General features: G+C 64.2%; 430 protein-coding genes, 2 tRNA genes, 4 pseudogenes and 1 riboswitch (2 of these 437 cut by a window edge). Of the genes and pseudogenes, 231 read left to right on the forward strand and 205 right to left on the reverse strand.

Features of this window, described 5'->3' with window-relative positions; translation table 11 throughout:
• The 3 genes from IC761_RS11765 to IC761_RS11775 all read right to left on the reverse strand — a co-directional run.
• Nucleotides 1-2,302: the 5' portion of a hypothetical protein gene (locus tag IC761_RS11765; RefSeq protein WP_195803401.1), read on the reverse strand. It extends 560 nt beyond the left edge of the window; 2,302 of the gene's 2,862 nt are visible here — the first part of the coding sequence; the start codon lies at nt 2,300-2,302; its stop codon lies off the left edge, out of view.
• A gap of 73 nt (nt 2,303-2,375) precedes the next feature.
• Complete coding sequence (locus tag IC761_RS11770) at nt 2,376-3,086, reverse strand: class I SAM-dependent methyltransferase (RefSeq protein WP_195803402.1); 711 nt, start codon at nt 3,084-3,086, stop codon at nt 2,376-2,378.
• Entirely contained in the window at nt 3,086-4,147 is a 1,062-nt protein-coding gene (locus IC761_RS11775; RefSeq protein ID WP_195803403.1) for a glycosyltransferase family 2 protein, read from the reverse strand. Before IC761_RS11775 ends, IC761_RS11770 begins: the two co-directional genes overlap by 1 nt.
• 263 nt (nt 4,148-4,410) lie before the next feature.
• Here IC761_RS11775 and IC761_RS11780 point away from each other — a divergent pair, with 263 nt between their 5' ends.
• The 5 genes from IC761_RS11780 (at nt 4,411) to IC761_RS11800 (ending at nt 10,652) form a co-directional block, all read left to right on the forward strand.
• Complete coding sequence (locus IC761_RS11780; protein ID WP_195803404.1) at nt 4,411-5,676, forward strand: class I SAM-dependent methyltransferase; 1,266 nt, start codon at nt 4,411-4,413, stop codon at nt 5,674-5,676.
• A gap of 58 nt (nt 5,677-5,734) precedes the next feature.
• On the forward strand, nt 5,735-6,508 hold the full coding sequence (gene rfbF, locus IC761_RS11785; protein WP_195803405.1) for a glucose-1-phosphate cytidylyltransferase: 774 nt from the start codon (nt 5,735-5,737) through the stop codon (nt 6,506-6,508).
• A complete protein-coding gene (gene rfbG / locus IC761_RS11790; RefSeq protein ID WP_195803406.1) occupies nt 6,490-7,587 on the forward strand; it encodes a CDP-glucose 4,6-dehydratase in 1,098 nt (365 codons plus the stop codon). The genes rfbF and rfbG overlap by 19 nt, the downstream gene beginning before the upstream one ends.
• A gap of 48 nt (nt 7,588-7,635) precedes the next feature.
• Complete coding sequence (locus IC761_RS11795) at nt 7,636-8,868, forward strand: Gfo/Idh/MocA family protein (protein WP_195803407.1); 1,233 nt, start codon at nt 7,636-7,638, stop codon at nt 8,866-8,868.
• A gap of 140 nt (nt 8,869-9,008) precedes the next feature.
• On the forward strand, nt 9,009-10,652 hold the full coding sequence (locus IC761_RS11800; RefSeq protein WP_195803408.1) for a carbamoyltransferase family protein: 1,644 nt from the start codon (nt 9,009-9,011) through the stop codon (nt 10,650-10,652).
• 939 nt (nt 10,653-11,591) lie between these two features.
• Here IC761_RS11800 and IC761_RS11805 read toward each other — a convergent pair.
• Nucleotides 11,592-12,815: a phenylacetate--CoA ligase family protein gene (locus tag IC761_RS11805; protein WP_195803409.1), complete on the reverse strand. Its 1,224-nt coding sequence runs from the start codon at nt 12,813-12,815 to the stop codon at nt 11,592-11,594.
• A gap of 86 nt (nt 12,816-12,901) precedes the next feature.
• Here IC761_RS11805 and IC761_RS11810 point away from each other — a divergent pair, with 86 nt between their 5' ends.
• Entirely contained in the window at nt 12,902-14,047 is a 1,146-nt protein-coding gene (locus tag IC761_RS11810; protein ID WP_195803410.1) for an AGE family epimerase/isomerase, read from the forward strand.
• On the opposite strand, the gene IC761_RS11815 is transcribed toward IC761_RS11810, so the two are convergent.
• The 6 genes from IC761_RS11815 to IC761_RS11840 form a co-directional block, all read right to left on the reverse strand.
• The gene (locus IC761_RS11815) at nt 14,044-14,883 is read right to left on the reverse strand and encodes an ABC transporter ATP-binding protein (protein WP_195803411.1); all 840 of its coding nucleotides are present in this window, start codon (nt 14,881-14,883) and stop codon (nt 14,044-14,046) included. The two genes, IC761_RS11810 and IC761_RS11815, sit on opposite strands and share 4 nt — an antisense overlap.
• A gap of 163 nt (nt 14,884-15,046) precedes the next feature.
• Nucleotides 15,047-16,330: an ABC transporter substrate-binding protein gene (locus IC761_RS11820; protein ID WP_195803412.1), complete on the reverse strand. Its 1,284-nt coding sequence runs from the start codon at nt 16,328-16,330 to the stop codon at nt 15,047-15,049.
• A 43-nt stretch (nt 16,331-16,373) separates the two neighbouring features.
• Nucleotides 16,374-17,447: a branched-chain amino acid ABC transporter permease gene (locus tag IC761_RS11825; protein WP_195803413.1), complete on the reverse strand. Its 1,074-nt coding sequence runs from the start codon at nt 17,445-17,447 to the stop codon at nt 16,374-16,376.
• Nucleotides 17,448-17,450: 3 nt separating this feature from the next.
• Nucleotides 17,451-18,344, reverse strand: a complete 894-nt coding sequence (locus IC761_RS11830; protein ID WP_195803414.1) for a branched-chain amino acid ABC transporter permease — start codon at nt 18,342-18,344, stop codon at nt 17,451-17,453.
• A gap of 220 nt (nt 18,345-18,564) precedes the next feature.
• The gene (locus IC761_RS11835; RefSeq protein ID WP_195803415.1) at nt 18,565-20,496 is read right to left on the reverse strand and encodes a long-chain fatty acid--CoA ligase; all 1,932 of its coding nucleotides are present in this window, start codon (nt 20,494-20,496) and stop codon (nt 18,565-18,567) included.
• The gene (locus IC761_RS11840; RefSeq protein ID WP_195803416.1) at nt 20,493-21,314 is read right to left on the reverse strand and encodes an ABC transporter ATP-binding protein; all 822 of its coding nucleotides are present in this window, start codon (nt 21,312-21,314) and stop codon (nt 20,493-20,495) included. The genes IC761_RS11835 and IC761_RS11840 overlap by 4 nt, the downstream gene beginning before the upstream one ends.
• 336 nt (nt 21,315-21,650) lie before the next feature.
• Here IC761_RS11840 and IC761_RS11845 point away from each other — a divergent pair, with 336 nt between their 5' ends.
• Nucleotides 21,651-22,325 (forward strand): Crp/Fnr family transcriptional regulator, encoded by a 675-nt coding sequence (locus IC761_RS11845; protein WP_195803417.1) that lies wholly within the window; start codon nt 21,651-21,653, stop codon nt 22,323-22,325.
• Here the strand turns inward: IC761_RS11845 and IC761_RS11850 are convergent.
• Both IC761_RS11850 and IC761_RS11855 read right to left on the reverse strand, forming a co-directional pair.
• Entirely contained in the window at nt 22,322-23,914 is a 1,593-nt protein-coding gene (locus IC761_RS11850) for a tetratricopeptide repeat protein (RefSeq protein ID WP_195803418.1), read from the reverse strand. The two genes, IC761_RS11845 and IC761_RS11850, sit on opposite strands and share 4 nt — an antisense overlap.
• 110 nt (nt 23,915-24,024) lie before the next feature.
• Entirely contained in the window at nt 24,025-24,852 is an 828-nt protein-coding gene (locus IC761_RS11855) for a uroporphyrinogen-III synthase (RefSeq protein ID WP_195803419.1), read from the reverse strand.
• Nucleotides 24,853-24,988: 136 nt separating this feature from the next.
• Between IC761_RS11855 and purU the strand changes: the two genes are divergently transcribed.
• Nucleotides 24,989-25,852, forward strand: coding sequence for a formyltetrahydrofolate deformylase (gene purU / locus IC761_RS11860; protein ID WP_195803420.1), 864 nt, complete (start codon nt 24,989-24,991; stop codon nt 25,850-25,852).
• Here purU and IC761_RS11865 read toward each other — a convergent pair.
• Nucleotides 25,849-26,133, reverse strand: a complete 285-nt coding sequence (locus IC761_RS11865) for a hypothetical protein (RefSeq protein WP_195803421.1) — start codon at nt 26,131-26,133, stop codon at nt 25,849-25,851. The two genes, purU and IC761_RS11865, sit on opposite strands and share 4 nt — an antisense overlap.
• A 531-nt stretch (nt 26,134-26,664) precedes the next feature.
• Between IC761_RS11865 and IC761_RS11870 the strand changes: the two genes are divergently transcribed.
• The 6 genes from IC761_RS11870 (at nt 26,665) to IC761_RS11895 (ending at nt 32,558) form a co-directional block, all read left to right on the forward strand.
• Entirely contained in the window at nt 26,665-27,852 is a 1,188-nt protein-coding gene (locus IC761_RS11870; RefSeq protein ID WP_195803422.1) for an ABC transporter substrate-binding protein, read from the forward strand.
• Nucleotides 27,853-28,052: 200 nt separating this feature from the next.
• Nucleotides 28,053-28,922 (forward strand): branched-chain amino acid ABC transporter permease, encoded by an 870-nt coding sequence (locus IC761_RS11875; RefSeq protein WP_195803423.1) that lies wholly within the window; start codon nt 28,053-28,055, stop codon nt 28,920-28,922.
• A gap of 8 nt (nt 28,923-28,930) precedes the next feature.
• Nucleotides 28,931-29,959: a branched-chain amino acid ABC transporter permease gene (locus IC761_RS11880; protein WP_195803424.1), complete on the forward strand. Its 1,029-nt coding sequence runs from the start codon at nt 28,931-28,933 to the stop codon at nt 29,957-29,959.
• Nucleotides 29,956-30,711 carry an ABC transporter ATP-binding protein gene (locus IC761_RS11885; RefSeq protein ID WP_195803425.1) on the forward strand — a complete coding sequence of 252 codons (756 nt, stop codon included), beginning with the start codon at nt 29,956-29,958 and terminating at the stop codon, nt 30,709-30,711. Before IC761_RS11880 ends, IC761_RS11885 begins: the two co-directional genes overlap by 4 nt.
• Nucleotides 30,704-31,420, forward strand: a complete 717-nt coding sequence (locus IC761_RS11890; RefSeq protein WP_195803426.1) for an ABC transporter ATP-binding protein — start codon at nt 30,704-30,706, stop codon at nt 31,418-31,420. The genes IC761_RS11885 and IC761_RS11890 overlap by 8 nt, the downstream gene beginning before the upstream one ends.
• 19 nt (nt 31,421-31,439) lie before the next feature.
• Entirely contained in the window at nt 31,440-32,558 is a 1,119-nt protein-coding gene (locus IC761_RS11895) for a cobalamin-independent methionine synthase II family protein (RefSeq protein WP_195803427.1), read from the forward strand.
• A gap of 228 nt (nt 32,559-32,786) precedes the next feature.
• On the opposite strand, the gene IC761_RS11900 is transcribed toward IC761_RS11895, so the two are convergent.
• Complete coding sequence (locus IC761_RS11900; RefSeq protein WP_195803428.1) at nt 32,787-34,499, reverse strand: caspase family protein; 1,713 nt, start codon at nt 34,497-34,499, stop codon at nt 32,787-32,789.
• A 171-nt stretch (nt 34,500-34,670) separates the two neighbouring features.
• Between IC761_RS11900 and IC761_RS11905 the strand changes: the two genes are divergently transcribed.
• The 8 genes from IC761_RS11905 to IC761_RS11940 all read left to right on the forward strand — a co-directional run bounded on the left by IC761_RS11905 (nt 34,671) and on the right by IC761_RS11940 (nt 45,840).
• Entirely contained in the window at nt 34,671-36,026 is a 1,356-nt protein-coding gene (locus IC761_RS11905; RefSeq protein WP_195803429.1) for a hypothetical protein, read from the forward strand.
• 61 nt (nt 36,027-36,087) lie between these two features.
• Entirely contained in the window at nt 36,088-37,284 is a 1,197-nt protein-coding gene (gene metK / locus IC761_RS11910; protein ID WP_195803430.1) for a methionine adenosyltransferase, read from the forward strand.
• A 122-nt stretch (nt 37,285-37,406) separates the two neighbouring features.
• Nucleotides 37,407-38,828 (forward strand): adenosylhomocysteinase, encoded by a 1,422-nt coding sequence (gene ahcY, locus IC761_RS11915; protein WP_195803431.1) that lies wholly within the window; start codon nt 37,407-37,409, stop codon nt 38,826-38,828.
• A gap of 147 nt (nt 38,829-38,975) precedes the next feature.
• Nucleotides 38,976-41,843 (forward strand): P-loop NTPase, encoded by a 2,868-nt coding sequence (locus tag IC761_RS11920; RefSeq protein WP_195803432.1) that lies wholly within the window; start codon nt 38,976-38,978, stop codon nt 41,841-41,843.
• Between the two features lie 284 nt (nt 41,844-42,127).
• Nucleotides 42,128-42,547, forward strand: coding sequence for a nuclear transport factor 2 family protein (locus IC761_RS11925; protein WP_195803433.1), 420 nt, complete (start codon nt 42,128-42,130; stop codon nt 42,545-42,547).
• A 50-nt stretch (nt 42,548-42,597) separates the two neighbouring features.
• Nucleotides 42,598-44,064: a flavin-containing monooxygenase gene (locus IC761_RS11930; RefSeq protein WP_195803434.1), complete on the forward strand. Its 1,467-nt coding sequence runs from the start codon at nt 42,598-42,600 to the stop codon at nt 44,062-44,064.
• A 141-nt stretch (nt 44,065-44,205) separates the two neighbouring features.
• A complete protein-coding gene (locus IC761_RS11935) occupies nt 44,206-44,361 on the forward strand; it encodes a hypothetical protein (protein ID WP_195803435.1) in 156 nt (51 codons plus the stop codon).
• Between the two features lie 549 nt (nt 44,362-44,910).
• Nucleotides 44,911-45,840, forward strand: coding sequence for an aspartyl/asparaginyl beta-hydroxylase domain-containing protein (locus IC761_RS11940; protein ID WP_195803436.1), 930 nt, complete (start codon nt 44,911-44,913; stop codon nt 45,838-45,840).
• Nucleotides 45,841-45,899: 59 nt separating this feature from the next.
• Here the strand turns inward: IC761_RS11940 and IC761_RS11945 are convergent, their stop codons facing one another.
• The 4 genes from IC761_RS11945 to IC761_RS11960 are packed head-to-tail and all read right to left on the reverse strand — an operon-like array spanning nt 45,900 to nt 49,160.
• Complete coding sequence (locus IC761_RS11945) at nt 45,900-46,718, reverse strand: amino acid kinase family protein (protein ID WP_195803437.1); 819 nt, start codon at nt 46,716-46,718, stop codon at nt 45,900-45,902.
• Nucleotides 46,719-46,729: 11 nt separating this feature from the next.
• Nucleotides 46,730-47,542 (reverse strand): amino acid kinase family protein, encoded by an 813-nt coding sequence (locus IC761_RS11950; protein WP_195803438.1) that lies wholly within the window; start codon nt 47,540-47,542, stop codon nt 46,730-46,732.
• A 56-nt stretch (nt 47,543-47,598) separates the two neighbouring features.
• On the reverse strand, nt 47,599-48,432 hold the full coding sequence (locus IC761_RS11955; protein ID WP_195803439.1) for an ABC transporter substrate-binding protein: 834 nt from the start codon (nt 48,430-48,432) through the stop codon (nt 47,599-47,601).
• A 32-nt stretch (nt 48,433-48,464) separates the two neighbouring features.
• A complete protein-coding gene (locus IC761_RS11960) occupies nt 48,465-49,160 on the reverse strand; it encodes an ABC transporter permease (protein WP_195803440.1) in 696 nt (231 codons plus the stop codon).
• A 137-nt stretch (nt 49,161-49,297) separates the two neighbouring features.
• Between IC761_RS11960 and IC761_RS11965 the strand changes: the two genes are divergently transcribed.
• The gene (locus IC761_RS11965; protein WP_195803441.1) at nt 49,298-49,756 is read left to right on the forward strand and encodes a YybH family protein; all 459 of its coding nucleotides are present in this window, start codon (nt 49,298-49,300) and stop codon (nt 49,754-49,756) included.
• A gap of 63 nt (nt 49,757-49,819) precedes the next feature.
• On the opposite strand, the gene IC761_RS11970 is transcribed toward IC761_RS11965, so the two are convergent.
• The 3 genes from IC761_RS11970 to galE all read right to left on the reverse strand — a co-directional run bounded on the left by IC761_RS11970 (nt 49,820) and on the right by galE (nt 53,492).
• Nucleotides 49,820-50,521 carry a fumarylacetoacetate hydrolase family protein gene (locus tag IC761_RS11970; RefSeq protein ID WP_195803442.1) on the reverse strand — a complete coding sequence of 234 codons (702 nt, stop codon included), beginning with the start codon at nt 50,519-50,521 and terminating at the stop codon, nt 49,820-49,822.
• 35 nt (nt 50,522-50,556) lie between these two features.
• A complete protein-coding gene (locus IC761_RS11975; protein WP_195803443.1) occupies nt 50,557-52,359 on the reverse strand; it encodes an ABC transporter ATP-binding protein in 1,803 nt (600 codons plus the stop codon).
• A gap of 119 nt (nt 52,360-52,478) precedes the next feature.
• The gene (galE, locus tag IC761_RS11980) at nt 52,479-53,492 is read right to left on the reverse strand and encodes a UDP-glucose 4-epimerase GalE (protein WP_195803444.1); all 1,014 of its coding nucleotides are present in this window, start codon (nt 53,490-53,492) and stop codon (nt 52,479-52,481) included.
• Between the two features lie 126 nt (nt 53,493-53,618).
• Between galE and IC761_RS11985 the strand changes: the two genes are divergently transcribed.
• Complete coding sequence (locus IC761_RS11985; RefSeq protein WP_195803445.1) at nt 53,619-54,656, forward strand: glycosyltransferase family 4 protein; 1,038 nt, start codon at nt 53,619-53,621, stop codon at nt 54,654-54,656.
• Between the two features lie 183 nt (nt 54,657-54,839).
• On the opposite strand, the gene waaF is transcribed toward IC761_RS11985, so the two are convergent.
• On the reverse strand, nt 54,840-55,904 hold the full coding sequence (gene waaF, locus IC761_RS11990) for a lipopolysaccharide heptosyltransferase II (RefSeq protein WP_195803446.1): 1,065 nt from the start codon (nt 55,902-55,904) through the stop codon (nt 54,840-54,842).
• 159 nt (nt 55,905-56,063) lie between these two features.
• Here waaF and rfaD point away from each other — a divergent pair, with 159 nt between their 5' ends.
• From rfaD to IC761_RS12020, 6 genes are all read left to right on the forward strand, one after another.
• A complete protein-coding gene (rfaD, locus tag IC761_RS11995) occupies nt 56,064-57,044 on the forward strand; it encodes an ADP-glyceromanno-heptose 6-epimerase (RefSeq protein ID WP_195803447.1) in 981 nt (326 codons plus the stop codon).
• A 12-nt stretch (nt 57,045-57,056) separates the two neighbouring features.
• Nucleotides 57,057-58,541, forward strand: a complete 1,485-nt coding sequence (gene rfaE1 / locus IC761_RS12000) for a D-glycero-beta-D-manno-heptose-7-phosphate kinase (RefSeq protein ID WP_195803448.1) — start codon at nt 57,057-57,059, stop codon at nt 58,539-58,541.
• A gap of 8 nt (nt 58,542-58,549) precedes the next feature.
• Nucleotides 58,550-59,836 carry an O-antigen ligase family protein gene (locus IC761_RS12005; RefSeq protein WP_195804630.1) on the forward strand — a complete coding sequence of 429 codons (1,287 nt, stop codon included), beginning with the start codon at nt 58,550-58,552 and terminating at the stop codon, nt 59,834-59,836.
• An 85-nt stretch (nt 59,837-59,921) separates the two neighbouring features.
• Nucleotides 59,922-61,835 carry an SDR family NAD(P)-dependent oxidoreductase gene (locus tag IC761_RS12010; protein ID WP_195803449.1) on the forward strand — a complete coding sequence of 638 codons (1,914 nt, stop codon included), beginning with the start codon at nt 59,922-59,924 and terminating at the stop codon, nt 61,833-61,835.
• Between the two features lie 2 nt (nt 61,836-61,837).
• A complete protein-coding gene (locus IC761_RS12015) occupies nt 61,838-63,070 on the forward strand; it encodes a glycosyltransferase family 4 protein (protein WP_195803450.1) in 1,233 nt (410 codons plus the stop codon).
• Entirely contained in the window at nt 63,067-64,014 is a 948-nt protein-coding gene (locus IC761_RS12020; protein ID WP_195803451.1) for an NAD-dependent epimerase/dehydratase family protein, read from the forward strand. The genes IC761_RS12015 and IC761_RS12020 overlap by 4 nt, the downstream gene beginning before the upstream one ends.
• Here IC761_RS12020 and IC761_RS12025 read toward each other — a convergent pair.
• Together IC761_RS12025 and IC761_RS12030 are read right to left on the reverse strand one after the other, a co-directional pair.
• Nucleotides 64,002-64,955 carry an MraY family glycosyltransferase gene (locus IC761_RS12025; RefSeq protein ID WP_195804631.1) on the reverse strand — a complete coding sequence of 318 codons (954 nt, stop codon included), beginning with the start codon at nt 64,953-64,955 and terminating at the stop codon, nt 64,002-64,004. The genes IC761_RS12020 and IC761_RS12025 overlap by 13 nt on opposite strands.
• Before the next feature lie 44 nt (nt 64,956-64,999).
• Nucleotides 65,000-65,959: a lysylphosphatidylglycerol synthase transmembrane domain-containing protein gene (locus IC761_RS12030; protein ID WP_195803452.1), complete on the reverse strand. Its 960-nt coding sequence runs from the start codon at nt 65,957-65,959 to the stop codon at nt 65,000-65,002.
• Nucleotides 65,960-66,158: 199 nt separating this feature from the next.
• Here IC761_RS12030 and IC761_RS12035 point away from each other — a divergent pair, with 199 nt between their 5' ends.
• From IC761_RS12035 to murJ, 5 genes are all read left to right on the forward strand, one after another.
• Complete coding sequence (locus tag IC761_RS12035) at nt 66,159-67,148, forward strand: NAD-dependent epimerase (protein WP_195803453.1); 990 nt, start codon at nt 66,159-66,161, stop codon at nt 67,146-67,148.
• 7 nt (nt 67,149-67,155) lie between these two features.
• Entirely contained in the window at nt 67,156-68,568 is a 1,413-nt protein-coding gene (locus tag IC761_RS12040) for a mannose-1-phosphate guanylyltransferase/mannose-6-phosphate isomerase (RefSeq protein ID WP_195803454.1), read from the forward strand.
• A gap of 167 nt (nt 68,569-68,735) precedes the next feature.
• Complete coding sequence (locus tag IC761_RS12045) at nt 68,736-69,740, forward strand: Gfo/Idh/MocA family protein (RefSeq protein ID WP_195803455.1); 1,005 nt, start codon at nt 68,736-68,738, stop codon at nt 69,738-69,740.
• A gap of 51 nt (nt 69,741-69,791) precedes the next feature.
• On the forward strand, nt 69,792-70,943 hold the full coding sequence (locus IC761_RS12050; RefSeq protein WP_195804632.1) for a DegT/DnrJ/EryC1/StrS family aminotransferase: 1,152 nt from the start codon (nt 69,792-69,794) through the stop codon (nt 70,941-70,943).
• A 187-nt stretch (nt 70,944-71,130) separates the two neighbouring features.
• The gene (gene murJ, locus IC761_RS12055) at nt 71,131-72,657 is read left to right on the forward strand and encodes a murein biosynthesis integral membrane protein MurJ (RefSeq protein ID WP_195803456.1); all 1,527 of its coding nucleotides are present in this window, start codon (nt 71,131-71,133) and stop codon (nt 72,655-72,657) included.
• Nucleotides 72,658-72,708: 51 nt separating this feature from the next.
• Here the strand turns inward: murJ and IC761_RS12060 are convergent, their stop codons facing one another.
• The 8 genes from IC761_RS12060 to IC761_RS12095 form a co-directional block, all read right to left on the reverse strand.
• Nucleotides 72,709-73,182, reverse strand: coding sequence for a DUF3147 family protein (locus IC761_RS12060; protein ID WP_195803457.1), 474 nt, complete (start codon nt 73,180-73,182; stop codon nt 72,709-72,711).
• Nucleotides 73,182-73,529: a hypothetical protein gene (locus tag IC761_RS12065; RefSeq protein WP_195803458.1), complete on the reverse strand. Its 348-nt coding sequence runs from the start codon at nt 73,527-73,529 to the stop codon at nt 73,182-73,184. Before IC761_RS12065 ends, IC761_RS12060 begins: the two co-directional genes overlap by 1 nt.
• A complete protein-coding gene (locus IC761_RS12070; RefSeq protein ID WP_195803459.1) occupies nt 73,522-74,109 on the reverse strand; it encodes a phosphatase PAP2 family protein in 588 nt (195 codons plus the stop codon). The genes IC761_RS12065 and IC761_RS12070 overlap by 8 nt, the downstream gene beginning before the upstream one ends.
• 149 nt (nt 74,110-74,258) lie before the next feature.
• Nucleotides 74,259-75,149 (reverse strand): SDR family oxidoreductase, encoded by an 891-nt coding sequence (locus IC761_RS12075; protein ID WP_195803460.1) that lies wholly within the window; start codon nt 75,147-75,149, stop codon nt 74,259-74,261.
• A gap of 201 nt (nt 75,150-75,350) precedes the next feature.
• Entirely contained in the window at nt 75,351-75,911 is a 561-nt protein-coding gene (locus IC761_RS12080; protein WP_195803461.1) for a DUF4142 domain-containing protein, read from the reverse strand.
• Nucleotides 75,912-75,992: 81 nt separating this feature from the next.
• Nucleotides 75,993-76,220: a hypothetical protein gene (locus IC761_RS12085; protein WP_195803462.1), complete on the reverse strand. Its 228-nt coding sequence runs from the start codon at nt 76,218-76,220 to the stop codon at nt 75,993-75,995.
• 8 nt (nt 76,221-76,228) lie between these two features.
• On the reverse strand, nt 76,229-78,016 hold the full coding sequence (locus tag IC761_RS12090; protein WP_195803463.1) for a thiamine pyrophosphate-requiring protein: 1,788 nt from the start codon (nt 78,014-78,016) through the stop codon (nt 76,229-76,231).
• A 127-nt stretch (nt 78,017-78,143) separates the two neighbouring features.
• Complete coding sequence (locus IC761_RS12095) at nt 78,144-78,419, reverse strand: DUF6894 family protein (RefSeq protein WP_195803464.1); 276 nt, start codon at nt 78,417-78,419, stop codon at nt 78,144-78,146.
• Between the two features lie 815 nt (nt 78,420-79,234).
• On the opposite strand from IC761_RS12095, the gene IC761_RS12100 reads away from it, so the two are divergent.
• Both IC761_RS12100 and IC761_RS12105 read left to right on the forward strand, forming a co-directional pair.
• Nucleotides 79,235-79,624: a YjiS-like domain-containing protein gene (locus IC761_RS12100; RefSeq protein ID WP_195803465.1), complete on the forward strand. Its 390-nt coding sequence runs from the start codon at nt 79,235-79,237 to the stop codon at nt 79,622-79,624.
• A 26-nt stretch (nt 79,625-79,650) separates the two neighbouring features.
• Complete coding sequence (locus tag IC761_RS12105; protein WP_195803466.1) at nt 79,651-80,586, forward strand: DUF1152 domain-containing protein; 936 nt, start codon at nt 79,651-79,653, stop codon at nt 80,584-80,586.
• Between the two features lie 37 nt (nt 80,587-80,623).
• Here the strand turns inward: IC761_RS12105 and IC761_RS12110 are convergent, their stop codons facing one another.
• Nucleotides 80,624-80,791 (reverse strand): DUF2934 domain-containing protein, encoded by a 168-nt coding sequence (locus IC761_RS12110; protein WP_195803467.1) that lies wholly within the window; start codon nt 80,789-80,791, stop codon nt 80,624-80,626.
• Between the two features lie 244 nt (nt 80,792-81,035).
• Here IC761_RS12110 and IC761_RS12115 point away from each other — a divergent pair, with 244 nt between their 5' ends.
• From IC761_RS12115 to IC761_RS12125, 3 genes are all read left to right on the forward strand, one after another.
• A complete protein-coding gene (locus IC761_RS12115; RefSeq protein ID WP_195803468.1) occupies nt 81,036-83,345 on the forward strand; it encodes a xanthine dehydrogenase family protein molybdopterin-binding subunit in 2,310 nt (769 codons plus the stop codon).
• A gap of 99 nt (nt 83,346-83,444) precedes the next feature.
• Nucleotides 83,445-83,894 carry a c-type cytochrome gene (locus tag IC761_RS12120; protein ID WP_195803469.1) on the forward strand — a complete coding sequence of 150 codons (450 nt, stop codon included), beginning with the start codon at nt 83,445-83,447 and terminating at the stop codon, nt 83,892-83,894.
• 251 nt (nt 83,895-84,145) lie between these two features.
• Nucleotides 84,146-85,429, forward strand: coding sequence for a cystathionine gamma-synthase family protein (locus IC761_RS12125; protein ID WP_195803470.1), 1,284 nt, complete (start codon nt 84,146-84,148; stop codon nt 85,427-85,429).
• Nucleotides 85,430-85,436: 7 nt separating this feature from the next.
• Here IC761_RS12125 and IC761_RS12130 read toward each other — a convergent pair whose 3' ends face one another.
• Entirely contained in the window at nt 85,437-85,799 is a 363-nt protein-coding gene (locus tag IC761_RS12130; RefSeq protein ID WP_246791502.1) for a VF_A0006 family four-cysteine protein, read from the reverse strand.
• Nucleotides 85,800-85,991: 192 nt separating this feature from the next.
• Nucleotides 85,992-86,411, reverse strand: a complete 420-nt coding sequence (locus tag IC761_RS12135) for a CHRD domain-containing protein (protein WP_195803471.1) — start codon at nt 86,409-86,411, stop codon at nt 85,992-85,994.
• A 154-nt stretch (nt 86,412-86,565) separates the two neighbouring features.
• Here IC761_RS12135 and IC761_RS12140 point away from each other — a divergent pair, with 154 nt between their 5' ends.
• Nucleotides 86,566-87,489, forward strand: coding sequence for a c-type cytochrome (locus IC761_RS12140; RefSeq protein ID WP_195803472.1), 924 nt, complete (start codon nt 86,566-86,568; stop codon nt 87,487-87,489).
• Nucleotides 87,490-87,520: 31 nt separating this feature from the next.
• Here the strand turns inward: IC761_RS12140 and IC761_RS12145 are convergent, their stop codons facing one another.
• The 3 genes from IC761_RS12145 to IC761_RS12155 form a co-directional block, all read right to left on the reverse strand.
• Complete coding sequence (locus tag IC761_RS12145) at nt 87,521-87,766, reverse strand: Lrp/AsnC ligand binding domain-containing protein (protein WP_195803473.1); 246 nt, start codon at nt 87,764-87,766, stop codon at nt 87,521-87,523.
• Nucleotides 87,767-88,050: 284 nt separating this feature from the next.
• Complete coding sequence (locus tag IC761_RS12150; RefSeq protein ID WP_195803474.1) at nt 88,051-88,548, reverse strand: YkgB family protein; 498 nt, start codon at nt 88,546-88,548, stop codon at nt 88,051-88,053.
• 202 nt (nt 88,549-88,750) lie between these two features.
• Nucleotides 88,751-90,733, reverse strand: a complete 1,983-nt coding sequence (locus tag IC761_RS12155; RefSeq protein ID WP_246791503.1) for a PAS domain S-box protein — start codon at nt 90,731-90,733, stop codon at nt 88,751-88,753.
• Nucleotides 90,734-91,026: 293 nt separating this feature from the next.
• Here IC761_RS12155 and thiD point away from each other — a divergent pair, with 293 nt between their 5' ends.
• The 4 genes from thiD to IC761_RS12175 all read left to right on the forward strand — a co-directional run bounded on the left by thiD (nt 91,027) and on the right by IC761_RS12175 (nt 95,018).
• Nucleotides 91,027-91,827: a bifunctional hydroxymethylpyrimidine kinase/phosphomethylpyrimidine kinase gene (thiD, locus tag IC761_RS12160; RefSeq protein WP_195803475.1), complete on the forward strand. Its 801-nt coding sequence runs from the start codon at nt 91,027-91,029 to the stop codon at nt 91,825-91,827.
• Nucleotides 91,828-92,043: 216 nt separating this feature from the next.
• Entirely contained in the window at nt 92,044-92,856 is an 813-nt protein-coding gene (locus tag IC761_RS12165) for a UDP-2,3-diacylglucosamine diphosphatase (RefSeq protein WP_195803476.1), read from the forward strand.
• Nucleotides 92,856-93,914, forward strand: a complete 1,059-nt coding sequence (locus tag IC761_RS12170; protein WP_195803477.1) for a glycosyltransferase family 4 protein — start codon at nt 92,856-92,858, stop codon at nt 93,912-93,914. Before IC761_RS12165 ends, IC761_RS12170 begins: the two co-directional genes overlap by 1 nt.
• Before the next feature lie 120 nt (nt 93,915-94,034).
• Complete coding sequence (locus tag IC761_RS12175; protein WP_195803478.1) at nt 94,035-95,018, forward strand: threonine/serine dehydratase family protein; 984 nt, start codon at nt 94,035-94,037, stop codon at nt 95,016-95,018.
• 237 nt (nt 95,019-95,255) lie between these two features.
• Here IC761_RS12175 and IC761_RS12180 read toward each other — a convergent pair whose 3' ends face one another.
• Entirely contained in the window at nt 95,256-97,097 is a 1,842-nt protein-coding gene (locus IC761_RS12180) for a caspase family protein (RefSeq protein ID WP_195803479.1), read from the reverse strand.
• Between the two features lie 164 nt (nt 97,098-97,261).
• Here IC761_RS12180 and IC761_RS12185 point away from each other — a divergent pair, with 164 nt between their 5' ends.
• Complete coding sequence (locus IC761_RS12185; protein ID WP_195803480.1) at nt 97,262-97,738, forward strand: RbsD/FucU family protein; 477 nt, start codon at nt 97,262-97,264, stop codon at nt 97,736-97,738.
• Here the strand turns inward: IC761_RS12185 and IC761_RS12190 are convergent.
• The 3 genes from IC761_RS12190 to IC761_RS12200 all read right to left on the reverse strand — a co-directional run bounded on the left by IC761_RS12190 (nt 97,731) and on the right by IC761_RS12200 (nt 101,034).
• Entirely contained in the window at nt 97,731-98,546 is an 816-nt protein-coding gene (locus IC761_RS12190; protein ID WP_195803481.1) for a Hint domain-containing protein, read from the reverse strand. The two genes, IC761_RS12185 and IC761_RS12190, sit on opposite strands and share 8 nt — an antisense overlap.
• A gap of 170 nt (nt 98,547-98,716) precedes the next feature.
• A complete protein-coding gene (locus tag IC761_RS12195) occupies nt 98,717-99,472 on the reverse strand; it encodes an outer membrane protein (protein WP_195803482.1) in 756 nt (251 codons plus the stop codon).
• A 200-nt stretch (nt 99,473-99,672) separates the two neighbouring features.
• Nucleotides 99,673-101,034, reverse strand: coding sequence for a hypothetical protein (locus IC761_RS12200; RefSeq protein WP_195803483.1), 1,362 nt, complete (start codon nt 101,032-101,034; stop codon nt 99,673-99,675).
• 75 nt (nt 101,035-101,109) lie between these two features.
• On the opposite strand from IC761_RS12200, the gene IC761_RS12205 reads away from it, so the two are divergent.
• Complete coding sequence (locus tag IC761_RS12205; RefSeq protein WP_195803484.1) at nt 101,110-102,306, forward strand: MFS transporter; 1,197 nt, start codon at nt 101,110-101,112, stop codon at nt 102,304-102,306.
• Here IC761_RS12205 and dgcA read toward each other — a convergent pair.
• Nucleotides 102,276-103,271, reverse strand: coding sequence for an N-acetyl-D-Glu racemase DgcA (dgcA, locus tag IC761_RS12210; protein WP_195803485.1), 996 nt, complete (start codon nt 103,269-103,271; stop codon nt 102,276-102,278). The genes IC761_RS12205 and dgcA overlap by 31 nt on opposite strands.
• Before the next feature lie 134 nt (nt 103,272-103,405).
• On the opposite strand from dgcA, the gene IC761_RS12215 reads away from it, so the two are divergent.
• The 6 genes and pseudogenes from IC761_RS12215 to IC761_RS12240 all read left to right on the forward strand — a co-directional run.
• Nucleotides 103,406-104,539: an MlaE family ABC transporter permease gene (locus IC761_RS12215; RefSeq protein WP_195803486.1), complete on the forward strand. Its 1,134-nt coding sequence runs from the start codon at nt 103,406-103,408 to the stop codon at nt 104,537-104,539.
• 2 nt (nt 104,540-104,541) lie between these two features.
• Complete coding sequence (locus IC761_RS12220; protein ID WP_195803487.1) at nt 104,542-105,324, forward strand: ABC transporter ATP-binding protein; 783 nt, start codon at nt 104,542-104,544, stop codon at nt 105,322-105,324.
• Nucleotides 105,325-105,353: 29 nt separating this feature from the next.
• Nucleotides 105,354-106,235, forward strand: a complete 882-nt coding sequence (locus IC761_RS12225) for an MlaD family protein (RefSeq protein ID WP_195803488.1) — start codon at nt 105,354-105,356, stop codon at nt 106,233-106,235.
• Between the two features lie 23 nt (nt 106,236-106,258).
• Nucleotides 106,259-107,023: a S1 family peptidase gene (locus IC761_RS12230; protein ID WP_195803489.1), complete on the forward strand. Its 765-nt coding sequence runs from the start codon at nt 106,259-106,261 to the stop codon at nt 107,021-107,023.
• Nucleotides 107,024-107,621: 598 nt separating this feature from the next.
• Nucleotides 107,622-107,840 carry a hypothetical protein gene (locus IC761_RS12235; RefSeq protein WP_195803490.1) on the forward strand — a complete coding sequence of 73 codons (219 nt, stop codon included), beginning with the start codon at nt 107,622-107,624 and terminating at the stop codon, nt 107,838-107,840.
• A gap of 109 nt (nt 107,841-107,949) precedes the next feature.
• Nucleotides 107,950-108,108: pseudogene (locus tag IC761_RS12240) on the forward strand (MlaD family protein); the annotation flags it as partial.
• Nucleotides 108,109-108,412: 304 nt separating this feature from the next.
• Here IC761_RS12240 and IC761_RS12245 read toward each other — a convergent pair.
• Nucleotides 108,413-114,055 carry an apolipoprotein A-IV repeat region-like domain-containing protein gene (locus tag IC761_RS12245; protein ID WP_195803491.1) on the reverse strand — a complete coding sequence of 1,881 codons (5,643 nt, stop codon included), beginning with the start codon at nt 114,053-114,055 and terminating at the stop codon, nt 108,413-108,415.
• Between the two features lie 428 nt (nt 114,056-114,483).
• Here IC761_RS12245 and IC761_RS12250 point away from each other — a divergent pair, with 428 nt between their 5' ends.
• Nucleotides 114,484-114,828, forward strand: coding sequence for an Hpt domain-containing protein (locus tag IC761_RS12250; RefSeq protein ID WP_246791504.1), 345 nt, complete (start codon nt 114,484-114,486; stop codon nt 114,826-114,828).
• A gap of 112 nt (nt 114,829-114,940) precedes the next feature.
• A complete protein-coding gene (locus IC761_RS12255; RefSeq protein ID WP_045008721.1) occupies nt 114,941-115,261 on the forward strand; it encodes a 2Fe-2S iron-sulfur cluster-binding protein in 321 nt (106 codons plus the stop codon).
• Between the two features lie 14 nt (nt 115,262-115,275).
• Here the strand turns inward: IC761_RS12255 and IC761_RS12260 are convergent, their stop codons facing one another.
• On the reverse strand, nt 115,276-115,743 hold the full coding sequence (locus tag IC761_RS12260; protein ID WP_195803493.1) for an acyl-CoA thioesterase: 468 nt from the start codon (nt 115,741-115,743) through the stop codon (nt 115,276-115,278).
• A gap of 181 nt (nt 115,744-115,924) precedes the next feature.
• Between IC761_RS12260 and IC761_RS12265 the strand changes: the two genes are divergently transcribed.
• From IC761_RS12265 to IC761_RS12275, 3 genes are all read left to right on the forward strand, one after another.
• Nucleotides 115,925-116,953: an NAD(P)/FAD-dependent oxidoreductase gene (locus IC761_RS12265; RefSeq protein ID WP_195803494.1), complete on the forward strand. Its 1,029-nt coding sequence runs from the start codon at nt 115,925-115,927 to the stop codon at nt 116,951-116,953.
• Nucleotides 116,954-117,077: 124 nt separating this feature from the next.
• The gene (locus IC761_RS12270; protein WP_195803495.1) at nt 117,078-117,677 is read left to right on the forward strand and encodes a DUF2147 domain-containing protein; all 600 of its coding nucleotides are present in this window, start codon (nt 117,078-117,080) and stop codon (nt 117,675-117,677) included.
• A 235-nt stretch (nt 117,678-117,912) separates the two neighbouring features.
• On the forward strand, nt 117,913-118,269 hold the full coding sequence (locus tag IC761_RS12275) for a hypothetical protein (protein ID WP_195803496.1): 357 nt from the start codon (nt 117,913-117,915) through the stop codon (nt 118,267-118,269).
• 52 nt (nt 118,270-118,321) lie between these two features.
• On the opposite strand, the gene garD is transcribed toward IC761_RS12275, so the two are convergent.
• The 8 genes from garD to IC761_RS12315 all read right to left on the reverse strand — a co-directional run bounded on the left by garD (nt 118,322) and on the right by IC761_RS12315 (nt 129,699).
• Nucleotides 118,322-119,863, reverse strand: a complete 1,542-nt coding sequence (gene garD / locus IC761_RS12280; RefSeq protein ID WP_195803497.1) for a galactarate dehydratase — start codon at nt 119,861-119,863, stop codon at nt 118,322-118,324.
• Between the two features lie 120 nt (nt 119,864-119,983).
• Nucleotides 119,984-121,432: an aldehyde dehydrogenase family protein gene (locus tag IC761_RS12285; RefSeq protein WP_195803498.1), complete on the reverse strand. Its 1,449-nt coding sequence runs from the start codon at nt 121,430-121,432 to the stop codon at nt 119,984-119,986.
• Nucleotides 121,433-121,459: 27 nt separating this feature from the next.
• The gene (gudD, locus tag IC761_RS12290) at nt 121,460-122,818 is read right to left on the reverse strand and encodes a glucarate dehydratase (protein ID WP_195803499.1); all 1,359 of its coding nucleotides are present in this window, start codon (nt 122,816-122,818) and stop codon (nt 121,460-121,462) included.
• A 26-nt stretch (nt 122,819-122,844) separates the two neighbouring features.
• Nucleotides 122,845-123,789 (reverse strand): 5-dehydro-4-deoxyglucarate dehydratase, encoded by a 945-nt coding sequence (gene kdgD / locus IC761_RS12295; protein WP_195803500.1) that lies wholly within the window; start codon nt 123,787-123,789, stop codon nt 122,845-122,847.
• A 127-nt stretch (nt 123,790-123,916) separates the two neighbouring features.
• On the reverse strand, nt 123,917-124,822 hold the full coding sequence (locus IC761_RS12300) for a LysR family transcriptional regulator (RefSeq protein ID WP_195803501.1): 906 nt from the start codon (nt 124,820-124,822) through the stop codon (nt 123,917-123,919).
• A gap of 127 nt (nt 124,823-124,949) precedes the next feature.
• Nucleotides 124,950-126,290, reverse strand: coding sequence for an MFS transporter (locus IC761_RS12305; protein ID WP_195803502.1), 1,341 nt, complete (start codon nt 126,288-126,290; stop codon nt 124,950-124,952).
• 269 nt (nt 126,291-126,559) lie between these two features.
• On the reverse strand, nt 126,560-128,515 hold the full coding sequence (locus tag IC761_RS12310) for an SGNH/GDSL hydrolase family protein (protein ID WP_195803503.1): 1,956 nt from the start codon (nt 128,513-128,515) through the stop codon (nt 126,560-126,562).
• Nucleotides 128,516-128,616: 101 nt separating this feature from the next.
• Nucleotides 128,617-129,699 (reverse strand): lysylphosphatidylglycerol synthase transmembrane domain-containing protein, encoded by a 1,083-nt coding sequence (locus IC761_RS12315; RefSeq protein WP_195803504.1) that lies wholly within the window; start codon nt 129,697-129,699, stop codon nt 128,617-128,619.
• A 417-nt stretch (nt 129,700-130,116) separates the two neighbouring features.
• On the opposite strand from IC761_RS12315, the gene IC761_RS12320 reads away from it, so the two are divergent.
• The 3 genes from IC761_RS12320 (at nt 130,117) to IC761_RS12330 (ending at nt 134,680) form a co-directional block, all read left to right on the forward strand.
• Nucleotides 130,117-130,623 carry a YciE/YciF ferroxidase family protein gene (locus IC761_RS12320; RefSeq protein ID WP_195803505.1) on the forward strand — a complete coding sequence of 169 codons (507 nt, stop codon included), beginning with the start codon at nt 130,117-130,119 and terminating at the stop codon, nt 130,621-130,623.
• A gap of 140 nt (nt 130,624-130,763) precedes the next feature.
• Nucleotides 130,764-132,176, forward strand: a complete 1,413-nt coding sequence (locus IC761_RS12325; protein WP_195803506.1) for an MFS transporter — start codon at nt 130,764-130,766, stop codon at nt 132,174-132,176.
• A gap of 104 nt (nt 132,177-132,280) precedes the next feature.
• Nucleotides 132,281-134,680, forward strand: coding sequence for a bifunctional diguanylate cyclase/phosphodiesterase (locus IC761_RS12330; protein ID WP_195803507.1), 2,400 nt, complete (start codon nt 132,281-132,283; stop codon nt 134,678-134,680).
• Between the two features lie 4 nt (nt 134,681-134,684).
• On the opposite strand, the gene IC761_RS12335 is transcribed toward IC761_RS12330, so the two are convergent.
• Nucleotides 134,685-135,119, reverse strand: coding sequence for a hypothetical protein (locus IC761_RS12335; protein ID WP_195803508.1), 435 nt, complete (start codon nt 135,117-135,119; stop codon nt 134,685-134,687).
• 65 nt (nt 135,120-135,184) lie between these two features.
• Between IC761_RS12335 and IC761_RS12340 the strand changes: the two genes are divergently transcribed.
• Nucleotides 135,185-135,772 carry a hypothetical protein gene (locus tag IC761_RS12340; RefSeq protein WP_195803509.1) on the forward strand — a complete coding sequence of 196 codons (588 nt, stop codon included), beginning with the start codon at nt 135,185-135,187 and terminating at the stop codon, nt 135,770-135,772.
• A gap of 8 nt (nt 135,773-135,780) precedes the next feature.
• On the opposite strand, the gene IC761_RS12345 is transcribed toward IC761_RS12340, so the two are convergent.
• Nucleotides 135,781-137,124, reverse strand: a complete 1,344-nt coding sequence (locus IC761_RS12345) for an aminotransferase-like domain-containing protein (protein WP_195803510.1) — start codon at nt 137,122-137,124, stop codon at nt 135,781-135,783.
• Between the two features lie 184 nt (nt 137,125-137,308).
• On the opposite strand from IC761_RS12345, the gene IC761_RS12350 reads away from it, so the two are divergent.
• Entirely contained in the window at nt 137,309-137,545 is a 237-nt protein-coding gene (locus tag IC761_RS12350; protein WP_195803511.1) for a DUF1127 domain-containing protein, read from the forward strand.
• Nucleotides 137,546-138,333: 788 nt separating this feature from the next.
• Here IC761_RS12350 and IC761_RS12355 read toward each other — a convergent pair.
• The 3 genes from IC761_RS12355 to IC761_RS12365 all read right to left on the reverse strand — a co-directional run bounded on the left by IC761_RS12355 (nt 138,334) and on the right by IC761_RS12365 (nt 139,945).
• Nucleotides 138,334-138,795 (reverse strand): hypothetical protein, encoded by a 462-nt coding sequence (locus tag IC761_RS12355; protein ID WP_195803512.1) that lies wholly within the window; start codon nt 138,793-138,795, stop codon nt 138,334-138,336.
• 137 nt (nt 138,796-138,932) lie between these two features.
• Nucleotides 138,933-139,358, reverse strand: coding sequence for a universal stress protein (locus tag IC761_RS12360; RefSeq protein WP_195803513.1), 426 nt, complete (start codon nt 139,356-139,358; stop codon nt 138,933-138,935).
• Nucleotides 139,359-139,408: 50 nt separating this feature from the next.
• Nucleotides 139,409-139,945, reverse strand: a complete 537-nt coding sequence (locus IC761_RS12365; protein ID WP_195803514.1) for a SixA phosphatase family protein — start codon at nt 139,943-139,945, stop codon at nt 139,409-139,411.
• A 174-nt stretch (nt 139,946-140,119) separates the two neighbouring features.
• Here IC761_RS12365 and IC761_RS12370 point away from each other — a divergent pair, with 174 nt between their 5' ends.
• The 9 genes from IC761_RS12370 (at nt 140,120) to IC761_RS12410 (ending at nt 153,676) form a co-directional block, all read left to right on the forward strand.
• On the forward strand, nt 140,120-141,580 hold the full coding sequence (locus IC761_RS12370) for an NAD(P)/FAD-dependent oxidoreductase (protein WP_195803515.1): 1,461 nt from the start codon (nt 140,120-140,122) through the stop codon (nt 141,578-141,580).
• Nucleotides 141,581-141,666: 86 nt separating this feature from the next.
• Nucleotides 141,667-142,179: a peptide-methionine (R)-S-oxide reductase MsrB gene (msrB, locus tag IC761_RS12375; RefSeq protein WP_195803516.1), complete on the forward strand. Its 513-nt coding sequence runs from the start codon at nt 141,667-141,669 to the stop codon at nt 142,177-142,179.
• Between the two features lie 192 nt (nt 142,180-142,371).
• Complete coding sequence (locus tag IC761_RS12380; protein WP_195803517.1) at nt 142,372-144,624, forward strand: flagellar hook-basal body complex protein; 2,253 nt, start codon at nt 142,372-142,374, stop codon at nt 144,622-144,624.
• Nucleotides 144,625-144,659: 35 nt separating this feature from the next.
• On the forward strand, nt 144,660-146,540 hold the full coding sequence (gene flgK / locus IC761_RS12385) for a flagellar hook-associated protein FlgK (protein WP_195803518.1): 1,881 nt from the start codon (nt 144,660-144,662) through the stop codon (nt 146,538-146,540).
• 20 nt (nt 146,541-146,560) lie between these two features.
• On the forward strand, nt 146,561-148,444 hold the full coding sequence (locus IC761_RS12390) for a flagellar protein (protein ID WP_195803519.1): 1,884 nt from the start codon (nt 146,561-146,563) through the stop codon (nt 148,442-148,444).
• A 71-nt stretch (nt 148,445-148,515) separates the two neighbouring features.
• Nucleotides 148,516-149,298 carry a methylenetetrahydrofolate reductase gene (locus IC761_RS12395; protein ID WP_195803520.1) on the forward strand — a complete coding sequence of 261 codons (783 nt, stop codon included), beginning with the start codon at nt 148,516-148,518 and terminating at the stop codon, nt 149,296-149,298.
• Complete coding sequence (locus IC761_RS12400; protein ID WP_195803521.1) at nt 149,288-150,931, forward strand: hypothetical protein; 1,644 nt, start codon at nt 149,288-149,290, stop codon at nt 150,929-150,931. Before IC761_RS12395 ends, IC761_RS12400 begins: the two co-directional genes overlap by 11 nt.
• A 1-nt stretch (nt 150,932) precedes the next feature.
• Nucleotides 150,933-152,180 (forward strand): ATP-grasp domain-containing protein, encoded by a 1,248-nt coding sequence (locus tag IC761_RS12405; protein WP_195803522.1) that lies wholly within the window; start codon nt 150,933-150,935, stop codon nt 152,178-152,180.
• Nucleotides 152,177-153,676, forward strand: a complete 1,500-nt coding sequence (locus IC761_RS12410; protein WP_195803523.1) for a pyridoxal phosphate-dependent decarboxylase family protein — start codon at nt 152,177-152,179, stop codon at nt 153,674-153,676. Before IC761_RS12405 ends, IC761_RS12410 begins: the two co-directional genes overlap by 4 nt.
• 83 nt (nt 153,677-153,759) lie before the next feature.
• On the opposite strand, the gene flbT is transcribed toward IC761_RS12410, so the two are convergent.
• Nucleotides 153,760-154,209: a flagellar biosynthesis repressor FlbT gene (flbT, locus tag IC761_RS12415; RefSeq protein WP_195803524.1), complete on the reverse strand. Its 450-nt coding sequence runs from the start codon at nt 154,207-154,209 to the stop codon at nt 153,760-153,762.
• A gap of 319 nt (nt 154,210-154,528) precedes the next feature.
• Here flbT and IC761_RS12420 point away from each other — a divergent pair, with 319 nt between their 5' ends.
• From IC761_RS12420 to IC761_RS12445, 6 genes are all read left to right on the forward strand, one after another.
• Nucleotides 154,529-156,820, forward strand: coding sequence for a DUF1522 domain-containing protein (locus IC761_RS12420; protein ID WP_195803525.1), 2,292 nt, complete (start codon nt 154,529-154,531; stop codon nt 156,818-156,820).
• 359 nt (nt 156,821-157,179) lie between these two features.
• Complete coding sequence (locus tag IC761_RS12425) at nt 157,180-159,471, forward strand: DUF1522 domain-containing protein (protein ID WP_195803526.1); 2,292 nt, start codon at nt 157,180-157,182, stop codon at nt 159,469-159,471.
• Nucleotides 159,472-159,795: 324 nt separating this feature from the next.
• A complete protein-coding gene (locus IC761_RS12430) occupies nt 159,796-162,087 on the forward strand; it encodes a DUF1522 domain-containing protein (RefSeq protein WP_195803527.1) in 2,292 nt (763 codons plus the stop codon).
• A 216-nt stretch (nt 162,088-162,303) separates the two neighbouring features.
• A complete protein-coding gene (locus IC761_RS12435) occupies nt 162,304-164,592 on the forward strand; it encodes a DUF1522 domain-containing protein (protein WP_195803528.1) in 2,289 nt (762 codons plus the stop codon).
• A 293-nt stretch (nt 164,593-164,885) separates the two neighbouring features.
• Nucleotides 164,886-165,254 carry a flagellar biosynthesis regulator FlaF gene (gene flaF, locus IC761_RS12440; protein WP_195803529.1) on the forward strand — a complete coding sequence of 123 codons (369 nt, stop codon included), beginning with the start codon at nt 164,886-164,888 and terminating at the stop codon, nt 165,252-165,254.
• Between the two features lie 12 nt (nt 165,255-165,266).
• On the forward strand, nt 165,267-165,635 hold the full coding sequence (locus tag IC761_RS12445; protein ID WP_195803530.1) for a hypothetical protein: 369 nt from the start codon (nt 165,267-165,269) through the stop codon (nt 165,633-165,635).
• Nucleotides 165,636-165,647: 12 nt separating this feature from the next.
• Here the strand turns inward: IC761_RS12445 and IC761_RS12450 are convergent, their stop codons facing one another.
• The 4 genes from IC761_RS12450 to IC761_RS12465 all read right to left on the reverse strand — a co-directional run bounded on the left by IC761_RS12450 (nt 165,648) and on the right by IC761_RS12465 (nt 168,183).
• Nucleotides 165,648-166,022, reverse strand: coding sequence for a hypothetical protein (locus IC761_RS12450; protein WP_195803531.1), 375 nt, complete (start codon nt 166,020-166,022; stop codon nt 165,648-165,650).
• Between the two features lie 159 nt (nt 166,023-166,181).
• On the reverse strand, nt 166,182-166,679 hold the full coding sequence (locus IC761_RS12455) for a hypothetical protein (protein WP_195803532.1): 498 nt from the start codon (nt 166,677-166,679) through the stop codon (nt 166,182-166,184).
• An 11-nt stretch (nt 166,680-166,690) separates the two neighbouring features.
• Entirely contained in the window at nt 166,691-167,059 is a 369-nt protein-coding gene (gene flgJ, locus IC761_RS12460; RefSeq protein ID WP_195803533.1) for a flagellar assembly peptidoglycan hydrolase FlgJ, read from the reverse strand.
• Nucleotides 167,059-168,183 (reverse strand): flagellar basal body P-ring protein FlgI, encoded by a 1,125-nt coding sequence (locus tag IC761_RS12465; protein ID WP_195803534.1) that lies wholly within the window; start codon nt 168,181-168,183, stop codon nt 167,059-167,061. The genes flgJ and IC761_RS12465 overlap by 1 nt, the downstream gene beginning before the upstream one ends.
• Before the next feature lie 270 nt (nt 168,184-168,453).
• On the opposite strand from IC761_RS12465, the gene IC761_RS12470 reads away from it, so the two are divergent.
• Complete coding sequence (locus IC761_RS12470) at nt 168,454-168,867, forward strand: flagellar assembly protein FliX (protein ID WP_195803535.1); 414 nt, start codon at nt 168,454-168,456, stop codon at nt 168,865-168,867.
• A 4-nt stretch (nt 168,868-168,871) separates the two neighbouring features.
• On the opposite strand, the gene IC761_RS12475 is transcribed toward IC761_RS12470, so the two are convergent.
• Nucleotides 168,872-169,243: a winged helix-turn-helix transcriptional regulator gene (locus tag IC761_RS12475; protein ID WP_195803536.1), complete on the reverse strand. Its 372-nt coding sequence runs from the start codon at nt 169,241-169,243 to the stop codon at nt 168,872-168,874.
• Nucleotides 169,244-169,370: 127 nt separating this feature from the next.
• On the opposite strand from IC761_RS12475, the gene IC761_RS12480 reads away from it, so the two are divergent.
• Nucleotides 169,371-169,982 carry an NAD(P)-dependent oxidoreductase gene (locus IC761_RS12480; RefSeq protein WP_195803537.1) on the forward strand — a complete coding sequence of 204 codons (612 nt, stop codon included), beginning with the start codon at nt 169,371-169,373 and terminating at the stop codon, nt 169,980-169,982.
• A gap of 216 nt (nt 169,983-170,198) precedes the next feature.
• A complete protein-coding gene (gene dksA, locus IC761_RS12485) occupies nt 170,199-170,564 on the forward strand; it encodes an RNA polymerase-binding protein DksA (protein WP_008554760.1) in 366 nt (121 codons plus the stop codon).
• A 280-nt stretch (nt 170,565-170,844) separates the two neighbouring features.
• Here the strand turns inward: dksA and IC761_RS12490 are convergent, their stop codons facing one another.
• Nucleotides 170,845-171,243, reverse strand: a complete 399-nt coding sequence (locus tag IC761_RS12490) for a winged helix-turn-helix transcriptional regulator (protein WP_195803538.1) — start codon at nt 171,241-171,243, stop codon at nt 170,845-170,847.
• Nucleotides 171,244-171,338: 95 nt separating this feature from the next.
• Here IC761_RS12490 and IC761_RS12495 point away from each other — a divergent pair, with 95 nt between their 5' ends.
• The 4 genes from IC761_RS12495 (at nt 171,339) to IC761_RS12510 (ending at nt 174,770) form a co-directional block, all read left to right on the forward strand.
• Nucleotides 171,339-172,367 carry an SDR family oxidoreductase gene (locus IC761_RS12495; RefSeq protein WP_195803539.1) on the forward strand — a complete coding sequence of 343 codons (1,029 nt, stop codon included), beginning with the start codon at nt 171,339-171,341 and terminating at the stop codon, nt 172,365-172,367.
• An 84-nt stretch (nt 172,368-172,451) separates the two neighbouring features.
• Nucleotides 172,452-173,231, forward strand: a complete 780-nt coding sequence (locus tag IC761_RS12500; RefSeq protein ID WP_195803540.1) for a 2-keto-4-pentenoate hydratase — start codon at nt 172,452-172,454, stop codon at nt 173,229-173,231.
• Between the two features lie 883 nt (nt 173,232-174,114).
• Nucleotides 174,115-174,444, forward strand: coding sequence for a type II toxin-antitoxin system RelE/ParE family toxin (locus tag IC761_RS12505; RefSeq protein ID WP_195803541.1), 330 nt, complete (start codon nt 174,115-174,117; stop codon nt 174,442-174,444).
• Nucleotides 174,444-174,770, forward strand: coding sequence for a helix-turn-helix domain-containing transcriptional regulator (locus IC761_RS12510; RefSeq protein WP_038971603.1), 327 nt, complete (start codon nt 174,444-174,446; stop codon nt 174,768-174,770). Before IC761_RS12505 ends, IC761_RS12510 begins: the two co-directional genes overlap by 1 nt.
• Nucleotides 174,771-174,884: 114 nt before the next feature.
• Here IC761_RS12510 and IC761_RS12515 read toward each other — a convergent pair whose 3' ends face one another.
• The 6 genes from IC761_RS12515 to flgF all read right to left on the reverse strand — a co-directional run bounded on the left by IC761_RS12515 (nt 174,885) and on the right by flgF (nt 180,223).
• Entirely contained in the window at nt 174,885-175,895 is a 1,011-nt protein-coding gene (locus IC761_RS12515; RefSeq protein ID WP_195803542.1) for a restriction endonuclease, read from the reverse strand.
• A gap of 42 nt (nt 175,896-175,937) precedes the next feature.
• Nucleotides 175,938-176,516: a hypothetical protein gene (locus IC761_RS12520; protein WP_195803543.1), complete on the reverse strand. Its 579-nt coding sequence runs from the start codon at nt 176,514-176,516 to the stop codon at nt 175,938-175,940.
• Between the two features lie 204 nt (nt 176,517-176,720).
• Complete coding sequence (gene flgH / locus IC761_RS12525; protein WP_195803544.1) at nt 176,721-177,488, reverse strand: flagellar basal body L-ring protein FlgH; 768 nt, start codon at nt 177,486-177,488, stop codon at nt 176,721-176,723.
• A gap of 3 nt (nt 177,489-177,491) precedes the next feature.
• Entirely contained in the window at nt 177,492-178,646 is a 1,155-nt protein-coding gene (gene flgA / locus IC761_RS12530) for a flagellar basal body P-ring formation chaperone FlgA (protein ID WP_195803545.1), read from the reverse strand.
• A gap of 10 nt (nt 178,647-178,656) precedes the next feature.
• A complete protein-coding gene (gene flgG, locus IC761_RS12535; RefSeq protein WP_195803546.1) occupies nt 178,657-179,445 on the reverse strand; it encodes a flagellar basal-body rod protein FlgG in 789 nt (262 codons plus the stop codon).
• A gap of 16 nt (nt 179,446-179,461) precedes the next feature.
• Complete coding sequence (flgF, locus tag IC761_RS12540) at nt 179,462-180,223, reverse strand: flagellar basal-body rod protein FlgF (RefSeq protein ID WP_195803547.1); 762 nt, start codon at nt 180,221-180,223, stop codon at nt 179,462-179,464.
• A gap of 384 nt (nt 180,224-180,607) precedes the next feature.
• On the opposite strand from flgF, the gene fliL reads away from it, so the two are divergent.
• The 5 genes from fliL to IC761_RS12565 all read left to right on the forward strand — a co-directional run bounded on the left by fliL (nt 180,608) and on the right by IC761_RS12565 (nt 187,476).
• Nucleotides 180,608-181,108 (forward strand): flagellar basal body-associated protein FliL, encoded by a 501-nt coding sequence (fliL, locus tag IC761_RS12545; protein WP_195803548.1) that lies wholly within the window; start codon nt 180,608-180,610, stop codon nt 181,106-181,108.
• Between the two features lie 30 nt (nt 181,109-181,138).
• Nucleotides 181,139-182,341, forward strand: a complete 1,203-nt coding sequence (gene fliM, locus IC761_RS12550) for a flagellar motor switch protein FliM (RefSeq protein ID WP_195803549.1) — start codon at nt 181,139-181,141, stop codon at nt 182,339-182,341.
• On the forward strand, nt 182,338-182,787 hold the full coding sequence (locus IC761_RS12555) for a DUF6468 domain-containing protein (protein ID WP_195803550.1): 450 nt from the start codon (nt 182,338-182,340) through the stop codon (nt 182,785-182,787). Before fliM ends, IC761_RS12555 begins: the two co-directional genes overlap by 4 nt.
• 9 nt (nt 182,788-182,796) lie before the next feature.
• Nucleotides 182,797-183,558, forward strand: a complete 762-nt coding sequence (locus IC761_RS12560; RefSeq protein WP_195803551.1) for a MotE family protein — start codon at nt 182,797-182,799, stop codon at nt 183,556-183,558.
• A gap of 102 nt (nt 183,559-183,660) precedes the next feature.
• Nucleotides 183,661-187,476 carry a tetratricopeptide repeat protein gene (locus IC761_RS12565; protein ID WP_195803552.1) on the forward strand — a complete coding sequence of 1,272 codons (3,816 nt, stop codon included), beginning with the start codon at nt 183,661-183,663 and terminating at the stop codon, nt 187,474-187,476.
• Between the two features lie 128 nt (nt 187,477-187,604).
• On the opposite strand, the gene fliP is transcribed toward IC761_RS12565, so the two are convergent.
• Nucleotides 187,605-188,375 carry a flagellar type III secretion system pore protein FliP gene (fliP, locus tag IC761_RS12570; RefSeq protein ID WP_195803553.1) on the reverse strand — a complete coding sequence of 257 codons (771 nt, stop codon included), beginning with the start codon at nt 188,373-188,375 and terminating at the stop codon, nt 187,605-187,607.
• Nucleotides 188,372-189,328, reverse strand: coding sequence for a flagellar biosynthetic protein FliO (locus IC761_RS12575; protein ID WP_195803554.1), 957 nt, complete (start codon nt 189,326-189,328; stop codon nt 188,372-188,374). The genes fliP and IC761_RS12575 overlap by 4 nt, the downstream gene beginning before the upstream one ends.
• Nucleotides 189,329-189,677: 349 nt before the next feature.
• On the opposite strand from IC761_RS12575, the gene flgB reads away from it, so the two are divergent.
• The 9 genes from flgB to atzF all read left to right on the forward strand — a co-directional run bounded on the left by flgB (nt 189,678) and on the right by atzF (nt 198,593).
• Nucleotides 189,678-190,082 (forward strand): flagellar basal body rod protein FlgB, encoded by a 405-nt coding sequence (flgB, locus tag IC761_RS12580; protein ID WP_195803555.1) that lies wholly within the window; start codon nt 189,678-189,680, stop codon nt 190,080-190,082.
• 18 nt (nt 190,083-190,100) lie between these two features.
• Entirely contained in the window at nt 190,101-190,526 is a 426-nt protein-coding gene (flgC, locus tag IC761_RS12585) for a flagellar basal body rod protein FlgC (protein WP_195803556.1), read from the forward strand.
• Between the two features lie 16 nt (nt 190,527-190,542).
• Entirely contained in the window at nt 190,543-190,851 is a 309-nt protein-coding gene (gene fliE / locus IC761_RS12590) for a flagellar hook-basal body complex protein FliE (RefSeq protein WP_195803557.1), read from the forward strand.
• Nucleotides 190,852-190,971: 120 nt separating this feature from the next.
• Nucleotides 190,972-191,235 (forward strand): flagellar biosynthesis protein FliQ, encoded by a 264-nt coding sequence (fliQ, locus tag IC761_RS12595; protein WP_015684971.1) that lies wholly within the window; start codon nt 190,972-190,974, stop codon nt 191,233-191,235.
• Between the two features lie 17 nt (nt 191,236-191,252).
• Nucleotides 191,253-192,023 (forward strand): flagellar biosynthetic protein FliR, encoded by a 771-nt coding sequence (gene fliR, locus IC761_RS12600; RefSeq protein WP_195803558.1) that lies wholly within the window; start codon nt 191,253-191,255, stop codon nt 192,021-192,023.
• A 9-nt stretch (nt 192,024-192,032) separates the two neighbouring features.
• Nucleotides 192,033-193,112, forward strand: a complete 1,080-nt coding sequence (gene flhB, locus IC761_RS12605; RefSeq protein ID WP_195803559.1) for a flagellar biosynthesis protein FlhB — start codon at nt 192,033-192,035, stop codon at nt 193,110-193,112.
• Nucleotides 193,113-193,267: 155 nt separating this feature from the next.
• Complete coding sequence (gene cckA, locus IC761_RS12610) at nt 193,268-195,847, forward strand: cell cycle histidine kinase CckA (protein WP_195803560.1); 2,580 nt, start codon at nt 193,268-193,270, stop codon at nt 195,845-195,847.
• A gap of 193 nt (nt 195,848-196,040) precedes the next feature.
• Entirely contained in the window at nt 196,041-197,045 is a 1,005-nt protein-coding gene (locus IC761_RS12615) for a Tim44 domain-containing protein (protein WP_195803561.1), read from the forward strand.
• A gap of 165 nt (nt 197,046-197,210) precedes the next feature.
• Nucleotides 197,211-198,593, forward strand: coding sequence for an allophanate hydrolase (gene atzF / locus IC761_RS12620; protein WP_195803562.1), 1,383 nt, complete (start codon nt 197,211-197,213; stop codon nt 198,591-198,593).
• Nucleotides 198,594-198,597: 4 nt separating this feature from the next.
• On the opposite strand, the gene IC761_RS12625 is transcribed toward atzF, so the two are convergent.
• The 4 genes from IC761_RS12625 to IC761_RS12640 all read right to left on the reverse strand — a co-directional run bounded on the left by IC761_RS12625 (nt 198,598) and on the right by IC761_RS12640 (nt 202,118).
• A complete protein-coding gene (locus tag IC761_RS12625) occupies nt 198,598-199,323 on the reverse strand; it encodes a Crp/Fnr family transcriptional regulator (RefSeq protein WP_195803563.1) in 726 nt (241 codons plus the stop codon).
• A gap of 85 nt (nt 199,324-199,408) precedes the next feature.
• The gene (locus tag IC761_RS12630) at nt 199,409-200,248 is read right to left on the reverse strand and encodes an ABC transporter ATP-binding protein (RefSeq protein WP_195803564.1); all 840 of its coding nucleotides are present in this window, start codon (nt 200,246-200,248) and stop codon (nt 199,409-199,411) included.
• A 20-nt stretch (nt 200,249-200,268) separates the two neighbouring features.
• Nucleotides 200,269-201,114 (reverse strand): ABC transporter permease, encoded by an 846-nt coding sequence (locus IC761_RS12635; RefSeq protein ID WP_195803565.1) that lies wholly within the window; start codon nt 201,112-201,114, stop codon nt 200,269-200,271.
• Nucleotides 201,105-202,118 (reverse strand): NrtA/SsuA/CpmA family ABC transporter substrate-binding protein, encoded by a 1,014-nt coding sequence (locus IC761_RS12640; RefSeq protein WP_195803566.1) that lies wholly within the window; start codon nt 202,116-202,118, stop codon nt 201,105-201,107. Before IC761_RS12640 ends, IC761_RS12635 begins: the two co-directional genes overlap by 10 nt.
• A gap of 258 nt (nt 202,119-202,376) precedes the next feature.
• Here IC761_RS12640 and IC761_RS12645 point away from each other — a divergent pair, with 258 nt between their 5' ends.
• Nucleotides 202,377-203,084: a glutathione S-transferase gene (locus IC761_RS12645; protein ID WP_195803567.1), complete on the forward strand. Its 708-nt coding sequence runs from the start codon at nt 202,377-202,379 to the stop codon at nt 203,082-203,084.
• Between the two features lies 1 nt (nt 203,085).
• Here IC761_RS12645 and IC761_RS12650 read toward each other — a convergent pair whose 3' ends face one another.
• The 3 genes from IC761_RS12650 to IC761_RS12660 all read right to left on the reverse strand — a co-directional run bounded on the left by IC761_RS12650 (nt 203,086) and on the right by IC761_RS12660 (nt 204,681).
• A complete protein-coding gene (locus IC761_RS12650; RefSeq protein ID WP_195803568.1) occupies nt 203,086-203,760 on the reverse strand; it encodes a methyltransferase family protein in 675 nt (224 codons plus the stop codon).
• A gap of 115 nt (nt 203,761-203,875) precedes the next feature.
• The gene (locus tag IC761_RS12655; protein WP_195803569.1) at nt 203,876-204,049 is read right to left on the reverse strand and encodes a hypothetical protein; all 174 of its coding nucleotides are present in this window, start codon (nt 204,047-204,049) and stop codon (nt 203,876-203,878) included.
• Nucleotides 204,050-204,201: 152 nt separating this feature from the next.
• Nucleotides 204,202-204,681, reverse strand: a complete 480-nt coding sequence (locus IC761_RS12660; protein ID WP_195803570.1) for a hypothetical protein — start codon at nt 204,679-204,681, stop codon at nt 204,202-204,204.
• Between the two features lie 248 nt (nt 204,682-204,929).
• Between IC761_RS12660 and IC761_RS12665 the strand changes: the two genes are divergently transcribed.
• Nucleotides 204,930-206,585, forward strand: coding sequence for a fumarate hydratase (locus IC761_RS12665; protein WP_195803571.1), 1,656 nt, complete (start codon nt 204,930-204,932; stop codon nt 206,583-206,585).
• Between the two features lie 168 nt (nt 206,586-206,753).
• Here the strand turns inward: IC761_RS12665 and IC761_RS12670 are convergent, their stop codons facing one another.
• From IC761_RS12670 to IC761_RS12690, 5 genes are all read right to left on the reverse strand, one after another.
• Nucleotides 206,754-207,050, reverse strand: coding sequence for a hypothetical protein (locus IC761_RS12670; protein WP_195803572.1), 297 nt, complete (start codon nt 207,048-207,050; stop codon nt 206,754-206,756).
• Nucleotides 207,051-207,159: 109 nt separating this feature from the next.
• The gene (locus IC761_RS12675) at nt 207,160-207,714 is read right to left on the reverse strand and encodes an inner membrane-spanning protein YciB (protein WP_195803573.1); all 555 of its coding nucleotides are present in this window, start codon (nt 207,712-207,714) and stop codon (nt 207,160-207,162) included.
• A gap of 13 nt (nt 207,715-207,727) precedes the next feature.
• Entirely contained in the window at nt 207,728-208,303 is a 576-nt protein-coding gene (locus IC761_RS12680) for a hypothetical protein (protein WP_195803574.1), read from the reverse strand.
• A gap of 76 nt (nt 208,304-208,379) precedes the next feature.
• On the reverse strand, nt 208,380-208,862 hold the full coding sequence (locus IC761_RS12685; protein WP_195803575.1) for an MAPEG family protein: 483 nt from the start codon (nt 208,860-208,862) through the stop codon (nt 208,380-208,382).
• A gap of 127 nt (nt 208,863-208,989) precedes the next feature.
• On the reverse strand, nt 208,990-210,399 hold the full coding sequence (locus IC761_RS12690) for a carotenoid oxygenase family protein (RefSeq protein WP_195803576.1): 1,410 nt from the start codon (nt 210,397-210,399) through the stop codon (nt 208,990-208,992).
• A 107-nt stretch (nt 210,400-210,506) separates the two neighbouring features.
• On the opposite strand from IC761_RS12690, the gene IC761_RS12695 reads away from it, so the two are divergent.
• Both IC761_RS12695 and IC761_RS12700 read left to right on the forward strand, forming a co-directional pair.
• The gene (locus IC761_RS12695) at nt 210,507-211,238 is read left to right on the forward strand and encodes a TetR/AcrR family transcriptional regulator (RefSeq protein WP_195803577.1); all 732 of its coding nucleotides are present in this window, start codon (nt 210,507-210,509) and stop codon (nt 211,236-211,238) included.
• A 226-nt stretch (nt 211,239-211,464) separates the two neighbouring features.
• Entirely contained in the window at nt 211,465-212,025 is a 561-nt protein-coding gene (locus tag IC761_RS12700) for an SET domain-containing protein (protein ID WP_195803578.1), read from the forward strand.
• A 31-nt stretch (nt 212,026-212,056) separates the two neighbouring features.
• On the opposite strand, the gene IC761_RS12705 is transcribed toward IC761_RS12700, so the two are convergent.
• Nucleotides 212,057-212,293: a hypothetical protein gene (locus tag IC761_RS12705; RefSeq protein WP_195803579.1), complete on the reverse strand. Its 237-nt coding sequence runs from the start codon at nt 212,291-212,293 to the stop codon at nt 212,057-212,059.
• A gap of 136 nt (nt 212,294-212,429) precedes the next feature.
• Between IC761_RS12705 and xylB the strand changes: the two genes are divergently transcribed.
• From xylB to IC761_RS12735, 6 genes are all read left to right on the forward strand, one after another.
• Nucleotides 212,430-213,875 carry a xylulokinase gene (gene xylB / locus IC761_RS12710; protein ID WP_195803580.1) on the forward strand — a complete coding sequence of 482 codons (1,446 nt, stop codon included), beginning with the start codon at nt 212,430-212,432 and terminating at the stop codon, nt 213,873-213,875.
• 127 nt (nt 213,876-214,002) lie between these two features.
• A complete protein-coding gene (locus IC761_RS12715) occupies nt 214,003-215,526 on the forward strand; it encodes a sugar ABC transporter ATP-binding protein (RefSeq protein ID WP_195803581.1) in 1,524 nt (507 codons plus the stop codon).
• The gene (locus IC761_RS12720; protein WP_195803582.1) at nt 215,519-216,556 is read left to right on the forward strand and encodes an ABC transporter permease subunit; all 1,038 of its coding nucleotides are present in this window, start codon (nt 215,519-215,521) and stop codon (nt 216,554-216,556) included. The genes IC761_RS12715 and IC761_RS12720 overlap by 8 nt, the downstream gene beginning before the upstream one ends.
• A gap of 101 nt (nt 216,557-216,657) precedes the next feature.
• Nucleotides 216,658-217,605 (forward strand): ABC transporter substrate-binding protein, encoded by a 948-nt coding sequence (locus IC761_RS12725; RefSeq protein ID WP_195803583.1) that lies wholly within the window; start codon nt 216,658-216,660, stop codon nt 217,603-217,605.
• Between the two features lie 105 nt (nt 217,606-217,710).
• Nucleotides 217,711-218,532, forward strand: coding sequence for a helix-turn-helix domain-containing protein (locus tag IC761_RS12730; RefSeq protein WP_195803584.1), 822 nt, complete (start codon nt 217,711-217,713; stop codon nt 218,530-218,532).
• Nucleotides 218,533-218,601: 69 nt separating this feature from the next.
• Nucleotides 218,602-219,267: a DsbA family oxidoreductase gene (locus tag IC761_RS12735; protein WP_195803585.1), complete on the forward strand. Its 666-nt coding sequence runs from the start codon at nt 218,602-218,604 to the stop codon at nt 219,265-219,267.
• Nucleotides 219,268-219,273: 6 nt separating this feature from the next.
• Here IC761_RS12735 and IC761_RS12740 read toward each other — a convergent pair whose 3' ends face one another.
• From IC761_RS12740 to IC761_RS12750, 3 genes are all read right to left on the reverse strand, one after another.
• On the reverse strand, nt 219,274-220,443 hold the full coding sequence (locus tag IC761_RS12740; RefSeq protein WP_195803586.1) for a GNAT family N-acetyltransferase: 1,170 nt from the start codon (nt 220,441-220,443) through the stop codon (nt 219,274-219,276).
• Between the two features lie 192 nt (nt 220,444-220,635).
• Complete coding sequence (locus tag IC761_RS12745; protein ID WP_195803587.1) at nt 220,636-220,968, reverse strand: hypothetical protein; 333 nt, start codon at nt 220,966-220,968, stop codon at nt 220,636-220,638.
• 110 nt (nt 220,969-221,078) lie between these two features.
• Nucleotides 221,079-221,483 carry a hypothetical protein gene (locus tag IC761_RS12750; protein ID WP_195803588.1) on the reverse strand — a complete coding sequence of 135 codons (405 nt, stop codon included), beginning with the start codon at nt 221,481-221,483 and terminating at the stop codon, nt 221,079-221,081.
• Nucleotides 221,484-221,636: 153 nt separating this feature from the next.
• On the opposite strand from IC761_RS12750, the gene IC761_RS12755 reads away from it, so the two are divergent.
• Nucleotides 221,637-221,864 (forward strand): hypothetical protein, encoded by a 228-nt coding sequence (locus tag IC761_RS12755; RefSeq protein WP_195803589.1) that lies wholly within the window; start codon nt 221,637-221,639, stop codon nt 221,862-221,864.
• A gap of 141 nt (nt 221,865-222,005) precedes the next feature.
• Here the strand turns inward: IC761_RS12755 and IC761_RS12760 are convergent, their stop codons facing one another.
• Nucleotides 222,006-222,248: a PilZ domain-containing protein gene (locus IC761_RS12760; protein WP_195803590.1), complete on the reverse strand. Its 243-nt coding sequence runs from the start codon at nt 222,246-222,248 to the stop codon at nt 222,006-222,008.
• 186 nt (nt 222,249-222,434) lie between these two features.
• Between IC761_RS12760 and IC761_RS12765 the strand changes: the two genes are divergently transcribed.
• Entirely contained in the window at nt 222,435-222,728 is a 294-nt protein-coding gene (locus IC761_RS12765) for an HdeA/HdeB family chaperone (RefSeq protein WP_195803591.1), read from the forward strand.
• A 113-nt stretch (nt 222,729-222,841) separates the two neighbouring features.
• Here the strand turns inward: IC761_RS12765 and IC761_RS12770 are convergent, their stop codons facing one another.
• Complete coding sequence (locus tag IC761_RS12770; RefSeq protein ID WP_195803592.1) at nt 222,842-223,306, reverse strand: PaaI family thioesterase; 465 nt, start codon at nt 223,304-223,306, stop codon at nt 222,842-222,844.
• Nucleotides 223,307-223,524: 218 nt separating this feature from the next.
• Between IC761_RS12770 and IC761_RS12775 the strand changes: the two genes are divergently transcribed.
• On the forward strand, nt 223,525-223,818 hold the full coding sequence (locus tag IC761_RS12775; protein WP_195803593.1) for a hypothetical protein: 294 nt from the start codon (nt 223,525-223,527) through the stop codon (nt 223,816-223,818).
• Between the two features lie 107 nt (nt 223,819-223,925).
• Nucleotides 223,926-224,180, forward strand: a complete 255-nt coding sequence (locus IC761_RS12780) for a hypothetical protein (protein WP_195803594.1) — start codon at nt 223,926-223,928, stop codon at nt 224,178-224,180.
• A 26-nt stretch (nt 224,181-224,206) separates the two neighbouring features.
• Here the strand turns inward: IC761_RS12780 and IC761_RS12785 are convergent, their stop codons facing one another.
• Both IC761_RS12785 and IC761_RS12790 read right to left on the reverse strand, forming a co-directional pair.
• Nucleotides 224,207-224,395, reverse strand: a complete 189-nt coding sequence (locus IC761_RS12785) for a hypothetical protein (protein WP_195803595.1) — start codon at nt 224,393-224,395, stop codon at nt 224,207-224,209.
• A 258-nt stretch (nt 224,396-224,653) separates the two neighbouring features.
• Nucleotides 224,654-225,991 (reverse strand): chloride channel protein, encoded by a 1,338-nt coding sequence (locus IC761_RS12790; RefSeq protein WP_195803596.1) that lies wholly within the window; start codon nt 225,989-225,991, stop codon nt 224,654-224,656.
• A gap of 772 nt (nt 225,992-226,763) precedes the next feature.
• On the opposite strand from IC761_RS12790, the gene IC761_RS12795 reads away from it, so the two are divergent.
• Nucleotides 226,764-226,949, forward strand: coding sequence for a hypothetical protein (locus IC761_RS12795; protein WP_195803597.1), 186 nt, complete (start codon nt 226,764-226,766; stop codon nt 226,947-226,949).
• A 24-nt stretch (nt 226,950-226,973) separates the two neighbouring features.
• On the opposite strand, the gene IC761_RS12800 is transcribed toward IC761_RS12795, so the two are convergent.
• From IC761_RS12800 to IC761_RS12810, 3 genes are all read right to left on the reverse strand, one after another.
• Nucleotides 226,974-227,174, reverse strand: coding sequence for a hypothetical protein (locus IC761_RS12800; RefSeq protein WP_195803598.1), 201 nt, complete (start codon nt 227,172-227,174; stop codon nt 226,974-226,976).
• Nucleotides 227,175-227,365: 191 nt separating this feature from the next.
• Nucleotides 227,366-227,557, reverse strand: coding sequence for a hypothetical protein (locus IC761_RS12805; protein ID WP_195803599.1), 192 nt, complete (start codon nt 227,555-227,557; stop codon nt 227,366-227,368).
• 306 nt (nt 227,558-227,863) lie between these two features.
• The gene (locus IC761_RS12810; protein ID WP_195803600.1) at nt 227,864-228,076 is read right to left on the reverse strand and encodes a hypothetical protein; all 213 of its coding nucleotides are present in this window, start codon (nt 228,074-228,076) and stop codon (nt 227,864-227,866) included.
• Between the two features lie 465 nt (nt 228,077-228,541).
• On the opposite strand from IC761_RS12810, the gene IC761_RS12815 reads away from it, so the two are divergent.
• Nucleotides 228,542-229,123, forward strand: coding sequence for a Panacea domain-containing protein (locus IC761_RS12815; protein WP_195803601.1), 582 nt, complete (start codon nt 228,542-228,544; stop codon nt 229,121-229,123).
• Nucleotides 229,120-229,554 (forward strand): hypothetical protein, encoded by a 435-nt coding sequence (locus IC761_RS12820; RefSeq protein ID WP_195803602.1) that lies wholly within the window; start codon nt 229,120-229,122, stop codon nt 229,552-229,554. The genes IC761_RS12815 and IC761_RS12820 overlap by 4 nt, the downstream gene beginning before the upstream one ends.
• Here the strand turns inward: IC761_RS12820 and IC761_RS12825 are convergent.
• Nucleotides 229,551-230,197: pseudogene (locus IC761_RS12825) on the reverse strand (IS1-like element transposase). The gene IC761_RS12820 and the pseudogene IC761_RS12825 sit on opposite strands and share 4 nt — an antisense overlap.
• Before the next feature lie 154 nt (nt 230,198-230,351).
• A tRNA-Val gene (locus IC761_RS12830) sits at nt 230,352-230,427 on the reverse strand.
• Between the two features lie 260 nt (nt 230,428-230,687).
• On the opposite strand from IC761_RS12830, the gene IC761_RS12835 reads away from it, so the two are divergent.
• The 4 genes from IC761_RS12835 (at nt 230,688) to IC761_RS12850 (ending at nt 235,175) form a co-directional block, all read left to right on the forward strand.
• Nucleotides 230,688-231,416, forward strand: coding sequence for a hypothetical protein (locus IC761_RS12835; RefSeq protein WP_195803603.1), 729 nt, complete (start codon nt 230,688-230,690; stop codon nt 231,414-231,416).
• Nucleotides 231,417-231,854: 438 nt separating this feature from the next.
• On the forward strand, nt 231,855-232,943 hold the full coding sequence (gene recA, locus IC761_RS12840; protein ID WP_195803604.1) for a recombinase RecA: 1,089 nt from the start codon (nt 231,855-231,857) through the stop codon (nt 232,941-232,943).
• A gap of 201 nt (nt 232,944-233,144) precedes the next feature.
• Nucleotides 233,145-234,143, forward strand: coding sequence for a hypothetical protein (locus IC761_RS12845; protein WP_195803605.1), 999 nt, complete (start codon nt 233,145-233,147; stop codon nt 234,141-234,143).
• Nucleotides 234,144-234,200: 57 nt separating this feature from the next.
• On the forward strand, nt 234,201-235,175 hold the full coding sequence (locus IC761_RS12850) for a hypothetical protein (protein ID WP_246791506.1): 975 nt from the start codon (nt 234,201-234,203) through the stop codon (nt 235,173-235,175).
• Between the two features lie 136 nt (nt 235,176-235,311).
• Here IC761_RS12850 and gcvP read toward each other — a convergent pair whose 3' ends face one another.
• The 3 genes from gcvP to gcvT form a co-directional block, all read right to left on the reverse strand.
• Nucleotides 235,312-238,194 carry an aminomethyl-transferring glycine dehydrogenase gene (gene gcvP, locus IC761_RS12855; protein WP_195803606.1) on the reverse strand — a complete coding sequence of 961 codons (2,883 nt, stop codon included), beginning with the start codon at nt 238,192-238,194 and terminating at the stop codon, nt 235,312-235,314.
• Nucleotides 238,195-238,213: 19 nt separating this feature from the next.
• On the reverse strand, nt 238,214-238,582 hold the full coding sequence (gcvH, locus tag IC761_RS12860) for a glycine cleavage system protein GcvH (protein WP_195803607.1): 369 nt from the start codon (nt 238,580-238,582) through the stop codon (nt 238,214-238,216).
• 257 nt (nt 238,583-238,839) lie between these two features.
• Nucleotides 238,840-239,988: a glycine cleavage system aminomethyltransferase GcvT gene (gene gcvT / locus IC761_RS12865; RefSeq protein WP_195804636.1), complete on the reverse strand. Its 1,149-nt coding sequence runs from the start codon at nt 239,986-239,988 to the stop codon at nt 238,840-238,842.
• A gap of 146 nt (nt 239,989-240,134) precedes the next feature.
• Nucleotides 240,135-240,221: riboswitch (glycine riboswitch) on the reverse strand.
• A gap of 239 nt (nt 240,222-240,460) precedes the next feature.
• Here gcvT and alaS point away from each other — a divergent pair.
• Nucleotides 240,461-243,139, forward strand: coding sequence for an alanine--tRNA ligase (gene alaS / locus IC761_RS12870; protein WP_195803608.1), 2,679 nt, complete (start codon nt 240,461-240,463; stop codon nt 243,137-243,139).
• A gap of 22 nt (nt 243,140-243,161) precedes the next feature.
• Nucleotides 243,162-244,388: a cyclic nucleotide-gated ion channel gene (locus tag IC761_RS12875; protein WP_195803609.1), complete on the forward strand. Its 1,227-nt coding sequence runs from the start codon at nt 243,162-243,164 to the stop codon at nt 244,386-244,388.
• 4 nt (nt 244,389-244,392) lie between these two features.
• Here IC761_RS12875 and IC761_RS12880 read toward each other — a convergent pair whose 3' ends face one another.
• Both IC761_RS12880 and IC761_RS12885 read right to left on the reverse strand, forming a co-directional pair.
• Nucleotides 244,393-244,896 (reverse strand): DUF3455 domain-containing protein, encoded by a 504-nt coding sequence (locus IC761_RS12880; protein ID WP_195803610.1) that lies wholly within the window; start codon nt 244,894-244,896, stop codon nt 244,393-244,395.
• Between the two features lie 99 nt (nt 244,897-244,995).
• Nucleotides 244,996-246,210 carry an NADP-dependent isocitrate dehydrogenase gene (locus IC761_RS12885; protein ID WP_195803611.1) on the reverse strand — a complete coding sequence of 405 codons (1,215 nt, stop codon included), beginning with the start codon at nt 246,208-246,210 and terminating at the stop codon, nt 244,996-244,998.
• A gap of 368 nt (nt 246,211-246,578) precedes the next feature.
• On the opposite strand from IC761_RS12885, the gene IC761_RS12890 reads away from it, so the two are divergent.
• From IC761_RS12890 to IC761_RS12900, 3 genes are all read left to right on the forward strand, one after another.
• Complete coding sequence (locus IC761_RS12890) at nt 246,579-247,778, forward strand: TrmJ/YjtD family RNA methyltransferase (protein WP_195803612.1); 1,200 nt, start codon at nt 246,579-246,581, stop codon at nt 247,776-247,778.
• A gap of 257 nt (nt 247,779-248,035) precedes the next feature.
• Nucleotides 248,036-249,661, forward strand: a complete 1,626-nt coding sequence (locus IC761_RS12895; protein WP_246791507.1) for a tetratricopeptide repeat protein — start codon at nt 248,036-248,038, stop codon at nt 249,659-249,661.
• A 344-nt stretch (nt 249,662-250,005) separates the two neighbouring features.
• Nucleotides 250,006-251,016, forward strand: a complete 1,011-nt coding sequence (locus IC761_RS12900; RefSeq protein ID WP_195803613.1) for a Y4kA family protein — start codon at nt 250,006-250,008, stop codon at nt 251,014-251,016.
• Between the two features lie 99 nt (nt 251,017-251,115).
• On the opposite strand, the gene IC761_RS12905 is transcribed toward IC761_RS12900, so the two are convergent.
• Nucleotides 251,116-251,763: a TetR/AcrR family transcriptional regulator gene (locus IC761_RS12905; RefSeq protein ID WP_195803614.1), complete on the reverse strand. Its 648-nt coding sequence runs from the start codon at nt 251,761-251,763 to the stop codon at nt 251,116-251,118.
• Between the two features lie 246 nt (nt 251,764-252,009).
• Between IC761_RS12905 and IC761_RS12910 the strand changes: the two genes are divergently transcribed.
• The 3 genes from IC761_RS12910 to IC761_RS12920 are packed head-to-tail and all read left to right on the forward strand — an operon-like array spanning nt 252,010 to nt 254,650.
• Nucleotides 252,010-252,552, forward strand: coding sequence for an OsmC family protein (locus IC761_RS12910; RefSeq protein ID WP_195803615.1), 543 nt, complete (start codon nt 252,010-252,012; stop codon nt 252,550-252,552).
• 35 nt (nt 252,553-252,587) lie between these two features.
• Nucleotides 252,588-253,721 carry an acyl-CoA dehydrogenase family protein gene (locus IC761_RS12915; RefSeq protein WP_195803616.1) on the forward strand — a complete coding sequence of 378 codons (1,134 nt, stop codon included), beginning with the start codon at nt 252,588-252,590 and terminating at the stop codon, nt 253,719-253,721.
• Between the two features lie 50 nt (nt 253,722-253,771).
• The gene (locus IC761_RS12920; RefSeq protein WP_195803617.1) at nt 253,772-254,650 is read left to right on the forward strand and encodes a sulfurtransferase; all 879 of its coding nucleotides are present in this window, start codon (nt 253,772-253,774) and stop codon (nt 254,648-254,650) included.
• Nucleotides 254,651-254,767: 117 nt separating this feature from the next.
• Here IC761_RS12920 and IC761_RS12925 read toward each other — a convergent pair whose 3' ends face one another.
• Nucleotides 254,768-256,708: a sigma 54-interacting transcriptional regulator gene (locus IC761_RS12925; protein ID WP_195803618.1), complete on the reverse strand. Its 1,941-nt coding sequence runs from the start codon at nt 256,706-256,708 to the stop codon at nt 254,768-254,770.
• Nucleotides 256,709-256,874: 166 nt separating this feature from the next.
• Between IC761_RS12925 and IC761_RS12930 the strand changes: the two genes are divergently transcribed.
• From IC761_RS12930 to cynS, 4 genes are all read left to right on the forward strand, one after another.
• Nucleotides 256,875-258,254 carry a CmpA/NrtA family ABC transporter substrate-binding protein gene (locus IC761_RS12930; protein ID WP_195803619.1) on the forward strand — a complete coding sequence of 460 codons (1,380 nt, stop codon included), beginning with the start codon at nt 256,875-256,877 and terminating at the stop codon, nt 258,252-258,254.
• A 172-nt stretch (nt 258,255-258,426) separates the two neighbouring features.
• Nucleotides 258,427-259,266, forward strand: a complete 840-nt coding sequence (ntrB, locus tag IC761_RS12935) for a nitrate ABC transporter permease (protein ID WP_195803620.1) — start codon at nt 258,427-258,429, stop codon at nt 259,264-259,266.
• A 5-nt stretch (nt 259,267-259,271) separates the two neighbouring features.
• Nucleotides 259,272-260,195 (forward strand): ABC transporter ATP-binding protein, encoded by a 924-nt coding sequence (locus IC761_RS12940; RefSeq protein ID WP_195803621.1) that lies wholly within the window; start codon nt 259,272-259,274, stop codon nt 260,193-260,195.
• A gap of 16 nt (nt 260,196-260,211) precedes the next feature.
• Entirely contained in the window at nt 260,212-260,694 is a 483-nt protein-coding gene (cynS, locus tag IC761_RS12945) for a cyanase (protein ID WP_195803622.1), read from the forward strand.
• A gap of 71 nt (nt 260,695-260,765) precedes the next feature.
• Here the strand turns inward: cynS and IC761_RS12950 are convergent, their stop codons facing one another.
• Nucleotides 260,766-261,089 (reverse strand): DUF1476 domain-containing protein, encoded by a 324-nt coding sequence (locus IC761_RS12950; protein ID WP_195803623.1) that lies wholly within the window; start codon nt 261,087-261,089, stop codon nt 260,766-260,768.
• Between the two features lie 332 nt (nt 261,090-261,421).
• Between IC761_RS12950 and purC the strand changes: the two genes are divergently transcribed.
• Together purC and purS are read left to right on the forward strand one after the other, a co-directional pair.
• Nucleotides 261,422-262,189 carry a phosphoribosylaminoimidazolesuccinocarboxamide synthase gene (purC, locus tag IC761_RS12955; protein WP_008974302.1) on the forward strand — a complete coding sequence of 256 codons (768 nt, stop codon included), beginning with the start codon at nt 261,422-261,424 and terminating at the stop codon, nt 262,187-262,189.
• A 12-nt stretch (nt 262,190-262,201) separates the two neighbouring features.
• A complete protein-coding gene (gene purS / locus IC761_RS12960; RefSeq protein ID WP_195803624.1) occupies nt 262,202-262,441 on the forward strand; it encodes a phosphoribosylformylglycinamidine synthase subunit PurS in 240 nt (79 codons plus the stop codon).
• A gap of 113 nt (nt 262,442-262,554) precedes the next feature.
• Here the strand turns inward: purS and IC761_RS12965 are convergent, their stop codons facing one another.
• Complete coding sequence (locus IC761_RS12965) at nt 262,555-263,571, reverse strand: magnesium and cobalt transport protein CorA (RefSeq protein ID WP_195803625.1); 1,017 nt, start codon at nt 263,569-263,571, stop codon at nt 262,555-262,557.
• Between the two features lie 161 nt (nt 263,572-263,732).
• Here IC761_RS12965 and purQ point away from each other — a divergent pair, with 161 nt between their 5' ends.
• From purQ to IC761_RS12980, 3 genes are all read left to right on the forward strand, one after another.
• Nucleotides 263,733-264,434 (forward strand): phosphoribosylformylglycinamidine synthase subunit PurQ, encoded by a 702-nt coding sequence (gene purQ, locus IC761_RS12970; protein WP_195803626.1) that lies wholly within the window; start codon nt 263,733-263,735, stop codon nt 264,432-264,434.
• On the forward strand, nt 264,431-265,402 hold the full coding sequence (locus IC761_RS12975) for a tripartite tricarboxylate transporter substrate binding protein BugD (RefSeq protein WP_195803627.1): 972 nt from the start codon (nt 264,431-264,433) through the stop codon (nt 265,400-265,402). The genes purQ and IC761_RS12975 overlap by 4 nt, the downstream gene beginning before the upstream one ends.
• 185 nt (nt 265,403-265,587) lie before the next feature.
• Nucleotides 265,588-266,331: a tetratricopeptide repeat protein gene (locus IC761_RS12980; protein ID WP_195803628.1), complete on the forward strand. Its 744-nt coding sequence runs from the start codon at nt 265,588-265,590 to the stop codon at nt 266,329-266,331.
• An 8-nt stretch (nt 266,332-266,339) separates the two neighbouring features.
• Here IC761_RS12980 and IC761_RS12985 read toward each other — a convergent pair whose 3' ends face one another.
• Together IC761_RS12985 and IC761_RS12990 are read right to left on the reverse strand one after the other, a co-directional pair.
• Nucleotides 266,340-267,008 (reverse strand): CPBP family intramembrane glutamic endopeptidase, encoded by a 669-nt coding sequence (locus IC761_RS12985; RefSeq protein WP_195803629.1) that lies wholly within the window; start codon nt 267,006-267,008, stop codon nt 266,340-266,342.
• A 199-nt stretch (nt 267,009-267,207) separates the two neighbouring features.
• Nucleotides 267,208-267,687: a PaaI family thioesterase gene (locus IC761_RS12990; protein WP_195803630.1), complete on the reverse strand. Its 480-nt coding sequence runs from the start codon at nt 267,685-267,687 to the stop codon at nt 267,208-267,210.
• A gap of 185 nt (nt 267,688-267,872) precedes the next feature.
• Between IC761_RS12990 and purL the strand changes: the two genes are divergently transcribed.
• A complete protein-coding gene (purL, locus tag IC761_RS12995; protein WP_195803631.1) occupies nt 267,873-270,083 on the forward strand; it encodes a phosphoribosylformylglycinamidine synthase subunit PurL in 2,211 nt (736 codons plus the stop codon).
• Nucleotides 270,084-270,199: 116 nt separating this feature from the next.
• Here the strand turns inward: purL and IC761_RS13000 are convergent, their stop codons facing one another.
• Complete coding sequence (locus IC761_RS13000) at nt 270,200-271,387, reverse strand: acyltransferase family protein (RefSeq protein WP_195803632.1); 1,188 nt, start codon at nt 271,385-271,387, stop codon at nt 270,200-270,202.
• 184 nt (nt 271,388-271,571) lie between these two features.
• On the opposite strand from IC761_RS13000, the gene IC761_RS13005 reads away from it, so the two are divergent.
• Complete coding sequence (locus IC761_RS13005; protein ID WP_027548646.1) at nt 271,572-271,745, forward strand: DUF1328 domain-containing protein; 174 nt, start codon at nt 271,572-271,574, stop codon at nt 271,743-271,745.
• Nucleotides 271,746-271,792: 47 nt separating this feature from the next.
• On the opposite strand, the gene IC761_RS13010 is transcribed toward IC761_RS13005, so the two are convergent.
• Together IC761_RS13010 and IC761_RS13015 are read right to left on the reverse strand one after the other, a co-directional pair.
• Entirely contained in the window at nt 271,793-272,896 is a 1,104-nt protein-coding gene (locus tag IC761_RS13010; protein WP_195803633.1) for an alpha/beta fold hydrolase, read from the reverse strand.
• 66 nt (nt 272,897-272,962) lie between these two features.
• Entirely contained in the window at nt 272,963-273,322 is a 360-nt protein-coding gene (locus IC761_RS13015) for a DUF427 domain-containing protein (protein ID WP_195803634.1), read from the reverse strand.
• A gap of 190 nt (nt 273,323-273,512) precedes the next feature.
• Here IC761_RS13015 and IC761_RS13020 point away from each other — a divergent pair, with 190 nt between their 5' ends.
• Nucleotides 273,513-273,749: a BolA/IbaG family iron-sulfur metabolism protein gene (locus tag IC761_RS13020; RefSeq protein ID WP_008139419.1), complete on the forward strand. Its 237-nt coding sequence runs from the start codon at nt 273,513-273,515 to the stop codon at nt 273,747-273,749.
• A 24-nt stretch (nt 273,750-273,773) separates the two neighbouring features.
• Nucleotides 273,774-274,967: a low temperature requirement protein A gene (locus tag IC761_RS13025; RefSeq protein ID WP_195803635.1), complete on the forward strand. Its 1,194-nt coding sequence runs from the start codon at nt 273,774-273,776 to the stop codon at nt 274,965-274,967.
• A 10-nt stretch (nt 274,968-274,977) separates the two neighbouring features.
• On the opposite strand, the gene egtD is transcribed toward IC761_RS13025, so the two are convergent.
• Both egtD and egtB read right to left on the reverse strand, forming a co-directional pair.
• A complete protein-coding gene (egtD, locus tag IC761_RS13030) occupies nt 274,978-275,952 on the reverse strand; it encodes an L-histidine N(alpha)-methyltransferase (protein WP_195803636.1) in 975 nt (324 codons plus the stop codon).
• A 50-nt stretch (nt 275,953-276,002) separates the two neighbouring features.
• Nucleotides 276,003-277,250, reverse strand: a complete 1,248-nt coding sequence (gene egtB / locus IC761_RS13035) for an ergothioneine biosynthesis protein EgtB (RefSeq protein ID WP_195803637.1) — start codon at nt 277,248-277,250, stop codon at nt 276,003-276,005.
• A 290-nt stretch (nt 277,251-277,540) separates the two neighbouring features.
• Here egtB and grxD point away from each other — a divergent pair, with 290 nt between their 5' ends.
• From grxD to IC761_RS13055, 4 genes are read left to right on the forward strand one after another with little or no spacing between them, the layout of a single operon-like run.
• Nucleotides 277,541-277,867, forward strand: a complete 327-nt coding sequence (gene grxD / locus IC761_RS13040) for a Grx4 family monothiol glutaredoxin (RefSeq protein ID WP_195803638.1) — start codon at nt 277,541-277,543, stop codon at nt 277,865-277,867.
• A 3-nt stretch (nt 277,868-277,870) separates the two neighbouring features.
• Nucleotides 277,871-278,422: an O-acetyl-ADP-ribose deacetylase gene (locus IC761_RS13045; RefSeq protein ID WP_195803639.1), complete on the forward strand. Its 552-nt coding sequence runs from the start codon at nt 277,871-277,873 to the stop codon at nt 278,420-278,422.
• 45 nt (nt 278,423-278,467) lie between these two features.
• The gene (locus IC761_RS13050; RefSeq protein ID WP_195803640.1) at nt 278,468-279,754 is read left to right on the forward strand and encodes a serine hydrolase domain-containing protein; all 1,287 of its coding nucleotides are present in this window, start codon (nt 278,468-278,470) and stop codon (nt 279,752-279,754) included.
• Nucleotide 279,755: 1 nt separating this feature from the next.
• Nucleotides 279,756-281,018 (forward strand): serine hydrolase domain-containing protein, encoded by a 1,263-nt coding sequence (locus tag IC761_RS13055; protein WP_195803641.1) that lies wholly within the window; start codon nt 279,756-279,758, stop codon nt 281,016-281,018.
• Here the strand turns inward: IC761_RS13055 and IC761_RS13060 are convergent, their stop codons facing one another.
• The 7 genes from IC761_RS13060 to murI form a co-directional block, all read right to left on the reverse strand.
• Nucleotides 281,019-282,086 carry a threonine aldolase family protein gene (locus tag IC761_RS13060; protein ID WP_195803642.1) on the reverse strand — a complete coding sequence of 356 codons (1,068 nt, stop codon included), beginning with the start codon at nt 282,084-282,086 and terminating at the stop codon, nt 281,019-281,021.
• 36 nt (nt 282,087-282,122) lie between these two features.
• Nucleotides 282,123-282,317: a type II toxin-antitoxin system RelE/ParE family toxin gene (locus IC761_RS35840; RefSeq protein WP_246791508.1), complete on the reverse strand. Its 195-nt coding sequence runs from the start codon at nt 282,315-282,317 to the stop codon at nt 282,123-282,125.
• An 87-nt stretch (nt 282,318-282,404) separates the two neighbouring features.
• Nucleotides 282,405-282,632: a hypothetical protein gene (locus tag IC761_RS13070; protein ID WP_195803643.1), complete on the reverse strand. Its 228-nt coding sequence runs from the start codon at nt 282,630-282,632 to the stop codon at nt 282,405-282,407.
• 114 nt (nt 282,633-282,746) lie between these two features.
• Complete coding sequence (gene rpsD / locus IC761_RS13075) at nt 282,747-283,364, reverse strand: 30S ribosomal protein S4 (protein WP_195803644.1); 618 nt, start codon at nt 283,362-283,364, stop codon at nt 282,747-282,749.
• A gap of 199 nt (nt 283,365-283,563) precedes the next feature.
• Nucleotides 283,564-284,331 carry an acyltransferase gene (locus IC761_RS13080; RefSeq protein ID WP_195803645.1) on the reverse strand — a complete coding sequence of 256 codons (768 nt, stop codon included), beginning with the start codon at nt 284,329-284,331 and terminating at the stop codon, nt 283,564-283,566.
• A gap of 272 nt (nt 284,332-284,603) precedes the next feature.
• Nucleotides 284,604-285,377 (reverse strand): HpcH/HpaI aldolase family protein, encoded by a 774-nt coding sequence (locus IC761_RS13085; protein WP_195803646.1) that lies wholly within the window; start codon nt 285,375-285,377, stop codon nt 284,604-284,606.
• Nucleotides 285,378-285,438: 61 nt separating this feature from the next.
• Entirely contained in the window at nt 285,439-286,236 is a 798-nt protein-coding gene (murI, locus tag IC761_RS13090; RefSeq protein WP_195803647.1) for a glutamate racemase, read from the reverse strand.
• 172 nt (nt 286,237-286,408) lie between these two features.
• Here murI and IC761_RS13095 point away from each other — a divergent pair, with 172 nt between their 5' ends.
• Together IC761_RS13095 and IC761_RS13100 are read left to right on the forward strand one after the other, a co-directional pair.
• The gene (locus tag IC761_RS13095; RefSeq protein ID WP_195803648.1) at nt 286,409-286,960 is read left to right on the forward strand and encodes a cytochrome b; all 552 of its coding nucleotides are present in this window, start codon (nt 286,409-286,411) and stop codon (nt 286,958-286,960) included.
• 170 nt (nt 286,961-287,130) lie between these two features.
• Complete coding sequence (locus IC761_RS13100) at nt 287,131-287,772, forward strand: glutathione S-transferase family protein (RefSeq protein ID WP_195803649.1); 642 nt, start codon at nt 287,131-287,133, stop codon at nt 287,770-287,772.
• 11 nt (nt 287,773-287,783) lie between these two features.
• Here the strand turns inward: IC761_RS13100 and IC761_RS13105 are convergent, their stop codons facing one another.
• Nucleotides 287,784-288,689 carry a LysR substrate-binding domain-containing protein gene (locus tag IC761_RS13105; protein WP_195803650.1) on the reverse strand — a complete coding sequence of 302 codons (906 nt, stop codon included), beginning with the start codon at nt 288,687-288,689 and terminating at the stop codon, nt 287,784-287,786.
• Nucleotides 288,690-288,842: 153 nt separating this feature from the next.
• On the opposite strand from IC761_RS13105, the gene IC761_RS13110 reads away from it, so the two are divergent.
• Nucleotides 288,843-289,589, forward strand: coding sequence for an SDR family NAD(P)-dependent oxidoreductase (locus IC761_RS13110; RefSeq protein WP_195803651.1), 747 nt, complete (start codon nt 288,843-288,845; stop codon nt 289,587-289,589).
• A 43-nt stretch (nt 289,590-289,632) separates the two neighbouring features.
• Nucleotides 289,633-290,376, forward strand: a complete 744-nt coding sequence (locus IC761_RS13115; RefSeq protein ID WP_195803652.1) for a 3-oxoacyl-ACP reductase family protein — start codon at nt 289,633-289,635, stop codon at nt 290,374-290,376.
• A 50-nt stretch (nt 290,377-290,426) separates the two neighbouring features.
• Here IC761_RS13115 and IC761_RS13120 read toward each other — a convergent pair whose 3' ends face one another.
• Together IC761_RS13120 and IC761_RS13125 are read right to left on the reverse strand one after the other, a co-directional pair.
• A complete protein-coding gene (locus IC761_RS13120) occupies nt 290,427-291,233 on the reverse strand; it encodes a Crp/Fnr family transcriptional regulator (protein ID WP_195803653.1) in 807 nt (268 codons plus the stop codon).
• Between the two features lie 257 nt (nt 291,234-291,490).
• Nucleotides 291,491-292,555: a SecDF P1 head subdomain-containing protein gene (locus IC761_RS13125; protein ID WP_195803654.1), complete on the reverse strand. Its 1,065-nt coding sequence runs from the start codon at nt 292,553-292,555 to the stop codon at nt 291,491-291,493.
• 233 nt (nt 292,556-292,788) lie between these two features.
• On the opposite strand from IC761_RS13125, the pseudogene IC761_RS13130 reads away from it, so the two are divergent.
• The 3 genes and pseudogenes from IC761_RS13130 (at nt 292,789) to IC761_RS13140 (ending at nt 298,087) form a co-directional block, all read left to right on the forward strand.
• Nucleotides 292,789-294,695: pseudogene (locus IC761_RS13130) on the forward strand (acyl-CoA synthetase).
• 135 nt (nt 294,696-294,830) lie between these two features.
• Complete coding sequence (locus IC761_RS13135) at nt 294,831-296,660, forward strand: caspase family protein (RefSeq protein ID WP_195803655.1); 1,830 nt, start codon at nt 294,831-294,833, stop codon at nt 296,658-296,660.
• A gap of 101 nt (nt 296,661-296,761) precedes the next feature.
• Nucleotides 296,762-298,087, forward strand: a complete 1,326-nt coding sequence (locus IC761_RS13140) for an LVIVD repeat-containing protein (RefSeq protein WP_195803656.1) — start codon at nt 296,762-296,764, stop codon at nt 298,085-298,087.
• 57 nt (nt 298,088-298,144) lie between these two features.
• Here IC761_RS13140 and IC761_RS13145 read toward each other — a convergent pair whose 3' ends face one another.
• Nucleotides 298,145-299,317, reverse strand: coding sequence for a M20 aminoacylase family protein (locus IC761_RS13145; protein WP_195803657.1), 1,173 nt, complete (start codon nt 299,315-299,317; stop codon nt 298,145-298,147).
• 110 nt (nt 299,318-299,427) lie between these two features.
• Nucleotides 299,428-300,735 carry an adenylosuccinate lyase gene (gene purB, locus IC761_RS13150; protein ID WP_195803658.1) on the reverse strand — a complete coding sequence of 436 codons (1,308 nt, stop codon included), beginning with the start codon at nt 300,733-300,735 and terminating at the stop codon, nt 299,428-299,430.
• Between the two features lie 506 nt (nt 300,736-301,241).
• Here purB and IC761_RS13155 point away from each other — a divergent pair.
• Entirely contained in the window at nt 301,242-301,829 is a 588-nt protein-coding gene (locus tag IC761_RS13155) for a TetR/AcrR family transcriptional regulator (RefSeq protein ID WP_195803659.1), read from the forward strand.
• A 10-nt stretch (nt 301,830-301,839) separates the two neighbouring features.
• Here the strand turns inward: IC761_RS13155 and IC761_RS13160 are convergent, their stop codons facing one another.
• The 3 genes from IC761_RS13160 to IC761_RS13170 form a co-directional block, all read right to left on the reverse strand.
• Nucleotides 301,840-302,142, reverse strand: a complete 303-nt coding sequence (locus IC761_RS13160) for a hypothetical protein (RefSeq protein ID WP_195804638.1) — start codon at nt 302,140-302,142, stop codon at nt 301,840-301,842.
• Nucleotides 302,143-302,252: 110 nt separating this feature from the next.
• The gene (locus IC761_RS13165) at nt 302,253-302,903 is read right to left on the reverse strand and encodes a response regulator (protein ID WP_195803660.1); all 651 of its coding nucleotides are present in this window, start codon (nt 302,901-302,903) and stop codon (nt 302,253-302,255) included.
• Between the two features lie 7 nt (nt 302,904-302,910).
• Nucleotides 302,911-304,281, reverse strand: coding sequence for a sensor histidine kinase (locus tag IC761_RS13170; RefSeq protein ID WP_195803661.1), 1,371 nt, complete (start codon nt 304,279-304,281; stop codon nt 302,911-302,913).
• A gap of 185 nt (nt 304,282-304,466) precedes the next feature.
• Between IC761_RS13170 and IC761_RS13175 the strand changes: the two genes are divergently transcribed.
• The 5 genes from IC761_RS13175 (at nt 304,467) to IC761_RS13195 (ending at nt 308,806) form a co-directional block, all read left to right on the forward strand.
• The gene (locus tag IC761_RS13175; RefSeq protein WP_195803662.1) at nt 304,467-305,237 is read left to right on the forward strand and encodes a MotA/TolQ/ExbB proton channel family protein; all 771 of its coding nucleotides are present in this window, start codon (nt 304,467-304,469) and stop codon (nt 305,235-305,237) included.
• Nucleotides 305,234-305,905 carry a DUF2135 domain-containing protein gene (locus IC761_RS13180; RefSeq protein ID WP_195803663.1) on the forward strand — a complete coding sequence of 224 codons (672 nt, stop codon included), beginning with the start codon at nt 305,234-305,236 and terminating at the stop codon, nt 305,903-305,905. Before IC761_RS13175 ends, IC761_RS13180 begins: the two co-directional genes overlap by 4 nt.
• The gene (locus IC761_RS13185) at nt 305,898-306,503 is read left to right on the forward strand and encodes a hypothetical protein (RefSeq protein ID WP_195803664.1); all 606 of its coding nucleotides are present in this window, start codon (nt 305,898-305,900) and stop codon (nt 306,501-306,503) included. The genes IC761_RS13180 and IC761_RS13185 overlap by 8 nt, the downstream gene beginning before the upstream one ends.
• A 117-nt stretch (nt 306,504-306,620) precedes the next feature.
• The gene (locus tag IC761_RS13190; protein ID WP_195803665.1) at nt 306,621-307,361 is read left to right on the forward strand and encodes a metallophosphoesterase family protein; all 741 of its coding nucleotides are present in this window, start codon (nt 306,621-306,623) and stop codon (nt 307,359-307,361) included.
• 5 nt (nt 307,362-307,366) lie between these two features.
• Nucleotides 307,367-308,806 (forward strand): serine/threonine protein kinase, encoded by a 1,440-nt coding sequence (locus IC761_RS13195; protein ID WP_195803666.1) that lies wholly within the window; start codon nt 307,367-307,369, stop codon nt 308,804-308,806.
• A 6-nt stretch (nt 308,807-308,812) separates the two neighbouring features.
• Here the strand turns inward: IC761_RS13195 and IC761_RS13200 are convergent, their stop codons facing one another.
• A complete protein-coding gene (locus IC761_RS13200; RefSeq protein WP_195803667.1) occupies nt 308,813-309,004 on the reverse strand; it encodes a hypothetical protein in 192 nt (63 codons plus the stop codon).
• A gap of 498 nt (nt 309,005-309,502) precedes the next feature.
• Complete coding sequence (gene rpe, locus IC761_RS13205) at nt 309,503-310,204, reverse strand: ribulose-phosphate 3-epimerase (RefSeq protein ID WP_195803668.1); 702 nt, start codon at nt 310,202-310,204, stop codon at nt 309,503-309,505.
• Nucleotides 310,205-310,457: 253 nt separating this feature from the next.
• On the opposite strand from rpe, the gene IC761_RS13210 reads away from it, so the two are divergent.
• On the forward strand, nt 310,458-311,249 hold the full coding sequence (locus IC761_RS13210; RefSeq protein ID WP_195803669.1) for an EF-hand domain-containing protein: 792 nt from the start codon (nt 310,458-310,460) through the stop codon (nt 311,247-311,249).
• A gap of 16 nt (nt 311,250-311,265) precedes the next feature.
• Here the strand turns inward: IC761_RS13210 and IC761_RS13215 are convergent, their stop codons facing one another.
• Nucleotides 311,266-312,261 (reverse strand): P1 family peptidase, encoded by a 996-nt coding sequence (locus IC761_RS13215; protein ID WP_195803670.1) that lies wholly within the window; start codon nt 312,259-312,261, stop codon nt 311,266-311,268.
• A gap of 54 nt (nt 312,262-312,315) precedes the next feature.
• Nucleotides 312,316-315,120 carry a PAS domain S-box protein gene (locus IC761_RS13220; protein ID WP_195803671.1) on the reverse strand — a complete coding sequence of 935 codons (2,805 nt, stop codon included), beginning with the start codon at nt 315,118-315,120 and terminating at the stop codon, nt 312,316-312,318.
• 239 nt (nt 315,121-315,359) lie between these two features.
• On the opposite strand from IC761_RS13220, the gene IC761_RS13225 reads away from it, so the two are divergent.
• Nucleotides 315,360-315,746, forward strand: a complete 387-nt coding sequence (locus tag IC761_RS13225; protein ID WP_195803672.1) for a response regulator — start codon at nt 315,360-315,362, stop codon at nt 315,744-315,746.
• 80 nt (nt 315,747-315,826) lie between these two features.
• Here the strand turns inward: IC761_RS13225 and IC761_RS13230 are convergent, their stop codons facing one another.
• From IC761_RS13230 to IC761_RS13250, 5 genes are all read right to left on the reverse strand, one after another.
• On the reverse strand, nt 315,827-316,945 hold the full coding sequence (locus IC761_RS13230; RefSeq protein ID WP_195803673.1) for a branched-chain amino acid ABC transporter substrate-binding protein: 1,119 nt from the start codon (nt 316,943-316,945) through the stop codon (nt 315,827-315,829).
• Nucleotides 316,946-317,095: 150 nt separating this feature from the next.
• Nucleotides 317,096-317,830, reverse strand: coding sequence for an ABC transporter ATP-binding protein (locus IC761_RS13235; RefSeq protein ID WP_195803674.1), 735 nt, complete (start codon nt 317,828-317,830; stop codon nt 317,096-317,098).
• A 124-nt stretch (nt 317,831-317,954) separates the two neighbouring features.
• Entirely contained in the window at nt 317,955-318,788 is an 834-nt protein-coding gene (locus IC761_RS13240) for an ABC transporter ATP-binding protein (protein WP_195803675.1), read from the reverse strand.
• Nucleotides 318,785-320,110 (reverse strand): high-affinity branched-chain amino acid ABC transporter permease LivM, encoded by a 1,326-nt coding sequence (gene livM / locus IC761_RS13245; protein ID WP_195803676.1) that lies wholly within the window; start codon nt 320,108-320,110, stop codon nt 318,785-318,787. Before livM ends, IC761_RS13240 begins: the two co-directional genes overlap by 4 nt.
• A gap of 13 nt (nt 320,111-320,123) precedes the next feature.
• Nucleotides 320,124-321,041: an ABC transporter permease subunit gene (locus IC761_RS13250; RefSeq protein ID WP_195803677.1), complete on the reverse strand. Its 918-nt coding sequence runs from the start codon at nt 321,039-321,041 to the stop codon at nt 320,124-320,126.
• 241 nt (nt 321,042-321,282) lie between these two features.
• Between IC761_RS13250 and IC761_RS13255 the strand changes: the two genes are divergently transcribed.
• Both IC761_RS13255 and IC761_RS13260 read left to right on the forward strand, forming a co-directional pair.
• The gene (locus IC761_RS13255) at nt 321,283-321,459 is read left to right on the forward strand and encodes a hypothetical protein (protein ID WP_195803678.1); all 177 of its coding nucleotides are present in this window, start codon (nt 321,283-321,285) and stop codon (nt 321,457-321,459) included.
• Nucleotides 321,460-321,675: 216 nt separating this feature from the next.
• A complete protein-coding gene (locus IC761_RS13260) occupies nt 321,676-322,209 on the forward strand; it encodes a hypothetical protein (protein ID WP_195803679.1) in 534 nt (177 codons plus the stop codon).
• Here IC761_RS13260 and IC761_RS13265 read toward each other — a convergent pair.
• The 4 genes from IC761_RS13265 to IC761_RS13280 all read right to left on the reverse strand — a co-directional run bounded on the left by IC761_RS13265 (nt 322,171) and on the right by IC761_RS13280 (nt 326,094).
• Nucleotides 322,171-322,563, reverse strand: coding sequence for a carboxymuconolactone decarboxylase family protein (locus IC761_RS13265; protein WP_195803680.1), 393 nt, complete (start codon nt 322,561-322,563; stop codon nt 322,171-322,173). The two genes, IC761_RS13260 and IC761_RS13265, sit on opposite strands and share 39 nt — an antisense overlap.
• 86 nt (nt 322,564-322,649) lie before the next feature.
• Complete coding sequence (locus IC761_RS13270) at nt 322,650-323,771, reverse strand: IS481 family transposase (protein WP_195798467.1); 1,122 nt, start codon at nt 323,769-323,771, stop codon at nt 322,650-322,652.
• Between the two features lie 168 nt (nt 323,772-323,939).
• Nucleotides 323,940-324,722, reverse strand: coding sequence for a 3-oxoadipate enol-lactonase (pcaD, locus tag IC761_RS13275; RefSeq protein WP_195803681.1), 783 nt, complete (start codon nt 324,720-324,722; stop codon nt 323,940-323,942).
• A gap of 16 nt (nt 324,723-324,738) precedes the next feature.
• On the reverse strand, nt 324,739-326,094 hold the full coding sequence (locus IC761_RS13280) for a 3-carboxy-cis,cis-muconate cycloisomerase (protein WP_195803682.1): 1,356 nt from the start codon (nt 326,092-326,094) through the stop codon (nt 324,739-324,741).
• A 170-nt stretch (nt 326,095-326,264) separates the two neighbouring features.
• Here IC761_RS13280 and IC761_RS13285 point away from each other — a divergent pair, with 170 nt between their 5' ends.
• The 9 genes from IC761_RS13285 (at nt 326,265) to IC761_RS13325 (ending at nt 333,721) form a co-directional block, all read left to right on the forward strand.
• On the forward strand, nt 326,265-326,711 hold the full coding sequence (locus IC761_RS13285) for an SRPBCC family protein (protein ID WP_195803683.1): 447 nt from the start codon (nt 326,265-326,267) through the stop codon (nt 326,709-326,711).
• Nucleotides 326,712-326,850: 139 nt separating this feature from the next.
• Entirely contained in the window at nt 326,851-327,336 is a 486-nt protein-coding gene (locus IC761_RS13290; protein WP_195803684.1) for a (2Fe-2S)-binding protein, read from the forward strand.
• Nucleotides 327,337-327,367: 31 nt separating this feature from the next.
• Entirely contained in the window at nt 327,368-328,174 is an 807-nt protein-coding gene (locus IC761_RS13295; RefSeq protein WP_195803685.1) for an FAD binding domain-containing protein, read from the forward strand.
• Nucleotides 328,175-328,235: 61 nt separating this feature from the next.
• A complete protein-coding gene (locus IC761_RS13300; protein WP_195803686.1) occupies nt 328,236-329,159 on the forward strand; it encodes an AAA family ATPase in 924 nt (307 codons plus the stop codon).
• Between the two features lie 145 nt (nt 329,160-329,304).
• Complete coding sequence (locus IC761_RS13305) at nt 329,305-330,507, forward strand: vWA domain-containing protein (RefSeq protein ID WP_195803687.1); 1,203 nt, start codon at nt 329,305-329,307, stop codon at nt 330,505-330,507.
• Between the two features lie 11 nt (nt 330,508-330,518).
• The gene (locus IC761_RS13310; protein ID WP_008564652.1) at nt 330,519-330,842 is read left to right on the forward strand and encodes an XdhC family protein; all 324 of its coding nucleotides are present in this window, start codon (nt 330,519-330,521) and stop codon (nt 330,840-330,842) included.
• 2 nt (nt 330,843-330,844) lie between these two features.
• Entirely contained in the window at nt 330,845-331,546 is a 702-nt protein-coding gene (locus IC761_RS13315; protein WP_195803688.1) for an XdhC family protein, read from the forward strand.
• Nucleotides 331,543-333,147 carry an NTP transferase domain-containing protein gene (locus tag IC761_RS13320; RefSeq protein WP_195803689.1) on the forward strand — a complete coding sequence of 535 codons (1,605 nt, stop codon included), beginning with the start codon at nt 331,543-331,545 and terminating at the stop codon, nt 333,145-333,147. The genes IC761_RS13315 and IC761_RS13320 overlap by 4 nt, the downstream gene beginning before the upstream one ends.
• A gap of 184 nt (nt 333,148-333,331) precedes the next feature.
• The gene (locus tag IC761_RS13325; RefSeq protein ID WP_195803690.1) at nt 333,332-333,721 is read left to right on the forward strand and encodes a DUF4189 domain-containing protein; all 390 of its coding nucleotides are present in this window, start codon (nt 333,332-333,334) and stop codon (nt 333,719-333,721) included.
• A gap of 6 nt (nt 333,722-333,727) precedes the next feature.
• Here IC761_RS13325 and IC761_RS13330 read toward each other — a convergent pair whose 3' ends face one another.
• Nucleotides 333,728-335,554, reverse strand: a complete 1,827-nt coding sequence (locus tag IC761_RS13330) for a CYTH and CHAD domain-containing protein (RefSeq protein ID WP_195803691.1) — start codon at nt 335,552-335,554, stop codon at nt 333,728-333,730.
• Nucleotides 335,555-335,754: 200 nt separating this feature from the next.
• Here IC761_RS13330 and IC761_RS13335 point away from each other — a divergent pair, with 200 nt between their 5' ends.
• Nucleotides 335,755-336,165, forward strand: a complete 411-nt coding sequence (locus IC761_RS13335) for a DUF2000 family protein (RefSeq protein WP_195803692.1) — start codon at nt 335,755-335,757, stop codon at nt 336,163-336,165.
• 153 nt (nt 336,166-336,318) lie between these two features.
• Here IC761_RS13335 and IC761_RS13340 read toward each other — a convergent pair whose 3' ends face one another.
• From IC761_RS13340 to IC761_RS13350, 3 genes are read right to left on the reverse strand one after another with little or no spacing between them, the layout of a single operon-like run.
• A complete protein-coding gene (locus IC761_RS13340; protein ID WP_195803693.1) occupies nt 336,319-336,732 on the reverse strand; it encodes a GFA family protein in 414 nt (137 codons plus the stop codon).
• Between the two features lie 12 nt (nt 336,733-336,744).
• The gene (locus IC761_RS13345; protein ID WP_195803694.1) at nt 336,745-337,209 is read right to left on the reverse strand and encodes an SRPBCC family protein; all 465 of its coding nucleotides are present in this window, start codon (nt 337,207-337,209) and stop codon (nt 336,745-336,747) included.
• Complete coding sequence (locus IC761_RS13350; RefSeq protein ID WP_195804639.1) at nt 337,206-337,541, reverse strand: ArsR/SmtB family transcription factor; 336 nt, start codon at nt 337,539-337,541, stop codon at nt 337,206-337,208. The genes IC761_RS13345 and IC761_RS13350 overlap by 4 nt, the downstream gene beginning before the upstream one ends.
• A gap of 110 nt (nt 337,542-337,651) precedes the next feature.
• Here IC761_RS13350 and IC761_RS13355 point away from each other — a divergent pair, with 110 nt between their 5' ends.
• The 6 genes from IC761_RS13355 (at nt 337,652) to IC761_RS13380 (ending at nt 342,911) form a co-directional block, all read left to right on the forward strand.
• Nucleotides 337,652-338,347: a TetR/AcrR family transcriptional regulator gene (locus IC761_RS13355; RefSeq protein ID WP_195803695.1), complete on the forward strand. Its 696-nt coding sequence runs from the start codon at nt 337,652-337,654 to the stop codon at nt 338,345-338,347.
• Complete coding sequence (locus IC761_RS13360) at nt 338,344-339,132, forward strand: HlyD family secretion protein (protein ID WP_195803696.1); 789 nt, start codon at nt 338,344-338,346, stop codon at nt 339,130-339,132. The genes IC761_RS13355 and IC761_RS13360 overlap by 4 nt, the downstream gene beginning before the upstream one ends.
• A complete protein-coding gene (locus IC761_RS13365) occupies nt 339,129-340,061 on the forward strand; it encodes an ABC transporter ATP-binding protein (RefSeq protein ID WP_195803697.1) in 933 nt (310 codons plus the stop codon). Before IC761_RS13360 ends, IC761_RS13365 begins: the two co-directional genes overlap by 4 nt.
• Entirely contained in the window at nt 340,058-341,221 is a 1,164-nt protein-coding gene (locus IC761_RS13370) for an ABC transporter permease (protein ID WP_195803698.1), read from the forward strand. The genes IC761_RS13365 and IC761_RS13370 overlap by 4 nt, the downstream gene beginning before the upstream one ends.
• 30 nt (nt 341,222-341,251) lie before the next feature.
• A complete protein-coding gene (locus IC761_RS13375; RefSeq protein WP_195803699.1) occupies nt 341,252-342,559 on the forward strand; it encodes an adenylate/guanylate cyclase domain-containing protein in 1,308 nt (435 codons plus the stop codon).
• A gap of 142 nt (nt 342,560-342,701) precedes the next feature.
• Nucleotides 342,702-342,911 (forward strand): hypothetical protein, encoded by a 210-nt coding sequence (locus IC761_RS13380; protein ID WP_195803700.1) that lies wholly within the window; start codon nt 342,702-342,704, stop codon nt 342,909-342,911.
• A 43-nt stretch (nt 342,912-342,954) separates the two neighbouring features.
• Here the strand turns inward: IC761_RS13380 and pstS are convergent, their stop codons facing one another.
• Entirely contained in the window at nt 342,955-343,980 is a 1,026-nt protein-coding gene (gene pstS / locus IC761_RS13385) for a phosphate ABC transporter substrate-binding protein PstS (RefSeq protein ID WP_195803701.1), read from the reverse strand.
• A 147-nt stretch (nt 343,981-344,127) separates the two neighbouring features.
• Between pstS and IC761_RS13390 the strand changes: the two genes are divergently transcribed.
• From IC761_RS13390 to IC761_RS13405, 4 genes are all read left to right on the forward strand, one after another.
• Entirely contained in the window at nt 344,128-344,859 is a 732-nt protein-coding gene (locus IC761_RS13390; protein ID WP_195803702.1) for a GntR family transcriptional regulator, read from the forward strand.
• 46 nt (nt 344,860-344,905) lie between these two features.
• On the forward strand, nt 344,906-346,150 hold the full coding sequence (locus IC761_RS13395) for an MFS transporter (RefSeq protein WP_195803703.1): 1,245 nt from the start codon (nt 344,906-344,908) through the stop codon (nt 346,148-346,150).
• Between the two features lie 22 nt (nt 346,151-346,172).
• Nucleotides 346,173-347,072: an amidohydrolase family protein gene (locus IC761_RS13400; protein ID WP_195803704.1), complete on the forward strand. Its 900-nt coding sequence runs from the start codon at nt 346,173-346,175 to the stop codon at nt 347,070-347,072.
• Nucleotides 347,073-347,192: 120 nt separating this feature from the next.
• Nucleotides 347,193-348,107 (forward strand): PhzF family phenazine biosynthesis protein, encoded by a 915-nt coding sequence (locus IC761_RS13405; protein WP_195803705.1) that lies wholly within the window; start codon nt 347,193-347,195, stop codon nt 348,105-348,107.
• 113 nt (nt 348,108-348,220) lie between these two features.
• On the opposite strand, the gene IC761_RS13410 is transcribed toward IC761_RS13405, so the two are convergent.
• Nucleotides 348,221-348,682 carry a DUF488 domain-containing protein gene (locus IC761_RS13410; RefSeq protein WP_195803706.1) on the reverse strand — a complete coding sequence of 154 codons (462 nt, stop codon included), beginning with the start codon at nt 348,680-348,682 and terminating at the stop codon, nt 348,221-348,223.
• 10 nt (nt 348,683-348,692) lie between these two features.
• Nucleotides 348,693-349,514: a DUF72 domain-containing protein gene (locus IC761_RS13415; RefSeq protein ID WP_195803707.1), complete on the reverse strand. Its 822-nt coding sequence runs from the start codon at nt 349,512-349,514 to the stop codon at nt 348,693-348,695.
• A 202-nt stretch (nt 349,515-349,716) separates the two neighbouring features.
• Here IC761_RS13415 and IC761_RS13420 point away from each other — a divergent pair, with 202 nt between their 5' ends.
• The 4 genes from IC761_RS13420 (at nt 349,717) to IC761_RS13435 (ending at nt 353,298) form a co-directional block, all read left to right on the forward strand.
• Complete coding sequence (locus IC761_RS13420) at nt 349,717-350,097, forward strand: hypothetical protein (protein ID WP_195803708.1); 381 nt, start codon at nt 349,717-349,719, stop codon at nt 350,095-350,097.
• A gap of 102 nt (nt 350,098-350,199) precedes the next feature.
• The gene (locus tag IC761_RS13425; RefSeq protein ID WP_195803709.1) at nt 350,200-350,400 is read left to right on the forward strand and encodes a hypothetical protein; all 201 of its coding nucleotides are present in this window, start codon (nt 350,200-350,202) and stop codon (nt 350,398-350,400) included.
• 243 nt (nt 350,401-350,643) lie between these two features.
• Nucleotides 350,644-351,786, forward strand: coding sequence for a glycosyltransferase family 2 protein (locus tag IC761_RS13430; RefSeq protein ID WP_195803710.1), 1,143 nt, complete (start codon nt 350,644-350,646; stop codon nt 351,784-351,786).
• Nucleotides 351,787-351,792: 6 nt separating this feature from the next.
• A complete protein-coding gene (locus IC761_RS13435) occupies nt 351,793-353,298 on the forward strand; it encodes a glycosyltransferase family 39 protein (RefSeq protein ID WP_195803711.1) in 1,506 nt (501 codons plus the stop codon).
• Nucleotides 353,299-353,325: 27 nt separating this feature from the next.
• Here the strand turns inward: IC761_RS13435 and IC761_RS13440 are convergent, their stop codons facing one another.
• Complete coding sequence (locus IC761_RS13440) at nt 353,326-354,066, reverse strand: glycosyltransferase family 25 protein (RefSeq protein WP_195803712.1); 741 nt, start codon at nt 354,064-354,066, stop codon at nt 353,326-353,328.
• Between the two features lie 210 nt (nt 354,067-354,276).
• On the opposite strand from IC761_RS13440, the gene IC761_RS13445 reads away from it, so the two are divergent.
• Entirely contained in the window at nt 354,277-356,289 is a 2,013-nt protein-coding gene (locus IC761_RS13445; protein ID WP_195803713.1) for a glycosyltransferase, read from the forward strand.
• Between the two features lie 5 nt (nt 356,290-356,294).
• Here the strand turns inward: IC761_RS13445 and IC761_RS13450 are convergent, their stop codons facing one another.
• Together IC761_RS13450 and IC761_RS13455 are read right to left on the reverse strand one after the other, a co-directional pair.
• Nucleotides 356,295-358,181, reverse strand: coding sequence for a CHASE2 domain-containing protein (locus IC761_RS13450; protein WP_195803714.1), 1,887 nt, complete (start codon nt 358,179-358,181; stop codon nt 356,295-356,297).
• A 54-nt stretch (nt 358,182-358,235) separates the two neighbouring features.
• Nucleotides 358,236-358,760 carry a FecR domain-containing protein gene (locus IC761_RS13455; protein ID WP_195803715.1) on the reverse strand — a complete coding sequence of 175 codons (525 nt, stop codon included), beginning with the start codon at nt 358,758-358,760 and terminating at the stop codon, nt 358,236-358,238.
• 81 nt (nt 358,761-358,841) lie between these two features.
• Here IC761_RS13455 and IC761_RS13460 point away from each other — a divergent pair, with 81 nt between their 5' ends.
• Both IC761_RS13460 and IC761_RS13465 read left to right on the forward strand, forming a co-directional pair.
• Nucleotides 358,842-359,072 (forward strand): hypothetical protein, encoded by a 231-nt coding sequence (locus tag IC761_RS13460; protein ID WP_195803716.1) that lies wholly within the window; start codon nt 358,842-358,844, stop codon nt 359,070-359,072.
• Nucleotides 359,073-359,367: 295 nt separating this feature from the next.
• Entirely contained in the window at nt 359,368-360,459 is a 1,092-nt protein-coding gene (locus IC761_RS13465; protein ID WP_195803717.1) for a DUF2778 domain-containing protein, read from the forward strand.
• A gap of 7 nt (nt 360,460-360,466) precedes the next feature.
• On the opposite strand, the gene IC761_RS13470 is transcribed toward IC761_RS13465, so the two are convergent.
• Nucleotides 360,467-361,096, reverse strand: a complete 630-nt coding sequence (locus IC761_RS13470; protein WP_195803718.1) for a glutathione binding-like protein — start codon at nt 361,094-361,096, stop codon at nt 360,467-360,469.
• A gap of 251 nt (nt 361,097-361,347) precedes the next feature.
• On the opposite strand from IC761_RS13470, the gene IC761_RS13480 reads away from it, so the two are divergent.
• The 3 genes from IC761_RS13480 (at nt 361,348) to IC761_RS13490 (ending at nt 363,412) form a co-directional block, all read left to right on the forward strand.
• Nucleotides 361,348-362,181 carry a LysR family transcriptional regulator gene (locus tag IC761_RS13480; RefSeq protein WP_195803719.1) on the forward strand — a complete coding sequence of 278 codons (834 nt, stop codon included), beginning with the start codon at nt 361,348-361,350 and terminating at the stop codon, nt 362,179-362,181.
• 128 nt (nt 362,182-362,309) lie between these two features.
• Nucleotides 362,310-363,056 carry a signal peptidase I gene (lepB, locus tag IC761_RS13485; protein ID WP_195803720.1) on the forward strand — a complete coding sequence of 249 codons (747 nt, stop codon included), beginning with the start codon at nt 362,310-362,312 and terminating at the stop codon, nt 363,054-363,056.
• Nucleotides 363,057-363,124: 68 nt separating this feature from the next.
• Nucleotides 363,125-363,412, forward strand: a complete 288-nt coding sequence (locus tag IC761_RS13490; RefSeq protein ID WP_195803721.1) for a GIY-YIG nuclease family protein — start codon at nt 363,125-363,127, stop codon at nt 363,410-363,412.
• Between the two features lie 126 nt (nt 363,413-363,538).
• On the opposite strand, the gene groL is transcribed toward IC761_RS13490, so the two are convergent.
• Both groL and IC761_RS13500 read right to left on the reverse strand, forming a co-directional pair.
• Nucleotides 363,539-365,179, reverse strand: a complete 1,641-nt coding sequence (gene groL, locus IC761_RS13495; protein WP_195803722.1) for a chaperonin GroEL — start codon at nt 365,177-365,179, stop codon at nt 363,539-363,541.
• A gap of 45 nt (nt 365,180-365,224) precedes the next feature.
• Nucleotides 365,225-365,539: a co-chaperone GroES gene (locus IC761_RS13500; protein WP_130369321.1), complete on the reverse strand. Its 315-nt coding sequence runs from the start codon at nt 365,537-365,539 to the stop codon at nt 365,225-365,227.
• 401 nt (nt 365,540-365,940) lie between these two features.
• Here IC761_RS13500 and IC761_RS13505 point away from each other — a divergent pair, with 401 nt between their 5' ends.
• Both IC761_RS13505 and IC761_RS13510 read left to right on the forward strand, forming a co-directional pair.
• On the forward strand, nt 365,941-366,222 hold the full coding sequence (locus tag IC761_RS13505; protein ID WP_195803723.1) for an usg protein: 282 nt from the start codon (nt 365,941-365,943) through the stop codon (nt 366,220-366,222).
• Between the two features lie 177 nt (nt 366,223-366,399).
• Complete coding sequence (locus IC761_RS13510; protein ID WP_195803724.1) at nt 366,400-366,927, forward strand: cupin domain-containing protein; 528 nt, start codon at nt 366,400-366,402, stop codon at nt 366,925-366,927.
• A gap of 165 nt (nt 366,928-367,092) precedes the next feature.
• Here IC761_RS13510 and IC761_RS13515 read toward each other — a convergent pair whose 3' ends face one another.
• Complete coding sequence (locus IC761_RS13515) at nt 367,093-368,013, reverse strand: LysR substrate-binding domain-containing protein (RefSeq protein ID WP_195803725.1); 921 nt, start codon at nt 368,011-368,013, stop codon at nt 367,093-367,095.
• 117 nt (nt 368,014-368,130) lie between these two features.
• Here IC761_RS13515 and IC761_RS13520 point away from each other — a divergent pair, with 117 nt between their 5' ends.
• Nucleotides 368,131-369,051, forward strand: coding sequence for an amino acid ABC transporter substrate-binding protein (locus IC761_RS13520; protein WP_195803726.1), 921 nt, complete (start codon nt 368,131-368,133; stop codon nt 369,049-369,051).
• A gap of 28 nt (nt 369,052-369,079) precedes the next feature.
• Nucleotides 369,080-370,150, forward strand: a complete 1,071-nt coding sequence (locus tag IC761_RS13525) for a threonine aldolase family protein (RefSeq protein ID WP_195803727.1) — start codon at nt 369,080-369,082, stop codon at nt 370,148-370,150.
• Nucleotides 370,151-370,272: 122 nt separating this feature from the next.
• On the opposite strand, the gene IC761_RS13530 is transcribed toward IC761_RS13525, so the two are convergent.
• Nucleotides 370,273-371,523 carry a NupC/NupG family nucleoside CNT transporter gene (locus tag IC761_RS13530; protein WP_195803728.1) on the reverse strand — a complete coding sequence of 417 codons (1,251 nt, stop codon included), beginning with the start codon at nt 371,521-371,523 and terminating at the stop codon, nt 370,273-370,275.
• A gap of 229 nt (nt 371,524-371,752) precedes the next feature.
• On the opposite strand from IC761_RS13530, the gene IC761_RS13535 reads away from it, so the two are divergent.
• On the forward strand, nt 371,753-372,925 hold the full coding sequence (locus IC761_RS13535) for an MFS transporter (RefSeq protein WP_438265137.1): 1,173 nt from the start codon (nt 371,753-371,755) through the stop codon (nt 372,923-372,925).
• 138 nt (nt 372,926-373,063) lie between these two features.
• Here IC761_RS13535 and IC761_RS13540 read toward each other — a convergent pair whose 3' ends face one another.
• The 7 genes from IC761_RS13540 to IC761_RS13570 all read right to left on the reverse strand — a co-directional run bounded on the left by IC761_RS13540 (nt 373,064) and on the right by IC761_RS13570 (nt 379,756).
• Complete coding sequence (locus tag IC761_RS13540) at nt 373,064-373,822, reverse strand: SDR family oxidoreductase (RefSeq protein WP_195803730.1); 759 nt, start codon at nt 373,820-373,822, stop codon at nt 373,064-373,066.
• 25 nt (nt 373,823-373,847) lie between these two features.
• The gene (locus tag IC761_RS13545; protein WP_195803731.1) at nt 373,848-374,606 is read right to left on the reverse strand and encodes a proteasome-type protease; all 759 of its coding nucleotides are present in this window, start codon (nt 374,604-374,606) and stop codon (nt 373,848-373,850) included.
• Nucleotides 374,607-374,696: 90 nt separating this feature from the next.
• The gene (locus IC761_RS13550) at nt 374,697-375,104 is read right to left on the reverse strand and encodes a carboxymuconolactone decarboxylase family protein (protein WP_195803732.1); all 408 of its coding nucleotides are present in this window, start codon (nt 375,102-375,104) and stop codon (nt 374,697-374,699) included.
• Nucleotides 375,105-375,157: 53 nt separating this feature from the next.
• On the reverse strand, nt 375,158-376,285 hold the full coding sequence (locus IC761_RS13555) for an acyl-CoA dehydrogenase family protein (protein WP_246791509.1): 1,128 nt from the start codon (nt 376,283-376,285) through the stop codon (nt 375,158-375,160).
• A gap of 187 nt (nt 376,286-376,472) precedes the next feature.
• Entirely contained in the window at nt 376,473-377,321 is an 849-nt protein-coding gene (locus tag IC761_RS13560; RefSeq protein WP_195804640.1) for a transglutaminase family protein, read from the reverse strand.
• A 67-nt stretch (nt 377,322-377,388) separates the two neighbouring features.
• Entirely contained in the window at nt 377,389-378,333 is a 945-nt protein-coding gene (locus IC761_RS13565; RefSeq protein WP_195803734.1) for an alpha-E domain-containing protein, read from the reverse strand.
• A 4-nt stretch (nt 378,334-378,337) separates the two neighbouring features.
• Nucleotides 378,338-379,756, reverse strand: coding sequence for a circularly permuted type 2 ATP-grasp protein (locus tag IC761_RS13570; protein ID WP_195803735.1), 1,419 nt, complete (start codon nt 379,754-379,756; stop codon nt 378,338-378,340).
• Nucleotides 379,757-379,978: 222 nt separating this feature from the next.
• Here IC761_RS13570 and IC761_RS13575 point away from each other — a divergent pair, with 222 nt between their 5' ends.
• The 4 genes from IC761_RS13575 to IC761_RS13590 all read left to right on the forward strand — a co-directional run bounded on the left by IC761_RS13575 (nt 379,979) and on the right by IC761_RS13590 (nt 382,804).
• On the forward strand, nt 379,979-380,716 hold the full coding sequence (locus IC761_RS13575) for a competence/damage-inducible protein A (RefSeq protein WP_195803736.1): 738 nt from the start codon (nt 379,979-379,981) through the stop codon (nt 380,714-380,716).
• Nucleotides 380,717-380,840: 124 nt separating this feature from the next.
• On the forward strand, nt 380,841-381,368 hold the full coding sequence (gene gpt / locus IC761_RS13580) for a xanthine phosphoribosyltransferase (protein ID WP_195803737.1): 528 nt from the start codon (nt 380,841-380,843) through the stop codon (nt 381,366-381,368).
• Nucleotides 381,369-381,389: 21 nt separating this feature from the next.
• Complete coding sequence (locus IC761_RS13585; RefSeq protein WP_195803738.1) at nt 381,390-382,187, forward strand: class II aldolase/adducin family protein; 798 nt, start codon at nt 381,390-381,392, stop codon at nt 382,185-382,187.
• The gene (locus tag IC761_RS13590) at nt 382,187-382,804 is read left to right on the forward strand and encodes a hypothetical protein (RefSeq protein WP_195803739.1); all 618 of its coding nucleotides are present in this window, start codon (nt 382,187-382,189) and stop codon (nt 382,802-382,804) included. The genes IC761_RS13585 and IC761_RS13590 overlap by 1 nt, the downstream gene beginning before the upstream one ends.
• On the opposite strand, the gene IC761_RS13595 is transcribed toward IC761_RS13590, so the two are convergent.
• A complete protein-coding gene (locus tag IC761_RS13595; protein WP_195803740.1) occupies nt 382,801-383,037 on the reverse strand; it encodes a hypothetical protein in 237 nt (78 codons plus the stop codon). The genes IC761_RS13590 and IC761_RS13595 overlap by 4 nt on opposite strands.
• Nucleotides 383,034-384,056 carry a methionine synthase gene (locus IC761_RS13600; RefSeq protein WP_195803741.1) on the reverse strand — a complete coding sequence of 341 codons (1,023 nt, stop codon included), beginning with the start codon at nt 384,054-384,056 and terminating at the stop codon, nt 383,034-383,036. The genes IC761_RS13595 and IC761_RS13600 overlap by 4 nt, the downstream gene beginning before the upstream one ends.
• Before the next feature lie 145 nt (nt 384,057-384,201).
• Here IC761_RS13600 and IC761_RS13605 point away from each other — a divergent pair, with 145 nt between their 5' ends.
• The 3 genes from IC761_RS13605 (at nt 384,202) to IC761_RS13615 (ending at nt 386,632) form a co-directional block, all read left to right on the forward strand.
• Nucleotides 384,202-384,903, forward strand: coding sequence for a glutathione binding-like protein (locus IC761_RS13605; RefSeq protein WP_195803742.1), 702 nt, complete (start codon nt 384,202-384,204; stop codon nt 384,901-384,903).
• Nucleotides 384,904-385,046: 143 nt separating this feature from the next.
• On the forward strand, nt 385,047-385,655 hold the full coding sequence (locus tag IC761_RS13610) for a 2-hydroxychromene-2-carboxylate isomerase (RefSeq protein ID WP_195803743.1): 609 nt from the start codon (nt 385,047-385,049) through the stop codon (nt 385,653-385,655).
• The gene (locus tag IC761_RS13615; protein ID WP_195803744.1) at nt 385,655-386,632 is read left to right on the forward strand and encodes an NADPH:quinone oxidoreductase family protein; all 978 of its coding nucleotides are present in this window, start codon (nt 385,655-385,657) and stop codon (nt 386,630-386,632) included. Before IC761_RS13610 ends, IC761_RS13615 begins: the two co-directional genes overlap by 1 nt.
• A gap of 64 nt (nt 386,633-386,696) precedes the next feature.
• Here IC761_RS13615 and IC761_RS13620 read toward each other — a convergent pair whose 3' ends face one another.
• From IC761_RS13620 to IC761_RS13655, 8 genes are all read right to left on the reverse strand, one after another.
• Nucleotides 386,697-387,587, reverse strand: a complete 891-nt coding sequence (locus IC761_RS13620; RefSeq protein WP_195803745.1) for a crotonase/enoyl-CoA hydratase family protein — start codon at nt 387,585-387,587, stop codon at nt 386,697-386,699.
• A 158-nt stretch (nt 387,588-387,745) separates the two neighbouring features.
• Nucleotides 387,746-389,167 (reverse strand): amidase, encoded by a 1,422-nt coding sequence (locus tag IC761_RS13625; protein ID WP_195803746.1) that lies wholly within the window; start codon nt 389,165-389,167, stop codon nt 387,746-387,748.
• Nucleotides 389,160-390,332, reverse strand: coding sequence for a M20 aminoacylase family protein (locus IC761_RS13630; RefSeq protein ID WP_195803747.1), 1,173 nt, complete (start codon nt 390,330-390,332; stop codon nt 389,160-389,162). Before IC761_RS13630 ends, IC761_RS13625 begins: the two co-directional genes overlap by 8 nt.
• Nucleotides 390,333-390,345: 13 nt before the next feature.
• Nucleotides 390,346-391,851, reverse strand: coding sequence for a M81 family metallopeptidase (locus tag IC761_RS13635; RefSeq protein ID WP_195803748.1), 1,506 nt, complete (start codon nt 391,849-391,851; stop codon nt 390,346-390,348).
• 144 nt (nt 391,852-391,995) lie between these two features.
• Nucleotides 391,996-393,645 carry an ABC transporter ATP-binding protein gene (locus tag IC761_RS13640; RefSeq protein ID WP_195804641.1) on the reverse strand — a complete coding sequence of 550 codons (1,650 nt, stop codon included), beginning with the start codon at nt 393,643-393,645 and terminating at the stop codon, nt 391,996-391,998.
• A 14-nt stretch (nt 393,646-393,659) separates the two neighbouring features.
• Nucleotides 393,660-394,547 (reverse strand): ABC transporter permease, encoded by an 888-nt coding sequence (locus tag IC761_RS13645; RefSeq protein WP_195803749.1) that lies wholly within the window; start codon nt 394,545-394,547, stop codon nt 393,660-393,662.
• Between the two features lie 19 nt (nt 394,548-394,566).
• Nucleotides 394,567-395,508, reverse strand: a complete 942-nt coding sequence (locus IC761_RS13650; protein ID WP_195803750.1) for an ABC transporter permease — start codon at nt 395,506-395,508, stop codon at nt 394,567-394,569.
• Between the two features lie 152 nt (nt 395,509-395,660).
• The gene (locus IC761_RS13655) at nt 395,661-396,791 is read right to left on the reverse strand and encodes a M20/M25/M40 family metallo-hydrolase (protein WP_195803751.1); all 1,131 of its coding nucleotides are present in this window, start codon (nt 396,789-396,791) and stop codon (nt 395,661-395,663) included.
• 260 nt (nt 396,792-397,051) lie between these two features.
• Between IC761_RS13655 and IC761_RS13660 the strand changes: the two genes are divergently transcribed.
• The 3 genes from IC761_RS13660 to IC761_RS13670 all read left to right on the forward strand — a co-directional run bounded on the left by IC761_RS13660 (nt 397,052) and on the right by IC761_RS13670 (nt 402,280).
• On the forward strand, nt 397,052-398,662 hold the full coding sequence (locus IC761_RS13660; protein ID WP_195803752.1) for an ABC transporter substrate-binding protein: 1,611 nt from the start codon (nt 397,052-397,054) through the stop codon (nt 398,660-398,662).
• 86 nt (nt 398,663-398,748) lie between these two features.
• A complete protein-coding gene (locus tag IC761_RS13665; protein WP_195803753.1) occupies nt 398,749-400,371 on the forward strand; it encodes an ABC transporter substrate-binding protein in 1,623 nt (540 codons plus the stop codon).
• 310 nt (nt 400,372-400,681) lie between these two features.
• Entirely contained in the window at nt 400,682-402,280 is a 1,599-nt protein-coding gene (locus tag IC761_RS13670; protein ID WP_368367110.1) for a glycosyltransferase family 39 protein, read from the forward strand.
• 203 nt (nt 402,281-402,483) lie between these two features.
• Here IC761_RS13670 and IC761_RS13675 read toward each other — a convergent pair whose 3' ends face one another.
• The 4 genes from IC761_RS13675 to IC761_RS13690 all read right to left on the reverse strand — a co-directional run bounded on the left by IC761_RS13675 (nt 402,484) and on the right by IC761_RS13690 (nt 405,363).
• Nucleotides 402,484-403,734, reverse strand: coding sequence for a multidrug effflux MFS transporter (locus tag IC761_RS13675; protein ID WP_195803755.1), 1,251 nt, complete (start codon nt 403,732-403,734; stop codon nt 402,484-402,486).
• A 282-nt stretch (nt 403,735-404,016) separates the two neighbouring features.
• Nucleotides 404,017-404,319, reverse strand: coding sequence for a hypothetical protein (locus tag IC761_RS13680; protein WP_195803756.1), 303 nt, complete (start codon nt 404,317-404,319; stop codon nt 404,017-404,019).
• A gap of 402 nt (nt 404,320-404,721) precedes the next feature.
• Nucleotides 404,722-404,991: a hypothetical protein gene (locus IC761_RS13685; RefSeq protein WP_195803757.1), complete on the reverse strand. Its 270-nt coding sequence runs from the start codon at nt 404,989-404,991 to the stop codon at nt 404,722-404,724.
• A gap of 283 nt (nt 404,992-405,274) precedes the next feature.
• Nucleotides 405,275-405,363, reverse strand: a tRNA-Leu gene (locus tag IC761_RS13690).
• Nucleotides 405,364-405,535: 172 nt separating this feature from the next.
• Here IC761_RS13690 and IC761_RS13695 point away from each other — a divergent pair.
• A complete protein-coding gene (locus IC761_RS13695) occupies nt 405,536-405,946 on the forward strand; it encodes a twin-arginine translocation pathway signal (RefSeq protein WP_195803758.1) in 411 nt (136 codons plus the stop codon).
• Here IC761_RS13695 and IC761_RS13700 read toward each other — a convergent pair.
• Entirely contained in the window at nt 405,943-407,145 is a 1,203-nt protein-coding gene (locus tag IC761_RS13700) for an FAD-dependent monooxygenase (RefSeq protein ID WP_195803759.1), read from the reverse strand. The two genes, IC761_RS13695 and IC761_RS13700, sit on opposite strands and share 4 nt — an antisense overlap.
• Before the next feature lie 19 nt (nt 407,146-407,164).
• Nucleotides 407,165-407,410, reverse strand: coding sequence for a zinc-finger domain-containing protein (locus tag IC761_RS13705; protein WP_007602543.1), 246 nt, complete (start codon nt 407,408-407,410; stop codon nt 407,165-407,167).
• 307 nt (nt 407,411-407,717) lie between these two features.
• Here IC761_RS13705 and IC761_RS13710 point away from each other — a divergent pair, with 307 nt between their 5' ends.
• Complete coding sequence (locus tag IC761_RS13710) at nt 407,718-408,854, forward strand: hypothetical protein (protein WP_195803760.1); 1,137 nt, start codon at nt 407,718-407,720, stop codon at nt 408,852-408,854.
• Between the two features lie 35 nt (nt 408,855-408,889).
• A complete protein-coding gene (locus tag IC761_RS13715; RefSeq protein ID WP_195803761.1) occupies nt 408,890-409,645 on the forward strand; it encodes an alpha/beta fold hydrolase in 756 nt (251 codons plus the stop codon).
• Nucleotides 409,646-409,793: 148 nt separating this feature from the next.
• On the opposite strand, the gene IC761_RS13720 is transcribed toward IC761_RS13715, so the two are convergent.
• The gene (locus IC761_RS13720) at nt 409,794-410,756 is read right to left on the reverse strand and encodes an AraC family transcriptional regulator (protein ID WP_195803762.1); all 963 of its coding nucleotides are present in this window, start codon (nt 410,754-410,756) and stop codon (nt 409,794-409,796) included.
• Between the two features lie 212 nt (nt 410,757-410,968).
• Here IC761_RS13720 and IC761_RS13725 point away from each other — a divergent pair, with 212 nt between their 5' ends.
• The 4 genes and pseudogenes from IC761_RS13725 (at nt 410,969) to IC761_RS13740 (ending at nt 413,933) form a co-directional block, all read left to right on the forward strand.
• Complete coding sequence (locus tag IC761_RS13725; protein ID WP_195803763.1) at nt 410,969-411,739, forward strand: alpha/beta fold hydrolase; 771 nt, start codon at nt 410,969-410,971, stop codon at nt 411,737-411,739.
• A gap of 138 nt (nt 411,740-411,877) precedes the next feature.
• Nucleotides 411,878-412,372, forward strand: a complete 495-nt coding sequence (locus IC761_RS13730) for a DUF302 domain-containing protein (RefSeq protein ID WP_195804642.1) — start codon at nt 411,878-411,880, stop codon at nt 412,370-412,372.
• A 104-nt stretch (nt 412,373-412,476) separates the two neighbouring features.
• Nucleotides 412,477-413,079: a hypothetical protein gene (locus tag IC761_RS13735; RefSeq protein WP_246791510.1), complete on the forward strand. Its 603-nt coding sequence runs from the start codon at nt 412,477-412,479 to the stop codon at nt 413,077-413,079.
• 75 nt (nt 413,080-413,154) lie between these two features.
• Nucleotides 413,155-413,933: pseudogene (locus IC761_RS13740) on the forward strand (alpha/beta fold hydrolase).
• 82 nt (nt 413,934-414,015) lie between these two features.
• Here the strand turns inward: IC761_RS13740 and IC761_RS13745 are convergent.
• Nucleotides 414,016-415,374, reverse strand: a complete 1,359-nt coding sequence (locus IC761_RS13745) for a hypothetical protein (protein ID WP_195803764.1) — start codon at nt 415,372-415,374, stop codon at nt 414,016-414,018.
• Nucleotides 415,375-415,649: 275 nt separating this feature from the next.
• On the opposite strand from IC761_RS13745, the gene cysE reads away from it, so the two are divergent.
• Both cysE and IC761_RS13755 read left to right on the forward strand, forming a co-directional pair.
• The gene (gene cysE / locus IC761_RS13750; protein ID WP_195803765.1) at nt 415,650-416,474 is read left to right on the forward strand and encodes a serine O-acetyltransferase; all 825 of its coding nucleotides are present in this window, start codon (nt 415,650-415,652) and stop codon (nt 416,472-416,474) included.
• A 221-nt stretch (nt 416,475-416,695) separates the two neighbouring features.
• Nucleotides 416,696-416,914 carry a DUF3126 family protein gene (locus tag IC761_RS13755; protein WP_007602550.1) on the forward strand — a complete coding sequence of 73 codons (219 nt, stop codon included), beginning with the start codon at nt 416,696-416,698 and terminating at the stop codon, nt 416,912-416,914.
• Nucleotides 416,915-417,402: 488 nt separating this feature from the next.
• Here the strand turns inward: IC761_RS13755 and IC761_RS13760 are convergent, their stop codons facing one another.
• Nucleotides 417,403-418,101, reverse strand: a complete 699-nt coding sequence (locus tag IC761_RS13760) for a hypothetical protein (protein WP_195803766.1) — start codon at nt 418,099-418,101, stop codon at nt 417,403-417,405.
• Between the two features lie 220 nt (nt 418,102-418,321).
• On the opposite strand from IC761_RS13760, the gene IC761_RS13765 reads away from it, so the two are divergent.
• The 3 genes from IC761_RS13765 to IC761_RS13775 all read left to right on the forward strand — a co-directional run bounded on the left by IC761_RS13765 (nt 418,322) and on the right by IC761_RS13775 (nt 421,066).
• Nucleotides 418,322-418,651, forward strand: coding sequence for a DUF6949 family protein (locus IC761_RS13765; protein WP_195803767.1), 330 nt, complete (start codon nt 418,322-418,324; stop codon nt 418,649-418,651).
• Between the two features lie 75 nt (nt 418,652-418,726).
• Nucleotides 418,727-419,257, forward strand: coding sequence for a gamma carbonic anhydrase family protein (locus IC761_RS13770; RefSeq protein ID WP_195803768.1), 531 nt, complete (start codon nt 418,727-418,729; stop codon nt 419,255-419,257).
• A gap of 111 nt (nt 419,258-419,368) precedes the next feature.
• Entirely contained in the window at nt 419,369-421,066 is a 1,698-nt protein-coding gene (locus tag IC761_RS13775) for a PAS-domain containing protein (protein ID WP_195803769.1), read from the forward strand.
• An 8-nt stretch (nt 421,067-421,074) separates the two neighbouring features.
• Here the strand turns inward: IC761_RS13775 and IC761_RS13780 are convergent, their stop codons facing one another.
• Entirely contained in the window at nt 421,075-421,302 is a 228-nt protein-coding gene (locus IC761_RS13780) for a hypothetical protein (RefSeq protein WP_195803770.1), read from the reverse strand.
• A 96-nt stretch (nt 421,303-421,398) separates the two neighbouring features.
• Here IC761_RS13780 and IC761_RS13785 point away from each other — a divergent pair, with 96 nt between their 5' ends.
• Nucleotides 421,399-421,707: a hypothetical protein gene (locus IC761_RS13785; RefSeq protein WP_195803771.1), complete on the forward strand. Its 309-nt coding sequence runs from the start codon at nt 421,399-421,401 to the stop codon at nt 421,705-421,707.
• 103 nt (nt 421,708-421,810) lie between these two features.
• The gene (locus tag IC761_RS13790) at nt 421,811-422,152 is read left to right on the forward strand and encodes a hypothetical protein (RefSeq protein ID WP_195803772.1); all 342 of its coding nucleotides are present in this window, start codon (nt 421,811-421,813) and stop codon (nt 422,150-422,152) included.
• Between the two features lie 186 nt (nt 422,153-422,338).
• Here the strand turns inward: IC761_RS13790 and IC761_RS13795 are convergent, their stop codons facing one another.
• The 7 genes from IC761_RS13795 to IC761_RS13825 all read right to left on the reverse strand — a co-directional run bounded on the left by IC761_RS13795 (nt 422,339) and on the right by IC761_RS13825 (nt 428,290).
• The gene (locus IC761_RS13795; RefSeq protein WP_195803773.1) at nt 422,339-422,827 is read right to left on the reverse strand and encodes a hypothetical protein; all 489 of its coding nucleotides are present in this window, start codon (nt 422,825-422,827) and stop codon (nt 422,339-422,341) included.
• 245 nt (nt 422,828-423,072) lie between these two features.
• A complete protein-coding gene (locus IC761_RS13800; protein ID WP_195803774.1) occupies nt 423,073-423,264 on the reverse strand; it encodes a hypothetical protein in 192 nt (63 codons plus the stop codon).
• Between the two features lie 114 nt (nt 423,265-423,378).
• A complete protein-coding gene (locus tag IC761_RS13805; protein ID WP_195803775.1) occupies nt 423,379-424,110 on the reverse strand; it encodes an aspartate/glutamate racemase family protein in 732 nt (243 codons plus the stop codon).
• Nucleotides 424,111-424,131: 21 nt separating this feature from the next.
• The gene (locus IC761_RS13810; protein WP_025037151.1) at nt 424,132-425,010 is read right to left on the reverse strand and encodes an ABC transporter permease; all 879 of its coding nucleotides are present in this window, start codon (nt 425,008-425,010) and stop codon (nt 424,132-424,134) included.
• A gap of 3 nt (nt 425,011-425,013) precedes the next feature.
• Nucleotides 425,014-425,973 (reverse strand): ABC transporter permease, encoded by a 960-nt coding sequence (locus IC761_RS13815; protein ID WP_195804643.1) that lies wholly within the window; start codon nt 425,971-425,973, stop codon nt 425,014-425,016.
• Complete coding sequence (locus IC761_RS13820) at nt 425,973-427,262, reverse strand: ABC transporter substrate-binding protein (RefSeq protein WP_195803776.1); 1,290 nt, start codon at nt 427,260-427,262, stop codon at nt 425,973-425,975. The genes IC761_RS13815 and IC761_RS13820 overlap by 1 nt, the downstream gene beginning before the upstream one ends.
• 41 nt (nt 427,263-427,303) lie before the next feature.
• Nucleotides 427,304-428,290: an ABC transporter ATP-binding protein gene (locus IC761_RS13825; protein ID WP_195803777.1), complete on the reverse strand. Its 987-nt coding sequence runs from the start codon at nt 428,288-428,290 to the stop codon at nt 427,304-427,306.
• 254 nt (nt 428,291-428,544) lie between these two features.
• Here IC761_RS13825 and IC761_RS13830 point away from each other — a divergent pair, with 254 nt between their 5' ends.
• Nucleotides 428,545-429,252 (forward strand): GntR family transcriptional regulator, encoded by a 708-nt coding sequence (locus tag IC761_RS13830; protein WP_195803778.1) that lies wholly within the window; start codon nt 428,545-428,547, stop codon nt 429,250-429,252.
• Nucleotides 429,253-429,270: 18 nt separating this feature from the next.
• On the opposite strand, the gene IC761_RS13835 is transcribed toward IC761_RS13830, so the two are convergent.
• Nucleotides 429,271-429,480 (reverse strand): hypothetical protein, encoded by a 210-nt coding sequence (locus IC761_RS13835; protein ID WP_195803779.1) that lies wholly within the window; start codon nt 429,478-429,480, stop codon nt 429,271-429,273.
• Nucleotides 429,481-429,852: 372 nt separating this feature from the next.
• Here IC761_RS13835 and IC761_RS13840 point away from each other — a divergent pair, with 372 nt between their 5' ends.
• The 4 genes from IC761_RS13840 to IC761_RS13855 all read left to right on the forward strand — a co-directional run bounded on the left by IC761_RS13840 (nt 429,853) and on the right by IC761_RS13855 (nt 433,907).
• On the forward strand, nt 429,853-430,260 hold the full coding sequence (locus IC761_RS13840; protein ID WP_368367105.1) for a glutaminase: 408 nt from the start codon (nt 429,853-429,855) through the stop codon (nt 430,258-430,260).
• 67 nt (nt 430,261-430,327) lie between these two features.
• Nucleotides 430,328-431,989, forward strand: coding sequence for an MFS transporter (locus IC761_RS13845; protein WP_195803780.1), 1,662 nt, complete (start codon nt 430,328-430,330; stop codon nt 431,987-431,989).
• Nucleotides 431,986-432,549, forward strand: a complete 564-nt coding sequence (locus IC761_RS13850; RefSeq protein WP_195803781.1) for an HdeD family acid-resistance protein — start codon at nt 431,986-431,988, stop codon at nt 432,547-432,549. Before IC761_RS13845 ends, IC761_RS13850 begins: the two co-directional genes overlap by 4 nt.
• 17 nt (nt 432,550-432,566) lie before the next feature.
• Entirely contained in the window at nt 432,567-433,907 is a 1,341-nt protein-coding gene (locus IC761_RS13855) for a metal-dependent hydrolase family protein (protein ID WP_195803782.1), read from the forward strand.
• Between the two features lie 27 nt (nt 433,908-433,934).
• Here IC761_RS13855 and IC761_RS13860 read toward each other — a convergent pair whose 3' ends face one another.
• The 6 genes from IC761_RS13860 to IC761_RS13885 all read right to left on the reverse strand — a co-directional run bounded on the left by IC761_RS13860 (nt 433,935) and on the right by IC761_RS13885 (nt 439,373).
• Nucleotides 433,935-434,699, reverse strand: coding sequence for a class I SAM-dependent methyltransferase (locus IC761_RS13860; protein ID WP_195803783.1), 765 nt, complete (start codon nt 434,697-434,699; stop codon nt 433,935-433,937).
• 297 nt (nt 434,700-434,996) lie between these two features.
• Nucleotides 434,997-435,623, reverse strand: a complete 627-nt coding sequence (locus IC761_RS13865) for a transglutaminase-like cysteine peptidase (RefSeq protein ID WP_195803784.1) — start codon at nt 435,621-435,623, stop codon at nt 434,997-434,999.
• A gap of 329 nt (nt 435,624-435,952) precedes the next feature.
• Nucleotides 435,953-436,564 carry a PilZ domain-containing protein gene (locus tag IC761_RS13870; protein WP_094895511.1) on the reverse strand — a complete coding sequence of 204 codons (612 nt, stop codon included), beginning with the start codon at nt 436,562-436,564 and terminating at the stop codon, nt 435,953-435,955.
• Nucleotides 436,565-436,633: 69 nt separating this feature from the next.
• Entirely contained in the window at nt 436,634-437,803 is a 1,170-nt protein-coding gene (locus tag IC761_RS13875; RefSeq protein WP_195803785.1) for an MFS transporter, read from the reverse strand.
• Between the two features lie 162 nt (nt 437,804-437,965).
• Nucleotides 437,966-438,457 (reverse strand): GNAT family N-acetyltransferase, encoded by a 492-nt coding sequence (locus IC761_RS13880; protein ID WP_246791511.1) that lies wholly within the window; start codon nt 438,455-438,457, stop codon nt 437,966-437,968.
• The gene (locus tag IC761_RS13885; protein ID WP_195803786.1) at nt 438,435-439,373 is read right to left on the reverse strand and encodes an acyl-CoA desaturase; all 939 of its coding nucleotides are present in this window, start codon (nt 439,371-439,373) and stop codon (nt 438,435-438,437) included. The genes IC761_RS13880 and IC761_RS13885 overlap by 23 nt, the downstream gene beginning before the upstream one ends.
• A 168-nt stretch (nt 439,374-439,541) precedes the next feature.
• On the opposite strand from IC761_RS13885, the gene IC761_RS13890 reads away from it, so the two are divergent.
• Nucleotides 439,542-440,693, forward strand: coding sequence for a zinc-binding dehydrogenase (locus tag IC761_RS13890; RefSeq protein ID WP_195803787.1), 1,152 nt, complete (start codon nt 439,542-439,544; stop codon nt 440,691-440,693).
• A gap of 34 nt (nt 440,694-440,727) precedes the next feature.
• Nucleotides 440,728-441,195: a DUF1801 domain-containing protein gene (locus IC761_RS13895; protein ID WP_195803788.1), complete on the forward strand. Its 468-nt coding sequence runs from the start codon at nt 440,728-440,730 to the stop codon at nt 441,193-441,195.
• A 75-nt stretch (nt 441,196-441,270) separates the two neighbouring features.
• Here the strand turns inward: IC761_RS13895 and IC761_RS13900 are convergent, their stop codons facing one another.
• Nucleotides 441,271-442,263, reverse strand: a complete 993-nt coding sequence (locus IC761_RS13900; protein ID WP_195803789.1) for an ABC transporter substrate-binding protein — start codon at nt 442,261-442,263, stop codon at nt 441,271-441,273.
• Nucleotides 442,264-442,581: 318 nt separating this feature from the next.
• On the opposite strand from IC761_RS13900, the gene IC761_RS13905 reads away from it, so the two are divergent.
• Nucleotides 442,582-443,094 (forward strand): hypothetical protein, encoded by a 513-nt coding sequence (locus IC761_RS13905; protein ID WP_195803790.1) that lies wholly within the window; start codon nt 442,582-442,584, stop codon nt 443,092-443,094.
• A 7-nt stretch (nt 443,095-443,101) separates the two neighbouring features.
• Here the strand turns inward: IC761_RS13905 and IC761_RS13910 are convergent, their stop codons facing one another.
• Together IC761_RS13910 and IC761_RS13915 are read right to left on the reverse strand one after the other, a co-directional pair.
• On the reverse strand, nt 443,102-443,455 hold the full coding sequence (locus IC761_RS13910; protein WP_195803791.1) for a cupin domain-containing protein: 354 nt from the start codon (nt 443,453-443,455) through the stop codon (nt 443,102-443,104).
• A 77-nt stretch (nt 443,456-443,532) separates the two neighbouring features.
• On the reverse strand, nt 443,533-444,036 hold the full coding sequence (locus IC761_RS13915; protein WP_195803792.1) for a hypothetical protein: 504 nt from the start codon (nt 444,034-444,036) through the stop codon (nt 443,533-443,535).
• Between the two features lie 251 nt (nt 444,037-444,287).
• Between IC761_RS13915 and IC761_RS13920 the strand changes: the two genes are divergently transcribed.
• Nucleotides 444,288-446,234: a DEAD/DEAH box helicase gene (locus tag IC761_RS13920; protein WP_195803793.1), complete on the forward strand. Its 1,947-nt coding sequence runs from the start codon at nt 444,288-444,290 to the stop codon at nt 446,232-446,234.
• Between the two features lie 64 nt (nt 446,235-446,298).
• Here IC761_RS13920 and IC761_RS13925 read toward each other — a convergent pair whose 3' ends face one another.
• The gene (locus IC761_RS13925) at nt 446,299-446,598 is read right to left on the reverse strand and encodes a hypothetical protein (RefSeq protein WP_195803794.1); all 300 of its coding nucleotides are present in this window, start codon (nt 446,596-446,598) and stop codon (nt 446,299-446,301) included.
• Between the two features lie 124 nt (nt 446,599-446,722).
• Nucleotides 446,723-447,229 (reverse strand): GNAT family N-acetyltransferase, encoded by a 507-nt coding sequence (locus IC761_RS13930; RefSeq protein WP_195803795.1) that lies wholly within the window; start codon nt 447,227-447,229, stop codon nt 446,723-446,725.
• 155 nt (nt 447,230-447,384) lie between these two features.
• Here IC761_RS13930 and IC761_RS13935 point away from each other — a divergent pair, with 155 nt between their 5' ends.
• The gene (locus IC761_RS13935; protein WP_195803796.1) at nt 447,385-447,774 is read left to right on the forward strand and encodes a COG4315 family predicted lipoprotein; all 390 of its coding nucleotides are present in this window, start codon (nt 447,385-447,387) and stop codon (nt 447,772-447,774) included.
• 65 nt (nt 447,775-447,839) lie between these two features.
• Here IC761_RS13935 and IC761_RS13940 read toward each other — a convergent pair whose 3' ends face one another.
• Nucleotides 447,840-448,265, reverse strand: a complete 426-nt coding sequence (locus IC761_RS13940) for a cupin domain-containing protein (RefSeq protein ID WP_195803797.1) — start codon at nt 448,263-448,265, stop codon at nt 447,840-447,842.
• A 49-nt stretch (nt 448,266-448,314) separates the two neighbouring features.
• Nucleotides 448,315-448,550: the 3' end of a PAS domain-containing protein gene (locus IC761_RS13945; protein WP_195803798.1), read on the reverse strand. The gene runs 319 nt beyond the window's last position; 236 of the gene's 555 nt are visible here — the last part of the coding sequence; its start codon lies beyond the right edge, outside the window; the stop codon is at nt 448,315-448,317.

The raw sequence follows: 448,550 nt of genomic DNA on the forward strand, positions 1-448,550 counted from the left end.
CCAGGATGGCCCTTTCGAGCTGCCCCAGGCCCGCAACGTCGCGGCGCACGAGGACCAGATCGCCGCTCGCAAGCGTCACATCTTCTGCCAGGATACGCTTGAACAGCGCCGGCACGAGTTCATCGGAGAAGGTGAACGACCGAGGCCAAGTGTGCCACTTGTCGGTATACATCAGCGCAATGTCGCTGAGCATCTGCCATCCGTCAGAGCTCTCGCCAAGCAGCACGGTAACCTTGGTGGCCTTGCCGGAGAATCGTTCGATGAGACCTTTGGCGTCCGCGACGATTGTGCGGTCGTAGTCGTCCAGCGACCAAAGGGAGTTTCGGCTGTTCAGCGCGAGTTCGCGGTTCACCGTCTCGGACAAGCTTCGCGCCAGGGCTGCGGGGCTGCAACGATCGTGGTCCCTACATTCCTGCAGCAGCAACGTATAGGGTGAATCGACGCGAAGCACGTAGAGGCAACAGAAGATTGAGGCCCAGAACACGGTCGCAACGGTTACAGCCGTCAGCCTGACTGCCACGCGATCTCCGCCAAGCGCACGGCCCGCCAGCCAGAGCGCGGCGGGTACGAACAAAAGTCCGAACGGCAATAGCGCGATGGCAACGGTAAAGTCGACCGAGCGGCCGGCGTAATAAGCGCCCGTCAGCGCCGTCAATATCGCGGCCGGCAATGCATGTTGTAACCAGGTGTCGTTCAAGATCTGTCGCGAGGCGGATCTGCCGTCGATCGTCAACCGCCAGCAGCCGGCGATCGTGATCGTGACCGCGGCCATGATCGGCATCCACCCCCAGAACGCCGCGTCGAACGGGACCGACCAGAATTGCGAGAGCGGGTTGTAGCTCGACAGGAAGCCGAGATAGATGTTGAAGGCCGGCCAACTGCCAGCCGCGGCCAGCGTGCCGATCGAGAGCACGGCAAGTCCAGCGATCATCGGCAGCGCGGCGATCGCGAAATCCCTCATGAGCCTGGTATAGTTCAGGTCGCGCAGATTGATCGGGGTGAGCGATCCCGCATACAGGGCCGCCGATCCGACGAAGGCCTCTATGCTCCACAAGCTGGAGAGAAAGCCGGCGAACAAAGTGAGCGCGGAATGTCGGGAGCCTCGTCGCGCGCCGAGCGCAACGGCCATGAGCAAAATGGGGAGATAGCGCGCGCCCAGCACGGACGGAGCGGCATTCACGTTGCCCTGGCCGTTGTCCCAGCTGGACAGCCAGAACAGGATGAATATGAGGCCGAACCAGACCGCGGTGATCCGGGTTCGCGTCGACTGCCAGAGCGCGATCAGAAAGAGGCCGTAGAAGGTCAGATTGCAAAGCTGGATGGCAAGGTTGGCGACGGCAAAGGATGGTGGCCCGAGCCGGAAGGCAAGGTAGGTGGCGAGGACGGGGCCTGGACCGTATTGTGAGAATGTGTCGACCATCAGCGTGCCGCCGTGCAGCAGATGCAGGGCGGGCCCGATCACCGTCATGTAGTGAAACGCGTCGGCAGCAAGCGAGAAATCGAAACTGAGGACGACGCTCGCGACGAGGGCGACGGCCAGGGCTGCCCGTTGAGCCGATTGGAGCCGCGCTGGATGATCGACTGCAAGGCGTCGCTCGAGGATCAGAAAGCCTGCGCCGCCGGCCACGAGCAGCGCCGCAGTCAATGTCGCAAGCAGCAGGCTCGGCAGATCCGGAAATCCTCCTGGCGCTGTCGGAAAGAGGAAGCTCAAAACCGGGGTGAAATATCGATTTTCCGGTTCGATCCTGAACAGGGTGATCACTGCGGCTGCGAAGGCGAATGCGAGCGCAAGCGTCTGTGTCGGCCTTGAGCTCCATCGCGCAATGATCGCGCCGGCCCGATCAAGGAATCCTTCCGTTCGGACCGCGAAGCGCAACCACGTGATCAGCACGATATATCCGACGGTCGAGACTTCGGCCACGTGCAGCGCGGCTTTGCGCCAGAACTCCATGCCTCCCTTGCCGGCCCAGCCGACGATGGCGACGAGGGCAAGGCTGGCCAGCGCCGCGACCGCGCACCACACATTCGCGGCTTCCAGCAGTCGGCCTGCCTCTGGCGAACGACGATCCAGCCAATCCTGTAGCGTCATCGTAACTACCGGCAGGACCGACATCCCGGTGACAAAAACCAGCATGGTTCGGGACCGGGGGGCTATTCCCAACTGCTTGGCGAGCACGATCTCGAGCAGAAGGCCAAGGAACGTCAGAGCAGCGCTCGAGAGTATCGGCGCCACGTCGTCGAGCCACGCGCATGATTGCTGCCGCGCAACCTCGCCGTAAGGTTCGTGCACGTTTGATTTCATGGGGTGGTTCCGGAAACCTCAGGCTGTGATGAACGGCGCGGGGCAGGGCTGCGCCATTCCCAAACGACGAATCTTACGAGGGCACGTGAGCAGCCATGCAGTATTGCGCTCCGAGCGGCAGCCAACCGAGGCTCGTATCCAGCCTGTGGAAGAATGGCGTGTCGAAAGGAGTGAAGATGATGAACTGCCGCTTCGGATCGACCAGGCCCGCGGCACGGAACAGCTTTGCGAGCTGACCGGAGTGGAGCAGCACGGCGTTCTGATCGAACGGGCAGCTCCTGACGATCTTCTGCGTCAACGGATTGACCGGATTATGCTCGATGATGATGACGAGGCCTCCCGGCCGGACGACGCGGGCCGCCTCGACGAGGAAGGATTTCCAATCGTCCGGCGGAACGTGATGCATCACGGCGATGGCGTAGGCGATGTCGAAACTGCGGTCCTGGTAGGGAAGTCGCGTGCCTTCATAGACGTCGTAGTGGACGTCCGGGTTGCTGGCCCTGGCTTCCTCGATGACCGTCCCGGCGACGTCGATCCCGGTCAGCCGGATACCCGATTTCTCCGGCGGGAGATGCGGATGAATGAGGCCCTGTCCGCAACCGATATCCAGCACATCGAGCGGTCGCAACGCCCCCTCCTTGAGCTGTGACCGGACCGTTGAGAATACGTCCAGCAAATACCGCGCCTTCGCGCGCGTAAAGAAATCCTGCGGCTGGCCGCTGAAGGCGATCGCATTGTCGATCTGCTGGCTGTAGCCGTCGCGATATTGGTCGAATTCCGTCATCACGCTTGTCCTGTCCCGGTCCTGCGAAGCATCTCGGCCGGCGCCTCCCGGGCAGCCGCTGACGGTGGTGCTTTCAGCGCCAGCCGATCCAGTGACGTATCGGTCACGTTGACGCTGTACTCGATCACAGTCGTCGGCCGCGAGCGCACCTGGTTGTAGATTCGTCCGACATACTCGCCGATGATTCCGAGAAAGATGCCGTTGAGGCTGATGCCGAACAGCAGCAACACCGTCGTCGTGGCAAAGCCTGCCGGCCAGTTGATGCCGAAGAACACCCGGGAGAAGATGTAGAAGAAGCTCGCAAGGCACGTCAGCATCGAAACTCCCAGCCCGACGAAGGCTGCGAGGCGAAGTGGAAAGATCGAGTGCGTGATCAATCCGTCGACTGCGAGCGCGATCAGCTTGCCGAGCGGGAATTTGCTCACGCCGGCCTGCCGCGCCTGCCGGTCGTAGGCGACGCCGGCCTGCTTGGTGGCGAGCAGCGAGGTCAGGCCGCGCGTGTAAGGCGCAACGTCGTCGATCAGATGGAGCTGATCCAGCACCGTGCGGTCGATCAGCCTGAAATCGCCGCTGTCGAGCATCAGATTGTCGTCAGACAAGCGCTTGAGCAGCCGGTAGTAGAACTGACGCGCCCATTGGAGCGGCTTACTTTCCTGTCGAAAGCGCCTGATGCCCACGACCACGTCGTGCCCCTGCTCCCACAACTCCAGAAATCGAGGGAATACACTCGGCGGGTCCTGCAGGTCGCAATCGATCTGGATGGCCGCGTCGCCGGCTGCCAGGCGGTAGGCCGTCAGCACGGACCTCTGAAATCCGAAATTCCTGGCAAAGCGCACCGCGCGCACGCGCGGGTCCTTTTCCGCCAGTTCGGAAATGATCGAGATCGAAGCGTCGGTGCTGTGATTGTCGGTGAAGATGATCTCGAACGCGTAGCGGTCCTTCATCTGCTCGAAGACGTCGCCGACGGCCTCATAGGCCCTGCGAATATTGCCTTCCTCGTTGAAGACGGGGATCAAAATGGAAATGAGCTTGCGCTCGCTTTCAACAGGCGTCCTGCGCATTACCCTAGTTGTCCTGCTTGTATCGATAGGTCTTCGGCCGAGGGTTGATATGGGCTCGGAAATGCTAGTAACAGATGCGGGGCTTTGCGCAAGATAGCCCAGGCCCCTCCGTGGCAAATTACCTAGTGTTGCGAAGGACATATGCTTGATTAATGGGGGGCTTTCCAGTAAGGGTCGCCGGGCGCGCCCGGCGTCGCGCGCCGCCCCCGGATGGCTTTCATCCGGAAATCTTCCGTATCTCGTTGTCGCAATTAAGGTTCCGAATGCCCAACGCATCACATCATGACATCCCGACCGGGAAGCTGACGCGCTGTCAGGTTTGCGGCTCCGAGCGGCTCGAGCTCGTTATCGACCTCGGCCATCAGCCGCTCTGCGACTCGCTCCCATCGAAGGCACAGCTCGATGGTCCCGAGACGAGCTATCCGCTGCGTCAGGTGTGGTGTCGTGATTGTTCGCTGTCGCAGATCGACTACGTCGTTCCTCCAGAGGTCGTATTCCATCCGGAATATCCTTACCGCTCCGGCATTACCAAGGAGCTTGCGGTCTATCAGGATGCGTTCGTTCAGGACGCGGTCGCTGACCTCGCGCTCAAGCCGGACCAGCTGGTCGTCGATATCGGCTCCAACGATGGAACGCTGCTATCCGGGTTCAAGCGACGCGGCATGCGCGTTCTCGGCATCGAGCCCACCAACATCGCGCGTATCGCGCGGGAGCAGGGCATCGACACCTTGCAGGCCTTCTTCGACGAGGAAACCGCGCGCAAGGTCGTGGAGACGCACGGCCACGCGAAGGTGGCGACCGCCACCAACGTGTTCGCGCATGTGGCGCAGTTGGGCAGCTTCATCCGCGGTCTGGAGCGTCTGCTGGCGCCCGATGGTGTTTTCATCCTCGAGAACCACTATTTGCTCGACGTCATCGAGGGCGGGCAGTTCGACACCATCTATCACGAGCACCTGCGAACCTATTCGCTGAAGTCGATCGTCAAGCTGTTCGAGTTCTTCGACTTCACGTGCGTCGATGCGCGGCGGGTCAGCCGTTACGGCGGCAACATCCGGGTCTACGTGGCGAAGGGCAAGGGACGCCCGGTCAAGCCCGCACTCGCAGAGCTTTTGAAGGCGGAGGACGATTTCGGCCTGTCGCGTCCGGAATGCTACGAGGCCTTCCGCGCGCGCGCCGAAAAGGTCAAGCGCGACCTCCTCGAGCTCGCGCTCGACTGCAACAGGAAGGGCCTTAGCTTCGTCGGCAATTCATGCCCCGGCCGCTGCAGCACCCTGCTGAACTATGTCGGCATCGATCGCACGCTTATGCCGTATATCTGCGAGCAGCCCACCTCGCTCAAGCTTGGCCTGCATCTGCCCGGAAAGCAGATTCCGATCGTGGACAACGAACGCCTGATCCGCGAGCAGCCGGATTACGTGGTGCTGCTCGCCTGGCACTATGGTCAGCCCATTGCCGAGCAGCTGCGGGCGAGAGGACTGAAGTCGAAACTGGTCATGCCGTTGCCCGAGGTCCGCATACTGCCGGATTGAGTGATGCGCCGGACGTCGGGCCGGCGTGCGCGGGGCCGCTTCTGGTAGGAAGAGTGTCATGAAAGCGATGATCCTGGCCGGTGGGCTCGGCAGCCGTCTCAGTGAGGAGACCTCCGTACGACCAAAGCCGATGGTCGAGATCGGCGGGCATCCGATTCTCTGGCACATCATGAAGATCTATTCGTCGTTCGGCATCAACGACTTCGTGATCTGCCTCGGCTACAAGGGCTATCTGATCAAGGAATATTTCTCGCACTATCTGCTGCATACGTCCGACGTCACGATCGATCTCAAGAACAACCAGATCGACTTTCACGCCAGCCGGTCCGAACCGTGGCGCGTGACACTGGTCGACACCGGTGCCGAGACCGAGACCGGAGGCCGCATCAAGCGGGCGCTGCCTTATGTCCGCGATGATGATGCGTTTTGCCTGACCTATGGTGACGGCGTTGCCAATGTCGACATCGCGCAGCTGATCGCGTTCCATCGCTCGCACGGCAAGCTCGCGACCGTCACGGGCATTCGTCCGCCGGGCAGGTTCGGCAGCCTCCAGCTGGAGGGCGCCGTCGTGAAAGGATTTACCGAAAAGCCCCTCGGCGACGGCGGATGGATCAATGGTGGATTCTTCGTGCTCAATCCCCGGATCGCCGAACTGATCGCCGGCGACGCCACGACCTGGGAGCGGGAGCCGCTCGAGCAATTGGCCGCGAGCGGTGAGCTGCGCGTGTTCCGCCACGAAGGGTTCTGGCAGTCCATGGATACGCTGCGAGAGCGCAACCTGCTCGAGGGGCTTTGGAAAGGGAACAACCCGCCGTGGCGCATGTGGACGTAAACCCGGACTTCTGGCGCGGCCGGAATGTCCTCGTGACGGGACATACCGGCTTCAAGGGCTCCTGGCTGAGCCTGTGGCTGTACGCCATGAAGGCGCGCGTTTCCGGCTTCGCGCTCGATCCGCCGACCTCGCCGTCCCTGTTCGAACGGGCCCATGTCGCAGACATCGTCGACGACGCGCGCGGTGATGTCAGGGATATCGAGGCGCTGTCGCACGCACTGGCGAAGAGCAGGCCGGACGTCGTGTTTCACCTGGCCGCACAATCGGTGCTGCGCGAATCCTATGTCGACCCGATCGGCACCGTCTCGACCAACGTGATGGGCACGTTGAATGTTCTCGAGGCGGTGCGTCAGTTCAATCTCAAGGCAAAGGCGGAGCGCTCCGGTGACGGTGTCCGCTCGCTCGTCATCGTCACCAGCGACAAATGCTACGAGAACCGCGAATGGGTATGGGGCTATCGCGAGAACGAGGCGATGGGAGGCCACGATCCCTATAGCACCAGCAAGGGCTGCGCCGAGCTGCTGATGACATCGTATAATCGCAGCTTCGCCGAGCCGGCGGCGGCCTCGGCTCGCGCGGGCAACGTCATTGGCGGCGGCGACTGGGCGAAGGACCGCATCGTCCCGGACGCGGTCCGCGCCTTCGCGATCGGACGCGCGCTGGAGGTGCGCCGTCCGCGCGCCATTCGTCCGTGGCAGCATGTGCTCGAGCCGCTCTCCGGCTATCTGCTGTTGGCGGAAGCCCTGTCCGGCAAAGGCGTAGCCGTCGCGGAGGGCTGGAATTTCGGCCCGGGGCCGGAAAGCGAGCAGCCGGTGGAGAGCCTGGTCGATACGCTCGCCGCGATCTGGGGCGACGGTGCGCAGTGGTTGCACACGGGCGGCGACGAGCTGCACGAGGCGACGTTCCTGAAGCTCGATTCGTCGAAGGCGCGCACGACGCTTGGCTGGCGGCCGCGGCTCGGATTTCGCGACGCGCTGAAATTGACGGCCGACTGGTACAAGGCGGATCTGGAACGTCCGGCATCCTCGATGCAAGAATTCACTCTTGGCCAGATCCGCGATTATTGCCGCGCGGTCTGATCGAACGATCGGAGGACTCGCTTCCTGAGGGGCGAGGCGAAAGCTCGCATGACTGGTCTCACGGTGGCCCTGATCGGAGGCGGACGGTGGGGGCGGACGCACGCCTCCGTCCTCGCACAACTCTCCGACCGGGTCGCGCGCGTACTGTGGGTCTCGCGCCACAACAGGGAGGCCGTGGACGCGTTTCTCGCAGACCTGCCGGGAGCAGGGGACAAATTCACCGCGGTTCAAAACCTGGACGCGATGCTGGCCGCGCGGCCCGATGCCGCCATCGTCGTGACCCCTGCCGCCGATCACGCCGAGACCGCCGGCATCCTGCTTCGTGCGCGTGTGCCGACCCTGGTGGAGAAACCGCTCGCGCTCAGCGCGGATGGCGCAAGACGCCTGGTTGAGCAGGCGGCCGCGTACGATGTTCCCCTTCTCGTTGGCCTGCATTTGCTGACAGCGCCGTTCCTGCATCATTTCCTGGGTCTGACGGCCGGGCGATCTGTGGCCGCCGTCGAATTGGAATGGCTGGACCCCGAGCGGGAAATCCGACACGGCGTGGAGAAGTTCTCCAACGTCACGACGCACAAGGTCGACGAGATCATCCCGCATCTGTGGTCGATGCTGCATCTGGTCGACGATGGTGCGAAGCTGCAACTCGATAAGGTCGGGCCGCTGGCGCAAGGCGCGGTCAAGGTGGAGCTCGGCCTCGGTCAATCCCGCGCAACCCTGCGGTTTGGACGGAGAGCTTCGGTACGAAAGCGGCGCATCGAGCTCGAATTTCGTGACGGCGGTTATGCCGAGCTCGACTTCACTGTCGAGCCCGGCAGGATCATCGTCGACGGGGTCGAGCAACCGAGCTTCGTATCGGACAGCACGTACGGGCCGCTGGCCGTCGAGCTTGCCGGCTTCCTGGACATCGTGCGGCTGGGCCAGGACATTTCGTCGTCTCCCCAATCGGCGTCTCGTTGCATGGGGGCGGTCGAATTGGCTGAAATGGTGCGGGCCCGGCTGATCGCGGAAGAGGCGAGCGCTGCGGCGGCACAGCTCGCGCGCGGGGGCGCGATGAGGGATCCCGATGTTTCGGCCTGGATCATCGATAACCTTGCCCCGCTCCTGGACATTCGCGAACCGCGCACCGAAAGCGAGAGGCGGGAGCTTGCAGACCTCATCATCGACGCCGTCGAGCCTGCGAGCTCGCCAGCCCATGCCGGGGACGACAGGTTGGGCCCTGCGATCGCGACAATTAGGCAAACGGACTTCCTTCAGCGCCTGACAAGGGGCCGGTCGGTCTGAGACTTCAACGGCAACTCGGCGCTTCAGTGCAATCCTTCCCGGCGTGGGCCGGGACGCTCGCTTGGCCGACGACGTCGCCAATCATGCGAGATTTACATTGCCCTCAGTTCCTATAGAAGGCGATCCGGAGGTATGCACGAATGTATGTGATTGGGATCAGCTCCGGCATCAAGCACGGTCACCACGACGGCGCGGCCGTTCTGCTTCGCGACGGTGAGTTGATCGCGGCCGCCGAAGAGGAGCGCTTCACGCTGGCCAAGCACGCGCGCGGCGAGCTGCCGCGCGGCGCGATGAGCTTCTGCCTCAAGCAGGCCGGCATCACCATGCGTGACGTCGACTGGATCTGCTCGCCGCTGAAGACCTACACCAACTACACCCAGCGCCTCACCGAATACTTCAAGTACCAGTTCGGCCATGGCCCGAAGATCGAACTCTACGACCATCACCTCTGCCACGCCGCGAGCTCGTTCTACGGCTCCGGCTTTTCGGAAGCGACGGTTGCCTGCTTCGATTTCTCCGGCGACTCCAGCGCCGGCCTCGTCGCGCATGCGCGCGGCAACGACTTCCGCGTGCTGACGCGGTTCGGACGCCATAACAGTCTCGGTCTCTACTACGGGATGCTGACCCAGTATCTCGGCTATCAGATGACCAATGACGAGTACAAGGTCATGGGTCTGTCCTCGTATGGCAGCCCCGACTATCTCGACAAGTTCGCAAAACTGCTGCGCCCGAACGGCATCAGCTACGAGCTCGATCCCGAGCTCGACAAGCGCCGGCGCGACGCGGACATCTTCACCAGCGATTTCTCGACGCGGCAGGAGCGCATCTTCACCGAGAAAATGGAGGAGCTACTCGGGCCGCGGCGGCTGCGCGGCGCGCCGCTCGACCAGCGCCTGACCAACATCGCCGCAAGCGGCCAGAAGCAGCTCGAGATCGTTGCCACCGAAGTGATCCGTTCGGCGATCGCCGAGACCGGCTGCGGCGATGTCTGCATCGCCGGCGGCGTCGGGCTGAACTGCAAGATGAATATGGAGATCGCGGCGGAGCCGTCCGTGAAGCGTCTCTACGTTCCGCCGGTCCCGCACGATGCGGGCGTGGCGCTGGGTGCGGCGATGATGAAATGCGCGGAAGCCGGCCACACGATCGCGCCGCTGACTCATGCCTATTGGGGCCCGGAATATTCCAATGACACGATCCGGGAGACGCTGGACAAGATCGGCGCGCGCTTCGAATTGCTCGATGATCCGGTGTCGCGCTGCGTCACCGATCTCGCCGAACAGAAGACTGTGGGCTGGTTCCAGGGCCGCATGGAATATGGCCCGCGCGCGCTCGGCAACCGCTCGATCCTGGCGGATCCGCGCCAGGCCAGCATGAAGGACCGCATCAACCTCACGATCAAATATCGCGAGGAATTCCGCCCGTTCTGTCCCTCGGTGCTGTACGAACGCCAGGCCGAGTATTTCGAGGACGCGTTCGACGCGCCTTTCATGGTGGTGACGTTTCCGGTCAACGCGAAGGTCGCCGATACGATGCCGGCGGTGGTCCATGTCGACAACACCGCACGCATCCAGAGCGTCCACCCGGACAGCAATCCGCTCTACAGCCGCCTGATCGGCGAGTTCGCGAAGGCGACCTCATTGCCGGTGCTGATCAACACCAGCCTCAACATCAACGAGCAGCCGACCGTGAATGCGCCGCTGGAGGCGCTGCATACCTATTTCTGCTCGGGACTGGACGTCCTGTACCTTGGCCCATACCGCCTGTCCAAGACGGTCCGGCATTGATGCACATTGGGTGAGAGGGCGTCGAGGCGTCAGGTGCGACAAATCGCCCGGTGCTTCGATGGACTGCGTCCGCTGACGGCTTGCACGTTCATGTGGCATTCAGTGCCGCTCAGCCATCGTTACGCTGCGCAGGAGACGACACGATGTTGATCACGACGATTGCGACCGCCCTTGCTCTCTATGCAGGCCAGGCTCTGCCGGCTGCCGGCTCCGACCGCGCGTTCGAAGTGCAGTATGGCGTTCCGCGGCATCCGCCGCCCTGCGGAAACGGCTGGGACCTGAGTGCGCGAGACGGTTTATGTTATCCGAACGGTTACCTGCCTCCTCAGGAGCAGGAGGCGCGGCGGCGGTATTACCAGCCACAGTATGGCGGGCCGGACTACTATGGTGAGCCTCAGCCCTACCGTCCTTACGGATACCGCAGGCGCCCGGTCCCATGTGGCGATGGCGCAGACGTCGATCTTCGCGATGGCCGCTGCTACCCGACCGGGACCGTACCGCGCCAATTCCAGGACCGGCCAGAGAACTACTACCGCAGGTATTGAGGTGTGATCGCTACAGACAAGCCAGCTTCGACCCAAGGATGAGTGCGCCAGTTGCGGTACATTGTGGGTCGAATTCTGGTGTCCCGCGCTAATCTGTGAATTAATTAAGCGTTAACTCGAATCACAACCCAGTGCAGAAAGTGGCCCGCCGCGTTTTCCTTCTTCGACAGAATCAAGCGCAGCTTTTATGCCGGCATTGCGGAAGTACCGGGCAGAGATCACTGACGATTCCTTCCAGCCGTTCGATACCGTCGCAAATGACAATTCATCGGCTGCCGTAAGATCATCAGAGTCGACAGGTTACAAACAGGCCGCAGCAATGCTCGTGGCCGCTCTCGGTTTCGCTGCCGTGATGCTTCTGTATGTGGCGGTCGTCGTCCCCTGACAGTTGCCATCACCGCTCGTCCGCGATCACCTTGCCGTCGTTCGGCAGCGCGCCTGGGCTGACCAGTTCGACATTGCCGCCGAGCTTCGTCACGGCACGCAAGGTGCCTGCGATCTCCTCGCGCAAGCTCTCGTTCGCCGCCGCCGATTCCGCCTTCAGCGTCATCGCGTCGGTCTCGCCCTGGCGCGTGACGACGAGGCGCAGCCGTCCGACCGCGGCATGGCGCTTGCCGATCTCGGCGATCTGCTCGGGCCGGACGAACATGCCCTTGACCTTGGTGGTCTGGTCGGCGCGGCCCATCCAGCCCTTGATGCGCATGTTGGTTCGGCCGCATTTGCTCGGACCCGGAAGAGCCGCGGTGAGGTCGCCGAGCGCGAGGCGGATCCAGGGATGATGCGGGTCGAGCGAGGTCACCACGATCTCGCCCACGTCGCCCGGCGTCACGGGATCGCCGGTGCCGGGCTTGACGATCTCCATGATCAGATCCTCATTCACCACCATGCCGTCGCGGGCTTCAGTCTCGAAGGCGATGAGGCCGAGATCGGCGGTGCCGAAGGCCTGGTAGGCATCGATGCCGCGCGCCTTGATCTCGGCCTGGAGCGAGGGCGGGAAGGCCGCACCGGAGACCAGCGCGCGCTTGATCGATGAAATATCGCGGCCCGCACTTGCCGCCGCATCGAGCAGGATCTTCAAAAAGTCCGGCGTGCCGCTATAGCCGACGGGACGGTAGGCCTCGATCAGCTCGAACTGCTGTTCGGTGTTGCCGGGGCCGGCCGGGATCACCGCACAGCCGAGCGCACGCGCGGAGGAATCGAAGATGAAGCCGCCCGGGGTCAGGTGGTAGCTGAAGGTATTGAGCACCACGTCACCCGCGCGGAACCCGGCCGCGAACAGCGCCCGCGCACCACGCCAGGGATCGGCCTGCCGGCCCTCCGGCTCGAAAATCGGACCGGGGGAGGTAAAGAGGCGGGCAAACGACCCCGGCGCCGCCGCCACGAAGCCACCGAAGGGCGTGGAGGCCTTGTGCAGGGCCGGCAGTTCCGACTTGCGCAGCACTGGCAGGCCCGCCAGCGCCGTCCTGGAGGTCACTGCGGCCGTATCGACACCCCTGAGGCGCTCGGCATAGCCAGGCGCGCTCATCGCGCTGCGCAGCACGCTGGGGAGGCGGGAGAACAGCTCGGCCTCGCGCGCAGCCTGCTCGCGCGTCTCGAGGGCGTCGTAATGGGCGGTCATGGCTGATCTTTCCGGGTTGGCATCCGTTGCACGCCGCTGCTTCCATGGGTATCAGACGGCCATTGGCGGGGCGTGGAGAGAACGCGATGGCGGATGAGCGGATCATGGCGGCGGACGAGGACGTCGTCGCGCGCCTGAAGCGCCGTATGATCGACGATGCAATACCGCTGTGGTCGACCGTCGGCTGGGATCACAAAGCGGGCGGATTCATCGACCGGCTGCACCGCGACGGCACGGCGGATACCGCCGCGCCGCGGCGCGTGTTCGTGCAGGCGCGCCAGATCTATTGTTACGCCAAGGCGGCGCAGATGGGCTGGTACCCTGAGGGACACGCCATCGCGCTCAAGGGGCTCGAGCATTTGCTGGGACACGCGAAGGCGCCAGACGGCCGGCCCGGCTATGTGCACCGGCTGACGCCGGACGGCGCGGTGCTGGATTCGCGACGCGATGCCTACGACCACGCCTTCATCCTGTTCGCGCTCGCGACCGTCTATGCGATCGACAAGGACGCGCAGGTCCGCGCCGAGATCGATGCGCTGCTCGCCTTCATCGACGGACACCTGCGCTCGCCGCATGGCGGCGTCCACGAAGGCCTGCCGGTGTCGCTGCCGCGCCGGCAGAACCCGCACATGCATCTGTTCGAGGCGATGATCGCATGCTTCGACGCGACCCATGATCTGTCGTTCCAGAACCGCGCGGGCGAGTTCTTTGCGCTGTTTCTCGCCAATCTCTACGACAAGCAGACGCGCGCGCTCGGCGAATATTTCGAGGAGGACTGGTCGAAGATCGCGCCCGTCAGCGTCGAGCCCGGTCACCAGGCGGAATGGGTGTGGCTGTTGAAGGGGTTTGAGCGCATCACGGGTTGCCCGACCGGACAGCGGCGCGCCGAGTTGCTTGCGTCCGCGCTGCGCTATCGCGACGAGGCGACGGGCTGCCTGATCGACGAGGGCGACGATGCCGGCAACATCCGTCGCGCGACGCGCCGGCTGTGGCCGCAGACCGAGATCGCGAAGGCGTGGATCGCGCAGGCCGAGTCCGGCGAGACGGGCGCGGCAGACGAAGCGCGCGCGGCGCTGGCGAGGCTGGAACGGCATTATCTCAGCCATCCCGTGAAGGGCGGCTGGTACGATCAGTTCGACCGCGACGGCAACTCGCTGATCGACACCATTCCTGCGTCGTCGTTCTATCATGTTCTCTGCGCAGTCACGGAAGCGGAGCAGGTTTTGGGTTAGAGCCACCGCTTGCGCCGCTTGAAACTCTTGAGGTTCTTGAAACTCTTGCGCTGGTCGCCGGCACCGCCGAGGTAGAACTCCTTGACGTCCTCGTTGTCGCGCAATTCGTCCGCGGTGCCGTCGAGCACGACCTTGCCCTGCTCCATAATGTAGCCGTGGCTTGCCACCGACAGCGCAGCGCGTGCGTTTTGCTCGACCAGCAGGATGGTGACGCCGAGGTCGCGGTTGATCTTCTGGATGATCGAGAACACCTCCTTCACCAGCAGCGGCGACAGGCCCATCGAGGGCTCGTCCATCAGGATCATCTTCGGGCGCGCCATCAGCGCGCGGCCGATCGCGAGCATCTGCTGCTCGCCACCGGAGAGATAGCCGGCGAGCCCCGTGCGCTCTTTCAGGCGCGGGAAGTAGTTGAAGACCATGTCGAGATCGGCATCGACCTCGCGGTCCCGGCGGGTGAAGGCGCCGAGCTTGAGGTTTTCCAGCGACGTCATGTCGGCGACGATGCGGCGGCCCTCCATCACCTGGAAGATGCCGCGGCGCACGATCTTGTCGGGATCGATGCCGTTGATGCGTTCGCCCTCGAACAGGATCTCGCCGCGCGTGACCTCGCCGTCCTCGGTCTTGAGCAGTCCCGAGATCGCCTTCAGCGTCGTCGACTTGCCGGCGCCGTTGGCGCCTAACAGCGCCACGATCGCGCCCTTGGGCACGTCGAGGCTCAAGCCGCGCAGCACCAGGATGACGTCGTCATAGACAACCTCGATGTTGCGCACGCCAAGCAGGGGCGGTGCGGGTACGATGGTCGGGGAGGGACGCTCGATGCGAGCCGTTTCGCTCATGGCCAGTCACTTTCTCGATGTCGTCGCCCGGCTTGACCGGGCGACCCAGTATTCCAGAGACGCCACAGATTCGCTGAGAAGCTGCGGCGTACTGGATCCCCGCTCCAGTGGGCACTGCGCACAAGGCGGGGATGACAGTTGCGTGCGTGGTCAATGCGTGGGCTCACCACCCAAACCATTCCGGCTTGCGCGGCAGCTCCACCGACTTGACCTTCTCGAGCTTGATCGTGCCTTTGCCCATGAGGTCGTTGATGTCGCCGTCGGTCGCGCCGGAGACCTTCGAGCGATAGAGATCGACCTTCATGGTCCCGCGGTGGTCCTTTTCGGTCCAGGTCGAGGGATTGCAGACGCCTTCCATGCCGGCCGGCACCCAGTCCTTCTTCTGGTAAAAGCCCTTGGCGACGTTTTCGCCGGTAGCGCCGCCGTTCTTGGCGGCCCAGTCGAGCGCCTCCTTCATGTAGAGTGCCGAGCAGACGGCCGCGATGTAATGCACGGGACGATAGACCTTGCCGGTGGGGTCGGACATCTTCGAGATCTCCATCACCGTCTTCATGCCCGGCGCATCGCCGCCCCAGCTCACTGCCGTGCGCAGCGGAAACACCACGCCATCGGCGGCGTCGCCGGCCGCCTTGGCGCCGGCCTCGTCCATGCCCCAGACGTTGCCGAGGAACTGGACGTCCACGCCCGCGGCCTTGCACGCCTTCAGCACCGAGACGTTGGATTGCGGCGTATTACCGAGATAAGCGTAGTTTGCCCCCGAGCTCTTCAGGCTGAGACACTGGCTGCTGTAGTCGCCGGGGCTCAATGCGAACACCAGCGGCGGCAGCACCTCGAAGCCGAGCTCGGTGGCGAGCGCCTCGCCGGCGGCCTTTGGCGCGTTGGGGTAGGGATGATTGGCGCCCATATGGACGTATTTCGGCTTGCCCGGCTTGCCCTTGGCCTTCCAATCGTCGGCCGCCCACATCAGCATCGCGCGCAGCGCATCTGAATAGGTCGGACCGTAGAAGAAATTATAGGGCGCGGGCTTGGCCTTGCCGCTGGTGCCTTCGGGATCGGAGAGCGCAGCCGCGTAGGAGCCGGACATGTCGGGGATCTTATCCTGCGCGAGGAAGCCGGTCAGCGCCTCGGTGTCCGCCGTGCCCCAGCCCATGATCGCCGCGACCTTGCTGTCAGGCGCCGACCACTTCTTGTAGAGCGCGATCGCGCGCGGCACCTGATAGCCGTAGTCGTTGGTGTCGACGTTGAGCTGCTTGCCGCCGACGCCGCCATTCTTGTTGACCCAGGCGAAGGTGTCGGCGACGGCCTGGCCGAACGGCGTGCCGACGTCGGCGGTGCCACCCGAGCGGTCTTCGAGATGGCCGATCACGATCTGCGCCTGCGCGCCGGCCGAAAAGGCCGCAATCGCAAACGCGAGCGAGGCGGTGCTCAAAAGGGATTTTGTCTTCATCGGTCGTCTCCTCCTGTTATTGGTTTGTTGATTTGGCCCGCCCTCAATGCGAGAACGGGTAGAGTTTCCAGTACGCTTTGATCTGCCGCCAGCGGTGTGCGAGCCCGTCGGGTTCGAACATCAGGAAGACGATGATGATCGCGCCGATCGCGATCTCGCGCAGGAAGGTGAGGTTGTTGTTGAGCGAGAGCGCCTTGTCGATCGCGCCGCCCTTGAGCGACAGGCTGATGAACTCCATCGATTCCGGCAGCAGCACCACGAAGGCGGTGCCCATCAGCGTGCCCATGATCGAACCGGTGCCGCCGATGATGATCATGGCGAGGAACAGGATCGAGCGCTCGATGCCAAAGCCTTCCTGCGAGACCACGAGCTGGTAGTGCGCGTAGAGCGCGCCGGCGATACCGGCGAAGAAGGCGGCCAGCCCAAACGACAGCGTGCGGTATTTGGTGAGGTTGATGCCCATGATCTCCGCGGAGAGATAATGGTCGCGGATCGCCACCAGCGCGCGGCCGTCGCGCGTGCGCATCAGATTGGTGACGAGAATGTAGCTCGCGAGCACATAGGCCAGCACGACGTAGAAATACTGCCGGTCGCCGCGCAGCGTGTAGCCGAAGATCGAAAACGGCTCGGCGCTCGCGGGCACCGAGCCGCCGGAAAACCATTCGGCTCGGGAGAAGAAGTCGAGCAGGATATATTGCGCGGCAAGCGTCGCGATGACGAGATAGAGCCCCTTCAGCCGCGCCGCCGGAATGCCGAAGATCAAGCCGACAAGCGCGGTGACGACACCGGCGAGCGGGATCGCGAAGAACACCGGGATCGGCGTGTTGTTGGAGATGTAGGCCGAGGTGAAGGCGCCGAACAGGAAGAAGGCGGCGTGCCCGATCGAGATCTGCCCGGTGAAGCCGACCAGGATGTTCAAGCCGAGTGCTGCGATCGAGAAGATGCCGATCTGGATCAGGATGCTCAGCCAGTAGCCGCCGAGCAATTGCGGCACGAGGCAGAGCAGCAGCACGCCGAGAATCGCAAAGTTGCGGCTGGTCGTGGTCGGGAAGATCGTGGTGTCGGCCGCGTAGGAGGTGCGGAAATCACCAGCAGGGATGAGGGCAGGGCCGGCCATGGATCAGATCCGCTCGATGTCGTGGGTGCCGAACAGGCCGTAGGGCTTGATCATCAGCACGATGATGAGAACGTAGAACGGCGCGATCTCGTAGAGATTGCCCCAATGCAGATACTGGCTGTCGACATATTGCGCGATGTTCTCGAGCAGGCCGATGATGATGCCGCCGAGCACCGCGCCGCCGACGGAATCGAGCCCGCCGAGGATCGCCGCTGGAAACACTTTTATGCCGTAGGCGGCGAGGCCGGACGACACGCCATTGACCACTGCGACGACGACGCCGGCGACTGCCGAGACCGTCGCCGAGATCGCCCAGGCCATCGCGAACACGCTCTTCACGGAAATGCCGAGCGACTGTGCAACCTGCTGGTTGAACGCCGTCGCGCGCATTGCTAGGCCGTACTTCGAGGCACGGAAGAACCAGGCCATGCCGATCATCATCGCGAGCGACACGACGAGGCTCATGACGTAGACGGTCTGGATCTGGAGGCCGAACAGTGCGACCGACTGGCTTTCGAACACCCGCGGGAACGGCTGCGGGTTGACGCCGAACATCCATTTCAGCGTGGCCTGGAGCACGGTGGAGAGGCCGATCGTCACCATGATCACGGAGATGATGGGCTCGCCGATCATCGGCCGCAGGATCAGCACCTGGATCGCGATGCCGAACACGAACATGAACACCAGCGTCATCGGCATGCCGATCCAGAACGGCACCTGGTATTTGGCGAGCAGCGCCCAGCACACCCAGGCGCCGACCAGCAGCAGCTCGCCTTGCGCAAAATTGACGACCTGGGTCGCCTTGTAGATCAGCACGAACGACATCGCGACCACGCCATAGAGCGTGCCCACGACGAGGCCGTTGACCAGGAGCTGGATAAGGAAGGCGGTGTTCATGTCGAGGCCCGCGCAAAATGCAGAAGCGATGATGCTGCACCCTCCCCCCTTGTGGGAGAGGGTGGCTTCGCGAAGCGAAGCCGGGTGAGGGGTTGTCTCCGCAGTGACGGTGCGGCGAGAGGACCCCTCACCCGAGTGAGGGTGTGGCAGAGAGCGGAGATGCCCTCTCCCACAAGGGGAGAGGGCACATCGGCTGGCAGCGCTTTTTCCGAGAGCGACATCACTCCGCGGCCTCCGCCAGATGTCCGTGTCCGCCGAGATTCACCACGCGCAGCGTGGTGCGCACGCGTTGAGTGGTGCCGTCCTGGAAGCGGATCACGGTGTCGACGGGGATGTCGGCATCGCCGTGGTAGATGGCGTCGATGATTCCAGCGTATTTCTCGTTGATGACGCCGCGGCGCACTTTTCTCGTGCGGGTGAGCTCGCCGTCGTCGGCGTCCAGCTCCTTATAGAGCAGGAGGAAGCGCGAGATGCGTTGTGCCGGCGGCAGCGTGGCGTTCACGGTCTCGACTTCCTTCTGGAGCAGCGCATAGACCTCGGGTCGCGAGGCGAGATCGCTATAGGTCGTAAACGAGAGCCGGCTCCTCTCCGCCCATTTCGAGATGATGGAGTAACGGATGCAGATCATCGCCGCGAGCGCTTCGCGGCCAGCACCCAACACCACGGCTTCGGCGATATAAGGCGAGAACTTCAGCTTGTTCTCGATGAATTGCGGCGAGAAGCGCTCGCCGCGCGAGGTCTCGGCGAGATCCTTGATGCGATCGATGACGACGAGCTGCTGATTGTCGTTGAAATAGCCGGCGTCGCCCGACAGCATCCAGCCGTCCCGGATGTCGGCAACGCTCGCCTCGGGATTCTTGTAGTAGCCGAGGAACATGTTCGGATGCCGCACCACGATCTCGCCGACGCCGTGGATATCGGCGTTGTCGATGCGGATCTCGACATTGTCGGCCATCGGCACGCCTGTCGTGTCAGGGTCGACCTTGCCCTCGGGATGCAGCGTGTAGGCGCCCAACAGCTCGGTCTGGCCGTAGAGCGTGCGCAACGGCACGCCCATGGCCTGGAAAAATTTGAAAGTATCCGGCCCGAGCGCTGCACCGCCGGTCGCCGCCGAGCGCAGGCGGGTGAAGCCGAGCCGGTCGCGCAGCGCGCGGAACAGGATCGCGTCGGCAAAGCCGGAACGCTTGCCCTGCTCGAGCGCAGCAAGACCGCTCTTCATGCCGATATCGAACAGGCGCTGCTTGAAGGGCGTTGCATCCATCACCTTGGCGCGGACGTCGGCAGCAATCGATTCCCAGACGCGCGGCGCGAACAGCACGAACGTCGGCGCGATCTCGCGCAGATCGTTCATCATTGTATCAGGCTCTTCGACGAAGTTGATCTTCATCCGGCACAAGAGGCCTTTGCCGAGCACGTAGACCTGCTCCATGATCCAGGGCAGCGGCAGCACGGAGACGTATTCGTCGTTCGGTCCCTTGGGGTCGAAGGCGAGATAGGTCGCACAATGGCCGAGCACGCGGCCGGCCGCGAGCATCGCAAGTTTCGGATGCGAGGTGGTGCCTGACGTGGTGCAGAGGATCGCGACGTCCTCGCCCTTGGTGGCATCCACCAAGCGGTCGTAGAGCTCCGGCTCTCGCATAGCCCGGCCACGCCCGAGCTCAGCGAAGGCCTCAGCCGACATCAGCCTGGGATCGTCATATTTCCGCATCCCGCGCGGATCGGAATAGATGATGTGCTTCAGCCTCGGCACGCGCTCGGCCAGCGTCAGCAGCTTGTCGACCTGCTCTTCGTCCTCGGCAAAGACGAGCTGCGCTTCGCCATAGGTGAGGAGATAGGAGGCTTCTTCGTCCAGCACGTCCCGATAGAGCCCGAGGCTCAATCCGCCGATCGCATGCGTCGCCACTTCCGCGGCGACCCAGTCCGGCCGGTTGTCACCGATGATGCCGATGACGTCGCCGCGGCCGAGGCCGAGCTCGATCAGGCCGAGCGCGAAGTCGCGCACGCGGGTCTGATAGTCGTTCCAGGAGAAAGGGCGCCAGAGACCGAGATCCTTTTCGCGCAGCGCGATTTCGTTGCCGTGCTCCTTCGCGTTGAGCCGGAGCATCTTCGGATAGGTATCGGCCTGCGCGACGCGGCCCGCATAGTCCATCATGCTGCGCTCTCCTGCGCAGCCGGCGTGTCGTCGGGATCGACCAGCGTCTCGTCCTCTTCGCCGAGATAGGCGCGCTTGACGTGGGGATCGGCGAGCACCGCGGCGGGATCGCCCTCGGCGATTTTGCGGCCGAAGTCCAGCACCATGACGCGGTGGGAGATGTCCATCACCACGCCCATGTCGTGCTCGATCATTACCACAGTCATCCCGAACTCCTCGTTGAGATCGACGATGTAGCGGGCCATGTCCTCCTTCTCCTCGAAATTCATGCCGGCCATCGGTTCGTCGAGAAGGATCAGGCGCGGCTCCAGCGCCATGGCGCGGGCGAGCTCGACGCGCTTGCGCAGGCCGTAAGGGAGTGTGCCGGCTGGCGCTTTTCGCACCGTCTGGAGATCGAGGAAGTCGATGATCTCCTCCACCTTGCGGCGGTGTTCGAGCTCTTCCTTGCGCGCGCCGGTGAGCCAGTACAGCGAGCCCGTGAGGAAATTGTTCTTCAGGAGGTGATGGCGGCCGACCATGATGTTGTCGAGCACGCTCATGTGGTGGAACAGCGCCAGATTCTGGAAGGTGCGGCCGATGCCGAGCGAGGGCCGCGCATTCGGTGTCAGCCCGGTGATGTCGCGGCCCTGGTAGAACAGCTGGCCTTCGGTCGGCTTGTAGCGGCCGGAAATGCAGTTCACGATCGAGGTCTTGCCGGCGCCGTTGGGGCCGATGATCGAGAACAGCTCGCCCTCCTTGATGGCAAAGCTGACATCGGTCAGCGCGCGAACGCCACCGAACCGCAGGGACACGCCACGCACTTCGAGACTGGTAGCCACCAAACAATTCCCTCCCGGTGATGGCGCATTCAGCGGCGCTCTTCGTCCGTTCCTCTTCCGCGATCCTAGTACGGTCGTCCCGGTGAGGCCATGCAGCAGTTGGTCTCGACCGGGCCGTGCGGCTTTCGTTCCCGATCGGGATCAAAAGCCGCATCGCCCAAGGTGGTCCTCAATAGGGGAAAGCGCTATTTTGAAATGTCTCCGGCCTGACAATTCTGCGACAAAGTTTTTCGGGCGGCAGTCGCCTCCATCTTTCGTCGGATGGCGGCCGAAGCAATCGTGTTGCGGTGCAACAGAGGGGTGGAGTGACGAAACGGTGCGGCTGGCCTCGCGATCATGATTTCAGAGGATCAACTGAAGCGCGTCGCCGCCTGGTCGCGCGAGCTCACGCACGCGGAGATCGAGGTTGCGCGCGCCGGAATCACGGAACGGTCCTACGGCACCGGCGAGACCGTGTTCATGCGCGGCGACAAGTTTGACTATTGGGCCGGCATGGTGAGCGGCCTGGCGCGCATGGGCGGGGTCTCGCGCGACGGCAAGGAGACGAGCCTTGCGGGGCTGACTGCCGGCGCCTGGTTCGGCGAGGGCAGCGTGCTCAAGAACGAACTGCGGCGTTATGACGTCGTCGCGCTCCGCGGCAGCCGTGTCGCGCTGATGGAGCGGACCGCCTTCATGTGGCTGTTCGAGAACAGCGTCGGCTTCAACCGCTTCCTGGTGCGCCAGCTCAACGAACGGCTCGGCCAGTTCATCGGCATGCTCGAGGTCAACCGCACGCTGGATGCTACCTCGCGCCTCGCCCGCAGCATCGCCTCGCTGTTCAACCCGATCCTGTATCCGGAATCGACCGCGCATCTGGAGATCACCCAGGAGGAGATCGGTGCGCTGTCCGGCATGTCGCGCCAGAACGCCAACCGCGCGCTGAACCGGCTTGAGAAGGAAGGGCTGCTGCGGCTCGAATATGGCGGGGTGACGATCTTGGATATCGAGCGGCTAAGGGGGTATGGCGACTAGAGCTTTTTAAAGGGGCCGCTGGCTAAATCGGCCGCGAGCTCAGCCACGACACCGGTCCAGTCTCCGGGGGTGCTCTGACGACGGAGATGGACAGTTGGATACCAGGGGCTGTCGAGGCGATCGAGCAGCCAGCGCCAATCGGGATTGTAGGGTAGGAGCAGCTCGACTGGCTTGCCGAGCGCGGCCGCCAAATGAGCCACCGACGTGTCGACGCAGATCACGAGATCGAGCGTGCAGATCGCAGCCGCCGTATCGTCGAGGTCGCCGAGATGGGGTGCGAGGTCGGTGACGCGCCCTCGCGGAAAGCTCCTGATGTTGCCGGCCCGAGCCCCGACTTGCAGGCTGAAGAACCGAATGGGTGTCGCCGCCTTTGCCTCGAGCAGCGGCAACAGGGATTTTGGCTTGATTGACCGATTGCGATCGTTGCGGTGGGTCGGATTACCGGCCCAGACCAGCCCGACCCGCAATGCATCCTCGGAGCCAACCCGCGCCGACCAGGTCTCGACCACAGCCGGGTCGGCCGAGAGATAAGGCACACCCCCCGGAATATCCTGCACATCGAAGCCAACGGCATGGGGCAGGCTCATGAACGGGATATGAAAATCAAAGCGTGGCAAAGTCTCACTGCGGCTGACCACGCTGACCTGCGCCAATCCCTCGCGAGTAACCTTGCGCTCCGTCAGGCGCCGCAGCGCCGGCGGAATTTCGACAAGAACATGACCGGCGCGTTCATTCAGAAGAGGCAGATAGCGCAGGAACTGAATCGTGTCGCCCAGTCCCTGCTCCGCATGAAGCAAGAGGACACGTTTCGCAAGAGGCTCGCCGCGCCAGAGCGGCGGTGCGAAATTGCGCCGTTCCACCTCGGCCGTCAGCAGCCGTGCCTCATAGCCGGCAAGACCGCGCGAAAAATCTCCCTGGAGCAGGAAGGCCAGCGACTGATTGAGAATTGCCTCCGGATATCCGGGCCGCAACCGTAGCGCGGCGTCGTAAGCGTGAACGGCGTCATCGAGCCGTAGATTGGCGCGCAGCGCGTTGCCGAGATTGTAGTGGTACTCGGCCATGTCCGGGAGCAGGCGAGTGGCCTCACGATGCGCGGCGATTGCCGCGACGAAATCTCCGCGGTCTTCCAGGAGCAGGCCGTGATTGGCATGGACCGCTGCGCCGCCGTTGGTGCAGTTTCCGGTCGCGATCGCACGGGTGTAGGCGGCTTCGGCCTCGCCCTCGCGCTCGTTTTCCCTGAGCGCGTTGCCGAGGTTGAACCAGATATCCCCAACCTCGGGGGCTTCCTGTAGCGCCTGCCGATAGGCTTTCACCGCCTCGTCGAGTTTGCCAGCAGCCCTCAGCGTGACGCCGAAATTGGTCAGCAGGCCGGCATCGCCGGGCTGGACCTTGATGGCGCGCCGCAGGAATGGCAAGGCATCGTCGGGCCGCCCCGAACGGGACACCGCTTGCGCCATGCAATGGAGCGCGCCCACATGTTGTGGGTATCGCGCAAGGATGGGCCGGCACAGCGCCTCGACCTCGCCAAATCGTCCCGCGCTCAGGCGCGAGATCGCGGTCGCCAACATGTTCTCAGCAGCAATGTCCATGTGAGCCGCCGTTTAGGATTCTCGCGGCGCATCTATTGGACAGAATTGCAACACGCTGACGAATGCCCGGCGAGGTCTCGCCGGTGCATGCCGACCCGGTGCGCAGCCACCTATGGCTTTCGTTCTGCGAGCGCCGTGGTCATCGCCGAGATCAGGGGCCGCATGAAATAAGCTTCATCCGCCGGCGCAACGTCCGTGCGCAAACCGTGGGTGGCGAGCTCGCCCGAGACCGCCGGTCCAACCGACGCAATCAGCGTCCGCTCAAGCCCGGTGCGCAACGTCGTCTCGCTGCCATGGGCCTTGGCGGCCTCGATCAGGCGGCGGACCTGGCCGAGATTGGTCAGCGCAATGGAATCGATCCGCCCCGCCGCCATCTCATCAATGGCGGCAACGATGTTGGCGTCGGCCGCCTTGGAATCGTAGACGTAAGGCAGCACGGTGTCGACCTCGGCGCCTTGAGCCGAGAGCGCGCCGGTCAGCGCGCTGTGGTCCTTGTCGGGATAGAGCTGAAGGCCGAGGCGGCGTCCCCTGAGGTCGAGCTTGCCCAGCATCTCGATCACGCCCTCGGTGGTCGGCTTCTCCGTGGTCTGCTGCGCTTCGAGCGAGATCTCGCGCAGCGCCTTGCCGGGTTTCGGGCCGCGGGTGAATTTTCGCGATTTGGCGAGCGCCGCGACGAAGGCCTGATCGAGCTCGCGGCTCCGCGCGAGCTTCATGATCCGCCGCAGGCCTTCGCCGGTCATCAGCACGAGGTCGTCCAACGGCTTGTCGATGGCGCGGCGGATCCAGGCCTCGATCGGGGCAGGGTCCGGCGCGTCCTGGATGGTGAACATCGGGCATTGCACGACCTCGGCGCCTTGCTCGGCCAGGAGTTTTGAGAACTGCGCCTCCTCGCGCGTCTCCAGGATCAGGATGCGATAGCCGTTCAGGCGGTCGGCCATGGGCGTACTCCGGTCAGACATCTTCCGTTCATCCTGACTCCGTGGTCGGGATTGGCGCAAGGGCGGGGTCAGTGATAGAGCAGGACGCAAATCGCGGGTTGTTCCGCGAGCCCTGCACAAACCTTCATCAAGAGCCATGCCCGATCAGCAATATGTTCTGACACTGTCCTGCCCGGATCGCCCGGGCATCGTCTCGGCGGTGTCGACCTTCCTGGCCCATAACGGACAGAACATTCTCGACGCCCAGCAGTTCGACGACATCGAGACCAAGAAATTCTTCATGCGCGTGGTGTTCACCGCGGCCGATCTTGCCGTGGAGCTATCTGCGCTCCAGACCGGCTTTGCCGCGATCGCCGAGCGTTTCGGCATGGAGTGGCAGATGCGCGACCGCGCCGCGCATCGCAAGGTGATGCTGCTGGTGTCGAAGTCCGACCACTGCCTGGTCGACATTCTCTATCGCTGGCGCACCGGGGAATTGCCGATGACGCTCGCCGCGATCGTCTCCAACCATCCGCGCGAGGTCTATGCCGGGCTCGATTTCGGCGGGATTCCGTTCCACTATCTACCGGTCACCAAGGAGACCAAAAGCGAGCAGGAGGCGCAGATCCTCGATCTCGTCGCCAAGACCGGGACCGATCTCGTGGTGCTCGCCCGCTACATGCAGATCCTGTCGGATGATCTGTCGGCAAAACTGTCCGGCCGCTGCATCAACATCCACCACTCATTCCTGCCGGGCTTCAAGGGTGCAAAACCCTATCACCAGGCCCATGAGCGCGGCGTCAAGCTGATCGGCGCGACAGCTCACTACGTCACGCGCGACCTCGACGAGGGCCCGATCATCGACCAGGATGTCGAGCGCATCAGCCATCGCGATACGCCGGAAGATCTGGTGCGCAAGGGCCGCGACATTGAGCGCCGCGTGCTGGCGCGCGCGATCCGTTACCATCTCGACGACCGCGTCATCCCCAACGGCCGCAAGACCGTGGTGTTTATGGATTAGTGCACCGCCTCGCCCGAGGTAGAGCCCGTGGCGCCCTTCTGGGCCTGCTCTTCCTTCTCGCGATCGGCCGCCGGCATCAGCCGCTTGCGCTCGCGCTCCTTCATGTAGGCGTCGTATTGCGGCGTGCCCGGCCGCGGCGGTGCGTCTGCCGGCAGGCCGCCGGCCCATTGCGGGATGTATTCACCCATCCCGGACGAGAGTCTTTCATTGACGGTGCCGCAGCCGGATAGCACCGCGGCAAATGCGAGGAGCGTCAGGAGAGATCGGAAACGCAGGGGCATCGTAAGGGGCGCCGGCATCGGAACAAGTGTGGACGGACGCTGGGGTAACCAACGGGTCAGGAACGGTAGCCTTCAACAAGGTAAAATTGGCTTATTCGAGATAGGTATTGAATTACCAAATGCGGCCCGATGCCTTGCGGACCGATGTTCAAATTCTGCAAATGAAAGGCGAAATCCTCCATCCACGCGCCCAGCCGCATTCCTAGACTGCGGCCAGTTCCTCGCGACAATCTGGCTTGGTCGCCGATGGGGCTTTTTCGTTGACAGGTCCATTTTATTTGTACAATCGTACAAATCGGTCTGGCTTGGGATGCGCGCGGGTTACCCGACGTAACCAAGGCGCGCGCTTCGCCGACGGCAATTGGAACGCTCGGCTTGCGCCGAATGGTCGCCAAACGTCCGATTGACAAGGACGGCGCGAAAGACGCCATGTGGCGCGCGATATCGCTCGCGCGTGAGATATAAGGTCAGGCAAGGATCGGGCACTCGGTCCAGGGCACAAGAGTCAGGAATGAAGGGGAGGGACATCTGATGTTCGGACGTAAGCTTTCACGCAAATTTTCTTGGGCAACCGCCGTTGCGGCCATCGCGGGCCTCGCGGTCGCGGCGCCGGCCAAGGCCGAAGACAGTGTCAAGGTCGGCCTGATCCTGCCGATGACCGGCGGTCAGGCCTCGACCGGCAAGCAGATCGAGAACGCGATCAAGCTCTACATGCAGCAAAAGGGCGACACCGTCGCCGGCAAGAAGGTCGAGATCATCCTCAAGGACGATGCTGCTATCCCCGACAAGACCAAGACGGCCGCGCAGGAGCTGATCGTCAACGACAAGGTCAATTTCATCGCCGGCTTCGGCGTGACGCCGGCTGCACTTGCCGCTGCGCCGCTCGCCACCCAGGCCAAGATCCCTGAAGTCGTGATGGCGGCCGGCACCTCCATCATCACCGAGCGTTCGCCCTATATCGTGCGCACCAGCTTCACGCTGGCGCAGTCCTCGACCATCATCGGCGACTGGGCGGTGAAGAACGGCATCAAGAAGGTGGCGACCCTGACTTCGGACTACGCGCCGGGCAATGACGCGCTCAACTTCTTCAAGGAGCACTTCACCGCCGGCGGCGGCGAGGTGGTCGAAGAGGTCAAGGTGCCGCTCGCCAATCCCGACTTCGCGCCGTTCCTCCAGCGCATGAAGGATGCCAAGCCCGACGCGATCTTCGTGTTCGTGCCGGCCGGCCAGGGCGGCAACTTCATGAAGCAATATGCCGAGCGCGGCCTCGACAAGGCCGGCATCAAGGTGATCGGACCGGGCGACGTCACCGACGACGACCTGCTCAACAACATGGGCGACGCCGTGCTCGGCACGGTCACCGCGCATCTCTATTCGGCAGCCCACCCCTCGCAGATGAACAAGGATTTCGTCGCGGCCTACAAGGAGGCTTACGGCACCCGTCCGGGCTTCATGGCAGTGAGCGGCTATGACGGCATCCACCTGATCTACGAAGCCCTGAAGAAGACCAATGGCGACACCGACGGCACCAAGCTGGTCGAGGCCATGAAGGGCCAGAAGTGGGAAAGCCCGCGCGGCCCGATCTCGATCGATCCCGAGACCCGCGACATCGTGCAGAACATCTACATCCGCAAGGTCGAGAAGGTCGACGGCGAGCTCTACAATGTCGAGTTCGCAACCTTCGAGGCCGTCAAGGATCTCGGCAAGACCAAGAAGTGACGCGCGAAAGCGCGTCATCCCGGGGCTCTCCTCTTACCTCTCCCGCTTGCGGGAGAGGTCGGCGCGAAGCGCCGGGTGAGGGTTCTCTCCTCGTCGGGGGGCTCTCTGTGGAGGGACCCTCTCCCCCAACCCTCTCCCGCAAGCGGGAGAGGGAGCGCAGCACGGCACTCGGCTACACTTGAGATGATTTTCGACGCACGATGACCTCTATCCTCACCAACCTGTTCGATGGCGTTGCCTACGGCATGCTGCTGTTCGTGCTGGCCTGCGGGCTCGCGGTCACGCTCGGCCTGATGAACTTCGTCAATCTCGCCCACGGCGCCTTCGCCATGGCCGGCGGCTATGTCTGCATGGTGCTGGTCAACCGGATGGGCTGGCCGTTCTTTGCTGCCTTGCCGCTCGCCTTCGTCTCGGCTGCCGCGATCGGCATCGTGCTCGAGCGCACGCTCTATCGCCATCTCTATGCGCGCAGTCATCTCGACCAGGTGCTGTTCACGATTGGTCTTACGTTCATGTCGGTCGCCGCCGTCGACTACATCCAGGGCTCGTCGCGCGTGTTCATCAATCTGCCGGCCGCGCTCCAGGGGCAGTTCGACCTGTTCGGCGTCGGCATCGGCCGTTACCGGCTGATGATCATCGTGATCTGCGGGCTGCTCACCATTGGTCTCCAGATGGTGCTCGCCAAGACGCGCTTCGGCAGTCGCCTGCGCGCCGCGGTCGATGATCCCCGCGCCGCGAGCGGCCTCGGCATCAACGTGCCGCAAGTGTTTGCCTTCACGTTTGCTTTCGGTTGCGGGCTCGCTGGCCTCGGTGGCGCGTTGAGCGCCGAGATTCTCGGCCTCGATCCGTATTTCCCGCTGAAGTTCATGATCTACTTTTTGATCGTGGTCACCGTCGGCGGCTCGTCCTCGATCACCGGCCCGTTCCTGGCCTCGCTGCTGCTCGGCATCGGCGACGTCGCCGGCAAATATTATGTGCCCAAGATGGGCCCCTTCGTGATCTACACCATGATGATCGTGATCCTGATCTGGCGCCCGAACGGTCTGTTCGGCCGCACGGCCGCGCGCTGAGTTCGCCGATGAACGCTTCTTCCGACGTCGGTTTTCACGCCCAGCGCCAGGCGCGCTGGCATTACGGCGAGGCTGCCTTCTGGCTGATCGTGCTGGCCTGCGGCTTTCTGTTTCCCACGCGCTATCTGATCATGACCGACATCCTGCGGCTGGCGCTGTTTGCGATGTCGCTCGATCTCATCCTCGGCTATGCCGGCATCGTTTCGCTCGGGCACGCCGCCTTTTTCGGCGTCGGCGCCTATGCCGCGGGACTGCTTGCGCTGCACGGCATCATCAACGAGCCCGTGCTCGCGCTGATCGTCGCAGGCCTCGCCGCGATGGTGCTCGGTTTTGCCACGAGCTTCCTGGTGATCCGCGGCGTCGATCTCACGCGCCTGATGGTGACGCTCGGCATCGCGCTCCTGCTGGAGGCGCTCGCCGAGCGCTTCTCCAACATCACCGGCGGCACCGACGGCCTGCAGGGCATCGAGATGCAGCCGATCTTCGGCGAGATACCGTTCGACATGTTCGGCAAGGCAAGCTTCTTCTACTCGCTGGCGGTGCTGTTCGTGCTGTTCCTGTTTGCCCGTCGCGTCGTGCATTCGCCGTTCGGCCTGTCGCTCCGCGCGATCAAGAACAATCCGCTGCGCGCGGCCGCCATCGGCATCCCAGTCAACCGCCGCCTGATCGCAATCTACACGCTCGCTGCGTTCTATGCCGGCATCGCAGGCGCGCTGTTCACCCAAACCACCGCGATCGCCTCGCTCGACGTGTTCGCCTTCGATCGCTCCGCCGATCTGATGTTGGTGCTCGTGATCGGCGGCACCGGCTATCTCTATGGCGGGCTGATCGGCGCGGTGATCTTCCGCATGCTCCAGGAAGTGTTCTCCACCATCACCCCGCAATATTGGCAGTTCTGGATCGGCCTCGTGCTGGTCGTGATCGTGCTGGTCGGCCGCCAGCGCCTGCATTACGGGGTGCTGTTCCTGCCCAACCTCCTGATCAAGCAAATCGCGGGACGGAAGGCGGTTGTCACCGTGCCGGAGAGCGACGCATGACCATCGCGCTCGAAACCCAGAATCTCGAAAAGACCTTTGGCGGCCTGCGCGTCACCCGCGATCTCTCGCTGAAGATCGAGCAGGGCGCCCGGCACGCGCTGATCGGTCCGAACGGTGCCGGCAAGACCACTGTGATCAACCAGCTCACCGGCGTGCTCAAGCCGAATTCGGGGCGCATCCTGCTCGAAGGCCAGGACATCACCGATCTGCCCGTGCACAAGCGCGTGCTGCGTGGTCTCTCCCGCACTTTTCAGATCAACCAGCTCTACCCGGACCTGACCCCACTCGAGACCATTGGCCTCGCCGTCTCCGAGCGTCTCGGCCATGGCGGCGACTGGTGGCGGCGGATGGGAACGCGCGACGACGTCAATGACGAGATCGCCGATCTCCTGACGCGCTTCCATCTGCTCGACGTCATGAACGAGCAGACCGTGACGCTGCCTTACGGCAAGCAGCGCCTGCTCGAGATCGCGGTCGCGATCGCGGCCAAGCCTCGCGTCCTGCTGCTCGACGAGCCCGCCGCCGGCGTGCCCGAGAGCGAGCGTCACGACATTCTCGCCGTCGTAGGTAGCCTGCCGCGCGACGTCACGGTGCTGCTGATCGAGCACGACATGGACCTCGTGTTCTCCTTCGCCGACCGCATCTCCGTGCTGGTCTCGGGCGCACTGCTCACTGAAGGGCCACCGGAGCAAGTCGCGCGCGATCCACAAGTGAAGGCCGTCTATCTCGGCGAGGAGGCGGTCAATGTCTGACCTGCTTTCGATCGACGCCCTGCGCGCCGGTTATGGCGAGGCGGTGGTGCTGCCGAAGATGACGCTGAACCTGGCCGAAGGCCAGGTGCTGGCGCTGCTCGGACGCAACGGCACCGGAAAGACCACGCTGATCAATTCCATCGTCGGCGTCACCCGCCGCTTTTCCGGCAGTGTTACGCTCGCCGGCACGGATGTCACCACCTTGCGGCCCGACCAGAGGGCCCGCGCCGGTATCGGCTGGGTGCCGCAGGAGCGCAACATCTTCCGTTCGCTCACGGTGGAGGAGAACATGACCGCGGTAGCGCAGCCCGGCCCCTGGACGGTCGAGAAGGTCTACGAGATGTTTCCGCGGCTGAAGGAGCGGCGGAGCAATTTTGGCAACCAGCTCTCCGGCGGCGAGCAGCAGATGCTGGCCATCGGCCGGGCGCTGACGCTGAACCCAAAGGTGCTGCTGCTGGACGAGCCGACCGAGGGCCTCGCCCCCATCATCGTCGAGGAGCTGCTCAAGGCGATCGGGACCATCACCCGGGCAGGGGGGATCTGCTCGATCATCGTCGAGCAGAATGCCCAAAAGATTCTGGGGCTCGCCGACCGCGTTGTGATATTGGAGCGCGGAACGATCGTCCACGACGCCCCGAGCGCCGCGCTGAAGGCCGACCCGTCGGTCCTGGAGCGCCACCTCGGCGTCGCAGGGGCGGCGGCCCACTAGGATTTCCGGGAGTTAGAAAATGCAGCGAACCAAAGCCCCCTTCCGCGCCGACGAGGTCGGCAGCCTCCTGCGCCCAGCCAAGATCAAGGAAGCCCGCGCCAAGCTCGAGAAGGGCGAGATCGCGGCCGACGATCTGCGCAAGATCGAGGACATGGAGATCGAGAAGGTCGTGCACAAGCAGGCCTCGGTCGGACTGAAGCTCGCGACCGACGGTGAATTCCGCCGCTCCTGGTGGCATTTCGACTTCCTGGCCAAGCTGACCGGGTGCGAGCTGTTTCACCCCGACGCCGGCATCCAGTTCACGGGCGTGCAGACCCGGCACGACGCGGTGCGCGTGATCGACAAGCTCGACTTCCCCGATAACCACCCGATGCTGGACCACTTCCGCTTCCTGAAGAAGTACACCGACCAGGCCCACGTCACCGCCAAGATGACGATTCCCTCGCCAGCGGTGCTGCACTTCCGCGGCGGCCGCAAGGCGATCTCCAAGGACGTCTATCCCGATCTCGACGCCTTCTATGAGGATCTCGGCAAGACCTATCGCAAGGCCGTGAAGGCTTTCTACGACGCCGGCTGCCGCTACCTCCAGTTCGACGACACCGTCTGGGCCTATCTCTGCTCGCCGGATGAGTTGCAGAAGGCGCGCGAGCGTGGCGACACTCCGGATGGTCTCCAACAGATCTATGCACGCATCATCAACTACGCGCTGGCCGAGAAGCCCGCCGACATGGTGGTGACGACGCATGTCTGCCGCGGCAATTTCCGCTCCACCTGGATTTCCTCGGGCGGTTACGAGCCGGTGGCGGAGACCATGCTCGCCGGCACCAATTACGATGGCTACTTCCTGGAATACGATAGTGACCGCGCCGGCGGCTTCGAGCCGCTGCGCTTCCTGCCCAAGGGCAACAAGGTCGTCGTGGTCGGCGTCATCACCTCGAAGTTCGGCGAGCTCGAGAAGAAGGACGACATCAAGCGCCGCCTCGAGGAAGCGGCCAAGTTCGCGCCGCTCGAGCAGCTCGCGCTGTCTCCACAATGCGGCTTCGCCTCGACCGAAGAGGGCAACATCCTCTCCGAAGAAGAGCAGTGGGCCAAGCTGAGCCTCGCCGTCGAGATCGCGAAGGAAGTGTGGGGCAACTGAGCGCCGCGCAGTCCGTCACGTGAGTGACGGGTAACCAGCACTACAATTTCGGAGTCGTCCCGGCGAAGGCCGGGACCCATACTCCGAGGAAGTCATTGTGCGCGCGAAGCTGGTAACTCCGAGTCTTCGCAAACTATTGCTGCGGCGTATGGGTCCCGGCCTTCGCCGGGACGACGCGGAGTTTGACGGGCGGCTTTCGCCGCACCGCAGCCAACGCAAGCGTCCCCCTCACTTCTCCGCCAGATAAACCTCGCCCAGCAGCGACGAGTTCGACCGCGGCACCTGCTTGTTCTTCGTGGTCGAGACCACTTCTGCACGCACCCGCGTCAGCATCTGCTGCACCTCCAGCCCCGGCGTGCCGATATGGCGGGAGAGCGCGGCGGAGAATGGCGAATTGGCGCCTTCGCCGTCGAGCGCGACCTGGCCGGGCGCAGTCGCGAACGCGATCAGCGTGCCGGCCCCTAATGTCGCGCCGGCGCCGAGGCTCGATGGCGTGGCGAGGCCTGAGGCGCCCTCGATGCCGCGATCGGTGCCGGCGGCTGCGACCCGCTGTGCCATCGGATTGTTGCGGCAGGCATCGAAGATCAAAATGTTGGTGCGGACCTGGTCGTCGAGGCCGGCCATGATCGTGTCCATGTCGATCATCGCCTCGGTTATGCCAGTGCCCGGCTTGAGCTCGACATCGACGGGAATGAGATAGTTGCGGCCGTCGACCTGCACGCCGTGGCCGGCATAATAGACCAAGGCGACCTGCGCCCGCGCTGCCTCGCGCAGGAAGTCGCGCGTCATCTTCTGCATCGCTGCGCGGTCGAGATCGACGCCCTCCGACACGGTGAAGCCGATGTCGCGCAGGCTCCTTGCAACCGCGTGCGCATCATTGGGCGGATTGGGCAGCGCCTTCACACGCGCATAGCCGCCGTTGCCGATGACCAGTGCCATCCGTGTGCCGCGGACGGCCGGGGCAGGCGAGGGCGCGCCCCCGGTCTGCTGCGGGGCAGCGGGTGCTGTCGGCTGCGTCGTCGGCGACGGCGCATCGCGCGGGATCGGCGCGGTTGCATCCGTCACCAGCGACAGGCGCACTTTTGCGGTGGCCTGGTTGGCCTTGCTGCCGGCATCTGATGCGACGATCGCAAGCGTCGCCTTGTAGTCATCGCGCGCGCGGCCGTAGTCGCCCTTGGCCTCATAGGCCAGCGCGCGATGGGTGTAGCCGGAGATCAGCACGCTGTTCGGCGGCGTCATGATGTTGACCGGCGGCTTCTCCTTGGCGAGCCGGATCGCCTCGCTGCCGTCGGCAATGGCGCGGTCGAGATCGCCCTTCGCGCGCCAGATCGCGGTGCGATTGATCAACGGCTGTGGCAGCGTCGGATCGAGCCGGATCGCCTGGTTGATGTCGGCCAGTGCGCCATCGAGGTCGCCGAGCGCCTCCTTCGCGATGCCGCGGTTCTGGAACGAGAACGCCGATCTCGGATCGGCCTTGATCGACATGTCGTAATCGGCGATCGCCTTGGTGTAGTCGCCCTTGCCGCGCCAGGCATTGCCGCGGTTGTGGAAGATGATGCCGCTGGGTGGGCCGAGCTTGAGCGCGTCGTCGAAATCGGCGATCGCGATGTCGTAGTCGCCCTTGTCGTAATAGGCCGATCCCCTGAGATTGTAGACCGCCTGGCTCGGCTGGAGCCGGATCGCTTCGGTCGTATCAGCGATGACCTTGGCGTAGTCGCCCTTCTTGTTCCAGCCCACGGCGCGCCAGAAATAGACGGTCGCGAGCTGCTCGCCCTTGAACACCTTCAGGGCGATGATCTTGGTGCAGGCGTCGACCATCTGGTCCGCCGGCGTGGTGTCGGTGGTGCAGAGCGGCCCGAGCTGGCTGCGCGCCTGCGCGGAGGCGGGCGCGGACCACAGGGTTGCAGCGAGAAGTGAGAGCGCGACGATCAGGCGGCGCATGGCGATGGGTCCCGCAAAAGGAGGAGCCTGTTTGTTGCCCGGCCGTGCGCCGGGGTTCACCGCGCGGTCGCCCAAGTCCCGCACCGCCTGGGATTTTGATCCCTATTCCCTGAGTGGGCAGAATTTGCTAAGAGACAGGCCCCAATCCGTCTGCCCACCGCTTTCCCACCGATGAAAAACGACGAAATCCTGAGCCAGATCACCGAGTTCTGCCGCAAGGCGGACATGGCGGAATCGACCTTTGGCCGGCGCGCGGTGAACGATGGGAAGCTGGTGCACCGGCTGCGCGAGGGAAAGCGCATCACCATCGACACGCTGGAACGGATCCAGGCCTATATTGCCGCCTCGACAACCGGCGGCCTGCCGCCGCCCCGGGGCCTTCAGGTGCCGCCGGAAAAGCGTGATCCGCGCGGCAATTTCCGCTTCTTCGAGAACCGGCAAAAATATCTGCTGTTCGTCCATACCTGCAGCGAGAAGCGGGTGGTTGCCGAGCGCGTCGCGCTGGAACTTGCCAGCATCCATCCGCGGCCGCCGGCCTTGCGCATCTTCGACGCGGGCGTCGGCGACGGGACCGTGCTGGCGCGGGTGCTGCGCGCAACGCATCAGCGCTTTCCGCACATGCCGTTCTATGTCGCTGGCAAGGAGCTCAGTCTGGAGGACCTGCGTCTGACGCTTGAGAAGGTGCCGGACCGCATTTTCGAGCATCCGGCGTCGGTTTTCGTCTTCACCAACATGTTCTATTCGGAGGCGCCCTGGCTCACGCCGGCGTCGCCCGCCGCTGCGGCGGCTACCCTCTGGCATGAAGTCCCCCTGCGGGGCGCATCGTCGGGCGAATTCGAGGCGCAGATCGCAGAATTGAGGCCGTTCCTTGAGCAAAACTGGCGCGCCGCGATCAGCCCGCGCACGGCCATGCCGCTCTACGAACGGCCTGTGGTGCTCGTGCTCTATCGCGAAGACCACAGGTTCCTGCTGGATTCGACCATTCCGCGGCCGGGCCAGACCGAGGCCAATTTCGATCTCGTCATCGCATCCCAGCCCTATCGTGCCCTGTCCTCGGTCAATTTCAGGGCAAAACGGATCATTGCACCGCTGGCACGGGCGCTTCGGCCCGGGGGACGGCTGATCGGAATCCACTCCCATGGTCACGATCCCGGCATGGAGATGATCCAGGCGATCTGGCCTGGAGAAAATCCTTTCGCCGTGAGCCGCCATGAGCTATTGCGCGCCGTTAAGTATGAACTCGGATCGTTGGGCCGCGACTTAAATTTTAATGCATATGCGGACAACCGCTCGATCTTCAGGTATGATATGGAAGCGCTGCCCAACGAGGTAACGGGTACCATCGGAACCTCGACGGCCTTTGCAGCGTGGAATGCGGCGGTATATGTGGCGCAGATCGAGGACGACCGATTGACAGAAATGACTCAAAACGGCCGCACTCTGGATGCCGCCCGGGACGTGCTGCGGAAGTACAACGGGCTCTGGTTTCTCGACGAGTCCTACGTCATCTCGCGACGGCGTGATTGACATAATCCAAGGGTAAACATCGCAAACGACCGCCAACCAGTGGCGGGACAAGGGGTTACTGATGCGCGCGTCATATCTTTTCACCAGCGAGTCCGTGTCCGAAGGGCATCCCGACAAGGTCTGCGACCGGATCTCCGATGAAATCGTCGATCTGTTCTACCGCGAGGGGCCGAAAGCCGGCATCGATCCGTGGGCTATCCGCGCCGCCTGCGAGACGCTCGCGACCACCAACAAGGTGGTGATCGCAGGCGAAACCCGCGGCCCTGCGTCCGTCACCAACGAGCAGATCGAGGGTGTGGTCCGCAACGCGATCAAGGACATCGGCTACGAGCAGGACGGCTTCCACTGGAAGACCTGCGACATCGAGATCCTGCTGCATCCGCAGTCGGCCGACATCGCCCAGGGCGTTGACGCTCTCCAGCCGGGTGAGGTCAAGGAAGAAGGCGCGGGCGACCAGGGCATCATGTTCGGCTACGCCACCAACGAGACGCCCGACCTGATGCCGGCGCCGATCTTCTACGCCCACAAGATCCTGCGCCTGATCTCGGAAGCCCGTCACTCCGGCAAGGAGAAGGTGCTCGGTCCGGACTCCAAGAGCCAGGTCACCGTGCAGTACGAGAACGGCAAGCCGGTCGGCGTGCGCGAGATCGTGGTGTCGCACCAGCATCTGGTCGAGGACATCTCGTCCAAGCAGATCCGCGACATCGTCGAGCCCTATGTGCGCGATGCGCTGCCGAAGGACTGGATCACGCCGAAGACGATCTGGCACATCAATCCGACCGGCAAGTTCTACATCGGCGGTCCCGACGGCGACTCCGGCCTGACCGGCCGCAAGATCATCGTCGACACCTATGGTGGCGCGGCCCCGCATGGTGGCGGCGCGTTCTCCGGCAAGGATCCGACCAAGGTCGACCGTTCGGCTGCTTATGCTGCGCGCTACGTCGCCAAGAACATCGTCGCCGCCGGCCTCGCCGACCGCTGCACGCTTCAGCTCGCCTACGCCATCGGCGTGGCGCGTCCGCTGTCGATCTACATCGACACCCACGGCACCGGTAAGGTGTCGGAGGACCAGCTCGAGAAGGCTGCGGCCAAGGCGATGGACCTGACCCCGCGCGGCATCCGCAGCCATCTCGATCTCAACCGCCCGATCTACGCGCGGACCTCGGCCTACGGACATTTCGGCCGCACGCCCGACAATGAGGGCGGCTTCTCCTGGGAGAAGACCGATCTGGTCGAGCCGCTCAAGCGCGCGCTCTAACTTTGTGAGTCATTCCGGGGCGCCGCGACCGCGGCGAACCCGGAATCTCGAACCTCTAGATTCCAGGTTCGCTCGTGTCACGCGCGCCCTGGAATGACGAGTCAAACAAACAGGAACCTCCCATGAACGCGAAGCCCGGCTTCACCGATTATATCGTCAAGGACATCTCGCTCGCCGATTTCGGCCGCAAGGAACTCTCGCTGGCCGAGACCGAGATGCCCGGCCTGATGGCCACCCGCGAGGAGTTCGGCCCGAAGCAGCCGCTGAAGGGCGCGCGTATCGCCGGCTCGCTGCACATGACGATCCAGACCGGCGTGCTGATCGAGACGCTGGCAGCGCTCGGCGCCGACATTCGCTGGGTCTCCTGCAACATCTATTCGACGCAGGACCACGCCGCCGCTGCAATCGCCGCTGCCGGCATCCCCGTCTTCGCCGTCAAGGGCGAGACGCTGAAGGACTATTGGGACTACACCGCCAAGCTGTTCGACTGGCACGGCGGCGGTCACCCGAACATGATCCTCGACGACGGCGGCGACGCCACCATGTACGTCCATCTTGGTCTGCGCGCCGAAAACGGCGACACCGCCTTCCTCGACAAGCCCGGCTCCGAAGAAGAGGAAGTCTTCTTCGCGCTCTTGAAGAAGCAGCTCAAGGAAAAGCCGAAGGGCTACTTCGCCGAGATCGCCAAGAGCATCAAGGGCGTTTCCGAAGAGACCACCACGGGCGTGCATCGTCTCTATGACATGCAGAAGGCCGGCACGCTGCTGTGGCCTGCCATCAACGTCAACGACAGCGTCACCAAGTCGAAGTTCGACAACCTCTATGGCTGCCGTGAATCGCTGGTCGACGGCATCCGCCGCGGCACCGACGTGATGATGTCGGGCAAGGTCGCGATGGTCGCCGGCTTCGGCGACGTCGGCAAGGGCTCGGCCGCCTCGCTGCGCCAGGCCGGCTGCCGCGTCATGGTGTCGGAAGTCGATCCGATCTGCGCGCTGCAGGCGGCGATGGAAGGCTACGAAGTCGTGACCATGGAAGATGCCGCGCCCCGCGCCGACATCTTCGTCACCGCGACCGGCAACAAGGACATCATCACCATCGAGCACATGCGCGCGATGAAGGATCGCGCCATCGTCTGCAACATCGGCCACTTCGACAACGAGATCCAGATCGCGGGTCTGCGTAACCTGAAGTGGACCAACATCAAGCCGCAGGTCGACGAGATCGAATTCCCGGACAAGCACCGCATCATCATGCTGTCTGAGGGGCGCCTCGTGAACCTCGGCAACGCGATGGGCCACCCGTCCTTCGTGATGTCGGCCTCCTTCACCAACCAGACGCTGGCGCAGATCGAGCTGTTCGCCAACAACAAGGACGGCAAGTACAAGAAGGAAGTCTACGTGCTGCCGAAGACCCTCGACGAGAAGGTCGCGCGCCTACACCTCGCCAAGATCGGCGTCAAACTCACCGAGCTGCGCAAGGACCAGGCCGACTATATCGGCGTGAAGCAGGAAGGACCGTATAAGTCGGACCATTACCGCTACTGAGACCGCCTTATGCTTACGACAGAAAGCCCCGGAGCGATCCGGGGCTTTTTTGTTAGGGTTGCCGGCGGTAGCCCAGTGGAGGATTGACCGCAGTCAATATTCACGCATAGCGTGTATCAACTGAATTCCTGAGACGAGAGCTTACACGTGGGCATTCGCTGGCTTCACATATCGGACATTCACGAATGCGATCGTGAAGGACATTTCCGGAAGGGGATGTACGCCGAAGTGGTCAAGGAAGTGGAGCGTCAGGCGCCTCCGGACGTCGTCTTCCTCACGGGCGACATGTCGTTCAGTGGTGCAGAGAAGGAATATCGCAGCCTGGAGGAATCGTTCGTCGTTCCCTTGAGGAACGCTCTTCCGCTCGGTTGCCCTATCTTCACGGTCCCGGGAAATCATGACGTTGCTCGCGAACGCGGCGGCAAGCCGCGATTATGGATTGGCGATGCAGACGAGGCGAAGGCGTTCCAATCCATCGACGCCAGGGGGGCTGCGAAGAGGAAGGATGTGCTCTTGCCGCGCTTTTCGGCCTATGCCGCATTCGATCGTCGCGTTTCCGCTTGGGGCTCGGACTGGCTTGAATCGGAGGCTGGCGCAGTCTGGTGGTGCAAGGAGATCAACGGAGTCAGGATCGCGGTGGCCGGCGTCAATACGGCCTGGCTGTGCCAGGACAACAACGATTGGGGGAAGTTGACGCCCGGCCGCTACATGCTCGAAAAGGCCATTGATGAGGCGTTGAAGAGCCGACCCGAGGTGACGTTCGTATTGGGGCATCACCCGCTGGAATCGCTCGGTGTCGAGGGCGAGCCGAGCGACGGTCTGCGTATCAAGGAGCGGCTGAAGCAGGCAAATGTTCTCTATCTCCATGGTCATTTGCACGCCAGCGGAAGCGATCGTATCGGCGACGCCTTGCGCAACGCCCTGACGATCCAAGCACCTTCGGCTTTCCAGGCGCACGACGACGCGCGCTGGCGAAACGGATTGATGTGGGGTGAAGCAGACGTCGCCACCGGCCATGTCATCATTGAGCCCAGGCTGTGGGATGAGGACAAGCGCGAGTACAAATGGGACGTCCACAGCGGTTACGAGGCCGACCGGGCACGGGACCGCGATGGCTTCATCCTTCGAGTTCCGAGCCGGGCGATGCCGGCCGCAGCGGATCACGCGGGCGAAGCCGCGAGGCCGAATGCCGACCTTGTGCCGCAGGGGTGGGAGATTGTCGACCGTGACGTGTTGGCAAACTATCGGGCGAGCCCGCCGCCGATGGCCGCGATGATTCAGTTCTTCGACGGCTTTTTGCCGCATTGGCGGTTGGTGTTGGCGTCGACGTCGACTGGCCGCGTCCAGCCACGAGCGGTGGTCGAGCGACTGGCGAACCGGTTTCGTGCCGCTTACGAGGGAGCACGCAAACCCTTGGTCGTGCTGCTAGCGGGGGCTGGCGGTGAAGGCAAATCTACGGCGGTGCTCCACGCCGCCGCAGTGCTAGTCGAAGAAACTCACCAGAATTGGACCTGTCTCCGTCGCCAGGCGACAAACGCGAAACTGTCCGAAGATCTTCTCCTGAAATTGCCAACGATACCGGAGCATGCGTGGGTTGTCGTCATTGACGACGCCGACAATATCAGTGCCAGCATCCTTGCTGCGGTAAAAAGAGTTGCTGCGCGTACGGATGTACATCTGCTGTTGGCCGCGCGCGACGTCGATTGGCAGCTCAAGCGCGTTGTTCCGCGTTTGTGGCAGCCCGTGGCCGACTTTCACACTGAGCCCTTGGCGGGTCTTGATCGGGATGACGCCATGCGGATCGTCTCTGGCTGGTTCGCTTGGGGCGACGAAGCGATGGGAAGGCTGAAAGGCCGAAGCGAGGAGGATGCCGCTACTGCGTTGCTGGGCCACGCACGCGACCATGCTACGCGGCAAGAGGATGGAGAACTGTTGGGTGCGCTGCTGGTCACCCGGCAAGGTGAAGACATGCGCGCCCACGTCCGGACGTTGGTTAATGGCCTTGGTCGAGGCCTCGTATTTAAGAGCCACAGCTTGCGCGACATCTACGCCATGGTGGCGGCGATGCATGCCGAAAACCAGCTCTACCTGTCTCGCTCGGTGCTGGCCTTCGCGGTTGGTCGCAATATCGACGAATTGGAGCAGAGGGCGCTGCTCCCATTGCGGCGCGAAGCCATGCTTGACTCGGGGGATACATACCTCCTCACGCGCCATCGTCGCATTGCGGAGGCGGCTTGCGCGGTGATGCGTGAGGATGGGGACAATATTGATCGATGGTTTCCCGCGCTGGCGGGCGCGGCTCTTCGCGATTTTAAGATGAACTATACGCGCGACCCAGCCATCCAAGAATGGTGCACGAGCTTGAGCGATCACTTTGTTGCAAAAGGTGATCGCTGGTGGTCGCTAGCCCGGGCAATTGCAAAGGCCCTCCACGAGGCTGATCCGAACGACGCCCACCGCGTCACGACTTATTCGTCCGTTCTCCGTCGGACCGGACAAGCGAAGGAGGCGATGGCCGTATTGAAATTGAATGGCAAGCGCCTGCAAAATGACCGTGCCGGACTCTACGAATGGGCGACTACAGCCGGCGCGGCAGGCGATCATGGTCTTGGAGTATGGCTGTGCGGGCGATCGTTGGCCGATGGTACAATTCTAAGTTCGTTGCAATGCAAGCTCTCTCTCGCTGGCCTCGGCATTGCATTTCGTGAGCTGTTTGCAGCTTCGCAAGAAAAAGCGTTCGCCGCAGCCCAAGCCGCGTGCGGACAAATAGGCCTTCGAATGCCCGAACTCAACTCATCCGATCGGAAGTATTTCGAGGTTCATGTCGCTGATGGGCGCCGCAACGGCGTCGCGGAGTTTTCGTTGGTGCAGGCGATCGACATTATCAGAAAGGCAGTGATTCTTGGGGCCGACGAAGTCGAGCCGGACAACGAGCCAATGCTATTCGAACGACTGATTGGCGAGCCGGATAGCTACGGATACGCTGCACTGCGCCGGATGGCCGGCGAGACCTGATCGCGTCTCCGCAGGGTACGTGAGCGCCGTCCGCGTCACCTCGCCAAGATCGGCGTCAAGCTCACCGAGCTGCGCAAGGATCAGGCGTGAAGCGGGAAGGTCCGTACAAGTCGGACCATTACCGCTGCTGAGACCGTACTCACTTGCGACGCAAAGCCCCGGAGCGATCCGGGGCTTTTTTGTTGTTCTGCCGTCTGGTACGCTCACAGGTAGAGCCACAACAAGCCTGCCACTTTTGCCGCAGGCGGCCGCTTTTTTCATTCATTGCATTGGGAGGGAACGCCATGTCCAGCGAAGCCAACGTTCGGTTGCTGACGGAAGCCTATCGCCTGTGGAATGACAGCAAGGGTCAAAGCGTCGACCACTGGTTCGACAGCGTCATCGGTCCGCAGATCAGCTTCGGATCCATACCGCGCGGCGCCGAGCCGGTGGCATTCGCCACTCAGTACGACGACCGCACCAAGCTTCGCGGCTATTTCGACGGTCTGCTGGCGGATTGGGCCATGCAGTACTACACGATCAACGAGTACGTTGCGCAGGGCGATGCCGTGTTTGCGCGCGGTACATGTGCCTGGATCAACAAGCGGACCGGAAAGGTCGCGGAGACTCCGAAGGTCGACTTCTGGCGCTTCAAGGACGGCAAGGCGGTCGAGTTCTACGAATATTTCGACACCGCTTGTGTCGTCGCCGCCGCCACCCCTTGACGGTTGCAATTTGGCGCGCTGCTGCCATCCTGCGCCGAGGGAGAAACGCCATGACAGAAGCCAAAGAACATTTCGACGTCCTCATCGTCGGCGCCGGCCTGTCAGGCATCGGTGCGGGCTATCATCTTCAGACCAAGTGCCCGACCAAAAGCTACGTCATTCTGGAGGGCCGCGACTGCATCGGCGGTACCTGGGACCTGTTCCGCTATCCCGGCATCCGTTCGGACAGCGACATGTTCACGCTCGGCTATTCGTTCAAGCCGTGGACCGACCCGAAGGCGATCGCCGATGGGCCGCAGATCCTGGACTATGTGCGCGAGACGGCAGCCGAGAACGGCATCGAGAAACACATCCGCTTCCGCCATCGCGTCAAGCGTGCAGCGTGGTCGACGGGTGAAGCACGCTGGACCATCGAGGCTGAACGCATCGCGGGCGAAGGTGCGAGTGAGCTCGTGCGCTTCACCTGCAATTTCTTGTTCATGTGCCCGGGCTATTACAAATACGAGGCGGGCTACACGCCGGAGTTTTTGGGCACGGCGGATTTCGCCGGCCGCATCGTTCATCCGCAGAAATGGACCGAGGACATCGATTATGCGGGCAAGCGCGTCGTCGTGATCGGCTCGGGCGCGACCGCGGTGACGCTGGTGCCGGAGCTCGCCAAGAAGGCCGCTCAGGTCACCATGCTCCAGCGCTCGCCGACCTACGTGGTGTCGCGTCCGGCGCAGGACCCCGTCGCCAACAAATTGCGCCGCAATTTGCCGTCGCAGCTCGCCTATCACCTGATCCGCTGGCGCAACGTGATGTGGGGGATGTTCTTCTTCCAGCTCAGCAGGCGCAAGCCGGCGAAGGTGAAGAACCTGATCCTGACGGGCGTGAGAGCCGCGCTCGGCCCGGACTACGACATCGCCACCCATTTCACCCCGCGCTACAATCCTTGGGACCAGCGGCTGTGTCTGGTGCCGGACGGCGATTTGTTCAAGGCGATCCGCGAGCAGCGCGCTGCCGTCGTCACCAACGAGATCGACACTTTTACGCGCGACGGCATTCGCCTGAAGGACGGCAGCGAGCTTCCCGCCGACATCATCGTGACGGCGACCGGGCTGGTTCTCCAGGTCGTCGGGGGCCTCGAGGTCAGCGTCGACGGCCGCGCCGTCGATTTCGCCAACACGCTGACCTACAAGGGCATGATGTATGCCGACGTGCCGAACATGGCCTCGGCCTTCGGCTACACCAACGCGTCCTGGACGCTGAAATGCGATCTCACCTGCGAATACGTCTGCCGGCTCATCAACTACATGGACCGGCACAATTTCCGCCAGTGCATGCCGCACAATGACGACCCGACCATTACCGCGCAGCCGTCGCTCGATTTCACCTCGGGCTATGTGCGGCGCTCGGTGGCGAAGATGCCGAAACAGGGGTCGAAGCAGCCGTGGCGGCTCTACCAGAACTATGCGCTGGACATCGTCACCCTGCGCTTTGGCAAGATCGACGACGGCGTGATGCAGTATTCCTGATCATGCCGCCGCCAATGCGTTGTTTTACGTATTCGGGCCACGGCCTGAATCGGCCATGGTGCCCGAACGGTTAACGCGAGATTAACCGGAACGTCCTAGCCTGTCTCGGCCGGGGTTACTCGCAAGGCCGAGGTGAGCCCAATGGAAGCCCAGAAGATCGCGGTCGACGCCGTCGTCGCGCTGACCGATTGTGACCGCGACGCCGTCATCGCCTTCATCCGCCGGCTCTATCTCGCCGGCGTGAGGGATCCCAAGCGCCTGACCTTCAAAGGGCTCCAGGCGCTGTCCCGGGCGTGACTGGACACAATTGAAGCTACTTGACGGTCGGATCGCTGATCCGGATCGAGGTGACGCGGTCATTCCGCACCTCGAATGAAAATGGCCACGGTCCGTAGATCCGGAGCTCGGTTTTCTCGAGCCCGTTTGGGCCGACATGGTAGGGGTTGCCGAACTGCGCCAGAAGCTTCTCAGTGCTTTCGCCGAGATTGATCTGGTTGAAGCTGTAGGCGGCGACCGGTGCCTCTCCGCTGATTTAAAGTGCGACGACGCGGTTTTCATTCACAGTCGCCGCGAGATAGAGATATCGCAAAGCCCGCCAACAACCGCCACATCCCCACAACGCACTCCGAGCTCCGGACCTGTGGAACCAGGATACCCATGCCGAAAGCGAGCCGCAACGCCGGGATTGACTTGAGGCAAGCTGCGCCTTGTAATTGTGTGCGGCGGGGCTGGAGGCATCCCGATCACGAGATGCGGAACAGCCTCAGGATGCGCTGCCTCCATCTTGCCGCTCGGGCCGGCTCGGAGTAGATCACGTCCCCGGCTGGGTCACTTGGGATTGGGGAAATGCTGAAACAGCTTTTTGCGCCGCAACTTGTCGTTCTGTATGTGCTTGCGGCATCGACGATTTACGTACACTTCCGGGGCAAGCAGCGGCTGCGCTTCGCGCGCCAGCTCGGCGATCACTCGACCTATCTCGCCCCCTACAACGTGCTGATGTATGCGGGCTCGGCAGTGCCGAACAAACCGGTCATCGCCGTCGAACAATTTCCCGAGCTGAAACCGCTCAGCGAGAACTGGGAGACCATCCGCGACGAGGCCGTCCGCCTGTTCGATGAAGGCTTCATCCGCGCCGCCGCGAAGAACAACGACTGGGGCTTCTACTCGTTCTTCAAGAGCGGCTGGAAGCGCTTTTACCTGAAATGGTACGACGACTTCCTGCCGTCAGCGCGCACGCTGTGCCCGAAGACGGTGGAGCTGTTGAACTCGATTCCGTCCGTGCATGGCGCGATGTTCGCGATGCTGCCGCCGGGCGGCAAGCTGGGCGCACACCGCGATCCCTTCGCCGGCTCGCTGCGCTATCATCTCGGCCTGGTCACGCCGAACTCGAACAAGTGCCGCATCCTGGTCGACGGTGTCGAATGCGTCTGGCGCGACGGCGAGGCCTTCATGTTCGACGAGACCTTCATCCACAGCGCGGAGAATGCGACCGACATCAATCGCATCATCCTGTTTTGCGATGTCGAGCGCCCGATGAAGTTCGGCTTCATGACCGCGATCAACCGCTGGGTCAGCCATCACATCGTCAAGGCGTCGGCGACGCAGAACGTCGACGGCGAGAATGTCGGCGTGCTCAACAAGGTGTTCGGCAAGCTCTACGAGATCCATCTCGGCAGCCGCAAGGTCAAGGAGTGGAATCGCAACGTCTACTACACGCTGAAATACTCGCTGACGGCGCTGATCCTCGGTCTCATCGTGCTGTCGGCGCTGCGCTAATCCGATCCACGATTTCGGAATCAAAAGCCCCGGAGCGCGCTCCGGGGCTTTTTCTTGCGTCACATCGGCTTGGCGCCGGTGTGGATGATCGATCCGACATGCTGGCCGCGCAGCGCGGCCGTGATCCGGCCGGGAACGAGGCCGTTGACGACCTGCACCCGCGCGATGTGCCGTGCGTTCGCCATCACCTCGAGCAGCGCCGGATCGAACGGCAGCGTGCCGTTGAGCTTCGCAAGCTCGGTAAAGCCGGTCTCCTTCAAGAGCTCCGCTTTCTTGCCGTCGGCGCCGTTGGGATCGGCGGTATAGACGCCGTCGACATCCTCCACGATCGTCAGCCCCGCGGCGCCCAACGCGTCGGCGAGCAGGAAGGCGCCGGTGTCGGCGCGATGCAGCGGGACGCGCGTGGTCGGAAATTCGTGGTGGTGATACGGCGGAAAGGCGCTGCCGACGACGGCGCGCGCGGCGGTGAGGTGGATCGCGAGCTGGCTCGCGATCGTCGGATGCTCGATGTAGGAGACGCCGTCCGGTGCGAGCAGGTTCGCGAGGATATGGCCGTTCTGGCCGGCTTCGCTCGCCGCGAGCGGCGCCAGCGATCCGACGGGAAGTCCGAGGTCGAGGCCGACGCTGTAGAGATGGCGCGCGCGAATGCCGGCGCCCGTCAGGATGAGCAGGCGGTGCTCAGGCAAGAGCGCGCGCAGCTCGTCGACGAGCGGGACGATCGCTTCGTGGCCGCGATCCATGATGCGGCCGCCGATCTTGATGACCTGCACCCAGGGCAACAGCTTGATCGGGCGGTTGCCGGCGACGGGACGGGTGAGATCGCCGTCGAGCAGGGTCTGGCGCGCGAGCGGCGAGGCGACATGCTTGATCTGATTCATGGCTTTTTTCCTCAGCTCGCGGTGATGATGGTGCCGACATGCTCGCCCGCGAGTGCGCGGGTGAGATTGCCGGGGACGAGGCCGTTGACGATGTGCACCTCGCGCACATAGCGCGACGCAGTGAGGAGATCGAGCACCGGGAATTCCAGGATCGAATCCTGGAGGCCCTTCGCCTTCATCTCTGCCACCGAGATTTTTGGAATGAAGGTGGCGTTCTTCGACGTCTTCGGGTTCGCGGTGTAGAGGCCGTTCTCGTCCTTCACATAGATCATCGCCTTGCAGCCGAACTGCTCGGCGACGAGGAAGCATCCGGCATCGGTGCGATAGGGCGGGATCACGCCTTCGGCCGCAGGCCGCATCCACAGGCTATAGGGCGGCATACCGCTGAAGATCACGGCGTTCACTTCGGCGAGGAACAGCGGCACGGATGCGAGTCCGGCGCTGCTCACAGCAGAGATGCCGTGCTGGGCCAGCAACTGTCCCAGCATCGCGGCGTTCTGGTCGGCGACAGAGGCGCCGAGCTGCGACAGCACGCCGGCGGGCAGGCGAAGGCCTGCCGCGATTGAGTAGAGATGCCGCGCGCGCGTACCGGCACCGGTTCCGATCAGCAGCTTGTGCGCCTTCCTTGCCGCGAGGATCTCCTCGACCAGTGGATAGACCGCGGCGCGGCCGCGATCGATCATGCTCTGTCCGCCGATCTTGATAACGGTCGCATCCGGCAGGATCCGGAAGTTCGACGCGGCTTCCGCTGCGGCCAGCAGCTGCGGGTCGGTGAGCGAGCGCTGCATCAGCAGCCCCTCGAGCTCGGCAATGGTGTTCGACATCCGAGACATCCTCTCTTTTTCTGGTGCAGTCTTGACGGCGACGGGGCCGCACTCGTTCAAGCGTTTGGATCGGTCGCATTTGGATAGAAGAGCTGCTGGCCGTCGATCTTGTAGCCAGCGATCGCATTCTGCCCCTCCGGAGAGATCAGCCAATCGATGAAGCGTTGGCCCGCCTCCTTCTTCACGGTTGTGTGTTTCACCGGATTGACCAGCATCACCCCGTATTGGTTGAAAAGCTGCTTGTCGCCTTCGACGAGGACCGCAAGGTCGCCGCGTCTCTTGAACGCCAGCCAGGTGCCGCGGTCCGTCAGCACGTAAGCACTGGATGCGGACGCAACGTTGAGTGCGGCTCCCATTCCCTGACCGATCTCCTTGTACCAGTTGCCGCGATCTTTTGTGACATCGATGCCCGCAATTTTCCAGAGCGCAAGTTCGGCGATGTGGGTTCCGGATCGATCTCCACGAGAGATAAAGGGAGCAGCCTTCGTCTGTATGGTCCGTAGCGCCGCGACCACGCCAAGGCCGCGAATCCCCGCAGGATCGTCCTTCGGCCCAACAACAACGAAATCGTTGTACATTACCGGGTAGCGCCTGACGCCAAATCCTTCCGCCAGGAATTTCTCCTCGGCCGACTTGGCATGAACCAAGACAACATCGGCATCGCCCCGGCGCGCCGTGTCGAGCGCTTGCCCGGTGCCTTGTGCGAGGACCTTGATCTCGACGCCGGTCTTTTCCCGGACGATCGGCAGCAAGTAGTCGAACAATCCTGAGTCTTGTGTCGAGGTCGTCGAAGCTAAGATGATGGCCTGGTCTTGTGCCGAGGCAGGAACGCACGACAGGGCCAACACGAAGGCTATCTCCGTAGCAATCGAACTGAACCATCGGCCCATGGGTGACTCCTTGCAATCGTTCGCGTGCTGTTTCAGTGCCTCAAGGCGCGCCCAAAGACGTGGCTGAGCGTACTCACGGTCATCGATAGAACGATAAGAATGATGCCAAGCGCAAGTGCGAAGCTCAACTCGCCCTTGCTCGTCTCCAGTGCGATGGCGGTCGTCATCGTCCGCGTGTACCCGCGTATATTGCCTCCAACGATGATGATCGCGCCGACCTCTGCGATGGCTCGGCCAAATGCTGCAAGAAACGCGACGATGAGTCCCTCGCGGCCAATGTTCATGAGCGAAGCCGCCGCCCGGACGCGCGAGGCTCCATCAACGAGCAGGGCATCACCATAGGTCGCCCAGAGGTCCAGCGTCATCCGGTGCACCAAGGCGACCACGATCGGGATTCCGAGTGTGGCCTGTGCGATGACCATCGCCGTTGGGGTGAACAGGATCCCGAGAGAACCGAGCGGGCCGGAGCGGGAGAGCAGCAGGTAGACTGCAAGACCTACGACTACGGGAGGCAAACCAAGCAGCGCGTTTGCCGTCACGATCAATGCCTGCCTGCCGGGAAAGCGGCAGATCGCCAACGCCAGGCCGAGCGGCGAACCAATAATGAATGCGAGGCCGCTTGCCATCAGGCTTACTCCCAGAGACAGGGCAATGATGTTGCGAAGCTCCGGGTCAAAGCGGCCGATCAGCATCGTCGCGAGTTGAAACGCCTGGGTGAAGTCATTCATCCCGCCTTCTTACGCGATCGGCAAGAAACACCAAAGCAGCGCAAGTCGGCTGTGGGGCAGAACGGCGAGTCTTGCTGGATGGCCCGGCTCATGGCAACTAGATTGCCGCTGTCAAATGGGCTGACCCTGGAGCTGGAATGGCCTCCTTGCCGATCGCGAACGACGAGATCACGCAGTTTTTCCGCCAGTGGCTGGAGACTTTCGCGGGCTATGTCCGCGAGGTCGATTACGCCTCGGCGCGGCCGTTGTTCCACCCGGATGTGCTCGCCTTCGGCACGCACAACGACGTCATTCCCGGCCTCGACCAATGGGTCACAACGCAATGGAATAACGTCTGGCCAAAAACGACCGACTTCCGATTCGTCCTCGATCAGGCCGCGGTTCTGGCGTCAGCCGACGGCGCGACGGCGACCGTGATCGCGCCGTGGACGAGCACCGGCTACAATCCCGACGGCAGCGCGTTTGCGCGACCCGGCCGGGCGACCATGGTGTTCTCCAGGACTGCCGATGGCTGGCTGTGCGTCCATTCCCACATGTCGCTCAATCGCGGCGTGCCGCAGGCGAGCCACGCCAATCGACCGGTGAAGGCCTGGTAGGCGGTACATGCAAAAAGGCCCCGGATACGTCCGGGGCCTTTTGATTTCGAGGTGCCGTATCGCCTACTCGGGCTGACCGATGCTCACCTTCAGCGTGCCGACGCCGTCGACCCCGCATTCGAGCTTGTCGCCGGGCTGGAGCTGCGACACGCCGGCCGGCGTGCCCGTCATGATGATGTCGCCGGCGGCGAGCTTCACCTGCTGCGACAGCTGCCAGATCGTCTCCGGCACGTTCCAGATCATCTGCTCGAGGTCGCCCGTCTGCGCTTCCTTGCCGTTCACCGTCAGCCAGATCTTGCCCTTGGAGGGATGGCCGATCTTCGAGGCCGGCTGGACGGCGGACGCCGGCGCGGAGCCGTCGAACGACTTGCCGATCTCCCAGGGGCGCTCCTTCTTGCGCGAGGCGATCTGGAGGTCGCGGCGGGTGAGGTCGATGCCGACGGCATAGCCGTAGACATGGTCAAGCGCCTTGTCGGCGGGGATGTTGAGGCCGCCGCTCTTCATCGCGACGATCAGCTCGACTTCGTGATGCAGATCCTTGGTCAGCGGCGGATAGGGGATGGTGGCGCCGTCGGGCACCAGCATGTCCGCGTGCTTGGCGAAGAAGAACGGCGGGGCGCGCTCGTCATTGCCCATCTCGCGGATGTGCTCGAGATAGTTGCGACCGACGCACCAGATGCGGCGCACCGGATAACGGCCGCTCTCGCCGACGACGGGGAGCGAAGCCTGTGGCGGAAGCGGGATGACGTAGGAGGCGGCGTTCATGAGGCGATCTCGCTGCTCTTGAGGTGGAACGAACTCTATGCGGTTGCGCTGATCGGCGCCAGAGCGCCGGCGTCGTGATGTTGCAGGCGGAAGAACGAGGCGTAGCGGCCGGAGCGTCGCAACAGCTCGTCATGCCGGCCCTGCTCGACGATCTCGCCGCCCTCGACCACCAGGATGCTATCTGCGTGCATGATGGTGTGCAGGCGATGCGCAATCACGATGGTGGTACGGTTCTGGCAGAGATGCTCGATCGCCTCCTGCACCTGGCGCTCGGATTCGGAATCGAGCGCCGCGGTGGCTTCGTCCAGCAGGATGACCGGCGCATTCTTGATCAGCGCGCGCGCCACTGCGATACGCTGGCGCTGGCCGCCCGAAAGTTGCGTGCCGTGCTCGCCGACCGGCGTGTCGTAGCCGAGCGGGAAGCTCATGATGAAATCATGCGCGCAGGCCGCCTTCGCCGCCTCGATGATCTCGTCCTCGCTCGCGCCGGGCTTGCCGAAGGCGATGTTGTTGCGGATGGTGTCGCGGAACAGATAGACGTCCTGGCCGACATAGGCGGTCTGCGCCCGCAGCGATTTGCGCGAGACCGCGCCGATCGACTGGCCGTCGATCACGATGTCGCCTTGCGTCACCTCGTAGAAGCGCAAGAGCAGCGCCAGCACGGTCGACTTGCCGCCGCCGGAGGGGCCGACCAAAGCGGTGACCTTGCCGGGCTCGGCGATAAAGCTCATGCGGTTGAGCACGGTCTCGCCGTCGCGATAGGAGAAGCTGACATCGCTCAGCTCGATCCGCGCGTCCGTGAGCTTCAGCGCCGGCTTGTCGTCGTCGGAATGTTCGCTCGCGGGGCTGTCGACGACCTCGAGCAGCATGCGGGCGCCGACGAGCTGGCTGTTGAGATCGATGTTGAGCCGCGCCAGCCGCTTGGCCGGCTCGGTCGCCATCAGGAACGCGGTCATGAACGAGAAGAACGCACCGGGCGTGGCGTTGAGCGCGACAACGCTGTAACCGCCATACAGGAGGCAGCCTGCGACGGCGAAGCCGCCCAGCATCTCCATCAGCGGATTGGAGCGGTTGGCGACGCGGGCCATCTTGTTGGCGTTGCGCTCGACGATCGCGATGTTCTCGTCGATGCGCTTCTGCATGGTCTCTTCGAGCGTGAACGCCTTCACCGTACGGATGCCTTGCAGCGATTCCTGCATCGTCTCCATGATGTCGGCGGTGCCAGTGAACTGGTTGAAGGCGAGGCCCTTGATGCGCTTGACCAGCTTGCGCAGCACCAGCATCGCCGGCGGCACCGCGACGAGGCCGATGAACGACATCAGCGGATCCTGCCACACCATCACGCCGATCATGGCGAGCAGCATCAGCAGATCGCGCCCGATCGCGTTGACCAGCATGTTGAGGACGTCGGTGATGGATTTGGCGCCGGCCGTCATGCGCGCCAGGAACTCGGACGAGTGCCGCTCGGAGAAGAAGCCGACGCTCTCGCGCATCAGCTTGGCGAACAGCTGGCGCTGGTTGGTGGCAAGGATCGCGTTACTGATCTTGGTCAGGATCACCATGTGGCCGTAGGTGGCCACGCCCTTGATGAAGAGCAGGATCACCGTTAGCCCTGAGAACATCGCGATGCCCGGGATGTTCTTGTCGACATAGGCCTGGTTGATGACCTGGCCGAGCACATAGGTCGCGCATGCGGTCGATCCGGCGGCGAGGGCCATCAGCGCGAAGGCGACGAGGTAACGCCGCCAGTAGACGACGCTCTGTTCCATGACCAGGCGGCGAACGAGGACCATTGCCGCATAGGGATCGTCGGTGATTTTCTTTGGAAACTGGGCCATCCGTAGTCCATTGACGGCCAAGGCGAAAAGCCTGCCCGCGCGTCAGCGATCGAATGGCCTCTGTGCCCGCTAAAGCGAGGTTTTTCAAGCCCAATTAAGGGCTTGCGTCTGGACGGTTTCTAGGCCGAGACGGCGTGGCGGAGCTCGCCATGGCGCTCGCGGTAGAGCTTCTCTTCCCAGGCCAGCGCGTGGGCCGCGATGGTCTCGAGGTCCTCATATTGCGGCTTCCAGTCGAGCAGGCCGCGGATGCGGCTGGTGTCGGCGACCATGGTCATGATGTCGCCGGGCCGGCGCGGGGCGTATTGCACGGCGAAGCTGCGCCCAGAGACCCGGCGCACGGCGTCGATTGTTTCCAGCACCGAATAGCCGCGGCCATAGCCGCAATTCAGCGTGGTCGAGGCGCCCCCATTGCGCAAATAGGCCAACGCCGAACGGTGGGCCTGCGAGAGGTCCGTGACGTGGATGAAGTCGCGGATGCAGCTGCCGTCCTGGGTCGGATAGTCGGTGCCGAACACGTCGATCTTGGCGCGCTGGCCGGTCGCGGCCTCGACCGCGATCTTGAGCAGATGCGTGGCGCCGGCGGTGGCTAGCCCAATGCGCGCCTGCGGATCGGCACCCGCGACGTTGAAGTAGCGCAGGGTCACGTACTGCATGCCGTAGGCGGCAGCGACGTCGTGCAGCATGATCTCGGTCATCAGCTTCGACGAGCCGTAGGGCGACAGCGGCCGCGTCGGCGCGTGCTCGGGCACCGGCATCTGGTCCGGATTGCCGTAGACGGCGGCGGTCGAGGAGAAGATGAAGCGGTTGATGCCGCGCTTGACGGCGACGTTGAGCAGATTGCGCGCGGTCATGAAATTGTTGCGGTAGTAGCCGAGCGGATCGCGCATCGACTCCGGCACGACCACCGAGCCCGCGAAATGGATGATGCTCTCGATGTTGTGCTGGGCGATCACGCCTTCGAGCAAATTTTCGTCGCCGGCATCGCCAATGAACAGCGGCACGCCCTCGGGCAGATAGGCGGAGAAACCGGTGGAGAGATCGTCGATCACGACGACGTCCTCGCCGGCTTCCGCCAGCGCCAGGACCGTGTGACTTCCGATATAGCCGGCGCCGCCGGTGACTAGCACAGTCATGATCTCACCCGTCTTCGATCAACGCGGGATGCTAGCGTTTGCGTGGTGAAGAGGGGGTATCGGTGCGGCTGAACTGGTCACTATGCTTAATGTTGCGTATAGGGGACGCACCGAACGGAGCATGACGTGGCGAATCCCCCGGGCGATCTCGAAGTGATCGTGCCAAATCTGCACAGGCGCTATTCCGGGGTCACCGCGACCAACCGGATGGTGGCGCCGCGGCTGGCAAAACTCTATCGCGCCGCATGGTTCGGCTCGGACGCCCCGGAGGGGATTTCGCGGCTGAGCCGCGCCGATCTCCTGAAACTCTGGCGCCGCAAGCAGCCCTTGATCTGGCATGCGCGTCGCAACAACGAGATGATCGCAGGCGTCGCGCTGCGCGCGCTCGGCTGGCCGCTGAAGCTCGTCTTCACCTCGGCAGGGCAACGCCATCACACCTGGATCACGCGCTGGCTGATCCGGCAGATGGACGCGATCATCGCGACGTCAGACATCTCGGCCTCGTTCCTGAAGGTGAAGGCGACGGTGATCCCGCATGGCGTCGACACCGACATCTATGCGCCGCCCATCGATCGCGCGGCGGCGTTCGCCGAAAGCGGCCTGCCGGGCCGCTACGCGATCGGCTGCTTCGGCCGCGTGCGCGCGCAGAAGGGCACCGACGTGTTCGTCGATGCGATGTGCAAGCTGCTGCCGCGCTATCCGGACTTCACCGCTGTCATCGTCGGCCAGATCACGGCCGAGCAGACCGTCTTTGCGAACGATTTGAAGAAGCGGATCGAGGCAGCCGGCCTGCAATCGCGCATCGTCATCACCGGCGAGCTGCCGATCGAGCAGGTGCAGCGCTGGTATCAGCGGCTGACAATCTACGCCTTCACCTCCCGCAACGAAGGTTTTGGATTGACGCTGATCGAGGCGATGGCAACCGGCAGCGCGCTGGTCGCTGCGCGCGCCGGCGCGGCTGAGCTGGTGGTGGAGGATGGCATCACCGGCGTGTTGATCCCGACGGGCGATGCCGATGCGTTGGCTGCGGCGGTCGAGCCGCTGATGCACGATGTGGCTGCGGCAACGGCGATGGGTGAGCGCGGGCGGGCACGGGTGCTCGCGCAGTTCAGCCTCGATGCCGAAGCGGCTCGGATCGGCGAGGTCTATCGGCCGCTGCTGTGAGCAGCCGCGGGGGCGCGAACAAAAATTGCGAAAACAACCCCATGCACAGTAGGTCGGTACTAGCGGAATCAACGGCTTGTTGGCGACGCGTGATGCTCTGCGGATTTTACGAAGCCCGTTTGACTCGTCGGGCAAAACACTGGCAGGATGTCATCATCGGCGAAGCCTCGATGGCCTCAGCGCTCAACCCTCGCCCCCAGCTTCCCCCAGCACCCGCTCCGCAATTCCCACCACCTCGCTCGCTGCAATGTCCCGCATGCAGCGATGATCGTTCATCTTGCACACCGTGCGCTGGCAGGGCTGGCACGACAGCACGCTCTTGTCCTGAACCACGGTCGCGGCGAGGCCGTTCAACGGGGCCCAGAGATAGGGGCTGGTCGGGCCGAAGATGCCCATGGTGGGCGTGCCCAGGGCGGCCGCGATATGCATCAGGCCGGAATCGTTGGTGATGGCGACGCCGGCGGCGGCCATGGCCAGCACGCCGTTGCGCAAATCGTTGCCGGTGAGGTCGCGGACGCCCGGGCCGGCGGCAGCCACGATCTCCTGGGCGAGGGCCTTTTCGGCGGTGCCGCCGACCACCCAGACCTCGAACCCGCGCTCGACCAGCAGGCGGGCGGCCTCGGGATAATAGGTCCAGCGTTTTGACACCCCGACCGAGCCGGGGGCGAGTGCCACGGCCGCGCCGGCGCTGAGGCCATTGGCCTCGCGCCAGCGGGCGATCTCGTCGGCGGGAACCCGCAATTGCGGCACCGGCCATTCCGCCGGCAAGGGGGCGCCGTCGGGCCGGGCGAGGGCGGCATTCTCGTCGATGAAGCGGGGCAGCTTGCTCTCGCCCCAGCGCCAGCGGTTGATCAATCCGAACCGGAACTCGCCGACCCAGCCGACCCGTTCGGGGATGCCGGCCAGCGTCGGCGCAATGGCGGCCTTCCAGGTCCGGGGCAGCACCAGGGCCGTGCCGTAGTTCCGCTCGCGCAGGAGCTTGGCCAGGCCGAACTGGCGACGCACGGCCAGCCGGCTGCGCGGCAGGTCCCAGACGATGCCCGCGCGCACACCGGGCATGTAATCGACCAGCGGGGCGCACAGGGACGTCGTCAGGAGATCGACAGGCCGGTTCGGCCAGCGTTCCCTGAGCACCCGCACCACGGTGTGATTCCGGACGAAATCGCCGATCCACATATAGGGGATGATCAGGATCGGGCGGGTGTCGCTCCGCTCTGCATCTCCACTAAGTTGCGAATCGATGTTCATTCGTTAATAGGACCGAGAGCACTCTGATGTGGGGGTTCGGTTAGCCGCTCCGGGCCGGCAGGTAAAGCCGGCAGAGGGTCGGAGCCAAAACCGCTTACACTTTGGCGGATCATGCGCTAGGGCAGGATCGGGCCGCAAAAATCGGGCAGGGACTACTGAATGTTGCTGGTGACCGGCGGGGCCGGTTTTATCGGGTCGAATGTCGTGGCTGCGCTGAACGAGGCGGGCCGCAGCGACGTCGCGGTCTGCGATGTCCTCGGCTCCGAGGGCAAGTGGCGCAACCTCGCCAAGCGGCAGCTTGTGGATATCGTCCCTCCGGCCGAGCTGCTCGACTGGCTGGACGGGCGCGAGCTCGACGCCGTGATCCATCTCGGGGCGATCTCGGAGACCACCGCGACCGACGGCGATCTCGTGATCGAGACCAATTTCCGCCTGTCGATGCGCCTGCTCGACTGGTGCACGGCGAACGCGGTGCCGTTGATCTACGCCTCGTCGGCGGCGACCTATGGCGACGGCGAGACCGGGTTTGACGACGACGCCTCTCTGCCGGCACTGAAGAAACTGCGGCCGATGAATCTCTACGGCTGGAGCAAGCATCTGTTCGATCTCGCCGTCGTCGATCGTATCGCGCGCGGCGAGACGCTGCCGCCGCAATGGGCCGGCCTGAAATTCTTCAACGTGTTCGGTCCGAACGAGTACCACAAGGGTTCGATGATGAGCGTGCTGGCGCGCCGCTTCGATGACGTGAAGGCGGGCCGCGTCGTACAGCTGTTCAAGTCGCATCGCGACGGCATCGCCGACGGCGACCAGCGGCGCGACTTCATCTATGTCGACGACGTCGTGCGCGTGATCATGTGGTTGCTCGCAACGCCGTCGGTCTCCGGCCTCTTCAATGTCGGCACCGGCAAGGCGCGCAGCTTCAGGGATCTGATCCTCGCCGCTTATGCAGCGCTCGGCACCAAATCCAACATCGCCTACATCGACATGCCCGAGAGCATCCGCAACAGCTACCAATATTTCACCCAGAGCAAGGTCGATCGTCTCCACCGCGCCGGCTATAATGGCGGCTTCACGACGCTCGAGGATGCGGTGAAGGCCTATGTCGGGGACTATCTCGACAAGCCCGATCGCTTCCGCTGAGGCCTTTTGATCATGGCGACGCCCATTCTCGATTTCGATGCCCTCGCCCAAGCCATCTCGGGCCGCACGGTGCTGTGCATCGGCGACATCATGCTCGACGAGTTCGTCTACGGCGAGGTGTCGCGGATTTCGCCGGAAGCGCCGGCGCCTGTGATCGCCGCCCGGCACAGCGAGATCCATATCGGCGGCGCCGGCAACGTCGCACGCAATGTCGCCTCGCTCGGCGCGCGCTGCATCTTCGTCGGCCTCGTCGGCGAGGATGATGCGGGAGCGCGGCTCAAGGCCGCGCTCGATGAGCAGGCTGCAATCGAAAGCGTGCTGGTGTCCGATTCCTCGCGGCCGACCACGCGAAAGGTGCGTTTCGTCTCCGAGCATTTCTCCACGCACATGCTGCGCGCGGATTGGGAGCAGGCCGCGCCCGCCTCCGACGAAGTCGAGACCAAGCTGATCGAGGCGATCGTGGCGCAGATCGCGCGCGCCGATATCGTGCTGCTCTCCGACTACGCCAAGGGCGTGCTGACCGCCCGCGTGATCCGCCACACCATCGATGCCGCGCGAAAACTCGGCAAGCCCGTGATCGTCGATCCCAAGAGCCTGAACTGGGCGATCTATCGCGGCGCCACGCTGCTCACGCCTAATCGCAAGGAGTTTTCGGAAGCAACGCGCAGCCGTGCCGACACGGTGCAGAGCATCGTCGATGCCAGCGAGGACGTGATGCGGCTCGCCGATTGCGATGCGATTCTTGTGACGCAGGGCGAGCACGGTATGACGCTGGTGCCGCGCAACGGCGAGGCCGTTCACGTCCCGGCTTTCCCTGTGAAGGTGCGCGACGTCTCCGGCGCCGGTGACACCGTCGCTGCCGCGCTCGCGGTCTCGCTCGCGGCCGGCGCGGATTGGGACACGGCGCTGCGCATGGCGAGTGCTGCGGCCGCCGTCGCCGTCGGCAAGCAGGGCACGGCGAGCGTGAGCGCGGCCGAGCTGCGGCGCAGGATATTGCCGCATGCCTATCTGGCGGCCGAGGAGAAGATCGTGCTGGAGCCTGCCGCGCTCGATGCGCAGCTCGCCGAATGGAAGCGCGAGGGCTTGCGGGTCGGCTTCACCAATGGCTGTTTCGACATCCTGCATCCCGGCCACGTCAAGGTGCTCACGGCGGCGCGCGCCGCCTGCGATCGCCTGATCGTCGGCCTCAACAGCGACGCCTCGGTGCGGCGGCTGAAGGGGGCGGATCGTCCGGTGCAGGACGAGCGGGCGCGTGCGGAAGTGCTGGCGGCGCTCGAAGCCGTCGATCTCGTCGTGATCTTCGAGGAGGACACGCCGATCGAGCTGATCACCCGGATCAGGCCGAGCGCGCTGGTGAAGGGCGGCGACTACACCCGCGAGCAGGTGGTTGGCCATGAGGTCGTCGAGGCCGCCGGCGGCACCGTCGTGCTCGTCGACATCCTCAAAGGTTTCAGCACGACTGCGCTGGTCCACCGCGCGCGGGGAGGGGGCAAGTGACGAACCAAGTGACGGCACTCGCACGGGAGACCACCGGCGGCATGCTGCTGCGGCGCCTGCGCAGCCCTGCGGCCTGGAGCGAGACGGTCGATCTGTTCGCAGTCCTGACCGCGGCCTCGCTGCCCTGGTCGACCTCGCTGACGGGGATCTTCAACGCCCTGCTGCTGCTCTGCATGGTGCCGTTTCTCGACGTCCGCGCGTTCCTGCAATCGCTGAAGCGCCCGATCTGCGCGGCGCCGATCGCGCTGGTGCTGCTCGCGCTGGTGGGGACGCTGTGGTCAGATGCGGCCTGGGGCGCGCGGCTCTATGCGGTCAATCCGACGGTCAAGCTGCTGGTGCTGCCGGTCCTGCTCTATCATTTCGAGCGCTCGCCGCGCGGGCACTGGGTGCTGATCGCCTTCCTGGTGTCCTGCGCGCTGTTGTCGGCGATGTCGTGGCTGGTCGCCTTTGACCCGAACCTCGCGCTCAAGACCGATCCCCCCGAACGCGGCATCTTCGTCAAGAACTACATCGACCAGAGCCAGGAATTCACGCTGTGCGCGGTCGCGCTCGCCTATCCAATTATCTTGCTGCTGCGTGAGAAGCGTTACTGGTTCGCCGGACTGCTCACGGCTCTGGCGCTGAGCTTCTTCGTCAACATGGCCTTCGTGGTGGTGTCGCGCACCGCGCTCGTCACCGTTCCGATCCTGTTCGGGGTGTTCGCGCTGCTGCACCTGCGATGGCGCAGCATCGCGGTCATCTCCGTCGCCTTGCTCGTCGGTGCCGTGCTGGCCTGGCAGGCCTCGCCGCAATTGCGCAAGACCGCCGACACCTTTACGAGCGACTACACGCGTTACGTCGAAAAGGGCGAGCCAACCTCGGCGGGCCTGCGGCTCGAGTTCTGGCGAAAGTCGCTCGGCTTCTTTGCGGAGGCGCCGATCATGGGGCATGGCACCGGCTCCACGCGCGGATTGTTCGAGAAGGTCGCCACGCCGAGCGGCCTGTACCAGGCGTCCGCCGAGGTGATCGGCAACCCGCATAACCAGACGCTGAATGTCGCCGTGCAATGGGGCGTCATCGGCATCGCCGTCCTCTATTCGATCTGGATCCTGCATCTCCTCTTGTTTCGCGGCGAGGGGCTGGTCCATTGGATCGGTCTCCTGGTCGTGGTGCAGAACGTGTTCACCTCGCTCTTCAACTCCCATCTGTTCGACTTCCACGAGGGCTGGATGTACGTCATCGGCGTCGGCGTTGCCGGCGGCATGGTGCTCCGGGCACAACAGGCCGGCGCGAAGGTGGGGGAAGCCGGTTCCTGAACGGCCGCGCGGCTGGCAACTCCCGTCGATATGGGTTATCAGCGCGGTTCAGGTTGCATCTTACGGGATATTCATCGGTCGGCGGATGACGCGTCTTTCGCATCTTACCTTGCGCAATTTTCTGATCGCGCTCCACGACCTGCTGGCGACCACGGCGGCGCTGTTTGCGGCCTTCTATCTGCGCTTCGAGGGCAGCGACGGCTTCTACGACCGTCTGCCGTTGCTGTTCCAGATCCTGCCCTACTTCCTCGCCTTCAGCGTGGTCGTGTTCTTCATCTTCAACCTGACCACGACCAAATGGCGCTTCATCTCGCTGCCCGACGCGCTGAACATCATCCGCGTCGCGAGCGTGCTGACGGTGGCGCTGCTCGTGCTCGACTACATCTTCGTCGCTCCCAACGTCCGCGGTGCCTTCTTCCTCGGCAAGGTCACGATCATCCTCTATTGGTTCCTCGAGATCGCGGCTCTCAGCGCCTTGCGGATGGCCTATCGCTATTTCCGCTATACGCGGGTGCGGCGTCACGCGCGGGAAGAGGATGCGGCGCCGACGCTGCTGGTCGGCCGCGCGGCGGACGCCGAGGTGCTGTTGCGCGGCATCGAGAGCGGGGCGATCAAGCGGATCTGGCCGGTCGGCCTGTTGTCGCCGTCGAGCTCCGATCGCGGCCAGTTCATCCGGACCGTGCCGGTGCTGGGCAGCATCGACGATATCGAGGATGTCGTCGCCGACTTCGCCAAGCGCAACAAGCCGATCGCGCGCCTCGTCATGACGCCGTCGGCGTTCGAGCCGGAGGCGCATCCGGAATCGATCCTGATGCGGGCGCGCAAGCTTGGCGTGATCGTCAACCGCATGCCCTCGCTCGAGAGCGGCGACACGCCGCGCCTCACGGCCGTCGCGGTCGAGGACCTGCTGCTGCGGCCGAGCGAGACAATCGACTATGCGCGGCTGGAAGCGCTGATCAGGGGCAAGGCGGTGCTTGTCACCGGCGGCGGCGGCTCGATCGGCTCGGAGATCTGCGAGCGCGTCGTCGCCTTCGGCGCCGCGCGCCTGCTGATCCTGGAGAATTCCGAGCCGGCGCTTTACGCGGTCACGGAAACGCTCGCCGCGCACGGTGCGGCGGCTGCGATCGAAGGACGGATCGCCGACATCCGCGACCGCGATCGCATCATCCGCCTGATGGCCGAGTTCAAGCCGGACATCGTGTTCCACGCCGCGGCGCTGAAGCACGTGCCGATCCTCGAGCGCGACTGGAGCGAGGGCGTCAAGACCAACATCTTCGGCTCGATCAACGTCGCGGATGCCGCGCTCGCCGCCGGCGCCGAAGCCATGGTGATGATCTCGACCGACAAGGCGATCGAGCCGGTGTCGATGCTCGGCCTGACCAAGCGCTTTGCCGAGATGTACTGCCAGGCGCTCGATCACGATCTCGCGGCAGGCCGCGGCGGCGCCAGGCCGCCGATGCGGCTGATCTCGGTGCGGTTCGGCAACGTGCTGGCGTCGAACGGCTCGGTGGTGCCGAAGTTCAAGGCCCAGATCGAGGCCGGCGGCCCCGTCACGGTGACGCATCCCGACATGGTCCGCTACTTCATGACCATTCGCGAGGCCTGCGACCTCGTCATCACCGCCGCGACCCACGCACTCGGTACGACACGTGACGACGTCTCCGTCTACGTGCTCAACATGGGGCAGCCGGTGAAGATCGTCGATCTTGCCGAGCGCATGATCCGTCTCTCCGGCCTGCAGCCCGGCTACGACATCGAGATCGTGTTCACCGGCATGCGGCCGGGCGAGCGCCTGCACGAAATCCTGTTCGCCTCCGAGGAGCCGACCCGCGAGATCGGCGTCGCCGGCATCATGGCCGCGCAGCCGAACGAGCCACCGATGCAGACCCTGCGCAAATGGATTGCGGCGCTCGAGCAGGCGATCGCGCGGGACGATCGGGCGACGATCAGGACCATCCTGAAGGATGCGGTCCCGGAATTCGGGTCGACCGCGGCCTGACCATGCAGCCGCAAGACAAGATCGCTGGCAAGATCGTCGTCGCGAGCCAGCATTATCCGCCGGATCCGAGCACGACCGCGGCGATCATGGCCGAGATTGCGTGCCGCCTTGCCGCAGAGCACGAGGTCGTCGTGCTGTCGGGCTCGCCCGGTGCGCTGCCGGCCGCGCAGATCGGGCCGGACAAGCCGCGCGTGATTGCCGTCAAGAACCGGATGCCGGGAAAGGCCGCGCTGGTGCGCCGTGCCACGACCGAGCTGCTGTTCGCGCTGCGCATCTTCTTTGCGCTGATGCGGCAGCTGCGCCGCGGTGACGTGGTGCTGACCGTGACCGCACCGTTCATGCTGCCCTACATGGTTGCCGCGGCGGCATGGCTCAAGCGCGCGCGTTCGGCGCTGATCCTGCATGACCTCTTTCCCGACGTGCTGGTGGTGTCGGGTCTGCTCAAGCCGGGCTCGATCGTGGCGCGGGCAATGCGCGCCGCCAACGCGTTGATGTTCCGCGCGCTCACCGCCGTCATCACCATCGGCCGCGATGCGGAAGCGCCGCTGTTGAGCTATTCCGGCATGACGCGGAACAAGATCCGCTTCATCCCGAACTGGGCGACGCTCGTGCCCGCTATGCGCCCGGCGACACCGGACAATCCGTTCCGGGAAGGGCTCGCGGCCCGCTACATCGTCGGGCTGTCAGGCAATCTCGGCTTCACCCATGATCCCGAGATCGTGTTCGAGGCGGCGCGCCTCTTGAAGGACGAGCCGGACATCCACTTCCTGCTCTCCGGCTGGGGCATCGGCTTCGAGCGGCTGAAGCAGCTGCAGGCGGATGCGAACCTGTCCAATGTCTCCTTCGTGGCACGCGTCGAGGACGCCGAGCTCGAGGCGTTTCTGGCGTCCGCCAATCTCTGGATCATTCCGTACCGGAAGGACGTGGCCGGGGTGTCGGTGCCGAGCCGCTTCTATAATCTGCTGGCGGTCGGCCGCCCCGTTGTGCTGGTCTCCGAGCCCGAGGCCGAGGCCGCCTTGACGGTGGTGGAGAACGGGCTCGGCTGGGTCGTGACGCCGGGCCGCGCCGACCAGCTCGCTGACGCAATCCGCAAGGCGTCCTGCGCGGATGACGGTGCACTTGCGGCGCGTGCAGTGAAGGCGGCAGCGAAGTTCGATCGCACGACTGCGATGAACGCCTATGCCGCCCTGATCGACGAATTGTTGCGCAACCCGGATCTCAGGGAGCAACGATGAGCGGGAACAAGCCGGTGGTGCTGGTGACGGGAGCGAGCGGCTTCGTCGGTCGCCATGTCGTGCCCGCGCTGATGCGCAAGGGATGGTCGGTGCGCCGCGCCGTCCGCAGCCCGGAAGGCATCGACGACGAGGTCGTCGTTGAATCAATCGGTCCCGACACCGACTGGACGGCCGCGCTCCAGGGCGTCGATGCCGTCGTCCATCTTGCCGCGCGGGTGCATCACAAGCACGAGGAGCATGCCGTCCAGCTCTACCGCAACGTCAACATCGCCGGCACGCTGCACCTGGCGCGCTCTGCGGCCGTGGCCGGCGTGCGCCAGTTCATGTTCGTCAGCACCGTGCTCGTGCATGGCCGCAGCAATGAGGGCCGCGCGCCGTTCAGCGAGGACGACATCCTGACCCCGCGCGGCCTCTACGGCATGTCCAAGGCGGCGGCCGAGGCCGGCTTGAGGACGCTCGCCCGCGACAATGCCATGAAGATCTCGGTGGTGAGGCCGCCGCTGGTCTATGGCGCGGGCGCCAAGGGCAATTTTGCGCTGCTGACGCGCGCGGTGAATCTCGGACTGCCGCTGCCCTTTGCCGCGATCCGCAACCATCGCGCTTTTCTGGCTGTGCAGAACCTGTCGTCGTTCATCCTGCGACGGCTCTCTTTTCCCGACTCCGCGAGCAATTTCGAGATCTTCCTGGTGGCCGACAGGGAGCAGGTCTCGACGCCCGAATTCATCGAGCGCCTGGCGGCTGCGTCCGGCAAGAGCCCGCGGCTGTTCGGCATGTCGCCGACGCTGCTGAGCTCGCTGCTCGGCGTGATCGGCCGGCAGGATACGCATGACAGCCTGATCGGTTCGCTCGAGCTCAACGTCTCCAAGGCGATCGCGACGGGCTGGCAGCCGGAGGTGTCGCTCGACGAGGGCCTGCGGCTGGCGCTGTCGGCTCAGGATGCCTGAGGCCGCGAGAATCGCCACAGGACGATTGCGATTGCGATCGCGCCCGCGACAAGCGCGAGCAAGCTGGCCGAGGTGGCGCCGGCGCGCACGGTGACGATGGCAAGCGCAGCGAGCACGATGTTGAGGGCGAACACCTCGCCGACCACGCGGGGAACCGCAAAACCATTGTCGGTGGCGCGCTGGTAGAAATGCGAACGGTGCGCCGACCAGAATGGTTCGCGCCGCGCGATGCGCCGGAACAGGGTGATGGTGGAATCCGTCAGGTAGTAGGCCGGCAGCAGCAGCGCCGCGGCCGGCTGGCCGCGCCAGGCCAGCTCGAGCAGGCACCAGCCGAGCAGAAGCCCGATCGGCAGGCTGCCGACGTCGCCCAGGAAAACCCTTGCGACCGGCTTGTTGAACGGGGCGAAGCCGAGCGTCGCGCCGCACAGCGCCGCGGCGATCAGCACCGCCGGCCAGGACAATTCACCGAGCAATCCCAACAGCGACAGTGCCGCGGTGACCGGCACGACCTCCGCCACCGTCATCAGGTCGAGCCCGTCCATGAAGTTGACGAGGTTCACGAACCAGACACCGGCGAGCAGGATCAGGCCGCGCTCCAGCATCAGCGGCACCGCCGGCACGATGCGCGCGGTCTCGGGCGCGGTGAACACGACCGCGCCGACGCAGGCCGCTTGCAGCACGAGCCGCACCAGCACCGGCAGCGACACGATATCGTCGGCAAATCCGACCAGCGCGATCACGATTGTCGCGACCACCAGTGTCGTCGGGATCGCGACACCAGCGAAAATGCCCCACGCCAAGGCAACGACCAGCGTCGCTGATATCACCGCGATGCCTCCGCCCTGCGGCGTCGGGATCCGATGCGAGGAACGCGCGTTCGGCCGCGCCAGCGCATAGCGCTGGAGCAGGGGGCGGCTGGTCCAGGTGATCAGCGCCGACATCAGCGCGGCGATCGCAACGGCAAGCAGGGACGGCACGGTGGACGTCACTCCGGCACCCCGATCGGGGCCGATCCCTGCGCGGCTTTCTCCGCGCTCAGGATCCAGACCAGGCCGCCGAAGGCGCCGACGATGAAGTAGACGGCGCCGAACAGCAGCGAGACGTTGACGCCCTCGTTGGCAGCGAGCCCGGCGAAGCCGAAGGCCAGCCCCATGGTCGCCTCGCGCACGCCCCAGCCGGCAATCGAGATCGGCATCAGCGTGATCAGCATCACCGGCGGCACCAGCAGGAAGACCTGGGCGAAGGTGACAGGTGCGGCGATCGACTGCACCACGCACCAGGCGATGACGACGGCGAGGACGTGAACGAGCAGCGACAGGACCGCGATGACCGGCCCGCGCTTGCGGCTGAAGATCACGCGGTTCGCGATCACCGCGCAGGCGTGGAGGTGATGGGTGGCCCACCAGGTCCTGAGCCACGTCCATTTCAACGCGCCGAAGATCAGGAAGCCGATGCCGCCCGCGAGCGCCGCCAGATCGAGCAGCAGCAGCGCAGAACGTCCATGGGAATCGGCGATGAGCTGGTAGCTCCAGGGCAAGCTCGCGACGATGAGGATCGCGAGCGCGATGAGGCCGATCGCGCGATCGACGAAGATCGAATAGGTCGCCGCGCGCCATCCGGCGCCGGCGCGCGCGACCAGCCAGAGCCGGACCGCATCGCCGCCGATCGCCGACGGCAGGGTCTGGTTGAAGAACGAGCCGATCACGTTGTAGCGCATGGCGCGGCCAAGCTCGAGCGGCGCGCCGCATTCGGCGCTGATCTCGCGCCAGCGCAGCACGCCGACGAAGATTTGCAGGAACGTGACCGCGATCGCCATCGCGATCCAGAACAGGCTGGTCGCGGTGAAGCGCGAGAAAAGCTCGGACAGATCGACCTTGCGCAGCGCCAGATAGAGCAGCGCCGCGGAGATCAGGATTTTGGCCGTGGACAGGAGGATTCGGCGCATCTCGCCCGCATGAACAGGATTTGCGAAGGTCACCCGACGCCAGGCGCCGAATTCGGCCGCTTTGGTATGGTTTTGGCGCCGATCTTGCAATAGCTGTCATGGCGAGAAGCTGTCGTGGCAAGAACGGGCTATTGCGGCCGATCCGATGCGGCGGCTAAACAGGCGACGGTCGCGGCGCGAAGGATCTTTCGGGAACAGGATGACGGATCAGGCGATTTTGGTCACGGGCGCCGCCGGGTTCATCGGCTTTCACGTCGCCCGACAGCTCTTGGCCGAGGGCCGGCCGGTCCTCGGCCTCGACAATCTCAACAGCTATTACGACCCGGCGCTGAAACGGGCGCGGCTCGCGCTGTTGCGAGCCGAGCCCGGCTTCTCCTTCGTGCAGGCCGATCTCGCGGACCGCGAGACGATCGCGGCGCTGTTTGCGCAAAACCGGTTTGCAAAGGTCGTGCATCTCGCCGCCCAGGCCGGCGTGCGCTACTCGATCGAGCAGCCGCAGAGTTACGTCGAGTCCAATCTGCAGGGCTTTCTCAACGTGCTCGAGGGCTGCCGCAACAATGGCTGTCGTCATCTCGTCTACGCCTCGTCATCCTCCGTTTATGGCGCCAACACTAAACTGCCGTTTTCCGTGCAGGACCGGACCGATCATCCCGTGAGCTTCTATGCTGCGACCAAGAAGGCGAACGAGGTGATGGCGCAGTCCTACAGCCATCTCTACCGGCTGCCGGTCACTGGCTTGCGCTTCTTTACCATCTACGGCCCGTGGGGGCGGCCCGACATGGCTCTGTTTCTGTTTGTAAACGCCATGGTGGCGGCCAAGCCGATCCGGCTCTTTAACCATGGCAGGATGCGTCGCGACTTCACCTATATTGACGACGTCACGCGCGTGGTATCCAAGCTGATCGATCTTGTGCCCACCGATGACCCGGCCGCCGCAAATGCGCCGTGTAAGGTTTACAATGTCGGCAACCACCGCCCGGAAGAGCTGATGCATGTCGTCTCTCTTCTGGAGCAGGAGCTGGGTCGGACGGCGATCAAGGAATTGCTGCCGATGCAGCCGGGTGACGTGATGGAAACGTTCGCGGATGTCGACGATCTGATGCGCGACACCGGCTTTGCACCGTCAACGCCGATCGCGCACGGGGTCCGCAATTTTGTCAGCTGGTATCGGGACTATTACAAGGTTTGAAATGACGATGGACAAACGCATCATCCCCCTGATCATGTGCGGCGGTGCCGGCACGCGGTTGTGGCCGGCCTCGCGCGAGGTGCGGCCAAAGCAGTTTTTGCCGCTGTTCGGCACGCGCTCGACCTTCCAGGACACGCTGTTGCGCGTCTCGGATGCCGCGCTGTTCGATCGCCCGATCGTCATCACCAACGCCTCCTATCGCTTCATGGTGCTGGAGCAGCTCGCCGAGATCGGCATCGAGGCCGACGTGATCCTCGAGCCGATGCGGCGCGACTCCGGCCCTGCGATCGCAGCCGGCGCGGTGTTCGCGCAAGTACGCGCCAAGGACGCGATCGTGCTGGCGCTCGCCGCCGACCATGTGGTGCAGGATAACGCCGCCTTCGTCGCGGCCTGCCGCGAAGGCCTCGCCGCGGCGAGCACCGGCCGTATCGTCACCTTCGGCGTCAAGCCGGAACGGCCGGCGACCGAGTACGGCTATATCAGCCCGGGTGAGGTGATCTCCGGCGAGGTGCAGGCGGTCGCGCGCTTCGTCGAGAAGCCGGACGCGGTGAAGGCGGCCGACTACCTCAATTCGGGCTATCTCTGGAACAGCGGCAACTTCATGTTCCCGGCGGCCCTACTGCTCGACGAATACCGCAAGGTCGATGCTGCGAGCGTGCAGGCGGTCTCTGATGCGGTGACCAATGCCGGCCGCGACCTCGGCTTCGTGACGCTGGAGCCAAAAGCCTTCGGCGCGGCAAAGGCGATCTCGATCGACTATGCGGTGATGGAAAAGACCTCGCGCGCAGCCGTGGTGCCGGTGTCGTGCGGCTGGTCCGACGTCGGCTCGTGGCGCGCGGTGTGGGAGCTGTCCGACAAGGATACGCAGGGCAATTCGGCGCACGGCACCGCCGTGTTCGAGGATTCGCGCAACTGCAACGTCACGAGCGATCATGCGCTGGTCGCGCTCGAAGGCGTCGACGACCTCGTCGTGGTGGCGACCGCGGACGCGGTCCTCGTCTCGCGGCAGAAGGATGCCAACGGGCTCAAGCGTCTCGTGACGAAGCTGAAAGCGATCGCGCCGAAGGTCACCGAGGAGCACCTCAAGGTGCACCGGCCCTGGGGCAGCTACCAGTCGGTCGACAATGGCGAGCGGCATCAGGTCAAGCGCATCGTGGTGAAGCCGGGCGGGCGGCTGTCGCTCCAGAAGCACCATCACCGCGCCGAGCACTGGATCGTGGTCCGCGGTGCGGCCCGCGTCACCGTCAACGAAACGGTCAAGACGGTGCATGAGAACGAGTCGATCTACATCCCGATGGGCGCGGTCCACCGGATGGAGAACCCCGGTAAAATCATGCTGGAACTGATCGAGGTCCAGACCGGCTCCTATCTCGGGGAAGACGACATCATCCGGATTGAAGACGACTATCAAAGGTCGTAACCAGCAAACTCCGAATCACGCGACCTGGGCCAAAACGATGCTAAGGCCCGGGGAACGTGTAACTTTTTGAATCAAATCGTGTCCGGGCGGCTCACGCGGCATTCGCCACAAATGTGGCGACCGTGCTAGAAGCGGCCCGGGGTTGCGTTGAATCGGGGTTCGATCAGATGAGTTCCAAAGGGTCACAACCGGCAAAGGCCGGCTTGCGCGTCGGCGTCATTGGCGCCGGCGTGATGGGCAGCAACCACGCGCGCGTGCTGAGCGGCCTGCCCGGCGTCAGCCTGGTCGGCGTGGTCGATCCGTCGCCGGCGCACCTGACGCGCACCACCGAGCTTGCCAGCTGCCAGGGTTTTGAGACGCTCGACCAGCTCTTCGCGGCCGGCGTCGATGCGGTGACCATCGCGGCGCCGACCCATCTGCATCACGAGCTCGCGCTCGCCTGTATCGCCAGGAACATCCACGTGCTGGTCGAGAAGCCGATCGCCTCCACGGTCGCGGAAGGGCGCGAGATCGTCACTGCCGCGCAGAAGGCCGGCGTGACGCTGATGGTCGGCCATGTCGAGCGCTTCAATCCGGCGGTCGCCGCCGTCAAGCAGGCGATCGCGGGCGAGGACATCCTGTCGATCGCGATCACGCGCGTCGGTCCGTTCCCGCCGCGCATGTCCAATGTCGGCGTCGTCATCGATCTCGCCGTGCATGACATCGATCTGATTCGCTGGTTCACCGAATCCGACATCGTCGAGGTGCAGCCGCAGCTGTCGAGCGCGGTCGCCGAGCGCGAGGACATCGCGCTGCTCCAGTTCCGCACCGCCTCCGGCGTGCTCGCCCACATCAACACCAACTGGCTCACGCCGTTCAAGGCGCGCAGCGTCACGGTCGCGACCCGCGGCAAATATGTGATGGGCGATCTGTTGACGCGCCAGGTCACCGAATGCTTCGGCTTCAAGCCGGACGGCAGCTATTCGATGCGGCATCTGCCGGTCGGCCATGACGAGCCGCTACGCGCCGAGCTGATCGCCTTCCTCAGGGCCGTTCGCCACGGCGAAACGCCGGCGGTGACAGGCGACGAAGGCGTTGCCAGCCTCGAGATCGCGACGCAGTGCCTCGAGACGCCCTCGCGGCCCGCAGCGACGTCGCCGACCCGCAAGGGTCCGCGCCGCGTCGCCGGCTGATCCTTCCGCATGTCGATCGCTCCAAATCCGCAAGGCGCCAAGACCCAGACCATGAACCAGCATCTGCGTTCCGATCCCATTCCCTTCATTGATGTCGGCGCGCAGCGCCGCCGGCTCGGCGCCGAGCTCGATGCGGCGGTCAAGCGCGTGCTCGACCATTGCCAGTTCGTCAACGGCCCTGAAGTCGCCGAGTTCGAAAAGCAGCTTGCGGCCTATTGCGGCGCCAAGCATGTGATCGGCTGCGCCAGCGGCACCGATGCGCTTCTGATGATCCTGATGGCGAAGAATGTCGGCCCCGGCGATGCCGTGTTCTGTCCGTCCTTCACCTTCATCGCGACGGCGTCGCCGGCGGCGCGGACCGGCGCCACGCCGGTCTATGTCGACGTGGACGAAGCGACCTTCAACATGAGCCCGGAGTCGCTCAAGCGCGGCATCGCGACCGCTCGCAAGGCCGGCTTGAGGCCGGTTGCGGTGATTCCGGTCGATCTGTTCGGCCAGCCGGCCGATCACGATGCGATCGCCGAAATCGCCAAGGCCGAAGGCCTGTTCGTGATCGACGACGCAGCGCAAGGCTTTGGCGCCAGCTACAAGGGCCGCAAGCTCGGCACCTTCGGGCTTGCCACCGCCACGAGCTTCTTCCCGGCAAAGCCGCTCGGCTGCTTCGGCGACGGCGGCGCGATCCTCACCGATGACGACGAGCTTGCCGCGACGCTGCGCAGCATTCGTGTGCACGGGCAGGGCGTGGACAAATACGACAACGTCCGGCTCGGCCTGACCGGCCGGCTCGACACCATGCAGGCTGCGATCCTGATCGAGAAGCTGAAGATTTTTGACGACGAGATCGCCGTCCGCAACAGGGTGGCGGAGCGCTATGCGCGCGGGCTGTCCAACGTCGTCACCGTGCCGCGCCTCGCGCCCGGTAACACCTCGGTCTGGGCGCAATACACCATCCGTCTCCCGAAGGGGACCGATCGCGACGGCTTTGCTGCTGCGCTGAAGGCCCAGGGTGTGCCGACCGCGATCTATTACGGCAAGTCGATGCATCAGCAGACCGCCTACAAGCAGTATCCGGTCGCCGACGGCGGGCTGCCGGGCTGCGAGAGCCTGTCGCAGGACGTCATCAGCCTGCCGATGCACGCCTATTTGACCGAAGCCGATCAGGAGCGGGCAATCGCCGCCGTCCGCGGCGCGATCGCGGGCTGATCTTGCTTCACCTCTCCCGCTTGCGGGAGAGGTCGGCGCGAAGCGCCGGGTGAGGGCTCTCTCCTCTGGAGGAGTCTTCCTTGTCGAGACACCCTCTCCCCAACCCTCCCCCGCAGCGGGGGGAGGGAGCACACTTCCGTCGCGGCTTGCACCTAGACCTAATCTCGCCATGCTCTAAAACAGACGCATGCTCGGACGCATCTTCACGGTCGGTGGTTACACGCTGCTCTCGCGGCTGACGGGATTTGCCCGCGACATCATGCTGGCGGCGATCCTCGGTGCCGGCCCCGTCGCCGACGCCTTCTTCGTGGCGCTGCGGCTGCCCAACCATTTCCGCGCGATCTTTGCCGAGGGCGCCTTCAACGCCGCCTGGGTGCCGGCCTACGCGCATGTTCACGGCGAGCGCGGGGAGGGAGCGGCAAAATTGTTCGCCGACCGCATCTTCACGCTGCTCTTGGCCTCTCAAGTCGTGCTGCTGATCGTCGCCTGGCTGTTCATGCCGCAGGCCATGAGCTTACTTGCGCCGGGCTTTTCCGAAGACGCCGAGCAGCGCAAGCTCGCGATCGAGCTGACCCGGATCACCTTTCCCTATCTGCTGTTGATCACGCTGGTGACGCTCTATGGCGGCATGCTCAACGTGATGCAGCGTTTTGCCAGCGCAGCCGCCGCGTCGATCTTCCTCAACGTCGCGATGATGATGACGCTGGCGCTCGCCGCCTGGTTTCCGACTGCGGGCCACGCCGCCGCCTGGGGCGTTCTGATCTCGGGCTTCCTGCAATATTTTCTGCTCGCGGGCGATCTCGCCCGCCATGGCGGCCTGCCGCGCTTTGCGCCGCTCAAACTGGACGAAGATGTCCGCGGCTTCTTCAAGGCACTCGGGCCTGCGACGCTGGGCTCGATGGGGACGCAGGTCGCGCTGTTCGCCGACACCATCATTGCGACCTTCCTGCCCGCGGGCGCGCTGTCGGCGCTCTATTACGCCGACCGCCTCAACCAGCTGCCGATCGGCGTGATCGGCATCGCTATCGGCACGGTGCTGCTGCCGGAGATGTCGCGGCGGATCACGGCCAACGACCACGACGGCGCCATGAAGGCGCAGCGCCGCGCCTTCGATTTCACGCTGCTGTTCTCGGTCCCCTTCGTCGCCGCGTTCCTCACCGTGCCCGACGAGATCATGCGTGCGCTGTTTGCCCGCGGCGCCTTCTCCAAGGCCGATGCGGTGGCCGCAGGCAGCACGCTCGCGGCCTATGCCATCGGCCTGATCCCCTTCGTGCTGATCCGCAGCGCGGTCGCGACCTTCTATGCGCGCAAGGATACGGCGACGCCGGTTCGCGCCTCGCTGACCGGCATCGCTGTCAATGTCGCCCTGAAGCTCGCCTTGATGGGATCGCTCGCCCAGATCGGCCTGGCGCTCGCGACCGCCGTCGGCGTCTGGACCAATCTGCTGCTGGTGCTGTTCTTCGCCGTGCGGCGAGGCTTTCTCGCGCTGGACCGCGCCTGGCTCATGTCGCTCGCCAAATTCCTGCTGACCGGAATAATCCTCGCCGCGGCCTTCTGGCTGATCGCGCGGTTTGGCGGGTCGGCGCCGGGCTCGATGCACTTCCGGGATGAAGTGACGCTGGTCCTGTTGGCCGTCGGGGGGACGATCGTCTACGCGCTGGTGATCCTCATTCTGTTCGGCCGGAGCTGGCTCGTCTCGCTGGTGCGCGGCTAGGTGCGTATCAATGAGGCGTTGTGCCCGCTCGCCTCACCGCGAAGGACCTGATCACTCGACGTCAGGACGGGGGAGGCGTGCCAATTGGCCGAGGGACGAAAATCGCCTCAGGAAAAACTGTCTCGCCCACCACGCCGAAACTGAAACGATCATCCACGCCAAGATAGCTGCGGCGAATGCACCGACCACATTTGTTTCCGCCGTCGCCCAAAAAGTCAGCGCGAATCCGGCAAGGCCAATGCTGCCAAGCCCGGCACCCGCCGCGTCCAGTGCCGCGGCCTGCTGTCCGCGCCGCGCTCCGGCAAGACCGACATTCGCTTTGGCGCGACGCTCATGGCTTTCAATCAGGGTCGCACTGGCGCAGAAGATGGCGGGAAGCGCGAGAAACAGCCCGCCGACGGCCGCCCCGAAATATTGCCCTATGATTCCGGCGAACACGGTCGCAAGCCCCCCGAGCACGAAGCGGACGCCGTATTCATACCAGCGCGTCTTCTTGAGTGCCGAGGATGACAGCTTGACCAGCATCAGGCGGCCCCTCCGAGACCCGCGAGCAGGCCGAAGGCGATTGCGAGCCATACCGCAAAAGCGATGATGCTGGCGGGCAGCGCCGCGAGCCGAGACCTCATCAGAATGTGGCAGACGGCAAGGCTGTAGCAACCGAGAGCGATCGCGCCGAAAATCATGGTCCAGCTTTCCGCCGCCGCGTATGGCGGGCCGTGCTGCACGACCGCGATGCCGAGCGTGGCGAGCGCGACAGATGGCGCCGCGCCCAGGAGGCCGGCAAAACTCTTGGGCCGCAGCATGTCGCCGAGCATTGCGAAGGCGGATACGATCACACCACCGGCGATGAAGCGGAGGAGGTACTCAGCCACGATGTGCCCCCCGATCCACAGTCTCTCCGCTCCGCCTTGCCAGCGTCCAAGGCCTTAGCGTCCGCTCGACCACGATCCCCAGCGTGAAGCCCGCGACCACATCGCTGGCCCAGTGCGCGAGCAGTGCGATGCGGGTCAACGAGAGGGCCGTCGCGATGGCGCGCACGAGACGTCGCCGGGCCGGGGGCAGCAGGGCGGCGGCGGACGCCAAGGCGCCCATGTGGACGGCGTGGCCAGACGGAAAGGCATCGCGGGCCCTTCCGGAGAATGGGATGCCACGCCGATGGCCGAGCAGGGTCAGCCGATCCGGTCTGATCTGGTCGAACACGGTTTTCAAGATGTGCGGGAGCACTGTCGTCGCCAGCGAAATGGCCAGGATATGATTTGCGACCCTACGCTCCTCGGGACGCCGAAGACGGGCGTAGAGCCAAGCCGTCGCGGCAAGTCCAAGCAGCACATGCTCGTCCGCGCCCCAGGTCAGCACTTTGGCCGCCTCTTCGAACTCTGCGTTCGCATGATCGGAGACCGCGTTGGCAATCGCGAGGTCAGTACGGGTGGGCTCGACAGTTATGAGGGCCATCAGTTCAGAAGCGGAGCTTGTTTGTGATGTCTATGTAAAGCTTCTGTGACAGCAAGGTTCCTTGTCAGAAGGTTGGCTGGCAAAGAGAAAGGCCGCCTCGATGTCAATCAAGGCGGCCCCTGTTGCAAACCAAGTTGAAGAAGCGCGTTTTAAGGCTGTCCCGATCCACCCGCCGAGCCGTAGACCTGACCGGTCGCATAGCTGGCGTCGGCAGCCGCAAGCTGTACATAGATCGAGGCGAGCTCGGCGGGCTGGCCGGGGCGGCCGAGCGGAGTCATGCCGCCGAATTTTTCGAGCTTATCCATCGTTGCGCCGCCGGACACCTGGAGCGGCGTCCAGATCGGTCCGGGCGCGACGCCGTTGACGCGGATGCCCTTGGAGGCGAGTTGCTTTGCCAGCGACTTCACGTAGTTCATGGTCGCCGCCTTGGTCTGTGCGTAATCGTAGAGATCCGGCGAGGGATCGTAAGCCTGCTCGGATGTCGTGCCGACGATACAGGATCCGGGCTTGAGATGCGGCAGCGCCGCCTTGATGATCCAGAACGGCGCGTAGATGTTGGTTTTCATGGTCGCGTCGAAATCCTCTGACGAGACGTCGAGGATGGAAGCGCGCGTCTGCTGCCGGGCGGCGTTATTGACGATGATGTCGAGCCCGCCGAGGCCCTGCACAGCCTGCTCGATCAGTTTCTTGCAGAAAGCTTCGTCCTTGAGGTCGCCGGGAAATGCGAGGCCAATGCGACCCTCCTTCTTGATCAGCGCGATCACCTCCTGTGCGTCGGGCTCCTCCGCGGGAAGATAGTTGATGGCGACGTCGGCGCCTTCGCGCGCATACGCGATCGCAGCTGCCCGGCCCATGCCGGAATCGCCGCCGGTGATCAGCGCCTTGCGGCCAGCGAGCCGCCCGGAGCCCTTGTAGCTGGTTTCGCCATGGTCCGGCCGCGGCTCCATTTTGCCGGCGAGGCCGGGCCAGGGCTGCGATTGCTTTTTGAATGGCGGTTTCGGATAGCGGGTGACGGGGTCGATCAGGTCTTGCTCGGCCATATCTGTGTTTCCTTTCGCTGTCGAGGATGCCAGCGAAGCCGCAGCGAGTGTGGCGCTCGCCGCGTGCACGACGTGCCGGCGGGATAATGCAGTCTTGTCCTGATGTGCCATGAAGGCCTCGGCGATTTACAGTCTCAACCAGCGGAGCGAAGTATCGTTGCCAATCGGGGACGCCGACGGAGCCGACGTCCCCGGAAAGCCCTACTTCGACTGTTTCGACTGTCCGACGCTCGGCGCCTTGCCGAGCTCCTGGGCCATGTCGAGATGATGCCTCAGCGCGGGCACTGTCTTGCCGGCCCAGTCCTTCAGCGCGGCATTGTCGCCACCCTTGGCATAGCGATCGAACAGCGACACGGCATCTTCGTGCGCGCTGACCTGATAGGAGTCGTAGTCCGAGCTGAAATCCTTGCCTGAGGCGTTCTTGAGCTTGTCGAGCTTGCTCTGGTGCGAGCTGTCGAGCGCCGTCGGCAGCGTGGCTTGCACCTTGCCGTCACCGACCAGGGCTTTCAGCTCGCTGCTGGTCTTGGTGTGGTCGGTCACCATCTGCTGAGCGAAGGTTTTCTCCTGCGCGTTGCCCTTCTGCTCAGCGAGCTTGCTCGATTCGATTTCGAACATGTCGCTGATGGCGACCTCCTTGACGAAATCGGCGGTCGCAGGCGCGACGCCGAGCGCCGAGTTGACGCCGGTTTTCTCGCCGAGCGACTGCGCAAACGCTGGGCCTGCGAGGAGCACGCAGGCAGCGGCGATGATAATACGTTTCATGGTCCGGTCCCTCTGATTGGCCACGCGGCCTTTGCCGCGCGGATCTTTGCGCCAATCAACACGACGCCGGGTCCGATGTTCCTAATCCGTGGGATGTCGGCCGGTGCGGGGATTGATCGGATCGGTCGGCTTCCGTCGCAGCCGCTCCGGCAGGAACGGCTCGGACGGCGAGGCCGACGGGGCGGCGCGCACGTCGGCATGATGCTGCGCCCGCTCGTGCGGCGTCTGGTTGGTATTGATCCGATGCTTCACGTCGACGCCGTCGACGGGGTCGTTGATGCCATGCTGAATGTCACGAAAGTCGCTCATGATTCACCTCATTCCTTTCCGGGCAGGATCTTCTCCAGAACCTGCCGGGCCGCTCCCTTGATCACACCGGTTTGGTCAGGGTCGCCCTTCATCAAGGCGAGAGAAAAGTTCTTCGCTTGCTGCAGGGTGATGTGCGGCGGCAGCGGCGGCACCTCGGGATCGGTCTTCACCTCGAGCACGACGGGTATCTCACTTGCCAGTGCCTGCTCCCAGGCCGAGCCGAGCAGTTGCGGGCTATCGACGAAGATGCCGGTGAGGCCGATCATCTCGGCGAAGCGCGAATAGGGCACGTCGGGGATGCGCTGCGAGGCCTCGAATTTGGGATCGCCATTGATGATGCGCTGCTCCCAGGTGACCTGGTTGAGATCTTCGTTGTTGAAGACGCAGACAATGAAGCGCGGATCGCGCCAGGATCGCCAATATTTCGCGGCGGTGATCAGCTCTGCCATGTTGTTCATCTGCATGGCGCCGTCACCGACCAGCGCGATCACGGGCCGGTCCGGATGGGCGTATTTCGCGGCGAGCGCGTAAGGGACCGCCGCGCCCATCGAGGCGAGGCCGCCGGAAAGCGAGGCTGTCATGCCGCGCCGGATCTTGAGATCGCGCGCGAACCAGTTGGCGCAGGAGCCGGAATCGCTGGTGATGATGGCCCGCTCGGGCAGGCGCGACGACAGTTCCCAGGCGACGAGCTGGGGATTGATGGGCGCGGCGGGCTGGTGCGCCCGGTCGTCCAGCGTCTCCCACCATTTGGCGACGTCGTCCTCGATGCCCTTGCGCCAGGCGCCGTCGGCCTTCGGCTTGAGCCGCGGCAAAAGTGCGCGCAAGGTCTCGGCCGCATCGCCGACAAGGCCGACTTCCATCGGAAAGCGGATCGACATCATGCTGGCGTCGATCTCGATCTGCACGCCGCGTGCGCTGCCCTCCTTGGGCAGAAACTCGGAATAGGGAAATCCCGAGCCGACCATCAGCAGCGTGTCGCACGCCGTCATCATGTTGTAGCTGGGCTCGGTGCCCAATAGACCGATCGAACCGGTGACCCAGGGCAGGTCGTCGGGCAGCGCGGCCTTGCCCAACAACGCCTTGGCGCAGCCGGCCGAGAGACAATCAGCGACCGCGATCACCTCGTCGGTCGCGTGCAATGCGCCGGCGCCGATCAGCATTGCGACCTTCTTGCCGGCATTGAGCACCTCGGCGGCGCGCTCGAGGTCGGCTTCGTGCGGCATGATGCTGGGGCGGCTATAGCCGACCCCGGAGTGCAGGGTTCCGTGAGCGCGGGGCGGATTTTCGTAAGGCTCTTCCTGGAGATCGTTCGGCAGCACGATCGCGGTCACGGTGCGGCGCGCCAGCGCGATGCGCACCGCGCGGTCGATGAGATGCCGAACCTGCGCGGGCGAGGACGCCTGCGCGACATAGGCGCCGGCGACGTCCTTGAACATCGAGACCAGGTCGACTTCCTGCTGGTAGTGGCCGCCAAGTGCGTTCCGCGCCTGCTGGCCGACGATCGCCAGCACCGGCTGGTGGTCGAGCAGCGCATCGTAAAGGCCGGTGACGAGGTGCGAAGCACCCGGTCCGGAGGTCGCGATGCATACGCCGAGTTGACCTGAGAACTTCGCATAGGCGCTTGCCATGAACGCCGCCATCCCCTCATGGCGGGCCTGGACAAATCCGATCTTGTCCTCGGCGCGGTTGAGCGCACCGAACACGCCGTTGATGCCGTCGCCGGGATAGCCGAACAGGTGCCGCACGCCCCATTGATGCAGGCGTTGAACGATGAAGTCGGAGACGGTCTGGGCCATTGCAGGTCGGCTCCCGGTTTCCTGGCATGAATGATGGAGAACGGCGCCCCTCGGCCGATGTTCCTGCCAACGTTCGACCAACGGCCCTCCCGGGCCAGCAGGTCTGGCGCAAGGCCTTGATCGATGCCTACCGGTCCGGCGTCTCGGTCAACGCGAAACGCAGTCGCAAAACCGTGTCGTGTTTTTCATTGGTCACAATGAGTTGCCATTCCAAATCAGCGGGATACTTGGCGGCCAAATCCCGCAGACACTCACCGGCCGTTCTGATGGCCTGCGCGCGCATATCCTCCCACGTCGCGCAGGGCTCGCCGACAGTATCGACGATGAATTTCTCATCCAGAACTGTAAGAAATACCGACCTGCTGACATGGCGCGCGCTCCTGGGCCATGTCTTGTTGGCCATGTCTTGTCGGCCATGTCTTGTCGGCCAATGTCTTGTTGGCCTTGTCGCGACACTAGGTGGGCGGCATGAGTCCTGGAGACCGTAGCCATTCGCTCATGTACGAGCCTGTTTCCGCTTGTCGGGCTCTGCGGATCAAATCTTCCCGGGCCGGACCAGGTGGGAGCGATTTGGCTTCATCACGCAGGCGCTTTGCTTGTGCAGCCAAACGTTCTTCGAGGGATAAGGTTTGCTTGAGCCGGCGACGTTGCTTCATGACGGGCCTCGTTCATACGGGTCCTAACCGTAGGGGTTGCGGTCGAAAACGTTAGTCTGGGCCATTCTGTTCCGTCTTTAACAAATGCTTGAAAGGCAAATCAGGCCACTACGGTTTTCAAAGCAGGCCACCGAGGCCGGAAAGCGGCCACCGGCTTCTGAGCCATGGGAATGGATAGTCGCCTTCTGCAAGCGGTCGCAAAGCGCCGCTCTGTGTCCGCAAGGCCAGCGGCTATCGTGTGCCTCCTGAACTTGGCAAAGATCGGTCAGGAATACGCCGCATGGCTTCGGCGGACGAATGCGCTGACGCGGCGGCTCGTCCGTAGGATGCAGCCAACGTCCGCACATCCCTTGATTTTGTGCGATTGCCGTGCTATTGAAGCCTCATGATTAAATCTTCGCGCAAAGTCAACTTCATGCACATGACCCGCTTCGGCTGGGCCGTGGGAGGAGTCGCGCGCTAGGAATTCGACGACGACATCTTTTCACCAAGGCCCCGCCGGCATCGGACGGGGCCTTTTGTTTGGCCACGCTCCCTGCCGGCTCAACAGCAGGAGCGTGCGATGCCACCTCAACTAACGGACGTCTCACCCGGGATTGAAGGCGAGGCCGCAAGGCGCGGCCTCAATATCTCCATCGTGCAGGCAAAGGACGCCATCGACCAGGCCTTGGCCGCGCGCCTCAAGGCGTCGGCCACGGCGCTGGACGACGCTTTGTCGGACAAGGATGCAGCCGGGCCAGCGGCACTAGGCGTCGTCGGTCTGCTCAAGCAATATTGGCTTGCGTTTCGAGGCTTGCGTTCGCGCCCGCGGGTCAACTTGCAGGACCTGAGTGACAGGGAGCTGATGGATATCGGTTTGACGCGCGGCGAGATCGACTACGCCTCGCCTCAACGCGCTATCGATAAGCTTAGAGATCGCGCAACGGATCCATGGAGCCGGGGCGTGATATAAGTGATCAACCATATGGTTCTTCGAGCATGATTCCGTTTCTTGAACGACTCGATCGGGCAAGCAAAGTCCTGGTTTCCGGCTGCGGCGGTGGCTTCGACGTCTTCGTCGGCGTTCCGCTCGCACAGCACCTGACGACGCAGGGCAAGCAGGTGGTGTTTGCCAGCCTCTCATTCACGAATTTGTGGTTGTGCGGCGGCGAGCGTGTCGGGGAGACGGTTTGGCGCGTCGATCAGCGGGCCGCCGAAATTCCGTACTTTCCGGAGAAATGGCTGAGCGAATGGCTCGGCCGGCGCGAGCAGCTCGTGCCGACGTATGCGTTTGCGAAGAGCGGCGTTCGCCCGCTCGCGGCGGCGTATCGTTCGATCATCGACCGCCATGACATCGACACCGTTGTCCTGGTCGATGGCGGAACGGACAGCCTCGTGTTCGGCGACGAGCCCGGTGTCGGCAGTGCTGTCGAGGACGCGATCTCGCTTGTTGCCGCCGATCAGGCCGCGGGCGAGCGAGTGCTGCTCGCCGCGATCGGCTTCGGCGTCGATCATTACCACGGCGTCTCGCACCATGCGTTCCTGGAGAACACAGCGCGACTGATTCGCGATGGGGGATTTCTCGGGATGTTTTCGTTGTCGCAGGGCAGCAAGGAAGCCGATGCCTTCCTCGATCTGGTCGACTACGCCAACCAGCGCCAGCCGCAGCACCCGAGCATCGTCTGCAATTCGATCGCGAGTGCACTGCGGGGCGAGTTCGGCAACTATCATGCCACCAACCGGACCAGCGGGAACGAGCTCTTCATCAACCCGCTGATGACGCAATACTGGACGTTTCAGTCCTCGGCGGTCGTGCGCCGCATGGTCTATGCGAGCCGGCTGGCAGAGACCGATCGCGCCGAAGACGTCCGCAGGATCATCGATCTTCACAGGGAGGCGAGTGAACTGCGCCCTTTCCGTCCCATCCCGCTCTGACAGGCGAGGGCTGCGGGATTTTCGCGGGCCGTGCCTTCTACTCGAGAAATGTCTCGGACTTCTCGTCGGGATTGTTTGTGGCGCCGTCCTTCAATTCGCGTTCGGCTTCGTGCCAGAATTCGTCCTCGCGCCCCTCAGGCCGTCCGGCAACGTCCCACAATCGATGCGCGCGGATTCGGATCTGTTCTTCGGTCGGGTCGGGCATGGATCCACTCGTTCATTGGGGGCGTAAACTCGGCCACACGGGCATTACGCCGTATGGCCACCGGATTCCGTCTCCGCAGATACAAGCTTTTGCAACGAGGATTTGTTCCTGCCCCACGCGTCGCGGCGGTCTCAGCAGAAATAGCCCAGCCGGGACCGAGGTCGGATAGCGACAAACCCGTTTGCCTTGCCACTTTTTCCACGGCAATATGCCCGGCAAAACAACCATAGGACGGGACAAGAAAATGGCGGCTCCCATCAAGTTCGGCGTTGGCCAGAGCGTGCTGCGCAAGGAGGACGACGCGCTGATCCGCGGCAAGGGCCGCTACACCGACGACTACGCGCCGCAGGCCGCGCTGCGCTGCCTGATGCTGCGCTCGCCGCATGCGCACGCCAAATACACCATCGATGCGAGCCGGGCTCGCGGGCTCCCCGGCGTCGCGCTGATTTTGACCGCTGACGACGTGAAGGATCTCGGTAATCTGCCGTGCCTGTTCAATTTCGAGACCGATCCGTTCACCGGCCCGCCTTACCCGATCCTCGCGAAGGATGAGGTGCGCCATGTCGGCGATTGCATCGCCTTCGTCGTGGCCGAGACCATCGACCAGGCGCGCGACGCGATCGAGGTGATCGAGGTCAAATGGTCGCCGCTGCCTGCGGTGACCGGCGTCGTCAACGCCGTCAAGAAGGGCGCGCCGCAGGTCTGGCCGGACAAATCAGGCAACGTGCTGTTCGACGTTGCGATCGGTGACAAGGCCGCGACCGAGGCCGCCTTTGCGAAAGCGCATGCGGTCGCCGAGATCTCGATCGTCAATCCGCGCGTGGTCGCGAGCTTCATGGAGACGCGCGCGGCGGTCTGCGAATATGACGCCAAGAACGATCATCTGACCTTGACCGTCGGCAGCCAGGGCAGCCATCGGCTGCGCGACATCCTCTGCCAGAACGTGCTGAAGATCCCGACCGACAAGATGCGGGTGATCTGTCCCGATGTCGGCGGCGGCTTTGGCACGAAACTGTTTCCCTATCGGGAATACGCGCTGATGGCGGTTGCCGCGCGCAAATTGAAGAAGGCCGTGAAATGGGCGGCGGATCGCTCCGAACATTTCATGGGCGATGCGCAGGGCCGCGACAATGTCACCACCGCGAAGATGGCGCTCGCCGAGGACGGAAAATTCCTCGCGATGGATTGCGACCTGATGGGCGACATGGGCGCCTATCTCTCGACCTTCGGGCCCTACATCCCGCATGGCGGCGCCGGCATGCTGCCGGGCCTCTACGACATCCAGGCGTTCCATTGCCGGGTGCGCACCATCTTCACCAACAGCGTGCCTGTCGACGCCTATCGTGGCGCGGGCCGGCCCGAGGCGGCCTATGTCATCGAGCGCCTGGTCGACGCCTGCGCGCGAAAACTCGATATGACGCCGGACGCCATCCGCCGCAAGAACTTCATCCAGCCGAAGGCGCTGCCCTACACGACGGCGACCGGCAAGGTCTATGATTCCGGCGACTTCGCCGCGCATCTCAAGCGCGCGATGGAGATCGCCGACTGGAAGGAGTTTTCGAAGCGCGCCAAGGCGGCCAAGAAAGACGGCCTGATCCGCGGCATTGGCTTGGCGAGCTATGTTGAAGTCTGCGGCACCATGGGCGAAGAAACCGCCAATGTGCGGATGGACCCCAATGGCGACGTCACCATCCTGATCGGCACCCAGTCGAGCGGGCAGGGCCACCAGACCGCCTATGCGCAGATCGTCGCCGAGCAGTTCGGCCTGCCGCCGGAACGCGTGCACATCCACCAGGGCGACACCGCCGAGATCGCGACCGGCCTCGGCACCGGTGGCTCGGCCTCGATTCCCTCGGGCGGCGTCAGCGTCGAGCGCGCCACCCGCGAACTCGGGCAGAAGCTGAAAGAGATCGCAGCGCAAGCGCTGGAGGCGAGCGCCGGCGACCTCGAGATCACCGACGGTCTCGTGCGCATCGCCGGCACCGACCGTTCGATGAGTTTTGCCGATGTTGCCAAGCGCGCGGGCGCCGATCCCTCGAAGCTGAACGCCAGCGCGACCTTTACCAGCGCCGACGGCACTTATCCCAACGGCACGCATGTCGCGGAAGTCGAGATCGATCCGGCAACCGGCATCATCAAGATCGTGAATTACGTCATCGTCGACGATTTCGGCAAGACGCTCAATCCGCTGCTGCTGGCGGGGCAGGTGCATGGCGGCGCCATGCAGGGCATCGGCCAGGCGCTGATGGAGCAGGTGGTCTATGGCGCGGGTGACGGCCAGCTCATCACGGCGACCTTCATGGACTACGCGCTGCCGCGTGCGGCAGATGGCCCGTCCTTCCTGTTCGAGACCAACAACATCCCCTGCAAGACCAATCCGCTGGGTGTGAAGGGCGCGGGCGAGGCCGGCGCAATCGGTTCCTGTCCGGCCGTCGTCAACGCCATCGTCGACGGACTGTGGCGCGAGTACAGGATCGACCACATCGACATGCCGGCGACACCCGAACGTGTTTGGATCGCGATCAACGAGCACCATCGCCGCCACAGTCTCTGAGATCGGAACCTCCGCGGCGGGAATAAACCCCCGCTGCCGGGTTCTATTCCTGAATGATCTCTTTCCCCCAACCGCCTTGCGCTCCGGAGAAATAAGCCGATGAAACGTACGTTGATTGTCGCGGGCACCCTGCTTCTGGGTGCCGGCGCCGTGATGGCGCAGCAGGAGGTTGCGGTCCAGCAGGATAATCTGATGCGCTCGCAGGCCAAGAGCATGTACGGCGTCATCTTGAAGATGACGAAGGGCGACATCCCCTACAACCAGAAGGCCGTCGACGAGGCGGTGGCCAGTCTAGAGGCCGATGTCGCCAAGATCGCCAAGACTTTTGAGGTCAATCCCAAGCAGGACGTGGTCAACGCGAACTACGGCTCGTCGCCGAAGGTCTGGCAGAACAAGGCCGATTTCGACTCCAAGATTCCGCCGGTGCAGAAGGCAATCGCGGATGTGAAGGGCAAGATCACCGATCTCGCGAGCCTGAAGACCGCCTACACCGCAATGAACGACCGTTGCAACGATTGCCACGAGACGTATCGGCTGAAGCTGAAGTAGCGGTTGCAGTTCGTAGCCCGGATGGAGCGCAGCGAAATCCGGTAAACCTGTGCGAGCCGATAAGTCTGCCCCGGATTGCGCTTCCGCTCCATCCGGGCTACGAGCGCTTCATCATAGCTATTTCTTTTGGCAAGGCCTGACGGATCGCTGCTGGAGCGGCTATCTTCACGTCAGCCGCCGCGGCGTTGATGCCTCACGCTGTTCAGAGTTCCGACGCGCGGCGCGGATCCCAGGCAACAGCGAGACAGGCCATGGCAAAACCGTTCCCGTCCAAGACCCATATCGGCAACCATATGCTGCATCCGGAAACGCTGATGCTGACCTATGGCTACGATCCCCAGCTGTCGGAAGGCGCCATCAAGCCGCCGGTGTTTTTGACCTCGACCTTCGTGTTCAGGACGGCCGAGGACGGGCAGGACTTTTTCGATTACGTCGCCGGCCGGCGCGAGCCGCCGGAGGGCATGGGCGCAGGGCTGGTCTATTCGCGCTTCAACCATCCCAACAGCGAGATCGTCGAGGACAGGCTCGCGATCTACGAGCGCACCGAGAGCTGTGCGCTGTTCTCGTCCGGCATGGCGGCGATCTCGACGACGATTTTGGCGTTTGTCCGTCCCGGCGATGTCATCCTGCATTCCCAGCCGCTCTATGGCGGCACCGAGACGCTGCTGACCAACACGCTGTCGCGTTTCTCGATCGGCGCGGTCGGATTTGCGGACGGCGTCGACGAGACTGCGATCAACCAGGCCGCCGAGGAGGCGATGCGCAAGGGCCGGGTTTCGATGATCCTGGTCGAGACGCCGGCCAACCCGACCAATGGCCTCGTCGACATCGCGCTGATGCGCCGCGTCGCCGACACGATCGGCGAGGCCCAGGGCCACACGCCGATCATCGCCTGCGACAACACGCTGCTCGGCCCGGTGTTTCAGCGGCCGATCGAGCATGGCGCTGATATCTCGCTATACTCGCTGACCAAATATGTCGGCGGTCATTCCGACCTGATCGCCGGTGCCGCGCTCGGCACCAAGGCGATCATGAAGGGCATCAAGGCGCTGCGCGGCGCAATCGGCACCCAGCTCGATCCGCATTCCTGCTGGATGATCAACCGCTCGCTCGAGACCTTGAGCCTGCGTATGGAGAAGGCCGACAGCAATGCGCGCCTCATGGCCGACTATTTGCGCGACCATCCAAAGGTCGCCAAGGTCCATTATCTCGGCCATCACGACGAGGCGTCGCCGGCCGGGCGCGTGTTCGCGCGGCAATGCCTGGGCGCAGGATCGACATTCTCGTTCGACGTCGTCGGCGGCAAGGTGGCCGCGGAGAAATTCCTCAACGCCTTGCAAATCTTCAAGCTCGCGGTGAGTCTCGGCGGCACGGAATCGCTCGCCAGCCTGCCGGCGACGATGACCCATTCCGGCGTCCCCGCCGACATCCGCCGCAAGATCGGCGTTCTGGATTCCACGATCCGGCTGTCGATCGGCATCGAGAATCCGTCGGACCTGATCGCGGATCTCACGCAGGCATTGAGCGTGGCCTGAGCGCTACTCAAAGCGGATTGGACGCGCGACAGGCCGACAAGATGGCCGCGGCAGCCTCGTTGGACTGGGCGCCCGAGAGTTGCTGCACGAGACAGATGTAATAGCCCTTGCTGGATGCGTTCAGCAGGGAGTCGCGGTTGACGACCAGCCAGTTGCAGGCCGAACGGATGTATTGGACGGCAAGGGCCGATCGGGTGTCGCGAATTGCGGACAGCTCACATTGCGCCTGCCTTTCCATATCGGTTTGGGCGACGGCCGATCCGGAGAAGGAGCAAAACGTGCCGGCAACGACGGCGCTGGCCAGCACATACAACGGCGCGCGCGCCCGTCCCTTGATCCCGGCCTGAGTGGGAATGCTGGAGAACCACACGACGGCCACCCCAAAATTCGGCAATTGAAGATTGCGGCTCGGCTTGAGGAGCTCTGCAAGTGTATGGCCGAAGTGCGGAGCCTGGCAAGGCGCCCCCATCGCGTCGAGACACCGCGCACCCGTCCCGGAATCGAAAAGGCCGGACGCGCCCTCCTCGCGTCCGGCCTTTCCGCAACGAAGCAGCTTTGTCGTTTACTTCGTCACCTGACCGCGGATCTCGCCGCCCGGGTTGGCCGCAGTGTGAATGTTGACGTAGAGCTTGCCGGAGAGCAGATCGGAGGCCTGCGCGTCGGTCAACGTTGCGCTGCCCTCAGTCGGGCTCGTTGCGATGCCCGGGATCGGGACCGCGACGCCGGCGTTCTTGCCGGTCTCGGCGGGCCCGTGGAAGTGGGCGGCGGTGGCGGGACCGGAGAGGCCGGAATAGCTCACCTTCCAGGAGAGCTTCTTGGTGGCGGCGTCATAGTCGAGATCGGCCGCGCCAGTGCCGCCGCTGGTGGTGGCGGGGACTTCGGACTTGCCGTCCAGCACAGCCTTCAGTTTCTCCGCGCTGGCCGGGCCTGCGAACGCGACGGCGGCTCCGAGGGCCAGCGTGGCTAAAAGGGCTTTGTTCATGGGTCTCTCCCTGTTGACGCCTGATTGCAGTCAATTTGCAAACAGTAGGCGTCTGACTTTATTCCCGCATTCCGATCAAACCATCTAAATTATTCGTGGCTGGAGCGGCTACGGGATGATCCGTAAATTCGTCCGAGCCCGATGGGATTCTGCAATGCTGCGACGAACAATTTTTGTCATCCTGATCACCGCCGTCGCAGCCCTGGGCATCTATTGGTGGTTGACCGCGCCGACCGCGCTGGCATTGCCGGCACCAACACACGCCCCCGATCCCGCCAATGGGCAGGAGCTGTTCAACGTTGGCGGCTGCTCGTCCTGTCACGCAGTGCCGAACCAGCCCGATCGCTTGCGGCTCGGCGGCGGCCTGGCGCTCGGCTCGCCATTCGGAACGTTCTACGCGCCGAACATTTCGCCCGATCCTGCCGACGGCATCGGGCGCTGGAGCGAGGCTGATTTCGTCAACGCCGTGATGCGCGGCATCTCGCCCGAAGGCACGCATTATTTTCCGGCGTTCCCCTACACGTCCTACCACCTTGCAAAGGTCGACGACGTCCGCGATCTCTTCGCCTATCTGAAGACGCTGCCGCCCGTGTCCGGCCGGGTGCGCGACCACGACGTGCCGTTTCCTTTCAACATCCGCCGCAATGTCGGCATCTGGAAATTGCTGTTCATGGATGTTAGGCCGTTTCGCGCGGACACCGCGCGCTCGGCGCAATGGAATCGCGGCGCCTATCTCGTCAACGGACTTGGCCATTGCGCCGAATGCCACAGCCCGCGCAATGCGCTCGGCGGTGTCATCCGCGGCGAGCGCTTCGCCGGCGGTCCCAATCCCGAAGGCGAGGGCTGGGTGCCGAACATCACGCAGAAGGGCTTGGGTAGCTGGAGCGAGAAGGAAATCGCCGACTTCCTCGAAACCGGCGACATGCCCGAAGGTGACAGCGCCTCCGGCTCGATGCGCCCGGTGATCAAGAACCTCGCGCTGCTGACACCGGAAGATCGCGCCGCGATGGCCGCCTATTTGAAGTCGTTGCCGCCCGTCGACGGGCCGACACCGCCCAAGCGCAACGGATTGCCGTAGATGCCGTTCTCTTCACCGTGCGCCTTGCGGCCTAGCGCGAACCGAACGCCTTGAAGGTGATGATGGTGAGGGTGTCCTGGATGCCGGGCAGCACCTGCACCTTCTCGTTGATGAAGTGGCCGATATCGGTGTCGTTGTCGACGTAGAACTTCACCAGCAGGTCGTAATGGCCGGCGGTGGAATAGATCTCGGAGGCGATCTCGGCTTCAGCGAGCGCGTTGGCGACCGTGTAGGACTGGCCGAGCTTGCATTTGATCTGGACGAAGAAGGGAACCATTGCAGTCACTCCGAAGGCATCGTTTGGGGGCTAGAGCCAATTCCGTTCCGATGGCATCGAACGGGGCTCTAGCTTCTTATTTTGACGCGTTTTCTTGACGCGAACCGGCATCCACTTCGCTTGAAAACGCTCTAATAGGCCAAAACCGGCCGGATTTAGCAAGCGAGCTTGCCGCAGCTTTGGTCCGTTCCAGATACGAGAAGGGCGGCCCGGTATCCGGACCGCCCTTCTCGGCGTTATTGAGCTACAGGCCCTGTCCACTGGAGCATGGACGTCGAGGCCGGTCAGACGGTCGCATCGGCGCGGGCAAGCACCCGTTGGACATCCTGCTTCAGGAGATAAACAGAGACGGCGAGCAGAACGAGATCCTTCAGAAGGAAGGCCGAATTGATTGTCATTGCTGGAAAGCCTCCGGCGCCAGCGTCCCACGCGTCGGGAACGAACGGCAGGACCGTGAAGGTTGCGATGAAGGTGAAGGTCGAACCAAGGGCGCCGAGCATGCCCGCTTTCTTGTTCCAGAAACCCAGAAGTAGCAGCGTGCCAAAGGTCCATTCTGAGGCGCCGAGAAAAATCGCGGTGCCGCGAATGCCCAAGACCGGAATCGTCCAGAAGATAAACGGGCCGTGGGTGATGATGGGCAGCAGTCCTCGGATTTCAGATTCGAACCATTTGTCGTATCCGAACCACGCGAAGATGATGACCATTGCGGCGCGGAGCAGGTGATAATCGAGGTCGTGCTTCAGAAGGCCCGAGCGGCCGAGAAGCTGAGCGATGGCGTTCATTTGATTTCTCCTCAACGAGCGAAGCCAGCGGATCCACAGGGAGGCTCCCCGGACCCAAGATCGCGTCTGGCTTGATGACGACGAGCGCTACAATAAGCGCGCCGTTGAGTTTTTTAATTCTATAAAGGCTCAATTATATGCTCCGTCGTCTCACACGGAAGCATGCCGGATACATTCCGGTCGGCGGCCCGCGCCGAGTGCGTCAGGAGGTCACGACCACTGCTGCGAACGCGTCCCTGAGCCGCTGCGCCAGCTCGGCCTTGCGATAGGGTTTTGTCAGGACGACGGCCTGCGCCTGCGCGCGGCCCTGTTCGACCAGGGTCTCCAGCGCATAGCCCGAGGTGAACAGGACCGGAAGGCCGGGGCGAATCCGCCGGGCCTGATCGGCAAGCTCCCAGCCGCTGATGCCGCCGGGCATGACGATATCGGTGAACAGCATGTCGATGCCGGGGTCGGTGCGGAGCCGCGCCAGGGCCTCCTTGCCGTTGACGGCAGCGACAACGCGATAGCCGAGGGCTTCCACCCTGTGGATGACAGAGGAGCGCACGAACGGATCGTCCTCCGCAATCAGGATGGTTTCGTGCCCGCGGGGCGCCGCTACCTCGTTCTCCGGCGCTTTGGCCGACGATTGTTCGGCGCCCGCGCGCGGCAAATAGATCCGGACCGTCGTGCCGAAGCCTTGCTCGCTGTAGATCGAGACATGGCCGTCGGATTGCTTGGCGAAACCATAGACCATGCTGAGCCCGAGACCCGAACCCTTGCCGACTTCCTTGGTGGTGAAGAACGGCTCGAACGCGCGCTCGATGACTTCCGGCGTCATGCCTTCGCCGTCATCGGTGACGGAGATCAGGGCGTAGCTTCCGGACGCCACTTCGGGATGGAGCGCACGGTAGTCCTCGTCGATCGCCGCCAACTCTGTGCTCAGCGTCAAATGTCCTCCGTTCGGCATCGCATCCTGTGCGTTGAGCGCAAGGTTGAGCACGGCGGATTCAAGCTGGGTGCGATCGGCGAAAGCCTGGATCGTGCCTGGCCCGAAGGCCGTCGTGATCTCGATGTTTTCGCGCAACGTCCGCTTGAACAGCTTGAGCATGAATTCGAGCAGCTCGCGGCAATCGATCGCCTGCGGCCGCAGCAGCTGGCGGCGGCTGAACGCGAGCAGCTGCTGCGTCAGCTCCGCGCCTCGCTCGCCCGACTGGCAGATATCGTCGGCGAACCGCCGCAAATCTGGTCTCGCCTTCAGCTGGTCGCTCAGTTGCTCGGCATTGCCGATGATGACGGTCAGGAGATTGTTGAAGTCATGGGCGATGCCGCCGGAGAGCTGGCCGACCGTCTCCATCTTCTGCGCCTGGTGGAGCTGCTGCTCGGTCAGCTTGCGCGCGGTCACGTCGTGGACGATGCCGACGAAGATCGGCTCGCCGTCCTGCGTCGCCTGGCCGACCGACAGATCCATAGGAAAGGTCGTCCCGTCCTTGCGCAGGCCGACCGCCTCGCCGCCGGTCGCGAAATGTCGTGCGCGGCTGCCGGGCCCGGGGCTGGCCTCGCCGGGAATCAAGAGCTGGATCTTCCGGTTCATCACCTCGCTGGCCTGATAGCCGAACAACCGCTCGCAGGCCGGATTGAACAGCAGGATGCGGTCGTCGGCATCGAACAGGATGACGCCGTCGACCGCGGTCTCGACGATCGCGGTGAGGCGCGCCACGCTCTCGCGCATCGCGCGCTGGGCGTCGTTGACCTGTTGCAGCAGCAGCGTCGCATCCCGGGTCTTGATCTCCTCCTCTTCGAGCGCGGCCTGGACTTTCCTGAGCTCGAACGGGGAGGGGATCGCCAGGATCTTCGGCAGCAGCGGCCAGAGCGCGCTGGCGGTGAACACCGACGCTACGGCGGTCGCCGCCTTGACCAGGCCCTCGATGCCGTAGACCGGGACCCACAGCGTGTAGATCGACAGCACATGCGTGAGGCCGCAGGCCATGATGAAGACTGCGAACGCCCAGAACACCCATCCGAACCTGAGGTCGCGCCGCCTGGTGACGAGGATCGCGAGCGCAAACGGGATCGAGAAATAGGCGAGGGCGATGCAGGCGTCCGAGACCACGTGGAGCCAGATCAGCTCGGGCTCCCACAACAGGCAGATGCCGTGCGGTGACAGCATCGACGAGTCGAGAAGGCGTTCAAAATAGGCCCACATGATTCCACCCTGATAGGCTCGCGGGCCGGAGTCGGCCCGCAACATTGGTGCCGCTGGACGGTTCCATTATCAACGTCTCATTCGTCTATGTGAGCCAAGGCAGCATCAAGGCTATTTTGCAGCCTGTGCACGATTTCGGGTCGACAATGCCGCGGGGGAGCGCCTTCAGGTGATTCGCCAGCACCCGAGCGGCGGGGCCGCGGGCCGCGGCGGCCCGGCGCGGCTTGCTGGCGCTCCGCGAGCGCGCTAGGACAGGCCATGGCCGTGTCCCTTTCAAGCGAATGTCCCCGGCGATGACGACGCCCGTGGCGCTCACCATCGCCGGCTCGGATTCGAGCGGCGGCGCCGGCATCCAGGCCGATCTGAAGACTTTTGCCGCGCTCGGCGTCTATGGCGCCTCCGCGATCACGGCGCTGACGGCGCAGAACACGACAGGCGTCACCGGCATTCACGCAGTGCCGGCGGAGTTCGTCACCGCGCAGATCGATGCTGTGTTCTCCGATCTCGATGTCGGTGCGGTGAAGATCGGCATGGTGGCGCAGGCGGCAAGCATCGACGCGATCGCGGCCGCGCTGTCGCGCTGGGCGCCGCGTCACGTCGTGCTCGATCCCGTGATGGTCGCAACCTCCGGCGACCGCCTGCTGGCCGCGGAGGCCGTCGAGGCCCTGCGCACGAAACTGATGCCGCTCGCCTCGGTGATCACGCCCAATCTGCCGGAGGCAGCGGCCCTGCTCGATGAGCCTGTCGCGCGCAGCGAAGCCGACATCGAAAGCCAGGGGCGTCGCCTGCTCGCGCTCGGTTGCCGTGCCGTGCTGATCAAGGGCGGGCACGGCGAGGGCGCCGAGAGCATCGACTATCTCGTCTCTCCCGATAACGCGATCGCGCTTTCGGCGCCGCGCGCTGCGACCCGCAACACCCATGGCACCGGCTGCTCGCTGTCTTCGGCGGTCGCGGCGGGTCTGGCCAGGGGCGAGGCGCTCGAGCAGGCGGCCCGCAACGCCAAGGCCTGGATCAGTGCGGCGATTGCGGCGGCCGACCGCTTCAGCGTTGGCCACGGCCACGGGCCGATCCATCATTTCCACAGATTCTACTGACGTCGGCCCTGCACCTCGGGGATCGCCGCCCGTTAACCAATAAGGCCATGCCCTTCCGGGCTCCTACGGGCCACTCATTGCCGCCTCATGTCGCCTGATTGTCGCATGCGACTGATATTCGCGGGGAGGGCGAGGCAAGGTTTGATTCGTATCTGAGGGTGCCTCAAAGGTTCAATCGTCATCCCCCTGTCACGGGAAATTGTTACGGGCGGTCGCATGGGAAGTTACGATGTGAGTGACGAGAGCCCGGAGCGGCGCTTTCGCACGTTGTTCATCTCCGATGTTCATCTCGGAGCCCGCGGCTCACAAGCCGACCTTTTGCTGGATTTTCTGCGCTACCACGACGCCGATACGATCTATCTCGTCGGCGACATCGTCGACGGCTGGGCGCTGAAATCGAGCTGGCACTGGCCGCAATCGCATAACGACCTGGTGCAAAAGCTGCTGCGCAAGGCGCGCAAGGGCGCCAAGATCATCTATGTGCCCGGCAACCACGACGAGTTCCTGCGCAACTATTACGGCACGCATTTCGGCGGCATCGACGTCGTCGAAAACACCGTTCACACCGGGGTGGACGGCAAGCGCTACCTCGTCATCCACGGCGACATCTTCGACCTCGTCGTGCAGAACGCGCGCTGGCTCGCCCATCTCGGCGACAAGGCCTACGACTTCGCGATCCAGATGAATCGCTTCGTCAACTTCTTCCGCCGCATGTTCGGCGTGCCTTATTGGTCGCTGTCGCAATGGGCCAAGCAGAAGGTCAAGAACGCGGTGAACTATATCGGCGCGTTCGAGCAGGCGCTCTCCGCCGAGGCGCGGCGCCATGATGCCGACGGCGTGATCTGCGGCCACATCCACTACGCCGTGATCCGCGACGAGAACGGCATCCGCTACATGAATTGCGGCGACTGGGTGGAGAGCTGCACCGCGCTCGTCGAGCACGATGACGGACATTTCGAGATCATCACCTGGGCCGATCATCTGCGGAAGCCGGCACAAGTTCCGCAGGTGGCAGCAAGGGCTGCTTGATGCGCATCCTGGTCGCGACCGACGCCTGGCACCCGCAAGTCAACGGTGTGGTTCGGACGCTGACCAAGCTTGCTGACGCAGCCCAAGGCCTTGGCGTCGATGGGCGCGGCGTCGAATTCGCATTCCTCACGCCGCAATCGTTTCGAACCTTTGCGATGCCGAGCTACCGCGATGTGCGGCTCGCCATGCCGCGCCCGGCCCGTATCGCGAAGCTGATCGAGGAAGCGCGTCCCGACAGCATTCATATCGCCACGGAAGGGCCGATCGGCCTGATGGTCCGCCGCTATTGCCGGCAGCGCAAGCTGCCGTTCACGACCAGCTTCCACACCCGTTTTCCCGAATATGTCCGCGCCCGCGTGCCGGTTCCGGGCGCACTGATCTGGCGGGCATTGCGCCGCTTCCACGCGCCCAGCCGCGCCGTGATGGCGGCAACGTCTGCGCTCGCGCGCGAGCTGACCGACCGCGGCTTTGACAATGTCGTGCTCTGGCCGCGCGGTGTCGACACCAAACTGTTCCACCCCCGCGCCATCGATCTCTGCCTGCCGGCGCCGGTGTTCCTCTCGGTCGGCCGCGTCGCCGTGGAGAAGAATCTCGAGGCTTTCCTCGACCTCGATCTGCCCGGCACCAAGGTGATCGTCGGCGACGGGCCGGCCCGTGTCGCGCTGGAGGAGGCCTATCCGGACGCGATCTTCTTAGGCGAGAAGCACGGCGAGGAGCTGGCGGACATCTATGCGGCCGCCGATGTCTTCGTGTTTCCAAGCAGGACCGACACGTTCGGCCTGGTCCTGCTCGAGGCGCTGGCGAGCGGCCTGCCGGTTGCTGCGTTCCCGGTGAAGGGGCCGCGCGACGTGATCGGCGATGCGCCGGTCGGCGCGCTGGATCATGATTTGCGCAATGCCTGCTTCGCCGCGCTCGACCTTTCCAGGCAGGCCTGCGTCGAATTCGCCTCCAATTACACCTGGGAGGCCTCGGCGAGGGCCTTTGTGGACAGTATCCGGGCGGTGGGTGCCGTGCTGCCGGGCCGGAACGGCGCGGAACAGCCTCGCTTCGTCGCCTAGATTCATGTTTTGACGCGTTTTCTTCACGCGAACCGGTATCCACTTCGCGCGAAAACGCTTTGGAAATCCTCGCGCGGAGGTGTCTTGCCCGCGCCTCCCCGGCCGCGATAACATCGCTCCATGTCCGAACAGCCCCTTCCGATCGGCCCTGCCGATATCGATGCCGCCGCGCGCGTGATCGCGCCCTTTGCCATCCGCACCCCGCTATTGTCCTTTCCGGTGCTCAACGAGCGCGTCGGTGCCAAGGTGTTTCTGAAGCCGGAGATGCTCCAGCGCACCGGCTCCTTCAAGTTTCGCGGCGCCTTCAACAAGGTGTTCTCGATCCCGCAGGACAAGCGCGCCGGCGGCGTCGTCGCGTTCTCCTCCGGCAACCACGCCCAGGGCGTGGCGGCGGCGGCCAAGATCCTCGACATGCACGCGACCATCGTGATGCCGGCGGACGCGCCGCTGTCCAAGCGCGAGCGCACCAAATCCTACGGCGCCGATGTCGTGCTGTACGACCGCTACAACGACGACCGCGAGGCGATCTCCCGCGGCATCGCCGAGAAGCGCGGTGCGACGCTGGTCAGGCCCTATGACGATCCCTTCGTGATTGCCGGCCAGGGCACTGCCGGCCGCGAGATCGCGGAGGACATGGCAGCGCTCGGCCTCTCGCCCGATATCGTGGTGGCGCCGGCCTCCGGCGGCGGCCTGATCGCGGGCGTCGCCACTGCCGTGAAGGCGCGCTATCCGCTAGCTGAGATCGTGGTCGCCGAGCCGGAAGCGTTCGACGATCACGGCCTGTCGCTGACCGCAGGCCATCGCGAGCCGCATGCGCCGGCGGGCCGCACCATCTGCGACGCGCTGATGGCGCTGATCCCCGGCGAGATGACCTTTGCGATCAATAGCAAGCTCTTGGCGCGCGGCGTGACTGCCTCGGACAAGGAAGTCGGCGCGGCCGTTTCGTTCGCCTATCACGAGCTGAAGCTCGTGGTGGAGCCCGGTGGCGCCGTCGGCCTCGCCGCGCTGCTCGCCGGCCGCCTCGATGTCGCCGGCAAGAATGTCGTCATCGTGCTCTCCGGTGGCAATGTCGATGCCGATCTGTTCGCCGAGCTGGTGGCCTGATTTTCTGATCTGATCGTCTCGCATGAAGAAGGGGCAGAGCGTTGCCGCTCTGCCCCTTTGTCTTTTCGCCGATTTGACGGGATCAACGATCCGCTTGCTCGGTGCAACCTCTCCCGCTTGCGGGGGAGGTCGGCGCGAAGCGCCGGGTGGGGGCTCTTTCCTCACGGGGACTATCCCATTGCGGAGGCACCCTCACCCCGGCCCTCTCCCGCAAGCGGGAGAGGGAGCGCACCTTCTTCAGTGCCCGAAGCCGTGGTGGCCGCCGCCGCCGCCCATGCCGCCACCGCCCATCATGGGCGCCTGGTTCATCGACTGGCGGAAGTTGTTGCCGCCGCCGCCATTTCCGAACGAGTTGAATTGCGGACGGTTGTTCTGCACCTGGATCTTGTTCACCGGATTGTTGTTGAGCTTCACGATGCCGGTGTTGACGTTGTTGCCGGTGTTGACGCGGATCGGGTTGTTCTGGGTCTGGATGGTCGTCGTCTTCACGTCGGTGGTCTTGATGTCGACAGTCGAACCACCCTTGCCGATATTCACCGGCATGCTCACGATCTTGCCAGGGTTGCCGTTGGTCGTGCCGGCATTGTTGCCGCCATTCTGCGTGGTGTTGGTCACCGGCAGGGTCACGATCTTGCCGATGCCGCCAGTGTTCGTCGTGGTGTTGGTCGGCGCGGGCAGGGTGACGATCTTGCCCGGGTTCTGTGACGGCGTGCCGTTCAGCTGGTTACCTGCCGGCAGGTTGACGATCCGGCCGCCATTGCCGAGCTTGCCGATGACGTTATTGTCGATCGGCTTCTGAACGACCGGCAGGTTGCCGTTGATCTGCGAGCCGGCATTGCCCTGCTGGATCAGAGGCATGTATTTGGGCTGGCCGAGGTTGCCGATCTTCAGGGTCGGGGCAATGTTCTGCGGAGCCAAAAACTTCGTGGCCTGCATCAGGGGGATCAGCTTCGGCTGCGACTCGAGCTTCAGTGCGGACTGCGCATAGGGGCTGTTGCCGTAATTCTCGTAGAAGGCCTTGTAGCTGACCGGCGAGTTCACCAGCACCGCCTGGTGCCAGGCCTGCGAGATCAGCAGGTTTGCAAGCAGCCAGCGGATGTGGTCGCACAGCGGGTCGTGCGGATACATCTGGATGAACTCCTGATAGTACTCCGGCCGTCCCTCGGACACGACGTAGTCATAGGCTTGGCGCGTCGAGCGGCTCGGCAGGTTGGAGGCCATCTGCACCACCGGCGTATTCACCGGCGCGCGGTTGGCAGCAACGGCGGTGTCGCCGAAGAAGGTGAAGTCAGACGTCAGCGACGAACTCTCCCACGGAATCTGTGCACCGCTGGTGGTCTGGTTGACCGCGAGGCGCACGCGCTTGAACAGCTGCTCGATCGGCACGTTCGGCTCGCGCGCGATGTTCAGGAAAGCCTGGGTGTAGGGGCTGTGACCGCCGGAACCGTCGAGCGCTTCGGCGCCCGGAGCGGTCGAATAGCCGACGATCGAGCCGTTCGGCGCATCGACGATGGCGAGGCCTCGGCCGGCGTCGTTCACGTTCGGGAACGGGTTGTTGCGGCAGGCGTCGAGGATGACGATGCGCATGCGGCTCGGGATCGTCTCCAGCGTCGACATCACGTCGACGAGACGAACGGAGTCGTTGACGAGCTCGGTCTGGTCCGTGACCTTTGCGTCGATGGGAACGAGATAGTTCTCGCCGGCGAGCTGCACGCCGTGGCCGGCGTAATAGACCATCGCCACCGTGTTCGGGCCGCGCGCGGACACTTTTGCGGAAAAATCCTGCACGACGCGAAGCATGTCGTTCTGGGAGAGGTCGGTCGCCGAGATCACCTCGAAGCCAGCCGAGTTCAGGAACTGCGCCATCGACTGCGCGTCATTGTCGGGGTTTTGGAGCTGTGGCGCGTTCTGGTAGTTCGAATTGCCGATCACCAGCGCCACCCGTTGCTCCGGGCCTTGCAGCGCGCTGGGCGCGGCCGGCTCGACGGGGGCGACTTGCGCGGAAACAGGACCGCAGGCGAAGCCGAACAGGCTTCCCAGCAGGCCAGCAGTCATCAGGACGGATTTCAGGCGGAACATGGCGGCTCCCTCGGGGCTAATCTCGATGCGAGATTGGTTGCGGGGAAGCTTGGCCGCGTTCGAGCCTTGGGTCCGTGATTGCGATCACCCATAGTCCCGTGCGTGATCTGAATCACGCTGGGAACCTGCTATGGTCAGGGATCGATGGAGGAGAACGCCGTCCCATGCTGAAATCGATCGATCCGATCCTCACGCCCGACCTGCTCTGGCTGCTGGCCTCGATGGGCCATGGCGACGACCTCGTGGTCGTCGACGCCAATCATCCGGCGACCCACATCGCGGCGACGACATCGTCGCAGCGCCTGATCCAGCTGCCGGGCATGCGCATGGAGACGGCGGTGCGCGCCATCATGACGCTCTATCCGCTCGACGATTTCGATCCCGATCCGGTGCGCGTGATGATGCCGGTCGACGATCCCGACCGCGTGCCGGACGTGCAGCGCGCGGTGCTGGCGGAGATCGTGCGCGCCGCCGGCCGCCCCGTCACGCCCGGCAAGCTTGCGCGGCCGGATTTCTATCGTGCGGCGGCCGCGGGCTTTGGCGTGGTGCAGGTCGGCGACATCAGGGGCTATGGCTGCTTCCTGATCCGCAAGGGCGTGATCAGCGAGAGCCAGCCGGCAGGTGCGGCCGAACTCAGATGAAGTTCGATGCGCGCGCGCCGAGGCGGGCGCCGATGACGTCGACCTTCTGCGGGCCGAGCAAGGGCGAAACCAGGCGCCGCGCCTTCGTCAACATCGCGCTTCGGCGTCCATTGCCCGCGATCGGGGCGCAGTGAACCTGCTGCGCGTCCTGCTCGCCGTGCTTGCGCAGGTAGTCCGCAAAATTGCTCATGGTCTCGTCGACCTTGAGCAGCGTCTCGCAAGGCGCGCCTTCGGCGAAGATGACGTCGTGGGTTTCGAGCTTGACGTGGAAGAACTCAAGCACATCGTGCCCATCGGCTGCGTCGAGCGAGATCGTCGTGCCGTTGACGAGATGGCCCGCCGGGATCAGCAGCCCGTCGATCAGCACGGCGTGACCCTGGGTCACGTAGAGGTCGGCGTGCGGCACGTTGGGGGCGAGCGCCGAGCGGGCGATGCGGACCGGCCGCGCGCTCTTCACCCAGGCCTTGGCTGAATCGCTTCTGACACGGCTGAACCGGCCGATCCATTCAATGGCGCGCAGGCCGCCGAACGCTGTCGGAAGAAAATCGCCGACCGCGAGATCCTCGATCCTGCGCTCGCCCTTTGCCGTGGCAATGCGCGTGCCCTTCAGGAAGCAATTGCCGCCGGGGCCGGCGCTGGCGACGGAGCTCCCGCCAGCCACATTGGCCGAGGCGCTCTTTCCATCGGCCTTTGCGGCACGTGTCGTCATCGCGCTCGCGGCAACGCCAACTGCTGCAGCACCAAGGCCTCTCGAAATGACCGCGCGGCGCGTGGCTGCGCTCGACGACGGGTTCGTGATGTCTGACATCGCGCAAATTCCCTGTGTATGTGATCGGCTTATGAGCAATCGGTTCAAAGCAAACGTAATCGTTGCCGCCGCGCTCTCGCCTGTTGGCCGCGAGCTATAGCAGAAATCAGCGCGGCGGATGACTCGAAATTTGTCGCAGCCGAAGAATAGTGCGTCGTCGTCGAAGCGTCTTAATAGCGTCGCACTGGCATTCCGCTGAAATAGTAATTCACGCCGATGCGCACGATGTTGTCGTCGAGCGCGACGTGACTGCGATCGAAGGCGGTCCCAAGATTGGGCGTGGCGAAGCCGCCGTCTTCGAACTTCGCGTAGAGATATTCGACCTTTGCCGACCATGCGGGCGCGAATGCCCATTCGGCGCCGGCGCCCACGGTCCATCCCGATCGCCATGACGATGCGCTGTCCATGACGGCGCCCGATGCCGACGATCTCACACCGGTCTCGACACCCGCGGCCGCGTAGCCCGCGGTTGCATAGAGCAGGAAGTTTCCCGGTGTGTATCCCACGCGGCCGCGAAGCGTGCCGAGCCATTGCACCTTGGTGAAGCTGGTGAAGTCCGGATTGCCCGCGGGGCCGCTGTCGACCGAGCTGCCCTTCTGGCCGGCCCAGGACAAATCGCCCTCAGCGCCGATGACCCAGCTCATGACCTGCCAATTGTAGCCGGCGGTGCCGCCGAATATGCCGCCATTGACGTCGAACCTCGGCGTATCGTCGCGACCGGTCAAACGATCGACATGCTGACTGCGTCCGAGCGATCCGCCGCCCGCGAAGCCGACATAGGCGCCCTGCCAGCCATAGATCAGCCCCGAACGAACGAGCGGCGTCTCGCGAGGGTCGGGCGGCAGGTCGGCCGCGATCGCGTTCGTGGTGCAGAGCGCGATGGCCGCGCCGACAAGGGCCGTCGAGATCGGGAGAGACAACTTCATCGGAGGCAGGCCTCACTTCGCTGCGGTCGCAAACGCAGGAACCGCAGCTCTCATGATGAAGACGATTGTCGAGGCGTGATTCCGCGGAAATATTTCCACGCATTTTTCGGCGGGCGTCGCAGGGGCGACGTGTGGATGTCACAATTGTGCGGCTTGGCCTCGGCTGCTTCGCTGCGCTCGCAATGACGGACGAGGCAGCCTTACGAGAAGAACGCGATCTTCTCGGCCTGCGTCATGCGGCGGATCGGCGCTAGCGCGTCATTCGCAGCAGTGCGGGGCTTTTGCACAATGCCGCTGGCCAGGATAGTGGCGCCGAGCGAGGGCTCGGGCAGCGGCGAGGGCATCGGAGGGAGTGTCGCGGCCGGCGCTGCACCGAATGCGGTCGCCGCCGCCATGGCCGGGGCCGGTTGCTCCATCACTTCAGCGGCGGCTTCCGCGATGGCGTCGGTGAGGCGGGCGAGCGATTCCATCGCGATCGGCGCGTCCACGACGGGCTCTCTCGCGACCGGAGCGATCGGCGCGGGGGCCTCGACGGCAACCGGTGCAGCGACCTCCGCGGCCATCGGCTCCGGACTCGCGGCGGCCATCTCCGTGGGATCGACGATCTCGTCGAACTCCGGATCGGGCGCGGCCATCTCCATCGCGATCCGCGCGAGCACGGCGTCGTCCTCGGCCTCGGCTGCGGCATCGAGCGAGAACTCGTCGGTGATCTCCCCGACGGCGGCAGGATCAGTGAGGTTCTCCTCGACCGCGGCAATGCTCTCCTCAGCCACGGCGTGGCTTTCGGCGATCTCTGGCTCGGTCGCGACATCCATCGCGTCCGCCGCAACAGACATCGCCGCGGCAATGCCGCTCGCTCCGACAGCCAGCTCCGGCTCGGGAGCCGCAACGATCTCCTCCGGCGGCTCCGCAAAAGCCACGGGGGCTTCACTCGCCATCGCGGCGGGCGGTGCTTCCCCGGCGGGTGCCGGCTCTTCCTGCATCGGAGCCGGCGAGCGCGCCTCCGCTTTCGGCGCTGCCGCGCCGTCCGCATCGGTCTGATCGACCCGGTCCTTCAGGAGCTCGAAGGCGACCGCAAGATCGGCGCGCGGGTCGATGAGCGATACCTGGCCGCAGGCGGCCTCGATGGAGGCGAGCTGCGAATCAATCAGGTCGCAGATTCGCCCGTCGGCGCCGATCTCGCGCCAGCGCCAGGAGATCTCCTTGATGATGCGTACGCCGCGCGGGATCGGCGCCAGGCTCGCCTCGATCGCGGCGGGGTCGATGGCTGCGATCGCGATCGTCTCGGCCTCGCGGATGGCGCGGCGGATCTCGACCAGCGCCTCGGGCAGGCGGTCCACGACGACGGGTTGCCGCTGTGCCGCAAGGGCTTCCTCGATTTTGGCGACCGCATCGAGCACCATGCTGGTGTCGGCGTTGCGATTGCGCTTGGCATATTCGCCGAGGAACCAGCGGCCGCGCGCGGTCTCCATGAAGGCTTCGCGGATCGCGTCGTAATCCTGCTCGTTCGGCTCGGCCGCGCGGGCAGACATAGGCGAGAGGGCGAATGCTTCGTTGGCCATGACAATCTCGTCGCGCAAATCACCGCGCGCTACAGTAACGATCACCACGATATCGACCGAATCGCAATTGGTTTGATGCAACCCGAATCACAAATCCCCACGCAAGCCTCTGACAAGCGGCGATTCGCCGTGCATCTCGCGCTGTTCTATTCGGCCGTGTTCGCGGTGTCCGGCACCCATCTGCCGTTCTTTCCGGTCTGGCTGAAGGCCGTCGGCGTCGATGCGGCCTGGATCGGCATCATCAACGCCGTGCCGGGGATCACGCGCTTCACCACGCTGCCTTACGCAACTGCGCTGGCCGAAAAGCGTCATGCGATTCGGGCCGCCATGATCGTTTCGGTGTTCGCGACCGCAGTCGGCTTTGCCCTGGTCGGCTTGCAGCACCTGCCGCTGGCGCTGCTGCTGCTCTATGCGGCGACCTGCATCGTATGGACGCCGGTGGTGCCGCTGACCGATGCTTATGCGCTGCGCGGCGTCGTCCGCTACGGTTTCGACTACGGGCCGGTGCGGTTGTGGGGGTCGGCGGCCTTCGCCGCCGGCTCGCTCGCCTGCGGCTATCTCGTCGACAGCATCGCCACGCAGGAGCTGATCTGGGTCATCGTCGCTTGGGCTGTCGTTGCGGCGCTCGCAGGACTGTTGCTCCAGCCGCTCGATGCCGTCGGGCGCAAGGCTGCGGACCAGTCCGGCAGCGAGGCTCTGCTGCGCGATGCCGGCTTCTGGGCCATCATCCTCTCGGCCGCGCTGATCCAGGGCAGCCATGCCGCCTATTACTCGTTCTCGGCGATCAGCTGGCAGGCCCATGGTCTCGGCGGGCTCACCATCGCGGGGCTGTGGACGCTGGGGGTGATCGCCGAGATCATCGTCTTCGCGCTGTCGCCGCGCTTCTCGCCGCATCCGTCGACGCTGATGGCGGTCGGCGGCGCGAGCGCCGTGCTGCGCTGGGTGATCACGGCGCACGATCCGCCGCTGGCGCTGCTCGCGATCGTGCAACTGGGGCACGGCCTCTCTTTCGGCGTCACCATGGTCGGCACCATGACGCTGCTGGTGCAGCGCGTGCCCTCGCATCGGATCGCGCGCGGGCAGGGCTATTACGCCGCTTGCAGCGGGGTATTGGGCGCGGCGAGCTCGATCGCCTCGGGCGCGATCTACGCGTGGATCGGCGAGGGGCTGTACTATGTGATGGCGGCGATCGCCGCTTGCGGTGCGCTGCTGATCTGGGCGGCGCGGCGCCGGCTCATGAGTCAGCCCCAGAGCGAGGAGTCCGGCGGATAGACCAGGCTGCCGTCATAGCGCAGCCCGTGATCGCGGTCGTGCGCGAGCAGCAAGGGGCCGTCGAGATCGACGAAGCGCGCCTGCGGCGTCACCAGCATCGCGGGCGCCATCGACAGCGAGGTCGCGACCATGCAGCCGATCATGATCTCGAAGCCGAGCGCCTGCGCCGCATCGGCCATCGCCAGTGCTTCAGTGAGGCCGCCGGTCTTGTCGAGCTTGATGTTGACGGCGTCATAGCGGTCGCGCAGCGGCGCGAGCGAGTTGCGGTCATGCACGCTCTCGTCGGCGCAGACCGCGAGCGGCCGCTTGATGCGCGCCAGCGCGGCGTCCTTGCCGGCCGGCAGCGGTTGCTCCACCAGCGTGACGCCGACGGCGGCGCAGGCGGCGAGATTGTGCTCCAGATTGGCCTCGGTCCAGGCCTCGTTGGCATCGACGATCAGCTCGGAATCGGGGGCGGCCTTGCGCACCGCCGCGATCCGCTCCGGATCGGCGTCGCCGCCAAGCTTGATCTTGAGCAGCGGCCGGTGCGCCGCCTTCGTGGTCGCCGCCGCCATGGCTTCGGGCGTGCCGAGCGAGATGGTATAGGCGGTGGTGCGCTCGCCAGGGATCGGGCGGTCCAGCAGGTTCCAGGCCCGCAGGCCGGCCGCCTTGGCCTCCAGGTCGATCAGGGCGCAGTCCAGCGCGTTGCGGGCCGCCCCCGGCGGCATGGTGGCTTGCAGGGCCTGGCGGGTCAGGCCGCCGGCAACCGCCGCCTGCATGGCCTCGATGGCGGCAAGGGTCGCCTCGGGCGTCTCGCCATAGCGGGGATAGGGCACGCACTCGCCACGGCCGGTCAGGCCGTTCTGGCTCACTTCGGCCACAACCGTGACGGCTTCGGTCTTGGCGCCCCGGCTGATGGTGAAACTGCCGGCGATGGGGAAGCGCTCGATTCGCGCGGAAAGCGCCGGAACTTTGCTGGAAGTCATTTTGAACTCTGGCGAAATCTGAACCTGCTAGTTACCTCTAGCAACTAACATTAACCAGTTGGGGATACCTTCTCTGGGTACGGGCGCGTGCGCAACCATGTGATTTTCTCCGCCCCGGCACGGGAGCGGACCTCTTGAGCGGCGATCCAAAGCTTGAACGGATTGCCAAAGGCAACGCGCTGGCCCTCTGCGCCACCGGAACCTGGACCGCGAGCTTCGCCCCGGTTCTGGAGCGGATGGTGGCCGACGCCGAGAAGCTCGCCGGCAGCCCGCAAAGCATCTTCATCGACGTCTCCGAGGTCGCCAAGCTCGACACCTTTGGCGCCTGGCTGATCGAGCGGCTGCGCCGGAGCCTCACCAAAGGCCCGGTCGAGGCACAGATCGCGGGCCTGTCCGCCAATTATTCGAGCCTCGTCGACGAGGTGCGGCGGGTCAGGGCGACCCCCGTGATCGAGAGCAGCACCATCACCATCACCGGCATGCTGGAGCAGATCGGCCGCGCCGTGGCCGGCATCGGCGGCACGGTTGCGGGCCTGATCGACATGCTCGGCGCGGTGCTTGCTGCGGTTGGGCGCGTGCTGATCCATCCGCGCTCGCTCCGCCTGACCTCGACCGTGCATCATCTGGAGCAGGTCTGCTGGCGCGCGGTGCCGATCATCGTGCTGATCACCTTCCTGATCGGCTGCATCATCGCCCAGCAAGGCATCTTCCATTTCCGCCGCTTCGGCGCCGACATCTTCGTGGTCGACATGCTCGGCGTTCTGGTGTTGCGCGAGATCGGCGTGCTGCTGGTTGCGATCATGGTCGCGGGCCGCTCCGGCAGCGCCTACACCGCCGAGCTTGGCTCGATGAAGATGCGCGAGGAGATCGATGCGCTGCGCACCATGGGGTTCGACCCGATCGAGGTGCTGGTGCTGCCGCGCATGCTGGCATTGGTGCTGGCGCTGCCGATCCTCGCTTTTCTCGGTGCCATGGCTGCGCTCTATGGCGGTGGCCTCGTTGCGTGGCTCTATGGCGGCGTCGATCCCGAAGCTTTTCTGCTGCGTCTGCGCGACGCCATCTCGATCGATCATTTCATCGTCGGCATCGTGAAAGCGCCGGTGATGGCCGCCGTGATCGGCATCGTCGCCTGCGTCGAAGGCCTGGCCGTGCAGGGCAGCGCGGAATCGCTCGGGCAGCACACCACGGCGTCGGTGGTGAAGGGTATCTTCTTCGTCATCGTCATGGACGGCGTGTTCGCCATCTTCTTCGCATCGATCGGAATGTGATGATGGCAAGAGAAGCTCAAAGCGAGATTCAAAACCCCATCATCCGCGTCCGCGACATCACTGTGCAGTTCGGCGCGACGCGCGTGCTCGACGGGCTCAACCTCGACGTTAAGCGCGGCGAGATTCTCGGCTTCGTCGGCCCCTCCGGCGCGGGCAAGTCGGTGCTGACGCGCACCATCATCGGCCTGGTGCCGAAGGTCGCGGGCCAGATCGAGGTGTTCGGCGTCGATCTCGATTCCTCTAGCACATCGCAGCGCCGCAATGTCGAGCGACGCTGGGGCGTGCTGTTCCAGCAGGGTGCGCTGTTCTCCTCGCTGACGGTGCGGCAGAACATCCAGTTTCCGATGCGTGAATATCTGCGCGTCTCGCAGCGGCTGATGGACGAGATCACGATGGCGAAGCTCACCATGGTCGGGCTGAAGCCCGAAGTGGCCGAGCGTTTTCCCTCAGAACTGTCCGGCGGCATGATCAAGCGCGTCGCGCTGGCCCGCGCATTGTCGCTCGATCCGGACCTCGTTTTCCTGGACGAGCCCACCTCGGGCCTCGATCCGATCGGCGCCGGCGATTTCGACGAGCTGGTCCGGACCCTCCAGCGCACTTTGGGACTGACCGTTTTCATGGTAACCCACGATCTCGACAGCCTTTACACAGCCTGTGACCGCATTGCCGTTTTAGGGAACGGTAAGATCATTGCGGCAGGGTCAATGGCCGACATGCAGGCCTCGCAGCATCCCTGGCTGAGGCAGTATTTCCATGGCAAGCGCGCCCGCGCGGTCATGGGTTGAGTAGCTGGGTTGAGTAGCCGGAGCACCTGATGGAAACGCGGGCGAATTACGTACTGATCGGATCCTTCACGCTGGCGGTGATCGCGGCCGCGATCGGCTTCGTGCTGTGGTTCCAGTCGCTGCACACCACCAAGCAGCGCAGCCCCCTCCGCGTCGTGTTCGAGGGCCCGGCCGCGGGCCTGCGCAACGGCGGCAGCGTCAATTTCAACGGTATCCGGGTGGGTGAGGTGGTCTCAGTGAAGCTCGACAACCCGCGGCGGGTTGTCGCACTCGCCATGGTCGAGAACAACGCCCCGATCCGCAAGGACACCCTGGTCGGCCTCGAATTCCAGGGCCTCACTGGTGTGGCCGCGATCTCGCTCAAGGGCGGCGAGGAGGCGGCTCCGCCGCCGCCGCTCGACGAGGACGGCATCCCGACGCTGACGGCCGATCCGAACAAGCTCCAGGACGTCACCGAGGCGATCCGCGGCACGCTCCAGAACATCAACAAGCTCGTCGCCGACAATCAGGAATCGGTGAAGAACTCGCTGAAGAATCTCGAGACCTTCACCAACTCGCTCGCCCGCAATTCCGAGAAGATCGACGTCATCATGGCCAAGGTCGACGGCGTCATGCTCAAGGCCGACAATCTGATGCTCGGTCTCAACACGCTGGCCGGCGGCAAGGACGGCGGCGAGCTGTTCCTGACGGTGAAGTCGATCCGCGAACTGGCCGAGGATTTCGACAAGCGCTCAGGCGCGCTGATGACCGACGGCCGCCGTACGCTGGGCGACATCAGCCGCGCCGTGACCAATTTCGACCGCAACCCGACCCGCGTGCTGTTCGGCGCCAGCAACAGCAGCGCACAGCCGGCGCCGCCTCCGGCCGAGCCGCCGAAGCCCGCACCGTCGAACGAGCGCAAGCGGCAGTAGCTTCCAACCGTACAGGTCCCCCGATGGTCACCATCGACGAGTATTCGGTCGCGGCAATTCCCATCGAGATGTTCTTTAACGAAACGTATTTGAGCCTCGGGACGGCATTTGTCTGGCTAGAGGGCGACAGATACTTCTTGATCACAAATTGGCATAATGTTTCGGGCCGCGATCCGAATACAGGAAGACACTTATCGAAAACAGCCGCAGAGCCCAATCGGATAAGAGTTTGGCTCAATCATAAAGGTGCGCTCGGCAACAAGATCGCCAAAGTTCTCTCCCTTCGGGACGGTGAAAATGGCCCTCTTTGGTGGATTCACCCCAATCACGGGAACAAGATTGATGTAGTTGCTCTGCCTTTGGACTCTCCTCCGGACGTAGAGATGTATCCGATCAATCACATGCAGCGCGAAGACCTCACAATCCAAATAGGGATGGATGTTTTCGTGCTGGGATACCCGTTCGGTGTCGGTCCTGGAGGTCTTCCTGTCTGGAAAAGAGCAAGCATCGCAACTGAACCGCAGCTCTCCCCAGATCAACAGCTTCATATCTTTATTGATACCGCATCGCGTCCGGGAATGTCAGGCTCTCCAGTAATTAGAAGGACCTGGGCTGTCCACATGATGGAGAACGGTAATGTCTCTATGGGGACCGGAATCGCGACAAGGTTCGTTGGGGTCTATTCTGGAAGAATTGTCAGCGAGGATCCGCTCGATGCGAACCTTGGTTTGATGTGGCCAGCGGCCTTCGTACCAGAGATTATTTCTGGTGCCCGCCGTGATTCCTGATGAGATTGGAACCTAATTTAGTCGAGGCCGAGGGCTTTCGCTTTCTTATTCGTTGCTATTGGCGGCTTGTGCGCTGACACGCTGCGTGGGCCAACAGGGTGTAGACCCGTCTCCGAGGCGAAGTGGCTCGAACTCTCCGACATAGCGATCGAACGCGCCCTTGAAGTTGTGGTCGTTGCGGTACTTGGGCGGGTCTCGTCAAAGCCTTCTGGCCGGTGGGCGTGTATAGGCACTTGGAGAAGGCCTTGTTCTCGCGCCGCGCTGATTTGCGGTCCCCATCTCGGTGGCGAGGTTGCGGTCCATCAGTCGGTCTGATGTCGAGCGATAAAAATTAGCGCGCTCTGGGGCTGAGCCTGACTCGGAACATATAGGGAACAAATATCTCTTGAATGCTAAATGGGGGGATATCTAGGGCAATTAGCGGAAACGCACGGCTTTCGGTGGCATCAGTGGAATGGCTGATTCGTTCGGCAGATTAACGCGCATGAAATCCTGACTGGTTAATGAATAGTTAAGTCAGGACCGGTTAATGAATGCTTAGCGGCCTTGCGGTGAGGTCACGTAAAAGAGGCGCCGCGGTTCAAACAGGAGGTCGGCTGTGTCTGACCAGGACTTGAGGAATCCGAACTTCATCGAGGTCGTGAAGCGGAACGGAGAGTTCAGCGAGAACTACGGCCCTTGGCGTGGCATGGTGCTGTACGTGCTGACGTTGAGGGCTTCGCGTCAGAAGTCGCCGCCATGGTGGGCCGCAGTTGTCGCTGTCGTGGGGACCGCCGGTGGCCTGGTCTGGAAGTACGGGTTGCCGGGGCTATTCTAGGCGAGTTCTGTAGAGGAGGAGGGTTATCGCTGGGGTTGATGGAGGTAGCAGCGCTTCAGCCCACTCATTTGCTACAGGTGTTGCTTGGGTCTTGACGACATTGTCCTACGGACGCCGCACCCTCGGCGACATCAGCCGCGCCGTGAACAATTTTGACCGCAACCCGACCCGCGTGCTGTTCGGTGCCAGCAACAGCGCGCCAGCCGCCGCGCCGCCACCGGCCGAGCCGCCCAAGCCCGCGCCGTCGAACGAGCGCAAGCGGCAGTAGCGTTACTGTCCACGTCTCTCTCCTCCGTCATTGCGAGCGCAGCGAAGCAATCCAGACTGTTTCCGAGGAGGCAGTCTGGATTGCTTCGTCGCAAGAGCTCCTCGCAATGACGACGGAGGGAGCATTCGTAGCCCGGATGGAGCGCAGCGCAATCCGGGATTCTTTGCGTGGCTCCCGCATTCCGCTGCGCTGCATGCGGGCTACGATTTCTCCTCGCAGCAATGACGCCCTCAAACAAAACGGAGCCCGCAAGGGCTCCGTTTTTCATTCGTTATTCGCTACTCGCCCATTCGCGAGCTTCGGCTCACCCCAGCCGACCCGCCGCATGCGCGAGCAGCGTGTACACCAGGCCCGTCTCCGAGGTCAGGTGGCTGCGCAGCTCCTGCGGGCCGCGGCCGTCGCGGGCGACTTCGTCGAGCAGGCGCTCGAACTCGCCGATATAGCGGTCGACCGTGCCCTTGAAGTTGCGGTCGGCGCGATACTTGCGGGCGACCTCGTCAAAGGCCTTCTGGCCGGCGGGCGTGTACAGGCGCTTGGTGAAGGCCTTGTTCTCGCCGCGCTGGTAGCGGTCCCACATCTCGGAGGCGAGGTTGCGGTCCATCAGCCGGCCGATGTCGAGCGACAGCGATTCCAGCGGATTGCCGCCACCCTGCGGCGCCTGCGGCTGCGGCGCCGGTGCAGCCTGGCGGCTACGCGGAGCCTCACGTGCGGCCGGCGGCGCCTGGTTGGCGTCCGTGCGGCTCAACAGGTCCGACAGCCAGCCGTCGCGGCCCTGGTCGTTGCCGCTCGGTGCGACCGGCGGCGCCTCAGTGCGGCGCGAGGCGGGCACGCCGAGGTCCGGCGGCGGCAGGGTCGAGGCGCTGGCGCTCTCGCGGATGCGCGTCTCGGTGCCGCGACCGCCGACGGTCGCCAGCATCGGCTCTTCCTGGCGCTGCACGGTGGCGCGGCCCGTCGTCGTGACGTCGAGGCCGCGGCCATGCTGGGCCACGATGCGGTTGAGCTCGGCGAGCGCCTCGATCTGGTCGACGATCACCTTGCGCATCTGCGCGGTGCTCTCGGCGGCCTCCTGCGGCATCTCGAGCACGCCGCGGCGCAGCTCGTTGCGGGTGGCCTCGAGCTCGTTGTGCATCTCGAACGCCATCTGCTTCATGCTGGCGACGAGGTTGCCGAACTTCTCGGCTGACTGCTTGAACATCGCATCCGCCTCGTCGGTGGTCTGGCGGTAGATGTCGTGCATGGCATCGATGGTCTGCCGGTGCTCCTCTTCGGACGCCGACCGCACCGCCTCGAACTGACGGGTGATCGCGGCCGAACCGGCGCCGGCGGTCTCGGCGACCACGCGGGCGATGTCGCGGGCACGCTCTTCGGCGGCGGCCAGCGATTCATCGAGCAGCCCGGTGAAGCGCGACAGGCGCTGGTCGAGATCGGCGGTGCGCAGGTCGATGGTGGTCACGAGCGATTCCAGCGCCTGCTTGCGTTCGGCCAGCGAAGCGGTGGTGTTCTTGTTGCTCTGCTCCACGACCTGGGCGGCATCGACGAGCGCCTTGCCGTGCGCGTCGAACTGGGTCGACAGCTCGCCGAGGTCGAGCAGCGCCTTGGTCGTCTTGGTGTTGAAGACGTTGAGCTGGTCTTCCAGGTTCTGCGTCGCAGCCCCGTTGCGCGAGGTGACGTCGTTCATCGCCGAGACGAAGTCGGCGACACGCGTCACCAGCGCCCGCTCGAGCGAGTTGAGGTTGTCGTGCGCACCGGTCAGCACCTCCTGGAGCAGGATGTTGCCTTCGCGCAGACGCTCGAACAGGGCAACCGTATCGGTGCGCAGGATCTTGCTGGTCTCCTGCATCTCGGTGACGGCCGCGATCGAGACCTGGCGCGACTGGTCGATCGCCGCGCGCGAGGCCTGCTCGAGATCCTTGAGCGACCTGCCGACCGCGCCGGTGGCCATCTCGCTCGCCGCGTTGATGGTGCGGGCGACTTCCGAGCCGTTGCCCATCATGGTCTGCGAGAACGCCTGGCCGCGGGTCTCGATCGACTTCAGCGCGTCCGAGGTGACGCGGTCGATGTCGAGCGTGAGCTGGCTGGTCTTCGAGCCGATCGCGTCGACGAGCGAGCCGCGCTTGGCGTCGATCATGTTCGACAGACGGTCGGCCTGCTGCTGCACATAGGTGACGATCTCGTCGGTCTTGCCGGTCATGGCCTGGCCGAAGCTGCTCGAGGCGGCGAGCACCGAGCGCTCGACGTCGGCCGAGCTCGACTTGACCCGCGAGCTCGCCTCGTTGGAGGCGGAGATCAGCGCGTTCTGGGCGTTCAGCGCGCTGGTCTGGATGTCGTTGGTCGCGTTCGAGGTGGCCGTGCTCAGCGCGCGCTCGATCTCGGTCGAGATCGTGCGGATCTGGCTTGCGGTGTCCGCCGAGGTCGAGGTCAGCGAGGTCTGGGCCTCGCGTGCGCTGTTGAGGATGGTCGAGGCGGTGTCGGCGCCGACCGCGGTCAGCGTGCGCTCGATGTCCGTGGTCAGCGACTTGATCTGGCTCGCCGCATCGGTCGATGCGGTGATCAGCGTGCCCTGGGCCTCGCGCACGCCGCTGGTGAGCGCCTCGATGGTGGCGCCGCCGGCGGTCGCCAGCGCGCGCTGCATCTCGGCCGCGAGCGAACGGACCTGGCTGGTTTGCTCGGCGGAGACCGCGAGCAGGGTGGAGTGGGCGTCGCGGGCGCTGGCCGTGATGGCCTCGGCCGTGGTCTGGCCGGTCTGCGACAGCGAGCGATGGACTTCGGCCGCCAGCGACTTGACCTGGCTCGCCGCATCCGAGGACGCGGTGACCAGCGTGCTCTGGGCCTCGCGGGCGCCGGCCGTGATGGTCTCGGCGGTCGAGGTGCCGGCCATCGACAGCGAACGCTGGATGTCGGACGACAGCGCCTTGATCTGGTTGGCGGTCTCGGTCGAGGCCGCGATCAACGTGCCCTGCGCGTCGCGGGCGCCGGCGGTGATCGATTCCGCCGTGGTGGTGCCGGCCATCGACAGCGAGCGCTGCACGTCGGCGGTGAGCGACTTGACGTGGTTGGCCGCGTCCGAAGAGGCGGTGACGAGCGTGGTCTGCACTTCGCGGGCGCCGGCCAGGATCGAGGCCGCGGTGGCCGAGCCTGCCGCCGACAGCGTGCGTTCGATGTCGGTCGCGAGCCCCTTGATCTGGTTCGAGGTGTCGCCCGATGCCGAAACCAGGGTCGACTGCGCCTCGCGAGCGCTGGTGAGGATCGAGTTGGCGGCACCGGTGCCGACCGCGGTCAGCGCACGCTCGACCTCGGCGGAGGTCATCTTGAGCTGGGCGTTGACGTCCGAGGAGACGGTCATCAGCGACTGCTGGGCGGTGCGTGCGCCGGTCTGGATGGTCTCGCTGGTGTTGACCACGAGGTTGGTGAGCGAGCGCTCGGCGTCCTCGACATGCGAGCGGATCGTGGTGGAGATCATCTCGGCGCGGGACATCAGGTCGTCGCTGGCCTGGCGTCCGCTGCTCTCGATGCGGCCGGCGACGGCCTCGACGCGGGAGCCGAGCAGGTCCTCGAACTGCGCCACGCGCACGTCGATGTCGCTGGCGACGGAACCGACCTTGGTCTCGATGGCCTGGTGGATGTCCTGGAAGCGCGCCGTGACCGTGTCGGTCAGGTGCATGCTGCGGCCGTCGATCATCTCGGTGACGCCGGTGATGCGGCGGTCGACGGCATCGATCGCCTGAGCGGTGCCGTCCGTGAGCGTCGAGGTCAGCAGGGTGAGGCGGGTGTCGATCGACTGCACGGCCTGCGAGGCGCCGTTTGTCACCGTGGTGGCCAGGTAGGTCAGGCGCGAGTCGATGGATTCGAGCGCCTGGGTCGCGCCGCCGGTGAGCGTCGAGGTGAGGTGGGTCAGCCGCGTGTCGATGGCCTGGATCGTCTGCGAGGCGCCGTCGGTCAGGGACGAGGTGAGGTGGGTGAGGCGGGAGTCGATCGACTGGATCGCCTGCGCTGCACCGTCGGTCAACGAGGTCGCGAGCGTGTTGAGGCGGCCGTCGATGGTCTCGGTCACGGACTTCGCACGGGCATCGAACGACTGCTCAAGCGCGCCGACGCGGCCGCCGAGCTGGTCGTCGAAGGTCTTGATGTGACCTCCGATCGTGCTGTCGAGGCCGCTGATCTTGTCGTTCAGCGAGGAGTCGAGGTGATTGACGCGTTCGCCGATCGTGGTCTCGAATTGCACCAGGCGCTGGTCGAGCACGGCCGTGATCGCACCGCCGTTCGAGGTGAAGCGGGTGTCGAAATTGTCGACATAGGTCTTCAGCGACTCATGGATGTCCTGCGTGCGCTGGCCCATGCGCTCGACGATCTCGCCGCCGAAGGTCTTCACGGTGCGGTCGAACTCGGAGATGTGGCGGGTGATCAGCGCGCCCAGCGTGCCGGAATCGCGGGCGAACTTCTCGACCAGCTCGGAGCCCTGGTTCTTCACCAGCTCGTCGAAGGCGCTCATCTGGAGCGACAGCGAATCGTGCGCGGTCTCGGTCTGGCTCACGACCTTGGCGACCAGCGTGTTGACGGTGGCGTCGAGCGCCTCGCTCGCCTTGTCGCCGGAGGTCATGATCTGGCCGGCGAGGCGGTTGCCGGCGTCGTCGATCTTGGCGGAGAGGTCGTTGGAGCGCAGCTCGAGCTCGAGCAGGAGCGAGTCCGACGAATTCTTCAAGCTGTCGTGCACCTGCTCGGTGCGCTCGGAGATGCCGTCGACGATCGCGGCGGAACGCTGCTCGAACTCGCCGGTGATGCGGTCGATGCGCTCGTTCAGCATCTCGTGGACGCGGTCGGCGAGGTCGACGAACTCGTCGTGGACGTGGCCGGTCTTGAAGTTGAGGCTGGTGGTCAGCCGCTCGCTGGCGTCGAGCACCGCGCGCGTGGTCTCGGCAGAGGCTTCCTCGAGGCGGTCGAGCAGGTCGCCGCCGCGCTCGCCGAGCGCCAGGATCATGTTGTCGCCGGCATGGCTCAGTGCGCCGGTGATGTGGGCGCCGCGCTCTTCCAGCGCACCGGTGATGGATTTTGCGACCTCGTCGACGCGCGAGGCGATCGCATCCGAGATCAGCGCGATGTCGTGGCGCAAATCGATCTGCACGCCGGAGATGGCGCTGCGGACCTGCTCGGCCTGGCCGACCAGATTGTCGCGCTGATGCGCGATGTCCTGGAGCAAAGCGCGGATGCGGACTTCGTTGTCGGAATAGGCGCGCTCAAGGGCGGCGACCTCGTTGGCGACCAGCGTCTCAAGCTCGCCGGCGCGCGCGATCGCGCGCTCGATGCCGTCGCCCATCGCCGCGACCTCGCGGCGGATGGCCTGGCCGACGGTGACCATCGAGTCGGAGGCGGAGCCTTCCGGCTCGGAGAAGCGGATCGCGACCTGCGCCATCGCCTGCGCGACCGCGCTCATCTGCTGGCCGCGCCAGACCAGGCTCGCCAGGAAGTAGAACAGCATGATCGGCGCGAAGAACATCGTGACGAGGCCGGCAATGGCGAGCACGCCACCGCTCTGGCCCATCGCGGCCTGGATCGAGGGCAGGAAGCCGACCGTCAGCGCGGCGCAGGCGGCGAGCCAGATCACGGTGAAGATGGTCGCGCCGGTGTAGATGTTGCGGGTCGGACGCCCTGTCTGCAACGTCTGCAACAGCTGGCCGATGGTGGCGCGGTCGTCATTGGCGGCGCGGCGCGAGGAACGCGGTTCCTCGATCTGGTCGAACACGGTGGCGCGCTCGTTGGCGGCGGGCCGCGGCTCGAAGGCAGGCTCGTCGAACGCGGGGGGCATCGGCGGCGCCATTGAGGAGCCCGTTTCGTCGCGCATCGCGGCGTTGCGGCTGGTATCCGCGGCGGTGTCGCTGATGTTCAGGGCTTCCTGGATCGCAGAAAGCGCAACTTCTGTGGGGTCTTTGACCTTTTTCGGAGTGTTCGCCATGTTCAGTCCGAGCCCTCGTTACTTGTACGCGTCCCCCCGCGAGCCCTGCGCGCCACGCGAAGCCCACAGACCGGAATATGCCGCTTGCGCGGATCTCCGAGCCGTCCCCACCCGGACGGCTTGTCCGCTAATTTCCGCAACATCCTATTGGCAGAGCGTCGCGAATGAAATGCCTGCGATTAAGACAATCTTAATCATCGTTAACAGGATCGCGGCGTAACGCCTTAGCCCTCAATGGAATTCTCCACCGAACTTGGTCGATTGCGGCAACTTTTCGTCAATAAACCGGCAGAATTGCGTAAATCCCCCCAAACACTTCGTTAACCATTTCCATGCTTGGGTGGGGCGAACCGCACCGCCGAACCGGCGGACCGCCGTGCGATGCCGGGGCCTGCGCCATGACGCCTGATTTGCAACGGATGGATTGGATGCCCTCGCCCCCGCTTGCGCCCATCGACAGCCCCCTCGATCTCGACCACCTCTCGCGCATGACGCTCGGCGATGTCGAGCTGGAACAGGAAGTGCTCGCGATGTTCGCGGAACAGGCGGTCCGCCTGCTTGCGGCGATGACGGCGCTGCCGGCCGAGACCGGCTCGCTCGCCCACAAGCTCAAAGGCTCGGCACGTGGGATCGGCGCCTTTGCGGTCGCGGACGCCGCCGCGAGCCTCGAGACTGCGATCCGGACCGGCCATAACCGGCCCCATGCCCTCGCAGCGCTGAAGGAGGCTGTGGCCGAGGTCCGTGCTGCCATCCAGGCGATCCTGAAGCACTAGCTTGGCGTCCCACAAACACGGGCGGCCTGTGCACTAGCGCCGGCCTGATCGACCCGTTATAGGACAGCCAGGACCCTCCTTTTTCCCCAAGATCGCGGCAGCACGAGAACACATGGCCAAAATTCACTTTGTCGATCACAAGGGCGAAACCCGCACGGTGGACGTCGAGAACGGCGCGACCGTGATGGAAGCCGCCATCCGCAACAGCATTCCCGGCATCGAGGCCGAATGCGGCGGCGCCTGCGCCTGCGCAACCTGCCATGTCTATGTCGACGAAGCCTGGCGCGAGAAGGTCGGCAGCCCGACGCCGATGGAAGAGGACATGCTCGACTTCGGCTTCGACGTGCGCCCGAACTCGCGCCTGTCCTGCCAGATCAAGGTCAGCGACGAGCTCGACGGGCTCGTGGTGGCGACGCCGGAGCGTCAGGCCTAACCTCGCTCGATGTATTACGTGCCCGGCAGCGCGACGCCGATGCCGCGCTTGTGCCAGGGTCTGAGCTTCTCGACGATCTCCGCGGTGAGCGGCGCGGGTCGCCGCGTCGCCTCGTCGAGCATCACGCCGACCGACATCGCCGAGGCGATGCATCGTCCTTCCGAAAACACCACCTGCTCGAACGTCACCGACGTGCGCCCGAGCTTCACCACGCCAAGGCCGAGCTCGATCGTGTTCGGCCAGTGCAGCTCGGCGCGGAAATGGATGTCGAGCCGCACCATGATCCAGGCGAGCCCCGGCGGTGTCAGTCCGATCTTTGGATCCTTCATCAGCGTGACGCGGCCGGTCTCGAAGTAGGTTGCGTAGACCGCGTTGTTGACGTGCTGGTTGGGGTCGAGATCGCCGAAGCGGACATTGTCGCTGAGGCGGTAGGGGAAGTCCTCCAGGCGCGGCGTCGTATCGAGGCGGCTTGGTGCGTTCACCGATTGATCTCCGTCAAATCCTTCCTCGTTACAGCCCAGTTATTTTGACCCCGCAAGTGGGCGCGACTGCGGGGCGCTCCCGCTTTTATGCCTTCCCTGATCCATCCCCGTTGGCTAGACAGACATGGTCACTTCTGCCCGCCGGGCGCCGTCCAACCGATAAGACCGATAAAGAGACGACATGAGCGACGTGATCAAAACCGATGTGCTGATTATTGGCGCCGGCCCTTGCGGCCTGTTCGCCGCCTTCGAGCTTGGCCTTCTCGACATGAAGGCGCATTTCGTCGACATCCTCGACAAGGTCGGCGGCCAGTGCGCCGAGCTCTATCCGGAAAAGCCGATCTACGACATTCCCGGCATTCCGCAGGTCTCGGGACAAGGCCTCACCGAGGCGCTGATGGAGCAGATCAAGCCGTTCCACCCGACCTTCCATCTCGGTGAAATGGTCGAGACCGTGGAGAAGATCGGCGATCCCGCATTTCGCTGCACCACCGACACCGGCAAGGTGTTCGAATGCAAGGTCGTGGTGATCGCGGCCGGTGGCGGCTCGTTCCAGCCCAAGCGTCCGCCGGTACCTGGGATCGAGGCCTATGAAGGCACCTCGGTGCACTACGCCGTGCGCAAGATGGAGACGTTCCGCGACAAGAACGTGCTGATCGTCGGCGGCGGAGATTCCGCGCTCGACTGGACGCTCAATCTGCATCCGCTGGCGAAGCGCATCACACTGCTGCACCGTCGCGACGATTTTCGTGCCGCGCCCCACAGCGTCGAGCAGATGCGCGCGCTGGTGGCAGGCGGCAAGATGGATCTGCGGCTTGGCCAGGTTACCGGGCTCACCGGCGCTGACGGCCAGCTGAGCGGCGCCACCGTCAAGGGCAACGACAACAATGTCAGCGAAATTGCCTGCGACACCATGCTGCCGTTCTTCGGGCTCACCATGAAGCTCGGTCCGGTCGCGAACTGGGGCATCGCGCTGGAGAACAATCTGGTGCCAGTCGAGACGAGTGCGTTCGAGACCAACGTGCCAGGCATCTTCGCGATCGGCGACATCAACACCTATCCGGGCAAGATCAAGCTGATCCTGTGTGGCTTCCACGAGGGCGCGCTGATGTCGCAAAAAGCCCACCGCTACGTCTATCCGGAGAAGCGGCTCGTGTTCCAGTACACGACCTCGTCCTCCAGCCTGCAAAAGAAGCTCGGTGTCAACTGACCGCGGCGGGAACGGGGAGGTGACGCCCTATGCTTCTGGTGCTGGAACCGTTCGCGAAATCGCCGTAGTCTGCGGCCATTCCAGTCTTGGCTAGCAAGGTCATTGGGTTAGCAAGGTGATCATAATGCGGAATTTGTTTCCTGGCTTTCGGCTGCTCTCCCTCGTGGTGCTCGCGCTGTCACTCGGCGCGGTAAGCCCGGCCGCCGCGCAAGCGCCGCAGCCAACCGCCGCGGGTCTCTGGCAGAAGGTCGAAGACGGCAAGCCGGTGGGATGGTTCCTCTTCATCGACCACAATGGCATCTTCGAAGGCGTGATCGCAAAGACCTTCCCGCGTGACGGTGACGATCCGAACGAGGCCTGCACGAAGTGCACCGACGATCGGAAGAACCAGCCGGTGCTCGGGCTCTCCTTCATCCGCGACATGAAGCGCGACGGCTTGAAGTATGAGGGCGGTAACGTGGTCAATCCGCGCGACGGCAACATCTGGAAGGCCAGGATGACGGTGAGCCCGGACGGGCAGGTGCTGACCATGCGCGGCTATCTCGGCATCTCCCTGTTCGGCAAGGACGAGACCTGGCAGCGTCTGCCGGATGCCAGCATCGCCGAGGTTGATCCCGCCATCATCGCCAAATATCTGCCCGCGCAGGCCGCCGCGACCAAGCCGCCGCCCGCGCCCGCCAAGAAGGGCGGCGCGACGATGATGGCGCCGGCGGCGAAGAAGTAGGGCCACAAAACTACGCTTTCGATCGCCCGCTTTCGCAGGCGACGACGACTGAGTGTGTAGCTCGATCCCTTCCACCAGTAGTTCCCCGGAATGCGCGCTGGCGCTGGATTTGCATAGCTTCGGCAAAGCTGCTGGGGGAACGAGTCGCCATGTCCACGCCTGCCGCCGTCGCGCGGGAGGCAGGGCGGCGTTGTCTGTCCCCCGCGGCGCTGATCTGGATCCGCGGGAAGACAATATGAGACTTGCAAGACTGTGCGCGACGACCTTGCTGGGGCTGATGACGCTGCTCGCCACATCGGCGCTCGCGCGCGACGACGGGCGTTACGCCAATTCGCCCCTCAAACCCTGGTTCGAGAGCCTGCGCAGCGAATACGGACAGTGCTGTTCGGATGCCGACGGCTATGTCATCGCCGACGTCGACTGGGAATCCGACAAGGGCCACTACCGCGTGCATCTCGACGATGAGTGGGTCGTCGTGCCCGACGGCGCCGTCATCACAGAGCCGAACAAGATCGGCCGCACCATGGTGTGGAAGCACTATATCGACGGCCACCCGCGCGTGCGGTGCTTCATGCCGGGCAGCATGACGTGATGCACGCAGAGGCGCGCGATTTCGGGTTCGCGCGCCCCCGGAATGACGGGCCTCAGGTCACCGGCGCCGGATTGAACAGCGTGAGATCGTTGTGGATGCCCCAGCGGTCCGACCACGGCTTGGTGCGGCCGGAGGCGACATCCAGGATCAAGCGGAACAGGTCCCAGCCGGTCTCCTCGATCGTCTTCTCGCCGGTGGCGATGCCGCCGGCGTCGAAATCGATCAGGTCCTTCCAGCGGCGGGCCAGCTCGGTGCGGGTCGCGACCTTGATCACGGGCGCGGCGGCGAGGCCGTAAGGCGTGCCGCGGCCGGTGGTGAACACTTGCAAGGTCATGCCGGAGGCAAGCTGGAGCGTGCCGCAGATGAAGTCGGACGCAGGCGTTGCTGCGAACAGCATGCCCTTCTGCGTCGCCTTCTGGCCGGGCGAGAGCACGCCGGTGATCGCGCTCGAGCCAGACTTGACGATCGAGCCGAGGGACTTCTCGACGATATTGGCGAGGCCGCCCTTCTTGTTGCCGGGCGTCGTGTTGGCGCTGCGATCGGCGCCGCCGCGGGCCAGATAAGAATCGTACCAGGCCATCTCGCGCACCAGCGCGCGGCCGACCTCCTGGTTGATCGCGCGTCGCGTGAGCAGCTGAATGGCGTCGCGCACCTCGGTGACTTCCGAAAACATCACGGTGGCGCCGGCGCGCACCAGCAGGTCCGCGGCGAAGCCCAGGGCGGGGTTCGCGGTGACGCCGGAGAACGCATCGCTGCCGCCGCATTGCAGGCCGATCACGAGATCGGCGGCCGGGCAGGTCTCGCGGGTACGCTTGTTGAGGATCTTCAGGCGCGCTTCCGCCTGGGTCATGATGGCGTCGACGATGGCGCCGAAGCCGTCGAAGGCTTCGTCCTGCATGCGCACGATGGCATCGCTGATGCCTTCGGGCACGAGCCGCTCGGGTGCAAGCTTCTCGCAGCCGAGGCTGATGACCAGAATCTCGCCGCCGAAATTCGGGTTGAGTGCGAGGTTTTGCAGCGTGCGGATCGGCACCACCGCGTCGGGCGCGTTGATGGCGACGCCGCAGCCATAGGCGTGCGTCAGCGGCACGACGTCGTCGACGTTCGGGTATTTCGGCAAGAGCTCGGTGCGGATGCGCTTGACCGCATATTCCATCGTGCCCTTGACGCATTGCACCGAGGAGGAGATGCCGAGGATGTTTTTCGTGCCGACCGAGCCGTCCGGATTGCGATAGCCCTCGAAGGTGAAACCTTCGAGCGGCGGCAGCGGCGCGGGCACGGCGGTGGAGATTTCCAACTTGTCGAGGGCAGGGGCTTCCGGCATGCGGATGCGGGCCTCGTCGACCCATTCGCCGGCCAGGATCGGCGACAGAGCATAGCCGATTACTTCGCCATAGCGGATGATAGGCTGATCTTGCGCGATATCGACCAGCGCCGTCTTGTGTCCCTGCGGCACGAAGGCGCGCAGCGTCAGTCCGCAGGCAAAGCGGGAGCCGGCGGGAAGCCCGAAATCATTGACCACGATCGCGACATTGTCGCGCGCGTTGAGCTTGATGTAGCGGGGCTGTTCTTTCGCTGTGACGTCCTGGTCCATTTGCGCTTGCCTCCGAAGTCGTAGGGTGGGCAAAGGCGCAACGCGCCGTGCCCACCATGCATCACGCCGAACATAAACGGTGGGCACGCTTCGCTTTGCCCACCCTACGATAACAGCCTATCAACCGGGGTACGTATAGGCCGTCTTCACCGTTGTGTAGAACTCGCGCGCATAGGAGCCCTGCTCGCGGGCGCCGTAGCTCGAACCCTTCCGGCCGCCGAACGGCACGTGATAGTCGACGCCGGCAGTCGGCAGGTTGACCATCACCATGCCGGACTCGCTGTTGCGCTTGTAGTGCGAGGCGTATTTCAAGCTGGTGGTGCAGATGCCGGAGGCGAGGCCGAATTCGGTATCGTTGGAGATCGCCAGCGCTTCCTCGTAGTTCTTGGCGCGGATGACGGCGGCAACGGGCCCGAAGATCTCTTCACGTGCGATGCGCATGTTGTTGTTGGCTTCGGTGAACAGCGCCGGCTGGAGGTAGTGGCCGGGCGTCTCGCGCTTGAGCAGCTCGCCGCCGAAGGCGAGCTTGGCGCCTTCGTCCTGGCCGATCTTGATGTAGCGCAGATCCTGGTCGAGCTGGTTCTGGTCGACGACCGGGCCGATATGCACGCCGGCCTTGAGCGCGTCGTCAACCGACAGGCCCTTCAGGCGCTCGGCCATCGCGGCGACGAAGCGGTCGTGGATGCCTTCGGTGACGATCAGGCGCGAGGAGGCCGTGCAGCGCTGGCCGGTCGAGAAATAGGAGCCGTTGACGGCGACCTCGACGGCGGTCTTGAGGTCGGCGTCGTCGAGCACGACCAGCGGGTTCTTGCCGCCCATCTCGAGCTGGAATTTCTTCATCGGGTTCGAGAGCACGCAGGCCTGCGCAATCTTGCGGCCGGTCTGCACCGAGCCGGTGAAGGAGATCGCGGCGACATCGGGGTGATCGAGCAAGGTCTGGCCGACCACCGAGCCGGAGCCGACCACGAGATTGAACACTCCGGCCGGAATGCCGGAGCGGGTGATGATCTCGGACAGCGCATGCGCGGAGCCCGGTACCAGCTCAGCTGGCTTGAACACGACCGTGTTGCCGTAGCAGAGCGCGGGCGCGATCTTCCAGGCGGGAATCGCGATTGGGAAATTCCAGGGGGTGATCATGCCGACGACGCCCACGGGCTCACGGGTGAGCTCGACGTCGATGCCGGGACGGACGGAAGCGCCTTTCTCGCCGATCAGGCGCAGCGCCTCGCCGGCGAAGAAGGCAAAGATCTGGCCGGCGCGGGCGACTTCGCCGATACCTTCCGGCAGGGTCTTGCCTTCCTCGCGGGCGAGCAGGCGGCCGAGCTCTTCCTTGCGGGCGAGGATTTCGAGAGAAATCTTGTTCAGCGCGTCATAGCGCACCTGCGGCGTCGATTGGGCCCAGGCCGGGAAGGCAGCCTTGGCGGCGGCGATCGCCTTCTCGGTCTGCGCCTTGTCGGCCTTGGCGTATTCGCCGACCAGATCGTTGGTGTTGGAGGGGTTGATGTTCTTGGTGACGCCGGAGCCATCGACCCATTCGCCGCCGATGAAGTTTTTCAGGATCGCAGTCATCTCTTTTTCCTCCGAAGAAGTCTTGTCTTAACGCACGAGGCAGGGACGTTTGTCGTCAAAGGTCCAGCCGGGAATCAAGTCCTGCATGGCGATAGCGTCGTCGCGGGCGCCAAGTCCATGCTGCTTGTAGAGCTCATGCGCGGCCTCGATCGCCGCGCGGTCGATCTCGATGCCGAGGCCGGGACGATCGGGGACGGCGATCTTGCCGCCCTTGATCTGGAGCGGCTCCTTGGTGAGCGCTTGGCCATCCTGCCAGATCCAGTGGGTGTCGATCGCGGTGACCTTGCCGGGGGCGGCGGCACCGACATGGGTGAACATGGCGAGCGAAATGTCAAAATGGTTGTTGGAGTGCGAGCCCCAGGTCAGGCCGTTGTCACGGCAGGTCTGGGCCACGCGTACCGAGCCTTGCATGGTCCAGAAATGGGGATCGGCGAGCGGGATGTCCACCGCGCCCAAGCGCAGCGCATGGGAGAGCTGCCGCCAGTCGGTGGCGATCATGTTGGTCGCGGTCGGCAAGCCGGTGGCGCGGCGGAATTCGGCCATGATCTCGCGGCCGGAGAAGCCGGCCTCGGCGCCGCAGGGATCTTCGGCATAGGCGAGGATGCCATGCAGGTCTTTGCAGAGGTGGATCGCCTCGTCGAGCGACCAGGCGCCGTTCGGGTCGAGCGTGACGCGCGCGTTGGGAAAGCGCTTGGCGATGGCGGTGACGGCCTCGATCTCCTGCTCGCCGTGGAGCACGCCGCCCTTGAGCTTGAAATCGGCGAAGCCGTAATGGTCGTGGGTGGCTTCGGCGAGCCGCATCACCGTCTCCGGCGTCATCGCTTCCTGGTGACGGAGGTTGAACCATTCCGCCTTGCCGGTCTCGCTCTTGACGTAGGCGAGCTTGGACTTGCGGATGTCGCCGACGAAGAAGAGATAGCCGAGCGTCTCGACGCTCTTGCGCTGCTGGCCTTCGCCGAGCAGCGCTGCGACCGGCAAATCGAGATGCTGGCCGAGCAGATCGAGCAGGGCGGATTCGATCGCGGTGACCGCATGGATCATCACGCGCAGGTCAAACGTCTGCTTGCCGCGGCCGCCGGCGTCGCGATCGGCAAAGGTGGTGCGAACGTCCGCGAGAATGTTGTTCATCGCGCCGACGGTCTTGCCGATCACGAGATCGCGGGCGTCCTGGAGGGTCTGCCAGATCTTCTGCCCGCCCGGCACCTCGCCGACGCCGGTGTGGCCGGCGTTGTCGGAGAGGATGACGATGTTGCGGGTGAAGAACGGCGCATGCGCGCCGCTTAAGTTGAGGAGCATGCCGTCGCGGCCCGCGACCGGGATCACCTGCATCGCTGTGACGACCGGTGCGCCAGCGACTGACGCGCCGGAAATGTCAGTCTGGGCCATCGCACGCTCCTCCCTGTCGTTGTCTGTTATTCTGCGGCCTGTTGTGACGATTGGATGGCGGGCAGCTTCTTCACCAGCGCGGTCAGCTCCGCGATCTCCTGCTCGGTGAGGTCGGTGAGCGGCGGACGGACCGGACCGGAATCGCGGCCGATCACCTTCATGCCGGCCTTGATGATCGAGACCGCATAACCCTTCTTGCGATTGCGGATCTCGATCAGCGGCAGGATGAAATTCTTCAGGCCGGCGTGGATCGTGGCTTGGTCGCGCTTGCGCACGGCGGCGTAGAAATTGGTGGCGAATTCCGGCACGAAGTTGAACACGGCCGAGGAGTAGGTCGTCACGCCCATGTCGAGATAGGGCAGGGCGAAGGTTTCCGCGGTCGGCAGGCCGCCGACATAGGTCAGGCGGTCGCCGAGCTTGGTGTAGACGCGGGTCATCAGCTCGATGTCGCCGATGCCGTCCTTATAGCCGACCAGGTTCGGGCAGCGCTCGACGAGGCGGGCGAGCGTATCGGGCTGGAGGACGGCGTTGTCGCGGTTGTAGACGATGACGCCGATCTTCACGGCGGCGCAGACCGCTTCCACGTGAGCGGCGAGGCCGTCCTGCTCGGAATGGGTGAGGTAGGGAGGCAGCAGCAGCAGGCCGTCAGCGCCAGCCTTCTCCGCACCGATCGCGATCTCGCGGGCGATCGCGGTGCCATAGCCGGTGCCGGCGAGCACGGGCACGCGGCCCTTGGTCTCCTCGACGGCGACCTTGACCACCTGCGGGACTTCGGTCGGGGTCAACGAGAAGAACTCACCGGTGCCGCCGGCGGCGAACAGGCCCGCGACGTCATAGCCGCACAGCCAGTCCATGTTGGCGCGGTAGGTCGCTTCATCGAAGGAATAGTCAGCCTTGAACGGCGTGACGGGGAAGGACAGGAGGCCCGATCCGATCTTCTGGGCCATTTCCTGCGGGGTCATCTTGCTCATGGGCGCTGCTCCCTTCTCTGATGTTGTCGGGGACGCAATGAAAGGCCCGCGTCCATGCGCTGGTGTTTAGGCAACCGTTCGATGCGCGTCCAAGCCAAAGCCTATATCGACCAATGCGGATTGAGCATCAATCTTCCACCACCTCCGCCGAGGACAATTCGCCGGCGATTTTGACCAGCGCGGACAGCAGCGGGTTCTCGTCGTCGCGCCGCCAGACCATGAACAGTTCGACCGGAACGCGATTGCGCAGCTTCAACGGGCGCAGGCGGACGTCGGAGATCTTCAGGCCGGCGGCTGCGGCCGGCACGATGGCAAGCCCGAGGCCGGCGCGCACCATCGCCAGGATCGAGTGGATCTGGCTGAGGTGCTGGACATAGCGCGGCAGGATGTCGGCGCGGGTGAACAGCGCCACCAGGAGATCGTGGAAGTAGCGGCTCTCATAGGGCGAATACATCACGAACGGCTGGTCGTCGAAATCCTTGATGGTGATGTTTTCGGCATTCGCCAGCGGATGCTTCTTCGGGATCGCGGCGAGCAGGGGCTCGGCGACGACGCGGCGGCTGGCGAGCTCCGGCCTTGCGATCGGCGGCCGCAGCAGGCCGGCGTCGATCTGGCCGGAGGTCAGCGCCTCGAACTGGTCGCCGGACACCATTTCCTTCAGCGAGAAGTCGACCTCGGGCAATTTCGCGCGGCAGGCCGCGACGAGCTCGGGAAGGAAGCCGTAGGCGGCCGCAGCCGTAAAGCCGATCTTCAGCGAGCCGGTCTTGCCGAGCGCGATGCGGCGGGCAACTTGCGAGGCGCTTTCCGCAAGCTTCAGGATGCGTCGGGCCTCGGGCAGGAAGCTGCGACCGGCAGGCGTCAGGCGCACCGAGCGGCTGGTCCGCTCCAAGAGCGGCGCATCGATAATGTGCTCGAGCACCTGGATCTGCCGGGACAGCGGCGGCTGGGTCATGTTCAGCCGCGCGGCAGCGCGGCCGAAATGCAGTTCCTCCGCCACCGTGACGAAACAGCGGAGCTGGTTGAGGTCGAACATCGATACATGCCTTAGATGGATAAGGCGTTTCCCCGGAACTTCTAGCATCGATCACCCCCGAAACAAAGACGGCGGCCTTGTGAGCCGCCGTTGAGTTGCCTGGTCCCGCTCCGCATCGGCGGAGCGCTCAGGAGGAACGTTTGAGCACGACCCGCTCGATCTTGCCGACCACGACGAGGTAGGCGATCGCGGCCACCAGCGCGTTGGCGCCGACGAACACCAGGGCGCCGTTGAAGGAGCCGGTCGCCGCCAGGATGTAACCGATCACGATCGGCGTTGTTATCGAGGAGAGGTTGCCAAAGGTGTTGAACAGGCCGCCCGAGACGCCGCCGGCTTCCTTGGGCGAGGTGTCGGAGACGACGGCCCAGCCGAGCGCGCCGATGCCCTTGCCGAAGAAGGCGAGCGCCATGAAACCGACCACCAGCGCCTGGCCGTCAACATAGTTGCAGGCGATGATCGACATCGACAGCAGCATGCCGCCGACGATCGGAATCTTGCGCGCCATGGTCAGCGAGTTCGTCTTGCGCAGGATGTAGTCCGAAATGACGCCACCAAGCACGCCGCCGATGAAGCCGCACAGCGCAGGCAGCGTCGCGACAAAACCGGCTTGCAGGATCGAGAGGCCGCGCTCCTTGACGAGATACACCGGAAACCAGGTCAGGAAGAAATAGGTCAGCGTGTTGATGCAGTACTGGCCGAGATAGACGCCGAGCATCATGCGGTTGGAGAGCAGCTGGCGGATGTGGTCCCAGCGGGGGCCGGAGTTGGATGCGCGCTCGTCTCTCGGTGCGTCGAGATCGACCAGCGCGCCGCCCTCCTTGATGTAATCGAACTCGGCCTCGTTGACGCCGGGATGCTCCTTCGGGCCGTAGATGGTCTTGATCCAGACCAGCCCCATGATGACGCCAAGCCCGCCCATCACGAAGAATACGTAGCGCCAGCCGTAATCATGGGCAATCCAGCCCATCAGCGGCGCGAAGATCACGGTGGCGAAATATTGACCTGAATTGAAGAAGGCCGACGCGGTGCCGCGCTCATTGCCTGGAAACCAGGCTGCGACGATGCGGGCATTGGCGGGAAAGGAAGGCGCTTCCGCGACGCCGACCAGAAGACGAAGCGCGAACAGCACGACGATCGCGGTGCCGGCGCCGAGGAAGCCGACCCAGCCCTGCATCATCGTGAACAGCGACCAGACGATGATGCTGAAAGCATAGACGATGCGCGATCCGTAGCGGTCGAGCAGCCAGCCGCCCGGAACCTGCGCGGCCACATAGGACCAGCCGAAAGCTGAGAAAATCCAGCCCATGGCGACGGGATCGAGATGGAGTTCCTTGGAGAGCGCGGGGCCTGCGATCGAGAGCGTGGCGCGGTCGGCGTAATTGACGGTCGTGACCAGGAATAGCATGGTCACGATGAACAGCCTGACGCGAGACCTCCTCACGTCCGTTGCGGACACCACTGCGCTCATCGGGCGCCTCCTTGAACTCGAAATGTTTCCTCACCACGACTCCTAGAGGCGCGCACAGGAAAGTGTCCAAGTTGAAGGGGGTATCGATTGATACCGTTTTTGGATTGATGGAACGGCAGGTCGCGGGAACGTCGGTGGGAGAGTCGACATGAAAACCCCAAGCTCGTCATTGCGAGCGCAGCGAAGCAATCGAGAATCTGTCCGCGGAGGGACTCTGGATTGCATCGCTGCGCTCGCAATGACGGTTTGGCGAGACCTCGCTCTCACCTCTACTGCTGCGCGCCCGGCAGCAGTGGCGCGAGCAGTCCGGGCGTGACGCCCGGCGGCACGGCATCGAGGCCGAGCACGGCGCTGGCTGCCGTCAGCGTGGCGTCCGCCATCGCGGCGTGGCCTTCGGCAGAGGGATGCACTGCGCCGCCATAGACCGCCGAGAGCACGCCCCAGGTCGCATCATGAATGTCGGTCGGCTGGCTCGCCGCCGGCAAGCCTTGGGGATAGGTCATCGCGGCAAAGTAGCTGTCATTGGCGTCGCGGATCCAGCGCGCGCGGGGCAGATAGGCCCGATATTCCGAGGCGCCGCGGCCGCACAGCATCGGCTGGCTCGCCGCGCTCACGATGTCCGGATTGAAGCTCTGGCCGTTCTCCGCAAAGCAGGTGCGGTCGAATTCCGGATCGCTGCCCGAATGGGCGCAAAAGCCATGATCGGCGAACGCGACCTGATGCGTGTCGACGAAGGTCATGCGATCTGACTCGGGATCGCGGCACAGCGCGCCGCGCGTGCAGGTGGCGAGCCCCTTCAGCTGCGGCAGGAATTCGGTGTCGACGAAGGTTGAGACGCGCGCGAGCCGCTGTGGATCCGCGTTGAAGGAGGGATGGATGTCGAAGCCGCCGCGGCCGCCGCGGCAGGGCACGCCGCCATCGGCGAGCGCCGGATTGGCGTAGGAGACATAGACGACGTGAGAGAGGTCGCCGCCGACCAGCGGCTTCAGCGCTTCGCGCAACTTGACGAAGTTCTGCGGCAGCTCGCGCGCCAGCGCGTCGCGGGAATCGTCGATGCTCGCCATCACGCCGGAGCGGCGGAACAGCGCGCGCTCGGTTGCGGTGTCGACGATGACGTCGGCGACGAGGCCGGAGAAATAGACGTCGTTGGCGCCGATCGAGAGCAGCACGAGGTCGAGATTGCGATCCGGCTGGCGCTTCTTCGCCGCGGTCAGCGCTTCGCGCAGCTCGGCGACCTGCGCGTTCACGCTGGTACTGCAGACGCCGGTCTTGCCGGGCGGGCATTCGCGGGCGCGCTGCGAGCCGAGCAGACCGTCGCTGATGCTGGCGCCGGTACAGGCGAGCGGCAGGTAGGTGACAGCGATATGGGTGTAGCGCACCGCGAGCGCGAGCGCGGTTCGGGTCTGGTAGCTGTAGAGCGAGCGGTGACAGGGCGAGTTGAGCCAGAGCGCGCTGTAGTGCTGCCAGTTAGCGAGCGTATCCGGCGCCTCGCAGGCGCGGCCGCCTTTATAGCCGGCGCGGCTCGGCCGGTAATACTGTCCGCCGGCCGCGGTGCCGAGATAGGAGCGGAAGCAAAAGCCCTCGTCGGACAGCGCCAGCGGCCGGTCCGGATTGCCTTCGCCGGAGGCGATGCTGTCTCCGAGCCCAGCGATGAAGAGGTCGCGGACCTGGATCTCGGTCTGGACGCGCTGGGTCGGATCGGAGCCGGAGGAGACGTCGACGCTTGCCACCGTCGGCTTGCCGTAGCGGACCCGCAGATTGATCGGCTCGGCGCAGTCGAAGGTCGAGCTTTGCGGACCGTCGCCGTCGTCGAACGACCAGGCGCAGGTGGCGCCAACCGGCACCGCGCCGGTCAGGCGTACGGTGACGGGATGATCGATCGGGGTGATGTAGTTCTCTTTGACATTGTCGCGGGTGCAGGGCTGGTTGACCCGGCCCTGAAGGTCGATGCAGAGGCGGTTGACCATGTTGCGGGCCCAGCCGCGGCCCTCGCTCTGGACCTCCAGCGACTGCTCGGCGGCAAGGATGCTGCGGTTACGCGCGTTCTCGACATGCAGCAGGAAGTCGCGCTCCTCGCGGAACAGGCGGAAGCGGTTGCGCACCTCCCAGTTGATCTGCATGGCGCCCGCATCCTGTGCGGCAGCGCGCTGAAGCGGCCAAGCGGCGAGGAGCCCGGCGAGCAGCAGGACGCAAGCGGAGAGGGTACGGAAAGATGCTGGGATCATGGCCCGCGTCTTCAACGGCAAAGTTGAGGCGGAAATAAGAGAGGATTGCTCCCCCGCCCGCAACCTTTGTCTGATGATCTTGCGAACCGCGATCTCGTGGTTCAGCGCTTGCTGGCCTGCCGCAGCGAGCGCTCGCGCTCCATCGCTGCCACCTGCTGGGGCAAATTGGCCTGCGCACAGGCCTCCGCCAGCCGTCGCCGCTCCTGCCATGGCCGGACCACGTTCATCCAGAGCTCGCGCGTCCCCATGATGGAGATGGCGATGCCAAACGGGATCACGAAATAGAGGATGCGGAAGACCAGCAGGGTCGCTAGCAGCTGCTCGCGGCCGAATTCGGGGAGCGCCACCAGCATGGCGGCGTCGAACACGCCGATCGAGCCGGGGGCATGGCTGGCAAAGCCCAGGAGCGTTGCCAGGATGAACACCACGGCGAGCGACAGGAAGTCGATCGGCGGGGTGGCGGGCACCAGCAGGTACATCGCCAGCGCGCAAAAGCCGAGATCGACCACGCCGATCAGGATCTGCACCAGGGTCAGCGGCGCCGACGGTAGCACCACCTTCCAGCCCTTCTGGCCGAGCTCGCGGCGCTTTTCGCCCATGCAGAGCCAGACCAGATAGGCGGCGATCGCGGCGAGGCCGCCGAAGGCGATCAGCCGGTTGATCGACGACGGCAGCTGATCCATGTAGGAGGCGGCATCCGGATGGATCGCCATGCCGATCGACAGCACAAAGATGTTACCGAGCCAGAAGGTCAGGCCGGAGAGGAAGCAGATTTTCGCGACGTCGATCGCGTTCAGCCCATAATCCGAATAAATCCGGAAGCGGATCGCGCCGCCAGTGAACACGGTGGCGCCGATGTTGTGGCCGATCGAATAGGACGTGAAGCTCGACAGTGCTGCGATGCGATAGGGCACGTGCTTCTTGCCGATCGTTCGCAGTGCAAAAAAGTCGTAGAAGGTCAGCGTACAGAACGCGAAGAAGACGCACATCGCCGCCAAGCCGATGTTGCCGCGAGGGATATCGGCCAGCGCGGTGAGGATGGCGCTCCTGTCGATCCCGTGGAGGGTCCGCACAAGCGTGGTGACCGCGAAGGCGATGATCATGACGCTCGCGGCAATTCCCAGCCGTCGCCAGCCGATCCATCTCTTGAGGCCGCGTTTCAGCGCGGGCAGCAGTCCGTGCATTCATCCTCCCGGCGGGGGCAAGACCAACCCGATCGGGCCACTGGCCGGTCGGGCACGATTCGTCGCCAAAGGGGGCGCCGATCGCTAGGCATTCTCTAGCTCATTAAGGCAAAAACGGCGACTTGTGCAGCCCTTGACAACGATAGGTACTGCACCGGAGGGGCCGTTTTTGTCATACGTGGTTCATATGGCGCGCGCGTTAAGCATGTGAGTCGAGGGCTCGCGCATCCGTGTGTTGACATGGTCTCAAATCCCGGCGGCGCAAGCGTAGTTCCAGCGCAAACGAGGCAGACTTTTTTTGGAACGACGGTACCGTGGGCCGGTTAGCGGCCCATCAGCAATCGAACGCGGCAAAACATGGGCTTCTCGTGCAAGCCGGTGCTTCCGTGTTCCCGAAACCGTTCGAGGATTGGAACGATGGGACTGTTCACAAAAGACATCAAGACCATGAACGACCTGTTCGTGCATCAGCTTCAGGACATCTATTACGCCGAACAGCAGCTCACCAAAGCGCTGCCGAAAATGGCAGATAAGGCCACCGATCCGCAGTTGAAGCAGGGCTTTTTGACGCACCTCGAAGAGACCAAGCAGCACGTCAAGCGGCTCGAGGAAGTCTTCCAGATGCACGGCGCGACCGTGAAGGCGGTCGACTGTCCGGCGATCGACGGTATCATCGAGGAAGCCGACGAAACCGCGGGCGAAGTCGCCGACAAGGCGGTGCTCGACGCGGCCCTGATCAACGCGGCTCAGGCCGCCGAGCATTACGAGATCGTGCGCTACGGCAGCCTGATCGCCTGGGCCAAGCAGCTCGGCCGCACCGACTGCGCCAGCGTGCTTGCAAGGACGCTCGAGGAAGAGAAGGCGACCGACAAGAAGCTGACCACGCTCGCCGAGAGCAAGGTGAATTTGCGCGCGGCTAGCTAGGGCGCTTCGCAGCAATAACGCCGTGCGGTCGACGCGCGGCGTTATTGCTGTCCCGCGACGTTGATTATTCGATCATTGTCGAATCATGATGGTTGCGCGGAAGCCTATATGTCGCATGGGGCTGCAATCGAGGTGGCAGCATGCGAGCCAACACCATCAAATATGAATCCTTCGACGACGCGAAGGGCGCTACGCGCGCTGCATCGCGCCTTGCAATCTCCGTCACGCTCGCCGCCATGAGCCTTGGCTATGGCGTGGTGCAGCTCGACGTCACCATCGTCAACACCGCGCTCGATGCGATGGGCAGGACGCTCGGCGGCGGCGTCGCCGAGCTGCAATGGGTGGTCAGCGCCTATACCATCGCCTTTGCCGCCTTCATCCTGACGGCAGGTGCGCTCGGCGACCGCATCGGCGCCAAGCGCGTCTTCATGGCGGGGTTTGCCATCTTCACGGCGGCCTCGCTCGCCTGCGCCCTGTCGCCGAACGCCATCGTCCTGATCGGCGCCCGGCTGGTCCAGGGACTGGCGGCAGCGATCCTGGTGCCGAATTCGCTGGCGCTGCTCAACCATGCCTATACGGATGACCGGGAGCGCGGCCGCGCGGTCGCGGTCTGGGCCGCCGGCGCGAGCGTCGCGCTGACCGCGGGTCCCCTGGTCGGCGGCGCTCTGATCACGCTGGTCGGGTGGCGCGCGATCTTTCTGGTCAATCTTCCGATCGGACTCATGGGCCTTTGGCTGACCTGGCGCTATGCGTCCGAGACCACGCGCGCGCCCTCGCGCGAGATCGATCTGCCCGGCCAGCTCGCCGCGATCGGTGCGCTCGGAGCGCTCGCCGGCGCGATCATCGAAGCCGGGGCGCTCGGCTGGGACCATCCGGCGGTGATCGGCGCATTCATCGCAGCCGCTGTCCTGGCCGTGTCGTTCGTCTGGCGCGAGAGCCGCACGGCGCAGCCGATGCTTCCCTTGTCCCTGTTCGGTCACCGGCTGTTTACCCTGACGACGATTGTCGGTCTCCTCGTCAACATCGCGATTTACGGCCTGATCTTCGTGCTGAGCCTGTACTTCCAGCGGATCAACGGCCTGTCGGCGTGGTGGACCGGGCTCGCCTTCGTGCCGATGCTGGGTGCGGTGCTACCGGTCAATCTGCTGGCACCGCGCTTGGCCGAGCGCATCGGCCCGTGCCCGACCATCGTCGTCGGCGCCTGCATCTCGGCGCTCGGATGCCTTGGTTTGCTCTGGATCGAAGCCGGGACGAGCTATTGGGCGATCTGTGCGCAGCTGATCGCGATCAGCGGCGGGCTTGGTCTGCTGGTGCCGCCGCTGACCTCGACCTTGCTTGGCAGCGTCGAGAAGGCGCGGTCCGGCATTGCCGCCGGCGTCCTTAACGCGACGCGGCAAACCGGCAGCGTCCTCGGCGTCGCGCTGTTCGGTTCGCTCATCGCGGGCGAGCTCGTGCGGGGCCTGCATCTCGCGCTGGTGATTTCAGCCGTCGTCCTGCTGCTTGCTGCTGCGACGATCGGACTTGGTGCGCGGGCGCGAGGGCGACCAACGTGAGCAACCGCACACATCCTCTGTTCACCATTTCTGGATTCGACACATAGCCGGTTACCGACTGTCCATCTCTGCCGGGTCTAGTGCGGGTGGAACAGGGGCCGGCCATGTATCAAGTTCTTTACTGCCTGACGGACCAGCATGACTGGCGCCTGGTCGCGCTTGGCGGCGCGGTGTGCCTGCTGGCCAGTGCGGCTGCGATCAGCCTGTTTCACCGGGCGCGGGCCGCACAAGGGACGGCCCGTCTGGTCTGGATCACGCTCGATGCCGTCGTCAGCGGCTGCGGAATCTGGGCGACGCACTTCATTGCGATGCTGGCCTATGGGCCCGGCACCGGCGGTGCCTACAACATTCCGGTGACGTTGTTGTCGTTGATCTTCGCCATCTCCGTGACCTTCGTGGGACTGAGCATCGCGGTATCGTCCACGCGGACGCTCTGGGTCGTTCTCGGCGGCGCCATCGTCGGCGGCGGCGTCGCGGCCATGCATTACACCGGCATGGCGGCGCTGGAGATTCCTGCGCGCGTGGACTGGGTTGAAGGCACGGTCATCGTCTCGGTGGTGCTCGGGATCGTCTTTGCAGCCCTAGCCCTGTTCGTTGCCGCGCGACGCGACGACCTCTCCCATGCGATATCCGCGACTGCGCTGTTGACGCTTGCCATTGTTGCGCACCACTTCACCGCGATGGGCGCGGTGGTCTTGACGCCGGATCCGACGCTCGCGATCAGCGGGCTGTCGATCCCGCCGGCCTCGATGTCTTTCCTCACCGCCAGCGCCGCGATCGCGATCATCGCGATCGCGCTGGTCTCGGCGCTGCTCGACCGCCGCGCCAAGGGCGAATTGGGGCGCCAGCAGGTCGTGCTGGACACCGCGCTCGAGAACATGTCGCAGGGGCTGTGCATGTTCGATGCGGACGGCAAGATCATCCTGTTCAACGAGCGTTATGCGGCCATGCTCCGTCGCTCCGACATGCAGCTCATCGGCCGCGTGCTGCTCGATATTCTCCGCGAGGAAGCGGCGAAGGGCCAGTGGAACGGTGATCCCGAGCAATTCTTCGCACGTCTTGTCGAGGATGCCCGGGAGGGGCGTACGACGACCGATGTGGTCCGCCGGTTCGACCGCTCGATCCGCGTCGTCAACCAGCCGATGCAGGGCGGCGGCTGGGTCGCGACCTTCGAGGACATCACCGAATGGCTGGAGGCGCAGGCCAAGATCTCGCACATGGCACGGCACGATGCGCTGACCAATCTGCCGAACCGCGTGCTGTTCCACGAACAGCTCGAACAAGGACTTCGCCGGGCCGGTTCGAACAATCAGCTTGCGGTGCTCTGCCTCGATCTCGATCACTTCAAGGACATCAACGACTCCCTCGGCCATCCCATCGGCGATGCGCTGCTCAAGGAGGTCGGCCGCAGGCTGAAGGCCACCGTCGGTGAGCACGACACCGTGGCGCGGCTCGGCGGCGACGAGTTCGCCGTGGTCCAGATCGGCCGTTCGGAGGAGGCGGCTGCGCGGGCTCTCGCCGGCCGCCTCGTCGAAGTGATCTCCGCACCCTACGAGATCGACGACCATCAGATCGTGATCGGCGTCTCGATCGGTATTTCGCTAGCGCCACAGGACGGCACCAATCCCGACGAGCTGTTGAAAAACGCCGACCTGGCGCTGTATCGCGCCAAGGCCGACGGCCGCGGCACCTATCGCTTCTTCGAGACCGGCATGGACGCGCGCGCGCAGGCGCGGCGGCTTTTGGAAATGGATCTGCGCGCGGCGCTGCAGCGCGACGAGTTCCAGGCGTATTATCAGCCGATCCGCGACGTCGCCAGCGACCGTGTCGTCGCCTTCGAGGCGCTGCTCCGCTGGAACCATCCGCACCGCGGCCTGATCTCGCCGATCAACTTCATTCCGCTCGCCGAGGAGACCGGCCTCATCATTCAGCTCGGCGAACTCGTGTTGCGCCAAGCCTGTTCCGATGCTGCGACCTGGCCGAACGACATCGGCGTCGCCGTCAATTTGTCGCCGGTGCAGTTCAAGAATCCGAACCTGATCGCATCCGTGACCGAGGCGCTGGAGAAATCCGGGCTCGCGGCGCGCCGCCTCGAGCTCGAGATCACCGAATCCGTGCTGCTGCAGAACAGCGAGGCGACGCTGACCACGCTGCATGAGCTGCGCGCCATGGGCGTGCGGATCTCGCTCGACGATTTCGGCACCGGCTACTCGTCGCTGAGCTATCTGCGCAGCTTCCCGTTCGACAAGATCAAGATCGACCGCTCCTTCGTGTCGGAGCTTGCCACGCGCGAGGATTCCGTGGCGATCATCCGCGCCGTGACGGGCCTCGGCCGCAGCCTCGGCATCGTGACCACGGCGGAGGGCGTCGAGAGCGACGCGCAGCTCGAGCTGCTGAGGCGCGAAGGCTGTACCCAGGCGCAGGGCTATCTGTTCAGCCAGCCGCGGCCTGCATCCGATGTCGCGATGATGCTGGAACGTCCGCGGCTGCGCGCTTCCGCCTGAAGGATCAGCCGCGGCGCAGCGCGAAATGCGCGCCGCAGAACGCCATCACGGCGCCAAGGCACAGCGCTGCGAGACCGGCGAGCACGCCGGAAATGGTCGGGACGGCGCTCGGCGCCGAGGCCACCTGTCCTGCACCTGCGAGCAGCAGCACGCCGACCGCGATCAGGAATTGCCGCATCCGCTGCGGGATCTGGCCGTCGACGGCGCTCTGCATCAATGTCGCCGTGAAATAGCCGCCGGAAAAACCGACGGTCGCGATCAGCCACCAGGCAACCGCGGCGCCCGCCGGCATGAACTCATGCGTATCCGAGCGCCAGAGGCCGCCGAGGTCGAGCCCGTAGCGCGCCCCCAGCATGTGCACGGCGAGCGCGAGCAGCACGCCGGAGATCACGGCGGCACCGAGAATCAGGCGGCGCGGAAAAAAGGTCGTCTCAGCCATGCCCTGCTTGTAAGATGGGCGAGGGCGATTGCGCAAGCTGATCGCGGACGGGATCGATCGTCGAGATGCAGGTTTCTGACGCGCATGGCGCTTCAGCCACGAGCTATGCCTACAAGGCGTCGCTGATCGGCTCGGCACATCGCTTCGAGCTGACCGATGATGGCCTGTCCTGGCACATCGCCGGCCGCTCGGGCGTCTGGCGCTATGACGAGATCAGTGCGATCCGGCTGTCCTTTCGCCCCGTCTCGATGCAGCAGCACCGCTTCCGCGCCGATGTCAGCCGTGCCGGCGGCGGCCGCATCGCGATCCTGTCGACGAGCTGGCAGACCGCGGCGCTGATGGCGCCGCAGGACAACGGCTTTCGTGAATTCATGATCGAGCTTCATTCGCGAATGGCCAAAGCCGGCAGCCGCGCCGAGCTGACCGCCGGCCTCGGCCGCAAGACCTATGCGGCAATCCTCGCATTTCTCGCGGTGCTGGCGGTGGCAATGATGGCGCTGCTGATCCGCGCGTTTCTGATCGGCGAATTCGCCGGCGCGCTGTTCATCATCGGCTTTGCCGCGCTGTTCGTCTGGCAGGTCGGCGGCTTCATGCGGCGCAACCAGCCACGCAGTTACAGCTTCGATCAGCTGCCTCGGGGCGCGCTGCCGTAGACGGCGCGCTACTCCGTCGAGTCGAAATCCTCTTCCTTGGTGCCGAGCAGCGACACGATCGTGCGCAGGCCGGAATCGAGCTGCTCGAACGAGGGCGGGGCGAGCGCGAGCCGCACCGCGTTCGGGGCATGACCATGCGCGACCGCGAATGTCGAGGACGGCGTCAGCGCGATGCCGCGCCGGGCCGCCGCGGCGACGAAGGTCTGCGAGCGCCAGTGCGAGGGCAGCGTCAGCCAGAGATGATAGGAGCGCGGATCGGCCGCGAGCTGGTAGCCGGTCAGCAGCCTTGCCGCGGTCTGCTGACGGCGTGTGGCATCGATGCGCTTCAGCCGCGTCAGTTCGGCGACGGTGCCGTCGGCCATCAGCCGCTGCCCGGACGCGAGCGCATGGCCGGAGGCGATCCAGCCGCCGGTGCGGACTGCGCTCATCACGCTTTCGCGCAGATGCGGCGGCGTGACGAGGATGCCGAGCGCAAGCCCCGGCGCCACCTTCTTCGACAGGCTGTCGAGCACGATGCAGCGGTCTGGCCCGAGGGCGGCCAGCGGCGTGTCGTCGGCGAGGAAGCCGTAGACGGCATCCTCGATGATGGTGAGATCGAGCTTTTCGGCGACCCGCATGATGTCGGCGCGCCGCGTCGCGTTCATGGTGACGCCGAGCGGGTTCTGGATGATCGGCTGGAGGTACAACGCGGACAAATGCGCTTCGCGATGCGCTTTCTGGATCGCGTCGGGCCGCGCGCCAAACTCGTCCATCGGAATTGGAACGAGCGTCACGCCGAGCCGCGCAGCGATGCTCTTGACGTAAGGATAGGTCAGCGCCTCGACGCCGCAGCGGCCGCCGGTCGGAACGAGCGCTGCGAGCGCGGCTGCGAGCGATTGCTTGCCGTTGGCGGTGAAGACGATCTGCTCGGCCTGCGGCGTAAAGTCCTTGCGGGAGAGATAAGCGGCGGCAGCAACGCGCGCGCTCTTGGTGCCGGTGCTGGTCGAGGTACGCAGCACGGATTCCAGCGCATCGACACGCTCGAGCCCGGCAAGGCTCTTGGCGATCATCGCCCATTGCTGCGGCAATAGCGGGTAATTGACCTCGAAATCGATGCGCGCGTCGCGCGGCTCGCTGACGGTCTCGACCTCGCGCCTGATGTCGCCGGAGATGAAGGTGCCGCGGCCGACTTCGCCGACCACGAGGCCACGGCGCAACAGCTCGGTATAAACCCGGCTCGCGGTCGAGACCGCAATGCCACGATCGTAGGCAAAATTGCGCTGCGGCGGCAGCCGGTCGCCGGGCCTTAACGTGCCGTTAGAGATATCGAGGGCAATGGCATCGGCAAGCTTCACGTATTCGAACTTGGACATTATTGCACCGAGAGCAATGTTTCACTTGCTCCGAGTAGTGTACTGGAGCATTTAAGTTCCATCAAGGTCCGCGATTGAGCCGAGGAGAGCGAGAGCAATCCGAGGCATTTGAGGTGCAGGCGCTTTCCGCGCCGGCGCCAACGGCATCCGCTTCGCCGCGTGGACAGAAGGCCGGAGAAGAAACATGACCACGATCTCGCAAACTGCCGGGCGGAGTTTACGCCCATCCTCATCGAGTGGATTTTTTGGCACGCTCGTCAACGCCGCCTATGCGCTGTTCGACCGCCTGGAGCGCCGCTCCGCCGTCAAGACGCTGAACGAGCTCGACGACCGCGCGCTGCGCGACATCGGGATCAACCGCAGCCAGATCGAGGACGCCGTCTACGGGCAGTTCAAAGCCGAACTGACGCGGTATCTGTGAGTGTCCTCGGGCTGAGCGAGCGTGCTGCTCGCTCTTGTGTCCCGGACGCGCTGCAGCGTCCGCTGCTGCGCAGAGCCGGGACCCAGCAGGCCACGCAGACCGCTGATGGGCCCCGGCTCTGCAGCGCATCGCTGAAGGAGCGCCGCGTTGCGTCCGGGGCACGAGACCTTCTATTCAATAGACACACCTTCGCATCCTCGCGGCTCATTTCGCCCGAGCTTTGCTTCATTGCGGCACCCTCAAATGAAAGAGGGCGCAGGGAAGGCCGGGTGCCGGCTGGCACCCGCGGTCCACTGTGCGAAGGTTGCGCTACAAGAGGCTGCACAGCGGCATACAGGTGAAGCCCAACACACGGCCTTCCCTGCGCAGTGGTTTGACGGCTTATGCCGTGCTCTCCCCGGGGAGCGTTGCACTATTGCCCCCGTCGCCTTGCCGATGGCTGATGCGCGTGCCCGGTTGGGCCGCCACGTCACTGCAAGGCTTGGCGCACAGACCCCGGGCGCCAGGACGACACGGTTTTGCCGTACGCAGATCACACCGGTCGTGTGCGCGACTCGCTTCGCTCACGGTTGCCCGCCCTGCAAAGCCCTTCGCGCCGATATGGCCCGCGTCCACCGCCGTCCGGCCCGCGTTCGTGACGATCGCGATACGCCCCTCTTCCTTGGGCCGGAGTGGGCGACTATACGCCGTTTCCGAATTTCGGTAAAGTAGAATATTTTTGCCTGCGCGCGTTGACCCACCGCTCGGGTGTTTTGCCCGACAGGCAACACAAGGGCTTGTAGACGGGATCAGGCGAGTGCAGCCTGGTCCCACGCTCCGCCATAAGCTCGATCGTCTTCGGACCGGTCGGGCTTGCGGCGAGGCCTTGTCGCTGCGCCCCGTTCGCGCCGATGCCGGACACCCAGACGCTGCAAATGTGCAGCGGCGTTGCCGGCGCCCGCGGCAATGCGGGCCGCCACATGTTTGACGACGAACAGGATCGTCGTGACGCGGCTCAGCACGCCGAGCAGGATCACCACCGAGAAGATGTCGATATAGGCGAGGAAATCGCCGACCAGCATCAGCTCCGGCGGAATCGGGATGCTGTGGTAGTAGGCCAGCACGAGGATGACGACGGGGATGAGGGCGATGACCTTCCGCACCGTCAGCCGGTCCAGCAGCGCGGCGAATTGCACCACCAGCACCTCCCACAGCGCATCGCCGATTGCGAGTGGGACCTCGTAGGTCCACCGCCGCCACCATTGCTTCATGGCATTGCTCCGAGGTTGGTGCCTGACCACCAGTCCTGTAGCCCGGATGGAGCGCAAGCGTAATCCGGGAATCCATCCACGCGGACGCTACGGCCCCGGATTTCGCTTGCGCTCCATCCGGGCTACGAACTCCGAGTTTAGTGCCTGACCACCAGCACCGAGCATTTGGCATAGCGCACCACATGCCCGGCGTTGGAGCCGAGGAAATAGGTGCGCATCGCCGGCCGGTGCGAGGTCATCACGATCAGATCGGCCTTCATGTGCACGGCCTCCTCCAGGATCTCGTGATAGATGCCGCCCTGGCGCACCACGCTTGAGATATGGACGGGGTCGATGCCGGATTCGCGCGCGACGATCGCGAGCGCCTCTTCCGAGGTCTGGCGCTGCTGTTCGTCGAAGTCGGCCGGAACGTATTCGGCGAGCATCACTGGCGTCATCGGCAGCACGTTGAGCAGCCGGACCGATCCGTTCCAGTTCTGCGACAGGGTTGTCGCAGTCGCAATCGCAGGCTTTGCGAGATCGGTGTCGGCGAGGTCGATGGGCACGAGAATGGACTTGAACATCTGCGCCTCCAAATCTTCCAGTCAAAGCGTCTTGCCGGCCCGTCGCGCGATCATCCCGATCGAAGCAGCTTGGGGCTGAGGAACAGCACCAGTTTGCCGCGGCGATAGGCCACGTCACCCCAATCCTTCACGTCAAAGTCCAGGATCGCAAGCCCCGCGGTGGGCAGGTTGTCGGCGAGCGCCTTGGCGCCGGCCGGATCGCCGCTGCCCATCAGCATCAATGCCGCCTCGTGCATGCCGGGATTGTGCCCGACCAGCAGCAAGTGCTTGGGATCTGCCGGGATGGTTGCAGTGCGAATGGTTTCGAGAATCTGCGCCGGGTCGGCGCCGTAGAGTTCCGGCAGGATCTCGACCTGCGGCGCGGCGACGCGGTCCTTCATCGCCTCCCAGGCGATGTCCCAGGTCTGTCGTGCCCGGACGGCATGAGACGCCAGCACGGTATCGGGGGCAGGCGGATGATCGGCAATCCAGCTGCCGATCTCCGCGGCATCCCTGTGGCCGCGGTCGTCGAGCCGGCGATCCTGGTCGCGGCCGCTCGGCGCGTCCGTCTCGGTCTTGGCGTGACGCAGCAGCATCAAACGGCGCATGGCATTCCCGAATCGTTCCACGTCCAGAATAATCTACAGGCGCCGGCTGAGGACAAGGTGACGAGCGCCCGCACAATTATTGTTTTGAGCCTGATCTCCGCGCAGACGCATTTTGCGTTTGTCGCGAGGAAAAACCGCTGCACACTTTTCCGGATCATGCTCTAAGAAAACGACATGAGCGAGACTTTCACAAGCGTATCCCAGGAAGAAGCCGGCTTTCGCGAGCGCGCGCGGCTGTCGTTCGACCTCGATGCCGATATTTGCGTCATCGGGGCGGGGCTGGCCGGGCTCTCCATTGCGCTCGAAGCCGCCCGGCTCGGGGCCAGCGTCGCCGTGCTCGAGGGCCGCCATATCGGCTGGAATGCCTCCGGCAACCAGCTCGGTACCGTGATGCCGGGCTTTGCGCTGCCGCTGACCGAGCTGATCGAGCGTATCGGCTTCGAGGATGCCAGTGAATTGTGGACGCTGTCGAAGGAGGGCGCCGAATTCGTCCGCGGCAACGCCACCGAAGACAACATGCCCGGCATCGGCCGCAGCGACGGCGTGCTGGAAGTGTCCAATGTCGATGCCGGCGACCGGTTGATCAGCCGCTTGCAGATATTGAACGAGGATTTCGACACCGAGGTCGAGGGCTGGCAGGCCGACCGCGTCCGCGCGGTGCTCAAGACCGATCATTATTTCCACGGCGTCTACTATCCCAAGGCATTCCAGCTCGATGGCCGCAAATACGTCCACGGCCTGGCGGCGCTGGCGCGGCGCGCGGGCGCGCGCATCTTCGAGGATACGCCGGTCGTCAGCATCGATCATTCCGGCATCCGCAAGCGCATCGTCACGCCGTCGGCGCGGTTGCGCGCCACCCACATCGTGCTCGCCGGCAACATCCATCTCGGCGCGCCCTTGCGGCGGCTGTCGGAAACGCTGCTGCCGGTCTGGCGCTATGCCGGCGTCACCGCGCCGCTCGGCGAGCGCGTGCATGAGATCATCGCCTTCAAGGGATCGGTGATGGATTCCGACGGCGTCGATCATTTCCGCATCGTCGATGGCGACCGCCTGATGTGGGAAAGCCCGGAGACGACCTGGGCCGCGCGGCCGCAACGCTTTGCAGGCAGCGTCAGGCGGCGGATCAGATCGATCTTCCCGGAGCTCGGCAATGTCGAGATCACCGAGACGTTCGGTGGCGCGACCGGCCAGACCGTGCACGGCATGCCGCAGATCGGCCAGCTGCGCAAAGGCCTGTGGGTGGCGAGCGGGTTCGGCCGCCAGGGCATGAACACCTCCGCCATGGCCGGGCAGCTGATCGCGCGCAGCATCCTGTGGGGCGACGAGCGTTGGAAGCTGTTCTCGCCGTTCGAGCTGGTGTGGGCGGGAGGTGCGACCGGGCGCGTCGCGGGCCAGCTGGTCGGAATGTGGGGCAGGGTGAGCTCCGCGGCCGCAGGCTCGCTCGCCCGCTACCGCGAGCAGGCGCGGGTCAAGGACAGGGAGCGCGAGGCGCGGCTGGCGGAGGCCAACCGGGCCGCCGGCACCGGTCCGCGCCGACCGCCGCCCGGGGTTCGGCCCCGGCCGGCCCCGCCGCCGCGGCCACAACCGGTTGACGGCGCGGAACCCGCCTCGCACGACCAGGGCGCCTCGCAATAAGTTGAGAAAAATCCCGCCTGGAAGTGTAACGTCTGCCGTTAGAACCCGTATCTCGGGGCGTGGACTTCCCGCGCACGGAGAATGAGATGTTTGACCGCCGCATCCTGTTGACCACTGTCGCCGGCCTGTTCGGCTTTTCGGCCTTTCGCTGGCTGAGAGCAACGCCGGCCGAAGCTGGAGAGAAGGCCGCGCAGAAATTCGAGATCGAGAAGACGGACGCCGAGTGGCGCGCCCAGCTCACGCCGCAGCAATATGAGATTCTGCGCAAGGAGGGCACCGAGCGGCCGGGCTCCAGCCCGCTGCTGAACGAGCATCGCAAGGGCGTCTTTGCCTGCGCCGGCTGCGATCTGCCGCTGTTCGCCTCCGAGACCAAGTTCGAGAGCGGCACGGGTTGGCCGAGCTTCTACCAGCCGATCGAGGGCAATGTCGGCAAGACCGAGGACCGTACCTTCGGCATGGTCCGCACCGAGGTGCATTGCCGCCGCTGCGGCGGCCATCTCGGCCACGTCTTCGACGACGGTCCGAAGCCGACCGGACTGCGCTACTGCATCGACGGTTTCGGGCTGGTGTTTCACCCCGGGGCCCCGTCTGCGACGTAAGGCCTTATTTGACGTGTTTCCCCGGCAATTGTTGCCGGCCCCGGCAATTGTGCCCCGGTCATCCGACCGGGGCGTGTCTATTTAAGTCATTGATTTTGTGAAGATACCCGCATTGGCATAGCCCTTGCGACTGTCTCCCCCGACTGCGGCCCTGGTCGACCGGCCGCCGAGATCGGATTTGGAGACAAAGTTATGGGTATCTTCGATGCTATGAACACCTCGGTGGGTGGCCTGCAAGCGCAGTCCTACGCGCTTCAGAACATTTCCGGCAACATCGCGAACTCATCCACCACCGGTTACAAGGGCATCGGGACCTCGTTCGAAGATCTCATTCCCGACTCCTCCGTGCCGAGCAAGCAGGTCGCCGGCGGCGTCACCGCCCATGCGCAGGCGACCATCACCACGCAGGGCACGATCTCGTCCTCCACCGTCGCCACCAACATGGCGATCACCGGCGACGGCTTCTTCTCGATCCAGAAGGCGACCAGCGTCGTCGACAACTTGCCGCAGTTCGGCGGCGTCACCTATTACACACGGCGCGGTGACTTCCAGCTCAATTCCAACGGCAATCTGGTCAACGGCGCCGGCTACTATCTGATGGGCGTCACGGTCGACCCGAAGACCGGCAACCCGCAAGGCAACGTGGCGACCGTTCTGAAATTCCAGAACAACTTCATCCCGGCGCAGGCGACGACGTCGATCCAGTATGCGGCGAACCTGCCGACTCAACCAAACACTGTGGCGAGCACAACCGCGTCGACCGGCACGCTGCTGGCTGCCGGCGGGCTTAACCCGTCGGACTTCGCAGCCAACCCGCTGCCGGTCGGCACGCCGCCCGCCCCCTATACCAGCGCGACGGTGTCCGGCGCGGCCGCCACGGGCAACATCCGCTCGGCCTACTCGTCGACGACGGGGACGGGCACGGTTCCGCTCCAGAACAACTCGTCGGCGGTGGCCTCGACGACGACCTCCCTTGACAACACCGTGGGCACGCATCTCGCCTCCAGCATCCTCACCGGGCTGAGCGGCCAGACACTGACTATCAACGGCCACACCATCACTTTCGACACCAGCACCACTGTCACGACGACGGGCAGCAATACCACGATCGGCCTCGGCGCGGGCACGACCGCCACGGTCGCCAGCATCCTGAGCGCGATCCAGACCGCCGGTGGCGCCGGCGTCACGGCCACGCTGAGCGCCAGCGGCAACATCCAGATCTCGACCGGCACCGGCACCGACGTGCCGGTCGGCAGCGGTACGGCCGCCACTGCGCTCGGCATCAGCAGCGTGACGCGCGGTGGCAACGTGTTGTCCTCGCCCGCGATCACGGGCGCCACGGTCCTGAGCGGCAGTGCAACGGCCGGCGGCGCCGAGGTGCTTTCGTCCGGCTTCGCTGCCGGCGACACCATCACGGTCGACGGCCAGACATTGACCTTCATGACGTCGGGCGCTTCCGGAAATAACCAGATCAATATCACCGACAACATCACGACTCTGCTCGGCAAGATCGATGCGCTCTCCGGCGCCTCGGGGTCCTCGGTCAGCAGCGGCGGCGTGATTACGCTGAACACCGGCACCGTTTCCAACCTGTCGGTGTCGAGCTCCAATAGTTCGGCCTTTGCCGCGCTGGGCTTCACCTCGACCATCACCAAGAACCGCGACGGCGGCGGCACTGCCGGCACCGGCACCGTGATCGGCAACGACATCGCCACCTTCACCAAGGAATCGATCAGCGGCGGCGCGGTGACCGCCTACAACGCCGCAGGCACGCCGGTGAACCTGCAATTGCGCTGGGCCAAGACCGACAGCGCGTCGCTGGGCGCGGGACATTCCGATACCTGGAATCTGTTCTATCAGACCGATCCGAACGCGACCGGCACGACGGCCGGCTGGGTCAACACCGGCCAGGCCTTCACCTTTGCCGCCGACGGCTCGCTCACTTCGCCAAGTGGCTCGGGCATCACCATCAACAACGTGAGTGTCAGCGGCCAGACGCTCGGCTCGGTCGCCTTCAACATCTCCTCGGGCGGGTTGACGCAATATGCAAGCACGAGCGGGGCGGTGACCATCAACACCATCACGCAGAACGGCTACGCCGCCGGTCAGCTGCGCTCGGTCGCCGTCAACAACAACGGTCTCGTGGTCGGCACCTTCTCCAACGGCCAGAACCTCGATCTCGCCCAGGTGTCGCTGTCGCACTTCAACGGCACCAATTATCTGAAGGCGATGGACGGCGGCGCCTACGCGGCGACGGATCAGTCGGGACCCGCGATCGACGGCGCTTCGGGCACCATCAGCGGCTCGTCGCTGGAGGGATCCAACACCGACATCGCCGACGAATTCACCAAGCTGATCGTGACCCAGCAGGCCTATTCGGCCAACACCAAGGTGATCACGACCGCGAATTCGATGGTGCAGGACCTCTTGAACGTGTTGCGCTGATCGGCGCGTAACGTAACCAAAGGCGGCTAGTCAACATGGGTTTGAGTTCAGCCCTGGCCAGTGCGATGAGCGGTCTGCGTGCCAACCAGGCCGCGCTCTCGATCGTCTCGTCGAACGTCGCCAACTCGCAGACGCCGGGTTACGTCGCCCAGACGGCGAACCAGATCGAGGTCACCACCGGCGAGTTCGGCTCGACGGCGAAGACGACCGGCGTCAGCCGGGACATCGACAGCTATGTGCTGGGCCAGCTGCGTACCGAGACCGGCGGCAGCGGCTACGCCGACCAGACGGCCAACATTCTGAAGCAGCTTCAGAATGTCTATGGCAACCCCGGCGGCAGCGGCACGCTCGAAACCGCGCTGAACAATTTCACCAGCTCGCTCCAGGCGCTGTCGACGAGTGCGGGTTCGTCGTCGGCGCAGACCGTCGCCCTCGGCGCGGCGCAAACGCTGGCGCAGCAGCTCAACGTCACCACCAGCGGCATCCAGTCGCTGCGGTCGAATGTCGAGCAGGATCTCGGCACCTCGGCGCAGCAGGCCAACGCAGCGATGCAGCAGATCGCCGACATCAACACCAAGCTCCAGGGCCTGGCGTCGACCGATCCGTCCGCGGCGACGCTGATGGACCAGCGCGACCAGGCCATCAACACGCTGTCGAAATATGTCGACGTCCACGTCACCACCGACGGATCGAACCAGGCCAACATCTACACCACCACGGGCATTCAGCTCGTCGGCGCGGGCCTCGCCTCAAAGTTCACTTTCTCTTCAGCGGGTGCGCTGTCTGCGACCTCGCTCTACAACACCGATCCGGCCAGGTCGGGTGTCGGCGCGTTCAACATCACGCTGCCGAACGGCTCGTCAATCGATGTCGCCGCCAACAGCGTGGTTTCCTCCGGCCAGATCGCGGCCGATCTGAAGCTGCGCGACCAGACGCTGGTGCAGGCGCAGAACCAGGTCGATCAGCTCGCCGCGACGATGTCGAGCGCGCTGTCCGACAAGACCACGGCGGGTAGCACCGTCTCCGGTCCGCCCGCAGGCTTCGATATCGATCTCGCCGGCGCGCAGCCGGGCAACACCGTCAACATCAGCTATACTGATTCCACCAACACAAAGCGCCAGGTCACGCTGGTGAACGTGACCGATCCGGCGGCGCTGCCGCTCCAGAACGCGACCAACGCGAATCCGGTGCAGATCGGAGTCAATTTCTCCGGCGGCATGGGCGCGATCGCGGCCGCGCTCAACACCGCGCTGCCCGGCTCGCACCTGACGTTCTCCGCGGCCCCGTCGCCGGCGACCGCGACCACGCTCCGTGTCACCGACGACAATTCCGGTCTTGCCAAGGTCAATTCGGCGTCGATCACCAAGACGATCTCGTCGCTGACCTCCGGCGGTCCGCAACTGCCGCTGTTCACCGACGGCAGCACGGCGCTCTACACCGGCGCGATCACGGCATCGGGCTCGCAGATGACCGGCCTTGCCGGGCGCATCTCGGTGAACCCGGCGCTGGTCACCGATGCGAGCAAGCTGTCGGTCTACAGCACCTCGCCGGTGACGCCCGCAGGCGACACCACGCGCTCGGACTATCTCTACTCGCAGCTCACCAATACGGTGTTCTCCTATTCGCCGCAGACCGGTCTCGGCTCGGCGAGCCAGCCGTTCAGCGGCAGCGTCTCGAACTACCTCCAGCAGTTCCTGAGCGTCCAGAGCAATGCCTCGACCCAGGCGACCCAGCTTCAGCAGGGCCAGAGCGTCGTGGTCTCGACGCTCCAGGCCAAGTTCAACTCGACCTCCAGCGTCAATCTGGACTCGGAGATGTCGAACCTGATCCAGCTTCAGAATGCCTATGCCGCCAACGCCCACGTCATGTCGGTGGTGCAGAGCATGATGAATACATTGATCCAGGCTCAAGGGTAATCAGTACAGGGCTCTGAAACATGTCGATCAGCAGCATCAATTACGGTTCGTCGGTCCTCGGCGCACAGATCCGCAACATCAATCAGCAGCTCACCGACCTGTCGACGCAGCTCTCGACCGGCAAGCTGTCGCAAAGCTATTCCGGCATGGGGACCAACGAAGGCTTTGCGATCGCCTCGCGCGCGCAGCTTTCCAACATCGCCGCCTATACCGACACGATCACCAACGTCAACGTCAACATCAACCTCGCCAACACCGCGCTCCAGTCGCTGACGACGATCCGCAGCACGGTGCAGACCGGCTCCGCCAGCACCTCGCAGGATATCAACGTCAACGGGCAGACGATCGCGCAGAACACCGCCGCGGCCCAGTTCGGCTCGATGGTCGGCGTCCTCAACACGCAGGCGGGCAACCGCTATCTGTTCTCCGGCACCGCCTACAACACGCAATCGGTTGCGGATGCCGGGACCATCATCAACGGCACTGCGACGCAGGACGGTCTCAAGACCGTCATGGCGGAGCGCCAGGCCGCCGACCTCGGTGCCAACGGCACGGGGCGGCTGGTGCAGACGCAGCCGACGCCGAGCTCGGTGCAGGTGTCCGAGGACGTCGCCGGATCGCCGTTCGGACTGAAGATCGCCGCAGTCTCCTCGACGCTGACGGGCGCAACCGTCACCGGCCCGAGCGGCTCACCGGTCTCGTTCTCGGTCGATCTCAACGGCGTCAACCCGAACAACGGTGACAAGCTGAGCGTTCAGTTCACGCTGCCCGACGGCTCGACCGAGCAGATCGACCTGACGGCCTCGACGGCCACGCCGACGCCGGTCGGGAGCTTTGCGATCGATGCAAGCACTCCCGTCAACCCGAACAATACGGCGGCCAACCTCAACACCGCGCTGAACACTGCGATCACGAAGCTCGCCAACACCTCGCTGGTGGCGGCGTCCGCCGTCACCGCCGGCGACAACTTCTTCAATACGGATGGCTCGGCGATCGGCGCAGCCAAGACCAACCAGGCGACCCCGTCCGCACCGATCAGCGGGACCACGGCGCTCTCCGGCACGGCGCCCTCGGACTCGATTGCGCCGGGCTTCGCCGCCGGCGACAGCATCACCGTCAACGGCACCACGCTGAGCTTCGTCGCCTCGGGCGCGACCGGCAACCAGCTCAACGTCACCGACAGCATCCAGACCCTGATGAGCAAGATCGACTCCATCACGGGGACCTCGAAGCCGTCGACGATCCATGGCGGCTCGATCACGATCAACACGAACGACGCGGCGAGCCTGAACATCACGAGCTCGAATACGGCCGCGCTGGGCGCACTCGGGTTCGGCTCGTCCCCGATCACAGCCACCCAGCCGCCATTGCGGGTCGGCTCGTCGCCTGCGAGCTCGGCGACGACGCTGGTCAACGGCTCGGCCAATACCGTGAAATGGTACACCGGCAATGACGGCCCCGGCTCGGCGCGCTCGACCGCGGTGGCGCGGGTCGACGATTCCGTCACGGTGCAATATGGCGCGCAGGCCGACGAGGACGCGATCCGCAGCCAGCTACAGGCGATCGCCGTGTACGGGACGTTCTCGACCTCGCCGACCGGGCAGTATTCGGGCGCCCAGGTCGCGGCGCTGAGCCTGCGCACGACGCAGGCGCTGACGCCGCAGCCCGGGCAGCAGAAGATCGAGGACATCCAGACCGACATCGCGATGGCCCAGAACACGATGAAGGACGCGGGCACGCGCCAGACCCAGGCCAAGGCGCAGCTCCAGACCATCATCGACCAGGCGGAGTCGGCCTCGCCCGACCAGGTCGCGAGCGAGATCCTCTCGCTCCAGAACGCGCTCCAGGCGTCTTACCAGACTACCGCCAACCTCGCGCAGCTCTCGCTGGTCAAGTACCTGTAACGGCGCATTAAGGCGCCGTTAACCATGCCTGTTTACCTCTTGGTGAGGATTTGAGCGGGGCGGAGCCGTCGATGTCGGACAAGATGCAACTGGTCGTGGCCACGCCGTGCTTCGGCGGGCAGGTGTCGAGCATTTACGCCAGCTCGATCTTCGCGCTCCAGCGCGCCGTGCACGGCATGTCCAATCTCGAGCTCAAGGTGCTGTTGCGGGACGGCGACGCGCTGATCACCCGCGCGCGCGCCAACCTCGTCGCGATGTTCCTGGACGATCCCAAGGCGACGCATTTCCTGTTCGTCGACGCCGACATCGGTTTCACGCCCGAGCAGGTGTTCCGGCTGATCGAGTGCGGCGCCGAAATCGTCGCCGGCTGCTATCCGATCAAGCGGGTCAACTGGGACAAGGCCAGGCGGGCGATCCAGGCCGGCCGGGCCGATGTGCCGGCAGCCTCACTCGATTACGTGCTCGAGATCGAGGATCCCGACCGCATCGTGATGGTCAATGGCTTCACCCGCGTGCGCTATGCCGGCACCGGCTTCCTGATGATCCGGCGCCAGGCGCTGGAGGCCATGTGCCGCCATCCGGATTATGCTGGCTTGCAATTTTTCCGTGAGCATTCGCATGACACGCTGGTTTCGAGCCCGAACAGGTTCGCGCTGTTCGAATGCATGATCGATCCGGCAACCGGCACTTACCTCTCCGAGGATTTCGCCTTCTGCAAGCGCTGGACCGATATCGGCGGCGAGATCTGGGCCGATATCCAGAGCTCGCTCGATCACGTCGGGCCCTCGGTGTTCCACGGCGACATCGCATCGCAATTCGCCCCAGCGCCCGCGGCTGCGGCCGATGCGGCGTGAGCCGTTCGGGATGAGCGCCGGCGCATCCCGATTGCAGGACGCCGAGCACGCCCCTGGCGGCGGCTCGCGCTACGGCTTGCGCGACCTGTTCACGCCGCTCGACACGTTGCTCGTTGCCGGCGGTGACCGGCGGCTGGCGCTCGACCCGCAGACCCGCGTCAACGCCTACGGCTGTGCGGCGTCGCCCGAATCCGAGATCTGGAATTTCGCCTCCTCGACCGCATCGTCGATCTCGCAGGCGGCCTATGACCGCGCGGCGCTGGCGCGCGAGGAGCTCGTGCACAAATGCCTGTTCGACGAAGTCGAGGTCGCCTTCGATGCGCGCTGCGAGGATGTGCGCGACGAATTGCGGGGCCATTTTCAGCTGTCACAGCGCGTCGACATCGTGTTCTCGCCGTCGGGCACGGATTCCCAGCTGCACGCCCTGTTCCTGGCCCACGCAGTGCTCGGCGCGCCGCCGGTGACGATCGTGGTCGGCGCCGATCAGACCGGAAGCGGCACCGCCTACACGGCGCGCGGCCGCCATTTCAGCTCGATGACGGCGAGCGGGCTTTCGGTGCGCAAGGACGGCGCGGTGGCAGGACTCGCCGGCGACAGCATCGCGGTGCCGCTTCTCGACGCCATATCCGATATCGCAATGCGACCGGATGCTGATGCCGCCGTGCTACACGCGGTCGAGACCAGCCTCGCGCAAGGTCGGCGCGTTCTGTTGCAAATCATGGATTCATCGAAACTCGGCTGGCGCGCCCCGAGCGCGGGCTGCCTCGACGAGATCGCCCGGCGCTGGCCCGGCAAGGTGCAAATCGTCGTCGACGCCTGTCAGGCGCGGCTCGGGCGCCGGCGGCTGCGCGCCTATCTCGATCGCGGCTACATGGTGCTGATCACCGGCTCCAAATTCTTCGGCGGGCCGGCTTTCAGCGGTGCGCTGCTGGTGCCGAAAGGTTTGTCACGGTCGCTCGACCGGGTTGGCGAGATCGCGCCGGGCGTTCTCGACTATGCCGGCCGCAGCGACTGGCCGAAGGCGTGGGCGGCGCTGCGCTCGCGCTTCGAGCGCCGGCCGAATTTCGGTCAATGGTTGCGCTGGGAGGCGGCGCTTGCTGAGATGGCCAGATACTATGCTGTGCCCGGCGCATTCCGCGCCAGGGTGCTGACCGATCTCGCCGCTGGCATCGACAACATGATCGCGCTGTCGCCGTCGCTGCGGGCCGTACCGGCCGCGGTCAACAAGGCCGATGCGGACGATGAGGAATTCGTGCAACGGACGGTGTTTCCGTTCACGCTGCTGCGCAACGGCAAGCCGGTTTCGATCGCGGAAACCGGCGCCGTCCATCGCGCGCTTGCGTGCGACGTCAACGACGATTTCAGTGGCAGCACGGCGGACCGGCAGGTTGCCGCGCAACGCTGTCTCGTCGGCCAGCCGGTCCGGCTGGAGCAACCGGATAGCCCGGCGCAGGCTGTGCTGCGACTGTGCGCCGGTGCGCGGCTCGTCACCGAAGCCTGGTCGGCCGACCCCGCTCAAGCGCAACGCAATGTGCAGCAGATCCTCGACCGCATCGCCCACGTCCTGGTGAAGATCGAACTGCTGCTTGACCGTGCCGCCGCTGTGCCGGCGAAATCCGTATTCGAGGTGTGAGATGTTGCATCCGCTTTCCGCGCCGAACTATGCCGACCGCATCGGCTTCGCGCATTTGACGCGCAAGGCCTTCGAGGGCGTGGATCTGCATCCATTGCGCGACCAGCTCCTGGCGCGGATCGCGGAGGGGACCGCACAGGCGGGCGAAGGCCTGGACCTGTCGCTGATTGCCCAGCTGCTCGGCGAGAAGGAAGCCGGGCTCGTGATCCAGACGGAAGTGCTCGCCTTCCATCAATTGTTTCGCACGCCCAGCACAGCGCCGAAACCCGGCTTGCGTGTGCTTGCGCTTGCGGCCGACATCGACATGGGCGGCAATACGCCGATCGAATTCCTGCTCGAAGGCTCCGACATCGAGCTCTTGACGCTCTACGTGATCAAAGGCTCCGGCCTGCCGGAGACGCTGCCTGATCACGACGTCGCCATCGTGGTGGCATCCGATTCCGAGGAATGCCGGGAAGCGCTCACGGTGATCGAACAGGCCGCGCCGCGCTGGCCGCGGCCGCTGCTCAATCGCCCCGATCTCATCGGCAATCTCGATCGCGACAAGTTGTATCGGCTGCTGGCGGACGTTCCCGGACTCGATATCCCTGCGACCGTCCACGCGACTCGCGCGCAATTGCTCGATCTCTCGCAAGGGCGGATCGTCTGCGGGGACATCACGGAGGAATTGCACTTTCCGATGATCGCGCGGCCGCGCGGCTCGCATGCCGGCGTTGGTCTCGCGAAGCTCGACGATGCGGCCGCGCTCGCCGCCTATCTCGTCGAGCGGCAGGAGCAGGATTTCTTCGTCGCGCGCTTCGTCGACTATGCGAGCCCCGACGGGCTCTATCGCAAGTACCGTCTCGCCATGGTCGACGGCAAGCCTTACGCCTGTCACATGGCGATCGCCGATCGCTGGGACATCTGGTATCTCAACGCCTACATGGCGTTCAGCGAGGAGAAGCGGGCCGAGGAAGCCGTCTTCATGCTCGACTTCGACCGCGCCTTCGCGGCGCGCCATCGTCACGCGCTTGATGAAATGAGCAGGCGCGTCGGCCTCGATTATTTCATCGTCGATTGCGCCGAGAACCAGAGCGGCGAGCTTCTGGTGTTCGAGGCCGACAACACCGCGGTCGTGCACAACATGGATTCGCCGGTCGTGTTTCCATACAAGCCGCCGCAGATGCGCAAGATCTTTGCCGCGTTCACCGCGATGCTGTCGCGACACGCCAAGGCACGTGATGAGGCGGGTGAGGGGAGCGCAGCATGAACGAGATCATTCGCAACACGCAGGCGTCCGTCACGAGTGGATCGCTCGATCCGCAGGACTGGAGCGAGTTTCGCGCGCTCGCCCATCGCATGCTGGACGAGGCGATCGACGGCGTCGCCAACGTTCGCGCGCGTCCGGTCTGGCAGCCGATTCCCGATGAGATTCGCGCGGCGATCCGAACCGATGTGCCACGCGAAGCGAGCGACCTCGCCGAAGTCTATCGCGAATTCTCCGAACATGTCGCACCTTACGCGACTGGCAACGTCCATCCCGGATTCATGGGCTGGGTCCATGGTGGCGGCACAGCGGTCGGCATGCTCGCGGAGATGCTCGCGGCAGGCCTCAATGCCAATCTCGGCGGACGCGATCACATGCCGATCGAGGTCGAGCGCCAGATCGTCGGCTGGATGCGCGGCCTGTTCGGCTTCCCGCAAGGTGCGAGCGGCATTTTCGTCACCGGCACGTCGATGGCCAATCTGATGGCGGTGCTGGTGGCGCGCACGACAGCGCTCGGCGCGCTGGCGCGGCAGCACGGCATCGGCAATGACGGCGCGCTGCTCACCGCCTATGCGTCGAAGGCGGCGCATGGCTGCATCTCCAGGGCGATGGACATTGCAGGCTTCGGCACCGATGCGCTGCGCAAGATCGGCGTCGATGCCGATCATCGTATCGATGTTGCCGCGCTGCGTGCGCAGATCGCGATTGATCGCGAGGTCGGCTTCAAGCCGTTCCTGGTGACGGCTTCCGCCGGCACGGTCGACATCGGTGCGATCGACGATCTGAAGGCGATTGCACAGCTGTGCCGCGAGGAGGGGATCTGGTTTCACGTCGACGGCGCCTTTGGCGCGCTCGCGATCTTCTCGCCCGAACTTGCACCGTTGCTCGATGGCATCGAGCTTGCGGATTCGATCGCGCTTGATTTTCACAAATGGGGGCAGGTGCCCTATGACGCCGGTTTCCTTCTGGTGCGCGACGGCGAACGCCATCGGGAGGCCTTTGCGCAGCCGGCGGCCTATCTGAGCCGCGAGGCGAGGGGGCTAGCGGCCGGCACGGTCTGGCCTTGCGATCTCGGACCCGATCTGTCGCGCGGCTTTCGCGCGCTGAAAACCTGGTTCACGCTGAAGACGTTCGGCACCAACCGTCTCGGCACGGTGATTGCGCGAAGCTGCGCGCTCGCCAAATATCTCGAGACCCGCGTGCTTGCCGAACCGCGACTGGAGTTGCTGGCACCTGTCAATCTCAACATCGTCTGCTTCCGCTATCGCGCCGATGATGCGATCAATCGTGAGATCGTCGCCGATGTCCAGGAGTCGGGGATCGCGGCGCCGTCGAGCACGGTGCTGGATGGCAAATTCGCGATCCGCGCCGCGATCGTCAATCACCGCACCGTGGAGATGGATATCGATGCGCTGGTGTCGGCCGTGCTCGAATTCGGCGCGCGGCGGACCGGCGAAGGCTTGATCGAGGTCGAGGCGCCGCCGCTCGCGGCGCGGTGACTGCCATCGGTCTGAAACGACAACGGCCCCGACGAGGTTCCGGGGCCGTTGTCGTTTTGCAGAGGTCTGAGATCAATCCGGGATCAGGCGGCCGAGCTGACGTCGCTGGCGGCGTCGCCCTTGATATCGATCTTGGGATGGGTGGCCTCGAACTGCTCACGCAGCTTGTCTTCGTAGGCGATCAGCTTGCGGGCGTCCTTGAGCGCCCGGTAGAGATCGCCGCTCATGATGTTGTTGTTGATGCCCTCGATGATCGGCCAGGCGCTGGGAACGGCCGTGACGATGTCGCGCACCAGATTGAAGTAGGTGCCGTGCTGGGTCTGCGGGTCTGGCGAGATGTACATCAGCTGTACCGCCAGATAGACCAGCCTGGCCGGCGTATTGGCGGTTTCCGGCGTGAGGATGTCGCGTTCGCGCAGGATCGGTACGTTCTCGCCGTCGATCAGAAGGCGGGCGCGCTGATCGGTGTTGGTTATCACGCAGTTACCGACAATGATGCGTTCGTGCGGCCTGAGCTCGACCTTGAGGGCCATGCCTGTTCTCCATCAACGCTTTCGTAACCGAGCGTGTGTTGCGGCGGATCAGGGCGCAATACTCCATCAAGACTAGTTAACGAGTTGTGAATCTTCTGCCTTCGTGCGGAAAAGTTCAAGTATTTCAACGGCGAAATCGCGCGACGGTGCAGCTTCGCGCATTGCTCGGCGCCGCGAATCACACCGCGACTCAGCAAAAGCGCCGGTTTCATTTCATGCTTCGTTAGATTCTCGGCGCCACGGTCCGCCGGTCGCTGGATCAATCTCGATCGCAGCAGACGCGTAACAGTAGCGTCGTTTACCAGAAAGGTAACACCCAATGTCCGGTATCGTCCTCTCCGCATCGGTTCGTCAGAACCTGCTCTCTCTCCAGTCCACCGCTGACCTCCTCGCCACCACCCAGAACCGTCTGGCCACCGGCAAGAGCGTCAATTCGGCCCTGGACAATCCGACCAACTTCTTCACGGCACAGTCGCTCGACAACCGCGCCAGCGACATCAACAACCTGCTCGACAACATCGGTAACGGCGTGCAGGTGCTCCAGGCCGCCAACACCGGCATCACCTCGCTGCAGAAGCTGGTCGATTCCGCCAAGTCGATCGCCAACCAGGCGCTCCAGACCACGGTCGGTTACTCCACCAAGTCCAACGTCTCCACCACGATCTCCGGTGCGACGGCTGCCGACCTGCGTGGCACCACCAGCTTTGCCAGCTCCACCGCGCTCAGCAACGTGCTCTATAGCGGTGCTGCCGGCGGCACGACCGCGGCGACCGCGACCTCCCTGCTGGGCAGCGCTGCCCAGGGCAGCTTCACGGCTGCCGCGGCAGTGAAGGCCGCCGACGGTTCGACCAACCTGGCCGGCACTGCGACCCTGATCGGCACCGCCGGTGCCGCGACCCTGATCGGCTCCTCGCCGTCGGATGGCGACACGCTCACCGTCAACGGCCACACCATCACCTTCCGCGCCGGCATCGCGCCGACCGGTACGTCGATCCCGAGCGGCTCGGGTGTCAACTCGGCTGGCGACAGCAGCATCCTGACCGACGGCAACGGCAACTCGACCGTCTATCTCGGCTCGACCGGCACGCCGGTTGCGACCGTCAACGACCTTTTGACCGCGGTCGACCTCGCCAGCGGGGTGCAGACCGCCTCGATCAGCAGCACCGGCGTTGCAACCATCGGCGCCGCCTCGGGTGCGACGCTTTCGTCGATCGCCGCCGGCATCGCGACGATCAAGAGCTCGACCGGCGAGGATCTGTCCATCACCGGCAAGGCCGACTTCCTCAAGGCGCTGGGCCTGACCAGCGCAACGGGTAGCGGCAATGCGACGCTGAACGTCACCCGCAACACGGCGTCCGGCTCGCTGGGCTCGCTGATCCAGGACGGCTCGACGCTCAACGTCGACGGTCACGTCATCACCTTCAAGAACGCTCCGGTCCCGGGCTCGACCAACGCTCCGGCCGTCCCGAGCGGGCTTGGTGCCACCGGCAACGTCACCACCGACGGCAGCGGCAACTCGACGGTCTATCTCCAGGCCGGTACGGTCGCCGACGTGCTGAAGGCGATCGACCTTGCCAGCGGCGTGCAGACCTTCACGCTGAACGGCAGCGGCGGCGGTACGCTTGCGACCGCCTCGGGCCAGATCAACTCGTCGATCAACGCCTCCGGCCAGCTCAAGCTGTCGACCGGCGTCAATGCCGACCTGTCGGTCACCGGCACCGGCAATGCGCTGGCCGTGCTCGGGCTTGCCGGCAACACCGGCAGCGCGACCGCGTTCACCGCGGCCCGCACCTCCGGTGTCGGCGGCATCAGCGGCAAGACCTTGACCTTCAGCTCCTTCAACGGCGGCACGGCGGTCAACGTCACCTTCGGCGATGGCACCAACGGCACGGTCAAGACGCTCGATCAGCTTAACACCTCGCTTCAGGCCAACAACCTGACGGCGACGATCGACGCCAACGGCCTGCTGACGATCTCGACCACCAACGATTACGCTTCCTCGACGATCGGCTCGTCGGCTGCGGGTGGTGCGATCGGTGGCACGCTGACCTCGGCGTTGACCTTCTCGACGGCTTCCAGCCCCGTCCAGGACTCCGTCGCGCAGACGGCCCGTGCGAACCTGGTGTCTCAGTACAACAACATCCTGAGCCAGATCGACTCGACCTCGCAGGACTCTTCGTTCAACGGTGTCAACCTCTTGAACGGCGACCAGCTCAAGCTGGTGTTCGACGAGACCGGCAAGTCGAGCCTGAACATCACCGGCGTGACCTACAATTCCAAGGGTCTGGGCCTCGCTTCGTTGACCAACGGCGTCGACTTCATCGACAACGCCGCGACCAACAGGGTGCTGACCAGCCTGAACTCGGCGTCCAGCACGCTGCGCTCGGAAGCGTCGAGCCTCGGTTCGAACCTCTCGGTGGTGCAGGTTCGTCAGGACTTCAACAAGAACCTGATCAACGTGCTGCAGACCGGTTCGTCCAACCTGACGCTGGCCGACACCAACGTCGAAGCGGCGAACAGCCAGGCGCTGTCGACCCGCCAATCGATCGCGGTCTCCGCGCTGTCGCTGGCCAACCAATCGCAGCAGAGCGTGCTCCAGCTGCTCCGCTAACAAGCGGAAGACATCGCAAGCAAGATAAGGCGGCGGGGCTTCGGTCCCGCCGCTTTTTTGTTCGCGCGCCTTTAGTGGCATCGAGCGGCGGAGCGAAGCTGATGCATTTGGATGCAGTCATTCGCTCACCCTGAGTTATGGTTGACAAGTAGCAAATGCTTCGTCGTTGCGCGAAAAAGCGCCATTCGATCATGGTGATACGCCCGAGCTCGATTTCGCTTCGATTGTGCATATGGTGAATCCGCGCAAGGACTGGCGCGACTCACTTCATGCTTTGTTAGCCACCTACGTTCACCGTCCCGGCATCGATTAATCCTAATCGAAGTTTGTTGCGTTGCGTACCAGAAGGGTAACACTCAATGTCCGGTATCGTCCTTTCCTCCTCGGTTCGTCAGAACCTGCTCTCGCTCCAGTCCACCGCCGATCTTCTCGCCACCACGCAGAGCCGTCTGTCGACCGGCAAGAGCGTCAACTCGGCCCTGGACAATCCCACCAACTTCTTCACGGCACAGTCGCTCGACAACCGCGCCAGCGACATCAACAATCTGCTCGATGGCATCGCCAATGGCGTGCAGGTGCTCCAGGCCGCCAACACCGGCATCACCTCGCTGCAGAAGCTGATCGATTCCGCCAAGTCGATCGCCAACCAGGCGCTCCAGACCACGGTCGGTTACTCCACCAAGTCCAACGTCTCCACCACGATCTCCGGTGCGACGGCTGCCGACCTGCGTGGCACCACCAGCTTTGCCAGCTCCACCGCGCTCAGCAACGTGCTGTATAGCGGTGCTGCCGGCGGCACGACCGCGGCGACCGCGACCTCCCTGCTGGGCAGCGCTGCCCAGGGCAGCTTCACGGCTGCCGCGGCAGTGAAGGCCGCCGACGGTTCGACCAACCTGGCCGGCACTGCGACCCTGATCGGCACCGCCGGTGCCGCGACCCTGATCGGCTCCTCGCCGTCGGATGGCGACACGCTCACCGTCAACGGCCACACCATCACCTTCCGCGCCGGCATCGCGCCGACCGGTACGTCGATCCCGAGCGGCTCGGGTGTCAACTCGGCTGGCGACAGCAGCATCCTGACCGACGGCAACGGCAACTCGACCGTCTATCTCGGCTCGACCGGCACGCCGGTTGCGACCGTCAACGACCTTTTGACCGCGGTCGACCTCGCCAGCGGGGTGCAGACCGCCTCGATCAGCAGCACCGGCGTTGCAACCATCGGCGCCGCCTCGGGTGCGACGCTTTCGTCGATCGCCGCCGGCATCGCGACGATCAAGAGCTCGACCGGCGAGGATCTGTCCATCACCGGCAAGGCCGACTTCCTCAAGGCGCTGGGCCTGACCAGCGCAACGGGTAGCGGCAATGCGACGCTGAACGTCACCCGCAACACGGCGTCCGGCTCGCTGGGCTCGCTGATCCAGGACGGCTCGACGCTCAACGTCGACGGTCACGTCATCACCTTCAAGAACGCTCCGGTCCCGGGCTCGACCAACGCTCCGGCCGTCCCGAGCGGGCTTGGTGCCACCGGCAACGTCACCACCGACGGCAGCGGCAACTCGACGGTCTATCTCCAGGCCGGTACGGTCGCCGACGTGCTGAAGGCGATCGACCTTGCCAGCGGCGTGCAGACCTTCACGCTGAACGGCAGCGGCGGCGGTACGCTTGCGACCGCCTCGGGCCAGATCAACTCGTCGATCAACGCCTCCGGCCAGCTCAAGCTGTCGACCGGCGTCAATGCCGACCTGTCGGTCACCGGCACCGGCAATGCGCTGGCCGTGCTCGGGCTTGCCGGCAACACCGGCAGCGCGACCGCGTTCACCGCGGCCCGCGCCTCCGGCGTCGGCGGCATCAACGGCAAGACCTTGACCTTCACCTCCTTCAACGGCGGCACGGCGGTCAACGTCACCTTCGGCGACGGCACCAACGGCACGGTCAAGACGCTCGATCAGCTTAACACCTCGCTTCAGGCCAACAACCTGACGGCGACGATCGACGCCAACGGCCTCCTCACGGTCTCGGCCACCAACGACTATGCATCCTCGACGCTCGGTTCGACGGCTGCGGGCGGTGCGATCGGTGGCACGCTGACCTCGGCGTTGACGTTCTCGACGGCTTCGACGCCCACGCAGGATGCGGTTGCACAGACGGCTCGCGCCAACCTCGTCAACCAGTACAACAACATCCTGAACCAGATCGACTCGACCGCGCAGGACTCCTCGTTCAACGGTGTCAACCTCTTGAACGGCGATCAGCTCAAGCTGGTGTTCGACGAAACCGCCAAGTCGAGCCTCAGCATCACCGGCGTGACCTACAACTCCAAGGGTCTGGGCCTCGCTTCGTTGACCAGCGGTGTCGACTTCATCGACAATGCTGCCACCAATAAGGTGCTGACCAATCTGAACACCGCGTCGAGCACGCTGCGTTCCGAAGCCTCGGCTCTCGGTTCGAACCTGACCATCGTGCAGGTTCGTCAGGACTTCAACAAGAACCTGATCAACGTGCTGCAGACCGGTTCGTCGAACCTGACCTTGGCCGACACCAACGTCGAAGCGGCGAACAGCCAGGCGCTGTCGACCCGCCAGTCGATCGCGGTTTCCGCGCTGTCGCTGGCCAACCAGTCGCAGCAGAGCGTGCTCCAGCTGCTCCGCTAACAAGCGGAAGACATCGCAAGCAAGATAAGGCGGCGGGGCTTCGGTCCCGCCGCTTTTTTGTTCGCCGGATGGTATTTGAGGAGGCGGCAAGCGATCGAAAAAGTAACCAGCGGTTATGGTTAATGGAGAGTAAGCGGACAAAATCGATAATAATTTCAGGTTGATTGCCGCGCCGACCGTAGTGTCCCAATGGTTTATGGTGAACCGGCGCTTATGCGAGCGAGGCTTGCTTCACCCTTTGTTAGCCATGTCGGCGCAGGCTGTCCCCGTCACTCGATCCAGAAGCGATCGAACGAAGACGCGTAAGCCAGAAGGGTAAGAGTCATGTCCGGTATTGTTCTCTCTGCGTCGGTTCGTCAGAACCTGCTGTCTCTCCAGTCCACCGCCGATCTTCTCGCCACCACACAGAACCGTCTGTCGACCGGCAAGAGCGTCAATTCGGCCCTGGACAATCCCACCAACTATTTCACCGCCCAGTCGCTCGACAACCGCGCCAGCGACATCAACAATCTGCTCGATGGCATCGCCAATGGCGTGCAGGTGCTCCAGGCCGCCAACACCGGCCTGACCTCGTTGCAGAAGCTGATCGACAGTGCGAAGTCGATCGCCAACCAGGCGCTCCAGACCACGGTCGGTTACTCCACCAAGTCCAACGTTTCGACCACGATTGCAGGTGCAACGGCCGCTGACCTGCGTGGCACGACCTCCTATGCCAGCGCTACTGCGGCGAGCAACGTGCTGTACACGGGGGCCGCCGGCGGCACGACCGCGGCGGCCGCGACCTCCCTGCTGGGCAGCGCTGCCCAGGGCAGCTTCACGGCTGCCGCGGCAGTGAAGGCCGCCGACGGTTCGACCAACCTGGCCGGCACTGCGACCCTGATCGGCACCGCCGGTGCCGCGACCCTGATCGGCTCCTCGCCGTCGGATGGCGACACGCTCACCGTCAACGGCCACACCATCACCTTCCGCGCCGGCATCGCGCCGACCGGTACGTCGATCCCGAGCGGCTCGGGTGTCAACTCGGCTGGCGACAGCAGCATCCTGACCGACGGCAACGGCAACTCGACCGTCTATCTCGGCTCGACCGGCACGCCGGTTGCGACCGTCAACGACCTCTTGACCGCGGTCGACCTCGCCAGCGGGGTGCAGACCGCCTCGATCAGCAGCACCGGCGTTGCAACCATCGGCGCCGCCTCGGGTGCGACGCTTTCGTCGATCGCCGCCGGTATTGCGACGATCAAGAGCTCGACCGGTGCTGACCTCAGCATCACCGGCAGGGCCGACTTCCTCAAGGCGCTGGGCCTGACCAGCGCAACGGGTAGCGGCAACGCAGTCTTCACGGTAACCCGCACGACGACCTCTGGCTCGCTGGGATCGCTGGTCCAGGACGGCTCGACGCTCAACGTCGACGGTCACGTCATCACCTTCAAGAACGCGCCGGTCCCGGGTTCGACCAACGCTCCGGCCGTCCCGAGCGGCTTCGGCGCGACCGGCAATGTGCTCACCGACGGCAACGGCAACTCGACGGTCTATCTGCAGACCGGGACGGTCGCCGACGTGCTGAAGGCGATCGACTTTGCCACTGGCGTGCAGACCTTCACGCTGAACGGCAGCGGCGGCGGTACGCTCGCGACCGCGACCGGACAATCCAACTCGGCGATCAACACATCCGGCCAGCTCAAGCTGTCGACTGGCATCAATGCCGACCTGTCGATCACAGGCACCGGCAATGCGCTGAGTGTGTTCGGACTGGCCGGCAATACCGGCAACGCGACCGCGTTCACCGCAGCCCGTACCTCGGGCATCGGTGGTATCGCCGGCAAGACCTTGACCTTCAGCTCCTTCAACGGCGGCACGGCGGTCAACGTCACCTTCGGCGATGGCACCAACGGCACGGTCAAGACGCTCGACCAGCTCAACACGCAGCTTCTAGCCAACAACCTGTCCGCGACGATCGACGCCAATGGCCTGCTGACCATCACCGCGTCCAACGACTACGCATCCTCGACGCTCGGCTCGACGGTCGCGGGTGGCGCGATCGGTGGCACGCTGACCTCGGCGTTGACCTTCTCGACAGCTTCCACTCCCGTCCAGGATGCGGTGGCGCAGACGGCGCGTGCGAATCTGGTCTCGCAGTACAACAACATCCTGAACCAGATCGACACGACCTCGCAGGACTCCTCGTTCAACGGCGTCAACCTCTTGAACGGCGACCAGCTCAAGCTGGTGTTCGACGAGACCGGCAAATCGAGCCTGAACATCACCGGCGTGACCTACAATTCCAAGGGTCTGGGCCTTGCCTCGTTGACCGTCGGCATCGACTTCATCGACAACGCTGCGGCCAACAAGGTGCTGACCAATCTGAACGCCGCGTCCAGCACGCTGCGCTCCGAATCCTCGGCGCTCGGTTCGAACCTCTCGGTGGTGCAGGTTCGTCAGGACTTCAACAAGAACCTGATCAACGTGCTGCAGACCGGTTCGTCGAACCTGACCTTGGCCGACACCAACGTCGAGGCGGCGAACAGCCAGGCGCTGTCGACCCGCCAGTCGATCGCGGTGTCCGCGCTGTCGCTGGCCAACACCTCGCAGCAGAGTGTGCTTCAGCTGCTCCGCTAAGAGACTGAAATAACTAAATAAAAACGAGCGGCGGGGCCATTTTCCCCGCCGCTCTTTTTTGCGTTTGGAGGCGGGCAGGGGCGTTCACCCGCCATTAACCCTGTCTCTTAAACCGCCGTTAACCATACTTTAAAGGACAGCCCCTAAGACTGGACAAAAGCCCGCTTTCCAGACCGCGCGGCCGATTCGTATCCGGTTCAAGAGGAAGTCTCGCCAATGTCCAACATCGTTCTCTCGGCGTCAGTTCGCCAGAACCTGTTGTCGCTGCAGTCGACGGCCGATTTGCTGGCCACGACGCAGGAGCGGTTGTCGACCGGCAAGAAGGTGAACACCGCGCTCGACAATCCCACCAACTTCTTCACGGCGCAGGGGCTGGACAACCGGGCGAGCGACATCAGCAACCTGCTCGACGGCATCAACAACGGTGTGCAGGTACTCCAGGCCGCCAACACCGGCATCACCTCGCTCCAGAAGCTGATCGACAGTGCGAAGTCGATCGCCAACCAGGCGCTCCAGACCACGGTCGGCTACTCCACCAAGTCCAACGTTTCGACCACGATCCCCGGCGCGACGCCGGCGGATCTGCGCGGCACGACGTCCTATGCGAGCGCGACCGCCAACAGCAACGTGCTCTATACCGGCGCGCCCGGTGGCGTGACCCCGGTGACGGCGGCCGCAGCGCTCGGCGCCTCGCTGGGCTCGACCGCCGGCACCTTGACCGGCGTTGCGGTGAAGGCCGCCGACGCCAGCACCGCGCTGATCGGCACCGACACGCTGCTCGGCACGACGACATCGACCACCTTCACCACGCCGCCGGCGGACGGCGACACGATCACGGTGAACGGCAAGACCGTCACGTTCCGCACCGGTAATGCTCCGACGACGCAGCCAACCGGCTGGGGCCTCGACGCCACCGGTCACATCGCCACCGACGGCAACGGCAACTCGATCGTCTATGAGGGAACGGCGGCGGTACCCAAGGCGACGGTCAACGATGTCCTGACCGCGATCGATCTGGCCAGCGGCGTCAAGAGCGCGACAATCAGCGCGGGCGCGGCGACCATCGCGACGAGCGGTGCGACCGTCGGCACCGCCCAGGCTCCTTCGTCGATTTCGGCAGGTGGTGTCGTCACGTTGAAGAGCTCGACCGGCGCCGATCTGAGCGTGACGGGCAAGGCGGACTTCCTCAATGCGCTCGGCCTGACGTCGGCGACCGGCGCGGGCAATGCCAACGTCACCGCTGGCCGATCGACGACCGCCGGCTCGCTGGGCTCCCTGGTCCAGGACGGCTCGACGCTGAACGTCGACGGCCACACCATCACCTTCAAGAACGCGCAGACGCCGCAATCGGCGGCAAGCGTGGCCTCCGGCTATGGCGTCAACGGCAACGTCGTCACCGACGGCAACGGCAACTCGACGGTCTACATTCAGAGCGCGACGCTCACCGACCTGCTCAATTCGATCGATCTTGCGACCGGGGTGAAGACCGCGAGCCTCTTCAATGGCGCCGCAACGCTCTCGACCACCGCGGGCCAGATTCCGTCGTCGGTCAATTCCAGCGGCCAGTTGTCGATCTCGACCGGCATCAATGCCGATCTCTCGATCACCGGTACGGGCAATGCGCTCAGCGCCTTCGGCCTTAGCGGCAACACCGGAACGGCGACCGCCTTCAGCGCGGCGCGCACCTCCGGCGTCGGCGGCGTCAGCGGCAAGACCCTGACCTTCACCTCCTTCAACGGCGGCACGCCGGTCAACGTCACATTCGGCGACGGCACCAACGGCACGGTCAAGACGCTGGATCAGCTCAATGTCCAGCTCCAGGCCAACCACCTGACGGCGACGATCGATGCCAACGGCGTGCTGACGGTGACCACCGTCAACGAATACGCGTCCTCGACCCTCGGTTCGTCGACTGCGGGCGGCGCGGTCGGCGGTACGCTCACCAGCGTGCTTGCCTTCACCACGGCGCAGCCGCCGGTCCAGGACCCGGTCGCGCAGACGGCGCGCTCGAGCCTGGTCAGCCAGTTCAACAACATCCTGGCGCAGATCGACACCACGTCGCAGGACTCGTCCTTCAACGGCGTCAATTTGCTCAACGGCGATACGCTGAAGCTGGTCTTCAACGAGACCGGCAGCTCCACGCTCAGCATCAACGGCGTGGTGTTCAACTCGGCGGGTCTCGGGCTCAGCAATCTCGTCCCCGGCACGGACTTCATCGACAACGGCGCGACCAACAAGGTGCTCGCCAGCCTGAATGCGGCCTCGAGCACGCTGCGCTCGGAGGGTTCATCGCTCGGCTCGAACCTGTCGATCGTGCAGGTACGCCAGGACTTCTCGAAGAACCTGATCAACGTGCTCCAGACCGGCTCGTCAAACCTGACGCTCGCCGACACCAATGAAGAGGCGGCCAACAGCCAGGCGCTGTCGACCCGCCAGTCGATCGCGGTGTCCGCGCTGTCGCTCGCCAACCAGTCGCAGCAGAGCGTGCTCCAGTTGCTCCGCTAATCTCGCAGCGCAGCGTCGAATCTCGAGATATCGCGGCGGGGCTAAGGCTCCGCCGTTCTTTTGAATGAGATTGCTAAGACAAGATTAGCCGCGATCGACGCGCGTGATGCAAAGCGAGTTTACAGCTCGCGCTTGCGCATCTAGCGTCTCGCTATCGAAGGACTCCGCGACCCGTAATATTCCGGAGTGCTCCGAAGCGCACATGTAAGCAAATCTTAAGCGGTGCCGCCTAGGGTTGGGAAAGAAATCCTTAAGCCTGTTCAACGGGCTAGGAAGCTTCCAAGGTGTGATTGATGTCGAATTCTGCTGCCTCGGCTTACGCGCGTGTTGCTACGACCACCGCATCTCCTCGGGATGTCGAGGCGCAGACCCTGCTGAAGGCGGCGAACAAGCTCCAGGACGCGGTCAACAGCGCTGACCCATTCAGCGAGCAGACCACGCAGGCCCTGATGTTCAACCGCAAGCTCTGGACGATCTTCCTGAGCGAGGCGATGCGCGACAACAATCCGCAGCCGCTCGACGTGCGGCAGAAGATCGCCAACATCAGCGTGTTCGTGCTGAGCCAGACCGCGGCGCTCCAGATGAGCCCGCAGTTCGATCATTTCCGCCCGCTGATCGAGATCAATCGCAATATTGCCGCCGGGCTATCCGGCCGGCCGTGACGGAGACTTGTCATGGCCGACATTATGAGCATCCTGTCGACCGCGTATAAGTCGAACGTTCTCTCAAATACGACGGGCTCGTCCAAATACGTCCCGGTCGATTCCACGCTCTACCAGGGCAACTGGACCGGCACCTATCCCGACGGCAAGACGTTTTCGCTGAACGTCTCGCAGGTCAACGGATTCCGCGCGCAGGTCCATTATCAGAGCGGTGGTACATCCCAGTACCAGCAGGTGCTGATCAAGGACTCCTCGTTTCGCTTTGGAAATACGAAGTTTACGCTGACGGATACCGGCAAGGCGCAGATCAAGAACGTCGTCACCGATCCCGCGACCGGCTCGACCTATCTCGACACCGCAGTCGCCACGCTCGACACCTGATCGACGGACGCCTCAGGCGCTAAGGTCCGTATTGAGCGGACGCGAGGGTTCGGACTTCAGATCCAGTGCATGGAAATAGGCGCGACGGCGTAGCATCGCCTCGTCCGGAAACTGGTTCACCACCGAGTCGGTCTTGTCGTTGACGACCTGGAAGACGAAGGATGCTGCCGCCTGGTCGAACACGACCTGGCGCGAGATGTTCTCGTTGCTCCGCAAATCGCTGTTCTGCGCGCTATTGCGGGCAGCTGCGCTCGCGTCGCCGGCGGCGACGGTCTGGCTCACCGGCAAATCGGTTTGCACGGCATCGTTCGCCGCCGAGTTCGACGTCGTTATGATCTGCACGGGGGCCGGTATCCCCACCGGCCTGATGCTGAAATCTGTACTCATGGCAGCCTCCTGGTTGCCTCACGTGAGTCAAATCCCAACCCCTCTCAATACGCAACCATGGAACACCAGGATTGAAGACCCGGTAAGGAAACGTGACTAACCGCGCGACGATATCGCCGCGCGGTTTTTCTTAAAATTGAAGATGATCTTCGCGCGCGCTCAGAGCGAGCGGCTGACCGCGAGCGGGGTGATGTGACGCGGGCCCGGCGTGGCGCGGCGTCCCGCGGCCGTATAGGTGTTCGGCACGTTGCGCTTCTGGATCTCGGCGTTGACGCCGCGCACAACACTCTCGGAGACCGCATGCGCGGTCGCGAGCACGGTGAGATTGACCTGGAGCATGGCGCGGAACGCGTCGTGGTGCCGATGCAACGTCGAGAGCAGCTCGGGCGCGGATTTCGAAAGCTGGGCCTGGCTGGCCTTCAACTGGCTGACGGCGCCGACATAGCGCCGCGACAGCTCCTGCTTCTGGCTCTCCAGCGTCATTGCCTCGCGAACCTTGCCGGCCCGGACGAGCTCGGTCTCGCGCTCGATCAGGCCAAGCAAGGCGCTCATCGCGTCCATCAGGTCCTCGGCGAGCTTGCGCGCCTCGGTGCTGCCGGGTGAGTTGTTCGGGCGTTGCCCTGGCATCGGCCGACGTGACGCGTTGAAGTGGTTCATCTCGTTTGACCTTATGCCGTACGGAGAGTGGTTTTCGCCTGCTGCATGATCAGGGTACGGTAGACGTCGCGTGCGACACCGACGCCACCGGCGTTGGCGAAGTTCTTGGAATATTGCTCGGTCAGCATCGAACGCCACACGCCGGTGCCGGGCGTGTCGCCGAACGGGCCTTCGCCCTTCAGGCCCGAGGTCATCTGCGAGAACATGCTGTTGAGGAACATCGCCTCGAAATCGGTGGCGGTCTTCTGCGCCTTGGTCTGCTGCTGCGGCGAGACTTTCTGAAGCGCGGCGGCGAGTTCGAAGTCGGGCCGTCCGTTGCGGCTCTCCACCGAGAAGGCAGGGTTGACGACAGGGCTGGAGGCGGTCGTGCCGATCTGCATCACATCACCTCGATGTCGGCTTCGATCGCGCCGGCGGCCTTGATCGCCTGAAGGATGCTGATCAGGTCGCGCGGGCCGATGCCGAGGCCGTTGAGACCGTCGACGAGCTGCTGGAGCGAGACGCCGTCCTTGACGACGGCGAACTTCTTGCCGTCCTCGGTGACGCCGACGCTGGAGCGCGGTGTGACCACGGTCCGGCCCCGCGACAGCGGGTTGGGCTGGCTCACCTGCGGGCTCTCTGAGATCGTGACCGTGAGGTTGCCCTGCGCGACCGCGACGGTGGCGACGCGGACGTCGCGGCCCATCACGATGATGCCCGAGCGTTCGTCGATGACGATCTTGGCGGCGAGATCCGGATCGACCTGGAGCTGCTCGATCTCGGTCAGGAAGGCCACGACGTTGCCCTTGAACTCGGGCGGGATCGTGAGCTGCACCGTCGAGGGATCGATCGGCTCGGCGCTCTTGACGCCGAGATAGTCGTTGATCGCGGCTGCGATCCGCTTTGCGGTGGTGAAGTCGGCGTTGCGCAGCGCCAGCCGCACGTTCGGGAGGCGATTGAGCGCGAACTCGATCTCGCGCTCGATGATGGCGCCGTTGGCGATGCGGCCCACGGTCGGAACGCCGCGCACGATTTTCGCCGCTTCGCCCTCGGCCTGGAAGCCGGAGATCGCGAGCGAGCCCTGCGCCACCGAATAGACGTTGCCGTCGGCGCCGAGGAGGGGGGTGACGAGCAGGGTGCCGCCGCGCAAATCCTTGGCGTCGCCGAGCGCGGACACGGTGACGTCCATGCGCGTGCCTTGCGTCGCGAAGGCCGGCAGATTGCCGGTCACCATCACGGCGGCGACGTTGCCGGTGCGGATGGTGGCGCCGCGGATGTTGACGCCCATGCGCTCGAGCATCGCTTGCAGCGACTGCTTGGTGAAGGGGATGTTGTTGAGGGTGTCGCCGGTGCCGTTGAGGCCGACGACGAGGCCGTAGCCGATCAGCTGGTTCTGCCGCACGCCTTCGATATTGGCGAGATCCTTGATGCGCGAGGTCGCGTTTGCGGACGCGACCGACAACGCCAGCGCTGACAGCGCGGCGCAGGCCCACCCAAGAATCCTCACCCAACGAACGCCTGGCATCCTCTGCTCCCCGAGGCTCCTCAAATCGAAGGACCCGAACGACACTCCCATGACGAGCTGGTCCGGCGCTGTCCTTGCGAGCGCTGTGCCAACCCGGGGCAGCGGGGTTAGGCGATTGAATAGGTTGAATAAATCTCTTTCGATCGACGCCAGAGCGCGTCCGCCTTGAGGAGCGAAACTGCCGCGTCCCGGCAGATTTTGCCGGGCCGTTTACGCGTCGTTAACCATAAAGCGGTGAAGCTCCCGCGATCGATCACCCGGATTGCTTCGATGCGCATCTACGGACCGAACGGCACCACGCTTGGAACGCCGGCCAGCCAGGCCAGGCGAACGAGCTCCGGCACCTTCGTGCTGCCCGACACCTCGTCGACGCAGGAGACGCGTGCGGCCGGTGCCCCGAAGGCCGCCGCCAACATCGACGGGCTGCTCGCGCTGCAAGGCATCGAGGAAGATCCGGTCGAACGGCGCAAGCGTTCGGTTGCCCGCGGCAAGTCCGCGCTCGACGTGCTCGACGATCTCAAGATGGGACTTCTGTCCGGCAATCTCGACGCCTCCACGGTGTTGCGGCTGCGGGATGCCGCGGCGAACCTGAAATCCTCCTCCGGCGATTCCGGCCTTGATGCCGTGCTCTCCGAGATCGAGCTGCGCGTCGAGGTCGAGCTGGCGAAGGCCGGCCAGGCGTAGCGCCTTACGCCGCTTCCTCCTTCTGCTGAGCATCGTAGCGGCGCTGGGCGGCGAGCACGTCCTTCAGATTCTCCTCGGCCCAATCGCGCAACGGATCGACCGCGGCGGCGAGTGTCAGGCCGAGCTGCGTGATCGAGTATTCGACCGTCACCGGCACAGTCGCGATGGCGCGGCGCTTGATCAGGCCGTCGCGTTCAAGCGACTTGAGAACCTGGCTCAGCATCTTCTGCGAGATACCTTCAATCGTGCGGCGCAACTGATTGAAGCGCATCGGCTCCTCGCGCAGCAGCAACAGGATCAGCACCGCCCATTTGTCGCCGACACGATCGAGGATCTGGCGGGTCGGACAATCCGCCGAATAGACGTTGGGTTTCATCTCCGTCCCTCATGCTCCGTTCCGGTTACCCCTGTGTAATCAGGTAAGCACAAAGTGCTCTCTTAACACCAGCATTCCTTGCGATATCTAGTTACTGATAGTTACTATCGAAGCAAAGGAGCCTTCCATGAAAATCGCAGTTGCCGGTGCCTCGGGCCGGGCCGGTTCGGAGATCGCCAAGGAACTGTCCCGTCGCGGCCACAGCGTCACCGCCATCGCGCGGAACCCGGAGAAGATCGCAAGCCTGCCCAATGTCGTGCCGACCAAGGGCGACGTGCTCGACCAGGCCGGCCTCGCCAAGCTGTGGGCCGGGCATGACGCCGCCGTCAGTTCCGTGCACTTCCTGGCCAGCGATGCACACAAGCTGCTTGCGGCGGCCAAGGCGTCCGGGGTGGGTCGCTATCTCGTGGTCGGCGGCGCCGGCAGCCTGGAGGTCGCTCCCGGTGTCAAACTGGTCACAACCCCCGGTTTTCCGGCCCAATACAAGGCCGAGGCCGAGGCGGGCTCCGCGTTTCTCGACCTGCTGCGGCAGGAAAAGGACCTGAACTGGACCTTCATCTCGCCGTCGGCGCTGTTCATCGAGGGGGAACGGACGGGCAAGTTCCGGCTCGGGACCGACCAGCTTCTCGCAGATGCGAACGGCAAGAGCTGGATCAGCTTCGCCGACTACGCCATTGCGCTGGCTGACGAGATCGAGCGGCCGGCCCATTTGCGGCAGCGTTTCACGGTCGGCTACTAGGCTAAAGGCCGCCCCCGGGGGCCTCCCGGATAAACCTTCCTGTGCAAGGGCTTGGGGGCGGTAACTGCGCCATTAAGGAAATATTGTCTGTCACAAGGGGTAGCTATATAAGCCCCGGCTCAACGGACCCCGTTCCGTTCGCGAGTCGTTGCTTAAGAAGATAGGCCGCCCTTGGAAAAGTTGAAAAACTACCGACCGACCGAAAAAGAGCCTTTCATGAACGACCGGCAGAAGGAGTACTTCCGTTTGAAGCTCCTCGCCTGGAAGGATGAGATCCTCAAAGAGTCCAAGCTCACCCTGCAGGCTTTGCAGGAGGAGAACGTGAACCACCCCGATCTCGCTGATCGGGCTTCGTCCGAAACCGACCGTGCCATCGAACTCCGCGCCCGCGACCGCCAGCGCAAGTTGATCGCCAAGATCGACGCCGCGCTGCAGCGGATCGAGGACAACACCTACGGCTATTGCGAGGACACCGGCGAGCCGATCTCCTTGAAGCGGCTCGAGGCCCGGCCCATCGCGACGCTCTCGGTGGAGGCGCAGGAGCGCCACGAGAAACGCGAGAAGGTCTATCGCGACGAATAGAGTCCGAGCCGCCGATTGGCGGCTCTTTGTTTTTGAGCTCAAGGCGCAGCTTCGCGCCGCGATCGGCTTTTTGCCTGCGGCCAGCAGCCGCCTGCGTCGGCTCGCGCACGATCGCGAAAAACGAATCGCGATCAATGCGCTAGAGTCGATTCCTCCGAGCTCAGGTGAGTTCAGATGAGAAACAGCCTTCACTTCAGGTGCGGGAGGTTTTGCGAGTCGCATCAACGGGATCGACTCGCATGCTGAGATTGAGATCAAGCAGCATCACGTTTCGCTGCAATCAGGTCCCATGCGTCACAACCAGGTGCGCGTTTCCATAAAGCCGCGACCAGCTCAATATTTCCTTAAGCGCCGGCAGCTGGCCGTAGGCCGCGTCCGTCAGCTCGTACTCGACCCGCAACGGCTTCCCGGCGAAGGCGGTGCGCGTCACCAGGCCATCCTGCTCCAGCTCGCGCAGCTGTGTGGTCAGCATGTGCTGGGTGATGCCGCCGACCGATCGCCGCAACGCGCCGAAACGAACAGCCCCGTTCATCAACACGACTAGGATCTCCAGCTTCCACTTGCCGCCGAGCGCGTGAATGGCGCGCTTGAAGTCGGCGAGGAGAGCCGGGTCGGGGGCGCAATCGCAGTCGCTCTCGCAGGCACTGGTCAGGTTTTCCATACCGGTCTCGAATTTCATTCTACTTGTGCCCCGGAAGATAGTGACCAGATGCGGCCTGAGCAGGGTTGTGGCGGAACCAATTTTCCGGCCTGTGCTTCGAGGGGAATTTGGCAATGAGCACTGTTCTGGTCACCGGCGGCTCGGGCTTCGTCGGAATTCACGTCATTCTGCAGCTCCTGGCCGCCGGCCACACGGTGCGGACGACGGTGCGCCGGCCCGACCGGCGGGACGACGTGCTGGCGATGCTGCGTGAGGGCGGGGCGGCTTCGCCGGACAACCTGTCGCTCTTCACCGCCGATCTCACCGGGGACGCAGGCTGGCGCGAGGCGGTCGCGGGTTGCGACTACGTGCTCCATGTCGCTTCGCCGCTGTCGACCCGCGTGCCCGACGACGAGAACGAGATGATCATCCCGGCGCGCGACGGTACGCTGCGGGTGCTGCGCGCCGCGCGCGATGCCGGCGTCAGGCGGGTCGTCATTACGTCCTCCCTGGGCGCGATCGGCTACGGCCACAAGCCGCGACAAAAACCGTTCGACGAGACCGACTGGACCAATCTCGATGGCGCCGACGTGCAGCCCTACATCAAGTCCAAGACGCTGGCCGAGCGGGCAGCCTGGGATTTTGTCGCGCGCGAGGGCGGCGGCCTGGAGCTCTCGGTGGTCAACCCGGCGGGCATTTTCGGTCCCGTGCTGGGGCCGGATTTCTCGGGCTCGATCGAGATCGTCAAATCCCTGCTCGACGGCGCCATGCCGGCGGTGCCGCGGGTCTATTTCGGCGTGGTCGACGTCCGCGACGTCGCCGATCTGCATCTGCGGGCGATGACCGCGCCGGAGGCCAAGGGCGAGCGTTTCATCGCGGTTTCCGGCGAGACGATGTCGATCCTCGACATCGGCCAGGTGCTGCGGCGGGAACTCGGTCCCAAGGCGCGCCGGGTTCCGCGGCTCCAGGCGCCGGACTGGCTGGTGCGGCTCGCCGCGAAACGGATTCCGCTGTTGCGTGCGGTCGTGCCGATGCTCGGCAGGGTGCGGCATTCGACCAGCGCCAAGGCGAGGACCATGCTCGGCTGGCAGGCCCGTTCCAATGACGACGCGATCCTCGCCACGGCCGAGAGCCTGATCCGGCTCAGCCTGGTCAAGGGCTGATGGCGCACGCCGCCCGTGCTTGTCAGGCCCGGGCGGGGATGCTCCACTGCCGCGCATGATTGCGTAGCGTGGGAGGCGGCGCCGATGGACAACATTCTCGAGGCCGCAAAGGCGATCGCGCTTTCGCGCCGCAACCACGCGCCGCTCGCGGCGCTGGAACATCCCCCGGCCGACGAGGCCGAGGGCTATCAGGTCCAGCGCGCGCTGCATGACCTCCTGCTGCCGCATGTCGGGCCACTCGTCGGCTACAAGATCGGCTGCACCAGCCAGGTGATGCAGGATTATATCGGCATCCCGCACCCCTGCGGCGGCGGCGTGTTCCAGAAGGGCGTGCACGACAGCGGCGTGAAGCTCGCGGCTGCCGACTATGTCCGGGTCGGCGTCGAATGCGAGATCGCGGTCCGGCTCAAGCGCGACCTCGCCGCCGGCGAAGCGCCGTTTACGGCCGAATGGGTCGGCGAGGCCGTCGAGGCCTATCATCCCGCGATCGAGATCGTCGACGACCGCTATGTGAAGTGGGAGACGATGGGCGCGCCGACGTTGATCGCCGACGATTTCTTCGCCGCCGGCTGCGTGCTGGGGCCGTCCGTTCCGCGCTCGTCGGTGCCGGACCTGAAATCGGTCAAGGGCCGCGCCATCGTCAATGGCGAGGAAGTCAGCCACGGCACCGGCGCCGACGTGCTCGGCCATCCCCACAACGCACTCGCCTGGCTCGCCAACCACCTCGCCGCCGAAGGCAAGGGCCTGCACGCAGGACAGCTCGTGCTGACAGGCAGTCTCGTGAAGACGCTGTGGCTGAAGGCCGGCGACAAGGTGCGGATGGAGCTGGACGGGCTGGGGGTGGTCGAGGCGGAGTTTTCGTAATCTGTCGTCTCCGCCAAAATCAGCGATTTCGTGCCCCGGACGTAGCGCAGCGACTCTTCGGCGGTGCGCTGCAGAGCCGGGGCCCATGTGGCGGCGAGTTGTGTGGCTTCCTGGGTCCCGGCTCTGCGCCACAACGCTGACGCGTTGCTGCGCGTCCGGGACACGAAAGATATGAGGGGCGTCATCAGACAGAGGTCGGGGCAACGACTTCGTTCTTTCTATATCCCACTTGCAGACACACCTTCGCATTCTCGCGGCATCTTCCGCCCGAGTTTTGCAATCGTCTCGCCCTCTGCAAAAGCAGAAGGCGCAGGGAAGGCCGGGCGCCGGCTGGCACCCGAAGTCCCGTGTGCGGATCAAACGCGCACGGGTGGACCACAGGTGACGCCGGGACATCCCGGCCTTCCCTGCGCGGATGGTTTTAACGGTGTCCTTCGTGCTCTCCCCGGGGAGCGATGCACTATTGCCCCCGTCGCCATGCAGATGGCTGATGCACGTGCCCGGTCGGGCCGCCGCATCACGGCATGACTTGACGCACAGACCCCGGGCGTCAGGACCACACGACTTCTCCGTCCGCGCACATCTTCGCCGAACCCTCGATGGCTGGCGTGCGCTCACCATCGAGATCTGCACAAAGACGCTGTCAGCGCCGTGTCGTATCGCGCGTGCTGCTGCTCACGGTTTCCCGCCCTGCAAGCCCACCTTGCGCGCCGACGCCGTCGCGGCCACCGCATTCCATTCCTCGTTTCGTGACGGTCGCGAGACGCCCTCTTGTGGAATAGAACGAAACGGGAACATAATGGCGTGATCAGGTTGTGTCAACAAGAATTTATATAAATCCGAAAATTCTGAAATTGAAAAGTGGTAACGAGTGTGGTACCAAATGATTGAGATCGAAGAATACATCGTCGACGATCGAAGCCCATTCCGGGATTGGCTCGAACGACTTGGTCCGCAGGCGCGCGTGATGATTGCCGTCGCGATCGAGCGGCTGGCCGACGGCAACAAGTCGAACGTCAAGTCCATTGGGGAAGGGGCCGCCGAGCTGAAGATCAATCGTGGTCCAGGCTACCGCGTCTATTTCGGCTGGAGCGGCAATTTACTGGTCATTCTGTTGGGAGGCGGCACCAAACAGAGACAGCAAAACGATATCGACGCGGCGCTGCACCGCTGGCGTGAGTACAAGTCAAGAGCAGGACAGAGGACCAGGTGATGCCATTGACCCGGAGTTTTCGTGACACAGTCCGCGCCATGGCGGAGCGCGATCCCGCCTTTCGCGAGGCGCTGTTCCTGGAGGCGATGCAGGGCCTGTTGCAGGGGGACGTCGACTACGGCCGCACCGCGCTGCGGACCTACATCAATGCCACCATCGGTTTCGAACGTCTGAGCGAGGTGCTCGATCGTCCGCAGAAGAGCCTGATGCGGATGTTCGGGCCCCGCGGCAATCCGACGGCTGAGAACTTGATGGCAGTGATCCACGCGCTTCAGAAGGAGACCGGTGTGCATCTGGAGATACGTGCAGTTGCGGATGCGGCGTGATGAGTGTCGAAGATTGGCGAGAAAAGTGCTGGTACGATTCTTTCTTTGTCAATCCGGACGAAGTTGCGGTGAGTCGCCCTCACTTTTTCAGGATCGATTGAATGAGCGAGACATTCAGTCGAAAACGTCTTCGCTGATTTTGACGCTGGGGAGATATACGCGTTTCAGCGGTAGCAATGCTTGGTAGCGCGGCTCAAACTTTTCATAGTGATCGGTCACCATCCTCACAAGATCGTCGCGCCCTATCAATCGAATGTTGGGCTTGTTTCTAGCATAATGCGAAGCCTGACCCGAATAAGTGCCCAAACAGACGAAGAGTGCGAACTCCCCAGTCTGAACATGCCCGTACAACTGCGATAACTCAGGCTCGCCAATCGTTGCAAGTGTCTGCTTGCACTGTACTTTCACTATGCCTTCGAATCCAAGTTCATCCTTATGGGCAATGATGTCGACTCCTCCATCCCCCGACGCCTTGGTGACGCGAGCGCGGTATCCCATCCGTTCGAGAAGATGAGCGACAAATTTTTCAAACTGATATGGGCTCAGATTAGATTTCAGCCGCTTTATAATGAAGTCCTCAGTCGTTTCGTCTGCATTGTCGGACGCTCCATCGGGTAGCTCTGCGTCTACGTCGGCCGTTTTCAGCGGCTTGCCCTCGAATGCAGCAACAAATTCTTCCGCATTGCTTCGCACCTGAAAGAGTGTGACAGCGGAGCCAATCTCATACAATGCGCTCTGCGAGAAGTCAGTGCGATCAATCTGCTTTAGCCATCGAACCCGTCTTACGTTCGGAGTGAGATCCTCTTCAGCTCTATGTTGGTAGCCTTCCTCAAGAAGCCCAAGATTTACCTTCCTATCAATCTTAGACGGATAGACGACCCGGTCTCCGGGGCGCATCTCGCAAGCAAACTTGAAGAGCGTTCCGGCAACGACGGGTATCGCGCCCGGCTTTATGTCAGGATAGGTCTTCGCTACTGCCGCCTTGAACGCTTCTCTATCGCGGGCAATCCGCGCGAGATCGCCAACCTGAGACCAACCGATTGCAACGAAGCTCTCGTCGATGGGTCTCGTATTGAAGTCTCGACCCATATGTATCCCCCAAATGGGTCTTTCCTCGCCGAGCATTGTCACGCACTCCTTATTCAAGGCACCGCGGAAATAGGTGGACTAATTGTTGGCCTCCACCGGCCACAAGGGGCGGTTAATTGTAATTCGCTCCCGTGTTCGTTCGTTGTCTCTAAACACCACCTCAATGCTCAACTCGAGATCGTCGTTAAGGTCCAACGCGACATTCTGATCGTGCGGCGCCAATATTCCGCGCCACTCTTGCTCGTCCTCAATCTCGATCGCATTCAAGTTTGGACACAAATTTCGCGATCTCGAATCTTCATTTCGCACTCGCGTACCGCGGGTTGTCTTTCTGATCTGATAGAGGAAGAGATTCTCGGGCGACAGCACCTGTATAGAGTTGATTTCAATAGGTACATTGGCGCGATTGTTGAACGAGAATTCGATCGTCCACGCCCTTGGCGCTTTGGTTTTATCAAGCGCGACGTTGACGATGGGCAACCGAGCCTTGCGCAGTTGTTGTCGCTCGTAGCGCTTATCGAGCCTTTGAAACACCAAACCCGCCAACGAAACTAGAAACGCCAGCAATGACATTGCTCGGGCCGCTCCATCGACGCCAGGCGCAGCAAAGTAACCCCCAAATACTGCCACTAGATATGAATATGCGGTGCCAAACATCTTTCGTCCTGGAAAATACTCATAAGTTTAGCGTCTCCGAATTTGGTTGCAAGTGGCGAGTAAGGAGCAGGTCTCGTTGCGGGTGGTTGGGAGTCTGCCCCAAAAATACATGCGGCCTCCGGCAGGGGAGCTACCGGAGGCCGCGTCGTACATCGTCGTTCGCGCCTAGGTTCGCGAACACGATGTGGGAGCTCTCAAAGAAACTTAGAAGGGCAGCAGCACGTCCATGACTTGCTGGCCGTAGCGCGGTTGCTGCACGTCCATGATCTGGCCGCGGCCGCCATAGGCGATGCGCGCCTGCGCGATCTTGGTGGAATCGATGGTGTTGTCGCTCTGGATGTCCTCGGGACGGACGATGCCGGCGACGATCAGTTCGCGGATCTCGTAATTGACGCGGATCTCCTGCTTGCCTTCGACGACGAGGTTGCCGTTCGGCAGCACTTGCGTGACGACCGCGGCGACGTTGGTCTGCAAGGCTTCCGTGCGCTGCACGCTGCCCTTGCCGTCGCTGGAGGCGGTGGAGTCGGCGGTGAGGATGCGGCCGGGCAGGATCTTCTGGGCCTGCGTGCCGAGCGTCTTCGAACCGATGAAGTCGGTGACGCCCGAATCTTCCGAATTGGTGCGGCTGCGCTGGGTCTCGTTGGCGATGTTGGCCTTGTCGGTGATGTTCACGGTCACGGTCAGGAGGTCGCCGACGTGGGTCGCGCGCTGATCCTTGAAGAAGGCGCGGCTGCCGCTACGCCACAGCGAGTTCGGACTGTAGGAGGCGACTTCCGGCTTCGGCATCGGCATCTGCACCGGCTTGTAGCCGGGCTGCGCCGTCGGATTGTCGATCGACGACAATTTGGGTTGCTCGCCGATCTGCGACAGGCGGTCGATCGAGGAGCAGCCGCTTGCCAGCGCGCAGCTTGCGAGCAACAGGCCGGAAAGCGCGACGCGACGGGGACGGGAAGCCGAACTGAAAACGGACATGACTTACTCTGACTTTGCTTGAGCTTGCGAGACGCGAACTTGCGGGATCTGGGTTTGTGCGACCTGAGCTTTTGCGACCTGGGCCGGCGACGCAGGAGCCTGGACCAGGTTTCGAACGAGGGCGTCGGTGTCGACGGGGGCGGGCGCTTCGTCGCGCTTCAGCGAAGAGGTCTGCTCGACCGCAGGCGCCGTCGGCGCGGACTGGCTCGCACCCTCCACCGTGATCTGGCCACGACCGGTGACCACGCCGGTCAACGTGCGCTTCGACTGCAAATTGAGCACGTTGATGGTGTCGCCCTCGGCGCCGCCCTCGATCGCCTTGCCGCGCGTGGTGAGATAAAGGCCAGGCACCTGGTAGATGATGGTGACGTTCTGGTCGCGCTGGACGAATTCGGGCTTGGCAATGTCGGCGGCGCGGATCGGCGTGCCAGCGCGCATCGGCCGGCGCAGCTGCATGCCGACCGCGCGGTCGCGCGAGGCGGGCTCGCCAGGCACTTCGACCTTGGGGCGACGCTCCTGCGTGACGTCGGAGGATTTCAGCGTCTCGGTGCGCTCGATGTCGCGGGTCAGGACCGCGACCTCGACGGTCTCGATCGCGGTGCCGGTGAAGCGCAGCTTGGTCGGAGCCGTAGTGCTGTCGTTGTTGACCTCGAAGGCGATGTCGAAGCGGCCGCTGCGGGCGTCGTAGCGGGTGGAGACGGCCTGGAGCGCGCCGGTGTTGGAGGCATCGAGGCGCATGTCGGAGACGCCGCGGTCTAAGGTGACGGTGATGTTGGCGGCATCGCCGAGGCCGAAGCGATGATCGAGCGCGGAGGCGACCGCGTTCTCGAGATCCTTGTTGGCGAGCGTGCGGGCGAGGCGGGTGACCGACACTTCCTTGATGTCGCCGGTCATCACGCCGATCACCTGTTTTGCGCGCAGCACCGACAAGACCTGCGCGACCGGCAGCGCGCCGGTGGTGCCGAGATCGGGCGAGCGATAGACCGGGATCAGCCCGGCCGAGCCGGCATTGTCGATGAGATCGCCGACCCGCACCACGTCCGAGGTGACGGTGACGCTGGCGCGCAGCGTCGGGGCGGCGATGCCGTCGTCGGCGGCCTGTGCCGGCAACGCCAGCGCGAGCAGGGCGGAGATCGTGACGAGCGTGGCGCGGATCATTGTCATCACCTCAGCGGAACAGCGCCGTGGTCGATTGCATCATCTGGTCGGCGGCGCTGATCACCTTGGCGTTCATCTCGTAGGCGCGTTGCGCGGCGATCAGGTCGCTCATCTCTGAGACGACGTCGACATTGGCCTGTTCGAGGCTGCCTTGTGTGATCTTGCCATAGCCTTCGGCGTTCGCGGTTCCGTCCTGCGGCGCGCCGGAAGAGGGCGTCTCGGTGAACTGGTTGCTGCCGACCGGCTGGAGGCCGGCCTTGTTGATGAAGCGGGTCACGCCGATCGTGCCGATGATCGACGAGGTCGACGAGCCCGGCAGCGTCACCGAGACTTGGCCCTGCTCGCTCACGGTAATGCCCGAGGCGTTGTTCGGGATGGTGATGGTGGGCTGCACCGGGTTGCCGCCCGCGGTGACGACGCGGCCCTGATTGTCCATCTGGAAGGTGCCGTCACGGGTGTACTGGTAGGTGCCGTCGGGCATCAGGATCTTGAAGAAGCCTTCGCCCGAGATCGCGAGGTCGAGGTCGTTGCCGGTCTGCGACAGCGTGCCTTGGGTCATGCTGCGCGGCGTGCCGACGGTCTTGACGCCGCCGCCGATGTCGACGCCGACCGGCAGGATGGTGCCCTGGTCCGAGGCCTGGGCGCCGACGCGGCGGACATGCTCGTAGATCAGGTCCTGGAACGCCGCGGTCTGCTTCTTGAAGCCGGTGGTGCGGAGGTTGGCGATGTTGTTGGAGATCACCTGAACGTTCAGTTCCTGTGCCGCCATTCCGGTCGCTGCGGTGTGAAGCGCCTGCATGTCAGTTCTCCCTCAATCAGGCCGGAACGTCGGCGAGCTTCTCGATCGCCGATTTGTGGAGGTCGCTCTGCTGCTGGAGCAGGTTGGCAATTGCCGTGTAGCTGCGCATCACCTCGACCATGCGGCTCATCTCGCCGACCGAATTCACGTTCGACTTCTCGATGTAGCCCTGCTGCACGGTCGACTTGGCGTCGGCCTGCTGGTTGGCCGAGCCGGCGCCGTAGAGATTGGCGCCGAGCTTGGCGAGCTTGGCCGGATCGTCGAACGTCACCATGCGGATCTTGCCGCGGATCGAGTCGATTTTGGCCGTGCCCTCGAGCACGGTGACGGTACCGTCGGGGGCGACGTTGATGTCGTGGTCGGTCGGCTGGAAGGTGATCGGGCCGGAATTGCCGAGCACGAGGTTGCCGTCGGAGGTGACGAGCTGGCCGGTGCTGCTGAGGGTGAATTTGCCGTCGCGGGTGTAGCGCTCGGCGCCATTGGCCTGCACCGCGAAGAACGCGTTGCCGGTGATCGCCATGTCGAGCGGGTTGTTGGTCGCCTCCAGCGGCCCCTGGCCGACGTCGCGATAGGTGCCGCGGTCCTGCACATAGGAGACCCGGCGGTCGGAGCCGACGAAATTGTCCTCATGCGCGTTCGAGTTGAGATACTCCTCGAACAGCGAATGGTCGGCCTTGAAGCCGTTGGTGTTGGCATTGGCGACGTTGTTGGCGATGACATCCATCTGCCGCTCCAGCGTCATCTGCCGTGACAAGCCGATCAGAAGCGCGTTCTGCATCGGGTGATCTCCCCTGAGTGAGATCTGCCATTTCGCTCTCCCAAGCGCCTTGGCCGATCCCGTGAACGAGGCCGTCAGGTTCTCCCAAACCGTTCGGTCCCGGCCCTCTCTTAGCGAAAGCCGTGCCAACGCGGAAAAACACACGATTACAAAGGTTTGGCAATTTTTCAGGGGCGCAGCCGGGCGGCAGAAAGGTTCTGTTAGCCATGTTTGCCCGGCAGATTTTTCCTAGCGAGAGCCCGTTCGAAAGGTTCCGTTAACCATTATTACCGTAGCGTTTGCGCTTAAGAGGAGCGCATCGCGCTGGGGCATTTGTATCGCGTCACTGTCTGCCAGAAGGCTTCGCTCTTTCGATCCTTGTTGAGATGAGCGGGCCCATCGACCATGGCAGAGAATGAAGCGGAAGGCGGCGCGGCCGCCGAAGGCGCGGAGGCCGCTGCCCCGAAGAGCAAGTTCAAGCTGATCCTGATCGTTGTCGGCGTGCTGGTCGTGCTCGGAGGCGGTGCCGCGACCTGGTTCCTGTTCTTCCGTCACGGCGACGACGAGCATCACGCCGAGGCGGCGCCCCCGCCGAAGCCGCCCGTCTTCGTCGACGTGCCCGACATGATGGTCAACCTCGCCGGCGCTCCGGGCGAGCGCGTGCAATACCTCAAGATGAAGATCGTCCTGGAGCTGAAGGAAGAGAAGCAGATCGAGGCGATCAAGCCGGCGATGCCGCGCGTCACCGACATCTTCCAGACCTATGTGCGCGAACTGCGCTCCTCCGACCTCAACGGCTCCGCCGGCATCTTCCGTCTCAAGGAGGAGCTGACCAAGCGCGTCAACGCGGCGGTCGCGCCGATCCAGGTCAGCGCGGTGCTGTTCAAGGAAGTCGTGCTCCAGTGAGGATGCCGCGGAAGGGTACGGGCTAGCGTCATGGCCGGCAACGAGCAGATGGACCAGGATGCGATTGCCGCCCAATGGGAGGCGTCGCTCGATTCCGAGGATCCCGCGGAGGCTGCGAAGGCGGCAGCCGAAAACGAATTATCGGAGACCATGGCCCTGCAATGGGCGGCCATGGTCGAGGACGGCAGCCGCGAGATCGGCAATGGCAAGAATAGTGGCGAGCGGGTGCTGTCGCAGGAGGAGATCGACAATCTCCTCGGCTTCACCGTCGGCGACGTCACGCTCGACGACCATTCCGGCATTCGCGCGATCATCGATTCGGCGATGGTCTCCTACGAGCGTCTGCCGATGCTCGAAATCGTCTTCGACCGCCTGGTGCGGTTGCTGACGACGAGCTTGCGCAATTTCACCTCCGACAACGTCGAAGTCTCGCTCGACCGCATCACCTCGGTGCGCTTCGGCGACTACATGAACTCGATCCCGCTGCCGGCCGTGCTCTCGGTGTTCAAGGCCGAGGAGTGGGAAAACTTCGGCATGGCGACGGTCGATTCCAACCTGATCTACTCGATGATCGATGTGCTGCTCGGCGGCCGCCGCGGCTCGAGCCAGCTCCGCATCGAGGGCCGGCCCTACACCACGATCGAGACCGAGCTGGTCAAGCGGCTGGTGGAGGTTGTGCTGGCCGACGCCGAGCAGGCGTTCCGGCCGCTGTCGCCGGTGACCTTCACGATCGACCGGCTCGAGACCAATCCGCGTTTCGCCGCGATCAGCCGTCCGGCGAACGCCGCGATCCTGGTGCGCCTGCGCATCGACATGGAAGATCGCGGCGGCAATATCGAGCTGCTGCTGCCTTACGCGACCATCGAACCGATCCGGGCCGTTCTGCTCCAGATGTTCATGGGCGAAAAGTTCGGCCGCGACCCGATCTGGGAAGGCCATTTCGCCACCGAGATCGTGCAGGCCGAGATCGCCGTCGATGCCGTGCTCTACGAGGCCGACATTCCGCTCAAGCAGCTGATGCGGCTGAAGGTCGGCGACACGTTGCCGCTCGAAATGCGCGCCGACGCCAACGTCACCGTGCGCTGCGGCGACGTCACCATCACCGAGGGACGAATGGGCCGGGTCGGCGACCGCGTCGCGATCCGCGTGACGAAACCCCTGCGCAAGCCAAGTACGACACTTGCGATGTTCGAGAAGGTGGATGAGCAGAACAAGATGATGGAGGCCCCATGAACCACTCCCTTGGAATGGCGATCGAGACGCTGGTGGCTATCCTGCTGATGCTCACGATCGGCTACTGCATCCTGCTCAACAAGCGCTTGACGCGGCTGAAGGCCGACGAGCACTCGCTGAAGGCGGTGATCGGCGAGCTGATCACCGCGACCGAGATCGCCGAGCGCGCAATCGGCGGGCTGAAGCTCGCCGTGCGCGACGTCAACGAGAATCTCGGCAGCCAGCTTGCGGCTGCCACGCAAATGTCCGACCAGCTCTACAAGCAGCTCGGCGAAGCCGACAACGTGGTGCGCCGCCTCTCCAAGATCGCGATCGCCGCGCGCCCGGTGACGAATCCGGAAATCGCGGCCGCGCCCGCGGCCAAGCCTTCGGCCGCGAAGGCGGTGGCGGCTGCAGCCGAAGCCTTCTCGGAGCGCCGACGATCCAACAACGGTCTTGCCGCATAAAGTCAGGGTATGAAGTCCTTTCGTAACATCCGCGTCATTCCGGTCGTCCTGGTCGCGGTCGCAGGTCTCGCCACGCTGAAGGTGGCGGGCCTCGTGATCAATGGCGGCTATGTCTTCGACTACCAGCCGAACAATGTGAAGAAGTCGTGGGCGCAGGAGAACCTGAACTTCCCGACCGGGCGCGAGGATCCCGACATCACCGGCTCGACCCATGGCGAGCCGAAGGAAGCGCCGAAGCCGGCCGCGCCCGAGAGCAAGCCCGAGGGTACCCCGGTCAAGATGGACGAGGCCCAGCCGCAGGTCTCGGCCTCGGAGCGCGCGATCCTGGAACGGTTGCAGGCGCGCCGCCAGGAGATCGAGTCCCGGCAGCGCGAGATCGACATCCGCGAGAGCCTGTTGAAGTCGGCCGAGAAGCGCATCGAAAACAAGGTCGAGGAGATGAAGGCGGTGGAATCCCGCATCTCTGCGACCCAGGCCGAGCAGAAGGCCGCCGAGGCCCAGCGCATGAAGGGCCTCGTCACCATGTACGAGGGCATGAAGCCCAAGGACGCCGCGCGGGTGTTCGACCGGCTCGAGATGGGCGTGCTGATCGAGATCGCCTCGGCGATCGCGCCGCGCAAGATGTCCGACATCCTGGGCCTGATGTCGCCGGAAGCCGCCGAGCGGCTGACGGTTGAGATGGCGCGCCGGGCCAATGGCGGCGGGGATCAGTCGGCGGCCGCCGGCGACCTCCCGAAGATCGACGGCAAGCCGACGCAAAAGCCGAATTGAGGGCGCATACTTAAGAAGTCCTTAATTGGCAAAACCTACATTCGAGGGCATCGGCCGGCGCCAGTGCCGGCGTTGACCGTTGCAACGGAAGAAATGCCGCCAATGGCGCGAGAGGCTGCCGCTGGATTTGTGTCGCGAGCCCGCGCCCTGGCGCGGGGGCTGTCGCGTCACGTCCGCAAGGCACCGGCGCTGGCGGCCTGTCTCGTGATCGGCCTTACGATCGATCTTGGCGCGGCCCGTGCGGCCGATGCTATCAGGGGCGAGGCGAGCTTTTCGGCCGGTGGCGGCTTTGCCCGTCTCGTCATCAAGCTCGGCGAGGACGTTCCCTCCGAGGTGACGACCGCCGGCTCCATTCTCATCATTCGCTTCGACCGCCCCGTCGACGTTCCCGTCGACCGCGTGCCGGAAGGTGCGCCCGACTACGTCAACTCTGCCCGCCGGGATCCCGACGGCGGCGCCATCCGGCTGTCGCTGTCGCGGCGCGTCACCGTCAACACCATGAATGCCGGTGAGCGCACCTTCGTCGACCTGTTGCCGGAGGGCTGGAAGGGACCGCCACCGAGCCTGCCGATGGACGTGGTGAAGGAGCTCGCCGAGCGCGCGCGCGCCGCCGAACGGGCGCTGCGTGCCCAGCGTGCCGCGGCAGAGAGCAAGAAGCGTCCGCCGATCCGCGTGCGCGCCTCGGTGCAACCGACCTTCGTGCGCTTCGTGTTCGAGATGCCCGACGGTGTCGGCGTCTCCTCCGTGCTCAACGAGCAGAAGCTCACGCTCGCCTTCAACGCCAACCTCAATTTCGATCTGGCCGATGCGGTCGTGGCGGCGCCGCCGAATGTCGCCTCGATCAAGCAGAAGGCCGATCTTGACCAGACCTCGGTCGAGATCTTGCTGATCGGCGATTCCGACGTGCACTCCTTCCGCGACGACAAGAACTACGTCGTCGACGTCGCCTTCCAGCCCGACAAGGGCAAGGCGGCCGCGACGCCCGAAGCTGCGATTGCGCAAGCCAAGTCCGGCGGTCACGGACCGGCGCCGGCCGCGGAAAAGCCTATGGCCGAGAAGCCGAAGGAGGCGCATCGCGAGATCACGCCGCCGACCTCGGAGACGATCGCGCGCGAAGCCAAAATCGACGTTAAGCCTGACGTCAAGCCCGAGATGAAATCAGAGGGCAAGCCGGAAGCTCCCGCCGCGATGGCGCCCGCCGAAGCGCCGAAGCCGGCTCCTATGGCGACCATGCCTGAAGTGCCGCCTGCTGCGGAGGCGCCCAAGCCCGCGCCACCGGCCATGGAAACGGCAGCACCAGTCGCGCCGATGAAGCCGATGGCGCCCGCCGTTGCCGAGCTGCCCAAGGACGCCATGAAAGAGGCTGCCAAGGAGCCGGCGAAAGAAATGCCGATGGAGGCTGTCAAGGAAACGGCCAAGGAAACGGCCAAGGCTGCGCCAGCCGAAGCGCCGGCCCCCGTTGCGTCGCAGCCCACTGCCGCCAGCGTCGATGCGCGCCGTGACAGCGACGGCCTGCGCGTCACGTTCCCGCTTCAGGTCGCTACGCCCGCCGCGGCGTTCCGCCGCGGCGACACGGTGTGGCTGGTGTTCGACTCGCAGAAGCCGATCGATGTCGAAGCAATCCGCGCCAGGGGTGGTGCGATGATCGGCGACGTCAGCCGCATGCCGCTCGAAAAGGGGCAGGCGGTGCGCATCCGTCTCACCCGACCGCTGGTCTATTCGCTGACCAGCGAGGAGGTCGGCAAGGAGACCAACTGGCTGTTGACGCTCGCCGACAAGATCCAGGCGACGCCGCTGCCGCTGATGATGTCGCGCAACATCACCGATCCCGCGCTCGCCAACATCGCCATCCCCTTCGCCAATCCGGGCCTGCTGCACAAGCTCACCGATCCCGACGCCGGCGACATGCTCTATGTCGTCACTGCGCAGCGGCCGGTCCGCGGCTTCATCAAGCGGCAGGACCTGGTCGACCTCTCGCTCTTGGAATCCGCGCATGGCATCGCGATCCGGCCGAATTCCGACGAGGTCGGTGTCGAGGTCGGATTGGACAAGGTCATTCTCGGCAAGAAGGGTGGCCTGACGCTGTCACCGGTCGACGTCTCGGCCGAGCGGGCGCCGACCGCCGTGCGGCCGGTGTTCAATCCCGAAGGCTGGCGCAAGGGCCAGTCGGAGGACTTCTGGACCCGCCAGAGCGATCTGATCACGGCGATCTCGGCGGTCGATCCGGCGCAGCGCTCGCTGCCGCGGCTCGATCTCGCGCAGTTCTACATGTCGCGCGCCATGTATCACGAGGCCAAGTCCGTCACCGACGTGATGCTGACCGACCCCCTCAACAAGGAGGAGAGCGGCGCGCTGATCATGCACGCGATCGCGAGCATCCTGATCGGGCGGCCGGCGCAGGGCCTGAAGGATCTCGCCAATCCCGTGATCGGCAACAGCCACGATTCCCAGCTCTGGAAGGCGCTCGCTTACGCGCGCCAGGGCAAATGGGCGGATGCCCGCGAGAAATTCAAGAACGTCGAATTCGCCATCGCCTCGCTGCCGCTCGACATCCAGCGCATCGTGACGATGGACGCGATGCGCGCCTCGCTCGAGGTGAAGGACTATGCCGGCGCCTCCAAGCGCCGCGGCGAGATCGAGGTGGTCGGCGTCTCGCCCGAGGCCGCGCCCGCATTTGCGGTTTTGCGCGGCCGGCTCGCCGAGGCGCTCGGCCACGACAAGGACGCGCTCGACGACTACAAATTCGCGGTCGCCTCGAGCGACCGGCCAGCGGCGGCGGAGGCCAAGCAGCTCGAGGTCGCGTTACGGCAGAAGCGCGACGAGATCAGCAAGGAAGATGCGTTGCGCGAGCTCGAGACGCTGTCGATGACCTGGCGCGGCGACGCGATCGAGGTCAAGACGCTCCAGATGCTGTCGCAGATGTATGCAGAGAACGGCCGCTACCGCGATGCGCTCACGGCTGCGCGCACCGCGACCAGGCTCCAGCCGAATGCCGAAGCCTCGCGCCAGGCGCAGGATCTGGCGTCGGATCTGTTCACGCAGATCTTCCTGGGGCCCAAGGGCGACGAGCTGCCGCCGGTCGAGGCGCTCGGGATGTTCTATGAGTTCCGCGAGCTGACGCCGATCGGTCGCCGCGGCGACGAGCTGATCCGTCGTCTGGCCGATCGTCTCGCCTCGATCGATCTGCTCGACCAGGCCGCCGAGCTGCTGCAATACCAGGTCGACCACCGCCTCGAAGGCGCCGCGCGTGCGCAGGTCGCCGCGCGCCTAGCCATGATCTATCTCGCCAACCGCAAGCCCGACTTTGCGATCACGGCGCTGCGCGCAAGCCGTATCAGCGATCTCTCTGGCGAGCTGCGGCAGCAGCGCCTGTTGCTGGAAGCGCGCGCGCAGAGCGACGTCGGCCGCCATGACCTCGCGCTCGACATCGTTTCCAATGTCAGCGGGCGCGAGGTGCTCCGCCTGCGCTCCGACATCTTCTGGGCGGCGCGGCGCTGGCGTGAATCTGCCGAGCAGATCGAGCTCTACTACGGCGAGCGGTTCCGCGATTTCAAGCCGCTCAACGCGGTGGAGAAGAGCGACATCATCCGCGCCGCCGTCGGCTACGCGCTCGCCGATGATTCAATCGGCCTGTCGCGCTTCCGCGAGAAATACGCGCCGCTGATGAGCGAGAGCGCCGATCGGCTCGCCTTCGACATCGCCAGCAAGCCGGCCGGCGCCTCCAGCGCCGAATTCGCGGAGATCGCAAAACTCGCCGCAAGCGTCGACACGCTCGACGGCTTCCTGCGCGAGATGAAGCAGCGCTTTCCCGACGCGACTGCGCGTGCGCCGGCCTCACCGCAGGCCAAGGACGAGACCGAGCACACCGGCTCGCTGCCCTCGATCCCGGTCGTGCGCCAGATCAAGATGACGCGGTGAGGGCCCGGATCGACGCGCCGCCACATCCACCGTCATAGCGAGCGCAGCAAAGCGATCCAGAATCTTTCCGCGGAGGGATTTGGGATTGCTACGTCGCAAGGGCTCCTCGCAATGACGGGGAGAGAGCGTCATCCCCCGTAGCTCTGCACCAGGCTCCCCGCGACCAGCGACCAGCCGTCGACCAGCACGAAGAAGATCAGCTTGAACGGCAGCGAGATCGTCGCGGGCGGCAGCATCATCATGCCCATCGACATCAGCACGGATGCGACCACGAGGTCGATGATCAGGAACGGCAGGAACAACAGGAAGCCGATCTCGAAGGCGCGCTTGAGTTCGGAGATCATGAAGGCGGGGACGAGGATGCGCAGTGCGAGCTCGTCGGGGGTGGCCGGCGGCGGCTCGCCGGAGAGATCGAGGAACAGCTTCAGGTCTTTCTCGCGCACGTTCTTCTGCATGAAGCCGCGCAAGGGGACGGAGGCGCGTTGGAGCGCGTCCTCGACGCTGATCTGATTGGCGACGAGCGGGCGGATGCCGTCGTCGTAGGATTTTTGCAGCACCGGCCCCATCACGAAGAAGGTGAGGAACATCGCGAGCGCCAGGATCACCGAGTTGGGCGGTGCGGTTGCCGTGCCCATCGCGGTGCGCAGCAGCGACAGCACGACCACGATGCGCGTGAAAGACGTCATCATGATCAGGATCGACGGCGCGATCGACAGCACGGTGAGCAGTGCGATCAGCTGGATCGCGCGCTCGGTGACGCCGCCGCCCCCCTGGCTGCCGAGATTGATGCTGATGTCCTGCGCATGCGCAGGGGTTGCAAGCAAAGCCGTGGCGAGCAAAGCCGCGGCGATCAGGACAGAAGGGACAAGAACTCTACGCGGGAGGGTCGACAGCCTCACGAAGACGGCTTCGGACGGCCGAGCAGCGAGGCCATCTCGTCTTCGAGGTTTTCAAAGCTGGTCTTCTCCGCGACAGGTCTCGCAGGCGGGGCCGACGGCTCGCCGCGCGTTACGCGCGGTGGCGGTGCAGGCGGCTCCGGTGCAACCGGAGGCGCGACCGTCTCGCCGGCCGGACGGCGCAGGGCAGCCTCGAGGCGCTGGGCCATCTCGGCGAGATTTTGTTCGGCGCTCGACGGTACGGCGGCGGCCGGGGGCGGCACGGGCGGAGCCTGCGGCACCGGCGGAGGCGGCGGTGCGGCTGCGCGCTCGGCCCGCACCGGCGGCACCTTCACCGGCTCGCTCTGGCGGGGCGGACGCGGCATCAGCGGCGGTTCGTTGCGGGCCACGCGCGGCGGCAGCGGCTCGGGGCGGGGCTCACGCTCGGGGCGCGGCGCAATCGGCTCGGGCGAAAAGCCGGCGAGAGGATCGCTGCGGCGCTCGGCCAAAGCGGGCGCCGGACGACGAACCTCGTCGGCGAAGGAGGGACGCGCGGGCCGCGGCGGCGGCTCCGGCATTTGTGGCTCGGGATGGTCGAGCACTTCGGGCCGCGGCGCTTCGTCGGCCCAGCCGCCGGCATCGGGCATCGGGGCAAGGCGCGGCGGCTCGGCGGCACTGGGGCGTTGCGGAATCTGGTCGCGGCCGGCTGCGGCGCGGACGATGTTCGGCTCGACGACGATGTCGGTGGGGCCGCCAATCATCAGCAGATGCTCGACATTGTCACGCCGGACCAGCACCAGGCGCCGGCGGCCGTCGACTGCGGCCGCATCGATCACCGCGAGCCGGGGCATCCTGCCGCGCTGGGTGTTGGCGCCGAGCCGGGTGGTCGCGAATCGGCGGACCAGCCACGCCGCGACGCCGATCAACGCCAGAACGACGATGAACGCGACGATGAAAGTGATAGGGCTACCGTTCATACCTGTCCCCGGCAAATGGCGCTTCTCTCGTGCCTATAGTCCACCGACCAGCGGCGTGCGATGCCCCAAAAACTGCGATCTCTTAACGTCCCGCGGCAAGTTTTGCCGTCCCCAACCCTTAATAACCTATGAATCGCCCGATCCAAAACGACTTCTTGGCCTGTGCACGGACCGCCAAGCGGTTGGGTTAATGCGGTTTTTGCAACGGGTAGAAACACGGGGGACGCAATGCATGTCTCAATCAGAAACATGCATCTGCCGCGCCTTAACCACCTGTTAACCATACACGCGGCAAATTCTGCCTAGCTTCGGACCTCAAGGTCCGCAAGAGGCGGAAGGAGCCGCAACGATGTCCATCAACGATCTTCCGGTGCTGTCGGCGCTTCGCACCAAGATGCAGTGGCACCAGGAACGCCAGCGCGTCCTGTCCGAGAACGTCTCCAACTCCGACACCCCCAATTTCCGGCCGCGCGAGCTGGTCGAGCCGAAATTCGACAAGACCGGCGCTGCCGCGGGCTCGATGGGCCCCCTGGCCATGACCGTCACCAGCGTCTCCCACATGACGCCGTCGGGCGCGGCCTCGAGCTTCGACCAGAACAAGAATGCGGGTTTCGAGACCCGTCCTGCGGGCAATGCCGTCAATCTCGAAGAGGAGATGATGAAATCCGCCAACAACCAGATGGATTACGCGGCGGTGACCTCGCTCTATTCGAAGAGCCTGCATCTCCTGAAGACGGCGATCGGCAAGGGCTAGAGCTAGAGGAGGTGCATTATGGCGAATGACAGCAGCGACTTTGCCCGTTCGATGGCGATTGCGACCTCCGGACTGCGCGCGCAGGCCGGGCGCATGCGGGTGATCTCGGAGAACATCGCGAATGCCGATTCGACGTCGCCGACCGCCGGCGGCGATCCCTACCGCCGCAAGGTCCCGACGTTCTCCTCCGCGCTCGACCGCACGCTCGATGCGCAGGTCGTCACGCTCGGCAAGATCAAGCCCGACCAGTCCAACTTCCGCGTCAAATACGAGCCGAGCAATCCGGCCGCGGATGCCAGCGGCAACGTCAAATATCCCAACGTGAATTCGGTGGTCGAGATGACCGACATGCGCGATGCGCAGCGGTCCTACGAGGCCAACGTCAACATCATCAGTGCGACGCGCCGGATGATCCAGCGCACGCTCGACATCCTCAAGACCTGAACAGGAAATTTAAGCCATGGCAACACCGACAATCGCCGCCAATGCTTATGCCAACCTCGCCCGCGTGCTGGAGAACAGCGGCGCCGGCAAGGGCAGCGAGGCAAGTGGGCAGTCCTTTGCTTCGCTGCTGAAAGACGCGGTCGGCAGCGTGATGGAGTCCGGCCGCAAGTCGGACGCGCAGACGGTGGCGATGGCCGCCGGCAAGGCCAACGTCATGGACGTGGTGACCGCAGTCGCCGACACCGACGTCGCGGTGTCCACGCTGGTCTCGGTCCGCGACCGCGTGATCGCGGCGTATGAAGACATCATGAAGATGCCGATCTGACGGGTGGCGAGTAGCGAATGGTAAGAGGCGAATAGGGACGCCACCGGGAAACCATTCGCCACTCGCTTCTCGCCATTCGCGCTTCCGGCAGAATCAACAAACCATGAATGAGCAATTGCAATGACCGGACCTGAAACCCTCGACGTCGCACGCGATGCGATCTGGACCATCGTGATCGTGTCGTCGCCGCTGATGGTGGTGGGGCTCGTGGTCGGCGTCATCGTGTCGTTGTTCCAGGCGCTGACGCAGATCCAGGAGCAGACGTTGATCTACGTGCCGAAGATTCTGGCCATCTTCGCCACGATGCTGTTGGCGCTACCGTTCATGGCGGACGCACTCCATTCCCATATGCTGCGGATCTCGTCGCGAATCATCGGCGGCTGAGGCACAATGCGCCCACCATGCGCATCGACGTCTCGCTGCTGCCGGCGCTTGCCGCAGCCTTCATGCTCGCCTTCGCCCGGGTCGGTGCGATGGTGATGTTGCTGCCTGGCCTGGGCGAGACCAACATCCCGACGCGGGTCAAGCTGTCGATCGCGCTCCTGCTCACGCTGATCATCCTGCCGCTGCATCGCAACGCCTATCACGTCGACATGGGCTCGCTGGCGCCGCTCCTGGTGTTGATGCTGCATGAGATCGTGATCGGCATCGTGCTCGGCGCGACCGCGCGCGTGACGCTGGCGGCCCTGCAGGTCGCAGGCGCGGTGATCGCGCAGCAGATGGGGCTCGGCTTCGTCACGTCCGTCGATCCGACGCAGGGGCAGCAGGGTGTGCTGGTCGGCAACTTCCTGACCATGCTTGGCGTCACGCTGCTATTTGCCACCGATAGCCATCATCTCGTGATCGCGGCGCTGAACGACAGCTACGCGATCTTTTCGCCGGGCGAGACCGTGTCGAGCGGTGATGTCGCTTCCCTTGCCACGCGGGCCTTTTCCGCCGCGTTTCTGCTCGGCCTCCAGCTTTCCGGGCCGTTCCTGGTGTTCGGCCTCGTCTTCAACATCGGGCTCGGCGTGCTGGCGCGGTTGATGCCGCAGATGCAGGTCTATTTTGTCGGTGTGCCGCTGTCGATTTTCGCCGGCTTTCTGGTGCTCGCGGTGGTGCTCACGGCGATGATGGGCACGTTCCTCGACTACTTCATCGGTGTCATGCACCAGATGATGCCGCTGAAATAAGAGGGCTCGATGGCGGAAGACAACGATCCAGAGAGTCAAACAGAAGACCCGACGCAAAAACGTCTCGACGAGGCGCTCGAACGCGGCGACGTCGCCAAGAGCCAGGAGATCAACACCTGGTTCATGATCGCGGGCGGCACGCTCGTGGTGTCGACCTTCTCGGGCTCGGTCGGCAGCGGGCTGCTGACGCCGATGCGCAACCTGCTCGCCAATTCCTGGATGATCAAGACCGACCCCGGCAACCTGCTTGCCCTGATGCAGCAGATCGAGGTTGCGGTGCTCGCGGCCGTCGGCGTGCCTCTCTTGATGCTGGTGCTGGCGGCCATTGCCGGCAACATGCTGCAGCACCGGCTGGTGTGGTCGGCCGAATCCCTGATCCCCAAATTCAGCAAGCTTTCGCCCGCGGCGGGCTTCAAGCGCATCTTCGGCAAGCAGGCGGCGGCGAATTTTCTCAAGGGCATCGGCAAGCTCGTCGTGCTCGGCGCCGTCATGACCGTGATCCTGTGGCCCGAGCGGCACCGCATGGAGGCGATGGTCAAGCTCGATCCGGCCGCCATACTGGGCGCCACCACCAGCATGATCATCCATCTGCTCGGCGCCGTGGTCGCCGCGCTCGCGATCATCGCGATTGGGGACTATTTCTTCCAGTATCGGACCTGGTTCCAGCGGCAGAAAATGTCGCTCCAGGAGATCAAGGAAGAGTTCAAGCAGTCCGAAGGCGACCCGCACATCAAGGGCAAGATCAGGCAGTTGCGGCAGCAGCGCGCCAAGAAGCGCATGATGGCGGCGGTTCCAAAGGCCTCCGTGATCATCACCAACCCGACCCACTATTCGGTGGCTTTGTCCTACGAGCGCGGCATGTCGGCGCCGATCTGCGTCGCCAAGGGCGTCGACAATCTCGCCTTCAAGATCAGGGAGATCGCGCGCGAGCACGACATCCCGATCGTCGAGAACGTGCCGCTGGCGCGCGCGCTCTACGCCACCGTCGATATCGACCAGGAAATCCCGATGGAGCATTACCACGCGGTCGCCGAAGTCATCGGCTACGTGATGCGAATGAAGCGCGGATTTAGTGCCGCAAGGCAGTAAAAACCCCCGAAAAGTTCCGGAAATGGCCGTAAACTGGGAATCAGCGTACCTTTCGCCCCTGCTGCCCTTGCGCCTGCGGGTCCGATTCAGGCAGGGAGGACCCCGCGTGCCCCCTGGCGCGTTGATTCTCTGCCGACAGGCTGCGCCGACTTGAGATGACCGCCGAGACCGATCACGACCTCACACGCGAGCCCGTTGCGGCGCATGAGCCGTCGCCGCGCTCGGGCAGCATTGCGCTGGTGCTGCTGGTGGCCACCGGCCTGGTCGCGGTCGCGGTCGGACTGATGACGCTCGGCCGCGCGCAGGCGCAGCCCTATATCCTCGGCATCCTCGCCGTGCTGGCGATGATCGGCCTGTTCAATTTGTTCGCCTTCGCCGCCGGCATCATCCGCTTCGTCGACCGTAATCTCGACGATCCCGTGATGGGGCGCATCGCCGATCACGCCTTTGACGGCCTCGCAGTCACCGATCCACGCGGCCATGTGGTCTATTCCAATGCGGCCTATTTGACGCTGACCGGCGCCGCCGGCCCGCAGGATGTGCGGCCGGTCGAGCGCGTCTTCATCGGCAACCCCGACGTCTCGGAGGCCGTGTTCCGCCTGCTGAAAGCCGCGCGTGAAGGCAAACGGCAGCAGGAAGAGGTTCGCATCTCCGGCCATGACGGCAGCCAGGGCCGCTGGCTGCGCATGCGGGTGCGCCCGCTCGGCACGGGCAAACGCGAAGCCAAATATGCGGTGTGGTCGATTGCCGACATCACCCGCGACCGCGAGCGCCAGGAGGACGTGTTCCAGGAGCTTCAGCACGCGATCGAATATCTCGATCACGCGCCCTGCGGCTTCTTCTCGGTCAATCCCGCCGGCGAGCTCGCTTATGTCAATGCGACGCTGGCGAACTGGCTCGATTACGACCTCGCCGAGATCGGTTCGGGCGGGTTGAAGCTCGCCGACATCGTCTCCGGCGACGGTGCCTCGCTGCTCAGCGCGATCGTCGCGGTGCCGGGCGAGGTCAAAACGGAAGTCTTCGACATCGATTTGCGCATGCGCACCGGCAAGACCATGCCGGTACGGCTCTATCACAAGCTCGCCTTCGGCGCCGACGGCGCTCCGGGGCCGTCGCGCACGCTGGTCATCAGCCGCGCCCGCGACGAGCGCAGCGATCCCGACCGCGCCGCCGAAGTCCGCTTCATGCGCTTCTTCGACCACACGCCGATGGCGATTGCGACCGTCGACCGTGGCGGCAACGTCGTGCGCGCCAATGCACGCTACGCCAAGCTTGCGCAAGGCCTTGGGCTGGACAGCGCCAGCAAGTCGATTTTCCGCGCCATCAATTCGCGCGACCGCCATTTGCTGATCGCGGCCATCAACCAGGCCGCCGAAGGCAAGGCCGACATCGCGCCGGTCGAGGTGGCGCTGGAAGGGACCAAGGAGCGCTGGGGCCAGTTCTTCGTCACGCCGGTCGACGCAGCCGAGAACGATGCGGAAGCCGCGATCGTCCATATGCTCGAGACCACCGAGCGGCGCGCGCTGGAGAACCAGATCAACCAGTCGCAGAAGATGGAGACCGTCGGCCAGCTCGCCGGCGGCATCGCCCACGACTTCAACAACGTGCTCTCCGCCATCATGATGGCGAACGACTTCCTGCTGAACGCGCACAAGCCGACCGATCCGTCGTTCCAGGACATCATGCAGATCAAGCAGAACGCGACGCGCGCCGCGACGCTGGTGCGGCAGCTGCTGGCGTTCTCGCGGCGGCAGACGCTGCGGCCGCAGGTGCTCGATCTCGGCGATGCGCTCAGCGATCTCACCATGCTGCTGCGGCGGCTGATCGGCGAGAAGGTCAAGCTCGACCTGATCCACGGCCGCGACCTCTGGCCGGTCAAGGTCGACGTCTCCCAGTTCGAGCAGGTGATCGTCAACCTCGCGGTGAATGCGCGCGACGCCATGTCCGACGGCGGCAAGCTGATCATCCGCACCGCCAATGTCGCGACCGACGAGGCGGGCAAGCTCGCCTACAAGGGCATGCCGGCGGCGGATTATGTGCGGATCGAGGTCGCCGACACCGGCACCGGCATTCCCGCCGACATCCGCGACAAGATTTTCGAGCCGTTCTTCTCGACGAAGGAAGTGGGGAAGGGCACCGGTCTCGGGCTCTCCACCGTCTACGGCATCGTCAAGCAGACCGGCGGATTCATCTATGTGGACTCCGAGCCGGGGCAGGGCACCTCATTCCACATCTTCCTGCCGCGCCATCATGCCGAGCCCGAGGTCCAGGTCGAGCAGCCGGCGGCGGCAGCGACCAATGGCACCGCGAAGGAAGCCGCGCCCGCAGCCGTGGAGGCCAAGCCGCGCACCGATCTCACCGGGCAGGGCACGATCCTGCTGGTCGAGGACGAAGAGGGCCTGCGCGCCCTGAACGCCCGCGGCCTGCGCTCGCGCGGCTACACCGTGGTCGAGGCCGAGAACGGCGTCGAGGCGATGGAGGTGCTGGACGAGCAGAGCGGCGGAATCGATCTCGTCGTCTCCGACGTGGTGATGCCGGAGATGGACGGGCCGACGCTGCTCAAGGCGATGCGCGAGAAGAACCCCGACATCAGGTTCATCTTCGTCTCCGGCTATGCCGAGGACGCCTTCGAGAAGAGCCTGCCCGAGGGCCAGCAGTTCGACTTCCTGCCAAAACCGTTCACGCTCAGCCAGCTGGTGGCGGCGGTGAAGGAGACGATGACGAAGCAGGGGTGAGGGCGGCAACCTCTGCCGTCGTCTTGGCGTGTAAACCCGCCGGTACCCGGCGACCGTGATTTTGTGGTTAAGCCGGCCAAACCCCCGTCAAATATGGGCTTTTGCCATGTCCCCGCGACTGAGGGCCGCAGCTATGGGTTCCGAAAACGGCTTCACTTTTGCAGAAGGCTGCCCATCTTAATGGCGCGTCCCCATGCCGGGGATTTGGGAAACGAACATGAATTTCTCGCAATGGTCCCGCCGTCTCGTGAAGACGATTGCCGTCGTGCTGGCGCTCGCGCTGCCGACTGCGCTCGCGATCTCGTCCGCTGACGCCCGCGTCGGCGGCGGCTTCTCGTCGGGTTCGCGCGGTTCGCGGACCTTCTCGGCCCCGCCGTCGACCACGACCGCGCCGGGCTCGACCTCGCAGTTCAACCGCACCTTCACCCAGCCGGGCGCAGGCATGAATTCGGCTGCGTCCGCGCCTGCGCGCGGCGGCCTGTTCGGTCGCGGCGGCGGCTTCCTGGGCGGCCTTGCGGCCGGCTTCCTCGGCGCAGGCCTGCTCGGCATGCTGTTCGGTGGCGGCCTGTTCGGTGGCCTCGGTGGCCTGTCGTCGATCCTCGGCCTGATCATCCAGATCGTGCTCGTGGTGTTCGTGGTGCGGCTGGCGATGTCGTGGTGGCAGCGCCGCAACGCGCCGCAGGCGGCCTATGCCGGTGCCGATGCCGGACCGCAGGCGAGCTATCGCAACGGTCTCGGCGGTGGACTTGGCAGCGGTCTCGGCGGTGGCTTCGGCTTCGCTGCCAACAATGCGCCGCTCGAAATCAAGCCGGACGACTATGAGGCGTTCGAACGCCTGCTCGGCGAGATCCAGTCCGCCTGGTCGAACGAGGACGTGGCCAAGCTGCACACGCTGGCGACGCCGGAAATGGTCTCCTATTTCGAGCAGGACCTGGCCAAGAACCGCGCGCGCAACGCCGTCAACAAGGTGACCAACGTCAAGCTGTTGCAGGGCGACCTTGCGGAGGCCTGGCGCGAAGGCGAGACGGAGTATGCGACAGTGGCGATGCGCTTCGCGCTCACCGACAGGACGGTCGACCGCACCACCGGCGCGCTTCTCGACGGCAGCGAGCAGCCGGGTGAGGTCACCGAGGTCTGGACCTTCGCCCGCCGCCCTGGCAGCGCCTGGGAATTGTCGGCGATCCAGCAGGCCAACTGATCGCCGCCAAGAGCAACAAGGAAGGCGTCGTGCTTCGGCACGGCGCCTTTTTTTGCGCCGCGCATATCGGATCCGGCCGGCCATTTGGGCGAAGCACTTAATTGCTTGTTGCCCGCGCAGAGCTCCCGCATTTTCGCGCCTGCCGGTTGGAGAAGGAGATATTCGGTGAGTCAGTCGGTCGCGCGCTCCAGGACAAGTCACGAAAGCTCCAGGAATTCGTCTCTGCCGCTGGAGGCGATCGAGGCGGCGTATGACCGGATCGAGGCCGAGCGCGACCGCAATTGCTGGATCTATCTCCGCCCGCGGGCGGAGGCGCTCGAAGCATGCCGCAAGCTCTTGGCGCGCGCGCGGACCGGCGAAAATCTTCCGCTGCTCGGCATTCTCTTCGGTGTGAAGGACAACATCGACGTCGAGGGAATGCCGACCAGTGCCGCGTGCCCGGCGTTCAGCTACACGCCCTGGCATTCCGCGCACAGCGTCGAACGCCTCACCGCGGCTGGCGCCATTTGCCTTGGAAAGACCAATCTCGATCAGTTCGCCACGGGCCTGTGCGGCGCGCGTTCGCCCTATGGCTCCTGCGCGTCGGTTGCCGATGTGCGCTATGTTGCCGGCGGCTCCAGTTCCGGCTCCGCGGTCGCCGTTGCGGCGGGGCACGTCGCGTTCGCGCTCGGTACCGATACTGGCGGGTCCGGCCGCATACCTGCCGGCTTCAACAACATCGTCGGAATCAAGCCGACCGTTGGGCTGGTGTCCTCGCGCGGCCTGGTGCCGAATTGCCCGACGATCGATTGCGTTTCGGTGTTCTGCAACACCGTGAGCGATGGCGAGGCGATCCTCGACATTATCGAAGGGTTCGATTTCGAAGATCCCTACAGCCGCGTGCCCAGGGCCTTATCTTTCGCCAGCGGGGCGGCGCCATCGTTCCGGTTCGGCCGCCTTGCGCCCGCCGATCTCGAATGCTTCGGCATGCCGGAATGCGGCGAACTCTATGAGCGCGCCTGCGCGCGCTTTGCGCAGATCGGGGGAACGGCGATCGAGGTGGACTTCGCCCCGTTCCGCCAGGCCGGAGAGCTGATGTTCAGCGGACCCTGGGTGGCGGAACGGCACGCGGCCATCGCTTCGCTCTTGGACATCGATTCCGGCGCCTTGCTTGATGTCACGAGGACCGTGCTGGGCTCAGCCGCGGGCTATTCGGCGATTGACACGTTTGGTGCCATTCACCGGCTGCACCGGCTTCGCCGCGACGCCGAGGCGATCTTTGCGGGCATCGATGCGCTGGTGGTCCCGACCGCTCCGCGGCCGTTCACGCTGGAGGAGATGCACCGCGATCCGATCACCCTCAACAACCGCCTCGGCTACTACTCGTACTTTGCCAATCTGCTCGATCTCTGCGGCGTGGCAGTTCCGAACGCGACATTGCCGAACGGCATGCCCATGGGGGTGACCCTGCTGGCGCCGGCCTGGCATGATCGGGCGCTGATCGGACTGGCGCGGCGGTTCGAGGCCGGTGCCGACGGAGCGGCGTTCGAATCGAAACCTGGCGGCTGATCGGTTAATCCATCTCCTGCCCCAGCGTCGAAAGATCCAGGATCGAAATCACGGATCTGTCGTACCTGATCACGCCTTCCTCCTGAAGCCGCGCGAGTTGCACGGTCACCCATTGGCGCGTGGATCCGATCAGATTGGCGAGATCGCCGTGGGTAAACGGCATGCCGACGACGATCTCGCCATCGCGCTTGACGCCGTATACGTGCGACAGGAAGATCAGCAGGCTATGCAGCCGCTCGGTCACCGAGCGCGTCCCGAGCATCTGGGCCATCGCCGAATAGCACCGCGCCTTGAATGCCAGGGCATCGAGCAAGGCGACGGCGATCGCCGACGATTCCAGCGCGAGCCGCCGCAACGCTGGTCCGGGCATGAACGTCAGCCGGCTGCGCTCGGCCGCGACCGATGACCACATGTGCGGGCCCGTTCCGAATATATCGGGGCCGCCGACGAAGTTGCCGGGAAACCAGTAGGCGAGCGTGACCTCGCGCCCCGACGGCGCCGCATAATAGCTGCGGATGCGTCCCTCGCTGATCAGGTAGATCCCGGCCTGTGCGTCGCCCTGAGACCAAACCAGTTGGCCGGCGTCCAGGACCTTCTCGCGTCCGATCGCACGCAAGCGATTGCAATCTGCCCGGTTGAGGCCGTCCAGCAAGCTGGGTAGTGGCCTGACGAGATTGTCCGACTCGGCCAGCATCACACCTGCCGCTACCGCGCTGTTTGCCCTGTGCATCGCCGGCTCCGCCTGTGAGACCGGCATCGATTATTCAAGAACCATGCCAGCGCGCTGCGGTCCGCTTCGCGCGAGCTCTGGACGATCAGCTCGGGTCCGACTGATTGAACGCCCGCAACCCTTCTGCGCGGATGACGTCGAGACAATCCTTCTTGAGGGAAAGATAAGCTGGCTCGACCATGATAGAGTTCGACCGCGGTCGCGGCAGCTTGACCGCGATTTCGCGCAGGATGCGGCCGGGTCCCGCGCTCATGATGAGAACGCGGTCGGCCAGCACGATGGCCTCATCGATGTCATGCGTGACGAACACGATTGTCGCCTTGATCCGGTCGCGCAGCTCCAGCAGATTGTCTTGCATCACCGCCCGGGTCTGCGCGTCGAGAGCCCCGAAGGGCTCGTCCATCAGCAGCACGCGCGGCTGATTGGCCAGCGCTCGGGCGATCGCCACGCGCTGCTGCATGCCGCCGGACAATGTGTTCGGATAAGCGTCGGCGAAACGCTTGAGACCGACCATCGCGATCAGGTCGTCGGCGATGGCATTCGCCTCCGTCCTGGACTTTCCAAGCATCCTGGGGCCGTGGGCGATGTTCCTGCGGACCGACTTCCACGGGAATAGATGCGGCTGCTGGAACACCATGCCGACATCGGGGCGCGGTCTGTAGACGCGCGAGCCCTCCACCAGGGTCTCACCTTCAAACGGCACTTCCAGTCCGGCGATCGAATTAAGCACGGTCGACTTGCCGCAGCCGGAGGGGCCGACGAGGCAGACGAACTCGCCAGGCGCCACGTCAAAGGACAGGCGATCCACCGCGATGGTCTGGCCGCGGTTGGTGTCGAAAACGATGCTCAGGTTCGAGACTTGAATGGCCGGTTGCTTCCGCGCTTCCTCGACGGAGACCGGCGAACTTGCCAGAGCCAGTTTCATGATCGATCGAGGTCCCGACATCAGCGCCACCAGACAGTCCGTTCCGCAAGAGCCGCAAACAGCCGGTCGGCAACGAACGAAATCAACCCGAGCGCTGCGAGCCCGCCCATGACCTGGCCCGTTTGCAAATTCTGCTGGGCAATCTCGATCCTGTAGACAATGCCAGCGAAAGTGCCTGCAAGCTCGGCCGCGACAAGCGTGTAAAAGGAGATGCTGACGGCGGTGCGCAACCCGACCACGATGTAGGGAAGCGCGCCCAGCAGCACGATCTCCTGGAGCATCTGCCGCCGTGGGGTGCCGAGCATCAACGCCGCCCGAATCAGGCCACGGTCGACCTTCTGCACGCCAATGTGGGTCGCAAGCCATACCGTGAAGAACACGCCCCATACGACGAGGAACAGTTTTCCCGCCTCCGACAAACCGAACCAGAGGATGACGATCGGCACGAAGGCAATCGGCGGAATTGGCCGCAGGATATGGAAGAGCGGCGACAGCAAGCTCGAAACAACCGGAAATTGGCCGGTGAGAATACCGAGCAGGACGCCGAGCGCGCCGCCGATGATGAACCCCGTGGTGACGCGAAAGAGGCTGGCCAGCAGATCGCCGAAGAACTGTCCGCTCCGGATCCACTCGAGGACGGCGGCCGCAACCACCGTCGGCGGCGGAAACAGCACCATGTTGACGGCCCCGGAACGGGAGACCAGTTCCCAGAGGCCGACGAACAGGGGAAGCGAAAGCGCTCCAATCAGAATATTGAGGCGGCGAAGACGGGTTGAATCCGGTCGCCGATCGCGACCGGTGCGGAGGGCAATCTCTTGTCGTGCTGACGTGCCGTCCTGCATGGCTGTGCGGGTGCCTATTTCCATGAAAGGGTGACGCGTGCGGGGTCGAGCTTCCTGAGCGGCTCGGTCACGACGATCTTGCTGAAGTCGGGCATCGCTGCTCCCGGAGGATGGTTGCCGCTCTCGAGGCGCCATGCGGCGTGGGTCTTGAGAATCTCGATCAGCCGGTCGTCGAGACGCACCCGGTAAACATAGTCGGCCCAGATGGGGGCGAGCTCGTCCCGCTTCATGCCGACCGCGTCCGCCACGACCGTGATCGCTTCATCCGGGTTTGCCTTCATCCAGACCTCGGCGTCGATCAGTGCCGCAATGAACTTCTCAACCAGTGCCGGGTTGGCGTCGAGATAGGGCCTCATGACGACAATGTTGAACGTCTCGGAGTAGGTGTCCTTTGTATCGAGCTCAGCGACGGCTTCGCCCAGAGCCTTCTTCGCGTTGGCGATGTGGGGTTCCCAGGTGTCGATCGCGTCGATGCTTCCGGCCGCAAGTGCCGGCAGCATCTCCTGGGGCCGCAGATTGACGAGGGTGACGTCCTTGGGAGTTAGTCCGGCCGACTTCAGCAAGGTCGCCGTGTAAACCTCGCTGCCGGTGCCGGCCGTGAATGCAATTCGCTTGCCGCGAAGATCCGCCTTGGTTTTGACGCCGGCCTTGACTGCGACGACCGTCTTGAGGTCGGAATATTCCATGCCGGCGACGAAGGCGATGGGCTGGTTTGCCATCGCCGAAGCGGTGACCGGCGCCTCCGCCGTCGTCGCGATGTCGGCGCCGCCCCCGATCACGGTGTCCAGGCACTGCTTGCCGGACGTGAAGTTCGAGACTGTGATGTCCAGTCCGTGCTTCTCGAAAATTCCCTTCGATTTGGCGACGATCGCAAGGCCGGAGATCGGTCCGAGGTTTTGCGCGAGCCGGGCTTTGAGCAATTCAGCGGCCGAGGCGCGGTCAGGGCCGATGGCGAGACCGATGGCAAGGCAGCAAAGCGCGACGTAACCGGCCATTGCCGCGATTGGGCGGACAGAATTCCAGTGCATGACGATCTCCCCTCGCGCCGCGCCCGGCGGCAGCCCCGATGTGATCGCGGTACCGCCCTGAACGGTTCCGCAACAGACTCCCGCGTCCTCCCCCGGACCATCGCTTGAGGATCGGCCACCTTGGTATGCTCGCCCGGCGCTACGGTCTCGGGAAGCAATTAATCGACATGGCCTTCGGGGTGCCCGGTCCCGCACTGACGAACCCCAGGCCGCATGCTACATTGGCTCCGGCGTACCCTCCGCTCACGGACCTCTTCCATGAAATACGAGCTCTATTACTGGCCCGAGATCCAGGGCCGCGGCGAATATGTGCGGCTGGCGCTGGAGGAGGCGGGTGCGGCTTACGTCGACGTCGCGCGCGGTCCACGCGGGACGGCTGCGATGATGAAGATGATGGATGCGAATATGGCTACGCCGCCCTTTGCGCCGCCGTTCCTGAAAGCCGGAAAGCTCGTGATCGGCCAGACCGCCAACATCCTGCTTTATCTTGGCGCGCGACATGGGCTCGCGCCGAAGACCGAAGCCGGAAAACTCTGGGTGCACCAGCTTCAGCTCACCATCACCGATTTCGTGCTGGAGATCCACGATACCCATCATCCGCTCGGGCCGTCGCTCTATTACGAGGATCAGAAGCCGCAGGCCAAGAAACGCACCACCGAATTCTGGAAGGACCGCGTGCCGAAATATCTCGGCTATTTCGAACAACTGCTCACCGGGAATGGTGGCACCTACGTCACCGGACGCAGGCTGACCTATGTCGATCTCTCGCTGTTCCAGATCGTCGCCGGCCTACGCTATGCCTTTCCCAGACGGATGAAGGCGTACGAGGACGAGATCCCCGGTCTCGTCGGTCTGCACGACCGCGTCGTCGCGCGGCCGAACATCAAGGCTTATCTTGCGAGCGAGCGCCGCATTGCCTTCAACGAGCTGGGCATCTTCCGCTGCTACAGGGAGCTCGACGCGTGAGCTACCATACGCCCGGCAGCAGCCGATAGCGCACCCGCGCCGCATAGTCGGAATAGCCGGGCAGGCCTGCGATGAGCGTGCGCTCCTCGATGTGGATGCGGACCGCAAGCAGAGCCAGGAGGACAGGCGCCATCGCGAGCCCCCACCATGAGCCCAGCAGCAACGGCACGCCGGTGAAGAACAGGATCATGCCGCTGTACATGGGATGCCTGACATGGGCGTAGGGTCCGGTCGAGATCACGCGCTGCGCGCGCTCGGCCTGTAGCTTCACCACGGGGGCTGCGAACGAATTCTCCCGGAATACCCACATGGTGAACAGCATGCAGGCGAGGTACAGCGCGAAGCCGAGGACCTGCAATGCGAGCGGCACATTGGACGCGAGTGCCCGCCGATCGAGTCCAATGGCAATCAGCCAGGCCAGGATGGCCACGATGAAGGCGATGATGAAGACCTTGTCGGCCGGCGGCTGCTCCCGCTGGATCACTGGACGGAGACGCTCGGCCAGGAGCGCGGGATCGAGCCGGTAAAGCCACCAGCCGCAGAGCGGGCCGAGCAGGGCGGAGGTCACGAGGAAGGTCCAGGCCGACGGCCAATGCAGTGTGCCGGCGCAGCCGAACAACAGCGCGCCCATCGCGGCCGTGAGAATCGTGTTCTGAAACAAGAGACGAGCGATCATGCGCGGTTCCCCGGGCAGTCTCGCACGAATTTGGCGGTGCACTCCGGCAAAGATGCGGCCGGACATGCGAAAAGCGCGATCAACCGGATCGGGCGATCCTCGCAGGCGAGCCCGATCAGGCGAGCTGATCGATCCGCGTGCCCTGTCCCGGCGGCAGCGGCGCGGGCGGCGTCGGCTGATAGGTCGGGTCGGTGTCCTTGGTCTTGGTCTGGTCGTCCTGCTGCTTGGTCGTGTCGTAGCTCGGAACCACGATCGCGATCGGCGGCGGCGCAACGGTGGAAACACTCATCCACAAATCCTCACATATGGAAACAATTCAGCTTGCCCTGCGAGGGACGAAAGGTCCGTCAAGCCAATCGTTAAAATGCGAGAGATCTGATGCTCTCCCCTCGTCATTGCGAGCTGCGCTCGCAATGACGGAGTGCGTGGCGCGTGCCCGGCCTACTCGTCCTTCGGCCGCGTGACCGTGATCGCGGCCTCAGTCTTGGTGCGCGTGCATTCCATGTTGAGGCGCTTGTAGCGCATCGTGACCTTGTCGCCGCGCAGCAGGCCCATGCGCTTCAAGCAGCGCGTCGCGCCGGTCGCGGTGTCGTCCTTCGTCACCGTGAAGATGATCGCGGCCGCGGAAGCGACGAGATCATAGAACTGCGGCGTGGGTTTGCGGTCGCCCTTGGCGTAGAGCTCGTTGGAATAGGCCTGTCCCTGCGCGCGGCAGCCGAGCGACAATTCCTTCGCCGCCGGATGGGTGAGATAAATGATGTTGGCGGCCTTGAAGTTGACCTTCAGTCCGTCGATGCCGCCGGCGAGCTGCTTTGCGATGTCGTCGCACTGGTCCGCGCGCGCGGGCGCGGCAAAGGCCACAAGGCCGGTGATTGCGGCGGCGACAGCAATCGCGCCGCGGACGTGCCGTTTGAAAATCATGATGAAAAGCCCCTTGGGCGCGCATTCAACCGTCGCCGCGCGCGAAGTGCAAGGGGTGCAACCAGGCTCTACCGGGTCCAATTCTGGTCGCCTGCCTCCCACAGGACGCGACCGGAAAATGGCCGTCGTGGCCCCCGAATCGGGATGCCCCGGCCCCGCCAGAGCGCCTTCCCTTTACGGCAAAAAAGCTTAGAACGCTTCTATGCCAGGGGCCCGCGCGAGGGCTCCAAAACCCCGAGATTCGCCCCATGAATGCTCCCACCGCCTTCCCGGACGCCTCAAAGCCCGTTCCGCCCTACAAGCACACCCCGCTGTTCCCGCTGGGCAGGGACGAGACGCCCTACAAGAAGATTTCGTCCGAGGGCGTCCGGGTCGAGAAGGTTTTGGGCAAGGACATGCTGGTGGTGTCGCGCGAAGCGTTGCGGGCGCTGTCGGAGGCGGCTTTCGGCGACATCAACCACTATTTGCGGCCGGGCCATCTGAAGCAGCTCCGCGCCATCCTGGAGGACGGCGAGGCGAGCCCGAACGACAAGTTCGTTGCGCTGGACTTCCTGAAGAACGCCAACATCGCCGCCGGCGGCGTGTTGCCGATGTGCCAGGACACTGGCACCGCGATCATCATGGGCAAGAAGGGCTGCAACGTCATCACCGACGGTGAGGACGAGGCGGCGCTGTCGGAGGGCGCGCGCGACGCGTACCTGCGCCGCAATCTGCGCTATTCGCAAGTCGCGCCCTTGTCGATGTATGAGGAGAAGAACACCGCCAACAATATGCCGGCGCAGTGCGAGATCTACGCCGAGGGCGATCACGCCTACAAGTTCATGTTCATGGCGAAGGGCGGCGGCAGCGCCAACAAGAGCTTTCTGTTTCAGGCGACGCCCTCGGTGCTGACCAAGGACCGGTTGCTCGCCTTCCTGAAGGAAAAAATCCTGACGCTCGGCACCGCGGCGTGCCCGCCTTATCACCTCGCCATCGTGATCGGCGGCACCTCGGCCGAGCTCTGCATGAAGACGGTGAAGCTGGCGTCCGCGCGCTATCTTGACGCGCTGCCGACGCACGGCTCGCCTGACGGCAACGCCTTCCGCGACGTCGAGATGGAGAAGGAAATCCACAAGATGACGCAGTCGCTCGGCGTCGGCGCCCAGTTCGGCGGCAAGTATTTCTGCCACGACGTGCGCGTGATCCGCATGCCGCGTCACGGCGCTTCGCTGCCGATCGGGCTTGGCGTGTCCTGCTCGGCCGACCGCCAGGTGCTCGGCAAGATCACCAAAGACGGCGTCTATCTCGAGGAGCTCGAGCACAACCCGGCTCAATATCTGCCGCAGGTCGAAGAGTCGCTCGGCGGCGAGGTCGTCAAGATCGATCTCAACCAGCCGATGAAGGACATTCTCGCGGCGTTCTCGAAAAACCCGATCAAGACGCGGGTCTCGATGACCGGCACCATGATCGTCGCGCGCGATAGCGCGCATGCCAAGCTGCGCGAGCGGCTGGAGAAGGGCGAGCCGCTGCCGGATTACTTCAAGAACCATCCGGTCTATTACGCCGGCCCCGCCAAGACGCCCGAGGGCTACGCCTCCGGCGCGTTCGGTCCGACCACGGCGGGCCGCATGGATTCCTTCGTCGACCAGTTCCAGGCCGCCGGCGGATCGATGGTGATGGTGGCGAAGGGCAACCGCGCGCCGGCCGTGCGCGAGGCCTGCAAGAAATATGGCGGCTTCTATCTCGGCTCGATCGGCGGTGCGGCGGCGAACCTCGCCGAGCACTGCATCAAGAAGGTCGAGGTGCTCGAATATCCCGAGCTCGGCATGGAAGCGATCTGGCGCATCGAGGTCGTCGACTTCCCGGCCTTCATCATCATCGACGACAAGGGCAATGACTTCTTCAAGGAGTTGAATCTGGGCTGAGGCGGCGCCCTCGCTTTCGAGCAGGGGCTGACGCCTTCACTCCCCGTCATTGTGAGCGTAGCGAAGCCATCCATCCTTTCCGCGGAGAACAGTCTGGATTGCTTCGTCGCAAGAGCTCCTCGCAATGACGGCGAGGAGGCTTCGCGCGTGTTCGCAAGGTAAGCCGGATTAAGCCTTTGCGCCCGTGAACGGGAAGCTGCCCATCGGGCCGATGCCCATCTCGCCGCTCATGCTGTCGCCGGAGATTGTTCCGATGAACTCGAGCGTCAACGTCATCGGACTGGTGATGGTGACCTTCCAGTTGACGGCATCGCCGCTGATGGTGCCGTCAAAAATCTCGGCGCTATTGCCATCCGCGCCCTGCGTGCCAGTCAGCGTGCCGCCGGAGCTCAGCAGGGTCAGTGTCGCCTGACGCTCGCCCATCGGCGTCGTCAAGGTCAGATTCCAGTTGCCGTCCACGGCCATTCGCGTCTCCCGAACTCATCCCGGCGGACTGCGACGATCCGCAGCCAGTCCCGGTTCGAGCGTATAGCGCAACTTGCGGCAGCTGCCAAAAGAGCGATCGCTTCACGCTTTAAGCGCGGGCGGCGGCGCGGCGGCGGCTCGTGACGACGACCCTGAGCACGACGTATTGCACGGCGAAGGCCAGGATCTTGGCACCGCCCGCCACCACGGAAATATAGAACGCCCACAGTTTCAGATCGCCGGTGGAAGCAACCGCGATCGTGCCGGCGCCGATGACGAACATCAGCGCGGCCCAGGCATAGCCCGCGGCCGTCACATATTCCGGAACGGTGTCGGTGATGATCGGCGGCATGTAGCGCAGCATCCAGTCGCGCTTGAGCATGATGGTGCCGATCGCGAAATGCGCGATCGAGGGCTTGGCCAGCATGAAGCGGGGATCGTTGGTGAGGAGCGTGACCGCGCCGAGCACGATGACGAGTGCGAGGCTCGCATAGGTCATGAAGCTCAGCTGATGTCCCTTGACGCGGGCGTAGATCACTTGCGCGATTGCACCTGCGACCGCCACTGACGTCGCGAGGATGACGTTGTCGGTGACGAGATAGATCGCCAGGAAGATGATGGCCGACAGGAAGTCGGAGGCGAGGCGGGCGAATATGTCCTTCATCGTCGATCCTGTCTCACTGTCCGTTCGGCAGCGCGCCGGCCGGCGCACCGTACTTGATCTGGCGATATTCGGGATACCACTTTGTGAAGTAGATCGCGCTGTTGCGGGCGGCGAAGGCGACCGCAAGGCCCAACCAGACCGGCAGGCCGGGGAAGTAGAGCAGCACGATATTGGCGACCATCATCATAAGCGCGGCGAGGGTCCACGCGGCGGTGATGATATAATTGGCGGTCAGGAAGCCCGGCATCGCCGCGGTTTCGGCAGGGACGGATTCAACGGCGTATTGCAGCGTGAAGGGCCGGCGCACCAGCATCGAGCCGAGCGAGATGACGAAGATGCCGATGTCGACCGAGAGCTTGACGCCGAGCGTGCCGAGCTTCGGATCGAGCAGCGCGAGATAGAGGCCGATCGCGGCGAACAGGATCGCCGAGCCCGCAGCCAGAATCTTCACCGAGCGGCCGCGCGCGACGTCGATGGCGATGGTGGCAAGGCAGATCGCGGAAGCCGCGAACACGCTGGTCGTGGCCGACGTCGCGAACATCAGGAAGGTGTAGACGCCATAGGGGGCAAGGATCAGGAAGATCGTCATGGATCGCCTCGGTCGAGCCAATCTTTACACTGGAAAGATAAATAATTCAGCGGCCGTGCCCGGTCAAGCGAAATCTTTACAGTGTCAAAATGACGTGAATGACTTGTAAAAACTGAATTGTTGCAATGGCTTGCTCCGAGATTTCGTCGGCCACGGCAGCCCAGGCGAGGCGCGACAGGATGGTGAGCGCGCAGGTGATGAGGAGGCCGATGGTGAGGAAAATGCCGCCGCCGCGGCAGATCAGAAACCGGAGCGATCCCGGCGTCGCGTACATGCCGAGCGGATGCAACAGCCGCGACAGCACCAGCGCGCCCATCAAGAGGTGAAGACGCAAGGGCGATGCACCGGACATTTCGATCAGCGCGACCATCAGCGCGATGATGGGAACGTATTCCATGAAGTTGGCATGAGCGCGGATCGCGCCGCGCAGGCTCGCATTGCCGCCGTCGTTGAACGGAGCCTGGCTGCTCCGCCGTAGCCGGATCACGTCGAGCGCGAGTGCGGCGTAGATCAAAGTAAGGATGGCGAGATACGAGGCGGTGATGGAGGGCATGTGCATGTGAGGCTCCTCTATCCGTCATTCCGGGGCGACGCAAAGCGTCGAGCCCGGAATCCATCGGGCGGCAAGTTATGTAGCGAAATGGATTCCGGGCTCGCGCCAAGTGGCGCGCCCCGGAATGACGGACCTACGCTGCTCCCACCCAATTGCCGTGAAAGCCGTCGGGTACGCGGTGGCCGAGCTGCACCAGGGCTGCGGGGCCCGCCTCGATGTCGGTGGCGTTGAACACGGCGAGGTCGCTGCGGTTTTCGCGTGCGCGCCAGACCACCGCGAGCAGCCAGCCGTCGCCCTCGGCAGCGTCCTTCGAGCGCTCGACGAAGACCGGCTCGGAGATAGTGTCGCCGGCCGGCAGCAGATATTGGCCGAGCCGCTTTCCGTTGCCGTCGACATGAACGATGCCGGACAGCGCGCCGAACATCGGCAGCCGCGGATTGGCGCAGGCATACCAGCCGTGGCGGCTCTTCAATCCGGCGCGGCGATCGTCGATGCGCGGGAATTCACCGGTGAGATCGTCCAGATACATCTGCTGGAAGCGGTCGGTATTCCCGCCGAGATCGAAGGTCCAGCGGCAATGGCGCGCAAAGGATTTCTCGGGATTCGTCGGCCGGCCGTCGGGATGGGGAAACAGCGGGGCCACCTCGAACTGCATGACATCAGCGATGATGCGGTCGCCGTCCTCCCAGGCGTTCATGACGTGGAAGACGTAGCAGGCCTCACCGCGGAACCAGATGATGTCTTTCGCTGTGCCTTGAGTCGATCCTTGGCGCTTCATCACGCCGACATAGGCGCCTTTCTCGGGCTCCCAGGCGTAAGGCGGCTTGCCGCTTGTGGCGCGCTCCACGCTGCCGGTGAGGGGCAGGATCGGAAACAGCACATGGTTTTCGGTAACGATGAAGTCGTGCACCATGCTGGCATAGGGCGCCTCGAACCGCTCGAAGCGCGTCGCCTTGCCGGAGGCGTCGATCGATCCGTAGGAGAGGGCTGATGTCAGCGGTCCCGCGGCATTGTAGCCGAAGAACACCAGCTCGCCGGTGACCGGATCGATCTTCGGATGCGCCGTAAAGGTGCCGGCGACGCGGCCCTGGTAGTTGTGATAGCCGCGCGTCGCGAGCGTGCCCGGCTCGATCTCGGTCGGCAGGTGCGCCTCCTCCAGCGCCAAGAGCTTGCCGGCGTGGAAGATGATGTTGGTATTGGCGACGCCGCCGTCGGTCACGTGAGCAGGCGCGTCCTGCAATTTGCGGCCGAAGCCGTTGCCGAAGAACGCACGGCCGGCGTCGTGCTCGGCGAGCCATTTCGGCGTGCGGACCCAGCGGTTGCGATAGCTGGCGCGGCCGTTCTCGAGGTGGAAGGCGTGCAGCATGCCGTCGCCGACGAACCAGTGCGCGCCGGGTACTTCGAACTGCGGATTGGGGCCGTTGCGATAGAGCGTGCCGTTCAGCTCACGTGGCAATTCGCCGACGATCTTGAGGAAGGGGGCATCGGCCTCGAATGGAATCGGCGCGATGTTGTTGCGGCGCTCGGTGACGTCCTGCTGCACGGCGTACCTCTCCCTATCTTTACATCGTAAAGATTAGATAGTGCCGATCGGAACATCCGTCAAGCGAAATCTTTACACTGTCAATATTGCGTCATATAGCTTGTCGCATGGGCAAGAGCGAAACCAGGACAGAAACGACGCGCCTCGCGCGTTCCCCGAAAAAGCCGTCGTCGGCCGCGGCATCGCGTCCGGCGCGCCGCCCGGCGAGCGCGAAGGCGGAGACGCCCTACCACCACGGTGCGCTCCGCGAGGCGCTGCTCCAGGCCGCCGAACGGGTGCTGGAGCGCGACGGTCTGGCCGGCCTGACGCTGCGCGCGGTGGCGCGCGAGGCGGGGGTATCGCATGCCGCGCCGACGCATCATTTCGGCGATCTTACCGGGCTCGTCAGCGAGCTCGCGGCGATCGGCTTCCGCCAGTTCAATGCGGCGATGGTAGCGGCCTGCGACTTCGCCACGACGCCGCTTGCGCGCGCGCTGGCGCGGCCGAAAGCCTATGTCGCCTATGCCCAGGCCCATCCCGGCATGTATGGCTTGATGTTCCGCACCGAGCGCCTCGACTATTCCAGGCCCTCACTGCACGAGGCGGCCGAATCGTCTTTTGCCGGACTTGCGAATGCGATCGGCGCGATGCGACAGGAGCAGATCAGCGGCGATGCGCTGACGCTCGACCAGGGTGCCGCGATCGCACGCGCCTGGTCGATGGTGCATGGTTTCACCATGCTGCTCCTGGACGGACGGCTCGAGGATATTCTGGAGCGGCTGCCCAAGGGCACGACGGCCGAGCAGCTTCTGGAAGCGATCCTGAAGTCGACCGTGGCCGGAAAGCTGCCTGGCACCTGATCGAACGCAACGTCCGCAATCCGTCGCGCCCAAGGATTGGGCATTGACGGAAGATCGACGGCGGCGCAGTCAAGCGATGACACGGAACTCGCGCGCTCCGACGTCTTCACTGTGGGCAAGGTTCAAACGCGGGCCGGATAGACCTGACAGAGGCGCGGAATCGTTCTAGAAGAACACCTTCGCTTGGGTCCATCCGGCCTCGTTCGCGTCCTCGTTTCACTCAATCATGCCAGCCATCTCGTCGCACAAACCCTATCGCGTCGGCCGCTCCAAGACCGGGCTCGGCCTCTTCGCCACCAAACCGATCAAGAAGGGCACCCGGATTATCCGTTATTTCGGACCGATCCTGGACTCGCGCATTCCCGAGCAGGACGACATCGAGAACAAATACCTGTTCGAGCTCAACGGCCGCTGGACCATCAACGGCGCGGTGCGCAAGAACCTCGCCCGCTACATCAACCATTCCTGCCGGCCCAACGCCGAATCCGACGTTCGTCCGCGCGAGCGCAAGGTCTTCATCCGCGCCATCAGGAACATCGAGCCGGGCGACGAGATCAACTACGACTACGGCACCGACTATTTTAAGGCCTATCTGAAGCCGATCGGCTGCAAGTGCCCCTCCTGCGAAACCAAGCGCAAGAAGCAGCGCGCTGAAGCGCGTGCCGAACGCGCCAAGGTGAAGGCGCGCGCGGAACGCAAGGCCCAGAAGGCGGGCGCAAAGGGCAGCAAAAAGAAGAAGCTCAACGGCCACGCCTTCGGCAAGCCGAACGGCCGCGTGCGGGTATAGCTAACCAAAGCTTGGGCTACCAGCCCAGCTGTCATACCCTTCGAAAGGTGCGCCACCAGACGCGGAGCAGGCGGGCGAAGCGGAACGGGCAAAGGCTTCTGCCGACGCTGTGCTCGAAGGCCATGACCTGCGCCACCACATAGTCGCCGGTCGAATGCACCAGCGGCTCCGGCATGTTGAGGCCACGCGCGAGCATCCGGGTTGCAAACGTGATAGCCCAGGGCGCGAGGTGGTTTGCGACGGTCCGGTAGAGCAGCAGCGCGATCATGGTCATTCTCCTGTGCCCGGGAAGATGCGCTGCGACGCTGCTGAATTCGATTACCTCAGGGGTAAGCAGCTTCCCTTGACGCGATCAGGCTTCTTGGATTGATTGGGCAATCCGACCCCCGCCTTTGTATGTATCCATGTATCTCGGCATCGATCTCGGCACTTCGGCGGTCAAGACCGTTCTCGTCGACGGCGCCCAGCGCGTGATTGCAAGCGCGAGCCGGCCGCTGACGACGGTCTCGCCGCAATCAGGCTATTCCGAGCAGGATCCCGCGCAATGGATCGAGGCGACCTTCGCCACGCTGGATGCATTGAAGGTAACGCACGCGGCCGAGTTGGCTGCGGTCGAAGGCATTGGGCTCTCCGGCCAGATGCATGGTGCCACGCTGCTTGATGCGAACGGCCGACCGTTGCGGCCCTGCATCCTCTGGAACGACGGGCGGTCCGTCACCGAGTGCCGCATCCTGGAACAAAATTGGCCCGCCTTGCGTGCGACGACCGGCAACAAGGCGATGCCCGGATTCACGGCGCCAAAGCTGCTCTGGATCGCGACGCATGAACCCGAAGTTTTTACAGCCACGAGACTCGTCCTGCTTCCGAAGGCGTATCTGCGTCTGGTCCTGACGGGCGAAGCCATCGAGGACGTCTCGGACGCATCGGGGTCGCTGTGGCTCGACGCCGCGCGCAGGGACTGGTCGGATGCAGCATTGGCCGCGACCCGCCTGTCGCGCGGTCAGATGCCGCGTCTGGTCGAGGGCTGCGCGCCCGCAGCAACACTGCGCAGCGAGCTCGCGCAACGCTGGGACATGATCAGGCGCCCGACCGTCGCGGGCGGAGCCGGCGACAATCCGGCGGGTGCCGTCGGCATCGGCGCAATCAAGCCGGGAACCGCGTTCATCTCGCTGGGAACCTCAGGCGCCTTGCTGACTCCGACGAGCAGGATTGCCGCCAACCCGGATCGCGGGGTGCATACGTTCTGCCATGCCATCCCCGCGATGTGGATTCAGGCGGGCGCCATCCTCTCGGCGGCTTCATGCCTTGCCTGGATGTCGCGTTTGTTCGGCGTCACCGAGGCGGACCTGCTGGCGCCGCTCGGGTTGCGGCCGCAAATGCCCTCGCCGGTGAGCTTCCTGCCTTACCTCGCGGGCGAGCGGACGCCACACGACGATCCCGCCGCGCGCGGCATGCTCGATGGCTTGAGCCACGGCACCGATCGCGACGCGATCGTGCAGGCCGTGCTCGAGGGCGTTGCTTTCGCGCTTGCGGATTGCCGGGACGTGCTCACGGATGCCGGCGTCGCGGTCGCGGAAGCCGATGTGATCGGCGGTGGTTCACGCTCCCGGTTCTGGCTGTCGGTGCTGGCAAACGTTCTGAATGTTCCGATCCATCGCTTTGCCGAAGGCGAAACCGGCGCGGCGTTCGGTGCGGCGAGATTGGGGCGACTTGCTGTCACGGGCGAGGCAATCGCGGCCGTGTGCACGCCCCCACAGCGCGTCGAGACATTCGAACCTGACCGCGTGCTCGTCGATGCCTATGCGGATCGGCATCCCGCCTGGCGCGAACTGTATCGGCCACGCCACTAGCGTCGTCTTGAGTTCGCTTTCCCGTCTGTTCGGTATTGCCCTGCGCCGTGGCGTTTTGTTTAATGTGCGGACCGCGCTGACGAAAACGAGACGCGGGGTGGAAACGCATTGTGCGTCGGGAGGCACGATGAACGATCCGATCCTCGAGATGCGCGGGGTCTCAAAATCCTTCTTCGGCATCAAGGCGCTGCGCGCCGTCGATCTCACCGTCTATGCCGGTGAAATCCATGCCTTGATGGGCGAGAACGGCGCCGGCAAATCGACGTTGATGAAGATCTTGTCGGGCGCCTACCGGCCCGATCCCGGCGGTGAGATCCGCATCGAGGGCAGGCCGGTGCGGATCGAAGGCCCGCTCGGCGGCCGCGCTGCGGGCATCTCCATCATCTACCAGGAACTATCTTTGGCCCCCAATCTCAGCGTGGCGGAGAATATTTATCTCGGTCGCGAGATGTCGCGCGCGGGCTTGCTGGCGCGCGGCGCCATGCGCGAGGGCGTTGGCCCGATCCTGCAACGGCTCGGCGCAGACTTCCTGCCGTCGACGCTGGTGGCGCATCTGTCGATGGGGCAGCGCCAGCTTGTCGAGATCGCACGTGCACTGCACGCGAGGTCGAAAATTCTGATCATGGACGAGCCGACCACCGCATTGTCGGCTGGCGAGAGCGAGCGGCTGTTCGCGTTGATCCGCCAACTCCGTGCCGAGGGGCTTGCCATTATCTACATCTCGCACCGTATGGACGAGGTCTATGCGCTCGGCGATCGCGTCACCGTGCTGCGCGACGGCCGTTTCGTGGGCTCGCTCGACAAGCCCGAGATCCGCGCCGACACCATCGTGCGGCTGATGGTGGGGCGCGATGTCTCCTCTTTCTACAAGAAGGACCACGACCCGGAGGCGGGGCGCGGGCATCCCGTGCTCGACGCGATCGACATGTCCGATGGTCGGCGCGTCAAGGGCTGCTCGCTCACCGTACATGCCGGCGAAGTTGTCGGGCTCGCCGGCCTGATCGGCGCCGGGCGCACCGAGCTTGCGCATCTCATCATCGGCGCGGCAGTAAAAACGTCCGGCCGTCTCGAACTTGAAGGCCGACCAGTCGACGTCCGCACGCCCGGCGAGGCGCTCGAAGCCGGCATCGCTTATCTGACGGAAGACAGGAAGGCGCTCGGCCTGTTTCTGGACATGTCGTGTCTGGACAACATCAATCTCGCCGTGCTCGCGCGCGATGCCAAGCTCGGCTGGTTCCTGGATCGCGACAAGGCACGTGAGCGTGCCGACAGAGCCTTCACCGGGCTCAGCATCCGTGCCGCCAACGTCGGTGTGCCCGCCGGCGGTCTCTCCGGTGGCAACCAGCAGAAGGTGCTGCTGTCGCGGCTTCTCGCCATCGCACCCAAGGTCCTGATCCTCGACGAGCCGACGCGCGGCGTCGACGTCGGAGCCAAGTCGGAAATCTATTCGATCATCGACAATCTCGCCAAGGTCGGCACCGCGATCCTCGTGATCTCGTCCGACCTGCCCGAGATCATCGGTATCTGCGACCGCGTCATCGTGATGCGGTCGGGACTTATCGCGGGTGAGATCAGGCGAACCGCGACGACGCCGTTGAATCAGGAGGATATCATGGCGCTTGCCACGGGGACGGAGCATCTCGATGCCTGAAGACGCGTCCACGCAGGCGAAGGCTGCCACGGCAAACGGCTTTGCCGCCGCAGAGACCAAGCGTCAGCGTATCAGGCTGCTGATCCGCGCGGCCGGCATGCTGCCGGTGCTGCTGCTCCTATGCGCAGGATTTCATTATCTGTCGGACGGCCGTTTCTTCACCGGACAGAATCTCGGCATCGTCTTGCAGCAGGCCGCCGTCAACACCGTGCTCGCTGCGGGCATGACCTTCGTCATCCTCACTGGCGGCATTGACCTCTCGGTCGGCTCGATCCTGGCAGCCTCGGCGATGGCCGGGCTGACGGTCTCCAAGCTGCCTGAGCTTGGCGCAGTCTGGCTGCCGGTTGCGGTTCTCACCGGTCTCGGCTTCGGCGTCATCAACGGCGCGCTGATTGCGCTGCTCCGCCTGCCGCCTTTCATCGTGACGCTCGGTTCGCTCACCGCCGTGCGCGGTCTGGCCCGTCTGCTCGGCGCCGACACCACGGTGTTCAATCCTTCCATTCCCTATGCCTTCATCGGCAACGGCTCGCTGACGCTTGTACCTGGCGTCGCCTCCATCCCCTGGCTGTCGGTGATTGCGCTGCTCGTTATCCTCGTGTCGTGGCTGGTGTTGCGCCGAACCGTGCTCGGCGTGCACATCTACGCGGTCGGCGGCAATGAGAGCGCAGCGCGCCTCGCCGGCATCAAGGTCTGGGCCGTGTTGATCTTCGTCTATGGCATGTCCGGACTGCTGGCCGGCCTCGGCGGCGCCATGCAGGCGGCGCGGCTCTATGCGGCCAACGGTCTTCAGCTCGGTCAAAGCTACGAGCTCGATGCCATCACCGCCGTCATCCTCGGCGGTACCTCCTTCGTCGGCGGCATCGGCTCGATCTGGGGCACGCTGGTCGGCGCGCTGATCATCGCGGCCCTGTCGAACGGTCTCATCCTCACCGGCGTCTCGGACATCTGGCAATACGTGATCAAGGGCCTGGTGATCATCGGCGCCGTGGCGCTGGACCGTTATCGGCTGCAAGGCTCCGCCCGAACCTGAAGGGCTCGGCGCGCGCCTGTGCGCGGGTCGCTCGACGTGAACTTCCGCTACGGCAACTGGTCTGCCGTGCCGGGGATGAAGACAGACCAGGGAGGAAGCCAATGTTGAAGACGATCACGCTCGCCGGCGCCGTGACGGCGCTTGCCTTAAGCACCGCGCCGTCCTTCGCCAAGGAGCTCAAGTCGATCGGCGTCTCACTGGGATCGATGGGCAACCCGTTCTTCGTCGCGCTGTCGAAGGGCGCCGAGTTCGAGGCCAAGAAGACCAATCCCAATGTGAAGGTCACCACGGTCGGCTTTGAATACGACCTCGGCAAGCAGGTCACCCAGATTGACAATTTCATCGCCGCCGGCGTCGACCTGATCCTGTTGAACCCCGGCGATCCCAAGGCGATCGGACCGGCGATCAAGAAGGCGCAGGCGGCAGGGATCGTGGTCGTCGCGGTCGACACCGCGGCCGAAGGTGCCGATGCCACCGTCACCACGAACAACGTCCAGGCCGGCGAGATCTCCTGCCAGTACATCGTCGACAAATTGGGCGGCAAGGGTGACGTCGTCATCGAGAACGGGCCGCAGGTCTCCGCCGTGATCGACCGCGTCACCGGCTGCAAGAACGTCTTCTCGAAGAATCCCGGCATCAAGGTGCTGTCCAGCGACCAGGACGGCAAGGGCTCGCGCGAAGGCGGCCTCACGGTCGCGCAAGGCTATCTGACCCGCTTCCCCAAGATCGACGCCATCTTCGCCATCAACGATCCACAGGCGATCGGCACCGACCTCGCAGCGCGCCAGCAAAACCGCAGCGGCATTGTCATCACCGCGGTGGACGGCGCGCCCGATATCGAAGCTGCGCTGAAGGACCCCGCCTCGCTGCAGATCCAGGCTTCCGCTTCGCAGGACCCGTTCTTCATGGCGCGGCGCGCCGTGCAGGTCGGTGTCGGCATTCTCAATGGCCAGAAGCCGGCCTCGACCGTCGAGCTGCTGCCGTCGAAGCTCGTCACTCGCGACAATGTTGCCGAGTACAAGGGCTGGACGTCGGATCGGTCGCAGTAGCCAGGTCGCATCTATCGCTGGCCATCGGTGGACGGCGCTCGGGTGCTAATTCGATTACCTCCGGGGTAATGGAAGGGCCGAGATGCGCGTGCTAGGTTTTTGACCATGAACGCACACGCATCCACGGCACGCGCTGAACAAAGCCAGCCGATCCACATCGGCGATCATTTGCGCGAATGGCGGCAGCGCCGCCGCATGAGCCAGCTCGATCTGGCGGGAGAGGCGGAGATCTCGGCGCGGCATTTGAGCTTCGTCGAGACCGGCCGCTCCGCGCCGTCGCGCGAGATGGTGCTCAAGCTTGCCGAGCGTCTCGACGTGCCGTTGCGCGAACGCAACGTGCTGCTGGTCGCCGCCGGCTTTGCGCCGGCCTTCCCGCAGCGCCCGCTGGAGGATCCCGCCTTGAAGTCAGTCCGTCAGGCGATCGACCTCGTGCTGAGGGCGCATGAGCCAAACCCGGCGCTCGCGATCGACCGGCATTGGAACCTGGTCACTGCCAACCGCATGGTGGCGCCGTTGCTCGCGGGTATTCCGGAGCGGTTGTTCGGTCAGCCCTTCAACGTCCTACGGCTCGCCTTCCATCCGGAGGGGTTGGCGCCGCGCACGGTCAATCTCGCGGAATGGTGCGCGCATCTACTCGAGCGCTTGCACCGGCAATGCGAGGCCACGGCCGATCCGGAGCTGATCAAGCTCTACAACGACCTCAAGAGCTTTCCGATCCCAGCGCGCTCGGCGCCGCTATCGAGCGACAATGTTGCGATCCCCTTCAAGCTGCGCCACGACGGGGAGATACTAAGTTTCTTCTCCACCACCATGGTGTTCGGTACGCCCGTGGACATCACCCTGTCGGAGCTCGCGCTGGAGACGTTCTTTCCCGCCGACGAGCGTACCGCCGAGCGACTGAAGCAAATGGCGGCAAATGTGAGCTAGCCGCCCTTGCCTCGGCGTGCGTTCGGCTTATCTTCGGGCGAACCCGCACCGCCCAAGGAGGCGCCTGATATGAGCAACCTCAAACCGCTCCAGATCGATGTCGTCTCCGACGTCGTGTGCCCCTGGTGTTATATCGGCAAGCACCGGATCGAGAGCGCGCTCGCGCTCGTTCCCGATGTTCCCGTCAAGCTCAATTTCCGTCCGTTCTTCCTCAATCCCTGGGTGCCGCGCGAGGGCATCAGCCGCGAGGACTATCTCACCACCAAGTTCGGCTCGGTCGAAGCCTATAAGGGCATCGCCGGCCGCGTCGTGGCGGCTGCGAGCGAGGAGGGCCTCGTCTACAAGCCCGAGCTGGTGGCGCGCCAGCCGAACACGATCGACTGTCACCGCCTGATCCTGTGGGCGGAGGCGATCGGCAAAGTGCCCGAGATGAAGCAGCGCCTGATGGAGCTCTATTTCCGCGACGGCGGCGATCTCACCGACGTCAACGTGCTGGTGCAGGCCGCCGCCGATATCGGCCTCGATGCCGAGGACGTGCGCAAGCGCCTTGCCACCGACGAGGACGTCGCGCGCGTCTCGGCGGATGCGCAGGAAGCCGCCGAGAAAGGCATCTCCGGCGTGCCGACTTACGTGTTCGCGCAGAAATACGCCGTCTCCGGCGCGCAGGATCCGAACCTGCTCGCCCGCGCCATCCGCCAGGTCTCCGCCGAGATCAACGCCCAGGCGGCGGAGTAGGCTAGCCTAACTGCGGAGCAGGTGGATTGCGCCTCGCGCTGCGTCGCGCGCGAGGCCTCGCGCGATCAGCGCTCCGTGAATCAGCGCCACCATCGGGTCATGCCGCCGCAACGGGATCAGCACGTCAGCGATCGCAAAGCGCCCGCGCCAGATCGGGTTGATCATGGGGTGATTGGCGCTTGCGGTTGAATCCGCGCTCGCAATAGCGGGATCGGCGCAGAGATGCCGGGTCAGCGCGAGTGTGAGCTGCACGCCAGGCGAATATTTCGCAAAGCGCTCGTCGATGCCGAGCTTGAAGAAGAAGGCGCGATCCTGATGCCGCAGAACGATGCCGGCGGCGACCGGCGTCGTGCCGGCGCGCAGCGTGATGATCTCGCATTGCGCGGTTTCGGCGAGCGCAGGCACGGCACGGCGGATGAAGGTGGCATCGCCCGCATCCTGGATCAGCGCGGTACGGCGCTTGCCCTTCCAGCCGCTGGCCTCGAGCTGCAAGAATGCTTCGAGCGCTGGCCTGATCTCGGCCGGCTTGCGCGCGACCTCGAAGGTGACTGGTCCGTGCTGCTCCAGGCGATGGCGCTGGCGGCGCAGCTCCTTGAGCTTTTTCGCACCGAGCGCCTCATGCAGCAATTCGTCGGCACTGCGCGTCGCGTCGAGACTGGCGCGGATGTAGGAGGAGAGCACGCGCGGCTTCAGGCTGCGCCGGCCGAGCGCCTCTTTCAGCGATGCCATCGCCGCGCCGTCGAGCGCGACATCGCGCAGGATCAGCGCGTGTGCGCCCCCGTCGCGCGCCTGTTGCAGTAGGCGCATCGACGCCTCGATCGAAACATCGCGATCGATCAGCGGACTGCACAGCGTGCCATAGGGATGTGCGCTCACCAGCGCGGGCAGGGGGATTTTCCAGGCCCGCCAGAGCGAGACCACCGGCATCAGCCCGATCAGCCGCGTTGAGGAGCCGTCGTAGGCGCGCAAAGCCGAAGCACCGATGCGGTCCCTCGCAGTCGCGCTGACGGCGAGCTCCCAGCCGGGCAGATAATAGCCGTTCGGCTCGATCGCCCGCTGCGCGAGCGCGCGCCACCGGCCAGGGTCGACCGCCGTGAGCGGGACGCGCGCGTGCGTCATCGCAGCATCCCTCGCAGGTGCTGGATTGATCGCAGCCTGGTGCGCGATGTCGACCACGTCCCGTCGTCCCCGTTCACGCGGGCAAAGCACGCGTTACGCGGTCATGCTTAGCGCAAAGATTGGAAAATACCGTTGGGCCGCCGCTTCAATTCGAGCGGTATTGTTAACGTCTCATTCACGATGAGGCGGGCGAAAGCGCAGGACCGGGCGACGCGGCCGCCCGGTCCTGATCTCAGATGTGTGACTAACTTACCAGCGGTCGCCGCCGACACCGACGCCCACGCTGACGCCGGGCGCGCGGATGCCGACGCCGGCACGCGGACCATCGTCCCAGTCGCGATAGGTGCGGCGCTCGTAATAGCGATCGCGCGGCATGGCGGCGTAGGAGTCGCGCACGATCACGCGCGCGCCGCCATGGGTGCGATAGCAATTGCCGGCATCATCGCAGACGAGCCGGACTTCCTGAATGAGATCGGGGCTGGTGTATTCGCTGGTCGTGTAGAGATCGGCAGCCTTCGCGCCGCCGGCCGCAGCCAGGGCCCCGACGCCGGCCAGAAGTGCAGTCGCAAAAATCCTCATCATGTCCTCCTCCGAAACTGCCCTCGGCGGTAACAAGAATGCGAGGCCACGATCGTTCCGACTGTTTGACAGGTTTTTCCCGGAACAAAATCTCATGTCGGCGCGATCCGTTTCTAGATCGGCTCGTAGGTCTCCGATCCGCAGATGTCGTCCGCTTCGGCGCGCCGCCGGTCGACAACCTTTCCGCCTGTGATCGTCACGATGTAGGTCTGTAGGCCGAGTGCCGAGCCGGTCGCGGAGGTCAGTTGCGCGCGGACACAGGCCGTCCAGCCTGGTCCACGCACCTCGTGATGGGGCGGGGCGACGTGCACCTCGCGCGGATAGGACGTGTTGAGAAACACGGCGTCGATCTGCTCGCGGACCACGCGCTTGACGTCGGGGGGCGGCTCCGGCTGCTGCTGCTCGGCCTCCTTGAGGCGCATGAATTCGGGCACCGGCGCGCGGCTGTCGGCAAAGCCGCAGGCGCCGAGCGCGAGCGCGCCGGCGATCACCGCCACATGAGCAACAATCCGCAACATTCGTGAAGGTCCCCTCGCGGGCCAACAGATAGGCGCGAATGCGGGCGAGCGAAGTGCCGGCCGATCAAGATTTGCTGAAGCGGCGGAACCCGCCGGATTTGCTATTCCGGGATTGCAGGCTAGTTTGTACCCCGAACGAGGGGGATGGCTCCAATGCGGATTTTGGTCATAGCGGCGGCGGTGCTGGCGCTGACGGCGGCCTCGGCGCAGGCGCAGATGGGCGGACGGCGCCAGCCCAACGAGGGGCCCAAGCAGGACAACAAGCCCAAGGTCGACGAGAAGGCCTACAAGGCCGCGCTCGAGCGCATTCCCGAGCCCAAGGAAAAGTATGATCCCTGGAGCGGGGCGCGCCCAAGCGAGCCTGCGAAGAAGTCGAAGTAGAGCGGGCGCGTCCGCGTCCGGCGCGCGATGTCCATTGGCTGCGCGCACGATCGCAAGCGCGAGCCGGCGTCGCCGCCACCATATCAGGCAATCATAACCGCGACATGGATGTGATGCGAACGATCATTCACATCGCGCGCGTCATTGCACGAAGGCGAGGCCGATGCGCCTGTCGTTGCGCCACACCGCGCGGCAATTCCGCGCGAAATTGTCGCGCGAGATCGACAGCGTGAACGATTGCGGCAATGCGACGGGGCCTTCGAGGTCGATCGCGGCGCCGCCTGTCGACATGTTGCGCACGGTGCACGCGATGCCGCTGCCGTCAAAGGTGATCGTGCCACCCTTGAAAACACGGTGTCGCTGCGCTGCACGCTTCTCGATCATTCGCGTTAATCCATAATGACGTTTGTGAAGTAGTGCATGGAAATTACGTTGAACTAAACTCAATACTGGCGCTACTTGTGCAGCGCTTCAGACTTCGTTTACGACGTCGAAGCGGCGAGTCACTTCCCGCCGAGTTTATCCCGCAAGCCTTTTCCTTTATGGCGTCACGCGCCGATGGAGATTCCGATGAAGACCACGCTTTCTCTTCTGTTCGCCGCAGCTCTCTCGCTGTCGTCCGTGCCCGCCCACGCCACGAAGATCGATCTCGCGACCATGAGCTGCAAGCAGTTCGTCGAGAGCGGCGACGACACCATCAAGATGGTGCTGACCTGGATGGACGGCTGGTACAAGGGCGACGAGGACAACGCGATCATCGACACCGACACGTTCGTCGAGAACGCCAAGAAGTTCGGCACCTATTGCGGTGCCAATCCGAATGTCAGCATCGTCACCGCGGCCGACGAAGTGCTCGGCAAGTAAGAAACGCAACGCCTGAAGCGCGATCGTTGCGGCGACCGGCGCTTCGGTCATTCTGAACACCATCGGGAGCCGCGGCGCGCTTTGCGTACGCCGCGGCTCTCGTCTTTTTCAGCCTATCCGGGCAGCATCGCGAACGCACTCGACACCATCGCCACCGGCTTGTTGTCGGTGGCGGAGAGCAGCATCACGCGGCCAAAGCTCATGGTGCGTCCGAGCCGCACCACGCGCGCATCGGCCAGCACGTCCGAGGAGGAGACCGCGCGCATGAAATGCGTGGTCTGGTCCACCGTCGTCATCGGGCGGTAGCCGCGATTGGCGGCGAGATTGGCGATCACCATCGCGGTGTCGGCGAGCGCCATCAGTGCTTGGCCGCAGACCACGCCGCCGTTGCGGCACAGCCGCTCAGAGAACGGCATGCGCAACAGCGCGCCCGGCTGCCAGTCCGGCATGTCGGGCGGGGCTACGTGCTCGAGACGCTCGACGGAGAGGTTGAGATCCTGGACCCAGGGCGCAAAGACCTCGCCGAGCACGCGTCTGGCCTCGGCGATGCCGAACTCCGCTTCTGGCTGCGATGGCATTGTGATCGTGTCCTCCTGTGTTGCCGGATGTTTCGGTCATTCTGCCCGCTTTGGCGCGGCAAAGTCACCCGGTCTCCCATCGGTCCCGTCGGCTTGAAAATGCCTGACTTGGTCCGGTATGATGCCGCGCTCGGAGCGGGTGGACGATGCTGCGGCGAGGCGTCCTCGTCTTGTGCCTGGCCGCGCTCGATCCTCTATCGATGATCAAGGAGTGAGTGATGAAGCTTTTTCGTATGGCGGCGGTGCTGGCTGTGCTGGCGGGTCCGGCCTATGCGCAAATGCCCAATCTGAATTTGTTGCAGGAAGGCCCGGGCAAGACGCCTGAGGAGAAGGCCGCCGATGCCGAGCGCGACAAGGCCTACAAGGAAACGCTGAAGAAGATTCCGGACGCCAAGGCGTCCAACGATCCCTGGGGCGGCATGCGCTCCGATCCGCCGAAGCAGCCGACGCCGAAGGCCTCGACCGCAACCAACGCTCCCAAGAAGACCAAGGCCGGCACCGCTGCCAATTGACCGGGATCCCGGTCCGGTGCGGTGACACTCCGGCTGCGGGACGGACTCCTCTTTCCCCGGCCTGCTTCCTACATTCCCTCCCAGGTGCAGCGTTGAGGAGGCAGGAGATGGCGGATCGTCCGCGGGATCTCGCCGAGCGGATGGCGCGCCGGCGCAAGGCGTCGGCGAAGCCGGGCGACAAGGCCGCTGACGGCTATCTGCGCGAAACCTTCACCTTGCCGCGCGCGGTGGCGCGCGCAAGAGCGCAGGCCTTCTTCGCCCGCTACCCCAAGGCCGGCTATATGAGCGAAGTCGAGTCCTGGCGCGAATTGCCGGGCGGCGACATCGAGTTCACCATGCGGCGGCTGCCCAGCGCCGACTAGGATGTCGTCGCGGCGCGGTGGCCGGCTCACGCGGTCTTTTGTGCCATCGCCTTCAGCTCCCGATCGATGCGCAGCTGCACCCGGCGGATCGCCAGAAGGTCGATCTTCGTCTCGGTCTTGCCCGCCTTGGTCTGATCGCCAATCCGGAACTGCCAGCGCCAGATTCCCGGGATCGCCGTCTTTGCAACCGTGAACTCTACGCCCCTGTGATTCATGGTCACCTCCACGATTCACCTTGCCATGTCGGGAAACATGTTGCGCGCCGGAATATTCCGACGACATGAAAAATTTGCCGCTAAGTCGTGGAGAGTTCGTAGAAATCGCGAAAGCGCGCGCGGTTCGAAACAAGCGAAATTCACTTCCGAAACAATGGAACCGCCGGCGCGTTCGGCAACGGCGGGACGCGCTCAGGAACTCCGTTCACGACCGGAGAACCACGGGCTCGGCAAGCCGTCGGCGCCACGCGACGAAGGCTAGGTCCGCTGCGCCCCGCTGGGGGCAGGGCTCGCAGCGGCATCGGTAGAGTTTGCCCGCAGGAAGCCTCTGGCGAGCGCGTGGTAGATGCCCTCGGGACAAATCAGCCGTGACGTTGCCTGAGCGATCAGGGCCGACGCCATCAGCGGCACCACCATGGCGTGATTGTTGGTCATCTCGGTGACGATGACGAAGGAGGTGATCGGAGCCTGCACCACGCCTGCGAAGTAGGACACCATCCCGAGCAGCATGAAGGCCCCGAGAGGCGCACCCGAAAACAGATGTGCGACGTTGGTGCCGATGCCGGCACCGACGGCAAGCGATGGCGCGAAGATCCCGCCGGGAATGCCGCTAACGGCGGACAGCGCGGTTGCAACGAATTTCAACAAGCCGAAATCCCAGGCAAGCGGCGTGTTGCTCACCAGCGCCGACTTCACCTGATCGTACCCCGTGCCGTAAACCGTATCTCCTGAGGCGAGGCCGCACAGCGCAACGCCGAGGCCGCATGCAGCTGCGAAGGGCAGGGGATGCTGTTTGGTGAGCGGTCCCAGCCGGCCGGGCAGTCCGCGCGCGACCTCGATCAGCAGTCGGCTGAACGCGCCGCCGGCGAGGCCACCCGCGATGCCGCACAAGGGGACGGCGAGCCAGTCGGTGCCGTTTCGCAGCATGGTCGAGCTGCTGCCGAAATAGTCGTAATTCCCGACCAGCGCGAGCGAGGTCAGACCTGCCGCAATCACGGCGCCGATGACCAGGCTGCTGGTCCTGGTCTCGAAGGCGCGGCTCATTTCCTCGATGCCGAACACGATTCCCGCCAGCGGGGTGTTGAAGGCGGCTGCGACGCCCGCGGCCGCGCCGGCGAGGATCAGGCCCGGCTGGCGCCGCGGCGACATGCGGCCGAGCGCGAACATCACGGACGCGCCGATCTGGACGGTCGGACCCTCCCGGCCCGCCGAGGCGCCGCAGAGCAGGCCGAGCAGCGTCAGCAGCACCTTGCCGACGGCAATGCGAAGCGACACCAGCCTGCTCCGTGCCGTGTGGTCGGTGAGCTGGCGCGCCGCGATCGCCTGCGGGATGCCGCTGCCTTGCGAATTCGGAAAGAAGCGCCTTGCCAGGAAGACGGACAGCGCAAAGCCGAGCGGGGTGACGAGCAGCGACGCGTAGCGCGATTGCGACAGCAGGAGAGCGAACCCGATCTGGGCCCAGTCCGCGAGCTTGGCGAGGGCGACCGCCGAGCCGCCGACCGCGATGCCGCCGAACAGAAAGATCAGTCGCCGCCTCCATCGCACCGAAACCACGCGGACGGAGCGGCGACGGCGATCAGTCAGGATTGGATGCATGCGAACGACGAGGTGAATTCCATCAAACGGGCGATCCCGGATGTGTAGCGCAACCTGACAGAAAAAACCCCGCCAGGGCAATGCCGGGCGGGGCGAAAGGTTATTGGAGGCTGAGGTGCTGGGCTGCAACACCATAGCTCGACGACCCTAGCCGGCTCAGCTTACGGCAGCCTGACAGAAGGGTGGGTCTCATCCCGAACCGGGGCGCCACCGGGTTTGCTGCTTAACGAACCGCAAAACAGAAAACCCCGCTCGGGGCAGAGCGGGGTCGACTGGGTATGGAGGCCCGGCGTTGGTCCACCGGGCAGCACGGAGGCTAGACAAGTCGGCTGACAGGCGCCTTACGGAGGCTTGCGCAAGCTTGTGTCCGCGTCCCAATTCAGACATCCGGCCGCACAACTTCAGACACATCCGTTGGCGACACTTTGCCTGCACGGCGAAGCCATGGGGGAAACGTGGCGCGCCGATAGCGGGGTGGCATCATGGACAACGTAGAGCGGTCATTCGCCGCCGCGACGGCGGCTGGCTTCGTCGTGCTGATCATCGGCATCGTGCTGCTGGCGCTGATGTGAGGGGCGGCCAATCCAAAAAAGTCGAAAACAACCCCATGCACAGTAGGCAGCTGGGCAATTTCGTTGCCGGATCAATGTCTTAGATAAGGTATTTGGGCACCTTTGACCGGGCGCGCGACCGACCCGCTCTCACTTTTTGCGGAGGCCGGGAGCGTGAGCCGACCTCATGTTATGATCCTGACGCCGCATCGGAGATGGCCATGGACTACTGGCTGTTCGTCATCATCTCGATTGGATCGATCCCGCTCGCAGGAGCCATGGCGCGCGAGCGCAACAGATCGTCGAAGACATGGTTTTGGGCCGCCACGGCGGTCGGCCCGCTCGCACCCCTGGCGCTGCTGATTCTCGGTGACGCCAAGACGAAGACGCCGGCCTCCGCCGGTTGAGCGAGCGGCGCGCGCCTTGCGCGACTATCTCGGTGGTTGAAGCCCGGAGGACTTGATCCAGTCGTCCAGATGACAGGCCATGTCAGCCTGGCGGGCTCGCTTGAGCAGGGCATCGCGCTCGGGACCAGGCGGAAGCTTTGCGGCCTGCTCCTGGATCTGCTTCACCCACGCCGATAGCCGGTCTTCAAGGCTCAGCTGTTGCTTGAACCGCCGCCGTTTGGTCATGGCGCGCTCCTGTTCGTGCGGGGGAAGGCGGGAGCGCGATGGGCGTTCTCATCACCGATAGCCGCCACGGTCCGTGCGATGACGGCCCATTTAAGCCCGATTGCGGGATCCGGTTCTGTCCAATTGTGCACACAGCATGAAAGAGGCTGCCGACCTAGGCGAGGCGGCCTCTCGTCTTGAGCTCGTCGACCCTAGTGGCAGGGCTTCCCCAGCATCTGGGCGTACCGGCTGTGGCAGCCGTCGTGGAGCTGCCACCGCTTCGTAATCTTCAGGCCGGCTTTCGGCGCGCACGAATTCATCGCAGCCGCCGATGCCTGCGTTTGCGCCGCCACGGTGCCTGCGAAGATCGCCAACGCGAGCGCGATCCTGACAACGGACTTCATCACTCCTCCCGAGTTCGCATAAACGAGACGTGGTGTAGCGCTACATTTGAAAGCGTTACAAAACGTAGCATTAAAAAGCAAGACCGGGAGATCGCTCAAATTCAGCTGAGACAAACGTGGAGGCAGGTCAGGACACGGTGGTTCGGTCTCTGATGTACCGGCGGCGCTGCCTGAGGCGCAAAAGTCTTCGACCGTAGATCGCCGCCAGGGTCAGGAGCCCACCCGCGACGAACGACGGCAGGCCAAAGACGAGCCACAAGAAGATAAGAAAGGTCGGCGGCATCCAGTGCACCCGAGAGAGGCGGATCAGGACCTACCCTGCTTGCGCGATTTCAACCAGCCGACGATTGCCGGCGGAGCGCCAAATCCGATGATGACGGGGATTATGGCCCAATTTCTCGAAAGGTAACCTAGCGCGACGAGAACATGGGCGAGGCCGGCCGACAGGAAAAACCCGGCCCAAGCCGCGATCCATTGCGCCGGCGTGAGGTCGAGACCTTTGTTGATCGGCAAGCTCATCTACAAACGCGCTTCGACCCATCGATACACGACAATGAATATGACGGCCAACGCGCCGAGAACAAGGTAATCCAGCAAGCGTGGGCAGCCTCCACAGACCCACGCGATGAGCCCGATCAGCGTTACGATCGCTTCACCTGTCGCAAGAATGCTGTCTATTCGGTCCATGACAGACATGCGTCTTCAGCGTGTTGCAGCAATCACTTCATCCAAGAGTAGAATGAAATCAGGACCTTCCCAAAATCAACTTGGGACACGGCGGGTCAAATATCGGCAGGCCAAATCCGGGTACTGGCCGAAACAGGCCACTCGGGATTTCAACGTAGGCCACCCTTGATCCAGCGAAGATGTTCACTATCTGTTCATGGAACAATTTTTTACGTGTTGCGTCGAAATTACAGGCGTGGGAGCTCGACCAATGCAATGATGCCCCCTACCCAAATTCCCTCCCGCCTGATCAGAGCCATGTTTGTTTCACGCGACCGGGAAAAGCTGCTTAACGCGATCATCTATTTTTTAGGTGCGACAAGCCATTGTCACACGTTGAAGCTTTTTAAGCTTTTGAACTTTGCCGACTTTGAGCACTTCAGGCAGACGGGCAGGACCATTTTCAATTTGGATTACCGCGCGCTGCCGATGGGGCCCGTGCCAACCAAACTTTACGATGAAATCAAAAAAGGCGGGGAGCCGGACCTCAAGGCCGCAGTCAATCTTTTCCCTGTAAAGGATGACATCACAGACGCAATCCTGCGTCGCGATCTGAAGGTGCGCGGGAAGCTCGACAAGCAATACTTCAGCAAAAGAGAACTGCGTATTATCGAGCGCGTCGCTGAGTTCTTTCGCGATCTCAATGCGGCCGACATGAGCGAGTTTTCCCACCGAAAGGGAGAGCCGTGGCGCGCGATCTATGGAGCCAAAGGAGAAGGTACAGGAAAGATAATTCCACCAGACCTGAGTCTTGATGCAGAGCCTCTCATTAAAGACGCGCCAATGATTTCGCGCGAAGAATTGGAGGATCGCAGGGACGCCCTAAGAGATATCGCATGACCGATGACGCCATAGAGCCGGGCTGCGTTCTACATTGGGACGGATTCAAGCTCAGCGATGGCAAAGAAGGGCATAAGTATTTTGTTGTTGTTGGATCTCAGCCAAAGAAAAATTATCTCGCGATCATAGCCACTTCGAAACAAAAAAGGCGAGCCGCTCAACCCGGTGGCAACCCTGACGGTGGCTGGTATCACGTCCCCGGAGGCGGAAGAGATTTTTTCAAGGTCGATACGTGGCTGCTATTTGACGCCGTCCAAGAGCTTTCAGCCGCAGACTTACTCAAGTTGAAGTTTGAAGGAAAAATCACTATCGCCGGGAAACTGCGCGGGGATATCGCTAACGCCATTTGCAATTGTATGCGGAAATGCGACGACGTGAGCGACTATCATAAAACTCTTCTTGGCCCACCAATTCAGAGGCCAAAGGCCTAGGCCTTGCCTCCTTCGATTACTGTAAACTTCCGACGCCGATCCGGAGGGGTCTCGGTAGGCAGCGCAGGGGCCACAGGGAGCGCGGCGTCCACAAGCTGCGCAATGCTCCAAGTCTTGTCAGTCACCCCCAGCGCTTTCGCTGGCGTCGTGCGCATGGCTTCATGGGGTACGGCAAACGTTGTAGTGCGCGACGCGCGACGGCTGCAACGTGGTTATCCAGCTTCTTGCTAAAGCCGTCCGTTGAAATCTCAGGCTGGCCGATAACCCAGCTGCAGAGGTCATGCAAAAAGTCCGTGGTGTTTTCGGCATTCCTCTTGCCGACGCCCCAGCTAATGATCGCCTTCTGCGTCCCGACCATGCCGATGAAAACGTACTGATCGCCCTTGGCGTTGATCTCGTGGTGCTGGACGTTTTTTTGCTTCTTGCCGACGAAGCTCCACAGCTCGTCAAGCTCAAGGCGCTCGGTGCGCACGCCGACCATGATGCGGTCGTGTAACTCCATGCAGCCCATGCCGACACGCGGAGCCAGGTTGGCGACGGTGCCACGATTAACGCCAGTGAGGCGGGAAGCTGTGCGGATGCCGACGCCTTCGCAGAGGGCGGCAATGACTTCAATCTGCTTTTCGCGGGATAGGACGTTCATGGAGGGTGCAATCCTCATTAGGATTGACCCCGGGACTCTAGAAAACGCGCTCTGCAAAGCGCATATTCTAGTTTGGTCGCTGGCCCGGGGTGCAATCTCGGGTGGGTGACTAGGGATCGCTGAGGCTGCAACCGCAGCGCTCCCGCTTATTCGGTGGTTCAGGGAGCCGGATTCGGATCGACATTTCCCAGCTTGTAGGGGCGGGTGTCCTACCGTTAGACGATCCCTGAGAAGCTAGAGCCGATTGCAGGGCCGTTGCGTTCCTCCCCCGAGGTTTGGCGCAGCGGCCCTTCCTTTTTCCTCGCCCTTCGTCGCTCGGCTAGCGCGGCGAAAGGCTCAAACCCTTCTGGTCATGTCAGCCTCGTTTGCTGACGGCCATAAAGCATTTATCCAGATTGCGCGCAACAGCGAGATTGAGTTAGTGGATAAATTTATTCCTTGATGTATCCCGCCGCCTCCGCTATATGGAACCGAACCATTGGAGGGCCGTATGGCTAAAATACGTAGTCCGAACTACCCGAGCATGTCCCTTGGCCCGGCGTTGGAGGCGGTGCGCCCGGCTTATGAAAAAGAGCACCGAAACAAGATGGCGCGCTCTGTGCTCGCCAAGCATATGGGCTATTCAAGCCTCAACGGTCGCGCCCTTGGTAAGATCGGCGCGGTGCGTGCATATGGTCTTATCGAAGGCTCAGGGGAAGAATTGCGGATCAGTGATGATACAGTAAAGGCCTTGATGGCTCCCGCAGGCTCCAGCGAACGAACGGAGGCGCTAGGGCGCCTCGCCAATCGGCCTCAGTTGTTTCAGGAACTGACGAAAGAATTCCCCAACACGTTGCCCAGCCTCGATAACCTGAAATACGCCCTTATCAAACGCAACTTCATTCCGGACGCCGCAGAGAAGGCGGCAAAATCCTATCTCGCTACTATGAACCTTGTAGGCGGAATCCAAGACGAGTATAATCCTCCCGATGACGAGGAGGAAAACTCCGATATGAATGAAGCTCAACTGGCGGCTGACGCGAAGCGCCTGCTCGACACACCTGTGCACCTGATCAAGAAACCAGTGCAGGAGGTTTTTAATCTGCCGGAAGGGACGGTTACGATCACGTTTCCGCAGCGGCTCTCAGTCGAATCCTATCAGGACATGGAGGATCAGCTGGAGTTGCTGCTCCGTCGCGTCAAACGGCAGATCGCCAAAGACGACGAGGCCGCCAACTAAGGCGGCCTCTCTAGTTAATGACGGTGGACAAGTCAGTCGGTTGCCATCCCTTCTGTGCCTTTAGCGTTTGAGCGATAAACAGTCGCTATCCAACAATCGGTCCCGCCAGTACATCACCAGCGCTCGCTTAGCCGCCGCACTTAAGCCGGGGGATCGCACGAGCGATCACTTACGGTTTTGTTCCCGGCACAGCCAAAAGTTTGGTCATAGAAACCTCCTTTATTGGCTGAGTTCCAATTCGGTTCCGGCCGTTAAGTTCAAATCAGTCCACCGTGATTTTCAAACTAGGCCACTGAGGTCGGAAACAGGCCAGCACCAAAATCCGCAAAAGAACATATTGCGAACCTAGAACAAATAGTGTACATTGCTTTTATCGACGAGCCGCCCCGCCAATCGTTTGTCCCTCGCGCGAATCCTCGCCATAAGGAGCACGACCCAATGTCCACCACTGCCCTGCGTATCGTCGAAGGATCTTCCATGGACAAGAGTAAAGCTCTCGCCGCCGCGCTCTCCCAGATCGAGCGGCAGTTCGGCAAGGGCTCGGTGATGAAGCTCGGCAAGAACGACCGCTCGATGGATGTCGAGGCGGTCTCCTCGGGCTCGCTTGGGCTTGATATCGCGCTCGGCATCGGCGGTCTGCCGAAGGGGCGTGTCGTCGAGATCTATGGGCCGGAATCCTCGGGCAAGACCACGCTGGCGCTGCACACGGTGGCGGAAGCCCAGAAGAAGGGTGGCATCTGCGCCTTCATCGACGCCGAGCACGCGCTCGACCCGGTCTATGCCCGCAAGCTCGGGGTCAACATCGACGAGCTCCTGATCTCCCAGCCCGACACCGGCGAGCAGGCGCTGGAAATCTGCGACACGCTGGTGCGCTCGGGTGCGGTCGACGTGCTGGTGGTCGATTCGGTTGCGGCGCTGGTGCCGAAGGCCGAGCTCGAGGGCGAGATGGGCGATGCGCTGCCGGGTCTCCAGGCCCGCTTGATGAGCCAGGCGCTGCGCAAGCTCACCGCCTCGATCAACAAGTCCAACACCATGGTGATCTTCATCAACCAGATCCGCATGAAGATCGGTGTGATGTACGGCTCGCCGGAAACCACGACCGGCGGCAACGCGCTGAAATTCTATGCCTCGGTCCGCCTCGACATCCGCCGCATCGGCGCGATCAAGGAGCGCGACGAAGTCGTCGGCAACACCACCCGCGTCAAGGTGGTCAAGAACAAGCTGGCGCCGCCGTTCAAGCAGGTCGAGTTCGACATCATGTACGGCGAGGGCGTCTCCAAGATGGGCGAGATCCTCGACCTCGGCGTCAAGGCCGGCCTCGTCGAGAAGTCCGGCGCCTGGTTCTCCTATGACAGCCAGCGCCTCGGTCAGGGCCGCGAGAACTCGAAAGCGTTTTTGAAGGCCAACCCCGACATCACGGCCAAGATCGAGACCGCGATCCGCCAGAACTCCGGCCTGATCGCCGAGCAGATTCTCGCCGGCAGCCCCGAGCGCGACGCCGACGGCGAGGAGCCCGGGGACGAGTAAGCCTTGAAGCGCGATGAGATTGGGATGAATCGTCATCGCGCTTCAGGTTGTTGTTTGAGCATGATCTTCTCGGAAAACCGCTTCGCACTTTTCCGGATCATGCTTTAACGCGAAAATCTTTCGCGAGGAGCGGGCGCTGAGGACGTTGAGTTGCCGACGTCGTCAGTGCCCGTTTCGTTTTGGGCGTGTTAGGCCGTGAGCATGACGCGACTTATTCTGACAACGGACTCGTCCACCGCCGGTGCTCTGCAACGCGCCGGGCTTGCCGATCTCGTCATCCCAATCGAGCGCCGGCTGGTCTGGGGGCCGTTGCCGCCCCCTGCGGAGCTCGACGCGTTCTTTGCGCCGCGCACGACGCAGCCACACGGGCATCATTGGCTGGACGATACGCCGTCCTGGCGTCTCGAAGAATCGGGCGCGAAAGACCGGGGATTGATCGAATTGTCCGCGGAATATGAGGCGGTCGAGTTGTGGATGGGGCCGGAGCGAAATGCGCAGTTGATTCTACTCTGGCTGCTCGACCATTGCGGCGGCGAGAGAGCGGCGGTCTCCAAACTGGTGATGCGTCAGTTGGCTATCGCCATCGGTGATGTCGATCCAGCACAACTCGCCGGGCTGGGCCCTCCTGCCATCACACTCGCGCAAGATCACCTTGAACTGGCCGGTGCCGCTTGGCGCGCCTATCGCGCGCCGACACCGCGGGCCTGGTTTGACCTGCTCAAAACGGATTTGAGCCTGCTTCCGCGGCTTGAGCGGTGCGCGGTTGAACTGCTCGAAGAGCTTCCGCGCCCCGGTTCGGGCCTTGGAGCCACGGAAGCGCGGATCCTGGACTTGGTAGCGCCGGGCGATGTGCAGCCCTTCGACGTCTTCCCGGGACATCAAAGGCGCAACGAGCGGCAAGTGTATGGATATTGGGAAGTCGGAGCCCTGCTTGACGGGCTCGCGCGGTGCGAGAGACCGGCGGTGTCGGGCCTGGATGAGGGCCCCTTTTCGCTGGACATGCACAACGATTCAACCCGCCTCGATCGGTACAAGCGGTCGCGCTTGTCGTTGACCGCCTTCGGCAAGGCGGTGCTGGGAGGCGATGAGAATTTTCGCCGCCACAATCAGATCGATCGCTGGTGGGGCGGCACCCACCTGACCAACGAGCGGCTGTGGCAGTGGGACCGCGAGACCTTCTCACTCATCGTGCCCGATTAATACGTGCGTATTCGCTCAGAGTTTTCCTGTACTGCGTATCAATTTTGAGAGGCAGTCGTGTCCCATTTGATTTTAGCCACGAACGATCTTGCGGAAGACGTGCTTCGCCAGTCGCGTCTCGCGAACCTCGTGGTCGGAGTCTATCCACGTTTCGTCTGCAGGAAATTGCCTTCCGACGAGCAGCTTTTGACGGAGCTGGAGCGGCGATCTGCCAAGCACTGCAATCAAGGTGATCACTGGCTCGACGATATTTGCAGAGACTACCTGCGAGGTTTCGGTACGCGTGATACCGGTTTCTTCGAGCTGTGTGCGAAGTTCGACTCGATCGAGGTGTGGGTCGATCCCCGGCCCAATGATCAACTCGTGCTCGTCTGGCTGCTCGACCTGCTTCGCCCCTACAAGGAGATCACGACCAAGCTGAGCCTGGTGCACACGGACGTCGTTGTTGCAAACTATGCGCCGGAGTCGGTCGCAAAATGGAAGCTGCCGGCCTTCAAGGTGACCGACAACCATCTGGTGATGGCAAGCCGCGCCTGGCAAGCCTACCGGGCTGAAACGCCAAAACCCTGCTTCGATCTGCTGATGACGGATCTGATGATTCTGCCGAGGCTTCGATCGGCGCTGATTGCGGTGCTTGAGGAGCTTCCGGACAGCGTGACGGGACTCGGCGCGAGCGAAATGGATCTCCTCGACTTCGTGAACGACGGGCACACCGACCCAAGGCGAGTTACCGAGGCGAGGTGGCTTCGCGATGTGTTCGACGAAGACGACGTGCAAGATGCTTTGATCGAACTGGCGGAGCATTCGGTCCCGCCGGTCCTGTTGGGCGACCCCGCGTTCGACAATGAGGACCGTTACTTCGGAAGGAGCGAATGGAAGGTTATGCTGACTGAACTCGGGCGTTCACTTGTCGCTCGCGAAGACGATTTGTGGCGCCATAACCCGATCGAGCGTTGGTGGGGCGGTACGCTTCTGACCAACGAGCGGCTGTGGCGGTGGGACCGTGAGAGCCGTTCGCTCGTTGCGCCTTAGCTACACGTTCAGAACTGTAGGGTGGGTTAGCCGAAGGCGTAACCCACCACTGTTTTTTCCACGGAAGCAGAAACGGTGGGTTACGCCGGCGGACTGCGCTTTGCGCAGCCGCCCGCTAACCCACCCTACGATGCCGCTACTCCGCGGCTTCCGCGTAATCGCTCACTGACGGGCACGAGCACACCAGGTTGCGGTCGCCATAGACGTTGTCGACGCGCCCCACCGGGCACCAATATTTGTCGGTGCGCGAACTGCCTGCGGGGAAGCAGCCCTCGCTGCGGGTGTAGGCGCGGGCCCACGCGTCGTCGGCGATGTCGTGCACGGTGTGCGGGGCGTGGCGCAGCGGCGATGCCTCGATCTTGAAGCGTCCGGCCTCGACCTCGGCGATCTCTTTCCGGATCGCGATCATGGCATCGCAGAAGCGATCAAGCTCCGCCTTGGATTCCGACTCGGTCGGTTCGATCATCAGGGTGCCCGGCACCGGGAAGCTCATGGTGGGCGCGTGGAAGCCGTAATCGATCAGGCGTTTTGCGATGTCGTCGACGGTGACGCCGCTCGTCGTCTTGAGCGGGCGGGGATCGACGATGCACTCATGCGCGACGCGGCCCCTCTCGTTCTTGTAGAGCACGGGGAAGTGGGCATCGAGCCGGGCGGCAATGTAATTGGCGTTGAGGATCGCGATCTCGGTCGCGCGCTTCAGGCCTTCGCCGCCCATCATCAGGATGTAGATATAGGAGATGGTCAGGATCGAGGCCGAGCCGAACGGCGCGGCCGAGACCGGACCGACCGGGGCGTCGCCATTCGTCGCGGGGTGACGATTTTCAGGATGACCGGGGAGGAACGGTGCGAGATGCGCCTTCACGCCGATCGGGCCCATGCCGGGGCCGCCGCCGCCATGCGGGATGCAGAAGGTCTTGTGCAGATTGAGATGGCTGACATCGGCGCCGTAGTCGCCGGGCCTGCTAAGGCCGACCTGTGCGTTGAGATTGGCACCGTCGAGATAGACCTGGCCGCCATGGCCGTGGACGATGTCGCAGATCTCGCTGATGTGCTCCTCGAACACGCCGTGGGTCGAGGGATAGGTGATCATGATTGCGGCGAGATCGTTCGAGTGTTTTTCCGCCTTGGCGCGGAGATCGCTGACGTCGACGTCGCCGTTGGCCTCGCAGGCCACCACCACCACGTCCATGCCGACCATCGCGGCCGAAGCGGGATTGGTGCCGTGGGCGGAGGAGGGGATCAGGCAGATTTTTCGCTGCGTCTCGCCGCGCGCGGCATGGTAGCCGCGGATCGCGAGCAGCCCGGCATATTCGCCCTGCGCGCCCGAATTCGGCTGGAGCGAGATCGCGTCATAGCCGGTGATGTCGCACAGCCATTTTTCCAGCCGCGCGAACAGCGCGGAATAACCCTTGGCCTGCTCGCGCGGGGCGAAGGGGTGCAGGGATCCGAACTCCGGCCAGGTCAGCGGCATCATCTCGGTGGTTGCGTTCAGCTTCATGGTGCAGGAGCCGAGCGGGATCATGGCGCGGTCGAGCGCGAGGTCGCGGTCGCTGAGCTTGCGCATGTAGCGCAGCATCTCGGTCTCGGAGCGGTGCGCGTGGAACACGGGATGGGTGAGGAAGGGGGTCGCGCGCTTCAGCGCCTCCGGCAGCGCCTCGCGCGTGGTGGCGTCGATCTCGGTGTAGGCAAGCTCTCCGCCGAACGCGCGCCAGACCGCTTCGATGGTCGCGGGCGTGGTGGTCTCGTCGAGCGCGATGCGCAAAGCGCTTTCACCGACACCGAAATTGATTGTCTCGGCGGCTGCGCGCGCGATGATCTCGGCGCGCTTGGCGCCGGCATCCACACTGATCGTGTCAAAGAAGGTTTCGCTGGTCGGAGCAAAACCAAGCTTGCGCAGGCCCGCGGCGAGCACGGCGGCGCGGCGATGCACAGTGCGTGCGATCTGCGCGAGCCCCTCGGGGCCGTGATAAACCGCATACATCGCGGCGATCACGGCGAGCAGCACCTGCGCGGTGCAGATGTTGGAGGTCGCCTTCTCGCGGCGGATGTGCTGCTCGCGGGTCTGGAGCGCGAGGCGATAGGCGGGCGCGCCGCGCGAGTCCACGGAGAGGCCGACGATGCGGCCGGGCAGCGAGCGCTTCAGCGCGTCGCGCACCGCCATATAGGCCGCGTGCGGCCCGCCATAGCCCATCGGCACGCCAAAGCGCTGGGCGGAGCCGATCGCGATGTCGGCGCCGAGCTCGCCGGGCGAGGCGAGCAATGTCAGCGCCAGCAGATCGGCGGCCATGATCGCGAGCGCGCCCTTGGCCTTCAGCGCCGCGATCGCGGGCCTCAGGTCGCGCACCGCGCCGGAAGAACCCGGATATTGCAGCAGCGCGCCGAGCACGTCTTCCTTGTCGAGATCGGCGAGGGGATCGCCGACGATGATGTTCCAGCCCAGCGGCTCGGCGCGGGTGCGCATCACAGCCAACGTCTGCGGATGCACGTCCTTGTCGACGAAAAAGGCCTTTGCCTCGACCTTCGAGTGGCGCTCGGCGAGCGCCATCGCCTCGGCCGCCGCGGTCGCCTCGTCGAGCAGCGAGGCGTTGGCGACGTCGAGCCCGGTGAGATCGCAGATCATGGTCTGGAAGTTGAACAGCGCCTCCAGCCGGCCCTGGCTGATCTCGGGCTGGTAGGGCGTGTACGCCGTGTACCAGGCCGGGTTCTCAAGGATGTTGCGCTGGATCACCGCCGGCAGGATCGTGCCGGAATAGCCCTGGCCGATCAGCGAGGTGAAGACCTGGTTCTCTCGCGCAAGCTCGGCCATATGCGCGATCGCTTCGGTCTCGCTGAGCGGCTTGCCGAGATCGAGCGGGGCGGCCTGCCGGATCGAGGCCGGCAGCGTCTCCGCCATCAGCGCGTCGACGCTCTTGGCGCCGACGGTCTCCAGCATCGCGGTGACATCGCGCACTGAGGGGCCGATATGGCGGCGAGCAAAATTGGCGGCGGTGTCGCCGCTGGATTTACGGTGCGCGGTCATCGCTTGCTCCATCGTTCTCTCAGGCCGTATGCGCCTTGTAGGCGGCTTCATCCATGAGGCCGCCGAGCTCGCTCTTGTCGGCAATCCTGATCTTGAAGAACCACGCCTTGCCTTGCGCGTCCGAATTGACCAGCGCCGGTTCGGTACCGAGCGCGTCGTTGACGTCGAGCACCTCGCCCGTAACAGGCGCGTAGACGTCGGAGGCGGCCTTGACCGATTCCACGACCGCGGCAGCTTCGGCCTTCTTCAGCGCGCGGCCGACCTTGGGCAGCTCGACGAACACGACGTCGCCGAGCTGCGACTGCGCGTAATCGGTGATCCCGACGGTGGCGACATCGCCATCGATCGCCAGCCATTCGTGGTCGGAGGTGTACAGCGTCGTGGTCATGGTCGGTTTCCTGCAGCGGTTGAAAGCTTAATTTGAAACGGTGAGGGCCGAGCGGTCAGTTTCACCTCTCCCGTAGGGAGAGGTCGGGTCGCATCGTAAGATGCGATCCGGGTGAGGGGATCTGGTCTCACTGGGTGCCGCGCCCCCTCACCCGGATTGCACTGGACGATGCTTCGCATCGCCAGATGCAATCCGACCTCTCCCCGCGGGGGAGAGGTGGCCTCGGAGCTGCCAGCTGTGCTCAATCTCATCATGCTTCAGCGTTTGTAGGTGTTTTTCACGAAGGGCATGGCGGCAACCGTGAGCGGCAGTCGCTGGCCGCGCACCTCGGCAAAGAGCTTTGTATCGAGCGCGCTTGAGCTCGTGGGCAGGTAGCCCATCGCGACCGGCGCATTCAGGCTCGGGCCGAAGCCGCCCGAGGTGACCTGTCCGATCGGCTTGCTGCCTGCTTCGCCCGCAAACAGCAGCGCGCCCTCGCGCACCGGCGCGCGGCCCTCAGGGCGCAGGCCGACGCGGCGACGCGATGCGCCCTGGTCGAAATGAGCGAGGATTTTTTCGGCACCGGGAAAGCCGCCGGCGCGGGCGCCGCCGGTGCGGCGGCTCTTCTGCACCGACCATTCCAGCGCGGCCTCGACCGGCGTAGTCGCGGTGTCGATGTCATGGCCGTAGAGGCAGAGACCGGCCTCGAGCCGCAGGCTGTCGCGGGCGCCCAGGCCGATCGGCATCACATCGGGATTGTCCAGCAGCGCTTTTGCCAAACGCTCGGCATCGCCTGCGGGAACCGAGACTTCAAAACCGTCCTCGCCGGTGTAGCCGGAGCGCGAGACGAAGCAGGCGAGACCTGCGACCTTGTGCGGGCCCGCGTCCATGAACTTCATGGAAGTAGCCTCTGCACACAATTTCGCCAGCGCGGCTTCGGCCTTCGGGCCCTGAAGTGCGATCAGCGCGCGATCTTCCAGCGAATCAATGATGCAGTCATCCGAGAGATGCGCGCGCAGATGCGCTTCGTCATCGGCTTTGCAGGCGGCGTTGACGACCAGGAACAGGTGATCGCCGAAATTGGCGACCATCAAATCGTCGAGAATGCCGCCATCGGCATTGGTGAACTGGGCGTAGCGCTGCCGTCCCGGCGCGATCGCCAAAATGTCCTGCGGCACCAGCTTTTCCAGCGCACGGGCGGCGTCCTCGACCTTGCCCGACTTCGGCCTGAGCGCGATCTGGCCCATATGGGAGACGTCGAACAGGCCGGCGGAGGTGCGGGTCTGGAGGTGCTCCTTCAGCACGCCGGCCGGATATTGCACCGGCATGTCGTAGCCCGCGAACGGCACCATCTTGCCGCCGAGCGACACGTGAAGGCTATGGAGGGGCGTACGCTTCAGGGAATCTTGGTCGTCGCGCGCAAGCATCACGGGGCCCTCGGCGGTTCCCCGGGGACGATTCCCCGGAAGCAACCAGTCGAAGCCCCATCTGTCGCTGTGCCTGAGAGTATTATCCCGTCGGCGGACGCAGTCCGGGTCTTCAAGCCCGTCGGCGCCTCTTTCCAGATGTCGTCAAAGCCACGCGGTCCGTTTGCCTGAGAGTTTCCGGGGCGGTTGCTCCTTCGGCGCCGGCAAGTGCCGGTCTCTCCCGACGTGGCCGTACGATACAGATGGGTACAGACCACAGGGCGGCCAAGCCTGTCAACGCAGTTGCAGCAGGTATCAACGGGGATTGCCGCCAACGGGCCTGCGCAAGCGCGGCAACCCTCTGATCTCTCTGCACAGTTTCTGGACAGCGAGACTGGCCTTGTCTAAAAGCGCTTTGGCCCGCAGATATCAGCTCAAACCCTTAGGTTTGGATGGCTCGGAAGCGGGTCCAAGCACACCCGATTGGATGAACATGAGCGGCGTCAACGAGATCAGGTCGACCTTTCTGAACTTCTTTGCCGAGAACGGCCACGAGATCGTGTCGTCCTCGCCATTGGTGCCGCGCAACGACCCGACGTTGATGTTCACCAATGCCGGCATGGTGCAGTTCAAGAACGTCTTCACCGGCGTCGAGAAGCGGCCTTACCAGCGCGCCACCACCTCGCAGAAATGCGTGCGCGCCGGCGGCAAGCACAACGACCTCGACAATGTCGGCTACACCGCGCGCCATCTCACCTTCTTCGAGATGCTCGGCAATTTCTCATTCGGCGACTACTTCAAGGAGCGCGCGATCGAGCTGGCCTGGACGTTGATCACCCGCGATTTCGGGCTCAAGAAAGACAAGCTGCTCGTCACCGTCTACCACACCGACGACGAGGCGGCCTCGCTCTGGAAGAAGATCGCGGGCTTCTCCGACGACCGCATCATCCGCATTCCGACCTCGGACAATTTCTGGGCGATGGGCGACACCGGCCCGTGCGGCCCTTGCTCGGAGATCTTCATCGATCGCGGTGACCATATCTGGGGTGGCCCTCCCGGTTCTCCTGAGGAGGACGGCGACCGCTTCCTCGAATTCTGGAATCTGGTGTTCATGCAATATGAGCAGGTGACGAAGGAGGAGCGCGTGGATCTGCCGCGTCCCTCGATCGACACCGGCATGGGGCTGGAGCGCATGGCCTGCATCATGCAGGGCGTCGACAGCGTGTTCGAGACCGATCTGTTCCGCCATCTGATCGATGCGACCTCGTCCGCGCTGGGCCACGGACCGAACGAGCAGACCGTGGCCTCGTTCCGCGTCATCGCCGACCATCTGCGCTCCTCGGCCTTCCTGGTTGCGGACGGCGTGCTGCCCTCGAACGAAGGCCGCGGCTACGTGCTGCGCCGGATCATGCGCCGCGCGATGCGCCATGCGCAGCTGTTAGGGGCCAAGGAACCGCTGATGCATCGCCTGGTCTGGGCGCTGGTGCGCGAGATGGGCCAGGCCTATCCCGATTTGATGCGCGCGGAAAACCTGATCGAGGAAACGCTGCGGCTGGAAGAGACTCGCTTCCGCAAGACGCTGGTACGCGGCCTCGCCATTCTCGACGAGAAGAGCGCGTCCCTGAAGAAGGGCGACATGTTCGACGGCGACGTCGCCTTCACGCTCTACGACACTTATGGTTTTCCGCTGGACCTGACCCAGGACGCGCTGAAGTCGCGCGGCATCGGCGTCGACCAGGCGGCGTTCACCGACGCGATGGAGCGTCAGAAGGCCAAGGCGCGCGAATCCTGGAAGGGGTCGGGCGAAGCGGCTTCGGAAGCCGTCTGGTTCCCGCTGCGCGAAAAACTCGGGGCCACCGAATTCCTCGGCTATGAGACCGAGAGCGCCGAAGGCGTGGTCTCCGCGCTGGTGAAGGACGGCAAGGAAGTAGCCCACCTCAAGGCCGGCGAGACCGGGGCGCTGGTGCTGAACCAGACGCCGTTCTATGCGGAGTCCGGCGGCCAGGTCGGCGATACCGGCGTGCTCACCGGCGAGGGCGGCATCAAGTTCCGCGTCACCGACGCGCAGAAGAAGCTCGGCGATTTCTTCGTTCACGTCGGCACATTGGAGAGCGGCGAGCTGAAGGTGGGCACCGCGCTCCAGCTCGAGGTCGATCACGGCAGGCGTTCGTCGATCCGCGCGCATCACTCGGCGACGCACCTCATTCACGAAGCGTTGCGTCAGGTGCTCGGCGATCACATCGCCCAGCGCGGCTCGATGGTTGCGCCGGATCGTCTGCGCTTCGACTTCGTGCATCCGAAGCCGATCACGGCGGAGGAGCTCGCCCGCGTCGAGGACATCGCCAACGACGTGGTGCTGGAGAACGACGAGGTCACCACCCGCGTGATGGGCGTCGACGAGGCCCGCGAAGCCGGGGCGCGTGCGCTGTTCGGCGAAAAATATGGCGACGAGGTCCGCGTCGTCTCGATGGGCAAGACCGCGCGCGAGCGCGGCGCCAACGCGATGGGCTGGTCGGTCGAGCTCTGCGGCGGCACGCATGTGCGGCGCACCGGCGACATCGGCCTGATCACGCTCACGGCTGAGAGCGCCGTCGCCTCCGGCGTCCGCCGCATCGAGGCGCTGACCGGCAATTACGCGCGCAAGCATGCCAATGAGACCATGGCGCTGGCGAAGACCGCGGCCAACGAGCTGCGCACCTCGATCGACGACGTGCCGGCGCGCATCGCTGCGCTGATGGAGGAGCGCAAGAAGCTCGAGCGCGAGCTCTCCGACGCCCGCAAGAAGCTGGCGATGGGCGGCGGTGCATCCGCCGGCAATGGCGCGGCGAGCGGTGTGCGCGAGGTCGGCGACGTCAAGCTGATGGCGCGCGCCGTGGAAGGCATCGAGATGAAGGATCTCAAGAGCCTTGCGGACGACGGCAAGAAGCAGATCGGCTCCGGCGTGGTCGCCATCGTCGGCGTCACCGAGGACGGCAAGGCCGGTATCGTGGTCGGCGTCACCGCCGATCTCACCTCGCGCTTCAACGCCGTGAACCTGGTGCGCGTGGCTTCCGAAGCGCTCGGCGGCAAGGGCGGCGGCGGCCGGCCCGACATGGCGCAGGCCGGCGGCCCGGACGGCGCCAAGGCGTCCGAGGCGCTGACGGCGATCGAAAAAGCCATGGCGGGCGCGTAAGATGGCAGGCGCGTAAATCACCATGCGCCTCGTTCCGCGAGGGCGTGGGCTTCGCGATCCGAATTTGAGGGATCGCCTCTACGAATTGCTGGAGCACGATCCGCTGGCCTATTCGGCCGGATCGCGCTTCATCAAGATCATCATCGGCGTCATCGTGCTCGACGTCGTCGCGATGATTCTCGCCTCGGTGCCGGATCTCGACGCGCGGTTCGGCGCGTTGTTCTCGGGCGTCACCATCGTCTCCATCATCGTGTTCGCGCTGGAATATGCCGCGCGTCTGTGGACGGTCGCAGGCCACACGCCGCGAAAAGGCTCGGCGCTTGCCGACCGATTCTCCTACGCGTTCTCCGCGCTCGGCATCATCGACCTGATGGCGTTTCTGCCGGCGGGAATCGCGCTCGCCACGGGGCGGCATGCGACGCTGGCCGCGCTCGGCGTGCTGCCGTTCTTCAAGCTGATCCGCTACTCGCCGGCGATGCGCTCGCTGCTTGCCGCCGTCCATGCCGAGCGGCGGGCGCTGATCGGCTGTGTCGTCATCCTGACCGGCGTGGTGCTCACCTTCGCCTCGCTGCTCTATGCCATTGAGCGCGACGTCCAGCCCAGCAAGCTCGGCACCATTCCGGACGCGATGTGGTGGGCGATCGTGACGCTCGGCACCGTGGGCTATGGCGACGTCGTGCCGGTGACGGCGCTCGGAAAATTCGTCTCGGTGTTCGCGATCATCTCGGGCTTTGCCATGATCGCGCTGCCGGTTGCGATCATCTCGACGGCTTTTGCCGAAGAATTGAAGCGGCGCGATTTCGTCGTGACCTGGGGCATGCTGGCGCGGGTGCCGCTGTTCTCGCATCTGTCGGCCTCGGAGATCGCCGACGTCATGCGGCTACTGCGGGCGCGGACCATCGAGCAGGGCGAGGTTCTGGTGCGGCGGGGCGATGCCGCCTCGTCGATGTATTTCATCACCGCAGGCGAGGTCGAGATCGCGCTGCCGAGCCAGCAGGTGCGGCTCGCCGACGGCACCTTCTTCGGCGAGATCGCGCTGCTGCACAAAACAAAGCGCAGCGGCACGGTGACAGCGACGCGCAAGACGCGGCTCCTGCTGCTCGACGCCCAGGACTTTCACGCCCTGATCGCGCGCATGCCGACGCTGGCCGCCCATGTTCACGAAACCGCAAGAGCACGGCTCGAGGAGACCGGCGATCTGGCCGCAGCCGAGCTTGCACAGGCCGAGCGCGAGGGCACCGACCGCTGAGCGGTCAGCCCTTCTTCAGGAAAACGTACTCGGCGGAATAGGGCGCACTCTTGAACTCGCCGGCCTTGTCGCAGGCGCCGTCGAGCTTGCCGCCGTGGGTGTTGATGCGCTGGACCGTGGTGACGGGCGTGAGGACGCCGTTGCCGCGGCGGGAGGCGACCTCGAGCTTCAGCCAGGCAATGTCGGCAGCCGTTGCGCCTGGCGCGTTGCCGATGACCTTGCCGACCACGGCGCTGCCGTCGGCATGCTCCCAGTTCGGGCCGGCGTAATGACGGCCGATCGTCTTGCCCTCGGAGAACAGCGTTGCGATCGGCTCGCGGAAGGCCCAGACGAGCTTGCCGTCGGTGCCGGCCTTGCACTCATAGACCTGCGCGCCCTCGGCGTGGAGGCTGAGGACTGCGGTCTCGCCCGGCGCGGCGATGGCGTCGGGCAGCGCGTCGGCGGCTGCGGCGGGGCCGGCCATGGCGGCGAACAGCAGGCAGGGGACGGCGAACTTGATGATGGACATGGGTGGTCTCCGCGCGAAGGTGTCAAAATGAATGGGCCGCGCTTGGGCGCGGCCCATCATGATGTTTAACCCCGATCAGGCGACAATAATGCGGACGGCTCAGGCCGCCAACGCTTTCGTGAGATTCTCGGCGACCTTGTCGAGGAAGCCGGTGGTCGACAGCCAGCGCTGGTCGGCGCCGACCAGGAGCGCGAGGTCCTTGGTCATGTAGCCTTCCTCGACCGTGTCGACGCAGACCTTCTCCAGCGTGTTCGCGAACTTGGCGAGCTCGGCATTGTTGTCGAGCTTGGCGCGGTGCGACAGGCCACGGGTCCAGGCGAAGATCGACGCGATCGAGTTGGTCGAGGTCTCCTTGCCCTTCTGGTGCTCGCGGTAGTGGCGGGTCACCGTGCCGTGGGCGGCTTCGGCTTCCACCGTCTTGCCGTCGGGGGTGAGCAGCACCGAGGTCATCAGGCCGAGCGAGCCGTAGCCCTGCGCGACCGTGTCGGACTGCACGTCGCCGTCGTAGTTCTTGCAGGCCCAGACGTAGCCGCCTGACCATTTCAGCGCCGAGGCCACCATGTCGTCGATCAGGCGATGCTCGTAGGTCAGGCCCTTGGCCTCGAATTCCTTCTTGAACTCGCGGTCGTAGATGTCCTGGAAGATGTCCTTGAAGCGGCCGTCATAGACCTTCAGAATCGTGTTCTTGGTCGAGAGATAGACCGGGTAGTTGCGCAGCAGGCCGTAGTTCAGCGAAGCGCGGGCGAAGTCGATGATGGAGTCGTCGAGATTGTACATCTCCATGGCAACGCCGGCGCCCGGAGCCTTGAACACCTCCTTCTCGATCACGGTGCCGTCCTCGCCGACGAACTTCATCGACAGCGTGCCCTTGCCCGGGAACTTGATGTCGGTGGCGCGGTACTGGTCGCCATAGGCGTGGCGGCCGATGATGATCGGCTTGGTCCAGCCGGGAACGAGGCGCGGCACGTTCTTGCAGATGATCGGCTCGCGGAAGATCACGCCGCCGAGGATGTTGCGGATGGTGCCGTTCGGCGACTTCCACATCTGCTTGAGGTTGAACTCCTTCACCCGGGCCTCGTCCGGGGTGATGGTTGCGCACTTGACGCCGACGCCGACCTTCTTGATGGCCTCGGCCGCGTCGATGGTCACCTGATCGTTGGTCTGGTCGCGGTACTCCATCCCCAGGTCGAAATACATCAGCTCGACGTCAAGGAACGGGGTGATCAGCTTGTCCTTGATATACTGCCAGATGATCCGGGTCATCTCGTCGCCATCGAGTTCGACGACAGGATTGGATACCTTGATTTTTGCCATGATCGGGGAAGCCTCTTGGGAACGGCGCTTTTGGCGCGCCACGGGAATATCCGTCGCCTCTTAGCACCGCCGCGCGGCGGGCGAAAGCCAAGTGATTATGCACTTTTAGCTCATCCAGCTTCCACAGATGGGGAGCCACGGACGGTCGCCCGGCCTGGCCTGCCCTGAAGTTTCAGGCGAGATTCAAAAGTCGAATCCAACCCGTTATTTCCCTTGAGAATTTTGTCAGGACAGGCAAACGACAGGCGAACGGCAGCCGGCCCTGTGCCGGCATTGAATCAATTCCTGAAGAGTGCCTCCCCAAGGCCTTGAGAGACAAAGGTCTTGAGAGACAAAGGTCTTGAGCGAAAGCGTGAAAGCGAGACGAGATGTCGGGGACTGACAGAAGCAAGACGGGCCTCTCCCTCGACGGGCCCATCGTGATCCTGGTCGAGCCGCAGCTCGGGGAAAACATCGGCATGGCCGCACGCGCCATGGGCAATTTCGCGCTTGGTGCCTTGCGCATCGTCAATCCCCGCGACGGCTGGCCCAACATCGCCGCCCAGCGCGCCGCCGCCGGCGCCGACCACATTCTGGAAAAGGTCGAATTGTTCGACACGGTCGAGCAGGCCGTCGCCGACCTCGATTTGCTGTTCGCCACCACCGCCCGCGCCCACGACCAGGCCAAGCCCGTGGTCGGGCCAGAAGCGGCGGCCGCCGAGATTTCGGGTCACATCGCCACCGGCGGCAAGGCCGGCATCCTGTTCGGCCGCGAGCGCTGGGGGCTGACCAACGAGGAGGTCGGGCTCTCCAACCGCATCATCACCTTCCCGGTCAATCCGGGCTTTGCCTCGCTGAACCTCGCCCAGGCCGTGCTGCTGGTCGGCTATGAATGGTTCAAGCGGGCGACGGCGGGCGAGCTGCCGCACGGCATGCCGGAGCGCTCCGAGCGCGCCTCGCAACACCAGATGCAGGCCTTCCTCGACAATCTCGTGCGCGAGCTCGACCGGGTCGAGTTCCTGCGCCCGGCCGAGAAACGCGACACCATGCTGGTCAATTTGCGCAACATCTTTAGCCGGATGGAGCCGACCAAGCAGGACATGCATACCCTGCACGGGGTGGTGATGGCGATCGCGGAAGGGCGCAAGGGCCCGGCCAAGGGCGGCGTGCTCGACGGCGAGCAGGCGACGCGCCTGCGCGCGCTTTTGGCCGAGCACGGGCAGGGCGGCGGCGTGCCGGACAGCGGCTCGACCGTGCGCGGCCTCGCACGCCTGCTCCGCCGCAACCCGACCGACGCGGAACGCCTGCTCTGGCAGGCGCTGACCCGTGATCGCCGCTTCGCCGGTCAGTTCAAGCGTCAGACCCCGGTTGGCCGCCACATCCCGGACTTCGTCTCGTTCCCGCACCGGATCGCGATCGAGCTGGTCAATCCGGGCGAGGGCGACACCATCGCCGCCGACCGCGCGTCGCGACGGGCGTGGCTGGAGGCGCGGGATTACCGGGTGATGGAGATAAGGGCCGCGGATGTCGAGCGCGATCTGGAGACGGAGCTGGTGCGGTTGCAGGCGATGATCGAGCAGGGCGCGTAGGTATCGTGGCGCACCGGTCTCGTAGGGTGGGCAAAGCGAAGCGTGCCCACCTTGCCGATCAACGAGCTGAGACAGAAACGGTGGGCACGGCGCTGCGCGCCTTTGCCCATCCTGCGAACTGCGATCCCTATGCGCAACCAAGGGCTGTGCAGACGCGTTGCTGGTTGCTATGACAGTCCCCGTAAAATCGAGTTGGGGACTGCATGTTTGGAATGACTGGCCGCGCAATCGTATGTGCGGCAGCAGGCGCCGGGGCTTTGGCACTGACGACCTTGCTCGAAGTATCAGGCGCCCGCGCGGAAATGCCCTTGACCGCCAAGTGCAACGCGGTCGGAAATTTCAGTGTCGATGACCGGATCGCGGGCTGCACCGCCATTATCGAGGCAGCGACGGGTATGCAGCAAGGAGTGATCATGGCGCGCTTCCGCCGCGCCATGTTCTACCGCCAGACGAGTGAGATCGACCTTGCGATCGCGGACTACAATCAGATCATCGAGCGCGATCCAGGCAATCTGAACGCCCGTCTCGCGAGGGCTTCTGCGTTCATCCAGAAGCGAGAGCCCGAGGCCGCCCTGCCTGACTACACCAAGGTGATCGAGCTCGATCCGAAGAATACCTACGCATATCTCGGACGTGCCCATGTCTATTCGGCAAGACGCGACTTCGTCCGCGCCATTGCCGACTACGATCAGGCTCTCCTGATCCATCCGGACAATGTCATCGCGCATGTCGAGCGCGGCCTCGTGTACGTCCGCAAAGGGGATCCGGATCGGGCCATGGCCGACTGTGACCGAGCGGTCGAGATCAGCCCGCAAACCGGCGGCGGCCAATTGTGCCGCAGCCGCGTCTACTTCGCCAAGGGTAACAGAGAGCTAGCATTGGCCGCGCTCGATCAAACCATCGAGATCAAACCAAAGAAAGAGAACTTCTATTACTTCCGCGCCGACTCGTTCCATCAACTGGGCGAGTTCGACCGCGCTATCGCCGACTATGACCGAGTCATCGAGCTGAACCCGCGAAGCCGATATGCATACCTCTGCCGCGGCGTCGCCTATGCCCGAAAAGGCGACTATGATCGCGCCATTGCCGACTACACCGAGGCCATGCAGCTGGCGCATCAGGATCGAAGATTCCCGAGCGGTGGGAAAGCTCAGATCCAAGGTCAGGACGATGACCCCGTTTCTGCGTCCGTCGACGGTGAGTCAATCGGTCTTGTTTCGGGGGATGGCCCTGCGCTCCGCGCTCGGGCAGGGGCCTACTACGCAAAAGGGGACTTTGATCGCGCTATCGCCGACTACGACGAGGCGATCCGCCTTAATTCCAAGGACAAGGATGCCTTCGGGCTCCGGGCCAACGCGTACAGGGCCAAGGGAGATTTCGACCGTGCGCTTGCGGATTACGATCAGCTCGTGCAGCTCGATCCCCAGAATGCGCGCGCCTATTTTCATCGTGCGAGGTTTTATTGGCAGAGTGCTTCGTTCGGCAAATCGTTGACCGATCTGGATCAGGCGATCCAGCTCAATCCAAAGGATCCCTATCCGGTCTTATGGCGTGAAATTGTTGCGAAGCGCGGTGACCAACCGAGCCGGCTGAGCGAGGCTGTGAAGCAGCTGGATGCGACGAAATGGCCGGCGCCGATCGTCAATCTCTTTCTCGGCACGATGACGCCAGAGCAGGTGCTCGGCGCTACCGACGATGCCGATCCCATGAAGAAAAAGGCGCAGCTCTGTGAGGCGAATTTCTATACCGCAGAACTCGCCCTGCAGCGCGGCAAGGAAGAGGCGTTGAAGCTGTTCGACCTAGCTGCAGCCGATTGTCCGAGGACCTTCATCGAGAAGCAGGCCGCCGACGTCGAACTTAACTTGCTGCGAGCGAGCCGCTGATTTCGATCAGGCTCTCGCAGGGTGGGCGCACCGTAGCGTGCGCGCCATGCCTGGACCGATCGACTGACGTGAAAAGGTGGCACGGCTGCCAGGCCTGTCGTGGAACACATAGGGCGGCGATCTTGTGACCGGTCCGCATCAGCGCGCGTGGATCAGTGGGCAGCCGCCAACTTTCCTTTTGACTCGTTTCACCCAGGGTATAGCATCTTAACGATACTTATCTTGGGTTGAGCCAGCTCGCGCGTTGTCTTTTGGGGCCGCAATTTTTTAGATTTTTCTCGACGGGGCATGAAGCCCCATTGCTCGCGCGTGTCTCGCCCTGACCCAGCTTGTTGGGGGACAGCATGCATTCAGCTTTGGACGGAATTCGGAGCCGTATTTTCCTCGCGCTGCTCGTTGCCGGCGCGTCCGCCGGATGTTCGCTGCATCCGGTTCAGCAGGAGGTCACGGGCGTCAAGACCCCCGACCTTGTGCAATTTATCCGTTGCGAGACGCGGCTTGCGATCCAGGACAAGGCGATCGAGCTTCTGAAAAAAGAAAGGCCTCCGAATCCCGCCATGATCGACGAGCTCACCCAGAGGCGCACGTGGCCATGGGATCCCGCGTTGAGAGCGCGAATGAACACCAATGAGCGTGCCATCTACGACAAATATATCCAGACCGGCATCGCCTTCGATTTTTCGTTCGACATCACCGAGGACAATGCGGGATCTGGCGCGGCCGATCCCGTCAAATTCATTACCAACGGAACGGCGGGCGCCGGTCTGTCGGCGAGTGGCGACTTCAAGCGGGAAAACCTGCGGCATTTCGTGGTCAGCGAAACGGCCAAGGACCTGCTGGAGAACCCGAAGCTTGGGTTTGAGCAACCGGATGGTCATGCGGAATGCCCTTCGGATTATCGCCTGTCGAACTTTGCCTATCCAATTTCCGGCAATATCGGAATCGGGGAACTGATCTCGACATTCTTCGACCTCAATGAGGTCAGGACGTTGACGGTCGACAAAGCGACGTCGAATGTTTTTGTCGATACGTTGACGTTCACGACGACGGTTTCCGGAGGGATAACGCCCCACGTCTTCGTATCGCCCGTCGGAAACCGCTGGGGCTTGGCGGCGCCCGCCACCCTAATGGCTTCCGGCCAAAGGATCGACGCTCACAAGCTGATCGTCGGCTTGTCACTGGACAATACGAAAAGAATTGCGGGACCGTCGGTTGCGGCGGCCGCAATCGTTCCGGGACGCTATGGGCGATCCGCACTCCAAAGAAGCGACATTCGTTCCAACGCGGAGCAAAGCGCGCTCGATGCCGTCTCGCAGGCACGCCTCGACGCGTATCTGGATCGCGCCTTCCGCTAGCCCAACGAATGCTGCTCACACCGCAAAAGAGCGGAGCGCAATCCGGGACAGTGTTCACGCATTCCGCTGCGCTCCATGCGGGCTACGAAGTGAGAGCAATCACACCGCCTCTAGCTGATCCGCGGCGCGCTTCTTCTTCGCCTTCGTCTGGCTGAGCAGGGGGCCGGCGGTCAGCGCCGCCGTGTCGGCCACGCCCGGATCGCGCGAGATCATGGCGGCGACGATGGCGCCGTCGATGATGAGGCCGAGCTGGTGCGCGAGCACCGCGGGCTCGGTCGAGCCGAGCTCGCCGGCGAGCTTCTCGATGTGGCCGAGCACGATCTTCTTGTGCTTCAGCGCGATGTTGCGGAACTGCTTTGCGTCCTTGTCGTGCTCGCCGACGGCATTGATAAAGGGACAGCCGTAGAAGCGTTCTTCCGCAAACCAGCTCTTCAGCGCCGGGAAGATGCGCGTGAGTTTTGCCTGCGCGTCGCCGCCGCCTTGCTCCATGGCGCCGATGAACCATTCGCGCCATTGCTTGCCTTCGCTCTCCAGCACCGCGTTGACGAGATTGGTCTTGGAGCCGAACAATTTGTAGAGCGTGGTCTTGGCGGTGCCGGCTTCCTCGATGATCGCGTCGATGCCGGTGGCGTTGATCCCGTTCTTGCAGAACAGATGCGTTGCCGCGTTGAGCAGGCGCCCGCGCGCGGATTCGTCTTCGCCTGCGGCGGCGTGGGGCGAGGTCTTCTTCGATGACGTCTTTGCCATGAGTCCAAACTTACCCGCAGCCGCGCCGCATCAGCAAGCCGCATCTGTTCCGCGCTGAAAAGATTCGCATCAGTGAGCCCATCTGCATCGCCTTTGAGCAAGCGGCGGCTGACCAATCCGCAGGCAGCGCCGGCTAAGCGGCTCCAATGCTTCGCCTTTTGTTTTTGGCCGGCTCTGGCACGCTCCATGCAAGGAAACAGACCGTTCGGTATCCTGCCGGATTCCACGGCTGCCAGGGAGAAGATGATGACTGCCGTCGTTCAAAAGACAGTGCTGACGGGTTGCCTCGCACCCATCGACAAGAATGGCCTCGAGCAACTGATCGCCAACGGCAAGGCCAATCCGAAGGTCGTCAAGACCTTGAAATGCAAGACGGTTGCGGAAGGAAAATTCCGCCACGCCAACTACATCCGCAATCTGCCGCCCTACATCGTCGACGAGCCGCCGGGCTTACTCGGCGACGACACCGCGCCCAATCCGTCGGAAGCCTCGCTCGCCGCGCTCGGCTCCTGCCTTGCGGTCGGCCTCCACGCCAACGCCGTGCATCGCGGCTGGATCGTCAACAAGCTCGAGCTCGAGCTCGAAGGCGATCTCAACATCACCGCGGTCTGGGGCACGGGCGATATGTCGGACAAGCCCGTCGGCTTCACCGACGTCCGCGTCAAGGTCGACATGGACTGCGAAGGCGTCTCGCAGGACGAGATCGACGCGCTTGTCGCCCATGTGAAGAAATGGTCGCCGGTGGCGAACACTTTCACCCGCCCGGTCAATCTCGAGGTCGGCATCTAACGATCAGCAACCAGGACAAGGTGCGGGAGACGATCATGGGGTCACTGGCTTTATCACGGGCCGAAGTTTTGGATCAGCCCGCACCGTCCATTGCCGGCGAGGTGGCGCGAATTGCGCGCGAGCAGCTCGCGCCGCTCGCCGCCGGCATCGATGCCGGCACGGTCTATCCGGCCGAGGTGCTGCGCGAATTCGGCGTGGCCGGCGCCTGGGGCAGTCACGTGCCTCACGAGGGGCCCGCAGATCTGCGCTGCGCCATCCAGGCGATGGCGGCGATCGGCGAGGTCTGCGGCGCCACCGCTTTCATGGCCTGGTGCCAGACCACGCTGGTCTGGTACGCGGCGAACTCGACCAATCTGAAACTGGCAAAACGCTTCGGCGATGCGTTCTCGACCGGCCGCGTGCTCGGCGGCACCGGGCTCTCCAATCCGATGAAGAGCTTCTTCGGGATCGAGAAGCTCAAGCTGAAGGGAAAGAAAGTCGACGGCGGCTACATCGTCCGCGGCGCGCTGCCCTGGGTCTCCAATCTCGGCCCCGACCACTACTTCGGCACCATTTTCGAGCGCGAGGACGATCAGGGCATCGCAAGCGGCGAGCCCGGCACCGTGATGTTCCTGGCCGACTGCTCGGACCCGGCGATCACGCTGACGCCTTGCAAGCCGTTCCTCGCGATGGATGGCACCGGCACCTACGGCGTGCAGTTCCGCGACGTCTTCGTGCCGGACGAGCTGATCCTGGCCGATCCCGCCGGCCCTTTCGTGAAGAAGATCCGCGCCGGCTTCATCCTGCTCCAGGCCGGCATGGCGCTCGGCGTCATCCGCGACTGCATCAACATCATGGACGAGGTCGACAATCCGCTCGGCCACATCAACCGCTATCTGCCGCAGCAGCCGGTGCACTTCCGCGATCTCGCCGCCGAGCTCGAGGCGGAGACGATGGCGCTGGCGCGCGATCCCTACAACGAGGAGGAGACCTACTGGCGCAAGGTGATTGCGCTCAGGCTTCGCGCCGGCGAAGCCAGCGTCGCGGCGGCGCATGCAGCGATGCTGCATTGTGGCGCGCGCGGCTATCTCAAGAGCCACCGCGCGCAGCGGCGTCTGCGCGAGGCTTACTTCGTCGCGATCGTCACGCCTGCCACCAAGCAGCTGCGCAAGATGCTCGCCGATTCCTGAAGCTTTACGAGTCCACCCCGAAGACCCCCAACCTCAACGGAGAGGCTGCCATGACTGACGTCCTGATTACTGCCGTCGAACTCGCCGATCTCTTGAAAACCGAGCCGTGTGTCGTCGTCGACACCCGCAATCCCGACGCCTATGCCGCAGGCCACCTGCCCAACGCCGTCAACGTGCATGAGATCTTCACCTTCCTTGCGACCTCGACGCCGGAAGGCATGGCCGAGCTGAAGACCAAGTTCGCCGATGCGTTCGGCGGCGCGGGTCTCTCCGGCAAGGAAACGGCTGTGATCTACGAGCAGTCGATGAATTCCGGCTTCGGCCAGTCCTGCCGCGGCTACTATCTCCTCACCATGCTCGGCTATCCCAAGATCAAGGTGCTGCACGGCGGCTTCGACGCGTGGTCGGCCGCGGGCTTCCCGGTGACGAAGGACGTGCCGGCACCGGCAAAGGCCTCCTTCTCGATCGTGCCTGAAGCTGGCGACATCCTGATCGACGCCAAGACCATGCTCGGCGCGGTCGGCAAGCCCGGCATCGCCATCCTCGACGTGCGCGATGTCGACGAGTGGATCGGCGACAGCTCTTCTCCCTATGGGAAGGATTTCTGTCCGCGCAAGGGCCGCATCCCCGGTGCGGTGTGGCTGGAATGGTATCGCATGATGAAGCCGACCGCCGAAGGTCCGCGCTTCAAGTCCAAGGACGAGATTCTTGCCGAATGCGCCACCGTCGGCATCTCGCAGACCACACCGGTCTATCTCTACTGCTTCAAGGGCGCGCGCGCCTCGAACACCTTCCTCGCGCTCAAGAACGCCGGTGTGAAGGACGTGCGGATGTACTTCGGCTCCTGGAACGAATGGTCGCGCGATCCGTCGCTGCCGATCGAGCAGGGCCTGCCGATTGCGACTGAAGTCACCACCAAGGCGGCGTGAACGCGCGCCTCGTCCTTCGAGACGACCGCTTCGCGGTCTCCTCAGGATGAGGCTAAGCGGCAGCGGTACCTGTTGAAACTGCTGCCGCGCACGCCGTCCTCATCCTGAGGAGCCCGCCTAAAGCGGGCGTCTCGAAGGATGGGCCGCACGCGGACGAGGCGCGATCCCGAGCGCCTTGATCCGCGAGGCCAGCGTGGTCGGCTTGATATCAAGCATTTCGGCCGCGCCAGCGGGGCCGAACACTTTTCCGGCGCAGGCCTCGAGCGCGGCGAGAATATTGGCGCGCTCGTGATCGCGCATCTCCGATGACGTCATCACCGCCGGCTGCGCGTCGGCCTTCTGCCGTGCGGTGCCGCTGGGCGTTTGGGCGCCGGAGGCATCCGGCAGATCGATGCGCAGGCGGCCGTTCTGCGACAGGATCGCGGCGCGCTCGATCACGTTCTGCAATTCGCGGACATTGCCGGGCCAGTCGTAGCGGGTCAGCCGCCGCGCATCGCCTTCCGACAGCCGCAAATTCGATTTCAGCGCCTTGCTCTCGCGGGTCAGGAAATGCTGGGCCAGCAGCGGGATGTCCTCGCGGCGTTCGCGCAGAGGGACGGTCTCGATCGGAAAGACGTTGAGGCGGAAATAGAGGTCCTCGCGAAAGCGGCCGCGCTGGACCTCCTGCTTGAGATCGCGATTGGTCGCGGCGATGACGCGGACGTCGACGGTTCGCGTGCGCTCCTCGCCGACGCGCTCGAAATTACCCTCCTGCAAGACGCGCAGCAGCTTGCCCTGCAGCTCCAGCGGGATCTCGCCGACCTCGTCGAGGAACAACGTGCCTCCGTCGGCGAGCTCGAAGCGGCCGATGCGGTCGCGCGTCGCACCAGTGAAGGCGCCGCGGACATGGCCGAAGAATTCGCTCTCGAACAATTCGCGCGGGATCGCGGCGCAGTTGACGCGGATCAGCGGCCGGTCGCTGCGGGTGGAGTCCTCGTGAATGGCGCGCGCGATCAACTCCTTGCCGGTGCCGGACTCGCCGGTGATCATCACCGCCGCCGTGGTCGGGGCCACCAGCTTGACCTGGCGCAGCGTCTTCTGGACCGCCTCGCTCTGGCCGATGATGCCGCGCGGGTTGGTCTCGATACGGATTTCTTCCTGGAGATAGGCGTTTTCGAGCTCGAGTCGCTCGCGCAGGCGATCGACCTCGGCGAGCGCGGCGTGCAGCTTCTCGTCGGCCTCGCGGCGCTGGCTGACGTCGCGAAATACCACGACGGCGCCGACCACCACGCCGCGGTCGCGAATGGGCGTGGAGGTGTATTCGACCCAGGCCGGCGAGCCGTCCTTGCGCCAGAACACTTCGCCATCGACCTGGTGCACGGCGCCGTCGCGGAACGCCGCATAGATCGGGCAGTCGTGATCCGGATAGTAACGACCGTCATGATGGGTGTGGTGCACGATCGGGTGGATTTCCTTTCCGACCAGCTCCTCGGCGGTCCAGCCGAGCATGCGCTCGGCCGCGGGATTCACGAAGGTGGTCTTGCCTTCGGCATTGACGCCATAGATGCCTTCGCCGGCGGCGCGCAGGATCAGCTGGTTCTCGCGCTCGATGTCCTGGAACACGCGCTCGACCCGCTGCCAGGTCGAAATGCCGCTGCGCATGTGGTCTTCGGCGGCGGCATCGACGTTGCGGCGGCGGCGGGCTTCGAGATCGGTCAGCGTCAGCAGCACCAGCGTGCGGCCGTCATGGGGCAGCAGGCAGCCGGCATATTCAAGCCTGAGCGTTTGCCCGGTGGCATGACGCGGGGTGACCGCCGTGGTCCAGTAGGCGCCCTTATGCAGCACGGCCTGGGTGAACACGGTGAGCGCCGGCAGCTGGCCGGCATGAAGCGTGCTGGCGCTGGTCTGCCGCAGCAATGCGCGGTCGTAGCCGAGCAGGGTGCAGGCGGCCGGATTGGCGTCGATGATCTGGTCGCCATAGGGGTCCACCAGCAGCGTCGCCTCGACCGAGGATTCGAAGGCTGCGGTGCGCGGATCGAGATTTTGCGCGACCTCGTCGGGGGTGAGCGTCGAAAGCATTGCCACTCCGAAATCTCGTAATCTGACCACGAATTCTCGTGTATCACGAATTTTCGTAGCGACCAAGTGCGACCGAAACTCCTGCGTCATCAAGGCACTGGCCTGCCGACCGGCACTGGCATGCTCCTTGCTGAATTCCACCTCGCAATGACGCGCAGGAGGTCCGATGTCCACGTTCGACAATCCGTTTGATCCCGACCGCAACCTTCGGGCCGGCTGCGTCTGCGGCCAGCATCAATCAGCCGCCGAGCACGAGCAGGCCTCAGCGCTGCGCTGTGATCCCGTCGAGAGCGAGGAGAAGCGCTACGAGGGCGTGGTGGCGTCGGCGGTGATGCGTGCGATGTTTCCGCAGGACGTGGCGCGGCGCGCCTTCCTGAAATCGGTCGGTGCGTCGACGGCGCTGGCGGCGCTGTCGCAGTTCTTTCCGATCAAGACCGCGACCGAAGTTTTCGCCGACACCGGCACGCCGGAGAAGAAGGACCTCAAGGTCGGCTTCATCCCGATCACCTGCGCGACGCCCATCATCATGGCGGCGCCGCTCGGCTTCTATTCCAAGCACGGCCTCAACGTCGACGTGGTCAAGACCGCCGGCTGGGCTGTGATCCGCGACAAGACCATCAACAAGGAATACGACGCCGCGCACATGCTGGCGCCGATGCCGATCGCGATCTCGCTGGGCCTGGGCGCCAATGCGATTCCGTTCACGGTGCCCGCGATCGAGAACATCAACGGGCAGGGCATCACGCTTGCGATGAAGCACAAGGACAAGCGCGACCCGAAGGACTGGAAGGGGATGAAATTCGCGATCCCGTTCGACTACTCCATGCACAATTACCTGCTGCGGTATTATCTCGCCGAGAACGGCATCGATCCCGACACCGACGTGCAGCTGCGCTCGGTGCCGCCGCCCGAAATGGTTGCGAACCTGCGCGCCGACAACATCGACGGCTTCCTCGCGCCCGACAACATCTGCCAGCGCGCGATCTATGACGGCGTCGGCTTCATGCATCTGCTGTCGAAAGAGATCTGGGACGGCCATCCCTGCTGCAGCTTCGCTGCCAGCAAGGAGTTCATCACGACCGCGCCGAACAGCTTTGCCGCACTGACGCGTGCGATCGTCGATGCGACCGCCTATGCGTCGAAGGCCGAGAACCGCAAGCAGATCGCCGAAGCCATCGCACCGGCCAACTACATCAACGCGCCGGTCACCGTGCTGGAGCAGGTCCTGACCGGCACCTATGCCGACGGCCTTGGTGGTGTGAAGACGGATGCCAAGCGCGTCGATTTCGATCCGTTCCCCTGGCAGTCCTTTGCGGTCTGGATGCTGACGCAGATGAAGCGCTGGGGCCAGATCAAGGGCGATGTCGACTACAAGGCGGTGGCAGAACAAGTGTATCTCGCAACCGACACCAAGAAGCTGATGACCGAGATGGGCCTGTCGCCGCCGGAGAGCGCGTACAAATCGTTCGCGGTGATGGGCAAGACTTTCGATCCGACCAAGCCGGACGATTACGTCGCGAGCTTCAAGATCAGGAAGGCGTCGTGAGGACGGCGCGCGCGCGCTCTCAAGCGTCGTCCCGGCGAAAGCCGGGACCCATAACCCCAGGGGAAAGTTTGACGAAGACTTTTCGTTCGGTGCTCCTATCGAGCGCGATCGATAGATTCCGCGGTATGGGTCCCGGCCTTCGCCGGGACGACGGGTGGAGAGGTCTTGCGCGATGACATCCTCCCTCCGCCTTCGCGCCGGCCTCGTCTCGATCGCGCTGCTGGCCGCGTTCCTCGGCGTCTGGCATCTCGCCACGCGTTCGGCAGGCCCGACCGCGGCGATGAGCCCGGAATACGCCAAGCTGATGGGCCTCACCGCGACGCAGGGCAAATCGGCGATGCCGGGGCCGCTCGATGTCGGCGCAAAGCTGTGGGAGCATCTGAAGCGGCCGTTCTACGACAACGGGCCGAACGACAAGGGGCTGGGCATCCAGCTCGCATATTCCATTGCGCGCGTCGGCACCGGCTATCTGCTGGCGGTGCTGGTGGCGATCCCGCTCGGCTTCCTGATCGGCATGTCGCCGCTGCTGAGCAAGGCGCTCGATCCCTTCATCCAGGTGCTGAAGCCGATCTCGCCGCTCGCCTGGATGCCGCTCGCGCTCTACACCATCAAGGATTCCTCGATCTCCGCGATCTTTGTGATCTTCATCTGCTCGATCTGGCCAATGCTGCTCAACACCGTCTTCGGCGTGGCCAGCGTGCGCAAGGAATGGATCAACGTCGCGCGGACGCTGGAGGTCGGCACGTTCCGTCGCGCCTTCACCGTAATCCTGCCGGCGGCGGCGCCGACGATTTTGACCGGCATGCGCATCTCCATCGGCATCGCCTGGCTCGTGATCGTCGCCGCCGAAATGCTCGTCGGCGGCACCGGCATCGGCTATTTCGTCTGGAACGAGTGGAACAACCTCTCGATCACCAACGTCATCATCGCGATCCTCTTGATCGGCGTCGTCGGCATGCTGCTCGACCAGATCCTCGCGCGCTTCACGCGCATGGTCACGTTTCCGGAGTAGGGGCTGTGACCGACAAATTCATCTCCATCGAAGGCATCGCCAAGTGCTATCCGGGTGCGAGCGGCGCCACGACGACGATCTTCGAGAATCTGTGGCTGTCGATGGCGCGCGGCGAGTTCTGCTGCGTGATCGGCCATTCCGGCTGCGGCAAGACCACGGTGCTCAACATCCTCGCCGGCCTCGATGCGCCGAGCGAGGGCGCCGTCATCGTCGACGGCCAGGCGATTTCCGGCACCAGCCTCGACCGTGCCGTGATCTTCCAGAGCCATGCGCTGTTGCCCTGGCGCACCGTGCTCGGCAACGTCGCCTATGCCGTGAGCTCGAAATGGCGGCGCTGGGATCGCGCCAGGGTCAAGGCGCATGCGCAGACCTTTATTGATCTCGTCGGCCTAACCGGCTCGGAGCACAAGCGGCCATCAGAGCTCTCCGGCGGCATGAAGCAGCGCGTCGGCATCGCGCGGGCGCTCTCGATCACGCCAAAGATGATGCTGATGGACGAGCCGTTCTCGGCGCTGGATGCGCTGACGCGTGGCACGCTCCAGGACGAGGTGCGGCGGATTTGCCTTGAGACCGGACAGACCGCGTTCATGATCACGCATGATGTGGACGAGGCGATCTATCTCGCCGACAAGATTTTCCTGATGACCAATGGTCCGGGCGCGGTGCTGGCGGAGGTCGTCGAGAATCCGCTGCCGAAGGATCGCGGCCGCACCGATCTGCACCGCCATCCGCTGTACTACGCGCTGCGCAACCACATCATCGATTTCCTGGTGACGCGCAGCAAGACCTTCGTCGCCGAGAAGCCCGATCACGATCCGCGCAATGTGCCGGTGGTGCACATCGGCAAGCCCGGACTGACCATCGCTTCGGGCGGCGAAGATCAACGACAGACCTGGACACCCGGGAGCAGTCCCGGATTGACGGCCTAGAAAGGGAGACCTGACAATGAAACGCGAAGACCTCACCGAAAAGCTGCTCGACATCAAGCGCGAGAAGGGCTGGAGCTGGAAACACATCTGCGAGAAGATCGGCGGCTATTCGGAAGTGCTGATCGTCGGCGCGATCCTCGGCCAGATGAAGCTGACAAAACCGCAGGCCGCCAATGCCGCCGAGCTGTTCGGCTTGTCGAAGGCCGAGACCACGATGTTGAACGAGACGCCGATGCGCGGCATGCCGATGCCGCCGACCGATCCCCTGATCTATCGCTTCTACGAGCTGGTGATGGTCAACGGCCCGGCCTGGAAGGCACTGATCGAGGAGGAATATGGCGACGGCATCATGTCGGCGATCGACTTCGACATGGTGATGGAGCGTCTGCCCAACCCGAAGGGCGACCGCGTCAAGATCACGATGTCAGGCAAATTCCTGCCGTACAAATATTACGGCGCCAGCGGCAACGTGCCGGAGTACGGCTTCAAGGAAGGTTAACGGGGGTGAGTGGCGAATTGCGAGTAGCGAATGGGGGACCCTCATTCGCTACTCGCCACTCCCTATTTCGCCTATTTCCCCGCCTTCACCTCGGCCACCGCCACCGCAATCAGCTCGCCCATCTTGGCCCGAATCGTCTGCTCGGTGATGGCGACGTTCTTGGCGGCGAAATCGGCCATGACCTTGCGCAGCACGTCACCGTCGCCGGCTTCCTCGAAATCGGCCGCGACGACCTCCTTGGCGTAGGCGGTAGCGGCTTCGCCGCTGATTCCGAGCTTTTCGGCCGCCCACAGGCCGAGCAGCCGGTTGCGGCGGGCCTCCGCCTTGAATTTCTGCTCCTCGTCGAGGGCGAACTTCTTCTCAAAGCCTTCCTCGCGCTTGTTCAACTCGCTCATGCGTCTTGCAATTCCCTGCTGAATGGACCGGGCCGCCCGCGTTGCGGGGGCCTCAGCGCATGCCTAGATAGGGGGCACGAATCGGCAAAACAACGAGCCGTTAAGCCGCAGGCAAGGCGGTATAAGTTGGCATCGAAGGGGCCGGATCGATTGTGCTGGGACGGCCAATCGGATAGGTTGCCTGAGGTTGGGTTCCTGTTCTGTTTCCTTGGTATTTCCAAGGGTTCCAGACGGGTTCCGAGCCGTTCACGGCAGCTCCGCTGTGGGTCAGTAGTCCTAGTCAACCGGAGCACACCAAATACATGGATTTCAACAAAACACGGTACATCCCCATGAGCCGTCGGCGTCGCATTTATGAAGGCAAGGCAAAGGTTCTTTACGAAGGTCCGGAGCCCGGCACCCTGATCCAGCACTTCAAGGATGACGCCACCGCGTTCAATGCGAAAAAGCATCAGGTGATCGAGGGCAAGGGTGTCCTCAACAATCGGATCTCGGAGTACCTGTTTCAGCACCTCAACGACATCGGGGTGCCGACCCATTTCATCCGCCGCCTCAACATGCGCGAGCAGTTGATTCGCGAGGTCGAGATCGTGCCGCTGGAAGTGGTGGTGCGGAACGTCGCCGCCGGCTCGCTGTCGCAGCGCCTCGGCATCGAGGAGGGCACGCAGCTGCCCCGTTCGATCATCGAGTTCTATTACAAGAACGACCAGCTCAACGACCCCATGGTGTCGGAAGAGCACATCACCGCCTTCGGCTGGGCCACGCCGCAGGAGATCGACGACATCATGGCGCTCGCCATCCGCGTCAACGATTTCCTCACCGGCCTCTTCCTCGGTATCGGCATCCGCCTCGTCGACTTCAAGATGGAATGCGGGCGGCTGTTCGAGAACGAGATGATGCGGATCATCGTCGCCGACGAGATCTCGCCGGATAGCTGCCGTCTGTGGGACATCAAGTCGAACGAGAAGCTCGACAAGGACCGTTTCCGCCGCGACCTCGGCGGTCTGCTCGAGGCCTATACCGAAGTTGCAAAACGCCTCGGCATCCTCATGGAAAACGAGCGTCCGGCGGGCTCCGGTCCGGTGCTGGTGAAGAGCTGAGAGGATTTTGACGTGAAGGCACGTGTCACCGTTACGCTGAAGAACGGCATTCTCGATCCGCAGGGCAAGGCCATCGAGGGCGCGCTGAAGTCGCTCGGTGTCGACGGCGTCGCCAGCGTCCGTCAGGGCAAGGTGTTCGACATCGAGCTCGCCGGCGCCGACAAGGCCAAGGCGGAAGCCGCGCTGAAGGACGCCGCCGACAGGCTCTTGGCGAATACCGTGATCGAGAATTACCGGGTCGAGATCGTCTAACCCTCACGCGGCCTCGCAGCAGTCGTAGCCCGGATGGAGCGAAGCGAAATCCGGGTCTATGATCCGCGGTGGCACTGACCCGGATTGCGCTTCGCTCCATCCGGGCAACTCGCTCACAGCCACCCGACGCGGCGGAAGCGCCAGTACAGGCCGGCGCAGGTCAGCGCCATCATGCCCATCACCACGAAGTAGCTGTACTCCCATTGCAGCTCGGGGATGTATTTGAAGTTCATCCCATAGATGCCGGCAACCGCGGTCGGCACGGCGAGGATCGCGAGCCAGGAGGCGAGCCTCTTCGAAACCGCCGTCTCCTGCGCCTGGCCGACCAGGAGGCTTGCTTCGAATGCGAAGGCCAGCACCTCGCGCATGGAGTCGATGCGCTCCTGGATGTTGCGGACGTGATCGGTGACGTCGCGGAATAACGGCTGCATGGTCGGGCGAACCATCGACAGCTCGTCATGCTCCAGCCTGCGGCAGACCTCGACCAGCGGCCCGATGGCGTTCCGCAGCCGCAACAGGTCGCGGCGCAGCATATAGAGCCGCTCGATCTGTGCCTTGGCGATCACGTTCGAGAGCACGTAGTCTTCGATCTCCTCGATTTCCTCGTGAATGCTCTCGAGCACGGGCGAGTAGTTGTCGACGATGAAATCAAGGATCGCATAGAGGATGTAGTCCTCGCCGCGGGCGAGCGCCCGCGGGCAGCTCTCGCAGCGCTCGCGCACGGCCGTGTAGGAGGTCGATGCGCCGTGTCGGACGGTGACGAGATAGCCTTCGCCGACGAATATGTGGGTCTCGCCGAAGGCGATGCGGCCCTCGATCAATTGCGCCGTACGCGCCACGATGAACAGAGCTTCGCCATATTGCTCGATCTTGGGGCGCTGGTGGGCGTTGTTGGCATCCTCGATTGCGAGATCGTGGAGATCGAACTGCTTCTGCACCGCACCGAGCAAGGCCATGTCGGGCTCGTGCAGCCCGATCCAAACCACGTGGCCGGGCTTGGCCCGCCAGCTCGAGGCCTCGCTGATGGCGATGTTGGCGACGCGCCGTCCGTCGACATAGGCGCCGGCAGCAACAACGCCCTCGGTGGACACTGGCTCGGAGTGCGATGCGGGCTGCGACGGGACGTTCATGGCTTCAATCCCGGGCGTTGGGCACACGTGCCGTTTCTATGGCCTGTGCACAAGGCCATTCCGCAAGGCTAGCACTGGTAAAATTCCCGTCAAATGGCTATGTCTCTTGACGAATTGGCCCGCGGGCCAACCCGATTCCCGTCACCGTCGGAACCTGAGCTATGAAAGCCGCCATCCTCGTCTTTCCCGGAATCAACCGCGAGCGCGACATGGCGCGCGCGCTGAAGCTGATCTCGGGCAACGAGCCCGCGATGGTCTGGCACGCCGAGACCTCGCTGCCCGCAGGCACCGATCTCGTGGTCGTGCCCGGCGGTTTCTCCTACGGCGATTACCTGCGCTGTGGCGCGATCGCGGCGCGGGCGCCGGTGATGGACGCGGTGCGCGACTATGCGGCCGAGGGTGGCCTCGTGCTCGGTGTCTGCAACGGCTTTCAGATCCTCTGCGAATCCGGCCTCTTGCCTGGCGTCCTGATGCGCAACGCGCGGCTGAAGTTCATATGCAAGGACGTGCATCTGCGCGTCGAGCGCTCCGACACCCCGTTCACCCGCGGCTACAATGCCGGCCAGGTGATCCGCGTGCCGGTCGCCCATGGTGAGGGCAATTACGAGGCGGATGACGAGACCATCAAGCGGCTCGAAGGCGAGGGGCGGGTGCTCTATCGCTACTGCTCCGCCGGCGGCGTGGTCGACGAGGCCAACAACATCAATGGCGCTGCGCATTCGATCGCCGGCATCGTCAACGACAAGGGCAACGTACTCGGCATGATGCCGCATCCGGAAAACCACGTCGAAGACATCATGGGCTGCACCGACGGCCGCGGCCTGTTCGCGGGGCTGGTCCAGCATCTGGACAAGGCCGCGTGATTTCATTCGTGTTGAAGTGGCTGTCGGCCGCCATCGCTGTCGTTGCGTTTGCGACTGCCGCGTTCGCCCAGGATTTTCCCAAGCGTCCGATCACCATGATCGTGCCGTTCGCAGCCGGCGGCACCTCGGACGTGATCGCGCGCACGGTCGCCGAGCAGATGAGCATCGCGCTCGGCCAGACCATCGTGATCGAGAACGTCGCGGGCGCCGGTGGCTCGACTGCGCTCGCGCGCGCCTCCCGCGCCGAACCCGACGGCTACACCATTGCGATCGGCAATGCCGGCACCAATGCCGCGACCTACACGATCTATCCAAAGCTGCCATTCACGCCCGATTCCTTCGTGCCGATCGGAATGGTGGCGAAGACCTTCGGCATCATCGCGATCCGCAAGGATTTTCCGGCGAAGGATCTGAAGGAGTTCATCGCCTACGCCAAGGCCAATCCCGGCAAGATCAATCTCGGCCATGCCGGCGTCGGCTCGTCGAATTACCTGATCTGCAAGAGCTTTGTGACGGCCGCCGGGATCGATGCGACGCTGGTCGGCTATCGTGGCGCATCGCCTGCGCTGACCGACGCGATCGGCAGCCAGATCGACGGCGTCTGTGATGCGGCCGCCTCCGTCTCGCAGTCGATCAACGAGAAGCTGGTGCGGGGGCTCGTGGTCGGCTCGACCGTGCGGCTCGCCACACTGCCCGAGCTGCCGACCTCGGCGGAAGCCGGCCTGCCCGAATTCGAGGCGCAGGGCTGGAACGGACTGTTCGCACCCAAGGGCACGCCGCCGGCCGTCATCGCCAAGCTGAATGCAGCCGCGCGCACGGCGGTGGAAACCGAGGCGGTGAAGAAGCGTTTTGCCGACCTCTCGACCGTTGCGCCAGATGACAATGAGCATACATCGGAGCTGCTTCAGCAGCTGGTGACGCGCGACGTCGAGAAGTACCGGAAATTGCTCGCGGACGACGCCAAATAGCCGCAAGCCTCTGCCGCGATGTCGTGAACCTGGACCGCGATCGGTGCGACTGACTTCTCATCGCCATCAAGGCGCGTGCGTCCGAGGTCGCCGATTTTTCTATCGGTATGGGCAACTCAAAGTTGTTCCGCCGCGCCGGTTGCGATATCAGAAAGCCTGCGCTGTCGTTGTGCCCTGGATGTCACATGCCCGTCGCTTTGGTCGTTCTGCTGCTCGATATCACGTTGATCTATCATGCCTCGCGCACCGGGCGGATGCAGCCCTGGGCCTTCATCATCCTGATGGTGCCGCTGGTCGGTGCGCTCGCCTATATCGCGGTCGAGCTCATTCCCGAATGGTTCTCGAGCCCGGGCGCGCGGCAGGCCCGCCAGCGCGTCGCCAATAGGCTCGATCCGGAGAAGCGCTATCGCGAGCTGTCCGACCGGCTCGCTGCCACCGACACCATCACCAATCGCGCGGCGCTGGCCGAGGAGTGCGCGAAAGTCGGCCGCTTCGGCGAAGCCGAGCAGCACTATGACCACGTTCTGGCGCTGCCGATGGGTCATGATCCCGCGTATGCGCTGGGCAAGGCGCAAGCGCAGTTTTCAGCCAAACGTCCCGCCGATGCGCTCGCGACACTCGATGATCTCCAGAAGCAATGGCCAGAATTCGACTCCGCCGACGCGCACCTGTTGTACGCCCGCGCGCTTGCCGAGGTCGGCCGCCTCGACGAGGCGCTCGAGGAGTTCCACGCCGTCGCCGGCTATTTCCCCGGCGCAGAGGCGCGAGTTCGCTACGGCATGCTGCTGCAAATGGTCGGCCGCACCGCCGAGGCGCGCGTGGTCTTCAACGAGCTCCTGATCCAGATGCGCCGCGCCCCAAAATATCTGCGCGATGCGCAGGCCGAATGGCTCAACATCGCCGAGAAGCAATTGTCGACGCCGCGCTGATTGCCGCTTCAACGCCAAACGCCGGAGAAGGCGATCAGGTCAACCAGGTAATGCACGAGCACGACCGGCCAAAGCGCGCCTGAGCGCCGGTACATCACCATGAAAAGAATGCCGATTGTCGCAGAGAGCAGGATGTTTCCGATCCCTGCCCACCAATGATCGGCGCCGAATATCAGAGACGTGACCAGAATGGCAAAGACACCGTCGCCCACGTAAGGCAGCAATGCGTTCCGAAGCAATCGCCTGAAAATGATCTCTTCGCTGGCCGCGACCAGTGCCAGTCCAAAAACGAGATCGAAGACGTTGAGCCAGCCGGTCGGGTGCGGATACTTGCCAATGACGGTCGCCGGAAATGTCGCGTTGATGAGACGTTGCGGCCACTGAGCCAAGCGGTCCAGCAGCACAATTCCTGCGATCCAGACGCCGATTTCAAGAAGAGATATACGACGTTGCTCGCGTCGATAGGCAACCGTGCGTGCTGGGGGAATCGCCGCAAGGATGGCCAGAGCGGCAATCCGGCCAGCGTAGTCCCAAACCAGCCAGCCGGCCGCAGTGTGCGGATGCAGTCGCATGAGCTGGGATGCAAATAGTGGGACAAGAGCGAGTGCGAACCACCAGACGCTCGGCGCGCGATCGGATTCCAAGGCTCGAGAGGCGTCTGGTGAGCGGCTGTCCATGCTTAGCCTTGAGGGAGGGGGCGTTGCGACAGGCCTGCGCCCCACTACCTCACCATTTCTCCAACCAGTGTCAATCAGGCTACGCCGTGCCTCGTTGCGCTGGCGCTCAGCGTGCTCTGCGGCACTTTGTTGGCTCCCCGCGCATCCATGCGCAACTCAACTTTGTAGCGTGGCAGCGCCAGGGAAGGATCGCCGCGAGCTAGGCGCCCGCCTGAGGGAGCGGCTTCCGCTTCACCCGCTTGATCGTGCCTGAGAAGGTGAACAATCGGCGCTCGCCGGCCATCATCTCCCCGCGCAGGAAGATCAGCGAGCCGCCGGCCCGGGTGACCTCGCCGGTGCACTCGATCAGCTCGCCCTCATGGCCGGCATCGAGGAATTCGCAGGCGAAATTGACGGTCACACCCTTGCTGTTCAGGGCGTTGCGGCCGATCGCGAACAGGCAATAGTCGGCAAAGGCCATGAAGCAGCCGCCATGGACGTTGCTGGAGCCGTTGAGGTGCTTCTTCTCGACCCGGAAGGCGCAGCGGACGCTGCCGTCCGCCTCCATCCGGTGCCAGAAGGGGCCGATATGGTTCTCAAAACTGTCGCGGATCCAGGTCTGCCATCCCTTGAATTCTCCCTCGGTTGCGACGTGCAGCTCGGGGCGCTGGGATGGGGCCGTTTTGGTCAATTCGTGCAAGGAAATAGGCCTTCAATTGCGGGTCTTGAGCCCTTAAATCCGATCCGTCCGCGCCGTGCAATTCCTGTTCCCGCAAGGCCCCGGCCGCAAAACGTGGGACAGCGGGAAAATGGGCCATAAAGGGCTTTTCGCGAGCCTCCGATGTTCCTAAGAACGGCCAACCCGCCGCCGAAAGCCCCGAATCCATGAAGAACGAACCCAAGATCACTCCGGAACTGGTTGCCGCCCACGGGCTCAAGCCCGACGAGTATGAGCGCATCCTGAAGCTGATCGGGCGGGAGCCGACCTTCACCGAGCTCGGCATCTTCTCGGCGATGTGGAACGAGCACTGCTCGTACAAATCCTCGCGCATCCATCTGCGCGGCTTGCCGACCAAGGCGCCCTGGGTGATACAGGGCCCCGGCGAGAATGCCGGCGTGATCGACATCGGCGACGGCCAGGCCGTGGTCTTCAAGATGGAGAGCCACAACCACCCGAGCTACATCGAGCCGTATCAGGGCGCGACCACCGGCGTCGGCGGCATCTTGCGCGACGTCTTCACGATGGGCGCGCGCCCGATCGCCTGCCTCAATGCGCTGAGCTTCGGTGCGCCCGAGCATGCCAAGACGCGGCATCTCGTTTCGGGCGTGGTCGCCGGCGTTGGCGGCTACGGCAATTCTTTCGGCGTGCCCACGGTCGGCGGCCAGGTGCGCTTCCACACCCGCTATGACGGCAACATCCTCGTCAACGCGATGGCGGTGGGTCTCGCCGACACCGACAAGATTTTCTACGCGGCCGCTTCCGGCGTGAACATGCCGATCGTCTATCTCGGCTCCAAGACCGGCCGCGACGGCATCCACGGCGCCTCGATGGCCTCGGCCGAGTTCGACGACAAGTCCGAGGAGAAGCGCCCGACCGTGCAGGTCGGCGATCCCTTCGCCGAGAAGCTGCTGCTGGAAGCCTGCCTCGAGATCATGGAGAAGGGCTGCGTCATCGCGATCCAGGACATGGGCGCGGCCGGCCTGACCTGCTCGGCGGTCGAGATGGGCGCCAAGGGCGACCTCGGTGTCGATCTCGATCTCGATGCGGTGCCGACTCGTGAGACCGGCATGAGCGCCTACGAGATGATGCTCTCGGAGAGCCAGGAGCGCATGCTCATGGTGCTCAAGCCCGAGAAGGAGAAGGAAGCCGAGGCCATCTTCAGGAAGTGGGGCCTCGATTTCGCCGTGGTCGGCTATACCACGCCGAGCAAGCGTTTTGTGGTCAAGCATGGTGGCGACGTGATGGCCGATCTGCCGATCAAGGAGCTCGGTGACGAGGCGCCGCTCTACGACCGGCCGCATGTCCCTTCCGCCGCGTTGCCGGTCGTGCATGCGCGCGAGGTGCCGGCGCCGATGGCGCTCGGTGCCGCGCTGGAGAAGCTGATCAGCACGCCGGACATGTGCAGCAAGCGCTGGGTCTGGGAGCAGTACGACCACGTCATTTTGGGCAATACCATGCAACGCCCCGGCGGCGACGCCGCCGTCGTGCGCGTGCAGGATGGGCCGAAGGGCCTGGCGCTGACCGTCGACGTCACGCCGCGCTATTGCGAGGCCGATCCGTATCAGGGCGGCATGCAGGCGGTCGCGGAAGCCTGGCGCAACATCACCGCGGTTGGCGGCAAGCCGCTCGCGATCACCGACAACCTCAATTTCGGCAATCCGGAGCGGCCGGAGATCATGGGCCAGTTCGTTGGCTGCCTGAAGGGCATCTCGGAAGCCTGCCGTACGCTCGACTTCCCGGTCGTGTCCGGCAACGTGTCGCTCTACAACGAGACCAACGGCCGTGCGATCCTCCCCACACCCTCGATCGGCGGTGTCGGCCTGCTCGACGATTTCACCAAGTCGGCGTCATTGGCCTTCAAGGCCGAGGGCGAGGCGATCCTGCTGATCGGCGACACCCATGGCTGGCTCGGGCAGTCCGTTTATCTGCGCGACATCTGCGGCCGCGAGGAGGGCGCTCCGCCGCCGGTCGATCTCGCCGCCGAGAAGCGCAACGGCGATTGCGTGCGCGGCATGATCCATGCGGGCACAGCAACCGCGGTTCACGACCTCTCGGACGGCGGCCTCCTGATCGCGCTGGCCGAGATGGCGATGGCAGGCGGTATCGGTGCAAAACTGCTGGCGGCGCCAACCGCGCTCGTGCCGCAAGCCTATTGGTTCGGTGAGGACCAGGCGCGCTATCTCGTCACCGTGCCGGAGACGGAAGCCGGCCGCGTGCTCGCCAAGATGCGCGGCTGCGAGGTGCCTTGCGTGCGGATCGGCACAACCGGTGGCGATGCCATCGCGATCGCGGGCGAAGCGCCGGTTGCGATCGACACGCTGCGGAAATCGTTCGAGCGCTGGCTGCCGGATTATATGGGCGGGAAGGCGGCCTGAGGCGGCGCCGCAAACTCAGACCCGTAGCCCGGATGGAGCGAAGCGTAATCCGGGACGGTGTTGCTTGTGGCACGATCCCGAATTTCGCTTCGCTCCATCCGGGCTGCGATCACCTCTCACAACACGTGCGAGGCGCCCGGTATCTTCCGTAACGCCGCCGTCAGTCCCCAGCTCAGGATCACCGTGAGCACGAAGCCAATCGCGGCCTTCGCGATTGCCGGCAGCTCGTAACCGTACAGCGCGTACTGGATCCACAGCGCGATCGGGTAGTGCACCAGGAACATGCCATAGGCATCAGCCTGCATGCGGTCCAACAGATTCGGCCCCGGCGCCTTCGAGTGCAGGAAGAAGGCGAGGATCGCGAGCAGGATCGACGCCGAAAACAGCACGAAGAATGTGCCGTAGATCGCCTGGTACCAGTGCGGCAGCACATCGGGATTGCCGAGGATCTCGCGCTTGATGTAGATCATGCCCCACATCAGGCAGTAGGGGATCAACGTCGCGATCACCCACAGCCAGCGGCTCCTCGGCAACTGGCCGTCGGCGCCGAGGATACCGCGATCGAAATTCGCTGCACCCACGCTGGCGCCAATGAAGAAATACGCGAAGTAGAGCAGGATGCGGCTCGCCTGCACCGAGAACGGTCCGAACTCGAACCATCGGTTGCCGCCGAAATAAAGCAGCGCCGGCACGTAGACGATGATGCTGACGGCGGCGAGCATCAGCCAGAACGGGACCGGCTGCCCAAAGCCCGCGACCGAGATGCGATTGCCGGGATCGACCAGATGCGCCGAGACCCGGTAGAGCAGGCTCGCGGTGAGGTCGAAGGCGAGCAGCACCCACACGAACCAGATCGGGCCGCTCGGCCACGGGCCGACGGTGACCGTCTTCCACCAGAAAGCGGCAAACGTCAGCTCGGGATCGTGCCGCAGCGCGATCGCGTAATAGGCGATCGGAATCACGGTGAACGCTGCGATCACGAACGGCAGCCCGAGCCGCAACAGGCGATCGCGCAGGAAGACCGATGGCGCCTTGCGCGCGATGCCGGGCCAGGTGAACAGGCCCGACAGGAAGAAGAACATCGCCATGAAGAAGCTGTCGGTGGCGAGCACGACGGCGTCGAAGCCGATCCAGGACGCCGGGTCGGTGTGGCCGAAATAGGTGTAGGGGATGACGGCGTGATGCAGCAGCACCACCAACGTCAGGAAGGTGCGCGCACGGTCGAGCGAGAGGTTGCGCGCCTTGGCTTTTGGCGCGGCGTGAGCCTCTGCACCCACCGTCGCAGAATGTGACATCGTGATCATGGCCGCCCCGGTCGCGCTCCTGTCCCGGCCGGACTGTGCCGCCGGGAACCCGATTCAGCAAGGGCAGTTTGTGCCGCAAGAACCTTCGGTCGCGTTTAGGAACCAGTTCCGCGCAATGCAGTTAGGGTTTTCGAAACGGCTGAGAGGGCCGCCGATTGCGGCGGCCAATGTGGCGGAGCTGGCGATGACGATCCTGAAATGGGCGCTGATCTTCCTGTTGATCTCGATCGTCGCCGGCGTGCTCGGCTTCACCGGTATCTCGGCCGCCTCCGCCGACATCGCCCGCTTCCTGTTCTACGTCTTCGTCGTGATCTTCCTGGTGCTGCTGATACTGGGGCTCACGATCTTCAGGGCGTAGCGGGTCGACGTGAGGTTCGAAATGGCGCCGGCCCTCAGACCGCCCGCTCAATCTTGCGCGAACGGTCGCACGCGGGTGACCAGCTCTGCCAAAAACTGGTCGGGGCGATCGAACGGAATGAAATGGCTCCCGCCACGCACCCAGACAAATTCCTTATGCGGGGCCGTGATCTGATTGAAGAGTTGTTCGGCCGGCCCACCTGGTGTGTTGTAGTCTGCATCGCCCTCGATGAAGATCACCGGGATCGGAAACGCGAGTCCCAACGAGGCGACGTCACGCTTGAACATGGGGCCCTCTCGTCCGCGCAGAAATTTTGCGGAGAAGGCCATGCCCTTGCGCCAATTGTACCAGTCCAGCAGCGAGAAATCCGGCATGAACGGGGGCGGGATGGGACCCGCCAACTGGACGCTCTCGATGGAGGGGAGCCGCAGCGCCTTGCTCCATTTGTCGGCAACCAGGCGATTTTGTGGATTAATCAGAGGTCGCGCGATGATCGGCGCCAATTCCGCCAGGGCCTCGCTGTTGCCGGCGGACTGCGCCAAATCTTGCAGATGCGCGATCGTGATCTCGAATTGCTTCTCGAACGTCACCCTGCCGACCACTTGTCCCGTGCCGACATAGGCAGCGAACAGATCAGGGCGCTGCTTGACGATGTGAATGCCCAGGAACGAGCCCCAGGAATGCCCGACCAGGATGATCCTGTCCTTGTGCAGATGCGTTCGCAGATACTCGGCGAGCTCCACGCCATCCTGCGTCATTCGCTCCAGCGTCATGGTTGGCGCAAGCGCGTCTCCGGCGGCGCCATAGGTGCGGCCAGCGCCGCGCTGATCCCATTGCACGACGGTGAAATGCTTTTCCCAGGGGCGCCAACCCGACGAGATCGGCAAGGTTGAGCCTCCCGGTCCGCCATGGACGAACAGGAGGACGGGGTTATCCCGATCCTCGCCGCGAATTTGAATCCATTGCTTGATGCCGCCAATGTCGACGAACTCTCCCTCCTGCACGCCATTCGGCGAGCGGATCGCGAGAGTTTCCGCAGCAAGATGCTCGCGATAGGCGCGAAAACCCAGTCCGGCAGTGGCCACCACAATGAGCACGCCGGCCAATCCCAGCAACGAGACCCCAATCAGTCTTGCGGCCTTGCGCGGCATCTTGTGCCTTGTGTCGACTGAGAGAGGCGATCCGTGATCACCCCGCATCACAGCTGCGCCGTGAGCCTACCCCACTTCCTCGATCTTCACCTTGTCCGGATAGAAGGCGAGGTGGCCCGAAATCTCCGTCATCGCCGGGAACGGCGTCTCGTAGGTCCAGATCGCGTTGTCGAGCGTCTTTCCGTCAGCCTTGATGCTGAAATAGCTGGCGTCGCCCTTGTAAGGGCAGTGCGTGGTGCGCTCGGTCCGCTCGAGCAGCGCCATGTTGGCGTCCTCCCGTGGCAGATATTGCACCGCCGGATATTTGGCCTCCTTCAGCGTCAGCGCCTTGGTGCTCTCCGCGATCACGATATCGCCCGCCGTCACGCGGACGCGCCGGGGGTTTTGGGTGATGGTGATGGGGTGGTCGGGGCCGGGAAGCTTCATGATTCACGCCTTTTCGATCAATCTGCCGTGCGCGGCACTTTGTCGTGCCTTTATCCTGCTGGAAGCGGGGATATAGTGGGTCGGTACGTGACCTAGAAGACCGTTCACGCTAAGTTTGGCCATGCCGGCAAGTTTGGCTTTACCGATCGGGACCCCGGCGACGATTCGACGAGACAGGAGCGAGACCCGAATGCCCATGGACGCCCACGATATCGAGGCGATGATCAAGGCAGCGATCCCCGATGCCGAGGTGACGATCCGTGACCTCGCCGGCGATGGCGACCACTATGCCGCGACCGTGATCTCGGAATCCTTCCGCGGCAAGTCCCGCGTCCAGCAGCACCAGATCGTCTATCAGTCGCTGCAAGGACAGATGGGCGGCGTGCTGCATGCGCTGGCGCTGCAAACCGGGGTGCCGGGCACCTGAGCTGATCGCGCGACGGGGACGACGATGGCGGCGGACAACCCGCGCGGCGCGATGTTTCGCGTCATCACGCCGAACCAGCACAGCCGTGTCACCAATGCCGAGCTGTTTTTCGACCTCGTCTTCGTCTTCGCCGTCACCCAGGTCTCGCACACGCTGCTGCACCATTTCACGCCGCTCGGGGCGGTGCACGTCACCGTGTTGTTTCTCGCGGTGTGGTGGGTGTGGGTCTACACCGCCTGGGTCACCAACTGGCTTGATCCTGAGCTGACGCCGGTCCGCATCCTGATCTTCCTGATGATGCTGGGCGGCCTCGTGCTGTCGACGACGATCCCGACCGCCTTTGAGGGGCGGGGCCTCTGGTTCGCCATTGCGTATGCGACGATGCAGGTCGGGCGCACCGCGTTCTGGCTGTTCGCAACTCCGCGCCATCGCAGCCTGGTGCGGCACAACGCGATCCGCATCCTGGTCTGGCTCTCTGCCTCCGCCATCTTCTGGATTCTCGGTGGCCTCGCCGATGACGAGGCGCGGCTGTGGTTCTGGATCGCGGCGCTGACGATCGAATACATCTCGCCGGCAGTTCGCTTCTGGGTTCCCAAGCTCGGGTTCTCGTCGGTCGAGGCCTGGGCCGTCGAAGGCGGCCACATGGCCGAGCGCTGCGCCGGCTTCATCATCATCGCGCTCGGCGAGGCCGTCGTCGTCAACGGCGCAACCTTCGCCGAGCTGGACTGGACCGCGGACAACATCCTGGCCTTCGTCTCGGCGCTGGTCGGCAGCGTTGCGATGTGGTGGATCTATTTCCACAAGGGCGCGGAGGCCGGCTCCGATTGGATCTCGAAGTCCGCCGAATCCGGCCGCCTGGCGCGGCTCGCCTACACCTACCTGCACATGCCGATCGTCGCCGGCATCATCCTGACCGCGGTGTCAGACGAGCTGGTGCTAAAGCACCCGACGGGTCATTCTGACGTCAGGACCATCGTCAGCACGATCGGCGGTCCGCTGGTGTTCCTGGTCGGCACCATCCTGTTCAAGCACTCGATCCGCGGCTTTCTCCAGCTCTCGCACGGCATCGGCATCATTCTGCTGCTGGCGCTGTGGTGGTTCGCCGCCGATCTTTCGCCCTTATGGCTGTCGGCCGCGACGAGCGCGATCATGATCGTGGTCGCGGTATGGGAATCGCTGTCGCTGGGGGCGAAGCCGGAAGAGGCCGAGGAGCACTAGGGCGCCGGAGCTATGACTCCGCCGCCTCCAGCGCATGCACCGAGAACATCTTGGCCGCATCGGTCCAGCTCTCGCGCACCCGCCAGCCGGCGCCTTGCGCCAGCGCTGCAAAGCGCTCGAGGCTGTATTTGTAGCTGTTCTCGGTGTGAATGCTTTCGCCCGGCCGGAACGAGAAGCTGGTGCCGAGCAGTCGCACGGTCTGGCTTTTCCGACTGATCAGATGCATCTCGATGCGATGGCGCGCGTGATTGTAGATCGCACGATGGGTGAAGGCGGAGAGATCGAAATTGCCGCCGAGCTCGCGATTGATCCGCACCAGCACATTGAGGTTGAAGCGGGCGGTGACGCCGGCCGCATCGTTATAGGCGGCATGGAGCAGGCGCTCTTCCTTCTCGAGGTCGGCGCCGATGATCATCTGCGCGCCGGCGCCCAGAATCTGGCGCGCGCTCTTCAGGAAGGCCTGCGCTTCATGCGGCTCGAAATTGCCGATGGTCGAGCCGGGGAAGAAGCCGACCTTGGGCATCGATGCGACCGCCTTGGGCAGCTCGAACGGCGTGGTGAAATCGGCGGCCACCGGATAGATGCCAAGCGAGGGGAAATCCCGCTTGAGCCCGTTGGCCTGCGCCTTCAGGAAGTCGCCGGAGATGTCGACCGGCACGTAGGCCGCGAACTTGCACTGGTTCAGCAGCAGACGGACCTTTGTGGTCGCGCCGGCGCCGAATTCGACCAGTGCGGCGTGCTCCGGAATGATCTTTGCGATCTCGCTGCCGCGCTCCCTCAGGATCGATAGCTCCGTGCGCGTCGGATAGTACTCCGGCAGGCGCGTGATGGCCTCGAACAGCTCTGATCCCGTCGCGTCATAAAAATATTTCGGCGACAGCTTTTTCGGCTGCTGCGACAGGTCCTCGATGGCCTCGCGGGCGAAGGCAGTGGTCTGCTCGTCGGGAAGATGCGCTTCGGCCAAAGCGCTGGCGTGCACATTCATGATACTCTCCTGAACGCGCTGTCCGGCGCGCATTTGTCGTCGGATAAGGATTACTCGTAGTCGGCGAGCCGCAGCCCCGTGAATTGCCAGCGGTGGTGCGGGTAGAAGAAGTTGCGATATGTGACACGGCTGTGACCGGAGGGTGTCGCCACTGAAGAGCCGCGCAGCACCAGCTGGTTAACCATGAACTTGCCGTTGTATTCGCCAAGCGCGCCTTCGATCGCGCGGTAGCCGGGGTAGGGCGAGTACGAGGAACGGGTCCACTGCCAGACGATGCCGAAGGCATCGTTGAGCTGGCCGGCGCGGGCGGCGACCTCCCATTCCGTCTCGGTCGGCAGATGCTTTCCGGCCCAGCGCGCGAACGCGTCGGCCTCATAGTAGCCGACGTGGCAGACCGGCGCCTCGGGATCGACCGGCTTGACGCCGGCGAGCGTCATCACATGCCATTGGCCATCGATCTCGCGCCAATGGCCAGGGGCCTGCCAGTCTTCCTTGCTGGCGGCGGCAAAGCCGTCCATCAGCCACAGCGTTGCGGTCCGATAGCCGCCGTCGCGCATGAAGGCGAGCCATTCGCGATTGGTGACGAGGTTGCGCGCGATCTTGACGGGGCCGACAAGGGCGCGATGTGCAGGCTTCTCGTTGTCGAAATGAAAGCTGTCGTCGACATGGCCGACGGTATGGATGCCTTCGTTCAGCGCCAGCCAGTCCTGGCCCGTGCCTGTCGCGGCCGGGAAGCGCCAGTCCGGATCATAGGCCGGATAGACCGGGTTCTGCGCGAAGGCGTGCAGGATGTCGGTGAACATCAATTCCTGATGTTGCTGCTCGTGGTTCAGCCCGACCTCGACCAGCGGCGCGATCGCGCGAAGCTTGTCCGCACCGGCCTCGCGGAAGAACTTCACGACGGCCGCATCGACATAGCTGCGATAGTTGCCGACCTCGTTGGCGCTCGGACGGGTGATGTCGCCGCGGTGATTGCGGGCATGGCGCGGGCCGGCGCTGACGTAATAGGAGTTGAACAGGAATGCGAAATCCGGGTGGAAGGGCCGGTAACCACGGGCGTGCTCGCCGAGCAAGAACTGCTCCCAGAACCAGGTAGTATGCGCCCGGTGCCATTTCGCCGGGCTCGCATCCGGCATGGACTGGATCTGCTGGTCCTCAGGCGACAGGGGCGCCGCTCGGCGTTCGGTCTCGTTACGGACGGCGAGATAGGCGTCCTCCAGCCGCTGGGCGAGGCTGCCCGGGTCGGAGGACGGTGACGAAAGCGGGGGGGCGGCCGTGGCGGAGGCTGGTTTCGTCACGTTTTTCTCCAGACAGGACAAGAGAACGTTTGTTGGCTTCGCCCGGTTCCAAAACCAAGGTTCGTCCTAGATAGGGGCTCCGTTACGGTATGAAAGTCCTCCCCGGCGATGATATTCGTGTCATCATGCAATAGCCGGCGCCGTCCGGACCGGCTGCCGCGGAGCCGTTCGCCGCCATTTTACTTTGGATGCACAATAGTTTGGGCTACATATATAGGCAGGTATCGGGTTAGATCGGCTGAGCCGGCCCGGAATGATCGTTAAGGGCGCTGCCCCAGAAGGACACGGATATGAGCATCGCGGAATTTATCGCCAACGAAGTGAAGTCGAACGACGTGGTTCTGTTCATGAAGGGAACGCCGCAATTTCCGCAGTGCGGTTTCTCCGGCCAGGTCGTCCAGATCCTCGACCACATCGGCGTCGGCTATAAGGGCCTCAACGTCCTCGAATCCGCCGAGCTCCGCAACGGGATCAAGGAATATTCGAACTGGCCGACCATCCCGCAGCTCTATGTGAAGGGCGAGTTCATCGGCGGCTGCGACATCGTCCGTGAGATGTTCCAGGCCGGCGAGTTGCAGCAGCTCTTGTCCGAGAAGGGCGTCGCTGTCGCGGCCTGACGCATGACCGCGCTGACGCGCCGGATCGGCGGCGTCCAGCTCGAAGTCATCGTTGCTGACATCACCACGTTGAGCGTTGACGCCGTCGTCAATGCTGCGAATTCGTCTCTTCTTGGTGGAGGCGGCGTCGATGGCGCGATCCACGACGCTGCCGGTCCCAAGCTCCTCGCCGAATGTCAGACGCTCGGGGGATGCCCGACCGGCGATGCCAGGATCACGAAGGGCTACCTTCTGCCCGCCCGGCATGTGATCCACGCGGTCGGTCCCGTGTGGCACGGCGGCACCTGCGGCGAAGCGGAGGCGCTGCGTTCCTGCTATCGCCGGGCCCTTGAGCTCTGTCAGGACAATCAGCTGAACTCGCTGGCGTTCTCCGCGATCTCGACCGGCGTGTACCGTTTCCCGGCCGCCCAGGCCGCGAAAATTGCAGTCGGCGCCGCTATCGAATCCCTTCCGGCTGCGCCGTCCGTCACCCAAGTCATATTTTGCTGTTTCTCGGAGACGAGCGCGGCTCTCCACACGGACGCTTTGGCGCGGCACGGCAGCCCTTGTGCCTGATGACGCGGTCAGTACACTCCGCCCGGCCTGTTCCGGGGAGGGGATATGATGTTGCATTCAGGACTTCGCTCGTTATTCGGTGGCGCGCTGGTGTCGGTCGGCGCGATCTCGCTCGCGCAGGCAGAGGGCACCTACGAGATCCCAGCCGGCGCGCATTTCAACCAGGACAAGCTCGCCAAGGTCAGCGAGTTCTTCAGGAACGAGGTCGCGACCGGCAAGATCGCAGGCGCCATGGTGCTGATCCAGCAGCACGGCAAGCCGGTCTATAAGGAGTCGTTCGGCGTACAGGACGTGGTGAGCAAAGCGCCGCTCACCGACAAGACTATCTTCCGCCTGTTCTCGATGACAAAGGCGATCACCTCGGTGGCCGCGATGCAAATGGTCGAGGACGGCAAGATCAAGCTCGACGATCCCGTCTCCAAATACATCCCGTCCTTCGCCAATGTGAAGGTCGGCGTCGAGAAGAAGGCAGACGACGGCACCAAGTCGTTCGAGCTGGTGCCACCGAACCGGCCGATGACGGTGCACGATCTGATGACGCATACGTCCGGAGTGACCTACGGCTTCTACGGCGACAGCCAGGTTCGGCAGGCCTATCGCGCCGCCAACATCTATGCCGGCGATTTCGATCTCGCCGAGTTCGCCGAGCGCATCGCCAAATTGCCGCTGCACAATCAGCCGGGCGCGCTCTGGCAATACGGCCATTCCACCGACATCCTCGCGCGCGTGATGGAAGTCGCGGCCGGCAAGTCGCTGCTTGAGATCGAGCAGGAGAAGCTGCTCAACCCGCTCGGCATGGTCGATACCGGCTTCTTCGTCACCGATCCTGAGAAGCAGAAGCTGCTGGCGCAACCCGTGCCGAACGACAGCGATTTCCGCGTCGGCCGGATCAACGATCCGACGGTGGTGAAGAAGTGGCAATCGGCCTCCGGCGGCATGGTCTCGACCATGGCCGACTACGCGCGCTTTGCGCAGATGCTGCTCAATGGCGGCAGCCTCGACGGCAAGACCATCCTCAAGCCCGAGACGTTCAAGCTGATGGCGACCGACCAGATCGGTCCGAAGTCGGGCGTCGATCGCGACTATTTTTACTTCCCCGGCGACGGCTTCGGCTTCGGCCTCGGGCTCGCAGTCCGCACCGATCCCGGCAATGCAAAACCGCCGCCGCCGGGCGATCTCGGCGAATTGAAATGGGACGGCGCCTCGGGCTGCTATTTCGTGATCGATCCGAAGCAGGACATGTTCTTCGTCCTCCTGGAGCAGACCCCGACAGAACGGCAGCGTGTGCAGCGGACGTTGAAGCAGCTGGTCTATGAATCCATGGAGAATTGACATGTGTGGGCGCCGCGCGCTGCTCGCGGCACTCGCCCTGCTGTTCGGCGCCATCGGTGCACAGGCAGGCTCCGAGGGCCGCGCGCACAGCTTTACGCCCGAGGGACTTGCAAAAGTCTCCGACTACATCAGGAACGAGATCGTGACCGGCAAGTTTCCGGGCGCGATCCTGCTGCTCCAGCAGCACGGCAAGCCGGTCTATTACGAGAATTTCGGCGTCCGCGACGTCGCGACCGAAATATCGATGAGCGCGGATACCATCTTCCGGCTCTATTCGATGTCGAAGCCGGTCACGTCAGTCATGGCGATGATGCTGGTCGAGGAGGGCAAGCTCGCACTCAAGGATCCCGTCGCTAAGTACATTCCGGCCTTTGCCGACATGAAGGTCGGCGTCGAGAAGAAGGCCGAGGACGGCAGGGTGACGCTGGCGCTGGAGCCGCTCAACCGTCCGGTGACGATCGAGGACCTGATGCGCCATACCGCCGGGCTGCCCTACGGCTACTATGGCGGCGGCCCGGTGAACAAGCTCTATGCCGACGCCGGACTTTTCGACAACAAGGATTCGACCAATGCCGAGCTCGTCGCGAAGATCACCGCGCTGCCGCTCGCCGAACAGCCCGGCACGATCTGGGACTACGGCCACTCCACCGATGTGCTCGGCCGCATCATCGAGCTGATATCGGGGAAATCGCTGTTCCAGTTCGAAAAGGAGCGGCTGCTCGATCCACTCGGGATGAAGGAAACTGCTTTCTATGTCGCCGATTCCGCCAAGTGGCCGCGCATCGCCGAGCCGATGCCGGAGGACCGCGCGATCAGCCCGATGACACGGGTCCGCGATCCCCGGAAACCGCTGAAGTGGGAGTCGGGTGGCGGCGGCCTGGTCGGCACCATCGGCGACTATGCGCGCTTCTCGCAGATGCTGCTGAACGGCGGCACCTTCGAAGGCCGACGCTACCTCAAGCCGGAAACCATCGCCTTGATGGCGTCGGATCACGTCGGTCCCGAAACGCATATTGTGCGCGACGGAAACTTTTACCCGGGCGGCAACTCGGGCTACGGCCTCGGCTTTGCCGTGCGCACGTCGGTGCCGGCGGGTACGTCCTGGCCGCTCGGCGAATATCGCTGGGACGGCGTCGGCGGCACCTTCTTCTTCATCGATCCCGAAGACGATCTGTTCGGGATCTTCATGGTGCAGACGCCCTCGCAGCGCGGGCGGATCCAACTCGCGTTGAAGACGCTGATCTACCAGGCGATGGGGCGGTAGCTACGCTCCTCTCACGATCTCGCGCACAAACCCGATCGTTTCCTCAACTTGGGCCGCGTCGACGTCGAGATGGGTGCAGGCGCGGATGCGGCCGTCCATCATCGCGAGTGTCACGCCGCGCTGGCGGAGTGCGGCGACCATCTTGTCGCCGGGCACGCCGGCGCCGTCGGGCTTGAAGAACACGAGATTGGTCTCGGGCTCCTGCACCTCGATGCCTGCGATCTGCGACAGCCCGCGCGCGAGCGCCCGGGCATTAGCATGGTCGTCGGCGAGGCGATCGACGTGGTGGTCGAGCGCATAGAGGCAGGCGGCAGCACAGACGCCAGCCTGCCGCATCGAGCCGCCGAGGCGCTGCTTCCATTGCCAGACCGCATCGATGAACGCGCGCGAGCCCGCGAGTACGCCGCCGATCGGCGCGCCGAGACCTTTCGAGAAATCGATCCAGGCTGAGTCCCATCCCGCCGTCATGTCGCTTGGGGAGATGCCGCTCGCGACGGTGGCATTGAGCAGGCGTGCGCCGTCCATGTGGGTGACGAGGCCATGCTGCTTGGCGATCGCGACGATCTCGTCGAGCGCCGCCTTCTTCCAGATCGTGCCGCCGCCGATATTGGCGGTCTGCTCGACGCTGACGACGGTCTGCGTCGGCTGATAGCGCGTGCGCGGATGCAGCGCCTTGCGAAAGGTCTCCGGCGTGAACTGGCCGTCGGCGCCCTTGAGCTGCGTCACCTGGAAGCCGCCGATCGCGGCATGCGCGCCGCCTTCGCGGGCGATGATGTGCGCCGTCTCATGGGCAAGGATCTCGTCGCCGGGCCGGCAATGCACCAGCGTCGCGGTGACGTTGCACATCGTGCCTGACGGCATGTACACCGCCGCTTCCTTGCCGAGCAGCGCGGCGACGCGCTCGCACAGCGCATTCACGGTCGGATCGTCGCCGACCTGCTCGTCGCCGACTTCCGCGCGCGCCATCGCCTCGCGCATCGCGGCCGTCGGCTTGGTCTGCGTATCCGACAGCAGATTGATACGCACCGGCGGCGCCTTGGGATCGACGGGGGGAGGGGTGTAGAGCATCAACTTGCTCCCTGAGGGAATTGCATTCACTCGCGGTCAGCGAGTTCTGGGTGGACGCCGAGCGGCGTGGCGAAACCGCATGATAACGATTTTTCTCTCGGTCACACGATAATCGATCAGATAGGGATAAGGGTTGACCGGCAAGCGACGGACGTATGCACGAGTGGTCTGCCGCCCTGCATAAGGGTGATCCTGGATCAGCGCGATGAGCGCGACAATGCGGTCGCGCACGTGATTGGCTCCTTGGGGGCGAGCGCGCATCGATGTAGGTCAGAACGTCGTCGATCTGCGCGAGTGCCCGCTTCGTGCAATGGACTTTCACAGCCCGTGCTTGGCCCACATCGCGCGGACTTCGTCGGCGCTGGCCAGCTCGCCGCGGGCGATTTCAGCTTCGGCCTCGGCGAGATCGGCCTCTTCCGCCTCCGTTAGCTGGATCGGTGGCTGATCGACCCCGGCAAGCTCAAGCAGGGTCCGAGCCAATTCGTCCTGCTCCGAATCGGGCAGGCCCGAAATCTTACTGAAAGCCTCTTCCAGAAGACGAGTCATGCTCAACTCCGCAATGTGCGATCTTAGCACAGATGGGCCGAGACATGGGAATGGCCGGCTCAAACAAAAAAGGCCCCGGAAACCGGGGCCTTTGATTCTTGATCTGCCGAACTATCAGCGCGAATAGAATTCGACGACCAGGTGCGGCTCCATCTGCACCGGGAACGGCACGTCGGTGAGGCCGGGAATGCGCGCATACTTCGCGGTCATCTTGCCGTGGTCGACTTCGAGATAGTCGGGAATGTCGCGCTCGGGAAGCTGGCTCGCCTCGAGGACATGTGCGAGTTGCTTGGAGGCTTCCTTGACTTCGATCACGTCGCCGACCTTGAGCTGGTAGCTCGAGATGTTGACCTTGCGGCCGTTCACCTTGATGTGGCCGTGGTTGATGAACTGGCGGGCGGCGAAAATCGTGGAAACGAACTTGGCGCGGTACACGACCGCGTCGAGACGACGCTCCAGCAGGCCGATCAGGTTCTCGCCGGTGTCACCCTTGAGGCGGCTCGCCTCGACATAGATGCCGTGGAACTGGCGCTCGCTGATGTTGGCGTAGTAGCCCTTCAGCTTCTGCTTGGCGCGCAGCTGCACGCCGAAGTCGGAGAGCTTGCCCTTGCGGCGCTGGCCGTGCTGGCCGGGGCCGTATTCCCGGCGGTTCACGGGGCTCTTCGGGCGGCCCCAGATGTTCTGGCCCATACGGCGATCGATCTTGTACTTCGCCTCACTGCGCTTAGTCATCGCGTCCTCTTCGGTTGCATGGTTTGAGGAAACGCGCCCTCCTGTGTGACGGGATGATCCCGGCACCGACAGGTCCGATCCCCAAAGCTTAAGGGAGTGGACCACGGGTCGCGAAACGCTTCGCGGGCCGAAATCGGCCCGCGAGCAGGCGGCTTTTAGGGGAGTTTGGGCCGCTCTGTCAATGCGAATGGCCGCGAAATCAGGTTCCGACGGCCCGGATCGGCTTCGCCCCGGCCGTCCGTAATTCGGCAGCGATTTCAGTGTTCAGGACCTGTTCCAGCCGGGTCAGGACCCGGGCGATGGGGGCAGCGTCAGTGACCCGATGGTCCCAGCGGATCACGACATGGATGGTCTGGTCGGGCTCGACCACCCCGTAGCTGACGATGAATGGACCCGGCGTGATCGGATGGAGCTCACCGCCGCCATAGGCGGCCACCGAGCTCACCGCGAAGCTGCCGAACCAGTTGCCGCGCTGGCGGCCAAAATTCAGCCCGACTGCCCAGCATAGCCGCCGCAACGGCAGCGGGAGGCGGGTTGCCCGCATAACCTTGCGGAACATGGGAACGTCTTCGACCGCGGCCGTCTTGGCGCGTCGGATCTCGGCATCGACCGCAGCCAGTGTCATGGCCTCGGGGGCCGCGATCCGCTGCGGCATCACGCATTCCTCGCCGTCCTCGACCCGGGCGATCGCCACTGACGCCACGCTATTGGGCAGCTCATACAGCGTCGGCCAGGGCCATTTGGCATAGACGGTGCGCAGGATCGGCTCGTCCCTGGCGATCAGGGCGAAGGCCTTGACGAACATCGCTGCCCAGCCGGCAGGCGCCATCGCGCCCGCGCGGGTCTCGAGCAGGGGACGGATATCGAGCGAACGGGAAAGCGACACGAAGGGCACGCCCATCGAGGCGCGCATGAGGTCGATAATCAGGCGGCGCGGCAGCGAAATGTTCTTGGGTTGACCGCGCATCGTTCTCCGGTTCCGGCGGGACTGAAAATGTCGGGCGGCGAGCTGGGTCCGCTCGCCGCGTGCTCTAGCACGAACCAACCCGGTTGGGGCCGGTCGGTTCGCCGTTTCAGGGCGCTGGCGAAGCCAGCGGCTTGGTCTTGATGAAAATAAGAATATCAATATCTTTCAGAGACTTAGGGCCTTTGCGCGCCAGCAAGGTCTTTTAAGCATCATTGTTGTCCTCCCTGGAGCCGGACCCTAGCAGGCCAGCCGTTCCGGGCAAGGCCGGCAGCTCAGCGCTTGATCCCGTCGAAGGCCGCCATGATGCCACGCTGGAACAGCGACCAGTCGAAGCCGAGCGCGATCGCGCGGTAGCCGCGGTCGATCAGAGCGTTGGCCTGGTCGGCGGTGCGGGCCACGCCGCCGATCGGCACGCCGCTTTTGAGAATGCCGGCCTCGGCGCGCGCAATCAGCTCCAGCAATTCCGGATCGTCCATCTGGCCGCGCTTGTTGATGGAGGTGGCGAGATCGCCGGGTCCGATCACGGCGACATCGATGCCCGGTGTCGCCATGATCTCGTCGATGCGATTGACGGCATCAACATGCTCGATGGTGATCATGCAGATCATCTCGTCGTCTGCGGCCGCCATGTAATCCGGCATCGACTGGCCCCAGCGGAACGGAGCATGGAACGGACCCCAGAGCCGGTCGCCGCGCGGCGGGTAGCGCACGCTGCGCACCGCTTTCTCCGCTTCAGCGGGCGTGGTGATCATCGGAAAGTTGATGCCGAAGGCGCCGATATCCATCGGCGCTTTCGCAAGCCACGGTTCGTTCGCCGCGATCCGCACCAGCGGCGTGCATGATGTGCCCGTCGTGGCCACGATCATCGCATGCGCTTCGGAGAGCCCGATCGGCCCGTGCTCGAGATCGACGATGATCCAGTCGAGCGAGCGCGCCATGATCTGCACGGTCTGCACACTCGGGATGGTCGCGATCGCGCCGAAGGCGGGGCGGCCTTCGCGCCAGAGCTGGCGAAGACGGTTCAGCGGTGTCGAGGCGACCGACATGGGATGACCTTGCGGGAGAGGACGGCAGCGGAGCCTAGCAGCGCGCCGTGAAGGCGAAAAGTCAGGCGACTGCCCGGCCGCCGAAGAACGGCGTCAGGGTGGCGCTGAGGCCATGCGCGCGGTTCGAGGTAAAAATCATCTCGGCACCGGATTGCACGATGTCGCCGGCGAGCGGGCCGAGAAGGTCCGAGACGCGGCGAGCGATCGCAGGCGCCGGATCGATCCAGTCGACCGGCCAGGGCGCCAGCCGCTCCAGCCGGTCGAGCAGCAGCGGATAATGCGTGCAGGCGAGCACCACCGTATCGGTGCGCGACGTCGCGTCCGCGGCGTCGCCGACGAAGCAGGGCGTGAGCTCGGCGAGGATGTCGCCGTCACTGATCGGATGGCCGCTGAGCGCGGCCTCGGCAAGCGAAGCGAGCTCGGGCGAGCCGACCAGCGTCACTTCGCAACCTTGCGCGAAGTCGCGGATCAGGGCGTGGGTGTATTCGCGCTTCACCGTGCCCTTGGTGCCGAGCACCGAGACGCGGCGGGTCTTCGACCGAGCGCAGGCCGGCTTGATTGCCGGCACCGTACCGACGAAGGGCACGGAATAGGCGGCGCGCAGGTGCGACATCACCAGGGTGGAGGCGGTGTTGCAAGCGATGACGACGAGGCCGGGATCGTGTGTGCCGATCAACTCTCCCATCAGCGGCACGACGCGGGCGATAATCTCGTCCTCGCTGTGGTGGCCATAGGGGAAGAAGGCGTCGTCGGCGACGTAGACGTAATGCGCGTCCGGGCGCGCGGCCACGACCTCACGCAGTACCGTGAGCCCGCCAAGGCCAGAATCGAACACCAGGATCGTCGGGGAATAAGTCACGCCGTCACCCTATCATGACATGGTTACCATTCGGTTTTTTGGGCCGTTTTGCGGCGACCGGCCCGCGAGATCGATTTGGAACTATTCCATTTCGCGATTGCCGCATGTTCCCGCTATCAGCAGTCCTGCTGCGCTGCGGTTGGGGACATCCGCACATTTTCGGGGAGCGGATATGATCAGAAATACAACGACCGGCTGGGGCAGCGTCGCCCGCTGGCTGCACTGGGTTTTGGCGCTGGCGATCGTCGGCATGATCGCCTTCGGCTGGTGGATGAACCACATCCCGGCGCGCGCCGACAAGTTCTTCTATCGCTCGATCCATGCCGACATCGGCTATCTGATCCTGCTGCTCACGGTGCTGCGGATCGTCTGGCGCGCGGTCAACCCGACGCCGGCGCTGCCGGCCGAGACCTCGCGCTGGCAGAAGATCGCGGCCCATGTCAGCCACGGCGCGCTCTATCTCGTCGTCATCCTGGTCGCGATGCTGGGCTGGGCGCATTCCGGCGCGCGCTCGACCCATTACTCGGACTTCTTCGGCCTGTTTCACGTGCCGCAATTCACCTCTCCGGACAAGGCGGCGGCGGACGCCTATGAGGACCGCCACATCTTCTTTGCCTATGTGCTGCTCGCCCTGATCGCGGTTCACGTGATCGCGGCGCTATGGCACCACTTCATCCGCCGCGACCGGGTCGTGGCGCGCATGGTGACGGACGAGGCTGGGTAGGGGAGCACACTCGCTCCACATCGTCGTTGCGAGCGAAGCGAAGCAATCCAGACTGCCACCGCGGAAAGACTCTGGATTGCTTCGCTACGCTCGCAATGACGGAGTATGATGCGGCGTCGCGACAGACACACGCGGCGTATTCGCTCGCGTCATCTGCCAAGGAGTCGCCCATGCTCACCGTCCACCATCTCGGCAAATCGCAGTCCGAACGCATCGTCTGGCTCTGCGAGGAGCTGGAAATCCCCTACGAGCTGAAACACTACACACGCGATTCCAGGACCATGCTGGCGCCGCCCGACTACAAGGCGCTGCATCCGATTGGGGCGGCGCCGGTCATCACCGACCGCGACCTGGTGCTGGCCGAATCCGGCGCCATCGTCGACTACATCATCGCAAAACACGGCAACGGCCGCCTCGTGATCCGTGCCGACGAACGCGAATTCGCGCAGTTCTTGTACTGGTTTCATTTCGCCAACGGCACGCTGCAAGCCGGGATGGGCCGGCTGATGATGCTGAACCGGCTCAAGCTCGCCGACGACAATCCGATGCTGCTTGCGACCAAAGCGCGCGTCGACCGCGTCTTCGATCTGGTGGACGCGCGCGTGCGAGATGCCGAATATCTCGCAGGACACGCGTTCACCACTGCCGACATCATGATCGGCTTTTCACTCACCACGATGCGCTATTTCCAGCCCTATGACCTTTCGCGTTGCCCGAATGTGGTCGGCTATCTCGGCCGCATCGGTGCGCGTCCCGCCTACCGGCGCGCGATGGAGAAAGGCGATCCGGGCATGGCGCTGCTGTTGAGCTGAGCCGTCAGCGTTTAACGCGGCAGGTGCTTGCTCGCGCGCTCGATCAGGTCACCGAGTCTGGAGATGAACTTTGCAAGGATCGGCGAGGCATTGTCCTTGTGGTAGCCGACGACGAGATCGATCGTCGGCGCCTTGCCCTTGAGGGGCCGGCTGACGACGGACCAGGGCAGAAAGTTTTTGATGTAGCCCGGGATCAGAGCAAAGCCGCGTGTGGAGGCCACCATCGACACCGCCATGGCGATGTTGTCGGCCTCGTGCGCCGCTGCGATCGGCAGGCCGCTCGCGCGGATATAGCTGTCGATCACCTTGCGAAGTTCGGGCGCTGTATCCGATACGTTGATGAAGGGCGTTCCCTCCAGCCTGGGGAGCTCGATGCGATCGAGCTTGGCAAAGCGGTGATCGCTTGGGAGCACGACAACCAGCGCCTCTTCGATCACCGTCTTGTAGATGAGATCGGTGCCGCCGCCCTCGCGCCGCATGAAGGCGAGGTCGAGACTGCCGCGCGTCAGGCTCTCCGCCAACACCGGCGAAAAGTCGCTGGTCACACTCACGTCGATGGTCGGTAGCTCGTCCCGCAACACGCGCATGGCCTCCGGCAGCCAGTCGATTTCCTGTCCCGTGAGGAAGCCGAGCGCGAAGCGTGACTTCTCGGGGCGGCCGGCGCGCCGCGCAGCCTCGATCGCCGCATCTGCCTGCGTCAGCGCCAGGCGCGCATGATCGAGGAAGGCTTTTCCCGCCGTGGTCAGCGCGACGCCGTGCACACTGCGCGCCAGCAGCGGCACGCCGACCTCGTATTCGAGATCGCGGATCTGGCGGCTGAGTGAGGGCTGCGCGGTGTGCAGCCGCTTCTCGGCGGCGACCGTGAGGCTGCCTTCCTCGGCGACGGCGATGAAATAGCGGAGATGACGGAGTTCCATGGGGCATGCCTCACAGGTATGTCCCGCAGCCTACAAAGTCTTTTTCAAAGCCGCCAGCCTGCACCAAATAGCTCTCCAACGAGGACGCGGCATCCACACCATACCTGATTGGCAGGGAATGAGGCTGTTGCGTCCGGCGAAGGAGAATTGACCATGACCGACCTCAAGGGAAAGACCGCTCTTGTCACAGGCGCTTCGCGCGGCATCGGCCGCGCCTCGGCGCTGGCGCTCGGCCGGCGCGGTGCGCAGGTGCTGGTACATTACGGCCAGGCGGCCAAGGAAGCGGAGGCTGTCGTCGCCGAGATTCGCAAGAACGGCGGGCGTGCCGATGCCGTCGGGGCCGATCTCAGCGCGCCGGACGGGCCGCATCAGCTGGCGCGGCAGGTGCGCAGCATCGTCGGCGACCGGCTTGATATCCTCGTCGCCAACGCCGGCGTCTCGAAGGCGGCCGTGATCGAGGAGACGACGGTTGCGGATTTCGACCGGCTGTTCGCCGTCAATGTCCGCGCACCGTTCTTCCTGGTGCAGCAATTGCTGCCGATCCTGCACGAGGGCAGCAGCGTCGTGCTGGTTTCCTCGCTCGCAGCTCACGCAGTGGTGGGCACGCTGCCGGCCTATGCCGCCACCAAGGGCGCGATCGACACGCTGGTGAAGCATTTTGCGGCGGCGCTCGGCGCACGCGGCGTGCGCGTCAACGCGGTGGCGCCCGGCGTGGTGGCGACCGAGATGTCGTCCTTCGCCAAGACCGATGCAGGCCGCGACTACACGCTCGGCATGCAGACCCTGAAGCGGATCGCCGAGCCCGACGACATCGCCGATGCCGTTGCTTTCCTCGCTTCTCCCGACGCGCGCTGGATCACCGGCGACACCATCCACGTCGACGGCGGCTCGAAGCTCTGAGCCGGCCGCCGCTCTCTCCCAACCTCCACCAAGGAACTTGATCATGTCAAAGAAACTCGAAGGCAGAACTGCATTTGTCACCGGCGGCTCGCGCGGAATCGGCGCCGCCATCGCCAAGCGGCTGGCCGCCGACGGCGCCAAAGTCGCCATCACTTACAGCAGAGGCGCGGAGGCTGCGGCCGCCGTCGTGAAGGCGATCGAAGGCGCCGGCGGCAAGGCGATCGCGATCCAGGCCGATGCGACCGATCCCAAGGCCGTGCAGGCCGCGGTCGACAAGACCGTCAGCGTGCTCGGCAAGCTCGACGTGCTCGTGAACAATGCGGGCACCGCGATCCCCAAGAAGTTTGAGGAAACCACGCTCGAAGAGCTCGACCAGGTGATCAACCTCAACATCCGCGGCGTGTTCATTGCCACGCAAGCCGCACTGAAGCAGATGAACGACAACGGCCGGATCATCTCGATCGGCTCATGCGTCGGCGAACGCATGATGACGCCGGGATTGGTGCCTTACTCGGCGACCAAAGCCGCGATCCGGATGTTCACGCAAGGCCTGTCGCGCGAGGTCGGCGATCGCGGCATCACCGTCAACAACGTGCAGCCGGGCCCGATCGACACTGATCTCAATCCGGCCTCCGGCGACTGGGCGACCCCGCAGAAGGCGGCCACGGCGCTCAACCGCTACGGCAAGGTGGAGGAGGTGGCGGCATTGGTCGCTTTCGTCGCCAGCCCCGAGGCGTCCTACATCACAGGCGCGAACCTCACGGTCGACGGCGGCACCAACGCCTGATCACGACAACGATTGGAGCGGGCGGCCGAAGCGCATTCGGCCGCCCAAGTTTACGCGATCCTGTTGGTGGTGGCCGCCCGCGCCGTGGCCAGCTGCTTCTGCAAGCGATCGATGTTTTGCAGGAGGCGCTGGCTGGTCAGGACCAGGAAATAATAGCCGAACTGCGGATCCTGGAAGTAGATCTCGAGCAGCCGGTCATAGGTGATGGTCAGCACCTGTCCGTCTTCGATGCATTCGATCGTTCCGGTTCGCCGGTTGTCCGGCGTCAGGAAGCCGAGCTCGCCCATGAGGGCTCCGGGCTGAATCTCGACGTTGATCTCCTTGACCAGGAACTTGCCGGTGACCGTGAGGAGCATCTCCTTGGCCGGATCGCCCAGTTTGAAGAGCGTGTCGCCTCGACGATATTTGCGCTCGGTCATGAACGGCTTGAGCCATTCGATCGACATGTCGCCTTCGGCCGCGTGGCGCGCCTTCTTGACGAGCTTGAGCATCTGCCGCAGGCGGATGGCGTTGATCGGCAGCAGCAGCAGATACAGGACGAACGTCGAGACGTTGGCGGAGAGCGCACCGAAAATGGCGAAGAAGGCGCAGCCGATCATGTTGGCGACGCGCAGCGGCACCATTGTCCGCATCAGGAGGGTGGCGACGAAGAAACCGGCACCGACCGTGGCGAACATGTTGGCCAGCGTGATGTTGTGGAGCACGATCTCCAGCAGACGATTAAAGATCGCGTCGTAGGTGACGTTGTTGGGATCGAGGCCCATCTGGACCAGGATCTTCGCGATCCTGAGGTTGTCCGTTGCCGCGTCGAGAATGCGGTCGAGGATCGAGGAAATGTCTGCGCTGCCGGACGGCATGGTCTAGTCCCCGCGTAAGGCTTTCAGTCCTGGTCGGTCTTTTGGGTACGTATAGCCGAAATCGAATGACGACCGCTTGAATGGAATTTTCGGTCGTCCCGCCGCAAGAGGCAAATTTTAGCCCGAACGGGCGTTTCGGCAATTGCCCGTTGGTTGCGCGTGTGATTTCAGCCCCCGATTCGGGCACCCGCGCCGCGCGCGGACTTTACCGCCCGGGCGAGGGCGCCAGCGCAAAAAGGGATCTTCGGCTCTCTGCCCTACGGCTTGGCGGCAGGCTGGATGACCTGCTGCTCGACGAGGCCCAGATGACCGGGCAGGGAGCCGGCGCGGAGCAGCATGGCGACGCTGTTGGCCTCCTCCAGGGTGAAATTGCCCGAAATCTGGCCCGAGCCGCCGGTAATGGGCTCGCGGATCACGGGGGCGGAGACCACCTTGTCGTCGAGCACGATGGCGAAGGGCTTTCCGACGTTCTCTTCGGTCACGTGGGCGAAACGCCGTGCGCCACGCCCGTTGAAGCGGAACGAGGCGATCGGATCCTTGGTGCCGGTCGCAAAGCCAGGGGCGGCATAAATGATGTCGTCGCCCTCGAGCGCGCTGTCCTTCGCAACCAGATAGGCGTGCTTGTCCTTGAAGCCGAACAAGACCTCGGAACCCGCAGGCGGCGTGCCGAGCTCGGCCTGTTCCGCCGGCATCGAGAGGTCGACCGAACGGAAGCTGACCCGCACCTTCTTGGCAAAGACCGCGGTGACGCGCTCGGGCTCCATGACGCCCGGCAGGAAGATGCGAATGCGGTCGGCCCCGTCCGGCTGCACGCTGGCAAGCTTGACGCCGTTGTCCTTCAGGCGCTGCTCGATCATGGCGATGGAGTCCTCGACCAGATCATGCAGCCGGCCGGCGAAGGTGGCATCCGTCGGCGCCAGCCTGAGCAGGCCATCGCCGCCATCCGACACGGCGAGCGAACGCGCGGGCGCGGCGTCCGTCGTGAGCTTGCGCACGAGCTGGTCGCGGTTCTTTGCGTCCGCGACCTTGACCTCGACACCGCCGTCGCGGACGGCGAGGCCGGAGAAGGCGATGCGGCTGTCCTTGACAGTCTTGTAGACGTCGTCGCGCAAGTCCGTGACGAGCGCCTCGCGCAGGACCTCAGCGTCGACCTTGTAGACGACGCGCGAGCCGCCCTGCTTCTCCATCATGTTCGTGACGAAGCTCGCGAGCTTCGCGCGCATCGTGTCGACCGGCGAGTCGTCGGCGGCGGCAGTGCGCGGCAAGGCGATCGCCGATCCAATGACGAGGGCGGCGATCAGCCGGGTGAGGTGCGTGGTCATGATGTCCTCGCGTCTTGCGGCAGGCCGCTGGCCGCCAGTTCTTGGTCCCCGGATCGGGCGGCGAGGTTCAAGGGCCTCGAACGCGAGCGCTACGACCGTAACCGTTAAGCCATGGACGAACGCCAAATCATCCATCATTCTGTCCGCACTCGACCACCTATCGGTCGAGACCTCGCCGACCAAAATGTCAAAAGACAGGGGGTGGGGAATGCATCTGAGGGAGGACGGAATCCATGGCGGGCATCCACGCGCTCGATCGGCTCATCGGCAACGACTATCCGGACTTTTTGACGGACGCGGAGGTCCGGGCCTTCGAGCAGGTCCCGTATGCCGACCGCGTCGCGGCCGAAAGCACCTATGACGCCATCAGGCTTGGTGCTGCGCGCAACCCCGACGGCGCGGCGATCCAGTTCCTGCAAAACGCCGATCCGGCCGACACGCCCGTCGTCGTCACCTATCGCGACTTCATCGCGCGCGTGACGCAGGCCGCCAACATGTTTCACGCGCTCGGCGTTGAGAAGGGCGATGTGATCAGCTTCATGCTGCCGCTGCTGCCGGATGCCTTCGTGACGTTGTTCGGCGCGGAAGCCGCCGGCGTTGCCAATCCAGTCAATCCGCTGCTGGAGCCGCACCAGATCGCGGAGATTCTGGAAGCCGCGAAGACAAAGGTCCTGGTCGCACTCGGGCCGATGCCGGGCACCGACATCTGGCAGAAGGTCGAGCAGATCCGCCCACAGCTGACACATCTCAAGGCGATCGTGCAGGTGTTCGGCGGTGGCGATCCCGCGAAGGGAATCTTTTCGTTCAACGATCTCATCAAGCAGCAGCCGTCGGACCGGCTTATCAGCGGGCGCAGGATTGCAGGCCGCGACATCGCCGCCTATTTCCACACCGGCGGCACCACCGGGACTCCAAAACTGGTGCGGCATACCCATGCCAACCAGGTCTACCAGGCCTGGGCGCTCAATCTGCTGCTGAGGTCGAAGCCCGGCGCCAACATGCTGTTCGGCATGCCGTTGTTTCACGTCGGCGGATCGCTGACGCAGGTGCTGTTGACGCTGTCGAGCGGCGGCTCGCTGGTCGTGCTGTCGCCGAGCGGGTGGCGCAATCCGAATTCAGTGAAGAACATCTGGCGGCTCGTCGAACGCTTCAAGCCGGAGGCGCTGTCGAGCGTGCCGACGGTGCTGGCCGCGACACTGGCGGTGCCGCCGGGCAATGCCGACATTTCCAGCCTGAAATATGCAGCGGGCGGTGGCTCTGCGATCCCGGTCGCGGTCGGCTCCGCGATCCAGGACAAGCTCAAGCTGCCGGTGGTCGAGGTCTATGGCATGACCGAGACCTCGAGCGTGCACACGCTCGCTTTTCCCTCACGGCCGATCCGGCTCGGCTCGGTCGGCCTTCCCATGCCCTACGCGCGCGTGCGCATCGTGCAGCTCGATACCGATGGGCACCTGATCCGCGACTGCAAGCCCGACGAGATCGGCGTCGTCATCATGGCCGGGCCAGGCGTGTTCGGTGGCTATCTCAATGACGAGCACAACAAGGGCGCCTTCGTTGACGAGGTCTGGGTCAATTCCGGCGATCTTGGACGGCTCGATGCCGACGGCTATCTCTGGATCACCGGCCGCGCCAAGGATCTTGTCATCCGCGGCGGCCACAACATCGATCCGGCGCCGATCGAGGAGATCATGTTCCGCCATCCCGCCGTCGGCTTTGCCGCGGTGGTCGGCCAGCCCGACGCCTATGCCGGCGAGCTGCCGGTTGGATATGTGCAATTGAAGCCGGGCGCAAAAGTCGAGCCAGGCGAGCTGGAAGCCTGGGTACGCGAGCGCACGCCAGAACGCGCCGCGGTGCCGGTGCAGATCATCGCGGTCGATCCGATGCCGGTGACCGGCGTCGGCAAGGTGTTCAAGCCGCAGCTGCGCTGGGACGCGGCGCAACGCGTGTTCACAAAAGTGCTGACGCCGCTCGTCGAGCGCGGCGTCGACTGCAAGGTCAAGGTCGGCGCCCATGGCAGCCACGGCTCGATAGCAATCGTCACGCTCGCAGGCTTGCGGATGACCAGCGCGAGGTGATCGTCGGCGAGGTACATACGCTGCTCGCACCGTTCGTGATGCGGCACGAGGTGGTGCAGGCTTAGAGAACCCGAACGGGCTCAAGCCGCATTATCCATAAGTTTGGGTACGGACTCTTTGTGTGACTGATATCACACAGGAAGAATTGGCAATCGGTAATAGTGGGAATAGTGTTGTGGAATTGCACCCGGGGGGACGCAGTGATTCCGTTTCGGCTGTTTGGATTGTTGATTGTTGCCATCTGTCTGGCTTGCGGACCGGCCCATGCCGAGAAGCGGGTTGCGCTCGTCATCGGCAATTCGGCTTACAAGAGCGCGCCGCGATTGGCCAATCCTGTGAACGATGCTGCGCTGGTCGGCGACATGTTCAAGAAGGCCGGCTTCGACGCCGTCGATGTGAAGTTCGACCAGAACGCCGCCGACATGAGACGCATGCTGCGCGAGTTCGCCGCCAAGGCGCGCGATGCCGATATGGCGGTGATCTATTACGCGGGCCACGGCATCGAGCTCGACGGCAATAATTATCTCGTTCCGACCGACGCCGTCCTGGAAACCGACGGCGACGTCCTCGACGAAGCGATCGCACTCGATCGTGCATTGTTTGCGGTCGAGCCGGCGAAGCAGCTTCGCCTGGTCATTCTCGACGCGTGCCGCGACAATCCCTTCGCCAAGACCATGAAACGCACGGTGGCCTCGCGGGCCATTGGTCGCGGGCTCGCCAAGATCGAGCCGACCAGCCCGAACACGATGATCGCGTTTGCGGCTAAGGCGGGGTCGACCGCTTCGGACGGCGACATGAAGAACAGTCCGTTCGCGACGGCCCTTGCCGATCATCTGCCGAAGCCTGGCCTCGATCTGCGCAAGGCGTTCGGCTTCGTCCGCGACGATGTCCTGAAGGCGACCAGCTACAAGCAGGAGCCGTATGTCTACGGCTCCCTGGGCGGCGATGACGTAGCGCTAGTCCCGGCTAAACCGGTTGTCACGGCGCCGCAGCCAAATCCGCAGGACGTCGTTCGCAGGGATTATGAATTGGCCTTGCAGGCGGGTGATCGCGACGGATGGGAAGCGTTTCTACAGGCGTATCCCGACGGCTTTTACGCCAATCTGGCGCGCGTGCAGCTGAAGAAGATCGCGGCAGAAGAGGCGCGCGTCGCTGCCGAACAGAAGGCGAGAGCCGCCGAGCAGGACAAGGCGCGGCTGGCCTCCGAGCGCGCCCAGAAAGCCGAATTGGAAAAGGCGGCTGCGGCGGCGAAGGCGGCTGAAGAGGCGCGCATCGCAGCGGAGAGGCAAAAGCAGATCGAGCAGGCGAGGGCAGACGCGGCCGAGCAGCAGCGCAAGGCAGCTGAGGCTGCGGCCGCGAAGGCCGTCGCCGAGAAGCAGATGGCAGAGAAGGCGGCCGCTGAAGCTGCGGCAAGGCAGGCGGCCGACAAGCAGGCGGCAGATGTGGAGGGCAAGAAGGTTGCGGTGTTATCGCCCACGCCAACATCCAGCCCGGCTCCTGGCGATTTGGCAAAGTCCGTGCAGCTCGAACTGCGGCGCGTCGGCTGCATGAGCGCATCGGCTGACAGCGAGTGGGGCCAGACAGCACAGCGTTCGCTGACGTTGTTCAACAAATACGCCGGCACCCAGTTCGACGTGAAGCTTGCGAGCACCGACGCGCTCGACGCCCTGAAAGCGAGGCCGGGACGCGTCTGCCCGCTGATCTGCGATCACGGCTTCAGAGCCGACAGTGATCAATGCACCAAAATCACCTGCCGCGCCGGCTACCGCGTCAGCGACGACAATGAGTGTGAGAAGGTCCAGGACAAGAAGCCGGTCGCGACCCGTGAGGATTCGCGGAAGCGCGACGCGAGCCGAAAGGCTGCTGAATCCCCGCCGTCTAAGCCCGAGGCAAGCGGACAGATATACTGCGGTCCGGCTGGCTGTCGCCCTGTACCAAAAGGATGTCGGCTTGTGAGCGGCGGCGCGAATATTGCCGGACGAAACAGCCCAAATGGCGCCGCTGGCGGCAATTATGAGGTCTGCAACTAGCGGCGTGCTAAAACCGCCGGCTTCCATTCGAGAGCGGATAACGCAAGGCTTGCATGCCCTGCCGCAAGCGAGCATCATCCCCAAAAAAATGGGGGAACGTAATGCCCGAAGTCTCGCGCCGCCGCCATCTTCAGCAATTGTCGGCCGTGCTCGGATCGGGCGCACTGTCGGGGTGGTCGAGGCCGGCATGGGCGTCAGAGGCCGACATTCCGCCCGAGGGCATCGGCAAGGGCATCCAGCACATCTCCTACAGCGACATCGGCGGGCGGCCCGACAGCGTGCAGGTGATGTTCAACCGCCAGCACATCTATGTCGGGCACATGTTCAGCGACGGCGTGACCATCCTGGACGCCTCGGATCCGCGCGCGCTGAAGCCGGTCAATTTCTTCACCGCGGGACAATATACCCGCACCCACCATCTCCAGGTGGCGGAAGATACGCTGCTGCTGGCGAACGGCGCCAATATCGTCGCGATGCAGTCCTACGACAACATGCGCGGCTATTTCGAGAACACGCTGGTCGACAGCATCACCAAGGCGAAGAAATTCCGCTCCGGCCTCTCGATCCATAACATCTCGAAACCGGGCGAGATGCGTGAGATCGCATTCCTCGAAATGCCCGGCTTCGGCATCAACCGTCTGTGGTGGCCGGGCGGCCGCTACGCCTATGTGTCGGCGCATTTCGACGGGTTCACCGACCACATCCTGTGCGTGGTCGATCTCAAGACCATCACGAAGCCGGAGATCGTCTCGAAATGGTGGCTGCCGGGCATGAACCGCGCGGCCGGGGAGCCTGCGACGCCCAAGGGCAAGCGCTTCGCGCTTCACCACATGATCACGGCGGGCGATCGCGGCTATGCCGCCTGGCGCGATGGCGGCTTCACCATCCACGACATCAGCGATCCCGCCAATCCAAAGCTCCTGTCCCACATCAACTGGTCGCCGCCCTTTGCCGGCGGCACGCATACGCCATTGCCGCTGCCGAAGCGGCAGCTCGCGATCGTCGCGGACGAGGCGAATGCGGACCAATGCGCCAAGGGCCTGTTCCACACCTTCGTCCTCGACGTGCGGGCGCCGGAAAATCCGGTGCCGATCGCAACGCTACCGACCCCGCGCGACCGCGATTTCTGTACCAACGGCACTTTCGGCCCGCATAATCTGCACGAGAACCGTCCGGGCTCGTTCCAGAGCGAGGACACGATCTTTGCGACCTACAACAATGCCGGCGTCAGGGTGTTCGATATCAGGGACCAGTTCGCGCCGAAAGAAATCGCGTACTGGGTGCCGCCGGCGCCGAAGAAGCTCGTCGACCCCCGTCCGAACATCGCGCTCGCCGCCAAGACCTGCGACGCCTATGTCCGGCCAGATGGAATGATGTTTGTGTCCGACTGGAACGCCGGGATGCACGTGCTGCAATATCAGGGATGAGCAGCGTGTGGGGTGGGCACGCTTCGCTTTGCCCACCCTGCGATATCGAGACCGCCGCTATCCCGCCGGCATCGTCGTCTCGATCAGGCGCACCCAGAACGAGGCGCCGTGGCCGAGGATGTTGTCGTTGAAGACGTAGGCCGGGTGATGGCATGCTGGGCTATCGCCCATGCCGACCAGCACCATCGCGCCGGGACGCGCTTCCAGCATGAACGAGAAATCCTCGGCGCCCATCGCAGGTGCGATGCGGTCGTCGACGCGCTCTGCGCCGACGATGTCGCGGGCGACGTCGGCGGCGACACCGGTTTCGCGCGCATGGTTCACCGTCACCGGGTACATGCGCGTGTATTTGGTCTCGGCCGAGCCGCCATAGGCGCGCGCCACGTTGTCGGCGACCTCCGCGATGCGGCGCTCGACGAGATCGCGGACTTCAGGGTCGAGGGTGCGAACAGTGCCGCAGAGCTCGGCGGTCTCGGGGATGATGTTGAAGGCGGTGCCGGCGTGGAATTGCGTGATGGAGATGACGGCCGACTTGAGCGGGTCGACGTTGCGGGCGACGATCGATTGTAGCGCATTCACGATCTGCGAGCCGATCAGGACGCTGTCGACCGATTTGTGCGGGCCTGCGCCGGCGTGGCCGCCCTTGCCGGTGACGGTGATCTGGACGTTGTCGGAGGAGGCGAGCATCGGGCCCGGGGTGGTCGCGAAATGACCCTCGGGCAGGCCTGGCATGTTGTGCATGCCGTAGACCTGCTCGATCTTCCAGCGCGTCATCAGCCCGTCGTCGACCATCGCCTTGCCGCCGCCACCGCCTTCCTCGGCGGGCTGGAAGATCATGATTGCTGTGCCGTCGAAATTGCGCGTCTCGGCGAGATATTTGGCGGCGCCCAAGAGCATGGCAGTGTGGCCGTCATGGCCGCAGGCGTGCATCTTGCCGGGGACCTTCGAGGCATAGGGCACATCGGCGGCTTCCAGGATCGGCAGCGCGTCCATGTCGGCGCGCAAGCCGATGGTCTTGCCGGAGGCCGACTTGCGGCCGCGGATCACGCCGACCACGCCGGTGCGGCCGATGCCCGTCACCACCTCGTCGCAGCCGAACGCGCGCAATTTCTCGGCGACGATGCCGGCGGTGCGGTGGACTTCGTATTGCAGCTCCGGGTTCTCGTGGAAGTCATGCCGCCAGGCGGCCATTTCGTCGGAGAGGGCGGCGATGCGATTGACGATGGGCATGGAGGATCCGTTTTTGTTGTCGTTTGTAGGGTGGGTTAGCGTAGCGTAACCCGCCGCGATGCGGGGGATGAAAGGCGGATTACGCTGCGCTAATCCGCCCTACGGATTTCTCAGCTCTCCCCGAACACGCGCTTGAAGATCGTGTCGACGTGCTTGAGGTGATAGCCGAGGTCGAACTGCTCCTCGATCTCGGCGTCGGTGAGATATTTCTTCACTTCGGTGTCCTTCTTCAGCAACTGAAGGAAGTCACCTTCACCGCGCCAGACCGGCATGGCATTGCGCTGCACGAGCTTGTAGGCGTCCTCGCGGCTTGCACCCTTCTGCGTGAGCGCTAGCAGCACGCGCTGCGAATGCACGAGGCCGCCGAGGCGGTCGAGGTTCTTCTGCATGTTGGCAGGGTAGACGAGCAGCCTGTCGATCAGGCCGGCGAGGCGCACCAGCGCGAAGTCGAGCGTGACGGTCGCATCGGGGCCCATCATGCGCTCGGCGGAGGAGTGGGAGATATCGCGCTCGTGCCAGAGCACGACGTTCTCCAGCGCCGGCGTCACATAGGCGCGGACCATGCGGGAGAGGCCGGTGAGGTTCTCCGACAGCACCGGGTTGCGCTTGTGCGGCATCGCGGAGGAACCCTTCTGCCCTTCCGAGAAGAACTCTTCCGCTTCCAGCACCTCGGTGCGCTGCATGTGGCGGATCTCCACCGCGATGCGCTCGACCGAGGAGGCGATCACGCCAAGGGTCGAAAAATACATCGCGTGGCGGTCGCGCGGGATCACCTGGGTCGAGATCGGCTCGGGCACGAGGCCCATGGCCTTGGCGACGTGCTCTTCGACGCGCGGATCGATCTGGGCGAAGGTGCCGACGGCGCCGGAGATGGCGCAGGTCGCGACCTCTTTCCGCGCTGCGACCAGGCGCTCCTTGGCGCGTGAGAATTCGGCATAGGCATAAGCGAGCTTGAGGCCGAAGGTCACGGGCTCGGCATGGATGCCGTGGCTGCGGCCGATGGTCGGCGTCATCTTGTGCTCGAAAGCGCGCTTCTTCAGCGCCGCCAGCACCTTGTCGAGGTCGGCGAGCAAGAGGTCAGCGGCGCGGGTGAGCTGGACGTTGAGGCAGGTGTCGAGCACGTCGGAGGAGGTCATGCCCTGGTGCACGAAGCGCGCCTCGGGGCCGACGATCTCGGCAAGGTGGGTCAAGAAGGCGATGACGTCGTGCTTGGTCTCGCGCTCGATCTCGTCGATGCGGGCGACGTCGAAGGTGGCATTTTTGGCTTTCGCCCAGACCGTCTTGGCGGCCTCTTTCGGGATCGTCCCGAGTTCGGCCAGCGCGTCCGCCGCATGCGCCTCGATCTCGAACCAGATCTTGAACCGGGTCTGCGGCTCCCAGATCGAGGCCATTTCCGGGCGGCTATAGCGGGGGATCATCTGACGGCTCCAAGGAGGTGGGCAGGGCACCCGAAGGGGGCGGTTCCGGCCAAAATGCTTTTTACGCCGTGATTTAGCAGAGCGGGGAGGGTGAAACAAACGGTCTGGCTGGGGAGCGGGGGATTCCCGTAGGCTACCCACTCGGGAGGCTCGGATCGGCCGATGGGTCCAAAAATTAACTGTCAGTTACGGATCATTGACTGACAGATATTGAAATCTGTCAGCGAGAGGTGTATATCCGTCTTCGGACGCTCCGATTGGGTGTCCCGCGGTCCCGCCCCGGGCGGCCCGTGGATAAGTGGAGACGACGACAATGACAACTGAAATCATCAATATCACTGGACAGATTGGGCACTGGCTCAATCTCTTTGTGGCGCGCCAGATCGCGGCGCAGGCTGCAAAACTGCCTCATTAAGGCGAGAGCTTTCCGAAACGACCGGTGTGGGCGCTTCGGAAGCAGCTCCATCGCCGGATAACTGAGCCCTGAATGGGAACAAGGTGCTGGCATGAACGAAGCCGTTGTCTTGACGCCGGAGCGGATCCTCGAGGTGACCGAGGACGTCTTGCGGCGCTACGGACTTGCCAAGGCCACCGTGGTCGACGTTGCCCGTGCGCTCGATGTGAGCCACGGCAGCGTCTATCGCCATTTCCCGAGCAAGGCCTCGCTACGCGAGGCCGTGGCCAAACGCTGGCTCGACCGCATCGACGCACCGCTGCTGGCAATCGCCAAGGAGCAGGGGCCTGCGCCTGACAGGCTCGACCGCTGGCTGCGCACGCTGTTCGCCGCCAAGCGTTCGCGCGTGCTCGACGATCCCGAGATGTTCGAAACCTATCTGACCTTGGCGCGCGAGGCCTGCGCGGCCGTCCGCTGCCACAAGGACACCATGATCGACCAGATCGCGGCGATCCTCGCCGACGGCGTCAAGCAGGGCGTGTTCGCGGTCAACGACCTCAAGGTGACCGCGCGCGCGATCTTCGATGCCACCTGCCGCTTCCACCACCCGGCCCATGCCGACGAGTGGAAGGATGCCGATCTGCCCGCGCGCGTCGATGCGACGCTCGCGCTGGTGCTGCGCGGGCTGAAGGCAGCGTAGATCGCTCCGCCTAAACTACTCTCTCGCCTTTTGAAAAACCGCGCACCGGCGACGAGGCGGCTATGGGCCTGCGCGCGTGAAATCCGCCATTGGATCCCGGCACGACCGGCGGGCCTTCCGGATAGGCGCTGACCGCGATTTCGACAGCGTCCTTTGACCGCTTGCGAAGGCGGTAGAATGTCAGCTCTTCGTCGAGCATGGGGCAGCGGAAGTGGACGACGGCGGTGTCCGGCAAGCGGCAAAGAGCGTCGATGAGATCGCCTACGGTGATGATCGGGGGGTGGTCAACTGCCTTGTGATGAGCCTTACTCATGAGGTTGTACTCCTCCACTAGGCTAATAACCGGAGGGGGACGGTCTCCGTTCCATATCGCTCGGCAAATTGAGGAGTTACACGTTCGGCGGGATTCCGGCAGCCCCACTCCTAAATCCTCGTCAGCCCGCAAGCCGCTGCGAGCCGCACGAGCTGCGCGTCCGTGCGCGCGCCGGTCTTGGTCTTGATCAGATAGTGATAGTTCTGAACCGTCTTCACACTGAGATTGAGATGCGTCGCGATCTGCTCGGTCGTGGCGCCGCCGGCGAACTGGTGCAAGATCTCGATCTCGCGCTCGCCGAGCTGATCCAGCACGGAGCCCGATGACAGACTGTCCTCGGCCAGAATATGCGCGATGTCGTCGCTCATGGCCCGCTCGCCGCGGGCGACGCTGCGGATCGCATTCACGACGGCTGACGGCTCGCTGCTCTTGGTCACGAACCCGCTGGCACCGGTGCTGAAGGCAGCCTTCACCAGCACGGCCTCGTTGTGCATGGTGAAGACCAGGATGCGCGCCCGCGGATTGCGCGCGCGGATGTTGCGAATGGCTTCGAGGCCGCTCGCGCCGGGCATCGAGATATCGAGCACGACGACATCGGGGTCGTAAGCCTTGAAGGCGCCGTAGGCATCGGCGGCATTGTCTGCTTCGGCCACCACATGGAGATCGCCCTGGCTTTCCAGCACACGGCGGTAGCCTTGCCGCACGATCGGATGATCGTCCACCAGCAGCACGGAGATGCCTGTTGCCGCGACCTCGCTCATGACGGCCTCACGCCGCGAGCGGGATGGTGGCGGCGACGCTGAGCCCGCGATTGGCGGGCAGGATCGACAGCGAGCCGCCTGCGGCCGTCACGCGCTCGCGGATGCCGGTGAGGCCAAAGCCGGCCGATTGCGACACGCGCGCCGCGTCACCGCCGCCATCGTCCTCGACACGGATCAGAAGCGCATCATCTTCGCCGGCGCGCCGCTCGACGCGCAACGAGATCTCGCGGGCCGCGCCGTGGCGCAGTGCGTTGGTCAGGCACTCCTGGGCGACACGATAAGCCGTCGTCGCCGCCGGTCCGCTGATGTCGGTGAGATCGCCCCTGAGATCGAGCTGGATCGTCGGCTGCGTCGCGCTCTGCGAGCGCCAGCTGTCGACGAGGTTGACGAGGCTTGCCTCCAGCCCGAGCTCCTCGGGCAGGGGATTGCGCAGGCACTTCAGCGCATCGCGCAGCGAGGCCATCAGATGATGGGTGGCCTGCGAGATCATCCGGGCGTCCTGCGCGATGCCGTTATCCTCGCCCTGCTTTGCGCTGGCCGTCTCGATCGTGTTGGCGAAGGCAAGGATGGCTGAGAGGTTCTGGCCGAACTCGTCATGGAGCTCACGGGCGAGGGCGCGGCGTTCGTCGTCACGGATCTCGATCAGCCGCCGCGTCAGCGCCGCGCGCTGTTCGGTCGCTTCCTCCAGCCGGCCGCCGAGCTCGCCGACGGCGCTGCCGATCATCGCCAGCTCCATCGAGCGGAAGCGCGGCAGCTTTGTGCGATATTGTCCGCGCGCCATGCGCTGAAGTGCCGTGACGATGGACCGCGCCGGCGCCAGCGTGTGCGCTATGGCGAGCGAGGCGAACAGGGCGATTGCCGCCGCCATCAGCAGTGCGACATCGATGACATTGAGGATGTACTCCCAGGCGAGCGAGATCGCGGCGGCGGCATCAGGCGTTGCGACGACCGTGCCGGCGGCCGTGGCACGGGGACTGACCGGCCGCACCACCTCGGCATGGCTGCCCAGGAATGTCGGCACGATCGCGGCGAACCAGCGCGGCGGCGCCTTGCCCAGACCCTCGCTCTGGCCGCAGAGCGGCTTCTCGAATGCGGTCGCCGGCTGGAACTCGACGCAGACGCCAGGCGAGATCAGCTTCACCGTCTCCAGTGTGCGCCATTCCGGAACCGGCAGGAGGTGCTCGCGCGTTCTGCTGCTGCGCAACAACAGCTCATGCCAGTACAATGCCCCTAGCGCCTGCGCGACGCGCTGCGCGGAGGCCGTCGTCGCCCGGTCGACGCTGCGATAGGCATCGAACGTGGCCCACACGGTCGCCGCGCCGAGGCAGAGCGCAACGATGAGAAGAAGACGGGCGACAAGCTGAAGCACGAGGCGCATGCGATCACCCCCGACGTTTGGTAAGCTCAGCCTAACAACGCCGCCGCGCCTTGCCAATTGCAGGGAACGGCCGGAATGCAGGTCGGGCAAATTTCCCAAGCCGGATTGGGCATGGGTCTTTGGACCGGGCGCGGCGGCTTTGATCTAATCGCCGGGGAAACATTGTTGGCCGGGAGCAATGCAGCATGAGCTCGATCACGATTGGTCCGACTGCGCGACAGGCCTCCGATCCATCCGAGCGCAGCGCGCTGCTGTTCTGGATGATCTTTACCGGGCTTTCGATCTTCGCGATCGTGCTGTTATGGCGGTTCGGCCTGATCCGTCTGATGCTGACCTCGGACCGCACCTATATCTCCAGCGTGATCGCGCTGCTCTATGTCGCCACCTGCGGTCACTGCTTTCTGCGCACGCGGGCGATCGCGCGCGAAGGGGCCGCGGCGCGGCGCTGCCGCGCGGTGCTTGCGGCGCCCGACGGCAGCAGGGCGATCGATGCGAGCGCAACCGCGCTTCCCCGCGGGCTGGTACGGGATCACATTGAGAGCCTGGTGACCAAGGCGGCCGCGCAAGACTACCGGCCGGTCGACCAGACGCTGCTGCTGCGGACGCTCGCCGACCGCCTGCGGGGTTCCAACGGCTTCGGTGCCTTCGTCTCCGATACGCTGATGAAGCTCGGTTTGCTCGGCACCATCATCGGCTTCATCATCATGCTGGCGCCGATCGCGGGGCTCGACGCCGCCGACAAGGTCGCGATGCGGTCCTCGATGGGCCTGATGAGCGACGGTATGGCGGTCGCGATGTACACGACGCTGGCCGGCCTCGTCGGCTCGATCCTGATCCGCATTCAATATTACATGCTCGATGCCGCGACCCAGCGCGTGTTCTCGGATGCCGTGGTGCTGACCGAGACCTACGTGACGCCGGCCCTGGAACGCAGGCGTCCGGAAACGCCGTCATGATGGATGATTTCGGCCTCTATCCGCGCGAGGAGCCGTTCGATCCCTTGGGCGTCATGCTGTTCAAGGCGCTCCAGGTGATCGCCTTCCTGTTCTTCCTCGCGCTGCTCGCGGTCTCACCCGATGCCAAGGACGGCAAGATCGACTCCAAGGCCGAGTTCATGATCACGCTGGACTGGCCGGACAATCATCCCGACGATCTCGACCTGTTCGTGCAGGATCCCGCCGGCAACATCGCCTGGTATCGCCACCGCGAGGCCGGCTTCCTCACGCTCGATCGCGACGACCGCGGCGGGGCCAACGACTTCATCCTGGTCAACGGCAAGAAGATAGCCTCGCCGATCCGCGAGGAGATCGTCACGGTGCGCGGCATCGTCGCCGGCGAATACACCGTCAACGTCTCGCATTTCGTCGCCACGACCGGCGAGCCGGTGACGGCCAATGTGAAGGTGCAAAAGCTCAATCCGACCGCGCAGGTGATCTTCGACAACAAATTCACCCTCGACCACACCGGCGACGAGAAGACCGCGGTGCGGTTCCGGCTCGATGCCGAGGGCAAGGTCATCGACGTGAGCCAGCGTCCGAAATCGCTGATGGAGACGTTCCGCAGCAGCTGGCGCAACGGCGCCGATATCGACCCGAACACGCGGGTGAGGGTGCGCCGTGAGTGATCTGCAGACGATCATCCTCTCGCTGTCGGTCGCCTACGCCGTGATCGGCGCGTTGCTGCTGGTCGTGCTGGTCTATGCGCGGCTGCACTGGTCGCTGAAAGCGGTCGCGGTGGTCGTGACCAGCGCCTTCTATGTCGTGAGCTTCACGGACATGCGCGGGCTGCTCGGCTGGGCCAGTACCGATCGGATGCCGACCTCCTTCAAGCTGCTCGCGGCACGCATCGTCGAGCCGCATTCCCTGGAAGGCGATCCCGGCTCGATCTATCTGTGGGTCGAAGAGCTCGACGAGGATCATCGTCCGAGCGGCATCCCGCGCGCCTTTCGCGTCCCCTACAACGACAGGCTGGCCGACAAGACCCATGCGGCGGAGAACGAGATCGCGGCCGGGCATCCGCAAGGCGGGCGCGCGGCGGATTTCGGCGGTGGCGAGGGCAGCCTGATCGACATGGTCAGGGAATATGTGACGCCGAAGACGATCCTGGAGACCAGCGGCGGCGATTCCTCGACCGGTGAGTTCAATGCGCCGCCGGCTGGCGCACAAGGCGCGGTGTTCACGCCACTGCCGCCGCCCCGGATGCCGCCGAAGGACGAGCAATAGGCTCTTCACCATTGCATCACGGCTGCGCTGGTAAACCGTCACGCGCTGGCGCATCCTATTGACGTCCCTCAAATTGGCCTTATCGGCTTCCAATAAGAATATGAGGGTGGAGGGTGCGTGCTTCTCGCTGTCTTCTCGGATATCCACGGCAACCGGCAGGCCTTCGAGGCCTGCCTGAAGTTGGCCCGCGCGAAGGGCGCGGAGCGGTTTATCCTGCTTGGCGATTTCGTCGGCTATGGCGCCGACCCGGAGTGGGTCGTGGATACCGCCATGGATCTGGTCGCTCATGGTGCCGTCGCCGTCCGCGGCAATCATGACGAAGCCGTCAACACGACCACCGAGACCATGAATGCCGAGGCACAGATCGCGATCGAATGGACCCGTGGGCGCCTCGATGTCGGACAACGGCGTTTCCTGGCCGAGTTGCCGATGCTCGTGGAGGACAGCGACCGTCTGTTTGTGCATTCGGAGGCCTCCAGCCCGCAGCGCTGGCACTATGTCCGCTCGACCGCGGACGCCGCCAAGAGCCTGATCGCCACGCCCGCTCATGTCACATTTTGCGGCCACATCCACAGGCCCGCGCTCTATTCGATGTCGGTGACGGCGAAGATGACGAGTTTCGTGCCGAAGAGCGACGTCCCGGTGCAGCTGCTGCGCGGGCGGCAATGGCTGGCGGTGCTCGGCTCGGTCGGCCAGCCCCGCGATGGCGACCCCGCCGCGTCCTTCGTACTGTTCGACACGGTCTCGTGCGAAATTACCTATTGCCGCGTGCCCTACGACATCGCAGCCGCTGCGAACAAGATCCGCGAGAACGGCCTGCCGCCCTGGCTCGCCGACCGGCTCTCGCAGGGGCGGTAGAGCCGATGCCCAAATCCCTGGTCAAATCAGGCGCGGAGATCGACGGCTACACGATCGGCGAATGCGTCCATGCCGGCGGCATGGCGACGCTGTGGACCGTCACCCATCCCGACATCGACGTGCCGCTGCTGATGAAGGTCCCGCGGGCCTCCGAGGGCGAGGATCCGGCGGCCATCGTCTCCTTCGAGATGGAGATGATGATTTTGCCGCGGCTGACCGGCCCGCATGTGCCGGCCTGTTTCGGCACCGGCGATTTCGCCCACCAGGCCTACGCCGTGATCGAGCGGATACCCGGGACTACGCTCTATAAGCGGTTGCCTGATCTGCCGCTGCCTTACGAGGAGGCGCGGCTGCTGGTGGCGAAGATCGCCGCCGCGCTCGCCGATTTGCACCGGCAGAACGTCATCCATCACGACATCAAGCCGAGCAGCATCATGTTCCGCGAGAGTGGCGAGGCGGTGCTGATCGACTACGGCCTGTCGCACCACAACCATCTGCCGGACCTGTTGCAGGAGGAGTTCCGGCTGCCTTACGGCACTGCACCCTACATGGCGCCGGAACGGCTCTTGGGCGTGCGCGACGACCCGCGCAGCGACCTGTTTTCGCTCGGCGTGCTGCTCTACTTCTTCACGACCGGAGAACGTCCGTTCGGCGAAGGCGAGACGCTGCGCGCGATGCGGCGCAGGCTGTGGCGCGATCCGCAGCCGCCGCGCAAACTTCGCGCCGACTATCCGCCCTGGCTTCAGGAGGTGGTGTTGCGGTGCCTCGAGATCGAGCCGGTCTGGCGCTATCCGACCGCAGCGCAACTCGCCTTCGATCTCGCCCATCCGAGTCAGGTCAAGCTCACCGCGCGCTCGGAGCGGATGAAGCGCGATCCGCTCAGCGTCGCGTGGCGCCGCCGCTTCAACCAGGGCGTCATGCAGCCGCGCGCGAAATCCGACGTCGCGGAGCAGATCGCATCGAGCCCGATCCTCGCGGTCGCGCTCGATGCCGCCGAAGGCGCGCCGGAGCTGAACGAGGCGCTGCGCGTCACCACCGAGCGCATTCTGGCGACGTTACCCTCGGCGCGGCTCGCCTGCGTCAACGTGCTCAAGCTCAACCGCATCGCGATCGACAAGACGCTGGATGAGGAGGGCTCCAACAAGCACATCGACCGCCTGGTGGCGCTCCGCCATTGGGCGACGCCGCTGAAGCTCGATGAGAGCCGGCTGTCGGTTCACGTGCTGGAAGCGGTCGATCCCGCCACGGCGCTGCTGGAATTCGCCGAGATGAACTCGGTCGACCATTTCATCATCGGGGCGCGGCAAAATTCGTTCAGGCGCACCTGGCTCGGCAGCGTCTCGGCCAAGGTGGCCGCGGAGGCGACCTGCACCGTCACCGTGGTGCGGCCGCCGCGGATGGCTGTGGATGCGGCGAGGGCGGGCGCCGGCGTGGTGTGGGGCTAGGAAAGATCAGGCCGCGTGAGCGGTGTGGACGGAACGTTTGCGGCGGATCGGCCAGGTGAACTGCGGACCGGACTCGCCGTGTTCGGCATGGCCGCCGAAATACTGGATGATCTCGCGGCAGGGCTCGCAGTTGAACAGATTACGCGACGCGGACGCCTTGGTCATTTCCTTCAGGCAGTTCGGGCAGTGCGGTTTCATCTGCTTAAGTCCGGAAAAAGATTTCAATGCCGGCGCGGTGACCGGAACGGGTGATCCAGGTCCGCCGCCTCGGCCCCGGTGTCGTCGCTCATCTCGCCTTCGGTGCGTTCGAGCCGGCCAAAGAAATAGTCGAGGCTCGGATGCGGGCGGCGCGGGATGCGGCACCGGCGCTTCGGCTGACGCTTGATGAGTGCGATCTGAATGGGCGTCAGGCCCGATAGCGGTTGCGACGGATGCTACGGACCGAACGTGCCGGGGCCTCGACGGGTCCGGCCGATGGGCCAAACACAACAAATGCACTGAAACCGATCCACAACGCCACGCCAGTCCAAACCAGGGTCGTCGTCATGATGTGCTCCTGTCAAATCAGGCAGGAATCACTAGCTGTGATTTGCGCGAATCAAGGAAGTCCGGAGGAGTACGGATTCAGGTTGCAATTTTAGGCATTTGCGCGCTGCAACGCCCGTAAGAACCGCAGATTGCGGGCGCTTCTGCGTGTCAGATGGCCTCGCCGCGGGCGCCCGCGGCAGCGTTGCGGATCGCCGCGATGTTGGTCCTGTACGCTTCCTGCGTGCCGCCCCTGAACACGGAGGTGCCGGCAACGAAGGCGTTGGCGCCTGCCGCTGCCAGCGCACCCGCAACGTCGGGACCGACGCCGCCGTCAACCTCGATGTCGATCGGCCGGCCCGCGACCATCGCGCGGATGTCGCTGATCTTGCCGATCGCGGAGTGGATGAAGGCCTGGCCGCCGAAGCCGGGATTGACCGACATCACCAGCACGAGATCGACCAGGTCGAGCACATATTCGAGCACGCTGATCGGCGTACCCGGATTGAGCGAGACACCGGCCTTCTTGCCGAGCGCGCGGATCGCCTGGAGCGAGCGGTGCAGATGCGGACCCGCCTCCGCATGCACGGTGATGTGGTCGCAGCCGGCCTTGGCGAAGGCTTCGAGATAGGGATCGCAGGGCGAGATCATCAGATGCGCGTCGAAGATCTTCTTGGTGTGCGGGCGCATCGCCTTGATGACGTCGGGGCCATAGGAGATGTTCGGAACGAAATGCCCGTCCATCACGTCGAGATGGATCCAGTCGGCGCCGGCGGCGTCTACCGCGCGTACCTCCTCGCCGAGCTTCGAGAAATCCGAGGCCAGGATCGAGGGCGCGATGGCCAGGGGGCGGGGGGTGAAAGCTTGGGTCATGGCGCAGTTTCCCGTGGCGGCCGTAAAGGAACGAGTCTCGCCTAACATGGGCCTCCCGGCCGGGCAATGCAGGGCAGGCCCGCTTCCTGTGGGCGGAAAAATCTGCCGTCTCCGGCATGAATTGCCGATGTTCCCCGAGCCTGCAAGGCGTAGTGAACGCGGAATTCATTGAGCTTTTCGCACTGGCACGTCGCTTGCTCATCCAGCTCCAGAACATTGGCCGCGGCGTGCCCGCATCGGTTGGAGTTGTGCAATGTTGTTTGCCCTTGGTGCCGTCTCGAGCGCACTCGACGCGATCCAGTCGCTGACGAGCTCGAAATCCTCGTCCTCGACATCCTCGCAAGGCGCGACCAATCCGTTCGCGATCGACAGCAGCAACAGCACGACCAGCGGCGCGACGTCGTCGGTCAATTCCGGCAATTGCGCGCAGATATCGCCCGAGACGATGAGCGCGCTGATCGCCGCGCAGAGCCAGTCGACGGATTCGACCAGCAGCTCGACCAGCTCCACGTCATCGAGCGCGACGTCCTCGACGTCGACCAGCCGGGACGATGCGCTGAAGGACCTGTTCTCGCAGCTCGATGCGAATGGCGATGGCCAGATCAGCAAGTCCGAGTTCGAGAACGCGCTGGGCGCCGGCGGTACCAACCTCGCGCAGGCCGACGACGTGTTCTCCAAGCTCGACAGCAATTCCGACGGCAGCGTCAGCCTCGACGAGATGTCGAAGGCGCTGAAGGGCAGCGGCCATCACCACGCGCAAGCCGCGAGCGGCTCCAGCGATGCGTCCGGCAGCGATTCCGATTCCTCGTCATCGTCGAGCGGCGGGTCGACCTCGACCACGACGACCGGCACCGACGGCTCGACCACCACCACCGTCACCTATGCCGACGGCTTCAAGATCTCGACCACGGTGCCGGGCGCCTCAAGCTCTTCAAATACGTCGGGCGGCGGCAATTCGCCCTATGACTGGTTCGGCCAGATGATGCAGCGCCAGGCCCAGACCGCGGCGGGGTCCTCCGCTTCATCGATGTCGATGAGCGTGTAACGCGCGCCCTGAAGCGTTAGCGAAACCGATCCTTCCACGCCGGCATCGCGCCGGCGAAGGGCAGGGCGGTGGCGTGATAGACGCCGCGTGCGATTGCGCGCGCGACCACGTTGGCGGCGACCATGCCGAGTTCGGTGAGACCTGCCATCGGATCGATCGGTTTCGCGCCGGTCGCAGCGGCAAACAGCACGTCGCCGTCGGTTGTCGCGTGCACCGGATAGATCGCACGGGCAAAACCGGTGTGGGCGATCATCGCGAGCCGCTTGGCCTGCGGCTTGGTCAGCATCGCATCAGTGACGACGGCGCCGATGGTGGTGTTCTCACGATCGCTTGCCGCAGGTCCGCCCTTGATGCGCATCCTGAGCATGTCGTCGGTGAACTTATCAGGCAATCCGTGGTTGCCGAACTCGCCATTGACCTCGAACGGCGCCGCCCAGAACCACGGCCCGTCCCCGACGGTGGCGCTGCCCACCGCGTTGACCGCGACGATTGCCGCGACTGTGATGCCGCTGCTGGTGACGGCGGACGCCGAGCCGAGTCCGCCCTTGAACGTCGCGGTGGTGGCGCCGAAGCCTGCGCCAACGCTGCCCAGCGCGAAGTCGTCGCCGGCGGCGACCGCCGCAGCGTAGCCGAGATCGCGATAGGGCGCGAAGCGTCCCCAGGCCTTGTCGCCGTCGTTGAGCAGATCGAACAGGATCGCGCCCGGCACCAGCGGGATCAAAGCGCCGCGGATATTGAGACCTCGGCCCTGCTCGGCGAGCCAGGCCTGCACGCCGGCGCCGGCCTCTATCCCGAAGGCGGAGCCGCCGGACAGCGCGATGGCATCGACTCGCTCCTGCGTGCTGGCAAGATCGAGCAGCGAAGCCTCGCGCGTGCCGGGCCCGCCGCCGCGAATGTCGATCGCTGCGATCGCAGGGGAATCGAAGATGACCGCGGTCGCGCCGGAGGCGACTTTCGCATCCTCGGCATGACCGACGCGGACGCCGGCGATATCGGTGAGAAGGTTTTTCAAGGACGGCACTCCATGCGCAGCTGACACCAGCGATAGCGCACCGCCACCCCCGGCTCAACTCGCCAGCGCGGTCCTGAGCATCTTGGCGAGCTCCGACTTGCGGTAGGGCTTGGCCAGCAGCAGCACGCCGGAATCGAGCCGGCCGTGATGAACGATGGCGTTCTCGGTGTAGCCCGAGGTGAACAGCGTCTTCAGGTCGGGCCGCCGCCGCGCCGCCTCGTCGGCCAGCTGGCGGCCGTTCATGTTGCCCGGCATGATGACGTCGGTGAACAGCAGGTCGATATCCTTGTCGGCGTCGATGATGACGAGGGCTTCGGCGGCGTTGGCCGCCTCGAGCGCGGCATAGCCGAGGCTCTTGATCTGGGTCACGACATATTGCCGCACCAGCGCGTCGTCCTCGACGATCAGGATCTTCTCGTCGCCACCGGTGATCGGAACATTCTGGAGCGCCTCGTACTCGGTCTCCTGCACGCCACTCGAGCGCGGCAGGTAGATCTTCACGCTGGTGCCGTGACCTTCCTCGCTGTAGATCTTGATGTGGCCGCCGGACTGCTTGACGAAGCCGAACACCATGCTCAGGCCGAGACCCGTGCCCTTGCCGACCTCCTTGGTGGTGAAGAAGGGATCGAACACCCGCTCGATGAGGGTCGCCGGGATGCCGGAGCCGGTGTCACTGACCGCGATCATCACGTAATTACCCGCGGTGACGTCGGGATTCATGCTGGCATAGCCGTCGTCGAGGAAGATGTTGCGCGTCTCCAGCACCAGCGTGCCGCCCTCGGGCATGGCATCGCGCGCGTTCAGCGCGAGGTTGAGGATTGCAGTGGAGAGCTGGCTCGGGTCGATCAGCGCCGGCCAGGCTTCTTCGGTCAGCTGCGGCATGATCGTGATCTGCTCGCCGAGAGTCGGATGCAAGAGCTTGGCAGCCTCCAGCACCAGCGCATTGACGTCGATTTCGCGCGGTTGAAGCGGCTGCTTGCGGGCGAAGGCGAGTAGATGCTTGGTCAGCTGCGCGCCGCGCTCGGCGGCGTCGTCGATCAGCTTGGTGATGGCGGCAAGCTCGGGCCGGTCGGCCACCGCATCGGCCAGAATGCCGATCGTGCCGGTGATGACGGTGAGCACGTTGTTGAAATCGTGGGCAACGCCGCCGGTCAACTGACCGATCGAATCCATCTTCTGGGCCTGCCTGAACTGGGCTTCGGCAGCCTGCTGCTCGGTGAGGTCGCGCCCGATGAAGAAATGGCGCTTCACCGGCTCGGACCAGACACCCATCCAGTTCAGCGTGACCTCGTGACCGTCGTAATGGTAGTAGCGCGCCTCGAAGCTGCGCTTGGTCTGGCCGCGCCGCGCCGCGCGCATCTCGCTGCGCGTATTCTCGAGGTCTTCGGGATGAATGAAGTCGGTCGCGCTGTGCCCGATCATGTCGTCCGGGCTGAAGCCGAGGATGTCCTTCACGCTCGGTGAGACCTGGATGAAATTGCCGAAGCCGTCGGTGACCAGGATCAGGTCCCGCGAGGTCTCGAAGATGCGCTGGCGCTCCTCGGTCTCGCGACGCAGCTTCTCTCTTGCCTGCTTCTCCTCGGTGATGTCATGGGCGATCTTGGAGACGCCGACGATTTCGCCATTGTCGGCTCGCAGCGGCGAGATGTTGAGCACGACGTCGAGCTGGCGGCCGTCCTTACTGATGCGGACCGTCTCGTGCTGGGCGATCGATTGGTTGCTGCTGATGCGGTTGAGGGTCCCCCGGACTTCGGCCTTGCGATCCTGCGGCACGATGAGGTCGATCGGCTGGCCGACCGCCTCGGCGGCCGAATAGCCGAACAGGTGCTCAGCGGCCCGGTTCCAACCGGTGATGACGCCGTCGAGGGACTCTGTGATGATGGCATCGTTGGAGGATTCGACGACGGCGCCGTAGAGCGCGAGGCGTTTGCCGTAAAAGTCGCGATCCGAGGCCGATTGTTCGCGCAAGCGGCCGACGAGGCTCATCGTGCTGGCCTGGAGGCGGACATTCTCGATCAGGAGGACGGCGAGCACGAAGCTCGAGGCAGAGAGGCCGTAGAGGCGGCCGGCATAGAAGCCGAGATCGAAACGGGCGACGTTGACGATCGCCGACAGCGCGATGTCGAACAGCCAGGCGCACATCGTGACCATGAGCCAGACGTCGATCACCGTGTGCGGCTTGCGGAACCAGAGCGTGATCAGCGCGGCAAAGCTCATTGACCACACGAACGACACCACGCCGAGCATGGTGGTGGTGTAGCGGCCGTCCTTGAGCAGGACCGGCAGCAGGCCATGCTGCGCGGTGACGATCCAGGCGATCGCGATCATCGCTACGCAGACGCCGAGCACGGCGAGTACGATCGAACGCCCCGTCGGCCCCTTGATCTTGTCGCCGCCGTTGGCGTCCTTCAGCGAAGCATAGGCAAGCACGAACAGCGGGAAGACGCCGTGCCAGAACATGTAGAGCCAGACCGTGGTCTGACTGCCTGCACCCAACAGTCCGGTCGGTGCGAATAGCCCGGGAAAGGTGAGGGCGTGGGTCACCGCGGCGGCCGCTGTGAACAGATATCCGGTCGCGAGCAGCAACAGCGCGCGGCTGCGCAGGACGGAGAATTGCGACAGCAGCAGCACCGCGGTGATGATGTCGCTGACGGCGAGCGCCGACTGGTAGCTGGCCACGAAGGCCGGCACCTGGGGCAGCGGCGTACCCGCAAAGGGGACAGCCAGCGCGAACAGGATCGCCGAGATGCCGACGATCGCCAGTGCTGCAGTGCGATCGCTCTGCGTGGCGGGCAAGGTCGAAAGGAATGTGCTTCGGTCGTTCTTTGCGTGCACGTTGACCTCTCGCTGGGTCGTCATGGGTTAGTCCACGTGACTTTGTTGACCGGCTGCCTTGGTCACCATGGTAGCCGGCTCCGGGCGTGCGTCTTGACCTGACGGGCCCACGACTCAACCGAGGGTTACAGCTTACTTAACTCGGACAGGGACACGGAATAGGGAATCGGTAAGGTTGGCTTTACTGGACCGCCCGATACTGCCTTGCCGCACACCGGCGTTGAATTGAACCATTTAATGATAGGAATCCGGGAGTTGTTCCCATGCCCCGTATCCTTGTGATTGACGACCAAAAGGGCGTCCGTGCCATGGTCGCGATGGTGCTTCGGGTCAACCATTATGACGTAGTCGAGGCCGAGAGCGGCGCGGACGGGTTGAAGGCCTTCGGCGAGAGCGCCTTCGACGCTGCGATTGTCGATATTTTCCTGACCGATACCAGCGGCGTCGACGTCATGGCAACCATCCGTGAGCGGGTTCCCGGATTTCCGATCGTGGCGGTCTCCGGCATGACCGCGATGGATTTCATGGGCGAGGCGCCTGATCTCGATGGCGTGGTCTGCCTGCAAAAGCCATTTCGGCCGAACGATCTGCTGCAAGCGCTTCGCGAGGCGCAGGCGGCCGCAGGTGGCGAACTGCCGGCGGCGGTCTGATCGCCCAGAAAAACGCCCCGGCAAGCCGGGGCGAGGTCTTGATCGCAACGGTGCTCAGGAACTCCCGAGCAAGACCGCTCCTAGGAGCCTTTGCCGCTGATTTCGGCGTAGCCGCCCTTGGCGTCCCACTTGTAGACGACGTAGTCGAGCTGCTTGATATCGCCCTTGGTGTCGTACTCGATCGGGCCGATCACGGTGTCCCACTTGCCGGCCTTGATCGCCGCCATGACCTTCTTGGCGTCGGTGGTGCCGGCCTTCTTGACCGCCTGCGACCAGACCTGCATCGCCGCATAGGTGTAGAGGGTGTAGCCCTCGGGGTCGATGTTCTTGGCCTTGAAGGCCTCGACGATCTTCTTGGCGGTCGGCTTGTTGCGCGGATCGGGGCCGAAGGTGAACAGCGTGCCTTCGCCGGCGGGGCCGGTGATGGAGGCGTACTCCTTGTCGGCCAGCGCATCGCCGGCCATCAGGATCGTCTTGAGACCCTGGTCGCGCATCTGGCGCAGGATCAGGCCGCTCTCCTGATGGTAGCCGCCGACATAGACGAGGTCGATGTTGTCGCGCTTCAGGCGCGAGACGATCGCGTTAAAGTCCTTGTCGCCCTTGTTGTAGGATTCGGAGAGCTTCACGGTGACGCCGGCCTTGACGAGGGCCTTCTTGGTCTCGTCGGCGAGACCCTTGCCGTAAGTGGTCTTGTCGTCGAGAATCGCGATGTTCTTGCCCTTGAAGTTTTTCGCGATGTACTGCGCGGCAACCAGGCCCTGCTGGTCGTCACGGCCGCAGACGCGCGCCACGTTCCAGAGCCCGGCGTCGGTGAATTTCGGGTTGGTGGAGGCGGGGGTAATCTGGAGCACATTGCCGTCGGCATAGGCCTCCGAGGCCGGGATCGACGAGGACGAGCAATAGTGCCCGGCCACGAATGGCATCTTGGCGCTGGCGATCTTCTCGGCGACCGAACGGGCCTGCTTCGGATCGCAGGCATCGTCCTCGACGTCGAGCGCGAGCTTCTTGCCGTTGACGCCGCCGGCCGCGTTGATGTCAGCCACGGCCATCTCGGCGCCGTTCTTCATCTGGCGGCCGAAAGCGGATTCGCCGCCGGTCATCGGGCCTGCGACTGCAATTGTGACATCCTGCGCGAACGCCGCGCTCGACAGCGCGATCGACGCGCCGAATGCCAAACCGATGAGCTTCAGTGACTTCATGAGATACCTCGCGGATGGTCGCCTGTGGGAGTTGCCGGGGCACGCCCGGTCCAAACCGGTCCTATTGTTGAATGAATCTCTGGAGAAGTCACCGGCAAAATACGGGCATTGCGGTGATATCTCGCCACATTCGGCCGCACGGGGAGGCCGCTAGCCGTGCCGGCCGCCTTCGAGATAGGCGGCGCGGATCTCGGGGCGCTGGAGCAATTCGGCGCCGGTTCCGGCCAGCGTGATCAGGCCGTTGACCATGACGTAGCCGCGATGGGCGAGCTTGAGCGCATGGTTGGCATTCTGCTCGACGATCAGCACGGTCAGGCCGTCCTGCCGGTTCAGGGTGCGGATCGCGTCAAAAATCTGGCGGGCGATCAGTGGCGCGAGCCCGAGCGAGGGCTCGTCGAGCAGCAGCAGGCGCGGGCGGCTCATCAGGGCGCGTCCGATCGCCAGCATCTGCTGCTCGCCGCCGGACAACGTGCCGCCGCGCTGGGCGTAGCGTTCCTTCAGGCGCGGAAACAGCGTGAACACGCGCTGGAGCGTCGTCTCCCGCTCTGCATCGGTGCATGCGGTGGCGTCCGCCCCCATCTGGAGATTTTCCGCGACGCTCATGCGCGGGAAGATGCGGCGGCCTTCGGGCGATTGCGCGATGCGCAGATGCGCGATCTCGTGGGTGGGAACATCGGTGATGTCGCGGCCTTCGTACAGGATCTGGCCCGAGCGGGCGCGCGGCTTGCCGAAGATCGTCATCATCAGCGTCGACTTGCCGGCGCCGTTGGCGCCGATCAGGGCGACGATCTCGCCGGAATTGATCTCGACATCGACGCCCTTCAGCGCCTCGATCTTGCCGTAGGCGGCGCGAAGGCTGCGGATCGCAAGCAGGGGCGTGGTCATGCCATTATCTCACTGCCGTCATGCCCGGGCTTGTCCCGGGCATCCATGCCTTTGCCCAGCACAAGAAAGCAAGACGTGGATGGCCGGGACAAGCCCGGCGATGACGATGTTGAGAGACCGGCAATCACGAGCCGCTCTCCATCACCGCCGCAGCCTCGTCCTCGTCGGTACCGAGATAGGCGGCGATCACCTTGGGATCGTCGCGGACCTCGCGCGGCGTGCCTTGTGCGATCTTCACGCCATGATCCATCACCGCGATGTGGTCGGAAATTTCCATCACCACCGACATGTCGTGCTCGATCAGCAGGATCGAGGTGCCGAGCTCGTTGCGGATCGACAGCAGGAGCTCGCTGAGTGCTGCGCTCTCGCGCGCGTTGAGGCCGGCGGCGGGCTCGTCGAGACAGAGCAGCGCGGGCTCGGTGCACATTGCGCGTGCGATCTCGAGCCGGCGCTGGTCGCCATAGGCGAGATTGCCGGCGGCGTCGTCGGCGCGGTCGAGCAGATTGATCCGCTTGAGCCAGTCGGTGGCGAGATCGATCGCGTGCCTTTCGGCATCGCGATAGACGGGGGCGCCGATGAGCCCGAGGAAAGTGAACCCGGAGGCGCGCATCAGCGCATTGTGCTGCGCCACCATCAGGTTCTCCAGCGCCGTCATGCCGGGGAACAGGCGGATGTTCTGGAAGGTGCGCGCCACCTTGGCCTGCTTGGCGATGCGGAAATCGTTGAGCCGGTCCAGCGCGATCTGCCGGCCGTCGTCATGGGTGAGGCGGATGGCGCCACCGCTCGGCTTGTAGAAGCCGGTGATGCAGTTGAACACGGTGGTCTTGCCGGCGCCGTTCGGCCCGATCAACGCCGTGATCTTTTTTCGCTCGGCAGAGAACGAAAGATCCTGCACGGCGACGATGCCGCCGAACCGCATGGTGAGCTTGTCGACGTTGAGAATTGGCCCGCCGCTCATCCGTGGCCCTCCTTGACGAGGTCGGAGGAGATCGCTTGCGCCTTGGTCAGATAGACGGTCGGGGCGCGATGGCCGATGATGCCGCGCGGCCGCCAGATCATGATCAGCACCATGGCGATGCCGAACACCAACATGCGGTAGGTCTCGAGGCTGCGGAACAGCTCGAAGCCGCCGATCATGGCAAGCGCGGCCAGCGCGACGCCGAGCTGCGAGCCCATGCCGCCGAGCACGACGATGGCGAGCACCAGCGCCGATTCCTGGAAGGTAAAGGATTCCGGGCTGATGAAGCCCTGGCGCGTGGCAAAGAACGCGCCGGCAAAGCCGCCGAACATCGCACCCGTCGCGAACGCGGTGAGCTTCGTCGTCGTGGTATTGATGCCGAGCGCGCGGCAGGCGACCTCGTCCTCGCGCAGCGCCTCCCAGGCGCGGCCGATCGGCAGGCGGCGCAGCCGGATCGTCACCCAGTTGGTCAGCAGCGCCAGCGCCAGGATCAGATAGAACAGGAAGACGATGCGATGGGTCGGCGAATATTCGATGCCGAGCTTTGCTGCGAGCCCGTCATCGCTGTTGTCGAGCGGGATGCCGAAGAAAGAGGGGCGCGGAATGCTGGAGACTCCGTTCGGCCCGCCGGTCAAATCCTGCCAGTTGATGATGACGAGGCGGATGATCTCGCCGAAGGCGAGCGTCACGATCGCGAGGTAGTCGCCGCGCAGTCGCAGCACGGGGAAGCCGAGCAGCACGCCCCAGAATGCGGCCAGGATGCCTGCGAGCGGCAGGCAGACCCAGAACGACCAGCCGAAATTTGTGGCGAGCAATGCGTAGGAATAGGCGCCCACCGCGTAGAACGCGACGTAGCCGAGATCGAGCAGGCCGGCGAGCCCGACCACCACGTTGAGGCCCCAGCCGAGCATCACATAAGTGAGCACGAGGATCGCGAGATCGAGGATGTAGCGCTGGTTATAGAAAAGGACGGGAACGAGCAGCGTGAAGATGAGGAGCGCGGGCGCGAGGTAGCGACCGACGAAGGACATGCCGTTTTGCAACGCGGGCGGCACCAGTTTCTCGGCGCCGGTTGGGCCGATCCATTGCCGCAGCAGATCGATCACGATCGAGCCGCCGAACACCGCGGCGACGAGCGAGGCCAGCTCGCCGAAGCGCGTCCAATAGGTGAGCTGCCCGTCGGAACCGGCCTCGGTGCGGATGCCGACCATCAGCGAGAACAGCACCAGCGCGATCAGGGCGTTGATGAGGGCGGTTTTCAGAAGGGCGGGGATGCCGGCGGTGCGACTTGCGTTGGTGGTCTCGTGCGAGGTGGCGGTCACGCGGGGCGGTCCGTCAGACTTTTTCGACTTCGGGACGGCCGAGCAGGCCGGTCGGCATGAAGATCAGCACGATGATCAGGATCGAGAACGCGGCGACGTCCTTGTACTCGACCGAGAAATAGGCAGACCACATCGTCTCGATCAGGCCGATCGCGAGCCCGCCGAGCATGGCGCCGGGCAGCGAGCCGATGCCGCCGAGCACGGCCGCGGTGAACGCCTTGATGCCGGCGACGAAACCCATGAAGAAATCGACCAGGCCGTAATACAGCAGGTACATCAGGCCCGCGACCGCCGCGAGCGCTGCCCCGATCACGAACGTCATGGAGATGGTTCGGTCGACGTCGACGCCGAGCAGCGCCGCCATGGTCTGGTCCTGCTCGCAGGCGCGCATGTCGCGTCCAAGGCGCGTGCGCGACACTAGCCAGGTGAAGATCGCGAGCAGTACGATGGTGGTGAGAACCACCATGATCTGGATGTTCGAGAGCTGGATCACGAAGCCGTCCGTGCTCTCATGCAGCGTGTAACCGCCGGTGATAAAGGGCGGGATCGGCTTGACGCGGGCGCCCTGCGCCACCTGCGAATAGTTGGTCAGCACGAATGACATGCCAATCGCCGACAGCATCGGGGCGAGGCGGAAGGAATGGCGCAGCGGCCGATAGGCAATGCGCTCGATGGTCCAGCCATAGAGCGCGGTGATCGCCATCGAGACCAAGAGCACCACCAGCAGGATCACCGGGATCGCGGTCAGGCCGAGCGAGACCAGGATCAGAAAGGTGATGAGGGCGATGAAGCCGCCGATCATGAAGACGTCGCCATGGGCGAAGTTGATCATGCCGACGATGCCGTAGACCATCGTGTAGCCGATCGCGATCAGGCCGTAGATGGAGCCGAGCACGAGGCCGTTGATGAGCTGTTGGGTGAAATAATCCATAGGCTGCCGTTACCAAACCTGACGCGTCCGTGGGCTCCGGCAGCCCTTGAGCGGCGCGCTATTCCAGTTTTGTAACAGGAGGGAACCGGCCGCCGCAACAGGGCAGGCCTCGGCACAAAGGCTTGTGCAGAACTCATTTTTCCGAATCCGGTTCCCGGAACAGGGGAAACCTGAGTTTCTGAGCAACCAAGTTCGTTGTGGGCCGTTATGCATCACTGACGTCAAACAAGGGAGATTCCCGATGTCGAACCAGAATCAAAATCCGGGCCAGCAGAACCAGAAGCCGGGCCAGCACACCCAGAACCCCGGCCAGCAGCCGGGGCAGCAGCAGGGTGGCGGTCAGAAGCCCGGCCAGCAGCAACAGGACCCGGCACGCCAGGGCGACAAGCCCGGCCAGCACGGTCAGGATCGGCGCTAGTTCGGGAACATCCAGGGAGACAGAGAGTGAGAGAGGCCCCGCCGCAAGGCGGGGCTTTTCCGTCGGCGGCGCCGCTTCTATTGGCTGCGCCAGCCCATTGCCCGGGCAGTTAAGGTAAACGAAGGGTTTAAATTGCAGCCCGAGTCCGATGCGCGTTAGCTCCCGGCAAAGCCGCCGCCCGCCGAGGGCCGCGGGCCAAGCGAAGCGGGAAGCGGCATGTTCAAGAATTGGTGGATCGGCTCGGTCAACGGCGCATTGCTCGCCGCCTATTTCATTCCGGCCTGGACGCTGGTGGCCTTCAACATCATGGTGGCGCCGGTGCACGGCCTCTACGAGCGGCCGAGCGTCGCGGTCGCGCTGTTCCTCAGCGACCATCTCCAGATGTCCGGCATGAGCACGGTGCGCGCAGCCTGGCTGCTGGCGCTCGGACGGCTGACCGTGGTCGCGTTCTTCGCGATCTATCTTGCCCTCTTATGCATTCCCCGTACCCGCAAGAGCGGCAGCAGCGAAGAGGTGCTCGGCATTGCGCTTGCGATCGGCAGCCTGATCTCGTTTGCGAGCATGATCATGGCCTCGAAGGTCGGCGAGTTGGCCGCGCTGCGGCTGCACGCCACTGAGCTGTTGCTCCTGCTCGGCGCCGCGATCGTCTTGGTGATCGAGCGGCCGGCGGCGGTGCCCAAGACGGTCGAGACCATCGAGGTCCCGGCGCCGCTAGGCCTTGAGCAGGCCAAGCTCCTGCACAATGGCTGAGGCTTCCTTGACGGCGTTGTTCGCCGCCGGGACGCCGCAATAGATCGCCTGCTGGAGCAGGATCTCCTTGATGTCGTCGGGCGTGAAGCCGCCCTCAGCCAACGCCGCCCGCACATGCAGGCGAAACTCGTCCCACTGCCCAAGCGCGACCATGGTGCCGATCACCAGCACGCGGCGCGTGCGCTCGTCGAAATGCGGCCGCGTCCAGATCTCGCCCCAGGCGTAGCGGGTGATCATGTCCTGAAAGTCGGTGTTGAAGGCATTGCGGTTCGCGATCGACTTGTCGACCCAGGCATTGCCCAGCACCTTTCGGCGCACGTTCATGCCGGCATCGCGGCGCTTCTGGTCGTCCATGTGTCCTCCTTTCGTCATTGCGAGCGCAGTGTTCAGCCCGGGGACATAGCTTACACCTGTTCGGGGACATGGTTGACACTTTTGGATCATCCTAGATCGATCGCCGCGATCTGGTGCGCGGCGAAGAAGATGCCGAACCTGCCGTCGGTATTGAGTGGACGGATCGCAAGCCGTTCGCCGCGGAAGGCCTGCGGAACCTTCCACAATTTGCCTTTGAAGCTGACATAGGCCTTGGTGGTGGAGACGGAACGGACGACCTCGTGCTCGTCGTATTCCACCGCGGGCAATCTGTCCGGCATTTCCCGCGAACTGGGTTGGTACCGGCTTGCCGGAACGTTGTAGTTCAAAGCCTCATGCGGCCGATCGAGATTGTAGACGGCTCGCCATTGGTCGAATGCGCGCTGCACCTCGGCAAGGTCGCGGTAGCGCCTGAAGGCAAATACCTCGGCCTTCAGCGTGCGATGGAAGCGTTCGTTCTTTCCTCGGCTCTGCGGATGATACGGCCGGCTGTGGATCACCCGGACGCCAAGCTTCAAAAGCCAGACCGTCAGCCCGGTCCAAGGGTCTTCAAGGGTGAAGCCCCAGGGGCCGCCATTGTCGACGAACATCGCATCGGGGAGGCCGTACCGGCGGAATGTCTCCCTCAGATGCCCTTGCACGGTCGAACCTCGCTCGTTGTCACAAGCAGCCAGGCACAACGAGAACCGCGAGTGATCGTCCAGCATCGTCAGCGGGTGGCAGGATACGCCGTCCTCGAGTGGGCTGTGTCCCTTGAAGTCCATCTGCCAGAGCTGATTGGGTGCCTCCTTCTCGAAGCGGATGTAGGGCTGTCCAGGTCTCCCCGCAGGTTCGCTCACGCGATCGTAGCGACGCAGGATCTCGTGCGTCGTCGATATCGCCGGCACGGCTTGCCGGTCGCGCTTTAGACGATGCAAAATCTTGCGCGCCCCCCAGGCCGGGTGGACATCGCGCAAGGCCACAATCTGCTGCTCGATCGCAGCCTCAGTACGATCCGGGCTGTGATGCGGCCGGCGCGAGCGATCGGCCAGCGTCGTATCCCCTGCATCATAGCGCTCGATCCACTTGTAACCAGTCTGGGCACTAATCCCGAACTGCCGGCACAGCTTCCGCCGGTTCACTCCTTCCTGCTTAGCAAGCATCACAAACTCGCGCCGCTGGTCCATGACAGACACCTCTCGCCACGGCATGGCTCGCCCCCTTGTTCGACGAATCCAGCCGATTTTGATGTGTCAACCATGTCCCCGAACAGGTGTAAGCTATGTCCCCGGGCTGAACAGCAGCGAAGCAATCCAGTCTGTCACCGCGGTGGGATTTCTGGATTGCTTCGCTGCGCTCGCAATGACGAGTCTGTGAGACTAGCGTTGCATCAAAAAGCCGACCACCGCGTCGGTGAAGGCGTGCGGCTGCTCGACATTGGAAATGTGGGCGGCGTCGATGATGGTCATGCTGGCGCCGGGAATGTTCGAGCGGATCAGTTCGCCCGCGGAGATCGGCGTCGCCATGTCGTGGCGGCCGGCGATCACCAAAGTCGGGCTCTTGATCTTCGGCAGGAGCGCGCGCTGGTCGAGCGTCGACAATGCCTCGCAGCAGGCGAGGTAACCTTCGACCGGCGAGGCCAGCAGCATCGATTTCATTTTCGCGGAAACTTGCGGCTCGCGCTCGCGGAAATCGGCCGTCAGCCAGCCGCCGAGCACGGCGTCCGCGACCGCTGCGATGCCGCCCTTTTTCACGGCGTCGATGCGCTCCAGCCATTTCGTCGGCTCGGCATAGTAGCAGGAGGTGTTGGCGAGGATGAGCTTGCCGAACCGCTCCGGCGCATTCGCGCCCAGCCATTGCCCGACCATGCCGCCCATCGACAGGCCGCACCAATGCACCTTCTCGATGTTGAGATCGTCGAGGATCGCGAGCACGTCTCGGCCGAAACGTTCCATCGTGTACGGGCTCGGCGGAACGCTGGACTTGCCGTGGCCGCGGCGGTCGTAGCGGATGACGCGGAACACCTGCGTCAGCGCCTTCATCTGCGGCTCCCACATCTGCAGCGTGCAGCCGAGCGAGTTGGAGAGCATCAAGGTCGGCCCGCCATCGCGGCCCTCGACGGAGACGTTGAGCAGGCAACCGTCGGCATCGATCATGGGCATGATGGCGTCTCCGTATCTATTCGCGCTCGAGGCTGTCGAGCAGCCGGTCGATCAAGGCTTGCGAAGATCCTTGATAGGCCATCGGTTCGAACAATGCCGCAATTTTCTGGGGCGTCAGGTGCGCGGTGACTTGTGGGTCGGCTGCGAGAATCTCGCGCAGATGCTTCTTCTCGGCTACCGCGCGCTTGCTCGCGGCCTCGATCAGATGATGCGCGTCGCTCTTGCCGATGGCCTCGGCCAGCGCAAAGGTGATAGCTTCCGCCATGATCAGGCCGTGCGTCGCATCGAGATTGCTGCGCATGCGCGCGGCATCGACGTCGAGGCCCTCGGCGATATCGACGATGGCGGCGAGCGCGCCGGAGGTGACCAGCATCAGCTGCGGCAGCGTCGGCCATTCGGCATGCCAGGGCCCGGCGCTGCGCTCGTGGTCCTGCACCTGGGCAGCAAAGATCGTGGCAGCGAGCTGCGGGGCCATGGTCGCGCAGCCCAGCGCGCTGGCGGCTGCGACCGGGTTGCGCTTATGCGGCATGGTCGAGGAGCCGCCGCGGCCTTCGCCGGCCGGCTCAAAGGCTTCGCCGACATCGGTCTGCATCAGCAGCGAGACGTCGCGGGCGATCTTGCCGCAGCTGCCGGCGAGGATCGCAAGGCAGGATGCCGCTTCCGCGATGCGGTCGCGATGGGTGTGCCAGGGCGCCTCCGGCAGCGGCATGTTCAGCCCGTGTGCGAGCCGTTCAGCGACCGCAATCCCCTTGTCGCCGAGGGCTGCGAGCGTTCCCGCAGCACCGCCGAATTGCAGCGCGAGACCTTCGCGCCGCAGCCGCCGCAGACGGCAGCGGGCACGCGCGAGGCTTGCTGCATATTCGGCGGCCTTCATCCCAAATGGCATCGGCAGCGCGTGCTGGAGCCAGGTCCGTGCCACCATCGCGGTGTTGCGATGGCTGCGCGCAAGTGCGGCAAAACCTTTGATGGCGCGGCTGAGGTCGGCATCGAGCGCGTCGATCGCAGCGCGCAGCGTCAGCATGGTCGCGGTGTCGATGACGTCCTGGCTGGTCGCGCCCCAATGCACAAAGCGCGCAGCCTCGCTGTCTGCCTTGGCGACATCGGCGGTTAGCGCCTTGACCAGCGGAATCGCCAGATTGCCTGATCGTGTTGCCGCTTCCGCGAGCGCCGCCATGTCGAAAGCATCCGCCTTGCAGGCGGCCTCGATCGGCCCAACCGCGGCCTGGGGGATCACGCCGGTGGCGGCTTCGGCCCGCGCCAGGGCTGCCTCGAAATCGAGCATGTTCTGAAGTGTGGACCGGTCGTCGCAGACGGCGCGCATGGCGGCGCTCGACAGCATCGGCGCGAGCAGGGGGGAGAGGGATGTGCTCATGTTGTGCGGGACCTAACCACCATGGCCCGGCTGTGCCAATCCCCAACCGCTCGCGCAAGCTTTTTGCGGTTGCGAATATGCATTGCACGTGACCGGGCGCCACCCTTTCCTTTGCGGCCTCCGTGCGTTACTTGAGCATCCCTACCTTTTGCGATTTCCGGAGGCACCCCATGGCCATGACAATGAACGGCGAAGTCCAGCTTGCGGCGCCGCGCGAGGCCGTGTGGGAGAAGCTCAACGACCCCGCGGTGCTCAAGGCCTGCATCCCCGGCTGCGAGGAGCTGGAGAAGACCGACGACGGCGGTTTTCGCGCGACCGCGAAAATGAAGGTCGGCCCGGTCTCGGCGCGCTTCAAGGGTAAGGTCACGCTGAGCGATCTCGATCCGCCGAACGGCTACAAGATCTCCGGCGAAGGCGAGGGTGGCGTGGCCGGATTCGCCAAGGGCGGCGCGGTGGTCAGGCTCGCGGAGAAGGATGGCGGCACGCTGCTCGCTTACGACGTCGAGGCGCAGATCGGCGGCAAGTTGGCGCAGCTCGGCCAGCGCCTGATCAACGGCACCGCCAAGAAACTGGCCGACGAATTTTTCGCGAATTTCGCCAAGGCGGTACAGGGCTGAAACCTATCGCCTTTCGGCATGGCGCCTTGCGCCCGGGGTGATGTTGCTCCCGGGCATATTGGCCCATATGATGGGTTGGAATAATTATAAAAAAGAACCGCTTCGACGGGACCCGTCGGGGCGCTGATAGAGAGTGCTTATGGCAAAAATCTCCCTTATCGTGAACGGCAATCTTGTTACCGGCAATGTCGACCCGCGTACCCTGCTCGTGCAGTTCCTGCGCGAGAATCTGCGGCTGACCGGCACCCATGTCGGCTGCGACACCTCGCAATGCGGCGCCTGCGTCGTGCATCTCGACGGCAAGGCCGTAAAATCCTGCACCACGCTTGCGGTGATGGCCGACGGCCATGAGGTCAAGACGATCGAGGGACTGGCCGCCGACGGCGCGCCGCTGCATCCGATGCAGGAAGCCTTCCGCGAGCACCATGGCTTGCAGTGCGGCTTCTGCACGCCCGGCATGATCATGACCGCGATCGACATCGTGCATCGCAAGGGCCACGAGCTCGACGACCACACCATCCGCGAGGAGCTGGAAGGCAATCTCTGCCGCTGCACCGGCTACCAGAACATCGTCGCCTCGATCGCCGCCGGCGCGAAGGCGATGGCCCAATCCGATCTCGCCTAAACCGCGCGCATCCCGCGATCAGGACATCAAGATGTACGAATTCAAATACCACCGCCCCGGGACCGTGCGGCAGGCGGCCAATTTGCTGGTGAAGAACGAAGACGCCAAGGTGATTGCCGGCGGCCATACGCTGATTCCCGTGATGAAGCAGCGTCTCGCAAGCCCGCCGCATCTGGTCGACCTCTCCCATATCGAGGGGCTCAATACCATCGAGATGAAGGGCCGTTCGCTGGTGATCGGCGCCACCGCCAAGCACGCCGAGGTCGCGACCTCGGCCATCGTCGGCGAGGCGATCCCGGCGCTCGCAAATCTTGCCAGCCAGATCGGCGATCCCGCGGTGCGTCATCGCGGCACGATCGGCGGCTCGCTCGCCAACAACGATCCGACCGCCGATTACCCTGCCGCCGTGCTCGCGCTGGGGGCGACCATCGTCACCAACAAGCGCCGCCTCAAGGCCGAAGAGTATTTCCAGGGCCTGTTCTCGACCGCACTGGAAGCCGACGAGATCATCACCAAGGTGATGTTCCCGCTGCCGAAGAAGGCGGCCTATATCAAGTTCCGCAACCAGGCCTCGCGTTACGCGCTGGTCGGCGTATTCGTGGCGCGGCGTCCGTCGGACGTGTGTGTCGCCGTCACCGGCGCAGGCTCGGACGGCGTGTTCCGCGTCGAGGCGTACGAGGAAGCGTTGAAGAAGCGGTTCTCGTCAAAGGTGCTGGAAGGCATCGACCTGCCGGCGGAAGGTCTGAACAGCGACATCCATGGCAGCGCCGAATACCGTGCACATCTCATCGGCGTGCTGACCCGGCGCGCCGTCGAAGCCGCCAACGCAAAGGAATAAGCGGGCCGCCAACTGGCCCGATACTTGCCCCTTGTGAGGGCGTAGCGAGACTGGCTCTTTCATGACTCTTTCGGCCAATTCTTCCAGTGCCTTGCCGGCATCGGTCGATGCGATGCTCGAACTCTTGACCTCGCGCGGCTATCTGGCCGAGCGGTCGCTGGCGACGGTGACGTACCTGTCGCTGCGCATGGGCCGGCCGCTGTTCCTGGAAGGCGAGGCCGGCGTCGGCAAGACCGAGATCGCAAAAGTGCTGTCGGCGGCGCTGGGGCGCAAGCTGATCCGCCTCCAGTGCTACGAAGGTCTCGACGTCTCCTCGGCGGTTTATGAGTGGAACAGCGCTGCGCAGATGATCGCGATCCGGATGGCGGAAGCCGCCGGAGATACCGATCGCGAGCAGCTGTCCTCCGACATCTTCGCCGACCGCTACATGATCAAGCGGCCGCTGCTCCAGGCGCTGGAGCCCGACGTGGCCGGTCCGCCGGTGCTGCTGATCGACGAGCTCGATCGCGCCGACGAGGCGTTCGAGGCATATCTGCTCGAAATCCTCAGCGACTTCCAGGTGACCATCCCCGAATTCGGCACCGTGAAGGCGCCGCATCCGCCGATCGTCATTATCACCTCCAACCGCACCCGCGAGATCCACGACGCGCTGAAGCGGCGCTGCCTCTATCACTGGGTCGACTACCCCGCGGCCGAGCGCGAGCTCGCGATTGTGAAGTCGCGCGTGCCCGGCATCTCGGCAAAGCTGTCGCAGCAGGTCGTGCGCTTCGTGCAGGCGCTGCGCAACCAGGACTTCTACAAGTCACCCGGCGTCGCCGAGACCATCGACTGGGCCACCGCGCTGTCGGAGCTCGACGCCCGTTCGCTGACGCCGCAAGTCGTCGGCGACACGCTGGGCGCGCTGCTCAAGTACCAGGACGACATCACCCGGATGCAGGGCGACACCTTGCAGAAGGTGCTGAAGGAAGCGACGAGCGAGACTTGACGCGCGCGCCCCATAACTAACTCGTCGTTCCGGGGCGCGCGTAGCGCGAACCCGGAATCCATCGGGCGGCAGCGTTAATGGATGAATGGATTCCGGGCTCGCGCCAAGTGGCGCGCCCCGGAATGACGGCTGAGAGTGTAGATACATGGCCATCAATCACCTTGCGCCTGAGCAGACCGAGCAGTTCGCCGATAACATTGTTGGCTTCGCTCGCGCGCTGCGCGCGGCGGGCATGCCGGTCGGTCCGGGCGCGGTGATCGATGCCATGAACGCGCTTCCGGTGATCGACATCGGCAACCGCGCCGATGTCTTCACCACGCTGGAGGCGATCTTCGTCAAGCGCCACGAGCACGCGCTGATCTTCAAGCAGGCCTTCAACCTGTTCTTTCGCGCCTCGGAGGAGTGGAAGCACATGCTGGATTCGGTGCCGCTGCCGGACCAGGCCAAGAAGAAGCCGCAGGCAGGTGCCCGCCGCGTGCAGGAGGCGATGTCGCAGCCGCGCATGACCGAGACGCCGCAGCACCAGGAGCAGGATCTGCGCCTGTCGGTCTCCGACAAGGAGATCCTTCAGAAGAAGGATTTTGCGCAGATGAGCGCGGCGGAGATCACGGAAGCGCTTCGCGCCATCGAGCGGATGCGACTGCCGCAGGCCGAGCTTCTGACGCGCCGGCACCGGCCCGATTCCCGCGGCCTTCGCCTCGATTTGCGCCGCACGCTGCGCGCGTCCTTGCGCACCGGCGGCGACATCATCGACATCCATCGCCTCGGGCGGATCGAGAAGCCGGCGCCGATCGTGGCGCTGCTCGATATCTCGGGCTCGATGAGCGAATACACCCGCCTGTTCCTGCACTTCCTCCACGCCATCGGCGACGCGCGCAAGCGCGTCTCGGTGTTCCTGTTCGGCACGCGGCTCACCAATGTGACCCGTGCATTGCGCCAGCGCGATCCCGACGAGGCGCTCGCAAGCTGCTCGGCGGCGGTCGAGGACTGGGCAGGAGGCACGCGGATCTCGGCCTCGCTGCACAACTTCAACAAATTGTGGGCGCGGCGCGTGCTGAGCCAGGGCGCTATCGTGCTCTTGATCTCCGACGGGCTGGAGCGGGAGGCCGATTCCAAGCTCGCTTTCGAGATGGACCGGCTGCACCGCTCCTGCCGGCGGCTGATCTGGCTCAACCCGCTGCTGCGCTTCGGCGGCTTCGAGGCCAAGGCGCAGGGCATCAAAATGATGCTTCCGCACGTTGACGAATTCCGCCCGGTACATAATTTGAGCTCGATCCAGGAGCTGATCACCACGCTGTCCCGGCCGCTGCCGCCGCATCACCGCAGCCTGATCCGCTCCGCAGCCTAAAGAGGCCCACCATGCTCGATCGTGACGAGGATATTCTGAAGGCGGCGGAGGACTGGCAGAAGGCCGGCCGTGGCGTCGCACTGGCAACTGTCGTTGAGACCTGGGGTTCGGCCCCGCGCCCGGCGGGCTCGAGCCTCGTCATCAACGATGAAGGTACCTTCCTGGGCTCTGTCTCCGGCGGCTGCGTCGAGGGCGCCGTGGTCACCGAGGCCATGGACGTGATCGAGAGCGGCAAGCCAAAAATGCTGGAGTTTGGCGTCGCCGACGAGACGGCCTGGAATGTCGGGCTGTCCTGCGGCGGCACCATCCGTGTCTTCGTCGAGAAAGTCGGCTAGCCGTGAAGCTCGCAATTTTGCACGAACTCAATGCCGAGCGCGCCGCGCGCCGGCCGGCGATCCTGGTGACGGACACCGAGAGCGGCGAGCAGCGCCTGGTGAAATCAGCGGATTTCGCCAAGGATCCGCTGCGCGCCGAATTGGAAAAGCAGCTTCGCATGGGCAAGAGCGCCAATGTCGAGGCCGGCGGCAAGAAACTGTTCTTCAACGTCTATGCGCCGACCGCAAAACTCGTCATCATCGGTGCGGTCCATATCAGTCAGGCCCTGGCGCCGCTGGCGCGCTCGCTCGGCTACGACGTAATCGTGGTCGATCCGCGCACGGCCTTTGCGAGCCCGGAGCGCTTCCCCGACATTCCGCTGGTCGCCGAATGGCCCGACACCGCGCTGCCGCCGCTCAATGTCGATGCCTACACGGCGTTCGTCGCGGTGACGCACGACCCCAAGATCGACGATCCCGCACTGCTGCACGCCTTCGAGCGCAACTGTTTCTATATCGGTGCGCTCGGCTCACGGAAGACGCACGCCAAGCGCGGCGACCGGCTGCGAGCGCAGGGTGCCAAGGATAGCGATATCTCGCGCATCCACGCGCCCATTGGCCTTGCGATCGGCGCGGTGTCGCCGTCCGAGATTGCCGTATCGATCATGGCCGAGATCACCGCGGTACTTCGGCTGCCTCCCAAAGAAAAAGAAGAAGCGGCATGAAGTTCGGCCCGGCGAGCCCCAAGGATGCGATCGGCGGGGTGACCGTGCACACCCTGCGCCAGGGTCCGCTGGTGCTGAAGAAAGGCACCACGATCGGCCCTGCCGAAGTCGAGGCGCTCACGCGCGCCGGCATCAAGGATGTCGTGGTGGTACGCATGGAGCAGGGCGACGTCTCCGAGGACGTCGCCGCCGCCAGCATCGCGCTTGCCATCGGCGGCGAGGGCATCCATGTCGAGCGCGCCTTCACCGGCCGCGCCAATCTGTTCGCCGCAAGCCCGGGCGTGCTGGTGATCGACCGCGCCGCGGTCGACCGCATCAACAATATCGATGAGGCCATCACCTTCGCCACGCTCTCCGCCTTCAAGCCGGTGGTCGAGGGCGAGATGGTCGGCACCGTCAAGATCATTCCGTTCGGCGTCGAAGGCAATTTGCGCGATGCCGCGGTCAAGGCCGCCGGCAAGGACGTGCTGAAGGTCGCGCCCTACGTCATCAAGCGCGTCGGCGTGGTCTCGACGCTGCTGCCGGGCCTGTCCTCGAAGGTCGTGGACAAGACGCTGCGCGTCACCGCCGAGCGGCTTGCGCCGGCCGGCGCCAGCATCATCGCCGAGCGGCGGGTGCAGCACGACGAGCGTGCTCTCTCTGCTGCGATCAAGGAGCTGCTTGGGCTTGGTGCCGAACTCGTCATCGTGTTCGGGGCGTCGGCGATCGCGGATCGCCGCGACGTCATCCCTGCGGCCGTCACGGAAATCGGCGGCGAGATCGAGCATTTCGGCATGCCAGTCGATCCAGGCAATCTGCTGCTGATCGCACGCGCCGGTGGCGTGCCGGTGCTGGGCGCGCCGGGCTGCGCGCGCTCGCCGGTCGAGAACGGTTTTGACTGGGTGCTGATGCGGCTCCTCGCCGGCATCAAGGTAACGCGCTCCGAGCTGATGGGCATGGGCGTTGGCGGTCTGCTGATGGAGATCGTCACGCGGCCGCAGCCGCGCGCCAAGCCGGAGATCGAGGGCAACAGCCAGGTCGCCGCGATCGTGCTCGCAGCGGGCCGCTCGACCCGCATGGGCGGGCCGAACAAGCTTTTGGCCGAGATCGACGGCAAGAAGCTGGTGCGGATTGCGACCGAGCAGGCGCTCGCCTCCAAGGCATCCGAGGTGATCGTCGTCACCGGCCATCAGACCGAGCTGGTCGAGCAGGCGCTGCAAGGCCTGAAGGTGCGTTTCGTCAGGAATCCGGATTTCGCCGGCGGCATCGCAAGCTCGGTCAAGGCCGGCATTGCGGCCGTGTCTGAAGCGAGCGACGGAGCCGTGGTCTGTCTCGGCGACATGCCGCTGATCGATGCCGGCCTGATCGACCGCCTCATCGACGGCTTTGCGCCGGACCGCGGCAACCTCATCGTCGTGCCCGTCAGCGAAGGACGCCGCGGCAACCCCGTGCTGTGGTCGCGCCGCTTCTTCAAGGAGTTGATGACGCTCGACGGCGATGTCGGCGCGCGGCATCTGATCGCCAGGCACACGGAGGCGGTTGCCGAAGTGCCTGTCGACGGCGAGGGCGCCTTCCTCGACATCGACACGCCGCAGGCCTTGGAAGCGGCACGGCGCGGATGACGCCGTAGGGCGGGCAAAGCGCCGCGTGTCCACCAATTTCGAAAGACGGTGTTGATGGATGGTGGGCACGGCGCTTCGCGCCTTTGGCCACCCTACAGGCACTGATTTCAACCGCCCGTTCACCATCTGGAAACGACCGCCGCTTAGAGTCGCCTCCACCTGCCTTGGGGGGAGGGGTTTTTCCATGGCTTCGAACGTCGTCGCGCGCCGTTGCGCGATGTTTTTCTTTGCGCTGTCGGTTTGTGCCGCCGGCGCCCGCCATATCACCGAAGCCAATGCTGCCGGCGCGTTTGCGGTCGGCAAGTGCGGCGCCTATGGCCAGGCCTATGATTATGGCGCGGAGCACGAAGCCCGTGCCGCGGCGCAGAAGCAGTGCAGGGGCGAGTGCACGACGGTGACGATGAAGCACGCCTGCGCGGCGATGTCGGTCGATATGGCCAACCCCTGCGGCGCCTATGGCTATGCGGTCAAGCCGAAGATATCGGCTTCGCTCAATGCCGCGACGCGCGAATGCTACAAATATGGCGGCAAGGAATGCGTGATCCGCGCCTGGGCTTGCGACGCCAAAGGCTAGCAATAGCTAGCGCAGCCACCCTGAGGGGCCTTGCGGTAGCCTCGTCACTTGCTCCTGCGCGTCCATCGACCAGGGCGCCTTCGTCCTGGTGAATTCCGACCAGGCTTTCAGCAGGCGCGTTTCGACGCCGACCATGGCATGGGCCTGCCAGCCGGCGATGGCCGCCGCCGCCATGCCGCTGCCTGTGGATCCCGCGTCGACATCTGCAAGCAGTGATGTCGTCGTCGCCATATCGTTGTAGACCCCGAGCTCCTGTTGCAGGTCGGCGAGCCTGCGCGAGAAGCGTTTGGTGGATTTGCGCTGCCCGCAGAGCGGCAGCAGGAAGTCGGCGACATAACGCAACTTCTTCGCGGCGAGACGGACCCGGTGCCGGTCCTCCGTCGCCAGCGATTTGAAGCGGCGGCCGCGCTTCAGCACCTTCGCATGCTGCGCTGACAGGATGTTCCGTGCGAAGTTGATTGCCGGCTCCGCCAGTTGCGCCAAACCCTCGGGAGCAATTTCGCTCCGCCAGCCGCGTGCTTCGATCCAGCCGCCGAGCCCGATCACGAAATACGAGCATCGCCGGTTGGCGAGGGCGAGGCGGGCCTTGTCGTAACAAGTCGCGCGGCGTCCCTCAGCGAGCTCCCCCAGCGTGTCGAAGCCGGCGACGGACGGACAACCATCCGCGACCGTCCGCAACGTCTCCTGTCGGAAAACGTCCCAATCGCGTGCGCCGGAGAGACTTCCGGCAAGCCATTTCGCCTCGGCGCGGAGCAGGTCGAGCTTGTTCAACGCCACCACAGATCGCATCAGGTCGAGTGCGGATCGCAGCCGCCGCAGCGCGACGCGCAGCTGGTGCATCCCCTCCGGATCGCGACCGTCCTCGGCGGCAGGCAGCGATTGGAGCAGATGCCGAAAACAGGACCGCAGAATCTCGGAAAAGGCCTCATCGAGCGATATGGATGGATCGAGACGAAGCTTCGGTGGCTTCGGCGCCCCCGGCGGAGTGTCGGCCGCGAGATCGAAGCCTCGCGCGGATTTGCTCCGGATCGAAGCTCTCACCGGCCCATGCTCGGCGAGCCGGAGCGCGAGCTCCCAGATGGCGGACGGGCTGCCCGCCTTGAGCTCCAGCTCGATCTCGCTGACCGGCAGGGAGCGATCGCCGGATTTGAGATGACCCTGGTCGAAGGCGACCTCGACCGTGCCGGACGGCAAGTCGACGACGCGCTGATGCCGGTGAATGTCGGTGGTGAAGACGGCTTCCAGCGGATGGCGTTCGAGATCGGCCGGCAGCTTGTCCGGGATGAAGGGCAGCGCCAGCGCGATGTCGGGCGCAAGGGAGGGCACGGCTGCCTCCCATTCGCCGCGCCGGAGCGGATCGTTATCGAATTCCGCCTTCACGGTTTGCGTGAAGCGCGCGCCGCTCTGGCGGACCCGAAAGCTCAGCCCGTTGCGCTGAAGCGCGCGCTTGGGCGTGTCGTAGTAGACCGCCTTGAGGTGCTTTCGCGCGCCCTTGTTGCGCGCGTTCGCCGCGATGAAGGGCGCGTTGCCGAAATCGGCCAGGCGCACGGCATCGACGAGCAGCTTGAGCTCGATTTCGGTGGTGTGTGTCGCAACGTCGGGGGACGGAGGGGTCTCCGGTGCCGTTGGCTCGGCGCGCGCTGCATCACCGGAGAGATCGACCTCAGACGACTCGTTGGGCGAGAGTGCGCCGTCAGGGGAACCCGGCCCTGCGCTGGACGCGTCGGCGGTCGCGATAGTCTTCCCGTCCGCCGGGAAGGGATGACCGTTGGTCGTCTTTGCCGGACGCTGCAGGTGTTCGAGGGTCCGCTTTATCGCACCAGTTTCCGACATTCGCAGTTTGTGACAGTTCAATGACAGGGATCGCGAGATATAGCCCACTCGACCCGCGGAGAGAAGCGTGGCCGGCCGCATCTCCATTGAAAAATTTGCGAGCTGTGATCGACAGGTCAGTTCGGGTTACATTCACGGCTGCAAGCGCTGCGCGAGGAATTTCCTTTTCTTTCCAGCCGCTTGGAAGTGTGCGAGGATTCATGCTGTTCGACACGAAGATTGCCGTCATTATCCGCCACGATCTCCAGGCTTGGCAGAAGCTCAATGTCGCGTCGTTCCTGACCAGCGGCGTCGCAGCCGCCTTTCCGGAATGCATCGGCGATGCCTATGAAGACGCCTCGGCAACCAAATATCTTGCGCTGATCGGCCAGCCGATTCTGATCTACAGCGCCGATGGCCCAGCGCTGTCGCGTGCACTCGATCGTGCGCTCACGCGCAATGTCACACCGGCGATCTACACCGAGGACATGTTCAAGACCGCGCACGATGCGGCCAATCGCGAGGTGGTGAAGGCGGTCGCGCGGACCGGTCTCAATCTCGTCGGCATCGCGATGCGCGCCGAGCGCAAAGTGATCGACAAGATCGTCGATGGTCTGAGGTTCCATAGTTGAAAAAGGTGCCAGTTGGTTTCACCTCTCCCGCTTGCGGGAGAGGTCGCGCCGAAGGCGCGGGTGAGGGCTCTATCCGCTTGGAGATTATCCCGTTGTGGAAAGACTCTCTTCCCAACCCTCTCCGCAAGCGGGAGAGGCAGTGCACCAGGCGCTTCAACCCGGCGGCATGGTCTCGAACTTCGTCAGTGCCTGATCGAGATGATCCCAGTCATGTCCGCGCGCGGCGTAGGTGACCGCCTGCGGCTTGTAACGGGCTGGCTCGTCGAGGCTCGCGGCGCGAATGGTGAAGATGTCGGGCCGCGTTGCGAAGGTCATGTAGACCGGCAGGCCACACTCGGCGCAGAAGGCGCGCGTCTTCACATTACCGCTGTCACCGACCATATCCCACCGCTTGGCCTCGCCCGTCACGGTGACGCCGGCGCGCGCGAAGGTGGCGTAGGAGCCATGGCCGGTGCCGCTTTCACGCTGGCAGTCCCGGCACTGGCAGTGGTTGGCGAACAGGGGCTCGCCTGCAATCGAATAACGGATCGCGCCGCAGGCGCAGCCGCCGGTATAGGGCCTGGTCATGTCCATCACTCCTTACTTTCCTTCGCCGCTGATCTCGTCGAGCTGGCGGACGACCTTCTTCCAGCCGCCGCTCATGATGGTGTAGGCACTGTCGTTTCTGGGCATGACGAAGCCCGCATGAACCAGACGGATCCGCGTGCCGGCTTCGACCGGGGCGAGGGACCAGGTGACGATCGTGTCGAGCGGGGCGCCATAGCCGACATTGCCTTCGTGACCGCCCTTCCAGGCGTATACGAGACGCCGGTTCGGTACCACCTCCAGGACGCGGCAATGAATGACGCCGTCCCAGTTGCCGCCCGGCGTGGTCTGATACGTGAAGGTGTTTCCTTCCACGGCCTCGAATCCGGTCGGCGGCATCAGCCACCGCGCGATCAGCTGCGCGCTTGTCAGCACCTTCCAGACCGTCTCCGGCGCATGCGGGAGCACCTCGTCGATGACGATGTCCTTGGTCTCGGCTTTCAACGCGGCTGCACTCACGGGTCGATCTCCTTCAAGAGGTCACGCAGGTTCTGGAAGCGCTCGCGCCAGAAGACGCCGTAATGATCCATCCAGCTGACCAACGGCTCGAGACCTTGCGGCGCGGTGCGGTAGTAAACGTTGCGGCCCTCGGCGCGCTCGGCGACGAGGCCGGCCTGCTTCAATGATTTCAAATGTTGCGAGATCGCGCCCTGCGTCACGCCGCTGCCGCGCGTCAGCTCGGCGACGCTGATCTCCTTGCTGTCGAACACGCGCTCGAACACTGCGCGGCGGGTCGGATCGGCGAGGGCGCGCATCACCGCGGTGACAGGATGGGGGGCGGCTTCGAACATGTCGATCAATTAGCATTCGCTAATTCATTAGTCAATGCTAATTTAACCCGGCTGGGCGGACCGTCTGATTTTCAATTGACATTGACTGACTAGTCAGTCATTGATGAGAAATGACAAAGAAGTCCGCCAAAGCCGTCGCGACATCCGTCGTCCAAGCAGGGAACGAAAGTCCCGAAGCTGGCGGGGACGTCGCCGCTCCCGCGTCGAGCCGCGCCATGCGCGCGGCGGAGCGCCGTGCGGCGATCGTGGAGGCCGCGATGGACGAGTTCATCGCCCGCGGCTTTGCCGCGACGCGGCTCGATGACATCGCCAAGCGCGCCGGTGTCGCCAAGGGCACGATCTACCTGCACTTCAAGGACAAGGAATCGATGTTCGAGGAGCTGGTGCGCACAGTGATTGTGCCGGTGGTGGCGCGGCTCACTGCATTGCCGCCGCCGACGGGCCCGGTGCGCGATCTCATCGAGGCCTTTGCCGGCAACTTCCTGAAAGAGGTGATCGGCACCAAGCGCGGCGACCTGGTACGCCTGATCGTGGCGGAGGGCCCGCGCTTTCCGTCCGTTGCGGATTTCTACTATCGCGAGGTCGTTTCGCGCGGGATTGCCGGCATGCGCGCGCTGATCGAGCTCGGCATCGCGCGCGGCGAGATCCGCGAAAAGGACCTTGCGCGCTATCCGCAGATCCTGGTCGCGCCTGCGATGATCGCGGTGATCTGGCAGAGCCTGTTTGCGCGGCATGCGCCGCTCGACGCGCAGGACATGCTGCGCGTCCATCTCGATTTGATTTTTGGCGAACGGAGGACGACATGAGGTCGTCGCAAAGGATATTTGCAATCGCATTGGCCGCCGCGCTCGCAACCGCGCTTGCCGGTTGCAACGAAAAGCGTGATCCCGGTTTCCAGGGCTGGGTCGAGGCCGACATGATCTATGTCAGCCCGGACGAAGCGGGACGCGTGACGAAGCTCGACATCCGCGAAGGCGAGGTGGTGAAGGTCGGCGACGCCCTCTATTCCGTCGATGACGATCTTCAGCTCGCCGATCTCAACCAGACCAAGGCGACGCTGGCGAATGCGCAGCAGGTGTTTGATCGCGCGGATTCCCTCCGCAAGACCGGCTCGGGCACGCAGGCGACGCTCGACTCCGCCGTCTCGGATCTGCGGGTCGCGCAGGCGCGGGTGGTAACGTCGGAGACGCGGCTGGCGCGCCGAAAGGGATTTGCGCCGGTCGCCGGCACCATCCAGCAGATCTATTTTCGCGAGGGCGAGATGGTGGCGGCGCAGCGGCCGGTGCTCTCGATCATGCCGCCCGGCAACATGAAGCTGCGCTTCTTCGTGCCGGAGACCGAGCTGCCGAAGCTTTCGATCGGCGACGAGGTGCGGATCGCTTGCGACAATTGTGCCGCCGATCTCACCGCCAAGATCTATTTCATCGCGACTGCGGCCGAATACACGCCACCCGTGATCTACAGCCTCGAAGAGCGCAACAAGCTCGTCTATCTGATCCAGGCGCGACCCTCGCGGCCCGATGCCTTGCGTGTCGGACAGCCGATCGACGTCTACCTCAATCCGAAGACACCGATGGCGGACAAGCGATGAGCGGCGGCAACGGCATCGCGATCGAGGTCAAGGGCCTGACGAAGTCGTTTGGCGGCCGCGAGGTCGTGCACGATCTGTCGATGCAGGTGAAGCGCGGCTCGATCTACGGCTTTCTCGGGCCGAACGGCTCGGGCAAGACCACCACCATCCGCATTCTCTGCGGCCTGCTGACGCCCGATAGTGGCGAGGGTACCTGCCTCGGCTACGACATCCTGAAGGACGCCGACAAGATCAAGCGCCAGGTCGGCTACATGACCCAGCGCTTCAGCCTCTACCAGGATCTCTCGGTGCGCGAGAATCTCGAATTCGTCGCGCGGCTCTACGGCCTCACCGATGCGCGCGGCGCCGCGCGCGACATGATCAAGCGGCTCGGGCTGTCCGGTCGCGAAGAGCAGCTTGCCGGCGAGCTCTCCGGCGGCTGGAAGCAGCGGCTGGCGCTGGGCGCCTGCACGCTGCCGAGCCCGCAACTCCTCTTGCTTGATGAGCCGACCGCCGGCGTCGACCCCAAGGCGCGGCGCGATTTCTGGAACGAGATCCACGCGCTCGCGGCCGAGGGCCTCACCGTGCTGGTCTCGACCCACTACATGGACGAGGCCGAGCGCTGTCACGAGATCGCGTACATCGCCTACGGCCATCTGCTCACCCACGGGACGGTGGAGGAGGTGATCGCAGGATCCGCGCTGACGACCTACACCGTGACAGGCGATGATCTGAACGACCTTACCGCCGCGCTCACCGGCAAGCCAGGTGTCGACATGGTGGCGCCGTTCGGCACCTCGCTGCACGTCTCGGGCCGCGACGTTGCGGCGCTTGAGGCGAGCATCGCGCCATGGCGCGAGAAGAGCGGCCTGCATTGGCAAAAGGCGTCGCCATCGCTGGAAGACGTGTTCATCGAGCTGATGAGCCGCTCGAAGGACAATTTCCAATGAGCGGCGTCGATCGCCCCGCGTCAGCGCACGAGATCCGGGAGCGCTTCGGCTTCTGGAAGCGCTCCTATGCGATGCTGATCAAGGAGTTCATCCAGCTCAAGCGTGACCGCGTCTCGTTTGCGATGATCGTGATGCTGCCGGTGATGCAGCTCCTGCTGTTCGGCTACGCCATCAACACCACGCCGCACAATCTGCCGAGTGCGGTGCTGCTCCAGGAGGACTCTGATCTCGCCCGCTCCATCCTGAAGGCGCTGGAGAACACCGCCTATTATCGCTTTATCTACGAGGTCCACGACGTCGACGAGTTCGACAATCTCTTGAAGTCCGGCAAGGTGCTGTTCGGCGTCGAGATCCCGCGCGGCTTCGAGCGCGCGGTGCGGCGCGGCGACAAGCCGGCGTTGCTGGTGGCGGCCGATGCGACCGATCCGGTGGCGGCGAGCGCAGCCCTCGGCTCGCTCGGCATGATCGTGCAGACTGCGCTTGCCCACGATCTCTACATCGGCGATCCGCCGGAGATGCCGTTCGAGATCCGCGCCCATGCCCGCTACAATCCGGCCGCGTCCTCCAGCCTCAACATCGTGCCGGGCCTGGTCGGCACCATCCTCACCATGACCATGCTGATCTTCACCGCGCTCTCGGTCACGCGCGAGGTCGAGCGCGGCACCATGGAAGCCCTGTTGTCGATGCCGATCAAGCCGGTCGAGGTGATGTTCGGCAAGATCATCCCCTACGTGCTGGTCGGCTTCGTCCAGGCCTTCCTGATCATCGGGATCGGCGTGCTGCTGTTCGGCGTGCCTCTGCTCGGCAACGTGTTCCTGCTGGCGTTGCTGTCGACACTGTTCATCGCCACCAACCTGTCGATTGGCTACACGATTTCGACGGTGGTGCAGAACCAGCTCCAGGCCATGCAGATGTCGATGATGTTCTTCCTGCCGAGCATTCTCTTATCCGGCTTCATGTTCCCGTTCGCAGGCATGCCGGTCTGGGCGCAATATGTCGGTGAGTGCCTGCCGCTGACGCACTACTTGCGCATCGTCCGCGCCATCATGCTGAAGGGCGCGACCATGCAGAATCTGCATTATGACACGCTGGCGCTCGCCGCCCTGATGCTGGTCGCCATGACCGTCGCCGTGACGCGCTTCCGCCGCACGCTGGATTGAGGCAAACTGCCCCGGAATCGAGGGGGTGGAATGGTCAGCTTTGCCATCAGGAAGAATCGGCAGCATGCCGTGATGTCGGAGGAGTTCGAGCGCGAGCTCACGCGCGAGGTGTTGCGGACCGAACTGTTGCGAGTCAGAGCCTTGATCGCGACGGGATGCGTCATCGTCGTGTTCTTCACCGCGATCGAGCTGATCGATCCCCGCGTGTCCGAGAGGGTTTGGCACGGGACATCCGGCAGGGCCCAGCTCTATGCGCTCATGACGGGCTTCATTCTGTTCGAGGCCTGGGTCCATGCCCAGATCCGGCGAAATCTCAGGCTCGGCCGCGACGTGCCCATCGTCAGGCGCTATATCAGCGCGCTGATCGAGACATCGGTGCCGACGGTGATCCTGATCCTGCAGATCCGCAGCATGGGGGCAAGCCAGGCGCTAAGCTATGTCACGCCGCTGGTCTATTTCATCTTTATCATTCTCTCGACCCTGCGCCTCGATTTCCGGCTCTCGACCTTCACCGGCTTCGTGGCTGCGGCCGAACTCTTCGTGGTCGCGATGTATTTCGACGCCACCAATGCCGCAGGCGATCCCGAGACCTATTTTCATGCGGTTCGCAGCACGATCATCCTGGTCTGCGGCGTGCTCGCGGGCTCCGTCGGCGCGCAGTTGCGGCGACAATTCGCCGCGAGCATTACGGCTGCCACCGCACGCGACCGCGTGACCAACCTGTTCGGCCAGCATGTCTCGCCACAGGTGGTAGAGCGGCTGATGGCGGAGGGGACGAGCGCGGCCGGCGATATCAGGCGTGTCGCCGTGATGTTCGTCGACTTTCGCGGCTTCACTGCTGGCGCGCAGTCGCGCACCCCGCAGGAGGTCGTCGACCGGCTCGACGGCGCCTTTGCTGTGCTGGTTGACATCTTGGATCGCCATGGCGGCATCGTGAACAAGTTTCTCGGCGACGGTTTTCTGGCGCTGTTCGGCGCGCCGCTTGAAGCGTCCGATGCCGCCCATCGATCGGTCGCCGCGGGACGCGAGATGCTGAGCGCGATGGAGCGCATCAACGCGCAGACCAGCTGGCCGCTCAGAATCGGCATCGGCATCCATTTCGGCGAGGTCGTCGCCGGCAATATCGGCTCGCCCCGGCGCAAGGAATACACGGTGATCGGCGACACCGTGAATTTCGCCTCGCGGCTGGAGGCGCTGAACAAGGAGTTCGGCTCGCAGCTCCTGATCTCGGCCACCGTGCGCGAAGCGCTCGGCGATGACGGCGGCGACGCGGTGGCGCTCGGCGAGGTCACGGTCCGTGGCTACGAGCAGCCGGTCGCGGTGTTTCAATTGGGGTAGCGCCTTCACGTGTGAGTCGCGTTTCGTTGAAGCGGATCGCGTTCCGTTGAAGGCGCGTGATGAAATATTGCTGCTAGATTTCCGGTCCTGCACTCTGGATGCCGACATGTCTCGGCTTCCGATTGTCACACGGAGAAAGCCAATGACCCGATCGACCCTTGTTGCGGCCGCCCTGATCGCCGCCGCGCTCTATCAAACCCAGGCCGCATCCGCACGCGACGTCACGCCGCGGCGCGCCGCAACCCAGGCGACCGCAGACTGCGTCAGGGCGCCGGCAGAGGGCGCGTATGCCTCTGCGCCCTACAAGCAGCCGCCTTGCCTGCCGAACACGGCGTACTCGTACGCCAACTGACGATCGCGACAGAGTCGGGTTGGCGAAGACGGCCAGCCCGGCGCTAGCCCTTCCAGTCAGTGAAGCGCGTTTTCCAATAGTCCTTGATCTTCTGCACGACCTCCGCCGGTAGCGACACGTATTCGAGCGCTGCCGCCTGTTCCCCGCCGTTGTCGAGGGCCCATTTGAAGAAATCCATCGCGACGGCCGCACGGTCGGGCGCCTTGGCCTGCTTGTGCATCACGATGAACACCGTCGCGGTGATGGGGTAGGCGTGCTCACCGGTCGAATTGGTCAAGACGAGAGAAAAATCCTTGGCGCTGTCCCAGTTCGCGGTCGAGGCGGCCTCCCTGAAACTGCTCGCATTCGGAAAGCTGTAGTTCCCGGCAGCGTTCTCGACGAGGCCGAAAGCAATCTTGTCCTTCATCTGCATCGCATAGGAATACTCGACATATCCGATCGATCCCGGTGTCAGTCCGACCAGCGAGGCGACACCTTCATTGCCCTTGCCGCCGACGCCGATCGGCCACTGCACGGTCGTGCCGTCTCCGGCCGCCTCTTTCCATTTGGAGCTGACCTTCGAGAGATAGTTGGTCCAGTTGAATGTCGTTCCCGATCCTTCGACGCGATGAACGACCGTAATGGGCAGATGCGGCAAATTGAATCTGGGATTGAGTTGCCGGATCACCGGCTCATCCCAGAATCTGATGTTGCCGAGAAAGATCTCGGCGAGCGCGGCCCCGGTGAAACGCAAATCGCCGGGCTTGATCCCGTCGATGTTCACCACCGGCACGACGCCGCCGATGACCAGGGGGAATTGCGCCATCCCGGCTCTGTCGAGATCCTTCGACGAGAGCGGCATGTCGCTGGCGGCGAAGTCGACCAGCTCCATTTTCGCCTGGGTGATCCCGACCCCCGAACCGACCGGCTGATAGAGGATCTTGTTGCCGGTCTTGGCTTCGTACGCCGCCGACCATTTCGTGATGAGGGGATAGACGAAGGTCGAGCCGGCGCCGCTGGTTTCGGCGGCCCGCGCCTGCGCATGGAAAGCCAGAACGGCAAAACCGAGCGCCATCATCGATTTCAGCATGATTTGCCCTCACGCCAGAGCCAGATATGAGCGCCATCGGGTATCACATGCCGCAGACGGCGCCGTGACGCCTCGATGACACGCGCTGAGGCTCCGGTATCAGGGTAGCGCTTGACTCGCATTTCATCTAGTCATCTATATGACTATATGAATCCAGCCCTGCGCGACGACCGCCTGCCACGTTACCAGCGCCTGCGCGACGACCTCGCCGCGCGGATCAACCGCAATGAATGGCGGCCGGGCGAGCCGATCCCGTCGGAAGCCGAGCTCGGTGCGCATTACGGCGTCGCGATCGGCACCGTGCGCAAGGCGATCGACCAGCTCGTCAGCGACAATGTTCTGGAGCGGCAGCAGGGCCGTGGCACGTTCGTGCGGCGCGCGCGCTTCAACTCCTCGCTGTTTCGTTTCTTCCGCTTCCAGTCCGAGAGCGGCGAGCGGCGCGTGCCGAAGAGCCGCATCATCCGGCGCAGAAGCGTGGCCGCGAATTCGGCCGTCGCATCCGCACTGCGCATTCCCGCGGGCGAGCCCGTGATTAGCCTGTCGCGCCTGCGCCTGATCGATGACGTGCCGCTGCTGGCCGAAGAGATCTGGCTCCAGCAGTCGCGCTTCGCGGAGATACTCGAGATCGACACCGCTGAATTCGGCGACTTGCTGTATCCGCTCTACGAGGAGCGCTGCGGCGAGGTCGTGGTCTCGGCCGAGGAAATTTTGACGGTCGAGGCCGCCAACGAAATGCAGGCGCGGCTGTTGCGGCTCGAAGCTCACGCACCGCTGATCGTGATCGAGCGGCTTGCGCTCGATCTGGAGCGGCGACCGATCGAATGGCGACGGTCGCGCGGGCCGGCGGACCGCTTCCGGTACCACGCCGAGATCCGGTGACGGCGGACTTCAACAACTTCAATCAATAACGAATTCAGGGGGAACAATGTCGAACTGGTACAGTGAAAGCTCGCCGCTGGAGCGGCGCACGTTCTGGGCAAGCTTTGGCGGCTGGGCGCTGGATGCGCTCGACGTCCAGATGTTCGGCCTCGCTATCCCCGCGCTGATCGCGGCGTTCCACATCAGCAAGGCCGATGCCGGCCTGCTCGGATCGGTCACGCTGTTCTTCGGCGCGTTCGGCGGCTGGCTCGGCGGCGCGCTCGGCGATCGTTACGGCCGCGTCAAGGCGCTCCAGATCACGGTGGCAACCTTCGCGCTCGCGACCTTCGCCAGTGCGTTTGCGATGAGCTACACCCAGCTTCTGGTGCTCAAGGCGATCCAGGGCCTCGGCTTCGGTGCGGAATGGGCCTGCGGCGCGGTGCTGATGGCCGAGATCATCCGTCCCGAGCATCGCGGCAAGGCGCTCGGCTCGGTGCAGAGCGCCTGGGCCGTCGGCTGGGGCGCGGCCGTGCTGCTGTCAGCGCTGATCTTCACCTATGCGCCGGCCGATATCGCCTGGCGTCTTTTGTTTGCGATTGGATTGTTGCCCGCGCTTCTCATCATCTTCATCCGCCGCGGCCTGAAAGAGCCGCCGCGCGCCGTTGCCAAGGACGCAGAGCCGCCGCTTTTTGCCACGCTCGCAGGCATTTTCCACCCCGACGTGCTGCGCTCGACCCTGGTTGGTGGCCTCTTTGGCATCGGCGCCCACGGCGGCTACGCCGCGCTGACGACGTTCCTGCCGACTTACCTGCGCGAGGTGCGGCATCTCTCCGTGCTCGGCTCCAGTGGCTATCTCGCCGTCATCATCGTCGCCTTCTTCTGCGGCTGTGTCGCGAGCGGCATCATCAGCGACCGCATCGGTCGCCGCGCCAATGTCGCGTTGTTTGCCAGTGCCTGCATCGTCACCGTGCTGGTCTATATCTTCGCGCCGCTGACCGATGGCCAGATGCTGGTGCTCGGTTTTCCGCTTGGCTTCTTCTCCGCCGGAATCCCTGCGAGCATGGCGGCGCTGTTCAGCGAGCTCTATCCGGCTGGCGTGCGCGGCACCGGCGTCGGCTTCTGCTACAATTTCGGCCGCATCGTCTCCGCGGCGTTTCCCTTCCTGGTCGGCTTCCTCGGGGATCACATCGGGCTTGGACCTGCGATCGGCATCGACGCGGCCTTCGCCTATTCGCTGGTGCTGATCGCGGTGGTGCTGCTGCCCGAAACCCGCGGCAAGGTCTTTGAACAGACCGTCGCGTCGCGCGCCTGACGCAGGATGGGGAGCATACATCATGACGTACCGCCAGCGCGGCCTGACGCGCCGCCAGTTCGGCGCAGCCCTTGTGTCCCTCGTGCCGGCCGCGGCCGTTGCGGGGCAGGCCATGAATGAGACGAGCTTGCCGACGATCGATACCCACGCGCATGTCTTTCATCGCGGGCTCAAGCTCGCGCCGGGCCGGCGCTATGCGCCCGACTACGACGCGCCGCTCTCGCTCTATCTCGAGCAGCTCGACCACAACGGCATGACCAATGGCGTGCTGGTGCAGCCGAGCTTTCTCGGCACCGACAATTCTTATCTGGTCGAGTGCCTGAAGCAGACCAACGGCCGCCTGCGCGGCATCGCCGTCGTCGATCCCGCGATCCCCGTGGACGAGCTGCGTGCGCTCGAGCGTGCCGGCGTTGTCGGCATTCGCCTCAATCTCGTGGGTCAACCCTTGCCCGATCTCGTAGCGGCCGAATGGAAGATGCTGTTGGCGGAAGTGAAAGCGATGGGCTGGCAGATCGAGATCCAGCGCAACGCGTCCGATCTCGCGGCGATCGCGCCGCAACTGCTCGACCGTGGCGTGACGATCGTGCTCGATCACTACGCGCTGCCCGATCCAAAACTCGGCGTGGCCGATCCCGGCTTTCAATCGGTGCTCAAGCTCGGCGCCACGAAGAAAGTCTGGGTGAAAATTTCCGCGCCGTATCGCAACGGCGCTGCCGGCGAGAGTTTTGCGAAAGAGGCCTATCCGCCGCTGCGCGATGCTTACGGCCTCGATCGCCTGCTGTGGGGCAGCGACTGGCCGCACACGCAGTTCGAGGCAACGCAGACCTATGCGAAAAACCGGCAATTCCTCGACACGCTGATCGTCGACGAGAGCGAGCGCGCGCAAGTCCTGGCATCGCCGCGACCGCTGTTTCGCTTCTGACACCTCATCCGTGATTGCTCCGATTGCTCCGAATTTTGGGGCATGACGAGCGATGTTGCCGGCTTGTAGAGTGCTGCGCGACGCGGCCGGTTGCGGCCGCCATTTGCGTGAGGACTTCACATGCAGCGCCGCTACATCACCGTCGACGTGTTCACCGACCGCGCCTTCGGCGGCAACCAGCTCGCCGTGGTGCTGGATGCCGGCGGGCTGTCGACCGCGCAGATGCAGGCGATCGCGACCGAGTTCAACTATTCCGAGACGACCTTCGTGCTGCCGCCGCGCGACAGGGCCAACGATGCCGAGGTGCGCATCTTCACGCCAGTGCGGGAGCTGCCCTTCGCCGGCCATCCCAACGTCGGCACCGCCTTCGTGCTTGCAACGATCGCGAAGGAGCCGAAGCCGCGCCTGCTGTTCGAGGAGAAGGCGGGGCTCGTGCCGGTCGATATTTTCCGAGAGCAGGGAAAAGTGATCAGCACCGAGCTCACCGCGCCGCAGCCGCTGTCGAAGCTTGCGCAGGTTTCTGCCGCTGACGTCGCGTCCTGCATCTCATTGACGGCGGATGACATCAAGACCGACCGCCATGCACCGCAGGTCGTCGGCGTCGGAACGCCGTTTCTGGTGGCGGAGCTGAAGTCGCGCGATGCGCTGAAGCGCGCCAGGCCTGATGCCGAGGCCTTCGGCAGGGTGCTTCCCCGCGACGGTGCCTTCTCGGTGTGGTTCTATACGCGCGATGTGTCCGCATCTGAGGCGCCTTGCGAGCGGCAGGCGCGGATGTTCATGCGGGGTGCCAGCGGTTTCGCCGAGGATCCCGCAACCGGCAGCGCGACGGTCGCGGCCGTGTCCCTGTTCGCCGATCTCGATCCCACGCGCGACGGCGAACTGAAGCTCACGGTCGGCCAGGGCTTTGACATGGGCCGGCCGAGCCTGCTCCTGACGCGCGTGCGCAAGCAGGATGGCAAGATCGTCTCCGCCCATGTCGGCGGCAGCTGCGTGCAGATGATGGAAGGGACGTTCAGGCTGGCGGGGGAGGGGTGAGTTGTCATTCCGGGCGCGCGTAGCGCGAACCCGGAATCCATTCATCCACCAACTCTGTGGCCCGATGGATTCCGGGCTCGCGACTTCGTCGTGCCCCGGAATGACGGGAGGGGCTACACCTGCCGTCCCGCCAAGTTCTTCACTGCCACCCCATCGCGCTCCTCGATAATCTCCGCGATCATCTGGCGGTGGCAATGCGTATGGTCGCGCTCGTAGCAGAGCAGGCACACGGGGCCCGCCTTCTTCACCAGTGCCGAGAGCGCGTCGATCGCTTCCTTGGCCTCGGGCGCCTTCAGGTGCTTTGAGAAAATCTTTTCGAGCACGTCGTACTGGCCGCTGCGCGCGGCGAGGCGGCCGTCCTTCGGCGTACCGAGTGCGGCGAGGTGGACATAAGCGATGCCGCGCTCATCGAGGCCTGCGGCGAGCTGCTTCTTGGAAAAGCCCGGCCGCCGCGACGACGTCACCGCGCGCACGTCGACCACGAGCTTGACGCCGTGCTGTTCCAGTTCGTCCAGCACAGCCTTGGGCGGCGTCTGCTCATAACCGATCGTGAACAGTTTTTTCGTCTTCGCCATTGACCACCTCTCACGTCACCCGCGCGATCAGCTCCATGGCGCCGTGCGGTGCGCGCACCTTGCCCTCGTGAATGACGTAGGCGAACACGTCGCGCGGCTCCTTCTTCGGCTTGGCCTTGTCGACCTTCGGCAGGTCGTCGGGCTCACTGCCCTCGGCCCAGGCCTGGAACCGCTTGCTCCAGGCATCGAGCTCCTTCGGCGGATAGCAGGTCTTGATCTCGTCATTGCCCTTCTGGAGCCGGGCATAGACGAAATCGCCGGCAACGTCGGCGATCGCCGGATATTTGCCGTGCTCGGCGAACACGACAGGCGTCTCGAAGTCGCGGATCAGCGTGACGAAGTCCGGCGTGCAGAAGCTGTCGTGGCGCACTTCCACCACATGCCGCAGCGCGCGGCCGTCGACCTTGCGCGGCAGAAGCTCCAAAAACTTGCCGAAATCGGCGCCGTCGAATTTCTTGGTCGGCGCGAACTGCCACAGCACCGGGCCAAGGTGATCACCGAGTTCCAGCACGCCGGAATCATAGAACCGCTTGATGGAATCGCCGGCCTCCGCCAGCACGCGGCGGTTTGTGGCGAAACGCGGCCCCTTGACCGAGAACACAAAGCTCTCCGGCACTTCGGCTGCCCATTTGCGAAAGCTCTCGGGCTTCTGCGAACCGTAATAGGTGCCGTTGATCTCGATCGAGGTCAGCTTCGAGGCCGCGTAGGACAGCTCCTTGGCCTGCGTCAGCTTCTCCGGATAGAACACGCCGCGCCAGGGCTCGAACGTCCAGCCGCCGATGCCGATGAAGATGTTGCCGGATTTTTTTGACGCGGTTTTTGCTTTGGCCACGGAGGATCTCGTATCGACGGGGAGGGGAGGCCTGCATCCTAGAGCATGATCCGGAAAAGTGTGAAGCGGTTTTCCGAGAGGAATCATGCTCAATCGATAACCCAAAGCGCGATCACATCGCGCTTTGGTCAAAGCAGATGTGATTGGCCAGTTGCCGTCTCCCGTCTAAGCTCACGATGAATCTGCGCAAAAGGAGAACAAGATGCGGATGCTGATGGTGGGAGCGGCGCTCGTGGTGATGACATCTGCTGCCATGACTTCTGCGGCTTTGGCTGACGATGACGATGCGAAGGGCGCACAGAAGCTCGCCATGCAGGGCCGCGACGACTATTGGCATTGCCTGGCGCGGGAATACTCGCGCGACTCTAATCAGGGCCTGTCGGAACAGGATTTTGGCCGCTCGGTTGCGGGTGCCTGTCCGTCGGAGCGCCAATATTATCGGGTGGCGCTGCTCGACTATCTCACCGCGCAATATCCGAACATCGATGCCGGCGCCCATCTCGCGACCGCGAACAGGGCGGTGGAGTCTGCGCAGAAGGACATCGTGATCGCCTTCGTCAAGCACCGGCCACCGCAGAAATAGGGCATTCGCTACTCGCCATTCGCTATTCGCCCCTCCGGAGCCCTTCCGGCCGCGCGTTCATCCATGGTAATATCGGGGACTTCTGGAATAGGGCGGGTTCGCATGTCGTCTGAGTCGGTGGGTGGCATTTTTGGCGCGATCGTTGCGGCGGTCGTGCTTGCGGTCGCCGTCGTCTTCGGGCCGATCGGCCAATACGGAAAGCCCGCCAAGCCGGCCAAGGCCGAGCCGGCCGCCATGGCGCCTGTGGCCCCGGCTGCGCCCGCGCCGCGGGGCCCGGTGATCCGGGAAGTCCCGAACCAGTAGCGGCCTGAAAAAGAGCGCTTTTGCCCCCTTGCGAAGCGGTCCTGTCGTTTCTATCTATCTCCCAACGGCGACGTTGAGCGAAAACTCCGGCGCTGGAACGACCTTGGAATAGCTTGGGCTCGCGCCGGATGTACGCGCGGTCTGCCGTTCCGGGGTCGTTGGCATTTTAGGGCCTCTTCTGGGCCAATCCCCCGAGAAACCCTGGCTTGGCATCGCTGGACGCGGCGGATATACGCTGCCGTCATGAATGAAGCGATCAGACCGGGCCCCGACCAGACGCCCCAGGCCCAGGCGGGCTCGCGCTCGCCAGAACTGTCGGTCATCGTCCCGACCTTCAACGAGCGCGACAATGTCACGGTGCTGTACCGGCGGCTGGAGGCGACGTTGGCCGGCATCGCCTGGGAGGTCGTGTTCGTCGACGACAATTCGCCCGACGGCACTTGGGACGTCGTGCGTGCCCTTGCGCAGAAGGACAGCCGCGTGCGCTGCATCCGCCGCATCGGCCGCCGCGGCCTGTCGGGTGCGTGCATCGAGGGCATCCTGGCCTCCAGCGCATCCTATGCGGCGGTGATCGACGCCGATCTCCAGCATGACGAGACGCAGCTGCCGAAGATGCTGTCGCTGCTGGCGAGCGGGCAGGCCGATCTCGTCGTCGGCAGCCGCTACATCGAGGGCTACAAGAGCGAAGGTTTCAACAAGCAGCGCGCCGGCGCCAGCGCGCTCGCGACCGAGGTCGCAAGGAAGATGCTGCGGGTCGAGATCGCTGATCCCATGAGCGGGTTCTTCATGGTTCGCCGCGACCGCTTCGAGGAACTGGCGCCGAAGCTGTCCGTGCACGGCTTCAAGATCCTGCTCGACCTCGTCGCGACCGCGCATGGCAATCTGCGCGCGGTCGAAATTCCCTACACGTTCGGCGCCCGCCAGCATGGCGAGAGCAAGCTCGATTCCATGGTCGCGCTGGATTTTCTCGGGCTGGTGCTGGCGAAGCTCACCAACGACATTGTCTCGCTGCGCTTCATCCTGTTCGCGATGGTCGGCGGCATCGGTCTTGTGGTGCATCTCACCACGCTGTTCATCGGGCTCGAGCTGTTCAAGGCGCCGTTCGCGGAGGCGCAGGCCGCCGGCGCCATTGTCGCCATGACCAGCAACTTCATCCTCAACAACTTCCTGACCTATCGCGACCAGCGGCTGAAAGGCTTTGCGATCCTGACCGGCCTGATCATGTTCTACATCGTCTGCAGCGTCGGCCTGCTCGCCAATGTCGGTGTCGCCTTCTCGGTCTATGACCAGGAGCCGATCTGGTGGCTGGCGGGCGCCGCCGGTGCGCTGATGGGCGTGGTGTGGAACTACGCGATGTCCGGACTGTTCGTCTGGCGCAAGAAATAGCGCAATATGGGCGGGGCTGACGCGCGGATCATCCGCAACACCGCGCTGGTGATCCTGGCGCTGGTGACGCTGCGGCTGGTCGCGGCCGCCTTCACGCCGATCACCTTCGACGAAGCCTATTACTGGATGTGGTCGAAGGGCCTCGCGGGCGGCTATTACGACCACCCGCCGATGGTCGCCTACGTCATCCGCGCCGGCACCATGATCGCCGGCGACACCGAGCTCGGCGTGCGCCTGGTCTCGATCCTGCTCGCATTGCCGATGAGCTACGCGATCTATCGTTCCGCCGCGATCCTGTTCGGCGGCGCGCGGGTGGCCGCAAGCAGCGCCATCCTGCTCAACGTCACGCTGATGGCCGCGGTCGGCACGCTGATCGTCACGCCGGATGCGCCGCTGCTGGTCGCCTCCAGCTTCGTGCTGTTCTTTCTTGCAAAGGTGCTCGAGACCGGCCGCGGCGCCTGGTGGCTCGCGGTCGGTGCCGCTGTCGGCGCGGCACTGCTGTCGAAATACACCGCGATGTTCTTTGGCCCTGCGATCCTGATCTGGCTCGCGGCGGTGCCGAAGCTCAGGCGCTGGTTCCTTTCGCCGTGGCCCTATCTCGGCGGCCTCGTTGCGCTCGCGCTGTTCTCGCCTGTCATCCTGTGGAATTGGGATCATCAATGGGTCTCGTTCGTCAAACAGCTTGGCCGCGCGAAGATCGAGGACTTCCGTCCCGTCTTCATTGCCGAGCTGATCCCGACCCAGATCGCCTTCGCAACGCCGCTCGTCTTCATCCTCGGTGCGATGGGATTGCACGCGCTGACCTGGCACAGGGCCGGCGCGCTGGCTTCGCGCGTGCTGATCGAGACGATGTTCTGGACCATCGTCGCCTATTTTATCTGGCATTCGCTGCATGCGCGCGTCGAGGCCAACTGGTTTGCGCCGGTCTATCCGCCGTTCGTGGTTGCCGCCGCTGCCGCCGCCAATCTCGTGCAGTGGAAGCCGCGGACGCGCCGCCTGGTCGATTTCTGCCTGCGCTGGGCCGCGCCTGCGGGCATCGTGATGTTTGCAGCCCTCATCGTGCAGGCCAATACCGGCTGGCTGTCGGGCTATCGCCGCGATGCGACCGTGCGCAGCGTCGGCGTCGGCTGGCGCGAGCTTGCCGCTGGTATCGAAGCGGCGCGTGTCCGCACCGGCGCGACCTGCGTGCTGGCGCCGGACTACGGCACCACGGGCTGGCTCACCTTCTATCTGCCGCGCGGCACCTGCGTGGTGCAGCAGAACCAGCGCATCCGCTGGGTCAATATGCCCGAGCCCGATCCAAAGCTGCTTGCCGGCAAGCTGCTCTATGTCGACGAGCTGCGCGGCGACGGCCATCCCTTCCTCAGCGAGCTCTTCACGCAGGTGACACGTGTCGCCGAATTGCAGCGCAGGCGCGGGCCGCTCGTGATCGAGACCTACGGCGTCGATCTGCTGGAAGGCGCCAGGGGCGACGTTCTGGACCGCTCGCCGCCGCCCGAACTCCTGCCTTGAGCGGGGCGGCACCTCACGGCGCGGGGTTCACCAGCGGGGGACTTCGCCGGTCGGAACGGTCGTCGAGTTGGCGTTGTTGTTCTTGGGAATGACAAGCGGACTGAAGCAGGCGAAGGCTTCGATGGAATGATAGATGAAATTCATCATGCCATCGATCCCCATGACGGGGACCGTGCGGTTGAGCATGGGAATCCGAAGAAACCGGTTTTCCATCGGAAAGCAGAGCTCCAGGAGCTTCCTCGCGCCGCGCGGCGAAACCACGTAACCCGCCGTGCCGAAGCAGTTGGTGAGCCGCAACGTGGCGACCTGGGCGGTTGATTTCTGAAAGGCTGCCGCACTTTCGCTGCTTGGCTGCTTGGGCATGAACACCATCGTGGATTTGAAACCGGGCGTCAGCTCGAGCTCAACGATGGAGTCGATATTGTAGCCGAGCGCGACGTAATCCCAGTCCGCAAGACGGTGAAGGACATCCAGGCGCTCGCCGATGTCATTGCGGACAATCGCGTCGTCTTCGAACACCAGCGCCGGCATTTCGGATTGAGCCGTCTGTTGCCAGATCCGGAAGTGTGAAGCCGCACACCCGACGGCGCCCGGAGTGAACTGCGCTCCCGGCACGACCAGATTCATCCCAAGCGCATCCTGCGATGAGAACGATGCGCCATCGGACGCCTCGAATCGTTCGAAGACGATCCTGGTCCCGGCATTCAGTCGCAGGAAGCTTTCGTATTTGTCCGGCTGACGGTTGAGATTGACGACAAAGTTCTTCATGCAAGGCCCCGATGAGCGCGCCGATCGCCGGTTGCACGCATATCAACGGCCCCCTTGATTCGCCACGCGACAGCGCGAAGGACCGAAAGCGGTGTCCAGCTTCGAGCAAGCTCCAAGAGGTAGTTCAAGGGATAGTTGAGAAGTGGCGACCCTCCTGATGTCTTGGGAATCGGGTTGCTGCCTGGTCTCCCATGGTCCGGAAGGTCCCCGATGAATTATCACGAAGGCGCTCTCGCAAGAGCAAACGAGATCTCGACCGAGCCGTCTTCGCCCACACGGGATGAATATTACAGGATCTGCCTCCAGCATCTGCAAACGGGCGAGCTTGAACTGGCTGAGGCCCGTTGTCGCGAAGGCCTCGCCTCGAACGCGGATCACGCCGGTCTGCTTCATCTGATGGCGGGCGTGTCTTTGCTCCGCGGAAATTACAACGCCGCCGTCGACTGGGCCTGCCGTGCCCTCACGCATGAGATGAAGGCGACTTATCTCGCGACGCTCGGGACCGCCCTGCAAGGGGGAGGGCTCCAGGAGCAGGCGCTCGAGGCGTTTCAGCGAGCGGTGGCGCTCGATCCGGTTGATCCAACCATTTGGGAGAATTACGGCAACGCCTTGAACAGGGCGCAGCAGTCGAACGCGGCGAACCTTTGCTTTCTGATCGCGCGGGCGTATCAGAAATTGCCGTTCCTGGCGGCTTGCCGTTCTGTTCCTCGAGACGGTTGGAATGCTCTGACGGAGCAGTTCAATCCTCAACTTCAGAGCCGCTCGCGGTCGAAAGAGGCGCGTGATCCGATCCATTGCTTCTGGTCGAATGCTCCGCTGAGCGAGATGTCGCGTCTCTCGCTTCAGTCGATGATCCGCCAGGGCCATCCGGTCAAGCTGTACACTTACGACAACGTCGGCGCCATGCAGGCGCGCGTCCCGCCCGGGGTCATGGTGGTCGATGCCGGAAACATCGTGCCGGGCGCGATCTACCAGCATGCTGTCCTGAACAGCGAGATCCGCTACTTCAGCGACATCTTCCGCTATGCCGTTCTGCATGAACACGGAGGATGGTGGCTCGACACGGACATCGTTCTCGTGAAGCCGTTGGATTTTCCGTCGGAACACGTTTTCTCCGCGCAATGGTCGGGAGTCGAGAACGGGCATGTCTGCGTCGGCGACGTGATGCGCGCGCCCAAGGGCTCGCTGCACATGGCCAATCTGTATGCCCTGTCTCTCCAGCGGCTTTTCAGCGAAAGGCGCGTCGAATACGGCGCGGTGGGACCGCTGCTGTTGAGTGAATATCTGCTCGTGGCAGGCGATGAAGAGCTGCGGTCATCAATTCTGCCGCCGACCACCTTCAATGCGATCGACTGGCGCGAAGTGGAATTGTTCGCTTCCGAAGGCCGGGCCGGCTTCGCGCTGTTGAGCGACCCGCGCGTGACGGGTGTCCATCTCTGGGGAAAAATGTGGGCCGAGCGGGGGCTGCGCTTCGATGCTGTCCCCGAGCAGAGCGTGGCGGGTTATCTCAAGAAGCTGGTTCTGGAGCCGAACTGGCTGACGCAGCTTGCGGCGAAATTCGACTCGGACAAGGGCGCAATCTACAAGGGCCAGATTGCCCATCACTATACGCGCGTCTATCACGAACTGTTTCGATCGAAGGCTCTCGAGTCCATTCGCATCCTGGAAATCGGTCTGTGCCGGGGGCGGGTCGAAGGGTGGGCTCAGGATCAAGTGCCGTCACTGCAAATGTGGCTCGATTACTTTCCGAATGCCGAGGTCATCGGGGCCGACATCGAGGATTTCAGCTGGTTCTCGCATCCGCGGGTCAGGATCCATCGCGTCGATCAAGGCGACCGCGGGCTGCTGGCGGAGCTCGGAGCCAAGGAGAAGCCGTTGGACATCATCATCGATGACGCGTCTCACGCTTCGGTGCACCAGCATCTCACGCTGGGCGTGCTGTTTCCCTCGCTGAAGCCGGGCGGCCTGTTCGTCGTCGAGGATCTGGACTGGCAGCCGCCGGACATCCCCTCCAACGGGGCGCCATTGGTCAAGGATGTCCTCAACGCCATGAAACAGGGCGGCGCGTTCACGTCCAACGTCATGACCGAGGCCGAAGCGAAATTGATCACGGAAGAGGTCGACGAGATCATTCTCAACGACAGCTTTCGCGAGTTGATGACGCGCGGCAAGCTGGGCGGCCTGGGGGTGCTGATGCGCAAGGCGCATCCGGAAGCGCGGTAGCAGCCTCAGTCGATCATCTCGGCCCTGGTGCTGGCCTGGCTCGGCCTGTCCTGGTCGCGCCAGAACCAGACAGTGACGACGCCGGAGCGGCCGCGAACCTGCGTGAGCAGGGGGCCTGACAGGACGCCGTCGGGAGCGCCGTGGAAGTCGGCCGCGTCCAGCAGCGTGTCGGTCAGCGCGAGCCGGGCGTGGTTCTGGGCCGCGACCTCCATCAACCGGCTTGCGAGATTGACGGTGTCGCCGTTGGCCGAGATGTGCTGGTGGTTCTCGCCGAGACGGGAGGCGACGATCGGGCCGAAATGCGCGCCGATCTTGAAGCCGAGCCGGTCCCCGGTCGCTGATGGCAGTGACGCGATCCAGCGCTCGACGCCGCGATGCAGCTCGATCGAACATTTCAGCGCGCGCGCCGCGTCGTCGGGCATTGCGCGCGGCAGGCCGAACAGGATCATGGCGCCATCGCCGAGAAAGCTGGTGATCATGCCGCCGCAATCGACCGCGGTCTTGTCGATCAGCACGTGGAACGCCTTCAGGATGTCCTGGAGTTCGTCGGGATCGATCCGTTCGCTGAGCGTCGTGAAGCCGGAGAGATCGATGAAGACGATGGCCGCATCCTGCAGGACGGGCTTCGCCAGGAAATTGGGATCGCGTGCCAGCCATTCCTGCACGGCGGGTGCCTGGAATTGCGCTAGCGATCGGCTCTTGGCGGCGAGATATTGCGTGCGGCGTCCGCCGGCCCAGAGCTGCACGCCTGTGAAGATCGCGACCGGCGGGACCGCCGCCGCAAGCGTGGTCGCGGCGTTGAGCCAGATGCCGTGCGTGAAGGCGAACAGATTGAGCCCGGCCCAGCCGATCATCACCACAGCCGCCGCGATGAAGCCGAGTGCGCTGCGCCGCCACGCGAGCAGGCCGACCAGCAGCATCGGCAGCAGGATCGCTGCGAGCGCGTCGGCGACGTGAACCTTGCGGTCGCGGACGATGCCGTCGCCCGACACGAGATGCGTGATCGCGGTCGAGACCACTTCGACACCGGGCAACAGCGAATCGAATGGCGTCGGGAAGAAATCGCCGCCGCCGGCGACGGAAGCGCCGATCACGACGATGCGGTTCTCGATCGCCGCGCGATCGAGCGTGCCGTCAAAGATGCTCTGCGCGCTGACGGTGCGGATGGTACGGCGCGGGCCGTAATAGGTGATCGGCAGCGCAAAATCGGTATCGGTCGGTACCGCGCGATCGCCGAGCATGAGATGGTCCGGCGCGATCGTCAGCGGCTTGTCGAGCGCGCGGCTCGCGACGCGAAGCGGAAACGACAGCTCGACCTTGTCGCTGGTCCGGAACAGCATCGGCACCGACAGCGGCGAGCCCGATTGTCCGGTCGCGACGTTGACGATCCCGACATCGGCATGATCCGCAAACGCCGGCAACGGCAGCAGGAAGCGCTCGGCCTCGGGCAGCACGGCGAGGGGACCTCCGCTGCCAGGTGCCACGGTGTCGCTGGCCGACGGGAAGATCGCGGCGGCGGCGAGCACCATGGGACCGGTCGCGAGCGTATGAGCCAGCGTCGCGTCGCCAATCGCGGCGCTGCGATCGACCAGCAGCAGGTCGATCGCGACGACCTTCGGCTTGAACTGCACGATGGTGTCGACGACGCGGGCGAGGTCGGCGCGCGGCAGCGGGTAGCTGCCGCCGCGCTTCACGACCGTATCGTCGATCGCGACGATGGTGACGAGATCGGGCGGAGCCTGCACACCGCGCGCGAGCGTGCGCAGATCGGTCAGCGTCGCCTCGAGCCGGTCGAGAAAGCGCAGATGGCCGTTGGCGTGCGCGGCATAGATGCCGGCGCCCCACAGCGCGGTGAGGACGAGGGCTACCGGGATCTGAACGCGTCTCGTCATTACGTCGTACTGCAATCTCTTCTGTGTCTATTGTCCGGACCTATTGGCCGAGTCTTATAGGCCAAGTCTTGCCATGAGCGCGTCGATGCGCGGCTGGCCCCACTGCTTGACGGTGAGCGGGCCGGTCGCTTCCACGTCGACACCTTGGCCGACGCCCAGCACCACACCGCGGCCAGGCGTCCGGCGGCTCACGCCGACGCGGCCGTCGGCAACGAAGACCGAGGTCTTGGCCTCGGCGACATCGACCGCCCATTTGGTGCCGCGTACTGCGGCGATCGCCTGTGGCGTCAGCACCTTGAAGGGATTGCCGCCGGGCTTCTTGGGCACCTCGACCAGCAGCGCCTTGCTGCTCAACTCGACCGAGTCGATATGTCCGTCGCGGTTGGCGTCCTTAAGTTCAAATCGGGCGCCATTTTCAGCAACGATGGTGATGCCGTTGTCGCAACGCCACGTTTGCGTGCCGGCCGCCGACGCCGATGACGTACAGCCTGCATTGGTTGCCGGCTGTGCGGTCACGGGTCCGATCAACAGAAACGAGCACGCCAGGACAAAAAATCCGGCGCGCGCAACCTTTGTCATGCCAGCCTCCATTCCAAGCGCTCGGCACATTTCAAGGCAATGTTGATACGGTACCGTATCACAAGCGGAGGCTGCTGAGAAGTGCCGTCCTGGGAGCTATTTTGTCGCGGCGGCCTTTTCCAGACCGGCGCGATCAACTTTCGGTCAGGCGGCGGCAACGAGCTCACGCACATCATGGTGAAGACGCGCTGCACCAGCCTCGCGCAACGCTTCGCCGTTATGGTTGACCCATTGATGATCATGGAAAGGACGCAGTTGGATGCGTCTTGGGAGGCCTGTTTGTCGCGCCAGCAGGGCGAGAAACATGGTTAACAGTCTCGCCTAAGTCCGTAGTTCTGCGGGCATTTTTCTCAAAATGAGACAGCGTTAACGAGTCACCACACAATAGCCCGAACTTAATCCGCATTTAACGAAAAGTCGCCTTAATGACGCTCCGACCCTCTGCGAGATGCTGTTCCCGGTACGTGACCAGCAGCGGCACTTCGAAGGGGGACTAAGTGACACCGTCCTGGACGCAAGGCGAATGAGTACGAGTATCGCTGCGCAGAGTAGCGCCGCACGGAAGTCCGAGAATCCCAAGAATCTTTATCGGAAGCCTTCCCGGAAAATGACCACCCAAAACGTGCTTGGCGCCGCCGTGATCGGCTGCGTCATGCTTGGCGCCGGCTGGACCGTCTACACCAACATCCTCGGCGCCAGCGTCTATCCGACGGTTGGCAGTGCCGGCTACGACGAGCCCGTGATCAAGCGCGCGCCGAAAGTTGCGCTGCGGGAGGCGGGCGAGGCCATCCGGGAGACGTTTGCGCTGCTGCCCGACCGGCTGCAAGTGGCCCCGCCGATCTCACGCGAGATGTTCAACGAGCGCTTTGCCGCGGCTGCGACGCAGGGCGTGGAATCGAATGCGGCGAGTGCTGCGCCGGCGACAAAGGTCGCCGAAGCCCCGAAGCCGACCGTGATCGCGAAGGTCGCGGAAGTGCTGAAGCCGCTGAACCCGGCCAAGGTCGCTGAGCGGGTCGCCGACAAGGTCGCAGATGTCGCGAAGGCCAAGCGCGCGCCGGATGCCTCGGTGCAGCTGGCCTCGGCCGATCCGGCCGAGATCGTGCCGGCGCCCGAGGCAAAACCGAAATCCTTCGCCGACCGCGCCAAGGCGGCGGTGCTGTCGATCACCGGTCCGCGTCCGTCGATGGTGGAAAAGCTCTGGGGCAAGCGCGAGCCGTCCGGCGGGCTGCTCGCCTATGCGTCTGCCGACGCCAGCGTGACCGCGTCCATCGCGCCGAAGGAGCAGAACCCGATGCTCGGCGGCGCGCCGCCCTATGAGCGCGACACTGCGGTCTACGACATCACCGCCAAGACGGTCTATCTGCCGGATGGCACCCGGCTCGAGGCGCATTCCGGCCTCGGCTCCAATCTCGACGATCCGCGCTCCTCGCGCGTGCGCATGCGCGGCGTGACGCCGCCGCACATCTACTTGCTGAAGCCGCGCGAAGCGCTGTTCCACGGCGTGCCCGCGCTGCGCCTGACGCCGATCGGCGGCGAGGACGCGATCTACGGCCGCGACGGCCTGCTCGCCCACACCTTCATGCTCGGGCCGAACGGCGATTCCAACGGCTGCGTCTCGTTCAAGGATTACTACGCGTTCCTCGACGCCTACCGCAACAAGGGCATCCGCAAGCTCGCGGTGCTGCCGCGGGTGGAGTGATCCACGCTTAGGGCGTTACGGTCTTGCGTAGCGCCGCCTCGATTGCGATCGCTTCCTTCACGGCAGGCCGCGCCTGCATGCGTTCGAGATAGGCCGACAGCGACGGCCATTGCGCGACGTCGACGCCCGCGGGACGAAGCAGCAGTAAGGCCCAGGCGAGATGGGCATCCGCAATGGTGAAGCGTTGGCCAACGAGGAATTCGCGATCGGCGAGATGGGCTGACGGCACCGACAATGTCTGCGTGATCCTCGCGCGCGGTTTGGCGAGCGAGGCGTCGTCCTTGTACCAGAAGGTCGGAAACAGAAAGCCCTTGTGGATCTCGGTGCCGGTGAAGCTCAGCCATTCCTGGAGCCGGTAGCGGTCGATATCGCCCGGTGGCGGGGCGAGGCCGCTCTCCGGTTTCAGATCGGCGATATATTGCAGCACGGCGGCGTTCTCCGTCAGCCGCTCGCCATCCTCCATGATCAGCACCGGCACCGCGCCCTTCGGCGAGATGGAACAAAAATCCGCATCGTCCTCGATGCACTTCTTGGTCCAGAGATGGACTTGGCGATAGCGCGCTTCCAGGCCAGCTTCCATCAGCGCGATGCGGCTCGCAAGCGAGCAGGCCATCGGCGAGAAATAGAGTTGCAGCATCGCGTTGCTCCGTTATGTCAGCGCATCGACGCGCGCGTCGATCAGCACCAGCGCGGCATCGCCAAGACGCGGCGGGTTGAGATCGGCACCGGCGAGCTGTAACAGGGTCTTTGCGGTCGTCATGGTCTGGACATTCTCCGGAGCAAAAGGCGCAACGAACATAGCCCCGGGAATGCCTGCCGATATGCAGGGAAATTGCAGCGGGTGGCTGCGATATTGCAGGCCGCTCCCGGCCGGTATAGCCTGACGCCATGAACTGGGACGATCTGCGCATCATCGCAGCCGTCAGGGACGAGGGCACCTATGCCGGCGCCAGCGCGCGGCTGCGCATCGACGAGACCACGGTCGGGCGCAGGCTGTCGCGCATCGAGCGTGCGCTCGGCCTGCGTCTGTTCGAGGCCGCCGACGGCGTCCGCAAGCCGACACGGCAATGTGAGGCGGTGCTGGCGCATGTCGAGGCGATGGCCGCACATGCCGCCGAGATCGGTCGCGTCGGCGAGAGCCTGGCAGGTCCGGTGGGACGCCTGCGCATCGCCTCCACCAACACGGTCGCCGAGGCGGTGCTGTCGCCGCGCGCGAGCGATTTCCTGCGCGCCAATCCCGGCCTGACGCTGCAATTCCTCACCTCGAGCGAGAACGTCAAGTTCTCGCGCTGGGAGGCCGATCTCGCCATCCGCCTGCGCAAGCCCGACAAGGGTGACTTCGCGATCTCCCGGCTCGGTGACGTCAAGCTCTATTATGTCGAGCCTGTCGCGACCGAGGGCGAGCCGATGCTGTGCGCCTATCCCGACGAGCTCGGCGCCATTCCCGAGATGCAATTCCTGCGCACCAAGACAGCCCGCGCGCGCTGCGTCACCGACAATGTCCGCGTCATCCGCAATTTGATCCGCGCGCATCGGGCCGCCGGCGTATTGCCGGAGTATGTTTGCGCGGACCTGCTCGGCGATCGCCGCCTGCGCGCCACATTGCTACAGAGGCGGCGCGATGCCTGGCTGCTCGTGCAAAACCATCTCAAGCGCGACGCCGCGACGCGGCTCACCATCGCATGGATCCGCGACTGCTTCAGGGATATCGCGCAAGGCTGATCGCTTCGCGCCGCGGCGCTGTTGAACGCAGCCCGCGCGCCGCACGACCAAAGCTTGGAAGCAGGGATTGCGCGGGCCCGCAGGTTGCGTAATCTCGCGGCAGTTGCAGGCCGAAACGGATCAAGCGCATGACCATTGTTCAGGACACCATCCGGCCGAAGGCCGCATCCCGGGAATGGAAGGCGATCATCGTCCTGATCCTGCTGATCCCGGTGCTGTGGTCACCGCCCTTCCTGTTTCGCTACTTCCTGTATCAGCCGTTCAACATCCCCTCGGGCTCGATGAACCCAACGCTGGTCGTTGGTGACTACGTCTTCGCCGCAAAGTACGCCTATGGCTACGACCGCTATTCGTTTCCCTTCGCGCCGTCATGGATCTCGGGCCGCGTCTTCGCCGCCGACCCCGAATACGGCGATATCGTCGTATTTCGCAATCCGAAGGACACCTCGGTCGACTACGTCAAGCGCGTGGTGGGTCTGCCCGGCGATCGCATCCAGATGCGCGAGGGGCAGCTCTTCCTCAACGACAAGCCGGTGACGCGCGTTGCGCTTAAGGAGCTGCGCGCCGGCTCCGCCTGCGGCGGCGAGGACGGTGCAAGGGTCAAGCGCTGGCGAGAGACGATGCCGAACGGCGCGAGCTACGTCACCTACGACTGCGTCGACAATGGCTATGTCGACAACACCGAAGTCTACACCGTGCCGTCAGGCCATTTCTTCGCGATGGGCGACAACCGCGACAACTCCACCGACAGCCGCTTCAAGTCGGCGATGGGCTTCGTCCCGCTGGACAATCTCGTCGGCAAGGTGACGCGGATCTTCTGGTCGCTCAACCAGAATGGCGAGCTGCGCCCGGAGCGGATGGGGAAGGTGGGGTAGGAGGCCCCCGTCATTCCGGGGCGCGCCCCTTGGCGCGAGCCCGGAATCCATAACCACAGGCGGACGAAATGGCCTACTACGTCTACATCCTCGCCAGCAGAAAACACGGCATGCTCTGCATTGGCGTGACCAACGATCTTGTGCGTCGCGTGTATCAGCACAGAACTAAAGCCGTTCCTGGCTTCACGACCAAGTATGGCGTCGACAAGCTCGTTCTGTTCGAGGTCTTCGATGATCCTGAGAGCGCCATCGCGCGCGAAAAGGAGCTTAAGAAGTGGCGACGCGATTGGAAAACGCGGCTGATCGAGGAGCAGAACCCGAACTGGGATGATCTCTATAGCGGGATAGCCAGCTGAGGTTCGTGGTTATGGATTCCGGGCTCGCGCCCCAAGAAGGCGCGCCCCGGAATGACGAGGCCCCAAACAAAAACCCCGGCATCGCTGCCGGGGTTTCGCATTCGGTGTTGTGCCTGAACGGCTGGATCAGAAGTCCATGCCGCCCATGCCGCCGCCCGGGGGCATCGCCGGACCGGCGCCGCCCTTCTTGGGCAGCTCGGCGACCATGGCTTCCGTGGTGATCAGGAGCGCGGCAACCGAAGCTGCGTTCTGGATCGCGGTACGGACCACCTTGGTCGGGTCGATGATGCCCTTGGTGACGAGATTGACGTATTCGCCGGTCTGGGAGTCGAAGCCGTAAGCGTAGGTCTTGTTCTCCAGGATCTTGCCGACGATCACCGAGCCGTCTTCGCCGGCGTTGATCGCGATCTGGCGAGCGGGCGCGGAGAGCGCCTTGCGCACGATCTCGACGCCGGTCTTCTGGTCGTCGTTCTTGGTGCGCAGGCCCTTGAGCTGCTCGGAGGCACGGAGCAGGGCGACGCCGCCGCCCGGGACGATGCCTTCCTCGACCGCCGCGCGGGTCGCATGCATCGCGTCATCAACGCGATCCTTGCGCTCCTTCACCTCGACCTCGGTCGCGCCGCCGACGCGGATCACCGCGACGCCGCCAGCGAGCTTGGCCAGACGCTCCTGGAGCTTCTCACGGTCGTAGTCCGAGGTGGTCTCCTCGATCTGCGCCTTGATCTGGGCCACGCGCGCCTCGATGTCGGCCTTCTTGCCGGCGCCGTTGACGATCGTGGTGTTCTCCTTGTCGATCATCACCTTCTTGGCGCGACCGAGCATGTTGAGCGTGACGTTCTCGAGCTTGATGCCGAGATCTTCCGAGATCGCCTGGCCGCCGGTCAGGATCGCGATGTCCTGGAGCATGGCCTTGCGGCGATCGCCGAAGCCCGGAGCCTTGACGGCCGCGACCTTCAGGCCGCCACGGAGGCGGTTCACGACCAGGGTCGCGAGAGCTTCACCCTCGACGTCTTCCGCGACGATGACCAGCGGCTTGCCGGTCTGCACCACGGCCTCGAGCAGCGGCAGCAGCTCGTTCAGCGAGGAGAGCTTCTTCTCGTTGATGAGGATGTAGGCGTCGTCCATCTCAACGCGCATCTTGTCGGCGTTGGTGACGAAGTAGGGCGAGATGTAGCCGCGATCGAACTGCATGCCCTCGACGACGTCGAGCTCGGTCTCGAGCGACTTGGCTTCCTCGACGGTGATGACACCCTCGTTGCCGACCTTCTTCATGGCATCCGAGAGGAACTTGCCGATCTCGGCGTCGCCATTGGCGGAAATGGTGCCGACCTGGGCGATCTCGTCGTTGGAGGTGACCTTCTTCGAGTTCTTCTGGAGGTCCGCAACCACAGCCTCGACCGCGAGGTCGATGCCGCGCTTGAGGTCCATCGGGTTCATGCCGGCGGCGACCGACTTGGCGCCTTCCTTCACGATCGCGGCGGCGAGCACGGTCGCCGTGGTGGTGCCGTCGCCGGCCGCGTCAGCGGACTTGGAGGCGACTTCGCGCACCATCTGCGCGCCCATGTTCTCGAACTTGTCCTCGAGCTCGATCTCCTTGGCGACGGTGACGCCGTCCTTGGTGATGCGGGGAGCGCCGAACGACTTGTCGAGCACGACGTTGCGGCCCTTCGGACCGAGCGTGACCTTCACCGCGTTGGCGAGAATGTCGACGCCGCGGAGCATCTTGTCGCGCGCTTCGACAGAGAATTTGACTTCTTTAGCTGCCATCTGGATTTTTCCTTGAGGATTTGAATGGAGGGAGAGAGGGGGCTGTTAAGCCGCCTTCTTCTTGGAAGCGGGGACGTCGAGGACGCCCATGATGTCGCTTTCCTTCATGATCAAGAGATCGACGCCGTCGATCTTGACCTCAGTGCCGGACCACTTGCCGAACAGCACGCGGTCGCCGACCTTGAGGTCGATCGGAACCAGCTTGCCGGCTTCGTCGCGGCCACCCGGGCCAACGGCGACGACTTCACCCTGGGAGGGCTTTTCCTTGGCAGTGTCGGGAATGATGATGCCGCCAGCGGTCTTCTCTTCTGCGTCAATGCGCTTGACCACGACGCGGTCGTGAAGCGGACGGAATTTCATGCAGTCCTCCTAAATATTTGCACGAGTTGGGATTTTTGCGTTGTTAGCAATCGTTGCCCGCGAGTGCTAGCACAGGCGAGGCTGAAATAGGACAGGAATTTTGCGGGGGCAAGGGCTTCTAGCAGAAAAATCGGCACTCAGAAGGCCTGTCTGCCAAATCTCTTTACCATCGTTAACCGGCTTCGGAGGGCCTCTAAGAGGCCCCCTTGGGGGCCGTATTAGCACGGAGTCTTCTCTGCTGCTAACGCATTGAATTTCAACAACTTGTTAAACTTTTGGGCTTGAGATGAGTTGTCAGTTTGCGTCACATTTCTCTCATGTGAGCGCATCTCCACCGGGTGGCGCGTCAGCAGCGTACCGGAAAGCCACCCCCTGAATGCGCTCCTGCAAAGGAGGTTGGCATGGGACTGCGGGGCGTTTCCGAGGACTTCCGGAAACAGATGCTGGGCTACGGGCTGACGACGGCACAAATCCTCTATCGGATGCCGGATCATCCCTCGCTGCTCCAGACTTATGTCTGGCAGAACTACGACATGTTCCCGAAATTCCCGGCGCTCAGCGACTTCCTGGCGTTCTGGCAGGAGAAGCTCGACGGCCCGCTCCATTCGGTCATGGTCGCGCATTCCAAGCTGATCAAGCCCGCCGAGTTGCGCGCTGTCGACGGCGTGTTCCGGCTGCATTGAAGGCCCGGCTTTGTAGGGTGGGTTAGCGTAGCGTAACCCACCAACCTCGTTCGGCAGTCGCGGAAGCATGGTGGGTTACGCCAGCGGACTGCGCTTCGCGCAGCCCCAAGGCTAACCCACCCTACGAGTTCTGTTTCTGTGCTAGCCTCTCCCCATAACAACAACGGGAGGCGGCCGATGGCCAAGAAAGCAAAATCGCGCAGCGCAACGCAGACCGCAATCAAGAAGCGGAGCGGCGCCAAGGCCGCGACGCGATCCACGGCCCGCAAGGCGGTGAAAGCAAAAGCCCGCGCGGCCGCTCCAAAGAAGTCCGCCCGCCCAAAACAGCGCATCGCCATCAGCCATCACCGCGAGGAAGATTTCAAGGCCGACGGCCTGCGCGCCTACGCCAAGTACCGCGACCTCGGCATTGCCGCTGCCAGCCACGGCCTCGCGCAAGCGCATGTGATCCGGCTGCAAGGCCCCTGCAATCCTGAAGAGGTATCAAAACTGCACTTCCATGCCGTCGACTTCCAGATGGTCTATGTGCTCAAGGGCTGGGTGAAGACCTACATGGACGGCGAGGGGGAGACCTTGATGCAGGAAGGCAGCGCCTGGACTCAGCCGCCGAAGATCAAGCACATGATTTTGGATTATTCGGATGACGTCGAGCTGTTGGAAGTGATTTTGCCGGCGGAGTTCAGGACGGTGGAGTTGAAGGCGTAGGCGCTTCCTTCGCTCGCAATGACGGGGCCTTGTAGCCCGGATGGAGCGCAGCGAAATCCGGGAAGGTTTCCCCGCGGAGGTGGTCGTCCCGGATTGCGCTGCGCTCCATCCGGGCTACTCGCTTGCTGCTCGGGCAGCATCCCCGCGTAGTCCCGCGCCGGTCGGCTACCGCTCGAGATAGCCCAGTTCCTCGCTCATGATCTTGCGTGCATATTCGCCAAAGGCATCGATCAACCGGCCGCGCGCGGCATAAGGCGGATAGAGCAGTGCGATCGTGACAGGGACGGCGGGGCTGAAGGGGCGCGTGATCAGAGCCGCGCCGGAGCTTTCGTCATGCGCGGCAATCGGGTTGATGATGCTGATGCCGAGACCCGCCGCGACCAGGGCACAGACCGATGCGCCCAGATCGGTTTCGGCAACAATACGGCGCGTGACGCTCGCCTGCGCGAAGATCGTATCGATGCGATCGTGAAGCGGACTCCCCGTGGCGAAGGAGATGAAGGCTTCATCGGCGAAATCGGCAGGGCGCAGCGTTTTCTTCTGCGCAAGACGATGGGCCTTCGGCATGATCGCGACGCAACGGGTCTTGAGCGCCGGCTCGACATGCACTCCCGCAACCTCGCCGTAGAGCATGGCCAACCCCATGTCGCAAAGCCCGGAGCTGACCCAGTCGTGCACGGCGCTCGCCGTGCCGGACCGGATCGAGATCATCACATGCGGATAGTCCATTTTGAAGCGCGCCGCGATGCGCGTCAGCAGGCCGCCGGCCAAGCGCGGCATCGCCGCAACGCTTAGCCGCCCCATGCCGAACGAACGGATGCTGGCTGCGCTGGCCTCCAGTCCGGCCAAGCCGATGAAAGTCTTCTCGACCTCCTGGAAGAAGCGCGATCCGTCCACGGTCGGGCGGAGGCGGCCCCCACTGCGGTCGAACAGCGGGAATTGCGTGATCGCTTCCAGCTGTCCGATCAGGCGGCTGATCTGGGGCTGCGAGGTATGCATGCGCTGGGCCGCCTGCGTCATCGATCCCGTCATGAAGACCGTCCGAAAAGCCTCCACATGCTTCAAGCCCATGCGCCTGGTCGCCATATCAAATCCGTATAGGAGAGTGTGAAACTGGAATTTCATCAGATCGAGCTTTTGGACGATAGTCCAGAGCACCCACCGTGGACGGCGTCACGGACATTCGCCAAGAGAGAGGACGACATGAAAGCGACGACGATCAGGGCACTCGCTGCAGCGGCCGCCGCTGTGGTTCTTTTTTCCAGCGAGGCCATGGCTCAGGGTGCGGGCAGGCTGGACAAGATCCGCGAGAGCGGCTCGATCACATTGGGATATCCCGAGACCTCGGTGCCGTTCGCCTATCTCGACGCCGACCAGAAGCCCATCGGCTATACCGTGGAAATCTGCGAACAGGTGGTGGCGGCGATCAAGACTGCGCTCAAGCTCCCCAAGCTCGAGACTCGCTATGCTCCCATAACCTCGGCCACACGCATTCAGCTGCTCGCCAACGGCACGATCGATCTCGAATGCGGCAACACGACCAACAATGTCGAGCGACATAAACTCGTCGCCTTTGCTCCGACCACCTTCGTCGCCCAGGTCGTTCTCGTCGCGCGCAGGGATGGCGGGGTCGATGTCAACGACCCGACTTCGTTTCGCGGCAAGGCCATCGCCGCCCAGGCCGGCGGCCAGACGTTCAAGGTGATTACGCTGATCAACGCCAAGAGCAATCTTGGCATCACGGTCGTGCCGGGCAAGGACACCGCCGAGACCTTCTTGATGCTGTCGACCGGCCGGGTGGCTGGCACTGCCAATGACGACGGTCTCGCCTATGCCACGGTTGCCTCGTCCAGGACGCCGGATGACTTCGTGATCGGTAGCAAGAGTCTCGAGATGGCGCCTTACGGCGTCGTCGAACCGAAGGATGATCCTGCTTTCAAGAAGATGGTCGACGAGGCCGTGATCGACCTGATGAAGAACGGACAGATTGCGGCGCTCTACGACAAATATTTCAATTCACCAATCCCGCCGCATGGCCTCAACCTGAAATTTCCGATGAGCGCCGCCCTCAAGCGCGCGTTGGCTAACCCGACCGATTCCGGCGACCCGGCAGCCTACGAATGAAGCACCAAGCGCTCTAGGGGTTTCCGTAATGGCACATCAACACGAGACGAACCCGGCGGGCGCCGAGTTGCCGCCCGTCGACCTGCGCAGCGATACGGTCACCAGGCCGACCGAGGCGATGTATTCCCGCATGGCCTCGGCGCCGATCGGCGATGACGGGCTGGACGGTGACCCCACGGTGCAGGAGTTGGAGGCCGTCGCGGCAGCAGCGTTGGGCAAGGACGCCGGCCTGTTTGTGCCGAGCTGCACCATGGCCAATCTGCTGGCGACGCTGGCGCAGTCTCAGCGCAGCGAACAGATCGTGTTGGAATCGAATGCCCATATGTACACGTCCGAACGAGGGGCGGCGACGTTTACCGGGCAGTTCTACCTGGCTGTTGCCGGTATCGCCGGCGCGATGGACCTGAACTTGCTGGAGAACGCCCTGCAAAGCGATGGGCATAAGCTCAAGACCGCCCTCGTCGCGATGGAAACCTCGCACAACAATGCGAGCGGCGCCGTGCTGCCGCTTGATCATATGCAGGCCGTGCACGCCATGGCATCAGTCCGCGGCGTTCCGGTGCATCTCGACGGAGCGCGGCTCTTCAACGCCGCGATTGCCCTCGAAGTGGCGCCAGCTCAAATTGCGAGGCATTGCGACACGGTCTCCCTGTGTCTGTCGAAGGGCTTGAGCGCGCCGGCCGGCGCCGTGCTCGCCGGGCCACGGGCCGTGATCGACAGCAGCCGCAGGCTTCGCCGCATGCTGGGAGGCACGCAGCGCCAGATCGGCATCCTGGCGGCAGCCGGGTTGGAGGCCGTTCAGGTCATGGGTGCACGTCTGGTGGAGGATCACCGGCGTGCGCGCGCCCTGAGTGAGGCGTTGAACAGGATGCACCCAAAGGTGAGCGCGACAATCCCGCAAACGAATATCGTGCAGGTTGATGTCTCTCTCTCCGGGCGTGACAGCGCCGCGTGGTCGGAGGCTCTGGAGCGGGTGGGCCTGAGGGCGAGGCCTTGGGGCAGGCATCGATTGCGCTGTGTGACCCATCGCCATATCGATGATGCGGACATCGATCGCGCGGTCATGGCATTTCGCGCCGTGGCCTCAGGCTTGGCTTAGAGCGTGCGCCAGTGTGAATCGGGTCCCTTGCAGCCCGGATGGAGCGAAGCGCAATCCGGGGCCGCTGCCTGCGACGGCACACACTTTCCCGGATTGCGCTGCGCTTCATCCGCTACGGCCGCTTAACTCAACACCCCCACCATCGCCCCCATCAGACACGTCGTCAGCGTCCCCGACACGATCGACTTCACCCCGAGCGCATTGATCTCCTCGCGCCGCTCCGGCGCCATCACACCCAGGCCGCCGATCATGATGCCGAGGCTGGCGAAATTGGCGAAGCCGCACATCGCATAGAGCATGATCAGGCGCGAGCGTGCGTCGAGCGCGTCGGGCGCGAGTTTCGACAGGTCGACATAGGCGATCAGCTCATTGAGCACCGTCTTGGTCCCCATCAGACTGCCTGCCGTCACCGCCTGGTCCCAGGGCAAGCCCATCAGCCAGCACACCGGTGCCATCACCAGGCCAAGCAGGCGCTGCAACGAGATCGCGGCGCCGCCGATATTCGGCAGCAGGCCGAGGATGGCGTTGACGAGATAGACCAGCGCCACCAGCACCAAGAGCATGGCGACGATGTTGAGCAGCAGCTCTAGTCCTGCGCCGGTGCCTTTCACGATCGCGTCCATCGTACCGGAGACGTCCATCTCCGGATCCTCCAGCGCGCCGCCGGTGCGCTTGTCGCTGGTTTCCGGCACCATGATCAGGCTGACCAGGATCGCGGCCGGCGCGCCGAGCACGGAGGCGATGACGAAATGCGCGGCCGCGTCCGGGATGAGGGGCGCAAGCAGCGTCGCATAGAGCACCAGGACCGTGCCGGCGATGCCGGCCATGCCGCCGGTCATCACCAGAAACAATTCGCTGCGGGACATCTGCGCCAGATAGGGCCGCACGAACAACGGCGCCTCGACCATGCCGAGGAAGATGTTCGCCGCGGTCGACAAGCCCACGGCGCCGCCGACGCCGAGCGTGCGTTCGAGCAGCCACGCCATGCCGCGCACGATCGGCGGCAGCACCCGCCAATAGAACAACAGCGTCGTCAGCACGCTCATGACAAGCACGATCGGCAGCGCCTGGAACGCCAGGATGAAATCGGCGCCCGGTACCTTCAGCTCGAAGGGCAGGGTGCCGCCGCCGACATAGCCGAACACGAAGGAGGAGCCGGCGCGCGAGGCTGCCGAGATCGCGCCGACCACATCGTTGATGGCGCCGAAAGCATGCGCGACGATCGGCACCTTCAGCAGCACGATCGCGGTGACGAAGGTCACGACGAGGCCGATCAGCGCCTGGCGCAGGGAAACCGCGCGGCGATTCTCCGCGAGCGCGAAGGCGATCAGCAGCAATGCGAAAACGCCGAGTGTCGATTGCAGCCGTAGCATGATGTCCCCAAAGCCCCAATGATTATGGCCGCGCGTGCGTTGCAAACGCAATGCCGGGAATGTTGCTGGCAGTCCCGCTGTTGACAAGCGGGCCCGCGTCAGCCACGCGGGACCTCGTTATCGTTAGGCGCGGATGGTCTTGAAGGTGAGCCAAGAGGTCAGTGAAGAACAGGCGGTCCCGGCGAGCCCGCCGGTCAGCGCCGGTGAGCTCCTCCGCCATCGCGCCTTCCTGTTCTTCCTGCTCTCGCGCAGCCTGTCGCGCTTTTCCAGCCAGATCTCGGCAGTGGCGATCGGCTGGCAGGTCTATGATCTCACGGGCAGCGCCTTCGATCTCGGCATGGTCGGGCTGGTGCAGTTCCTGCCGACCCTGCTGCTGTTGTTCGTTGCCGGGCAGGCCGCGGACCGTTACGAGCGCAAGCGCGTGGTGCAGCTGTGCGAGCTGGTGGAAGGGCTGACGGCCGTATTCCTGGCTTGCGGCGCCTATGGCGGCTGGCTCACGGTCACCCAAATATTTCTTGCCACCTTCGTGCTCGGCATTGTCGGTGCCTTCGAAAGCCCAGCGCTCGCCGCCCTGCTTCCGGTCATCGCGCCGACCGGAACGCTGCAACGCGCCACCGCGATTTCGAGCGGCACGGGACAGCTGGCGATCATCATGGGGCCGGCGCTCGGCGGCTTCGCCTTCGCGCTGGCGCCGGGCGTGGCCTATGGCCTCGCGGCGTCATTCGCGCTTCTCGCTGCGCTCGGCATGAGCCTGGTCCGCATGATCCCGACCGCGCCGACAGCGAGCGATGCCGCGAAGGCCGACGACCTGTTCGCGGGCATCCGGTTCGTCCGGGCCAATCCTGCGATCCTTGGTACGATTTCGCTCGATCTGTTCGCGGTGCTGTTCGGCGGCGTCATCGCGCTGTTGCCGATCTACGCCCGCGACATTCTCCAGACCGGCCCGATGGGGCTCGGCGTGCTGCGCGCGGCGCCGGCGGTCGGCGCGCTGCTGATGACGACGGTGCTGGCACGCCACGCCATCTCGCGGCATGTCGGTTTGCGCATGTTCCAGGCGGTGATCGTGTTCGGCGTCGCCACCATCGTGTTCGCGCTGTCGTCCTGGATGTGGCTGTCGGTGCTCTCGCTCGCCGTTCTCGGCGCGGCCGATACGATCAGCGTCGTGATCCGCTTTTCGCTGGTGCAGCTGTCGACGCCCGACGAGATGCGCGGCCGCGTCGGCGCGGTCAACTTCCTCTTCATCAACGCCTCGAACCAGCTCGGCCAGTTCGAGAGCGGGCTGACGGCGGCCTTGTTCGGCGCCATGCCCGCCGCCGTGCTCGGCGGCGTCTGCACCGTCGCGGTGGCCCTGCTGTGGATGAAGCTGTTCCCGAGCCTGCGGCAGGTGGAGAGGTTGGAGTAGGGAGCTCCGCTCTCTCATTGCTTCGCTGCGCTCGCAATGACGATTGTGGAAGCAGTGCGGGGACTTAGCCGGCGGCACCCCGCTTGCTGAAACCCCATGCCGTCTACTGTGCATGGGGTTGTTTTCGCGCTTTTGTGCTCAGCCCCGTCCGACGAACGGCATCTTGGTCGCCATGACGGTCATGGTCAGCACGTTGGCGTCGAGCGGCAGGCCGGCCATGTAGGCGACGGCATCGCCGACCGCCTTGGCGTCCATGCGCGGCTCATGCTTCATCGTGCCGTCGGGCTGTATCACGCCGGGGCCGTTGACCATGCGGTCGGTCATCGGGGTGGCGGCATTGCCGATGTCGACCTGGCCGACCGCGATGTCGTACATGCGGCCGTCGAGGTTGGAGGCCTTGGTCAGGCCGGTGATGGCGTGCTTGGTCGAGGTGTAGGCGGCCGAGAACGGACGCGGCGCGTGTGCCGAGATCGAGCCGTTGTTGATGATGCGTCCACCGCGCGGGGTCTGGTCCTTCATGATGCGGAAGGCGTGCTGGGTGCACAGGAACGGGCCGGTGAGGTTGGTGTTCACCACCGCCTGCCACTGCTCGAGGCTGAGATCCTCGAAGTTCACGGGCGGGGCGCCCATGCCGGCATTGTTGAACAGCACATCTAACCGGCCATAGGTGTCCTTCACCTTGGCAAACAGCGCGGCGATCTGGTCCGGCTTGGTCATGTCGGCGGTGACGCACAGGCTCTTGCCCGCAGGGCCGAGCTTCGCGGTCTCCTCGAGCATCTCCAGCCGGCGGCCGACGAGCACCACGGTGAAGCCGGTGTTCATCAGCGCCAGTGCGGCCGCGCGTCCGACCCCGGTGCCGGCGCCCGTCACCACTGCGATCTTGTTTGCTTCACTCATCGTTTCCTGCCTTTTCTTCTGTCTCTTAGGTCTTGGGCTCTTTGTCGTTCTTGTAGGGCGGCCGCGGGATGTTCTGATGTGCGGCGCGCAACGCCGCCGACCAGCGCGAGCGCAGATCGTGGAAATAGGGCTCGCCCGCCTCGATGCGGTGGTTGAGATCGGCATCGCAGGCGTCTGTGCGCACCACCAGCACGTCGATCGGCAGACCGACGCCGAGATTCGAGCGCATGGTCGAGTCCATCGAGATCAGGCTGGTCTTCAGCGCCTCATAGAGCTCGACATCATAATGCATGGCGCGGTCGAGCACCGGCTTGCCGTATTTGTGCTCGCCGATCTGCAGGTAGGGCGTGTCGGTGGTGCATTCGATGAAATTGCCGGCAGTGTAGACCATGAACAGGCGCATGCGTGCGCCCTTGATCTGGCCGCCGAACAGGAAGGAGACGTCGAAGGACACGTCTTCGGATTTGAGCGCGGGCCCCTCGGTCGCGTGCACCGCCCGGATCGCGCGTCCGATGCGCTGGGCTGCCTGGAACATGGTCGGCGCGTTCATCAGCGTCTCGATCTCGCCCGTGTTGGGGTCTTCCAGGCCCTCGGTGAGGGTCGAGAGCACCGACTGGCTGATGGCGAGGTTGCCGGCGCTGGCGATCGCCATGATGCGGTCGCCCGGATTGGAGAAGATGTGCAGCTTGCGGAAGGTCGAGACGTTGTCGAGGCCGGCATTGGTGCGGGTATCGGCGATCATGACGAGTCCGTCCCGAACCAGGATTCCGCAACAATAGGTCATTTCCAGTCCCCGAAGGCGAGCGCTTTTGCCGGCGCCAAACTAGTAGCCAATTTCGCCGGCCGCTCCAACCCCCGATTCCTAGGGGGGTGCTCAGTCCGTGCCATCGACGAGAAAGGCCGCGTCGACGGGGACGCCGAGCGCCGTGACCAGCCGATTGGTCTCGGCGGCCATGCCGACGATGGCGAGCAGCTCGCCATATTCGGCCTCGGTCATGCCCTTGGCCCGGGCGCTCGCGGTGTGCGAATGGATGCAGTAGCTGCAGCCATGCGCCACCGAGACAGCGACATAGAGCATTTCCTTGACCTTGGGGTCGAGCGCGCCCGGCGCCATCACCTCCTTGACGCTCTCCCAGGTCCGCCGCAGCGTTTTCGGATCGTGCGCCAGCGCGCGCCAGAAATTGTTGACGAAATCCGACTGCCGCACCTCGCGGATATCGTCGAAAACAGCGCGGGCCTCGCTGGAGAGCTCATCGTCCGAAAGCAGCTTCACGGTCGCCATGGGGTCCTCGCGGGGTCTAATCTGACCCCGCGAGTGTAGCACGGCTCATGCGGTCAGGCCGAGCGGCGCAAGGCCAGCTTGCCGACATCGACATAAAGCCGCTGCTGTGCGTGAGCGTGCTGCGCTCCGACGCGAACGTCACGCAGGCGCCGCTGCAACGGCGAGCTGTCGTACACGACACTGCTTCCGGCCAGCGCAAAACAGGCATCCGCGATGCCGGCGCAGGTCGTGGCCAGCCAGGCCGAGGACCGGGATCCCTCGACCATGAGATCTTCGTCCTTCAGCGTCCCGGCCAGCGCGCGCCGCCAGTGACCGGCAACCTGGACCTCGTGAAATGCCTGCGCCGCCCGAAGGTCGGCGGTAATCCGGCCGAGCTCGTACTGGAATATCTCGGACTCCCGCATCGGCACGGTCGCATATAATTGCTGCCGCCCGGTATGGGCCAGCGCAAGCAGTTCATCGACTGCGCCCGCGGCCATGCCCACCGAGAACACGCCGTGAAGCAACGGCAGCCATTGCCGGACGGCTTGATAGAGCGGACCCGACAGGCGAGGGGCAACATCGATATCGAACACATAGGCCTCAGGAACCACTCTCTCCCGCAGCGTGATATGATGGCTGCCGGTGCCCTTGAGCCCGGCCGCGTGCCAGGTGTCCTCGATGTCCCAGTCGCGCACCGGCAGCATCACGGCGCGAACCAGCGGCTTGCCCTGCGGACCTGGCACCGGCTTGCCATTTTCGGTGACGATGCAGAACCCACCCATCCAGTCGGCGTGCATGCAGCTGCTGGCGAACGGCCACCGGCCCTTGACGCGATAGCCGTCGGCCACGCGCTCTGCCGTTCCGGCGGGCTGCGATGAGCCGCAGATCGCCACGTCCGGTCCGTCCCGATAGATGCGTTGATACAATTCGGGGCGTGAGGCCGCTGCAAACAGGCCGCCGACCCCGGCCACAATCGACGTCCAGCCGACCGAGCCGTCGAGACGGGTCAGCGCCTTCATGACCTCGAGGCCGGCCGGGAAATCGAACTCCAGCCCGCCCTGGCTCTGCGCCACGAACATGCGAAAGAGCCCGATCGATCGCAGCCGTTCCACCAGGTCGGGTGGGATGCGGCGGGCAGCTTCGAACTCGGCGGCGCGCGCCGTGATCTCGGGCGCCAACTCGCGGATGGCCGCAAGCATGCTCTTGTGGGGATCGCGGGGTGCGATGGAATGGTCGCTGATCTTTTCTTGAAGCCGCATCTGTTCAACCTCTGTTGCAGGAGAAGGACTGCAACAGAGGTTGAACAGACGGCGCTACGGCGCGGTTTCAACGCGGCGGTTGTCGATTACGGCTGTAACGCTGCGGCTTCGTGGCGGACGACTGCGCCTAGCTCTGCCGCTGGGACTGCGACTGCGATTGACCGCCGCGGCCGGCCTGCTCGACCCTGACCGCCACGGTCAGGGTCTCTGCGCCGCCGCCATAGCGGGTGCCCCGCACCGGGGCTGCGCCGAGATAGTCGAGCCCGATCGCGACACGGACATGGGCATCCGTGGTGCAGATGCTGTTGGCGGGATCGAAGCCGACCCAGCCGAGGTCCGGCACGTAAGCCTCCGCCCAGGCATGGCCGGCATCCTGATGCAGCGTGCCGTCGGAGCGCAGAAAATGGCCGGAGACGAAGCGCGCCGGCACGCCGCCGGTGCGGGCGCAGGCGATGAAGATGTGCGCGTAATCCTGGCAGACCCCGCGCTTGAGCGTGAATGCCTCCGCCGCCGAGGTGCCGCTGTTGGTCGGATCCTCGTCGAAGGTCATGTGCTCGCTGATCTGCGTCATCAGCGTGTGCAGAAAGCCGAGCGTGTCGCTCTCCGCCTCGCTGCGCAGTTGCCGCGCCACCGCCGCCATCGCCGGATTGACCTCGGTGAGGTCGGTGGCGCGCAAAAACATGCCGGCCGGAAAACGCTCGTCCGCGCCTCGCAGCACGCCGCCGGTGTCGTGGGTCTCGATCAGGCCCTCGGCGGTGATCTTGATGTCGCCGACAGGGCCGCAGGACAGCACATGGGTGACGTTGCCGAAGGCGTCCTCGTGGGTGTCGAGCTTGGTGTCGGTCGAGACGTCGATCTGCCATTCCGCCACATACTGCCCGTCATGGCTGCACGGCGTCATGCGCAGGATCTGGATCACGCTGGTGGCCTGCGGCTCGTAGCGATACGTCGTGGTGTGCTGGATTCGCAGGCGCATGGTGGACCGTTGTTGTGGCGCCGTCATTCCGGCATCGCCCTGCGGGCGCACCGGAATGACAGCAGTATCAGATCAAATACTGCTTCGTGATGATTTCGCCCAGCCTGGAATTGTCCGCAATGAATTCCTGAATGAATTCATGCACGCCATGCTGGAAAATGTCGTTCATGTTGCTGTGTTCGAGCCTGTTGCGAATGCCGCGGGCGTGGCGCTGGGCCGGACCCTGGCGGCCATAGGCGACGCCGATCTGGTCGAGGTTGCGCACGAGGTTGCCGTAGCAGCTCGCCAGCGAGCGCGGCAGCGTGTCGTTGAGGATCAGCAGGTCCGCGATCAGCCACGGCTTCAGCGTCTCGCGATAGACCCAGTGATAGGCCGTCAGCGCCGAGACCGAGCGCAGGATCGAGCTCCACTGATAGAAATCGAGCGGACCGCCGACATGCTCTTCCTCCGGCAGCAACACGTGGTATTTCACGTCGAGGATGCGCGCGGTGTTGTCGGCGCGCTCGAGATGCACGCCCATCCGCGAGAACCAGTAGGCGTCGTTGCGCAGCATGGTCCGGTAGGCCGAGCCGTCGAAGCGCAGCGAGGTCTCCTGCACGAAGCGCAGAAATTTTGCGAGGTCCTCGCGCGTGGAGGTGCCCTTGCTCCACACCGCCTGGAGCTCGATCCAGGCCGAGTTGATGGTGTCCCACATCTCGCTGGTCAGCGCGGTGCGCACCGATCGTGAGTTCAGCCGCGCCGCCTCGATGCAATTCCTGATCGAAGACGGGTTGTCCGCCGAGAACGAGAGGTAATCGACGACGTTCGCTTCGTTGGCTTCCTGATACTTCTGATAGAAGCTTGCGGCGACGCCGGCGGTGAGAAGCGCCGAGTCCCATTCGTTGGTCTTGCCGATATAGGCGGCAGGCAGCGCAGTGACGCGCAGGGTCGCATCGATGGTGCGCGCGAGGTATTCGGCCCGTTCGACATAGCGGGCGAGCCAGTAGAGGTTTTCGGCGGTACGCGACAGCATCTCTCTACTCGTCCAGGATCCAGGTGTCTTTGGTGCCGCCGCCCTGGCTCGAATTCACCACGAGCGAGCCTTCCTTCAGCGCGACGCGGGTCAGCCCGCCCGGCACGATGGTCGTGGTCTTGCTGCCGGTGAGAACGAAGGGCCGCAAGTCGACATGGCGCGGCGCAAGGCCGGTCGCCGTGCAGGTCGGGCAGGTCGAGAGCGCCAGCGTCGGCTGCGCGATGAAACCTTCAGGTTCGCGCTTGAGCTTTTCGCGGAAGGCTTCGATCGTCGCTTTCGTCGCGGCCGGTCCGATCAGCATGCCGTAGCCGCCGGAGCCATGGACTTCCTTCACGACGAGGTCGCCGAGATTGTCCAGCACATAAGCGAGGTCCTTTGGCTCGCGACAGCGCCAGGTCTGAACGTTCTTCAGGATCGGCTCCTCGCCGAGATAGAATTTCACGATCTCCGGCATGTAGGAATAGATCGCCTTGTCGTCGGCAATGCCGGTGCCGACCGCGTTGGCGAGCGTGATGTTGCCGGCGGCATAGGCCGACATCAGCCCGGGCACGCCGAGCGCGGAATCGGGACGGAAGGTGAGGGGATCGAGGAAGTCGTCGTCGACGCGGCGGTAGATCACGTCGACCCGTTTCACCCCTTCCGTCGTCCGCATGAACACTTCGTTGTTCTTGACGACGAGGTCGCGGCCCTCGACCAGCTCGATGCCGAGCTTGTCGGCGAGGAAGGAGTGCTCGTAATAGGCGGAGTTGTAGACGCCGGGCGTGAGGAGAGCGACCGTCGGCTCGCCTGAGGCACCGTGGGGCGCGACCGAGCGCAGCGCAGACAGCAACTCGTCCGGATAGCGCTCGACCGGCGCCACCTTGTGGCGGGCGAACAGATCCGGAAACAGCCGCATCATGATCTCGCGGTTTTCCAGCATGTAGGACACGCCGGACGGCGTGCGGGCGTTGTCCTCCAGCACGATGAAGTCCTCGGCGTCGACCCTGATGATGTCGATGCCGGCGATGTGCACGTAGACGTCGTGCGGCACCTGCTGGCCGTTCATCTCGGGCCGGAACACCGGGTTCTGGAAGATCAGATCGTCGGGTACGACCTCGGCACGGAGGATGTCGCGGCCGTGATAGATATCGCGCAGGAACATATTGAGCGCGCGCACGCGCTGCTTCAGTCCCTTCTCCAAGAGCGTCCATTCCTTGCCGGACATGATCCGCGGGATCACGTCGAAGGGGATCAGGCGCTCGGTGGACTCGGAATCGCCGTAGACAGCGAAGGTGATGCCGATCCGGCGGAACAGGAGCTCGGCCTCCTGGCGACGATATTCGAGCGCCTCGGGAGGCGTCTCCTTGAGCCAGCGCGCCAGCTCCTGATAGGCGGGGCGAAGGTCCCCGCCGGGAATGTTCATTTCGTCAAACGCGACTGCCATAGATCCCGACTTGTCTCCCTGGCCATACGACAAGAGTGCATGACTTTCATGGGGTAGCAAGGGCCGGGCCAGCGCGATAAGCATGGAGCGAGGGTATTTGCCGGGGATGACCGGTGGCTTGCCTGAAAAAATGGCTGAGGACTGCTTATTTCGGCAGCAAAACCGCGTGACTTCAACGCGTTACCTCGGCAAAGTCGGCGCGACAGGTGAGGGACTTAAGGCATGAGCGAGATCGTCACGGCGGGCATTCTGGTCATCGGGGATGAAATCCTGTCCGGTCGAACCAAGGACAAGAACATCGGCTTCATCGCCGAATACCTCACCAATATCGGCATCGACCTGAAGGAGGTCCGGGTCGTCTCTGACGACGAGGACGACATCATCGCCGCGTTGAATGCACTGCGGCAACGCTACACCTATGTCTTCACCACCGGCGGTATTGGGCCGACCCATGACGACATCACCGCGGACAGCGTGGCGAAGGCGTTCGGCGTCGGCATCGACCACCATCCGGAAGTGGTCGCCCGCTTCCGTGAGCGCTGGAGCGAGCAGGATCTCAACGAGGCCCGGCTGCGCATGGCCCGCATCCCCGACGGCGCCGAGCTGATCCAGAGCGCGACCATCCTCGCCCCCGGCTTCAAGATCGGCAATGTCATCGTCATGGCCGGCGTGCCGTCGATCATGCAGGCGATGATGGACATCGTCTCGCCCAAGCTGAAATCCGGCGTGCGCATGCTCTCCGAATCGGTCCGTGCCAATGCGCGGGAGGGCGACATCGGCAGTCCGTTGCGGGCGATCGCCGCGGCGCACCCCGACACCATCATCGGCAGCTATCCCTTCATGGACGAAGACTCGAAGCCGAACACCAATCTGGTGGTGCGCTCGCGCGATGCGGATAAGCTCGCAGCCGCGATGGCGGCGGTGAAGGACATGCTGGCGGGATTGAACATCACCCGCTAAAGCCCCGGCTTTCCGGGCGCTTTAGCTTTTTATTTGTGCATGATCTTGTCGGAAAACCGCTGCGCACTTTTCCGGATCATGCTTTAGCACGAAGCTGCCGGACGATGATTGGCAGGAGAGAACGATGGCTGGCGAAGCACCGGAATTGAGCGCACAGGAGCGGGCGGGCAAGGCTTTTCCGGTCTCGTGGGACCAGTTCCACCGGGACTGCCGGGCACTGACCTGGCGGCTCAACGAGGTCGGTCCGTTCCATGCGGTGATCGCGATCACCCGCGGCGGCCTGGTGCCGGCCGCGATTGTCGCGCGCGAGCTTGGTGTTCGCATCATCGACACGGTCTGTATTGCCAGTTACGACCACGACAAGCAGGGCGAGCTCCAGGTGCTGAAGGGCATTTCGGACGCCGCGATGGAGCTCGGCGGCGGCACCGGCAAGGGGCTGCTGATCGTCGACGACCTCGTCGATACCGGCAAGACCGGCAAGCTGGTCCGCGACATGCTGCCCGATGCGCATTTCGCCACCGTCTATGCCAAGCCGAAAGGGCGCCCGCTGGTCGACACCTTCATCACGGAAGTGTCGCAGGACACGTGGATATTCTTCCCTTGGGATACCGCGCTCTCCTATCATCCGCCGCTTCGCGACGGCGCGGCGTGAGGCCAACACGGGCTGACTGCGATGATCGAACGGACGCGATCGACATGGCAGGCACGGCTCGGTTTCATCGTCACGCTCGCGGCGACGGTCTTCGCTGCCGAGGGGCGATGCCAGGATGCTGCCGTGCGCGAGGACATCGTGGTCGGCAGCCGCGTGCTTGCCGAGTTCGGGGTGCTCGACGCGTTCGGCCATGTCAGCGCTCGTGATCCCCAGAATCCCGACCACTTCCTGATGTCGCGCTCGCTGGCGCCGGCGCTCGTCACCGCCGACGACATCATGGAATTCGATCTCGACGGCAACGCCGTCGACGCCAAGGGCCGCAGTGTCTTCCTGGAACGCTTTATCCACAGTGAAATCTACAAGGCGCGGCCGGACGTCATGGCGGTGGTGCATACGCATTCGCCTGGCGTGATCCCGTTCACGGTCAGCCAGGTCGCACTTCGGCCCGTCTTCCACAACGCGGCGTTCCTCGCCGCGGGCGCGCCGGTCTGGGAGATTCGCAAGGAATTCGGCGAGACCAACATGCTGGTCAGCAACGCCGCCATCGGCAAGTCGCTGGCGGTCGCGCTCGGCGACAAGCCGGTGGTTCTGATGCGCGGCCATGGCGACGTCGCTATCGGGTCGTCAGTGAAAGTTGCGGTCTTCCGCGCCTATTACACCGACGTCAATGCGCGGCTCCAGTCCCAGGCGGTCGCGCTCGGCGGCGAGGTGAACTATCTTACGGCGGCCGAGGGCGCCAAGGCCGATGCGGTCAATCTCCAGGTGCTCGATCGCGTCTGGAATCTCTGGAAAATGCGTGTTACCGCGGCAGCAAAATAATGCCCCTGCAAAACCGCGTGACGCCGACTGGCGACATCATCTCGACGCCGCATCGCGGGATGTTCACCGGCAATCGCGGCATCATCCACGATCCCGCGACCAAGACTCTTCTGAAGAAGCGCTGGTCGTCACCGGCGTGGCTGACCTGCACCTGCGAGTTCCGCGGTCGCCGCCGCGAGGTGATGGCGCAGCAAAGCTGGACCGAGCTGTTCTTCCTGGACGAAGCCACCGCGCTCGCCGCCGGCCATCGCCCCTGCTTCTACTGCCGCCGCGACGATGCCAACCGGTTTCGCGCGGCGTGGGAGAAGGGCAACCGCGTCCATAATGTCCGCATGCACGACATCGACACGGTGCTGCATCACGAACGGCTCGATCAGGGCAGGAAGCGGCTGCACGAATTGCTGATGCCGCTCGACCAGTTGCCCGAGGGAGCGATGGTACTTCGGGGCGAGGAGAGTTTTCTGGTGACGCAGGGCAGGGCGCTGCTGTGGTCGCCGGCCGGCTATTCCGCTGTCGAGCATCCGCCGGGTGAAGCAACGCTTCTGACCCCGCCGTCGACGCTGCGCGCAATGAATGCCGGTTATCAGCCGGTGCTGCACCCGTCCGCGTCGCCCTAGCGCAGCGGCCGCCCTTGTTCGTCCACGGTCATCCGCGCGTCGCGCAGCGCCCATTCGCGGATGATCTGGCGGCAGCGGCTGAGCTCAGCTTCGCTGGCGCTCGCCGCATCTTTCGAGGCGCGCTCGACCATCGCCTTGCAGTGGACGAGCACGGCGCGATCTTCCGCGTGCGCGGAGGATACGATCGCCGCAAACGCCGCGACGACGAAAACCGGTCGAATCACGGCAATCATCCGAGCTTCTCGCGTGCGAGCGCGGCGCCGGCGCCGAGCGCCATCAGCTTGGCTTCGGCGATCTCGCGCCGCATCGGCGCCATGCCGCAATTGGTGGTGGCGATAATGTTGCTCTTCGGCACGAATTTCGACACGGCGTCGATCACCTTCACGACGTCCTCGGCGGTCTCCACCGTATCGCTGGCGACATCGATCACGCCGGCCTGCACGATCTTGGTCTTGAGCAGGGCGAGCAGGTCGAGCGGCACCTTCGAATTGCGGCACTCGATCGCGACCTGCTGGATCGGGCTGGCGTCGATCGTCGGGAAGATCTGCTCATATTGCCGCCACTGGGCGCCAAGCGTCTCCTTCCAGTCGGTGTTGGCCTTGATGCCGTAGCCGTAGCAGATGTGCACGGCGGTGGCGCAGGTGAGGCCTTGCGCGGCGCGCTCCAGCGTCTTGATGCCCCAGTCGTTGACCTCGTCCATGTAGACGTTGAAAGCAGGCTCGTCGAACTGCACGAGATCGACGCCGTCGGCCTGGAGCGCCTTGGCTTCCTCATTCAACAATTCGGCGAAAGCGAATGCCATCTTGACCCGGTCGCCGTAGTAGCGGTCCGCGATCGTGTCGATGATGGTCATCGGACCGGGCAGGGTGAATTTCAGCTGCTTCTTCGTGTGTGTGCGCGCGACGCGCGCCTCGTCGGCGTGAACGCGGCCCTTGAGCTGGAGCGGCGCGACCACCTGCGGCACCATCGCCTTGTAGCGATCCTTGCGGATTCCCATCTCGACCTTGTGGGCGAAGTCGATACCCTCGATCTTCTCGAGAAAGCCGTGCACGAAATGCTGCCGGGCCTGCTCGCCCTCGGTGACGATATCGATCCCGGCGTCCTCCTGAACCTTCACCGCCAGCATCGTCGCATCGCGCTTGGCACGTAGCAGCTGGTCCCCTTGCGACTTCCAGGGCGCCCAGAGCATGTTCGGCTCGGCGAGCCATTCCGGCTTCGGCAAGGAGCCGGCGATCGTGGTTGGAAACAGCATGGGTCCCTCCCGACGGGTTGTGATTGCGCCACTGTCTGCCATGTCTTAACGTCGAGGTACAGAACAACAAAAGTCGCTGTCTATTCCAGCGGCGACGACGGGGAAGGCCAATGGAAAGGTCAGAGGAAACGTCAGAGGAAACGTCGTGATCGATCTCCATTATGCGCCGACGCCGAACGGCTGGAAAATCTCGATCATGCTAGAGGAACTCGGGCTTCCCTATCGGGTGATCCCGGTCAATATTCGCGCCGGCGAGCAGTTCAGCTCCGAGTTTTTGGCGATTAGTCCGAACAACCGCATTCCCGCGATCGTCGATCATGAACCCGCCGACGGCGGCGCACCATTCTCGGCATTCGAGACCGGTGCCATCCTGATTTATCTCGCGGAAAAGACCGGCCGCTTCCTGCCCACTGACCTGCGCGGCCGCTCCACCACCATCCAGTGGGTGATGTGGCAGATGGCGGGGCTCGGACCGATGCTCGGCCAGCACGGCCATTTCGCGCTCTATGCGGCGGAGAAGATCCCTTACGCGATCGAGCGTTACCGCGACGAGGCCGCGCGGCTCTATGGCGTGCTCGACCGGCAGCTCGAAAAGACCGGCGCTTATGTCGCCGGCGACTATTCCATCGCCGATATCGCCTGCTTCCCCTGGACCATGACCCACAAGGCGCAGGGCTTTACGCTCGACGACTATCCGAACGTGAAGCGCTGGTACGCCGAGGTGCGCGCCCGGCCGCAGCTGCAGGCCGGGCTTGCGATCGGCAAGTTCGTGAAAGAGCCGTTCGACGAGGAATCACGCAAGATCATGTTCGGCCAGCGTGCGAAGGAAGTGCTGGGAAAGAAGTGACGGCCACCGCTCTCTCCCCGTCATTGCGAGGAGCTCTTGCGACGAAGCAATCCAGACTGGTTCCGCGGAAAAGATTCTGGATTGCTTCGCTCCGCTCGCAATGACGGGCAGAGAGCGCGACAAACACGACAAAAGGAAACGCCATGATCGAATTCTTCTTCGACTGTTCCAGCCCCTGGACCTATCTCGCCTTCCATAACATCCAGCCGCTCGCCAAAGAGCTCGGCGCCGAGATCGTCTGGCGGCCGATCCTGGTGGGCGGCATCTTCAACACGGTGAACCCCAGCGTCTATGCGCAGCGCGAGACGCCGGTGCCGCTGAAGGCGCGCTACATGAAGAAGGACCTGGCCGACTGGGCGCGCTCGGCGGGCCTCGCGATCAAGATGCCGCCGACGGTGTTTCCGGTGAACAGCGTGAAAGCGATGCGCGGCTGCATCTGGCTGGGCAGAGACATGGTGCCGTTCGCGACCGCCGTGTTCGAGGCCTATTGGGGCGACGACAAGGACATTTCGCAGGACGCGGTGCTGGCCGAGATCTGCAAGAAGGTCGGCGTCGACGAGCAGAAGTTCTTCGCCGGCATCGCGGAGCAGGGGATCAAGGACCAGCTCAAGGCCAATACGGAAGAGGTCGTCGCCCGCGGCGGCTTCGGTTCGCCGACCATCTTCGTGAACAAGACCGACATGTATTTCGGCAACGACCGCCTGCCGCTGATCCGCGAGGCGCTCAAGCGCAGCAAAGCGAGCGCGGCCTGATGGTGCGCGCTGTCGTCTGCCGCGCGCTTGGGGCTCCCGAGACGCTGCGGCTGGAGGAGTTTCCGTCGCGGCCCGTCAGGCCGGGCGAGGTTCGCGTCGCGATCCGGGCAGCCGGCTTGAACTTTCCCGACGTGCTGATGGCAGCCGGTGAATATCAACTCAAGCCCGAGTTGCCGTTCACACCCGGCATGGAGGCCGCCGGTGACGTGACTGAGGTGGGTGCCGAGGTGAAGGGTGTTGCCGTCGGCGACAAGGTCATCGTCAAGATGCGCCACGGCGCCTTCACCGACGAAGCCGTCGTGATGCCGTCGCAGCTCACGCCGATGCCGTCGACCTTCGACTATGCGGAAGCCGCGACCTATCTCGCCGGCCACGGCACGGCCTATCACGCGCTGATCGACCGCGGCCGGGTCGAGCCGGGCGAGGTGCTGCTGGTGCACGGCGCCGGCGGCGGCGTCGGCCTTGCGGCCGTGGAGATCGGCAAGATGCTCGGCGCGACCGTGATCGCGACAGCTTCCAGCGACGAGAAGCTCGCGATCGCCAAATCGCGCGGCGCCGATCATCTGGTCCGCTACGACCGCGAACCGTTTCGCGACGCCGTGAAGCGCATCACCGACGGCCACGGCGCGGACGTGGTGTTCGATCCCGTCGGCGGCGAAGTGTTCGAGAACTCGATGCGCTGCATCGCCTGGGGTGCGCGGCTGCTGGTGATCGGTTTCACCGGCGGCATCGGCTCCGCGAAGACCAACCTCTTGCTGATCAAGGGCGCGAGTGTCCTCGGCGTGCGCGCAGGCGAGGCGGTGCGGAAAAATCCGGCGCTCGGCGAGGTACGGTTGAAGGCGTTGCTCGCGTGGGCCGAGCAGGGCAAGCTCCGCCCGAACATCTCGCACCGCCTGCCGCTGGAAGATTATGCGAAGGCCATGCGATTGCTGATCGATCGCAAGGCGATCGGCCGTGTGGCGCTGGTGATGGAGTGACGGTGCCGGTTGCTGATAAATGGTGGGCACGGCGCTTTGCGCCTTTGCCCACCCTACGAGAGCGTCACTTGTACTCCCGCTCCGTCCACCACGGGAAATAATCCGGCATATCGCTCGACACCTTGTTCTTGAACTGCGCCGGCCGCTTCTCCAGGAACGACACCACGCCTTCCTTCACGTCGTCCGAACGTCCACGGGCGTAGATGCCGCGGCTGTCGACCTTGTGGGCTTCCATCGGATCGTCGGCGCCCATCATGCGCCACATCATCTGGCGGATCAGCGCCACCGACACCGGCGCGGTCTTGGCGGCAAACTCCTTGGCGAGCGCGCGGGCAGCCGGCAGGAGATCATCGGGGGCGACGACCCTGCTGACGAGGCGGCCGGCGAGCGCCTCCTGCGCCGGGAAGACGCGGCCCGAATAGCACCATTCCAGCGCCTGCGAGATGCCGACGATGCGGGGCAGAAACCAGCTCGAGGCGGCCTCCGGCACGATGCCGCGCTGGGAGAAGACGAAGCCGAAGCGCGCGGCCTCGGAAGCAATGCGGATGTCCATCGCGAGCTGCATGGTGACGCCGATGCCCACCGCGGGACCGTTCACCGCTGCGATCACCGGTTTCAGACATTTGAAGATGCGCAAGGTCACCTGGCCGCCGCCGTCGCGCACCTGCGGATCGCTGTAATCGACCTTGCCGTCAGCGAAGCGTTTCACCGGCCCGCGCCGCGCGTCGCGATCGAAGGTGTCGGCGCCCGATGACAGATCGGCGCCCGCGCAAAAGCCGCGGCCGGCGCCGGTGACGATGATGGCGCGGACATTGTCGTCCTTGTCGGCGGCGTCGAACGCGTCGATCAGCTCTCCCTGCATCTGCGCGTTGAAGGCGTTGAGCTTGTCGGGCCGGTTCAGCGTGATGGTGAGGATCTGCTCGGCGACCTCGTACTTGATCGTCTCATACGCCATGGTGGTTTCCTTCCTGGTTTCTTTGTCGGTCTCTCTAGCACGTCATTCCGGGGCGCGCGAAGCGCGAGCCCGGAATCCATGGTTCGGCCGGAACGCGTGGGTAGATGGATTCCGGGCTCGCGCCCAAGAGGGCGCGCCCGGGAATGACGGGAGTTCGGTTATTTGGCCGGCGGTTTCGGCCAGGGCTTCTGCGCCCCGCGCAGACCTTCGAACGCCTTGGCCATGCCGAGCACGCCGATATCGTCGAAGCGGCGGCCGACGATCTGCACGCCGATGGGAAAACCCTTGGCATCGAAGCCGCCGTTGATGGAGACGGCCGGGTTCTCCGACATATTCCATGGCACGGTATAGCAGATATGCTCGAACGGCCGCATCGGATCGTTAGTCGGCGAGGCCCAGTCCGCCGGATAGTTCACGTTCGGCGCGGTTGGCGAAATCAGATAGTCGAGCTCGCAGAACAACTTTGACGCGACCGCGCGGATCGCCATGGTCTGGTTGAAGCCGCGGATGACGTCGACGCCCGACAGCCTCGCGGCGGACTCGCCCCATTTGAAGATGTAGGGCAACACCTTGGCCTGTTCGGCCGGCGTCAGCTTGGACAGATCGTCCCACATCCGCGCGCGCCAGAAATTGTCGAGGCCGTCAAGCATGTCGCGCGTCAGGATGCCGTCGACCTCGGTGACGACGCTGCCTGCGGATTCGAACGCCTTTGCGGCTTTCACGGCAACTTCACGGACCGATTTTTCCGCCGGCAGGCCGACACCGGCATCGAGCATCAGGCCGATGCGCAGTTTGCGCGGAGATTTTTCCAGCCCTTTCCAGTTCAGCGGTTCGGCGGGAAGGCTCATGCCGTCGCGGCGGTCGGGCTTGGCGATCACGCCCATCATCAGCGCGCAATCGTCGACCGTGCGGGTCATGGGGCCAGCGACGCGGCCGACATAGGCGGGGTCGATCGGCACGCGGCCGAAGCTCGGCTTGAAGCCGACGAGGCCGCACCAGCCGGCGGGCAGGCGCACGGAGCCGCCGATATCGGTGCCGAGATGCAAGGGGCCGTAGCCGGCCGCAGCGGCAGCACCTGCGCCTGCACTGGAGCCGCCGGGATTTTTGGAGAGGTCCCACGGATTGCGCGCGAGCGCGTGGAAGGAGGAGAGCCCGGAGGACAGCATGCCGTAATCCGGCATGGTGGTCTTGGCGAAGATGATGGAGCCTGCCTCACGCAGCCGCGCGGCGGGCGGGGCGTCCTTCTCGGCGGGCACGAGCTTGACGCTTACAGCGCCCAGCGGCACCGGCACGCCCTTGGTCGCGATATTGTCCTTCACCGTGACGGGCACGCCGTCGAGCGGGCCTGATGGTTCGCCCCCGGACCAGCGCGCGGTCGAGGCCGCTGCCGCCTCGCGCGCGCCGTCGGGATCAAACGCATAGAGCGCCCTGAGGTGCGGCTCCCACGCGGCGATGTGCGCGAGCAAATCCTCCAGCACCTCGCTCGGCGAGAACTGTTTTGCGCGATAACCCGCGATCAGGTCGACCGCGGACAGATCGTGCAGCGAGGTGACCGCCTCCTCGATGCTCTTTTTATGCATTGCCGCCCGCCGGCATGCGGGTCTCGATGATCCGGGCGAACATGCTGGCGCCGATCGGCAGGATCTTGTCGTCGAGCACGAAGCCTGGATTGTGCACGGGCACCGAGCCGTCATGGCCGACCCAGAAATAGGCGCCGGGAATGGTCTCCAGCATGTCGGCGAAGTCCTCGCTGCCCATCTTCGGCTGGGTGCGGGTGATCACGTTCGCCGGGTTGACGATTGTGCGCGCGACCTCCTCGACCACCTTGGACTGCTCGACCTGGTTGACCAGCACGTTGAAGGTGTCGCGGATGTCGACGTCGATCACGCACTGATAGGCGCTCGCGATGCCGGCGCAGATGGTGCGGATGCGTTCGCTGATCAGGGTGCGGACTTCCTTCGAGAAGGTGCGGATGGTGCCGCAAAGATGCGCCTCGCCAGGAATGACGTTGTAGGCGGAGCCCGCATGGATCTGGGTGATCGACACCACAGCAGCCTGGAGCGGCTCGACGTTGCGGCTGACGATGGTCTGGATCGCCTGCGCCAGCGTGGTTGCGATGATCACCGCGTCCTTGGAGCGCTCCGGCATCGCGCCATGGGCGCCGTAGCCGGTGATGCGGAGGTCGAAGAAGTCGGCGCTGGCCATCGCCGGGCCGGGCAGGATCGCGATCTCGCCGTGGTTGAGGTCGGGTGCGTTGTGCAGGCCGTAGAGCTCGTCGCAGGGAAACTTCTCGAACAGCCCGTCCTTGATCATCGCGCGCGCACCGCCGAGACCTTCCTCGGCCGGCTGGAAGATCAGGTGCACCGTGCCGTCGAAATTCCTGGTCTCGGCGAGATAGCGGGCGGTGCCGAGCAGCATGGTGGTGTGGCCGTCATGGCCGCAGCCGTGGAAGCGGCCGGGGATTTTCGAGCTCCATTTCAGATTGGTGTTCTCTTCCATCGGCAGCGCATCCATGTCGGCGCGCAAGCCGATGCGCTTGCCGCTCGAACCCTTGCCCTTGATGACACCGATCACGCCGGTGCCGCCGAGACCGCGATGCACCTCGATGCCCCAGCTCTTCAGCTTGTCGGCGACGATGCCGGAGGTGCGCACTTCCTCGAAACCGATCTCGGGATGGGCGTGGATGTCGCGGCGGATGGCGGTAAGTTCGTCGGCATAGCCGTCGATGCGGTCGATGGTGGGCATATGTCCTGTCCGGTTAGCGTGAAGGGGGCGTGAAAACGGGGCCGTTCGGCTTGATGCGGATGCCCGGACGCAGGCGCGTCCAGGGTAGCGACGCGGTATCGGCCGGCATCGCGCCGGGCGCGGCGCAGATCATCAGCTTCTCCGCGATCGGCTCGAAATCGGCGCGGAAGTGCACCGAGCTCTTGTTGACAAGAATCTTCTCCTGCGTCGGCTCGATGCCGACATAGCGGTACATCGCCTGGTCCGCGAGCTGCGCCTTGTGCGAGGACACGACGACGCGGACGTCGCCGATGCGCAAGGCCGCGGAGGGGCCCATCTCCATCTCGCGGCCGCCATAATAGGGGCCGGGCGCGATGAAGCGGCCGTCGGAGAGCTTTTCGACGACGAAGGTCTCGGTGTAGGGCTCGTCACCGGGAATGCCGGACTTGCCGCCGAGCGACAACGTGACGGTGGCGCCGACGCCGGCCGCATGCGCAGCCTTGGCCGAGACCGGATCGTAGAGCGCGCCGGTTGCGGCGCTGGCCTTGTTGCGCACCAGCGCGCGCAGCATGCCGGTGGTGTCGGAATCGCCGCCGGCGCCGGGATTGTCCTGGGTGTCCGCGATGACGACCGGCTTGCTCGCGCTCTTCGAAAGTTCCATGGCATGACGCACGCCATCGTCGGGCGACCAGATCTTGCCATCGAAATCGTCCTCGTGGCTTTCGATCAGCTTGACGATCGCGTCCGCCGCGCGGTCGGCATCCGCTTGAGTCTTGCCATAGGCGAACACGCTCGGACCACAGTCGCGGAAATCGGCGGCAGGGAAGCCGGGCGCGAAGGACAGCGTCGGAACCGCGTCGCTTTCGAGCGCCGCGAGCTTCTCGTAGATGCCCTTGGTGGGGTAGTCGTTGGTGCATTGCCAGCTGATCGCGATCAGGAAGGGCAACTGGCGGAACGACTTTGCGAAGCGTTGCTTCGTCTTCAGCAGCAGCGCGAGGTGCCGCGCGGCGGCGCGGCCGGTGTCGGCCATGTCGACATGCGGATAGGTGCGGTAGGCGATCAGCGCATCCGCGTGTTCCATCATCTCCGGCGTGACGTTGGCGTGCAAGTCGAGGCTCGCGACCAGCGGAACATCTCTGCCGATGACGCGGCGCACCCGCGCCAGAATCTCGCCTTCGCCGTCGTCGAGATGCTCGGTGACCATGGCGCCGTGCAGGTCGAGATAAACCGCATCGATCGGGCTGGCGGCTGCGATGCCGTCGACCATCACCTTCACGATGCGCTCGAAGGCGTCCTTGGTGACGTGCGCCGACGGGCTCGCACCGCAGGCGATCGTCGGAACGAGTTCCCAGCCATTGGCCTCGGCGCTGTCGGCGAAGCCGGCAAGGCCGACATTGATGCGCCGCATCACCTTGAGCACGTCGGCGCCTTGCGTCATCGCCGGCCAGCCGCCGCCATGCTGGAAGTCCGCGAACGTCGCCTTCGTCGGAGCGAAAGTGTTGGTCTCGTGCAGGAAGCCGCCGACGGCGATGCGTGTCATCAATTCAAGTCCAGGCGATTGAGAGTGCGCGACGTTAGCCTTGGCCTTGCGGCAAGAGCAAGGTGGGAAGCAATCGCGCCGCGCATAGGGTCAAGCTGTTTTGGGAATGCTGCGGATGTTATGAGCCCCTTCGCCGGGACGACACTAGGCGTTCGCCGCCACACCCTCTGCCACCGGCCGGAAATTCGCAAAATCCCAGTTGCGCCCTGGCGCTGCATCCAGCAGCGCCTTGGTGTAGGCCTCCTGCGGATGCGTCAGCACCTCGGCGGCGGGGCCCTGTTCGACCACGCGGCCGTGCTGCATCACCACGACTTCGTCGCAGATCTGCGCTGCGACGCGCAAATCGTGGGTGATGAACAGGATGGCGATGCCGAGCCGTTTCTGGATCTCGTCGAGCAGTTCCAGCACCTGCGCCTGCACGGAGACGTCGAGCGCAGAGACGGCTTCGTCCGCGACCAGCACGTCCGGATCGAGCGCAAGCGCGCGCGCAATGGCGATGCGCTGGCGCTGGCCGCCGGAAAACTGGTGCGGATAGCGCGACACCGCATCCGCCGGCAGTCCGACCAGCTCGAGCAATTCGCGCGCGCGCTTCATCGCGTCGGCATGCGAGGTGCCGTAGTTGATCGGGCCTTCCGCGATGCTCTCTCCGACCGTGATGCGCGGGTTGAGCGAGCGGTAGGGATCCTGGAACACGATCTGGATTTTTTGCCGGTGCGGCTGGAGCAGGCGGCGCGAGATGTCGGAGATCTCGCGGCCGGCGAGGCGGACGCCGCCGGAGGTCGGATCGATCAGGCGGACGATGCAGCGCGCCACCGTCGACTTGCCCGAGCCGCTTTCGCCGACGATGCCGAGGGTGCGGCCCTTGCGCAGCGTCAGCGTCACCTTGTCGGCGGCGACGACCTCGCGGCCTTTGCCGAAGAACGCGCGCTCCTTGTAGACCTTGCCGAGCTCGTTGGCCTCGAGCACGACGGGCTCGCGGCTCTCTTCGCGCGGAGCGCGCGGAACCAGGCTCGGCACCGACGCCAGCAAATTGCGGGTGTATTCCATGGTCGGATTGCGCAGCACGGTGTCGAGCGGACCGGTCTCGACCAGGCGGCCCTGCCGCATCACCGCGACGCGGTCGGCGATCTCGGCCACCACGCCCATGTCGTGGGTGATGAACAAGACGGCCGTGCCGTGATCGCGCTGGAGGTCGCGGATCAGGGTCAGGATCTGCTTTTGCGTGGTGACATCGAGCGCAGTGGTCGGTTCGTCGGCGATCAGCAGCTTGGGTTCGAGCACCAACGCCATCGCGATCATGATGCGCTGGCGCTGGCCGCCGGAGAGGCGGTGCGGGTAGGAGGCGAAGATGCGCTCGACCTGGGGCAGGCGGACCTGCTCCATCATGTCGAGGATGCGCTTCTTGCGTGCCCTGGCATCAAGATCGGTGTGGGCGCGCAGCACCTCGTCGATCTGGCGGCCGACGTGGACCACCGGATTGAGCGCGGTCATCGGCTCCTGGAAGATCATCGCCATCTTGGTCGCGCGCAGCTGGCGCAGGCGGCGGTCGGTCGCGGTGAGGATCTCCTCGCCGACGAGCTTGACGCTGCCGCCGGTCGGAACCAGCGTGCCCTTCGGCAATAGGCCCATCGTGGTGAGCGAGGTCACAGACTTGCCCGAGCCGCTTTCGCCGACGAGGCACAGCGTCTCGCCCTCGTGCACCTGGATCGAGATGCCGTCGATGATCTTTGCGCCGTTCGGCTTCTTGCCGACGGCGACGACGAGGTTGTTGATGTCGAGGACCGGGTTGGTCATCACTTGATTGGTCATCACTTGCCTTCCCGCTGCTTCATGCGGGGATCGAGGGCGTCGCGGGCAGCGTCGCCGATCAGATTGATGCTGAGGATGGCGATCGAGAGCAAAAGGCCCGGCCAGAAGATCAGCGTCGGCTTGAGCTGAAAATACTGGCGGCCTTCGGCCATGATGTTGCCCCAGGTCGGCGTCTCCGGCGAGATGCCGGCGCCGAGGAAGGAGAGGATCGCCTCGGTGAGGATGGCGGAGGCGCAGACATAGGTGCCCTGGACGATCAGCGGCGCGATCGTGTTCGGCATCAGATGCCGCCACATGATCTTGGGCAGGGACGAGCCGACCGAGATCGCCGCTTCGACGTAAGGTTCTTCGCGAGCCGACAGCACCACCGAGCGCACCAGACGCGCCACGCGCGGGATTTCGGGAATGGTGATCGCGACCAGCACGGTCCAGATGCTGGCGCCGGAGAGCGACACCACGGCGATCGCGAGCAAAATGCTCGGCATCGCCATCAGGCCGTCCATGATGCGCATCATCACGGAATCGACCAGCTTGAAGAAGCCGGAGACGAGGCCGATGGCGAGCCCGATGACGACCGACAGGATCGCCGAGCCGATCCCGATCAGCAGCGAGACACGGCCGCCATAGATGACGCGGGACAGCAGGTCGCGGCCATAGGCGTCGGTGCCGAGCAGGAATTGCGCCGACGCGGGCTTGAGCCGCAGCGACGGCGCCAGCTGGATCGGGTCATGCGGCGCGATCAGCGGCGCCAGGATCGAGATCAGCACGATCAGCGCGAGCAACACCGTTGCCGTGGCGATGATCGGCGTCGAGGTCAGGAAGCCGAAACGCGGCCGCAGCGGCGACGTGATCGGAATGGAGGACTGGGGAAGGGTATCGACCGACATGGTTGTTCTTGTCCTTGCCTCAGTACCGGATCCGGGGATCTAGCAGGGTGTAGGCGACGTCGATCAGGAGATTGACGACGACGTAGATCAGCGACGTCAGCAAAATCATCGCCTGGATCACCGGATAGTCACGCGCCAGCACCGCGTCCACCGTGAGGCGGCCGATGCCGGGGATGTTGAACACGCTCTCGGTGACGACGACGCCCGAGATCAAAAGCGCAAAGCCGGTGCCGATCACGGTGATCACGGGCACAGCAGCGTTGCGCAGCGCGTGCCGCATCATCACCGCGACTTCGTTGATGCCCTTGGCGCGCGCCGTTCGCACGTAATCTTCGCCGAGCACGTCGAGCATCGCCGCGCGCGTCATGCGCGCGATCAGCGCGATATAGATGAAGGAGAGCGCGCAGGTCGGCAGGATGATGCGCTCGAAGAACGGCCCGAAACCGGTGGTGATGCTGCGGAAGCCCTGCACCGGCACCCAGCGCAGGTCGATCGCGAACACCTCGATCAGGACGTAGCCGACCACGAACACCGGCACCGAGAAGCCGAGCACGGACAGGCCCATCACGAAGCGATCGATCCAGGTGCCGTGCTTCCAGGCTGCGACGACGCCCAGCGGGACCGCAACGACGACGGCGAGGATGATGGTCGACAGCGCGATCGAGATCGACGGCTCGACGCGCTGGCCGATCATCTTGATGACGGGCAGATTGGAGATCAACGAGGTGCCGAGATCGCCGTGCAGCAGCTTGCCGACCCAGGTGATGAATTGCACGATCAGCGGCTCGTTGAGGCCGAGCGAAGCTCGGATGCGCTCCAGCCGTTCCGGCGTCGCATTGTCGCCGGCGAGGATCGCGGCGGGATCGCCCGGGGTCAGCCGCAGCAGCAGGAACACGAACAGCGCAACGACGCCCATCACGGGCACGGCAGCGAAGATTCGGCGAACGAGATATCCGAGCACGTTGGATCCGTCTAATTAGAGTCAAAGCGGCGGCAGCGGGCGCAGCCTGTTCTGCCATCAGCCTAACATTTGAGCAATTCCCGTGCCATGAGGACCACAGGTTTTGCAGTGCGGCCCATTCGTTTTGGCTGCGCGGCGACCTCCCGTCGGGGTCACTCCAGCGTTGCGAGCAGGCCCGCCATCAACCGTCCGCGTTCGACCAGGCTGTCGACCTCGATGAACTCTTCCAGCGTGTGGCCGTTGCCGCCGCGCACGCCGAGGCCATCGAGCGTCGGAATGCCCATCGCGCCGGTGAAGTTGCCGTCGGAGCCGCCGCCCGAGCTCGCATGCGGCAGCTCGGTGCCGAGCGATTTGGCGATGCCGCGCGCCTTCTCATAGAGCGCCATGGTGCCGGCATCGGGCTCCCACACCGGCCGCGTCACGCCGCGCGTCACCTTGAAGGTGACGTCATTGGTGGTGCCCGACAGTGCCAGCATCCGTTCGACGCCGCGGTCGAGATCGGCCTGGCGCTTGGCCATGGAGAGCGCTTCGCCGGTCGCGGTCGTGGCGACGCAATTAACCCATTGGCCGCCATGGACGACGCCGACCGAGAAGGTGCAATCGTCCGTCGTCATCGCGTCGATCGCCAGAATCTGCCGCGCCATCTCGCGGATTGCCGAGCGTCCGGCCGACAGCCTTGCGCCCGCGTGGCTCGGCCGTCCCGTCGCCTCAAGATTGAAACGCGCGATGGCGTAACGTCCGGTGGTGACGCCGTTGTCGGCGCGGCCGGGCTCGGGCACCAGCACATATTTGTTGCGCGCGGCTTCCGCCTCGATGAGGTCGCGCGTCGAGGGCGTGCCGACTTCCTCATCCGGCGTGAACAGGACGGTGATCGGCAGCGGCGTGGTGAAGGCGGCGCGTGCCAGCTGCCGGATCGCTTCCAGCGAGAGATAGTTGCCGCCCTTCATGTCGTAGATGCCGGGGCCGTAGCATTTGTTGCCCTCACGCCGCCATTTCAGCTTCTCGATGGTGCCGACCGGGTGGACGGTATCCATGTGGCCTGCGATCAGGATGCCCGGCTCGCCCTGCTTCGGATGGGGAAAGCGCGCGCGGATGACGCCGCCAAAGCCCTGCCGGCCCGCGATGCGCTCGATGGTCGCACCCATGATCGCCATGTCGCGCGCGGCGATGTCGAGCATGCGGTTCACTGCATTCGCATCCCAGGTCGGGCTTTCGCATTCCACCCAGCTGCGCAGGCCTTCGAGCATGGCCTCGGAATCAAAGGGGAGATTGGCTGGATTCATCGATCTCTCTCAGGCTTGCGAAGGTGGAACGCGCATTGCATCGGCAAGCGTCGCGGAGAGCTTTGTAGAGCCAAACCGGTCCCAGTGGAGCCCATGTGCACGCCGCCTTGGGCTGCACCGAATGCCGATTGACGCGCTCAAGACTGTCTGCAAGTCTCGAAAGATAAAGGCATTGCATGAGGTTAGTTCGCCTAAGGAACGACCCGAATGCTTAACCAATAACCCGCCTTTGAACAGTTTCACGTCAGGAGAAACTTTCTATGTTCCACTTGATGCGCCGGGGGCGTCGCGCGTTCGCCTCCAAACTTGCGCTGTCGGTCGTCGCGCTCTCGACGGCGCTGGCCTCGCCAGTGCTTGCGGCCGGCAAGACCATCACCGCGGTGATGCATTCGGATCTTCGCATTATCGATCCGATCTTCACCACCGCCTACATCACGCGTGACCATGGCTACATGGTTTACGACACGTTGATCACGACGGATGCGAACTTCAAGATCCAGCCGCAGATGGCCGACTGGAAGATCTCCGATGACAAGCTGACCTACACCTTCACGCTGCGTGACGGCCTGAAATGGCATGACGGCACGCCGGTGACCGCGGAGGACTGTGTCGCCTCGCTGAAGCGCTGGGCCGCCGTCGACGGCATGGGCCAGCAGATGATGACCTTCACCGCCAGCATCGAGGCGACCGACCCCAAGACCGTCACGCTGAAGCTGAAGGAGCCCTACGCCCTGGTGCTGGAATCGATCGGCAAGCCGTCCTCGCGCGTGCCCTTCATGATGCCGAAGCGCCTGGCTGAGACGCCGCCGGACAAGCAGATCCCCGAGCAGATCGGCTCCGGTCCCTTCAAGTTCGTGCAGGGCGAATTCCAGCCCGGCGTCAAGGCGGTCTATGTCAAGAACACCGACTATGTGCCGCGCAAGGAGCCGGCGAGCTGGACCGCCGGCGGCAAGGTCGTGAAGGTCGACCGCGTCGAGTGGATCACCATGCCGGACTCGCAGACCGCGGTGAACGCGCTGCAATCGGGCGACATCGACTTCATGGAAGTGCCGCCGTGGGATCTGCTGCCGGTGCTTGAAGGCAATCCCGACCTCAAGGTCGAGACGCTGAACAAGTTCGGCTACCAGACGCTCGGTCGCATGAACTTCCTCTATCCGCCGTTCGACAATCAGAAGATCCGTCGTGCAGCGATGCTCGCGATGAACCAGAAGGACGTGCTCGACGCGCTGGTCGGCAATCCTAAATACTACAAGATCTGCGGCGCCTTCTTCATCTGCGACACGCCGTTCGCGACCGACGTCGGCTCGGAAACCCTGATCAAGGGCAACGGCATGGCGGAAGCCAAGAAGCTGCTGGCCGAGTCGGGCTATGACGGCACCCCCGTCGTCGTCATGGTGCCCGGCGACGTCGTGACGCTGAAGGCGCAACCGACCGTCGCGGTGCAGGCGCTCCGCGAGGCCGGCTTCAAGGTCGATGCGCAAGCGACCGACTGGCAGACGGTGGTGAGCCGTCGCGCCAGCCAGAAGCCCCCGAAGGAGGGCGGCTGGAACATGTTCTTCACCAACTGGGTCAGCGCCGACGTGTCCAACCCGATCTCCAACCTCTCGATCGGCGGCCAGGGCAAGAAGGGCGGCTGGTTCGGCTGGGCGGAAGACGCCAAGATCGAGAAGCTCAAGGACGACTTCGTCCGCGCCGCCTCGCTCGACGATCAGAAGAAGATCGCGACGGAGATCCAGAAGGAAGCCTACGATCAGGTGATCTACATCCCGCTCGGCCAGTACCTGGCGCCGAGCGCGTGGCGGAAGTCGCTGACCGGCGTGCTCGACGGTCCCGCGACACCGGTGTTCTGGAACATCGACAAGTCGGAGTAACGGGAGAAGGCTTTTCGTCCCGACCATCATGCGGCGCCGCTGTCATCAGCGGCGCTGCTCGCCAGCCGCTCGCCAGGAGAACTTCAATGTTCCAACTCATGCGCCGGGGGCGTCGGTCGTTCGCCTCCACACTCGCACTTTCGGTCTCCGCGCTTTCAGTCCTGGCGCTTTCGGCGCTGGCCTCGCCAGTTCTTGCCGCGGGCAAGACCATCAGCGCCGTCATGCATTCGGATCTGCGAATCCTCGATCCGATCTTCACCAGCGCCTATATCGCTCGTGATCATGGCTACATGGTCTACGACACGCTGATCGCGACGGATTCGAACTTCAAGATCCAGCCGCAGATGGCGGATTGGAAGATTTCCGACGACAAGCTGACCTACACCTTCACGCTGCGCGATGGTCTGAAGTGGCATGATGGTACGCCGGTCACCGCGGAGGATTGCGTTGCCTCGCTCAAGCGCTGGGCCGCGGTCGATAGCATGGGGCAGCAGATGATGCTGTTCACGGCGAGCATCGAGGCGACCGACCCCAAGACCATCACGCTGAAGCTGAAGGAGCCGTACGCGCTCGTGCTGGAATCGATCGGCAAGCCGTCCTCGCGGGTCGCTTTCATGATGCCGAAGCGTCTTGCCGAGACGCCGGTGGACAAGCAAATCCCCGAGCAGATCGGCTCCGGCCCCTTCAAATTCGTGCAGAATGAATTCCAGCCCGGGGTAAAGTCGGTCTACGTCAAGAACACCGACTACGTGCCGCGCAACGAGCCGGCGAGCTGGACTGCCGGCGGCAAGGTGGTGAAGGTCGACCGGGTCGAATGGATTACGATGCCGGACGCGCAGACGGCGTTGAACGCGCTGCAGTCGGGCGACATCGATTTCATGGAAATTCCCGCCATCGAAATGTTGCCCACCATTGAAGCCGACAAGGAGCTCAAGCTCGAGATCCTGAACAAGTTTGGATTCCAGACAGGCGCACGGATGAACTTCCTCCATCCGCCATTCGACAACGTCAAGGTCCGCCGCGCAGCCCTCCTGGCGGTCAACCAGAAGGACGTGCTCGATGCGCTGATCGGCAATCCCAAGTACTACAAGACTTGCGCCGCGATCTTCATCTGCGACACACCGTTTGCGACAGAGATTGGCGGTGAGACCCTTGCGAAGGGCGGCGACATGGCTGCGGCCAAGAAGGCGCTCGCCGAGTCCGGCTACGACGGGACACCCGTCGTGCTTATGGCGCCGGGCGACGTGCTGACGCTGAAGGCTCAGCCGATCGTGGTGGCCCAGCAACTGCGCGAAGCCGGCTTCAAGGTCGATCTGCAGGCGACCGACTGGCAGACGGTGGTGAGCCGGCGCGCCAGCCAGAAGCCCCCGAAGGAGGGCGGCTGGAACATGTTCATCACGAACTGGGTCAGTGCCGACGTGTCCAACCCGATCTCCAACATCGCTGTCGGCGGCCTGGGCAAGAAGGGCGGTTGGTTCGGCTGGGCGGAGGATGCCAAGGTCGAGCAGCTCAAGGACGCCTTCGTTCGCGCGGCCTCGGCGGAGGATCAGAAGAAGATCGCGACCGAGATCCAGCAGGAGGCCTACGACCAGGTGCTCTACATGCCGCTCGGTCAGTATCAGTCGCCGAGCGCGTGGCGGAAGTCGCTGAGCGGTGTGATCGACGGCCCGGCGACCCCGGTGTTCTGGAACATCGACAAGTCGGAGTGAGGCAAGCCTGGATTGAGGCAAGCCTGGATTGAGGCAAGCCTAGATCGAGGCAAGCCTAGATCGAGAGAAGGGTGCATCCTGCACCTTTCGTCCCGTTCACCACGCGGCGCCGCTGTCATCAGTGGCGCCGTTGTCCTTTGCCGGCCCTGCTTCGGCGAAAAGGCCGGGAGCTTTTAACCCTTCCAGTTTCGAATTGTTGCTATTTGTTTCCGATCTGAAATAGATGGTTCGTCTTCGAGCATCACTTTCCCTTTCTCGATTTGAATCCCTCGATTTGATTCCCTTGCCGATCGATTTTGCATTCCAGGCGATGGCCGAACGTTCCGACCGCGCGCCGGCGCGCTGGCGGAAGCCGTTGCTGCGTTGGCTCGACGGCGTGGAGGCGGGCTGGGGCGTGCCGCTTCTCATTGCGTGCTTCGTCGCGATCTGGACGCTGTATCTGGCCGTCGCCTATGCCGGCGGCGGCCTGCATCCCGATACGCTCGAGGCCTGGACCCTGGGGCGGAATTTCGCCTGGGGCTATCACAAGCATCCGCCACTGATGGGCTGGGTTGCCGCCAGCTGGACCGCCATTTTCCCGATCAGCGACTGGTCGCTGCAATTGATGGCGATGGCGAATGCGGGGCTCGCGCTGGTCTTCGTCGATCTGGTCTCGCGGCAATTCGTCACCGGGCATAAGCGCATCCTGGTGCTGCTGCTGCTGATGCTGACGCCGGCCTATCAATTCCACGCGCAGCGCTTCAACGCCAATTCGGTCCTGCTCGCGACCTGGCCGCTCGCGACCTGGTGCTTTCTGCGTGCGTTCGAGACTCGCAACACGTTCTGGGCCGTCGCGGCGGGATGCGCCACCGCGCTGGCGATGGCCGGCAAGTATTATTCGGTCTTCCTGGTCGCGAGCTTTGCCTTTGCCGCGCTGGCGCATCCGGCGCGACGCGCCTATTTCACCTCCGCTTCGCCCTGGATCTCGGTCGTCACCGGGCTCGCGGTGCTGTCGCCGCACCTCTACTGGCTCGCAACCACGGGCGCGTCGACCTTCAGCTATGCGCTGGTCCACGCCAACGGCAATACCATCGGCTCGCTCGGCGAGGCGAAGAACTTCGTGCTGGGACTGGGGGCGGCGATCGGCGTCTCGGCTGTCCTCTGGGTGTTCATTGCGGGGGCGCGCCTCAGGCAGCTTCCGGCCGACTTCGCCGCGATGAGCCCGGGCCTGCGGCTTCTGTTCTACGTTGCCATCGGCACGATCGTGCTGCCGGTCCTGACGTCGCTCGCGATGGGCACCGATCTGCCGTCGCTATGGGCCTTGCAGGGGCTGTTCCTGTTCGTCGTGCTCATCGTGTGCGGCGCGCGCTACCCGGTCGAGCGCTTCTACACCGTCAACGTCACCGTAATCGCGGCTGGAGTCGCGCTCGCCGCCGTCCTGGTCGCAGCGCCGATCCACGCCGTCTACCGCAACATCCACGGCTACGAGGAGGGGCGGAATTTCTACGGGCTGGCCGCGAACGAGCTCACGCGACAATGGCGCGAATTGACCGGCGAGCCGCTCGGCGCCGTCAGTGGCGACGATTCACTCGCTTTCGCCACGGCCTTCTACAGTCCGGATCATCCGCATTATGCGCGACCGTTCGAGTACCAATACAGATGGGGGGTGCCGCGCAAGACCACGCTCGAGCGTGGCTGGGCTGCGCTCTGCTTCCTCGACCAGGATGATTGCGGCCGATGGATGGAAGGGGTGTCCTCGCGCGCTGGCAATTATGTCAGGCGGCAGTTCACCGTGCAGGCATCGCTGTGGGGACGGCCCGGCGTGACGCGGGATGTGGTCGTGCTGATGGTGCCGCCGCGTGCGAGCGATGGCGCATGGCCCGAAAGCGCCGCGCAGGATTTCAGCGCGAGCAAGCGCGGTCCGGAGTAACGCGTCTCTCAGCAGTGGCTGTCGCGCAGGCGCTCGAGCCCTTCGCTTGCGAAGGGCGCGGTGAACGCGGCTTGCGCGGGGCGCGGCTCCGAACGTTCCGTTTCGGTCCGTTCAGAGGCGTGTTGATCTTCGCGACGTTCCGGTTCCATTGAGGCGGCCTCTCGAATTGCTGCAAGACAACATCGAGAAGCCTGCGAGGTTCCTCACACGATGGGGCGATGATGCGGCTTGAACAGCCGTCCCTTCTCCACCACCAGCACGATCGCGAGCGCTGCGAGCGTCGACAGGAAGAAGCCTGTCGAGAACGGCAGCAGCGTGCCGTCAAAGCTCTGGCCGATGGCGGTGCCGACGGCGATGCCGATCAGGGTCGTGATCGAGCCGTAGAGCGAGGAGGCGGTGCCGGCGATGTGGCCCTGCGGCTCCATTGCAAGCGCGGTGAAATTCGCAACCATCATGCCGAACGAGAACATCATCAGCGCCGACAGCGCCATGAACAAGGCGAGCGGCAGCATGCCGAGCGTTTCCGTCAGCAGCATCACGCCGGCCACGACGGTGTAGAGCGTGAGCGCGCCGTGCGAGATCACCCGCATGCCGAGCCGTCCGACCAGTTTTGCGTTGAGGAAGCCGGCAACGGCGGTGCCGGCCGCAATCGCGGCAAAGGCGAGCGGGAAGTAATGGCCGAGATGATAGATGCCGGTGAAGACCTGCTGCGCGGAAAACACGTAGGCGAACAGCGCACCCATGACGCTGCCGGCCGCGAGGGCATAACCGATGGTCTGGCGGTTGGTCACGGTCTGCCAATAAGCCGCGAGCACGTCGGCCGGCGCCAGCGACCTGCGCTCGGATTCAGGCAAAGTCTCCGGCAGCCGCCACACGCTCCAGGCCAGCGCGAGCAGGCCGTAGAGCATCAGCACGACGAAGATGCCGCGCCATTGCGTCACCAGCAGCACCGCCTGTCCGAACGACGGCGCGATCACGGGCACGGCGATGAAGATCATCATCGCCAGCGACATCACGCTCGCCATGCGGCGGCCGACATAGCAGTCGCGGACGATCGAGGTCGCGATGACGCGCGTCGCCGAGGTGCCGAAGCCTTGCAGTGCGCGCGCCAGCAGCAGCGTCTCGAACGAGGGCGCGGCGACCGCGAGCACGCTCGCGACCGCATAAACCGCCATGCCACCGAGCAGCACCGGCCGCCGTCCGAACCGGTCGGACAGCGGGCCCATGATGAACTGGCCGGCGCCGAAGCCGATCAGGAAGGTCGACAGCACGAGCTGGAGATGGTTGGCGACGGGAATGTTGAAGGCTGCCCCGATATTGGGCAGCGCCGGCAGCATCATGTCCATGGCGAGCGGATTCAGCGCCATGATGGACGCGATCACGATGACGAATTCGGGGAAACCCATCGGACGGTGTCCGGCGGACACCCAATCGTCGGCATTGACGTCGGACAAGAAGCTCACCTCTGATTTCAGAGGCCATATCTAGCGTCCATGCTGCGATGCACAACCCATGTTTTGGGATGGCTGGCAGGCGGGGTGGAGAACGGACAACAATCGGTGAAGGAGGCGGTGGGCCCGTGATCGCGGCTCGATGGAAACCAGGCATTCACCATACGGCCGTTGCCCTTGGCTGCCGAGATGAAACGGAAACGCATCCTGTCCATTGTGCGGCGGTTGCGCCGCGTTGGCGGCACCAGGTCCGCGCAAACAAGGTATCCGCTTGTGTCCGACGTCTCAGGTACAGCTCGATGGTGGGGGCCGTCGGCCGATTTCGGCGCGACGCGAAACACCTGGCTTGCCTGCCTGATCGCGCTTGTGGCGCTGCTGGTGCTCGGCAATCTCGCCAACGACACTGCGCTCGATGTGCGATATGGCTGGGACGTTCGCGTCAATTGCGCCGCGGTCGATGCGCATGTCGACGGGCTCGATCCTTATTTCGTGAAGAATCTGAAGGGCACCAAGCTCTCTTATCCCTATCTGCCGGTGACGCTCGATGCCTTCCGTCCGCTGTGTGCGGGCGGCTTTCTGGTCGGCCACCACAGAGCCGTCTTTCTCGTCCTCGCCGGGCTGTGCGGCCTGCTGTTGCCCGGTCTCGGCCGGCCGCGCAATCTGCGCGACGTCGCGCTCCGCGCGCTCTGCGCGTTCGGCGCCTTCGTCGGCTTCGAGTGGGTGCTGGCCTCGGGCAATTTTGCCATCCTGAGCGGCGTGCTGACCGCCGCCGCGCTTGCGCTGCTGCTTCGCCCCGAAGGACCTGACGCGCCGCGTGTCGCGGGGGCCGCGTTGCTCGGTCTCGTGATGTCGTTCAAGCTGGTGTTCTGCCCGGTGCTCGCTGCGCTCTATCTGCTGCCGCTGCCGCGCCGGAAAAAACTCGCCCTGCTGATGGTCGCGGGCGTCAGCTTCGTGCTCCCGATCCTGATCTCGGTCGTGTTCTATCCAGACCTATTCCGGAGCTGGTTGCTCGCGCTCAGCGGAGGCATCCCCGATCAGCATTCGGTCCAGATCGAGGAGACCAATCCGTCGCTGCTGCTGCTGGCGCAAAGCGTCGTGGACCACCTCAAGCTTCCCGACAGCAAGCCGATCGTGTTCGCGATCTATGCGCTGTCGGCGTGTGCCTTCGTGCTGGTGCCGCTCGGCCGGTCGCTGCTGCGCCGGATCGGCACCGGCGAGGGATCGTTGCTGGCGCGCCTCGACCGCTGGCTGATCGATCATCCGCAGGCGGCGATGCGCGTCACCGTGCTCGCGATGTGCGGCCTCTATCTCTGCTCGCCGCGCCTGAAGGAATACGCCTTCCTCGAGCTCGCGGTCTACGCCGCCGTCCTCATCGTCGATCTTCCGGCCGCAGCCCTCGCAGTCGTCCTGACCATCGGCGTCGCCGTGCCCACGCTCGTCTCGCTCACGGGGATGATGATCGAGGGCAGCTTCGTCCAGATCGCAGTCGCACTGGTGTGCTTCTGGGTGATGTTGCGGGCGCAGTTCACCCCGTCGGCTCAGGTGGTGCGGGCAGCCGGGGTCGAACCGGCACAGCGCTTGCGCACCGAGGGATTTTAAGTCCCTTGCGTCTACCAATTCCGCCATGCCCGCTTGATCCAACGAGATCAAACACTTAAACCGCCTGTCCGGCCGTCTGGAATTGGCGTCTCGTGGCCGGGCAGGGGTTCTTCCTTAAGCGAGCCGGCGGCACAAGGCAAAGCCTCAATCCGGACATCTGGCCCTGCTTTAGGCATTCTCAATTCACGGGGACTATTCATCCGGCATGGCTGTTTCGCTTTCCTCCTCCCTGCGCGCGTGCTCTGCGGCTGCCGCGCTGCTCGCGGCCGGTGTCGCGCTGTCCGGCTGCGCCGGCATGAGCGAGACGGTCGCTCCGGCCTTTGCCGATCCGGCCAAGTACGAATTGTATGACTGCAAGCAGCTCGAGGGCGAGCGCAAGTCGCTCGCCAACCGCACCGCGGAGTTGCAGAAGCTGATGGACAAGGCGGAGACGGGGGCCGGCGGCGCTGTCGTGTCCGAGCTCGCCTATCGCAACGACTATGTCGCGGTGCGCGGTTCGGCGCAGCTGGCCGAAGACGCCTGGCGCCGCAACAAGTGCCGGGACACGCCGCCCAATGCACCGCCGCAGGCCACCGCGCCACAGCGGCCGGACATCAAGCCCGCGCCGAAGCGCTAGGGCCGCCAGCCGTAGATCCAGTCCTGCCGCGCCAGCATCCGGTCCGGCCCGAGCGCGCGAATCGCAAGATCCCGCGCGAGCGCGAGCGATCCGCCCAGATGATAGATGCGGCCCTGCTGCCGCGCGGTCCGCTGCACCCGCCTGACACGGGCCTGACGCGCGCGGCCATATTGCTTGAGCGCGGCAGCCACGCCGGCCGCGCTTTCGGCGGCCTCGAGGCTCAAATGCCGCGCCAGCACGGCGGCATCCTCGATCGCCATGCCGGCGCCCTGCGCGGCGAACGGCAGCATCGCATGCACGGCATCGCCGAGCAGCGCCACCGTCCCCTTGCTCCAGGGGCAGCCGTCGGGCACGCCGAACAGCGCCCATTTGCGCCAGCTGTCGACGGTCGCGAGCATCATCCGCGCCGTCGGCGGCCAGCGCGGCGCGGCGAAGGCGTTCATCACCTCGAAGGGATCGCCGGGCGTGCTCCAGCCCGGCCTGTTCCAGGTGCCCGGCAGCACCGCAACCACGTTGATCTGGCGCCCGCCCGCAATCGGATAGGCGACGAGATGGGCGTTTGATCCCATCCAGAGCTGCACCCGCCGCGCGGTGTAATCCTTCGGCAGCTGGGTGGCATCGAGCGTGCCGCGCCAGGCGATCAGCCCGGAGAAGCGCGGCTGCACCTCGGGAAACAGTTGCTGGCGTACCGTCGACCAGATGCCGTCGGCGCCAATCAGCGCGCTGGCGAGATCGCTGCGGCGGATCGTGCCGCTGCGGTGGACGACCGTCAGCCCCTTGGCGTGGGGCGCGACATCCTCGTAGGTCGCGCCCAGCTTCAGGTCGATGTCGGGATGGTCGGCAACGGCGCCGGCGAGCGCGGCTTGCAGGTCGGCGCGGTGCACCACCCAATAGGGGGCGCCGGCGCGGTGTGATGCGGCTTCACCGAGCGGCATGCGTAACAATTCGCCGCCGGCGCGCGCGCTCATGATCGAGACCGCCTCGGGAACCACGGCGCGCAGCTTGAGCCGCTCGGCGAGGCCGAGCTCGACCAGCACACGGCTCGCATTGGGCGAGAGTTGCAGGCCGGCGCCGATCTCCTCGAGCCGCTCGGCCTTTTCCAGCACGACGATGCGGAAGCCGCGGGCGGCCAGCGCGAGCGCCGCCGTCAATCCTCCGATTCCGGCCCCAGTGATGACAATCGTTCGGGAGAGCGCCACCCCTGACCGAGCGTGCCGGTCAGGCCACCTTGTCCTTCAGCACGCATTCCGGCGGACGGGCCTCGCCGGCCTTCAGGTCGGCGGCGAAGCGGTACAGCGTCGAGCAGTACGGGCAGATGATCTCGTTGTCGTTGCCGAGGTCGAGGAAGACGTGCGGATGATCGAACGGAGGGTTGGCGCCCACGCACATGAACTCTTGCGAGCCGATCTCGATGACGGGGACACCGGCATCGTTATGGAAGTGCGGGACGACATGGTCGGACATCGTAACTCATCCTGGGGTGGCAATGGCGGCAGACACAATCAAATACTGACGCGGCATCTTTGAGGCGCCGCGGACCATACTGGCGGGTGCAGATGATTGCTAGTCCAGTGGAACCGAAAGGTTCGCAATTGCCCCATGCTCATTTGCTCATGCAAATTCGACACAATCTTGCGGCCTGAGAGAAGCCCTTCTTTCGTCGGGGACGTTGTGTCGCAATTTTGGCATACTATGTCTTTGGACGAGTGCAATTGCGGCAAAACACGAACCATCAAACGCAACTGATCTTAGGACCGTCCAGGCTCTTGGCATGAAGTGGCTGCGAATCAGCACAGCGTTGACCGGGATCGCTGCATGCAGCCTTGTGCTCGCGCAGGTGGCGCCGCATGCGCGCGAGGCCGGCGCGATTTTCGCGGCCCAGGATGATCCGGCAGCCTTGTCCGAGCTGAAGCTCGATGCGGTCCTCGCGCAGAACGGTCACCTGGTTCAGGACAATATTGAAGCTGCTCTTGCGGCCGGCGATGCCGATCTCGCTGACAGCTTCGTCGCCCTCGCGCGTGACCGCAACATCGCGCTGCCCGACGAGCTGCTCAGCCGAGTCAACGACGCGGTCAAGGAGGAGGGCTCCTCCTCGCATTTCGCAAAACGCTTCGCCACCGGCCTCGTCACCGGCAGCGCCGACGACGTCGCGAGCCTGTCCGGGACGGTCGCCGGCGATCTCTTCGTGATCGGCGACGTCAGGGACGTCGTGCGCGAGGGCAAGCATCTCGCCATGGGCGAGGACACCGATCGCCTGGTGCTGGGCCTCGCAGCCGCGGGCCTCGCCGTGACGGCTGTGACCTATGTGTCGGTTGGCGGTGCTGCGCCGGTGCGCGCCGGGCTGACGCTGGTCAAGGACGCGCGCAAGGTCGGGCGGCTCGGCGAGGGTCTCGCCGCATGGGCCGGCCGATCCGCGCGCGAGGTGGTCGACACGCCGATGCTCCAGAACGCGGTTGCCTCCGGCTCGGTGCTGCGGCCGGGCGAGACCGTGAACGCGATCAAGGCCGCGTTCCGCGTCGAGAAGGCCGGCGCGCTGGTCCGGCTCGGCAAGGACGTCACGCGCGTGGCCGAGAAGACCGGCACGCGCGGCGCGATGGACAGCTTGCGTATCGCCGAAGGTCCCAAGGACGTCGCGCGCGCGGCGCGCCTTGCGGAGGCGCAAGGCAGCAAGACCCGCGCGATCATGAAATTGCTCGGCCGCGGTGCGCTGCTGCTGATCGGCGGCGCGTTCGATCTCGCGCTCTGGCTGTTCGGCGCGGCGCTGACGCTGTTCGGCCTGCTGTCCTCGATCAAGGCGACCACCGAGCGCCTGACCCAGGCCTGGTGCGATCGCAGACGCGCGCGGCGGCTGCGCCGGGCGCAGTTGGCTGCCGAAGCCGCTCTGGCAAACACGGCCGCCACGGCCTAATATCGACTTTCCCCCACAACATCGCGGAACTGCTGATGCCGAGCTTTCACAACGGCGCCGTTGAAATTGCCTATCTCGACGAAGGCGAGGGCGATCCGATCATCCTCGTGCACGGCTTTGCCTCCAGCAAGAACGTGAACTGGGTCTATCCGACCTGGGTCTCGGAGCTGCGCAAGAATGGCCGCCGCGTCATTGCGCTGGACAATCGCGGCCATGGCGACAGCGCAAAGCTCTACGATCCCGCGCAATACTCGATCCCGACCATGGCCGGCGACGTGCTCGCGCTGATGGATCATCTCGCCATCCCGCAGGCCGACATCATGGGCTATTCGATGGGCGGGCGGATGACGGCCTGGCTCTCCCTCAACGAGCCGCAGCGCCTGCGCTCGGCGATCCTCGGCGGCATCGGCATCGGCGGCCTGATCCAGGGCACCGGGCCCGGCGAGAACGTCGCGAAGGCGCTGGAAGCGCCCTCGCTCGACGACGTCACCGATCCGGTCGGGCGCACGTTTCGTGCGTTTGCCGATCAGACCCGCTCCGACCGCAAGGCGCTCGCCGCCTGCCTGCGCGGCACCCGCGATCTCATGACCCGCGGCGAGGCCGCGCGCATCGACGTGCCGGTGCTGATCGCGGTCGGCTCGACCGACGACGTTGCAGGCTCGGCCAGCGCCCTCGGCGCGATCATCCCGGGTTCAGAGGTGCTCGACATTCCCGGCCGCGATCACATGCGTGCGGTCGGCGACAAGGTCTACAAGACCGGCGTGCTGGATTTTCTGTCACGCCGCGGCTGAGGCGACGAGGTTGTTTCAGCTATCCTGAAATGTCTCGTCGCAAGGGGCCATCCACTCCCTTCGGGGCAACCGTCCATTGCTTTACGCAGGAACCGGGTCCGCTCAGGGCGCATATAAGACTGAGCTCAAAGCCACAGCCTTATCGAGGTCAATCGGATACTTGCAATTCCGGTCCGTCCAACTGCGCACTGCCTCCGTCGGCGCGTCGCGCAGCCCGGTAACGGCCGGGCGACTGACCAATGTGCCGGTGAAACAACTTCGAAAACGCCGCCGCAGTCTCGTAGCCGACCTGGCTGGCAATCCGTGCGATCGGCTCGTCGCTGGTCTCCAGCAAGAACGCCGCCTCCGCCATCCGGCGTTCGATCACATAACGGTGCATGGACTGCCCGACGAGCCTGGTAAAGCGCGCCGAAAATGCCGAGCGGCCGAGCCCGACGCGACGGCCAAGGTCGCTCAGCGTCCAAAGCTGCTCCGGACTTTCGTGAATCAGCTTCAGCGCCGGTCCGATATGGGGATCAGAAATGGCCCCGATCCAGCCGCCCTGGCCGGGACTGAGAGATGCGATCCAGCTTCGCAGCACCTCGACGAAGAGCACTTCCGTCAGTCGTGAAAGCGCGACGCCTTGGCCGGGACGCTCGAGCGCGGACTCGCTCATCATGCGGCGCAGGATGGCTTCAAGCCAACCACGGTCCGCCGTCGGCTTCAGCAAGAGCACGGGTGGAAGCAACTCCAGCACGCTGCCAAACATCGGTCGCGACACCCTGAAATTGCCGCAGAGCATGGTCGAGAGCGGCTTTGCGCGGCTGCCGTGACGAACGAATCCGAGGCGTGGCGACGCCCGTTCGATATCAACGATGCGCAAAGGCTTGGCCCGGCGATCCGAATAAAACACATGGGGTTCACCGCGCGTCAGGACGACAAAATCGCCTCCGGTCATCTGGAATTGCTCTCCCTGTTCGAGCGCGAGGGTCGCTGAACCCTGGCTGAGATAGTGAAACAGGGCGTAGGGGCGCGCCGGCAACTCAAGATGCCAGGGATGGCCGAGCTCGAAGTGAAAGAGCAGCGTCCCGCCGAGACGAACCCGATCGAGCACCTGGGTGAGTATATCCATGCACCGAGACTAGGCCGGTGGACGATCGGACACAAGAACCGGACGATCGGTCCCTATCGTCCGAGAGGTCCGCGGAATAGGTCATGCCACGGCGGGCCGACGTGATGTGCGGCAACCATTTCGCCAACGGCAGATGGAAGAACCGCGACCTTGCTGGAAACGCCTGTCCATTCCCCCGGACTGTTTTCGTCCGACATGCAACAGGAACAACAATGCGAAATATTCTCCTCTCAGCCGCCACCGTCCTCCTGGCCGGAACGACATTGGTCGGAGCCGTCCATTCCGCCGAACTGCCCACGGGAGCAGCCCACAACATCGTGCTCGTGCACGGCGCCTTTGTGGATCAGACGAGCTGGCAGCCGGTTGCCGATATTCTCACGAAAAAAGGCTACAACGTCACGCTCGTCGAAAATCCACTCACTTCGCTCGCCGCCGACGTTGATGCGACCAAACAGGCGCTCGCGAAGCAAGACGGCAGGACCGTCCTGGTCGGCCACTCATGGGGCGGCGTGGTGATCACGCAAGCCGGCAACGATCCCAAGGTTTCGGCGCTGGTTTATGTGTCCGCCTTTGCGCCGGAGGTCGGTGAATCCCTGGCGTCGCTGGCAAAGGCCGGTCCGCCGACCGAAGGCGGCAAGGCGATCCACCCCGATGCGAAGGGTAATCTGTACATTGATCCAAAGGTGTTTCCGTCAGCCGTCGCGGCTGACCTTCCTCCGGAGATCGCCGCGCACCTGGCCAACTCGCAGCTTCCGCTGAACCACGTTGCGTTCGAAGCCCCGGTCGACGTTGCGGCCTGGCATGACAGGCCGACGTTCTACGTCATCAGCACGAAGGACAAAGTCCTCGCGCCCGAGGCCCAGAAGTCGTTCGCAGCCAGGATCCACGCTCAGACGACGGAAGTCGCCGGCAGCCATGCCTCGCTCGTCGTCCATGCCAAACAGGTCGCTGAGGTGATCGAAAAAGCTGCCCTCGCGAAGTGACGGTACCGCTCCCGGCGCTTTGGCGCCGGGAGCGCGCACGCTCCCGCTCGACCATTTTAAGCCAGGCATCTGGAGAATGACATGACCCAACTCGACATCGCGCCAGGATGCACAGCTCGCAGCTGTTACGGAGGACCAATGACAATCGCTAAAGTCGAAGTCGAGCGTTTCGGCCTTACGAGCTCGAAGCCATTCGACGCTGTCGTGGCAGCGTTCAAGTCGGCAGTCGGACAACCCGACATGGTCGAATTTTTCAAGCAGACGAGGGCGACGAATTCGTTCCAGGACCTGGAGCGCGTCGTACAAAGCGGCCTTGGCCGAACGGACCTTATGCTCTTCGCGGAATTCGACCTGGGCGACATTCTGCGTCGCGAAACGGGATCCAGGACACCCAGGATCGTACGGCTTGTGGTCGGCAATCCACTCATCATGAAAGAAATGGTCAAGCACGTGCCCGATGCTGGATCCTACGCCCCAGTCACAGTGCTCATCGATGAGCGTCCAGATGGCGTGCACGTCTCTTATGACAAGATGGAGAGCTATCTGCTGCATTATGGCAGCTCGGAAGCCCTTGCCGTCGCTCGAAACCTCGATGCGAAGGTCACAACCCTGCTAAGCGAATGTGCACGCTGAACCGTCGTGACGACACTTCGGCTCATGGACGTGGACACCTCCAATCGCGGAACGCAACAAGTGTTGTCATGACGCGAGCGAGACATTGGAACGGACATTCCAGCATGTATAGGACACTTCTTGTCACCCTCACTGCCGTGGCTCTTACCACCGTGTCTGCCGAGACTGCTCCCGCGGTCAGCACAGAGCCGCTGGATGCTGCGACGCTCAGCGCAATCAAATCGAAGTTCGGCAGGCTGATGGAATTCGCCAACAAGCATGATTTCAAGGCTCTGCATGGCATGTTCTGGCAATCGCCCTCGGCCCTGTTGGTGGCCAAGAGCGCGATCCCGTCCGAGGGAAACTGGGCCGGCTTTTGGGGTAACGAGGCGATTGATCAAAAGCTGCATGATATCGGTAGCTCCGGTCCGGTCGTACTCGAGCCTGATTATTCGAAGCTCAGGGTTGTCGGCCTGACGCGCGACGTCGCCGAGTCCTATGTGCCGATGAACATCACGGTCTCTTATGCGGGGCAAGATGGAACAGCCAGGCCGTTTCTCATGATCATCAATTGGCTTCGCGTCGGGAAGGACTGGAAGGTCGCTTCCGAAATCATTCTTCCGGTGCCGCCGGCACCGGCACAAAGAGCCAGCCGCGGAACGCCTCAATTGTTGTACGGCACTCACCGTCTCGCACTTGGGTCCGTCTTTACGCAGCCGGCCGACTAACGGTTGGTCGTGCTCATGCCACCGCCGCTTTCGTCATGAACCCGACACCCTATCCAACCCCAAAGGAAAGATAACATCATGATGGACAGACGCACTTTCTCCGCCGCCGTCCTGGCCGGTGCGGCGGCTTCGCTGGTCTCACACGTGGCATGGCCGCAACTTCAACTCCAGTGAGGGCGACGAACGTCGTGCTCGTGCACGGCTTGTTCGCCGACGGCTCGTGCTGGTCCGAGGTGATCGCACGATTGCAAGGGGCGGGGCTCAATGCCACGGCCGTACAAAACCCCCTGACGACGCTTCCCGAGGCGGTGGCTTCGGCCGAACGTGTGCTGGCGCGGCAGGATGGCCCGACGGTGCTGATGGGTCGTTCCTTCTCCGGTATGATCGTCACCGAGGCTGGCGTGCATCCGAACGTCTCCGCGCTGGTCTATGTGGCCGCGCGTGCGCCGGACGCAGGCGAGGACTACACTGCTCTGGCCAAGACCTACCCGACGCCGCCGGCGACAGCCGGTATTGTCTTCGATGGCGACGAAGGATGTCTCAGCGAAGAGGCATTTTTGCGCGATTTCGCGAGCGACCTGCCAAGCGCAAAAGCAAAAGTGCTCTACGCTGTCCAGCAGCCGTTCCAGAAGGCGCTGCTATCAGGCAAAACCGCCAACGCGGCCTGGCGATCCAAGCCCAGCTATTATGCGGTTTCGACCGAAGACCGCACCATCAATCCGGACATCGAGCGTTTCATGGCCAAGCGGATGGGCGCGAAGACCATAGAGGTGAAGGCCCGTCACCTCTCGCTGATCTCCCATCCCGACGAAATCTCGCGGCTGATCCTGAGAGCGGCGGGACAGCAAGCCTGACGAAGGCGCGTATCGTGGTCCTATTCGGTAAAGGCGATCGCTGCTCGGGCGAAACCAGGCGCGATGACGCATCATCCCGATCTCATCGCGTTTTGCTTGCGTCGCCGAGCGCACGCGCCAGCGCCATCAGCACCACGAAGGTCGCAACCCACACCATCCGGGCGCCGTAGCGGTCGTGCGGGCCGGAGATCACGCCGCAGATGAAGGCGTTGCCGAGCAAGGCCAGCGTGACGGTCGCGGCCAGCAAGGTCAGATCGTCGAGCCTTCGGTTGGCCAGCGCATGCCCGAGCAGCGCGAGCAGTCCGAACATCGAGACCAGCGCGACGGGCACGTGCAGCCAGTTGACGTATTCGAAATCGAGGCCCCAATTCTGCTGGCGCGCCGCGCGCATCGGCGCGACCTGCGCCGGGATGTAGCGCTCGATGATGCCGTAGGTGTGCGGGATCCAGACGCTGGCGCCTTCGCCGGTCGCGACATGCAGCAATTGCTGCCCCATCGCCCGCAGCGCCGCACCGGCCTGCCAGGCCGGATACTCGGCGAGCGATTGCACGACGATGGCGCCCATCTCGTCGTTGAGCCCCTCGAAGCGGCCGAGCGTGTTGAACATGCTGTGGCCCCACAAGAACTCGTCGGCGGTCGCCGGCAGCTCGTTGCGGTAGGGGCAGAGCTTGAACTTTTCGCGCGGGCAGTGGTCGTTGAGAAAGCGGGCGACGATGCCGTCCTGCATCATGCGGCCGAAGGCGACGCCGGTGCCGCCGGGCGTCCAGGCCCATTTGCCCGACAGCGCGTGGTTCGCCGAGATCAGCATCAACCCGCCGGCGACGATGGTGAGGCTCGCCTGGGCAAGTCCCGAGATCGGCAGGCGGCGTCCGAGCAGCGGTCGCATCATCCAGCCGGCGACGCAGAGCCCGAACAGCACGCCGAGCGTGGCGCTGTGGGTCGCGGCGGCAAAGGCGGTGAAGAGGAACAGCGAGACTTTCTCGACGCCCGAGATCCGGCTGCCGCCGACGATCAGGAGAAACAGCGACAGCACCGACAGTCCCGCAAAGATATCGGTGAGCAGCATGCTCGCGAGCCAGGGCAACGCCGTCGACAGCATCAGAAGCATGCTGATCGCGACGAAGCGGAACGTCTGCATCAAGCCGAGCACGCGCAGCGTCAGCTGCAGCAGCCACAGCGTCGCCAGCGACTGGACCGCGAGGTTGATCCAGAACCCGAAACCCTCGCCATAGTGCAGATAGAGGCCGAACACGGTGGAGCGGCTCGGCACCAGGTAGCCCTCGTACCAGCGCGCCAGATAGCCGCCGGTATCCCATTGCAACAGCGGATAGCCGTTCCAGAACGCCGGCGCGATCATCAGGACGGGGAGGGCGAGCGCGGCGAGCCGCAGCCAGAACGACCCCGCGGCGCGGGCGCGCAGAATATCGGTGGTGATGCTCAAATCCTCTCCCGTCCCCGCCAGACCATGACCGCAATAACGCTCAAGGCGGAATTCACCAATAGTTTGACGCTGGCCGGCTTGAATTTGGCGAAACTCTGACCACTTTGAGCCAACCTTGCCGCTTGGGGCGCCGCAATAAAGTGTTGTGATTCAATGCGTTGGTAAGCTTTCGCGGGGCAGGGCACTGTTCACTCTCAGGCAAGCCCGTCAGGACTTTGTCGCTTAGACTGTGCTATAGAGCCAACAAAATCAGCCAATTCGAAAGAGCAAATCCCATGGCAGTGCATCAGGTCAATCCGGGAGGAAAGCTCGCATCGCTCGATCCGATCTGGGAGCGGATCCGGGGCGAAGCGGAGGACATCGTCCATCGCGAGCCGGAGCTTGCGACCTTCATCTATTCGATGGTGCTGCATCACAGCCGTCTCGAGGATTCGGTGATCCACCGCCTCGCCGACCGGCTCGATCATTCCGCGCTGTCGGGCGATCTCGTCCGCCAAACCTACGACGAAGCGCTGCGCGACGATCCCGATCTCGGCAACGTCTTCCGCGCCGATCTCGTCGCCGTCTACGACCGCGATCCCGCGACCTCGCGCTTCATCGATCCCTTGCTCTACTTCAAGGGCTTTCACGCGATCCAGACCCATCGCCTCGCGCACTGGCTCTGGCTCAAGGGCCGCAAGGATTTCGCCTATTATCTCCAGAGCCGCGCGTCTGCGGTGTTCCAGACCGACATCAATCCCGCCGCGCGCATCGGCCGCGGCATCTTCCTCGATCACGCCACCGGCTTCGTCTGCGGCGAGACCGCGGTGATCGAGGACGACGTCTCGATCCTGCACGGCGTCACGCTCGGCGGCACCGGCAAGGAGAACGAGGACCGTCATCCGAAGATTCGCCACGGCGTGCTGATCGGCGCGGGCGCAAAGATCCTCGGCAACATCGAGATCGGCCATTGCGCGCGCATCGCCGCAGGCTCGGTCGTGGTGAAGCCGGTGCCGCACAACGTCACGGTCGCAGGCGTCCCCGCCAAGATCGTTGGGGAAGCCGGCTGTGCCGAGCCGTCGCGCACCATGGACCAGATGATCAACGCCATGGGGCTCTAGAGCGTTTTCGAGCGAAGTGGATACCGGTTCGCGTCAAGAAAACGCGTCGAAACAAGAATCTAGAGCCCCGGTCCGATTCCATCGGAACGGGGCTCTAGGCGCGTGAGCTAAGGGCCGGATTTTCCGGCCCTTTTCGTCCCCAAATTCTTTGATAATTCATGCTGGCGGTTCGTCGCGTCTCGCCTTAAAACCCGCCGACCAATTTCGATCGGAGACTTGCCGTGGACGTCAAAGAAGTCAGAAAGTTAGATGCGTATCTGAAGCGCGTATTCGGCAATCCCAAGATCCGCGTCGTGCCGCGGCCGAAGAAGGATGATTCCGCCGAAGTCTATATCGGCGAGGAATTCATCGGCGTGCTGTTCGTCGACGACGAGGACGATGATCGCTCGTTCCAGTTCCAGATGGCGATCCTCGAGGACGATCTCGTCGACCAGGAATAGTCGTTGCTACGCCGTCATGGCGAGCGAAGCGGAGTCTTCGTTCTGCGCGGTGTCCTCTCTCGTGTCCCGGACGCGCTGCAACGCCCTTAGCGTTGCAGTGCGGAGCCGGGACCCAGGAGCCACACGGCGCATCTGTAACATGGGCCCCGGCTCAGCAGCGCACCGTCGAAGAGACGCTGCGCTGCGTCCGGGGAACGCATCGAAGATCGAGGCGCGCTCTCTCCACATCGTCATTGCGAGCGAAGCGAAGCAATCCAGAAATTCTTCCGCTGAGGGATTCTGGATTGCGGCGTGGCGCTCGCAATGACGGCGATCAGCCCTTCCGCCCGCGCAGCGTATCTACGGATCGTTCGAGCCGATCGCGCCATGGTGACATCATGCACCTGTTTTGCCCGACGGATCAAGCCGAATTCGAAAAATACGAATCGTAGCCGACCCTGGCTACTGTGCATGGGGTTGTTTTCGACATTTTTTGTCGGAAGGCTCGCTCAGCCCTTCGGCCCGCGCAGCTGCGCCGTCAGCCGGTCCATCGCCGCCGCGACGTCGCGCCATTGCGACAGCCAGCTGCGCGGAAAGCGGAAGGTGAGGTCGGCGCCGTCGACGCGGCGCTCGGACAGGCACATGCCGGGCGTGGCTCCATCGCGGGTGCAGCGCGCGGTCAGCGGCGGGCTTGCCGCTGAATAGAAATCCTCGCTGCCATAGGGCGTGTCCCTGCGGAACGCCCGTATCGTCAGCCCGTCGTCCGGCGTCGTCGCGGCCGGGTCGAGATAGCGCGGATAGATCGTCGCCGTTCGCTGTTCGGGTGCCAGCGCATCGTGATGCGCCGCGACCGACAGGAAGATGCGGTCGATCGGCTGCATCGTCGTCTCCACCGCGTCGGCCGTGACATGCTTCGGCGTGCCCGGCGTCTCCAGCGAGGGATAGAGGAAATCGAGGTCGATGCGCTCCTGCGGGCCGGAGTGCCGCTGGATCTTCATCCGGATCGCCGATGTCGGCACGTTGAACAGCGTGCCGCCGACGCTCACCGGCAATTTGTCGGGTGCATCTGCGCCGCCCGTGCCCCAGGTCGGCCACAGCAGATAGGCGACCAGCCCGATCGCGCCGACAGTCGCTGCGCCGCCGAGCACCATCGGGACGAGATGCGCCCGTGCGTGTGTCCTGGGGGAGGCTGCCGAAAACATCGTCATGACTACGCGCATGGTCCGGAGGTCGGCCGATGGCCGACGAATCAGCGGCGAATATGCCATGCGGTGGCGACGTCGCGGAAGGTTCCCGGCTACCGGAAACGGAACAGGGCTCTGCGCGCGCCGGGTGGCGCCGTTAACCTTCGCTTAAGGATAATGTAGCGTTAACCGCCGCGATTTGTCACAGGAAGGCTCCGGCGTTGCGTAAGGGCGGACTGTTCCGATGACACCTGAAGCTCTCAACACTTTCTTCTCGATCTGCATCGGCTTCGCGCTCGCGGGCGCGCTCGCAAATGGATACCAGGCCTGGTCGCAACGGCCCGCAGGCTTCGGGCTGTTGCAGGAAGGCGTGGCTCCCAAGACGTTTGCGGCCGTGCCGTTCCTGGTGTTCGCCGCGCCCTTCATCATCATGCGCAACACGCTGCGCGGCATGCGGGTGGAAAGCCGCCGCTTCGAATTCGTGATGATGGCGACCGTCATCGCCGGCTTCTGGAGCATGATGAGCGGCACGTTCTTCCTGATGACGCTGCGCGCTGCCGGCGTCCTCACCTGACATTCGCCGTCGAGGTTTCGCGGCCCTTTGCGTCAGGGCCGCCGTTTCGCTATGGCTAGGCGAGAGGAGACCTCCATGGCAATCTACGAGCTCGACGGGCAGGCGCCCGATCTTCCCGCCGACGGCAATTACTTCATCGCGGAGACCGCGACCGTGATTGGCCGGGTGCGGCTGAAGCCGGGTGCCAGCGTCTGGTTCGGCGCGGTGCTGCGCGGCGACAATGAATGGATCGAGATCGGCGAGGGCGCCAACGTGCAGGACGGCTCGACCTGCCACACCGATCTCGGCTTTCCGCTTGTCATCGGCAAGAACTGCACCGTCGGCCACAACGTCATCCTGCACGGCTGCACGATCGAGGAGAATGCGCTCGTCGGCATGGGCTCGATCGTGATGAACGGCGCCAGGATCGGCCGCAACAGCATCGTCGGCGCCGGCTCCGTCATCACCGAGGGCAAGGAGTTTGCCGAACGCTCGCTGATCATCGGCTCGCCCGCGCGCGTGGTCCGCGCGCTCGACGACGCCCAGGTGCAGAAGATGGGCAGCGCGGCGAGGTTCTATGTCGCCAATGGTCCGCGCTTCAAGAAAGGCCTGAAGCGGATCGGCTGACGCAGGTGCCGGCGGCCGGCCGGTACCGTAAAAATACCGCCTGAAACGTTAAGTCCCCGCTAGCGCAACTGCGTCTATGGTTGAGCGTTTTCAACCAGGAGGAGCGGCGCCATGGACGCAGCGGCGCTGGGATCCGGGCTCAATGCCGGAACCAAACTCTTTAAGAAGTTTGTTCAGTTCGCGCGTGGCGCGGACACGCTGAGCGTTGCGGAGAAGGTGTACAGCATCGCCGGCTTTCTGGCGATCGTCACCACCTTCCTGCTCGTGATGTCGGTCCAGACGGTCCGATTGCAGACGACGTATCGCCACATGCACGCGACCTCTGCGGAGGCCGCGATCAACGTCGGCCGCATCAACGCACTGATCTACGCCATCGTGATGGAATCGCGCGGCATCTACATGTCCGGCGATCGTGGCGCGATGAAGCAGTTCGCCGATGGGCTGGTGCGGCGCAACCGCGAGCTCGCCGAGGCCGTGAAGGGCATGGAGCGGACCGTCGGCGACGATGACGCGGAACAGATTGCCACGTTCCGGCGGCGCATCGCGCAGTTCATCGACTTCCGCCAGGAGCTGGTGCGGCGCGGGCTCGAGATCAGCCCGGCGGCGGCGCGCGAGTGGGGCGACAATGATGCCAACCGGACGCTGCGCAGCAAGCTCAACAGCGATCTCGAGACGCTCGAGCGGATCTATCGGCAGCGGGCCAGCAATGCTGACGAGCTCGCGAACGAGAACCGTTACGCCGCAGCCTATCTGTTCATGCTCGGGCTCGTCGCGCTGGTCCTCGCAGGCCTGAACGTCGTCGTGATGCGAAGCTCGGTGGTCGGCGCGCTCGCCGAGATCACGCAGGCGACCGACCGGATCGCGGATGGCGACGTCAAGAGCCAGGTGCCGCATCTCGGCCGTCACGACGAGATCGGGCACCTTGCGCGCGCCGTGCAGCACTTCCGCGACGCCGTCGCGCGCATCTTCGAGCTGGAAGAGCTCGAGCTCGGCACCGCGCAGGCGCGCGACGCGGCGAGGACCGAGCGCGACAATTTCAACGACAAATACCAGGCCAAGAAGTGGCAGCTCTCGGCGGCGATCAACAGCATGCCGCAGGGCCTGGTCATGCTCGACGGCAAGGCCAATGTGGTCGCGATGAATGCCAACTATCGGCGGATGTACAATCTGCCCGAGACGATCCAGGCGGGATCGACGACCCTCGAGGAAATCCTTCAGCACCGGGTCAAGAGCGGGCTGTTCAACGGCGACGTCGCGAAATATGTCGCTGCGGTTCTCGACCGGATCGCCAGGCGCGAGCCGGCGGCCAACGAGGTCGCATTGAACGACGGGCGCACCATCAAGATCTACGAGCGTCCGATGGACGGCGGCGGCTGGGTATCGGTGCACGAGGACGTCACAGAGCAGCGCCAGCGCGAGCGGATTCTCGAGCGGATGGAGCGCTTCCTCGCCACCATCATCGAGAACGTCACCGAAGGCATCATCGCCAAGGATGCGCGCAACCATCGCTACGTTTTCGTCAACAAGGCGGCCGAGCAGATGATCGGCATGTCGCGCGGCGAGATTATCGGCAAGACAGCGCGGGAATTGTTCTCCGCCGAGGCGGCCGAATTGATCGAGCGGCGCGACCAGCAGCTTCTCACGCAGAAGCAGCAGCTCGAACCGATCATTGACACGATCGACAATCCCACGCGCGGACGCCGCGTCATCTCGGCCCGCCGGGTCCAGGTCGGCGGGGCCGGCGAAGAATCCCACATGTTCGTGACCATGGTCGAGGACCGGACCGAGAAGATGGTGGCAGCCGCCTAGCGCTTCGGTCACCGTCTCGTCGTCTTGGCCTTGCGGCGCGGCACGGCCTTGTTTGCCGAGCTGTCGAGTCTTGCGCTCTTGCGCAACGCATCCCTGAGATCGATGGGGATGCCGTGCTTTTTCAGCAGGTCGGCAAAGGCTTCATCCGCGAGCTCCTGAAACGTCGCCATCCTGTCGCGGCCCAGTTGTTTCAGCTTGTCGAACGTGTCCTCGTCGAACGCGATCAGTTTGCGCATGATCGTTGCTGTCTCCTTGCGTTCAAGCGGACGTGACGGGATTTGTTCCGGAACTGGTCTTCATCGCGGCGGTTGACCGGTAAAGGAGAATTCACGATGGCCGGATCGTCCGCAACCGTTTCAATCAGAACCCTGATCATCATCTTCAGCCTCGCCGCGATGCCGGCCGCAGCGTTTGCGCAAAGCGCAGGCGGCTCCGCCGGATCGACCACCGGCATCGCCAATTCCCCGGGGCCGGCCCCCGGCACCAACAGCCTCGGCACAGCGCAATCGTCCGGCGCAAATACTGCGCCTGGTGTGACGACCGGCGCCGCCTCCGGCGCGAACCGCGATGCCGACGCCACTGTCAGTGCCGAGAACCGGCTGCTCGACAAGAAGATGAAGAGCATCTGCCGCGGCTGCTGACGCTCGCGCGGAAGTGAGCCGGCGCGCCTGTTATGAGCGGCGAAGTGACATTAGCTTGCTCTTGCTTTGGTGCGTGGAGCGTTTCCACGCGGAGGGACGAGTGATGTTACGCAAGTTGATCTTGGCCGCGCTGGCCGTTGCCGCAGTCGGTCTCGCAGCGCCCCAGGCGGCGCAGGCGCGGGGCGGTTTCGGCGGAGGCGGCCATTGGGGTGGCGGAGGCGGCTGGGGTCACGGCTGGCATGGCGGCGGCTTCTGGCCTGGTGTCGCGATCGGCGCCGGCATCGCGGGCGCGGGCTATTACGGCGGGTACTATGGTTACGGCGATCCGTATTATGACGGCGCAGGCTATGACGATGGCGGCTACGGCCAGCAGTGCTACCTGGTGCGGCAGCGCGTCATGACGCAATGGGGCTGGCGTATCCGCCGCGTTCAGGTTTGCGAGTGAGCGTAAGCCGGCCAGGCCACTAAAAAACAAGGCCGTTGACGCAGTATACCGTCAACGACCTTGCCAGCCCCGGATATTGAAATCGGCTTACGCCATCCGGTGACCCCGAGCATGGCGCGGAATCATACGGACGAGTGTGATCCAGTTCACAAGTGGCGAAAATAAAAGGCAGGCGTCGCGGCCCGGTCAGCCGCGCGAGCGTTTGCGCGCGCTGGCGTGTTGGCGGCCCGGTTTCCTCCGGGTAACCGACGGCGTCTCGGTGTCGGTGGACCTCGCGCTGGCGAAGGACTGCCGCAAATTCTCGATGGACTCGTTGAGCGTGGTGACCTGTTCTGACAGGCGCTTGGTATCGGCCTGCTGCGCCGCCATGAGGCGCTTCATGGTCTGAAGCTGGTCCTGCACGACCTGGAGCTGGTCGATCGATTCCTGCTGGGTCGCCTCCAGCCCCTTGGTCTTTTCGACGAGCTGCTCGGAGGCCTGCGCGGTGCGGGCCTGGAGCTGGCGCGAGGCAACCACCCGGTCCGTCTCCGGCGTAGCGCCGGTATAGGCGCGCCAGATCGCGATCGAGGTGACGCCGGCGATCAGCAGCAGGAGGGCCGCCGCCGTCAGCGCGATCGGCTGGGCGCCAAGACGAAGGAGCGGATTGGACGGTGTGTCCTCGGCGAGATCGATCATCGCTGACAAAGCCCAAATTGAAACTTGGTGGGTGGCGAAGAGCGGCAGCGCAAGCACGCAGAACAAGGCAGCCGGGACGTCCCGAAAGTGTTACTGTTCAGCAACAATTGGGACGAAAAGGTGGCCACTCGCCGAAAAAGCGCAGCCGAAGACTTCGGCGTTTGGGGTTGGCTTGGCCAAAAAGAAACCCCGCCCACGCCGGATCCGGCGCGAGCGGGGTGTTTGAACGGGATGCCGCAATCCGCCTAGGCGCGTACGGCCTTCATCGAAGGCTGGATCGTCATGCGGTAGGCGATGAAGGCGCTGCCGTCGAAGGTCTCGACGACCTCGTCGCAGGCCGGACAGCGGTATTCGCCCTGGTTCGCCGGTGGCGTCGTCAGCTCAAGCCGCCGAAAGCCGGCCCCACACGCGGAACAGGTGACATCGTTCTTTTTCATGAAAGCCCCGTAAAAGTACTGGTGCGACTTATTAGCACGGGTTCGGGCGAAACTTGGGCGCTCTATGACAGAAACATAAAAATTGATCGTCGTGCGGCCGGCTGTCGGCCGGGCTCACGGCTGAAACGGCGCGAACGGCCCGGAATATGTCTTCGATCGAGGCGCCGCATAGGGCCCGAGCCGGGACGTCTTGAGCCCGAGCCGCACCAGCCCTTCGGCCAGCGTCACCGCGGCGGCGACGCCGTCGATCACGGGCAGGCCATGCTGCCCGGCGAGCTCGGCCGCAAGATCGGCCATGCCGGCGCAGCCGAGCACGATGGCTTCGGCATGGTCATATCGGATCGTGGCAGTGATCTCGGCGGAGATCTTGTCAAGCGCATCGGCATTGCGCTCCTCGAGCGCGAGCACCGGGACCTCGGCCGCGCGGACGCGGGCGCAGCGCTCTGCGAGGCCGTACTTCTTCAGATTGTGCTCGATCGGCACGATCGAGACGCTCAGCGTCGTGACCACGGCAAAGCGCGTTGCGATCAGGCTCGCCATGTGGAAGCCGGCTTCGCCAATGCCGATCACCGGCGCCTTTGCCGCAGCGCGCGCGGCATCGAGACCGGTGTCGTCGAAGCAGGCGATGATATGGGCGTCCGCGCCGTCCCGATCGGCCTCGCGGATGCAGCCGAGCATACCGGGCACGGCAAAAGCTTCATCGTAAAACCCCTCGATCGAGGGCGGGCCCATGGTCGGCTGCCGCGCGTCGATCACGGTGTCCGGCAGCGCAATGCTGCGCGCCGCGGCGGCGATCTTCGTCGTCATCGTAACGGTGGTGTTGGGATTGACAATGTGCAGCCGCATTGCGGTCAGACAAGCCCCTTGTCAGACAAGTCCTTTGCCGGCGTCCGAGCCTTTGGCCGCCTGCCGCTTGTTGAGCACGTGGATGGTGCCGAGCGCAAGCGTGATCACCGTGAACGAGACGGCCGAGATCACGGTGCCGAGCGCATAGATGTCAGGGTTCGTCACGGTGGTGGTGAGACCCTGGAGATCGAGCGGCAACGTATTCACCGCGCCAATCGCCTGGCTGGAGCGCGCGAGCTCGTCCCAGGACAGCGTGAAGCCGAACAGGCCGATGCCGATCACGGAGGGCAGGATGATCGGCAGCACGACGTGGCGGAAGGTCTGCCACGGCGTCGCGCCGAGATCGCGCGCGGCTTCCTCCAGCCGCGGGTCGAAGCGGTTGAAGATCGCGAACATGATGAGCAGGCCGAACGGCAGCGTCCAGGTCAGATGCGCGCCGAGTCCGGAGGTGAGCAGGCCCATCGAGGTCTCAAAGTTCTCGTTCCAGTGCGCTTTGATCAGATCGTCGATGATGCGGAATTCGAGCGAGATGCCGAGCGAGGTGATGATCGAGGGAACGATCAGGCTTGCGATCGCCGAATAGAACAGGATGCTTTGCGCCTTGAACTTTCTGCGGAATGCCATGCCGGCGGCGACCGATAGCACGACGGTCACGATCATCACCACGATTCCGAGCAGCAAAGAGCGGCGGAAGGCCGCGCCGAGATCGACGATGCCGGTGCCCTGGAACAGTTTTGCGATCCAGAAGGTCGACACGCCGTTCATCGGGAAGGTGAGGCCGCCCTGTGGTCCCTGGAACGACAGCACGTAGATCGCGATCATCGGGCCGTAGAGAAACAGCACATAGGCCGCGAAGAAGATCGCGAGCACGTAGAACGAGCGCGGGCGTCCCTCCTTCATCGCCTACAGCTCCTTCTTGATGTCGACGATGCGCGACATCATGGTGATGATCATGAAGGTGATGACCAGCAGGATCACGGCGTTGGCGGCCGCGGCCGGGAATTGCAGCGCGTTGACCCGCGTCTCGATGATCTTGCCGGCGGCCGCGATCTGCTGGCCGCCCATCACGCCGATGGTGATGAAGTCGCCCATCACGATGGTGATGACGAAGATCGAGCCGATCACGATGCCGGGCTTGGTGAGCGGAATGATGACGTTGACCAGCGTCTGGAAGCCGGTCGCGCCGGCGTCATAGGCGGCCTCGATCAGCGACTTGTCGATGCGCACCATCGAATTGAAGATCGGCACCACCATGAAGAAGGTGAAGAGGTGCACCAGCGCCAGCACCACGGAGAATTCGGAGAACAGCAGCCATTCCACCGGCTGGTTGATCAGGCCCGTCTTGATCAGGCCGGAGTTGACCAGGCCGTTGCGCCCGAGCAGCGGGATCCAGGCGATCATACGGATCACGTTGGAGGTCCAGAACGGGATCGTGCAGAGCAGCGACAGGCCCATCTGCCAGGTCTTGGACTTGATGTGGAAGGCGAGGAAGTAGGCGACCCAGAAACCGATGAAAAGCGTGATGGCCCAGACCAGCAAGCAGAATTTCAGCGTCTTCAGATAGGTCTTGGCGATGGTGCAGAGATCGGGGAGCTGCGCGATGCAGCCTTCGAACGTGTCGGTGTAGCCGCGGCCCGAGAAGGCCGGCAGCAATTGATATTCGTTGTAGTCCCAGAACGAGACGATGACGACGAACACCAGTGGAATCAGGAAGAAGGCGAGAAACACCAGCATCATCGGCCCGGCCTGGAGCCAGGAGATGAAGGTGGGCGACAGGCGCGCCGCCTTTGCGGGGCGCGCCGTCTCCGATCCCCGGACCAGGTCCGGGGATGCCTGTTGCAGGATGTCTTCCGACGTATCCATCACGCGGCGATGAACTCGTTCCACTTGCGGACCATGTAGTCGTTCTCGTCCATCACGGCGTTCCAGCAGGCGACGCCGCCCATGCGGTCCTCGTAGGAGCCGCCGTCACGCACCGCGCCGGCCTTCTCGAGCAGCGAGCCGTCGGGCGCCTTGATGTCCTTCTCGGCCGGCTTGCCTTCCATCCAGTAGGCCCATTCGTAGGGCTCCATGTTGGCCTTCGCGGTCGAGAGCACGGCCGAGTAGTAGCCCTGGCGGTTGAGATAGGCGCCGGCATAGCCGGACAGGAACCAGTTGACGAACTCATAGGCCCAGTCGAGCTTCGCGCCCGACACGCCCTTGGAGACGCAGAAGCCGGAAGCCCAGGAGCGATAGCCTTCCTTCAGCGGCTGGAAGGTGCAGGCGATGCCCATCGAGCGCACCTTGGTCACCGCCGGCGACCACATCGACTGGATCACGGTTTCACCCGAAGCCATCAGGTTGACGCTCTCGTTGAAATCCTTCCAGAACGCGCGGAACTGGCCGGCCTTCTTGGCCTCGGTCATCACCTTCATGGTGAGATCGATCTCTTCCTTGGTCATGTTGCCCTTGTCGGCATATTTGTACTTGCCGGTGGCTTCCACCACCATCGCGGCGTCCATGATGCCGATCGAGGGGATGTTGAGGATCGAGGCCTTGCCCTTGAACTCGGGATTGAGCAGCTCAGCCCAGGTGCTGATCGGTCGCTTGATCAGGTCGGGACGGATGCCGAGCGTGTCGGCGTTGTAGACGGTCGGGATCAGCGTGACGAACTCGGTCGGCGTCTTGGAGAAGGTCTTGGAATCCTTGCCTTCGAGATAGAGCACCTTCCAGGGCGCGGTGCCCTGGTTGCCGATCTTCTTGCCGCCGGGGGTCTCGCCCTTGGTGAAGACCGGCGTGATGTTGTCGAATTCCTTGATCTTCTTGGAATCGAGGGCAAGGATGTTGCCCGACGGCACCAACTTCTTCAGCGAGAAATATTCGGTGTCCAGCACGTCGAAGGAGTTCGGCTGGGTCATCACGCGTTTGGTGACGTCGTCGGTGGTCGCGGTGATGTATTCGATCTTGATGCCGGTGTCCTTCAGGCACTGCTTCGAGATGTCGTCGCCCTCGTTCACGGCGGTGCCGAGATAGCGCAGCACCTTCGGCTCGGCCGACATCACATAGGGGAAGCCGGTGATGGCGCCGGAGCCGGCGGCAAGGCCCGCAAGACCCGCGGTGCTCTTAAGTAGCGTGCGGCGGCTGACGCCGGTCTTCCTGGTCGTCTCGGTCATGTCGTCACTCCTCTGTGTTGCGCATTTTCTAGATGAAGGCGTTATTGCAGGCGCTGCGCCTTGGCGGGATCCCAGGTGGCCAGCACGCGATCGCCCGGCCGGAACGGGTGGACGTCGAACGTCGACTCGGGAACGTGGGAGAACAGGGCGGTGCCGTCCTCGAGCGTGAGCGAGACGGCGACATAGGAGCCCTGGTACTCGGTCTGGGTCAGCAGCGCCGGCGCGCCGAATGCGCCGTCAACGAACGGCAGGATGCCGAGCTGATCGGCGCGCACGGCGATGAGGTTGCCGGCGTCGCTGAGGACGTTGTGGCCGCCGATGAAGCGGGCCACGAATTCGGTGCGAGGATGGTGGAAGATGTCGCGGGCACTGCCCTGCTGCTCGATCTTGCCGTGGTTCATCACCACGATGTGGTCGGCAAGCGCCATCGCCTCTTCCTGGCCGTGGGTGACCTGGATGAAGCTGATGCCGAGCTCGCGCTGGAGCCGCTTCAGCTCGCCGCGCATCCTCACCCGCAGGAACGGATCGAGCGCGGACAGCGGCTCGTCGAGCAAAAGGATCTGCGGCTCGGTAATGAGCGCGCGGGCGAGCGCGACGCGCTGTTGCTGGCCGCCGGAGAGCTGCGCCGGAAGCCGGGCCGCATAGGGGCTCATCGCCACCAGCTCCAAAAGTTCGCCGGCGCGCCTGTGCCTGACGGCGCGATCGACGCCGCGCATTTTCAGGGCAAACGCGACATTGTCGAGCACGCTGAGATGCGGAAACAGCGCATAGGACTGGAACATCATCGCCGTGCCGCGCTTGGCCGGCTCGAGGTCGGTGACGTTCTGCGCGCCGAGGATGATGTCGCCCTCGCTGACCGCCTCGTGGCCGGCGATCATGCGCAAGGTCGAGGTTTTGCCGCAGCCGGAGGGGCCGAGCAGGCAGCAATAGGTGCCGGCCGGGATCTTCAAATTGACGGTGTCGACCGCCAGCGTCGTGTCGTAGCGCTTGGTGACGGCGACCAGTTCGAGAGCGGCGGGAGTGGCCATGGCGTGTCCGAGGGAAGGGCGTTGCTCCGGCTTTCTCCGCAAGGTCCGTGCCAACCGCCCGGGGATTGCCGAATTCCAAAACTGTGCAGCGGAGTCAGATCGTTAGATCGAATCCGGCGTAGCGGCGCGGCTCGCGGGGTTGGCAATAATATGCACACAAAATGGGCGCGGATTGTATAAAGTTTCGCCTGTGATTGGATACAGCTCGTCGACTACCATTCGAGGGCGAACGCCGCCGACCGAGCCCTCAAACCATGGCTGCCAAAACCCGAGCGAAATCCGAAGGGCCAGACGTGAGCGATCGCGTTAGCCGGATTCGGGAGGGTGTCACCGCCGCAATCCTCGAGCATCGCTTGTTGCCGGGTACGAAGCTCGGCGAGGACGAGATCGGCGAGATCTATGGCGCGAGCCGTACGCTGGTCCGCACCGCGCTCCAGCAGCTCGCGCATGAGGGCATCGTCAACATCGAGAAGAATCGCGGTGCGTTCGTTGCGCGCCCCACGCCGGCCGATGCCCGCGAGGTGTTCGAGGCGCGCCGCCTGATCGAGCCCAGCATCGTCGACCACGCCTGTGAGGCGGTCTCGCCAGCCTGGCTCGATCGCCTCCAGCAACATCTCGCCGAGGAGCGCGAGGCGGAATTGCGCGGCGACGCGCGGGCATCGGTCCGGCTCTCCGGCGAATTTCACCGGCTGATCGCCGAGATGAGCGGCCACAGCATCTATCTCGGCTTCCTGAAGGAGCTGATCGCGCGCTCTTCGCTGATCATTCTGCTCTACCGCCGTCACGATACGCCGGCCTGCGGCACCGATCATCACGCCGGCATCGTTACCGCGATCCGCAAGCGCGACAAGCAAGCCGCGCGCGCGCAGATGCTGTCGCATCTGGACGAGATCGAGGCCGAGCTGTTCCTCAAGGATCCCGCTGCCGACGAGCTGCGGCTCGCGGACGTGCTTGGCGTGTGAGCGAGCCGCATCGGTCGGCTATCGCAGCGAAGACCCTTCGTTACGCCTGACGATCTTCAGCGCCAGCAGGCCGGCGCCAAGGATCAGGAAGAGAACGCCGACGAAAGTCGTGTCGCCGGATTCGAAGGTCACGCCGACCGCGGTCAGCAGGCATCCGATGATGATCGCGAAGAGTCCGCCGAGTTTTTTGACCAGCAGGACATGTCCGTCATTCGTCTGTGCCACCATGTTACGCCTCGTCACTTGCTGCGCGGTCTGTCTTCAAAGCCCGCCTCTCGCCCCATCCATCTCCTATCGCGCAGACCGCGCGATCGTACGCCTGCCAGTGCGAGTTGCAATCTTGCGTTGATGTATGCGGCATTCGATAGCCGTCTTTTGATTAGAGTTCGACACAAGCGCGACAGTCACGCTTACGCACTTGCCGGAAATTTCTATTTTGACGCGCCGTCGCTTCATCTCTCATGGAGTCGTATGGCTGGACTGCATAATCGCCCTATAGTTGTAAATTGACTTCACTTGACCATGGGCATCAACTGCCATCGCGCGGTGATTTCTGGAGCGGCGCTCGCAACAGCCGAATCCGTTCCGCGGAGTGGTGCAATGGCGTCGCGTTCGGTCGTCGAAGAGCGGGAGCCGGCGTATGTCTCGATCGGCCATATCGCGACGACCAGCCTCGCGCCGGGCGCCACGGCTGCGGCGCGGTGGAGCGTCATCCATGACGGATTGTCGCGCTGCGTGGTCGACGCCTCGGTCTGCCATTATGCGCTCGCGGTCATGATCACCGCCGGGCTCTACGAGACCTCCGGCGACTGGCTCTACGACATCGGCCTGCCCGGAAAGAGCGGGATCGATGGCGGCATCGTCGCGGTGTCGCCGGGCAAGGGCGGTTTTGGCACCTTCGCGCCGCCGCTCGACGCGGCCGGCAACAGCGTGCGGGGACAGCTCGCGGCAAAACTCCTATCGCACTGGCTGGGGATGGATCTGTTCGTATCGCAACCGGAACAATGAATGCGCAAAGGGATCGGTGGGCTCGCGGGCCCGACCGATCGCAGCGCCGATCAAGCCGGAGGACGCCATGGCCACACAGATAATCTCGATCGGCGGCATCCAACAGGAAGAGCGTGTGTCGTGGATCCCCATGATTTCGATCGCGCTCGGCCAGATGATCATGTCGTTCAACGTGGCCTCGCTTCCCGTCGCGATGGGCGGCATGGTCACGAGCTTCGGCGTGGCGCCGACCACGGTCGCGACGGGGATCGTCGCGTATTCGATGCTGGTCGCGGGTTTCGTGATGCTCGGCGCCAAGCTCGCCCAGCGCTTTGGCGCCTTGCAGGTGTTCCGCGGCGCGGTCGTGCTGTTCTTCATCTCGCAGCTGATGATGACGTTCAGCCCGACGGCGACGGTCATGATCTCGGCGCAGGCGCTGTGCGGCGCCGCAGGTTCGGTGATTGTGCCGTCGCTCGTCGCGCTGATCGCCGAGAACTATGCCGGCCGCCAGCAGGCAACGGCGCTTGGCGCGCTCGGCTCGGCGCGTGCGGCCGCCGGCGTGCTTGCCTTCGTCATCGGCGGTGTGCTCGGCACCTATATCGGCTGGCGGCCGGCGTTCGGCATCCTGATCGCCGCCTCCGCCATCGTCTTCCTGATGAGCTTCCGCCTGAAGCCGGATCGTGGCCGGCCGAACGTGCAGATCGACCTGGTCGGCGTGGCGCTGGCGGCAAGCGCGATCATCCTCATCAGCTTCGGCTTCAACAATCTGGACGGCTGGGGTGTCGCGGTTGCGAGCTCCAACGCGCCGTTCGATCTGCTCGGCATGTCGCCCGCGCCGATCATGATTGTCCTCGGCATCGTGCTGGGTCAGGGCTTCCTGATGTGGACGCACCGGCGTCAGGCCGCGGGCAGCACGCCGCTCTTGGCGCTCGAGGTGATCGATTCGCCGGAAGAACGCTGCGCGGTGTTTGCGTTGTTTGCGGTGGTGGCGCTGGAAGCCGCGCTGAACTTCACCGTGCCGCTCTACATCCAGATCGTGCAGGGACGTTCGCCGATCGCGACCGCGATCGCGATGATGCCGTTCAACCTCACGGTCTTCTTCTCGGCGATGCTGATCGTGAATGTCTACGAGCGGCTGACGCCGCGCCAGATCGGCCGTTACGGTTTTGCGCTTTGCACCGTCGCGCTGGTCTGGCTCGCTTTCGTGGTCCGCAACGACTGGAGCGAGGTTCCCGTGCTATTCGGGCTCGTCCTGTTCGGGATCGGCCAGGGCTCGCTGGTGACGCTGCTGTTCAACGTCCTCGTGACGGCGTCGCCGAAAGCGCTCGCCGGCGATGTCGGATCCTTGCGCGGCACCACGCAAAACCTCGCCGCTGCGCTCGGAACCGCCGTGGCCGGGGCGCTGCTGGTCGGCCTGCTCTCGACCATCGCGCTCGGCAAGATCACGGCGAGCCCCGTGCTGACGCCGGAGCTTCAAGCCCAGGTCGATCTCGGCAACATCACGTTCGTCAGCAACGATCGCCTGCGCGGCGTGCTGGAACGCACCAGCGGAACACCGGAGCAGGTCGCGGAAGCCGTTCGCGTGAACACCGAAGCGCGGCTGCGAGCACTGAAGATCGGACTTCTGATCATGGCGGGTCTCGCGCTGGTCGCGATCATCCCGGCGGGCCGGCTGCCGAACTATCTGCCGGGCGAGATCCCGAGCGATGAGTCCGCTGGCCTTGGCGTTAACGAAGGGAGGATGTCATGACGACTTACGATCACAGCGCGCCGATGGGCGCAACGGGCCTGCCGCAACCGTCCCGCTGGGTCTGCGTCCTGCTCGGTCTGTTCATGGTGTTCACCGGGCTGATGGTGTTGGGCGACGTCGCGTTCTTCACCGTGGTCAGCGCGCTCTTCATCGGCTGGATGGCGATCGCCACCGGCGTCTTCGAAATCTTTCACGCGTTCTGGACCAAGGGCTGGGGTGGCCTCGTCTGGCAGGTGGTGCTCGGCATCCTCTACATCGCCTTTGGCATCATTCTCGTCAGCCAGCCGCTGACTGGCGCGCTATTGCTGACCTATGTGCTGGGCCTCGCGCTTCTCATCTCCGGCGTGGTGCGCCTACTGATCGGCATCGGCCGCTGGCAACAGGGTGGCGGGATCATGCTGGCGTCCGGCCTGTTCGGCGTGCTCGCCGGTCTCATCATCCTCACCGGCTTTCCAATGACCGGGCTCTGGGTGCTGGGACTTCTCCTCGGAATCGATTTGTTGTCGCACGGCATCGGCTGGCTTACCTTTGCCTGGCGGCCCGTGGCCGCAACAGCGTAGCGCCGCGGAGAACGAACATGTGGGGGTTGAGGACGACGGCCGGCCTCGCGGTGCTGCTTGCGGCGATCTTTTGCAGCGCGCTGCCCGCGCCGGCCCAGCAGGACACCGCTGTTCTGTTCCGCAACGTCAAGATCTTCGACGGAAAGAACGGCACGCTCTCGGCCGCGTCCAATGTCCTCGTCAGGGCTGGAAAGATCGAGAAGATCTCGACCGCGGATATCACCGCCACCGGCCAGGTGATCGACGGCGGCGGCCGCGTGCTGATGCCGGGACTGATCGACGCGCATTGGCACGCGATGCTGGTGCGCCCGACGCCGATGGCGGCGCTTGCAGGCGATATCGGCTACAATAACCTGCTTGCCGCCAGCGAGGCGACAGCGACGCTGATGCGCGGCTTCACCACGGTGCGCGACATGGGCGGGCCGAGCTTCGGCCTCAAGCAGGCCATCGACGAGGATCTCGTCGCCGGACCGCGCATCTATCCGTCCGGTGCCATCATCACCATCACCGGCGGCCATGGCGACTTCCGCCAGCTCTCCGATCTGCCGCGAACCATTGGCGGCATGCTCAGCCGCATGGAGCGGATCGGCGGCAGCATGGTCGCCGACAGTCCAGACGAAGTTCGCGTGCGCGCGCGCGAGCAGTTGATGCAGGGCGCTTCCCAGGTCAAGCTCACCGCGGGGGGCGGCGTGGCGTCGCCCTTCAGCCCGCTCGACGTCTCCACTTTCACCGAGCCCGAACTGCGCGCCGCGGTCGAGGCCGCGGACAATTGGGGGACCTACGTCGCCACGCACGCCTATACGCCGGTTGCGATCCAGCGCTCGATCGCAGCCGGCGTCAGATGCATCGAGCACGGTCACCTCATGGACGAGGCGAGCGCGAAGCTGATCGCGGAGAAGGGGATCTGGCTCAGCACGCAGCCGTTCCTGGACCTGTCCGGCGCCGCCGCGCTCGGGCCGTCGGAGCAGGACAAGATGCGCCAGGTCGTTGCCGGCACCGACCGCGTCTATGCGCTGGCAAAGAAATACCACATCAAGACCGCGTTCGGGACCGATGTCCTGTTCTCGCAGGCGCTGGCGGAGAAACAGGGCGCGATGCTGGCCGCGCTGACGCGCTGGTACACGCCGGCCGAAGCGCTGACCATGGCGACGTCGACCAATGCAGAACTGCTCAGCCTGTCGGGCCCGCGCAATCCCTATCCCGGCAGGCTCGGCGTGGTCGAAGAGGGCGCGCTCGCCGATCTCCTGCTGGTCGACGGCAACCCGCTCGACAACATCGCCCTCGTCGAGGATCCCGCGAAGAATTTTGTGGTGATCATGAAGGGCGGCAAGGTCTACAAGAACATCCTGACGCGCTGACAAAGGCGGGCGACGCGTCGGAGGCTCCTAGCCAATAGCGTAGACGTTGTGGCCGAAGATCGACAGGCCGATCGTCTCAGCGAGTGCGCGCGGAAAAAAACGATAATCTTCCAGACCAAGCGGAAAGAACCGGAACCGCTGCGGACGGGGCAATTTTGCCGCCGCGAATATGAAATCGATATCGCGCGCCGAAAAATAGTTGATGTGGTCAGGCGGCACCCACAAATGTCGCTTCCGGAACTGCGGAAAAATGCCGCGCACATCATAAACATTCGGAGTGATGACGATAATCATGCCGCCGGGCTTCAATGACCTCGCCGCTAGCTCGACCATTTGGCGCGGTTCGGCAACGTGCTCGAGCACATTGTCGATCACGATCGCATCCGCTTCATCGTCGCCCTGATATAGCTCCTGGATGATCGGAACTCCCTCGCGGATACCGAAATCGGACAGGCCGCGCGCCGGCTCATAGCCCTGGTAGGTCAAAGGGTCGTTCTTCAGAAGATAGCCGACCTCGCCGCGTCCACATCCGATCTCAATCACCCTGCTTCCCGGCTTGAGACGGGACAGGATCAGTCGCCTAATTTGGTGATGGCGTGGGCGGAATGCCCAATCGATCTTGTTGATGTCTATATGATTGGCCGTGTCGCTTGGCGGATCGGCAACAAAAATATGCCCGCATCGGATACACCGAACGATTGAAAAATCCTCGCCGTATCGCGTGATCTCGAGCCTGGGTGAGAACCCTTTGTTGCCGCAGAGGGCGCAACAATCTCTAGGCGATCGCTCCATAGGACACCTTCCAACGGTAGGTCCTATAGCTCCTACGACCGTCCCGCGTAAAGACCCTAAGGTGAGCTATTGTTGCGGCGTCAGCAATGGTTGCTTCGAGGGCGGAGGCAAGCACGCCAATCGAGGTCATTCTGCGCGAGCTTTGGCTTCAGGTGCTGGCGATGTCAGAAGCTTCGATGATGCGTTGTGCTGAAAAAGTTGCGCCCAGCCATTGGGGGATGGCTGGGCGCGCGCGAACCGGTCTGGGACGGGGAGGGGTGGGGATGTGACCGGGTCGCGTAACTCGTTGTCTTGTTCCTACTGATCTCTGGCGCTGGCGGTGGAGACCGCCGGCTTGGTATCGCCGAGCGAAACCCAGACGTTGGGATCGGCCTGCGACTGGCGCTTGACGAAGCGGTAGCCGGTCTCCGTCCAGGCGACGACGCTCTCGTTCTGATTGTCGAGAACGAACTCGCCCTTGTCGGTCTTCACCGTCAGCACCGCGTGCCCTTCATTCTTCTTGTCACGCACCACGGTGATGAGCAGGGCCTCACGCGGCCAACCGGCATCCATCAGCATCTTGCGCTTCAACAGCACGTAGTCTTCGCAGTCGCCGTAACCGTCGGTCGGCAGCGACCATTTCTCGATCACGCCCCAGTGGTCCTGGTCGGTCAAAGGCTTGATGGTCTCGTTGACCCAGCGATTGACCTTGGTCAGGTCGCGCCACGCGGTCTGCGACATCACGATGTCGCGCGGCTGCGTCGGCCCGCCCTGACATTGAGCGGTATTCTCTGCGCAAAACTCGACCCAGCCGATCGGCGCACGCGTGGTGTCACCGAGGCTCGCGTAGAGCAGACGGCTTTCGCCGGCCTGCGCTGCCGCGCTGATCCCGAAGAGCATGGCGGCGATCGCCAGCCCTTTCCCCTGTCCCCTGAAGTCGAACATCGTGGCCCCCGTTTCTTGTTGGGACCACAGTGCGCACCGAGCTTTTGAGTTGCCGCTAAGCCAGCCAAGTCAAGTCGAGACGAATACAAGTAAAAGGAGCGGCGAATTCGATCTATACTTGAGTAGAATTCAAATAAAATTCGATAATACTGCAATTGATTCAAATTGTAGGAGTTAACGCGGAAACGCTGGCGGAACTGGCGTTTCCGCACGCGAGCGGGCGCGCGTTAACCCGCGCGGGGCGCGTCGTTGCGCATGAAAAAGGCGGCATCCGCATCGCGGAGCCGCCTTTGAGGCTGGAAATATCGAGGTTTTGGCGCGCCCGCGCTTTACCGCGCGGTAACGCTCTCTTCGAGTGTCTCGATCGGCTGGGCGTGGACGAATTCCAGCGCGAAGCCGTCTTCGAGGTTTCGGACCACGCGGCCCTGCACCCGGCCGAGCAGAACCGTCGATTTCAGCGGCGGCCGGTTCTCCGCCGCAATGGCAGCGCCCGACAGCGACAGGTCGATGATGCGGCAGGTCATCTTGGTGCCGTCCTCGAGCGTCAGCACCGCGATCGGGTTGCGCGGCACGATACGGTCGTGGCGGCGATCCTCCGGCAGATTGAGGATGTCGCGGTTGGCAAGCCAGGTCAGCTGCGCCGCGAGCTTGTCGCGCTTGCGGGGCGTCGCCCCGACCGTCATGGCGAAGCCGTTGTCGATGATCCGGGTGATCTTGCCCTCGACCCGGCCGATATGGTCGAGATAGGCGACCACGCGGTCGCCGACATTGCCGATGCCGGGCGCGAGCAACGCGAGGCCCCCGGGCGACATGTTGATCACCTGGCAGGGGAATTCACGGCGATCCGGCAGCATGTAACGGCCGAGCAGGTGCACCTTGACCCGCTGGAAACGCCGACGTTCCTCGGCGGCCGGAAGAAATTTTTTGTTCGCCAACGCCATCTTCACTACCCGACCCCCCGCCCGGGCGGAGTCCGGGATGACCCTAAGGTGCATAGGGTTAATGCCGCGTTATGATTTGGCGCGGCGATCACGGACAGACACAATGCGCTCGAAAAGCCACATCAGCGGCGGGCAGGCGAGGATCGCGAGCGCACCCAGGTCGAGGGCGGCTGCGGCGGTCCCAGCCGATTTGGCGAGCCGGCCTGCGATGGCCGGCCCCAGCATCATCGCGGCATAAAAGAGAGTGTAGAACACACCCATCCCGATGGCGCGGGTCTCCGGCGCGAGCACGCGGGGCGCCAGGCTCATGATTGGGCCTGCGGGATGGCCGCTGATCAGGCCGATCAGGACCAGGATCGCGAGCACCGTATCCGACCGGGGCAGCCACGCCAGCAAGATAGCTACCGCGAGGCTCGCGGCAATCGCCAGCGTCAGCGGCCGCCCGGTCCGGTCGGCGATGAAGCCGCCTGATGGCACCGAGATCACCGACAGCCAGAGCACGAGGCTGACCGCAGAGCCTGCGGCTGCGATGCTCCAGCCGCGCTCGGCCAGCAGCGACGGGCCGAACGAGAAGATCATGGCGAAGCCGACATTGAAGAGGCCCCAGATCGCGCCGGCCACGATCACGGCGAGCAGCGCGAGCGGATCGAGCCGCGTCGGCGCTGCGGCTTTGACTGCGCTTGCGGCCGGTGGCGGCTGATAGAACAAGGTCAGCACGATTCCGATCGCGGTCAGTGCGGCTGCCGCCAGGAACACCGCGCCGGCGCCATGGGCGGTGCCGATCGCCGGCAGCACCAACAGCGCGATCGCAACGCCGGTCGGCCAGGAGCTGACGAAGATCGCCATGGCGGTTGCGATCTCCTTGCCCGCAAACCAGTCGGCGCCCATCTTGGTGAGCTGCACTGTCAGCAGCACGCCGCCGCCGCCGGAGGCAAGCCGGCCGGCCATCTGCAAGCCCCAGATGCCGGTCGTGGCCATCACGAGGCTGCCCGCAATCATCAACAGCAGGGCCGCGATCGTCGTCGGCTTGTCGCCAAGGGTTCGCCCGATCGCGCCGCCCGGCAGCGCTAGCACGATTCCGGGGGTGAAATAGAGCCCGATCAGGAGGCCGATATCGGCGAGGCCGACGTTGAAGGTCTTTTCCAGCAGCGGCGCGACCGCGGCCACGCTCTGGAACTGGAACGCGATGGTGAGGCGGACAAAGAACAGGATCGCAAGAATGGCCCAGCGATTACGCACCGTCTCATCTCCCCAGCGGCTTGCCACAAGCGTGCGGTGGCGGGATGCGGGAGTCAACGGCCTGCGTCAGGCTGTGGCCATGTTGTTGAGGCCGATGACGCGGCCGCGGATGTCGCGCGGCGCGTTCAACTGCACCAGCTCATGCGGGTTAAGAATATGCGCCTAGCCCAGCCTCTTCACGTAAACCGCATACGGTACGCCCAGAATATCCGGCGCCTCGCCAACCCTGGCAAATCCCATGCGCAGATACATCGGCAGCGCGACCGTCATGATCGGCGTCGTATGCAGCGCGATCACGCCCGCCTGGTCGCGCTCGGCGCGGCGCAGACATTCTTCGGTCAATTGCCGGCCGATGCCTTTGCCGCGTGCCTCCGGATCGACCACCAGCATGCGGACGACAGGCCAGGCCGGATCGAAGAAGGCCGGCTTCGGCGCTTGCGGGCCGACATAGGCGACGGCGCCGACGATGCGCCCACCATCCTCGGCAACGATGATCTCGCCGGTCTTGGCAAGCTCCGGCATCTTCGCGACATGGGTCGTAAACAGCGGCCAGTCGGAATAATGCTGCTCGAATTGCGCAAAGGCCGCCAGCGCGACGCGCACAATCGCTTCGGCATCGTCCGCGCGATAGTCACGCAGCATCGGCGACCTCATCGCGCAATTCTGCGCCTGTGAGCCTCCGCAGACCAGGCCGCTCTGGCAAATTATCCGGAGTCCTGACATTCCAGACGAGTCCGACAGCCTCAAACGATCTGATCAACCACCAGCCCGGATCAACCTGTCCTGGCAATAGCCCCATCTTCGCCGAGCCCGGATAGGCGTGATGATTGTTGTGCCAGTTCTCGCCCATGCTGATCAGCGCCGCGAGGCGGACGTTATAGCCTTGTGCGGCGACGCCATCGACGATCCAGACCTGATTGCCTTGGGTGTGGGAGAAGTGGCCGACCAGCCAGTGTCCGGTGACGCAGACGCTCACTCGCACGCAAATGCCCCAAACGACCCAGTCGAGTCCGCCCGTCGCGAAGAAGAGCGCGGCCCACGGCAATTGCTGCAACATCCATGTGCGCTCGACGAAGGCGTAGAACCGATCGTTGGCAAGTCGTGGCTCGAGCCTGAAATCTGGCGGATGGCGCAATGCCAACCGGCAATGCAATTGCCACCATGCATCGCGCCAGAAGCCCGCACCATGGCGGGAATAATCGTGGCACGCAGGCTGGCGTTGCGCCCAGTCGCGGAAATCGTGCAGGCGGATCATGCCGAACGGACCGGCCATGCCGACCAGCGTGCCGAGATAGACGAGGACATGTTCGAGCCAGAGCGGGCAATCGAAGCTCGCATGGATCAGCTTGCGATGCATGCCGACGGAATGTCCGCAGCAAAGCGTGACGGCGCTGGTTGTGATGAACAGCGCGAATGCCGACCAGGAGAAGCAGGTCGGTCCAAGCACGAGAGCTGCGGCCGTCATGCCCGCCAGCCACAGCGATTTCCCCGGGGCCCATTGCACAGTGCCGTGCAGCGGATCGGTGTCCGGCGTGACGACAATTCGTTCCGAGCCCGGTCGCAATTCCATGGTCTGATCCCGGCGGAGGTCCGAAGCAGGTCCGCCTCGGTATGTGCAGCCTGCGGATACAACTGCGGCGTGTCAACGGTCGCGTTGGTATTTGCAACGTCGCACGGCTGACATAGGCTGATCTCAGCCCGCACCAATCATAACAAAGCGGGCATCGAGGAAACAGCCATGGAATCCATCCGCGTCTGCACCCACGCTGGGCCGGGCAGTGAGCCCGTGATCAAGACCGTGCCGTGGCCGAAGGTCGGCAAGAAGGCCGCGCTGATCAAGATCGGCGCCTGCGGCGTCTGCGGCACCGATCTCCACATTCTCAAAGGTCACTGGCCGAAGCCGCTGCCCTGGCCGTTCACGCTCGGCCACGAGCTCGGCGGTGTCATCGTCGAATGCGGCGACGAGTTCACCGAGGATTTTATGAGCAAGCCGCTCGCCGTCGGCTCCAAGGTGATGATCCCGCCGCTGATGCCCTGCGGGCGCTGCTATTACTGCATCCATTATCCGCAGACCGCCAACAAATGCCTGACGCCGGTCTATTACGGCCGCTATCTCGGCTATGACAAGGCGCCTCACATGTGGGGCGGCTGGGCCGAATATGTCTATGTCGATCTCGACATGTTGCCGGGCACCAAGATCTACAAATTGCCCGACGACATGTCGCTGCGCCTCGGCGCGCTGTCGGAGCCGCTGACGTCCTGCATCCGCGCTTTCAACCGCGCCAGTCGCGCCGGCGGTTTTACTTGGGGTGATACGGTGGTGATCCAGGGCTCTGGCCCGATCGGCATTCTCGCGGTCGCCGCCGCACAGGAGATGGGGGCAGGGCGCGTGATCTGCGTCGGTGCGCCGGAGGAGCCGCGGCTCAAGCTTGCGCGGGAGCTCGGCGCGGAGGCGACGGTGAACATCGAGGAGCTCAAGACACCGCAAGATCGCATCGCACGCGTGCGCGAGATCGTGGGCGGCTTCGGGGCTGATCTGGTGATGGACTGCTCGGGTCATCCGACCGCCGGCCCCGAGGGCATCGAAATGCTGCGCGACGGCGGCACCTATGTCGAGATGGGCCAGTTCACCGACGCCGGCTCGATCGACACGTCATGGCACCGCATCTGCACCAAGGACCTCAACGTGCTGGGATCCTGGGGCTTTACGGCCAACGACCTGCCGCTCGGCGTCGACATGCTCTACCGCACGCGCGACAAATATCCGTGGCTGAAGATGCAGACGATCTATCCGTTCACGGAAGCAGGCGTCGCGCAGGCGGTCAACGACGCCATCGCGATGAGGACGGTGAAGTCGACTATCGTGCCGTGGCCGGAATTGGTGGAGTGATCAACGGACGACCGATTCTCTTGAGAAGCGCCTGATGTACCGGGTCGAAGCGGACAGCCTCGAGGCCTATCTCAACTTCGATGCCGGGCGGAAGTCCGATCTCGTCCGGCTGCATCAGGTGATACGCAAGGCTGCTCCAGGCCTGAAGCGCTATTTTCACAAGGGCACGCCGGCTGGCGAAGCCGGCATGCGCATGAAGATGATTGGATACGGCAGGTTTCGCTACACGATCAAATCGGGCAGCACGATTGAATGGCCTGTCATCGGCGTCGCGCTCCAGAAGAATTACGTCAGCGTCTATGTGGCGGTGACAAAGGCGGGCGCGCCGATCGTCAAGGGCTACGCCGGAACGCTCGGCGAGCTGAGATCAGGCCACAACAATTTCAGTTTCGAACGGTTCGATGATCTGAACGTGGCCGCAGCGTCGTCATTGTTCGCCGCAGCCGCGGGCGTCTTCGCGGCGGATCCCGAAAACCCGGTTCGGTATATGCAGGGGTCCTAGTCTAGGCCCCTATAGCAGCAAGTTAGTGCGGCAGCGAAATATGCCGCGATGGGCCAACAACGGAGGTTGCGCGTCCTATTCGATCACCTCGTCGGCAGTCGCCAGAAGTGATGGCGATATGCTGAGGCCGAGCGCCTTGGCGGTCTTCAGGTTCAGAGCCAATTTGAACCGCGTAGGCTGTTCAACCGGTATATCTGCAGGCTTTTCGCCTCTCAGTACCTTGTCGACGTCGGCCGCTGCGCGGCGAAAGAAATCGGGGAAATCCTGTCCGTACGACAGCAGGAGTCCGTGTGGGACCATCTCCGCGATAAATGACAGCGCCGGTAATCTGTGTGCCAGAGCCGATGAACCAATACGTGTTCGCTCATTAAATAGCATCGATCCGGCTCCCAAAATTACACCGTCGGCACGGGTGTGAGCAATTTTGGAGAACGCAGGCTCAATGTCATCGGGCGTCGATACCTCAGCTGGCCACAACGAAATGCCAAGCGCTTCGGCCGCCGCCTGATTGGCCTTGACCGCGCGCTGCGCGAATTGATCGGTGTTATCCACCAAGAGTGCTACACGCGACAGGTGCGGAACCGCCTCCTTCAACAACGCCAAACGTTTCCCGCTCAGGTCGACCGCCATGAGCGAGAGACCCGTGGCGTTGCCCCCGGGGCGCGCAAGACTCTCGACAAGACCGCCACCGACTGGGTCGGACACGATGACAAATACGATTGGAATGGTGCTTGTCGCCTGTTTAGCCTCCTTTGCGCCCAACGCAGTCACGGCGACAATTGCGTCGACCTTGTCCGCGGCAAGCTCGCGTGCAAGCTTACGAAACTGTTCCGGCTGCTCGGCGGGAAATCGGTGAAGGAACTCGATGTTCTTGCCCTCGACATGGCCAAGATCGCTGAACGCCTTCGTCAGGACATCCAAATAGACCTTCTCTTCATCGGCATTACTGGCGTGCCAGAGGACACCAACTCGATTGATTTTTGCGCTCGTCACATTCTGCTGTGCGCGCGCCAAAAGAGGCCAAGCAGCCCCTGCTGCCGCAATCCCGATGAATGCCCGACGTTCCATATCAGCCCCCGACCTGATGCGGTCTTAGTATATCCGGCCCAATCCAGGAACGCTTAACTATGCTCACCGTCTATGGGCGGCGAGATCACCGGGATTGTAGTGCTCGCTTGTTCGGAGCGGCCAAGCGCCCGATTGAGTCGTTGCGAAAAGTTCCTCCGGCTGAGGCTCCGCGCTTGCGGGTCTACGTCCTAGCCGGATACCGCCGGCCGCGCCGCTGCCATGCCAGAGGCGCAAAAGTTTCATGAGGAAGCCGCGGGATATTCACGTGGAGGTGAAACTTAGGCCCGGGTTCCGGCTTTCACTGTGCGGGAGACAGCCATGAAGCGCATCCTGAAACCCGTCACTTATCTGCTCGCCGCCATTTACTTCCTGGTCGATGCGATTTTTGCCGCCATAGCCGCGCCGATCTCGCGCTGGATGGCGCGGCATCTGGAGTTCAAGCGATTGCGGGCCTGGATCCGGTCGCTCCCGCCATATCCCTCGCTTTGTCTGTTTTCGGTTCCCGTCATCCTGCTGGAGCCCATCAAGCCGGTGGCGGCCTACCTCGCCGCAACAGGACAGGTGCTGAGTGCCGCTGTGACGTTCATCATCGGCGAGCTTTTGAAGCTCGTCCTGGTCGAGCGCCTGTTCAGCCTCACGCGGGACAAGCTGATGACGATCCCGGCCTTCGCCTGGGCCTATGCGAGATTCACCGAAGCCAGGGCCTGGCTGCAAGCCACCGAAGCCTGGCGTGCGATCCGGGCCCTGAGCGGTGCGGCGCGAGATATGATGGCGCAGGCGAGGGCATGGCTTGCCGGCGGCTTCAGCAGATTGGCAACATTTCGGGATTAGGCCGGGTTCAGGCAAGCTTGCGCGATGCGGCCGTCGCGCGATCCCCGGTGTTCGGCGTGCCGGTCGGCTCGATCAGCAGAAGGTGCACCTCCTCACGCGCCACCGGGCGATGCTCGACCCCTTTGGGCACGACGAAAAGCTCGCCCGGACCCAGCGTGACCGTGCGGTCGCGCAGCTCGATGTCCAGGATGCCTTTCAGCACCAGAAAAAAATCGTCGGTGTCGTCGTGCTTGTGCCAGGTGAATTCGCCCTTCACCTTCACCACCATCACGTCGCAATCGTTGAAGGTCGTGATGGTCCGCGGAGACCAATGGTCGTGGAAGGTCGATAGCTTGTCGGCCAGCGCGATCTTGTCGCTCATATCCCATCTCCGTTGCGTTTGATCCGGTCGAGAGACGATTTGGGATCGAGCCCCTCGGCGAGCAAGGGTTCGAAGCGTCACATCTCGCTTGCCTTCGTCACCGTCGCCCGCACCACCTTGGTGCCCTCCAGCTCCCGCACGATGCGCTCATCCGGCCCGACGATGCCAAGATCGAACTCGCGCTCCGGCGTGACCAGGATCATGCGCTGGCCGACGATCACGACCACCGTCATGTCGTTGGTCCCGCCTTCCGCCGCCCAGGCGCGGATCTCGCTGGCGTAGGGCTCTTTCCGCCAGGCGTTGGGAAAGCCGGGATCGCAGCGGATCTCGATGCCGTCATCCGACGTGGTCAGGACCAGCTTGGACCGGCTCGGCTTCCATCGGTCGTCGAGAAGATCGTTGACGCGCCAGAGGCAGTTGAAGCTTGCGCATTCGTCCGGCCGGGCGGCGTAGATCGCGCAACCGCGGCCGGGGCTGCAACGCGGGCACCACACATTTGCGGGCTTGGCCAGCGCCTCGATGGCCATCACCTTGCAGCAGAGCGTGCAGTCGCCACACTGGCGTTCGGCGGAGGAGGTCACGCGGTCATTCCTGGCAGGTCCGGTGGCGTCGAGGTTAAGGGAATGTGGCGGTAAAAATCCGCCGCAACCTCCCGGTCAAAGCGCGTCTTTCTGCAAAGCCATGCATCATAGGCATGGCGATTTGCCCACGCTTGGCGTAAAGAGCCTCCCAAATCCAAATCGCCAGCATGCGGCCGGGCCCACTGCCGCACATAGCTTCAGGTCTCGCGGCTCAACGTTCCGCGCCTGGACCAACCAAGGTTTTCCATCTCGTGTCCTTTCCGACCACAAGTCCGCCGCTCGCCCGCGCCCTGGCCGAGCGCAACTACGATTCACCGACCCCGGTTCAGCTCGCCGTCCTCGGCGACGATGCCGTCGACCGCGATCTCCTGGTGTCGGCTCAGACCGGCTCGGGCAAGACGGTTGCTTACGGATTGGCCATGGCCAAGGACCTGCTTGATGACGCCGAGCGGTTCGAGCAGGCCGCAGCACCTCTGGCCCTGATCGTGGCGCCGACCCGTGAGCTCGCGTTGCAGGTCCAGCGCGAGCTGACATGGCTCTATGAGCATGCTGGAGCGCGCGTGGTCTCCTGCGTCGGCGGCATGGATCCGCGCCGCGAGCAGCGCGAGCTGGCCGCGGGCGCCCACATCGTGGTCGGTACGCCGGGGCGGCTCTGCGATCATCTGCGGCGCAACCGCCTCGACACCTCGGAATTGAAGGTTGTCGTCCTCGACGAGGCCGACGAGATGCTCAATCTCGGCTTTCGCGAGGACATGGAGTTCATCCTCGAGACCACGCCGGAGACGCGCCGCACGCTGCTGTTCTCGGCGACGTTCCCGCGCGGCATCGTGGCGCTGGCCAAGCAGTATCAGCAGGATGCGTTCCGGATCGAGGTCGCGGGCGACGAGGGCGGTCACGCCGATATCGAGTACCGCGCCATCCGGATCGCGCCTGGCGATGTCGAGCATGCCGTCGTCAACGTGCTGCGCTTCTTCGAGGCGCCGAGCGCGCTGGTGTTCTGCAACACGCGCGATGCGGTCAGGCATTTGCAGTCCGCGCTGCTGGAGCGCGGCTTCTCCGTGGTCGCGCTGTCAGGCGAGTTGACCCAGAACGAGCGCACGACGGCGCTCCAGTCGCTGCGGGACGGGCGATCCCGTGTCTGTGTGGCGACCGACGTCGCCGCGCGCGGTATCGATCTGCCGAGCCTCGACCTCGTCATTCACGCCGACCTGCCAAATGATCCGGAGGTCATGCAGCATCGCTCGGGCCGCACCGGCCGCGCGGGCCGAAAGGGCACAAGCGTCCTGCTGGTGCCGCCCGTACGACGGCGGCGCGCGGAGGTGCTGCTGAATTTGTCCGGTATCGACGCGGTTTGGGGCACGGCACCCCAGGCGGACGACATTCGCAAGCTCGATCATGAGCGCATGAAGGATGTGCTGTTCACCGAGGAGACGACCGCCGACGATCTGGTGCTGGCGCAGGCCTTGCTGGCCGAGCGGTCGGCCGAGGACATCGCCGCAGCACTCGCGCGGCTTTATCGCGCGCGGCTGCCGTCGCCTGAAGACATTATCGATCCGGGCGAGCGAAGTGGCCGGCCGCGCGACGATCGTCACCGCGACGATCGCGCACCGCGTGGCGACGATCGCTCCGAGAGGCCCCGACCGAAATCGGTGAAATCGTCGGCGAAGCACGATATGGCAGAGCCCACCGTGTGGTTCCGGGCCGCCATCGGGCGCCGCAAGAATGCCGAGGCGCGCTGGCTCTTGCCGATGATCTGCCGCCGTGGCGGCATCGACAAGCGCGACATCGGTGCGATCAAGGTCATGGACACCACCACCGAGTTTGAGATTTCCGAGCGCGTCGCGGCCTCCTTCGCGGCCAAGGTCAAGCGTCCGGACAAGGAAGACAGCATCCGAATCGAGGCGATGGCAGATGCGCCGCAGTCGCAGGCAGCTTCCGACAAGCGGCCGCACGCGCCGCGGCGCGAGGCTCGCGAGGCGGATGATCGCGCGCATCGCAGCGATCATCCGCGTGCCGCGACAGGGCCGAAGAAGCCGGGCAAGCCCGACCGCGACGGCGGCGCGAAATTCGGTGACGGGCCGGCGTTTGGAAAGAAGGGCAAGCATCACAACAAGCCAGGCCATGCCGAACCGTCGGTCACGGCGTGGCCTGCGAAGGGTGCATTCGGCAAAAAGGCCAAGAAGAAGCGCCGCGGCTGATGCGTCGGCTGAGATGCGAACGCCGCCGGCATGAGCCAGCGGCGCCACTGCAAGAGTTTTGAGCTCAGCGGCCGCCACCGCCACCGCCGCCACCACCACCGCCTCCGCCGCCACCACCGCCGGCGTCACGCATCGCCGAATTGTAGCGGGGATCGGACTGCTTCATGTAGGTCGGCGACGTGTCGACGCGAAGGACGGGGCGACGTGCCGCGGCCTGCGGCTCTTCGATGCGGATGCTGCAACCCTCGAAGTAGGCGAGGTCGCAGCCATAACCGCGCAGCTGCAGCGCGTTGGCGCTGGTTGCGCTGAACGCGGTCGTCGCAACGAATGCAATCAAGGCAACTTTCGATAATGTGGGTTTCATGAAAATTCTCCAGTCTCGGTTCGGCGAGACGGGGACGGCTCGCACAATTCTTCGACGGACGCTTGCCGAAACCGGTTCGAGACGTTCGGGTTCACGCCAGCGTGAGCCGGACCGGGGAGGGGAGCTACATGCCTGCGAGATCGCGCAGCATGTAAGTCGCGTTGTCGCCATAGGATGCGAGCTTGGCGCGCAGCGCCGCATCCGCCGTCACGGCGCGAAAGCCGAGACGCTCCCACAGCGGTCGCGTGGCGTAGACCGAGACCAGCGCAAGCGTCGCGATATCGGATGATCGCGCGGAGCTCACGATCGCCGCGACATAAGCGCGCGCCGTGCCGCCGCGACCATCGGGCAGCACGGCGACGTCGTGCACATAGAGACAGTCCGCAGCATCAGGCAATTTTCCCAGCAAGCCATCGAGCGGCGGGATCTGATACTGCATCCAGGGATGCGAGAGGCCGTAGCCTGCGATCTCATTCTCCGCGTCAAGCACGAGACAGCCATCCGGAGAGAGCCGCATCTTCTCCGCGAAGACTTCTGGACGCTCGGGCAGGTCGGGATGAATTCGCGCCGCGATCGCGTTGATCGCGGGCAGGTCGGCGGCGTGTGCGCGGCGCCAGTGCGGCTTGCTCATCCCGATCGTTCCATCTCAACCATCGCAATTTATTCCGCGGCCCCGATGCGTGCAGCGAAAAATTTCTTCGAGGCGTTCCGAGGAATACGACGCGTCGCGCGGCGTCCTACCCATGCAAACCGAATTTGCAAACCAATTGCATGACAGGAGACACCATGACGAATTCCCCGATCCGCCTCGCGCTCACGCTCGTTGCGTCCCTCGCGGTCATCCCCGCGGTGTTGGCGGCACCCCCGACCAAGACCGGCAAGACCGACAAGGGCAACGTGCTCACCGACGCCAAGGGCATGTCGCTCTACACCTTCGACAAGGACATGGACGGCAAGTCGGCCTGCAACGGTCCGTGCGCGACAAATTGGCCGGTCCTGAAGGCCGAGGCGAGCGACGCGCCTGGTGACAGCTACACCATCATCACCCGCGACGACGGCTCCAAGCAATGGGCCTACAAGGGCAAGCCGCTCTACACCTTCGCCAAGGACACCAAGCCCGGCGACATCACTGGCGACGGCTTTCTGAACGGTGCCTGGCATCTGGCGATGCCATAATAAGCGATCTCCGAGACGTGCGGGACGGGCTGTGCAAGGCAGCCCGTCCTCGGGCCGCGCGTGGTCTAGGCGGGCGGCGCCGGTACCAGGCCGTAGCGCAGCATCGTCTCTTTCATCCGCGCCGGGTCCGGCGTCCCTGCCGACAGCAGCGCCGCCATCTCCCTGAAATATTGCGGTCCAAGCACGCCGGGGCTCAGCATGCACAGGCACGTTGCAGGCCCGGCTGACCGGTTGGTGAAGCCGTGCACGATGCCGCGCCTGATGAAAACGGATTCGCCCGGGCCGACCTCGATCTCCTTGCCGTCGATCGTCCAGGTCGAGATGCCGCCAAGTCCGTAGACCGTCTCATCCCAACGGTCATGATAATGCGGGATTGGCATCCGCGCATTCGGCTGCAACGTCATTTCGAACACGTCGACGCTGCCGCCAGTGTCGTCTTTGCTGTGTAGGAATTTCAGTCGGAGAGCGCCGAAATCGATCGTGTCAGACATGGCCTTGGTCCAGGTGGGGGTGACTTCGAGGTTACGTCGGCGCGCAGGCCTACCGCAGCCCCTCATACACCATCAACCCGCGCGCGATCTGCAATTTGCGGATGGCGCGCGGCAACAGCTTCTCCGGCTGGTGCAGATAGCGCCAGGACGTGACGGTGAACGGGCCGAGCGCGCCGCATTCGTCGTCGAACGGCGCGAGCACGCCGGTGACGCTGACCGGCGTGTGCGGGCGGGCGTTGAAGGGGAGCAGCAAGAGCTCGAGATGCGCCTTGCTGCCGTCCTCGC

Source organism: Bradyrhizobium commune, from assembly GCF_015624505.1.
GTDB classification, from domain to species: domain Bacteria; phylum Pseudomonadota; class Alphaproteobacteria; order Rhizobiales; family Xanthobacteraceae; genus Bradyrhizobium; species Bradyrhizobium commune.

Excerpts from the sequence above, each read along its gene's own strand:
- IC761_RS12200 (WP_195803483.1), bottom strand. The coding sequence starts at position 101,034 with ATGGCCAACGAAGCATTCGCCCTCTCGCCTATGTCTGCCCGCGCGGCC.
- IC761_RS12715 (WP_195803581.1), top strand. The coding sequence starts at position 214,003 with ATGAACGATCCGATCCTCGAGATGCGCGGGGTCTCAAAATCCTTCTTC.
- IC761_RS13070 (WP_195803643.1), bottom strand. The coding sequence starts at position 282,632 with ATGACTCGTCTTCTGGAAGAGGCTTTCAGTAAGATTTCGGGCCTGCCC.
- IC761_RS11965 (WP_195803441.1), top strand. The coding sequence starts at position 49,298 with ATGGCCTCCTTGCCGATCGCGAACGACGAGATCACGCAGTTTTTCCGC.
- IC761_RS12400 (WP_195803521.1), top strand. The coding sequence starts at position 149,288 with ATGCGGCGTGAGCCGTTCGGGATGAGCGCCGGCGCATCCCGATTGCAG.
- IC761_RS13050 (WP_195803640.1), top strand. The coding sequence starts at position 278,468 with ATGATGTTGCATTCAGGACTTCGCTCGTTATTCGGTGGCGCGCTGGTG.
- IC761_RS12360 (WP_195803513.1), bottom strand. The coding sequence starts at position 139,358 with ATGTTCAAGTCCATTCTCGTGCCCATCGACCTCGCCGACACCGATCTC.
- IC761_RS13465 (WP_195803717.1), top strand. The coding sequence starts at position 359,368 with ATGACCACCCAAAACGTGCTTGGCGCCGCCGTGATCGGCTGCGTCATG.
- cynS (WP_195803622.1), top strand. The coding sequence starts at position 260,212 with ATGAAACGCGAAGACCTCACCGAAAAGCTGCTCGACATCAAGCGCGAG.
- IC761_RS13000 (WP_195803632.1), bottom strand. The coding sequence starts at position 271,387 with ATGATCACGATGTCACATTCTGCGACGGTGGGTGCAGAGGCTCACGCC.
- IC761_RS12310 (WP_195803503.1), bottom strand. The coding sequence starts at position 128,515 with ATGATCCCAGCATCTTTCCGTACCCTCTCCGCTTGCGTCCTGCTGCTC.
- IC761_RS12660 (WP_195803570.1), bottom strand. The coding sequence starts at position 204,681 with ATGATTTTCAAACGGCACGTCCGCGGCGCGATTGCTGTCGCCGCCGCA.
- IC761_RS13515 (WP_195803725.1), bottom strand. The coding sequence starts at position 368,013 with ATGGCGACCAGGCGCATGGGCTTGAAGCATGTGGAGGCTTTTCGGACG.
- IC761_RS13525 (WP_195803727.1), top strand. The coding sequence starts at position 369,080 with ATGGCACATCAACACGAGACGAACCCGGCGGGCGCCGAGTTGCCGCCC.
- flgK (WP_195803518.1), top strand. The coding sequence starts at position 144,660 with ATGGGTTTGAGTTCAGCCCTGGCCAGTGCGATGAGCGGTCTGCGTGCC.
- IC761_RS13520 (WP_195803726.1), top strand. The coding sequence starts at position 368,131 with ATGAAAGCGACGACGATCAGGGCACTCGCTGCAGCGGCCGCCGCTGTG.
- IC761_RS12420 (WP_195803525.1), top strand. The coding sequence starts at position 154,529 with ATGTCCGGTATCGTCCTCTCCGCATCGGTTCGTCAGAACCTGCTCTCT.
- grxD (WP_195803638.1), top strand. The coding sequence starts at position 277,541 with ATGAGCATCGCGGAATTTATCGCCAACGAAGTGAAGTCGAACGACGTG.
- IC761_RS13625 (WP_195803746.1), bottom strand. The coding sequence starts at position 389,167 with ATGCATAAAAAGAGCATCGAGGAGGCGGTCACCTCGCTGCACGATCTG.
- IC761_RS12050 (WP_195804632.1), top strand. The coding sequence starts at position 69,792 with ATGAACCAGCATCTGCGTTCCGATCCCATTCCCTTCATTGATGTCGGC.
- IC761_RS12675 (WP_195803573.1), bottom strand. The coding sequence starts at position 207,714 with ATGAAGGACATATTCGCCCGCCTCGCCTCCGACTTCCTGTCGGCCATC.
- IC761_RS12925 (WP_195803618.1), bottom strand. The coding sequence starts at position 256,708 with ATGCTTTCGACGCTCACCCCCGACGAGGTCGCGCAAAATCTCGATCCG.
- IC761_RS13695 (WP_195803758.1), top strand. The coding sequence starts at position 405,536 with ATGGCTGTTTCGCTTTCCTCCTCCCTGCGCGCGTGCTCTGCGGCTGCC.
- IC761_RS12750 (WP_195803588.1), bottom strand. The coding sequence starts at position 221,483 with ATGTTGCGGATTGTTGCTCATGTGGCGGTGATCGCCGGCGCGCTCGCG.
- fliL (WP_195803548.1), top strand. The coding sequence starts at position 180,608 with ATGGCAGAGAATGAAGCGGAAGGCGGCGCGGCCGCCGAAGGCGCGGAG.
- IC761_RS12430 (WP_195803527.1), top strand. The coding sequence starts at position 159,796 with ATGTCCGGTATTGTTCTCTCTGCGTCGGTTCGTCAGAACCTGCTGTCT.
- IC761_RS12390 (WP_195803519.1), top strand. The coding sequence starts at position 146,561 with ATGTCGATCAGCAGCATCAATTACGGTTCGTCGGTCCTCGGCGCACAG.
- IC761_RS12810 (WP_195803600.1), bottom strand. The coding sequence starts at position 228,076 with ATGAGCTTGCCGATCAACAAAGGTCTCGACCTCACGCCGGCGCAATGG.
- IC761_RS12245 (WP_195803491.1), bottom strand. The coding sequence starts at position 114,055 with ATGGCGAACACTCCGAAAAAGGTCAAAGACCCCACAGAAGTTGCGCTT.
- IC761_RS12985 (WP_195803629.1), bottom strand. The coding sequence starts at position 267,008 with ATGGACAGCCGCTCACCAGACGCCTCTCGAGCCTTGGAATCCGATCGC.
- IC761_RS12730 (WP_195803584.1), top strand. The coding sequence starts at position 217,711 with ATGAACGCACACGCATCCACGGCACGCGCTGAACAAAGCCAGCCGATC.
- IC761_RS13055 (WP_195803641.1), top strand. The coding sequence starts at position 279,756 with ATGTGTGGGCGCCGCGCGCTGCTCGCGGCACTCGCCCTGCTGTTCGGC.
- IC761_RS13175 (WP_195803662.1), top strand. The coding sequence starts at position 304,467 with ATGAGCTCGATCACGATTGGTCCGACTGCGCGACAGGCCTCCGATCCA.
- IC761_RS13080 (WP_195803645.1), bottom strand. The coding sequence starts at position 284,331 with ATGCGCGGTCAACCCAAGAACATTTCGCTGCCGCGCCGCCTGATTATC.
- IC761_RS13790 (WP_195803772.1), top strand. The coding sequence starts at position 421,811 with ATGTTACGCAAGTTGATCTTGGCCGCGCTGGCCGTTGCCGCAGTCGGT.
- IC761_RS13885 (WP_195803786.1), bottom strand. The coding sequence starts at position 439,373 with ATGGAATTGCGACCGGGCTCGGAACGAATTGTCGTCACGCCGGACACC.
- IC761_RS13805 (WP_195803775.1), bottom strand. The coding sequence starts at position 424,110 with ATGCGGCTGCACATTGTCAATCCCAACACCACCGTTACGATGACGACG.
- IC761_RS12380 (WP_195803517.1), top strand. The coding sequence starts at position 142,372 with ATGGGTATCTTCGATGCTATGAACACCTCGGTGGGTGGCCTGCAAGCG.
- IC761_RS13395 (WP_195803703.1), top strand. The coding sequence starts at position 344,906 with ATGTCGAACTGGTACAGTGAAAGCTCGCCGCTGGAGCGGCGCACGTTC.
- kdgD (WP_195803500.1), bottom strand. The coding sequence starts at position 123,789 with ATGAGCAAGATGACCCCGCAGGAAATGGCCCAGAAGATCGGATCGGGC.
- IC761_RS13600 (WP_195803741.1), bottom strand. The coding sequence starts at position 384,056 with ATGCTGTTTCCAACCACGATCGCCGGCTCCTTGCCGAAGCCGGAATGG.
- IC761_RS13010 (WP_195803633.1), bottom strand. The coding sequence starts at position 272,896 with ATGCCGCGCAAGGCCGCAAGACTGATTGGGGTCTCGTTGCTGGGATTG.
- egtD (WP_195803636.1), bottom strand. The coding sequence starts at position 275,952 with ATGAATGTGCACGCCAGCGCTTTGGCCGAAGCGCATCTTCCCGACGAG.
- IC761_RS13390 (WP_195803702.1), top strand. The coding sequence starts at position 344,128 with ATGAATCCAGCCCTGCGCGACGACCGCCTGCCACGTTACCAGCGCCTG.
- cysE (WP_195803765.1), top strand. The coding sequence starts at position 415,650 with ATGGCAGTGCATCAGGTCAATCCGGGAGGAAAGCTCGCATCGCTCGAT.
- IC761_RS13115 (WP_195803652.1), top strand. The coding sequence starts at position 289,633 with ATGTCAAAGAAACTCGAAGGCAGAACTGCATTTGTCACCGGCGGCTCG.
- IC761_RS12890 (WP_195803612.1), top strand. The coding sequence starts at position 246,579 with ATGTCGGGGACTGACAGAAGCAAGACGGGCCTCTCCCTCGACGGGCCC.
- IC761_RS12165 (WP_195803476.1), top strand. The coding sequence starts at position 92,044 with ATGGGAAGTTACGATGTGAGTGACGAGAGCCCGGAGCGGCGCTTTCGC.
- IC761_RS12190 (WP_195803481.1), bottom strand. The coding sequence starts at position 98,546 with ATGTCAGACATCACGAACCCGTCGTCGAGCGCAGCCACGCGCCGCGCG.
- ahcY (WP_195803431.1), top strand. The coding sequence starts at position 37,407 with ATGAACGCGAAGCCCGGCTTCACCGATTATATCGTCAAGGACATCTCG.
- IC761_RS12680 (WP_195803574.1), bottom strand. The coding sequence starts at position 208,303 with ATGACGATCTTCCTGATCCTTGCCCCCTATGGCGTCTACACCTTCCTG.
- IC761_RS11940 (WP_195803436.1), top strand. The coding sequence starts at position 44,911 with ATGCTGAAACAGCTTTTTGCGCCGCAACTTGTCGTTCTGTATGTGCTT.
- IC761_RS13880 (WP_246791511.1), bottom strand. The coding sequence starts at position 438,457 with ATGAGGTCGCCGATGCTGCGTGACTATCGCGCGGACGATGCCGAAGCG.
- IC761_RS12305 (WP_195803502.1), bottom strand. The coding sequence starts at position 126,290 with ATGAGCGCAGTGGTGTCCGCAACGGACGTGAGGAGGTCTCGCGTCAGG.
- gcvT (WP_195804636.1), bottom strand. The coding sequence starts at position 239,988 with ATGCTTGCGCGCGACGACCAAGATTCCCTGAAGCGTACGCCCCTCCAT.
- IC761_RS12105 (WP_195803466.1), top strand. The coding sequence starts at position 79,651 with ATGATTCCGTTTCTTGAACGACTCGATCGGGCAAGCAAAGTCCTGGTT.
- IC761_RS11830 (WP_195803414.1), bottom strand. The coding sequence starts at position 18,344 with ATGAACACCGCCTTCCTTATCCAGCTCCTGGTCAACGGCCTCGTCGTG.
- IC761_RS11805 (WP_195803409.1), bottom strand. The coding sequence starts at position 12,815 with ATGACCGCCCATTACGACGCCCTCGAGACGCGCGAGCAGGCTGCGCGC.
- cckA (WP_195803560.1), top strand. The coding sequence starts at position 193,268 with ATGACCGCCGAGACCGATCACGACCTCACACGCGAGCCCGTTGCGGCG.
- IC761_RS12745 (WP_195803587.1), bottom strand. The coding sequence starts at position 220,968 with ATGATGAGGATTTTTGCGACTGCACTTCTGGCCGGCGTCGGGGCCCTG.
- IC761_RS12670 (WP_195803572.1), bottom strand. The coding sequence starts at position 207,050 with ATGGCCGTGGACGGCAACTGGAATCTGACCTTGACGACGCCGATGGGC.
- fliM (WP_195803549.1), top strand. The coding sequence starts at position 181,139 with ATGGCCGGCAACGAGCAGATGGACCAGGATGCGATTGCCGCCCAATGG.
- IC761_RS11870 (WP_195803422.1), top strand. The coding sequence starts at position 26,665 with ATGTTCGGACGTAAGCTTTCACGCAAATTTTCTTGGGCAACCGCCGTT.
- IC761_RS13045 (WP_195803639.1), top strand. The coding sequence starts at position 277,871 with ATGACCGCGCTGACGCGCCGGATCGGCGGCGTCCAGCTCGAAGTCATC.
- IC761_RS11945 (WP_195803437.1), bottom strand. The coding sequence starts at position 46,718 with ATGAATCAGATCAAGCATGTCGCCTCGCCGCTCGCGCGCCAGACCCTG.
- IC761_RS12170 (WP_195803477.1), top strand. The coding sequence starts at position 92,856 with ATGCGCATCCTGGTCGCGACCGACGCCTGGCACCCGCAAGTCAACGGT.
- IC761_RS12505 (WP_195803541.1), top strand. The coding sequence starts at position 174,115 with ATGATTGAGATCGAAGAATACATCGTCGACGATCGAAGCCCATTCCGG.
- IC761_RS13630 (WP_195803747.1), bottom strand. The coding sequence starts at position 390,332 with ATGCCCACCATCGACCGCATCGACGGCTATGCCGACGAACTTACCGCC.
- IC761_RS11775 (WP_195803403.1), bottom strand. The coding sequence starts at position 4,147 with ATGCGCAGGACGCCTGTTGAAAGCGAGCGCAAGCTCATTTCCATTTTG.
- IC761_RS11855 (WP_195803419.1), bottom strand. The coding sequence starts at position 24,852 with ATGGCCGACCGCCTGAACGGCTATCGCATCCTGATCCTGGAGACGCGC.
- IC761_RS13845 (WP_195803780.1), top strand. The coding sequence starts at position 430,328 with ATGGCCACACAGATAATCTCGATCGGCGGCATCCAACAGGAAGAGCGT.
- IC761_RS13550 (WP_195803732.1), bottom strand. The coding sequence starts at position 375,104 with ATGGCGACCGTGAAGCTGCTTTCGGACGATGAGCTCTCCAGCGAGGCC.
- IC761_RS13440 (WP_195803712.1), bottom strand. The coding sequence starts at position 354,066 with ATGAAGAACTTTGTCGTCAATCTCAACCGTCAGCCGGACAAATACGAA.
- IC761_RS13545 (WP_195803731.1), bottom strand. The coding sequence starts at position 374,606 with ATGACCTATTGTTGCGGAATCCTGGTTCGGGACGGACTCGTCATGATC.
- IC761_RS12455 (WP_195803532.1), bottom strand. The coding sequence starts at position 166,679 with ATGAACCACTTCAACGCGTCACGTCGGCCGATGCCAGGGCAACGCCCG.
- IC761_RS13295 (WP_195803685.1), top strand. The coding sequence starts at position 327,368 with ATGTACGAATTCAAATACCACCGCCCCGGGACCGTGCGGCAGGCGGCC.
- IC761_RS13710 (WP_195803760.1), top strand. The coding sequence starts at position 407,718 with ATGAAGTGGCTGCGAATCAGCACAGCGTTGACCGGGATCGCTGCATGC.
- IC761_RS12285 (WP_195803498.1), bottom strand. The coding sequence starts at position 121,432 with ATGACTGCGATCCTGAAAAACTTCATCGGCGGCGAATGGGTCGATGGC.
- IC761_RS11795 (WP_195803407.1), top strand. The coding sequence starts at position 7,636 with ATGACTGGTCTCACGGTGGCCCTGATCGGAGGCGGACGGTGGGGGCGG.
- IC761_RS12685 (WP_195803575.1), bottom strand. The coding sequence starts at position 208,862 with ATGCACATGCCCTCCATCACCGCCTCGTATCTCGCCATCCTTACTTTG.
- IC761_RS13850 (WP_195803781.1), top strand. The coding sequence starts at position 431,986 with ATGACGACTTACGATCACAGCGCGCCGATGGGCGCAACGGGCCTGCCG.
- IC761_RS13340 (WP_195803693.1), bottom strand. The coding sequence starts at position 336,732 with ATGACCAGGCCCTATACCGGCGGCTGCGCCTGCGGCGCGATCCGTTAT.
- IC761_RS13670 (WP_368367110.1), top strand. The coding sequence starts at position 400,682 with ATGGCCGAACGTTCCGACCGCGCGCCGGCGCGCTGGCGGAAGCCGTTG.
- IC761_RS13785 (WP_195803771.1), top strand. The coding sequence starts at position 421,399 with ATGGCCGGATCGTCCGCAACCGTTTCAATCAGAACCCTGATCATCATC.
- IC761_RS13430 (WP_195803710.1), top strand. The coding sequence starts at position 350,644 with ATGAATGAAGCGATCAGACCGGGCCCCGACCAGACGCCCCAGGCCCAG.
- IC761_RS12815 (WP_195803601.1), top strand. The coding sequence starts at position 228,542 with ATGTTTGTTTCACGCGACCGGGAAAAGCTGCTTAACGCGATCATCTAT.
- groL (WP_195803722.1), bottom strand. The coding sequence starts at position 365,179 with ATGGCAGCTAAAGAAGTCAAATTCTCTGTCGAAGCGCGCGACAAGATG.
- IC761_RS13815 (WP_195804643.1), bottom strand. The coding sequence starts at position 425,973 with ATGGATACGTCGGAAGACATCCTGCAACAGGCATCCCCGGACCTGGTC.
- IC761_RS13095 (WP_195803648.1), top strand. The coding sequence starts at position 286,409 with ATGATCAGAAATACAACGACCGGCTGGGGCAGCGTCGCCCGCTGGCTG.
- IC761_RS13085 (WP_195803646.1), bottom strand. The coding sequence starts at position 285,377 with ATGTCGGTCGCCTCGACACCGCTGAACCGTCTTCGCCAGCTCTGGCGC.
- rfaD (WP_195803447.1), top strand. The coding sequence starts at position 56,064 with ATGTTGCTGGTGACCGGCGGGGCCGGTTTTATCGGGTCGAATGTCGTG.
- IC761_RS13170 (WP_195803661.1), bottom strand. The coding sequence starts at position 304,281 with ATGCGCCTCGTGCTTCAGCTTGTCGCCCGTCTTCTTCTCATCGTTGCG.
- IC761_RS11925 (WP_195803433.1), top strand. The coding sequence starts at position 42,128 with ATGTCCAGCGAAGCCAACGTTCGGTTGCTGACGGAAGCCTATCGCCTG.
- rfbF (WP_195803405.1), top strand. The coding sequence starts at position 5,735 with ATGAAAGCGATGATCCTGGCCGGTGGGCTCGGCAGCCGTCTCAGTGAG.
- IC761_RS13725 (WP_195803763.1), top strand. The coding sequence starts at position 410,969 with ATGCGAAATATTCTCCTCTCAGCCGCCACCGTCCTCCTGGCCGGAACG.
- IC761_RS12900 (WP_195803613.1), top strand. The coding sequence starts at position 250,006 with ATGCATTCAGCTTTGGACGGAATTCGGAGCCGTATTTTCCTCGCGCTG.
- IC761_RS13375 (WP_195803699.1), top strand. The coding sequence starts at position 341,252 with ATGGTCAGCTTTGCCATCAGGAAGAATCGGCAGCATGCCGTGATGTCG.
- IC761_RS12405 (WP_195803522.1), top strand. The coding sequence starts at position 150,933 with ATGTTGCATCCGCTTTCCGCGCCGAACTATGCCGACCGCATCGGCTTC.
- IC761_RS12980 (WP_195803628.1), top strand. The coding sequence starts at position 265,588 with ATGCCCGTCGCTTTGGTCGTTCTGCTGCTCGATATCACGTTGATCTAT.
- IC761_RS12355 (WP_195803512.1), bottom strand. The coding sequence starts at position 138,795 with ATGAAGCAATGGTGGCGGCGGTGGACCTACGAGGTCCCACTCGCAATC.
- fliE (WP_195803557.1), top strand. The coding sequence starts at position 190,543 with ATGGCAACACCGACAATCGCCGCCAATGCTTATGCCAACCTCGCCCGC.
- IC761_RS13865 (WP_195803784.1), bottom strand. The coding sequence starts at position 435,623 with ATGTTCGACTTCAGGGGACAGGGGAAAGGGCTGGCGATCGCCGCCATG.
- IC761_RS13795 (WP_195803773.1), bottom strand. The coding sequence starts at position 422,827 with ATGATCGATCTCGCCGAGGACACACCGTCCAATCCGCTCCTTCGTCTT.
- IC761_RS12330 (WP_195803507.1), top strand. The coding sequence starts at position 132,281 with ATGTATCAAGTTCTTTACTGCCTGACGGACCAGCATGACTGGCGCCTG.
- IC761_RS13870 (WP_094895511.1), bottom strand. The coding sequence starts at position 436,564 with ATGGCGTTGGCGAACAAAAAATTTCTTCCGGCCGCCGAGGAACGTCGG.
- IC761_RS13250 (WP_195803677.1), bottom strand. The coding sequence starts at position 321,041 with ATGGATTATTTCACCCAACAGCTCATCAACGGCCTCGTGCTCGGCTCC.
- IC761_RS13505 (WP_195803723.1), top strand. The coding sequence starts at position 365,941 with ATGGGACTGCGGGGCGTTTCCGAGGACTTCCGGAAACAGATGCTGGGC.
- waaF (WP_195803446.1), bottom strand. The coding sequence starts at position 55,904 with ATGAACATCGATTCGCAACTTAGTGGAGATGCAGAGCGGAGCGACACC.
- IC761_RS13270 (WP_195798467.1), bottom strand. The coding sequence starts at position 323,771 with ATGCCGTGGCGAGAGGTGTCTGTCATGGACCAGCGGCGCGAGTTTGTG.
- IC761_RS11885 (WP_195803425.1), top strand. The coding sequence starts at position 29,956 with ATGACCATCGCGCTCGAAACCCAGAATCTCGAAAAGACCTTTGGCGGC.
- IC761_RS12555 (WP_195803550.1), top strand. The coding sequence starts at position 182,338 with ATGAACCACTCCCTTGGAATGGCGATCGAGACGCTGGTGGCTATCCTG.
- IC761_RS11800 (WP_195803408.1), top strand. The coding sequence starts at position 9,009 with ATGTATGTGATTGGGATCAGCTCCGGCATCAAGCACGGTCACCACGAC.
- IC761_RS12765 (WP_195803591.1), top strand. The coding sequence starts at position 222,435 with ATGAAGACCACGCTTTCTCTTCTGTTCGCCGCAGCTCTCTCGCTGTCG.
- IC761_RS12035 (WP_195803453.1), top strand. The coding sequence starts at position 66,159 with ATGACGGATCAGGCGATTTTGGTCACGGGCGCCGCCGGGTTCATCGGC.
- IC761_RS11970 (WP_195803442.1), bottom strand. The coding sequence starts at position 50,521 with ATGAACGCCGCCTCCTACGTCATCCCGCTTCCGCCACAGGCTTCGCTC.
- IC761_RS12875 (WP_195803609.1), top strand. The coding sequence starts at position 243,162 with ATGCGCCTCGTTCCGCGAGGGCGTGGGCTTCGCGATCCGAATTTGAGG.
- msrB (WP_195803516.1), top strand. The coding sequence starts at position 141,667 with ATGTTTGACCGCCGCATCCTGTTGACCACTGTCGCCGGCCTGTTCGGC.
- IC761_RS12425 (WP_195803526.1), top strand. The coding sequence starts at position 157,180 with ATGTCCGGTATCGTCCTTTCCTCCTCGGTTCGTCAGAACCTGCTCTCG.
- IC761_RS13940 (WP_195803797.1), bottom strand. The coding sequence starts at position 448,265 with ATGTCTGACACGATCGATTTCGGCGCTCTCCGACTGAAATTCCTACAC.
- IC761_RS11905 (WP_195803429.1), top strand. The coding sequence starts at position 34,671 with ATGAAAAACGACGAAATCCTGAGCCAGATCACCGAGTTCTGCCGCAAG.
- IC761_RS12030 (WP_195803452.1), bottom strand. The coding sequence starts at position 65,959 with ATGCGCCGAATCCTCCTGTCCACGGCCAAAATCCTGATCTCCGCGGCG.
- IC761_RS12950 (WP_195803623.1), bottom strand. The coding sequence starts at position 261,089 with ATGAGCGAGTTGAACAAGCGCGAGGAAGGCTTTGAGAAGAAGTTCGCC.
- IC761_RS11865 (WP_195803421.1), bottom strand. The coding sequence starts at position 26,133 with ATGCCCCTGCGTTTCCGATCTCTCCTGACGCTCCTCGCATTTGCCGCG.
- purL (WP_195803631.1), top strand. The coding sequence starts at position 267,873 with ATGAAGAACGAACCCAAGATCACTCCGGAACTGGTTGCCGCCCACGGG.
- IC761_RS12205 (WP_195803484.1), top strand. The coding sequence starts at position 101,110 with ATGCAACCCGAATCACAAATCCCCACGCAAGCCTCTGACAAGCGGCGA.
- recA (WP_195803604.1), top strand. The coding sequence starts at position 231,855 with ATGTCCACCACTGCCCTGCGTATCGTCGAAGGATCTTCCATGGACAAG.
- IC761_RS12630 (WP_195803564.1), bottom strand. The coding sequence starts at position 200,248 with ATGAAACTGGCTCTGGCAAGTTCGCCGGTCTCCGTCGAGGAAGCGCGG.
- rpsD (WP_195803644.1), bottom strand. The coding sequence starts at position 283,364 with ATGACTAAGCGCAGTGAGGCGAAGTACAAGATCGATCGCCGTATGGGC.
- IC761_RS12910 (WP_195803615.1), top strand. The coding sequence starts at position 252,010 with ATGACTGCCGTCGTTCAAAAGACAGTGCTGACGGGTTGCCTCGCACCC.
- IC761_RS12250 (WP_246791504.1), top strand. The coding sequence starts at position 114,484 with ATGCCCTCGCCCCCGCTTGCGCCCATCGACAGCCCCCTCGATCTCGAC.
- flgB (WP_195803555.1), top strand. The coding sequence starts at position 189,678 with ATGTCCATCAACGATCTTCCGGTGCTGTCGGCGCTTCGCACCAAGATG.
- IC761_RS13195 (WP_195803666.1), top strand. The coding sequence starts at position 307,367 with ATGCCCAAATCCCTGGTCAAATCAGGCGCGGAGATCGACGGCTACACG.
- IC761_RS11960 (WP_195803440.1), bottom strand. The coding sequence starts at position 49,160 with ATGAATGACTTCACCCAGGCGTTTCAACTCGCGACGATGCTGATCGGC.
- IC761_RS13025 (WP_195803635.1), top strand. The coding sequence starts at position 273,774 with ATGGCGGCGGACAACCCGCGCGGCGCGATGTTTCGCGTCATCACGCCG.
- IC761_RS12845 (WP_195803605.1), top strand. The coding sequence starts at position 233,145 with ATGACGCGACTTATTCTGACAACGGACTCGTCCACCGCCGGTGCTCTG.
- IC761_RS13470 (WP_195803718.1), bottom strand. The coding sequence starts at position 361,096 with ATGCTGCAACTCTATTTCTCGCCGATGGCCTGCTCGCTTGCGAGCCGC.
- gudD (WP_195803499.1), bottom strand. The coding sequence starts at position 122,818 with ATGGCCCAGACTGACATTTCCGGCGCGTCAGTCGCTGGCGCACCGGTC.
- IC761_RS12080 (WP_195803461.1), bottom strand. The coding sequence starts at position 75,911 with ATGAAACGTATTATCATCGCCGCTGCCTGCGTGCTCCTCGCAGGCCCA.
- IC761_RS13450 (WP_195803714.1), bottom strand. The coding sequence starts at position 358,181 with ATGACGAGACGCGTTCAGATCCCGGTAGCCCTCGTCCTCACCGCGCTG.
- IC761_RS13380 (WP_195803700.1), top strand. The coding sequence starts at position 342,702 with ATGACCCGATCGACCCTTGTTGCGGCCGCCCTGATCGCCGCCGCGCTC.
- IC761_RS12175 (WP_195803478.1), top strand. The coding sequence starts at position 94,035 with ATGTCCGAACAGCCCCTTCCGATCGGCCCTGCCGATATCGATGCCGCC.
- IC761_RS12930 (WP_195803619.1), top strand. The coding sequence starts at position 256,875 with ATGTCCACGTTCGACAATCCGTTTGATCCCGACCGCAACCTTCGGGCC.
- garD (WP_195803497.1), bottom strand. The coding sequence starts at position 119,863 with ATGGACCAGGACGTCACAGCGAAAGAACAGCCCCGCTACATCAAGCTC.
- IC761_RS13925 (WP_195803794.1), bottom strand. The coding sequence starts at position 446,598 with ATGAAACCCACATTATCGAAAGTTGCCTTGATTGCATTCGTTGCGACG.
- IC761_RS11955 (WP_195803439.1), bottom strand. The coding sequence starts at position 48,432 with ATGGGCCGATGGTTCAGTTCGATTGCTACGGAGATAGCCTTCGTGTTG.
- IC761_RS13930 (WP_195803795.1), bottom strand. The coding sequence starts at position 447,229 with ATGAGCAAGCCGCACTGGCGCCGCGCACACGCCGCCGACCTGCCCGCG.
- IC761_RS12790 (WP_195803596.1), bottom strand. The coding sequence starts at position 225,991 with ATGCATCCAATCCTGACTGATCGCCGTCGCCGCTCCGTCCGCGTGGTT.
- metK (WP_195803430.1), top strand. The coding sequence starts at position 36,088 with ATGCGCGCGTCATATCTTTTCACCAGCGAGTCCGTGTCCGAAGGGCAT.
- fliR (WP_195803558.1), top strand. The coding sequence starts at position 191,253 with ATGCGCATCGACGTCTCGCTGCTGCCGGCGCTTGCCGCAGCCTTCATG.
- IC761_RS11890 (WP_195803426.1), top strand. The coding sequence starts at position 30,704 with ATGTCTGACCTGCTTTCGATCGACGCCCTGCGCGCCGGTTATGGCGAG.
- IC761_RS13610 (WP_195803743.1), top strand. The coding sequence starts at position 385,047 with ATGATCGAATTCTTCTTCGACTGTTCCAGCCCCTGGACCTATCTCGCC.
- IC761_RS13305 (WP_195803687.1), top strand. The coding sequence starts at position 329,305 with ATGGCCATCAATCACCTTGCGCCTGAGCAGACCGAGCAGTTCGCCGAT.
- gpt (WP_195803737.1), top strand. The coding sequence starts at position 380,841 with ATGGCTGGCGAAGCACCGGAATTGAGCGCACAGGAGCGGGCGGGCAAG.
- IC761_RS13125 (WP_195803654.1), bottom strand. The coding sequence starts at position 292,555 with ATGACCACGCACCTCACCCGGCTGATCGCCGCCCTCGTCATTGGATCG.
- IC761_RS13235 (WP_195803674.1), bottom strand. The coding sequence starts at position 317,830 with ATGACCACGCCCCTGCTTGCGATCCGCAGCCTTCGCGCCGCCTACGGC.
- IC761_RS12125 (WP_195803470.1), top strand. The coding sequence starts at position 84,146 with ATGGCAAAACCGTTCCCGTCCAAGACCCATATCGGCAACCATATGCTG.
- IC761_RS13705 (WP_007602543.1), bottom strand. The coding sequence starts at position 407,410 with ATGTCCGACCATGTCGTCCCGCACTTCCATAACGATGCCGGTGTCCCC.
- IC761_RS13290 (WP_195803684.1), top strand. The coding sequence starts at position 326,851 with ATGGCAAAAATCTCCCTTATCGTGAACGGCAATCTTGTTACCGGCAAT.
- IC761_RS12635 (WP_195803565.1), bottom strand. The coding sequence starts at position 201,114 with ATGGAAATAGGCACCCGCACAGCCATGCAGGACGGCACGTCAGCACGA.
- IC761_RS12365 (WP_195803514.1), bottom strand. The coding sequence starts at position 139,945 with ATGCGCCGTTTGATGCTGCTGCGTCACGCCAAGACCGAGACGGACGCG.
- IC761_RS11780 (WP_195803404.1), top strand. The coding sequence starts at position 4,411 with ATGCCCAACGCATCACATCATGACATCCCGACCGGGAAGCTGACGCGC.
- rfaE1 (WP_195803448.1), top strand. The coding sequence starts at position 57,057 with ATGGCGACGCCCATTCTCGATTTCGATGCCCTCGCCCAAGCCATCTCG.
- IC761_RS13590 (WP_195803739.1), top strand. The coding sequence starts at position 382,187 with ATGCCCCTGCAAAACCGCGTGACGCCGACTGGCGACATCATCTCGACG.
- IC761_RS12100 (WP_195803465.1), top strand. The coding sequence starts at position 79,235 with ATGCCACCTCAACTAACGGACGTCTCACCCGGGATTGAAGGCGAGGCC.
- flgJ (WP_195803533.1), bottom strand. The coding sequence starts at position 167,059 with ATGCAGATCGGCACGACCGCCTCCAGCCCTGTCGTCAACCCTGCCTTC.
- IC761_RS13335 (WP_195803692.1), top strand. The coding sequence starts at position 335,755 with ATGCTGTTCGACACGAAGATTGCCGTCATTATCCGCCACGATCTCCAG.
- gcvH (WP_195803607.1), bottom strand. The coding sequence starts at position 238,582 with ATGACCACGACGCTGTACACCTCCGACCACGAATGGCTGGCGATCGAT.
- dgcA (WP_195803485.1), bottom strand. The coding sequence starts at position 103,271 with ATGACTTCCAGCAAAGTTCCGGCGCTTTCCGCGCGAATCGAGCGCTTC.
- IC761_RS13410 (WP_195803706.1), bottom strand. The coding sequence starts at position 348,682 with ATGGCGAAGACGAAAAAACTGTTCACGATCGGTTATGAGCAGACGCCG.
- IC761_RS13935 (WP_195803796.1), top strand. The coding sequence starts at position 447,385 with ATGACGAATTCCCCGATCCGCCTCGCGCTCACGCTCGTTGCGTCCCTC.
- IC761_RS12275 (WP_195803496.1), top strand. The coding sequence starts at position 117,913 with ATGAGACTTGCAAGACTGTGCGCGACGACCTTGCTGGGGCTGATGACG.
- IC761_RS13165 (WP_195803660.1), bottom strand. The coding sequence starts at position 302,903 with ATGAGCGAGGTCGCGGCAACAGGCATCTCCGTGCTGCTGGTGGACGAT.
- thiD (WP_195803475.1), top strand. The coding sequence starts at position 91,027 with ATGACGACGCCCGTGGCGCTCACCATCGCCGGCTCGGATTCGAGCGGC.
- IC761_RS13645 (WP_195803749.1), bottom strand. The coding sequence starts at position 394,547 with ATGTCGGTCGATACCCTTCCCCAGTCCTCCATTCCGATCACGTCGCCG.
- IC761_RS12315 (WP_195803504.1), bottom strand. The coding sequence starts at position 129,699 with ATGCACGGACTGCTGCCCGCGCTGAAACGCGGCCTCAAGAGATGGATC.
- flhB (WP_195803559.1), top strand. The coding sequence starts at position 192,033 with ATGGCGGAAGACAACGATCCAGAGAGTCAAACAGAAGACCCGACGCAA.
- IC761_RS12195 (WP_195803482.1), bottom strand. The coding sequence starts at position 99,472 with ATGAAGTTGTCTCTCCCGATCTCGACGGCCCTTGTCGGCGCGGCCATC.
- IC761_RS12920 (WP_195803617.1), top strand. The coding sequence starts at position 253,772 with ATGACTGACGTCCTGATTACTGCCGTCGAACTCGCCGATCTCTTGAAA.
- IC761_RS13570 (WP_195803735.1), bottom strand. The coding sequence starts at position 379,756 with ATGGCAGTCGCGTTTGACGAAATGAACATTCCCGGCGGGGACCTTCGC.
- IC761_RS13260 (WP_195803679.1), top strand. The coding sequence starts at position 321,676 with ATGTTCAAGAATTGGTGGATCGGCTCGGTCAACGGCGCATTGCTCGCC.
- IC761_RS13620 (WP_195803745.1), bottom strand. The coding sequence starts at position 387,587 with ATGGCGTATGAGACGATCAAGTACGAGGTCGCCGAGCAGATCCTCACC.
- IC761_RS12695 (WP_195803577.1), top strand. The coding sequence starts at position 210,507 with ATGGGCAAGAGCGAAACCAGGACAGAAACGACGCGCCTCGCGCGTTCC.
- purQ (WP_195803626.1), top strand. The coding sequence starts at position 263,733 with ATGAAAGCCGCCATCCTCGTCTTTCCCGGAATCAACCGCGAGCGCGAC.
- IC761_RS12135 (WP_195803471.1), bottom strand. The coding sequence starts at position 86,411 with ATGAACAAAGCCCTTTTAGCCACGCTGGCCCTCGGAGCCGCCGTCGCG.
- IC761_RS13140 (WP_195803656.1), top strand. The coding sequence starts at position 296,762 with ATGCCCGAAGTCTCGCGCCGCCGCCATCTTCAGCAATTGTCGGCCGTG.
- IC761_RS12465 (WP_195803534.1), bottom strand. The coding sequence starts at position 168,183 with ATGCCAGGCGTTCGTTGGGTGAGGATTCTTGGGTGGGCCTGCGCCGCG.
- IC761_RS13555 (WP_246791509.1), bottom strand. The coding sequence starts at position 376,285 with ATGCTTGCGGCCATCCGCGAGTTGGCGCCCGAGATCACGGCGCGCGCC.
- IC761_RS13655 (WP_195803751.1), bottom strand. The coding sequence starts at position 396,791 with ATGAATCCAGCCAATCTCCCCTTTGATTCCGAGGCCATGCTCGAAGGC.
- rpe (WP_195803668.1), bottom strand. The coding sequence starts at position 310,204 with ATGACCCAAGCTTTCACCCCCCGCCCCCTGGCCATCGCGCCCTCGATC.
- IC761_RS12325 (WP_195803506.1), top strand. The coding sequence starts at position 130,764 with ATGCGAGCCAACACCATCAAATATGAATCCTTCGACGACGCGAAGGGC.
- IC761_RS12350 (WP_195803511.1), top strand. The coding sequence starts at position 137,309 with ATGACCACGATCTCGCAAACTGCCGGGCGGAGTTTACGCCCATCCTCA.
- IC761_RS13585 (WP_195803738.1), top strand. The coding sequence starts at position 381,390 with ATGATCGAACGGACGCGATCGACATGGCAGGCACGGCTCGGTTTCATC.
- IC761_RS12915 (WP_195803616.1), top strand. The coding sequence starts at position 252,588 with ATGGGGTCACTGGCTTTATCACGGGCCGAAGTTTTGGATCAGCCCGCA.
- IC761_RS13360 (WP_195803696.1), top strand. The coding sequence starts at position 338,344 with ATGAGGTCGTCGCAAAGGATATTTGCAATCGCATTGGCCGCCGCGCTC.
- IC761_RS12010 (WP_195803449.1), top strand. The coding sequence starts at position 59,922 with ATGACGCGTCTTTCGCATCTTACCTTGCGCAATTTTCTGATCGCGCTC.
- flbT (WP_195803524.1), bottom strand. The coding sequence starts at position 154,209 with ATGGCCCTCAAGGTCGAGCTCAGGCCGCACGAACGCATCATTGTCGGT.
- IC761_RS12885 (WP_195803611.1), bottom strand. The coding sequence starts at position 246,210 with ATGGCAAAAATCAAGGTATCCAATCCTGTCGTCGAACTCGATGGCGAC.
- galE (WP_195803444.1), bottom strand. The coding sequence starts at position 53,492 with ATGACTGTGCTAGTCACCGGCGGCGCCGGCTATATCGGAAGTCACACG.
- IC761_RS12560 (WP_195803551.1), top strand. The coding sequence starts at position 182,797 with ATGAAGTCCTTTCGTAACATCCGCGTCATTCCGGTCGTCCTGGTCGCG.
- flgA (WP_195803545.1), bottom strand. The coding sequence starts at position 178,646 with ATGATCCGCGCCACGCTCGTCACGATCTCCGCCCTGCTCGCGCTGGCG.
- fliQ (WP_015684971.1), top strand. The coding sequence starts at position 190,972 with ATGACCGGACCTGAAACCCTCGACGTCGCACGCGATGCGATCTGGACC.
- IC761_RS12495 (WP_195803539.1), top strand. The coding sequence starts at position 171,339 with ATGAGCACTGTTCTGGTCACCGGCGGCTCGGGCTTCGTCGGAATTCAC.
- IC761_RS12880 (WP_195803610.1), bottom strand. The coding sequence starts at position 244,896 with ATGTCCATCATCAAGTTCGCCGTCCCCTGCCTGCTGTTCGCCGCCATG.
- IC761_RS12060 (WP_195803457.1), bottom strand. The coding sequence starts at position 73,182 with ATGCTGGTCAAGCTGTCATCCTCGGCACTCAAGAAGACGCGCTGGTAT.
- IC761_RS11875 (WP_195803423.1), top strand. The coding sequence starts at position 28,053 with ATGACCTCTATCCTCACCAACCTGTTCGATGGCGTTGCCTACGGCATG.
- IC761_RS12755 (WP_195803589.1), top strand. The coding sequence starts at position 221,637 with ATGCGGATTTTGGTCATAGCGGCGGCGGTGCTGGCGCTGACGGCGGCC.
- IC761_RS12220 (WP_195803487.1), top strand. The coding sequence starts at position 104,542 with ATGGCAAGAGAAGCTCAAAGCGAGATTCAAAACCCCATCATCCGCGTC.
- IC761_RS13425 (WP_195803709.1), top strand. The coding sequence starts at position 350,200 with ATGTCGTCTGAGTCGGTGGGTGGCATTTTTGGCGCGATCGTTGCGGCG.
- IC761_RS12015 (WP_195803450.1), top strand. The coding sequence starts at position 61,838 with ATGCAGCCGCAAGACAAGATCGCTGGCAAGATCGTCGTCGCGAGCCAG.
- IC761_RS13890 (WP_195803787.1), top strand. The coding sequence starts at position 439,542 with ATGGAATCCATCCGCGTCTGCACCCACGCTGGGCCGGGCAGTGAGCCC.
- IC761_RS13160 (WP_195804638.1), bottom strand. The coding sequence starts at position 302,142 with ATGAGTAAGGCTCATCACAAGGCAGTTGACCACCCCCCGATCATCACC.
- flaF (WP_195803529.1), top strand. The coding sequence starts at position 164,886 with ATGTCGAATTCTGCTGCCTCGGCTTACGCGCGTGTTGCTACGACCACC.
- IC761_RS13825 (WP_195803777.1), bottom strand. The coding sequence starts at position 428,290 with ATGGCCACTCCCGCCGCTCTCGAACTGGTCGCCGTCACCAAGCGCTAC.
- IC761_RS12805 (WP_195803599.1), bottom strand. The coding sequence starts at position 227,557 with ATGAAGTCCGTTGTCAGGATCGCGCTCGCGTTGGCGATCTTCGCAGGC.
- IC761_RS13660 (WP_195803752.1), top strand. The coding sequence starts at position 397,052 with ATGTTCCACTTGATGCGCCGGGGGCGTCGCGCGTTCGCCTCCAAACTT.
- IC761_RS13615 (WP_195803744.1), top strand. The coding sequence starts at position 385,655 with ATGGTGCGCGCTGTCGTCTGCCGCGCGCTTGGGGCTCCCGAGACGCTG.
- IC761_RS13400 (WP_195803704.1), top strand. The coding sequence starts at position 346,173 with ATGACGTACCGCCAGCGCGGCCTGACGCGCCGCCAGTTCGGCGCAGCC.
- IC761_RS13735 (WP_246791510.1), top strand. The coding sequence starts at position 412,477 with ATGTATAGGACACTTCTTGTCACCCTCACTGCCGTGGCTCTTACCACC.
- IC761_RS12150 (WP_195803474.1), bottom strand. The coding sequence starts at position 88,548 with ATGAACGCCATCGCTCAGCTTCTCGGCCGCTCGGGCCTTCTGAAGCAC.
- IC761_RS12640 (WP_195803566.1), bottom strand. The coding sequence starts at position 202,118 with ATGCACTGGAATTCTGTCCGCCCAATCGCGGCAATGGCCGGTTACGTC.
- IC761_RS13255 (WP_195803678.1), top strand. The coding sequence starts at position 321,283 with ATGTCGAACCAGAATCAAAATCCGGGCCAGCAGAACCAGAAGCCGGGC.
- IC761_RS13830 (WP_195803778.1), top strand. The coding sequence starts at position 428,545 with ATGGCTGCCAAAACCCGAGCGAAATCCGAAGGGCCAGACGTGAGCGAT.
- IC761_RS13230 (WP_195803673.1), bottom strand. The coding sequence starts at position 316,945 with ATGAAGTCACTGAAGCTCATCGGTTTGGCATTCGGCGCGTCGATCGCG.
- IC761_RS12565 (WP_195803552.1), top strand. The coding sequence starts at position 183,661 with ATGGCGCGAGAGGCTGCCGCTGGATTTGTGTCGCGAGCCCGCGCCCTG.
- IC761_RS13280 (WP_195803682.1), bottom strand. The coding sequence starts at position 326,094 with ATGAGCACATCCCTCTCCCCCCTGCTCGCGCCGATGCTGTCGAGCGCC.
- flgC (WP_195803556.1), top strand. The coding sequence starts at position 190,101 with ATGGCGAATGACAGCAGCGACTTTGCCCGTTCGATGGCGATTGCGACC.
- IC761_RS11770 (WP_195803402.1), bottom strand. The coding sequence starts at position 3,086 with ATGACGGAATTCGACCAATATCGCGACGGCTACAGCCAGCAGATCGAC.
- IC761_RS13685 (WP_195803757.1), bottom strand. The coding sequence starts at position 404,991 with ATGATCGATCAGCCAGCGGTCGAGGCGCGCCAGCAACGATCCCTCGCC.
- IC761_RS13500 (WP_130369321.1), bottom strand. The coding sequence starts at position 365,539 with ATGAAATTCCGTCCGCTTCACGACCGCGTCGTGGTCAAGCGCATTGAC.
- IC761_RS13210 (WP_195803669.1), top strand. The coding sequence starts at position 310,458 with ATGTTGTTTGCCCTTGGTGCCGTCTCGAGCGCACTCGACGCGATCCAG.
- IC761_RS13775 (WP_195803769.1), top strand. The coding sequence starts at position 419,369 with ATGGACGCAGCGGCGCTGGGATCCGGGCTCAATGCCGGAACCAAACTC.
- IC761_RS12800 (WP_195803598.1), bottom strand. The coding sequence starts at position 227,174 with ATGACCAAACGGCGGCGGTTCAAGCAACAGCTGAGCCTTGAAGACCGG.
- IC761_RS12265 (WP_195803494.1), top strand. The coding sequence starts at position 115,925 with ATGAGCGACGTGATCAAAACCGATGTGCTGATTATTGGCGCCGGCCCT.
- IC761_RS13910 (WP_195803791.1), bottom strand. The coding sequence starts at position 443,455 with ATGAGCGACAAGATCGCGCTGGCCGACAAGCTATCGACCTTCCACGAC.
- IC761_RS11850 (WP_195803418.1), bottom strand. The coding sequence starts at position 23,914 with ATGGACATTGCTGCTGAGAACATGTTGGCGACCGCGATCTCGCGCCTG.
- IC761_RS12720 (WP_195803582.1), top strand. The coding sequence starts at position 215,519 with ATGCCTGAAGACGCGTCCACGCAGGCGAAGGCTGCCACGGCAAACGGC.
- IC761_RS13350 (WP_195804639.1), bottom strand. The coding sequence starts at position 337,541 with ATGTTCGAAGCCGCCCCCCATCCTGTCACCGCGGTGATGCGCGCCCTC.
- IC761_RS13510 (WP_195803724.1), top strand. The coding sequence starts at position 366,400 with ATGGCCAAGAAAGCAAAATCGCGCAGCGCAACGCAGACCGCAATCAAG.
- IC761_RS12725 (WP_195803583.1), top strand. The coding sequence starts at position 216,658 with ATGTTGAAGACGATCACGCTCGCCGGCGCCGTGACGGCGCTTGCCTTA.
- IC761_RS13370 (WP_195803698.1), top strand. The coding sequence starts at position 340,058 with ATGAGCGGCGTCGATCGCCCCGCGTCAGCGCACGAGATCCGGGAGCGC.
- IC761_RS13180 (WP_195803663.1), top strand. The coding sequence starts at position 305,234 with ATGATGGATGATTTCGGCCTCTATCCGCGCGAGGAGCCGTTCGATCCC.
- IC761_RS12185 (WP_195803480.1), top strand. The coding sequence starts at position 97,262 with ATGCTGAAATCGATCGATCCGATCCTCACGCCCGACCTGCTCTGGCTG.
- IC761_RS12120 (WP_195803469.1), top strand. The coding sequence starts at position 83,445 with ATGAAACGTACGTTGATTGTCGCGGGCACCCTGCTTCTGGGTGCCGGC.
- IC761_RS12735 (WP_195803585.1), top strand. The coding sequence starts at position 218,602 with ATGAGCAACCTCAAACCGCTCCAGATCGATGTCGTCTCCGACGTCGTG.
- IC761_RS12615 (WP_195803561.1), top strand. The coding sequence starts at position 196,041 with ATGCCGGGGATTTGGGAAACGAACATGAATTTCTCGCAATGGTCCCGC.
- IC761_RS13565 (WP_195803734.1), bottom strand. The coding sequence starts at position 378,333 with ATGCTGTCGCGTACCGCCGAAAACCTCTACTGGCTCGCCCGCTATGTC.
- IC761_RS13265 (WP_195803680.1), bottom strand. The coding sequence starts at position 322,563 with ATGGACGACCAGAAGCGCCGCGATGCCGGCATGAACGTGCGCCGAAAG.
- IC761_RS11930 (WP_195803434.1), top strand. The coding sequence starts at position 42,598 with ATGACAGAAGCCAAAGAACATTTCGACGTCCTCATCGTCGGCGCCGGC.
- IC761_RS11950 (WP_195803438.1), bottom strand. The coding sequence starts at position 47,542 with ATGTCGAACACCATTGCCGAGCTCGAGGGGCTGCTGATGCAGCGCTCG.
- IC761_RS13155 (WP_195803659.1), top strand. The coding sequence starts at position 301,242 with ATGAACGAAGCCGTTGTCTTGACGCCGGAGCGGATCCTCGAGGTGACC.
- IC761_RS12085 (WP_195803462.1), bottom strand. The coding sequence starts at position 76,220 with ATGAGCGACTTTCGTGACATTCAGCATGGCATCAACGACCCCGTCGAC.
- IC761_RS13490 (WP_195803721.1), top strand. The coding sequence starts at position 363,125 with ATGGCCTACTACGTCTACATCCTCGCCAGCAGAAAACACGGCATGCTC.
- IC761_RS11845 (WP_195803417.1), top strand. The coding sequence starts at position 21,651 with ATGATTTCAGAGGATCAACTGAAGCGCGTCGCCGCCTGGTCGCGCGAG.
- IC761_RS13575 (WP_195803736.1), top strand. The coding sequence starts at position 379,979 with ATGAGCGAGATCGTCACGGCGGGCATTCTGGTCATCGGGGATGAAATC.
- IC761_RS13780 (WP_195803770.1), bottom strand. The coding sequence starts at position 421,302 with ATGCGCAAACTGATCGCGTTCGACGAGGACACGTTCGACAAGCTGAAA.
- IC761_RS12145 (WP_195803473.1), bottom strand. The coding sequence starts at position 87,766 with ATGGTTCCCTTCTTCGTCCAGATCAAATGCAAGCTCGGCCAGTCCTAC.
- IC761_RS12140 (WP_195803472.1), top strand. The coding sequence starts at position 86,566 with ATGCTGCGACGAACAATTTTTGTCATCCTGATCACCGCCGTCGCAGCC.
- IC761_RS12475 (WP_195803536.1), bottom strand. The coding sequence starts at position 169,243 with ATGAAACCCAACGTCTATTCGGCGGATTGTCCGACCCGCCAGATCCTC.
- IC761_RS13595 (WP_195803740.1), bottom strand. The coding sequence starts at position 383,037 with ATGATTGCCGTGATTCGACCGGTTTTCGTCGTCGCGGCGTTTGCGGCG.
- IC761_RS13100 (WP_195803649.1), top strand. The coding sequence starts at position 287,131 with ATGCTCACCGTCCACCATCTCGGCAAATCGCAGTCCGAACGCATCGTC.
- IC761_RS13640 (WP_195804641.1), bottom strand. The coding sequence starts at position 393,645 with ATGACCAACCCGGTCCTCGACATCAACAACCTCGTCGTCGCCGTCGGC.
- IC761_RS13310 (WP_008564652.1), top strand. The coding sequence starts at position 330,519 with ATGCTCGATCGTGACGAGGATATTCTGAAGGCGGCGGAGGACTGGCAG.
- purB (WP_195803658.1), bottom strand. The coding sequence starts at position 300,735 with ATGATCCCCCGCTATAGCCGCCCGGAAATGGCCTCGATCTGGGAGCCG.
- IC761_RS12115 (WP_195803468.1), top strand. The coding sequence starts at position 81,036 with ATGGCGGCTCCCATCAAGTTCGGCGTTGGCCAGAGCGTGCTGCGCAAG.
- IC761_RS12335 (WP_195803508.1), bottom strand. The coding sequence starts at position 135,119 with ATGGCTGAGACGACCTTTTTTCCGCGCCGCCTGATTCTCGGTGCCGCC.
- IC761_RS12345 (WP_195803510.1), bottom strand. The coding sequence starts at position 137,124 with ATGTCCAAGTTCGAATACGTGAAGCTTGCCGATGCCATTGCCCTCGAT.
- murJ (WP_195803456.1), top strand. The coding sequence starts at position 71,131 with ATGCTCGGACGCATCTTCACGGTCGGTGGTTACACGCTGCTCTCGCGG.
- IC761_RS13005 (WP_027548646.1), top strand. The coding sequence starts at position 271,572 with ATGACGATCCTGAAATGGGCGCTGATCTTCCTGTTGATCTCGATCGTC.
- IC761_RS13635 (WP_195803748.1), bottom strand. The coding sequence starts at position 391,851 with ATGACACGCATCGCCGTCGGCGGCTTCCTGCACGAGACCAACACTTTC.
- pcaD (WP_195803681.1), bottom strand. The coding sequence starts at position 324,722 with ATGCCCATGATCGATGCCGACGGTTGCCTGCTCAACGTCTCCGTCGAG.
- IC761_RS13480 (WP_195803719.1), top strand. The coding sequence starts at position 361,348 with ATGAACTGGGACGATCTGCGCATCATCGCAGCCGTCAGGGACGAGGGC.
- IC761_RS12040 (WP_195803454.1), top strand. The coding sequence starts at position 67,156 with ATGGACAAACGCATCATCCCCCTGATCATGTGCGGCGGTGCCGGCACG.
- IC761_RS12665 (WP_195803571.1), top strand. The coding sequence starts at position 204,930 with ATGAATGCTCCCACCGCCTTCCCGGACGCCTCAAAGCCCGTTCCGCCC.
- IC761_RS12025 (WP_195804631.1), bottom strand. The coding sequence starts at position 64,955 with ATGTCGGCGCTGATCACCTGGACCAGCCGCCCCCTGCTCCAGCGCTAT.
- dksA (WP_008554760.1), top strand. The coding sequence starts at position 170,199 with ATGAACGACCGGCAGAAGGAGTACTTCCGTTTGAAGCTCCTCGCCTGG.
- IC761_RS12095 (WP_195803464.1), bottom strand. The coding sequence starts at position 78,419 with ATGGCCAACAAGACATGGCCCAGGAGCGCGCGCCATGTCAGCAGGTCG.
- IC761_RS13860 (WP_195803783.1), bottom strand. The coding sequence starts at position 434,699 with ATGGAGCGATCGCCTAGAGATTGTTGCGCCCTCTGCGGCAACAAAGGG.
- IC761_RS12770 (WP_195803592.1), bottom strand. The coding sequence starts at position 223,306 with ATGCCATCGCAGCCAGAAGCGGAGTTCGGCATCGCCGAGGCCAGACGC.
- IC761_RS13765 (WP_195803767.1), top strand. The coding sequence starts at position 418,322 with ATGACACCTGAAGCTCTCAACACTTTCTTCTCGATCTGCATCGGCTTC.
- IC761_RS13905 (WP_195803790.1), top strand. The coding sequence starts at position 442,582 with ATGAAGCGCATCCTGAAACCCGTCACTTATCTGCTCGCCGCCATTTAC.
- IC761_RS12705 (WP_195803579.1), bottom strand. The coding sequence starts at position 212,293 with ATGATCGCGCTGCTGCTCTACCGGACCGTCGCAAACCACCTCGCGCCC.
- IC761_RS12490 (WP_195803538.1), bottom strand. The coding sequence starts at position 171,243 with ATGAAATTCGAGACCGGTATGGAAAACCTGACCAGTGCCTGCGAGAGC.
- IC761_RS12090 (WP_195803463.1), bottom strand. The coding sequence starts at position 78,016 with ATGGCCCAGACCGTCTCCGACTTCATCGTTCAACGCCTGCATCAATGG.
- IC761_RS12520 (WP_195803543.1), bottom strand. The coding sequence starts at position 176,516 with ATGTTTGGCACCGCATATTCATATCTAGTGGCAGTATTTGGGGGTTAC.
- IC761_RS13445 (WP_195803713.1), top strand. The coding sequence starts at position 354,277 with ATGAATTATCACGAAGGCGCTCTCGCAAGAGCAAACGAGATCTCGACC.
- IC761_RS12110 (WP_195803467.1), bottom strand. The coding sequence starts at position 80,791 with ATGCCCGACCCGACCGAAGAACAGATCCGAATCCGCGCGCATCGATTG.
- IC761_RS13665 (WP_195803753.1), top strand. The coding sequence starts at position 398,749 with ATGTTCCAACTCATGCGCCGGGGGCGTCGGTCGTTCGCCTCCACACTC.
- IC761_RS13900 (WP_195803789.1), bottom strand. The coding sequence starts at position 442,263 with ATGGAACGTCGGGCATTCATCGGGATTGCGGCAGCAGGGGCTGCTTGG.
- IC761_RS11935 (WP_195803435.1), top strand. The coding sequence starts at position 44,206 with ATGGAAGCCCAGAAGATCGCGGTCGACGCCGTCGTCGCGCTGACCGAT.
- IC761_RS11880 (WP_195803424.1), top strand. The coding sequence starts at position 28,931 with ATGAACGCTTCTTCCGACGTCGGTTTTCACGCCCAGCGCCAGGCGCGC.
- IC761_RS13760 (WP_195803766.1), bottom strand. The coding sequence starts at position 418,101 with ATGACGATGTTTTCGGCAGCCTCCCCCAGGACACACGCACGGGCGCAT.
- IC761_RS12575 (WP_195803554.1), bottom strand. The coding sequence starts at position 189,328 with ATGAACGGTAGCCCTATCACTTTCATCGTCGCGTTCATCGTCGTTCTG.
- IC761_RS12180 (WP_195803479.1), bottom strand. The coding sequence starts at position 97,097 with ATGTTCCGCCTGAAATCCGTCCTGATGACTGCTGGCCTGCTGGGAAGC.
- lepB (WP_195803720.1), top strand. The coding sequence starts at position 362,310 with ATGACCATTGTTCAGGACACCATCCGGCCGAAGGCCGCATCCCGGGAA.
- IC761_RS13540 (WP_195803730.1), bottom strand. The coding sequence starts at position 373,822 with ATGAGTGAAGCAAACAAGATCGCAGTGGTGACGGGCGCCGGCACCGGG.
- IC761_RS12230 (WP_195803489.1), top strand. The coding sequence starts at position 106,259 with ATGGTCACCATCGACGAGTATTCGGTCGCGGCAATTCCCATCGAGATG.
- IC761_RS13300 (WP_195803686.1), top strand. The coding sequence starts at position 328,236 with ATGACTCTTTCGGCCAATTCTTCCAGTGCCTTGCCGGCATCGGTCGAT.
- IC761_RS13060 (WP_195803642.1), bottom strand. The coding sequence starts at position 282,086 with ATGCTCTACACCCCTCCCCCCGTCGATCCCAAGGCGCCGCCGGTGCGT.
- IC761_RS12470 (WP_195803535.1), top strand. The coding sequence starts at position 168,454 with ATGCGCATCTACGGACCGAACGGCACCACGCTTGGAACGCCGGCCAGC.
- IC761_RS13355 (WP_195803695.1), top strand. The coding sequence starts at position 337,652 with ATGACAAAGAAGTCCGCCAAAGCCGTCGCGACATCCGTCGTCCAAGCA.
- purU (WP_195803420.1), top strand. The coding sequence starts at position 24,989 with ATGCCCGATCAGCAATATGTTCTGACACTGTCCTGCCCGGATCGCCCG.
- IC761_RS13105 (WP_195803650.1), bottom strand. The coding sequence starts at position 288,689 with ATGGAACTCCGTCATCTCCGCTATTTCATCGCCGTCGCCGAGGAAGGC.
- IC761_RS13240 (WP_195803675.1), bottom strand. The coding sequence starts at position 318,788 with ATGAGCGGCGGGCCAATTCTCAACGTCGACAAGCTCACCATGCGGTTC.
- IC761_RS13120 (WP_195803653.1), bottom strand. The coding sequence starts at position 291,233 with ATGCCGTCCGGCAGCGCAGACATTTCCTCGATCCTCGACCGCATTCTC.
- IC761_RS13530 (WP_195803728.1), bottom strand. The coding sequence starts at position 371,523 with ATGCTACGGCTGCAATCGACACTCGGCGTTTTCGCATTGCTGCTGATC.
- IC761_RS13560 (WP_195804640.1), bottom strand. The coding sequence starts at position 377,321 with ATGCGCCTGCGAATCCAGCACACCACGACGTATCGCTACGAGCCGCAG.
- IC761_RS12515 (WP_195803542.1), bottom strand. The coding sequence starts at position 175,895 with ATGCTCGGCGAGGAAAGACCCATTTGGGGGATACATATGGGTCGAGAC.
- IC761_RS12965 (WP_195803625.1), bottom strand. The coding sequence starts at position 263,571 with ATGAACGTCCCGTCGCAGCCCGCATCGCACTCCGAGCCAGTGTCCACC.
- IC761_RS11975 (WP_195803443.1), bottom strand. The coding sequence starts at position 52,359 with ATGGCCCAGTTTCCAAAGAAAATCACCGACGATCCCTATGCGGCAATG.
- IC761_RS12650 (WP_195803568.1), bottom strand. The coding sequence starts at position 203,760 with ATGATCGCTCGTCTCTTGTTTCAGAACACGATTCTCACGGCCGCGATG.
- IC761_RS13325 (WP_195803690.1), top strand. The coding sequence starts at position 333,332 with ATGGCTTCGAACGTCGTCGCGCGCCGTTGCGCGATGTTTTTCTTTGCG.
- pstS (WP_195803701.1), bottom strand. The coding sequence starts at position 343,980 with ATGCTGAAATCGATGATGGCGCTCGGTTTTGCCGTTCTGGCTTTCCAT.
- IC761_RS12395 (WP_195803520.1), top strand. The coding sequence starts at position 148,516 with ATGTCGGACAAGATGCAACTGGTCGTGGCCACGCCGTGCTTCGGCGGG.
- IC761_RS12020 (WP_195803451.1), top strand. The coding sequence starts at position 63,067 with ATGAGCGGGAACAAGCCGGTGGTGCTGGTGACGGGAGCGAGCGGCTTC.
- IC761_RS13715 (WP_195803761.1), top strand. The coding sequence starts at position 408,890 with ATGCCGAGCTTTCACAACGGCGCCGTTGAAATTGCCTATCTCGACGAA.
- IC761_RS13840 (WP_368367105.1), top strand. The coding sequence starts at position 429,853 with ATGGCGTCGCGTTCGGTCGTCGAAGAGCGGGAGCCGGCGTATGTCTCG.
- IC761_RS13020 (WP_008139419.1), top strand. The coding sequence starts at position 273,513 with ATGCCCATGGACGCCCACGATATCGAGGCGATGATCAAGGCAGCGATC.
- IC761_RS12700 (WP_195803578.1), top strand. The coding sequence starts at position 211,465 with ATGCCAGCCATCTCGTCGCACAAACCCTATCGCGTCGGCCGCTCCAAG.
- IC761_RS13435 (WP_195803711.1), top strand. The coding sequence starts at position 351,793 with ATGGGCGGGGCTGACGCGCGGATCATCCGCAACACCGCGCTGGTGATC.
- IC761_RS12320 (WP_195803505.1), top strand. The coding sequence starts at position 130,117 with ATGGGACTGTTCACAAAAGACATCAAGACCATGAACGACCTGTTCGTG.
- IC761_RS12340 (WP_195803509.1), top strand. The coding sequence starts at position 135,185 with ATGCAGGTTTCTGACGCGCATGGCGCTTCAGCCACGAGCTATGCCTAC.
- IC761_RS12435 (WP_195803528.1), top strand. The coding sequence starts at position 162,304 with ATGTCCAACATCGTTCTCTCGGCGTCAGTTCGCCAGAACCTGTTGTCG.
- flgF (WP_195803547.1), bottom strand. The coding sequence starts at position 180,223 with ATGCAGAACGCGCTTCTGATCGGCTTGTCACGGCAGATGACGCTGGAG.
- IC761_RS12480 (WP_195803537.1), top strand. The coding sequence starts at position 169,371 with ATGAAAATCGCAGTTGCCGGTGCCTCGGGCCGGGCCGGTTCGGAGATC.
- IC761_RS12255 (WP_045008721.1), top strand. The coding sequence starts at position 114,941 with ATGGCCAAAATTCACTTTGTCGATCACAAGGGCGAAACCCGCACGGTG.
- IC761_RS13330 (WP_195803691.1), bottom strand. The coding sequence starts at position 335,554 with ATGTCGGAAACTGGTGCGATAAAGCGGACCCTCGAACACCTGCAGCGT.
- IC761_RS13820 (WP_195803776.1), bottom strand. The coding sequence starts at position 427,262 with ATGACCGAGACGACCAGGAAGACCGGCGTCAGCCGCCGCACGCTACTT.
- IC761_RS13110 (WP_195803651.1), top strand. The coding sequence starts at position 288,843 with ATGACCGACCTCAAGGGAAAGACCGCTCTTGTCACAGGCGCTTCGCGC.
- IC761_RS13365 (WP_195803697.1), top strand. The coding sequence starts at position 339,129 with ATGAGCGGCGGCAACGGCATCGCGATCGAGGTCAAGGGCCTGACGAAG.
- IC761_RS12775 (WP_195803593.1), top strand. The coding sequence starts at position 223,525 with ATGAAGCTTTTTCGTATGGCGGCGGTGCTGGCTGTGCTGGCGGGTCCG.
- IC761_RS11825 (WP_195803413.1), bottom strand. The coding sequence starts at position 17,447 with ATGGCCGGCCCTGCCCTCATCCCTGCTGGTGATTTCCGCACCTCCTAC.
- IC761_RS11810 (WP_195803410.1), top strand. The coding sequence starts at position 12,902 with ATGGCGGATGAGCGGATCATGGCGGCGGACGAGGACGTCGTCGCGCGC.
- IC761_RS11900 (WP_195803428.1), bottom strand. The coding sequence starts at position 34,499 with ATGCGCCGCCTGATCGTCGCGCTCTCACTTCTCGCTGCAACCCTGTGG.
- IC761_RS11895 (WP_195803427.1), top strand. The coding sequence starts at position 31,440 with ATGCAGCGAACCAAAGCCCCCTTCCGCGCCGACGAGGTCGGCAGCCTC.
- IC761_RS12070 (WP_195803459.1), bottom strand. The coding sequence starts at position 74,109 with ATGGCCCTCATAACTGTCGAGCCCACCCGTACTGACCTCGCGATTGCC.
- flgG (WP_195803546.1), bottom strand. The coding sequence starts at position 179,445 with ATGCAGGCGCTTCACACCGCAGCGACCGGAATGGCGGCACAGGAACTG.
- IC761_RS13320 (WP_195803689.1), top strand. The coding sequence starts at position 331,543 with ATGAAGTTCGGCCCGGCGAGCCCCAAGGATGCGATCGGCGGGGTGACC.
- IC761_RS13835 (WP_195803779.1), bottom strand. The coding sequence starts at position 429,480 with ATGGTGGCACAGACGAATGACGGACATGTCCTGCTGGTCAAAAAACTC.
- xylB (WP_195803580.1), top strand. The coding sequence starts at position 212,430 with ATGTATCTCGGCATCGATCTCGGCACTTCGGCGGTCAAGACCGTTCTC.
- IC761_RS13285 (WP_195803683.1), top strand. The coding sequence starts at position 326,265 with ATGGCCATGACAATGAACGGCGAAGTCCAGCTTGCGGCGCCGCGCGAG.
- IC761_RS12155 (WP_246791503.1), bottom strand. The coding sequence starts at position 90,733 with ATGTGGGCCTATTTTGAACGCCTTCTCGACTCGTCGATGCTGTCACCG.
- IC761_RS13220 (WP_195803671.1), bottom strand. The coding sequence starts at position 315,120 with ATGACGACCCAGCGAGAGGTCAACGTGCACGCAAAGAACGACCGAAGC.
- IC761_RS13810 (WP_025037151.1), bottom strand. The coding sequence starts at position 425,010 with ATGAAGGAGGGACGCCCGCGCTCGTTCTACGTGCTCGCGATCTTCTTC.
- IC761_RS13015 (WP_195803634.1), bottom strand. The coding sequence starts at position 273,322 with ATGAAGCTTCCCGGCCCCGACCACCCCATCACCATCACCCAAAACCCC.
- IC761_RS13800 (WP_195803774.1), bottom strand. The coding sequence starts at position 423,264 with ATGAAAAAGAACGATGTCACCTGTTCCGCGTGTGGGGCCGGCTTTCGG.
- IC761_RS12760 (WP_195803590.1), bottom strand. The coding sequence starts at position 222,248 with ATGATCGAGAAGCGTGCAGCGCAGCGACACCGTGTTTTCAAGGGTGGC.
- IC761_RS11815 (WP_195803411.1), bottom strand. The coding sequence starts at position 14,883 with ATGAGCGAAACGGCTCGCATCGAGCGTCCCTCCCCGACCATCGTACCC.
- IC761_RS12905 (WP_195803614.1), bottom strand. The coding sequence starts at position 251,763 with ATGGCAAAGACGTCATCGAAGAAGACCTCGCCCCACGCCGCCGCAGGC.
- IC761_RS12655 (WP_195803569.1), bottom strand. The coding sequence starts at position 204,049 with ATGAGTGTTTCCACCGTTGCGCCGCCGCCGATCGCGATCGTGGTTCCG.
- IC761_RS13720 (WP_195803762.1), bottom strand. The coding sequence starts at position 410,756 with ATGGATATACTCACCCAGGTGCTCGATCGGGTTCGTCTCGGCGGGACG.
- IC761_RS12270 (WP_195803495.1), top strand. The coding sequence starts at position 117,078 with ATGCGGAATTTGTTTCCTGGCTTTCGGCTGCTCTCCCTCGTGGTGCTC.
- IC761_RS13895 (WP_195803788.1), top strand. The coding sequence starts at position 440,728 with ATGTACCGGGTCGAAGCGGACAGCCTCGAGGCCTATCTCAACTTCGAT.
- flgH (WP_195803544.1), bottom strand. The coding sequence starts at position 177,488 with ATGTCCGTTTTCAGTTCGGCTTCCCGTCCCCGTCGCGTCGCGCTTTCC.
- IC761_RS13145 (WP_195803657.1), bottom strand. The coding sequence starts at position 299,317 with ATGCCCATCGTCAATCGCATCGCCGCCCTCTCCGACGAAATGGCCGCC.
- IC761_RS12410 (WP_195803523.1), top strand. The coding sequence starts at position 152,177 with ATGAACGAGATCATTCGCAACACGCAGGCGTCCGTCACGAGTGGATCG.
- IC761_RS12835 (WP_195803603.1), top strand. The coding sequence starts at position 230,688 with ATGGCTAAAATACGTAGTCCGAACTACCCGAGCATGTCCCTTGGCCCG.
- IC761_RS12500 (WP_195803540.1), top strand. The coding sequence starts at position 172,452 with ATGGACAACATTCTCGAGGCCGCAAAGGCGATCGCGCTTTCGCGCCGC.
- IC761_RS12045 (WP_195803455.1), top strand. The coding sequence starts at position 68,736 with ATGAGTTCCAAAGGGTCACAACCGGCAAAGGCCGGCTTGCGCGTCGGC.
- IC761_RS12625 (WP_195803563.1), bottom strand. The coding sequence starts at position 199,323 with ATGCACAGGGCAAACAGCGCGGTAGCGGCAGGTGTGATGCTGGCCGAG.
- IC761_RS12075 (WP_195803460.1), bottom strand. The coding sequence starts at position 75,149 with ATGGCCGAGCAAGACCTGATCGACCCCGTCACCCGCTATCCGAAACCG.
- IC761_RS12645 (WP_195803567.1), top strand. The coding sequence starts at position 202,377 with ATGAAATACGAGCTCTATTACTGGCCCGAGATCCAGGGCCGCGGCGAA.
- IC761_RS12445 (WP_195803530.1), top strand. The coding sequence starts at position 165,267 with ATGGCCGACATTATGAGCATCCTGTCGACCGCGTATAAGTCGAACGTT.
- IC761_RS13420 (WP_195803708.1), top strand. The coding sequence starts at position 349,717 with ATGCGGATGCTGATGGTGGGAGCGGCGCTCGTGGTGATGACATCTGCT.
- IC761_RS13225 (WP_195803672.1), top strand. The coding sequence starts at position 315,360 with ATGCCCCGTATCCTTGTGATTGACGACCAAAAGGGCGTCCGTGCCATG.
- IC761_RS12450 (WP_195803531.1), bottom strand. The coding sequence starts at position 166,022 with ATGAGTACAGATTTCAGCATCAGGCCGGTGGGGATACCGGCCCCCGTG.
- IC761_RS12785 (WP_195803595.1), bottom strand. The coding sequence starts at position 224,395 with ATGAATCACAGGGGCGTAGAGTTCACGGTTGCAAAGACGGCGATCCCG.
- IC761_RS12795 (WP_195803597.1), top strand. The coding sequence starts at position 226,764 with ATGGACTACTGGCTGTTCGTCATCATCTCGATTGGATCGATCCCGCTC.
- purC (WP_008974302.1), top strand. The coding sequence starts at position 261,422 with ATGAGCCGTCGGCGTCGCATTTATGAAGGCAAGGCAAAGGTTCTTTAC.
- IC761_RS12820 (WP_195803602.1), top strand. The coding sequence starts at position 229,120 with ATGACCGATGACGCCATAGAGCCGGGCTGCGTTCTACATTGGGACGGA.
- IC761_RS13200 (WP_195803667.1), bottom strand. The coding sequence starts at position 309,004 with ATGAAACCGCACTGCCCGAACTGCCTGAAGGAAATGACCAAGGCGTCC.
- IC761_RS11835 (WP_195803415.1), bottom strand. The coding sequence starts at position 20,496 with ATGATGGACTATGCGGGCCGCGTCGCGCAGGCCGATACCTATCCGAAG.
- IC761_RS13405 (WP_195803705.1), top strand. The coding sequence starts at position 347,193 with ATGCAGCGCCGCTACATCACCGTCGACGTGTTCACCGACCGCGCCTTC.
- ntrB (WP_195803620.1), top strand. The coding sequence starts at position 258,427 with ATGACATCCTCCCTCCGCCTTCGCGCCGGCCTCGTCTCGATCGCGCTG.
- alaS (WP_195803608.1), top strand. The coding sequence starts at position 240,461 with ATGAGCGGCGTCAACGAGATCAGGTCGACCTTTCTGAACTTCTTTGCC.
- IC761_RS13855 (WP_195803782.1), top strand. The coding sequence starts at position 432,567 with ATGTGGGGGTTGAGGACGACGGCCGGCCTCGCGGTGCTGCTTGCGGCG.
- IC761_RS12510 (WP_038971603.1), top strand. The coding sequence starts at position 174,444 with ATGCCATTGACCCGGAGTTTTCGTGACACAGTCCGCGCCATGGCGGAG.
- IC761_RS12780 (WP_195803594.1), top strand. The coding sequence starts at position 223,926 with ATGGCGGATCGTCCGCGGGATCTCGCCGAGCGGATGGCGCGCCGGCGC.
- IC761_RS12370 (WP_195803515.1), top strand. The coding sequence starts at position 140,120 with ATGAGCGAGACTTTCACAAGCGTATCCCAGGAAGAAGCCGGCTTTCGC.
- IC761_RS13730 (WP_195804642.1), top strand. The coding sequence starts at position 411,878 with ATGACAATCGCTAAAGTCGAAGTCGAGCGTTTCGGCCTTACGAGCTCG.
- IC761_RS11820 (WP_195803412.1), bottom strand. The coding sequence starts at position 16,330 with ATGAAGACAAAATCCCTTTTGAGCACCGCCTCGCTCGCGTTTGCGATT.
- IC761_RS13770 (WP_195803768.1), top strand. The coding sequence starts at position 418,727 with ATGGCAATCTACGAGCTCGACGGGCAGGCGCCCGATCTTCCCGCCGAC.
- IC761_RS12225 (WP_195803488.1), top strand. The coding sequence starts at position 105,354 with ATGGAAACGCGGGCGAATTACGTACTGATCGGATCCTTCACGCTGGCG.
- gcvP (WP_195803606.1), bottom strand. The coding sequence starts at position 238,194 with ATGACCGCGCACCGTAAATCCAGCGGCGACACCGCCGCCAATTTTGCT.
- IC761_RS12300 (WP_195803501.1), bottom strand. The coding sequence starts at position 124,822 with ATGTTCGACCTCAACCAGCTCCGCTGTTTCGTCACGGTGGCGGAGGAA.
- IC761_RS13455 (WP_195803715.1), bottom strand. The coding sequence starts at position 358,760 with ATGACAAAGGTTGCGCGCGCCGGATTTTTTGTCCTGGCGTGCTCGTTT.